The sequence below is a fragment of the Stenotrophomonas sp. 1337 genome (genome assembly GCF_031455455.1).
Lineage (GTDB): Bacteria > Pseudomonadota > Gammaproteobacteria > Xanthomonadales > Xanthomonadaceae > Stenotrophomonas > Stenotrophomonas indicatrix.
The window spans coordinates 223,253-680,057 of sequence record NZ_JAVDSR010000001.1; the positions used below are offsets into that span (position 1 = coordinate 223,253).

404 protein-coding genes, 4 pseudogenes and 1 riboswitch (2 of these 409 cut by a window edge) are annotated in these 456,805 nt (G+C 66.4%); of the genes and pseudogenes, 221 read left to right on the forward strand and 187 right to left on the reverse strand.

Annotation, left to right across the window (positions count from 1 at the left end; all coding sequences use genetic code 11):
* Together rtcR and J2X70_RS01055 are read left to right on the forward strand one after the other, a co-directional pair.
* Positions 1–701, forward strand: the 3' end of a protein-coding gene (gene rtcR / locus J2X70_RS01050; protein WP_309908448.1) for an RNA repair transcriptional activator RtcR. 892 nt of this gene lie to the left of the window's left edge; 701 of the gene's 1,593 nt are visible here — the last part of the coding sequence; its start codon lies beyond the left edge, outside the window; the stop codon is at positions 699–701.
* A 78-nt stretch (positions 702–779) separates the two neighbouring features.
* Positions 780–938, forward strand: a complete 159-nt coding sequence (locus tag J2X70_RS01055) for a hypothetical protein (RefSeq protein WP_165780913.1) — start codon at positions 780–782, stop codon at positions 936–938.
* A gap of 89 nt (positions 939–1,027) precedes the next feature.
* Here J2X70_RS01055 and J2X70_RS01060 read toward each other — a convergent pair whose 3' ends face one another.
* Positions 1,028–1,582 (reverse strand): hypothetical protein, encoded by a 555-nt coding sequence (locus tag J2X70_RS01060; protein WP_309908450.1) that lies wholly within the window; start codon positions 1,580–1,582, stop codon positions 1,028–1,030.
* Positions 1,583–1,723: 141 nt separating this feature from the next.
* Between J2X70_RS01060 and J2X70_RS01065 the strand changes: the two genes are divergently transcribed.
* The gene (locus J2X70_RS01065; RefSeq protein ID WP_080149560.1) at positions 1,724–2,350 is read left to right on the forward strand and encodes a hypothetical protein; all 627 of its coding nucleotides are present in this window, start codon (positions 1,724–1,726) and stop codon (positions 2,348–2,350) included.
* Positions 2,351–2,362: 12 nt separating this feature from the next.
* Here J2X70_RS01065 and J2X70_RS01070 read toward each other — a convergent pair whose 3' ends face one another.
* The 7 genes from J2X70_RS01070 to dnaQ all read right to left on the reverse strand — a co-directional run bounded on the left by J2X70_RS01070 (position 2,363) and on the right by dnaQ (position 9,225).
* On the reverse strand, positions 2,363–2,689 hold the full coding sequence (locus J2X70_RS01070; RefSeq protein ID WP_059065622.1) for a low molecular weight protein tyrosine phosphatase family protein: 327 nt from the start codon (positions 2,687–2,689) through the stop codon (positions 2,363–2,365).
* 97 nt (positions 2,690–2,786) lie between these two features.
* Positions 2,787–4,979 (reverse strand): DNA helicase II, encoded by a 2,193-nt coding sequence (uvrD, locus tag J2X70_RS01075; RefSeq protein WP_134833272.1) that lies wholly within the window; start codon positions 4,977–4,979, stop codon positions 2,787–2,789.
* Between the two features lie 9 nt (positions 4,980–4,988).
* On the reverse strand, positions 4,989–6,410 hold the full coding sequence (locus J2X70_RS01080) for an FAD/NAD(P)-binding protein (protein WP_309908454.1): 1,422 nt from the start codon (positions 6,408–6,410) through the stop codon (positions 4,989–4,991).
* 24 nt (positions 6,411–6,434) lie between these two features.
* Entirely contained in the window at positions 6,435–7,853 is a 1,419-nt protein-coding gene (cls, locus tag J2X70_RS01085; protein WP_309909048.1) for a cardiolipin synthase, read from the reverse strand.
* Between the two features lie 207 nt (positions 7,854–8,060).
* The gene (gene rpmG / locus J2X70_RS01090; protein ID WP_170272460.1) at positions 8,061–8,228 is read right to left on the reverse strand and encodes a 50S ribosomal protein L33; all 168 of its coding nucleotides are present in this window, start codon (positions 8,226–8,228) and stop codon (positions 8,061–8,063) included.
* A 10-nt stretch (positions 8,229–8,238) separates the two neighbouring features.
* On the reverse strand, positions 8,239–8,475 hold the full coding sequence (gene rpmB / locus J2X70_RS01095) for a 50S ribosomal protein L28 (protein ID WP_005411638.1): 237 nt from the start codon (positions 8,473–8,475) through the stop codon (positions 8,239–8,241).
* A 240-nt stretch (positions 8,476–8,715) separates the two neighbouring features.
* Positions 8,716–9,225 carry a DNA polymerase III subunit epsilon gene (gene dnaQ, locus J2X70_RS01100; RefSeq protein WP_025878062.1) on the reverse strand — a complete coding sequence of 170 codons (510 nt, stop codon included), beginning with the start codon at positions 9,223–9,225 and terminating at the stop codon, positions 8,716–8,718.
* A gap of 202 nt (positions 9,226–9,427) precedes the next feature.
* Between dnaQ and J2X70_RS01105 the strand changes: the two genes are divergently transcribed.
* Entirely contained in the window at positions 9,428–10,660 is a 1,233-nt protein-coding gene (locus J2X70_RS01105; protein WP_309908456.1) for a glycosyltransferase, read from the forward strand.
* Here the strand turns inward: J2X70_RS01105 and J2X70_RS01110 are convergent.
* Positions 10,629–11,522: a LysR family transcriptional regulator gene (locus J2X70_RS01110; RefSeq protein ID WP_059065632.1), complete on the reverse strand. Its 894-nt coding sequence runs from the start codon at positions 11,520–11,522 to the stop codon at positions 10,629–10,631. The two genes, J2X70_RS01105 and J2X70_RS01110, sit on opposite strands and share 32 nt — an antisense overlap.
* 110 nt (positions 11,523–11,632) lie before the next feature.
* Between J2X70_RS01110 and J2X70_RS01115 the strand changes: the two genes are divergently transcribed.
* The 5 genes from J2X70_RS01115 to J2X70_RS01135 all read left to right on the forward strand — a co-directional run bounded on the left by J2X70_RS01115 (position 11,633) and on the right by J2X70_RS01135 (position 18,343).
* Positions 11,633–12,031, forward strand: a complete 399-nt coding sequence (locus J2X70_RS01115; RefSeq protein WP_059065633.1) for a RidA family protein — start codon at positions 11,633–11,635, stop codon at positions 12,029–12,031.
* A 242-nt stretch (positions 12,032–12,273) separates the two neighbouring features.
* Positions 12,274–12,618 carry a hypothetical protein gene (locus tag J2X70_RS01120; protein ID WP_032976781.1) on the forward strand — a complete coding sequence of 115 codons (345 nt, stop codon included), beginning with the start codon at positions 12,274–12,276 and terminating at the stop codon, positions 12,616–12,618.
* Between the two features lie 56 nt (positions 12,619–12,674).
* Entirely contained in the window at positions 12,675–13,928 is a 1,254-nt protein-coding gene (locus J2X70_RS01125; RefSeq protein ID WP_309908460.1) for a TolC family protein, read from the forward strand.
* Positions 13,925–15,124 carry an efflux RND transporter periplasmic adaptor subunit gene (locus tag J2X70_RS01130; RefSeq protein ID WP_309908462.1) on the forward strand — a complete coding sequence of 400 codons (1,200 nt, stop codon included), beginning with the start codon at positions 13,925–13,927 and terminating at the stop codon, positions 15,122–15,124. The genes J2X70_RS01125 and J2X70_RS01130 overlap by 4 nt, the downstream gene beginning before the upstream one ends.
* A 9-nt stretch (positions 15,125–15,133) precedes the next feature.
* Positions 15,134–18,343 (forward strand): CusA/CzcA family heavy metal efflux RND transporter, encoded by a 3,210-nt coding sequence (locus J2X70_RS01135; RefSeq protein WP_309908465.1) that lies wholly within the window; start codon positions 15,134–15,136, stop codon positions 18,341–18,343.
* A 102-nt stretch (positions 18,344–18,445) separates the two neighbouring features.
* Here the strand turns inward: J2X70_RS01135 and J2X70_RS01140 are convergent, their stop codons facing one another.
* The 9 genes from J2X70_RS01140 to J2X70_RS01180 all read right to left on the reverse strand — a co-directional run bounded on the left by J2X70_RS01140 (position 18,446) and on the right by J2X70_RS01180 (position 27,049).
* Positions 18,446–20,218, reverse strand: coding sequence for a DUF885 family protein (locus J2X70_RS01140; protein WP_025878076.1), 1,773 nt, complete (start codon positions 20,216–20,218; stop codon positions 18,446–18,448).
* Positions 20,219–20,880: 662 nt separating this feature from the next.
* The gene (locus J2X70_RS01145; RefSeq protein WP_025878793.1) at positions 20,881–21,228 is read right to left on the reverse strand and encodes a lipid-A-disaccharide synthase N-terminal domain-containing protein; all 348 of its coding nucleotides are present in this window, start codon (positions 21,226–21,228) and stop codon (positions 20,881–20,883) included.
* Positions 21,228–21,950, reverse strand: coding sequence for a glycosyltransferase family 2 protein (locus tag J2X70_RS01150; RefSeq protein WP_025878792.1), 723 nt, complete (start codon positions 21,948–21,950; stop codon positions 21,228–21,230). Before J2X70_RS01150 ends, J2X70_RS01145 begins: the two co-directional genes overlap by 1 nt.
* A 90-nt stretch (positions 21,951–22,040) precedes the next feature.
* The gene (locus J2X70_RS01155; protein ID WP_025878791.1) at positions 22,041–23,006 is read right to left on the reverse strand and encodes an NAD-dependent epimerase/dehydratase family protein; all 966 of its coding nucleotides are present in this window, start codon (positions 23,004–23,006) and stop codon (positions 22,041–22,043) included.
* Between the two features lie 64 nt (positions 23,007–23,070).
* A complete protein-coding gene (locus J2X70_RS01160; protein WP_025878790.1) occupies positions 23,071–23,796 on the reverse strand; it encodes a suppressor of fused domain protein in 726 nt (241 codons plus the stop codon).
* 142 nt (positions 23,797–23,938) lie between these two features.
* Entirely contained in the window at positions 23,939–24,862 is a 924-nt protein-coding gene (locus J2X70_RS01165; RefSeq protein ID WP_223482964.1) for a ParB/RepB/Spo0J family partition protein, read from the reverse strand.
* Complete coding sequence (locus J2X70_RS01170; protein ID WP_025878788.1) at positions 24,862–25,659, reverse strand: ParA family protein; 798 nt, start codon at positions 25,657–25,659, stop codon at positions 24,862–24,864. The genes J2X70_RS01165 and J2X70_RS01170 overlap by 1 nt, the downstream gene beginning before the upstream one ends.
* Positions 25,660–25,771: 112 nt before the next feature.
* Positions 25,772–26,410, reverse strand: coding sequence for a 16S rRNA (guanine(527)-N(7))-methyltransferase RsmG (gene rsmG, locus J2X70_RS01175; RefSeq protein WP_033832551.1), 639 nt, complete (start codon positions 26,408–26,410; stop codon positions 25,772–25,774).
* A 39-nt stretch (positions 26,411–26,449) separates the two neighbouring features.
* Complete coding sequence (locus tag J2X70_RS01180) at positions 26,450–27,049, reverse strand: 4'-phosphopantetheinyl transferase superfamily protein (RefSeq protein ID WP_099785896.1); 600 nt, start codon at positions 27,047–27,049, stop codon at positions 26,450–26,452.
* An 84-nt stretch (positions 27,050–27,133) separates the two neighbouring features.
* On the opposite strand from J2X70_RS01180, the gene J2X70_RS01185 reads away from it, so the two are divergent.
* Entirely contained in the window at positions 27,134–27,385 is a 252-nt protein-coding gene (locus tag J2X70_RS01185; RefSeq protein WP_025878785.1) for a GlsB/YeaQ/YmgE family stress response membrane protein, read from the forward strand.
* A 72-nt stretch (positions 27,386–27,457) separates the two neighbouring features.
* Here J2X70_RS01185 and xth (J2X70_RS01190) read toward each other — a convergent pair whose 3' ends face one another.
* The 4 genes from xth (J2X70_RS01190) to J2X70_RS01205 all read right to left on the reverse strand — a co-directional run bounded on the left by xth (J2X70_RS01190) (position 27,458) and on the right by J2X70_RS01205 (position 33,289).
* Positions 27,458–28,225: an exodeoxyribonuclease III gene (xth, locus tag J2X70_RS01190; protein ID WP_279209383.1), complete on the reverse strand. Its 768-nt coding sequence runs from the start codon at positions 28,223–28,225 to the stop codon at positions 27,458–27,460.
* Between the two features lie 267 nt (positions 28,226–28,492).
* The gene (locus J2X70_RS01195; protein WP_309908472.1) at positions 28,493–29,902 is read right to left on the reverse strand and encodes a coniferyl aldehyde dehydrogenase; all 1,410 of its coding nucleotides are present in this window, start codon (positions 29,900–29,902) and stop codon (positions 28,493–28,495) included.
* Positions 29,903–30,100: 198 nt separating this feature from the next.
* Complete coding sequence (locus tag J2X70_RS01200; RefSeq protein WP_025878778.1) at positions 30,101–31,756, reverse strand: MFS transporter; 1,656 nt, start codon at positions 31,754–31,756, stop codon at positions 30,101–30,103.
* 111 nt (positions 31,757–31,867) lie between these two features.
* Complete coding sequence (locus J2X70_RS01205; RefSeq protein WP_025878777.1) at positions 31,868–33,289, reverse strand: DcaP family trimeric outer membrane transporter; 1,422 nt, start codon at positions 33,287–33,289, stop codon at positions 31,868–31,870.
* A 245-nt stretch (positions 33,290–33,534) separates the two neighbouring features.
* On the opposite strand from J2X70_RS01205, the gene acs reads away from it, so the two are divergent.
* The 3 genes from acs (at position 33,535) to J2X70_RS01220 (ending at position 37,268) form a co-directional block, all read left to right on the forward strand.
* Positions 33,535–35,478, forward strand: coding sequence for an acetate--CoA ligase (acs, locus tag J2X70_RS01210; protein ID WP_025878776.1), 1,944 nt, complete (start codon positions 33,535–33,537; stop codon positions 35,476–35,478).
* Positions 35,479–35,559: 81 nt separating this feature from the next.
* Positions 35,560–36,225 (forward strand): response regulator transcription factor, encoded by a 666-nt coding sequence (locus tag J2X70_RS01215; protein ID WP_006477308.1) that lies wholly within the window; start codon positions 35,560–35,562, stop codon positions 36,223–36,225.
* 288 nt (positions 36,226–36,513) lie between these two features.
* Positions 36,514–36,681: riboswitch (yybP-ykoY riboswitch) on the forward strand.
* Between the two features lie 11 nt (positions 36,682–36,692).
* A complete protein-coding gene (locus tag J2X70_RS01220; RefSeq protein WP_032976929.1) occupies positions 36,693–37,268 on the forward strand; it encodes a manganese efflux pump MntP family protein in 576 nt (191 codons plus the stop codon).
* Positions 37,269–37,307: 39 nt separating this feature from the next.
* Here the strand turns inward: J2X70_RS01220 and J2X70_RS01225 are convergent, their stop codons facing one another.
* Positions 37,308–40,751 carry a PAS domain-containing hybrid sensor histidine kinase/response regulator gene (locus J2X70_RS01225; RefSeq protein WP_309908475.1) on the reverse strand — a complete coding sequence of 1,148 codons (3,444 nt, stop codon included), beginning with the start codon at positions 40,749–40,751 and terminating at the stop codon, positions 37,308–37,310.
* A 242-nt stretch (positions 40,752–40,993) separates the two neighbouring features.
* Positions 40,994–43,156 carry a S46 family peptidase gene (locus J2X70_RS01230; RefSeq protein ID WP_309908477.1) on the reverse strand — a complete coding sequence of 721 codons (2,163 nt, stop codon included), beginning with the start codon at positions 43,154–43,156 and terminating at the stop codon, positions 40,994–40,996.
* Positions 43,157–43,419: 263 nt separating this feature from the next.
* Between J2X70_RS01230 and J2X70_RS01235 the strand changes: the two genes are divergently transcribed.
* Positions 43,420–44,175: a hypothetical protein gene (locus tag J2X70_RS01235; RefSeq protein WP_309908479.1), complete on the forward strand. Its 756-nt coding sequence runs from the start codon at positions 43,420–43,422 to the stop codon at positions 44,173–44,175.
* A 246-nt stretch (positions 44,176–44,421) separates the two neighbouring features.
* Here the strand turns inward: J2X70_RS01235 and J2X70_RS01240 are convergent, their stop codons facing one another.
* The 4 genes from J2X70_RS01240 to glyQ all read right to left on the reverse strand — a co-directional run bounded on the left by J2X70_RS01240 (position 44,422) and on the right by glyQ (position 53,410).
* Positions 44,422–48,288, reverse strand: coding sequence for a translocation/assembly module TamB domain-containing protein (locus J2X70_RS01240; RefSeq protein ID WP_059065648.1), 3,867 nt, complete (start codon positions 48,286–48,288; stop codon positions 44,422–44,424).
* Positions 48,285–50,081 carry an autotransporter assembly complex family protein gene (locus tag J2X70_RS01245; RefSeq protein WP_025878770.1) on the reverse strand — a complete coding sequence of 599 codons (1,797 nt, stop codon included), beginning with the start codon at positions 50,079–50,081 and terminating at the stop codon, positions 48,285–48,287. Before J2X70_RS01245 ends, J2X70_RS01240 begins: the two co-directional genes overlap by 4 nt.
* A gap of 253 nt (positions 50,082–50,334) precedes the next feature.
* Positions 50,335–52,410 carry a glycine--tRNA ligase subunit beta gene (glyS, locus tag J2X70_RS01250; RefSeq protein ID WP_223482958.1) on the reverse strand — a complete coding sequence of 692 codons (2,076 nt, stop codon included), beginning with the start codon at positions 52,408–52,410 and terminating at the stop codon, positions 50,335–50,337.
* Between the two features lie 88 nt (positions 52,411–52,498).
* Entirely contained in the window at positions 52,499–53,410 is a 912-nt protein-coding gene (glyQ, locus tag J2X70_RS01255) for a glycine--tRNA ligase subunit alpha (protein WP_025878768.1), read from the reverse strand.
* 83 nt (positions 53,411–53,493) lie between these two features.
* On the opposite strand from glyQ, the gene J2X70_RS01260 reads away from it, so the two are divergent.
* Genes J2X70_RS01260 through J2X70_RS01270 form a run of 3 tightly spaced genes read left to right on the forward strand, consistent with a single transcriptional unit; the run spans position 53,494 to position 57,010 of the window.
* Complete coding sequence (locus J2X70_RS01260; RefSeq protein ID WP_032976767.1) at positions 53,494–55,329, forward strand: GspE/PulE family protein; 1,836 nt, start codon at positions 53,494–53,496, stop codon at positions 55,327–55,329.
* A complete protein-coding gene (locus J2X70_RS01265; protein ID WP_080149542.1) occupies positions 55,301–56,047 on the forward strand; it encodes a glutamine amidotransferase in 747 nt (248 codons plus the stop codon). Before J2X70_RS01260 ends, J2X70_RS01265 begins: the two co-directional genes overlap by 29 nt.
* 51 nt (positions 56,048–56,098) lie before the next feature.
* Positions 56,099–57,010 (forward strand): BPSS1780 family membrane protein, encoded by a 912-nt coding sequence (locus J2X70_RS01270; protein WP_309908484.1) that lies wholly within the window; start codon positions 56,099–56,101, stop codon positions 57,008–57,010.
* Positions 57,011–57,100: 90 nt separating this feature from the next.
* On the opposite strand, the gene tatC is transcribed toward J2X70_RS01270, so the two are convergent.
* From tatC to J2X70_RS01290, 4 genes are all read right to left on the reverse strand, one after another.
* Positions 57,101–57,850 (reverse strand): twin-arginine translocase subunit TatC, encoded by a 750-nt coding sequence (gene tatC / locus J2X70_RS01275; RefSeq protein ID WP_025878764.1) that lies wholly within the window; start codon positions 57,848–57,850, stop codon positions 57,101–57,103.
* Positions 57,847–58,320: a Sec-independent protein translocase protein TatB gene (gene tatB / locus J2X70_RS01280; protein ID WP_309908486.1), complete on the reverse strand. Its 474-nt coding sequence runs from the start codon at positions 58,318–58,320 to the stop codon at positions 57,847–57,849. The genes tatC and tatB overlap by 4 nt, the downstream gene beginning before the upstream one ends.
* Positions 58,321–58,335: 15 nt before the next feature.
* Positions 58,336–58,563: a Sec-independent protein translocase subunit TatA gene (gene tatA, locus J2X70_RS01285; protein WP_025878762.1), complete on the reverse strand. Its 228-nt coding sequence runs from the start codon at positions 58,561–58,563 to the stop codon at positions 58,336–58,338.
* Positions 58,564–58,637: 74 nt separating this feature from the next.
* Complete coding sequence (locus J2X70_RS01290) at positions 58,638–59,528, reverse strand: YSC84-related protein (protein WP_025878761.1); 891 nt, start codon at positions 59,526–59,528, stop codon at positions 58,638–58,640.
* 166 nt (positions 59,529–59,694) lie between these two features.
* Here J2X70_RS01290 and hemH point away from each other — a divergent pair, with 166 nt between their 5' ends.
* The 4 genes from hemH (at position 59,695) to J2X70_RS01310 (ending at position 63,899) form a co-directional block, all read left to right on the forward strand.
* The gene (hemH, locus tag J2X70_RS01295; RefSeq protein WP_059065656.1) at positions 59,695–60,657 is read left to right on the forward strand and encodes a ferrochelatase; all 963 of its coding nucleotides are present in this window, start codon (positions 59,695–59,697) and stop codon (positions 60,655–60,657) included.
* Positions 60,654–61,511: an alpha/beta hydrolase gene (locus tag J2X70_RS01300; RefSeq protein WP_309908488.1), complete on the forward strand. Its 858-nt coding sequence runs from the start codon at positions 60,654–60,656 to the stop codon at positions 61,509–61,511. The genes hemH and J2X70_RS01300 overlap by 4 nt, the downstream gene beginning before the upstream one ends.
* Before the next feature lie 127 nt (positions 61,512–61,638).
* The gene (locus tag J2X70_RS01305; protein ID WP_180831801.1) at positions 61,639–61,788 is read left to right on the forward strand and encodes a hypothetical protein; all 150 of its coding nucleotides are present in this window, start codon (positions 61,639–61,641) and stop codon (positions 61,786–61,788) included.
* A 14-nt stretch (positions 61,789–61,802) separates the two neighbouring features.
* Positions 61,803–63,899 carry a methyl-accepting chemotaxis protein gene (locus J2X70_RS01310; protein ID WP_134833290.1) on the forward strand — a complete coding sequence of 699 codons (2,097 nt, stop codon included), beginning with the start codon at positions 61,803–61,805 and terminating at the stop codon, positions 63,897–63,899.
* 647 nt (positions 63,900–64,546) lie between these two features.
* Here J2X70_RS01310 and J2X70_RS01315 read toward each other — a convergent pair.
* Positions 64,547–66,070: a thioredoxin family protein gene (locus tag J2X70_RS01315; RefSeq protein WP_309908492.1), complete on the reverse strand. Its 1,524-nt coding sequence runs from the start codon at positions 66,068–66,070 to the stop codon at positions 64,547–64,549.
* 99 nt (positions 66,071–66,169) lie between these two features.
* A complete protein-coding gene (locus tag J2X70_RS01320; RefSeq protein WP_248152428.1) occupies positions 66,170–66,649 on the reverse strand; it encodes a GNAT family N-acetyltransferase in 480 nt (159 codons plus the stop codon).
* 54 nt (positions 66,650–66,703) lie between these two features.
* Here J2X70_RS01320 and J2X70_RS01325 point away from each other — a divergent pair, with 54 nt between their 5' ends.
* From J2X70_RS01325 to J2X70_RS01370, 10 genes are all read left to right on the forward strand, one after another.
* Positions 66,704–67,639: a TIGR03571 family LLM class oxidoreductase gene (locus tag J2X70_RS01325; protein WP_309908496.1), complete on the forward strand. Its 936-nt coding sequence runs from the start codon at positions 66,704–66,706 to the stop codon at positions 67,637–67,639.
* A 121-nt stretch (positions 67,640–67,760) separates the two neighbouring features.
* Positions 67,761–68,090 carry a DUF3817 domain-containing protein gene (locus J2X70_RS01330; protein ID WP_223485807.1) on the forward strand — a complete coding sequence of 110 codons (330 nt, stop codon included), beginning with the start codon at positions 67,761–67,763 and terminating at the stop codon, positions 68,088–68,090.
* A 152-nt stretch (positions 68,091–68,242) separates the two neighbouring features.
* Complete coding sequence (locus J2X70_RS01335; RefSeq protein ID WP_309908501.1) at positions 68,243–69,439, forward strand: MFS transporter; 1,197 nt, start codon at positions 68,243–68,245, stop codon at positions 69,437–69,439.
* Positions 69,436–70,629, forward strand: a complete 1,194-nt coding sequence (locus J2X70_RS01340) for an isochorismate synthase (protein WP_309908503.1) — start codon at positions 69,436–69,438, stop codon at positions 70,627–70,629. The genes J2X70_RS01335 and J2X70_RS01340 overlap by 4 nt, the downstream gene beginning before the upstream one ends.
* Positions 70,626–72,278 carry an AMP-binding protein gene (locus tag J2X70_RS01345; protein WP_025878586.1) on the forward strand — a complete coding sequence of 551 codons (1,653 nt, stop codon included), beginning with the start codon at positions 70,626–70,628 and terminating at the stop codon, positions 72,276–72,278. The genes J2X70_RS01340 and J2X70_RS01345 overlap by 4 nt, the downstream gene beginning before the upstream one ends.
* Positions 72,278–72,910 (forward strand): isochorismatase family protein, encoded by a 633-nt coding sequence (locus J2X70_RS01350; RefSeq protein WP_309908506.1) that lies wholly within the window; start codon positions 72,278–72,280, stop codon positions 72,908–72,910. The genes J2X70_RS01345 and J2X70_RS01350 overlap by 1 nt, the downstream gene beginning before the upstream one ends.
* Complete coding sequence (locus J2X70_RS01355) at positions 72,910–73,167, forward strand: phosphopantetheine-binding protein (protein ID WP_088100136.1); 258 nt, start codon at positions 72,910–72,912, stop codon at positions 73,165–73,167. The genes J2X70_RS01350 and J2X70_RS01355 overlap by 1 nt, the downstream gene beginning before the upstream one ends.
* Complete coding sequence (locus J2X70_RS01360) at positions 73,164–77,042, forward strand: amino acid adenylation domain-containing protein (protein ID WP_309908508.1); 3,879 nt, start codon at positions 73,164–73,166, stop codon at positions 77,040–77,042. The genes J2X70_RS01355 and J2X70_RS01360 overlap by 4 nt, the downstream gene beginning before the upstream one ends.
* On the forward strand, positions 77,033–77,797 hold the full coding sequence (locus J2X70_RS01365; protein WP_032975332.1) for a 2,3-dihydro-2,3-dihydroxybenzoate dehydrogenase: 765 nt from the start codon (positions 77,033–77,035) through the stop codon (positions 77,795–77,797). Before J2X70_RS01360 ends, J2X70_RS01365 begins: the two co-directional genes overlap by 10 nt.
* Before the next feature lie 386 nt (positions 77,798–78,183).
* Positions 78,184–78,627: a transposase gene (locus J2X70_RS01370; protein ID WP_025878591.1), complete on the forward strand. Its 444-nt coding sequence runs from the start codon at positions 78,184–78,186 to the stop codon at positions 78,625–78,627.
* Between the two features lie 114 nt (positions 78,628–78,741).
* Here J2X70_RS01370 and J2X70_RS01375 read toward each other — a convergent pair whose 3' ends face one another.
* The 6 genes from J2X70_RS01375 to J2X70_RS01400 all read right to left on the reverse strand — a co-directional run bounded on the left by J2X70_RS01375 (position 78,742) and on the right by J2X70_RS01400 (position 86,901).
* The gene (locus J2X70_RS01375) at positions 78,742–80,202 is read right to left on the reverse strand and encodes an esterase-like activity of phytase family protein (RefSeq protein WP_309908511.1); all 1,461 of its coding nucleotides are present in this window, start codon (positions 80,200–80,202) and stop codon (positions 78,742–78,744) included.
* Positions 80,203–80,224: 22 nt separating this feature from the next.
* Positions 80,225–82,525: a TonB-dependent receptor gene (locus J2X70_RS01380; RefSeq protein WP_309908513.1), complete on the reverse strand. Its 2,301-nt coding sequence runs from the start codon at positions 82,523–82,525 to the stop codon at positions 80,225–80,227.
* Between the two features lie 424 nt (positions 82,526–82,949).
* A complete protein-coding gene (locus tag J2X70_RS01385; protein WP_033831301.1) occupies positions 82,950–83,327 on the reverse strand; it encodes a DUF2894 domain-containing protein in 378 nt (125 codons plus the stop codon).
* Positions 83,317–83,976 (reverse strand): OmpA family protein, encoded by a 660-nt coding sequence (locus tag J2X70_RS01390; protein ID WP_025874313.1) that lies wholly within the window; start codon positions 83,974–83,976, stop codon positions 83,317–83,319. Before J2X70_RS01390 ends, J2X70_RS01385 begins: the two co-directional genes overlap by 11 nt.
* Complete coding sequence (locus J2X70_RS01395) at positions 83,973–86,237, reverse strand: DUF802 domain-containing protein (RefSeq protein WP_033831300.1); 2,265 nt, start codon at positions 86,235–86,237, stop codon at positions 83,973–83,975. Before J2X70_RS01395 ends, J2X70_RS01390 begins: the two co-directional genes overlap by 4 nt.
* A gap of 10 nt (positions 86,238–86,247) precedes the next feature.
* The gene (locus tag J2X70_RS01400) at positions 86,248–86,901 is read right to left on the reverse strand and encodes a DUF3348 family protein (RefSeq protein WP_032975341.1); all 654 of its coding nucleotides are present in this window, start codon (positions 86,899–86,901) and stop codon (positions 86,248–86,250) included.
* Between the two features lie 144 nt (positions 86,902–87,045).
* Between J2X70_RS01400 and J2X70_RS01405 the strand changes: the two genes are divergently transcribed.
* Positions 87,046–87,963 carry a M14 family metallocarboxypeptidase gene (locus tag J2X70_RS01405; RefSeq protein ID WP_309908516.1) on the forward strand — a complete coding sequence of 306 codons (918 nt, stop codon included), beginning with the start codon at positions 87,046–87,048 and terminating at the stop codon, positions 87,961–87,963.
* A 53-nt stretch (positions 87,964–88,016) separates the two neighbouring features.
* On the opposite strand, the gene J2X70_RS01410 is transcribed toward J2X70_RS01405, so the two are convergent.
* On the reverse strand, positions 88,017–88,367 hold the full coding sequence (locus J2X70_RS01410; protein WP_309908518.1) for a hypothetical protein: 351 nt from the start codon (positions 88,365–88,367) through the stop codon (positions 88,017–88,019).
* 109 nt (positions 88,368–88,476) lie between these two features.
* The gene (locus J2X70_RS01415) at positions 88,477–93,384 is read right to left on the reverse strand and encodes a putative Ig domain-containing protein (RefSeq protein WP_309908520.1); all 4,908 of its coding nucleotides are present in this window, start codon (positions 93,382–93,384) and stop codon (positions 88,477–88,479) included.
* A 457-nt stretch (positions 93,385–93,841) separates the two neighbouring features.
* On the opposite strand from J2X70_RS01415, the gene J2X70_RS01420 reads away from it, so the two are divergent.
* Genes J2X70_RS01420 through J2X70_RS01435 form a run of 4 tightly spaced genes read left to right on the forward strand, consistent with a single transcriptional unit; the run spans position 93,842 to position 96,051 of the window.
* Positions 93,842–94,366, forward strand: coding sequence for a tail fiber protein (locus tag J2X70_RS01420; protein WP_025874318.1), 525 nt, complete (start codon positions 93,842–93,844; stop codon positions 94,364–94,366).
* Positions 94,367–94,396: 30 nt separating this feature from the next.
* Positions 94,397–94,927 (forward strand): tail fiber protein, encoded by a 531-nt coding sequence (locus J2X70_RS01425; protein ID WP_309908522.1) that lies wholly within the window; start codon positions 94,397–94,399, stop codon positions 94,925–94,927.
* 37 nt (positions 94,928–94,964) lie between these two features.
* Positions 94,965–95,498 (forward strand): tail fiber protein, encoded by a 534-nt coding sequence (locus tag J2X70_RS01430; protein WP_218787632.1) that lies wholly within the window; start codon positions 94,965–94,967, stop codon positions 95,496–95,498.
* A gap of 4 nt (positions 95,499–95,502) precedes the next feature.
* A complete protein-coding gene (locus tag J2X70_RS01435) occupies positions 95,503–96,051 on the forward strand; it encodes a GNAT family N-acetyltransferase (protein ID WP_059064374.1) in 549 nt (182 codons plus the stop codon).
* 43 nt (positions 96,052–96,094) lie between these two features.
* Here J2X70_RS01435 and J2X70_RS01440 read toward each other — a convergent pair whose 3' ends face one another.
* Positions 96,095–96,391 (reverse strand): hypothetical protein, encoded by a 297-nt coding sequence (locus tag J2X70_RS01440; protein ID WP_088100127.1) that lies wholly within the window; start codon positions 96,389–96,391, stop codon positions 96,095–96,097.
* A gap of 369 nt (positions 96,392–96,760) precedes the next feature.
* On the opposite strand from J2X70_RS01440, the gene J2X70_RS01445 reads away from it, so the two are divergent.
* Entirely contained in the window at positions 96,761–97,324 is a 564-nt protein-coding gene (locus J2X70_RS01445; protein WP_025874323.1) for a fasciclin domain-containing protein, read from the forward strand.
* Between the two features lie 75 nt (positions 97,325–97,399).
* Here the strand turns inward: J2X70_RS01445 and J2X70_RS01450 are convergent, their stop codons facing one another.
* From J2X70_RS01450 to J2X70_RS01465, 4 genes are read right to left on the reverse strand one after another with little or no spacing between them, the layout of a single operon-like run.
* Positions 97,400–98,839 (reverse strand): efflux transporter outer membrane subunit, encoded by a 1,440-nt coding sequence (locus tag J2X70_RS01450; protein ID WP_309908527.1) that lies wholly within the window; start codon positions 98,837–98,839, stop codon positions 97,400–97,402.
* Positions 98,836–99,720, reverse strand: coding sequence for a biotin/lipoyl-binding protein (locus J2X70_RS01455; protein ID WP_309908528.1), 885 nt, complete (start codon positions 99,718–99,720; stop codon positions 98,836–98,838). Before J2X70_RS01455 ends, J2X70_RS01450 begins: the two co-directional genes overlap by 4 nt.
* Complete coding sequence (locus J2X70_RS01460; RefSeq protein WP_025874327.1) at positions 99,717–99,932, reverse strand: DUF1656 domain-containing protein; 216 nt, start codon at positions 99,930–99,932, stop codon at positions 99,717–99,719. Before J2X70_RS01460 ends, J2X70_RS01455 begins: the two co-directional genes overlap by 4 nt.
* A gap of 4 nt (positions 99,933–99,936) precedes the next feature.
* Complete coding sequence (locus J2X70_RS01465) at positions 99,937–101,895, reverse strand: FUSC family protein (RefSeq protein ID WP_309908530.1); 1,959 nt, start codon at positions 101,893–101,895, stop codon at positions 99,937–99,939.
* A 77-nt stretch (positions 101,896–101,972) separates the two neighbouring features.
* On the opposite strand from J2X70_RS01465, the gene J2X70_RS01470 reads away from it, so the two are divergent.
* A complete protein-coding gene (locus J2X70_RS01470; protein ID WP_223495272.1) occupies positions 101,973–102,788 on the forward strand; it encodes a helix-turn-helix transcriptional regulator in 816 nt (271 codons plus the stop codon).
* 37 nt (positions 102,789–102,825) lie between these two features.
* Here J2X70_RS01470 and J2X70_RS01475 read toward each other — a convergent pair.
* Positions 102,826–102,909, reverse strand: a pseudogene (locus J2X70_RS01475) (nuclear transport factor 2 family protein); the annotation flags it as partial.
* A 755-nt stretch (positions 102,910–103,664) separates the two neighbouring features.
* On the opposite strand from J2X70_RS01475, the gene J2X70_RS01480 reads away from it, so the two are divergent.
* From J2X70_RS01480 to J2X70_RS01490, 3 genes and pseudogenes are all read left to right on the forward strand, one after another.
* Positions 103,665–104,237: a hypothetical protein gene (locus J2X70_RS01480; RefSeq protein ID WP_059064368.1), complete on the forward strand. Its 573-nt coding sequence runs from the start codon at positions 103,665–103,667 to the stop codon at positions 104,235–104,237.
* A gap of 14 nt (positions 104,238–104,251) precedes the next feature.
* Positions 104,252–104,849: pseudogene (locus J2X70_RS01485) on the forward strand (RHS repeat-associated core domain-containing protein); the annotation flags it as partial.
* Positions 104,850–105,312: 463 nt separating this feature from the next.
* On the forward strand, positions 105,313–105,624 hold the full coding sequence (locus tag J2X70_RS01490; RefSeq protein ID WP_033831286.1) for a hypothetical protein: 312 nt from the start codon (positions 105,313–105,315) through the stop codon (positions 105,622–105,624).
* A gap of 127 nt (positions 105,625–105,751) precedes the next feature.
* Here J2X70_RS01490 and J2X70_RS01495 read toward each other — a convergent pair whose 3' ends face one another.
* A complete protein-coding gene (locus tag J2X70_RS01495; RefSeq protein ID WP_279206970.1) occupies positions 105,752–106,126 on the reverse strand; it encodes a hypothetical protein in 375 nt (124 codons plus the stop codon).
* A gap of 596 nt (positions 106,127–106,722) precedes the next feature.
* Between J2X70_RS01495 and J2X70_RS01500 the strand changes: the two genes are divergently transcribed.
* Entirely contained in the window at positions 106,723–107,052 is a 330-nt protein-coding gene (locus tag J2X70_RS01500; protein ID WP_025874336.1) for a hypothetical protein, read from the forward strand.
* On the opposite strand, the gene J2X70_RS01505 is transcribed toward J2X70_RS01500, so the two are convergent.
* On the reverse strand, positions 107,046–107,450 hold the full coding sequence (locus J2X70_RS01505; RefSeq protein WP_025874337.1) for a hypothetical protein: 405 nt from the start codon (positions 107,448–107,450) through the stop codon (positions 107,046–107,048). The genes J2X70_RS01500 and J2X70_RS01505 overlap by 7 nt on opposite strands.
* Before the next feature lie 194 nt (positions 107,451–107,644).
* Between J2X70_RS01505 and moaA the strand changes: the two genes are divergently transcribed.
* From moaA to J2X70_RS01600, 19 genes are all read left to right on the forward strand, one after another.
* Positions 107,645–108,625, forward strand: a complete 981-nt coding sequence (moaA, locus tag J2X70_RS01510) for a GTP 3',8-cyclase MoaA (protein WP_105164201.1) — start codon at positions 107,645–107,647, stop codon at positions 108,623–108,625.
* Positions 108,626–108,633: 8 nt separating this feature from the next.
* A complete protein-coding gene (gene moaCB / locus J2X70_RS01515; RefSeq protein ID WP_309908541.1) occupies positions 108,634–109,632 on the forward strand; it encodes a bifunctional molybdenum cofactor biosynthesis protein MoaC/MoaB in 999 nt (332 codons plus the stop codon).
* Positions 109,629–110,882, forward strand: coding sequence for a gephyrin-like molybdotransferase Glp (glp, locus tag J2X70_RS01520; RefSeq protein WP_309908543.1), 1,254 nt, complete (start codon positions 109,629–109,631; stop codon positions 110,880–110,882). The genes moaCB and glp overlap by 4 nt, the downstream gene beginning before the upstream one ends.
* Positions 110,882–111,142, forward strand: coding sequence for a MoaD/ThiS family protein (locus J2X70_RS01525; protein ID WP_049463966.1), 261 nt, complete (start codon positions 110,882–110,884; stop codon positions 111,140–111,142). The genes glp and J2X70_RS01525 overlap by 1 nt, the downstream gene beginning before the upstream one ends.
* A gap of 3 nt (positions 111,143–111,145) precedes the next feature.
* Positions 111,146–111,625 (forward strand): molybdenum cofactor biosynthesis protein MoaE, encoded by a 480-nt coding sequence (locus tag J2X70_RS01530; protein WP_032974540.1) that lies wholly within the window; start codon positions 111,146–111,148, stop codon positions 111,623–111,625.
* A 573-nt stretch (positions 111,626–112,198) separates the two neighbouring features.
* Complete coding sequence (locus tag J2X70_RS01535; RefSeq protein ID WP_051562355.1) at positions 112,199–112,696, forward strand: molybdenum cofactor guanylyltransferase; 498 nt, start codon at positions 112,199–112,201, stop codon at positions 112,694–112,696.
* Positions 112,693–113,058 carry a hypothetical protein gene (locus J2X70_RS01540; protein WP_025874344.1) on the forward strand — a complete coding sequence of 122 codons (366 nt, stop codon included), beginning with the start codon at positions 112,693–112,695 and terminating at the stop codon, positions 113,056–113,058. Before J2X70_RS01535 ends, J2X70_RS01540 begins: the two co-directional genes overlap by 4 nt.
* Before the next feature lie 144 nt (positions 113,059–113,202).
* Positions 113,203–114,621, forward strand: a complete 1,419-nt coding sequence (locus tag J2X70_RS01545) for a NarK family nitrate/nitrite MFS transporter (RefSeq protein ID WP_033831277.1) — start codon at positions 113,203–113,205, stop codon at positions 114,619–114,621.
* 69 nt (positions 114,622–114,690) lie between these two features.
* Positions 114,691–118,446, forward strand: a complete 3,756-nt coding sequence (locus J2X70_RS01550; protein ID WP_025874346.1) for a nitrate reductase subunit alpha — start codon at positions 114,691–114,693, stop codon at positions 118,444–118,446.
* On the forward strand, positions 118,446–119,990 hold the full coding sequence (gene narH, locus J2X70_RS01555) for a nitrate reductase subunit beta (protein WP_025874347.1): 1,545 nt from the start codon (positions 118,446–118,448) through the stop codon (positions 119,988–119,990). Before J2X70_RS01550 ends, narH begins: the two co-directional genes overlap by 1 nt.
* A complete protein-coding gene (gene narJ / locus J2X70_RS01560) occupies positions 119,990–120,670 on the forward strand; it encodes a nitrate reductase molybdenum cofactor assembly chaperone (protein ID WP_025874348.1) in 681 nt (226 codons plus the stop codon). The genes narH and narJ overlap by 1 nt, the downstream gene beginning before the upstream one ends.
* The gene (gene narI, locus J2X70_RS01565; protein ID WP_088100111.1) at positions 120,667–121,374 is read left to right on the forward strand and encodes a respiratory nitrate reductase subunit gamma; all 708 of its coding nucleotides are present in this window, start codon (positions 120,667–120,669) and stop codon (positions 121,372–121,374) included. The genes narJ and narI overlap by 4 nt, the downstream gene beginning before the upstream one ends.
* Positions 121,375–121,377: 3 nt before the next feature.
* The gene (locus J2X70_RS01570) at positions 121,378–122,277 is read left to right on the forward strand and encodes a peptidylprolyl isomerase (RefSeq protein ID WP_025874350.1); all 900 of its coding nucleotides are present in this window, start codon (positions 121,378–121,380) and stop codon (positions 122,275–122,277) included.
* A 24-nt stretch (positions 122,278–122,301) separates the two neighbouring features.
* A complete protein-coding gene (locus J2X70_RS01575) occupies positions 122,302–123,633 on the forward strand; it encodes a nitrate/nitrite transporter (protein ID WP_025874351.1) in 1,332 nt (443 codons plus the stop codon).
* Between the two features lie 96 nt (positions 123,634–123,729).
* Entirely contained in the window at positions 123,730–124,944 is a 1,215-nt protein-coding gene (locus J2X70_RS01580; RefSeq protein WP_099784377.1) for a coproporphyrinogen III oxidase, read from the forward strand.
* Positions 124,945–124,955: 11 nt separating this feature from the next.
* Positions 124,956–125,732 (forward strand): helix-turn-helix domain-containing protein, encoded by a 777-nt coding sequence (locus J2X70_RS01585; protein WP_033831271.1) that lies wholly within the window; start codon positions 124,956–124,958, stop codon positions 125,730–125,732.
* 20 nt (positions 125,733–125,752) lie between these two features.
* Entirely contained in the window at positions 125,753–126,496 is a 744-nt protein-coding gene (modA, locus tag J2X70_RS01590; RefSeq protein ID WP_309908554.1) for a molybdate ABC transporter substrate-binding protein, read from the forward strand.
* Positions 126,497–126,499: 3 nt separating this feature from the next.
* Positions 126,500–127,183, forward strand: a complete 684-nt coding sequence (gene modB, locus J2X70_RS01595; RefSeq protein WP_025874355.1) for a molybdate ABC transporter permease subunit — start codon at positions 126,500–126,502, stop codon at positions 127,181–127,183.
* Positions 127,173–127,841: an ATP-binding cassette domain-containing protein gene (locus tag J2X70_RS01600; RefSeq protein ID WP_025874356.1), complete on the forward strand. Its 669-nt coding sequence runs from the start codon at positions 127,173–127,175 to the stop codon at positions 127,839–127,841. The genes modB and J2X70_RS01600 overlap by 11 nt, the downstream gene beginning before the upstream one ends.
* A 90-nt stretch (positions 127,842–127,931) precedes the next feature.
* On the opposite strand, the gene J2X70_RS01605 is transcribed toward J2X70_RS01600, so the two are convergent.
* The 4 genes from J2X70_RS01605 to J2X70_RS01620 all read right to left on the reverse strand — a co-directional run bounded on the left by J2X70_RS01605 (position 127,932) and on the right by J2X70_RS01620 (position 131,089).
* On the reverse strand, positions 127,932–129,467 hold the full coding sequence (locus J2X70_RS01605; protein WP_309908557.1) for a sulfite reductase flavoprotein subunit alpha: 1,536 nt from the start codon (positions 129,465–129,467) through the stop codon (positions 127,932–127,934).
* On the reverse strand, positions 129,464–129,892 hold the full coding sequence (locus J2X70_RS01610) for a PAS sensor domain-containing protein (protein ID WP_005409905.1): 429 nt from the start codon (positions 129,890–129,892) through the stop codon (positions 129,464–129,466). The genes J2X70_RS01605 and J2X70_RS01610 overlap by 4 nt, the downstream gene beginning before the upstream one ends.
* A gap of 151 nt (positions 129,893–130,043) precedes the next feature.
* The gene (locus J2X70_RS01615; RefSeq protein WP_033831264.1) at positions 130,044–130,358 is read right to left on the reverse strand and encodes an AzlD family protein; all 315 of its coding nucleotides are present in this window, start codon (positions 130,356–130,358) and stop codon (positions 130,044–130,046) included.
* The gene (locus tag J2X70_RS01620; RefSeq protein ID WP_099842655.1) at positions 130,355–131,089 is read right to left on the reverse strand and encodes an AzlC family ABC transporter permease; all 735 of its coding nucleotides are present in this window, start codon (positions 131,087–131,089) and stop codon (positions 130,355–130,357) included. Before J2X70_RS01620 ends, J2X70_RS01615 begins: the two co-directional genes overlap by 4 nt.
* Before the next feature lie 124 nt (positions 131,090–131,213).
* On the opposite strand from J2X70_RS01620, the gene J2X70_RS01625 reads away from it, so the two are divergent.
* The 15 genes from J2X70_RS01625 (at position 131,214) to J2X70_RS01695 (ending at position 157,572) form a co-directional block, all read left to right on the forward strand.
* Positions 131,214–131,678 (forward strand): Lrp/AsnC family transcriptional regulator, encoded by a 465-nt coding sequence (locus J2X70_RS01625; protein WP_025874361.1) that lies wholly within the window; start codon positions 131,214–131,216, stop codon positions 131,676–131,678.
* Positions 131,679–131,826: 148 nt separating this feature from the next.
* Positions 131,827–132,507 carry an STN domain-containing protein gene (locus J2X70_RS01630; protein WP_309909052.1) on the forward strand — a complete coding sequence of 227 codons (681 nt, stop codon included), beginning with the start codon at positions 131,827–131,829 and terminating at the stop codon, positions 132,505–132,507.
* A 16-nt stretch (positions 132,508–132,523) separates the two neighbouring features.
* Positions 132,524–133,054 carry a sigma-70 family RNA polymerase sigma factor gene (locus J2X70_RS01635; protein ID WP_025874363.1) on the forward strand — a complete coding sequence of 177 codons (531 nt, stop codon included), beginning with the start codon at positions 132,524–132,526 and terminating at the stop codon, positions 133,052–133,054.
* 69 nt (positions 133,055–133,123) lie between these two features.
* Entirely contained in the window at positions 133,124–134,104 is a 981-nt protein-coding gene (locus J2X70_RS01640; protein WP_025874364.1) for a DUF4880 domain-containing protein, read from the forward strand.
* Positions 134,105–134,157: 53 nt separating this feature from the next.
* Complete coding sequence (locus J2X70_RS01645) at positions 134,158–134,709, forward strand: hypothetical protein (RefSeq protein WP_033831260.1); 552 nt, start codon at positions 134,158–134,160, stop codon at positions 134,707–134,709.
* Positions 134,710–134,828: 119 nt separating this feature from the next.
* Positions 134,829–135,413 (forward strand): hypothetical protein, encoded by a 585-nt coding sequence (locus tag J2X70_RS01650; RefSeq protein ID WP_223482589.1) that lies wholly within the window; start codon positions 134,829–134,831, stop codon positions 135,411–135,413.
* A gap of 57 nt (positions 135,414–135,470) precedes the next feature.
* On the forward strand, positions 135,471–135,908 hold the full coding sequence (gene gspG, locus J2X70_RS01655) for a type II secretion system major pseudopilin GspG (protein WP_033831258.1): 438 nt from the start codon (positions 135,471–135,473) through the stop codon (positions 135,906–135,908).
* Between the two features lie 54 nt (positions 135,909–135,962).
* Positions 135,963–136,823 carry a type II secretion system minor pseudopilin GspK gene (gspK, locus tag J2X70_RS01660; RefSeq protein ID WP_223482689.1) on the forward strand — a complete coding sequence of 287 codons (861 nt, stop codon included), beginning with the start codon at positions 135,963–135,965 and terminating at the stop codon, positions 136,821–136,823.
* On the forward strand, positions 136,820–137,986 hold the full coding sequence (gene gspL / locus J2X70_RS01665; RefSeq protein WP_309908565.1) for a type II secretion system protein GspL: 1,167 nt from the start codon (positions 136,820–136,822) through the stop codon (positions 137,984–137,986). The genes gspK and gspL overlap by 4 nt, the downstream gene beginning before the upstream one ends.
* On the forward strand, positions 137,983–138,507 hold the full coding sequence (gene gspM / locus J2X70_RS01670; RefSeq protein WP_309908567.1) for a type II secretion system protein GspM: 525 nt from the start codon (positions 137,983–137,985) through the stop codon (positions 138,505–138,507). Before gspL ends, gspM begins: the two co-directional genes overlap by 4 nt.
* Positions 138,504–140,879: a type II secretion system secretin GspD gene (gene gspD / locus J2X70_RS01675; RefSeq protein WP_309908569.1), complete on the forward strand. Its 2,376-nt coding sequence runs from the start codon at positions 138,504–138,506 to the stop codon at positions 140,877–140,879. Before gspM ends, gspD begins: the two co-directional genes overlap by 4 nt.
* Complete coding sequence (gene gspE / locus J2X70_RS01680; RefSeq protein ID WP_032974563.1) at positions 140,876–142,318, forward strand: type II secretion system ATPase GspE; 1,443 nt, start codon at positions 140,876–140,878, stop codon at positions 142,316–142,318. Before gspD ends, gspE begins: the two co-directional genes overlap by 4 nt.
* A 7-nt stretch (positions 142,319–142,325) precedes the next feature.
* Positions 142,326–143,525: a type II secretion system inner membrane protein GspF gene (gene gspF / locus J2X70_RS01685; RefSeq protein ID WP_309908571.1), complete on the forward strand. Its 1,200-nt coding sequence runs from the start codon at positions 142,326–142,328 to the stop codon at positions 143,523–143,525.
* A gap of 255 nt (positions 143,526–143,780) precedes the next feature.
* Positions 143,781–144,974 carry a substrate-binding domain-containing protein gene (locus tag J2X70_RS01690; protein WP_025874374.1) on the forward strand — a complete coding sequence of 398 codons (1,194 nt, stop codon included), beginning with the start codon at positions 143,781–143,783 and terminating at the stop codon, positions 144,972–144,974.
* Between the two features lie 196 nt (positions 144,975–145,170).
* The gene (locus J2X70_RS01695) at positions 145,171–157,572 is read left to right on the forward strand and encodes a filamentous haemagglutinin family protein (RefSeq protein ID WP_309908574.1); all 12,402 of its coding nucleotides are present in this window, start codon (positions 145,171–145,173) and stop codon (positions 157,570–157,572) included.
* A gap of 648 nt (positions 157,573–158,220) precedes the next feature.
* Here J2X70_RS01695 and J2X70_RS01700 read toward each other — a convergent pair.
* From J2X70_RS01700 to gspH, 3 genes are read right to left on the reverse strand one after another with little or no spacing between them, the layout of a single operon-like run.
* The gene (locus J2X70_RS01700) at positions 158,221–158,835 is read right to left on the reverse strand and encodes a prepilin-type N-terminal cleavage/methylation domain-containing protein (protein ID WP_218787608.1); all 615 of its coding nucleotides are present in this window, start codon (positions 158,833–158,835) and stop codon (positions 158,221–158,223) included.
* On the reverse strand, positions 158,832–159,194 hold the full coding sequence (gene gspI / locus J2X70_RS01705; protein ID WP_025874376.1) for a type II secretion system minor pseudopilin GspI: 363 nt from the start codon (positions 159,192–159,194) through the stop codon (positions 158,832–158,834). The genes J2X70_RS01700 and gspI overlap by 4 nt, the downstream gene beginning before the upstream one ends.
* On the reverse strand, positions 159,191–159,637 hold the full coding sequence (gspH, locus tag J2X70_RS01710) for a type II secretion system minor pseudopilin GspH (RefSeq protein ID WP_309908577.1): 447 nt from the start codon (positions 159,635–159,637) through the stop codon (positions 159,191–159,193). Before gspH ends, gspI begins: the two co-directional genes overlap by 4 nt.
* A gap of 116 nt (positions 159,638–159,753) precedes the next feature.
* Here gspH and J2X70_RS01715 point away from each other — a divergent pair, with 116 nt between their 5' ends.
* Positions 159,754–160,212 (forward strand): general secretion pathway protein, encoded by a 459-nt coding sequence (locus J2X70_RS01715; RefSeq protein ID WP_080148891.1) that lies wholly within the window; start codon positions 159,754–159,756, stop codon positions 160,210–160,212.
* Between the two features lie 7 nt (positions 160,213–160,219).
* Here J2X70_RS01715 and J2X70_RS01720 read toward each other — a convergent pair whose 3' ends face one another.
* Positions 160,220–160,561 carry a hypothetical protein gene (locus J2X70_RS01720; RefSeq protein WP_099842634.1) on the reverse strand — a complete coding sequence of 114 codons (342 nt, stop codon included), beginning with the start codon at positions 160,559–160,561 and terminating at the stop codon, positions 160,220–160,222.
* A gap of 201 nt (positions 160,562–160,762) precedes the next feature.
* On the opposite strand from J2X70_RS01720, the gene J2X70_RS01725 reads away from it, so the two are divergent.
* The 6 genes from J2X70_RS01725 to J2X70_RS01750 all read left to right on the forward strand — a co-directional run bounded on the left by J2X70_RS01725 (position 160,763) and on the right by J2X70_RS01750 (position 167,544).
* Positions 160,763–162,385 (forward strand): ShlB/FhaC/HecB family hemolysin secretion/activation protein, encoded by a 1,623-nt coding sequence (locus tag J2X70_RS01725; protein ID WP_218787606.1) that lies wholly within the window; start codon positions 160,763–160,765, stop codon positions 162,383–162,385.
* Between the two features lie 37 nt (positions 162,386–162,422).
* Entirely contained in the window at positions 162,423–164,207 is a 1,785-nt protein-coding gene (locus J2X70_RS01730) for a MotA/TolQ/ExbB proton channel family protein (RefSeq protein ID WP_279207069.1), read from the forward strand.
* A gap of 10 nt (positions 164,208–164,217) precedes the next feature.
* Positions 164,218–164,631 carry a biopolymer transporter ExbD gene (locus J2X70_RS01735; protein WP_025874382.1) on the forward strand — a complete coding sequence of 138 codons (414 nt, stop codon included), beginning with the start codon at positions 164,218–164,220 and terminating at the stop codon, positions 164,629–164,631.
* A 3-nt stretch (positions 164,632–164,634) separates the two neighbouring features.
* Positions 164,635–165,336 carry a TonB family protein gene (locus J2X70_RS01740; RefSeq protein ID WP_309908581.1) on the forward strand — a complete coding sequence of 234 codons (702 nt, stop codon included), beginning with the start codon at positions 164,635–164,637 and terminating at the stop codon, positions 165,334–165,336.
* Positions 165,337–165,378: 42 nt separating this feature from the next.
* A complete protein-coding gene (locus tag J2X70_RS01745) occupies positions 165,379–167,118 on the forward strand; it encodes a putative porin (RefSeq protein WP_309908583.1) in 1,740 nt (579 codons plus the stop codon).
* 96 nt (positions 167,119–167,214) lie between these two features.
* The gene (locus J2X70_RS01750) at positions 167,215–167,544 is read left to right on the forward strand and encodes a hypothetical protein (protein ID WP_309908585.1); all 330 of its coding nucleotides are present in this window, start codon (positions 167,215–167,217) and stop codon (positions 167,542–167,544) included.
* A 78-nt stretch (positions 167,545–167,622) separates the two neighbouring features.
* Here J2X70_RS01750 and J2X70_RS01755 read toward each other — a convergent pair whose 3' ends face one another.
* The 4 genes from J2X70_RS01755 to J2X70_RS01770 form a co-directional block, all read right to left on the reverse strand.
* Positions 167,623–168,021 (reverse strand): OsmC family protein, encoded by a 399-nt coding sequence (locus J2X70_RS01755; protein ID WP_025874386.1) that lies wholly within the window; start codon positions 168,019–168,021, stop codon positions 167,623–167,625.
* Between the two features lie 80 nt (positions 168,022–168,101).
* Positions 168,102–168,743, reverse strand: a complete 642-nt coding sequence (locus J2X70_RS01760; protein ID WP_301864567.1) for a hydrolase — start codon at positions 168,741–168,743, stop codon at positions 168,102–168,104.
* 79 nt (positions 168,744–168,822) lie between these two features.
* On the reverse strand, positions 168,823–169,503 hold the full coding sequence (locus tag J2X70_RS01765; RefSeq protein WP_218787603.1) for a hydrolase: 681 nt from the start codon (positions 169,501–169,503) through the stop codon (positions 168,823–168,825).
* 70 nt (positions 169,504–169,573) lie between these two features.
* The gene (locus tag J2X70_RS01770; RefSeq protein ID WP_134832649.1) at positions 169,574–170,440 is read right to left on the reverse strand and encodes a pirin family protein; all 867 of its coding nucleotides are present in this window, start codon (positions 170,438–170,440) and stop codon (positions 169,574–169,576) included.
* 150 nt (positions 170,441–170,590) lie between these two features.
* Between J2X70_RS01770 and J2X70_RS01775 the strand changes: the two genes are divergently transcribed.
* From J2X70_RS01775 to J2X70_RS01815, 9 genes are all read left to right on the forward strand, one after another.
* The gene (locus J2X70_RS01775) at positions 170,591–171,517 is read left to right on the forward strand and encodes a LysR family transcriptional regulator (protein WP_309908591.1); all 927 of its coding nucleotides are present in this window, start codon (positions 170,591–170,593) and stop codon (positions 171,515–171,517) included.
* A 122-nt stretch (positions 171,518–171,639) separates the two neighbouring features.
* Positions 171,640–172,143, forward strand: a complete 504-nt coding sequence (locus tag J2X70_RS01780; RefSeq protein WP_025874391.1) for an RNA polymerase sigma factor — start codon at positions 171,640–171,642, stop codon at positions 172,141–172,143.
* Positions 172,144–172,225: 82 nt separating this feature from the next.
* Positions 172,226–173,179, forward strand: coding sequence for a FecR domain-containing protein (locus tag J2X70_RS01785; RefSeq protein ID WP_309908592.1), 954 nt, complete (start codon positions 172,226–172,228; stop codon positions 173,177–173,179).
* A 275-nt stretch (positions 173,180–173,454) separates the two neighbouring features.
* Entirely contained in the window at positions 173,455–176,565 is a 3,111-nt protein-coding gene (locus J2X70_RS01790) for a TonB-dependent receptor (protein ID WP_309908594.1), read from the forward strand.
* A 56-nt stretch (positions 176,566–176,621) separates the two neighbouring features.
* Positions 176,622–177,386 (forward strand): Slam-dependent surface lipoprotein, encoded by a 765-nt coding sequence (locus J2X70_RS01795; protein ID WP_309908596.1) that lies wholly within the window; start codon positions 176,622–176,624, stop codon positions 177,384–177,386.
* Between the two features lie 90 nt (positions 177,387–177,476).
* Positions 177,477–178,937, forward strand: coding sequence for a porin family protein (locus tag J2X70_RS01800; RefSeq protein ID WP_309908598.1), 1,461 nt, complete (start codon positions 177,477–177,479; stop codon positions 178,935–178,937).
* 95 nt (positions 178,938–179,032) lie between these two features.
* Entirely contained in the window at positions 179,033–179,374 is a 342-nt protein-coding gene (locus tag J2X70_RS01805; protein WP_025874396.1) for a type II toxin-antitoxin system prevent-host-death family antitoxin, read from the forward strand.
* Positions 179,375–179,377: 3 nt separating this feature from the next.
* Positions 179,378–180,031 (forward strand): hypothetical protein, encoded by a 654-nt coding sequence (locus J2X70_RS01810; protein ID WP_309908601.1) that lies wholly within the window; start codon positions 179,378–179,380, stop codon positions 180,029–180,031.
* A 35-nt stretch (positions 180,032–180,066) separates the two neighbouring features.
* Positions 180,067–180,687: a hypothetical protein gene (locus tag J2X70_RS01815; RefSeq protein WP_309908603.1), complete on the forward strand. Its 621-nt coding sequence runs from the start codon at positions 180,067–180,069 to the stop codon at positions 180,685–180,687.
* 49 nt (positions 180,688–180,736) lie between these two features.
* Here J2X70_RS01815 and proP read toward each other — a convergent pair whose 3' ends face one another.
* Complete coding sequence (gene proP, locus J2X70_RS01820; protein WP_025874399.1) at positions 180,737–182,224, reverse strand: glycine betaine/L-proline transporter ProP; 1,488 nt, start codon at positions 182,222–182,224, stop codon at positions 180,737–180,739.
* Between the two features lie 587 nt (positions 182,225–182,811).
* Here proP and J2X70_RS01825 point away from each other — a divergent pair.
* Positions 182,812–183,228, forward strand: a complete 417-nt coding sequence (locus J2X70_RS01825) for a host attachment family protein (protein WP_309908606.1) — start codon at positions 182,812–182,814, stop codon at positions 183,226–183,228.
* Between the two features lie 5 nt (positions 183,229–183,233).
* A complete protein-coding gene (locus J2X70_RS01830; protein WP_309908608.1) occupies positions 183,234–183,557 on the forward strand; it encodes a thioredoxin family protein in 324 nt (107 codons plus the stop codon).
* A gap of 66 nt (positions 183,558–183,623) precedes the next feature.
* On the opposite strand, the gene J2X70_RS01835 is transcribed toward J2X70_RS01830, so the two are convergent.
* Positions 183,624–183,872, reverse strand: a complete 249-nt coding sequence (locus J2X70_RS01835; protein ID WP_025874402.1) for a hypothetical protein — start codon at positions 183,870–183,872, stop codon at positions 183,624–183,626.
* A 463-nt stretch (positions 183,873–184,335) separates the two neighbouring features.
* Between J2X70_RS01835 and J2X70_RS01840 the strand changes: the two genes are divergently transcribed.
* Positions 184,336–186,687, forward strand: a complete 2,352-nt coding sequence (locus J2X70_RS01840; RefSeq protein WP_309908610.1) for a GH92 family glycosyl hydrolase — start codon at positions 184,336–184,338, stop codon at positions 186,685–186,687.
* 477 nt (positions 186,688–187,164) lie between these two features.
* On the opposite strand, the gene J2X70_RS01845 is transcribed toward J2X70_RS01840, so the two are convergent.
* Positions 187,165–187,908 carry an SDR family oxidoreductase gene (locus J2X70_RS01845; RefSeq protein ID WP_309908612.1) on the reverse strand — a complete coding sequence of 248 codons (744 nt, stop codon included), beginning with the start codon at positions 187,906–187,908 and terminating at the stop codon, positions 187,165–187,167.
* Between the two features lie 106 nt (positions 187,909–188,014).
* Between J2X70_RS01845 and J2X70_RS01850 the strand changes: the two genes are divergently transcribed.
* Entirely contained in the window at positions 188,015–188,908 is an 894-nt protein-coding gene (locus tag J2X70_RS01850; RefSeq protein WP_134832640.1) for a LysR family transcriptional regulator, read from the forward strand.
* Between the two features lie 14 nt (positions 188,909–188,922).
* On the opposite strand, the gene J2X70_RS01855 is transcribed toward J2X70_RS01850, so the two are convergent.
* Genes J2X70_RS01855 through dkgB form a run of 5 tightly spaced genes read right to left on the reverse strand, consistent with a single transcriptional unit; the run spans position 188,923 to position 192,979 of the window.
* The gene (locus J2X70_RS01855; protein ID WP_309908614.1) at positions 188,923–189,924 is read right to left on the reverse strand and encodes an aldo/keto reductase; all 1,002 of its coding nucleotides are present in this window, start codon (positions 189,922–189,924) and stop codon (positions 188,923–188,925) included.
* A gap of 24 nt (positions 189,925–189,948) precedes the next feature.
* Entirely contained in the window at positions 189,949–190,278 is a 330-nt protein-coding gene (locus J2X70_RS01860; RefSeq protein ID WP_279207101.1) for an adenylate cyclase, read from the reverse strand.
* Positions 190,275–191,213: a cyclase family protein gene (locus J2X70_RS01865; RefSeq protein ID WP_309908617.1), complete on the reverse strand. Its 939-nt coding sequence runs from the start codon at positions 191,211–191,213 to the stop codon at positions 190,275–190,277. Before J2X70_RS01865 ends, J2X70_RS01860 begins: the two co-directional genes overlap by 4 nt.
* Before the next feature lie 19 nt (positions 191,214–191,232).
* The gene (locus J2X70_RS01870) at positions 191,233–192,162 is read right to left on the reverse strand and encodes a TIGR03571 family LLM class oxidoreductase (RefSeq protein WP_309908619.1); all 930 of its coding nucleotides are present in this window, start codon (positions 192,160–192,162) and stop codon (positions 191,233–191,235) included.
* 13 nt (positions 192,163–192,175) lie between these two features.
* Entirely contained in the window at positions 192,176–192,979 is an 804-nt protein-coding gene (gene dkgB, locus J2X70_RS01875) for a 2,5-didehydrogluconate reductase DkgB (protein ID WP_134832636.1), read from the reverse strand.
* 112 nt (positions 192,980–193,091) lie between these two features.
* Between dkgB and J2X70_RS01880 the strand changes: the two genes are divergently transcribed.
* Complete coding sequence (locus J2X70_RS01880) at positions 193,092–193,994, forward strand: LysR substrate-binding domain-containing protein (RefSeq protein WP_309908623.1); 903 nt, start codon at positions 193,092–193,094, stop codon at positions 193,992–193,994.
* Here J2X70_RS01880 and J2X70_RS01885 read toward each other — a convergent pair.
* Entirely contained in the window at positions 193,936–194,853 is a 918-nt protein-coding gene (locus J2X70_RS01885; protein ID WP_080277612.1) for an AraC family transcriptional regulator, read from the reverse strand. The two genes, J2X70_RS01880 and J2X70_RS01885, sit on opposite strands and share 59 nt — an antisense overlap.
* A 123-nt stretch (positions 194,854–194,976) precedes the next feature.
* Here J2X70_RS01885 and J2X70_RS01890 point away from each other — a divergent pair, with 123 nt between their 5' ends.
* Positions 194,977–197,166 (forward strand): TonB-dependent receptor, encoded by a 2,190-nt coding sequence (locus tag J2X70_RS01890; RefSeq protein ID WP_309908626.1) that lies wholly within the window; start codon positions 194,977–194,979, stop codon positions 197,164–197,166.
* 7 nt (positions 197,167–197,173) lie between these two features.
* Here J2X70_RS01890 and J2X70_RS01895 read toward each other — a convergent pair whose 3' ends face one another.
* Complete coding sequence (locus J2X70_RS01895; protein WP_025874414.1) at positions 197,174–197,650, reverse strand: MerC domain-containing protein; 477 nt, start codon at positions 197,648–197,650, stop codon at positions 197,174–197,176.
* Between the two features lie 32 nt (positions 197,651–197,682).
* On the opposite strand from J2X70_RS01895, the gene J2X70_RS01900 reads away from it, so the two are divergent.
* The 8 genes from J2X70_RS01900 (at position 197,683) to J2X70_RS01935 (ending at position 204,316) form a co-directional block, all read left to right on the forward strand.
* Entirely contained in the window at positions 197,683–198,216 is a 534-nt protein-coding gene (locus tag J2X70_RS01900; RefSeq protein WP_309908629.1) for a DUF2796 domain-containing protein, read from the forward strand.
* A complete protein-coding gene (locus J2X70_RS01905) occupies positions 198,213–198,908 on the forward strand; it encodes an ATP-binding cassette domain-containing protein (protein WP_033831215.1) in 696 nt (231 codons plus the stop codon). Before J2X70_RS01900 ends, J2X70_RS01905 begins: the two co-directional genes overlap by 4 nt.
* Entirely contained in the window at positions 198,901–200,154 is a 1,254-nt protein-coding gene (locus J2X70_RS01910) for an ABC transporter permease (protein WP_081323722.1), read from the forward strand. Before J2X70_RS01905 ends, J2X70_RS01910 begins: the two co-directional genes overlap by 8 nt.
* Before the next feature lie 8 nt (positions 200,155–200,162).
* Positions 200,163–200,705, forward strand: a complete 543-nt coding sequence (locus J2X70_RS01915) for a DUF3299 domain-containing protein (protein ID WP_301864615.1) — start codon at positions 200,163–200,165, stop codon at positions 200,703–200,705.
* Complete coding sequence (locus tag J2X70_RS01920; RefSeq protein WP_309908635.1) at positions 200,695–201,324, forward strand: DUF3299 domain-containing protein; 630 nt, start codon at positions 200,695–200,697, stop codon at positions 201,322–201,324. Before J2X70_RS01915 ends, J2X70_RS01920 begins: the two co-directional genes overlap by 11 nt.
* A gap of 46 nt (positions 201,325–201,370) precedes the next feature.
* The gene (locus J2X70_RS01925; RefSeq protein WP_309909055.1) at positions 201,371–202,093 is read left to right on the forward strand and encodes a hypothetical protein; all 723 of its coding nucleotides are present in this window, start codon (positions 201,371–201,373) and stop codon (positions 202,091–202,093) included.
* Positions 202,094–202,218: 125 nt separating this feature from the next.
* Complete coding sequence (locus J2X70_RS01930) at positions 202,219–203,751, forward strand: MFS transporter (RefSeq protein WP_309908637.1); 1,533 nt, start codon at positions 202,219–202,221, stop codon at positions 203,749–203,751.
* 4 nt (positions 203,752–203,755) lie between these two features.
* The gene (locus J2X70_RS01935; RefSeq protein WP_309908639.1) at positions 203,756–204,316 is read left to right on the forward strand and encodes a TetR/AcrR family transcriptional regulator; all 561 of its coding nucleotides are present in this window, start codon (positions 203,756–203,758) and stop codon (positions 204,314–204,316) included.
* Here J2X70_RS01935 and J2X70_RS01940 read toward each other — a convergent pair.
* A pseudogene (locus tag J2X70_RS01940) lies at positions 204,313–204,986 on the reverse strand (AraC family transcriptional regulator); the annotation flags it as partial. The gene J2X70_RS01935 and the pseudogene J2X70_RS01940 overlap by 4 nt on opposite strands.
* A gap of 30 nt (positions 204,987–205,016) precedes the next feature.
* Here J2X70_RS01940 and J2X70_RS01945 point away from each other — a divergent pair.
* Entirely contained in the window at positions 205,017–205,211 is a 195-nt protein-coding gene (locus J2X70_RS01945; protein WP_309909072.1) for a hypothetical protein, read from the forward strand.
* 54 nt (positions 205,212–205,265) lie between these two features.
* Here J2X70_RS01945 and J2X70_RS01950 read toward each other — a convergent pair whose 3' ends face one another.
* Together J2X70_RS01950 and fdhD are read right to left on the reverse strand one after the other, a co-directional pair.
* Entirely contained in the window at positions 205,266–206,720 is a 1,455-nt protein-coding gene (locus J2X70_RS01950; RefSeq protein WP_309908641.1) for a toll/interleukin-1 receptor domain-containing protein, read from the reverse strand.
* 72 nt (positions 206,721–206,792) lie between these two features.
* Entirely contained in the window at positions 206,793–207,638 is an 846-nt protein-coding gene (gene fdhD, locus J2X70_RS01955; protein ID WP_309908642.1) for a formate dehydrogenase accessory sulfurtransferase FdhD, read from the reverse strand.
* Positions 207,639–207,850: 212 nt separating this feature from the next.
* On the opposite strand from fdhD, the gene J2X70_RS01960 reads away from it, so the two are divergent.
* A complete protein-coding gene (locus tag J2X70_RS01960; protein ID WP_105164151.1) occupies positions 207,851–210,136 on the forward strand; it encodes an FdhF/YdeP family oxidoreductase in 2,286 nt (761 codons plus the stop codon).
* Between the two features lie 15 nt (positions 210,137–210,151).
* Here the strand turns inward: J2X70_RS01960 and J2X70_RS01965 are convergent, their stop codons facing one another.
* The gene (locus J2X70_RS01965) at positions 210,152–210,580 is read right to left on the reverse strand and encodes a hypothetical protein (RefSeq protein WP_309908646.1); all 429 of its coding nucleotides are present in this window, start codon (positions 210,578–210,580) and stop codon (positions 210,152–210,154) included.
* A gap of 110 nt (positions 210,581–210,690) precedes the next feature.
* On the opposite strand from J2X70_RS01965, the gene J2X70_RS01970 reads away from it, so the two are divergent.
* The gene (locus J2X70_RS01970; RefSeq protein WP_139784894.1) at positions 210,691–211,014 is read left to right on the forward strand and encodes a hypothetical protein; all 324 of its coding nucleotides are present in this window, start codon (positions 210,691–210,693) and stop codon (positions 211,012–211,014) included.
* Between the two features lie 117 nt (positions 211,015–211,131).
* On the forward strand, positions 211,132–211,680 hold the full coding sequence (locus tag J2X70_RS01975; RefSeq protein ID WP_309908648.1) for a DUF411 domain-containing protein: 549 nt from the start codon (positions 211,132–211,134) through the stop codon (positions 211,678–211,680).
* A gap of 42 nt (positions 211,681–211,722) precedes the next feature.
* Here the strand turns inward: J2X70_RS01975 and blaL1 are convergent, their stop codons facing one another.
* The 4 genes from blaL1 to J2X70_RS01995 form a co-directional block, all read right to left on the reverse strand.
* On the reverse strand, positions 211,723–212,592 hold the full coding sequence (gene blaL1 / locus J2X70_RS01980) for a L1 family subclass B3 metallo-beta-lactamase (protein WP_309908650.1): 870 nt from the start codon (positions 212,590–212,592) through the stop codon (positions 211,723–211,725).
* A 93-nt stretch (positions 212,593–212,685) separates the two neighbouring features.
* A complete protein-coding gene (locus J2X70_RS01985; protein ID WP_309908652.1) occupies positions 212,686–215,112 on the reverse strand; it encodes a TonB-dependent receptor in 2,427 nt (808 codons plus the stop codon).
* 70 nt (positions 215,113–215,182) lie between these two features.
* Positions 215,183–216,043, reverse strand: a complete 861-nt coding sequence (locus tag J2X70_RS01990; protein ID WP_309908654.1) for a FecR domain-containing protein — start codon at positions 216,041–216,043, stop codon at positions 215,183–215,185.
* Positions 216,040–216,573: an RNA polymerase sigma factor gene (locus J2X70_RS01995; protein ID WP_180831086.1), complete on the reverse strand. Its 534-nt coding sequence runs from the start codon at positions 216,571–216,573 to the stop codon at positions 216,040–216,042. Before J2X70_RS01995 ends, J2X70_RS01990 begins: the two co-directional genes overlap by 4 nt.
* A gap of 206 nt (positions 216,574–216,779) precedes the next feature.
* Here J2X70_RS01995 and J2X70_RS02000 point away from each other — a divergent pair, with 206 nt between their 5' ends.
* A complete protein-coding gene (locus J2X70_RS02000) occupies positions 216,780–217,046 on the forward strand; it encodes a hypothetical protein (RefSeq protein ID WP_025874431.1) in 267 nt (88 codons plus the stop codon).
* 14 nt (positions 217,047–217,060) lie between these two features.
* A complete protein-coding gene (locus J2X70_RS02005; RefSeq protein WP_309908657.1) occupies positions 217,061–218,239 on the forward strand; it encodes a low temperature requirement protein A in 1,179 nt (392 codons plus the stop codon).
* A gap of 154 nt (positions 218,240–218,393) precedes the next feature.
* Here the strand turns inward: J2X70_RS02005 and J2X70_RS02010 are convergent, their stop codons facing one another.
* The 6 genes from J2X70_RS02010 to pip all read right to left on the reverse strand — a co-directional run bounded on the left by J2X70_RS02010 (position 218,394) and on the right by pip (position 225,344).
* On the reverse strand, positions 218,394–219,035 hold the full coding sequence (locus J2X70_RS02010; protein ID WP_309908659.1) for a response regulator transcription factor: 642 nt from the start codon (positions 219,033–219,035) through the stop codon (positions 218,394–218,396).
* Positions 219,028–220,086, reverse strand: coding sequence for an ATP-binding protein (locus tag J2X70_RS02015; RefSeq protein ID WP_309908660.1), 1,059 nt, complete (start codon positions 220,084–220,086; stop codon positions 219,028–219,030). The genes J2X70_RS02010 and J2X70_RS02015 overlap by 8 nt, the downstream gene beginning before the upstream one ends.
* 162 nt (positions 220,087–220,248) lie before the next feature.
* Complete coding sequence (locus J2X70_RS02020; RefSeq protein ID WP_309908661.1) at positions 220,249–220,986, reverse strand: MgtC/SapB family protein; 738 nt, start codon at positions 220,984–220,986, stop codon at positions 220,249–220,251.
* A gap of 25 nt (positions 220,987–221,011) precedes the next feature.
* On the reverse strand, positions 221,012–223,771 hold the full coding sequence (gene mgtA, locus J2X70_RS02025; RefSeq protein WP_309908663.1) for a magnesium-translocating P-type ATPase: 2,760 nt from the start codon (positions 223,769–223,771) through the stop codon (positions 221,012–221,014).
* Between the two features lie 60 nt (positions 223,772–223,831).
* Positions 223,832–224,131, reverse strand: coding sequence for a hypothetical protein (locus tag J2X70_RS02030; RefSeq protein ID WP_025874438.1), 300 nt, complete (start codon positions 224,129–224,131; stop codon positions 223,832–223,834).
* Between the two features lie 265 nt (positions 224,132–224,396).
* Positions 224,397–225,344 carry a prolyl aminopeptidase gene (gene pip, locus J2X70_RS02035; protein WP_309908665.1) on the reverse strand — a complete coding sequence of 316 codons (948 nt, stop codon included), beginning with the start codon at positions 225,342–225,344 and terminating at the stop codon, positions 224,397–224,399.
* A gap of 148 nt (positions 225,345–225,492) precedes the next feature.
* Between pip and J2X70_RS02040 the strand changes: the two genes are divergently transcribed.
* Positions 225,493–226,164: a TraX family protein gene (locus tag J2X70_RS02040; RefSeq protein ID WP_309908667.1), complete on the forward strand. Its 672-nt coding sequence runs from the start codon at positions 225,493–225,495 to the stop codon at positions 226,162–226,164.
* Between the two features lie 10 nt (positions 226,165–226,174).
* Here J2X70_RS02040 and J2X70_RS02045 read toward each other — a convergent pair whose 3' ends face one another.
* The 5 genes from J2X70_RS02045 to J2X70_RS02065 form a co-directional block, all read right to left on the reverse strand.
* The gene (locus J2X70_RS02045; RefSeq protein ID WP_309908669.1) at positions 226,175–227,425 is read right to left on the reverse strand and encodes a hypothetical protein; all 1,251 of its coding nucleotides are present in this window, start codon (positions 227,423–227,425) and stop codon (positions 226,175–226,177) included.
* A complete protein-coding gene (locus tag J2X70_RS02050; protein ID WP_309908671.1) occupies positions 227,422–228,003 on the reverse strand; it encodes a hypothetical protein in 582 nt (193 codons plus the stop codon). The genes J2X70_RS02045 and J2X70_RS02050 overlap by 4 nt, the downstream gene beginning before the upstream one ends.
* A 77-nt stretch (positions 228,004–228,080) precedes the next feature.
* A complete protein-coding gene (locus J2X70_RS02055) occupies positions 228,081–229,880 on the reverse strand; it encodes a hypothetical protein (protein WP_309908672.1) in 1,800 nt (599 codons plus the stop codon).
* Positions 229,877–230,854, reverse strand: a complete 978-nt coding sequence (locus J2X70_RS02060; RefSeq protein ID WP_309908674.1) for a hypothetical protein — start codon at positions 230,852–230,854, stop codon at positions 229,877–229,879. Before J2X70_RS02060 ends, J2X70_RS02055 begins: the two co-directional genes overlap by 4 nt.
* A gap of 2 nt (positions 230,855–230,856) precedes the next feature.
* Positions 230,857–232,437 (reverse strand): AAA family ATPase, encoded by a 1,581-nt coding sequence (locus J2X70_RS02065; protein WP_080148681.1) that lies wholly within the window; start codon positions 232,435–232,437, stop codon positions 230,857–230,859.
* A gap of 268 nt (positions 232,438–232,705) precedes the next feature.
* Here J2X70_RS02065 and J2X70_RS02070 point away from each other — a divergent pair, with 268 nt between their 5' ends.
* The 4 genes from J2X70_RS02070 to xth (J2X70_RS02085) all read left to right on the forward strand — a co-directional run bounded on the left by J2X70_RS02070 (position 232,706) and on the right by xth (J2X70_RS02085) (position 235,732).
* Entirely contained in the window at positions 232,706–233,206 is a 501-nt protein-coding gene (locus J2X70_RS02070; RefSeq protein WP_309908676.1) for a hypothetical protein, read from the forward strand.
* A gap of 1 nt (position 233,207) precedes the next feature.
* The gene (locus J2X70_RS02075) at positions 233,208–233,684 is read left to right on the forward strand and encodes a hypothetical protein (RefSeq protein WP_025874447.1); all 477 of its coding nucleotides are present in this window, start codon (positions 233,208–233,210) and stop codon (positions 233,682–233,684) included.
* A gap of 65 nt (positions 233,685–233,749) precedes the next feature.
* Positions 233,750–234,862 carry a crosslink repair DNA glycosylase YcaQ family protein gene (locus J2X70_RS02080; RefSeq protein WP_309908678.1) on the forward strand — a complete coding sequence of 371 codons (1,113 nt, stop codon included), beginning with the start codon at positions 233,750–233,752 and terminating at the stop codon, positions 234,860–234,862.
* 78 nt (positions 234,863–234,940) lie between these two features.
* The gene (gene xth, locus J2X70_RS02085; protein WP_309908680.1) at positions 234,941–235,732 is read left to right on the forward strand and encodes an exodeoxyribonuclease III; all 792 of its coding nucleotides are present in this window, start codon (positions 234,941–234,943) and stop codon (positions 235,730–235,732) included.
* Here xth (J2X70_RS02085) and J2X70_RS02090 read toward each other — a convergent pair.
* The 10 genes from J2X70_RS02090 to J2X70_RS02135 form a co-directional block, all read right to left on the reverse strand.
* On the reverse strand, positions 235,729–237,447 hold the full coding sequence (locus tag J2X70_RS02090; RefSeq protein ID WP_309908682.1) for a PAS domain S-box protein: 1,719 nt from the start codon (positions 237,445–237,447) through the stop codon (positions 235,729–235,731). The genes xth (J2X70_RS02085) and J2X70_RS02090 overlap by 4 nt on opposite strands.
* Positions 237,448–237,517: 70 nt before the next feature.
* Positions 237,518–237,712, reverse strand: coding sequence for a hypothetical protein (locus tag J2X70_RS02095; RefSeq protein WP_025874451.1), 195 nt, complete (start codon positions 237,710–237,712; stop codon positions 237,518–237,520).
* On the reverse strand, positions 237,709–238,344 hold the full coding sequence (locus J2X70_RS02100; protein WP_033831185.1) for a DNA-3-methyladenine glycosylase: 636 nt from the start codon (positions 238,342–238,344) through the stop codon (positions 237,709–237,711). Before J2X70_RS02100 ends, J2X70_RS02095 begins: the two co-directional genes overlap by 4 nt.
* 70 nt (positions 238,345–238,414) lie before the next feature.
* Positions 238,415–239,365: a cation diffusion facilitator family transporter gene (locus tag J2X70_RS02105; protein ID WP_025874453.1), complete on the reverse strand. Its 951-nt coding sequence runs from the start codon at positions 239,363–239,365 to the stop codon at positions 238,415–238,417.
* 117 nt (positions 239,366–239,482) lie between these two features.
* Entirely contained in the window at positions 239,483–240,079 is a 597-nt protein-coding gene (locus J2X70_RS02110) for a nucleotidyltransferase family protein (protein WP_309908685.1), read from the reverse strand.
* A complete protein-coding gene (locus J2X70_RS02115; RefSeq protein ID WP_309908687.1) occupies positions 240,076–241,068 on the reverse strand; it encodes an XdhC family protein in 993 nt (330 codons plus the stop codon). The genes J2X70_RS02110 and J2X70_RS02115 overlap by 4 nt, the downstream gene beginning before the upstream one ends.
* A complete protein-coding gene (gene paoC, locus J2X70_RS02120) occupies positions 241,065–243,266 on the reverse strand; it encodes an aldehyde oxidoreductase molybdenum-binding subunit PaoC (protein ID WP_309908689.1) in 2,202 nt (733 codons plus the stop codon). Before paoC ends, J2X70_RS02115 begins: the two co-directional genes overlap by 4 nt.
* Entirely contained in the window at positions 243,263–244,219 is a 957-nt protein-coding gene (locus tag J2X70_RS02125; RefSeq protein WP_080148689.1) for a xanthine dehydrogenase family protein subunit M, read from the reverse strand. The genes paoC and J2X70_RS02125 overlap by 4 nt, the downstream gene beginning before the upstream one ends.
* Positions 244,216–244,860, reverse strand: a complete 645-nt coding sequence (gene paoA, locus J2X70_RS02130) for an aldehyde dehydrogenase iron-sulfur subunit PaoA (RefSeq protein WP_059064208.1) — start codon at positions 244,858–244,860, stop codon at positions 244,216–244,218. Before paoA ends, J2X70_RS02125 begins: the two co-directional genes overlap by 4 nt.
* Positions 244,861–245,004: 144 nt before the next feature.
* On the reverse strand, positions 245,005–247,800 hold the full coding sequence (locus J2X70_RS02135) for a PAS domain-containing protein (RefSeq protein ID WP_301863556.1): 2,796 nt from the start codon (positions 247,798–247,800) through the stop codon (positions 245,005–245,007).
* A 158-nt stretch (positions 247,801–247,958) separates the two neighbouring features.
* On the opposite strand from J2X70_RS02135, the gene J2X70_RS02140 reads away from it, so the two are divergent.
* Positions 247,959–248,741, forward strand: coding sequence for a CHAD domain-containing protein (locus tag J2X70_RS02140; protein ID WP_309908694.1), 783 nt, complete (start codon positions 247,959–247,961; stop codon positions 248,739–248,741).
* A gap of 91 nt (positions 248,742–248,832) precedes the next feature.
* On the opposite strand, the gene J2X70_RS02145 is transcribed toward J2X70_RS02140, so the two are convergent.
* The 13 genes from J2X70_RS02145 to J2X70_RS02205 form a co-directional block, all read right to left on the reverse strand.
* A complete protein-coding gene (locus J2X70_RS02145) occupies positions 248,833–249,093 on the reverse strand; it encodes a hypothetical protein (protein WP_025874461.1) in 261 nt (86 codons plus the stop codon).
* Positions 249,090–250,439 carry a TFIIB-type zinc ribbon-containing protein gene (locus tag J2X70_RS02150; RefSeq protein ID WP_309908696.1) on the reverse strand — a complete coding sequence of 450 codons (1,350 nt, stop codon included), beginning with the start codon at positions 250,437–250,439 and terminating at the stop codon, positions 249,090–249,092. The genes J2X70_RS02145 and J2X70_RS02150 overlap by 4 nt, the downstream gene beginning before the upstream one ends.
* A 24-nt stretch (positions 250,440–250,463) precedes the next feature.
* Entirely contained in the window at positions 250,464–251,612 is a 1,149-nt protein-coding gene (locus tag J2X70_RS02155) for an SPFH domain-containing protein (protein ID WP_025874463.1), read from the reverse strand.
* Between the two features lie 200 nt (positions 251,613–251,812).
* A complete protein-coding gene (locus tag J2X70_RS02160; protein ID WP_309908700.1) occupies positions 251,813–254,251 on the reverse strand; it encodes an aminotransferase class V-fold PLP-dependent enzyme in 2,439 nt (812 codons plus the stop codon).
* A 201-nt stretch (positions 254,252–254,452) separates the two neighbouring features.
* Positions 254,453–254,986: a lipocalin family protein gene (locus tag J2X70_RS02165; protein WP_032974662.1), complete on the reverse strand. Its 534-nt coding sequence runs from the start codon at positions 254,984–254,986 to the stop codon at positions 254,453–254,455.
* 14 nt (positions 254,987–255,000) lie between these two features.
* Positions 255,001–256,077, reverse strand: coding sequence for a class I SAM-dependent methyltransferase (locus tag J2X70_RS02170; protein WP_080148694.1), 1,077 nt, complete (start codon positions 256,075–256,077; stop codon positions 255,001–255,003).
* A gap of 5 nt (positions 256,078–256,082) precedes the next feature.
* Positions 256,083–256,859, reverse strand: a complete 777-nt coding sequence (locus J2X70_RS02175; protein ID WP_309908703.1) for a DUF1295 domain-containing protein — start codon at positions 256,857–256,859, stop codon at positions 256,083–256,085.
* Complete coding sequence (locus J2X70_RS02180) at positions 256,859–257,401, reverse strand: DUF2878 domain-containing protein (protein WP_309908705.1); 543 nt, start codon at positions 257,399–257,401, stop codon at positions 256,859–256,861. Before J2X70_RS02180 ends, J2X70_RS02175 begins: the two co-directional genes overlap by 1 nt.
* A 1-nt stretch (position 257,402) precedes the next feature.
* Entirely contained in the window at positions 257,403–258,668 is a 1,266-nt protein-coding gene (locus J2X70_RS02185; RefSeq protein ID WP_080148696.1) for a cyclopropane-fatty-acyl-phospholipid synthase family protein, read from the reverse strand.
* On the reverse strand, positions 258,665–259,432 hold the full coding sequence (locus J2X70_RS02190; RefSeq protein WP_033831169.1) for a DUF1365 domain-containing protein: 768 nt from the start codon (positions 259,430–259,432) through the stop codon (positions 258,665–258,667). The genes J2X70_RS02185 and J2X70_RS02190 overlap by 4 nt, the downstream gene beginning before the upstream one ends.
* Entirely contained in the window at positions 259,429–260,706 is a 1,278-nt protein-coding gene (locus J2X70_RS02195) for an FAD-dependent oxidoreductase (RefSeq protein ID WP_309908708.1), read from the reverse strand. The genes J2X70_RS02190 and J2X70_RS02195 overlap by 4 nt, the downstream gene beginning before the upstream one ends.
* Position 260,707: 1 nt before the next feature.
* On the reverse strand, positions 260,708–261,664 hold the full coding sequence (locus J2X70_RS02200) for an acyl-CoA desaturase (protein ID WP_134832605.1): 957 nt from the start codon (positions 261,662–261,664) through the stop codon (positions 260,708–260,710).
* An 84-nt stretch (positions 261,665–261,748) separates the two neighbouring features.
* The gene (locus J2X70_RS02205; RefSeq protein ID WP_309908712.1) at positions 261,749–262,516 is read right to left on the reverse strand and encodes a hypothetical protein; all 768 of its coding nucleotides are present in this window, start codon (positions 262,514–262,516) and stop codon (positions 261,749–261,751) included.
* A 144-nt stretch (positions 262,517–262,660) separates the two neighbouring features.
* Here J2X70_RS02205 and J2X70_RS02210 point away from each other — a divergent pair, with 144 nt between their 5' ends.
* The 4 genes from J2X70_RS02210 (at position 262,661) to J2X70_RS02225 (ending at position 265,041) form a co-directional block, all read left to right on the forward strand.
* Positions 262,661–263,284, forward strand: coding sequence for a sigma-70 family RNA polymerase sigma factor (locus tag J2X70_RS02210; protein WP_080148701.1), 624 nt, complete (start codon positions 262,661–262,663; stop codon positions 263,282–263,284).
* Positions 263,281–263,955: a ChrR family anti-sigma-E factor gene (locus tag J2X70_RS02215; RefSeq protein WP_080148702.1), complete on the forward strand. Its 675-nt coding sequence runs from the start codon at positions 263,281–263,283 to the stop codon at positions 263,953–263,955. The genes J2X70_RS02210 and J2X70_RS02215 overlap by 4 nt, the downstream gene beginning before the upstream one ends.
* 19 nt (positions 263,956–263,974) lie before the next feature.
* On the forward strand, positions 263,975–264,658 hold the full coding sequence (locus J2X70_RS02220; protein WP_309908715.1) for an NAD(P)H-binding protein: 684 nt from the start codon (positions 263,975–263,977) through the stop codon (positions 264,656–264,658).
* Positions 264,659–264,729: 71 nt separating this feature from the next.
* Positions 264,730–265,041, forward strand: a complete 312-nt coding sequence (locus tag J2X70_RS02225; protein WP_025874477.1) for a hypothetical protein — start codon at positions 264,730–264,732, stop codon at positions 265,039–265,041.
* On the opposite strand, the gene J2X70_RS02230 is transcribed toward J2X70_RS02225, so the two are convergent.
* Together J2X70_RS02230 and J2X70_RS02235 are read right to left on the reverse strand one after the other, a co-directional pair.
* Positions 265,038–265,523 (reverse strand): TspO/MBR family protein, encoded by a 486-nt coding sequence (locus tag J2X70_RS02230; protein WP_309908717.1) that lies wholly within the window; start codon positions 265,521–265,523, stop codon positions 265,038–265,040. The two genes, J2X70_RS02225 and J2X70_RS02230, sit on opposite strands and share 4 nt — an antisense overlap.
* Before the next feature lie 80 nt (positions 265,524–265,603).
* Positions 265,604–267,799, reverse strand: coding sequence for a hypothetical protein (locus J2X70_RS02235; RefSeq protein WP_309908719.1), 2,196 nt, complete (start codon positions 267,797–267,799; stop codon positions 265,604–265,606).
* Between the two features lie 120 nt (positions 267,800–267,919).
* Here J2X70_RS02235 and J2X70_RS02240 point away from each other — a divergent pair, with 120 nt between their 5' ends.
* On the forward strand, positions 267,920–269,767 hold the full coding sequence (locus J2X70_RS02240) for an XVIPCD domain-containing protein (protein WP_309908721.1): 1,848 nt from the start codon (positions 267,920–267,922) through the stop codon (positions 269,765–269,767).
* Between the two features lie 33 nt (positions 269,768–269,800).
* On the opposite strand, the gene J2X70_RS02245 is transcribed toward J2X70_RS02240, so the two are convergent.
* Positions 269,801–270,811, reverse strand: coding sequence for a DUF4034 domain-containing protein (locus J2X70_RS02245; RefSeq protein WP_059064223.1), 1,011 nt, complete (start codon positions 270,809–270,811; stop codon positions 269,801–269,803).
* Between the two features lie 121 nt (positions 270,812–270,932).
* Between J2X70_RS02245 and J2X70_RS02250 the strand changes: the two genes are divergently transcribed.
* From J2X70_RS02250 to J2X70_RS02260, 3 genes are read left to right on the forward strand one after another with little or no spacing between them, the layout of a single operon-like run.
* Positions 270,933–271,394 (forward strand): helix-turn-helix transcriptional regulator, encoded by a 462-nt coding sequence (locus tag J2X70_RS02250; RefSeq protein WP_309908724.1) that lies wholly within the window; start codon positions 270,933–270,935, stop codon positions 271,392–271,394.
* A gap of 11 nt (positions 271,395–271,405) precedes the next feature.
* Entirely contained in the window at positions 271,406–271,837 is a 432-nt protein-coding gene (locus tag J2X70_RS02255) for a VOC family protein (RefSeq protein WP_032974687.1), read from the forward strand.
* The gene (locus tag J2X70_RS02260; RefSeq protein ID WP_099842541.1) at positions 271,834–272,064 is read left to right on the forward strand and encodes a hypothetical protein; all 231 of its coding nucleotides are present in this window, start codon (positions 271,834–271,836) and stop codon (positions 272,062–272,064) included. The genes J2X70_RS02255 and J2X70_RS02260 overlap by 4 nt, the downstream gene beginning before the upstream one ends.
* Positions 272,065–272,145: 81 nt before the next feature.
* On the opposite strand, the gene J2X70_RS02265 is transcribed toward J2X70_RS02260, so the two are convergent.
* The gene (locus J2X70_RS02265) at positions 272,146–272,886 is read right to left on the reverse strand and encodes a DNA/RNA non-specific endonuclease (protein WP_033831157.1); all 741 of its coding nucleotides are present in this window, start codon (positions 272,884–272,886) and stop codon (positions 272,146–272,148) included.
* Positions 272,887–273,350: 464 nt separating this feature from the next.
* Here J2X70_RS02265 and J2X70_RS02270 point away from each other — a divergent pair, with 464 nt between their 5' ends.
* The 3 genes from J2X70_RS02270 (at position 273,351) to J2X70_RS02280 (ending at position 275,392) form a co-directional block, all read left to right on the forward strand.
* Positions 273,351–273,698, forward strand: a complete 348-nt coding sequence (locus tag J2X70_RS02270) for a hypothetical protein (RefSeq protein WP_025874492.1) — start codon at positions 273,351–273,353, stop codon at positions 273,696–273,698.
* Positions 273,699–273,822: 124 nt separating this feature from the next.
* On the forward strand, positions 273,823–274,587 hold the full coding sequence (locus J2X70_RS02275) for a DUF72 domain-containing protein (RefSeq protein ID WP_059064230.1): 765 nt from the start codon (positions 273,823–273,825) through the stop codon (positions 274,585–274,587).
* On the forward strand, positions 274,580–275,392 hold the full coding sequence (locus J2X70_RS02280) for a DNA-formamidopyrimidine glycosylase family protein (RefSeq protein ID WP_229289806.1): 813 nt from the start codon (positions 274,580–274,582) through the stop codon (positions 275,390–275,392). The genes J2X70_RS02275 and J2X70_RS02280 overlap by 8 nt, the downstream gene beginning before the upstream one ends.
* Here the strand turns inward: J2X70_RS02280 and J2X70_RS02285 are convergent.
* From J2X70_RS02285 to J2X70_RS02305, 5 genes are all read right to left on the reverse strand, one after another.
* On the reverse strand, positions 275,362–275,955 hold the full coding sequence (locus tag J2X70_RS02285) for an isochorismatase family cysteine hydrolase (RefSeq protein WP_309908731.1): 594 nt from the start codon (positions 275,953–275,955) through the stop codon (positions 275,362–275,364). The genes J2X70_RS02280 and J2X70_RS02285 overlap by 31 nt on opposite strands.
* 120 nt (positions 275,956–276,075) lie before the next feature.
* A complete protein-coding gene (locus J2X70_RS02290; RefSeq protein WP_309908733.1) occupies positions 276,076–276,330 on the reverse strand; it encodes a hypothetical protein in 255 nt (84 codons plus the stop codon).
* A 122-nt stretch (positions 276,331–276,452) separates the two neighbouring features.
* The gene (locus J2X70_RS02295) at positions 276,453–276,731 is read right to left on the reverse strand and encodes a hypothetical protein (RefSeq protein ID WP_025874497.1); all 279 of its coding nucleotides are present in this window, start codon (positions 276,729–276,731) and stop codon (positions 276,453–276,455) included.
* Positions 276,732–276,803: 72 nt separating this feature from the next.
* Positions 276,804–277,301: a DUF892 family protein gene (locus J2X70_RS02300; RefSeq protein WP_218787548.1), complete on the reverse strand. Its 498-nt coding sequence runs from the start codon at positions 277,299–277,301 to the stop codon at positions 276,804–276,806.
* Between the two features lie 147 nt (positions 277,302–277,448).
* Complete coding sequence (locus J2X70_RS02305) at positions 277,449–277,718, reverse strand: hypothetical protein (protein WP_032974703.1); 270 nt, start codon at positions 277,716–277,718, stop codon at positions 277,449–277,451.
* A 175-nt stretch (positions 277,719–277,893) separates the two neighbouring features.
* On the opposite strand from J2X70_RS02305, the gene J2X70_RS02310 reads away from it, so the two are divergent.
* Positions 277,894–278,364 (forward strand): BLUF domain-containing protein, encoded by a 471-nt coding sequence (locus J2X70_RS02310; protein ID WP_309908737.1) that lies wholly within the window; start codon positions 277,894–277,896, stop codon positions 278,362–278,364.
* Positions 278,361–278,807 carry a DUF1579 family protein gene (locus J2X70_RS02315; protein WP_051501596.1) on the forward strand — a complete coding sequence of 149 codons (447 nt, stop codon included), beginning with the start codon at positions 278,361–278,363 and terminating at the stop codon, positions 278,805–278,807. Before J2X70_RS02310 ends, J2X70_RS02315 begins: the two co-directional genes overlap by 4 nt.
* Before the next feature lie 53 nt (positions 278,808–278,860).
* Here the strand turns inward: J2X70_RS02315 and J2X70_RS02320 are convergent, their stop codons facing one another.
* Complete coding sequence (locus J2X70_RS02320) at positions 278,861–279,097, reverse strand: hypothetical protein (RefSeq protein WP_279207227.1); 237 nt, start codon at positions 279,095–279,097, stop codon at positions 278,861–278,863.
* 247 nt (positions 279,098–279,344) lie between these two features.
* On the opposite strand from J2X70_RS02320, the gene J2X70_RS02325 reads away from it, so the two are divergent.
* From J2X70_RS02325 to J2X70_RS02350, 6 genes are all read left to right on the forward strand, one after another.
* Positions 279,345–279,878 carry a sugar dehydrogenase complex small subunit gene (locus tag J2X70_RS02325; protein WP_309908742.1) on the forward strand — a complete coding sequence of 178 codons (534 nt, stop codon included), beginning with the start codon at positions 279,345–279,347 and terminating at the stop codon, positions 279,876–279,878.
* A 46-nt stretch (positions 279,879–279,924) separates the two neighbouring features.
* Positions 279,925–281,565: a GMC family oxidoreductase gene (locus tag J2X70_RS02330; RefSeq protein WP_032974706.1), complete on the forward strand. Its 1,641-nt coding sequence runs from the start codon at positions 279,925–279,927 to the stop codon at positions 281,563–281,565.
* A complete protein-coding gene (locus J2X70_RS02335) occupies positions 281,562–282,959 on the forward strand; it encodes a cytochrome c (protein WP_309908744.1) in 1,398 nt (465 codons plus the stop codon). The genes J2X70_RS02330 and J2X70_RS02335 overlap by 4 nt, the downstream gene beginning before the upstream one ends.
* A complete protein-coding gene (locus tag J2X70_RS02340) occupies positions 282,956–284,227 on the forward strand; it encodes a carbohydrate porin (protein WP_033831149.1) in 1,272 nt (423 codons plus the stop codon). The genes J2X70_RS02335 and J2X70_RS02340 overlap by 4 nt, the downstream gene beginning before the upstream one ends.
* Positions 284,228–284,351: 124 nt before the next feature.
* A complete protein-coding gene (locus tag J2X70_RS02345) occupies positions 284,352–285,926 on the forward strand; it encodes a CocE/NonD family hydrolase (protein ID WP_309908746.1) in 1,575 nt (524 codons plus the stop codon).
* An 80-nt stretch (positions 285,927–286,006) separates the two neighbouring features.
* Positions 286,007–286,366 carry a hypothetical protein gene (locus tag J2X70_RS02350; RefSeq protein ID WP_218787543.1) on the forward strand — a complete coding sequence of 120 codons (360 nt, stop codon included), beginning with the start codon at positions 286,007–286,009 and terminating at the stop codon, positions 286,364–286,366.
* A gap of 112 nt (positions 286,367–286,478) precedes the next feature.
* Here the strand turns inward: J2X70_RS02350 and J2X70_RS02355 are convergent, their stop codons facing one another.
* A complete protein-coding gene (locus tag J2X70_RS02355) occupies positions 286,479–286,841 on the reverse strand; it encodes a hypothetical protein (RefSeq protein WP_309908748.1) in 363 nt (120 codons plus the stop codon).
* A 280-nt stretch (positions 286,842–287,121) separates the two neighbouring features.
* On the opposite strand from J2X70_RS02355, the gene J2X70_RS02360 reads away from it, so the two are divergent.
* Complete coding sequence (locus tag J2X70_RS02360; protein ID WP_223495158.1) at positions 287,122–287,280, forward strand: hypothetical protein; 159 nt, start codon at positions 287,122–287,124, stop codon at positions 287,278–287,280.
* Positions 287,281–287,346: 66 nt separating this feature from the next.
* Here J2X70_RS02360 and J2X70_RS02365 read toward each other — a convergent pair whose 3' ends face one another.
* The 3 genes from J2X70_RS02365 to J2X70_RS02375 are packed head-to-tail and all read right to left on the reverse strand — an operon-like array spanning position 287,347 to position 290,354.
* Positions 287,347–288,369, reverse strand: coding sequence for an NADP-dependent oxidoreductase (locus J2X70_RS02365; RefSeq protein WP_309908753.1), 1,023 nt, complete (start codon positions 288,367–288,369; stop codon positions 287,347–287,349).
* A 52-nt stretch (positions 288,370–288,421) separates the two neighbouring features.
* Positions 288,422–289,210: an SDR family oxidoreductase gene (locus J2X70_RS02370; RefSeq protein ID WP_025874510.1), complete on the reverse strand. Its 789-nt coding sequence runs from the start codon at positions 289,208–289,210 to the stop codon at positions 288,422–288,424.
* Between the two features lie 46 nt (positions 289,211–289,256).
* On the reverse strand, positions 289,257–290,354 hold the full coding sequence (locus tag J2X70_RS02375) for an alkene reductase (RefSeq protein WP_223495153.1): 1,098 nt from the start codon (positions 290,352–290,354) through the stop codon (positions 289,257–289,259).
* 144 nt (positions 290,355–290,498) lie between these two features.
* On the opposite strand from J2X70_RS02375, the gene J2X70_RS02380 reads away from it, so the two are divergent.
* Complete coding sequence (locus tag J2X70_RS02380; protein WP_140226949.1) at positions 290,499–291,080, forward strand: TetR family transcriptional regulator; 582 nt, start codon at positions 290,499–290,501, stop codon at positions 291,078–291,080.
* A 16-nt stretch (positions 291,081–291,096) separates the two neighbouring features.
* On the opposite strand, the gene J2X70_RS02385 is transcribed toward J2X70_RS02380, so the two are convergent.
* Positions 291,097–291,792: a type 1 glutamine amidotransferase domain-containing protein gene (locus J2X70_RS02385; protein WP_140226950.1), complete on the reverse strand. Its 696-nt coding sequence runs from the start codon at positions 291,790–291,792 to the stop codon at positions 291,097–291,099.
* A gap of 16 nt (positions 291,793–291,808) precedes the next feature.
* Positions 291,809–292,744: an NAD-dependent epimerase/dehydratase family protein gene (locus J2X70_RS02390; protein WP_025874514.1), complete on the reverse strand. Its 936-nt coding sequence runs from the start codon at positions 292,742–292,744 to the stop codon at positions 291,809–291,811.
* A gap of 173 nt (positions 292,745–292,917) precedes the next feature.
* On the opposite strand from J2X70_RS02390, the gene J2X70_RS02395 reads away from it, so the two are divergent.
* Entirely contained in the window at positions 292,918–293,370 is a 453-nt protein-coding gene (locus J2X70_RS02395) for a MerR family transcriptional regulator (protein ID WP_059064246.1), read from the forward strand.
* 26 nt (positions 293,371–293,396) lie between these two features.
* Here the strand turns inward: J2X70_RS02395 and J2X70_RS02400 are convergent, their stop codons facing one another.
* Positions 293,397–295,058 (reverse strand): fatty acid--CoA ligase, encoded by a 1,662-nt coding sequence (locus J2X70_RS02400; RefSeq protein ID WP_263928869.1) that lies wholly within the window; start codon positions 295,056–295,058, stop codon positions 293,397–293,399.
* Positions 295,059–295,083: 25 nt separating this feature from the next.
* Complete coding sequence (locus tag J2X70_RS02405; RefSeq protein WP_309908759.1) at positions 295,084–296,928, reverse strand: 3-hydroxybutyrate oligomer hydrolase family protein; 1,845 nt, start codon at positions 296,926–296,928, stop codon at positions 295,084–295,086.
* Positions 296,929–297,016: 88 nt separating this feature from the next.
* On the opposite strand from J2X70_RS02405, the gene J2X70_RS02410 reads away from it, so the two are divergent.
* The gene (locus J2X70_RS02410) at positions 297,017–297,691 is read left to right on the forward strand and encodes a response regulator transcription factor (RefSeq protein WP_025874518.1); all 675 of its coding nucleotides are present in this window, start codon (positions 297,017–297,019) and stop codon (positions 297,689–297,691) included.
* 7 nt (positions 297,692–297,698) lie between these two features.
* On the opposite strand, the gene J2X70_RS02415 is transcribed toward J2X70_RS02410, so the two are convergent.
* The 4 genes from J2X70_RS02415 to J2X70_RS02430 all read right to left on the reverse strand — a co-directional run bounded on the left by J2X70_RS02415 (position 297,699) and on the right by J2X70_RS02430 (position 304,647).
* Positions 297,699–301,031: a PAS-domain containing protein gene (locus tag J2X70_RS02415; protein WP_309908761.1), complete on the reverse strand. Its 3,333-nt coding sequence runs from the start codon at positions 301,029–301,031 to the stop codon at positions 297,699–297,701.
* Between the two features lie 69 nt (positions 301,032–301,100).
* Entirely contained in the window at positions 301,101–301,586 is a 486-nt protein-coding gene (locus tag J2X70_RS02420) for a MaoC family dehydratase (protein WP_243747109.1), read from the reverse strand.
* On the reverse strand, positions 301,583–302,461 hold the full coding sequence (locus tag J2X70_RS02425) for an alpha/beta hydrolase (RefSeq protein WP_309908764.1): 879 nt from the start codon (positions 302,459–302,461) through the stop codon (positions 301,583–301,585). The genes J2X70_RS02420 and J2X70_RS02425 overlap by 4 nt, the downstream gene beginning before the upstream one ends.
* Before the next feature lie 11 nt (positions 302,462–302,472).
* Positions 302,473–304,647, reverse strand: a complete 2,175-nt coding sequence (locus tag J2X70_RS02430; RefSeq protein ID WP_309909058.1) for a TonB-dependent receptor — start codon at positions 304,645–304,647, stop codon at positions 302,473–302,475.
* Positions 304,648–304,828: 181 nt separating this feature from the next.
* On the opposite strand from J2X70_RS02430, the gene J2X70_RS02435 reads away from it, so the two are divergent.
* Both J2X70_RS02435 and J2X70_RS02440 read left to right on the forward strand, forming a co-directional pair.
* Positions 304,829–306,232 (forward strand): GntP family permease, encoded by a 1,404-nt coding sequence (locus J2X70_RS02435; RefSeq protein WP_309908766.1) that lies wholly within the window; start codon positions 304,829–304,831, stop codon positions 306,230–306,232.
* A gap of 87 nt (positions 306,233–306,319) precedes the next feature.
* On the forward strand, positions 306,320–307,324 hold the full coding sequence (locus J2X70_RS02440; protein WP_025874524.1) for a PHB depolymerase family esterase: 1,005 nt from the start codon (positions 306,320–306,322) through the stop codon (positions 307,322–307,324).
* Positions 307,325–307,441: 117 nt separating this feature from the next.
* Here J2X70_RS02440 and J2X70_RS02445 read toward each other — a convergent pair whose 3' ends face one another.
* Genes J2X70_RS02445 through msuE form a run of 3 tightly spaced genes read right to left on the reverse strand, consistent with a single transcriptional unit; the run spans position 307,442 to position 310,140 of the window.
* Positions 307,442–308,482 carry a methionine synthase gene (locus tag J2X70_RS02445; protein ID WP_263928863.1) on the reverse strand — a complete coding sequence of 347 codons (1,041 nt, stop codon included), beginning with the start codon at positions 308,480–308,482 and terminating at the stop codon, positions 307,442–307,444.
* A 40-nt stretch (positions 308,483–308,522) separates the two neighbouring features.
* Complete coding sequence (locus J2X70_RS02450; RefSeq protein ID WP_080148744.1) at positions 308,523–309,500, reverse strand: DUF1852 domain-containing protein; 978 nt, start codon at positions 309,498–309,500, stop codon at positions 308,523–308,525.
* Positions 309,501–309,558: 58 nt separating this feature from the next.
* A complete protein-coding gene (gene msuE, locus J2X70_RS02455; protein WP_025874527.1) occupies positions 309,559–310,140 on the reverse strand; it encodes an FMN reductase in 582 nt (193 codons plus the stop codon).
* A 175-nt stretch (positions 310,141–310,315) separates the two neighbouring features.
* Between msuE and J2X70_RS02460 the strand changes: the two genes are divergently transcribed.
* Positions 310,316–311,230: a LysR family transcriptional regulator gene (locus tag J2X70_RS02460; protein ID WP_309908769.1), complete on the forward strand. Its 915-nt coding sequence runs from the start codon at positions 310,316–310,318 to the stop codon at positions 311,228–311,230.
* Positions 311,230–312,138 (forward strand): methylenetetrahydrofolate reductase, encoded by a 909-nt coding sequence (locus tag J2X70_RS02465; protein WP_263928861.1) that lies wholly within the window; start codon positions 311,230–311,232, stop codon positions 312,136–312,138. Before J2X70_RS02460 ends, J2X70_RS02465 begins: the two co-directional genes overlap by 1 nt.
* A gap of 14 nt (positions 312,139–312,152) precedes the next feature.
* Here J2X70_RS02465 and gcvA read toward each other — a convergent pair whose 3' ends face one another.
* Positions 312,153–313,064: a transcriptional regulator GcvA gene (gene gcvA / locus J2X70_RS02470; RefSeq protein WP_309908772.1), complete on the reverse strand. Its 912-nt coding sequence runs from the start codon at positions 313,062–313,064 to the stop codon at positions 312,153–312,155.
* A 99-nt stretch (positions 313,065–313,163) separates the two neighbouring features.
* On the opposite strand from gcvA, the gene J2X70_RS02475 reads away from it, so the two are divergent.
* From J2X70_RS02475 to J2X70_RS02490, 4 genes are read left to right on the forward strand one after another with little or no spacing between them, the layout of a single operon-like run.
* Positions 313,164–314,018 (forward strand): MBL fold metallo-hydrolase, encoded by an 855-nt coding sequence (locus J2X70_RS02475; protein ID WP_025874531.1) that lies wholly within the window; start codon positions 313,164–313,166, stop codon positions 314,016–314,018.
* Positions 314,015–314,881, forward strand: coding sequence for an MBL fold metallo-hydrolase (locus J2X70_RS02480; RefSeq protein WP_223482504.1), 867 nt, complete (start codon positions 314,015–314,017; stop codon positions 314,879–314,881). The genes J2X70_RS02475 and J2X70_RS02480 overlap by 4 nt, the downstream gene beginning before the upstream one ends.
* A gap of 43 nt (positions 314,882–314,924) precedes the next feature.
* Entirely contained in the window at positions 314,925–315,611 is a 687-nt protein-coding gene (locus tag J2X70_RS02485; protein WP_309908776.1) for a hypothetical protein, read from the forward strand.
* A gap of 49 nt (positions 315,612–315,660) precedes the next feature.
* On the forward strand, positions 315,661–316,044 hold the full coding sequence (locus J2X70_RS02490) for a nuclear transport factor 2 family protein (protein WP_309908778.1): 384 nt from the start codon (positions 315,661–315,663) through the stop codon (positions 316,042–316,044).
* Positions 316,045–316,059: 15 nt separating this feature from the next.
* On the opposite strand, the gene J2X70_RS02495 is transcribed toward J2X70_RS02490, so the two are convergent.
* Positions 316,060–316,992, reverse strand: coding sequence for an ABC transporter six-transmembrane domain-containing protein (locus J2X70_RS02495; RefSeq protein WP_025874535.1), 933 nt, complete (start codon positions 316,990–316,992; stop codon positions 316,060–316,062).
* A gap of 273 nt (positions 316,993–317,265) precedes the next feature.
* On the opposite strand from J2X70_RS02495, the gene J2X70_RS02500 reads away from it, so the two are divergent.
* The 3 genes from J2X70_RS02500 (at position 317,266) to J2X70_RS02510 (ending at position 320,260) form a co-directional block, all read left to right on the forward strand.
* Positions 317,266–318,438, forward strand: coding sequence for a serine hydrolase domain-containing protein (locus J2X70_RS02500; protein ID WP_309908780.1), 1,173 nt, complete (start codon positions 317,266–317,268; stop codon positions 318,436–318,438).
* A gap of 69 nt (positions 318,439–318,507) precedes the next feature.
* The gene (locus tag J2X70_RS02505) at positions 318,508–319,089 is read left to right on the forward strand and encodes a hypothetical protein (RefSeq protein ID WP_139784898.1); all 582 of its coding nucleotides are present in this window, start codon (positions 318,508–318,510) and stop codon (positions 319,087–319,089) included.
* 301 nt (positions 319,090–319,390) lie between these two features.
* The gene (locus J2X70_RS02510; RefSeq protein ID WP_279207276.1) at positions 319,391–320,260 is read left to right on the forward strand and encodes a trypsin-like serine protease; all 870 of its coding nucleotides are present in this window, start codon (positions 319,391–319,393) and stop codon (positions 320,258–320,260) included.
* A 71-nt stretch (positions 320,261–320,331) separates the two neighbouring features.
* Here the strand turns inward: J2X70_RS02510 and J2X70_RS02515 are convergent, their stop codons facing one another.
* The 4 genes from J2X70_RS02515 to J2X70_RS02530 all read right to left on the reverse strand — a co-directional run bounded on the left by J2X70_RS02515 (position 320,332) and on the right by J2X70_RS02530 (position 331,026).
* Positions 320,332–320,817, reverse strand: a complete 486-nt coding sequence (locus tag J2X70_RS02515) for a hypothetical protein (protein WP_309908784.1) — start codon at positions 320,815–320,817, stop codon at positions 320,332–320,334.
* A 50-nt stretch (positions 320,818–320,867) separates the two neighbouring features.
* Complete coding sequence (locus J2X70_RS02520; protein WP_025874540.1) at positions 320,868–321,128, reverse strand: hypothetical protein; 261 nt, start codon at positions 321,126–321,128, stop codon at positions 320,868–320,870.
* The gene (locus J2X70_RS02525; protein WP_279207280.1) at positions 321,125–329,836 is read right to left on the reverse strand and encodes a glycoside hydrolase family 94 protein; all 8,712 of its coding nucleotides are present in this window, start codon (positions 329,834–329,836) and stop codon (positions 321,125–321,127) included. The genes J2X70_RS02520 and J2X70_RS02525 overlap by 4 nt, the downstream gene beginning before the upstream one ends.
* 224 nt (positions 329,837–330,060) lie before the next feature.
* Positions 330,061–331,026, reverse strand: a complete 966-nt coding sequence (locus J2X70_RS02530) for an AraC family transcriptional regulator (protein ID WP_309908786.1) — start codon at positions 331,024–331,026, stop codon at positions 330,061–330,063.
* Positions 331,027–331,129: 103 nt separating this feature from the next.
* Here J2X70_RS02530 and J2X70_RS02535 point away from each other — a divergent pair, with 103 nt between their 5' ends.
* Positions 331,130–332,374 (forward strand): MFS transporter, encoded by a 1,245-nt coding sequence (locus J2X70_RS02535; RefSeq protein ID WP_309908788.1) that lies wholly within the window; start codon positions 331,130–331,132, stop codon positions 332,372–332,374.
* A 143-nt stretch (positions 332,375–332,517) separates the two neighbouring features.
* Here J2X70_RS02535 and J2X70_RS02540 read toward each other — a convergent pair whose 3' ends face one another.
* Positions 332,518–333,411, reverse strand: coding sequence for a LysR family transcriptional regulator (locus J2X70_RS02540; RefSeq protein ID WP_033831116.1), 894 nt, complete (start codon positions 333,409–333,411; stop codon positions 332,518–332,520).
* 109 nt (positions 333,412–333,520) lie between these two features.
* On the opposite strand from J2X70_RS02540, the gene J2X70_RS02545 reads away from it, so the two are divergent.
* The 5 genes from J2X70_RS02545 to J2X70_RS02565 all read left to right on the forward strand — a co-directional run bounded on the left by J2X70_RS02545 (position 333,521) and on the right by J2X70_RS02565 (position 337,409).
* On the forward strand, positions 333,521–334,579 hold the full coding sequence (locus tag J2X70_RS02545) for an alpha/beta hydrolase (RefSeq protein WP_309908790.1): 1,059 nt from the start codon (positions 333,521–333,523) through the stop codon (positions 334,577–334,579).
* Positions 334,576–335,778 carry an MFS transporter gene (locus tag J2X70_RS02550; RefSeq protein WP_309908792.1) on the forward strand — a complete coding sequence of 401 codons (1,203 nt, stop codon included), beginning with the start codon at positions 334,576–334,578 and terminating at the stop codon, positions 335,776–335,778. The genes J2X70_RS02545 and J2X70_RS02550 overlap by 4 nt, the downstream gene beginning before the upstream one ends.
* A 5-nt stretch (positions 335,779–335,783) precedes the next feature.
* Entirely contained in the window at positions 335,784–336,269 is a 486-nt protein-coding gene (locus J2X70_RS02555; RefSeq protein WP_309908793.1) for a cyclophilin-like fold protein, read from the forward strand.
* A gap of 37 nt (positions 336,270–336,306) precedes the next feature.
* Positions 336,307–336,975 (forward strand): carboxymuconolactone decarboxylase family protein, encoded by a 669-nt coding sequence (locus J2X70_RS02560; protein WP_099842500.1) that lies wholly within the window; start codon positions 336,307–336,309, stop codon positions 336,973–336,975.
* A gap of 68 nt (positions 336,976–337,043) precedes the next feature.
* Complete coding sequence (locus J2X70_RS02565; RefSeq protein ID WP_309908796.1) at positions 337,044–337,409, forward strand: antibiotic biosynthesis monooxygenase family protein; 366 nt, start codon at positions 337,044–337,046, stop codon at positions 337,407–337,409.
* A gap of 103 nt (positions 337,410–337,512) precedes the next feature.
* On the opposite strand, the gene J2X70_RS02570 is transcribed toward J2X70_RS02565, so the two are convergent.
* Positions 337,513–338,685, reverse strand: a complete 1,173-nt coding sequence (locus J2X70_RS02570; protein ID WP_309908798.1) for an acyltransferase — start codon at positions 338,683–338,685, stop codon at positions 337,513–337,515.
* Positions 338,686–338,908: 223 nt separating this feature from the next.
* Here J2X70_RS02570 and J2X70_RS02575 point away from each other — a divergent pair, with 223 nt between their 5' ends.
* Both J2X70_RS02575 and J2X70_RS02580 read left to right on the forward strand, forming a co-directional pair.
* Positions 338,909–339,721: a LytTR family DNA-binding domain-containing protein gene (locus J2X70_RS02575; protein ID WP_309908801.1), complete on the forward strand. Its 813-nt coding sequence runs from the start codon at positions 338,909–338,911 to the stop codon at positions 339,719–339,721.
* A 79-nt stretch (positions 339,722–339,800) separates the two neighbouring features.
* Positions 339,801–340,988, forward strand: a complete 1,188-nt coding sequence (locus J2X70_RS02580) for a serine hydrolase domain-containing protein (protein WP_309908802.1) — start codon at positions 339,801–339,803, stop codon at positions 340,986–340,988.
* A 12-nt stretch (positions 340,989–341,000) separates the two neighbouring features.
* Here the strand turns inward: J2X70_RS02580 and J2X70_RS02585 are convergent, their stop codons facing one another.
* The 4 genes from J2X70_RS02585 to J2X70_RS02600 form a co-directional block, all read right to left on the reverse strand.
* Positions 341,001–342,602 (reverse strand): phosphoethanolamine--lipid A transferase, encoded by a 1,602-nt coding sequence (locus J2X70_RS02585; protein WP_309908804.1) that lies wholly within the window; start codon positions 342,600–342,602, stop codon positions 341,001–341,003.
* A gap of 112 nt (positions 342,603–342,714) precedes the next feature.
* A complete protein-coding gene (locus J2X70_RS02590) occupies positions 342,715–343,107 on the reverse strand; it encodes a diacylglycerol kinase (RefSeq protein ID WP_309908809.1) in 393 nt (130 codons plus the stop codon).
* Between the two features lie 60 nt (positions 343,108–343,167).
* Positions 343,168–344,424 (reverse strand): HAMP domain-containing sensor histidine kinase, encoded by a 1,257-nt coding sequence (locus J2X70_RS02595; protein ID WP_309908811.1) that lies wholly within the window; start codon positions 344,422–344,424, stop codon positions 343,168–343,170.
* Between the two features lie 9 nt (positions 344,425–344,433).
* Complete coding sequence (locus J2X70_RS02600) at positions 344,434–345,129, reverse strand: response regulator transcription factor (RefSeq protein WP_309908812.1); 696 nt, start codon at positions 345,127–345,129, stop codon at positions 344,434–344,436.
* A 124-nt stretch (positions 345,130–345,253) separates the two neighbouring features.
* On the opposite strand from J2X70_RS02600, the gene J2X70_RS02605 reads away from it, so the two are divergent.
* On the forward strand, positions 345,254–345,799 hold the full coding sequence (locus J2X70_RS02605) for an NADPH-dependent FMN reductase (RefSeq protein ID WP_059064348.1): 546 nt from the start codon (positions 345,254–345,256) through the stop codon (positions 345,797–345,799).
* A gap of 511 nt (positions 345,800–346,310) precedes the next feature.
* Positions 346,311–346,658, forward strand: coding sequence for an RcnB family protein (locus J2X70_RS02610; RefSeq protein ID WP_059064347.1), 348 nt, complete (start codon positions 346,311–346,313; stop codon positions 346,656–346,658).
* Between the two features lie 79 nt (positions 346,659–346,737).
* Here the strand turns inward: J2X70_RS02610 and J2X70_RS02615 are convergent, their stop codons facing one another.
* Positions 346,738–347,016, reverse strand: a complete 279-nt coding sequence (locus tag J2X70_RS02615; protein ID WP_033832140.1) for a hypothetical protein — start codon at positions 347,014–347,016, stop codon at positions 346,738–346,740.
* Between the two features lie 142 nt (positions 347,017–347,158).
* Between J2X70_RS02615 and J2X70_RS02620 the strand changes: the two genes are divergently transcribed.
* Positions 347,159–347,806, forward strand: coding sequence for a hypothetical protein (locus J2X70_RS02620; RefSeq protein WP_309908815.1), 648 nt, complete (start codon positions 347,159–347,161; stop codon positions 347,804–347,806).
* 79 nt (positions 347,807–347,885) lie between these two features.
* Positions 347,886–348,287, forward strand: coding sequence for an arsenic resistance N-acetyltransferase ArsN2 (gene arsN2 / locus J2X70_RS02625; RefSeq protein ID WP_309908817.1), 402 nt, complete (start codon positions 347,886–347,888; stop codon positions 348,285–348,287).
* 24 nt (positions 348,288–348,311) lie between these two features.
* Here the strand turns inward: arsN2 and J2X70_RS02630 are convergent, their stop codons facing one another.
* Positions 348,312–349,349 carry a LacI family DNA-binding transcriptional regulator gene (locus J2X70_RS02630; RefSeq protein WP_309908819.1) on the reverse strand — a complete coding sequence of 346 codons (1,038 nt, stop codon included), beginning with the start codon at positions 349,347–349,349 and terminating at the stop codon, positions 348,312–348,314.
* A gap of 15 nt (positions 349,350–349,364) precedes the next feature.
* On the opposite strand from J2X70_RS02630, the gene J2X70_RS02635 reads away from it, so the two are divergent.
* The 9 genes from J2X70_RS02635 (at position 349,365) to J2X70_RS02675 (ending at position 363,231) form a co-directional block, all read left to right on the forward strand.
* On the forward strand, positions 349,365–349,487 hold the full coding sequence (locus J2X70_RS02635) for a hypothetical protein (RefSeq protein WP_258954267.1): 123 nt from the start codon (positions 349,365–349,367) through the stop codon (positions 349,485–349,487).
* Between the two features lie 268 nt (positions 349,488–349,755).
* Complete coding sequence (locus J2X70_RS02640; protein ID WP_025877140.1) at positions 349,756–352,887, forward strand: TonB-dependent receptor; 3,132 nt, start codon at positions 349,756–349,758, stop codon at positions 352,885–352,887.
* 65 nt (positions 352,888–352,952) lie between these two features.
* A complete protein-coding gene (locus J2X70_RS02645) occupies positions 352,953–353,711 on the forward strand; it encodes a SapC family protein (protein WP_223495106.1) in 759 nt (252 codons plus the stop codon).
* A 3-nt stretch (positions 353,712–353,714) separates the two neighbouring features.
* Positions 353,715–354,734, forward strand: coding sequence for a cupin-like domain-containing protein (locus tag J2X70_RS02650; RefSeq protein ID WP_301863684.1), 1,020 nt, complete (start codon positions 353,715–353,717; stop codon positions 354,732–354,734).
* A gap of 13 nt (positions 354,735–354,747) precedes the next feature.
* A complete protein-coding gene (locus J2X70_RS02655; RefSeq protein WP_309908824.1) occupies positions 354,748–356,277 on the forward strand; it encodes a tryptophan 7-halogenase in 1,530 nt (509 codons plus the stop codon).
* Between the two features lie 64 nt (positions 356,278–356,341).
* A complete protein-coding gene (xylB, locus tag J2X70_RS02660; protein ID WP_025877148.1) occupies positions 356,342–357,835 on the forward strand; it encodes a xylulokinase in 1,494 nt (497 codons plus the stop codon).
* 43 nt (positions 357,836–357,878) lie between these two features.
* Positions 357,879–359,213, forward strand: coding sequence for a xylose isomerase (gene xylA, locus J2X70_RS02665; protein ID WP_025877150.1), 1,335 nt, complete (start codon positions 357,879–357,881; stop codon positions 359,211–359,213).
* 47 nt (positions 359,214–359,260) lie between these two features.
* On the forward strand, positions 359,261–360,670 hold the full coding sequence (locus tag J2X70_RS02670) for a sugar porter family MFS transporter (protein ID WP_309908825.1): 1,410 nt from the start codon (positions 359,261–359,263) through the stop codon (positions 360,668–360,670).
* The gene (locus J2X70_RS02675; RefSeq protein WP_309908826.1) at positions 360,667–363,231 is read left to right on the forward strand and encodes an exo 1,3/1,4-beta-D-glucan glucohydrolase; all 2,565 of its coding nucleotides are present in this window, start codon (positions 360,667–360,669) and stop codon (positions 363,229–363,231) included. The genes J2X70_RS02670 and J2X70_RS02675 overlap by 4 nt, the downstream gene beginning before the upstream one ends.
* Positions 363,232–363,251: 20 nt before the next feature.
* Here J2X70_RS02675 and J2X70_RS02680 read toward each other — a convergent pair whose 3' ends face one another.
* Positions 363,252–364,310 (reverse strand): LacI family DNA-binding transcriptional regulator, encoded by a 1,059-nt coding sequence (locus J2X70_RS02680; protein WP_279207321.1) that lies wholly within the window; start codon positions 364,308–364,310, stop codon positions 363,252–363,254.
* 111 nt (positions 364,311–364,421) lie between these two features.
* On the opposite strand from J2X70_RS02680, the gene J2X70_RS02685 reads away from it, so the two are divergent.
* From J2X70_RS02685 to J2X70_RS02715, 7 genes and pseudogenes are all read left to right on the forward strand, one after another.
* Positions 364,422–366,536: an alpha-glucuronidase family glycosyl hydrolase gene (locus J2X70_RS02685; protein WP_309908827.1), complete on the forward strand. Its 2,115-nt coding sequence runs from the start codon at positions 364,422–364,424 to the stop codon at positions 366,534–366,536.
* Positions 366,533–368,515 (forward strand): sialate O-acetylesterase, encoded by a 1,983-nt coding sequence (locus tag J2X70_RS02690; RefSeq protein WP_309908828.1) that lies wholly within the window; start codon positions 366,533–366,535, stop codon positions 368,513–368,515. The genes J2X70_RS02685 and J2X70_RS02690 overlap by 4 nt, the downstream gene beginning before the upstream one ends.
* Positions 368,515–370,206 (forward strand): glycoside hydrolase family 43 protein, encoded by a 1,692-nt coding sequence (locus J2X70_RS02695; protein ID WP_309908829.1) that lies wholly within the window; start codon positions 368,515–368,517, stop codon positions 370,204–370,206. Before J2X70_RS02690 ends, J2X70_RS02695 begins: the two co-directional genes overlap by 1 nt.
* Positions 370,203–372,875, forward strand: coding sequence for a glycoside hydrolase family 3 C-terminal domain-containing protein (locus tag J2X70_RS02700; protein ID WP_309908830.1), 2,673 nt, complete (start codon positions 370,203–370,205; stop codon positions 372,873–372,875). Before J2X70_RS02695 ends, J2X70_RS02700 begins: the two co-directional genes overlap by 4 nt.
* A 10-nt stretch (positions 372,876–372,885) precedes the next feature.
* Positions 372,886–374,358: pseudogene (locus tag J2X70_RS02705) on the forward strand (MFS transporter); the annotation flags it as partial.
* Positions 374,332–375,348, forward strand: a complete 1,017-nt coding sequence (locus J2X70_RS02710; protein ID WP_309909060.1) for a glycoside hydrolase family 43 protein — start codon at positions 374,332–374,334, stop codon at positions 375,346–375,348. The pseudogene J2X70_RS02705 and the gene J2X70_RS02710, both read left to right, overlap by 27 nt.
* A complete protein-coding gene (locus J2X70_RS02715; RefSeq protein WP_309908831.1) occupies positions 375,338–376,210 on the forward strand; it encodes an aldose epimerase in 873 nt (290 codons plus the stop codon). Before J2X70_RS02710 ends, J2X70_RS02715 begins: the two co-directional genes overlap by 11 nt.
* Before the next feature lie 301 nt (positions 376,211–376,511).
* Here J2X70_RS02715 and J2X70_RS02720 read toward each other — a convergent pair whose 3' ends face one another.
* Complete coding sequence (locus tag J2X70_RS02720; protein WP_032974881.1) at positions 376,512–376,694, reverse strand: hypothetical protein; 183 nt, start codon at positions 376,692–376,694, stop codon at positions 376,512–376,514.
* 252 nt (positions 376,695–376,946) lie between these two features.
* On the opposite strand from J2X70_RS02720, the gene J2X70_RS02725 reads away from it, so the two are divergent.
* Positions 376,947–377,999, forward strand: coding sequence for a sensor domain-containing diguanylate cyclase (locus tag J2X70_RS02725; RefSeq protein WP_309908832.1), 1,053 nt, complete (start codon positions 376,947–376,949; stop codon positions 377,997–377,999).
* Between the two features lie 105 nt (positions 378,000–378,104).
* Here the strand turns inward: J2X70_RS02725 and J2X70_RS02730 are convergent, their stop codons facing one another.
* Positions 378,105–379,352, reverse strand: coding sequence for an arsenic transporter (locus J2X70_RS02730; protein ID WP_059064178.1), 1,248 nt, complete (start codon positions 379,350–379,352; stop codon positions 378,105–378,107).
* 451 nt (positions 379,353–379,803) lie between these two features.
* Between J2X70_RS02730 and J2X70_RS02735 the strand changes: the two genes are divergently transcribed.
* From J2X70_RS02735 to J2X70_RS02750, 4 genes are all read left to right on the forward strand, one after another.
* On the forward strand, positions 379,804–380,538 hold the full coding sequence (locus tag J2X70_RS02735) for a BPL-N domain-containing protein (RefSeq protein ID WP_154880358.1): 735 nt from the start codon (positions 379,804–379,806) through the stop codon (positions 380,536–380,538).
* A 136-nt stretch (positions 380,539–380,674) separates the two neighbouring features.
* Positions 380,675–381,769: an alpha/beta fold hydrolase gene (locus tag J2X70_RS02740; RefSeq protein WP_309908833.1), complete on the forward strand. Its 1,095-nt coding sequence runs from the start codon at positions 380,675–380,677 to the stop codon at positions 381,767–381,769.
* 217 nt (positions 381,770–381,986) lie between these two features.
* Entirely contained in the window at positions 381,987–383,045 is a 1,059-nt protein-coding gene (locus J2X70_RS02745; protein WP_309908834.1) for an alpha/beta hydrolase, read from the forward strand.
* Entirely contained in the window at positions 383,042–384,196 is a 1,155-nt protein-coding gene (locus tag J2X70_RS02750) for a carboxymuconolactone decarboxylase family protein (RefSeq protein ID WP_051562422.1), read from the forward strand. Before J2X70_RS02745 ends, J2X70_RS02750 begins: the two co-directional genes overlap by 4 nt.
* Positions 384,197–384,208: 12 nt before the next feature.
* On the opposite strand, the gene J2X70_RS02755 is transcribed toward J2X70_RS02750, so the two are convergent.
* Entirely contained in the window at positions 384,209–385,102 is an 894-nt protein-coding gene (locus J2X70_RS02755) for a LysR family transcriptional regulator (RefSeq protein ID WP_025877180.1), read from the reverse strand.
* A 74-nt stretch (positions 385,103–385,176) separates the two neighbouring features.
* On the opposite strand from J2X70_RS02755, the gene J2X70_RS02760 reads away from it, so the two are divergent.
* The 4 genes from J2X70_RS02760 to J2X70_RS02775 all read left to right on the forward strand — a co-directional run bounded on the left by J2X70_RS02760 (position 385,177) and on the right by J2X70_RS02775 (position 390,227).
* A complete protein-coding gene (locus tag J2X70_RS02760; RefSeq protein ID WP_309908835.1) occupies positions 385,177–385,773 on the forward strand; it encodes a flavodoxin in 597 nt (198 codons plus the stop codon).
* Positions 385,774–385,783: 10 nt separating this feature from the next.
* On the forward strand, positions 385,784–386,776 hold the full coding sequence (locus J2X70_RS02765; RefSeq protein ID WP_309908836.1) for an aldo/keto reductase: 993 nt from the start codon (positions 385,784–385,786) through the stop codon (positions 386,774–386,776).
* 144 nt (positions 386,777–386,920) lie between these two features.
* Positions 386,921–387,445 (forward strand): DUF6622 family protein, encoded by a 525-nt coding sequence (locus J2X70_RS02770; RefSeq protein WP_309908837.1) that lies wholly within the window; start codon positions 386,921–386,923, stop codon positions 387,443–387,445.
* A 130-nt stretch (positions 387,446–387,575) separates the two neighbouring features.
* Positions 387,576–390,227 (forward strand): excinuclease ABC subunit UvrA, encoded by a 2,652-nt coding sequence (locus J2X70_RS02775; protein WP_309908839.1) that lies wholly within the window; start codon positions 387,576–387,578, stop codon positions 390,225–390,227.
* A gap of 27 nt (positions 390,228–390,254) precedes the next feature.
* Here J2X70_RS02775 and J2X70_RS02780 read toward each other — a convergent pair whose 3' ends face one another.
* Together J2X70_RS02780 and J2X70_RS02785 are read right to left on the reverse strand one after the other, a co-directional pair.
* Positions 390,255–390,731, reverse strand: a complete 477-nt coding sequence (locus J2X70_RS02780) for a hypothetical protein (RefSeq protein WP_309908841.1) — start codon at positions 390,729–390,731, stop codon at positions 390,255–390,257.
* Between the two features lie 24 nt (positions 390,732–390,755).
* Positions 390,756–391,112, reverse strand: coding sequence for a hypothetical protein (locus J2X70_RS02785; RefSeq protein WP_049468354.1), 357 nt, complete (start codon positions 391,110–391,112; stop codon positions 390,756–390,758).
* A gap of 532 nt (positions 391,113–391,644) precedes the next feature.
* On the opposite strand from J2X70_RS02785, the gene J2X70_RS02790 reads away from it, so the two are divergent.
* Positions 391,645–392,355, forward strand: a complete 711-nt coding sequence (locus tag J2X70_RS02790; protein WP_309908843.1) for a hypothetical protein — start codon at positions 391,645–391,647, stop codon at positions 392,353–392,355.
* Positions 392,356–392,530: 175 nt separating this feature from the next.
* Here J2X70_RS02790 and J2X70_RS02795 read toward each other — a convergent pair whose 3' ends face one another.
* A complete protein-coding gene (locus tag J2X70_RS02795) occupies positions 392,531–392,968 on the reverse strand; it encodes a GNAT family N-acetyltransferase (RefSeq protein WP_309908845.1) in 438 nt (145 codons plus the stop codon).
* Positions 392,969–393,104: 136 nt separating this feature from the next.
* Positions 393,105–393,671 (reverse strand): GNAT family N-acetyltransferase, encoded by a 567-nt coding sequence (locus J2X70_RS02800; protein ID WP_309908848.1) that lies wholly within the window; start codon positions 393,669–393,671, stop codon positions 393,105–393,107.
* Positions 393,672–393,828: 157 nt separating this feature from the next.
* Between J2X70_RS02800 and J2X70_RS02805 the strand changes: the two genes are divergently transcribed.
* Together J2X70_RS02805 and J2X70_RS02810 are read left to right on the forward strand one after the other, a co-directional pair.
* Positions 393,829–394,683, forward strand: coding sequence for a helix-turn-helix transcriptional regulator (locus J2X70_RS02805; protein WP_309908850.1), 855 nt, complete (start codon positions 393,829–393,831; stop codon positions 394,681–394,683).
* 780 nt (positions 394,684–395,463) lie between these two features.
* The gene (locus J2X70_RS02810; protein ID WP_309908852.1) at positions 395,464–396,111 is read left to right on the forward strand and encodes a hypothetical protein; all 648 of its coding nucleotides are present in this window, start codon (positions 395,464–395,466) and stop codon (positions 396,109–396,111) included.
* An 11-nt stretch (positions 396,112–396,122) separates the two neighbouring features.
* Here the strand turns inward: J2X70_RS02810 and J2X70_RS02815 are convergent, their stop codons facing one another.
* The 3 genes from J2X70_RS02815 to J2X70_RS02825 all read right to left on the reverse strand — a co-directional run bounded on the left by J2X70_RS02815 (position 396,123) and on the right by J2X70_RS02825 (position 400,033).
* The gene (locus tag J2X70_RS02815; RefSeq protein ID WP_309908854.1) at positions 396,123–396,266 is read right to left on the reverse strand and encodes a hypothetical protein; all 144 of its coding nucleotides are present in this window, start codon (positions 396,264–396,266) and stop codon (positions 396,123–396,125) included.
* A 174-nt stretch (positions 396,267–396,440) separates the two neighbouring features.
* Positions 396,441–399,152, reverse strand: coding sequence for a pitrilysin family protein (locus tag J2X70_RS02820; RefSeq protein WP_309908856.1), 2,712 nt, complete (start codon positions 399,150–399,152; stop codon positions 396,441–396,443).
* A gap of 281 nt (positions 399,153–399,433) precedes the next feature.
* Positions 399,434–400,033, reverse strand: a complete 600-nt coding sequence (locus tag J2X70_RS02825; protein ID WP_309908858.1) for a DUF6624 domain-containing protein — start codon at positions 400,031–400,033, stop codon at positions 399,434–399,436.
* Between the two features lie 899 nt (positions 400,034–400,932).
* Between J2X70_RS02825 and J2X70_RS02830 the strand changes: the two genes are divergently transcribed.
* Positions 400,933–401,559 carry a response regulator transcription factor gene (locus tag J2X70_RS02830; RefSeq protein ID WP_033831073.1) on the forward strand — a complete coding sequence of 209 codons (627 nt, stop codon included), beginning with the start codon at positions 400,933–400,935 and terminating at the stop codon, positions 401,557–401,559.
* Positions 401,556–403,883, forward strand: coding sequence for an ATP-binding protein (locus J2X70_RS02835; RefSeq protein WP_309908860.1), 2,328 nt, complete (start codon positions 401,556–401,558; stop codon positions 403,881–403,883). Before J2X70_RS02830 ends, J2X70_RS02835 begins: the two co-directional genes overlap by 4 nt.
* Position 403,884: 1 nt before the next feature.
* On the opposite strand, the gene J2X70_RS02840 is transcribed toward J2X70_RS02835, so the two are convergent.
* The 9 genes from J2X70_RS02840 to J2X70_RS02880 all read right to left on the reverse strand — a co-directional run bounded on the left by J2X70_RS02840 (position 403,885) and on the right by J2X70_RS02880 (position 413,939).
* Positions 403,885–404,640, reverse strand: a complete 756-nt coding sequence (locus J2X70_RS02840; RefSeq protein ID WP_025877209.1) for a SapC family protein — start codon at positions 404,638–404,640, stop codon at positions 403,885–403,887.
* A gap of 111 nt (positions 404,641–404,751) precedes the next feature.
* Positions 404,752–405,024 carry a hypothetical protein gene (locus J2X70_RS02845; RefSeq protein ID WP_025877210.1) on the reverse strand — a complete coding sequence of 91 codons (273 nt, stop codon included), beginning with the start codon at positions 405,022–405,024 and terminating at the stop codon, positions 404,752–404,754.
* Between the two features lie 247 nt (positions 405,025–405,271).
* On the reverse strand, positions 405,272–407,314 hold the full coding sequence (gene fusA, locus J2X70_RS02850; RefSeq protein ID WP_025877212.1) for an elongation factor G: 2,043 nt from the start codon (positions 407,312–407,314) through the stop codon (positions 405,272–405,274).
* 381 nt (positions 407,315–407,695) lie between these two features.
* Complete coding sequence (locus J2X70_RS02855; protein ID WP_032974801.1) at positions 407,696–408,445, reverse strand: hypothetical protein; 750 nt, start codon at positions 408,443–408,445, stop codon at positions 407,696–407,698.
* 69 nt (positions 408,446–408,514) lie between these two features.
* On the reverse strand, positions 408,515–409,276 hold the full coding sequence (locus tag J2X70_RS02860) for a heme ABC transporter ATP-binding protein (protein ID WP_309908863.1): 762 nt from the start codon (positions 409,274–409,276) through the stop codon (positions 408,515–408,517).
* Positions 409,273–410,316 (reverse strand): iron ABC transporter permease, encoded by a 1,044-nt coding sequence (locus J2X70_RS02865; RefSeq protein ID WP_025877218.1) that lies wholly within the window; start codon positions 410,314–410,316, stop codon positions 409,273–409,275. The genes J2X70_RS02860 and J2X70_RS02865 overlap by 4 nt, the downstream gene beginning before the upstream one ends.
* Positions 410,313–411,359 carry an ABC transporter substrate-binding protein gene (locus tag J2X70_RS02870; RefSeq protein WP_154880304.1) on the reverse strand — a complete coding sequence of 349 codons (1,047 nt, stop codon included), beginning with the start codon at positions 411,357–411,359 and terminating at the stop codon, positions 410,313–410,315. The genes J2X70_RS02865 and J2X70_RS02870 overlap by 4 nt, the downstream gene beginning before the upstream one ends.
* Before the next feature lie 50 nt (positions 411,360–411,409).
* Entirely contained in the window at positions 411,410–412,789 is a 1,380-nt protein-coding gene (locus J2X70_RS02875; protein ID WP_309908867.1) for an ATP-binding protein, read from the reverse strand.
* Between the two features lie 121 nt (positions 412,790–412,910).
* Positions 412,911–413,939, reverse strand: coding sequence for an alpha/beta hydrolase-fold protein (locus tag J2X70_RS02880; protein ID WP_309908868.1), 1,029 nt, complete (start codon positions 413,937–413,939; stop codon positions 412,911–412,913).
* A 270-nt stretch (positions 413,940–414,209) separates the two neighbouring features.
* Between J2X70_RS02880 and J2X70_RS02885 the strand changes: the two genes are divergently transcribed.
* Positions 414,210–414,584: a hypothetical protein gene (locus tag J2X70_RS02885; RefSeq protein ID WP_309908870.1), complete on the forward strand. Its 375-nt coding sequence runs from the start codon at positions 414,210–414,212 to the stop codon at positions 414,582–414,584.
* An 85-nt stretch (positions 414,585–414,669) separates the two neighbouring features.
* Here the strand turns inward: J2X70_RS02885 and J2X70_RS02890 are convergent, their stop codons facing one another.
* From J2X70_RS02890 to J2X70_RS02910, 5 genes are all read right to left on the reverse strand, one after another.
* Positions 414,670–415,071: a DUF805 domain-containing protein gene (locus J2X70_RS02890; protein ID WP_080148804.1), complete on the reverse strand. Its 402-nt coding sequence runs from the start codon at positions 415,069–415,071 to the stop codon at positions 414,670–414,672.
* A gap of 84 nt (positions 415,072–415,155) precedes the next feature.
* Positions 415,156–416,454, reverse strand: a complete 1,299-nt coding sequence (locus J2X70_RS02895; protein ID WP_223485498.1) for a replication-associated recombination protein A — start codon at positions 416,452–416,454, stop codon at positions 415,156–415,158.
* 417 nt (positions 416,455–416,871) lie between these two features.
* Positions 416,872–417,510, reverse strand: a complete 639-nt coding sequence (gene lolA / locus J2X70_RS02900; protein WP_279207411.1) for an outer membrane lipoprotein chaperone LolA — start codon at positions 417,508–417,510, stop codon at positions 416,872–416,874.
* A 110-nt stretch (positions 417,511–417,620) separates the two neighbouring features.
* Positions 417,621–419,561, reverse strand: a complete 1,941-nt coding sequence (locus J2X70_RS02905; protein WP_033831063.1) for a DUF3857 domain-containing protein — start codon at positions 419,559–419,561, stop codon at positions 417,621–417,623.
* Between the two features lie 41 nt (positions 419,562–419,602).
* Positions 419,603–421,966: a DNA translocase FtsK gene (locus J2X70_RS02910; RefSeq protein WP_059064156.1), complete on the reverse strand. Its 2,364-nt coding sequence runs from the start codon at positions 421,964–421,966 to the stop codon at positions 419,603–419,605.
* A 232-nt stretch (positions 421,967–422,198) separates the two neighbouring features.
* Here J2X70_RS02910 and trxB point away from each other — a divergent pair, with 232 nt between their 5' ends.
* The gene (gene trxB / locus J2X70_RS02915; RefSeq protein WP_025877237.1) at positions 422,199–423,170 is read left to right on the forward strand and encodes a thioredoxin-disulfide reductase; all 972 of its coding nucleotides are present in this window, start codon (positions 422,199–422,201) and stop codon (positions 423,168–423,170) included.
* Between the two features lie 126 nt (positions 423,171–423,296).
* Here the strand turns inward: trxB and J2X70_RS02920 are convergent, their stop codons facing one another.
* Positions 423,297–424,802, reverse strand: coding sequence for an N-acetylmuramoyl-L-alanine amidase (locus tag J2X70_RS02920; protein WP_223495063.1), 1,506 nt, complete (start codon positions 424,800–424,802; stop codon positions 423,297–423,299).
* Positions 424,803–424,993: 191 nt separating this feature from the next.
* Between J2X70_RS02920 and J2X70_RS02925 the strand changes: the two genes are divergently transcribed.
* Entirely contained in the window at positions 424,994–426,118 is a 1,125-nt protein-coding gene (locus J2X70_RS02925; protein WP_309908878.1) for a GNAT family N-acetyltransferase, read from the forward strand.
* 61 nt (positions 426,119–426,179) lie between these two features.
* On the opposite strand, the gene J2X70_RS02930 is transcribed toward J2X70_RS02925, so the two are convergent.
* A complete protein-coding gene (locus J2X70_RS02930) occupies positions 426,180–427,448 on the reverse strand; it encodes a hypothetical protein (RefSeq protein WP_309908879.1) in 1,269 nt (422 codons plus the stop codon).
* Positions 427,449–427,528: 80 nt separating this feature from the next.
* Here J2X70_RS02930 and aat point away from each other — a divergent pair, with 80 nt between their 5' ends.
* The 3 genes from aat to J2X70_RS02945 all read left to right on the forward strand — a co-directional run bounded on the left by aat (position 427,529) and on the right by J2X70_RS02945 (position 429,173).
* The gene (gene aat, locus J2X70_RS02935) at positions 427,529–428,269 is read left to right on the forward strand and encodes a leucyl/phenylalanyl-tRNA--protein transferase (RefSeq protein ID WP_309909063.1); all 741 of its coding nucleotides are present in this window, start codon (positions 427,529–427,531) and stop codon (positions 428,267–428,269) included.
* A gap of 86 nt (positions 428,270–428,355) precedes the next feature.
* The gene (gene infA / locus J2X70_RS02940) at positions 428,356–428,574 is read left to right on the forward strand and encodes a translation initiation factor IF-1 (RefSeq protein WP_005409596.1); all 219 of its coding nucleotides are present in this window, start codon (positions 428,356–428,358) and stop codon (positions 428,572–428,574) included.
* 203 nt (positions 428,575–428,777) lie between these two features.
* Positions 428,778–429,173, forward strand: coding sequence for a hypothetical protein (locus J2X70_RS02945; RefSeq protein ID WP_025879129.1), 396 nt, complete (start codon positions 428,778–428,780; stop codon positions 429,171–429,173).
* 73 nt (positions 429,174–429,246) lie between these two features.
* Here the strand turns inward: J2X70_RS02945 and clpA are convergent, their stop codons facing one another.
* On the reverse strand, positions 429,247–431,529 hold the full coding sequence (gene clpA / locus J2X70_RS02950) for an ATP-dependent Clp protease ATP-binding subunit ClpA (protein ID WP_032974818.1): 2,283 nt from the start codon (positions 431,527–431,529) through the stop codon (positions 429,247–429,249).
* Positions 431,530–431,666: 137 nt separating this feature from the next.
* Here clpA and J2X70_RS02955 point away from each other — a divergent pair, with 137 nt between their 5' ends.
* Positions 431,667–432,479, forward strand: a complete 813-nt coding sequence (locus J2X70_RS02955; protein ID WP_279207483.1) for an APH(6) family putative aminoglycoside O-phosphotransferase — start codon at positions 431,667–431,669, stop codon at positions 432,477–432,479.
* 46 nt (positions 432,480–432,525) lie between these two features.
* Here the strand turns inward: J2X70_RS02955 and clpS are convergent, their stop codons facing one another.
* Positions 432,526–432,852, reverse strand: coding sequence for an ATP-dependent Clp protease adapter ClpS (clpS, locus tag J2X70_RS02960; protein ID WP_025879127.1), 327 nt, complete (start codon positions 432,850–432,852; stop codon positions 432,526–432,528).
* A 113-nt stretch (positions 432,853–432,965) separates the two neighbouring features.
* Here clpS and J2X70_RS02965 point away from each other — a divergent pair, with 113 nt between their 5' ends.
* From J2X70_RS02965 to J2X70_RS03000, 8 genes are all read left to right on the forward strand, one after another.
* A complete protein-coding gene (locus tag J2X70_RS02965; protein ID WP_025879126.1) occupies positions 432,966–433,454 on the forward strand; it encodes a hypothetical protein in 489 nt (162 codons plus the stop codon).
* 1 nt (position 433,455) lies between these two features.
* Positions 433,456–433,917 carry an NUDIX hydrolase gene (locus J2X70_RS02970; protein WP_025879125.1) on the forward strand — a complete coding sequence of 154 codons (462 nt, stop codon included), beginning with the start codon at positions 433,456–433,458 and terminating at the stop codon, positions 433,915–433,917.
* Entirely contained in the window at positions 433,914–435,056 is a 1,143-nt protein-coding gene (gene mnmA / locus J2X70_RS02975) for a tRNA 2-thiouridine(34) synthase MnmA (RefSeq protein ID WP_025879124.1), read from the forward strand. Before J2X70_RS02970 ends, mnmA begins: the two co-directional genes overlap by 4 nt.
* Complete coding sequence (hflD, locus tag J2X70_RS02980; protein ID WP_025879123.1) at positions 435,053–435,667, forward strand: high frequency lysogenization protein HflD; 615 nt, start codon at positions 435,053–435,055, stop codon at positions 435,665–435,667. Before mnmA ends, hflD begins: the two co-directional genes overlap by 4 nt.
* Positions 435,668–435,841: 174 nt before the next feature.
* Positions 435,842–437,032, forward strand: a complete 1,191-nt coding sequence (locus tag J2X70_RS02985) for a methyl-accepting chemotaxis protein (RefSeq protein ID WP_025879122.1) — start codon at positions 435,842–435,844, stop codon at positions 437,030–437,032.
* 98 nt (positions 437,033–437,130) lie between these two features.
* The gene (locus J2X70_RS02990) at positions 437,131–437,346 is read left to right on the forward strand and encodes a hypothetical protein (RefSeq protein WP_025879121.1); all 216 of its coding nucleotides are present in this window, start codon (positions 437,131–437,133) and stop codon (positions 437,344–437,346) included.
* A 67-nt stretch (positions 437,347–437,413) separates the two neighbouring features.
* Complete coding sequence (locus J2X70_RS02995) at positions 437,414–437,941, forward strand: hypothetical protein (protein ID WP_025879120.1); 528 nt, start codon at positions 437,414–437,416, stop codon at positions 437,939–437,941.
* A 188-nt stretch (positions 437,942–438,129) separates the two neighbouring features.
* A complete protein-coding gene (locus J2X70_RS03000; protein ID WP_309908887.1) occupies positions 438,130–439,179 on the forward strand; it encodes a GAD-like domain-containing protein in 1,050 nt (349 codons plus the stop codon).
* A gap of 172 nt (positions 439,180–439,351) precedes the next feature.
* On the opposite strand, the gene J2X70_RS03005 is transcribed toward J2X70_RS03000, so the two are convergent.
* Entirely contained in the window at positions 439,352–442,111 is a 2,760-nt protein-coding gene (locus J2X70_RS03005; RefSeq protein WP_025879118.1) for an EAL domain-containing protein, read from the reverse strand.
* Between the two features lie 143 nt (positions 442,112–442,254).
* Here J2X70_RS03005 and J2X70_RS03010 point away from each other — a divergent pair, with 143 nt between their 5' ends.
* Together J2X70_RS03010 and J2X70_RS03015 are read left to right on the forward strand one after the other, a co-directional pair.
* A complete protein-coding gene (locus J2X70_RS03010) occupies positions 442,255–444,357 on the forward strand; it encodes a PAS domain-containing sensor histidine kinase (RefSeq protein ID WP_059064148.1) in 2,103 nt (700 codons plus the stop codon).
* A 4-nt stretch (positions 444,358–444,361) separates the two neighbouring features.
* The gene (locus J2X70_RS03015) at positions 444,362–446,137 is read left to right on the forward strand and encodes an EAL domain-containing protein (protein WP_088099874.1); all 1,776 of its coding nucleotides are present in this window, start codon (positions 444,362–444,364) and stop codon (positions 446,135–446,137) included.
* A 72-nt stretch (positions 446,138–446,209) separates the two neighbouring features.
* Here the strand turns inward: J2X70_RS03015 and J2X70_RS03020 are convergent, their stop codons facing one another.
* The 4 genes from J2X70_RS03020 to flgA form a co-directional block, all read right to left on the reverse strand.
* The gene (locus tag J2X70_RS03020; RefSeq protein WP_025879115.1) at positions 446,210–447,427 is read right to left on the reverse strand and encodes an ATP-binding protein; all 1,218 of its coding nucleotides are present in this window, start codon (positions 447,425–447,427) and stop codon (positions 446,210–446,212) included.
* A 92-nt stretch (positions 447,428–447,519) separates the two neighbouring features.
* On the reverse strand, positions 447,520–447,858 hold the full coding sequence (locus J2X70_RS03025; protein WP_025879114.1) for a flagella protein: 339 nt from the start codon (positions 447,856–447,858) through the stop codon (positions 447,520–447,522).
* Positions 447,855–448,160 (reverse strand): flagellar biosynthesis anti-sigma factor FlgM, encoded by a 306-nt coding sequence (gene flgM, locus J2X70_RS03030; protein ID WP_025879113.1) that lies wholly within the window; start codon positions 448,158–448,160, stop codon positions 447,855–447,857. Before flgM ends, J2X70_RS03025 begins: the two co-directional genes overlap by 4 nt.
* Positions 448,161–448,235: 75 nt before the next feature.
* Positions 448,236–448,892 (reverse strand): flagellar basal body P-ring formation chaperone FlgA, encoded by a 657-nt coding sequence (flgA, locus tag J2X70_RS03035; protein WP_025879112.1) that lies wholly within the window; start codon positions 448,890–448,892, stop codon positions 448,236–448,238.
* Positions 448,893–449,024: 132 nt separating this feature from the next.
* On the opposite strand from flgA, the gene J2X70_RS03040 reads away from it, so the two are divergent.
* The 10 genes from J2X70_RS03040 to flgJ all read left to right on the forward strand — a co-directional run.
* Positions 449,025–449,969: a chemotaxis protein gene (locus tag J2X70_RS03040; protein WP_025879111.1), complete on the forward strand. Its 945-nt coding sequence runs from the start codon at positions 449,025–449,027 to the stop codon at positions 449,967–449,969.
* Between the two features lie 160 nt (positions 449,970–450,129).
* The gene (flgB, locus tag J2X70_RS03045) at positions 450,130–450,525 is read left to right on the forward strand and encodes a flagellar basal body rod protein FlgB (RefSeq protein WP_025879110.1); all 396 of its coding nucleotides are present in this window, start codon (positions 450,130–450,132) and stop codon (positions 450,523–450,525) included.
* A 3-nt stretch (positions 450,526–450,528) separates the two neighbouring features.
* The gene (flgC, locus tag J2X70_RS03050) at positions 450,529–450,936 is read left to right on the forward strand and encodes a flagellar basal body rod protein FlgC (RefSeq protein ID WP_263928812.1); all 408 of its coding nucleotides are present in this window, start codon (positions 450,529–450,531) and stop codon (positions 450,934–450,936) included.
* A gap of 23 nt (positions 450,937–450,959) precedes the next feature.
* Positions 450,960–451,643 carry a flagellar hook capping FlgD N-terminal domain-containing protein gene (locus J2X70_RS03055; protein ID WP_025879108.1) on the forward strand — a complete coding sequence of 228 codons (684 nt, stop codon included), beginning with the start codon at positions 450,960–450,962 and terminating at the stop codon, positions 451,641–451,643.
* A gap of 32 nt (positions 451,644–451,675) precedes the next feature.
* A complete protein-coding gene (gene flgE, locus J2X70_RS03060; protein ID WP_093818264.1) occupies positions 451,676–452,899 on the forward strand; it encodes a flagellar hook protein FlgE in 1,224 nt (407 codons plus the stop codon).
* A gap of 32 nt (positions 452,900–452,931) precedes the next feature.
* Positions 452,932–453,681, forward strand: a complete 750-nt coding sequence (locus tag J2X70_RS03065; RefSeq protein WP_025879106.1) for a flagellar basal body rod protein FlgF — start codon at positions 452,932–452,934, stop codon at positions 453,679–453,681.
* Positions 453,682–453,784: 103 nt separating this feature from the next.
* On the forward strand, positions 453,785–454,570 hold the full coding sequence (flgG, locus tag J2X70_RS03070) for a flagellar basal-body rod protein FlgG (protein ID WP_025879105.1): 786 nt from the start codon (positions 453,785–453,787) through the stop codon (positions 454,568–454,570).
* 22 nt (positions 454,571–454,592) lie between these two features.
* Complete coding sequence (gene flgH / locus J2X70_RS03075; RefSeq protein WP_025879104.1) at positions 454,593–455,285, forward strand: flagellar basal body L-ring protein FlgH; 693 nt, start codon at positions 454,593–454,595, stop codon at positions 455,283–455,285.
* Positions 455,286–455,293: 8 nt separating this feature from the next.
* The gene (locus J2X70_RS03080; protein WP_032952134.1) at positions 455,294–456,430 is read left to right on the forward strand and encodes a flagellar basal body P-ring protein FlgI; all 1,137 of its coding nucleotides are present in this window, start codon (positions 455,294–455,296) and stop codon (positions 456,428–456,430) included.
* Position 456,431: 1 nt separating this feature from the next.
* On the forward strand, positions 456,432–456,805 hold the 5' end (the start) of the coding sequence (gene flgJ / locus J2X70_RS03085) for a flagellar assembly peptidoglycan hydrolase FlgJ (protein WP_025879102.1). 820 nt of this gene lie beyond the right edge of the window; the window shows 374 of its 1,194 coding nt (coding positions 1–374); it begins with the start codon at positions 456,432–456,434; the stop codon falls past the right edge of the window.

Consider the following 456,805-nt stretch of genomic DNA (forward strand, 5'->3'; position numbering starts at 1 on the left):
AGGCGATGCTGCTGCGGGCGCTGGAAGAGAAGCGCTTCCTGCCGGTCGGCAGTGACCGCGAAGTGGAGAGCGATTTCCAGCTGATCGCCGGCACCAACCGCGGTCTGCAGCAGTCGGTGCTGGAAGGCCGCTTCCGCGAAGACCTGCTGGCGCGCCTCAACCTGTGGACGTACCACCTGCCCGGGCTGGCGCAGCGCATGGAAGACATCGAGCCGAACATCGAGTTCGAGCTGGAGCGCTGGTCGCTGGACCAGCATGCGCGGGTGCGCTTCAACACCGAGGCGCGCACGAGCTATCTCGCATTCGCCACCAGCCCGGAAGCGGCGTGGCGTGGCAACTTCCGCGACCTGGGCGCGTCGATCATGCGCCTGGCCACGTTGGCCAGCGCCGGGCGCATCCAGATCGAGGGTGTGGAGGACGAGATCGCGCGCCTGCGGGCACAGTGGCGCGGCGGCGATGCGCCGTCTCCGCTGGATGCCCTGCTGGGCGAGGCCGTGGACGCGCTGGACCGTTTCGACCGCGTGCAGCTGGAAGAAGTGGTGCGGGTCTGTGCACGCTCGAAGTCGTTGTCCGCCGCCGGGCGCGAGCTGTTTGCGGTCTCGCGCACGCAGCGCGCCAGCACCAACGACGCCGACCGCCTGCGCAAGTACCTGGCGAAGTTCGGGCTGGACTGGGAGCAGGTGCGGGGGCCGGCCCGGTAGCGCGACGGCCCGGCTTGCGCGTGCACCGGTCACGGCGCATGCTCCGGCTGCGACCCCCTACCTGAACGGAGATTTCCCATGCAGGACCGCCCCCGCTCGACTTCCAAAACCGGCCTGATCATCGTGCTGGCCTGTGTCGCTGCCTTCGTCCTGCTCGTGGGTGGCTACCAGTTCGGCAAATCACTGGCCAAGGCCGACAACGCTCAGCAGGCTGCGGCCGCCCAGCCAGCACGCTGACCCTGCTCCGGTAGTGCCGGCCGCTGGCCGGCAGCCGCCGCTATCCCTGCACCTGGAGCAGCCGGCCCGCTCCACCCGAAACCGCAGCTTCAGGCGATCTGCACCACGCGTGCGTTCTGGCACAGCGGGTAGCTGCCGACGAATTCAGCGATCGCATCACGCATCGCCTCGAACGACTGGCCGTACATGTACAGCGCGGTCTCGCTCGGGCCCTGCCACCAGCTGCAGATCTCGCCCAGGCCATCGATGCGCTCGGACAGCTGTTCGAACACGTGGTTCGAATCGCACTGCTCGTACACCTCGTCCGGCAGGGTCAGGCCATCCAGATAGATGCCCAGGCCTTCGGTCACGCCGAAGCTGCGATCGGCCTCGCCTGCGCCCTGCACCTGCGAACCCTTCGGTGCCCCCAGCTGCTCCAGCAGGTCGACCAGCTTCGGCACGCCCGCGGCATCGGCCAGTGCCACTTCGATATCGCCGTACTCGACTTCGCCCTCGTCGGACATCGCAGTACCGCCTCCGGTGATCCCGCCCAGCTCGGCCGCCTGCAGCAGCGCGTCCAGCGGATCCTCGAACAGCTCATGGCGATGCTCGGGCTGCAGCCTGGCGTTCAACTTCACGGTGACATGCAGCGTGGGTTCGGTCATGAGGGCGTTCCTGGGAGATGTGGCCGCCATTGTAGAGCCGTGCCATGCCCGGCTGCTTTGCGGCGTCGGCGCATCGTCCTTTCAGGCGATGTGCAAGCGATAATGCGCGGCGCAAGGACACCATTCCAACAGGGGGACTACATGAAGTCGATCATTACGCTGGCACTGCTGCTGTTGCTCACCGGCTGTGGCATCCGCACCGAAGTGGTGCGCGTGAACGTGCCGGACATCCGGGTGAACCCGGAGCAGGGTCCGGTGGTGGTGGTGGCCCCGGTGCGTGACAACCGCCCCCAGTACTTCCCGCAGGTGCAATCGGCGGCGCGTGCGAAGAACATCGGTGGTGTCATCCGTGCCGGCAATGGCGTGCTGGTGGAGCTCGAAACGTCCACAGCCCCGGACAAGGCACGCGAGATCATGATCCAAGCGCTGCGCAACATGGGTTACAGGACTGCCGACAAGTGCGAGGCATCGTGTACGCATCTGGACGCCACGCTGAACGATTTTTCGGTAAGTGCTCCGGTGAATGTTTGGCGCGCCGCGACGTACACCCAGCAGATGCTTGCAGACATCGCGGTACAGGTGACGGCACGCAAGGATGGCCAGACGCGCACCTTCACGACTACCGGCCATGGCGCAAACATCTTCCAGGTAGCCTCGCGGGAGAACTGGGAGATCGCCTTGGAACGCGCGGTGAAGAGCTTCAGCAGCAGCCTGCAGCAGTCGATGTCCGAACAGGACACGGCCGCGCAACCGCAGGCGCAGGACTGATCGCCGCCCGGGTCAGCGCAGGAACGGGATCACTTTGCGCTTGAGCAGTTCCACCAGCACCGGGTCCATGTACTCGTAGTCATCGGGAATATCCAGGCAGATCACCCGCTTGCCGTTCAACCATGCCTTGTAGCGGCTGGAAAGCCGGTTGCGGTGCGCCCGCTCCATCACGAACACCAGATCGGCCCATTGCAGCAGCTCGGGGCTGAGCACTTCCTCGGCGTCGGCGAGCAGCCCGGCCGAGGCGGTTTCGACGCCCGGCCAATCGGCGAACACCTGCTCGGCCGTCGGGCTGCGCAGGCGGTTCTGGCTGCAGAGGAAGAGCACGTTGCGGGTCATGAGCACTCGCCTTTGTAGAGCCGAGCCCGTGCTCGGCTGCTTTCCATCGCGTCGGGGTCAGAGCCCTCCTACGGGAGGGATCCGACCCCGGCGGTGATCAGATCACCGTCAGGTTGGCATACGCCATCACCAGCCACTTGCTGCCGGCGTCGGCGAACTCGATCTGCACGCGTGCGTGGGCACCGTTGCCTTCGTAGTCGGTCACCATGCCTTCGCCGAACTTGGGATGGTTGACCAGCGCACCCAGCTTGATCGGCGGCGTTTCGATGGCGGCGTGTCCCATCACCCGGCTTGCGCCCATCGACGCCGGCCGCGAGACCTGCACCTTCGGCCGCACTTCGTGCAGCAGCTCGCGCGGGATCTCGCGCAGGAAACGCGAAGGCAGGCTGTAGTTGTCCTGGCCGTGGATGCGCCGCGATTCGGCGTAGCTGAGCACCAGCTTCTGCCGCGCGCGGGTGATGCCGACGTAGGCCAGCCGACGCTCTTCTTCCAGCCGCCCGCTTTCCTCCAGCGACCGTGCACTGGGGAACAGCCCCTCTTCCACGCCGGCCAGGAACACCAGCGGGAATTCCAGGCCCTTGGCCGAGTGCAGCGTCATCAGCTGCACGCCTTCCTCGCCGGCCTGCGCCTGGCCCTCACCGGCCTCCAGCGCCGCGTAGGCCAGGAACGCGACCAGCTCGTCCATGTCCTCGCCCACTTCCTCGATGTCGTCGGCACGGCGCACGAAGCGCGAGGCCACCGACACCAGTTCGTCGAGGTTGTCGGTGCGCGATTCCGAGTCCAGCGCGTTGCGGCTTTCCTTGCTCCAGTGCTCGCGCAGCTGCGAGCGCACCAGCACATGGTCCACGCGCTCGGCCAGGGTCATCTGCAGGGTCTGCGCCTGCAGTTCGTTGACCAGCACCAGGAAGCCGGCCAGCGCATTGCGGGCTCGTGCCGCCAGTGCGCTGCCCTGGGTCACCAGCATGGTGGCTTCCCACAGCGAGATGCCCTGGGCGCGCGCTTCGCGGCGCACTTCGTCCAGCGTGCGGTCACCGATGCCACGCGTGGGCGTATTCACCGCGCGTTCGAATGCAGCGTCGTCGTTGCGGTTGGACAGCAGGCGCAGGTAGGCCAGCGCATCCTTCACTTCGGCGCGCTCGAAGAAGCGCATGCCGCCATACACGCGGTACGGCACCTGTTCGCTCAGCAGCGCTTCTTCCAGCGCGCGCGACTGCGCGTTGCTGCGGTAGAGCACGGCCACTTCGGTGTAGCTGCCGCCGTCGCGCACCCACTGCCGTGCGCGCTCGACGATGTAGCGCGCCTCGTCCATCTCGTTGTACGCCGCGTACAGGTCGATCGGCTCGCCGTCACCACTGTCGGTCCACAGCTGCTTGCCGATGCGGTCCGGGTTGTGCGCGATCACCGCATTGGCGGCACTGAGGATGTTGGCGGTGGAACGGTAGTTCTGCTCCAGGCGGATGGTCTGCGCGCCCGGGAAATCGCGCAGGAAGCCCTGCACGTTCTCGACCTTGGCACCGCGCCAGCCGTAGATGGCCTGGTCGTCATCACCGACCACGAACACGTGGCCCTCGTGCCCGGCCAGCACGCGCACGAAGGCGTACTGGATGGCGTTGGTATCCTGGAATTCGTCCACCAGGATCTCGCGGAACCGCGCGCGGTAGTGCGACAGCAACGGCGGATTGTCGCGCAGCAGTTCGTGCGCGCGCAGCAGCAGCTCGGCGAAGTCGACCAGGCCGGCACGGTCACACCGCGCCTGGTACTCGGCGTAGGCCTGGCGCATGGTTTCCAGCCACGCATCGTTCGGCTCGGGCTGGATGTGCTGCGGGCGGCGGCCCTCATCCTTTTGCGCGTTGATCCACCAGGCAATCTGCTTGGGCGGGTACTTGCCGTCATCCAGCTCCAGCGCCTGTACCACGCGCTTGACCAGCCGCAGCTGGTCGTCCGAATCCATCACCTGGAAGCTTTCGGGCAGCTTGGCATCCTGCCAGTGCAGGCGCAGCAGGCGGTTGGCCAGGCCGTGGAAGGTGCCGATCCACATGCCGCGACTGCCATGCGGCAGCTGCGCGTCGATGCGATGGCGCATCTCGCCGGCTGCCTTGTTGGTGAAGGTCACCGCGAAAATGCCGTGGGTCGGCACGCCTTCGACTTCATGCAGCCAGGCAATGCGGTGGGTGAGTACGCGCGTCTTGCCCGACCCGGCACCGGCCAGCACCAGGTGGTGACCGAGGGGAGCGGAGACGGCTTCGCGCTGGGCCGGGTTCAGGCCATCAAGCAAGTGGGAGACATCCATGCCTCCATTTTACGGCATCGACGTCGCAGCTCCTGCGACCACCTGCGTAGCAAGTGCCTGCGCCTGCTGACGCAGTTCAGGCACCGCCAGGCTTTCCCACAGGCTACCGATGCGCAGGCTGCCAAGTACCCCCAGGCGCGCCTGTGGCTGGCCACCCGCTGCACACAACCGGTCGCCCGGCACACTGCTGTCCAGGCCCAGCCCATGCGGCCCGGAGCGGGCCAGGCCATCGGCCTGCAGTTGCTGCAGCAAGGGATTGCGCAGTGCCGAGGCGCGGGTTTCCACACCGGTGGCATTGACCACCGCAGCGATCGTCCACTGCACGTTGCCGCCGCCCGCCTCGCGGCCCGACAGCCGCAGGGCATCACCGTCGCGCCACACGCGCTGCAGGCGGGCGCGGTGAACGCGCAGCTGGCCGCTGGCCTGCAGCGCCTGCAACTGCTCGGCCACCGGTTCAGCAATGCGATGGCGGTGCACGTCCCAGTAGCGCACCACGTGGCGCAGGAAGCGGCGCTGGTCGGCGGCGTCCATGCTCTGCCACAGCGCTTGGCCGTGCGGGCGGATGCGATCCATCACGCCCTGCCAGGGCATGCCGTCGACCTGTGCCTTGCGCGCGTGCTGGCGCAGCGCGTGCAGGCGCTGGCGCAGGCTCATCGTCAGCAGCTCCTGCGGGTCGAACGCCGGCAGACCGCCGTGGGCGTGCGGCAATGGCAGCAGCCCGTGGCGCGAGATCACGTGCAGCGGTCCGCTATGGCCGCCGGCCACCAACGCCAGCACGGTGTCGGCCATGCTCAGCCCGGAGCCGACGATGGCCAGGGCATGGTCACTGGCCAGCGTGCGTACGCCGTCGTAATCCCAGGCCTCGACCACGTCATCGGCGGGCAACGCATCGGCGCCGTCCACCGGCAGCGGCCGCATGCTGTTGCCGGTGGCGATCACCACCTGCGCTGCATGCAGTGTTTGGCCATCGCCCAGCTGCAGCTGGTAACCGTGGTCATCCGGATGCAACGCCAACACCGGCTGGGCCACGATCTGCAATCGCGCCGCACTGGCCGCTTCGGCCTCGCGCAGGCGCTGCTGCAGGTAGGCAGCGAAGTAGTGGCGACACGCATAGCGTTCGCCCAGCACTTCGCGCGCCTCGCCCGGGTACGCGTTGGCGGCCTGCAGGAAATCGAGGAAGTCGCCGGGCTGGTCGGCAAAGGCGCTCATCTTCGCCGCCGGCACGTTCAGCAGGTGCTCCGGCCACGGCGTGGCATAGGCAATGCCCTGTGCCAGCTGCGAGGCCGGCTCGAAGATGGCCAGCGCCAGCGGCGCTCGGGCCTGGCGCAACACCTGGATCGCCACCAGCACCCCGGCCGCACCACCACCGATGATCGCCAGGTCCAGTTCGCCACTACGCGGTGAATCAGTCATGCGCCGATTGTAGGCCATCGGCCCTGCCCGGCTGGCGCTGGCCTACATCAAGGCATCGGCCAGGCGCGCGATGCCCTCGCGGCTGCGCAGCCACGCGGGACGCTTGCGCCACTGCTCCAGGTCCAGCAGGCGCGACTGGCGCAGGTAGTCGTCCTCGATGGCACACAACTGCGTGACCAGTTGTCGGTCGTAGCAGATCAGGCCGATTTCGGCATTCAGCGCGAACGAGCGGATATCCATGTTGATCGACCCGAGCACGGCGATGTCCTCATCCACGCTCATGTGCTTGGCATGCAGGAACTGCGGCTCGTACAGCGCGATCTGCACCCCGCAGCGCAGCAGCTCATCGTAGTAGGCCTCCTGCGCCCACGAGGTCAGCCGCTGGTTGTTGCTGGCCGACAGGATCAGCTGCACCTGCACGCCGGACAGCGCGGCGATGCGCAGTGCACTCAGCGTTGCTTCGTCGGGCACGAAGTAGGGCGTGACCATCACCAGCCGGCGCCGGGCAAGATGGATCAGCGCGGCCACCGCATCGCGCGCGTTGCTGTACGGGTAGGCCGGGCCACTGGGCAGCAGCTGGGTGGCGATGTCCTCCCTGCACACTGGCACGTCGGCGATGACCTCCAGGCGCTGCCCGGTTTCGATGTACCAGTCGCTGGCGAACACCGCTTCAAGGTGCGCCACCGCAGGCCCGCGCACGCGCGCCACCAGCTCGCGGTTGGGGTGGCCGGCAACGAATTCAGGGCGCGCCAGGTTCTGCGAACCGACATAGCCTACTTCGTTGTCGATCACTGCGATCTTGCGATGGTTGCGCAGGTCCATGCGTCCGCTGCGGCGCCAACGCAGGCCGCCGGGCAGCATCGCGCGCACTTCGATGTCACGTGACCGCAGCCGCTTGCTGTATGCGCGCAGGCCCCGCTTGGCGCCGACCGCATCCAGCAGCACGCGGCACTGCACCCCGCGCGCTGCGGCACGCTGCAGGGCTTCGACGATGGCCTCGCCCACCGTGTCATCGAACATCAGGTAGTACAGCAGGTGCACCCGGTCCTGGGCCTGGTCGATGTCGGCGATCAGGGTGTGCAGTGATTCGTCATAGTCGGTCAGCAGGTCGACCGCGTTGCCGTGCACCGGCATGAAGTCGCCCTGGCGCTGCACCAGCGGCACCACTTCGGCGCTGGCGGTATCGGCCTGCGGCGTCCAGCGCAGGCGGCGCTGCAGCGCCTGTTCTTCACGGATGACCTGCGAGGCCTCGGCCTGCCGGCGGATGCGCTCGCGCGACAGCCACGGATGCCCGAACAGCAGATAGAGCGGCAGGCCCAGCAGCGGTACGAAGCCGACCAGCAGCAGCCAGCTGCGCGCCGCGCCCGGCGTGGTGCGGGTGGGGATCCAGCACAGCGCCACCAGCCGGATCAGCCAGTCGATCAACAGCAGGTACGAGCCCAGCAGCCACTCGAACAGCATCGCGTCGCCCGTTGGGAGGTGTGGGGCCATTCTGCCCAGCGGGGTGTGCAGAGTCGAGCAACGCTGGGGACAGCGTGCCGACCAACGGGCGGCACCCACGGGGTCGGAACGTGTCGACCAAGGTCGACACCTACCGGGGGCGGGGGGGCACAAAAAAACCCGCCACGAGGGCGGGTTTTTTCGGAAGCGACCCGCAATCCTTGCGGATTACTTGATCTTGCCTTCCTTGTACGGGACGTGCTTGCGCACGACCGGATCGTACTTGGAGAATTCCATCTTCCCCGGGGTGTTCTTCTTGTTCTTGTCGGTCGTGTAGAAGTGACCGGTACCAGCGGTCGAAATCATACGGACCTTATCGCGCTTGCCTGCCATGATCGTCTACTCCTCAGACCTTTTCGCCGCGCGCACGCAGCTCAGCCAGAACGGAATCGATACCGTTCTTGTCGATGGTGCGCAGTGCATGCGCGGAAACACGAAGCTTCACCCAGCGGTTCTCGCTGGCAACCCAGAAGCGGCGCTCGTGCAGATTCGGCAGGAAACGACGACGGGTCTTGTTGTTGGCGTGCGAGACGTTGTTACCCGTCTGCACTCGCTTGCCGGAAACCTGGCATACGCGGGACATGGCGCACCTCGATAGTAAGTTGTGTCTCCCCGTAGCCCGGGGGACGGCGGCCTCGGTGGTTGCCCACCACACGTCAAGAGAATCAAAGGGTTACGCTGGCGTTGGGCGGCCGGGGACGTGCTCCCGGGGGCGCCGCCCGGCACGAAACCGGACACAGCGAGCCGCGCATTATGCACGCAATCAAGACCTTGCGCAACTTACCCACAGGCCACGCCTGAACGCGATGGCGGCGCCCTGCCCTCAGCGCAGGTGCGGCACCACCTGGGCCAGCAGGTGGGCATCCTTCAGTGCGCCATGCAGGCCGCGGGTGCCGGGAATACGCAGGCGCTGCAGCACATCGTCGAGCTTGTTGGGCATGCCAGGCCAACGGCTGCGGGCCAGCTTCAGGCTGCAGGTCACGCGGCAGTGCTGGGCCAGCCCACCGGCCAGCCCCGCCAGGCGCAGCTCGTTGTCGAGGAAACCGACGTCGAAGGTGGCGTTGTGCGCGACCATCTCGCTGCCACGCAGGAACTCCAGCAGTTCGGCGGCCTTGCTCGCAAACAGCGGCTTGCCCACCAGCATGGCATCGCTGATGCCGTGCACGCGCTGCGCGCCCCAGTCCACCTTCCGCTGCGGCTGCAGGTAGGTGTGGAACTGGCGGCCGCTGAGTTGTCCATCGACCAGTTCCACCGCCCCGATTTCAATCACCCGATGGCCCAGGCGATGCGAGATACCGGTGGTTTCGGTGTCCAGTGCGACGACGCGGCTCACGGCGCACGCCGGTATGCAGCGGCCGGCATGCGGCAGACAAGGGACGGTAGAGATGGCAGTGCGGTCATGCGGTGCTGGATCCTGTTGCGCGCGCCCCGTGCGGCGGGGCAGATGAGGCGGGATTGTCCCACGCGGTGCGTCGGCAGGAGCGCGGACGAACACAGCGATGTCGGCATACTGGTGATTCACTGCGGAGGCTCCAATGCGACTGCTGGCCCTCACCTACGGCACCGAAGGCGATACGCGCCCGCTGGTCATGCTCTGCCATGGGCTGATCGCGGCCGGTCACGAGGTCATGCTGCTGGCCGACGGCGGCACCCTCGACAGCGCGAAGGCCTTGGGCGTCCCGCACGCCGCGCTGGAAGGCGACATCCACGACGAAGTGGTGGCGCTGGTCTCACGCGGCAATGGCGTGGCCGCCGCCAGCACCGGGCTGGCACGGATGGCACTGCAACACGTCGCCGGCTGGATGCGCCAGGCCGATGCTGCAGCCGACGGCTGCGATGCGATCCTGACCGGTGGCCTTGCTGCGTTCGTCGGCATGAGCGTCGGCGAGCGTCGCGGCCTTCCGGTGATCGGCGCCGGCATGATCCCGCTGACGCCGACGCGCGCGTTCCGCTCGCCCTTCCTGCCGCCCGGACGCTCGCCGGGCTGGTTGAACCGGGCCAGCTATGGCCTGGTCAACGGCCTGATCTGGCGACAGTTCCGCGGCCCGATCAACACGGCCCGCCAGCACGCCGGGCAGCCGCCACGACGCTCGCTCTGGACCGGCTTGCCAATGCTGTACGGCATCTCGCCGCAGCTGCTGCCACCGCCTTCGGACTGGCCGGCCGACCACCTCGTGTGCGGCCAATGGTCGGCCCCTGCTGCGCCGTGGCATCCGTCGTGCGAACTGCAGGCTTTCCTCGATGCAGGACCGCCGCCGGTCTATCTGGGCTTCGGCAGCATGACCGGCTTCGAGCGCGAACGTGTGCTGCCGGCGCTGTTGTCGGCGCTGGCGCCACGCCGCGTGCTGCTGTTTCCCGGTTGGGTCGGCGTGCCCGACATGGCGCTGCCCGACACGGTGTTGGTGATCGGGCCGACCCCGCATGAAGCGTTGTTGCCGCGCTGCGCGCTGGCGATCCATCATGGTGGCAGCGGCACCACGCATTCGGCCTGCCGCGCCGGCATACCGTCGATGGTGATGCCGTTCGCCGCCGACCAGTTCTTCTGGGCCGATCGACTGCAGCACCTGGGCATGGCACCGGCGCCACTGTCACCCAAGCGGTTGCAGCCGAAGGTGTTGGCCGATGCAGTGGCGTTCGCCGAGCATGCGGATACACGCGCACGGGCGGCCGCGCTGGGCGCTGCAATGGCGAACGAGGATGGAGTGGCATGCGGCGTGGCCGCACTCGAGCGCTGGCTCAGCCCAACGTCTCCACCACCCAATCAATGAACACCCGCAGCCGCTGGCTCATGTGCCGGTTCGGCGGGAACATCACGTGCATCGGCATCGGCGGCAGCTGCCAATCGTGCAGCACGGGCAGCAGCTCGCCGCGCGCCACATGCGGTTCGGCCATGTAGCTGGGCAGCGCGACCACGCCGAGGCCGGCCAGGCCAGCGGCCAGATAGGCGTTGCCATCATCGAAGCCGATTGAATGACGCCCCTGCACCTCGACGCGCTCGGCGCCACGCTGCGCGGTGAACACGCGGGCGCGGCCACTGCGTGGGCTGAGAAAACCGACCGTGTGGTGGTCCGGCCCTTCCAGCGCGCGCGGATGCTCCGGCACACCGAACCGCTGCACATAGCCCGGGCTGGCATGGAAGCCGATCGGCAGGCGCGCCAGCGGTCGTGCCACCAGCGCGGGATCGGCAGGTGCGCCACCACGGATCACGCAATCGATGTTGTCGGCGATGACATCCACCTCGCGGTCGCTGACGCCGATGTCCAGCTGGATCTCCGGATAGCGCGCCTGGAAATCCGGCAATGCCGGCACCAGCCGCAGGCACGCATACGGCCCCGGCACGTCGACACGCAGGCGCCCGCGCGGTTGTGCGGCGGCCTCGCCCAGCCCCCCTTCAACCTCTTCCAGCTCGGCCAGCAGGCGAACGATGCGCGGGTAATACGCCGCGCCATCGGCAGTGACGCTGACCCGGCGCGTGGTGCGGTTGAGCAGCCGCAACCGCAGATGCGCTTCCAGCTGCTGCACCAGCTGGGTGACCGTGGTGCGGCTGAGCTGCAGGGTGTGCGCGGCACGGGTGAAGCTGCCGGTCTCCACCACCCGGGCGAACGCGCGCATCGCTTCGAAACGGTCCATGGCCGCGGCTGTGATTGTTTGGAATTTGCAATCAATCTAGACCGATCATCACGGTTTATCCAGACAGCGACAGCGGGGAGGATGGTCCGCTCCCGTCTGGAATCCGCCCCATGTCCCACCGTGATGTTGTCTTTCCCGCCGGCCGGCAGGCGCTGTACGAGCGAAACCGCTATTCGCCGGCGATCCGATCCAATGGCTTCCTGTTCGTTTCCGGCCAGGTCGGCAGCCGCGAGGATGGCTCGCCCGAACCGGACTTCGAGACCCAGGTCCGCCGCGCCTTCGACAATCTCAACGCGGTGCTGGCCGCGGCCGGCTGCACGTTCGATGACGTGATCGACGTCACCGTGTTCTTGGTCGACCCGGAAACCAACTTCGAAAAGGCCTGGGCGATCGTGCCCGAGTACTGGGGCCAAGCGCCGCACCCGACCCTGACCGGCATCGGCGTGACCTGGCTGTATGGGTTCCAGTTCGAGATCAAGGTGATCGCCAAGCTGCCTGCGGACAGGTAGTGCCGGCCGCTGGCCGGCAACGGCGGGCGATTGCCTGCGCTCATGAGGTTGCCGGCCAGCGGCCGGCACTACCTGGGATCGCAGGCTGGGCGTCGAAAGGCGTGCCGACCAAGCTCGGCACCTACCAGAGCGGAAGGCGGCATCCAGTGGCGTACCCCGCACCTGAACGGGAGGTTCCGACGAATTCCCGAGGTGGCCATTGATATTGTATCCACCGAAAACCGCTTGCTAGCCTCCCCTCCATGCGCCGGATCGCCCGCCACCTTCGTTCGACCCTGCTGATGCTGCTGATGGCGGCATTCGTGGTCGTGCCGGTGGCTGATGTGCTGGCGTGTGCGGTGGAACCGCACGACAGCACCGTGGTGCATGTGGAAGCCGGTGCCGAAGATGCCGACGGTGACACTGACAACGACGGCAAGCACGCCGCTGCCTGCAGCCACAACCACTGCCACCACTCCAACCTGAGCCTGCCGGCGAGCACCTTCGCCGCCTTTGGCACGCCGCAACCGGCGCGCTGGACGAATGCAGGCGATGCGGCGACCTATGCGGTCGCCCAGGACGAACTGGCACGTCCTCCCCGGGCGTGAGTTGAGCGCGTCCCGCAATCGCGGGCTCCCGTTTCACTCACAACCGGAATCCCCCTATGTCGATCCTGACACGTCGGTCGCCGCGCGCGGCCGGGCTGGTCGTCGCCGTGCTGCTGGGCCTGATCCCCGCCGCACAGGTCGCCGCACAAGCCGCACCTTCGTACGACACCCTGCTTGAACGCTTGGACCAGCTGCCCGGCGCCCGCGTCGGCGCGGCATTGGCCGAGGCGGCCGACGCCCGCGCCGACCAGGCCCGGGCGCTGCCCAATCCATCCCTTTCCTGGTCCGCCGAAAACGCTTGGGGCACAGGCTCCTACGGCGGCATGGGCAGGGCCGACACCGTGCTTACCCTGTCCCAGCCTCTGGAGGTCTGGGGCCAGCGCGGCGCGCGCGTCCGCGCCGCCCGCGCCGAGGCACAGGCCGCTGCCCTGCGGGGTTCGCAGAGCCGCAGCGATGTCGCCAGCCAGTTGGCGGCGATCTACGCACAGGCGGAAAGCGCCCTGCGTCGCTACACGCTGGCCGAAGAAGCGCTGAGCCTCACCCGCGACGATGCGGCGGCGGTCACCGCCATGGTCGAGCATGGCCGCGAGCCGCAGTTGCGTGCCGTGCAGGCACAGAGTGAAGTGGCCAATGCCAGCGCCGCGCTGGATGAGGCGCAGGCCTTCCGCGACGCCGCGCTGGCCCGCCTGGCCGGTGCGGCCCTGCTGGATGCACCGGTGCAGACCATCGACAACAGTCTGCTCGATCGCGCACCGCCAGCACCGCGTGGCGCCATCGATGTGGCTCTGGCCGTGCGTGTGGCCGAAGCCGAAGTTGATGCGGCCGGTCGTCTGGTCGACGTCGAGCGCAAGCGCGCCCTGCCCGACCTCAGCGTTACCGCCGCGCAGACGCGTTTCCGCGAGGACCGCGAACAGGCCTACACGCTCGGCGTCAGTCTCTCGATCCCGTTGTTCGACCGCAATCGTGGTGGCATCCGCGCCGCCAGTGCCGAACAGCGCGCGGCCGAAGCGCGCTTGGACCAGCAGCGGCGCGACAGCGAAGCCGAACGCTTGTCGGCGGTAGCGGGCCTGAAGGCCGCCGGCAGCCGCACCCGCGCCGCCGACGAAAGTGTGGTCGCCGCCGAGGAAGCCTATCGGCTGGCGCGCATCGGCTTCGACGCCGGGCGCATCTCGCAGCTGGAACTGCGCAGCACCCGCAGTGCCCTCATCGCCGCCCGCGGCACCGCCGTGGACGCGCGCCTGTCGCGCGTCGGCGCGGAAATCGATCTCGCCCGCCTCGAAGGGCGCGCACCCTTTGTGGAGGCCCGATGAACCTGTCCCGTTCTTTCCCGCTGGTTGGCGGCTTGTTGCTGACTGCATTGCTGGCCGGTTGTTCTGGTAACACACAGGCCCCGGCAGTCTCGGAGCCCGCCGGCAAGGCAACGGCCGACGATGGCCATGGCCACGCCGCCGACAGCACCGACGCCAAGGCCGAAACCGGCAACGCAGCAGATGCCGATGAAGGCGTGGTGCAGCTGACGCCAGAGCAGATCAAGGCATCCGGCATCGACGTGGTGGCCGTCGGCCGCGGCGGCGGTGGTTCGACGCGGCTGTCCGGCCGGGTGGAACCGTCGATCGGTGCACGTGCCTCGGTCGCTTCCACCGTGACCGGTCGCGTGGAGCGCGTGCTGGTCGCACCGGGCACGGCAGTGAAGCAGAACCAGACGCTGGCGATCGTGGTTAGTGGCGAGGCGGCAGTGTTCCGCGCCAATGCGGTTGCCGCCGCCGCGGAGGCAGAGGCGGCGCGCCTGGCCCACGGCCGCGACAAGGCGCTGGTCGAACAGGGCGTGGTCGCTCGCCAGGAACTGGAAACCTCACGCGCGCGCTCGCTGGCGGCGCAGGCGCAGGCCGCCGCCGCGCAGGCACAGGCCGCCGCCAACGGTTCGCCCGACAGCAGCGGCCGCGTGCGCGTCACCAGCCCGGTGGCCGGCATCGTCGGCAACGTGCAGGTCACGCCCGGCGGCGTGGTGGCGGCCGGCAGCCCGGTGGCCGACGTCGCCGATCCGTCGATGAACGAGCTGGTGTTCACCGCGCCACCGGCGCTGGCCGCGCAGGTCACGCCGGGCATGACGCTGGAAGTGACCGTGCCGGGCGGCAGCTTCAGTGCCACCGTCACCGGTTCGGCCGCCGATGTGCGCCAGCAGGGTGGCGTGGCGGTGATCCGTGCCATGCCGGTGGATGCCGCATTGCCACCGGCCGGTTCGCCGGTGTCGGCGGTGGTGGTCACCGACGGCAAGGACGGCGCGTTGAGCGTGCCGGCTGATGCGGTACAGAACGTCGGCGGCAGCAGCGCGGTATTCGTCGCCGTCCAGGGCGGCTTCAAGGTGCAGCCGGTACTGGCCGGCCGACGTGCCGGTGACCGCGTCGAGATTCTCGGTGGCTTGAACGGCGACGAACGCATCGTCGGCGCCAACGCGTTCCTGCTCAAGGCCGAACTGGCCAAGGGCGAAGCCGAGCACGGGCACTGAGGACCTTCCATGTTCAAGCTCATCATTGAAACCGCGGTACGCCACCGCTGGCTGGTCGTGGCCCTGGCTGCACTCGTTGCCGCCGTGGGCCTGTTCCAGCTCGGCAAGCTGCCGATCGATGCGGTACCGGACATCACCAACCGCCAGGTGCAGATCAATACGGTGGCACCGGCACTGACGCCCGAGCAGATCGAGCGGCAGGTGACCTATCCGCTGGAAACCGCGCTGGCCGGCATCCCCGGCCTGACCACCACCCGTTCGCTGTCGCGCAATGGCTTCTCGCAGGTCACCGCGATCTTCACCGATGCCACCGACATCTACTTCGCCCGCCAGCAGGTGGCCGAACGCATGCGCGAGGCCGCCGAAGCGCTGCCCGAGGGTGCCTCGCCGATGCTGTCGCCGGTCACCACCGGCCTCGGCGAGGTGTTGATGTGGACGGTGGACTTCACCGCGTTCGACCCTGCGAAGCTGGCCAAGCCCGGTGAAGCCGGCTGGCAGGCCGGCGAGGTCTACCGCACGCCGGAAGGCAACCTGCTGCGCACGCCGGAAGAACGTGCCACCTACCTGCGCACCGTGCAGGACTGGATCATCGCGCCGCAGATGCGCTCCAGCCCCGGGCTGGCGGGCGTGGACACCGTCGGTGGCTACGTGAAGGAATACGGCGTGCATCCGGACAGCGCGCGGTTGGCCGCGTATGGCCTGGGCCTGGCTGATCTGGTGACGGCCCTGCAGCGCTCCAACGTACAGGCCGGTGCCGGCTTCGTGCAGCGCGCCGGCGAAGGCCTGGTGGTGCGTGCCGACGGTCTGGCACTGACCACCGACGATCTGGCACAGGCGCCGGTAGCCACCCGCAACGGCGTGGTGGTGCGGGTGGCCGATGTGGCCGATGTCGGCCTCAGCCGCGCACCGCGCCTGGGTGCGGCCAGCCGCAACGGCCATGAAGCCGTGCTCGGTACCGCGCTGATGATCGCCGGCGGCAACAGCCGCACCGTGGCCCAGGCGGCCGCCACACGGCTGCAGCAGGTGAATGCCTCGCTGCCGGCGGACATCGTGGCCGCGCCGGTGCTGGACCGCAGCGTGCTGGTCAATTCCACCATCAAGACCGTGGCCAGGAACCTCACCGAGGGCGCGCTGCTGGTGGTGGTGGTGCTGTTCCTGCTGCTCGGCAACCTGCGCGCGGCGACGATCACCGCACTGGTGATCCCGCTGTCGTTCCTGTTCGCGGTGATCGGCATGAACCGCTTCGGCATCAGTGGCAACCTGATGAGCCTGGGTGCGCTGGACTTCGGCATCCTGGTGGACGGCGCGGTGATCGTGATCGAGTCGACGCTGCTGATGCTGGGCCAGCGTCGTGCCGAACTGGGCCGCGCGTTGACCGCGATGGAACGCCTGCGCGTAGCGGCCGATTCGGCGCGAAAGATGGCGCGCCCGGCAGCGTTCGGCCAGCTGATCATCCTGCTGGTGTTCGCACCGATCCTCACCCTGGAAGGGGTGGAGGGCAAGACGTTCCACCCGATGGCCGCCACGTTCATGCTGGCCCTGGTGGGTGCCTTCATCTTCTCCTTCACCTTCGTGCCGGCGATGGCCGCGCTGATGGTGCGCGAGCCCAAGCCGAAGGAAGGCGAGGCACACAGTGATGATGGCCAGCACGAAACGAAGCTGATCCGCGTGCTGCGTGGACGCATCGAGCCGATCATCCGCCAGGCCGTCGCGCGGCCGCGCGCAGTGATCGCCGGTGCAGCGTTGATGCTGCTGGTGGGCATTGGTTCGTTCGGCCTGCTCGGCCGCGAGTTCATGCCTACCCTGGATGAAGGCAACGTGGCGATGCAGGCACTGCGCGTCCCGTCTACTTCGCTGGAGCAGTCGCTGGCGATGCAGCTGGCACTGGAGAAGGCCATCGCCCAGCAACCGGAAGTGGAAACGGTGTTCTCGCGTACCGGCACCGCCGAAGCGGCAATCGACCCGATGCCGACCAACATTTCCGACAGCGTGATCGTGCTCAAGCCGCGTGCGGACTGGCCCGATCCGACGCTGGGCAAGGAGGCGCTGGTGGCCCGCTTCGAAGAACTGGCCGGCAAGCAGCTGGGCAACAGCTTCGAGTTCAGCCAGCCGATCGAGCTGCGTTTCAACGAGCTGATTTCCGGCGTGCGCACCGATCTGGCGGTGATGATCTTCGGCGATGACTTCAGCCAGCTGCAGAAGGTGGCCGACCAGGTGGCGCTGAAGCTGCGCGCGGTGGAGGGCGCGGCCGATGTGCGGGTGGAGCAGATTTCCGGCCTGCCCACGCTCAACGTCAAGATCGACCATGTAGCGGCAGCGCAGTACGGGCTGACCGCCGCCGACGTCAGCGATGCGCTGTCCACCGGCATCGGCGGCACGGCAGCCGGCAAGATCTTCGAGGGCGACCGTCGCTTCGATGTGGTGGTGCGTCTGGATGACAGCGCACGCAACGACCCGGATCAGCTGGCCTCGCTGCCGATCGCCACGCCGGCCGGCGTGGTGATTCCGCTGTCCTCGGTGGCACGCATCAGCGTCAGCGAAGGGCCGAACCAGATCAGCCGCAACAACGGCAGCCGCCGGGTGGTGGTGCAGGCCAACGTGCGCGGCCGCGACCTCGGCGGATTCGTTGGCCAAGCACAGGCCGCCGTGGCCGACGTGGCACTGCCGCCCGGTGCGTACCTGACCTGGGGTGGCCAGTTCGAGAACCTGCAGCGCGCGGAAAAGCGCCTGGCCACGGTGGTGCCAGTGGTATTCCTGCTGATCGGCAGCCTGCTGTTCATGGCCCTGCGCAGCGGCAAGGAAGCGGTGCTGGTGTTCAGCTGCGTGCCGCTGGCGCTGGTCGGCGGCATCCTCGCCCTGCTGCTGCGCGGCATGCCGTTCTCGGTGTCGGCCGCGGTGGGCTTCATCGCCGTGTCCGGCGTGGCCACGCTCAACGGCCTGGTGCTGATGCAGGCGATCCGCGAGCGCCTGGACGCCGGTGACGTGCCGATGATGGCCGCGATCAACGGTGCATCCAGCCGTATCCGCGCGGTGCTGACCACCGCACTGGTGGCCATCGTCGGCTTCATTCCGATGGCGATCGCTAGTGGTTCCGGTGCGGAAGTGCAGAAGCCGCTGGCGACGGTGGTGATCGGTGGCCTGATCACCGCCACGGTGCTGACCCTGCTGGTGCTGCCGACCTTCGCCGCGCGCGTGGCGAAGGTGCGCGTGGCAGGGTGAGATGAGAGGGGGTCGGAGCCCTTTCCAGCGGAAAGGGATCCGAGCCGCAGCAGGGTCGGATCCCCGCCGCTCTGGCGGGGCTCTGACCCGGTCACACCGCGATCAGGCCTTCTTGCGCTCGGCAATGTACGCCTGGATCTGCTGCTCCAGCACCGGCAACGGCACCGAACCCTGCTTCAGCAGCGTGTCGTGGAAGCCCTTGACGTCGAACTTGTCGCCCAGCTCCTTCTCGGCCTGCGCACGCAGGCGCACGATGGCGATCTCGCCGAGCTTGTAGCTCAACGCCTGCCCCGGCCAGGAAATGTAGCGATCCACTTCGGTGGTCACTTCGTGCTCACTCAGCGCCGTGTGGTCACGCAGGTAGGCCAGCGCCTGCTCGCGGCTCCAGCCCTTGCTGTGCACGCCAGTGTCGATCACCAGGCGCGTGGCGCGCCACATCTCGTAGGTCAGGCGGCCGAAATCCTCGTACGGGGTTTCGTAGATGCCCATTTCCACGCCCAGCTTCTCGCAGTACAGCGCCCAACCTTCGCCATAGGCGGAAATGTAGGCATTGCGGCGGAACTCCGGCAGGTTCTTCTGCTCGGCAGCGATGGCACCCTGCAGTGCATGGCCCGGGTCGGATTCGTGCAGGGTCAACGCCGGCAGGTTGTACAGCGGGCGCGACGGCAGGTTGTAGGTGTTGAGCCAATAGGTGCCCATGCCACCACGGCCGGCGGTCCAGAACGGCGCGATGTCCGGCGGCACCGGCACGATGGTGAAGCGCGCGCGCGGCAATGTCATGTACTTGCCGAGCTGGCCATCGGCGCGCTTGGAGATCCATGCCGCGCGCGACAGCAGTTCTTCCGGCGTCTTGGCGTAGAACTGCGGGTCGGTACGCAGGAAGGTCAGGAACTCGGCAAAGCTGCCCTTGAACTTCACCTGCTTGATGATGTCGTTCATTTCCTTCTGGATGCGTGCCACTTCATCCAGGCCGATGCGGTGGATCTCGTCCGGCGACAGGTCCAGCGTGGTGTATTCGTGGATCTGCTGCTTGTAGTACGCCTTGCCGTCAGGCATCGCTTCGGCGGCCAGGGTGGTACGCGCCTGTGGCACGTATTCGTTGACGAAGAAAGTGCGCAGTTGCTGGAACGCCGGCACCACCTTGCCGCTGATCGCCGCGCGGGCCTGTGCCTGCAGCTTGGCCTGCTCGGCAGCCGGGACGGTGTTGGGCAGCTTCTTGAACGGCGCGTACAACGGCGATTCGGTCGGGTCCTTCAGTTCGGCGACAGTGGCGATGGACACCTCGCGGCCATCAAGCACCGCACGCGGCACGCTGAAGCCGCGCTTCAGGCCGGCACGCATGTTCCCGGTCTGCTGGTCGAAGTAGCGCGGCACATCATTCAGGCGCGCGATGTAGTTCTGGTAGTCCTGCACGGTCTTCATTTCGCGCCGGGCCATGAAGGACAGGTTGGACCAGAACGAGGAATCGGCGTTGAACGGCATCTCGTAGCCGCGCAGGCGCACTTCTTCGGCCAGGTTGAACACCTGGTCGCGGTAGATCGCGTAGTTGACCTGGTTGTCGGGCGAAAGGGTCTTCGGGTCGATCTTCTTCAGCGCGGCCAGGGTCTGGTCCCATACCTCCAGGCGTGCCTGCTGCGCGGCCGGGCCGACGTCGGGCATGCGGGTGGCATTGGCCGGCGCGTCTTCGTCCTCGCTGGCCTCGCCGCCGCCTTGCTGGCGCCACTTCCATTCCTTCTCGTACAGCGCGCGGAAGGCGGCATCGGCGGGCGACTCGGTAGCCACGCTGGCCGGAGCGACGGCGGTGGGTGGTGCGGCCAGGGCCACGGCCGGGGCAGACAGGGCGATCAGCAGGGCTACGGCAAGACGGGTTTTCACAAGCACAGGTTCCCGGGAAGGCAGACCCCGATCATGGCACCCCGCACCGCGCATGGCATGGGACGAAGGTCCTGCCTGGGCCTAGCCCTGGTAGCTGCCAACCTTGGTTGGCAGGCGGGGAGACCCAGCGCCGAAGGCGCGTGGTAGCGCGGGGCCATGCCCCGCGAGCGCGCAACGCGGCCGATGTTGGCCGCCATCCCACAGCCGCCGGGCATGGCCCGGCGCTACCACAGCGGTGCCTGCGTGGCCGCTCTGGTAGCTGCCAACCTTGGTTGGCACCCGGAGAAAACCAGCGCCGACCAAGGTCGGCGTCTACCAGGGCGTCAGTGACTGGCCTTGTCCCGCTTCCAGCCGCGATGCTTGATGTCCAGCTGCAGGCTATACAACGCGGTGAACGCCGGGAACAGGTTCTGCCTGGGCCTAGCCCTGGTAGCTGCCAACCTTGGTTGGCAGGCGGGGAGACCCAGCGCCGAAGGCGCACGGTAGCGCGGGGCCATGCCCCGCGAGCGCGCAGCGCGGCCGATGTTGGCCGCCATCCCACAGCCGCCGGGCATGGCCCGGCGCTACCACGGCGGCGCCTGCGTGGCCGCTCTGGTAGCTGCCAACCTTGGTTGGCACCCGGAGAAAACCAGCGCCGACCAAGGTCGGCGTCTACCAGGGCGTCAGTGACTGGCCTTGTCCCGCTTCCAGCCGCGATGCTTGATGTCCAGCTGCAGGCTGTACAACGCGGTGAACGCCGGGAACAGGTTCTGCAGCACGCCCACCGAGTCCTGCTTGGCCGAGAACAGGAAGTAGCTCAGCGTCATCAGGCTGCCGACCACGCTCATGTACCAGAACAGGCGCGGGATCACCGGCTTGCCGGCGCGCTTGGAGGCGACGAACTGGACCAGCCAGCGGCCACCGAACATCAACGCGCCGGTGTAGCCGATCAGCTTCCAACCGGTCACATGCAGGCCGGTCCAGTACAACCAGGTCAGCGGCTGGTCCAGCCAGTGCAGCTCCAGATCCATCAACGCTCCTCCACCGCGGTGCGCTTGCTGCGGGTGATCAGCCAGGCCACGCCGCGCAGATCACGGATGCCGACCAGCGCGCGGCCCAGGTTGTTGTACTTGGACACGCCGGCCGTACGGTGGCGATGGTTGACCGGCACGCTGGTGGTCTTCCAGCCGGCACGCTGCATCAGCGCCGGCAGGTAGCGATGCATGTGGTCGAAGTACGGCAGATCGAGGAAGGCGTTGCGCTCGAACAGCTTGATGCCGCAGCCGGTATCGGGGGTGTCATCGCGCAGCATGCGCGCGCGGATGGCATTGGCCCACTTGCTGGCCCAGCGCTTGCTGCCGCTGTCCTGGCGGTTGACGCGCCAGCCGGCGAACAGCTTCACCTGGGCATCGGCCGCATCACGGGCGTCCAGCAGCTTGGGGATGTCGGCCGGATCGTTCTGGCCATCACCGTCGAGGGTGGCGATCCACGGCGCACGCGCGTGCTTGACGCCGGTACGTACCGCGGTGCTCTGCCCGCTCTGCGAGACGTGGTGCAGCACGCGCAGCTCCGGCGTGGTGGCCTTCAGGCCCTGCAGCACGGCCAGGGTGTCATCGCGCGAATGATCGTCGATGTAGACGATCTCGAACGGCAGCCGTCCGCGCAGTGCAGCGGTGATTTCGGCCACCAGGGGCGCGACGTTGTCGCGCTCGTTGAATACGGGGACAACGACGGACAGCTCGGGTTGGCTCATGGGGGGACTCGGCCAAGGAGGGACAAAGACCGCGCATTTTCCGAAGCCGAGGTTATCCGAAGATGAATCCGGCGGCGTGAGGATCGGTTTTCAGGCGCGATCAGCAAAATACTCGCGGCACCACTGCACCACCGGCGGCAGGCCCTGTTCGATCGGCATGACCGGTTCGTAGCCAAATGCGTCATGTGCGCGCCGGGTATCGGCCATCGTGCGCACCATGTCACCCGGCTGCATCGGCTTGTAGACCTTCTGCGCGGGGCGACCGGCGGCCTGCTCGATCACGCCGATGAAGCGCTCCAGCTCGACCGGCGTGTGGTTGCCGAGGTTGAACACCCGGTGCGGCACCGGACCATCAGCCGGATGCGCGAGGGCGCCGAGAATACCGGCCACGATGTCGGAGACATGTGTGAAATCGCGCTGCATGCGGCCTTCGTTGAACACATCGATCGAACGACCGGCCAGCACCGCGCGCGAGAACAGCAGCGGCGCCATGTCCGGCCGGCCCCACGGGCCATACACGGTGAAGAAGCGCAGGCCGGTGGCACGCAGGCCATACAGCTGTGCGTAGGTGTAGGCCATCAGTTCATTGGCGGCCTTGGTAGCGGCGTACAGCGAGCGCGGCTGGTCCACGCGCTGGTCTTCGGAAAACGGGGGCGTGGCCGAATCGCCGTACACCGAACTGCTGGACGCATACACCAGATGCTGCACGCCACGGTGGCGGCACAGCTCGAGCATGTTGACGAAGCCGACCAGGTTGCTGTCGACGTAGGCGTGCGGGTTTTCCAGCGAATAGCGCACGCCGGCCTGCGCAGCCAGGTGGATCACCGCGGTCGGCTGTACTTCCTCGAACAGCGCGGCCAGGCCGTCGCGGTCGGTCAGGTCCAGCGTGCGCAGGTCCAGCGTCGGGCACAGTGCGGCCACGCGGTCGCGCTTGATCTGTGGGTCGTAGTAATCGTTGAAGTTGTCCAGGCCGACCACCGACTGGCCCGCATCAAGCAGGGCACGGGCGGTGTAGGCACCGATGAAGCCGGCTGCGCCGGTGAGCAGGATGGTCATTGCGGTGAGCCTGGAATTCAACGGTCAATTCAGTAGTAATGGCGTCTGATGGTACGCGCAGGGCCTAGAACAGGCCGAAACGCTTCTTGGCCACATTGGTGCGCCCCGGCTGGATGACATCCTGGATGTTCTTCGCATCGAAGCGATCCAGCAGGGTTTCCGAATCCCTTTTCAGCTTCAGGTCCATCTCTTCCGGGTACAGCGGCACGATCGCCATGAACTCGATGGTGGTGCCGTCTTCCAGTGCCAGCGTGCCGAAGTCGTCCGGGGTCGTGACCGGCGGCAGCACGATGGCGCCATCGAACCCCACGCCCGGTGCATAGGGCTCGGACGGATGGCCGTTGGGAATGGTGTGGCCGAAGCCCAGCCAGGTGTCGTACTCGTGCGGCAGCCGCGCCAGGGTCTTCAGCAGGCGCACCGGCCAATAGTTGCGCTCATCCTCGAAGGCATCCTGGGTGATCGGCCAATCCGCCGGCAGGGTCACCATCAGTTCCATGTGCCGGGGGACGTCCACCTCCTCAGGCACGGACATCGGCAGGTCGCTCATGCCCGAGGTCACCAGCCGCAGGTACGGGCACTCGTCGGTGGCGGGCACCACATGCACGTCGATGTGCACGATATCGGAGATGATTTCATGGAAGACGCCGGAGATCGGGCCAAGATGGCGCTCGATGTGCGCGCTGATCTCCTCGATGTGCGACTCGCCCTGGGCCGGGGTGAAGTCCTTCTCGCGGCTGTGCACGAGGATCGGGCTGCCGCCCGGGCTGACGTCGTCTACTTCAATGGTCATGTCCTGCTCCCTGGATGAGCCACGGGGCGGAGCGGCCCACCTGCGGTGGACGACGCGGCCTCCGGCACGCGCGGCGGTGCGTTCCCTGCAATCGACGGCACACGGCAGGAACAGGCCGTGCGCCCATGAAGATGCGCCGGGGTCAGCCCTGGCGCGTGCGCAGCCGCTCCAGCACGCCATCGAGCGTGTCCAGGTTGGCGTAATGGATGATCAGCTTGCCCTTGCCGCCGCGGCCATGGTTGATCGCAACGGAAGTCCCCAGCACTTCGGACAGCTCGGTTTCCAGCGAGGCGATGTCGGCCTGCTGCACCTTGGCCACCGGCTGCGGACGGTTGCTCGGCACCTTGCCGGCGGCAAACGCCTGCGCACGGCGCTCGACCTCGCGCACCGACCAGCCTTCATCGGCCGCTTCCTGGGCCAGCTTGCTGGCCAGTTCCGGGGCCAGCGTCAGCAGCGCGCGGGCGTGCCCCATCTCCAGCCGGCGCGTTTCCAGCAGCAGGCGGATGGCGATCGGCAGCTCCAGCAGGCGCAGCAGGTTGGACACCGCCGCGCGCGAGCGGCCGACGGCCTCGGCGGCCTCGGCATGGGTCAGGGTGAATTCGCTGATGAGGCGCTGCAGCGCTTCGGCTTCTTCCAGCGGGTTGAGGTCTTCGCGCTGGATGTTCTCGATCAGCGCCATCGCGATGACGGTGCGGTCTTCCAGCTCGCGCACCACCACCGGCACTTCGTCCAGGCCGGCCAGCTGCGAGGCGCGCCAGCGACGTTCACCGGCGACGATCTCGAAGTTGCCTGCCGGCAGCTGGCGCACCAGGATCGGCTGGATCACGCCCTGCGACCTGATCGAGTCGGCCAGTTCGGACAGCTTGCCCTGGTCCATCTCGCGACGCGGCTGGTACTTGCCCGGCTGCAGCTGGCCTACCGGCAGCTTGCGCAGCACTTCACCGGGCAGCGGCTCGATCACCGCCGTACTGGCCTGCACCTGGCTGACCGCGCCCTTCGGACCGAGCAGTGCGTCCAGGCCGCGGCCGAGGCCTCGCTTCTTGGCTGCAGGCTTGCTGCTGGTCATCAGACGGTCTCCACGGCCTTGGTGGCCTTGTTGCGTTCGTTGTTGCGACGGATGATCTCGCCGGCCAGGCCGAGGTAGGCCACGCCGCCGCGCGAAGCACGATCGTAGCCGACGATGCTCTGGCCATGGCTGGGCGCCTCGGCCAGGCGCACGTTGCGCGGCACGATGGTGCGGAACACCCGGTCGCCGAAGTGCTCGGTGAGCTCGGCCGACACGGCATTGGCCAGGTTGTTGCGCACGTCGAACATGGTGCGCAGCACGCCTTCGATCTCCAGCGCCGGGTTGAGGTTGGCACGCAGCGCTTCGATGGTTTCCACCAGCGCGCTCAGGCCTTCCAGTGCGTAGTACTCGCACTGCATCGGCACGATCACCGAATCGGCGGCGGCCAGTGCGTTGAGGGTCAGCAGCGAGAGCGCCGGCGGGCAGTCGATCAGGATGTAGTCGTACTCATCGCGGATCGGTGCCAGCGCGCGCTTCAGGCGCTGCTCGCGCTCGCTCTGCGCCATCAGCTGGATCTCGGCCGCGGTCAGGTCGATGTTGCCCGGCAGCAGGTCGTAGCCTTCGGCGGTCTGCACGCGCACGTCGGCGGCGCTGGACTCGCCCAGCAGCAGGTCGTAGGTGGAGGAGACCAGCTCGCGCTTGTCCACGCCACTGCCCATGGTCGCGTTGCCCTGGGAATCCAGGTCGACCAACAGCACGCGCTTGGGTGCGTTGGCCAGGGAAGCGGCCAGGTTGACGGCGGTCGTGGTCTTGCCGACGCCACCCTTCTGGTTGGCGATGGCGATGATGCGGGCCATGCGGGTGTGCCTCGTCGACGTGTGCTGGGACCGGTCATTATGCGTACAACCGGGCCCGTGCGGAAATCGTGGATCGCCAACCGCTTGTTCCACAAGGGGCGGGCGGCGGGGTTCAGGGACCTGTGACGGTGACCAGATGGCGTTCACCGGCCAGGCCGGGCACGCTCAGCGGGACCACCTCGCGCACCTGCCAACCGGCCGGCAGCGCTGCGATCTCCTCATGCGGGTAAACGCCTTTCATGGCCAGCAACACGCCGCCGGGGCGCAGCAGGTGGCCACCGACGCGGACGATGCCGGCCAGGGTGTCCATCGCGCGCGCGGTCAGCTGGTCGTAGCTGCCCGGCTCGGCCAGCGCTTCGGCGCGCGATTCGGCCACGCGGGCATTGCCCAGGCCCAGCTGGCGCACGGCCTCGCGCATGAAGCGGGCCTTCTTGCCGTTGCTTTCCACCAGGGTGACCTGCAGGCCCGGGCAGGCGATCGCCAGCGGGATGCCCGGCAACCCGGGGCCGGTACCGAGGTCGGCCAGGCTGCCATCGGCCACGAACGGCTGCATCGCCAGTGAATCGAGCAGATGGCGGGTGACCATTTCCTGCGGATCGCGGATGGCGGTGAGGTTGTAGGTGCCGTTCCAGCGGTGCAGCAGCGCCAGGTAGCGCAGCAGCGGCGGGGCCAGCTCGGCGGCCAGGCCCATGCTGGCCAGGCCCTGCTGCAGCGTGGTCGCTACGCCGGCGGGAAGATCGTGTTCGCTCATGCCGGCATTATCGCCGGTTTTCGCCGTTGATTCGCCGATTCACTGCGGATACCAGGCCAATGCGGCGCGGAATTGTCCGCTGGCCTGCCATTCGTGCAGGTGCCAGCGCGCGGCCTCGCCCAGCTCCGGGTCGCACCAGCGCAGGTGCAGGGCGCCATCGTTGGCCGGGGCAAGCTGCAGGCGGTGGAGGCCGAAGGAAATGCCCTGCCCGTGTGCCTTCAGCATCGCTTCCTTGGCACACCAGACGCGGAAGAACCAATGTTCGCGGTCGGCCTCGTCCAGGCCTTGCAGCCACGCCACTTCGTCGGGATGGAAGAAGCGCTGGATGATTTCCAGCATGCGCGGGCGCGGCCGCAGCAGTTCCAGGTCCACGCCCAGCCGCACGCCCTCGCCCAGCGCTACCAGCAGCACCTCGCCGCTGTGGCTCCAGCCGGTGCCGTAGTGGGCGAGCGCGCCGCTCAGTTCCGGCCGGCCCTTGTCGTCGCGCACCAGCGGCAGCGCATCCGGCTCGCCGCCCAGGGCCTGTGCCAGCACCTGCCGGGCCTGCGGCTCACCGCGCTGGCCAGGGACGTGCGGGCAGCGCCAGACGGTAACCGGACCAAACCGCCAGGGGCCCTCAAGGGTGGCTGGCAGGCTCATCCGCACGCGCCCGTCACAGGATTGCACAGCGGGTTCACGGCATTGCGCGTCAACTGGACGCGGTTATCCACCGGAGAGTCGATCATGGGCATCATCATCTGGCTGATCGTCGGCGGCATCGTCGGCTGGCTGGCAAGCATCATCATGAAGCGCGATGGCCAGCAGGGCATCATCCTCAACATAGTGGTGGGCATCGTTGGCGCACTGATTTCCGGCTGGCTGTTCGGCGGCGGCATCAATGAAGCGATCACCCTGCGCACGTTCCTGTTCTCGCTGATCGGCGCGGTGATTCTTCTGGCCATCGTCAACCTGTTCACCCGCAAGAGCATACGCTGACGCGGCGGTAGTGCCGGCCGCTGGCCGGCAGATGCATCGCAACGGGCCCGGCAATCGCCGGGCCCCGTTCGTTCAACCCAATTCCACCCACGCCGGCGCATGATCGCTGGGACGTTCCCAGGTGCGCGGCTCGCGGTCGATGCCCGAGGCCACCGCACTGCCCCTCAGCGCATCGGAGACCAGGGTGAGGTCGATGCGCAGGCCGAGGTTGCGGCGGAAACCCGCTGCGCGGTAGTCCCACCAGCTGAAGGTGCCGGCCTCATCGTTGTGCAGGCGGAAGCCATCGTGCAGGCCCAGCTGCAGCAGCTTGTTCAGTGCGCCGCGCTCGGCAGTGGAGGTCAGGATGTGGTTGTCGTTCCACACCTCCGGGTCATGCACGTCGCGCGCATCGGGGGCGATGTTGAAGTCGCCCATCACGATCAGCTTCGGATGCCGCTGCAGTTCTTCGGCGATCCACGCGTGCACCGCCTCCAGCCAGCGCAGCTTGTACTCGTACTTGTCGGTGCCCACGTCCTGGCCGTTGACCACGTACAGGTTGATCACCCGCAGGTCGCCGAAGGTGCCGGCGATGACCCGCTTCTGCTCGTCCTCGAAGCCGGGAATGCCGATCTGCACGTCCTGCGCCGGCTCGCGCGACACCAGCGCCACGCCGTTGTAGGTCTTCTGCCCGGCGAACACGCTGCGGTAACCGGCGGCGACCAGCGCCGAGTCGGGGAACTTGTGGTCCTCCAGCTTGGTTTCCTGGATGCCGACGATGTCCGGGCCGAAGTCCTTGAGCCACTGCTCCAGGTGCGGCAGGCGGACATTGAGCGAATTGACGTTCCACGAGGCGATTTTCATGCGGGCATTCTACCCGGGTGGGCTTTGGTAGAGGCCGACCTTGGTCGGCGCTTTGCTTCCCGCTGTTGCCTTGATAGAGGCCGACCTTGGTCGGCGCTTGGGGTTCAAGCGCGCCAACCAACGTTGGCCCCTACCGGAAACGGCCGCGCGGGTTGGCCCCTACCGGTAGTGCCGGCCGCTGGCCGGCAGGTGCAGGTCCCCGCCGAAGAGTCATGAGGTTGCCGGCCAGCGGCCGGCACTACCACTGGATTCACGCCCTGCCTGAATTCACCGCAGCAGCAGTTTCAACAATCCCGCAATCTTCGAATACGGTGGCCGCAGCCGATCACTGGCCGCCCAGCGCGACTGCCACAGCACCGGCAACAGCTTGCTCATCGCATCAAACCCGGCCCGCCCGTGGTACGCCCCCATGCCACTGGCGCCCACCCCACCAAACGGCAAGCCATCGGCGGCGAAGTGCAGCAGGGTGTCGTTGACCGTGACCCCGCCGGCCAGCACCTGGCCGAGAATGCGCTCCACCGTGGCCGTGTCATGGCTGAAGGGATACAGCGCCAGTGGCCGGTCGCGGGCCACGATGTCGGCCAGCGCCGCATCCAGGTCCGGATAGGCGCGCACCGGCAGGATCGGGCCGAAGATCTCATCGCGCATCAGGTCCAGGTCATCCGGCGGATCCAGCACCACGGTTGGCACCAGCAGCCGCTCGCAATCGGCGCGCGCGTCATCCACCTGCGCCAGCGGAATCACCGGCACCCCGCGTTCGCGGGCCTGCGCCAGATAGCCCTGCAGGCGCCGGTACTGGCCGTCGTTGATGATCCGCGTGTAGTCGTCGGCATCGCTGAAATCACCGTAGCGCTCGCGTACCTGCTGCTGCAGCACCTGCACGAACTCACGCTGGCGCACGCTGTCGATCAGCACGTAATCCGGCGCGATGCAGGTCTGGCCGGCGTTGAACCACTTGCCGGTGGCCAACCGCGCGGCGGCTTTGTCCAACGGGAAATCGCGGCAGACGATCGCCGGCGACTTGCCGCCCAGTTCCAGCGTCAGCGGCACCAGATGCTCGGCCGCCGCCGCCATCACCTTGCGGCCGACCGCGGTGGAACCGGTAAACACGAGGTGGTCCAGCGGTAGCGAAGACACCGCCGCGGCCACGTCCGCGTCACCCTGCACCACCGACACACGATCGGGCGGGAACACGCTGGCCAGCAGATCGGCCAGGAACGCGCTGGTGCGCGGGGTGTGCTCCGAAGGCTTCAACAGCACATGGTTGCCAGCGGCAATCGCGGTGGCCAGCGGCACCAACGCCAGCGTGACCGGATAATTCCACGGCGAGATCACCCCGACCACACCCAGCGGCATCGGCCGCAGCTGCGCGCGCGCCGGCCATAGTCGCCAGCCGGCACCCACCCGTTGCGGTTTCGACCAGCGCCGCAGGTGGCGTCGCAGATGGTCGATGGCCGACAGCACGCTCATGCCGTCGGCCAGCTTTGATTCCACGTGGGCACGATGGCCGAAGTCCTCGGCGATGGCCGCAGCCATTTCGTCCAGGCGGTCCTTCAACGCCGCGCGCAGGCGACGCAGGTCGGCTTCGCGCTGGTCGAGCGTGGGGCGCTGGGCCTGCCAGGCAGTACGCAGGGTATGCAGAACGGCGGGGAGGTCGGCTGGGGCGGTGGTGGTCATGGGCCGACTATACGGCGTGCTGTGCAATGTAATGGTAGTGCCGGCCGCTGGCCGGCAGCCTCATGGATCTCCGGCAGACATCGTGCAGTTGCCGGCCAGCGGCCGGCACTACCAGGGTGCGGGCCGGATAAGCGCCCCCACAAACAGAAAGGCCGTGGTCTGCACCACGGCCTCTCCTTCATTCGATGAACATCATTCTTACTTGGTGATGTCCACGTTCTTCGTCTCGCGCAGGAACAGGCCACCAATCACCACCGACATCAGCGCGATGATGATCGGGTACCACAACCCGTAGTACAGGTTGCCGGTACCGGCCACCAGCGCGAACGAGATCGCCGGCAGGAAGCCACCGAACCAGCCGTTGCCGATGTGGTACGGCAGCGACATCGAGGTGTAGCGGATGCGGGTCGGGAACAGTTCGACCAGGTAGGCAGCGATCGGGCCGTAGACCATGGTCACGTACAGCACCAGCAGCCACAGCATCAGGATCGTGCCTGCGTAGTTGATGCGCGAACCATCGGCCTTGGCGGGATAGCCGGCACCGGTCAGCGCAGTCTTCAGCTCAGCACCGAATGCATCGGCCTTGGCCTTGCCTTCTTCCTTGGTCAGGCCAGCGGCCTCGTACGAGGTGACGCTGGCGCTGCCCACGTTGACCATCGCCAGCGAACCGGCAGCGGCCGGCTGCACGTCATACGGCACACCGGCCTTGGTCAGCGCGGCGGTGGCGACGTCGCAGGAGCTGGTGAACTTGCGCAGGCCCACCGGATCGAACTGGAAGGAGCAGGTGGTCGGGTCGGCCACGACCAGCGCCGGCGAACTGCTGCGGGCTTCTTCGATGGCCGGGTTGGCGAAGTGGGTAAGGCCCTTGAAGATCGGGATGTAGGTGATTGCGGCCAACAGGCAGCCGGCCAGGATGATCTTCTTGCGGCCGATACGGTCGGACAGCCAGCCGAAGAAGATGAAGAACGGCACGCCCAGCGCCAGCGCGGCGGCGATCAGCAGGTAGGAGGTGGTGGCGTCGACCTTCAGCATGCTGCTGAGGAAGAACAGCGCGTAGAACTGGCCGCCATACCAGACCACCGCCTGGCCCGCTGCGGCGCCGAGCAGCACCAGCAGCATCAGCTTCAGGTTGCCGCCCTTCAGGCTGTCACGGAACGGCGTCTTCGAACCCTTGCCCTCCGACTTCATCTGCTGGAACAGCGGCGACTCGCTCAGCTGCAGGCGGATCCACACCGACACGCCCAGCAGCACGATCGAGACCAGGAACGGAATGCGCCAGCCCCAGGCTTCGAACGCTTCGTTGCCGAGGAAGTAGCGGCAGGCCAGGATGATCAGCAGCGACATGAACAGGCCGAGGGTGGCCGTGCACTGGATGAAGCTGGTGTACAGGCCACGCTTGTCGTCCGGCGCGTGTTCGGCCACGTAGGTCGCCGCACCACCGTACTCGCCGCCCATGGCCAGGCCCTGGGCCAGGCGCAGGATGATCAGGATCACCGGCGCGGCGAAGCCGATAGAGGCGTAGTTGGGCAGCACACCGACCAGGAAGGTCGAGATGCCCATGATCAGGATGGTGACCAGGAAGGTGTACTTGCGGCCGATGCGATCGCCGAGGCTGCCGAAGAAGGCCGCACCGAACGGGCGCACGAAGAAGCCGGCCGCGAAGGCCAGCAGGGCGAAGATCATGCCCGTGGTTTCATTGACGCCACTGAAGAACTGCTTGGCGATGATCGCGGCAAGCGAGCCATACAGGAAGAAGTCGTACCACTCGAAAACGGTGCCCAGGCTGGACGCGAAGATGACCTTCTTGTGTCCCTGGGTTAGTTGGGCTTTCGCCGGTGCAGGTGTTGTGGACATGGGAAGCTTTCCCTCTGTAGGTGCCGACCTCGGTCGGCACGCAGTCTAGGTAGGTGCCGACCGTTGGTCGGCACTCGATCTCTGTAGGTGCCGACCTTGGTCGGCACTCCTTTAGAAGCTGTACTTCGTAGTGAACTGCAGACGGGTGATATCGCCCTTGTTGCCGTTCTCGATCTCGCGCTTGCCGTACATCAGCTCGGCACCGACATCGACCTTGGGCAGCGGCGAGTAGAAGATGTTGCCGCGGATGCTCTGCACGCTCTTGGTCACCAGCGGGCCGAGGATGCTGTCGTTGTCGTAGTCGCTGCGCGCGTAGATCAGGTTGGTGCGCAGCTTCGGCGAGAACGCATGGCGCCAACCGACATAGCCGGCGATCACACCGGTCGGGTTGAGCTCGTCACGGGCCACGTCATAGGCCGAATCCGCAGTAATGCCCAGGCCGATGTAACGGGCGATGCCCTCGCCACCGGTGAACTGGTAGTGCAGCGAATCGCTGTCACCCATCACCCACTTGCCGCCCAGGGTCAGGCCACCGGCCACCTTGTCGGCCTTTGCGCCGGTGGCCTGGTTGTCGACCTTCAGCTGACGGACGATGCCGCCGACACCGAACGTGCCCCAGTCACCCTTCCAGCCATAACGCAGGGTCAGGTCCGGCAGGCTGCCGCGATCGGAATTGGCGCTGGCATTGGTCCAGGCGCCGGTGACCGGATTGCGCGTACCGGTGAGGGTGGTCGTTTCCGGATTCTCCAGCGCGACGCTGAAGCCGCCCTGGGTGTAGCGCACCTGCGCTTGGCGCACGAAGATCACGCCATCGGTGGGACCGACGAAGTCGACCGCTTCCGGCAACGACGCCGCATCCATGAAGTTCGACCAGGTCTGGCCGGCCATCCAGTTGTTCCAGTACATGTACGCATGGCGCAGGGTCACGCCATAGGTGTTGGTGGCGGTCTGGTTGCCCAGCGAGTTGCCGAAGAAATCCATCTCGAAGAACGCGCCGGCCTTGTTGCCCGACTCGCTGACGTTGTCGATGCCCAGGTTGAAACGCGAGAACTTGGCGTGGGCGTTGTAGTCCACGTCCGAGCGCTTGCCGCTGCCGCCGGCGCCTTCCACCGGGGTCTGCCCGGGCAGGTAGAGCGAGCGGCCGGTGGCGTCGTCGGCCAGTTGGCCATCGCTGGTCTGGGTGGCCAGGAAATCGGCCTTGATGAAACCGCCGATCTTGACCGTGGTGCCCGGCGCCGCGCCGGGGGTGATGGTGGTGACCTGGATCGGCTGCTTGCCCGCAGGCACCGCCGGCTTCTGTTCGGCCTGCAGCGTGCGGACGTCGGTGACCGCCTGCTGGGTCTGCACGATCTGGGTCTGTTGCTGCTGCTGCGACGCCAGCAGCGCCTGCACCTGCCGCTCCAGTTCGGCGACGCGTGACTCCAGTGCTTTCTCTTTGGCGGTCTCGGCGAACGCCATGCCCGGTGCGACCAGGGCGACCAACAGGCAGGCCGCCAAAGGTGTGCGCACGGCTTTCAACGTACGGTGGCTCATGTTGCCCTCTCTCCCAAGTGGCAAGGTGATGCCGCGCGTGGGGCACGGTCGAGCCGAGACTGCGGGGCGTTTGCACGCACCGGCTATTGGCCATTGGTCGAACCCGGGCCTGCAGGGGCCCGACTTTCGACCAAGGTCTAACCGAAGTGGTGACGCGACCGGGGGTGGATGGGGCAAACTGAGGGGGAACGGCTGCTGCAATGCTGCGGCTGCACACACAAAGTCAACGTGCAAGTGAGGGTGCCATGGCTGATCTCTACCCTGTCGATCCGCAGTTCGCCGCCAAGGCGCGTATCGACAAGAACACCTATGAACAGCAGTACCAGGCCTCGGTGTCCGATCCGGATGCGTTCTGGGGCAAGGCTGCCGAGCGGCTGGACTGGTCGCGCAAGCCGACGAAGATCAAGAACGTCAGCTACGACCTGTCCGACTTCCACATCAAGTGGTTCGAAGATGGCGAGCTCAACGCCAGCGTGAACTGCCTGGACCGCCAGCTGGAAAAGCGCGGCGACAAGACGGCCCTGCTGTTCGAGCCGGACAGCCCGGACGCGCCGGCCCAGCACGTGACCTATCGCGAGCTGTACGAGCGCACCTGCCGTCTCGGCAACGCGCTGCGCAACCTGGGCGTCAAGAAGGGCGACCGGGTCACCATCTACCTGCCGATGATCGTCGACGCTGCCGTGGCCATGCTGGCCTGCGCGCGCATCGGTGCGATCCACTCGGTGGTGTTCGGTGGCTTCGCCCCGAATTCGATCGCCGACCGTGTCAGCGACTGCCAGAGCAAGCTGATCATCACCGCCGACGAAGGCCTGCGCGGTGGCCGGAAGATTCCGCTGAAGGCCAATGTCGATGCGGCGCTGAAGCTGCCCGGCACCAATACCGTGGAAACCGTGCTGGTGGTGCGCCACACCGGCGGTGCGGTGGACATGCAGGCCCCGCGCGACCGCTGGTTCCATGATGTGGTCGACAGCCAGCCGGCCAGCTGCGAGCCGGAACCCATGAACGCCGAGGATCCGCTGTTCATCCTCTACACCTCCGGTTCCACCGGCAAGCCGAAGGGCGTGCTGCACACCACCGCCGGCTACCTGCTGTACGCGGCGTACACCCATGAAGCGGTGTTCGACCTGCGCGAGGACGACATCTACTGGTGCACCGCCGACGTCGGCTGGGTCACCGGCCACAGCTACATCGTGTACGGCCCGCTGGCCAACGGCGCGACCTCGCTGATGTTCGAAGGCGTGCCGAACTACCCGGACACCTCGCGCTTCTGGAACGTGATCGACAAGCACAAGGTGTCGATCTTCTACACCGCCCCCACCGCCATCCGTGCGCTGATGCGCGAAGGCGAGGAGCCGGTGAAGAAGACCTCGCGCGCTTCGCTGCGCCTGCTTGGCAGCGTCGGCGAACCGATCAATCCGGAAGCCTGGCGCTGGTACTACGAAGTGGTCGGCGACAGCCGTTGCCCCATCGTCGATACCTGGTGGCAGACCGAGACCGGCGGCATCCTGATCTCGCCGCTGGCCGGTGCGATGGATCTGAAACCAGGTTCGGCCACCCTGCCCTTCTTCGGCGTGCAGCCGGCCCTGGTCAATGCCGATGGCGAGATCAAGGACGGCCCGACCGAAGGCAACCTGATCATCCGTGACTCCTGGCCGGGCCAGATGCGCACGGTGTACGGCGACCACCAGCGCTTCATCGACACCTACTTCCGCACCTACCCGGGCAGCTACTTCACCGGTGACGGCTGCCGCCGCGACGAAGACGGCTACTACTGGATCACTGGCCGCGTGGACGATGTGATCAACGTGTCCGGCCACCGCATCGGCACCGCCGAAGTGGAAAGCGCGCTGGTCTCACACCCGAAGGTGGCCGAAGCCGCCGTGGTCGGCTTCCCGCACGACGTGAAGGGCCAGGGTATCTATGCCTACGTCACCCTGGTGGCCGAAGAAGCGCCCAGCGACGAGCTGCAGAAGGAGCTGGTCGCCTGGGTGCGCAAGGAGATCGGGCCGATCGCCACGCCCGATCACCTGCAGTGGGCGCCGGGCCTGCCGAAGACCCGTTCGGGCAAGATCATGCGCCGCATCCTGCGCAAGATCGCCGAGAACGCACCGGACCAGCTCGGCGACACCTCGACCCTGGCCGATCCCTCGGTGGTGGCGTCGCTGGTGGACGAGCGCAAGGTGCGTTGATGTGCTACCCGGGGTCGGATCCCTTTCCACAAGGAAAGGGCTCTGACCCCATCTGCTTTCCCCCCACGGTTCCCCCCGACCATGACCACCCTCCTGATTGCCGATGACCATCCGTTGTTCCGCGAAGCCCTGCGGGGTGCCGTGCAGCGGGTCATTCCGGGCGTTCAACTGTTCGAGGCCGACAGCGTGGAGGCGCTGTATGCGCTGGCCGACCAGCACAACGACGCCGACCTGGTCCTGATGGATCTCAACATGCCCGGCGCACAGGGCTTCAACGCACTGGTACACATGCGCTCGCTGCATCCGCACCTGCCGGTGGTGGTGGTGTCCGCACGCGAAGAAGCCACGGTGATGCGGCGTGCACTCGACCATGGCGCGCTGGGCTTCATTCCGAAATCCGCCGACTCGGACACGATCGGCCATGCACTCGGCACCATCCTCGATGGCGAGACCTGGGCGCCGCCGGAAGCACACAACGTGCCGCCGACCGGCAGCGAAGAACGCGAAGTCGGCCAGCGTCTGCGCGAGCTGACCCCGCAGCAGTTCCGTGTGCTGCAGATGCTCGGCGCCGGCCGCTTGAACAAGCAGATCGCCTACGACCTCAATGTCTCCGAAGCGACGATCAAGGCGCACGTGACCGCGATCCTGCGCAAGCTGGGCGTGACCAACCGCACCCAAGCGGTGCTGATGGCCGGCAAGCTGGCGATCGACGACGACGCCATCGTGCTGCCGCCGGAAGAAGACTGAGGTTTCGTGCCGGCCGCTGGCCGGCAATCGCCTGTACCTGTATCACCGCTGCGCTCGCCGGGCATGGCCCGGCGCTACCGGAAACTGCTCTGGTGGATGCCACGCTTGCTTGGCACGCTCTCGCCGTTGCGTGTGCCGGCCAGCGGCCGGCACTACCCGCTACGCTCGCCGGGCATGGCCCGGCGCTACCGTATCGCCCGTAGTATAGCCATCGCTATACAAACCAGCCGTACCTGCGCGTTTCGCGGGAAATGCGCCACGCGCGGATCGCGGTGCTAAGCTTCGCGTCCCCTTGGGGAGTAGCCGGATTCCTACGCAGGAATCGTCCACGTCAACATACTCGGCCAGTGCGCCGTGGCGTGGACAACCATGATGGTTGGCGAGACCAGCGGCCCGCGCGCGCAACGTCAGGTTGGGCGCGAGCGCGAGCCGTGCGTCCGTCCTTGCCCGACCTTCTGCTGCCGCCCATGTCTCCTGTTTCGATCCTGCTGATCGGCTTTGCCATGTCCACCGATGCCTTCGCTGCCGCAATCGGCAAGGGTGCCGCCATGCGCAGGCCGGTGTTCCGTGATGCGCTGCGCGCCGGCATCATCTTCGGCGTCATCGAGGCGATCACGCCCATCATCGGCTGGCTGCTCGGTCGTGCCGCCCTGCAGTACGTCGAAGCCTTCGACCACTGGATCGCCTTCGGCCTGCTCGGCGCACTGGGCATCCACATGATCTACAACGGCCTGCGCCCTGACAGCGGCGAGGACGATGAGGATCCGTCGCAGCATCACGGCTTCTGGAAGCTGGCACTGACCGGCTTCGCCACCAGCATCGACGCGATGGCGGTGGGCATCGGCCTGGCCTTCATGGACGTGCATATCGGCGTGATGGCGGCGGTCATCGGCCTGTGCACGCTGACCATGGTCACCGCCGGCATCATGCTTGGCCGCGCACTCGGCAGCATGGTCGGCAAGCGCGCCGAAATCATCGGTGGCGTGATCCTGGTGATCATCGGTGCGACGATCCTGTACGAACATCTGCACGGCGTGGCGTAACCTGCCGGCGATTGCGAGGTTGCCGGCCAGCGGCCGGCACTACCGGGCGTCGCGCAACGCGCCCAGGAACGCGCGCAGCGAGGCTGGCTTGATCGGCTTGGTCAACAGGCGATAGCCGCGCTCGCGTGCCATCCGCTTCAGTTCATCGCGGCCATCGGCGGTAAGCAGCGCGCCGGGCAATGGATAGCCCGCCGCTTCGCGCAGTGCCACCAGTGCATCCAGGCCATCCATGCGATCGTGCAGGTGGTAGTCCACCAGCATCACCTGCGGACGCTCGGCGATCTTCTGCAACGCCTGGTCCACCGTCGATGCGGTGATCACCTGCACCTGCCAGCGCCCCAGCAGCGCGCGCATGCCATCAAGGATCTCCTCGTCGTTGTCCACGCACAGCACGCGCAGGCCGGCCAGCGAATCGCTGCGGATCGGCGGTGCGGCCTGCGCCACGGTGAGCGCTTCGGTATATCCCTGCAACGGCGCCACCCGCGGCAGGATGATCGAGAACATCGATCCACTGCCAACCCGGCTGCGGGCATTCAAGCGATGGTCAAGCAGGCGCGAGATGCGCTGGCAGATCGACAGGCCCAGCCCCAGGCCCTGCTCGCCCCAGTCGAACGGCTGCTGGTAGCGGTGGAACTCATCGAAGATCTGTCGCATGTGGTGTTCGGGAATGCCGGGGCCGGTATCCCACACCTGCAGCTCCACTTCGTCGCCGCGCTGGCGCACGGCCAGCACGATGCGCCCCTGCCGCGTGTAGCGCAGCGCATTGGCCAGGAAGTTCTGCAGCACGCGGCGCAGCAGGCGGCGATCACTGCGCACCCAGGTGGTACGCGCGAACAGATCCAGCCGCAGCCCACGCCCGGCCGCAACCGGCGTGTACTGCGCGGCCAGCTCGCGCATCAACGCACTGACATCGAATTCGCCGATCACCGGATGCAGGCCACCAGCATCCAGCCGCGACACGTCCAGCAGCCCATCCAGCAGCTCTTCGGCCGCACGCAGCGACGCATCCACGCGTTCGGCCAGGTGCCGCTGCTCATCACTGACATGGTCGCTGTCGCGCAGCGCCGAAGCGAACAGTCGCGCCGCATTCAACGGCTGCAGCACGTCATGGCTGATCGCCGCCAGGAAGCGGGTCTTCGATTGCTGTGCGACTTCCGCAACATGCGAGCGCTCGGCCACGCGCTGTTCCAGTGTTTCGTTGGCTTCCAGCAGCGCCCGTTCGGCGTGCTTGTAGTCGGTGATGTCGTTGTAGCTGGTGACGTAGCCGCCGCCGGGCAGTGCCTGGCCACGCATTTCGATCACCTTGCCATCGCTGCGGGTGCGCTCGAACACGTGCGGCGAACCGGCGCGCATATAGCCGATGCGGCGGTTGATCTGCACTTCGATGTCGCCCTCGCCCAGCTCGCCACGCTCGGCGTTGTAGCGGATCAGATCCGCCACCGGGCGGCCCACGTAGAGCATGCCGTCGGGGTAGCCGAACATGTCCTGGTAGCGCCGGTTCCACGCGGTCAGGCGCATGTCCGGGTCGACCACGCTGACGCCGGCGCTGATGTTTTCCAGGGTGGTCGACAGGATCTCGCGGTTGAAGCGCAGTTCCTGCCCGGCTTCGTCCAGCACCGCCACCACTTCGCCCAGGTCCATGCCGGAGCCACGCAGCAGGCTGGTCAGCAGCAGGCGCGCGGACGCCGCACCGATCGATGCGGCCAGCAGGCGCTCGGTGAACTGCACCCACGGCCGGTCCGCCGGTGCCGAGGACTGCAGCTCGCGCCCCAGCGACTGCGCCTGTTCGAAGAACGAGCGCCGCGCATGGCGCTCGCCGACCACGCGCGAGGCCAGTGCCAGCAGGTCGCCCACGTGCACGTGGCCCGGCCAACCACCGGCCACTGAAGGCCGCTCGGCATAGGGATCGAGGAAGGGCGCAGCGCGCAGGCGCTCATCCACGCCCGGACGCCAACGCGCCGATACCAGCATCATCGTTGCCGCGTTGACCAGCAGCGACCAGAACGTGCCATGGGTCAGCGGGTCCCAGCCGGTCATGCCGAACAGCTGTTGCGGCCGCAGCCAATCGATGCCGAACGGACCATGCTGCACCCAGCCTGCATCCATCCAGCCGGCCATGGTCATCGCCGGCAGCAGCAGGGTGTACAGCCAGGTGGCGAAGCCGAGCAGCATGCCGGTCTCGACGCCACGACGGCTGGCGCCGCGCCAGTACAGGCCACCGATCAGGCCCGGCGCGAACTGCGCCACCGCGGCGAACGCCATCAGTCCGTACGAGGCCAGCGTGCTGTCGTTGCTGCTGCTGCGGTAGTAGCTGTAGGCCATCAGTGCCAGCAGCAGGATCGCCAGCCGGCGGATCCACAGCACCCGCGAGGCGACATCGGCCGCTTCCTGGTGGTCGCCACTGCGACGCAGCAGCACCGGCATCACCAGATCGTTGCTGACCATCGTCGCCAACGCGATCGAGGACACGATGACCATGCCGGTGGCGGCAGAGAACCCGCCGATATAGGCGATCAGTGCCAGCGCGTTGCGGCCCTCGGCCAGCGGCAACGCCAGCACCATCGAGTCATCGGCCACGCCGCTTCCGGTACCGAACAGGCTGATGCCGGCCGTGGCGATCGGCAGCACCATCGCCGAGATCAGCACCAGGTAGCCGCCGAACATCCAGCGCGCGCGGCGCACGTCGCGCACATCGCCGCACTCCACCACCGCCACATGGAACTGGCGCGGCAGGCAGATGATGGCCAGGAAGCTGAGCAGCGTCTGTGAGATGAACCCCACCGGCGGAAGCCCGGTGAACAGCGTATGCACCGACTCCACCACCGCCTCGTTGCGGTCGCTGAGCCAGACATAGGCGAACACGCCCACCGCCACCATCGCCACCAGCTTGATCACCGACTCCAGCGCGATGGCCAGCATCATGCCGTGGTGGTGTTCGGTGGCGTCCACCTGGCGGGTACCGAACAGGGTGGCGAACAGCGCCATCAGCAACGCCACGTACAGGGCCGGATCGCTGAAGAACCCGGTCGGGCCGGTGTTGCCGGTCAGTACCTGCAGGCTCATCGCCACCGCTTTGTACTGCAGGGCGAGGTAGGGAATGATGCCGATCAGGGCGATGATCGCCACCAGCGCCGCCAGCCGCCGCGAGCGGCCGAAGCGCGAGGAAATGAAATCAGCGATGGAGACCACGTTCTGGCTGCGCGCGATCAGCGCCAGGCGCTCGATGATGCGCCAGCCGAACAGCAGCAGCAGCAACGGACCGATGTAGATCGGCAGGTAGCCCACGCCATTGCGCACGGCGGTACCGACTGCGCCGTAGAAGGTCCACGACGAGCAGTACACCGCCAGCGCCAGGCTGTAGACGACCGGCCGCAGCCACGGCCGGTCCGGGTACATCGGCCGACGGTCGCCCCACCACGCCACGCCGAACAGCAGCGCAGCGTAGGCAACCGAGACCAGCAGCAGGATCCAGCTGGAGACCAAGCGCGTGTTTCCGTCGGAGGAGGGGCCAGTAGATCACGACCGTTGATCGTGATGGTAGGTCACGACGGGGGGCGCAAAGGTGGGTCACGACCGTTGGTCGTGGCAGGGGCGTCCGTGCCCACCAACGGTGGGCACCCACCAGAGGGAAAGGTGGGCGCCTACCGGGAAACGGTGGGGACCTACCAGGAAACGGTGGGGACCTACCGGAAGACGATGGGCGCCTGCCGGGAGATCGTGGGCGCCTACCGGGAACCGGCGTTATCCGCCGGAACGCCCATTTCCTTCAGCAGTTCAGGTGCCGGGTAGACCTTGGCCAGCAGCCAGCGCAGGTAGCGCATGTCCACGTGCACGGCGCGCTTGTAGCGGGGGTCGAACCACCAGCTGGCACTGACCGACTCCCAGTTGCTGTCGAAGTTCAGGCCGATCAGTTCGCCCTTGGCGTTGAGCACCGGCGAGCCGGAGTTGCCGCCGGTGGTGTCCAGGTTGGTCAGGAAGTTGACCGTCTGGGTCTTCAGCGCGGGGTCGGCGGTGCTGCCGAAGTCACCCTTGGCAATCGCGGCCAGCAGCGGCTTGGGGGCATCGAACGGATAGGCGTTGGTGTTCTTTTCGACGATGCCGGCCACGGTGGTCACCGGCGAATAGGTCACGCCATCACGCGGGTGCAGCGCTTCCACCTTGCCGTAGCTGATGCGCAGGGTGCGGTTGGCATCCGGGTACACCGCACGGCCCTGCTTGGCACGCCAGGCGAACAAAGCCTGCATGTAGGCCGGGCGCAGGCGCAGCTGTTCGCCTTCGCGGGTCTTGCTCTCGTTTTCGATGCGCAGCTGCGCGGCCACCAGCGGGCCGGCCACGGCAATCAGCGGATCGACGGCCAGCGCCTTGCCTTCGCGGGCAGCGGCGAAGCGGGACAGGCGCTGCGCTTCGTCACCCAGCTGGGTGCCGGCATACAGCGTGTCCAGCGCCTGCGCCAGCTGTGCCGGGGTACGGCCGAAGGCCGTGTCGAACTCGGCCACGCGCTGCGCATCCGGCAACTGCTGGTAGCGGGTCAACAGGGTGGTCAGCAGCGCCTTCTCGACCTCGGGTGCATAGCGGCGCTGCACCTGCTTCAGCACGCCCTCGATCATCGCCTGGTCGCGCTGCTGGTAGCCGGTCTCGCGCTGCGCGTCCGGCTTGGCCGATTCAATGCGCAGGCGTTCCAGCAGCAGCGCCGAGCGCAGCAGCTGGCTCTGGCCGGCCATCTGCTCCAGCAGCAGGTCGCGCTCGCCCACCGCCGCGCCCTGCGACAGGTTGGCCAGCAGCGCCTTGATGTCGCCCTGGTACTTGCGGTCGGTGGCGGCCAGCATCGCCTGCTCGTCGGCCGCACGCTGGGCCTTGGCATCGCTGCGCAGCAGCCCTTCCAGCTCACCGGCAGCACGCTTGCGGTTGTTCTTCAGCGACTGCAGCTGCGAGGCATAACGGGTACGTGCCTGCGCATCCTTGGCACTGGCCGCTTCGATGGTGTCGATCATCTGCTGGAATACCGACACCCGGCGCGGCAGCACGGTATCGATCTGGCCAGCGAATTCGGCGGCGGTGCGATGGCGGTAGGTGATGCCCGGGTAACCGGCCAGCATCGCGTAGTCGCCCTCCTTCGGACCTTCCACCGACATCTGCAGGTGCGCCGGTGCCTGGTAGGGCACGTTGTCCTTGCTGTAGGCGGCCGGCTTGCCGTCCTTGCCCACGTAGGCACGCAGCAGGGTGAAGTCGCCGGTGTGGCGCGGCCACATGAAGTTGTCGATCTCATCGCCGTAGTTGCCGATCGCGCGCGGCGGCGCATAGACCAGGCGCACATCGCTCAGCTCAAGCTGGGCGATGCGGTAGAAGTCGGTGCCGTAATACATGTTGGCCACCGAGCAGCGCACGCTGCCGTCCTTCTCGCACTCGGCCACGATCTGCTTGCTGGCTGCATCCACCGCGTCGAAGTACGCGCGGCCGGTCTTGCCCTTGGCCTGTGCCAGCACCTGGTCGGTCACCTTGTCGAAGCCGACGGTCACCAGCACGCGGAAGTCCGGATTGGCCGGACGCTCGTCGGCGCGACCCTTGGCGATGAAGCCATCGTTGATGAAGTTGTGCTCGGGCGAGCTGTTGTACTGGATCACGCCCATCGCCACGTGGTGGTTGGTCAGCAGCAGGCCATCGGCCGACACGAACGAGCCGGTGCCACCGCCGGCACGCACGACCGCACTCAGCGGCGGCGCGGTCACGTTGGCCAGATCGGCCGGGTTGCCCTTGAAGCCGGCCGCCTGCAGCGGCTTGGCCAGTTCCGGCAGCTGGGTCGGCATCCACATGCCCTCGTCGGCATGGGCGCCAGCGGCGAGGGTCAGGCCCAGGGCCAGGGCGGTGGGGAGGGCTTTGCGTGGCGACATGAGGCAATCCGGTACGACAGAACAGCCCGGGACCATAGCCGCTGGGGCCGGATGGGGCAACGGCCGATGGTTGGGGGCACCGATGCTGGCTAGAATCAGGCACGGATACCAGGGAAGGACCGATGATCGCAGGAATCGATCTGGGCACCATGCATTCGCTGATCGGCGTGAAACGCGCCGATGGGGCAGTTCTGTGAACAGGCCCGCTACGCACAGCTCGGCAGCGGAATCCTGCGTGGCACGCCGCAAGGAAATCACGACGCATGAATGATGAAGCCGCAGTGACGGGGTCATCTGCCGCCGAAGCGCTTGCCGACCGCATCGTCCGCCACGGGCAGCAGCACGATCCGGCAGATTTCGCAGCCTGGCTGCAGCAGTCCCCGGAACTGCAGGCACCCGCGGATGCCAGCGCAGTGAAGCTGGCAACCTGGCAGCGGCTGATGAATGGCACCACGCCGTTTCCGCAGGCGAACTTCGAGCAGCTGGCCGACCGCTTCCAGTGGTATGACCGGGGCAATATCCGCGAGTGCTACGACATGGCCGCCCTTGGCCACAGCATGCACGTGCGCTGGTTGCTGTTGCGAGGCAACGAGGTTGCTCTTGCTCGCTACATGCATCGCGATGATGCACCGGTTTCCGTAGCACAGGCCCGCGTGCGCGTGGCTCGGTTGAGTGGGCGCTGGCGACCACTACGTGCACGGTGGCAGGCGCGGTCAGCGCACACGCGACGCGAGATGCGCGACACTCTGCACTACTTGGTCGGCGAGCCGATCATGTGGTTCGTGGTTCCGCCGCCGCCGTTGCAGCGCAAGCAAGTCCTGTTCTGGGCGGCAGCGGCCGGTAATCGGCTGCATTCAGCGCCGCGCCGCCGACGGCCCCTGTGGCAGCGTGTTGTCGTGGCGCTGCTGTTGGCGTGCACCCTGCTGGGCGCCTTGGCGATAGCCCACAGGGCTTCTATCGCCAGCCCCAGCGATACAAGGGGAGATCGCTTGGTATTGCAGGCACCCGCCAGTACGTGAGCGATTGATTCGACAGCGGCACTGTACTCGGCATCATCCACCAGTGCTTCTTGCAACGCTTCGCTCCGATGAGGCAGGACGCACCAAGACCGGGGCTGGTGGACGCAGTCGCTATGATCGCGCAGGCACTGGTGCAGGCCTGCTGGATGAAAAGCCTGCATGTCCAGTGCGGCCGTCCGCGCTGGCCCAACCGTGGATTACGGCAGCGCCGGGCCCGGCGCCACCGCAGCCACGCATGGCGTGGCTCTACTTCTCCCGCCGCCAGTTCAACGAGCCACGGTTTTCCACCGTGCTCGATTCCACTTCCACGTCGAAGCCGCGGCGCAGCAGGTACTTCAGCGTGATCACCGAACCGGCACCGACCAGCGATACGCCGTAGCCCACGTACAACTTGGGCGAAATGTACTTGCCCACACCGATCACCGAGCCGCCCAGCGCGCGCGACTGGCTGACGCCGGCATCGTCCAGGCCGAGCTTGGCACCCAGCTGCGAAGCCAGCAGCCCGCTGCCCGCCGACAGCGCGGCCGATGCGGCGTTCACCTGCTGGGTCTGGTCGCTGCTGGCACCGGTCAGGCTGCGCCCCAGCACCAGGTAACCCAGTGCTTCGGACTGCGACATCGCCGGATCGGACCAGACATCGGCGCGCGGTTGCTGCGCGCGCCCGGTCACGTCGATGCCGGCGGTGACATCACCGATCCGGCGTTCGGCGCGGATGTTGATGCGCGGGTCGGACACCGCGTTGTAGTTCCAGTTGAGGTTGCCGCGCGTGATGGTCAGGTCCTGGCCATAGGCCTTGTAGCGGCCACTGACTTCCAGGCCGCCGTTGGCGGTCATCTCGCGGCCGGGCTTGGCCCAGACCTGCATCTTGCCGGTCAGCGCGCCCTTCAGGCCGAAGCCGCTCATCTTGACCTTGTCACCCAGGCTGACGGCCAGCTCCATGTCCAGCGGCGAGGTGCGTGACTCTTCCGGATCGGCCGGGTCCAGCACCACCACGTCCTCGGACACCGAGGTGCCACGGTCCAGGCGCTCCAGATCGATGTCGGCCTCGGGCACGTGCACCGTTCCGCGCAGCTCCATCGCGGCCTTGGCCAGAGTGAAGTCCAGGTTGGGATTGGCGATGATGCGCAGCTCGCTGGTGTTGGACAGCAGCACATTCTCGCCGTGGATCTTCAGCTGCAGCGGCTGTGCATCGCCGAACCAGGACAGGCCGCCGTCGACATACAGCGTGCCCTTGCCCGAATTGGCCTGTGCGGTGATCTTGGCCGACCCATCGGGCTGGGCGACGAAACTGCCCTTGCCCTGGTCGAAGGTCAGGCCCAGCGCCGGGAACTCGCCCTTGAAGTTGCTCAGCTGTGCATCACCGCCCAGCGACGGTTGGCCGCGCGTGCCACGCAGGCTCACGTGGCCTTCGATCAGGCCGGTCGGGCGCACCACATCCGGCGAGAACAGTTCCAGCCAGTACAGGCGCGACATGTTGAGGTAGAGCTCGCCGTTGAGCGGTGCACTCGGCTCCCAACCGGTCTGCATCTTCGCATCGACGAAGCCGTTGCCCTGGAAGCCCATGCCCAGGTAGCCCTTGATGCTGGCCGGGGTCATGTCCAGCTTCAGCGAGAACTGGTCATAACGCACCAGCTCGCCACGGTTGGCATCGCCCACGCCGGTGTTGCGGTTCTCGCCCAGGCGTACGCCACCTTCGGCCGAGCGCACTTCCACATGCCCTTCCCATGCGTTGCCACGCGGACGGATCTGCGCGTCCAGGTTGAGTTCGCCACGCAGGTAGATGCGCCGGCCGGACTGTGGCGGCAACCACGGCTGCACCAGCGCCAACGGCAACGCATCGCCGCGCACCACCAAGCCTTCGCGCGGCCAGTTGGCATGCGCGCACAGGGCGCCACCGGTCGCAGCACCCAGACAGGTTTCGCCCAGTGTGTAGTTGCTGCCGTTGATGGCGAATGCCGCAGGCGCACGCAGTGCCCACGCATCGCCCTTCACCGGTGCGATGCGCAGCGTGGACAGTTCACCACGCCATTGTTCGCCTTGCTGGCGAACGCTGCCCTGCAGCTCGATCGCGCCCAGTTCGTTGCGTGTCTGTGCGGCCAGGCGCAGGTTGGAGACACTGCCCTGCGCATCGATGTTCAAGCGTTCCAGCAGCATGCCGGCATTGACCTGCTGGCCCTGTATCGCCAGCGTGCCACTGTCGCCACGCCACGGCAGGCGACCCTTGATGCTCAGGCTTTCAGCGCCATAGCCGTCCCAGTTGAGATTGTTGCCGACCAGATCTGCAGTGATGTCTGGTGCATCGCGCGGACCTTTCACCTGCACCTGGCCACGCAGGCCACCATCGGCGCCGGGCAGCAGATCGCTCAGCTGCAACGGCTCGAAGCGCGCATCGATGTCCAGGCGGTCGCCGACCTTGCCCGACGCTGTCACCCGGCTGCTGCCGACGGCCAGTTTCAATTCACCCTGGCCCTGTTCACCCTGCAGGGCGAACTTGCCTTGGGCATCCACATTGCGCTGGCGCAGGATGCCCTTCAGCGACGGCAGGTCCACCGTGGCCTCCAGCGTGCCCGCAGTGCCCGGCGGCGCATTGGCCGGCGGCGGCAGCTGGCGTCCCTTGGACGCGAGATTGCCGGACAGACGGCCATCCCAGCCCGGCGCGAAGTAGCCCGGGTCGAAATCCTTCAGCGTGGCCTTGGCATCCCAGTCCAGCTGCGGTGCCCAGGCCACCTTGCCTTCCACCTGCAGCTGGCCACCCGGGGTCTGCGCCTGCAGTTCGCGGATCTCCGCAGCCTGATCGTTGCCACGCACATCGAAGCGCAGCTGCGCCTTCTGCTTTTCGCGCTCGACATCGGCACGGCCGATCGCCGCCCACGCCTTCAAGGTACCGGCCAGTCCAAAGCGCGCTTCCTTCAGCGTCACCGGCACCGGCGAACTGCCGGCGGTGTTCGGGTCCGGTGCCGGCACCCAGGTCAGGTCCTGCGCGATCACCGAGAAGTTCAGCTTCTGCTGGTCTTCCTGGCTGAAATCGGCGGTACCTTCCAGGCGTGCTTCGCCGCCCAGGCCCTTGACCACCAGCGGCGAGACCTTCAGCACCTGGTCCTGCAGCGAAACCACCGAGGGCGCCAGCTCCAGTTCCTGCTCACCCTGCTTCACCCGGCCATGCAGGTTGGCGTTGCCGCCCTTGCCGGAGGCGGTGAAGTCCAATGCCAGCGGCGCGATGGCCGAGCTGGCCAATGCCGGCGACAACAGCGCCAGGTCCAGCTCGTCGCTGCGTACGGTCGCGTTCCAGGTCGGATCGGTGCGGCCATCGAACACCAGCATCGCGTGCAGCGGCTTCGGCGCGCGGCCGGCCAGCGCCACTTCCATATGCGCCAGGTCACCGCGCGCGACCAGGCCGACCGTGGCCGCGGTACGCCCGCGCGGTGCCGGCAGCACGGCAGTGACGGTGACGTCGGTGTCGTAGTCCTTGGCCGGGATGTAGCGGCCCTGGGCAGTGAAATTGCCCATGTCGCTGTCCACCACCAGCTTGCGCGCCTGGAACTCGCCATTGGCGATCTCGATGCCACCGCGCACGCGGCTGATGTCGATCACCGGCTCGTTGGCCTGGCTGATGCGGAAACTGTCGATGGCGATCACATCGGCCTGGATCGCCAGCGGCATTTCGATCTGCGGCAGCGAATCGGGCCACGACGGCAGCTTGAACGGCTCATCGCTCTTGGCCAGATTGAGCGTAGCGTTGGTCAGCTCCAGCTTGTCCAGCAGCAGCTTGCGGCCCAGCAGCGGGCGCAGGTCCGGCTCCAGGTGCGCGCGCTCGGCGTGGAAATGGATGTCGTCGTAGCGGAAGTCGACGTTGTACAGGGTCAGCGGTCCGGCCACCGGGCCATCGACCTTGTCCCAGGTAAAGCTGGCACCCACCGGCAGGCGCGCCACCACCTGCGCCAGCAGCACATCGCGGCCGGCCACCGTCTGCAGCAGCCAGTACACGGCCAACAGGGCGACCAGCACCAGGCCGACCACGCCCGCGCCGGACCATGCCCAGAAGCGGCGACGACGGTAGAAGCGCACGCGCCGCGGCGGCGTGTTCGGCGACGGAGTCGGTGCGGGCGTGCTCACAGGTCCGCTCCGATGTTGAGGTACAGCTGGAACTGCGAATCAGGGTTGTTCAGACCGTGAGCGATATCGACCCGCACCGGGCCCACCGGCGATTTCCAGCGCACGCCGAAGCCGACGCCGGTGTGCAGGTCGATGTCGGTATCGAAGGCGCTGCCGGTGTCGACGAACACCGCTGCACCCCACGGACCGCCATTGAAGTAATGCTCGTACTCGGCCGAGCCGACCACCAGGTGCTTGGCACCAAGCGCGTACTTGTCCGGCTTCGGCGTGCGCGGGCCGACCTCACGGTAGGCATAGCCGCGGATGCTGCGGTCGCCACCGGCGAAGTAGCGCAGGCTGGGCGGCATCGCCACCAGGTCGCTGGTCCAGGTGGTGCCGCCTTCGCCGCGCAGGATCAGGCGATTGGTCGGCCCCACCGGGATGTACCAGCGCAGCACGGCATTGGCCTGCACGAAGCTGGTGTCCGATCCGACGCCTTCGACGCCGGCACGCACCGTCGCGGTGCCACTGATGCCGCTGCGCGGGAACAGCTCGTCATCCACCTTCACGTAGTCGGCCACGATCTGCGGGTAGACCAGCGTGGACGTGTTGTAGACCGCATCGGTGAATTCGGTGCCCGAGGCATAGCGCCAGCGCTCGCGCAGCGCGTTGATCGAGGCGATGGCGGTCCAGTTCTCGTTGATCTCGCCGCTGCGGCTGGCGATCAGCTTGAAGTTGCGCAGATCGATGTAGTCGGTCTGTTCGTCATAGGCACTGGCGGCGAAGGTATACCAGCCATCCAGCCAGTTGAATGCGGGAATGCGGTAGCTGGTGATCAGGCTCTTGCGCTTCTGCGCATAGTCCAGCTGGGTGTTCATCTTGTGGCCGCGGCTGTTCAGGTAGCGCCGTTCAAGGCCACCGCGCACACCGGCGCCACTTTCGCTGCCGTAGCTCAGGCCGTAGGAATAGATGCTGCGCTTGGCCCGCGTCAGCTTCACATCGACCGGCACCTCGCCGTTCTCATCGGCCTGGTCCGGGCGCGGCTGGATGTCGATCACGCTGAAGTAATCGAGCTTGGTCAGCGACTCGCGCAGGCGGTCCAGCTTGCCTTCGTGGAAGTAGCTGCCCTGGTCCCAGTACACCAGCGGGTCGAACAGCTTGTCGTCGAAATAGTTCTGCTCGAAGGTCACCGGGCCCATGTTGTAGCGGCGGCCGCTGTCCCAGGTCAGGTCGATGTCGGCAGCGTTGTCCGCGCGGGTGATCTGCACCTGGCGCTGGGTGTAGTCGGCGTCGAAGTAGCCGCGCTCGGCCAGGCGCCGGGTCACGGTGATCTTGCTGGCTTCGTACTGGGTATGTTCGAAGCGCTGGCCCTTGCGCGGCTTGAACGCGGCCAGGTCGTCCTGCAGGTACTGGTCGTACATCGCAGGACCGGTGATGTCGATATGCTCGCGGCGCACCAGCACCGGCTGGCCCTTGTCGACATGGATCAGCACGGTGACGTGCTCGTCCTGGCGTGGCGCCTCGACCTTGATCACCGGGTTGTAGTACCCGAACGGTTCCAGCGCTTGGCGGGTCTGCCGCTCGGCCTGTGACAGCAGGTATTCCAGGCGCGACTCGCCCTGCTCCTTGCCGATCGTGTCGAACAACGACAGCGATTCCTGGATGTTCTCGATGATCGCGGCGTCGTCGCCCTTGTCCAATCCCTTGATGTCCACCTTGTCGATGGTGCCGCGCGCATGGGCCACGGAGGTGGCGCAAAGCGAGAGGACCATCAGCGGCAGGGCGTATTTCGTTGGCTGCATGCGGCACAGCATACCGACCGGAGGTGACGATGCGAAATGCATCACGCCAATCCGGATCGGTTGTTAAGTGGCGGTCAAAATACGCGCCTTTGTGGCGATCATCGCGGCCGCATGCGGAAATATCGGCATCGCGTCGCTGCCGGCCAGCGGCCGGCTACCCAGTAGATCCACGCCATGCGTGGATACGGTCTGATTCATGGCGAGCGCGCAGCGCGTCCTGCAGAAAAACCGCCGGGCGTGGCCCGGCGCTACCCATCGTGGGCGATCAGCTGGACAGGTGCTCGATCGCCGCGACCTTGCCCAGGCGCTCGCCCAGCATCGTCAGCAGCGCCAGGCGGTTGCCGCGCAGTGCCGGATCCTCGGCATTGACCATCACCCCGTCGAAGAACGCATCGACCTGCGGACGCAGGCGGGCCAGGCGCGCCAACACGGCCACATAGTCCTTCTGGTGCAGGCTGGCGCCGGTATCGTCGATGGCGGCAGTCACAGCTTCGGCCAGCGCGCGCTCGGCATCTTCCTGCAGCAGGGCCGCATCGATCTGGCCCGGAATATCGCCTTCGGCCTTGCGCAGGATGTTGCGGATGCGCTTGTTGGCCGCTGCCAGCGCCTCGGCTTCCGGCAGCGCCGCGAAGATCCCGATCGCGTCCAGGCGGCGGTCGAAGTCGTACAGCGAGGCCGGCTTCAGCTCGGCCACCGCGTTGAAGTGGCTGGCCGGCACGCCCTTGTCGCTGTAATAGCCCTTCAGGCGGTCGAGGATGAAGTCGTACAACTCGGCCACGTCGGCCTGCACGTTGCGCGCGGCCAGCCCGGCGTTGGCGCTGGCCAGCAGCGCGCGCAGGTCCAGCTCGAAGCCGCTTTCGATGATCGTGCGGGCCAGGCCCAGCGCGTTGCGGCGCAGGGCGAACGGGTCCTTGTTGCCAGTCGGCTTCAGGCCTGCGGCGAAACCGGCGGCCAGGGTATCCACGCGCTCGGCGATCGCCAGCACCTTGCCCAGCGGCGACAGCGCGATGTCATCACCACCGAAGCGCGGCTGGTAGGCCTCGTCGATGGCCAGCGCCACCTCCGGCGATTCGCCACCGGCCACCGCGTAGTGGCGGCCGGCGATGCCCTGCAGTTCCGGGAACTCGTTGACCATGCGCGACTGCAGGTCATTCTTGGCCAGCTGCGCGGCACGCTTGGCCAGCAGCGGATCGGCGCCGACCTGCGGCGCAATCACTTCGGCCAGCGCCACCACGCGCGCGACCTTGTCGGCCACGCTGCCCAGCTTGGCCTGGTAGGTCACCGTCTTCAGGCCCTCGCCCATCGCCTGCAGGCCCTGCTTCAGGTCTTCGTCGAAGAAGAACTTGGCATCGGCGAAGCGCGGGCGGATCACCCGCTCGTAGCCCTTGGCCACTTCGGCCACGTCCTTGGACTCGATGTTGGCGATGCCGATGAACTTCTCGGTCAGCTTGCCGCCGTCATCCAGCACCGGGAAGAACTTCTGGTTGATCTCCATCGTCTCGATCAGCGCTTCCTGCGGCACCGCCAGGAACGCGCGCTCGAAGCTGCACAGCACCGCCGACGGCCACTCGACCAGGTTCACCACCTGCTCCAGGTTGTCCTCGGTGATGCGTGCGCTGCCACCGGCGGTGGCTGCAGCGGCTTCCACCTCGGCGACGATGCGCTGGCGGCGCTCTGCCGGGTCAACCAGCACGAAGGCGGCGCGCAGCGATTCCACATAGTCCTGCGGCTGGGTCAGCCACACGGTCTTGTCGTGCAGGAAGCGGTGGCCGCGGCTCATGCGGTCGGCCTTCAGGCCGAACAGTTCGGCCTCGACCACGTCACCGCCGTGCAGCAGCACCAGCCAGTGCACCGGGCGCGCGAAGCCCCAGCTGTGGTCGCCCCAGCGCATCGGCTTGGGAATGGGCATGCCGGCGATGGCCTCGCGCAGGATCTCCGGCAGCAGCGCAGCAGTGCGCGCGCCCGGGGTCACCGCACGGTGCACGAAGCGCTCACCCTTGTTGTCGGTGGTCTTTTCCAGCGCGGTCCAGTCGATCCCGGCCTTGGCCGCGAACCCCTGCAGCGCCTTGGTCGGCTGGCCTTCGGCGTCCAGCGCGATGTTCAGGTACGGGCCCAGCACTTCGCTGTGCTGTTCCGGCTGCTCCAGGCCAACGCCCGGCAGCAGCACGGCCAGGCGGCGCGGGGTCGACAGCGGGCGTGCATCGCCCAGCTCCAGTTCCACGCCGCGCTTGCGCAGGCCGTCGACAACACCGTCGAAGAAGGCCTGGGCCAGGCCCGGCAGTGCCTTGACCGGCAGCTCTTCGGTGCCCAGTTCAATCAGCAGGGGAGACAAGTGGCTCATCGGTTCGATCCTGTGGGGGGGGCGCAGCGCGCGACGCGGCCGGCGCCCCTGGGGTAGTAGGTGAAACGCGTGATGGGAGAACGGGCCGTCAGGCCTTCTTCGCGCCCGGGAAGCCCAGCTTCTCGCGCTGCTCGTAGTAGGCCTTGGCCACCGCCTGGGCCAGCGCGCGCACGCGCAGGATGTAGCGCTGGCGTTCGGTCACGCTGATCGCACGGCGCGCATCGAGCAGGTTGAAGGTGTGGCTTGCCTTCATCACCTGTTCGTAGGCCGGCAGCGGCAGGTTCACTTCCACCAGCTTCTGCGCTTCGCGCTCGCAGGCATCGAAGCGGTGGAACATTTCTTCCACGTCGGCGTATTCGAAGTTGTAGGTGCTCTGCTCCACCTCGTTCTGGTGGTAGACGTCGCCGTAGGTCACCGGCTGCCCATCGGGGCCGTAGGTCCAGACCAGGTCGTAGACGTTGTCGCAGTTCTGCAGGTACATGCACAGGCGCTCGAGACCGTAGGTGATCTCGCCCAGCACCGGCCGGCACTCCAGGCCACCGGCCTGCTGGAAGTAGGTGAACTGGGTCACCTCCATGCCGTTGAGCCAGACTTCCCAGCCCAGGCCCCAGGCGCCCAGGGTCGGCGATTCCCAGTTGTCCTCGACAAAACGCAGGTCGTGCACCAGCGGATCGATGCCCACCGCCTTCAGCGAATCCAGGTACAGCTGCTGGATGTTGTCCGGTGCCGGCTTCATCGCCACCTGGTACTGGTAGTAGCGCTGCAGGCGGTTCGGGTTCTCGCCGTAGCGGCCATCGGTCGGGCGCCGCGACGGCTGCACGTAGGCCGCGTTCCAGGTTTCCGGACCGATCGCACGCAGGAAGGTGGCCGGGTGGAACGTACCGGCGCCCACCTCCAGGTCGAGCGGCTGGATGAGCACGCAGCCCTGCTGGGCCCAGAACTGGTTCAGGGTCTGGATCAGGCCCTGGAAGGTGATCGGAACGGTCGGGGTCGCGGACATGCGGACGAGTCTTGGCCGGCAAAGGGGTGCGCTAGTATAACGGCCGACCTGCGGGGCATTCCGTACCCGGAAGGAGCAGGTGGATGGAACATCGGCTGCCCACGGGCACGCCCGGCGAGCCTGGCGCGGCACCATTGCCGCCCGGTCGCCTGCAGTTCGAACAGGTTGCGGCGGCCCTGCTGGCCGACGGCGTGGTGGCTGCGCACGAGCGCGAGCGCATCCGTTTTTCCGCACAGGGCGCCCGCAATGCCAGTGAAGTGCATCCACTGGTGCTGCTGTCCAACCTCAAGCTGGCCGCCAGCGACGGCGGCGACCTCAATCTGGAACGCCTCACCGAGTGGCTGGCCCAGCGCACCGGCAGCCGCTACCTGCGCATCGATCCGACCCGGGTCGACGTCGCCTCGGTCACGGCCGTGGCATCGCACGCCTACGCGCGCCGCCATCGCTTCCTGCCGCTGGCGGTGGATGGCGAGCGCGTGCTGGTGGCCACCAGCGAGCCGCTGGCACAGGAATGGCTGCGCGACCTGCAGCACCTGACCCGCCTGCGCATCGAGCTGGCGGTGGTCAATCCGCTGGACCTGCACCGCTACACCATGGAGTTCTTCGGCGTCACCCGCTCGGTGCGCGGTGCCCGTGGCGACGTACGGGGTGAGGCCAACACCACCCTGCCCAGCTTCGAGCAGCTGGTGGAACTGGGCCGCACCGGCGACGTCAATGCCGACGACCAGCACATCGTGCACATCGTCGACTGGCTGCTGCAGTACGCCTACGAGCAGCGCGCCTCGGACATCCACCTGGAGCCCCGCCGCGAAATGGGCCGCATGCGCTTCCGCATCGACGGCGTGCTGCACAAGGTGTTCGAAGTGCCGCCGGCGGTGATGACCGCCGTGGTCAGCCGTATCAAGGTGCTCGGACGCATGGACCTGGCCGAGCGCCGGCGCCCGCAGGATGGTCGCATCAAGACCCGCTCGCCCGGCGGCCGTGAAGTGGAAATGCGCCTGTCGACCATGCCGACCGCCTTCGGCGAGAAATGCGTGATGCGCATCTTTGACCCGGAAGCGGCCTTCAAGAGCATCGACCAGCTCGGCTTCAGCCCGCAGGAAGCGGCCGGCTGGACCGCCCTGGTCGAGCGCCCGCACGGCATCGTGCTGGTCACCGGCCCGACCGGTTCGGGCAAGACCACCACCCTGTATTCCACCCTGAAGCGGCTGGCCACGCCGGACGTCAACGTATGCACGGTGGAAGACCCGATCGAGATGATCGCGCCGGAATTCAACCAGATGCAGGTGCAGACCAACATCGACCTGGATTTCGCCAGCGGTGTGCGCACCCTGCTGCGGCAGGACCCGGACATCATCATGATCGGCGAAATCCGCGACCTGGAAACCGCGCAGATGGCGGTGCAGGCCTCGCTGACCGGCCACCTGGTGCTGTCCACCCTGCACACCAACGACGCGCCCTCGGCCATCACCCGCCTGCTCGACCTGGGCGTACCGCATTACCTGCTGTCATCCACCGTCAACGGCATCCTCGCCCAGCGCCTGGTGCGCACCCTGTGCCCGCACTGCAAGCAGCCGCACACCCTCGGCCGGGCCGATTGGGCAGTGCTGGCTGATAGCGAAGCTGCATATCCAGATGCCGCCACGCCCTGTCGGCCGGTCGGTTGCCTGGAGTGCCGGCGCACCGGATTCCTCGGCCGCATCGGGCTGTATGAGCTGCTGCCATTGGGCTCGCGCCTGCGCGGGCTGATCCGTGCGGACATGGATCTGGCCGGTTTCAACCGTGCCGCGCGTGCTGAAGGAGTGCGAACCCTGCGCCAGGCCGGGCTTGAAAAGGTGGCACAGGGGCTGACTACAATCGAGGAAGTCCTGTCCGTACTACCTCCCCCGGATGAATCCAGCGCCCTTCCTGATCCTTGAAACCGGCCGCCCCGTGCCGTCGTTGCGCCGCTACGGGCGCTTTCCGCACTGGATCCGGGTCGCCGCCGGCCTGGAAGAACACGAGACCGTCGTGGTCGACGTCGAGCATGGTGCCGACCTGCCCGACCCCCGCCAGTTCGCCGGCGTGCTGGTAACCGGCTCGGCCGCCTTCGTCACCGACCACGCCGAATGGAGCGAACGCAGTGCCACCTGGCTGCGGCAGACCGCGCACGACGACGTGCCGGTGTTCGGCATCTGCTACGGCCACCAGCTGCTGGCCCACGCGCTGGGCGGCGAAGTGGCCTACAACCCCGCCGGGCGCGAATCGGGAACGATTGAGCTGGCACTGGACCCGCAGGCCGCGCAGGACCCGTTGTTCCAGGGCCTGCCGAGCCACTTCGCGGCCCACGCCACCCATCTGCAGACCGTGCTGCGCGTACCCGAAGGTGCCGCCGTGCTGGCGCGCTCGCCGCTGGATGGCTGCCATGCCTTCCGCTGGGGCCGCCAAGCCTGGGGCGTGCAGTTCCATCCGGAATTCGCCACCCACCACATGCGTGGCTACGTGCGCGCACGCGCCGACTGCATCGGCCGTCATGGCGGTTGCGCGCGCAGTATCGAGCGCGCGGTCAGCGCCGCGCCGCTGGCGCGCCAGCTGTTGCGGCGCTTTGTCCGCCAGGCCCGGCTGTCTTCAGCCCAGCCGGTGGCAAAACAGGGATAATCGGCGGCACGGGCATACCGCCCGGCCCCTCCTGTCCCTCCCCGGATGTCCATGAAAGAGATTCGCAAGCTGCCAGCCTCGGCGGGCGCCCAGTGGTTGCTGGATACGTTCTCGCTGTATCGGCGTGCGCCGCTGCAGCTGGCCCGGATCGGCCTGACCTGGCTGCTGGTGAACTGGGTGGTCACCCTGCTGGGAACGATGCTGCCCGGTACCGCCGGCCTGGCCCTGCAGATGATGACGCTGGTGATTTCACCGGTGATGTTCGGCGGCATGCTGTACGCCATGGGTGAGATCGACCAGGGCCGTCCCGGCCTGGCCACCCATCTGCTGCAGCCGATCCGCGACCGCCGTGTCAGTCACCTGCTGGTGCCGCTGGCGATCCAGGTGCTGGCCGTGCTGCTGCTGGGCGCGCTGCTGTACCTGATGATCGGCCGCGAGGGCTTCACCGCCTTCAGCGACACCATGACCAGGATGCAGGAACTCGGCCGCAGCGGGCAGCAGATCAGTCCGGAAACCGCCGCCGAACTGGTCGCCAACCTGCCCGCGCAGCGCATCGCGCTGTGGATGCTGCTGGTGTTCTGCACCGCCGTGGCGCTGACCCTAGCGATGTTCACCCAGCCGGCACTGGTGGTGTTCGACCGCCAGAGCGGCATGCACGCGCTGCGCCTGAGCCTGCAGGGCTGCATCGAGAACATCGGCGCCACCGCCGTGTTCACCGTGCTCGGCCTGATCGCCGCGTTCTGCGTCTATGTGCTGTTCGTGATCGTGGTCCAGCTCGGCATGCTGCTGGGCGGCCCGCTGGCGGCGGCCTTCATCGCGCAGCTGGTGTTCACCACGGTGCTGATGCCGCTGTATGTCGGCGCCGTCTATGCGGCCTGGAAGCAGATGTTCGTGCATCGCGGCAGCCGCGGCGCACCGTCGGTGCCGCAGTCGCCGCCGGCCAACGACGTCTTCCACGCTTGAGCGGGGCTCAACGGTAACGCCGGGCCATGCCCGGCGGATGGATGTCACCTCGCCCCACGAACGCCGGGCATGGCCCGGCGCTACCGGGGATCAGGCCGCAGGCTTCTTGACCACCGAAGACGGCACCAGCCAGCGCGCGGCGTGGATGCCCAGTTCGTACAGCAGGCACATCGGGATCGCCAGCATCAGCTGCGACACCACGTCCGGCGGAGTCAGGATCGCAGCGAGCACGAAGATGCCGACGATCGCGTAACCGCGTCCTTCCTTGAACTGCTGCGGCGTGATCCAGCCCAGCAGCACCAGGATCACCATCGCCACCGGCAGCTCGAAGCTGCCGCCGAAGGCGAAGAAGATCGCCAGCACGAAATCCAGGTAGGCATTCGCATCCGGCGTGATCGCGATCACTTCCGGGCTGAAGGTGGTGAGGAAGTGGAAGACCGCCGGCAGCACCAGGAAATAGGCAAAGGCGCAGCCGGTGTAGAACAGCAGCACCGAGGAGACCAGCAATGGCATCGCCAGGCGCTTCTCGCGTGCATACAGGCCCGGCGCGACGAAGGCCCACAGCTGGTACAGCAGCCATGGCACGGCCACGAACAAGGCCACGAAGAACGTCAGCTTCAACGGCGCGAAGAAGGCGCCGGCCGGGTTGGTGGCGATCATCGTCTGCCCATTGGGCAACTGCGAGATCAGCGGCTCGGCCAGTGCGTTGTAGAGCTTCTGGGTAAACGGCAGCAGGCCCAGCAGCACAACGCCCAGCCCCAGCAGCGCACGCACCAGGCGCGAGCGCAGTTCAACAAGGTGTTCCACCAGCGAACTTTCGCCGAAGTCGTGTTCGCTCATGACGGGCGCTCCGTGCGCGCGGGCGTTTCGGTCGCGGTATCAGCAACGGCATCGGCCGCAGCTTCAGCGGTGGCAGGCGTAATGGCTGCACCTTCAGTCGACGCCACCCCTGGCTCGGGCGCATCCGCCAGATGTGGGGGCTGTTCGGCCGGGGCCGGTGTACGCACCTGCTGCGCCAGCGTGTCGCTGTGCTGTTGCATCTGCTCGGCTTCGCGGCGCATGGCTTCGCCGCTGGCACGCAGCTGGTTCTCGGTGTCCTGCATGCCCTGGCGCACGTCCTGCATCTGCCGCTTGATGTCTTCGGCCTGCAGTTCGCGTTCCAGTTCCTGCTTGACCGAATCCCATTGATTGCGCGCGCGGCGTACCCACAGCCCGGCGAAGCGGGCCGCCTTGGGCAGGCGCTCAGGTCCGAGCACCACCAAGGCGACAACCGCAATCACCAGCAGTTCGCTGAAGCCGATATCAAACACCGCAACCGCTCCGGATCAACGCGGCTTGCGGTCGTGCTCGTCCTGCGCGGTGCGCGAGGCGTCCTGGCTGCGCGACTCGTCGCCCAACTGCGCGTTCGGCTTGTCGTCGTCGTGCATGCCCTTCTTGAATTCCTTGACCGCCGAGCCGAGGTCCTTGGCACCACTGGTCAGGCGCTTGGTGCCGAACACCAGCAGGACGATGGCGAGCACGACCAACCAATGCCAGATGCTGAAACTGCCCATAAGTCGCTCGTTACGTTAGTGATCAGATTGCCGAGCATAGCGCACCGGCTGTTAGCCGGCGCGCGTGACGAAAGTCAGTTGTTGCCCAGTGTTTCAGTGCGGATTTCACCGTCGTTGACCGGCTGGAAACCCTGCTGGGCCGGCGGCGGGGTCTGCGGCACGGCCTGCAGCGGCGCCGTGGTGGCTTCAGCAGGTGCCGCCGGCGCTGCCTGAACAGGCTGCGGGGCAGGCGCTGCAGCGGCCGCCGGACGCGGTGCGTCATTGCCACCATTGCGGTTGTTGCGCGCCGCGTAGGTGGCCTCTTCCAGGCGATCACGGAAAGCGACCACATCCATTGAAGGCGAGCCAGCCGCGCGGCCCTCGAAGATCATCCGCGGGGTGGTGTTGCTGCCGTAGGCGTCAAGGTTGGCAGCATCGTCGATCTGCAGGATCGCACCATCCAGGGCCACGCCAGCGAACAGGCCGCGGGCGCGCGACCACGACCAGATCTCGGCCTTCAGCTGGCCATCGGTGGCGGCCGCGGCATTGCGGCCGACCGGACCGGCGGCCACACCGGCATCGGCGCCGAGGGTGAACTTGCCGTTGACGAGGTTGTCCAGGCTGCGGTCGTTGCGGAACACCAGCACAACGTCGGAGGACTGCACACCGGCCTGGAAGCCGATGCTGCCGCCGGTGAGCTTGATGAATACCGGGTTGGACCACGCACCATTGGGCATGCGCACCGACATCAGGCCGTGGCCACGACGGCCGCCGATCACCAGACCGGCCTTGATCGTGTCGGGAATGACGATGACCGCGCGGCCTTCGTCGAGCAATTTGTCCGGAATGCCCTGTTCAGGGATTCCCTGGATTTCAGCCAGTACACGCACCGCGTTGCGGGCGCGCTGGTCTTCCTGCGGTCCGGCCATGGCCTGGCTGGACAGCAGGCTGGCGGCGATCAGCAGGGCTTGGATCGGGCGACGCATGGCAGGCTCCAGAAGTCAGTCCATAGGAAGATATAGCAAGTGACTGAAATTAGTAGTGTTGTGATGAATCCCCAATGAGCGTTGCCTGCTCATATTGGCCTTATCGATGACATCCATCCGAACCCTGCATGCCGACGTGACGATGGAATCGGCGACAATACCGCCCATGCTCGACGCACCCGATACCGCCGTACTGGCGGTCAACCTAGGCACGCCCGAGACGCCGACGGCTCCCGCCGTTCGCCGTTATCTGGCCGAATTCCTGTCCGACCGGCGCGTGGTCTCGCTGCCGGCACTGCTGTGGCAGCCCTTGCTGCGCGGTCTGATACTGCCGCTGCGCAGCAGCCGTTCAGCCGCCAAGTACGCCCAGGTGTGGCTGCCGGAAGGCTCGCCGCTGATGGTCCACACCCGCCAGTTGGCGCAGGCGATGCAAGCATTGCTGCCGACGCTGCGCGTACGCCACGCGATGCGCTACGGCGAACCCGCGCTCACCACCGAACTGGATCGGCTGGCCACCGAGGGCGTGCGCCGCATCGTGGTATTGCCGCTGTATCCGCAGTATTCGACCACCACCACGGCCTCGGTCGAGGATCGTGTGGATGCCTGGCAGCGCAGGAACCCGCAGGTCACCGTCAGCCTGGTGCAGGACTATTCGATCGATCCGGACTGGGTCGCCGCCGTTGCCGGCTCGATCCAGCGCTATTGGCAGCAGCAGGGTCGCGGCCAGAAGCTGATGTTCTCCTTCCATGGCATTCCGCAGCGCCTTGCCGATGCCGGCGATCCCTATCCGCAGCGCTGCGAGGCCAGTGCGCGCGCGATCGCCGCAGCACTGGGCCTGGGCGCGGACGACTGGCAGATGGGTTACCAGTCGCGCTTCGGCCGCGAACGCTGGCTGCAGCCCTACGCCGAGCCCAGCCTGTGGGAACTGGCCGATGCGGGGGTGAAACAGATCGACGTCGTCTGCCCCGGGTTTGCCACCGACTGCCTGGAAACACTGGAAGAAGTCGCCATGGGCTTCACCGAAACACTGGCCGAGCGCGGCGCACAGATGCGCTACATCCCCTGCCTCAACGCCGCACCGGAACACGCCCGTGCACTGGCTCGGCTGGCCGTGGCCTCGCTGGCATGAGCCTGCAGCCGTTTGAGCTGCAGGTCGCGGGCGTCCGTGTCGCCGGCCTGCGCCGGCCGGGTGAGGGTCCGCGGGTGCTGGCCCTGCACGGCTGGCTCGACAATGCGGCCAGCTTCGTTCCGCTGGCGCCGCATCTGCCGCACCTGGACCTGGTGGCGATCGATCTGCCCGGGCACGGCCACAGCGCGCATCTGCCGATCGGGGCGGTGTACACCACGCCAGCAGCAATCACCCATGTCCTCGATGTCGCCGATGCACTGGGCTGGGACCGGTTCACCCTGATCGGCCATTCGATGGGTGCCGGCATCGCCAGCCTCACCGCAGCGGTCAGCAATCGCATCGAACGGCTGGTCGCCATCGAGGCACTCGGCGGCCTGCGCGGGCCGGAAGAGGAAACTGCCAGCCGCCTGCGCGAGCACGTCGACGCCACCCGAGCACTGGCACGCAAGCAGCTGCGCGTGTTCCCGGATCTGGCTGCACCGATCCGGGCGCGGATGATGACCAATCAGCTCAGCGAAGGCTGCGCACGCCTGCTGGTCGAACGCGGTGTCGAGCCGGTCGAAGGCGGCTATCGCTGGTGCAGCGATCCGCGCCTGATGCTGCCCACCGCGATCCGCCTCAGCGAAGGCCAGATCGACAACCTGCTGCAGGCCATCACCTGTCCTACCCAGGTGATCTATGCCACGCCTGCACAGTCGTATTATCCCGAGCCGATGCGCAGCGAGCGCCTGCAGCATCTGCGTGATGGCCGCCTGGCGGTATTCCCCGGCAACCATCACCTGCACATGGAACACCCGGCGCGTATTGCCGCCGTCATCGATGCGTTCCTGAGCGAAAACGCCAACGCACGCTGACCATCGTCGGCCGCGCGCACTTCACTCTGCGCCAGTGCGGCCGATAGAACGGTAGTGGGCCCCTGCGTCCACAGCACGCAGGCCCTTTGTGCCTGCGGCTCGTTCCTGGTTCTGCAAGGAAGACCGCATGTCCCGTCTGCTGCACCGTCATCCACAGGATGTGGTCACGGTGTCCGTCCTCCGCGTCGCTGCCTGCGCCGCATTCCCCGAATTCCCCGACCGTGCCGTCGTTGCGCTCATCCGCGCAGCGCGTTGCAGGGTCGCTGCCGTCCGTTGATCCAGGAGTTGCCGATGTCCATTGCGTCCTCCCGCCCGCCCGACCAGGGCCGTGTCCCTTATCTGCAACAGCTGGCACAGCGGGGCGATCGTCGCCTGCTGCTGGGCAGCGTGGTATTCGCAGCGATCGGCCTTGTGCTTGCCGTGCGCGGCACGTCGCTGCCCGCTGCGAGCGCCGTTGCCGCCGCGGTACTGCCAGCCGCCTGGCTGGGCTGGCGCCAGGCCGGCCATGCGCTCGCGCGCAACGGCCTGGCCGTAGTGCTTTCACTGCAGTTGAGCCTGCTCTGTCATATCAGCGGATTGAATGCCGCATTGCCCATCGCGCTGCTGCTGGGCGTGCTGCTCATCCAGCGTGACCGCATGCCGTTGTGGCTGGCCGGCGCCGTGGGTGTCAGTGCGTTGCTGGCGCCGTTGCTTGATGGGGCGGCCGTCCTGCCGCCGCTGTTGAATGCCATGGCCCTGGCGGTGCTGACGCTGGTGCTGGGCCAGACCGCCGCGCGCCTGCGCCAACAGAGCGAAGCGCTGGGTCACGGACCGCACCGCCTGGCGGCATTGGCACGCGACATTGCCACGGGCGCCGACCTCGGCGCACACAGCGATGCACGCAACTACGCACCCGGTTCACTGGCCCACGCGCTGGCCGATACCGCACGCCATGTGCAGGCGCAGCGCGGCCGCGAGGCCGAAGCACATGCCGAGAACGCGCAGATCCGCCAGGCACTGGATGCCTCGCGCACGGCGATGATGATCGCCGACAACGATCACGTCATCCGCTACGTCAACCGCTCGGTGGTGGCGCTGCTGCGCAACCAGCAGGCCACGCTGCGCCAGGCCTTCCCCGATTTCGACGCCGAGCGGCTGGTCGGCAGCAGCATCCATCGCTTCCATGCCAACCCTGACCGCATCCGCGGCATCCTCAATGGGCTGCAGGCGACACACAACGGCAAGGTGCGGATCGGGCCGGTGCACTTCGCCCAGGTCGTCACCCCGGTGTTCGACGCACAGGGCGCGCGCCTGGGTTTTGCGGTGGAATGGCATGACCGTACCCATGAACTGACGCTGGAGAATGCCGTCGCCGGGATTGTCGATGCCGCCGCGCAGGGTGATCTGGAACAGCGCCTGCAGGCCAGCGAAGGCGCCAGCTTCCTCGACGGCCTGACCGGGGGCATCAACCAGCTGCTGGACACACTGGGCAGCACGGTCGACGAAGTGCGGCAGATGCTTTCGGCGATGGCCAACGGCGATCTCGACCGTCGCATGCAGGGCGAGTACCACGGCGCGTTCGCCGCCATCCAGCGCGATGCCAACGCCACCGCCGGCCAGCTGGCGCGCATGGTCGGCCACATCCAGCACTGCGCCACCACCATCAGCACGGCCGCCAGCGAAATCGCTGCCGGCAACGGCGCGCTGTCCGAGCGCAGCGAGCGACAGGCCGCTCATCTACAGGAAACGGCCGCCTCGATGGAGGAGCTGACCGCCACCGTGCGCCAGAACGCAGCGCATGCGCGCCAGGCCAGCGAGCTGGCCGCCTCCACCCAGGGCGCAGCAAGTGATGGCAACCACGCCATGCAGCGGGTGGTCGACACCATGCAGGCCATCGAGGGCGCGTCGAAGCGGATCGGCGACATTACCGGTGTAATCGACGGCATTGCCTTCCAGACCAACATCCTCGCGCTCAACGCAGCGGTTGAAGCGGCACGCGCCGGCGAACAGGGACGCGGGTTCGCGGTCGTCGCCAGCGAGGTCCGTGTGCTCGCACAGCGATCGGCGGCGGCGGCCCAGGAGATCAAGGTCCTCATCGACGAGGCAGGACGTCAGGTCGGCGAGGGCGCCCAGTTGGTGGCCGATGCTGGACAACGCATGCAGGGCATCGTCGGCGGCGTTGAGAACGTAAGCCACCTGATGCGCGAGATCTCAGCGGCGTCACAGGAGCAGTCCTCCGGTATCGAGCAGATCAACCAGACGGTGGTGCAGATGGACCAGGCCACGCAGCAGAACGCGGCGCTGGTGGAAGAAGCCACTGCGGCGGCACGTGAACTGCAGTCGCAGGCCGGTGCACTGAACCAGGCGGTATCGGTGTTCCGCCGGCGCGAGGCCGCGTTGATCGACTGATCCGGGCCTGCGCCTGCTGCATGGAAGGCGGCGCCCGCAGGGCGCCGCCTTTTTGTTGGGCGTGGTTCGCGGCGGGGTTGTTTGACTCAACGGGTACGAAGGCGGTCCGTTTGAGGCTGCATGCGACACGATGATAAGTAAGAAGGCCAGAGCACCTGCCGCTGCGGCGGAGTATGTCCGCCAGCTGCTGTGCTCCAAAGAATGCGGCACCGCCTGGGCGCCGCATCTACGCGTGGGTATTGAGTTCCGGTAGTGGCGGGGGGGGGGGGGGGCCCCCCCCCCCCCCCCCCCCCCCCGGGGGGGGGGGGGGGGGGGCCCCCCCCCCCCCCCCCCCCCCCCCCCCCCCCCCCCGCCCGGCCCCTGACAGTTTCCTGCGGGGTCCGCCATGGAATGGAAGAAGAAAATCAAAGGCAACAGCGGGTCGCGCGCTGCGCTTGCTTCGCCCTGCCTTCGCCATAAAAAGAGGGACGCGGCGAAGCCGCGTCCCTCTTTCAAAATTCCGTCCCGACAACCCAACGCTCTTCGATCCGTCACCGGGAATCTGTCAGAGGTGGGGCGGGGGGGGGGGGGGGGGGGGGGGGGGGGGGGGGGGGGGGCCCCCCCCCCCCCCCGCCACTACCTGTATCCGTCGAATCCTGCGTCTGGCGTCAGCTCAACCATTCCTTGCAGCCGCTATCAACCTGCTCACCACAGGCCGCCTGCATCCGCTGCTGCAGCCGCGCCAGCGTGTCCGCACCCTTGTGCTTGGCGCTCCACGCCTGCAGCTGCCCGGCCAGCCGTTCGAAGCGCTGGCGCGTGCGCTGGTGGTAGCCGGACGGCTGCTTGTCCAGCTCGGCGATCAAGGCCTCGGAGGCCTGCTCGATACGCGGTGCATCATCGGGTGCCAGCCGCAGCAGGCCTTCCACGTACAGCACGCCCCACTGCACGCGCGTGGCAGGGCCCTGCGCGCCTTCGTAGGCACGCTTCAGCCATTCCAGGGCGCCGGCGGTATCACCACGCTGCTCGGCCAGTTCGGCCAGCTCCGGCATGTAGTAATAAGGCTGCTCGCTGCGCTTCAGCTCTGCCAGCAGCAAGGCCTCGGCGCCTGCATCATCATCGACCTGACGCAGCGCGTAGACGGCACTGCTGATGGTGGCCTGGCGCGCGTGTGCATCGGTGGCCGCGGCATCGGCGGCGGCCACGCGCTGCTTTACGCGCTGCACCAGTGCTGCCGGCAGCGCGCCTTCAGGCTGCCGCTGGCGTGCCAGCGCCAACTCGGTCAACGCACGTGACAAGGCATCGTCTGCGCGATCACCACGCGCGGCGTCGGCACGTTCCAGTGCGACCAGCAACTGCTGGCCGAGGGCATTGCTGCTGGCCGGACCAGCGCTGGCCTGCTTGACCAGCCCGGCGCCGGCATACCCCAGCAACTCGCGGTTGCGACGTACCTCCGCCGGTTGTGCCAGCACCGCCTGCAACAGTTCGCGTACCTGGGTGGGCACTGCCGTCGGTTTCTCGGCGGTAGCCAAGGCGAGCAGCGCGAAGCGACGCTGCAGCGCAGGCTCGGGTGCGGCCTTGGCCAGCTGCTGCAGCACGTCCTGGGCGCTGCGCTTGCCAGCCAGGCGGTTGGCATCCACCTCCCAGCCGTAATCGCCCAGTACCTGCCAGTCTTCGGCGCCAAGCGTGGCCGGCGTCGCCAGCGCGGTCGCAAGTGTTTCGGCGACAGCGCTGCGGCGGCTGGCGGCGACGGTCAGGGCCCGGGTCAGTTCGGCCGCGTCGTTGCCGCCGGCCACGCGGGTGATTTCGTTGCGCTGCGGGTCGAGCACGATCAGGGTCGGATAGCCGCGCACGCCGAAGCGTTCGCCCCATGCCTGCGCGCCTTCTTCGTCGCCGTCCAGGTAGACCGGCACGAATTTGCCGGTCAGTGCGATGAAGGCCGGATCCTTGAACAGCCCCGCCTTGAGCTGGTTGCACGGCGGGCACCACACCGCGCCCCAGTACAGCAGCACCGGCTTGCCACTCTCGGCGGCTTCGTTGAACGCATCATCCACATCGCCCTGGCGCCAGGCGATGGCGGAGGCCGGGGCGGTCGATGCCGCCTTCGCCGTCGGTACCGGCGCGGACGCGGGGGAGCAGGCGCTCAGGGCCGAGGCCAACAGCAACAGGGAAAGCGCGACGCGCATCGGCAGCATCTCGAAGGACAGGGTGGTGGGCCATTGTAGGAACGGTCGGGGTGCTGGCTGATGCAGTTTGCTTATGTCGCACGCGCAGCACGGCATGTGGGCTGGGTATCAGTGCGGACCAGGGGGCGCAGCCACCGCAGCGGGCACCGCCAACACCAACGGCTGGTAGATCAGGCCGTGGTACTCGCCGACGTCGCCATCCAGCACGAACCCATAGTGTTCGTACGCCGGCACCGCGTTGAGCGAGGCGCGCACGGTCATCTGCGGGCCGCGTACCTGCGGCAGCACCGCCTGCAGCAGGGCACGACCGATGCCTTGCCCCTGCAGCTCCGGCGCGACGAACAGCATCGCCAGGTGCTGGCCCGCCTTCAGTTCCACCACGCCGACCACACGGCCCTCCTGTTCGGCCACCAGGATGTGGTTGTCACCCTGCAGGCGCTCGGCGAAGGCGCTGGCTGCGGCCACGTTGCCGAAGGTGGCGATGCCCTCGGCGGTAAGCATGGGCGCAACGGCTGCAGTGAAGGCCGCCATGCACACCGCGCTGATTGCGGGCAGGTCATCGACGTGGGCGGGACGGATCCTGGGCATGCGCTGTACTTCCTGTTGTGGGACGCCATCAATGCCCCACGCTAAGCTGGCGGCATGACTGATTTCAATCCTGCCCATGCACGTCTGTTTCCAAAGCAGGGCTTGAGCCTTGGCCTGATGACGCCGGTGGCCGCACGCGGCCTGGCCGATCCACTGGAGGCGTGCCGCATCGCGCGGCTGGCCGACGATCTGGGCTTTGCTGCGCTGTGGACCCGCGATGTGCCGCTGATGGTGCCGCAGGGGCCGGATGCGACCGCCAGTGCGCTGGATGATCCGTTCCTGTGGTTGGGCATGCTGGCCGCGGCGACCGAGCGCATCGTGATCGGCACTGCGGCCATCGTGCTGCCGTTGCGGCAACCGCTGCAGGTAGCGAAATCGGCGCTGACGCTGGACCGGATCAGCAGTGGACGCTTCGTGCTGGGGCTTGGCTCGGGTGATCGACCAGAAGAGTTCGCGGCCTTCGGCGAGGACCTACAGGGCAGGGCGGGCACCTTCCGCGAGCGCTGGTCGCTGCTGCGTGCGGCGCTGTCCCCCGAACCCTCCGAGCGCGCGCCGGTGTTGCAGGCAACCGATGGATACGACGTACTTCCCGCGCCGGCAAGGCGCATTCCGATGCTGGTGGTCGGTACTGCGCGGCAGAGCCTGCAGTGGATCGCACGCGAGGCCGAAGGCTGGGCAACCTATCACCGCGAAGAGACCGCGCAGGAAGGGCGCATCGGTCTGTGGCAGCAGGCGCTGGCCCAGAGCGGCGGCGCGCCCAAGCCATTCGTGCAGTCGATGCTGCTGGACCTGCAGGCCGATCCAACTGCGCCGGCGGAGCCGCTGCCGCTGGGCCTGAAGGTGGGCCGCGATGGCCTGCGCGCGTACCTGCAACGCGTACACGCGCAGGGTGTGGCGCATGTGATGTTCAACCTGATGGACAACGGCCGGCCGGTGGACGACGTACTGGGCGAGATCGGCGAGCACGTCCTGCCCGATACGCGTCGGTAGGTGTCCACCTTGGTGGACAGAGCTCTACCGTTCGCCGGGCATGGCCCGGCGCTACCCTCGGTGTTCGGATCGTTCGCATCTGCGTATCATTCGCATTTGATATCCAGCGCTGGAGCCCTGCGTGACCCACCGTAACCCGCTGCACCCGACCGGGCGCCTTTTCGCCGTCGTCGCCTTCATCGAGGCCATCACCTGGGCCGGTCTGCTGGCCGGCATGTGGCTCAAGTACGGCCCGCAGGCCAACGTCGCGCTGGTGAAGCTGTTCGGGCCGCTGCATGGCGTGGCGTTCCTGGTCTACGTGGCGGTGACGCTGTTTGCGGCGCTGCGCCTGCGCTGGCCATGGTGGGCAACGGGGCTGGCGTTGCTGGCTGCGATTCCGCCGCTGGTGACCCTGCCGCTGGAGTGGTGGTTCAAGCGTCGCGGCCTGCTGTCGGTACGCGCAGGGCAGTGATGCACCCGCAGGTGCGTGCCCGTTAAGCGAATGGGTATCAAATGCAAATGCGAGCCGTTATCATTTAAGGATGGCGTCGCCGCCTGACAGGGCGACGTCGCGCGGGGTGCGGATGCGCCCGGCGTTCCCTCCCTGGTTACGGTTGGTGTTCCATGCATGCACGTCCCGTGGTTCCCGGCTTGCCGGCGCTGGTGTTGGCTGCCCTGATCGGCACCATGGCGATGATGTCCTTCGTCGCCGTCATCGGCCCGGTGGTCCGCCTGCTGGGCCTGTCCGAATGGCATGCCGGTCTATCGGTCACGGCCGCGGGTGTGTTGTGGATGCTGGCCGCGCGCCCCTGGGGCCAGCTCAGCGACCGCATCGGCCGCAAGCGCGTGCTGATGCTGGCGATGAGTGCCTACACCGTGGTCTACATCGCGCTGGCGGTGTTCATCGATGTCGCGCTGCTGACAATACCGCCGGTGCTGGTCTCGGTGCTGGTGCTGGTCGGTGCGCGTGGCCTGATCGGCCTGTTCTACGCGGCTGTGCCGCCGACCGCTGCTGCGCTGATCGCCGACAAGGCACCCACCGGCCAACGTGCGAAATTCCTCGCCCGCCTTGGCAGCGCCAACGCGCTGGGAATGGTGCTGGGTCCGGCTGCTGCCGGATGGCTTGCCTACAAGAACCTGCCGCTGGCGCTGTACGTGGCTGCGCTGTTGCCGCTGCTCGCGCTGGGCCTGCTGGCCTGGCGCCTGCCGGCCACGCCGCCGGTGGCAGCCGCACACAGCCGCAACCGCGTACCGCTGTCGCGCCTCGACCCGCGGCTGCGCCTGCCGCAGATGGCCGCGTTCGTGGCGATGGTGTCGGTGACCATCGCCCAGGTCACGGTCGGCTTCTTCGCCATTGATCGTTTCGACCTGGATGCAGCCGAAGGTGCACGCATGGCCGGCATCGCACTGACTGCAGTCGGCGTGGGCCTGATCCTCGCGCAGGGGCTGGTGATGAAACTGGACGTGCATCCCCGGCGCTGGATCATCCTCGGCGCACTGATCGCAGGCATCGGCTTTGCGTCGGTGGCGGCGGTGCAGCAGACCTGGCAGTTGCCGGCGGCCTACGCGCTTGCAGCGTTCGGCATGGGCTTCGTGTTCCCCTCGTTCCAGGCGTTGGCCGCCGACGCGGTGCAGGCGCACGAACAGGGGGCGGCGGCCGGCACCGTCGCGGGGGCGCAGGGGCTGGGCATGGTGGCCGGGCCGATGCTCGGCACCCTGTTGTATCGCGGCGGCGCCAGCCTGCCTTACCTGCTGGTCGGCGTGCTGCTGCTGGTGCTGTGCGTGCTGGCAGCAGCGTATCGGATGAAGGAGACCCCATGAACGATTCCCTGATGCAGGGCGCGTGGCCGGAGGCTGCGTCGATGCTGCCCGAGCCCACCGCCGAAGCGTCGCTGTTCCTGCTGCGGCAGGCCGATCAGCAGATGCACGCGCGCGGCTGCCGCGCACCCTTGCCGACCGGTGCGCTGGCGACGCTGGCCGAGCGCGTGGCGACGTTCTTCGCGCAGCAGCGCGGTGGGCCGGGCCTGCTGGTCGGCGCGGTGCCGTTCGAGCCGCGCGCCGATGATGCGTTGTACCAGCCCGAGCGCCTGCTGCCGGCATTGCCCGTGCAGTCGCAGGCGGCGCCGGCGCTGTCCGGAGCGCTGACTGCCGAGCCCTCGGCGCAGGCGTATGCAGCGGCCGTGGCCGACGCGGTCAGCGCGATGCGCGCGCCGGACCCGGAGCTGCACAAGGTGGTACTGGCGCGCAGCCTGTTGGCGCACACGCAGCAGGCGCTGTCACCGGAAATGCTGCTGGCCCGCCTCGGCACCGATCCTTCGGTAGCGACCTACGCCGTACCGCTGCCGGTGGACGTTGGCCAGGCGCCGGCATGGCTGGTGGGGGCGACACCGGAACTGCTGCTGCGCAAACGCGGTGCGCAGGTGCTGTCGCATCCGCTGGCCGGTTCGGCCAAGCGCAGTGCCGATCCGGTTGCGGACGAGCGCGCCGCGCAGGCGTTGCTGGCATCGGCGAAGGATCATGACGAACACCGGCATGTGGTCGACGCCATTGTCGATGGCCTCTCGCCCTGGTGCAGCCATATCGAAGCGCAGCCACGCCCGGTGCTGCACGCCACCGCCAGCATGTGGCATCTGGGTACGCGCATCCACGCCACGCTGAAGGACGCTGCTACGTCGGCGGCGACCCTGCTGGCCGAGCTGCATCCCACCCCGGCCGTCTGCGGTACCCCGCGGCTGCAGGCACTGCAGCGCATCCGTGCGCTGGAACCGGTGCCGCGCGGCTTCTATGCCGGTGCGGTGGGCTGGCTGGATGCGCAGGGGGACGGCGACTGGTATGTGGCGATCCGCTGCGCGCGCCTGCAGGGCACCCAGCTGCGCCTGTATGCCGGCGCCGGCATCGTCGCCGACTCGCAGCCCGAGGCCGAAGTGGCCGAAACCGCCGCCAAGTTTGCTGCCCTGCTGAACGCATTGGGCGTGCAGGACCCGCTGTCCCTGATCGAGGTATCCGCATGACGCCGTCCACCGTTGATTCGCGCCTGCCGCTGCAACAGCAATGGCCTGAAGCGCTGGTGGCGCGCTATCGGGCCGCAGGTCATTGGCGTGGCGAAACCTTCCCGGGTTTCCTGCGCGAACGCGCCGAGCGCCATGCCGATGACATCGCGGTGGTGGCTGGCGATGTGCGCCTGAGCTATGCGCAGCTCTGGCATGAGGCCGGGCGCATCGGCGCCGGGCTGCTGGCGCTGGGCCTGCAACCCGGCGAGCGCGTGCTGGTGCAGCTGGGCAATACGGCCGGTTTCATCGCAACGGTCTGTGGCCTGTTCCGCGCCGGGCTGGTGCCGGTGTACGCGCTGCCGGCACATCGCATCACCGAGCTGGCCCACTTTGCGCGCAAGGCCGAGGCCAGTGCCTATATCAGTACCGATGTCCATGAAGGCTTCGATCATCGTGGCCTGGCGCGCGCGCTGCAGGCGGAAGTGCCGGCGGTACGCCACGTGCTGATCGACGGCGATGCGGCCGAGTTCGTCGCGCTGGAATCGCTGCAGGGCGATCGCAGCCAGCTGCCGGCCGATCCAGATCCGCAGTCGGTGGCGTTCCTGCAGATCTCCGGCGGCAGCACCGGGCTGTCAAAGCTCATTCCGCGCACGCACGACGATTACATCTACTCGTTCCGCGCCAGCAACGAAATCTGTGGGATCGACCGCGACAGCGTGTACCTGGTTGCGCTGCCGGCAGCACACAATTTCCCGATGAGTTCGCCGGGTTTCTTCGGTGCGCTGTACGCCGGCGCCCGCGTGGTACTCAGCCCGGGCCCCGGCCCGGATGCGGCATTTCCGTTGATCGCGCGCGAGAAGGTGACCTGCTGTGGTCTGGTGCCGCCCCTGGCGCTGCTGTGGGCGCAGGCGGCGGCGACCAGCAGGCACGATCTGTCCAGCCTGCGGGTGCTGCAGGTCGGGGGAGCGAAGCTGGTGCCGGAAGCCGCGCGGCGGGTCATCGATGGCCTCGGTTGCACGTTGCAGCAGGTGTTCGGCATGGCCGAAGGCCTGGTCAACTACACCCGGCTGGATGACCCGCAGGACCTGGTCGTCGCCTGCCAGGGCCGGCCGATCAGCGAGGATGATGAAGTGCGCGTGGTCGACGACCACGACCAGCCCGTTGCCGAAGGCGAGGTCGGTCATCTGCTCACGCGCGGTCCGTACACCATCCGCAGTTACCACAATGACGCGGCGGCCAACGCGCGCTCGTTCACCGACGACGGCTTCTACCGCACCGGCGACCGCGTGCAGCAGCTGCCCGGCGGCTATCTGGTGGTGCAGGGCCGTGCCGGCGACCACATCAACCGGGCGGGCGAGAAGATCTCCGCCGAGGAGATCGAAGACCATCTGCTGGCCCATCCTGGCGTATTCGATGCCGCCGTGGTCTCCATTCCTGACGACTACCTGGGCGAGCGCAGCTGTGCCTTCGTGATCCAGCAGGGCGAGGCCATCAAGGCGCCGGCGCTGAAGGCGTGGATGCGCGGGCGTGGCCTGGCCGCCTTCAAGGTGCCCGATCAGATTGTTTTCGTGGACAGTTTCGACACCACGGCGGTTGGCAAGATCAGCCGCCGCGAACTGCGCGCGCAGCTGCGCGCGCGTCATCTGCAACAGACAGGAGGAACGCGCTGATGGCGCTGCCCCGCATTACCCCGTATTCCCTGCCGACCGCTGCGGAACTGCCGCAGGCGCGAGGCGCCTGGCGCCCCCAGCGTGATCGTGTTGCCTTGCTGGTACACGACATGCAGCGCTATTTCCTCGCCGCATTCGACGCCGGCAACGCGCCGCTGCAGCCGGCGGTGGACAACATCGCGCGCCTGCTGGGACATTGCCGTACGCACGGCATTCCGGTGTTCTACACCGCCCAGCACGGCGACCAGGACCGCCGCGACCGCGGCCTGCAGGCAGACCTGTGGGGCCCGGGCATGGGCCGGCGTGCCGACCACGAGCCGATCATCGACGCACTCGCGCCGCAGCCGGGCGAGCATGTGCTGGTAAAGCACCGCTACAGCGCGTTCCAGCGCAGCAATCTGGAAACGCTGATGCGCGTGCGCGGCCGCGACCAGCTGCTGATCACCGGCGTCTACGCGCATATCGGATGCACCGCGACAGCGGTGGAGGCGTTCCAGCGTGACATCGAGACGTTCATCGCTGCCGATGCCGTGGCCGATTTCTCGCGTGCCGACCATGACCAGGCGCTGCACTGGATCGCCCGCACCTGCGGCGTACCGATGATCACCGACCAGCTGCTGGAGGCAATGTGATGAACGCGACGACCGAAACCTTGACCCTGGAGCGCATGCGCGCCGACGTCGCCCGCGTGCTGGACTGCCACGCGGCTGACATCGGCGATGATGACAACCTGATCGATCTGGATCTGGATTCGATGCGCATGCTGGGGCTGGTGCTGGCCTGGGGCAACACCGGGCTGCCACTGGAGTTCGCGCAGCTGGCTGAACACACCACGCTGCGCCAGTGGTGGGCGGTGGTGCAGCAGCTGCAGGCCGCGCAGACGGCATGAACGGATCGCCGCTGCCGCTGACCGAGGCGCAGGCAGGGCTGTGGTTTGCCCAGCGGCTGGCACCGCAGAATCCTGCATTCAATACCGCGCACGCGGTGTGGATCGAGGGTTTGCTGGATGTGCCGGCGTTCACCGCTGCCGCCAACCAGGCCGCCGTCGAGGCCGAGGCGCTGGCGTTGCGTTTCGCCGAGGCCGAGGACGGCCAGCCCGTGCAGTGGCACGAGCCCGCGCGGGTGCCATTGCTGCAGCTGCGCGATGTCGCCGCGGCCGATGATCCGCAGCAGACGGCGCGTGCGGCGATGCTGGCTGACCGCTGCAGCGCGGTCGACCCGACCCGCGACCGGCTGAGCCAGCAGGTGCTGTTCGACCTGGGTGGCCAGCGCTGGGCCTGGTACCTGCGCGTGCATCACCTGGCCACCGATGGCTATGGCATGGCGCTGTTCACTGACCGCGTCTGCGCCCTGTATGCGAGCCGCACCGGTAGTGCGCTGCCCGGGTTGGCGGGCGTGCTGGCCGATGATGCCAGCTACCGCAGTGATGCGCGCCGCGACGTCGACCGGCAGTGGTGGTTGCAGGCGCTGCAGGGCGCCCCGGCCTCCACCGGCCTGGCCGGCACCGCCGCGGCCAGTGACGATGCACTGCGCTGGGTGCAGCCGGTGGACCCCGCATTGCGCGAGCGCCTGCTGCAGGTCTCGGCATCGTGGCTGCAGCCGTGGCCGGATGTGCTTGCCGCGTTGGCCGCCGAGTATGTGCGTCGCATGAGCGCGTCCGAGGAAGTCGTGCTCGGGGTGCCGTACATGGCGCGGCTTGGCAACGCGGCGGCGCGGGTGCCGGCGATGGTGATGAACGTGCTGCCGCTGCGGGTAGCGGGCGGCGAGGGCGGCGTCGAGGAATTCTGCCGGCGCATCGGGCGCCAGCTCAGCCAGAGCCGCAAGCATGGGCGCTACCGTGGCGAACAGCTGCGTCGTGACCTCGGCCTGGTCGGTGCACAGCACCGTCTGCATGGGCCGTTGATCAACGTACAGCCGTTCTACAAGCCGCTGGCGCTGCCGGGTGTGCAGGCCTCACTGGAAGTGCTGAGCACCGGCCCGGTTGACGACCTGACACTGGGCTTCCGTGGCGATGGACAGACCCTGCTGGATCTGGAGATTGAAGCAAACCCGGCCCTGTATGGGCTGGATGACATGAAGGCGCATGCCCGGCGGCTGCTGCATTTCGTGTCGGCCGCGCTGCTGGCCGAAGACATCGCGACGGTGCCACTGGCCACGCCGGAAGAATCGAAGCAGGTCGTGCATGGTTTCAATGCCACCACGCATGCGCTGCCTGGCACCACCCTGGTCGAACTGCTGCAGCAGGGCATGGACCGCGATCCGTCGGCAGCGGCGCTGGTCTTCGGCGATACGACGCTGGACCATGCTGCGCTGGAGGCGCGCAGCTTCGCCCTGGCGGCGCAGCTGCGCTCGCTGGGCGTGGGCCCGGGCACGGTCGTTGCCGTAGCGCTGCCGCGTTCGCTGGAACTGGTGATTGCGTTGCTGGCGGTGCTGCGTGCAGGCGGCGCGTACCTGCCACTGGACCTTGCCCATCCCGCGGAGCGCCTGGCGCGGATTCTGGCGTCGGCGCAGCCGGTCTGCGTATTGGCAGAGGCCAGCGTGCAATCCCGTCTTTCAGATGTGCCGGTGCTGCCGCCGGAGCAGTGGACCGACCTGAGCTTTGCCGCACCCTGGCCGGGCCCGACGGGTGGCGATGCGGCCTATGTGATCTATACCTCCGGTTCGACCGGCGAGCCCAAGGGCGTGGTGATCGAACACCGCGCCATCGTCAATCGCCTGCTGTGGATGCGCGAGCACTATGGCATGGGCGCCGACGACCGGATTCTGCAGAAGACCCCGGCAACGTTCGACGTATCGGTCTGGGAATTCTTCCTGCCACTGCTGTGCGGCGCGACGCTGGTGTTGGCGGGGCCGGACGCACACCGCGACCCGACCGAGCTGGCGCGATTGATCCGCGTCCATGGTGTCACCACCGCACATTTCGTACCGTCGATGCTGGATGCGTTCCTGGCTGCACCGGCCTCACAGGACCTGCGGCTGCGGCGCGTGTTCACCAGTGGCGAGGCGCTGGATGCCGCGCTGCGCGACCGCTTCCATGCGCGGGTGCATGCCGAACTGCACAATCTGTATGGGCCGACCGAAGCGGCAGTGGATGTGAGCTGGTGGCCAGCCTCGGCCGATGACCGCTCGCAACCGGTGCCGATCGGTTTCCCGGTCTGGAACACCCGCCTGTATGTGCTGGACGCACGGATGCAGCCCGTGCCGGTGGGCGTGGCCGGTGACCTGTACCTCGGCGGTGTGCAGTTGGCGCGCGGCTATCTCGGCCGCCACGACCTGACGGCCGAGCGCTTCCTGGCGGATCCGTTCCTGCCGGGTGAGCGCATCTACCGCACCGGCGACGTGGCACGCTGGCGGGGCGACGGTGCGGTCGAGTACCTGGGACGCAGCGACCATCAGGTAAAGCTGCGCGGCCTGCGCATCGAACTTGGCGAGATTGAAGCAGCGTTGCGCGAGCTGTCTGGCATGGACCGGGTGGAAGTGCTGTTTCGCGATGATCTTCCCGGTGAGGCGCGGCTGGTCGCCTATGTGCCGACGGCGCTGTTCGATGCAGCGGCGCTGCGCAGCCATCTGCTGACGCGGGTGCCGGACTACATGGTGCCGTCTGCGTTCGTGGGCGTGGATCAGTGGCCGGTGACCGCCAATGGCAAACTGGACCGGTCTGCGCTGCCGAAACCGCCGCAGCAGGACGTTGCGGGGCAGGCGCCGCGTACGCCGCTGGAGCAGGAACTGGCCGGGCTGTTCGCACAGGCGCTGGGGCGTGAACTGCCGGTGGCGGTTGATGTGGATTTCTTCAGCATCGGAGGCGACTCCCTGTCGGCCGTGCACCTGCTGCTGGCCATCGAGCAGCGCTGGCGTTGTGAGCTGGGGCTGGGCGCGCTGTTCGCGCAACCGACCGTAGCCGCGCTGGCGGCACGCATTGCCGAGCCGCCCGCACGCGCCGATCACGCGCTGGGGCCGGTGATTGCGCTGTCTGCATCCGACGAGGCAACCGCAGCCCCCCTGTTCGTGCTGCACCCGGCAGGCGGCATTGCCTGGAACTATCGCGCGCTGGCCCGGGCGCTGCAGCCAACGCGCGCGGTGTACGGGCTTCAGTCACCCGCGCTCGACCCCACGCAACCGCTGCCAGGCAGCATCGAGGCCATGGCCAATGACTATGTGCAGCGGGTGATCACGCTGCAGCCACAGGGGCCGATCCATCTGCTCGGCTGGTCGGTGGGGGGCATCCTCGCGCAGGCGATGGCCGTGCGCCTGCACGACATCGGCCGCGAGGTCGGCGAACTGGTGCTGCTCGATGCCTATCCCAGCGAATGCTGGCGTGCCGAACCGGAGCCCGACCCGATCGCGGCGCTGCGGGCGCTGTTGGCCATCGCCGGGCATGACCCGGACGCGCATCCGGAACTGGACGATCGCGAGCGCATCCTCGCCTTCCTGCGGCGCGGCGGCAGCGCGCTGGGCAGCCTGCCCGAGGTGGTGCTCGACGGCGTGGTACGGGCGGTGACCGGAACCAATCGACTGATCCGCGAACACCAGCACCGACCCTTCGTCGGAACGCTGGCGCATGTGCGGGCCGGACGCGATCATCAGGCACGGCCGCAGTTGCAGTCCGCGCTTTGGAGGGCACATGCGCTGCAGGTGGATGCCATCGAGCTGCCGTTCCTGCACGCCGAACTGACCGGGCGTGATGCGGTGGCGCAGCTGGCACCGTGGTTGTCGGCGCGGCTGCAGCAGTGGGACAGGCAACAGGAGAGCGCAACATGCAGCTGACGGGTTTTGAAGGAAATGTGGCGCTGGTGACCGGCGCAGCGGGCGGTATCGGTGCGGCGCTGGTCGGGCAACTGCTGGACGCAGGGTGCCGGGTCGTGGCAACCGATCGCGAGCGACCTGCGCTGGCAGCCGACGATGGTCGCGTGCAGGCTTTCGCACTGGACGTCACCGACGGCGCGGCCGTGGACGCGCTGGTAAACCAGGTGGAAGCCACGGTGGGACCGATCATGTTGGCGGCCAGCGTGGCGGGCGTGCTGCATGTCGGCGAGGTCGTGGACACCCGTGACGCGGATTGGCGCAGGGTGTTCGCGGTCAATGCCGATGGTGTGTTCCATGTGGGCCGCGCACTGGCACGGGTGATGTCGCCGCGCCGGCAAGGTGCCATCGTGACCGTCAGTTCCAACGCGGCGGGCGTGCCACGGCATGGCATGGCCGCCTATGCCGCCTCGAAGGCGGCGGCGACGATGTTCACCCGCTGCCTGGGCCTGGAGCTGGCACCGTTGGGCATCCGTTGCAACATCGTTGCGCCGGGCTCCACGCTGACCCCGATGCAGACCGGCATGTGGGAAGACGAGCAGGGCGCGGCACGGGTGATCGCCGGCAATCCGGCCACCTACAAGGCGGGCATCCCCTTGCGCAAGCTGGCCACGCCGGAGGACATCGCGCAGGCGGTGATGTTCCTGCTGTCCGAGCAGGCCGGGCACGTGGCGATGAGTGACCTGTACGTAGATGGTGGCGCCACGCTGCGCGGGTGACGGGGCCGGCCACACCGCCGGGCGGGGTTCATGGGTTGCCGGCCAGCGGCCGGCACTACCATGGGGCAGGCGCGATGGGCTTGTGCGTTGGCGTGGGTTGCCGGCCAGCGGCCGGCACTACCACGGGGCAGGCGCGATGGGCTTGTGCGTTGGCGTGGGTTGCCGGCCAGCGGCCGGCACTACCATGGGGCAGGCGCGATGGGCTTGTGCGTTGGCGTGGGTTGCCGGCCAGCAGCCGGCACTACCACGGGGCGGACGTGACGGGCTTTTGCGTTGGGTAGTGCCGGCCGCTGGCCGGCAACCCCAGCAGACTGTCAGCAACATCCTCATGGAATCTCGCGCTGTTCCCCGACAGCCAGCGAGGTCTGCCTGATCCACGATGGGCCATGAGCAGCGATCTCCTGCGCCACGGGCGGCGCTCCATCATCGGTCAGGTATATGTGCTGACCACGACAACATGCCAGCGCCGCCGACGCTTTGAATGCGGCGCTACCGCAGGCTGCGTCTCCAGCCAGTTTGAGGAACTGGAGCGACAAGGCCTGGTCCAGTCACTGGCATGGGTGGTGATGCCGGATCATGTGCATTGGATGTTGCAACTACGTGCGTCGGAGCTGTCGGGTATCGCCCGTCGGTTCAAATCATCCAGCGCGTTGGCCTTGAATCGGCTGGTCGGTCGCCGCGGCGTGGTCTGGCAGTCCGGGTACTTCGATCATGCGGTCAGGGCAGAGGAATCGTTGCATCGCCAGGCTCTGTATATCCTGGGAAATCCCATTCGGGCGGGCCTGGCCAGGGAGATTGGCCAGTATCCCTATGCGTGGTCGATCTGGTAGTGCCGGCCGCTGGCCGGCAACCAGGCGGTGTTTCCGGAGATTCATGAGGCTGCCGGCCAGCGGCCGGCACTACCACCGGTCGGGGTTTGTGAGGTTGCCGGCCAGCGGCCGGCACTACGGCAGGGTGAGCCGATACACCAGCACCCGGTTGTCGTTGTCGTACCCACTGTCGCAGTGCTCGCCCTGCATGCGGCAGTTGCGGGCGGTGAAGTCGTTGTCGTTGCCGATCAGCAGCAGTACGTCGTTCGGGTGCTCTGGATCAAGCGCCGGCAACACGTCCATTGCTTCCCACTTCTCCGACAGCAATCCCGGGTGAGGGCCACGCCCTGTGTCCAGGTCCAGCCCGGCCCGGGCCAGCTGCGGCCGGTCGAGCAGGTTCAGCACCTCATTGAGCTTGGCGGGCACGATGCCGGTCTTCAACATGGCGTCAGCCGGATCGGCCAGCACCGATGCCGTGCCGGTCTCATATTCCGTATCCACCAGATTGGAGGCCTGCGCCACGTTCACCAGCAGCACCGACTTATAGACGATCGGGTCGTCGCCATCCTTGCCCAGGCCATTGCCATCGCGCGCCAGCATCAGGAAACGCTCGTTGTCCAGCGCACGCAGCTCGCTCTGTGCAGCGGTACGGTCGAGCTTGCCTTTGCCGTCGTGGGCGTAGGCGGGCAGGATCATCACATGGTGGCCCACCGGTTGCGCCGGCGTCGGGCTGCTGGACACGTCGTAGACCAGCACGCGGGTGTTGATGCGGCCGGCGGCATTGCCCGCCGCGCTGTCCTGCATCAGCGCGCTCTGCAGGGCAACGAACAGCCGTGTGCCGTCGGGCGACAGGCCCATGCCTTCCACGCCCTGGTTGTTGCGGCGCCCGGTCTGCGGCGGAGCCAATGATCCAAAGGCAGGTTTGCCATCACGTTGTGGCTGGATCGCCTGCGGCGGCACGATCACGCCCTGCAGCTGGCCCTGTGCGTTGAAGTAATAGACGTTGGCGGTGTACTCGTCGCCGATGTAGAAGTGGCCGTCCGCAGTGAACTGCAGCGATTCGGCATCAAGTGCGACCTTGCCGGCCCCCGCGCCCACGGCGGGGGAGGGCAGCACCACGCCACGCTGGATGATGGTGTGATCACCGGGGTCGGCACCGGTGAATGGCTGGCCGTTGTAGTCCTTCAGCACCAACCCCTTTTCCGGCTTCATCGTCAGCGTGCCGAAGCTCTCTGGCTTGTCCGCCGGCCAGTCGATGCGCAGCTGCATGCGCTCCAGGCGACCGGCGTAGTCGTAGAACAGGCCGGCTTCCGGATCGTTGCGACCGCGGTCGGGCAGGGTCCACAGCACCCCTTCATAGCCACGCGCGGTACGCCGCCACGTGCCCGGCTGTACCGCCAACGACGAGAACGAGCCCAGCGTATCGCCTAGGAAGTCCACGGTGCCGGCCGGCAATCGTCCGGCGGCGACCAATCCCTTGTCCACGTAAGTGAAGCTGGCCACGTCCACCGCGCGTGGCGGCATGCCGCGGGCTTCATGCGGTGCGTTGTAGCCGCTGACCGAGAGCGCGGCCAACAGCAGGGCAGTAACGGACATCAAGGGACTCCTCGGCCGGCGATCAGAAACGGATGTCGATGGTACCGAACACCTGGCGAGGTGCCGACGCATGGAACACATACAGCTTGCCGGCCGGGTCGCTGGGGGCGAACACGCTCGAGTCCAGGTTGCTGGCGTAGCGCTTGTCACCCACGTTGGTCACGTTCAGCGATAGGCGCATGCCCTTGGCGAAGCCAACCTGACCGAAATCGTAGCCACCGGCCAGGTCGAACACGGTGAAGCCACCAAAGCCCTGGTCGTTGGTATAGGTGTAGAAGCGTTCGCCGGTGTACTTGCCGCGTAGGCTGGCGAACCAGCCGTTGTCGCGCCAGGTGATTTCGGTGGCCAGCAGCTGCTTGGGCGTGTCGGTCTGGATCTTGCCCTTGATCTGCTGCTCGACGCCGGCCTGGGTGTAGTTGGAGGCATACGTCGAGCGGTTCAGCGACGCCGAGGTGTACCAGCTGAAGTGCTCGTTCGGTGTCCACAGCACGGTCAGTTCAGCACCGCGGCTGTCGACGCCGCCGACATTGTAGAAACGGTTGCCGCAGGTGGGGCCGACCGGCTGCCGCGAATCGCAGGGGTTGTACTGCAGCAGGCGATTGTCAAAGCGCACGCTGTAGGCAGCGACCGATGCCTGCAACGTATCGGAGACGAAGCGATAGCCCGCCTCCAGCGAGCGTGATTCTTCCGGCTTCAGGTTGCCCTGCGCGTTCCAGGTGGCCTGGCTGACCGCCTGTGGGCCAAGTTTGAAGCCGCCCTGGAACATGGCGATGTTCTCGGCGTAGCTGGCGAACACTTCGTGATGCTCGCCGAGGCGGAAGTTGGCACCCACGCTGGGCAGGAAATTCCTGCTGGCCTTCAGCGAACCGGTGGCGAACTGGTTGTTCGAGCTCGGCAGGATCGGTGTCTTCGCATCGCCCGGCAGCGCCTGCGCATCGGAGGTGGCGTGCGGGCTCTTGGCGCCGAACTCCAGGGTCAGGCGGTCATCGAGCAGGCGCCAGGTGTCCTTCAGGAAGAACTGGTGGGTCTTCCAGCGCGTACGCTGGGCGAACACGCCCACATCCGAGGGCAGGGTGTTCATGCCGCTGAGGTCGCGTGGACCGTCCACCGCCGTCTGGTAGCGTTCGGCGCTGCTGGTGTTGCGTTCGTACCAGACGCCACCTTCGAGGCGGTGTGCGCCCAGCTCCCAATCGAAGGACAGCGTGCCGCCATCGCGGTCGATGGTGTAGATGGTGTTGCGGAAGATGATCGGGATTTCCTGCGCGGTGCCTTTGTTGGACCACGCACCGCTGTTCCAGTTGTGGCCTTCGCCGCGGTCATCGTGGTGGTAGGCCAGTGCCCGCAGGCTGAAGCCATCGGCCAGGAAGAAATCACCGGCCAGGTAGTACAGGTTGTCATCGCGCAGGATCTGCCCGGCGGTGAATGCGCCGTCGGCGTCCTTGTCCGGACCGCTGTTGTCGCACTTCTTCGCGTTGAGGCTGGCGGTGTTGCAGTAGGCCTTGGCCACGGCCTTGTTCCAGTCCGGTGCGTAGCCGCCCCAGTCCCAGCCCAGGCCGCGGGACATCTCGTCCTTGGACAGGTAGAAGTAGTCCGCCTGGCTGGTCCGCGAGGTGTCGACGAAACCTGTGATCTGGCCGCTGCCGAAGTTCCACACGCCCTTCGCGTTGAACTGCTGGGTAGTGGATTTGTTGTACGCGGTCTGGTCGTTCCACAGGTCCGAGACCGCGTTCATGCCCGATACGTAGCCGGAGAATCCGTTGTACTCGCCGCTGTCCACGCGCACGAAGGTGCGACGGTTGGCATCGCTGCCGAAGGTCTGCACCACGCGGCCGCCCAGTTCCTGCGCCGGGCGGTCGGAGGTATAGGAGATGGTGCCGCCGAGGTTGCTGGTGGACGGCGTGCCGAGGCTGCCGATGCCCACCGCCAGTTCGGCGCCCGCCATGTTCTCGCTGATCAGCGCACGGTTGATGGTCAGGCCGTTGTAGTTGTTGTACGCACCATCGCCCAGCGGCACGCCGTCCAGCGTGTAGCCTAGGCGGGTGGAGTTGAAACCGCGCAGGCTCAGGGTCATCGACTGTTCGTTGGTGCCCAGCGCGTCGGCCGACTGCGCGTTGACGCCGGGCAGCAGGTTGAGCGTCTTCTGCAGGCTGGTACCCGGCGGCAGGATGTCCAGGTTCTCGCGGGTGATGCGCTGCACCTGGCGCGCCTCGCCACTGCCGATGACTGAAACCGCATCGAGTTCGGTGGCGGACGGCGCCTGCTGCGCCCACGCGGTCGGTGCAAGGGCCAGGGACAACGCAGCAGCCAACAGGGTCTTGGTCATGGAACAGGCACTCAGGCAAGCGCGAGCCGCCGCATGGAAGCGGAGCTCAGGCAGATGAAAGGGGAAACACGCGATGCGATCACGGGCGCCTTGGGCGCCGCGCGATCAACGTGAAAATGGTGCGCTAGACAGATGACTGTCTGGTGACATGGTCAACTGCGGACATACGGGTGGGTAGTGCCGGCCGCTGGCCGGCAGCTGCAGGATGCTGCGGAGGGTTCATGAGGCTGCCGGCCAGCGGCCGGCACTACCGGTATCGGTCAACCCGCGTTGCTGCGTGTGCGCTTTAGCGTCGCATCCTGCAATGCCCGCAGCTTCATCTGCGGACATACGGGTGGGTAGTGCCGGCCGCTGGCCGGCAACTGCGGGATGCTGCGGAGGGTTCATGAGGCTGCCGGCCAGCGGCCGGCACTACCGCTATCCGTCAACCCGCGTTGCGCGGCTTGCGTGTGCGTTTGGGTTTTGCTGCATCACCGCCGCTGGCGGCACCATCCTGCAACGCCTGCAGCCACGACAGCGTATCGACATAGTCGATGAAGTGGCGCAGATACCCGGGGCTGGTCGCCTGCATCGTGTCCAGCATGCGCTGCACCAGCACCGCCGAGTTCAGCGGGCCACCATCCGCCGGGGCTTCGGTGCGCAGCGAGCGGCGCACCTGCAGTTCGCTGCGCAGCTCGGACCACTCGCGGCGCACGTCGTCCAGCATCGGCACCTGCGGGTAGTGCAGCAGCGATCGCGACCCGGTGTCGAGGTCGCGCACCAGGGCACGCAATCCCTCCAAAGGCGAGGACTCAGCTGCCATTGCCGTTCTTCTCGCCCGGCGCAGCAGCCTTGGGCTTGGGAATCGGCGCGATCTCCACACGGCGGTTGCGCGCCCGGCCATCTTCGTTGGCATTGGAGCTGACCGGCTGCTCGCTGCCGAACGCCGCGGCGAACACCGCATCGGCCGGTACGCCGTCGGCGATCAGGGTGCGGGTCACCGTCAGCGAGCGCTGTGCGGACAGCTCCCAGTTGTCGGCGAAACGGCGGTTGCCTTCCCGCACCGGTGCGTCATCGGTGAAACCGCTGACCATCAGGATCTCTTCGCGCGTGCCCAGATAGGCCGCCAGCGGCGCGGCCAGGCTGCGCAGCAGTTCCTGGCCTTCCGGCTGCAGCTGGTCGGAGTTCAGCGCGAACAGCACGCTGCCGCTGATGCCGATGCGGCCATTCACCAGCGTCACCCGGCCGGCGGCGAGCGGGCCAGCCAGCGCCTGCTCCAGCGTCTGCAAGCGCTTGGCTTCGGCCTGGCGCTGCTTGACCTCCTGGTCCAGGCGCTGCGACAACTCCAGCTGCACGGCGACCACGCCGACCAGGATCAACACGAACGCGCCCAGCAGCACCGACATCAGATCGCCGAATGCCGCCCAGATCGGGGCGTGGGAGCCGCCGTCGACCTCCAGCTCGTCGCTCATGCGCTGCCGGCCTTGCCGCGGCGCGCGGCCAGCTGCTGCAGTTCTTCCATCACCTGTTTCTGCGACAGCAGGCTGAGGTCGACCACCTCGCGCGCCTGTGCCACGTAGTACGCCAGCTGCTCATCGCTGCGCGCCAGCGACGCATCCAGCGCACCGCCAATCTGCTCCAGGCGTCCGGTGAGCTCCGCCGAAGCGGTGCCGAACTGCTCAACGGCAGCGCCGAAGGTGCCGGCGAGCTGGCCCACTTCACCGGCACTGCCATTGAGCAACGTGGCGATGCCATCGAGCTTGCCGGTCTCGGCCGCGATATGGTCGCTGAAACGGCTACCGACGCGTTCCAGCAGTTCGGCCGAGCCTCCGACCAGTGCGTCGACAGCGGTGCGCTGCTCGTGCGAGGCGTGGTTGATCGCGTCCAGCAGGGTTTGCACGGTGGCCAGCAGGTGGCCGCGTTCTTCCAGCATCTTGTTGTCGCGCACCAGGCTTTCGGACAGGGTGCTGCGCAGTTCGTTGATGACCTCGGCGGCGGCCTTCGGTGCTGCGGCCGCAGTCTGCAGCAGGGTGGACACTTCGGCCAGCGTGGCGCTGGCCTGGGCACGGCCGTTCTCGCCGATCTGCTGCGCGGTCTGCGCCAACGTGTCGCAGACCTGCTGCTGCTGTTCGGCAAGGCGCTGGCCATTGGCCTGCAGGCGCTCGGCCAGATCGGTGGAAACGCTCTGCAAAGCGTCGCTCCAGCGCTGCAGGCGCTGCTCGTCGCCTGCCAGCAGCTGGGCCTGCAACGCCGCGTGCGCCTGCTGCAGCTCGGTACTTACCGCGTCCCAACGCAGCTGGCGCTGCTGTTCGCGTGCATCCAGGCCCGCCTGCAGTTCGGCATGCGCCGTGGCGGTGGCGGCCTGTGCGGCCTGCCAATCCTGCAGGCGCTGTTGTTCGTGTTCCTGCAGCAGCGACTGGCCGGCGGCGTGGCGCTCATCCAGTGCCTGCAGCAGCGCCTGCGCACGGTCATCCAGGTGGCTGCTGGCATGCTGCAGCGCCTGCTGCTGGCGCTCGACCAGTTCACTGTTCAATGCATGCTGCTGTTCGGCAGCAGCGCGCCAGGCCTCGGCGTTGCTGCTGGCATCGGCCTGCAGGCGCTCGCCGATGCGTGCCACCAGGGCTTCACCCTGCGTGCTCTGGCCTTCGCTGAAGGACTGCAGATGCTGGCGCAGTTCGGCAACCAGCGCCTGCTGCGCGCCGGTCTGCTCGGCCACTACCTTGGCCCAGCTCGCTTCGGTCGCCACGCGGCTGCGCTCGAAGCCCTCGGCCAGACCATTCAACTGCTGCTGCACGGCCTGTTCGACACGCGAATGCAGCGCCTGGCCGTGGCTGGCCAGACCGGCCAAGGTGGTTTCGGCCATCGGTTGCAGCGCGCCACCAATGGCCGCAGCACTGGCTTCGGCCCCCTCGCGCAGCGACTGCTGCAGCGAGGTTGCCAGGCGTTCCTGCAACGCCTGGCTCTGCGTCAGGAACTCGGCCTGACCGGCCAGCAGGCGCTCATTGGCGGCCGCGCTGTGCTGTTCGAAGGTGCTGGTCATCGCCTGCAGGCGATCGATCAGCGTAGGCAGCGCCGCAGACTGCGACTGCAGCAGGCGCAGCGACTCGGCACGCTGCCAGGCTTGTGAATACGGATGCAGGTCAGTGGCGATGGCGCGGTCCAGCTGCTGCACCACCTGCAGGCGGTCACGGCGCAGCAGTGCCGACAGCAGGCCCAGCATGGCCGAGCTGGCCACGCCGGCGATGGACGTGCCGAAGGCCACCGCCAGGCCCTGCACCGGCGAGGCCAGCGAGCCGCGGATGGCCGCCATGTCGGTGGCGCTCTGCAGCGCCAGGCCGGTGCCGCGCAGGGTGTCCATCATGCCCAGCAGCGTGCCGAGCATGCCCAGCAGCACCAGCAGGCCTACCAGATAGGGCGTCAGCACCGGCGAGGGCAGGGCGGTGCGTTCGCCTTCCACGCGCAGGCGCACGGCATTGCGCAGGCCCAGCGGCACACGCTCCAGCCACGGTGCCAGGCTTTCCTTGGCCAGCGAAAGGTCAGCCAGTGCGGCGCGCAGGCCATTGCTGGCCTGCCGGTAGCGGTACAGCTCCACGCCACCGGCGATGTAGCAGGCTGCGATGATCGCTGCCACGGCTGCACCCAGCGGGTGCACCGAGACATAGCCGACGCCGATCCAGCACACGGCCAGCAGGCCAGCAAGGAAGACAAGGACGTGGAAAACAGTTCTGGACATGGTGTTCCGGTCAGTGTGAGCGCAGGGCGGCAAGCAGCCCCTGGATCGGGTGGAAGCGCAGTTGCAGCTCGGCGAGCAGCAGCGTACGCATGTCGTGGCGGAAGGACGCGCGCCAGCCGGGCTGGCCGTGCACGCGTTCGAATCGGGCACCCAGCACCGCCGGGGCGGTGGCAAGCAGGCTGTGCTCGCGCGGGCTCAAGGTCTGCTCCATCACCGCATCGACCTCGGCCAGCCGCGCCAGCTCCGGTGACGCCTGCACCAGCTGGTCGCGCAGGCGGCCGCGCAGGCGGCCGGTAGCGGTCTGGATGGCCTGCTGCAGCACCCGGTAGCGCTGCCGCAACGAAGCGAAGTTCGGCGCGGCGGCGGCCTCGGCCAGGTCCAGCAGGCGCTCGGCCTCGGCATCCTCGCTCAGCGAGGCCAACAGGCTCGCTTCGGCCTGGGCGCAATCGGCCAGCAGGTCATCCAGCGCTTCGGCGGCCTCGGCCGGTTCAGCCAGGCGGCCATCCAGCGCCCCGGCAAGGGCCACGGCACGGCTCCAGTCCACCCACTGGCCGAGGCGATCGGTCAGGGCGGGACTGGAGGCCGGCATCGCGCCGTCGCTGAGACGGGCGAGCAGACGGAGGAAGTCCGGTCCATCCACGACCGGCTGCGCTGCGTTCGCCATCAAGGGGGTGGGGGCCAAAAACCGTTGATTTTACAACCAGATGAGGCCGGCCGTATGAAGGCGGGGGCGAGGGGCAGCACCGATCGGGCCACAAGGCTTAAAATGGTCGGCTGTACCACCGCACCCCGACTTCTGGAGCTTGAGATGACCGTTGCGCAGTTCTACCCGATCGGCACCCCCGGACAGCCTTGGGGCGACGCCGAACGCGCGCAGTGGCGGGCCCGTCAGCAGCGGCAGCGCAGCTACCACGAAGACGTGGTGACCGCGCTGGAGCGGCTGGACGAGCGCTTCGACGTGGTGCAGTACGGCCAGCTGGACTACGCCCCGGACCACTACCCGCTGTTTGCGGTGGTGAACCACGACTGGAACCCGGCCCTGCCGACCGCGCTGGTCACCGGCGGCGTGCATGGCTACGAAACCAGCGGCGTGCATGGCGCCCTGCAGTTCCTGGAGCAGCACGCCGAGCGTTACCTGGGCCGCTTCAACCTGATCGTGGCCCCGTGCATCAGCCCGTGGGGCTACGAGCGCATCCAGCGCTGGAACCCCAATGCCATCGATCCCAACCGTAGTTTCCGTGACGGCGGCCTGATCGAGGAAGCCGCCTCGCTGATGCGCTGGGTGGTCGAACGCAAGGCCAACATCCGGGTCCACCTGGACCTGCACGAGACCACCGACAGCGATCTGCACGAGTTCGACCCGGCCCGCTGCGCCCGCGATGGCAAGCCCTTCGAGCGCGACACCATTCCCGATGGCTTCTATGTGATCGGCAACAGCGAAGACCCGCAGCACGAATTCCAGAAGGCGCTGATCGCCGCCGTGGCCCCGATCACCCACATTGCCCCGGCCGATGCCGAAGGCAATCTGGTGGGCATGCCGCTGCAGTCGCCGGGCGTGGTGTGGGGTGAGTCGCGCTCGATTGGTGCATGTGCCGGCTTCACCGATGCGCTGTATGCCACCACCACCGAGGTGTACCCGGACAGCCCGCGCACCAACCCGCAGGAATGCAACGACGCCCAGGTGGCGGCGGTGTGCGCGGGGTTGGATTTCGCCCTGGCCAATTGACGGCTGCGTCGTAGCGCCGGACCCATGACCGGCGACTTCCAACGGCTGCAGGATCAGCCGATGCCTTTGGCCTGCAGGCGCAGGCTGTCGGCTTCGTCGACCCGTCCAAGCGACTGCAGGTAATCGGCAAGAATGGCGAGGTACAGTTTCTCGGCTACTAGAAACTCGTACCCGCCGTGCGCCGGTCCCCAGAAGCCGTAGAGCTCGACGTGACCGTCGGGGATGAACATCCCTTCCACCTCACGCTGGTACTCGTCCAGGCTATGGGGATACACGACGCCGAAGCCTCCGTTCGAATCGCCAAATCCTCGTCGCTTCAGCGCGAAGGCGGCGACCTCGGCGGGGTTGCTCCATGCGTCGATGACTTCCTTGACGCGTGCGATGGTTTCGGGTGTGGGCTGCATGCTGCAAGGATGCACCAATGGGCAACCTGCTGCAGGCCATTGCCCGTATCTGCGACGTGCAGGCCTGGCGCTGCCGGGAGGGTGGGGCGCGTCGCCGCGCCCCACGCCATCAGTACTTCTTTTCCAGGTTCAGCTGCAGACCATGGTCGGTGTCTTCGCTGCTGCCGAACAGGCCGCGGTACTCGATCCGCAGGCTGAGGTCGCGTTCAGTCTGCAGCACCGCCCCCAGACCGAAAACGAACCGGTTGCGCTTGAGTCCATCGATTTCGCTGCGGTAGAACGGGCCGCCCGGCAGATCGGCGTAGCCCATCGTCACCGGGCTGGCGTCCTGGAAATCGTGCTGGTATTCGAGCCGCAGCTGTGGCGAGAGCGTGCCGAAGCGGACCGGGTAGCGATAGTCCATGTGCACACCCAGGCTGGCGGTGGTGGCGTCCACATCCTGGTCCTCGTAGCGCAGGGCGTGGATCGCGTCGCCGCGTTCGGTATAGCCGTTCAATGTTGCACGGGCCAGGTCCAGCCGCGCATACGGACTCACCGACAAGCGGTCGCGCTGGTAGTCGCCGCCGACCGACAGCGAGGCGAACCACTGCTTGCCATCGCGGTCGCCTTGCACCATCGCGCCATTGGCGGTCACGTAGCGACGTGAGTCGAATGACAGCAACTGGTAACCCAGCAGGCCATCAACGAAGAAGTACTGCCCCGGGTGGTAGCTGCCGTACGCGGCCAGGGTGTAGCTTTCGCCGTGGCTGCGGGTGTCGTTGTGACCGACGTCGGTCGTGTCGCGGCCGTAGCCGATACCACCGCCGAAGGCGAATGCCTGGTTCACCCGGGTATCGGCACCGGCGCTGATGCCGCTGGTCTGGAAGTCGAAGCCCGCGCTGCCCGAGCGACCATCGCGATCACCGCTGTTGATCGAGCCGCCGGTCCACAGGGTAAGGGCACCGTTATCTCCATCACCCCTACGTGTGCCGCGATCCCCAGCGGCGGGCGCGACAGCAACGTCGTCCCTCAGAACAGATTCGTCCAGCGCGGTCACCTGGCGGCAATCGCCACCGGGCATGCGTCGTACCTCATCCTGGCAGCGACGATCGCGGTCGACGCCGAAGCTCAGGCCATTCTCGAAGCGTGTGCCTCTGCCGGCACCATGCAGGCCTTCCATGCGGCGCTGGAAATTGCCGATCTGCGCGGTGGCGAAGCGCCGGGTGGAGGCGGTCTGCGCGCCCAGCAGGCCCATCACCTCCGCGTCCAAGGTCGGGTCCGGTCGGCCGATCACATCAAAGTCGATCGTCGCCGGCGCCGAGGTCGCGAACGCGTTGCTCAGGGTGAAGGTGGCCGTGGTGGTACCGGCGAAGGTGGCCGCCGGGGTGAACGTGAGGCGATAGCCCGCGCTGGCACCACTGCCGGACGGTGCGATGGTGGCAGTGCCGGCAGTGGACGGCGACAGCGACACCAGGGTGGCTGCAGTGAACGGGCCGCCCGTTGCATCCGTCGTCAGCTCGACCACCGCCGCAACACCCGCATTTGCACTGACCCGGCGCGAGATCGCCACCGGCACCTGGTTGATGGTGATCGTGGCGGTGATCGGAGCCGAAGCACCGTAGGCGTTGTTCAAGGTGTAGACGATGCTTGCCGTGCCCGATGCGGTGGCCAGCGGGGTGTAAGTGATGGTGGTACCGGTCACGGTCGTGGTGCCGGTGGCCGGCTGCGTCACCAGGGTCACACCGGTGAACGGACCGCCGGTGGCACCCACCGTGGTGTCGATGGTCAGCGGTTGGCCCGCCACGGCAGGGATGGCCGCGCGCGGCTGTCCGGCAGGCACGGGCAGCGCGTTGACGGTGATCGACACCGTGGCCGTGGCCGAGGTGCCGCCCGGGCCGGTAGCGGTGTAGGTGAAGCTGTCCGCGCCGAAGTAGGTGCCCGTCGGCGTGTAGACAACGGTCACGCCGTTCACTGTGGCGGTGCCATGTGCCGGCGCGCTGGCCACGGCGATCGAGGTGATCACACCGCCGTCGTTGGCCGTCACCGGAATCGTCACCGGTTGCTGCGACGGCGTGGTGGCGCTGTCGTCCACCGTCACCGGCACCGCGTTGGCAATGACGAGGGTGTAGCTCTGGATGCTGGTGTAGCCGGCGTCGTCGGTGGAGCGCACCACTGCGGAATAGCTGCCGGCCGTGGTCGGCGTACCACTGAACACGCCTGCCGAACTGAAGGCAATGCCGGGGGGCAGGGCGCCGGAGTCGATCGCATAGGTGTACGGGGCGATGCCGCCGCTGCTGCTCAGGTTCTGCGAATAGGCCGTGCCGACCGCGCCGCCGGGCAGGGTGGCCGGTGCGATCACTACGGTTGCCGGGGCGATAGTGAAGGTGTACACGCGGCTGGCGGTCTGGCCGTTGGAATCGGTGGCACCCAACGTGATGCTGAAGTTGCCATCCGAGCGGGGGATGCCGGACAGGGTGCCTGCAGAGGTGAAGGACACGCCGACCGGCAGCGCACCACTGAGCAGAGAGTAGCTGTACGGCGCAAGGCCGCCGCTGGAGCTCAACTGTGCGTTGTAGGCCACGCCTGCGCTGCCGTTGGGCAGGCTGGGTGGATCGATGGCGATTGCAGGCGTGGCAACGACGATGGTGTAGTTCTGCTGCAGCGCGAACGGCGCGCCCGCGCCGGTGCTGGAATCGGTGGTACGCACGGAGATGTTGTAGTTGCCCGGTACGGTCGGCGTACCGCTGAGCAGACCGGTGGAGTTGAAGCTCACGCCCACCGGCAACGAGCCGGAGACCAGTGCGTAGCTGTACGGCGCGGTGCCGCCGCTGCTGGCAAAGTTGATGGTGGTGGCCGTGCCGTAGTTCATCGGCAGGTTGCCCGGCGCCGGGGTCATGCTCAGGGTCGGCGCGCCAACGGTCAGCGTGAAGCCCTGGCCGGTGGTGAACGGACCGGTGCCGGTGCTGCTGTCGGTGGCAGTGGCGACGAGGCTGAAGCTGCCCGCCGCGCTCACCGTGCCGCTTACGGTCACGCTGTTGGCGGTGGTGCCGCTGACGCTGAGGCCCGCTGGCAGGCCGGTGACAGCGAAGTTGCTGTAGGGTGCGGTGCCACCATTCCAGGTGAACGTCTGGCTGTAACCTGCGCCAACCTGGGCGCTCATCGGGCCGCTCGCCGTCACGGTGATGGTCGGGTTGCCGACAGTGACACTGACCGTGGCGGGCGACGAGGTGCCGGCGGTGTTTGTTGCGGTGTAGGTAAAGCTGTCCGGGCCCGCGTAACCCGCGGTGGGCTGGTAGGTAATGGAGGTGCCGCTGGCGTTCGCACTGCCATGGAGCGGCGCGGTACCGACGGCCACCGAGGACGGCACGCCGCCAGAGATGTTCAGCGTGATCGGATTGGCGCTGCTGTTGTAGGCCACGCTCGCCGACAGCGGATTGGCGACAGGCGGGGTGTTGATGATCTGCAGCGTATAGCCGCGCGGCGCGGAACTGTAGGGCCCGGTGCCGGTGCTGCTGTCGGTCGCGGTCACGGCGAAGTTGGAGGTGCCCACTGACGTGGGCGTGCCTGTCAGCGCGCCCGAGGAAGCGTTCAGCACGATGCCCGGTGGCAGCGCTCCGGCGGTCACTGCATAGCTGTACGCTCCCGTGCCGCCGCTTGCCGGATTCAGCATGGCGCTATAGGCCACACCCTGGGTGCCGTTGGCCAGCGTGCTTGCCGGCAGAGTGATGGTCGGCGGAGCGATCACCAGCGCATAGGCCCGGGAGCCGGTGTGCGGTGCGCCGGTGCCAGTACTGTTGCTGGTGGCGGTCACGGTGAAGTTGAAGGTGCCGCCGGCCGTCGGTGTGCCGGTGATGCCGCCGGTGCCGCCGAGGGTCAGGCCGGTGGGCAGCGCGCCTGCCGTGATCGCATAGGTGTACGGCGCAATGCCGCCGCTGGCACTGACAGACTGGCTGTATGCCGCCGCGACCGTGCCGTCGGGAAGTGTCGTCGGCGCGATCACGATCACCGGCAGTGCCACCACCAGGGAATAGGCGCGTGAACCGGTGAACGTATTGGCGTCCGTCGCAGTCACGGTGAAGTTGAAGGTGCCGGCTGCGGTCGGCGTGCCGGCCAGTGCGCCAGTACTGGTGTTGAGGCTCAACCCGGCGGGCAGCGAGCCTGCGGTGATGGCGAAGGTGTAGGGCGCGGTACCACCGCTGCCGCTGAGGGTCTGGCTGTAGCCCGCGCCAACGGTTGCACCCGGGACGGTGGACGGGTTGACCAGGATGGTCGGCGGCGGAATCACCTGCAGGGTCACCGTCTCGACCTCGGCGTAGCTGCCGGTGCCGCTGCTGCTGTCGGTGACGCGGATGCCGAAGGTGTAGCTGCCCTGGGTGGTGGGCGTGCCGCTCAGGGTCGCGCCGCTCAGGGTCAAGCCAGGCGGCAGCGTGCCGTTTTCATACGCGAACGTGTAGCCGGGCACGCCGCCGCTGGCAGTGAAGGTCACCGAGTAGGCAAGGCCCTGCGCCGCAGAGGGCGACGACGGCGCGATGGCAAGGGTCGGGTTGGCTGCTGAACCGCTGAAGGAGCGCACGCCGCTGGCCGAGGTGCTGTCGGTGGCGCGGATGGTGAAGGCGTAGGCGCCGCGCTGGGTGGGTGTACCGCTGATGGTGTTTCCGCTCAGGCTCAGGCCCGGCGGAATGGAACCGGTGTCCAGGCTGTAGGTGTACGGTCCGGTGCCGCCGCTGGCACTGAGGCTGGTGCTGAAAGGCACGCCAACCGTCAGGTTGACCGCAGGCGAGGCGGCGAGGGTGATGGCTGATGCCGGAGCGATGGTGACGGTGACGGTGATGTCACCGTTCGAGTCGTCCTGGATGACGAAGGTATCGCTGGTCGCGCTGTCGCCGTTGTGGGTGTACGTCAGCGGCAGGTTGGCACCCGACTGCACGCCGACGGTGCGGCTGCCGTGCGGGGTCGCCGCGGTGCCCGCAGAGATGCCGAAGCCGCCGTGGCAACCGTTGATGTTGATGGTCTGCGAGCCACTGTTGGCGACCGACATGCTCAGCGTCGGGCAGAAGGACGATGGTGCTGCCGTCGCCAGCTGCGGCCACAGGCTGCCTGCGCACAACAGCACGAGGGCGAGCCAGGAGCAGAACGAAGAAAAGAAGACGTGTGAACGCGCACGCGGCGTCTGCACGCGTTGCGCTGATGACTGATGCATGTTCTGCCCCTGTTGGCACCGCACGGGCTCGATCGTCCCAAGGACATCGAGCCAAAACGGCGAGACCTTACCCCTGTCCGCGGACACCGGGCTGGACCCGGTACCGCACCCCTTGCGAACTGCTGGCGATTATTCAAGCAGGATTCAGGGTATAAAAGGAAGTGCCTATATATTCATGAAGGATTAATGTTGCATTCGCACAAAAATTTCGCTTGTACGGCGAGCGGAGTGTGAGCGAGAGTAGCGCCGGCAGCGGACATGACGTCCGTGCCACCAACCTTTCGGGGGAAAAGGTATGACCGAAGTCTTCCTCGGGCAGATAATGCTCACGGGGTTCGCGTTCGCGCCCAGGGGATTCGCCCTTTGCAACGGACAGCTGCTTTCCATCGCGCAGAACCAGGCGCTGTTTTCTCTGCTGGGAACCATGTACGGCGGTGACGGCAGAACCACGTTCGCCTTGCCCAACCTGCAATCGCGTACCCCGGTGGGCGCCGGCAATTCGGTGGATGGCAACTGGAATCCTGCGCCTTACAGCCAGGGCGAAGTGGGCGGTGTGGAGAACGTTACCCTGCTGGCCACTCAGGTTCCGGCCCACATTCCGGTGGTCAACGGAACCACCACTGCAGGTACGGCCCGCAACCCTACCGGGGGTCTGTACGGCACCAGCGGCAGCGCCATCTTCGGACCGGCCAACGGCACCCTGGTTCCGCTGCAGGGCGTGGGGCCGGGCGGCGGCAGCCAGTCGCATCCGAACCTGCAGCCCTACACCGTGATCAATTTCGTGATCGCGTTGAACGGCATTTTCCCGTCGCGCAACTGATTCTTCCGACGCCCATTACAGGAGTTCCCCATGAGCACCCCTTACGTCGGAGAAATCCGCATGTTCGGCTTTTCGCGCGTGCCCAACGGCTGGTTCGCATGCGACGGTTCGCTTCAATCGATTGCCGAGTACCAGGTGCTGTACGCTGTGATCGGCACCACCTATGGCGGTGACGGCGCCAGCACCTTCGGTGTGCCTGACCTGCGCGGCCGCGTGCCGATCCACCAAGGCCGTGGAACGGGATTGAGTTCCTACGGGATGGGGCAGATGTCCGGCAGCGAAAGCGTCACCCTGCTGCAGACGCAGTTGCCGCAACATACCCCCTCGCTGATGGCCAGCACCGTCCTGGCAACCACCGGTGCGGTTGGCGCTACCGTAGTGCCGGCAGCGTTGTCAGGCGAGACCATGTACGTCACCGATATCACCGGCGCCAACGGCGCGACCCTGGCCGCCAACGCAGTTGTCAGCATGGGTGGCAACCAGCCGCACGACAACGAGATGCCCACGCTCACGGTGCAGTTCTGCATCGCCTGGGCTGGCGTCTTCCCTTCGCAAGGCTGAGCGGCCACCTGCGCATACTCGATTCCAGGATACGACCATGACCGAACCTTTCATCGGCGAAATCCAGTTGTTCGGCTTCAACTTCGCGCCCTATGGTTGGGCCAGCTGCAACGGCGCCATCTTGGCCATCCGGCAGAACACGGCCCTGTTTTCGCTGCTGGGCACCCAGTACGGTGGCGACGGACAAACGACGTTCCAGCTGCCCAACTTCGTCAACCGCGTGGCCACCGAACAAGGCCAGGGCGCGGGGTTGTCCCCGCGCAGAATCGGTGAAACCTATGGCAGCAATTCGGTGGCGTTGACCCAGACGGAAATGCCGTCGCACAACCACTCCCTGACGATCTACAACCAACCCGACCAGTCCAAGCGCACCAGCACCCCGGTAGCGGGCAACTACCTGGGACTGCCGACCTCAGGGGCGCCGTTCGTGCCAAACGCCACCGCCAACGCACAGTTCAGTCCCAACATGATCGGTCCGTCCGGTAGCGGCCAGCCCCACGAGAACCGCCAGCCCTACCTCGCGACGAATTTCTGCATTGCGTTGCAGGGTGTGTTTCCCAGCTTCAGCTGAAGACATGCAGGCGTCGTCGCAGCTCACTTCATTTCCGGCGGGCCGCGACGACCGCCTGCGTACCCCCGCGTGGCTGTGCGAGCGCGGGTATGCGCTGCGCCCGCTACACGATGATGACGTGCCGTGGCTGCGCGAACTGTATGCCAGCACCCGCGCGGAGGAACTGGCGCCAGTGCCTTGGCCCGAAGCGAGCAAGCGCGCGTTTCTGGATAGCCAGTTCGCACTGCAGCACCAGCACTACCAGGCGCACTACGGCGATTCGGATTTTCTTGCCATAGAGCGTGGCGGTGTGCCGGTTGGCCGCTATTACCTGCAGCGCGGAACATCAGATCACCTGATTGTCGATGTCTGCCTGTTTCCCGGTGAGCGCGGACGAGGCCTGGCTGCGGCGCTGATCAGCCACAGCCAAGGCGAGGCCGCCGCGCTGGGCTGCGGCATGACCCTGCATGTGCAGGCCGACAACATTGCTGCGCAGCGCCTGTACCGGCGCGCAGGCTTTACCGTAATCCACGACCAGGGCTCGCATCTGCTGCTGCGTTGGGCACCGGGCTGAGCCGGCGACACGCCGCCGCAAGCCTGGCCGCGGGCTCACATTCTCAGTTGAAGATCGCCTGATACAGGAATCCGGCCTGCTCACGCGCTACCGGCACCAGGAAAATCCCCACTTCACCGATGTCGGCATGGCGCATCAGATAGATCTGCTGCGGAAACAGGAAGGCCGAGCTGTTGCGGAACAGCAGCGAAAACGGCGCCCGCGCCGGACCTGGCGGCAGCTGCGATGGATTCAGCGCCCGTGCCTCCACAAGCACGAATGGAATCTCGCCGTCGTTGATGACTGCCGAGAAGGTCTGATCAACGTGGCGGGCGAAATGATCGAGTGTCAGCAATTCCATGCAGGGTTCCCCTAAACCGAACCGCATCGTCGCCGCGCTGCACGCCCGATGCAAGTGTGCGGGCGGCCATGTTCCTGTTCGCCAGGGTTGAATGCGGACCATCAACACACGCCCGCAGCCGGTGACTGGTAGCCTGCGGCCGGGAAATGGCGCTCGCGACGCGCTGTGCACGTTGTTGAACCGTTCACTGCCCCAGCGCCAGGCGATGCATCCGGTCATCGGCTTGCGGCGTATGCCCTCATGCACGCAACGCTGTTGCCCTGCTGCTACGGATGCCCTGCATTCCCGCATGGCTGCTAGGCGGTGCAGTGATGGCAGCGAACGCTGCGCATTTCCCAGCCCGGTTGGGCTATCAACGAGGACACGAACATGCGTACCCAGATCCAGCGCCTGACCCTTGCCGCCACCGTCGCGGTTGCCTGCGCAACTGCCCCGGCCGCCTTTGCCGCCGACAACCCGATGGTGGGTGGCGTGCCGATGTACGCGAACAAGACCATTGTCGAAAACGCCTCCACCGCCCAGAACCTGAGCACCCTGGTGACTGCGGTGAAGGCGGCCGGGCTCGTTGACACGCTCAGCGGCAAGGGTCCATTCACCGTATTTGCTCCCGACAACCAGGCGTTCGCCAAGCTGCCCGCAGGCACCGTGGAAACGCTGCTGAAGCCGGAAAACAAGGCCAAGCTGACCCAGGTCCTGACCTATCACGTGGTACCGGGCACCTACACCTCCACCCAGCTGACCGCAGCAGCGCGCAGCCACGGTGGCAGCAGCACGCTGAAAACGGTGCAGGGTGAAGCGCTGACGGTGAAGCTGCAGGATGGCAAGGTCTGGGTGGTCGACGCCAAAGGCGGCAAGTCTGCAGTAACCACCGCCGACGTGAGGCAGTCCAACGGCGTGGTGCATGTGGTCGATTCGGTGCTGATGCCGAAGTAAGCCCAGGGCCGCAACATCGATGGCAGTGCGGGAGCGACTGGTTTCACAGGCCAGCCGCTCACGATTGAGCGCGGTTCAGCGATCAAGCGCGTCGGGCGTTGTGCCTGCCGTCGCCCAGCCCCCACCCAGCGCCAGGAACAGATCCACCTGACGATCCCCCAGCTGCGCGCGCGATGCTGCCAGCGCGGACTCTGCATCGGCCAGCGCGGCCTCGGCAGACAGCACGTCGATGAAGTCGATCCTGCCGAACCGGTACAACTGCCCGGCCTGATCGCTGGCATGTGCCGCGTCGTCGCGGGCGAGGGCAAGGCTGTGCTCGCGATCGATCTCCTGCGCGTAGGCCGACAGCGCGGTTTCGGTCTGCTGCAGCGCGTCCAGCACCACGCCATCGAACGATGCCAGCGTGGCATCGACGTTGGCGCCGGCCGCATCGATCCGCGCACGGGTTGCGCGGCGGTTCGGCCAGCGCCACGACAGCAGCGGTCCGAAGGACGCGCCGACGCTGTCGCTGCTCAGCAGCTGCTTGAATGAACCTGCCGTGCCGGCGGACGCGCCGATGCTCACCTGTGGGTACAGGGCTGCCGTTTCCACGCCGATCATCGCGGTGGCGGCCGCCAGGCTGCGCTCGGCCGCGCGGATATCCGGGCGGCGCTGGATCAGCTGGCCACCATCGCCGACCGGAACCGGTTGCTGCAGGCGCGGCGGTTGTTGGCAGTTGGCGACGTCCTGCGGATAGTCGGCTGGTGCGCGTCCCATCAGCGCCGCCAGCGCGAACAGGGCCGCCTGCCGTTCGGCAACCAGATGCGGCACCGCCGCCGCACTGCGGTTGGCCGCCGCGCGCGCCCGGCTGACGTCGAATTCGGTTCCGCGCCCGCCGGCCACCAAGCGCGTGGTGGCGTCCAGCGTGGCGCGCTGCGTATCGAGCACACGCTGCGTCGCCGCCAGGGTGAGGTTGGTCGAACAGATGCCGACATAAGCGCGGGTGACAGCGGCGGCGACCACCACCCGCACCTGGTCACGTGCTGCAGCGACAGCCTCTGCTTCGGCGCTGGCAGCTTCGATACCGCGGCGGATGCCACCTGCCAGATCCAGTGGGTAGGCCAGGTGGATGCCGAGCGCATACACCTGCGGTGGTGAGGTGGGCGAGGTATATCCCCCGGCATGGGCCAGCGTGGCCGATGCATCTGCGTCGGTGCTTACCGAGCCCTCGGCCCGGTACTGCAGCACCATCGCCGTGGCGCGGCGCAGGTTGGCATCAGCCGCGCGCAGATCGGTGTTGGCTCGCAGTGCTTCGCTGACGTAAGCATCGAGTCGTGGATCGTCGTACAGCTGCCACCAGCGGTCCGGCAGCTCGGCCTGTGCGTAGGCCGCCTGGTGGCTCGATATGAATGCGCGGCGGGCTGCCGGGGCGGCGGCAACCGCATTGGCCGGCAGCGTGTAGTCCGGGCCGGACACGCAGCCGGCCAGCGACAGCGCACAGGCGAGCACGCCCACGCGTGATGCGGTGCCGATCACTTGCAGGCTCCCTGCGCGCGCGGAGTGATGGTCACGCTGGCGGTCCTGCCGACGATCAGGCGCGTATCCGGTGCTACGTCGTCCAAGTGGATGCGCACCGGTATCCGCTGCGCCAGCCGCACCCAGGTATACGTTGACGCAACCGATGGCAGCAGGTTGTGGGTGCTCGCGCGCTGATCGTCGGCAATGCCGGCGGCGATGCTCTCCACGTGCCCATGCACGTCGCGGCCATCGCCCATCAGGCGGGCGACAGCGGCATCGCCTTCGTTGATGCAGTTGAGCTTGGTTTCTTCGAAATAGCCTTCGACCCGGAGGCTGGCGCCGTCGATCAGCGCCAGCGCCTGGGCACCCGGCTGCAGGAAGTCGCCCGGGTGCAGGTCGAGGTTGGTGACGATGCCATCGACGCTGGCGCGCACTTCGGTGCGCTGCACGTTCAGCAGCGCCACCCGCCGCTCCGCTCGGGCCTGTGCAAGGCCGGCCACTTCGGTATCGACCTTGGCGGCATTGCGCTCCCGCGTTTCTGAAGCCACCAGGTTGCCCAGCGCGATGTCCCGCTTCGATTCACGGCGGGCAAGGGCAAGCGTGGCCTGCGCGCTGTTCACCGCGGCATCGGCCTTGTCCAGCGCGGCGGCGTAGCGCGGCTGGTCCAGCACCAGCAGCAGCTGCCCGGCTTTCACCCGCTGGTTGTCCTGCACCAGCACCTGGGTGACCAGCCCGCCCATGTCCGACGCCACGCGGATCACGTCCGCGCGCACGCGGCCGTCGCGCGTCCACGGCTGCGCTTCGTAGCGGTTCCACAGGGACAGCGCCGCGATGACGGCGACGGCGAACAGGCAGAGCGTTGCGCTCCAGCGGCCAATGACACTCAACAGGTGCTTCATTTCAGTTTCTCAAGCAGGGGCGCGAGCTGGATCAGCAGCTCCGCCAGGATCACGAACAGCGAAAGGCCCACCAGCGGGCGATAGGCGAACAGCCGGTACAGGCCGAGGCTTGCCAATAGCCGCGAGGCCATCATCGACAGCGCCAGCGCGATGAGTGCCACCGCCAGCAGGCCGGGAACGAAGACGCCGTCAATGGAGATATCGGAGAACATCGACTCAGTCCCCATGTACGATCAACGGAGCGATCAGGTCGCGGCGCAGGCCGCAGAGCAGCGGAAGAACACGTTCGGATGCGCCGTTGTTGCCAGCGATGATCACCTCGCGTGTGCGCTCGAGTGATTCCAGCAGCGGCGTATCCACTGTGCGGCATGTGGAGGTACGGATACGGAAGTGGGCGGACGCGCTGTGCAGCAACTGGGCCAGGCAGTCGTGGCTGCGGCGATCATTTAACGCCCCGCCAATTACGCGCAGTTCGGCCACGGCACTGGCCGCGCGCATGTCCGCAAACAGCGTCCGCAACGCGGGGGCTGCATCCGGATGGCCGCGCAGGCGAGGGGCAAGCAGCGCAAGCCGATCCACCATGCGGCTTGTCCAGTCGCTGGCATTTCCTACCTGCCCGGCGGCGCGGCGTGCGATGTCCCGCCGGATGACATCCTGCAGGCGCGCGCGGCTGCGATTGCTGTCCAGCGTCTGCAGCAGCGACATGCTGCACAGCGCCGCCGCCGTGCCCACGAACAGCGCGACGCTGCTGTTGAGCGCGCCCGCGACGTGGGTGGCATTGGTGGCACCCAACCCGGCGATGAGGGGGAAGGTGAGCACTACCCCCAATGCGGCCATGATGAACGGCGGGCGGGCGAGGAACGAGCCACACACCAGCAGTGCCGGCGCCAGTGCCATGGCCAGGCCGACGAAATCGGACAGGCCCGGAAAGATCACCAGCGCGTAGAACAGCCCGATGACCACGCCGATGGTCGACCCGATCAGATAGCGCATGACATGCCCGGCAGGTGCCTCTGTGGTCCCGAACAACACGCAGGCGGTGCCGATGATGGAGACGGCGGTTGCACCGTCGGACCACGCAGTAGCGATCCACAGCGCGCAGGCCAGTACGATGCCGACGAAGGCGCCCAAGGCGCTGCGCAGGGCGATCCGGTGGTCACGATGCAGCACATGACCGTTCGCCTTCCTGGCAAGGTGCACGGGTACATGCCGGCGCCAGTCCGGGCGGGCGGCGTGCAGCTGCGCTTCCAGCAGCCGGCAGTCGTGATGCGCAGCATCGAGTTCGGCCTGACGTGCGCAGAGATCTGCACGCATCAATTCCTTCCATGTGGTGCGCGCCGTGCCAGCGGGCTGCGCGCGCAACTGGGCCAGTGATTCGTCCACGGCGCTGGACAGCATCAGCACATCGAGCATCCGGTCATGCAGTGCGCGCAGGATCTGCACCTGGGCGACGCCGTGCACACTGTCGAACGGCAGGTGGATGGACAGCGTGTGCAGGTCGAGGAGATCTGCGGCTACCTTGGAGCGATCCGCAGCCAGTACCGTTTCGTTTGCGCCAACGCGCATGTCCCGCGTCCAGTGCTCCGCATCGGCGAGGATCGATGCCACGCGCGCGTGCACACGCGGCGAGACCCGGCGTGGCAACAGCAGGCCATGGACCAGCGTCGCCGCAAGAATGCCGATGGAGATTTCCTGCACGCGGGTGACGGCGATGGTGAAGACGTCATCGGGCACCATCACCGCCGGGAAACCAATCAGGCTGGTGGTGTACCCGGCCAGCAGGAAGGCGTACGCACGCGGTGTGCGGTCGAGCATGGCCAAATACAGGCACAGGCCCATCCAGGCGGCCAGTACCACGCTCAACACCAGCGGCGCGTTCGCGAACCGCGGCACCAGCAGCACCGTAGCAACCGCACCGCCGACCGTTCCCAGCAGCCGGAACAGGCCCCGGCTGAGTGTCGCGCCGGACATCGGCTGCGACACCAGGTAGACGGTGCCGATCACCCAGAACGGGCGGGTCAGGCCGATGCGCAGCGAGACATACAGCCCGAGGATCGCGGCGAGCAGGCATTTGAGCGAGAACAGCAACGCTTCGCCGTCGCCCTTCAATGCGGGCGACATCAACAGCGCGATGGGGCGCGAAAGCCAAGGGCGGGTAGGGACGGGGATGTGCATGCCGCCATCGTATTCAGCGAGCCCCGCCGCCGAATTTCGCTAGAATGTCAGTCTATCGCTGAATCCGGTCATCGAGAATGACTCGCATTTCACTGCCTGGCTTTGATCTGGACCCGGACGCGACGGATCGGCCGGCAGTGGCCAGCCGCCTGCAGGTGGCCGACCACGATGCCGAGATTCCGGTGCATGACCACCGCAAGGGACAGCTGATCCTGGCACTTCATGGCGCGGTGACCTGCGAGGTGGCCAATGCGCTGTGGATCGTGCCGCCACAGTGCGGCGTGTGGATTCCGGGCAGCATGCCGCACAGCAACCGGGCCACCGCCAACGCCCGCCTGTGCTATCTGTTCGTCGAGCCGGGCGTTGTCGACCTGCCACTGCACTGCGTGACGCTGTCGATCTCGCCGATGGTGCGCGAGATGATCCTGCACCTGGCCGATGCGCCGCAGGACTACCCGCGCGGCGGGCACACCGATCGACTGGCGCGAGTGCTGCTGGACGAACTGGTGCAGATGCCGGCCGAGCGGTTGTACCTGCCGGTGAGCGACCACCCCAAAATCCGTGCGCTGGCTGCGGCGCTGTCGGTCAATCCGGCCGACCGCAGCACCATCAGCGAGTGGGCCAAACGCCTGGCGTTGGGTGAGCGCACGTTGACGCGGCTGATTGTTCGGGAAACCGGACTGTCGTTCGGGCGCTGGCGGCAGCAGCTGCATCTGCTGGTTGCGATTCGCGAGCTGGCCGGCGGCGCGGCGGTGCAGCGGGTTTCTGAAACCCTGGGCTATGAATCGGTGACGGCGTTCATCACGATGTTCAAGAAAGCGCTGGGGCAATCGCCTACGCGGTATTTTGCGGCGCGGTTGCGGAATCAGGATTCTGCTGCGCGTGGTGGTTGATGGTGACTGGCTGACGTTGATTTGCTGAAAGGGCGCATCAGCTCTCTGCGGAACTGCGTTTGTCACGTATCGAATAGATCACTGAAAAGATCTTCCAGCCCCGCTCGGTGTGGATCAGCTGGACCCAAGGGCGGCCACCGTTATCGATAATCGTGACCTGAATCTCAGGGTTTGACTTGATTATGTAATCGGCTTCCGCGATAACTGCCCCGTGCGGCATTGCCGCATTCCGGAACAGGGGCGATCCGAAGCAGGGCGCGACAGGGCGGTGAACCGCCTGTGCGCCTTCGTCCCTCCCGGCGCGGTATTCGCCCAGGAAGGAGAACACGGATGTTCGGACGGAAAATGAAGCTGGCGTGTGTGGCGCTGACGATGGCCGCGCTTGGCTGCGCAGCCCCCCTTGCCGCGCAGGCGCAGGAGAGCAAGACAACCTGGCGCATCTCCCGAGGAGGGAGAAGATTGTGAGGCCCTGCTACGGACTGACACGGATACCTGCAATGGAATCACCGGGGGGCGTGGCGCAAGAGCTGGTGCGGTCTGTCATGCGTCGGCGACGCAGAGATATGCTGCGTGTCTTAGCGGAAGCCCTATTCCGCCATTGAATACATGGAACAATTGACAATGAATACGTATGACCATCTCGTCTGTGTCGATGAAGATGCACAGGAATTGGTTGTTTTTCGGGTGGGGCAGATGGGAAGAGGACCTTGTTCACCAGGGTGGCGCTTCCGCAGGTTGAGGGATGGTCTGCCGAGTTGCAGGATCTTGCGAAAGCGCTCGGCGAGAACCTGCTGATCGACTCTCCGGTGATCCGGCGGATTCTTAATGTGCGAGACATGAAACAGGGAGCTCCTCAGCCCTCCAGGAAGGCATAGCATGAGAGCGTTTGATCTGCGGAGATTGAAAAAGGACGCGAAGAAAAGCGGCATGCGGGTCGTTGGAAATTTCTTGATTGCCTCGTATACGCGAGATGTGATCTCTGGGTTTGCGATAGACCCTGCACCGTCTGCTATCTACTTATGGACCTTCGTACTTCCGACCTATGATGATTTGCCGTTCCTGCACATGTCTCTAGGCCAGAGGGTTGCAGTTGCGAAAGGAGATGAACGTTTCTTCTGTGGCATGCATACCGAGTACGTCGAAAATCTTGAGAGGGTGAGAACGGCGGCAGACCTTTTGATCTATGTTGACGGCCTTGACTTCAGGAACGACTACTCCGAATGGATAAAGTACATATCCGCCATTCGGCTTGGCGATTTCTTGGCGGCGGATGCCACGCTGGAGAATCTCCTGGCTTTGCCAATGTCCAGTGCGGTCCAACGTAGATTGGATGCGATTATCTCCGTCCTGAAGAATGGTGGTGAATCGGGCGCGCAGCATCTTCTGGAGACGTGGTCTGTTCAGACGGCTCGATTGGTCGGCGGCAGCTCCTGGGGCAGCGGACGGTAGCGAATCGCCTCGCTGCGCGCAGCCCTAACGCAGCAGGGAATACCACGCTCTGGCAGCAGATCGTTTACCTGCAGTGATACCAGCCGCATGAATGCGGTGAAGCAGGGCAACGCCACATTGGAGAGCTACGCCTACAACCATCGCGGCGAACGCGTGCTGCGCAAGCCGGCCGGTGGTGCGGCTCAGATCACGTTGTACGACGAAGCAGGACAATGGCTGGGCAACTACTCGGCCACGGGCCAGGTGCAGCAGCAGGCCATCTGGCTGGACAACCATCCGGTGGCGTTGATCAACGCGCCGAGCACCGGCGTACCGGAACTGGCCTACGTCCAACCGGACCATTTAGGCACGCCGCGCGTGGTGATCGACCCCGTGCACGATGTTGCGATCTGGGAGTGGAGCAACAAGAGCGAAGTGTTCGGTGATCAGGTTCCTAGTGCTGATCCGGATGGCGATGGCGTGGCGTTCGACTTGGCGCTGCGCTTCCCCGGCCAGCAGTCGACGGATGCGAGTGGGCTGTTCTATAACTACCAGCGCGAGTATGACCCCGCAGTGGGGCGGTATTCGCAGAGTGATCCGATTGGTCTGAGTGGCGGGATCAACAGCTATCTCTAATCATCTGCTATGCCTGCAGGCCGGACGGATCCGCTTGGACTGAAAGACTATTCAGCATGTGAGACAAACGAGGAACTGACGTACGCAAGGCGCAGCGCCCTCAATCCACTTGGAGTCACGATGGTTTTTTTGAATAGCACCACCATTCTTGACTATAGGGCAAAGAATGATGGTCGAATCGGAAAGGATCGAGATACCTTTTTGGTGGACGGAAATAGGTTGAGTGCAGAGAGCTTCGGAAACTACGTTGCGGGATATGGTGCCGCCTACTTTTGGGGCCCAGTTGGCTGGGGGGTGACGAGTCTCGCTGGTATGGTGTATGACATCGAAGACGTGTTCCAGGGGCGACCATACAACTGGGATATGGATAGCAGAGCCGATATCGACGCCGGTGCAATCAGAGCGATGCATGAGATGTTGGGGAACCGGCCTACGGGCTGCGGCTGCGGGGGATAGGACAATGATCTGGACGCTGGTTACTTTCTACGCAGTTCTCTCGGTACTTACGTATTTCGCAATGGTCGGCAGAACTCCTACCAGACGGCTGTTCTCCTCGATCGGAATCGTTGTTGTTCAGATAGCTGCACTTGTGTGGATTCAGATCATTGCCAGAGCGCTGGGTTCGCAGGCAAATCATGGGTCTTTTTCTCTGGGAGTCGGTGAGCTCTACCTCGCCATACGGCCCATCCTCTTGTTCAACGTGGCAGTGTGCATCGCGCTTGTTCTGATCTTTCTGGTTGCTCTATCCGGAAAGAGGGCGGCAGGCGAGTGAGCGAGGGGCAATGCTGTTGTTGAGACGGAGTAACACGCGAGACAAAGGGGGGGCTGCAGTACCGGTGGGCTTTTTCCCGTTCGCTGGTGAGCCTGGAGGCGCAAGGTGCATTCCAAGCGAGTCCCGTTCACCCCTCCACCTGCAACCGCCCCACAGCCTGCGCACTCAACGCCAGGCACGCCAGCATCAGCCCTTCCATCACCCGGTCCCCCACATAATCCTCGAGCTCGCCGTTCTGCCGGGTGCGCTCCGCTGCCAGCAGCACCTCCTGAACCACCCGCAAGCCAGCCAATGCGCAATCGGCGTCGGCCAGCGCCATGCAGCGCCCCGGCAACTGGTGCCGCTCCGGCCAGGGCTGCCCGTCGGCCGCAGCGCCTTTGCCGATGCGTCTCAGGTTGGCACTCAGGGTGTTCGCATCCGCACGGGGCACAGCCCCTGCCAGGTCATCGGCGTTGGCCGGGTCACTGTAGGCGTGCAGAGGGGGCAGGTCAGATCCGTTCATGGCGAGGCTCCGTGCAAGGCAATCGGTAGCCGCCACACAGAGGTGGCGGGCGGTACGTGGTTCGAATCCGGGTTGACGTCAAGCCGGTGGGCGCGAACGCCCCCACGCACCGCCCGCCATAGCCGGCAGACGGATTGCCAGCCGGCGCCACGGAATGTGGACGCCGACTGGCAAGCGCAATCACTCAACGCCAACACGGGATTCGAAACCCGGCCACCCGTTTTCGGTGGCACGCCATCTGAGCCCGCGTCGCTGTGCAATGCCAATCAGAAGAGTTGTAAACAACTCGCGATTGGAGACGCTTTCGGCATTGAACCACGCTGTTAAGTACTGGCAGCGCTGGCTGCCGCGTTGGTCCACCGCGACCAGGCAATCTGCGACAGGGGTCGTGGTTGTAGGGGGTGCGCGGGATGTGTGAGCGGGTTGATGGCGACAAGCCATGGGTAGCGCTGGACCATGCCCGGCGAGCAACGTGGTGTGGCGCTCGGATGCACTCCGCCGGGCATGGCCCGGCGCTACCGTTTCCGTCGCGCCTTGACGTTCCCAGCCACCAAGCGCAGGCTTGCCCAGCACGTTTCCTAACCAGAAGGAGACTTATGACAGCTACCGCGTCTCTGCATCCCACGCCCGACACCCAAGGCCGTTCACGCCTCTGGAACGTCTTCTGGCTGCAAGGGGTCATCCCCAGCAACATGCTCTGGGCCGTTGCCCTCTGGGCCCTAGCCAACCAGCGCACCACCCTGGTGCTGGCGATGTTCGCCGTGCTGCTGCTCTATACCGGATGGATCATCCCCGCGGTCTGGCGCGCGGCACCCACCGCGCGGACCCCGAACCTGGGTGTTGCCGCGCGCGGGCTGACCGTAGCCTGGGGCCTGAATACGGTGCTGGTGATCTTCTTCCTGACCCTGCAGCTGGTGACTCAATAGAACTGGATCGGCTCACCGCTGCGGTCGAAGGCGGCGAAGCGGCCGATCTGGCCGTCGTTGATGGCGTTGACCATCAGCCGCAGCGGGCGGGTGGCCTCGTCGGTGCTGGGGGCGAAGCCTGCACGCCCATCCATTGCCGCCACGAACACCATGTCCCACTCCACGCCGGTGGTGGTGGACTCGCTGGCCAGTGCCTGGAAGCTCGGCACCTCGGCCGGCAGCTTGTCCACGCACAGCACAGGCGACAGGGTGCCGCCCTCACGCCGGTCATGCCGGTCGCGCTGGTCGTCGGTGGGCGATTCGGGCAGGTCGGCGCGGGCGAATACGAACAGCAGGCGTTGCGGTTCGGCCTGTTCGCTGGCGGCCTGCAGCAATTGCTGGAAATCATTCATCATCATGATGGCTGTCACACGCACGCTGCACGGAAAGCCGCATGCTGCCATAACGTCCGGGCGGCGTGGCCGGCGGCGATTGATTTAAGTCATCCCGCTGCCAATGCCTGCCGCGTAGGCTGGCGTCAGTCTCAGCAGGCGAGGGTATCCGGGCCGTTCCGGGCACAGGCAAGACGGTGGAACAACAAGGTGGACCAGCCATGAGCCAACTCACCGACGGATTCGGGCGCAGCTTTCCTTACCTGCGCCTGTCGTTGACCGAGGCCTGCAACTTCCGTTGCAGCTACTGCCTGCCCGATGGCTACCAGGCCGACGGCCGCCCGCGCTTCCTGGCGGTGGACGAGATCGCGCGCCTGGTGCGCGCCTTTGCCATGCTGGGGATGACCAAGATCCGCCTGACCGGTGGCGAGCCCAGCCTGCGCAAGGACCTGGACGAGATCATCGCCACGGTGGCGGCCGTGCCGGGCATCCGCAAGGTGGCCATCACTACCAACGGCACGCTGCTGCCGCGTCGCCTGCCGGGCTGGCACCGCGCCGGCCTGACCGCGCTGAACGTAAGCATGGACAGCCTGCAGCGCGAGCGCTTCAGGACCATCACCGGCCATGACCGCCTGCCGGAAATCCAGCAGGGGCTGGAGATGGCACAGGCATTGGGTCTGCCAGCCATCAAGCTCAATGCAGTGCTGCTGCGCGGCCTGAACGACGACGAGCTGCCGCAGTGGATGGACTTCCTGCGCGACCGTCCTTTCAGCGTGCGCTTCATCGAACTGATGCGTACCGGCGACAACGAAGCTTATTTCCAGCGCCACCATCTGCGCGCCGACGTGGTGATCGAGCAGCTGCTGGCCGCTGGCTGGCACGAGCGCCCGCGCGCGGCCGATGCCGGCCCGGCACGCGAGTTCAGCCACCCGCAGCATCGCGGCACGGTGGGCATCATCGCCCCGTACTCGCGTGACTTCTGCAAGGGATGCAACCGCCTGCGGGTGACCGCCAAGGGTGACCTGCGGCTGTGCCTGTTCGGCGAATTCGGCGTGCCGCTGCGCCCGCTGTTGCAGAGCGACGACGACCAGGACGCGCTGCTGGCACGCATCACCACACAGCTTGGCCTGAAAGCGGCCGGGCACGGATTGCACCAGGGCCAGACCGGGTTGACCCCGCATCTGGCTTCGATTGGAGGATGAGGAACACGATGAGTGGTGAATTGACTGCGGCCTTCCACATGGCCGATGTGCGTGACAAGCGCGTTACCCGCCGCCGCGCGGTAGCGGTGGGCGAGCTGCATGCCGGGCCAGTGGCCTACCCGCTGATTGTCGAGCGCCGGTTGCCCAAGGGCGATGCGCTGGTGATGGCCGAGATCGCCGGGCTGCAGGGCGCCAAGATGGCCTCGATGCTGATGCCGCTGTGCCACCCGTTGCCGCTGGAACTGGTGCAGGTGTACTGCGCGCCGGTGCCGGAGCGGCAGGCGATACGCGTGTGGTGCGAGTGCGCCAGCGAGGCCCGCACCGGTGTGGAGATGGAGGCGCTTGCCGGCGTCAACGCGGCACTGCTGACCCTGTACGACCTGAGCAAGCCGGTGGAGCCGGCGCTGCGCATCGAGGGCGTCCGCCTGTTGTTCAAGGAGGGCGGCAAGCGGGGCCTGTGGCTGCATCCCGACGGCATGGACGAGGGGGAGCGCGCGCGCTTCAGGCCGCGCCCGCCGAAGGGCCTGAACGGTGCGGCCTGCGCGGTGATCACCCTGAGCGATCGCGCCAGCGAGGGTAGCTATGCCGACGAGTCCGGCCCGAAGCTGGTGAGCGGGCTGCAGACGCTCGGTGGCGAGGTGGTGGCTGCCGAGGTATTGCCCGATGGCATCGAGCCGCTGGCGGGCCGGCTGCGTGCGCTGGCGCGCGACGGCGTACGCCTGTGCCTGTGTACCGGCGGCACCGGGCTTGGCCCGCGTGACCTGACCCCGGAGGCGCTGCGTTCGTTGAATGCGCGACCGGTGCACGGCTTGGCGCAGATGGTGCGCGCGTTGAGTGCGCAGCACACGCCGATGGCCTGGCTGAGCCGGGCCGAGGTGGTGCAGCTGGATGACATGCTGGTGTTTGCGCTGCCGGGCAGCCCGCGTGCGGCCGCGCAGTGTCTGGACATTCTGGCGCCGGTGCTGGGCCACGCGGTGGCGATGGTCGATGGCGGTGGCCACGCATGATTGCCTACAGCGAAGCGCTGCAGCACCTGATGGAGGCCGCCACGCCGCTGCCGGCCGAACACTTGCCGCTGCATGAGGCGGGTGGACGCATCCTGGCCACGGACATCATCAGCGGGCAGCCGTTGCCGCCGTTCGACAACTCGGCGATGGACGGCTTCGCGTTGCGCGCCAATGGCACGCCGTTCGAAAGCGATACCGAATTTGTGGTGCAGGGCTGGCAGGCGGCGGGCGACGCCGGTACCGAGGGCGGCGACGGTGCCTGGGAAATCATGACTGGCGCGCGCATGCCGGTTGGGCTGGATACGGTGGTGCCGATCGAGAACGTGGAGATCCTTGCCAGTGAGCAGGGTCGCCCGACCCGCATTGCGTTGAAGAGCGGGGTGAAACCTGGCCAGAACGTGCGCCTGCGCGGACAGGACGTGGAAGAAGGCGAGCGCGTGCTGCAGGCCGGGCAGGCGCTGGACATCAATGCACGCACCCTGCTGCACGCCATCGGCGCGGCCGAGGTGGCGGTGGTGGCACGGCCGAAGGTCGCTGTCATTGCCACTGGCAAGGAGCTGGTGACCGAAGCGGCGCAGGCGCTGGACTCCGGACAGATCCGTGACAGCAACCGGCCCTACCTGATCGGCCGCCTGCAGGCCGCCGGTGCCGAGGTGGTGTGGCAGGGCACGGTAGGCGATGACGTGGCTGCCTTCGATGCGGTGCTTGACGACACGCTGGCTGCGGGCGCGAAGGTGCTGATCAGCACCGGCGCGGTGTCGGCCGGCCGCTACGACTTCATTCCCGATGCGCTGCGCGCCCGCGGCGCCCGCATCGTGTTCCACAAGGTGGCGATCCGCCCAGGCAAGCCGCTGCTGTTTGCAGTGCTGCCCGATGGCGCGCTGTATTTCGGCCTGCCGGGCAATCCGGTGTCGGCGGCGGTGGGGCAGCGTTTCTTCGTTGAACCGGTGCTGCGTCGCCTGCTGGGCCTGGCCGCAGAGCCGCTGCTGCAGCTGCCGTTGCAGGCCGATGTGCGCAAGCCGCCGGGCCTGCGCTTCCACGCGCGTGCGCGGGTGGACGTGGACGCGCAGGGGCGCTTGAGCGTGCGCGTGCTGTCTGGGCAGGAATCGTTCCGTTTGAAATCCATGCTGCAGGCCAACGCCTGGGTGGTGCTGGAGGGCGAGGGGGACCTCGTCGCGGCCGGCACGCTGGTGCGCGTGCAGGGCTGGGGCCACCAGGACCCGCTGCAGCTGGCAACCCAGGAGTCATGATGAAGCAGGTGAATCTGCAGTTGTTCGGTGCGTTTTCCGATCTGGATGCCAGCCGCGAGATCGCGCTGGAGGTGGCCGGTGGCACGGTGGCCGATCTGCGCCAGGCGCTGCGTGAGCTGTTGCCGGTGCGCTTTCCCGGTTTCCGCGCCGGGTTGCTGGACTATTCTGCCTTTGCCGACCAGCAGCGCGTGCTGCGTGACCACGAGGCGCTGCCTGCCGATGGCAAGGTGGCGATCCTGCCGCCGGTGAGCGGGGGCTGAGCCATGAGCAGCAACGTGACGGCAAAGGTGGTGGACCGTGCGCAGCACGCCATCGACCCGGCCGAAGGCATCGCGGCGGTGTCCGACCCGGCATTCGGCGGCATCGATGTGTTCATCGGCAAGGTGCGCGACTTCAATGTGGGGCGGCCGGTGACCGGCATCACCTATGACCTGTTCGAACCGCTGGTGCTGAATGAGATCCAGCGCTTTGCGGCGGAGATCGAAGCGACGTTCGGGCCGAAGCTGAAGCTGTATGTGGCGCATGCCAAGGGCCGCTTGGGCATTGGCGATGTTGCGGTGGTGGTGGCTGCGGGCAGCCCGCACCGCGATGAAGCGTTCCGCGCGTGCCGGCAGTTGATCGAGGCGGTGAAACACCAGTGCCCGATCTGGAAGCAGGAACATTACGAGGACGGCGACAGCGAGTGGAGCGAAGGCTGCACGCTGTGCCACGCCGACGGTGAACCGGCGCATGATCACCACTGACGGCAGTAGATCCACGCCATGCGTGGATGGCGCCTTCCCCTCGCGCTTGGCAGAAGCAGCCACGCATGGCGTGGCTCTACTGAGGCGTACCTGCACGGTTGCTCCATGCGTGGATGGAGCCTTCCCCTCGCGCCCGGCAGGAGCAGCTACGCATGGCGTGGCTCTACTGAGGCGTACCTGCACGGTTGCTCCATGCGTGGATGGCGCCTTCCCCTCGCGCTTGGCAGAAGCAACCACGCATGGCGTGGCTCTACTGAGGCGTACCTGCACGGTTGCTCCATGCGTGGATGGCGCCTTCCCCTCGCGCCCGACAGGAGCAGCCACGCACGGCGTGGCTCTACTGAGGCGTACCTGCACGGTTGCTCCATGCGTGGATGGAGCCTTCCCCTCGCGCTTGGCAGAAGCAGCTACGCATGGCGTGGCTCTACTGAGGCGTACCTGCACGGTTGCTCCATGCGTGGATGGCGCCTTCCCCTCGCGCCCGACAGGAGCGGCCACGTATGGCGTGGTCGGGTTTCCCGCGTGACAACGCCCATTGCCGGCATCCTTCTGGCCGGCGGCCTGTCCAGCCGGATGGGCCGCGACAAGGCATTGCTGCCCTGGCAGGGGCGCACCCTGCTGGAGCACATGCGCGGCACCTTGCGGCTGGCCGGGGCAGACCGGGTCTGGGTGAGCGGGCGCTACCCTGCCTTCGGCGGCATACCCGACCAGATCACGCGTTGCGGGCCGCTCGGAGGCCTGTTCAGCGTGGCGATGCAGATGACCGATGGCCCGGCTTGGGTAGTACCGGTGGATACGCCCCGCTTGACCCCGGATCTGCTGCAGCAATTGCGTGACGGGCATCGCAGCGCTTGCACGATCTTTGACGGGCATCCGCTTCCGATGCTGTTTAATGTGGACAATGAAAGTCGCACGATCCTCGAAAACATGATCCACGATCCCCTCGGCCCGCGTTCCCTGCAGGCCTTGCAACACCGGCTGGACGCGCAGACGCTGCGCCTGGCCCACGCTGATGAAAGCGCCCTGATCAACTGCAATACCCCCACCCAATGGGAGGACGTTGCCTCATGAAGGTGCAGTTGCAACAACAGACAATGCGTCTGCGCCTGGACGAGGCCGAATTGGCCCGGCTGCTGGCCGGTGAAACGGTGGAGAACCTGACCCGGTTCGGCGGCAGTGGTGGTTGGGGTACCGCCGTTTCGCTGCATGGTGGCGAATCGGCCGTGCTGCTCGACAGCGGCACCGATTGCCGCCTGGTATTGCCCCGGTCTTCCGTGGAGGACCTGGCTGGGCGCCTGCCATGCCGCGATGGCCTGGCCTTTGCGCTGTATCTGGACGACGGCACCACGCTGCAACTGCAGTTCGATGTGGATGTGCGCGACAGCGTGCGCCAGCGTGGCGTAACCCGTCGCGGTTCCGCGTCACCGGTTTGACATTTGTCAGGGGCAGGGTGAAAACCCGCCCTTGATTGATCCAGATCAACCCCGTCGTTGCTGCTGCACGGCCTAATGGCTGCATGACGACGGGTTACAACTTGAAAGCAGTACCCACGTCATTCCACAGCCTTGGAGCCATGTATGACCGTCGGTAGCGATCCTGTTGTCCGCAGCACTGCCAGTCCCGGTCGCGTCATCAGCGACTGGACGCCGGAAGATCCCGGCTATTGGGAGCGCACCGGCAAGCGGGTCGCCACCCGCAACCTGGTCATCTCCATTCCCTCGCTGCTGCTGGCGTTCTCGGTCTGGGTACTGTTCTCGGCGGTGACCATCAGCCTGCCGAAGATCGGCTTCGGCTTCAGCACCGATCAGTTGTTCTGGCTGGTGGCACTGCCCAGCCTGTCCGGCGCGACGCTGCGCATCTTCTATTCGTTCGTGATTCCGATCTTTGGCGGACGCCGCTGGACGGCGCTGTCCACTGCGTCGCTGCTGGCACCGACGATCTGGCTGGGCTTTGCGGTGCAGAACCCGGCCACGCCGTACTGGGTGTTCGTGGTGATCGCGATCCTGTGCGGCTTTGGCGGGGCGAACTTCTCCTCGTCGATGTCCAACATCTCCTTCTTCTATCCCAAGCAGAAGCAGGGCCTGGCGCTGGGCCTGAATGCCGGCCTGGGCAATGTCGGGGTGTCGGTGGCCCAGGCGGTGATTCCGCTGGTGATCACGGTGGGCGTATTCGGTGCCCTCGGTGGTGCGCCGCAGCCGGTGGTGGAGGGCGGTGCACCGCTGTACCTGCAGAATGCCGGCTTCATCTGGGTGCCGGCCATTGCGATCTGCGCCGTGGCGGCCTGGTTCGGCATGAATGACCTGACCAGCGCGCGTTCCTCGTTCGCCGAGCAGGCGGTGATCTTCCGCCGCAAGCACAACTGGCTGATGTGCTGGTTGTACATCGGCACCTTCGGTTCCTACATCGGCTTCTCTGCTGGCTTCCCGATGCTGGTGAAGAGCCAGTTCCCCGCCGTGAACCCCCTGGCCTACGCCTTCATCGGCCCGTTGCTGGGTGCGCTGATGCGCTCGGTGGGCGGCAGCATGGCCGACCGCTGGGGTGGTGCGCGGCTGACGTTCTGGGTGTTCGCGCTGATGATCGCAGCGGTGTTCGGCGTGCTGCATTTCCTGCCCAGCGATGGCCAGGGCGGCAACTTCTACGGCTTCCTCTTCAGCTTCATGGCGCTGTTCGTGCTCAGTGGCATCGGCAACGGCACCACCTTCCGCATGATCCCGGTGATCTTCCGCACGCTGCATGAGCGCCTGTCGGCAGGGGCCAACGCTGAAGGCAAGGCCGCGTCGGCGCACCAGGCCAGCATCGAGTCGGCTGCGGTGGTGGGCTTCTCTGGTGCGATCGGTGCCTACGGCGGCTTCTTCATTCCCAAGAGCTATGGCTCTTCGATCACGTTGACCGGCAGCCCCGATATGGCGCTGTACGGGTTCGTCGTTTTCTATGTCACCTGCCTGGCCGTGACCTGGTGGTGGTACTACCGGCGCGGCGCTGAGACGCCCTGCTGACATGAAAACGCACCGCAGCCAGATGACACACACAGCCACGATGCAGATGTCCGCAAAGGGAGACCCCCGATGAGTTATTTTCTTGATCGCTTGCAGTTCTTCAAGCGTGACCCCCAGCCCTTTGCCGATGGCCATGGGTTTGCCAAGAGCGAAGGCCGTGACTGGGAGAACAGCTACCGGCAGCGCTGGCAGTACGACAAGATCGTGCGCTCCACCCACGGGGTGAACTGCACCGGTTCGTGCAGCTGGAAGATCTACGTCAAGAACGGACTGGTCACCTGGGAAACCCAGCAGACCGACTACCCGCGCACGCGCCCGGACCTGCCCAACCACGAGCCGCGTGGCTGCCCGCGTGGCGCCAGCTATTCCTGGTACCTGTACAGCGCCAACCGCCTGAAGTATCCGCTGATCCGCGGCACGCTGCTGCGCCTGTGGCGCGAAGCACGCAGGACCCAGGGGCCGGTGGATGCCTGGGCCAGCATCGTGGAGGACAAGGAAAAGGCGCGCTCGTACAAGACCCGGCGCGGCATGGGCGGTTTCGTGCGGCTGAACTGGGAAGAAGCCAACGAGATCATCGCGGCTTCCAATCTGTACACCGTGAAGCAGTATGGGCCGGACCGCGTGGTCGGTTTCTCGCCGATTCCGGCGATGTCGATGGTGTCCTACGCCGCCGGCGCGCGTTATCTGTCGCTGCTGGGCGGCGCCTGCCTGTCCTTCTACGACTGGTACTGCGATCTGCCGCCGGCCTCGCCGCAGATCTGGGGCGAGCAGACCGACGTTCCCGAATCGGCCGACTGGTACAACAGCCGCTACATCATCGCCTGGGGCTCGAACGTACCGCAGACGCGCACGCCGGATGCGCACTTCTTCACCGAGGCCCGCTACAACGGCACCAAGACGGTTTCGATCTGCCCGGACTATTCCGAGCTGGCCAAGCTGACCGATCATTGGCTGCACCCCAAGCAGGGCACCGACGCCGCGTTGGCGTTCGCCTTCGGCCACGTGATCCTGCGCGAGTTCCATGTGGATTCGCCGTCGCAGTACTTCCAGGACTACTGCCGCCAGTACTCGGACATGCCGATGCTGGTGCGCCTGGAGCGCCGCGCCGATGGCCGCCTGGTGGCCGGCCGTTTCCTGCGTGCCAGTGAGCTGGGAGGGTTGGGCGAAGCCAACAACCCGGACTGGAAGACCCTCGCTTACGACGAGACCAGTGGCCAGATCGTGGTGCCGAACGGTTCGATCGGTTTCCGCTGGGGCGAGAAGGGGCGCTGGAACATCGAGGAGAAGGCCAGCAACGGTGCGGAGACGCGCCTGCGCCTGAGCCTGTCCGAGGCCAACGATGGCATCGAGGCGGTCAGCTTCCCGTATTTCGGTGGCATCGAGAGTGACGGCTGGACCGCCGCCCCGGCCGAGGAAGTACTGGACCGCAACATTCCGGTACGTCGCCTGGCGCTGGATGATGGCAGCCAGACGCTGGTGGCGACGGTGTATGACCTGCTGCTTGCGCAGTACGGCGTGGACCGCGGTTTCGGCGGCGCCAATGTCGCCAGGAGCTTCGATGAGAACGTGCCGGGCACGCCCGCCTGGCAGGAACGCATCACCGGCGTGTCGCGCGGGGAAGTGATCGAGATCGCCCGCGAGTTCGCGCGTACCGCCGACAAGACCCATGGCCGCTCGATGATCATCGTCGGTGCCGGCATGAACCACTGGTTCCACAACGACATGAACTACCGCGGCCTGATCAACATGCTGATCATGTGCGGTTGCGTGGGCCAGACCGGCGGCGGCTGGGCGCACTACGTGGGCCAGGAAAAGCTGCGCCCGCAGACCGGCTGGCAGCCGCTGGCGTTCGGCCTGGACTGGAGCAAGCCGCCGCGCCATATGAACGGTACGTCGTTCTTCTACTTCAACACCGGGCAGTGGCGTTACGAGAAGCTGCAGGTGGACGAACTGCTGTCACCGCTGGCCGACGCCAGCAAGTACAGCGGGAGCCTGGCCGACCTGAACCTGCGCGCGGTGCGCATGGGCTGGCTGCCAAGTGCGCCGCAGCTGGACCGCAACCCACTTCAGCTGGTGCGCGAAGCCGAAGCGGCGGGCGTGGCACCTGCCGACTACGCACTGGGCAAGTTCAAGGACGGTTCGCTGGACTTCGCCTTCGCCGACCCGGATGCCAGCCAGAACCACCCGCGGATGATGTTCATCTGGCGCTCGAACCTGCTGGGCTCTTCGGGCAAGGGCCATGAGTACATGCTGCGGCACCTGCTGGGGACCCGCCACGGCCTGCAGGGCAAGGACCTGGGCGAGATGGGCGCAGTGAAGCCGGAGGAGGTGAAGTGGCGCGACGAGGCGCCGGAAGGCAAGCTGGATCTGCTGGTGACGCTGGACTTCCGCATGTGCACCACCGCGCTGTACTCGGACATCGTGCTGCCCACCGCCACCTGGTACGAGAAGGACGATCTCAATACCTCGGACATGCACCCGTTCATCCACCCGCTGTCGAAGGCGGTGGACCCGGCGTGGGAATCGCGCAGTGACTGGGACATCTTCAAGGAGGTGGCGCGCACCGTGAGCGAGATGGCGCCCGGCGTGCTGGGCGTGGAGAAGGACCTGGTGCTGGTGCCGACCCTGCACGACACCCCCAATGAGCTGGGCATGCCGTTCGGCGTGGCCGACTGGAAGAAGGGCGAGTGCGAGGCCATCCCCGGCCAGACCATGCCGTCGATGACGGTGGTGGAGCGCGATTACCCGAACCTGTATCGCAAGTTCACCTCGCTGGGCCCGTTGCTGGACAAGCACGGCAATGGCGGCAAGGGCATGAACTGGGATACGAAGCATGAGGTGGAATTCCTCGGCAAGTTGAACCATACCGTGCGCGAGGAGGGGGTCAGCCAGGGCCGGCCGGCCATCTCGACGGCGATCGACGCGGCCGAAGTGATCCTGCACCTGGCCCCGGAAACCAACGGCCATGTGGCAGTGAAGGCGTGGGAGTCGCTGGGCGGCTTCACCGGCCGCGAGCACACCCATCTGGCGGAGGGCAAGGAGCACGAGGCGATCCGCTTCCGTGACATCCAGGCGCAGCCGCGCAAGATCATCTCTTCGCCGATCTGGTCCGGGCTGGAAGACGACAACGTCAGCTACAACGCGGGCTACACCAATGTGCACGAGTTGATTCCGTGGCGCACGGTGACCGGCCGCCAGCAGTTCTACCAGGACCACGAGTGGATGATCGACTTCGGCGAGGCCTTCATGAGCTACCGGCCACCGGTCAATACCCGCACCATCGAGCCGCTGCTCAACCAGCGTTCGAACGGCAACAAGGAGATCGTGCTGAACTGGATCACCCCGCACCAGAAGTGGGGCATCCACAGCACCTACAGCGACAACCTGATCATGCAGACGCTGTCGCGCGGTGGCCCGATCGTGTGGCTCAGCGAGGACGACGCGCGCAGTGCCGGCATCGTCGACAACGACTGGATCGAGCTGTTCAACGTCAACGGTGCGATCGCCGCGCGAGCGGTGGTCAGCCAGCGGGTGATGCCGGGCATGGCGATGATGTACCACGCCCAGGAACGCATCATCAACGTGCCGGGTTCGGAGATCTCCGGCACCCGCGGCGGCATCCACAACTCGGTGACCCGCATCGTGCTCAAGCCGACCCACATGATCGGTGGCTACGCGCAGCTTGCCTACGGTTTCAACTACTACGGCACCTGCGGTACCAATCGCGACGAGTTCGTGATCGTGCGCAAGATGGACAAGGTGGATTGGCTGGACGATGAACAGCCCGCTGGTGCCTCGGCATCGGCCAGCAAGGAGGTAGTGTGATGAAGGTCCGTGCACAGATCGCGATGGTATTGAACCTGGACAAGTGCATCGGCTGCCACACCTGCTCGATCACCTGCAAGAACGTGTGGACCTCGCGCGAGGGCGTCGAGTACGCCTGGTTCAACAACGTGGAAACCAAGCCGGGCATCGGCTACCCGAAGGAATGGGAAAACCAGGAGAAGTGGAATGGTGGCTGGGTGCGCACCGGCAGCGGCAAGCTGGTGCCGCGCGCCGGTGGTCGCTGGCGGATGCTGGCCAAGATCTTCGCCAACCCGGACCTGCCGCAGATCGACGACTACTACGAGCCGTTCGATTTCGACTACCAGAACCTGCACACCGCCAAGGACAGCCAGCACCAGCCGACCGCGAGGCCGCGCTCGCTGATCAGTGGCGAGCGCATGCAGAAGATCGAATGGGGCCCGAACTGGGAGGAGATCCTGGGCTCGGAATTCAGCAAGCGCTCGCGCGACTACAACTTCAATGAAGTGCAGAAGGAGATCTACGGCGCCTTCGAAAAGACCTTCATGATGTACCTGCCGCGCCTGTGCGAGCACTGCCTGAACCCGGCGTGCGTGTCGGCGTGCCCGTCGGGCGCGATCTACAAGCGCGAGGAAGATGGCATCGTGCTGATCGACCAGGACAAGTGCCGCGGCTGGCGCATGTGCGTGTCGGCGTGCCCATACAAGAAGATCTATTACAACTGGAAGAGCGGCAAGTCGGAGAAGTGCATCTTCTGCTACCCGCGCATCGAGATGGGCGAGCCGACGGTATGTTCGGAAACCTGTGTCGGCCGCATCCGCTACCTGGGCGTGATGCTGTACGACGCCGACCGCATTGCCGAGGCCGCGTCGGTAGCTGCCGAAAAGGATCTGTACCAGGCCCACCTGGATATTTTCCTGGACCCGCATGATCCGGCGGTGATTGCTGCTGCGCGCGCCGAAGGCATTCCGGACAGCTGGCTGGAATCGGCCAAGCAGTCGCCGGTGTACAAGCTGGCGATCGACTGGAAGCTGGCGCTGCCGCTGCACCCGGAGTACCGCACGCTGCCGATGGTCTGGTACGTACCGCCGCTGTCACCGATCCAGTCGGCGGCCGAGCGGGGCCGCATCGGCATGAGTGGCGAGCTGCCGGACGTGGCCTCGCTGCGCATTCCGGTGCGCTACCTGGCCAACATGCTGACTGCCGGTGACGAGGCGCCGGTGGTGCGTGCGCTGGAACGCCTGATGGCGATGCGCGCCTGGCGCCGGGCCAAGAACGTGGACGGCGTGGAAGACACGGCGGTGCTGGACCAGACCGGGCTGACCGTGGCACAGGTTGAAGAGATGTACCGCTACCTGGCCATTGCCAACTACGAGGACCGTTTCGTGATTCCGACCGCACACCGCGAGTACGCCAACGATGCCTTCGGCGAGCGCGGCGGCTGCGGTTTCACATTCGGCAACGGCTGCAACGGCGACAGCCCGGCCGACCTGTTCGGGCAGCGCAAGAGCACCAGCTTCGTGGTGAACAACGGCCCGAACCACCGCCGCAAGGAGGTGGTGTGATGAGCGTACTGAAGCTGGTGGGGGTGCTGCTGGACTACCCCCGCGACGAACTGTGGCAGCACGGCGAGGAACTGCTGGCGGCGTGCGATGAGGCGGCACTGACACCGGCGCGGCGCAGGCAGCTGCGTGGTTTCGTACAGCAGTTGCTGGACAGCGATCCGTTGGATGCGCAGGCCGCCTGGCTGGCGACCTTCGACCGCGGCCGCTCGATGAGCCTGCTGCTGTTTGAACACATTCACGGCGAATCGCGTGACCGTGGCCAGGCCATGGTGGACCTGGTGGAGACCTACCGCCGCAACGGCTTCGAACTGGATGCCCGTGAGCTGCCGGACTACCTGCCGCTGCTGCTGGAGTTCCTGGCCCACCAGCCGGAGACCGAAGCGCGCGAGTGGCTGCACCATATCGGCCACATCGCCGGGATGCTGGCCGCGCGCGCCACCGAGCGTGAGCTGCCGCACGTGCCGCTGCTGGAGATCCTGGTGGAAGCTGGTGACGGCAAGGTCAACCTGGAGGCGCTGCGGCAACGCGCCAGTGAGGAACCCCGCGACGATACGGCCGAGGCGATGGACCGGTTGTGGGAAGAGGAAGCGGTGCGTTTCGGTGCCGAAGCGCCCGCTGAAGACTGCAAGCCACCGACGCGCTCGCCGGCCCGTCCTGTGCATCGTGAGGTCCAGCCATGAACTACTACCTGCATCAATTCGCCTTCCAGTACTACCCGTACATTGCCGTGGCGGTGCTGCTGATCGGCAGCTGGGCGCGCTATGACAAGGCCATGTACACCTGGCGCACCGGTTCCAGCCAGATGCTGTCGGACAAGGGCATGCGGATCGGCAGCAACTGCTTCCACATCGGTATCCTGGCCATCCTTGGCGGCCATCTGGTCGGCCTGCTGACCCCGCACGCGGTGTATGAGCACTTCATCACCTCCTCGCAGAAGCAGATGCTGGCGATGGTGGTGGGCGGCGTGTTCGGTGCGCTGTGCTTCATCGGCATCAGCATCCTGCTGGTGCGTCGCCTGACCAATGCCCGCGTGCGCGCCACCGGCAGCTTCGGTGACACCCTGGTGCTGGTGCTGCTGTTCGCCCAGCTCTGTCTTGGCCTGTACAGCATCCGCGTATCGTCCGGGCATCTGGACGGTGGGGTGATGGTGCAGCTGGCCGAATGGGCGCAGCACATCGTGACCTTCCGTGCCGGTGCTGCTGACTACATCGAGGGCGTCAGCTGGGTCTACAAGATGCATATCTTCCTGGGCCTGACCCTGTTCCTGATCGCGCCCTTCACGCGGCTGGTGCATGTGTGGAGCATTCCGGTCAGCTATCTGTGGCGGCCGTACCAGGTGGTGCGCCGTCGCCAGGCGGCGCTGCGCTACGGGCCGCGGGAGTAAGCCATGGGCAACCTGCCGAAGTTCCTGCCGATCACCGTGATCGATTCCGCCCAAGCGGTTCCGGCCGAGGCCCACCAGCACCAGCATGACGGGGCAGGGGAGGGGCCGCGCTCGCTCGGGCAACCGGCACCGTGCCGGTTGTTCGTGGAGGACACGGCGATAAGCGAGGCCGACATCGCCCGCGAGATGCAGCACCATCGGGCACTGCGCCCGGAACAGTCGCGTGCCGAGGCGGCGCGCGCACTGGTGGTGCGTGAACTGCTGCGGTTGGAAGCGCAGCGCCTGGGCCTGCTGGCGCCGGCAGGCGGCCGGGTCAGCGATGAGGAAGTGCTGATCCAGCAACTGCTGGAAGACGCGATCGAAGACCGCGTGCCGACCGACGAGGACTGCCAACGCTACTTCGAGCAGAACCCGGAGCGATTCCGCTCACCGGATCGGGTACGGCTGCGCCATATCCTGCTGGCCGCGCCGGCCGATGATGTGGCCGGGCGGCTGGCCGCACGCACCGAGGGCGAGCGTCTGGCCAATGAACTGAAAGCAGCGCCGCACCTGTTCGCCGACTTCGCCCTGCGCCATTCGCGCTGCCCGTCCAGCAGTGACGGCGGTGACCTGGGCTGGCTGCAGCGTGGGCAGACCACGCCGGAGTTCGATCGCCAGGTGTTCCGCCTGCGCGAGGGCCTGGCTGGCTTCCCGGTGGAATCACGCTGGGGCTACCACGTGGTCAGCATCGATGGGCGCGAGGAGGGGCAGCCGCTGCCGTTCGACGCAGTGCTGCCACAGATCCGGGACTACCTGGAGCTGCAGGTGCGCCAACGCGAGGTGCAGGCGTACCTGCTGCAGCTGCAGGAGCGCTACCCGGTGCGCGGACTGGATGAGATCGAAGCCGAAGCCGAGGTCGGCTGACCCACTCTTGAGGAAGGAGATTGCATGAACCAGGCCCTTGCCCCCGCCAGTGCCGGGCAGCAGCAGCGTGCGCTGTGGCTGAGCACATTCGCCTTCACCGTGTGCTTTGCGGTGTGGATGATCTTTTCCATCATCGGTATCCAGATCAGCGAGCAGCTGGGATTGACCGACACCCAGTTCGGCCTGCTGATCGCCACCCCGGTGCTGACCGGCTCGGTCAGCCGCGTGTTCCTCGGCATATGGTCCGACCAGTTCGGCGGCCGCAAGGTGATGGTGCTGGTGATGCTGTGCGGCGCAGTGGCTACCTGGATGCTGACCTATGCCCACACCTACCCCCAGTTCCTGTTCGCCGCGCTGTGCGTGGGTATTGCCGGTGGCAACTTTTCGGTGGGCGTGGCCTATGTGTCCAGGTTCTTCCCGGCCAGCAGGCAGGGCACCGCCCTGGGCATCTTCGGCGCCGGCAACATCGGCTCGGCGGTGACCAAGCTGCTGGCGCCTTTGGTGATGGTGGCCGCGGGCTGGACCATGGTGGCCAAGGTGTGGGCGGTCGCGCTGGCGGTCACCGCCGTGCTGTTCTTCCTGTTCAGCAAGGAAGACCCGTCGCTGGAACAGCGCCGCCGTGACGGGGTGAAGCCGGTGCCGTTCTCCGAGCAGATGGCTCCGCTGAGGAACCTGCAGGTGTGGCGGTTCTCGTTGTACTACTTCTTCGTGTTTGGTGGTTTTGTGGCACTGGCGTTGTGGCTGCCGCATTACCTGGTGGGGGCGTACGGCATGGACGTCGGCACCGCCGGCATGCTGGCAGCCTGCTATTCGATTCCGGCCAGCCTGTTCCGCGTGGTGGGCGGTTGGATGTCCGACAGGATGGGGGCGCGCCGGGTGATGTACTGGACATTCAGTGTGTCGGCCATCTGCACCTTCCTGCTGGCCTACCCCGATACCGAGTACGTGGTGAAGGGCATCCATGGCCCGATCCACTTCCACCTGGCCATCGGCGTGGTGATGTTCACCGTGCTGGTGTTCGTATTGGGCTTCTTCATGTCGCTGGGCAAGGCTGCGGTCTACAAGCACATCCCGGTGTATTACCCCAGGCACGTGGGTGCGGTGGGCGGTGTGGTGGGCATGATTGGCGGCCTGGGTGGCTTCATCCTGCCGATCGTGTTCGGTGCGCTGAACGATGTCCTGGGCATCTGGAGCAGCTGCTTCATGTTGCTGTTCGTGGTGGTGTCCGCTGCCCTGGCGTGGATGCACTTCGCGATCCGCCGGATGGAGCGTCGACACTTCCCGCAGATCGATCGGGAGACCGATCTGCCGGAGGCCATCGATGCGGCTGCCGCGGAACGGGCGCGCGGCACGTGAATGGCAGTGCCGGCCGCTGGCCGGCACCTCAGCGCAATACGTCACGCTTGATTTCAATCAGGGCTACGCGAAGAGGATCGCGCGAGGATGACAGCCATGAGCTTCCACGTTGATGCGAGCGAGGACACAGCGCTGCAGGCCGCATTGCTGCGGCAGCCGCGCCATGTGCTGTTTCCACCGGCCGGCCATTTCAGTGCCGGCTTCGGTGAAAGCGGCTGGCGTACTGCCGTGCAGGCCAGCAACGAGCACCTGATTCCACGTGGCCTGACGCTGGGCTTCCAGACCGGGCGCATGGGGACCGATGTGCCGGCCGAACGCTATCTCGACACATTGCTGGCCGCGTTGCGCCTGCAGGCAGATGCCTTGGCCGAAGACCGCGAGGTAGTGGCGATGGTGCTGCAGCTGGGCCTGGCCGAGGCACTGCCGCCGGTTCTGCTGGGGCAGCTGCTGGATGCGGTGCCGCAGTACCTGCGCACCGTGGCCCGGCCGCAGGTGGAGGCACGGCTGGATGCCGGCAGCGGCTTGTCGCCTGCACAACTACGTGCAGTGGGTTGCACGCGACTGAACGTGATCGACCGCGCCGATGCGCCTGGCCCGGCAGTGCTGGCGCAGGCGCGCGACGCCGGCTTCACTGCCCGCTACTACCAGCTGCGTGTGCCCGCTGCGGAGGATGCCGGATTCATCGGGCGCCTGCAGACCGTGCTGGCAGATGCGCCCGAACGCGTGCTGTTGCCGGCGCCGTGTGCGCTGCCAGAGCATCCCTCATCGGAACGCTGGCTGCAGGCATGGCGATTGCTGCGCGAGGCAGGCTATGTGGGTATCGGCGGCGACCATTACCAACGCGGGGACCTGCCGGACCCGAACGGCCCGGGTGACGGCCAGCGTCATTGCGATCTGGCAGGCGTGCCCCGCCGCGATCGCAGCGATTTCATCGGCATCGGCCTGGCGGCGTGCAGCCAGATTGGCGAGGTGTTCTGCCGGACGGAGGATGACCTGGAGCGCTGGCAGGCACGCCTGCGGGCAGGGCATGTGGGCGTGGCCGCTGGCCTGATCCTGTCGGAGGAGGAGCGGCTGGCTGCGGAGGTCGCGCAGAGCATCGCCTGCGATCATGCGCTGGATGCTGCTGCCTTCGAATGGCGCAATGATGTTCCGTTCGATGAATGCTTTGCCGAGACCCTGCCTGCACTCGCACCGCTGCTCGCGCGGGGCTGGGCGCGCTGGGACGGCCGCGTGCTTCGCCTGGCCGAGGAAGGGCGGTTGCTGTGGCGTATGATGGCCGCATGTTTCCGGCCGGCGGCCGCCATCGCTTGAGTGCTGTCCCGATGTCTTCAACTCCGCCCTCACAGGCCCGGCCCGGCCGGACCACGCCGAATCCTGCCGCCGCCGATGATGGCGACGCGCTGCATTTCTGCAGCACCTGTGCCTTCTCCGATGCATGCATGTCGCAGGGCTATGACAAGACGGCGCTGGGCGAACTGCATGTCCTGGTCGACCACGTGGGGCCGTTCCATGCGGGTGATTACATCTTCCGTGCGGGTGAGGCCTTCGATTCCATCGCCGCTGTGCGCGCAGGCATGGTCAAGACCTTCGTCGACGACAGCCAGGGCAACGAGCAGGTGCTGGGCTTTGCTTTGCCGGGCGAGGTGATCGGGCTCAATGCGATTCACGGTTCGCGCTTCCCCTGCAATGCGGTGGCACTGGATACGGTGCACCTGTGCCGCATTTCGTTCCCCAAGCTGAGCCTGCTGGCCACCCGCATGCCAGGGCTGCAGGCCAAGCTGTTCAGCCTGCTCAGCGCGGAGATCGGCAAGGTCGCCACGCTGGCGGCCAACCACCGCACCGAGGAGCGGATGGCAGCGTTCCTGCTGGATATGTCGGCGCGTTACGCGCGGCGTGGTTTTTCCGCGACCCGCTTCAACCTGACCATGGCCCGCACCGAGATCGCCAATTATCTGCGGATGGCGCCGGAGACGGCCAGTCGCGTGCTGCGGCGGTTGAGCGATGATGGTGTGATTGCGGTGAAGCAGCGCGAAATCCTGCTGCTGCAACCCGACCGGCTGGCGGCACTGGCTGTGGCCGATGAAAACGAACCCGATTGAACCTGGCCAGGGAGCCGACGATGAAGCGATGGGCAATGGTGTTTCTGGGTCTGCTGGCCACGCTGCCTGCGTGGGCTGGTAACCTCACCGTGTCGGCGGCATCCAGCCTTACCGAAAGCTTCCGCGAGTTGGGCGCAGCCTATGAGAAGGCGAGCCCGGGCAGCAGGGTCGATTTCAACTTTGCCGCTTCCGGAGTACTGCTGCAGCAGATCGCGCGCGGCGCGCCGGTGGATGTGTTCGCTTCGGCCGATGAAGCAACGATGGACCAGGCTGCGCAGCAGAAGCTGCTGGCGGCCGGTACGCGCGAGGTCTTCGCGGTGAACGCGTTGTGGGTGGTCGTGCCGCCGCAGGCGAAGGCGCCGCCGCGCGCACTGGCCGATCTGGCGGGTGCAGGCGTGCAGCGCATCGCAGTGGGCAACCCGGACAGCGTGCCGGTGGGCCGCTACGCGCGGGGAGCGCTGCAGGCCGCCAAGCTGTGGCCGGCCGTGCAGGGCAAGGTGATCAGTACGCAGAACGTGCGGCAGTCGCTGGATTACGTTGCGCGGGGTGAGGTGGATGCGGGCTTTGTCTACGCCACCGACGCGCAGGCAATGCCTGATCGCGTGCGGCGCGCGTTCCAGGTTCCGGTTGCCGGACGCATCGCCTATCCGCTGGCGGTGGTGCAGGCCAGCACGCAGCCGGTGGAAGCCAGGCGCTTCGCGGCGTTCGTGCGCTCGGCGCAGGGCCAGGCGATCCTGCACAAGCACGGGTTCGGCAAGCCCTGACGGATGGACCTGGACTGGAGCGCACTGGGATTGTCGTTGAAGGTGGCCGGCTGGGCCACGGCGATCAATCTTGTTGCCGGCGTGGCACTTGGCGCGCTGCTGGCGCGACGGCGCTTTCCCGGTCGGGAACTGCTGGATTCGATACTGACCCTGCCGATGGTGCTGCCGCCGACGGTGCTGGGCTATTACCTGCTGGTGCTGATCGGGCGCAATGGCCCGATCGGCGCCTGGTTGCAGTCGTGGTTCGGCATCAACCTGGTGTTTACCTGGCAGGCGGCGGTGATCGCTGCTGCGGTGGCGTCGTTTCCGCTGGTGTTCAAACCGGCACGCGCTGCATTCGAGGAAGTGGACGGTCAGTTGGAGCAGGCCGCGCGCACGCTGGGCGTGTCCGAAGCGGCGGTGTTCTTCCGCATCACCCTGCCGCTGGCATGGCGCGGGATTCTGGCGGGCCTGCTGCTGGCGTTCGCACGGGCGATGGGTGAGTTCGGCGCCACGCTGATGGTGGCCGGCAGCATTCCGGGCCGCACGCAGACTTTGTCGATCGCCATCTATGAAGCGGTGCAGGCGGGGCAGGATGGCAAGGCCAATGCGCTGGTGATCCTGACGTCGGTCGTGTGCATCGTGATCCTGCTGCTGGCCGCGCGGCTGGTGGGCGGGCGCCGTCGGGAGCTGCGCGATGTGGCTTGACCTGCAGGTGCAGCGGCGATTGCAGGCGTCCGGCCAGACGTTCGAGCTGGACGTTGCGCTGCAGTGCACGCAGCGGCAGGTGGTGCTGTTCGGGCCTTCCGGTGCCGGCAAGAGCCTGACGCTGAAAGCGGTGGCCGGCCTGCTGCGCCCGGAGCATGGGCATGTGCGCCTGCACGGGCAGACACTGTTCGATGCGGGAGCGGGGGTCGATCTGCCACCGCAGCGTCGTCGACTGGGTTACGTGTTCCAGGACTACGCGCTGTTTCCGCACCTGAGCGTGCGCCAGAACGTTGCGTTCGGGCTGCAGCGGGGCTGGTTGAATCCACCGCGCGGCACCCGTATCGAGGCAGTGGAGCAGTGGCTGCAGGCATTCCGGATCGAGCACGTGGCGGATCTGCTGCCGTCGCAGGTATCTGGCGGACAGCGCCAGCGCACGGCGTTGGCGCGTGCACTGGTGACCCGGCCGCAGGCGTTGCTGCTGGACGAACCGTTCGCAGCGCTCGACCACGACCTGCGCCAGCACCTTCGCCAGGAGCTGGAAGCCGTGCTGGATGAAACCGGTATTCCACTGCTGCTGATCAGCCACGACCCGCAGGATGTGGCGGTGTTCGGCCAGCAGGTGGCGCGTGTGGTGGACGGGCGCATCGTCGGTGGATGACGCGCGGCGGTCGTACCGGGCCATATCCTGGCGCGCCGTGTATCCACGCGGGTAGTGCCGGCCGCTGGCCGGCAGCGTCGTAGGGACGGTTCAATACAGCTCGCAGTGGGTGCGGCCCTCACCGCGCAGGGCATCCCAATGGCCTTCGCCGCCGATCGCGTCGATGGCTTCGCGCATCGCACTTTCCAGGTGGCTCTTGTTGCCACACAGGTAGATGTGGCCGCCACGGGCCAGCACTTCCCGCATCTGCGTGGCCTGCTGCTGCAACACATGCTGCACATAGACCTTCTGCGCAGCATCGCGCGAGAACGCGGTGTGCAGGCTGGCCAGTACGCCACGCGCCTGCCAGTCCTGCAGCTGCTCGCGGTACAGGAAGTCATGCTCGCGGTGCTTCTCGCCGAACACCAGATGGACCTCCCGCGCATCGCCGGTTGCCTGCAGTTCCTGCATCAGGCCCATCAGCGGCGCGATGCCGGTACCGGTGCCCACCAGCAGCAGAGGTGCGTTGCCGCCTTCGGGCAGGTGGAAGCCCGGATTGGAGCGGCAGTACACGCGCGCCGTGTCGCCGCCGTGCAGCAGGCTGCCGGTGGCGGTGCCGAAGCGTTCGCGGCCACGCAGGGTGTAGCGCACTTCGCGCACGCACAGGCTCAGCTGGTCATCGCGCGGATGCGAGGCAATCGAGTAGGCGCGCGGCAGGCAGGGTGAGAGCAGCTCGCGCAATCGCGCCAGCGGAACCGACTGCGGGGTGGCGTGGTCCTGCAGCACGTCCAGCAGGTCCAGGCCATGCAGGTAGGCGTCCAGTTCGCGTTTCTGGCTGATCTTCAGCAGGCTTTTCAGTACGTCGCTACCCCCCAGCCTGGCCAGTTCGCGCAGTACGCCCTTGCTGAGCAGGCGCAGTTCGCGGTCGCGCAACGCGTCGACGGCGCTGGAATCGCCATACCAGCTGGCCAGGGCCTGCAGCAGCGCAGGATCATTTTCTGCAACCAGATGCAGGGTGTCGCCGGCCCGGTAGGCCATGCCGCTGCCCGCGATGTCCAGCTGCAGGTGCCAGGCGGCGGGGGTGCTGTGATTCAGTCGGCGCCGTTCGACAATGCCGGCGGCGAACGCGTTGTCTTCGCCGTAAGCCGTCACCTGCAGGCGCAGATCCTGGCCGGCGGTCGCATCACCGTCCAGTACCTGGCCCAGCACCGGCCGCCACTGCTGGAAGAACTGTTCGTAGCCGAGGTCGGCGTCGACACGGTGCAGTAGTGGCTGCGCCTGACGATCACTCAACGCTGCATCCAACGCCTTGGTGAAACCGCAGAAGCTGGGGTAGCCGGTATCCCCCAGACCGAACACCGCGTAGCGCAGTCCGGGCAGGGCGGGCGCCTGTCGCAGCGACTCGAAGAAGCGCTCGCCATTGGCCGGTGGCTCGCCGTCGCCGAACGAGCTGGAGATGGCCAGCAGCACATCGCCGTGGCCGAGGCCGGCCACATCGATGTCATTGAACGGCAGGACCTGCGGTCCATGCGGCTGCAGTTCCGGGTCCGCACCCAGGCGTTGGGCCAGGGCGCGGGCGTTGCCCGACTCGGAGGCGAAACCGACCAGCAGCCGGCTGATGGGCCGGCGTGTGGGGATGGCGTTCACGCAGCCTCGTAGAAGTCGTCGAACTTTTCCTTGCTGAACTCGACCAGGTCGTAGTTCTGCATCAGGTCGTTCACCACGCGGCGGATGCTGATGTACGAGGTGATGTTGCCATCTGCGTCGAACAGCGGCTGCACGGTGGTGTCGACCACGTAGAGCACGCCGCCCTTGCCAAGGTTGGGGACGATGCCGGTCCAGGTCTTGCCGGCCTTGATGGTGTCCCACATGTCCTTGTAGACGGCCTTGGGTACGTCAGGATGGCGGACGATGCTGTGCGGCTGGCCGATCAGTTCCTCGCGCGCGAACCCGGTGAGCGTGCAGAACAGGTCGTTGGCATAGGTGATGTTGCCCTGCAGGTCGGTGGTGGAGATCACCATCACGTTCTGCATGGCGTTGAGCAGCTGGGCGTTGTCGGGGGTGTAGCTCATCGCAGGTCCTTTGGATGCCGGTGACGCCGGCGTATTGGGTTCCTGCATAGAGATACGCGCCCGTGGCGTGGGGCGGATTGATATAGGTCAAGCGTGTGCCCGGAGGGGGCTGCGACCGGCTGTCGCAGGGAGGGGCGGCGCTAGTGGGCGCTCACCCCATCACATACCGCAGCACACCCGCCGATACCACGCCGATCAGCACGGTCGGCAGCATCGACAGCCGCGTGGCCGCAAGCAACGTGATCGCCAGTGCGGCCAGATCGGCCGGCTTGTCGGCCACGAAATCCGGGGCGATCACCGAGATCAGCACGCAGCCCGGGGCGGCTTCCATCACCGTCACCGCGCGCTTGCTCAGGGTGCGGTTGCGCAGCGCGAGGAAACCGATGATGCGGGTGAGATAGGTGGCGGCGGCCATCAGGATGATGGTCAGCACCGAGGTCCAGTGGATCAGTCCGTTGAAGATCATGCGGCGTCCTCGGCCAGCAGCCACGCAGCGGCCAGACCGGCCAGCGCGCCGCTGGCGACGTACCAGGCGCCGGGCACCAGCAGGTAGGTGCCCGCTGCCACCACCAGGCTGACCAGCCATGGCCGGGCGGCGCGCATGCCTTGCCACATGCCGCGCAGCAACACCAGGAACACGGCGGGGAAGGCCATGTCGAAGCCATAGGCGTGGATGTCACCGAGCAGTGGGCCGACGATCGCCCCCAGCGCGGTGCACAGTACCCACACGGTGTACAGGCCGGCCGACACGCCGAGGTAGTAGGACAGGCTGAAGCCCAGTGCCCGACGGCGCGCATCGGCCACGCCCAGTGCCCAGCTTTCATCGCACATGAAGAACAGCGCCGGCAGCACGCGACGGCGCGGCAGGTGCTGTAGCAACGGCGCCAGGCTGGCACCCATCAGCAGATGGCGGCTGTTGACCAGTGCGGTGATCGCTACGATCAGCGCGATGTGTGGCGGCGAAGTCCACAGTTCGACCGCGGCGAATTCAGACCCACCGGCAAAGTTGAGGCCGGTCATCAGCGGCACTTCCAGCGCCGACAGGCCCTTCTGGGCGGCCTGGGCACCGAGCACCAGGGCGAAAGGAATGAAGCCGATCATCACCGGCACGGCGGCGCGCAGGCCGCGCAGGAATTCGGCGCGCGGTGCGGTGTCGCACACGGGATCAGGCAGGGGCAGGGTGGTTCGGGCGTCCATGGATCAACAACGGGTGGGGGTGGCCCATGCTAACGGTCCGATCACGCAATCGGGTTGCGTTGATGCCATTGAGTCGACGGAATGTAGAATATCATGCGGCCATCAGCCTGATGGGTGAAATGTCATGCAGTACCAGCTCGATAACCTGGATCGCCGCATCCTCGACGCCCTGCAGCGCGATGGTCGCCTGCAGAACCTGGAGCTTTCGCGACAGGTGGGGCTGTCGCCGTCCGCCTGCCTGCGCCGGGTCCGCCTGCTGGAAGAGGGCGGCTACATCGATCGCTACGTGGCCCTGCTCAACGCGGCGAGGATCGGGCGTGGGTTCACGGTGTTCGTCCGCGTGTGGCTGCGTGGCCAGGACGAAGACACCACCAACCACTTCATCAACAGCATCAAGTCCTTCCCGGAAGTGCTTGAATGCCATCTGATGGCGGGCGACTGCGACTTCCTGCTGCGGGTGGCCGTGGCCGACCTTGATGCGTACCGGCAGTTCCAGATACAGCACCTCAACCGGATCGCCGGGGTGCAGAACACCAAGACCGAAATCCCCATGCAGCGGATCAAGCAGACCACTGAACTGCCGGTCTGAACGGCCCGGCGCGTCCCCTGCGCGCCGCCGTCATCGCAATGACACGTGACGCCGCTACGGTTTGACCCGCTTGCCGGCCGTGCGCAGGTCGACCCGCCTGGTCGCACCGCGCTTCGCCGCTGCAGCTGATGTCGCTGCCGAGGGTCATGTGTTCTACGTCAGGGGGCTGAATGGACAGCATGCGATCAGACGTTGGAGGGTGGCGGCCGCCGCCGGGTTGCTGTTCGCCTTCGCTGCCGCCGCACAGGACGACATCCGCGCCTATGACATTCCCGCGCAGCCGCTGGAACAGGCGGTCGAGCGCTTCAGCGTCGTCAGCGGCTGGTCGGTGATGTATCCCGGCGACCTCGGCACGGGCCGCAGCAGCCATCCGCTGCAGGCCAGCCTGCCGCCACTGCAGGCGCTGCAGGTGGTGCTGCAGGATACGGGTGTCGAGGCCGAGCTGATCGGCGCGCAGCGCGTGGTCCTGCGCCGCGCCGCACGCGCCGCTGCCGAGGCCTCTGCGACCGGTGTGGCCAGCGAGCTCGGGCTGCGTCGCCGTTTCGGCGACCTGCAGCAGCGGCTGCGCACTGCGTTCTGTGGCGACCCTGACCTTGCACCGGGCGCCTATGCGGCGACGCTGCGCTTCCGCATTGCCAACGACGGCCAGGTGCAGGAACCCGAACTGCTTGCCGGCAGCGGCAGCACCCGCCGCGATGCGCGTCTTCTGCAGGCGATGCAGTCGCTGCGGGTGGGCGCCGATGCTGCCGCGCTGCCGCAGCCGGTGACCCTGCAGATCCGCCCTTCCAGCGCGGGCCACGACTGTGGCCGGCGCCCGCCCCAACCATGACGTCAAGGAATCGAACATGAGCAACAGCACGGCTGGGGCGGTGGACCTGATGGACCATCTGCTGGGCGCGTACGACGAACTGAAGCGCCGCCTGGTGCGCAAGCTGGGCTCGGAAGAGCTGGCCGGCGACGCGCTGCAGGACACCTGGATGCGCCTGAGCACGCGTCGCGATCGCCTGGACCCGGTACAGAACCCAGCGGCGTACCTGCTGCGCATGGCGATGAACACCGTGATCGACCGCCAGCGCGCCGACCATCGCCTGCTGAGCCTGGAAGAAGTGGATACGTTGATGGACATGGCCGATCCCGGCCCGGGGCCGGCACAGGCGGCCGAGCAGGAGATGGCGCTGGAAGACATGGTCGGCCTGCTGCAGCGGATGCCCGAGCGCCGCCGCCGGATACTGCTGGCGATCCGCGTGGACGGCCTGCAGCAGCGCGATGTGGCCGAGCACCTGGGCGTGTCGTTGCGGCTGGTGCAGCGTGAGCTGAAAGCCGCACAGGATTACCTGGCCGAACGCAGCGGGCAGGGACGGCAGGTGCGGTTCTGAGGCACGGCATCCGTCTACACTTTGACGCCGATCAGAACCCCGCAGCGTGCGGGGACGGCAAGAGCCCTCATGGACGCTGACGACCAACCGCACCGCCCGCTCGACGCCGTGGAGCGCCAGGCCCACGCGTGGGTGGTACGGTTGACCTCGGGCGAAGCCACTGCGGCCGATGCCAGGAAATTCCGCCAATGGTGCGAGGCCGATCCCGGCCATCGGCACGCCTTTGCGCGCGCGAAACGGCAATGGGAACAGGTACGCCTGGCCGGTGAGCAGCTGCCTGCCGCTGCGCGCCAGCCGCAGCCTGCAACCCCGGCACAACGCTGGAGCCGGCGCGCATTCCTGGGTGCGGCCGTGGCGGCACCTGCGAGCCTGGCCGTGGTGGCTGCGCTGCACCCGCCACTGGGCCTGTGGCCTTCGGTGACGGCGATGACCGCCGATTTCCATACCGGTACCGGCGAGCGGCTGCAGATTGCGCCGACGCCGCACCTGAAGATCGAGCTGGATACGCAGAGCAGCCTGCGCCGGCGCAGTGATGCCCAGGGTGAAGGCTTCGAGCTGGTGCAGGGACAGGCGGCGATCGAGGCCGCTGCGGGAGCGCGCCTGGCGCTGTTCGCCGGGCCGGGTTGCCTGGTGGCCGACGAGGGCGCAGCACGCCTGGATGTGCGCAATACCGATGGACAGGTGCGCGTGACCTGCCTGCGCGGCAGCGTGCGCATCGAGCATCCGCAAGGTCGCCTGCAGCTGCAGGCCGGCCAGCAGACGGTGTATGACGAGCGCCTCAGTGGCGTGGTGGCCGAAGCCGTGGCGGCCGAAGTCAGCGCGTGGACCGAAGGCATGCTGGTGTTCCGCCGCGCGCCACTGCGTGAGGTGGTGGCCGAGATCAACCGCTACCGGCGCGGCAAGGTGCTGCTGGGCGAATCCGCATTGGCGCGGGCGCCGGTCAGTGGTCGCTTCCGCATTGATGATCCGGATGCCGCACTGGAGCAGCTCGGGCAGACGCTGTCACTCGGCCTGCGTCGCTTTCCCGGTGGAATTGCCGTCTTGGGGTAAGACCCTGGCTGCGCGCGACGCGCACGCCCGCTGCATGCATGGAGAGGCCAAGGATGCGCAACGAGACCATCGGTGTGTTGGATCTGCGCCGCAATCTGTCGGCGCTGCTGGAAACCACCCAGCGGCGGCCGCTGATGGTGCACCGCTATGGCGCGCCGTGGGTATGCGTGGTGTCCGACCCGCAGTGGCGGCAGCAGGCGGTGCTGCTGGAGTTCGAGCCACAGGACCATCCGTTGGCGATGCTGCTGCGGTTGCAGCGGCAGGCGCTGCCACTTTCGGAATCGGGAATGCTGCCTGCTGCTGCACTGGCACGTGCCTTGTTGCTGATGGCCATGCACGGCATCGAGGGTCTGGCGGCACTTCACGATCACGTGCGCTACCACCGGTTGTGGCACTGGTTCGTGGCCGCCAGCGATGCACAGATGGAGGGATGGCAGCTGCCACTGCTGCAGGCGGCGACGGCGGCGCTGCTGGATGACGCGGACGCGATGCACGCGCTGGCGGCATTCGCGCAGCGCAGCGACGTTGCCGTGCTGGCCCGGCGGTGTGGCGGAGAGGCGCCGCGCCTGGACCTGCAAGCCTGCAGGCGGATGACGTTGCGGTGACATTCCCGCGATGCTGCCACGCACTGCTCAACATCGCATTCGTGCTGTCGCTTCGGTTGCCTTGCTGACGTCTTCTGCAGAGTACGACGCTCCCGCGTCGCGGAGCGCAGGCGACGCCGATGAACGACAGTCGCAGGATCAGCATGCTGGAGCTGGACCGCCACCTGAGCCAGTCGCTGGAGCAGGCGCGGCACGCCCCAGTGAATGTGCAGCGCTATGGGCAGCCGTGGGTGTGGATGCTGTCCAGCGATGCCTGGGCCGATGCGGCAAGGTGGTCAGCGCTGGATGTCAGCGGCCATCCGTTGATGCTGCTGCGGCAGGCGCTGGACGCATGCCTGCAGCCGTGGCCTGAAGGGGCCTTGGCCACGCTTGCGCAGGAGAGCGCGGAGGTGCGCATGGTGCAGCGTGCGGTGCTGCTGATCGCGCTGTGCGCCCCTGGCAGCGTGCAGCGCCTGCACGACGATCTTCGCTATCACCAGGTGTACCGGCAATTCATCGGCTTCGATCATGGCATGGCCTGGTCGCCCCTGCAGTGCATGCGCCTGCTGCAGGCGTGTGCCGCGCCACTGCTGCAGCGCTGCGTGGAGGAAACGCTTGCGCGCGTTCCGTCGTCGCTGCTGGACGCTGCCTGCGTGGGGAACGCGCGCGGTGTGGGTGATCGGCTGCAGGAACGGCCGATTTCCGCAGGATGTTTATCGTACTGACACATGCGCCGCTGACCATGGGGCGGCGGTCTCTTCCAGGATGATGAGGGCGGAACAATGGCAATGCAGATGGGTGGTCGCAGGGCTCGGCAGCAGGGCTTCAGCCTGATCGAGATCATGGTGGTGGTGGTCATCATCGGCATTCTGGCTGCACTGATCGTGCCCCGGTTGATGGATCGCCCCGACCAGGCCCGCGTGGTGGCGGCACGCCAGGACATCGCCGCACTGATGCAGGCCATGAAGCTGTACCGGCTGGACAATGGGCGTTACCCCAGTGCCGGGCAGGGGCTGCAGGCGCTGCTGAAACCGCCGCAGGGCAGCGGCGCGATGCCGGTCACGCCGTACCTCGACCGCCTGCCGGATGACCCGTGGGGGCACCCCTACCAGTACCAGAACCCCGGCACGCACGGCGATATCGACGTGTTCTCGCTGGGGGCCGACAGCAAGCCCGGCGGTGAGGCCGGCAACGCGGACATCGGTTCCTGGCAGTTGTGAGGCCGGACAATGGCACGCCGGAACATTCCAGGTGCGTTTGCCGGCCAGCAGGGCATGGCGGTGATCGTGGCGATGCTGGTGGTGGCACTGGTGGCGGTGATCGCCACTGCGCTGCTGACCCGGCAGGCCGCACAGCTGCGTGCGGTACGCAGCGACCAGCTGCGCATGCAGGTACGCATGGCGGTGGACGTCACGCTGGAACGCGCGGCGCAGCAGTTGCGTGAGGACGCGCGCGAGCAGTTGACTACCGTTGGCAACGGGCGCTGGGCGCGGCCGGTGCAGCTGCAGGCGCCGCTGCCGGTGCACCTGCAGCTGGTGGACGCGCAGTCGAGGTTCAACCTGCGCACGCTGCTGGCTGACGGCCAGCCTGCCGCAGAGGCACTGCGTGCGTTCACTTCGCTGTGTGTGGGGCAGGGGCTGCCCCGCGCGGCCTGTGCCAGCGCCGCAACGCAGGTCCAGTCGCGCCTGCGCGATGGTGATCGGCAGGCGCGGGCACCGTTGCCGCGTGAGTCGCTGATTGAACAGGTTCTGGCAGGCGCCGATCCGGTGGCGATACAGGCACTGGCGCGGCGTACGGTGGTGCTGCCAGCGCAGACCCTGGTCAACGCCAATACAGGTGATATCGCCGTACTGCAGGCGGTTGCACCCGGGGTGGAAGCCGGGCGCCTGCAGGCGCTGCTGGGCGAGCGTGATCGTGGCCACTGGCTGCTCAACCGCGGTGACATCGCCAACCGGCTGCAGCTGAGCAACGAACAGATGGCGCTGATGCCGCTGGGTATCCACAGCGAGTGGTTCCTGGCGGTAGGCCAGGTACAGGCAGACGGCGCATCGGTGGATTTCCGCGCGTTGATCTGGCGCGAGTTCCGCGACGACAGCGTGCGTGTGCAACGGGTATGGACAAGGATCGGTGCATGAGCCTGCAGCTGAGAGTGCGCCTGCCGGCGCTGGAACGATTGGATGGGGACAGCGCGGTGGAGTGGTCGCAGCTGCACAAGGACCGCGTGCTGGCCACGGGAAGCGACCCTCTGTCGACGCTGGGCCAGCGCTTTCCGCAGGCGAGGGTGCATGCGAGCCTTGATCCGCAGGACCTGATCCTGCTTGAGCTGCAGCTGCCGCCGCTGCCCGGGCGACGCCTGCAGGCGGCCCTGCAGGGTGAAGTGGAAGCGATGCTGCTGGATGATCTGCAGGAGGTGGCGCTGGGCCATGGCACCCAGGCGGCCGATGGCACGGTGGCGGTGGCGTGGCTTGGCCTGCAGGCGATTGCGCGCGTACAGCAGCAGCTGCAGGAGTGCGGGCTGCAGTTGCAGGCGCTGCACCCAACGCCCTTGCTGCTGCCGTGGGCGGTCGGGCAGGCCACCCTGCAGCTGTGTGGTGATCAGGTACTGGTCCGCTGTGGCCGTGATCGTGGCTTCGTGCAGTGGTGCGGTGGGCGTGACCTGGCCTCGGTGATGCAGGTGCTGGCCGTGCGCCTGCAGCAGGCCGGGGTGCAGGCAGTGCAGTGGATCGATGCCGTGCCGCCCGCTTGGGCCGAGCGTCTGCCGGCCAGCGTGCTGACGCAGGCGGTGCAGTGCAGCGGTCCGCTGCCTGGCTGGTCACTGCCGTTGCCGGCCTCGGGTGCAGGTGCGCCACGCCTGGCTATCGGTCTTGCGCTGGCGGCGGCGGTGCTGGCTGCACTGGGCCTGCAACTGCAGGTGTCGCGCTGGCACAGCGAGGGTGAAGCCCTGCAGCATGACTTGGCGCGGCAGTTCAGCACGCACTTCCCCGAGATCCACGATGTGGTCGATCCGGTGGTGCAGGCGCGGCGGGCGCTGGCGGTGCCGGCAGCGCCACGGGCACTTCCTGCCGTGCAGCAGCAGGTTGCCAGCGTGCTGCAGGCCATCCCCGAGTTGGCTGGCCAGGTTCGCAGCCTGCGCTATCAGCCGGGCCAGCTGGAGATGGAGCTGGATGCCGACGCGCAGGTGTTGGCCGAGGACGCGCAACGGCTGGAGCGCTGGCAGCAGGCGATGCAGGCACAAGGGCTGCAGCTTGCGCACGAAGCCGGTGGCCGCTTGCGGATCAGCCGCGGGACTGCTCCGTGACCGCATCGGAACTACGGCCGGCGGGCTTCGTGCGCGGACTGTCGCAGCGTTGGCAGCGGCTGGCGGCGCGCGAGCGCGCGATGCTGCTGTTGATGGCTGCGGCGATAGCGGCGGCCGCACTATGGCTGGGCTGGCTGCAGCCGCTGCTTAAGCAGCGCAGCCATTGGCAGGCTGAGCTTCCACGGCTGCAGGCGCAGGCGGCAGCACTTGCACCGCTGCTGCGCGCCCGTGAACAGCAGCAGGCGCAAGGCCGGCGGCCGACACTTGCAGGCCTGCGCCAACAGATCACCGCTGCCGGCCTGGCGGGCAGCCTGCATATCGAAACGCGCGACGGGCGCTGGCACCTGCAGGTGCGCAGTGTGCCCGCCGATGCGCTCTGGAACTGGCTGCTGCCCTTGCTGGCCGACCCGGCCATCGAACTGCAGCAACTGCAACTGCAACGAACAGGGGACGCGAACATGCCGGCGGCACGGATTTCCGGAAACATCGTGATGGTCGCCCATGGCGGTGGCCATCCATGAAGGCGATGCGCAGCCTGGGCTGCAGCGCGGCATTGGCACTGGTGGTGGGCCTGGCCCATCTTCCGGCGCCGGTGCAGGCGCAGGACGCCAATGGCGAACCGGTGCAGCTGAACCTGGTGGACACCGATATCGGTGGGGTGCTGCGCATGGCGGCACGCTTCACCGGCCGCCAGTTCCTGGTCGACCCCCGGGTGAGCGGCAAGATGACCGTGGTCTCCGATGGGCCGGTCAGCCGCGTGCAGGCTTATCAGCTGCTGCTGGGTGCATTGCGCATGCGCGGCTTCGCCGTGGTCGAAAGCGGGGGCGTCAGCCGGGTGGTGCCGCAGGCCGATGCCAAGCTGCTGGGCGGCCGCGTTGGTGCCGGTGGCGCGGGCGGCGAAATAGCCACGCGCACGTTTTCCCTGCGCTACGAGAGTGCCGCGGCGCTGGTGGCGGTGCTGCGGCCGATGATCACCGCGGATAATCCGATCACCGCGAACCCCGGCAACAACACGCTGGTCATCACCGACTACGCCGACAACCTGGAGCGCATCGCGCGGGTCATCGCCAGCGTGGATACACCGGCCGGCATGGACACCGACGTGGTGAAGCTGCAGCAGGGCATTGCCGTGGATGTGGCGGCGATGGTCGCACCGCTGCTGGATGCGCAGGGCGCGGAGCCGGCGCAGAAGGTGGTGGTGATGGCCGACCCGCGCAGCAACAGCGTGCTGCTGCGTTCCAGCAGCCCGGGCCGCACGCGCCTGGCGCGGCAGCTGGTGGAGAAGCTGGACAAGGCCCAGGACGAGTCCGGCAACCTGCACGTGGTGTACCTGCGCAACGCCCAGGCCACCCAGCTGGCCGGGGTGCTGCGGGGCGTGGTGGCAGGGCAGAGCGATGCGCCGGCAATGGGCAGCAGCGACGGCATCACTGCATTGCCGGGCGAGACCAGCCGCAATGCCAGCCCGCCGGCGCAGCCTGCACAGGGCAAGAACAAAGGCAATGCGCTGGAATCGCCGCGGCTTGATCCCGGCCGTCGCGAACCGACCGATGCCGGCAGCACCGGCTTCAGCCAGAACGGCATTTCGGTGCAGGCCGACATCGCCACCAACACCTTGCTGATCTCTGCCCCGGAGCCGGTGTACCGCAACCTGCGGCGGGTGATCGACCAGCTGGACCAGCGTCGGGCGCAGGTGCTGGTGGAGAGCCTGATCGTGGAGGTCAACCAGACCGACGCCGCCGAGCTGGGCGTGCAATGGATGCTGGGCAACGGCCGCACCTTCGGTGGCACCCACTTCGGCGGCACCACCGGCGGCAGTGGGCTGAACACCACCGCGCGCACCACGCTCGACGTGCTGCCGAAAGACGGACTGAACATCGGCGTGATCGACGGCACGATCAACCTGCCGGGCGTGGGCCAGATCCTCAACATGAAGGCGCTGGCCAATGCCCTGCAGAGCAAAGGCGGCGCCAACATCCTCTCCACGCCGAACCTGATGACGCTGGACAACGAGGCGGCCAGCATCATGGTCGGGCAGACCGTGCCCTTCGTCAGTGGCCGCTATGTGACCGATGGCGGTGGTGGCAGCAACAACCCGTTCCAGACCATCGAACGCGAGGACGTGGGCCTGAAGCTGCGGGTGCGCCCGCAGATTTCCGAGGGCGGCACGGTGAAGCTGGACATCTACCAGGAAGTCAGCAGCATCGATGCGCAGAGCTCGGGCAGCGCCGGCATCATCACCAACAAGCGCGCGCTGGACACCAGCGTGCTGCTCGATGACGGCCAGATCATGGTGCTGGGCGGCCTGCTGGAAGACAGCGTCAGCCATGGCCGCGATGCCGTGCCGGGCCTGGGCAAGATTCCAGTGCTGGGCGCACTGTTCCGCAGCGATACGCGCAAGCGCGCCAAGACCAACCTGATGGTGTTCCTGCGCCCGCACGTGGTGCGTGACCCGGCTGCCGGCCAGCGCCTGACCCGCGACCGCTACGACTACATGCGCAATGCACAGGCCGGCGCGCAGCCGGTGCAGAGCTGGGCATTGCCGGCGCTGTCGGCGCCGCAGCTGCCACCGCAGGACCTGTCGGTGCTGGGCCAGGGCAATGCACGCGATGGCCAGGGCCAGCCGCCGCAGAACGGCAGCCTTGCGGCGTTGTATCCGGCCAGCGAGGGCAATGTGCAGGTGGTGCAGTTCGCGCAGGGGCTGGATGCAGCGCGTGCCACGCAGGCCGTGGCACAGGTGCGCGCGCTTGGCCTGCAGGCCTATGCCGAAACCACGCCGGGCGAAACCGGACAGCGACTGCGGGTGCGGGTAGCACGCGACCCGGCCACGCTCGACCCGGCGCTGCAGCAGCTGCGCGGGCTGGGCTACACCCCGGAACTGGTCATCGGCCCATGAGCATGGCCACGCCGCCGCCAGCGCTGCCGTATGCCTGGGTGCGCAGCCACGGCGTGATGCTGGCCGAAGCAGGCGGCGCGCCGGTCCTGCTGGGAACTGCCGAGACCGCCGCCTGGGCGGTGGCCGAACTGCGCCGCCGGCACGGGCCGCTGCCGTTCCAGGTGCTGGATGCGGCGGCCTGGCAGCAGCGGTTGGGCGAGCAGTATCGTGACGGTGGCGATGCCGCTGCACTGGTCGGCGCGGCCGAAAGTGAAGTCGATCTCGACCGGCTGATGCAGGACATGCCCGAAGTGACCGATCTGCTGGATGCACAGGACGACGCGCCGGTGATCCGCATGATCAACGCCCTGCTGGCACAGGCCGCGCGTGACGGTGCAAGCGATCTGCACATCGAACCTTTCGAAACCCATTCGGTGGTGCGCTACCGCGTCGATGGCACCCTGCGTGACATGGTGCAGCCACGACGTGCGTTGCACGCGGCGCTGGTCTCGCGCATCAAGATCATGGCCCACCTGGATATCGCCGAGAAGCGCCTGCCGCAGGATGGGCGCATTGCGATCCGCGTGGGTGGCCGGCCGCTGGATATCCGCGTCTCCACCGTGCCCACCGGGCACGGCGAACGGGCGGTGCTGCGCCTGCTGGAAAAGGATGCCGGCCGGTTGCAGCTGCAACGCCTCGGCATGGCCGACGATACGCTGGCCACCTTCACCGGGTTGATCCGCCAGCCGCATGGCATCGTGCTGGTGACTGGGCCCACCGGCAGTGGCAAGACCACATCGCTGTATGCGGCACTGGGGCAGCTCGACAGCAGCACAAGCAACATCCTCACGGTGGAAGACCCGGTGGAGTACGACTTTGCCGGTATCGGCCAGATCCAGGTCAACGCGCGCATCGGCATGAGTTTCGGCACCGCATTGCGCGCGATCCTGCGCCAGGATCCGGACACCATCATGATCGGCGAGATCCGTGACCTGGAAACGGCGCAGATCGCGGTGCAGTCGTCGCTGACCGGTCACGGCGTGCTGGCATCGCTGCATACCAACGATGCGATTTCGGCGGTGACCCGACTGGCGGACATGGGCGTGGAACCTTTCCTGCTGGCCTCATCGTTGCGTGGCGTGCTGGCGCAGCGGCTGGTGCGCAGGCTGTGCCTGCAGTGCCGGCGTGCCGAAGTGGATGCCGAGGGCCGCACCGTGTGGCGGGCCGTAGGCTGCCCCGCCTGTGCGAACAGCGGCTACCGCGGGCGCACCGGTATCCACGAACTGTTCGTGGTGGATGAGCGTGTGCGGGCACTGATCCATGAAGGGCAGGGCGAGCCCGCGCTGCGTGAGGCCGCGCGGCGCGCCGGCATGCGCACCCTGCGCCAGGACGGGCAGCGCTGGGTCGACAGCGGGGTGACTACGCTGGAGGAGATCCTGCGCGTGACCGGCGACGACTGAGGCGCGCATGGCACTGTTCGACTATCAGGCCGCCAACGCGCAGGGGCGCATCGAGAAGGGACAGCTGGACGCCGACAACGCGCGCGGCGTGCGCCAGCAACTGCGCGGGCGTGGGCTGACACCGGTACAGGTATCAGCCGCACGAAATTCCGGCAGTGGCTGGGGCACGCGCAGACTATCGGCCAGCGAACTGGCCTGGGCCACGCGGCAACTTGCCAGCCTGCTGGCCGCCAGCCTGCCGCTGGAAAGCGCGTTGAGCGCGGTGATCGAACAGGCCGAACGCTCGCACGTTGCACAGGCACTCACTGCGGTGCGTGCCGATGTGCGCGCCGGCCAACGGTTGACCGTGGCGCTGGCGGCGCGGCCGCGCGACTTTCCTGCGATCTATCGTGCCCTGGTGGGTGCGGGCGAAGATTCCGGCGATCTGGCGCGGGTGATGGAGCGCCTGGCCGACTACATCGAAGAACGCAATGCACTGCAGGCCAAGGTGCTGACGGCATTCATCTACCCGGCGGCGATCAGCCTGGTGTCGGTAGCGATCGTGATCTTCCTGCTCAGCTACGTGGTTCCCCAGGTAGTGACTGCGTTCGTGCAGGCGCGGCAGACGTTGCCGATGCTGACCCAGGTGATGCTGGCGGCCAGTGCGTTCGTACGCGCATGGGGCATATGGACGGGATTGGGCATCGGCGCGCTGGTGGTGGGCTGGCGGCTGGCACTGCGGCGGCCGGATCTTCGCCTGCGCTGGGACACCCTGCTGCTGCGCGTACCGATGGTGGGGCGCTTCGTGCTGGGCGTGAACAGCGCACGCTTCGCATCGACACTGGCGATCCTGCTTGATGCCGGTGTGCCCTTGCTGCGCGCACTGGACGCCGCACGACAGACACTGGGCAATGCGCTGCTGGCGCGCTGTGCCGATGATGTGGCCGCACGCGTGCGCGAAGGTACTTCGCTTGGCGCTGCGCTGAAGGTGCAGAAAGTGTATCCGCCGATCCTGGTGCATCTGGTGGCCAGTGGCGAGAAGACCGGTTCATTGGCGCCGTTGCTCGACCGCGCTGCACAGACCATCTCGCGCGAGATCGAACGCCGCGCGATGGCACTCACTGCATTGCTGGAGCCCACGATGATCCTGGTGATGGGGGGCGTGGTGCTGACCATCGTGCTGGCCGTGCTGATGCCGATCATGGAAATGAACCAGCTGGTGCAGTGATGCGCGAAGCGCATCGCGGGTAGCGACGGGCCATGCCCGGCGAGCGCGCAGCGCGGCAGGCTTTCGATTCTCCACACAATCCTCCACACCTTTTCTCGATCTTCCACAGGTTTCTTAAGCGGCCTGTCATCGGCGGCGACCAGCATGTCCCTGTCGCCGCAGAGTGGGCTGGGAGGCCCTCGGCGGCAGCAGGCGTGTAGTGACCGTTCCTCCCTTGGTGTTTCACCTTCGCAGTAAACCCTTCAGGAGAAGATCATGACCAAGTACAAGACCCTGGCCGCGCTGGTTGCTACCGCGCTGCTCGCCACTGCTGGTGCCGCGTCGGCCCAGACCGCTGTCACCGGCGGCGGCGCTTCGCTGCCGGCCGACCTCTACAAGGGCCAGGCCGACAGCATCCTGCCGGCCAACTTCAGCTACGCCGTGACCGGTTCGGGCACCGGCAAGAAGGCCTTCCTGGAAAACAACTCGGCGCTGTTCTCGACCACCGGTACCGTGCATTTCGCCGGCAGCGACTCGGTGCTGAGCAGCACCGAGCTGAGCACCTACAACAGCACCTACAACGTGGCTGGCGATGCCAACCGCTTCGGCGCGCTGGTGCAGATCCCGTCGGTCGCCACCTCGGTGACCATCCCGTTCAACAAGGCCGGTTCGGCGGTTGATCTGTCGGTCACCCAGATCTGCGGCATCTTCTCCGGCAAGATCAATGACTGGAGCCAGCTGGCTGGTTCGGGCCGTACCGGTGCCCTGCAGGTTGTCTACCGTGGCGAGAGCAGCGGTACCAGCGAGCTGCTGGCCCGCTTCCTGACCAGCGCCTGCCAGCCGGCGGACGTCTCCGGCACCACCCTGAAGCTGACCAACGGCGTGCCGGCGTTCTCGGTGCAGTCGACCTTCGCCAACCTGTTCACCACCGTGCCGTCGAACTTCATCGCCGCGCCGGCCACCGGTGGCACCTCGCTGTACAACGCGGTGTACGCCGTTGACGGCCGCATCGGCTACGTTGGCCCGGACGTCATCCCGAGCCTGACCGATGCCACCAAGGTGGCCAAGGTCAAGTCCTTCTCGCCGGATGAAGTGAGCGTGCAGGCGACCCTGGAAACCGCTGCGCCGCCGACCGGCGCCGCTGCTGAAAATCCCGCCAACTGGGTGCCGGTGTTTGGCAACCCGAGCGCGGGCTACCCGATCGCTGGCTACACCAACTTCGTGTTCGGCCAGTGCTACAAGAACGCCACTGTCGGCGCCAACGTCCGTGGCTTCCTGACCCGCCATTACGGCAGTGTCGTGGTCGCCGGTGTCGAGCAGGGCCCGAACGATGCGGCCATCCGCGCGCACAAGTTCATCCCGCTGACCAAGGCCTGGCGTGATGCGGTCCGTGCCCGCTTCGCGACTGCCAGCAATGCTGGCGCCGTGAACAACCCGAGCACCTGCGCCAGCATCGGCCGTCCGCTGTAACCGTCTGCAAGGCAACACCTGCTGATCGAAGCGCCGGCCGAAATGCCGGCGCTTTCCTTCGTGGTGGCACCGCATCCGCGCTGAACTGTCGTCTTCACGCCGCGGCCACCGTCTATCAGGTGCAGGGCATGCGCTACGCAGGCCCCCTTCGTACTCGCCGCGGCCGACGCGGCCCATCAGGTTGACGAGGTCCCCGATGTCGCACCCGCATTCGCCCGCCGCCCGTTTTTCCGCCTCCCTCTGGCGCAGCCACCCGATGGCCTGGGCCGTGGCCGTGGCGCTGGGCAGCGTGGTCGCTCCTGCCAGCCAGGCGCAGCAGGCCTTCAGCCCCGGCTGGTTCGCCGACCGCGGCGCCGCCCAAGGTGCGGCAGCGCAGAGTGGCCGTATGCCCAATGGCGCGCCGATCCAGTTCCAGCTGCCTGCACAACAGCAGGATGCGGCGCGACAGAAGCTGCAGCAGTCGATCGACAACCTCGGCACGGCCGCGCAGGCCATCGCATTGCAGCAGCGCATGCAGGAGCAGGCCAGGCAGGCGCGACGGGAGGCGGGCTTCGTGGTGGCCGATGGGCTGGGCAAGGATGGCCTGAAGGTGGACGAGAATCCGCTGACCCGTGGCTGGATCAATGCCCGCGAAGCGACCCAGTCGCAGGGCGCCGACGGCCGGGTGCAGGTCAGCATCGAGCAGACCGCCGACCAGGCGATCCTGAACTGGGAAACCTTCAACATAGGTGGCAACACCACGCTGAATTTCCTGCAGAACGCTGACTGGGCCGTGTTGAACCGGGTCAATGATCCGGCCGCTAGGCCCAGTCAGATTCTCGGCCAGCTGAAGGCCAATGGCACGGTGTTCGTTGCCAACCGCAACGGCGTGGTGTTCGGCAACAACAGCCAGGTCAACGTCCGCAACCTGGTGGCTGCTGCAGCACGTATCAGCGACGCGCAGTTCCGTGACAACGGTCTGTACAGCGTTGATGCGAACACGTCCGCCCTGACCGATGCGGTGGGCAAGATCATGGTTGAACGTGGTGCGCGCATCACCACGCATGAGCCCACCAGCGCAACGCGCGGCGGTGGCTATGTGCTGCTGGCCGGCCACAGCGTGGAGAATGCGGGCCAGATCGAAACCCGGAGGGGCCAGACCCAGTTGGCAGCCGGCGACAGTTTCGTGATCCGCCGTGGCGCGGGTACGGCGCAGAACACCGCGTCGACCACGCGGGGCAATGAGATCGCGCCGCGCTTCGTCACCGACAGCACGGCCGGCAGCGTTCGCAACAGCGGTCTGATCCAGGCGCGCGAGGGCGACGTCACTCTTGCCGGCCGCACGGTCGAACAGGCCGGCGTGGCGGTGGCCACAACGACGTTGAACCAGCGCGGCACCGTGCATCTGCTGAGTTCGTCCTCCGACAGCAAGGGCAGCGTGACCCTGGCCACGGGTTCGACGACGGCAGTGCTGATCGAAGATGATGGCAAGAGCACCGCGCTTGACAGCCAGCGCGACGCCCTCATCAGGGAATCGGCCGAGCAGGACAAGCTTCGTGGCGCCAGCAACAGTGGCACCTTCGACAATCTCTCGCGGCTGCAGGACCGCCGGGAGCAATCACGCATCGAAGTCGTCTCCGGCGGCGATGTGAACTTCCAGGCCGGCTCGCTGGCGGTGGCCACCGGCGGCCAGGTGATCGCCGACGCCAGCCGGCGCAGCTACCTGGATGATGGCGCGCGCGTGGACGTCTCTGGTGCGGTGGGCGTGCAGGTGGCGATGGAGAGCAACAACGTCAAGGTGAAGGTGCAGGGCAACGAGCTGCGCGATTCGCCGGACAACCGTGACAGCGGCAAGCTGATCAGCAGCGAGGTGTGGATCGACCGCCGCCAGTTGACCGAAGTTGCCGCCGGTACCGGTGGCTATGAAGGTACGCGCTGGTATGCCGGCGGCGGCCTGCTGGAAGTGGGTGGCTACCTGGACAATCAGGGGCATTCGATCAGCGAATGGGCGGCGCAGGGCGGCACCGTCCAGCTGGCAGGCAAGGAAGTGGTCAGCCACGCCGGTTCGCGCATCAATCTGGCCGGTGGCAGCCTGGATGTGCAGTCCGGCGTGGTCCAGCAGAGCTGGCTGCGTGGGCGCGATGGCCAGTTGTACCGGCTTGACGATGCGCCGGCGGAGATGCCGTACGACGGTCTGTATCAGGGCTACGAACTGAAGCAGGAGCGTTGGGGGGTCACCGAATCCTTCCGCAATCCACTGGTTGCCCCTGGCCAGCGCTTCGACAATGGCTACACCGTGGGACGCGACGCCGGCCGCCTGTTGATCTCGGCGCCCACGGCCGTCCTGCAGGGCCAGGTGGATACGGTGGCCTTCCAGGGCGTGCAGCAGACGCGCCGCCCAGACCAGGGACAGGACGGGTACACGCAGGCGCAGACGGCGGCGGCCCGCAACGCCCAGCTTTGGCTTGGGCGTTTCGACAACACCGGGCGCAGTGCAGTGTTCGATTCGCAGGTCCGCATCGGAGAGCTCCAGGCCGACACCCGGCCGTGGACGCTGCAGGCGCCGGTCGGGGAAGCACAGCGCAATACCGTGTGGTTGGACAGTGAGGTCCTGAGCGCCCAGCGTTGGGGGCAGGTGGACCTCGCTTCGGCCGGCCGCATCGATCTGGATGGCACGCTCAGGTTGCAGGAGGGCGGCCGGCTTGGCCTTGCCGCAAGCCGCGTCAGCCTCGGCGGAACGGTGCAGATTGCCGGCGGCCAGGTGGAGGCCGGCAACCTGCTTCTGGTGCTCGGCAGGCCGACGGCCCTGCTGTCCTCCGGGCGCGGCGCGCTCGATGTTGCGGCGGGCGCGCGGATCGATCTTGGCGGCGGCTGGAGCAACGCGCTTGCCGCGCCGGAAGGCGGTGCCGCACAGGCGTGGATCGACGGTGGACAGCTGCGCTTCAACGGCAGCCACGACATCAACGTGGGCGAGGGTGCACGGATTTCGGTGGATGCCGGTGGTGTCATCGATGCCAATGGCAAGGGGCGCGTGGGCAAGGGGGGCAGCGTCAGCCTGCTCGCGGCCAGCACCGAGGTCGCCACCGACGGCAGTGGCCGGCTGCGTATCGGCAAGGACGCGCGCTTCAGTGCGCTCGGCAACGGCAGCGGCAACTTCACTTTGGCAACAGGCGGTGCCGTGGCCATCGGCGCGCCTGGCACGGAAGCATCGGCGGCGTCGCTGCACTTGCAGGAAGCGCTGTTCAAGAGTGGCTTTGCCGGCTATGACATCGCCGGTCACAACGGCTTGACGGTTGAAGAGGGTACCCAGCTGCAGGTGGAACGACCGGCGCTGCGGCTGGCCGAGGGTGCACAGCAGGCACTGGCCCGCGAGCAGGGTGTGCAGGCCTGGACGCCATCGTTGTATGAGGCCGATCCAGCCAGCGGACGCGTGTCGCAGCGTGGCGGCGCCAGCCTGACACTGCGCGCCGGGCATCTGTTGTCCACGGCCGACCTGCGCGTTGGCAAGGGGGCCAGGATCGAGGTCGACCCGGGCCAGTCGATCGAACTGTTCAGCGCCGGCAACCTGATTGTGGCCGGTAGTCTGAAGGCGGCCGGCGGGCGCATCCGCCTGGACGAGGCATTCGATCCGTCGGGCGTACGCGGCGATGCACGCCGCGAGCGCCAGTGGACGATCACCGATGGCGCACTGCTTGACGTGAGCGGCGACACCGTTTCCCTGCCCGACGCGCGCAGGACGTTGCGCGGGCAGGTGCGCAAGGGCGGAACCATCGAGATCGGGGGGGCGCTGGACTGGGAGGACCAGGACAACGTGCGCCACCTGCCGCCCGATACCTTCGTGGTGGTGGAGCGCGGTGCACGGCTGGATGCGTCCGGTGCTTCGGCGCTGCTCGATATCGATGGCAGCGGGCGTACCCGGGTCGACAGCGATGGCGGCAGCATCGTGCTGCGTGCGGGCAATGCCCTGTACCTGCACGGCGAACTGGATGCAGCGGCGGGCGGCGACGGTGCGCGCGGTGGCACCCTTGGTGTTGCCTTCGGTGGCGGCACCTACGGCAGAACGGCAGACGGTAAGGAGGTGCTGGCGCCGCGGGTGATCTCGCTGACCCAGCACGCCGCGCAGACGGCGAGCCTGCCTGCACGCCTTGAATACGGCCATGCGGCACTGTCGGTGGAGCAGGTCGAGGCCGGTGGTTTCGATCATCTGGCCCTGTTCGGCGATATCCGCGCCCAGGGAGATGTCAATCTGCGCATGGACCAGAGCCTGCGCCTGCAAGGCGTGAACGAGCGATACCTCGGCTTCGTCCCGGGCAACAGCGCGGGCAGCCGCCTGCAACTGGCCGCGCCGTATGTCCGCCTTGCGCAGGGACGCTGGTGGCAGCCGGCCGGGGAAGGCACGCTGCGCCCGCTGGAGGCACCGTTCGATACCGGCCGGCAGCATCGCCTGGAGGTGGACGCCGATCTGATCGACCTGCGCGACGTCACCTGGCTGGCCGGCTTTGATCAGGTCGGGCTGCGCAGCAGCGGCGACATCCGCATGCTGGCGCCAGTCGCCAGCACTTCACAAATCTCCACGCTGGCAAGCCCGGGTTCGATCGATATCAGCGCCGCACGCCTGTACCCTGCGGCCAGGGCCCAAGGACGCATCGTGGCCGGCGTTCCCGACATCGGTCCCTCGGGCGTGCCGTCCTGGCAGAACCCCGACGCCGTGCTGCGCATCCATGGCATTGCGGGCGGCGCGCAGCCGGCACCGGATTCTGCGTTCGGCAGTTTGGAGCTGGTGGCGGCAACGGTGGTGCAGGGCGGCACGGTGCAGGCGCCGTGGGGCCGCGTGCAGCTGGGCGGCAACGAGTTCAACTCGAATCGTGCCAGCCGTGTCGATCTGCTTGCCGGCAGCGTGACCTCCATCAGTGGCGCCGGGCTGGCGCTGCCCTTTGGCGGCACCGTGGACGGTGTGAGCTGGCGCCGCAACGGCGCCGACTTCGATGTACTGGGCCCCGGCTCGATCAGCATCCCGATCGGTATCGATATCGTGGCCAATGCCTTCAGTGGCGCGGCGGGCAGCGTGCTGGATGTGTCCGGCGGAGGCGAGCTGTCCGGCGCCGCGTTCGTGGCAGGGCGCGGTGGCTCGGTGGACATCCTGCGGCATGCGCTGGCGGATGCGAACCCGCGCTACCGCTTCAGCGGCAGTGACAATGCGGTCTACGCGATCATGCCGGGACGCTCGGTCACGCAGGCGCCGCTGGGCACCGCTGACGGCAGTGCCGATCCGCGCGTTGGCCAACAGATCGTCATAACCTCCGGCGTTCCCGGCCTTCCGGCGGGAACCTACACGTTGCTGCCGGCCAGCTACGCCCTGCAGAAGGGCGCATTCCGCGTCGAAGTTGGCGCCGAAAGCGCCGTCGGCAGCCGCCAGCCAGTGGCGACCGGCACTGGCTCCTGGCGCGTCAGTGGACACCAGGCGCAGAGCCTGGGCGGTGGTGTCTCACCGCTGCTCACCGATCTGGTGCTGACGCCGGCGGAGGTGGTGCGCCGCCATGCCAGCTACAACGAGACCTCCTACAGCGCGTTCGTGCAGGGCGTGGCCGAGCGGCGTGGCGAAGCGCTGCGCTGGCGGCCGACCGACGCCGGCAACCTCAACCTGGTGTTGGGCGACGGCGCAGGACGTTCGGCCGTGCCGGCCGCGATCTTCCAGGGCCTGTCCCATTTCAACGCCGGCAGCAATGACGGGCGCGGCGGCACGCTTTCGGTCAACCTGCGCACCTCCAATGGCGCGCTGCTGGAGATTGCCACCGAAGGCGACAGCGCCGGCAGCGGCAGCGGTGCAACCATCTTCGACTCCGCGCTCAATGCGTTCCGCCCGGAAACGATGCTGATTGGCGGCGTGCTGCGACGTGACGCGACGACCTATTCGCTGGAAGGCAGCGCGCAGCACATCGTGGTGCGCAACGGCGTCACCCTGACGGCGCAGGAAGTGCTGCTGTCGGCCGCCTTCGGAGGCAAGGGGATCCTGATCGAGCAGGGCGCTGTGATCGACACCTTGACCGGGGCCGATCCGTCGCGAGTTGCGCAGCCCACGGCGCCCTACCTGGTGTCGGGCGGCCTGCTTGCCGTGTCCAACCAGCGCCTGACGGCGCTCAGTGCACAGGGCGGAGGCGCCGCAGGTCCGGTGGCGATCGACATCGGCGGATGCGCGTTGGACTGCAGCGGCCAGACCCGGTTGCTGTCGGCAGGCAGCATCAACGTGGTCACCGACGGCGCCCTGAACATTGGCGACGCGGTGAGCTACGGCACGCGCCAGCTCGGCCTGGGCATGTCGGCACTCAACCTCGGCAGCGCCGAAGCCATTGCGGCGGCATCGGCGGCCGGCGGCCTGCCGGTCGGCATGACCATGAACCAGGAGGTGTTGCAGCGATTGCTGCGGGGAAACACCGCCACCGGCGCGCCGGCGCTGGAAGCCCTCAACCTGACCGCGCGCGATGCCATCAATGTCTTCGGCAGCGTGGACCTCGACACCCGTGAGGGCGCAACCGGACGCAGCAGCCTGCGCAGCCTGGTGCTGGGCGCACCGGCCATTCACGGTTACGGCACCGCTACCGATCGCGCACGCATCTTCGCCGATACGCTGGTCTGGGACGGTACGCTGGCCGGCACCACGTTGCCCGGCGGTGAGCAGACCCAGCCGGCCGGCGAGGCGATGGTGGGCCGACTTGGCCAAGGGCAGCTGGAAATCAATGCAAGGGCGCTGGAGCTGGGGCGTGCGCCCTTTACCCGGCCCAGTTCGTCGGTGGCCGCGGATCGCCAGGTGCTCGGCTTCGCCGGCGTTACCCTGGCAGCATCGGATCGCATGTTGTTCTCCGGCAAGGGCAGTCTGGATGTCTTCCAGCGGCAGGGCGATTACGTGGCAGGCAGCGGCTGGCAGTTCAGCGGCGGCGCGCTGGATATCGTTACCCCGCTGCTGACCGGCAGTGCGGGCGCGCAGCTGGCAATCCGCAATGGCGGTACGGTGCAGTTGCGCGGTGCTGCGGCAACCGCGGGCAGCGATGCGTTGGGTGCGGAGTTGTCCATCACGGCCGAACGCGTTGTGATCGACAGCCGGGTGGCGCTGGCGTCCGGCCGGTTCGAAGCCAATGCCCGCCAGGGCGTGGCGCTTGGCAGCAATGCAGTGCTGGACATGGCGGGGCGGAAGGTCGGCCTGTTCGACGTGGACAAGTACAGTTGGGGCGGCGACGTAGCGCTGTCGAGCCGTGACGGTGACATCGTTGCCGACGCGGCGTCGCGCATCGATCTTTCCGCCCGCAACAACCGCGGCGGCCGCTTGACGGTCGCTGCGCTGGGCGCGCAGGGCGGCCGTGTGGATCTGGCAGGCACGTTGCTTGGCGGAGCCAGCGGCCGCTACGACGCCGGTGGCACCGAAGTGCCCTACGACGGCGGCGAACTGGTGCTGCGTGCGCGTCAGCTGCAGGATTTTTCCGGACTGAATACAAGGCTTACCGCCGGTGGCATTACCGGTGGCCGGACGTTCCAGTTGAGCGCAGGCGACCTGGTGATCGGCGATGAAGTGAAGGCACGCAACGTTGATATCAGCGTCGATGGTGGCAGCCTGCTCGTCAATGGCCGCATTGATGCCAGTGGCGAACAGGTCGGCAGCATCCGCCTGTCCGCCCGCGATGTGCTGCGTATCGACGGAACATTGGACGCGCATGGCAGCGCCTTGCGCGTCGATAGTTACGGCAAGATCATCGACAGCCCGAACCGGGCGATGATCGAACTGACCTCGGCCAATGGCGGCCTGCAGCTGGGTGCGGCCTCCTCGATGGACCTGCGCAGCGGCACCTCGGTGGCCACGGGTGGCGGCCCGGGCCAGAACGACGGCCGCGCGCGCGGCAGCGTCAAGCTCAACGTGCCACGCGTGGGCACCAACGATGCAGCGATCGAGGTGGCCAGCGGCATCCGCATTGCCGGTGCCGGCGATCTCCAGGTCAACGCCTTCCGCAGCTATGATTCGGCGCCGCTGGCCAGCGCTCCGGACGTGCACGGCCATCGTCCGCAGGTGATCAACCAGCAATGGCTGGACACGGTGGTGGACCCGGACAACAGCCAGTGGATGAACGCCGCGCTGGTCAATACGGGATTGCAGCAGCGCACTGCCGCCTTGGGCAGCTACCGCCTGCGCCCCGGCGTGCAGATCGTGGCGCGGACCAGCAGTGACAACCCGCGTGGCGATCTGGTCGTGGCCGGCGATATCGATCTGTCCGGCTATCGCTACGGACCGCAGTCGAACCGGCTCGATCCTGCGCGCCGCGGCTTCGGTGAATCGGCCGCGCTGGTGCTGCGTGCCGAGGGCGATATCAATGTCTATGGCAGCATCAACGACGGCTTCGCGCCGCCGCCCGCCAATCCCGATGAGGACGGCTGGGTGTTGCTGGAAGGGCGCAGTAGCGGTACGCCCAACACCGCGTTCGGCGGCGACCTGATCGTGCCCGGCGAAGGTGTCCAGCTGCAGCGCGGCACCGAGTTCCGTGCTGGCGCCACGCTGAACTATGCACTGCCATTCGAGGCCGTAACCTTGCCGGCGGGAACCGTGCTGCCGGCGGAGATGGTGTTGTCCGGGCCGCTGCTGCTGCCCGCCGGTACCGTTCTGGGCGCGGCCGTGACGACAGGCAGCGGACAGGTGATGGCGGCCGGTACCGTGCTGGCACAGGCGCTGGCTTTGCAGTCCGGTGCCCGCCTGGGCGCTGGCTTCCGCCTGCGCACGCCGGCGCCGGTGGCCGCACAGGTGTGGCCGGCCGGTGTCGCCCTGCCCATGGCAATGAAGCTTTCCGGCGCACTGGACCTGCATGCCGGTGCGATCATCCCGTCGATGACCAAGGTGGAGCTGGCCGGCGATGCGCCGGTGAAGCTGCGAACGGCCGATGCCAGCGGGCGCCAGGGGCGCAACTGGGCGCTGGCGGCGATGCTGCCCGACGGCACCACGTCGTGGGATCTGACCGCAGTGGCCGGTGCCGATACGACCGCCGCCGATCCGCGTACTCGCCGCTGGGGAAGTGACGGCAGCATCGTGCTGGCCGACAGCCACTACAGCACCATCGGGACAGTAACCACGACGACAGAATGGAAGGGTGATCGCATCGTCAATCTGGAGGGTTCTCTGTACTGGTGGGGCGATGAGAGTCTGGCCGGAAAGTCACCTGCCGAGGTGGCCGAGATCATCGGGACCACCGAGGCGGAGATCTGTGGTGCGGGCTCCTTCTGCGGCCCCGCGCCGCGCCTGGTGGACAAGGAAGGCTCGCTGGCATGGTGGGGCGATGAATCCTGGGTCGGCCGCCCGGCTTCGGAACTGGGTGCCGAGATGGGCATGTCGGAGGAAGAGATCTGCGCGGCAATGGGCTACTGCTACGGCGGCGGTACGCTTACCGAAGTCACCACCTACGGCAAGCGCCTGGGCTCGCCGGCTTGGAGCGTGCTGCGTACCGGCAAGGGTGATCTGGCACTGCTGGCCGCGCAGGACGTGCGCATGAAGTCCGGCTTCGGCGTGTACACCGCAGGTGCGCCGACGTTGTTGGGCGATGGCAACGACGCGCGCTTCAACGCGGCACGTGCGCCGAAACCGATGAACACCGCGCTGCTCGGCGCGACGCAGGCCTCCGGATCCTATGACGCGGCCATCGCCGGCTACCAGGCGTGGTACCCGGACCAGGGCGGCAATCTGCGTGTTGAAGCGGGGCGCGACATCATCGGCGATGTCTGGACCGGCCGCTCCGAATCGGGCACGGCGCAACGTGACCAGGCCGGGCATTCCAGTGCCGCGGTGGGAAGCTGGCTGTGGCGGCAGGGTTCGGGCACGACGGAAGGTGTGCAGACCACAGCAACCAGCTGGTGGATCAACTTCGGCACCTACAGCACCGTCGGCGCCGAACTGGACGCGACGCCCCGCATGGTCGGCTTCACCGGCTTCGGCACGTTGGGTGGGGGCAATCTGTCCCTGGAAGCAGGCCGCCACTCGGGCGTGATCTCGCCGATGGGCAATGCCCTGGGCTTGTTGACGGCGCCCCATTCCAGCGCGATCGTCGCTGCGGTCGGGTCGACCGGACGCGTCAGCGACGGTGAGCTGCATCTGACGGGGGGCGGCGACCTGACGCTGCGAAGCGGCGGAGCGCTCAACCCCGGCCTGCGCGCGAGCGCGCAGCAGCCCGAAGGTTTCCTGCAGGATCTGGATCTCAATGGCGCCGTGACCAATCTACGCGGCAGCACACTGCTGCAGGCGGCGCGCATTGGTGGTGTCAGTGCGATACAGAGCAGCTACGGAACGTTGGGGCTGAAGAATCCGTTCGTGGCCGACGCCCCGGTGGCGATGGCGGGGCCGGTGCTCATCCTGGGTGATTCCACCGCACTGGTGCAGGCGCGCGGCGATGTGGTGCTGGGAAGTGCGGCCGACCCCGGGCGGGTGCCGGTGGCCAATTTCAACGATATCCTGCTGGACGATGGCAGCCACGCGTCGGGCTCGAGCTGGTTCTCGCTGTGGACACAACGCACCGCACTGGACCTGTTCTCGGCAGGCGGGAACCTTTCGCCGGGCCTGGTCGGCACGCAGCATGCCAGCGGAAGCAACCAGGGCAGGGAGGTGATAGACATCAGCCCCAGCGATGGTGACGTCATCCTCAACTACTGGTTGTATCCGTCCCGGTTCAGCGCCGTGGCGGCCTCCGGCAACATCAATCTCGCCAGTCTGCGGGCGAGCGGCGCCACCCTCGGTGCCCAGGATGTCATCCTGCTGGCGCCCTCGGCGTCGGGTCGACTGGAGGTGCTGGCAGGAGGATCCATCCTGGCTGCCGAACAGGCCACCCAGATTGTGCGCTCCAGCAGTGATGCCCGCGTTCCGGGCCCGTTCGATCCGGGCTTCATCGCGCGGGGGCCGGGAAATGCCGGAACCGTGCGCAGCAACGTATCCGTGGACGGGGGCAGGGCAGACCCTGAGGCCGTGCTACCGTATTTCGCGTTCGGTCCCAATACAGCGCTCGGCGCGCTGCTACCAACTACCCCAACTGTAGCCAGCAGATTCTATGCCGTGGCCGGCGACATCATCGGGCTGGGCAGCGGCAGCAGGCGGCAGTTGTCGCGCGATACGGGGAACAACGGGCGCACCGTGTTCGACTGGTACGAAGCGGGCTCGGCAGTACAGCTGCGCGCCGGTCGCGATGTCATCAATGCAAACGTTACCGCGCTCAACACCAGCAGTACCGATATCAGTGGGATCGACGCGGGCCGCGACATCATCCGCAGCAATCTGACGGTGGCCGGCCCCGGCAATGTCGAGGTCAGCGCCGGCCGCCAGCTGCGCCAGGAAGAGGCGGGAAGCATCGTCAGCCTCGGCGGTATCGTGCAGGGTGACACCCGGCCGGGTGCGAGCATTGCGGTGACCGCAGGCAACCAGCATCTTGATTTCGATGCACTGCGCGCACGCTATCTGGATCCGGCCGCGCTCGCCGACCCGGCGCAATCGCTGGCTTCGCAGCCCGGCAAGGCGGTGAAGATCTATGACAAGGAACTGAAGCAGTGGCTGCAGCAGCGCTTCGCTCTGGCTGCCGATGGCGCCGGGGCGCTGGCCGTGTTCGACGCATTGCCGAAGGAGCAGCAGCGCATCTTCCTGCGCCAGGTCTACTACGCTGAACTGCGCGAAGGTGGTCGTGAGTACACCAATGCAGAAGGGCCGCGCTTCGGTTCCTACCTGCGCGGGCGCGAAGCGATCGCCACGCTGATGCCGGACAAGGATGCCAATGGCGCAACGATCAACCGTACTGGCGATATCGTGATGTATGGCGGCTCCGGTGTGCGCACCGAAGCGGGTGGCAACATCGAGCTGATGGCGCCAGGCGGGCAGATCGTGGTGGGCGTGCAGGGCGTGGTGCCTCCGGCCAGCGCGGGCCTGGTCACCCAGGGCCAGGGCGACATCCGTCTGTTCAGCCAGGACAGCGTGCTGCTGGGCCTGTCGCGGGTGATGACCACCTTTGGTGGTGACATCCTGGCGTGGTCCGAGCAGGGCGACATCAACGCCGGCCGTGGCTCGCAGACCACGCTGCTGTACACCCCGCCGCGTCGGGTCTACGACACCTGGGGCAACGTCATCCTGTCGCCGCAGGCACCGGCCAGCGGCGCCGGCATCGCAACGTTGAACCCGATCGCCGAAGTGGCGCCGGGCGATGTCGACCTGATCGCGCCGCTGGGCACCATCGATGCCGGCGAGGCGGGTATCCGCGTGTCGGGCAACATCAACCTGGCCGCATTGCAGGTGCTCAACGCCGCCAACATCCAGGTGCAGGGCGACAGCAAGGGCCTGCCGGTGCTGGCCTCGGTGAACGTCAACGCGCTGGCGTCGGCAAGCGCTGCGGCCAACAGCGCCAGCCAGGCCGCACAGGACGTGATGCGCAAGAGCCAGGACGATGCGCGGCGCAACCAGCCGTCGGTGATCAGCGTGCAGATCCTGGGCTTCGGCAGTGCCAGCAGCAGCATCGACCCGCCAACGCGCGGAAACACGGCCGCCGCCACGGGCTACGACGTCAACAGCGCCTTCCAGTTCCCGCAGGCCCGGGCAGACGCGGGCAAGCAGCAGGTGCAGTAGATCCACGCCATGCGTGGATGGAGGAACGGTGCGGGCCAAGGACCGCACCCACCACGCGCAGAACACAGGATCGGGCCAGCTGCCAGGGAACGGTGGCGGCCCCAGCCAGGACGGCACCGAGGGCAGGGAGCAGCCATCAGCGGTGAGGACCACCGACACGGCGCCGCCGGGCGCGGGACAGCGCCCGGCGGCAGGAGGGCGGTAGATCCACGTCATGCGTGGACGCCTCTCAGTAGATCCACGCCATGCGTGGATGGCTGGGTCAGCTTTCAGTGCCGACCAACGGTCGGCACCCACCAGAGCAGGCTTGGCAGCAAAGCAGGCCTGGCAGTAGATCCACGCCACGCGTGGATGCCGTCCAGTAGATCCACGCCACGCGTGGATGCCTCTCAGTAGATCCACGCCATGCGCGGATGGCTGGGTCAGCTTTCAGTGCCGACCAACGGTCGGCACCCACCAGAGCAGGCTTGGCAGCAGAAGCAGGCCCGGCAGTAGATCCACGCCATGCGTGGATGCCTCTCAGTAGATCCACGCCATGCGTGGATGGCTGGGTCAGTTTCAGTGCCGACCAACGGTCGGCACCCACCAGAACAGGCGTGGCAGCAGATGCCGGCCTGGCAGTAGATCCACGCCATGCGTGGATGCGCGTCAGAGCGCCACCACCCGCCGGTAATTCAACGGCCCGCGCCCATCACGCAACCCCAACCGCAACTCCAGACCGGTAGCCGGCAAAACCTCCCCCTGGCTCGGCAGCATCGCCCAACCCACCCCTGGCTGCCACGCCCGCACCTCGAAACGCTGCACATCACGGGCCACCAGCAACCCGCGCGTTGGCTCGGGCGCAGGCAGCGGATAATGATCGGAAGGCGCACCGCTGGCACGCCACAACGTGCTGCCTTGCCGCCACCAGCGAACGCGCTGCCACTGCAGCCCATCACTACCGACGCTGCGGGTGATCTCCAGCGTGAAGCCACCATCGGGGTGGCGCTCACTGGTCAACGACGGCGGCAGCAGCCGCGCGGGTTGATCGGCCGGGCGCACCGCGCCGTTCATCAGCGCATCGTCAGCGCGCATCTCGATATCGCGCTGGAACTGCTGCAGCACCCGCATCGCCGTGCTGGTCTCGGCATCGGCCTGGCGCAGGCGCTGGTCCGTATTGGCCACGCTGTCCAGGGCGCGCCAGCAGATCACCGCCAGCACGCCCATGATGGTGATGGCGATCATCACCTCGATCAGGGTGAAACCGCCCGCCGCGCGTTTCATGGCGCCGCCGTCCACGGCAACTGCAGGCGCGTCAGCGATTGTTTCGGTGCATCTTCGGCCACCACGCTCAACTCCAGCTGCGGTTGTCCGTCGGCGCCATTGCCCAGGTGCTGCTGCACCAGGAAGCGGGTGCGCCCCTGCAGGCACAGCAGACGTGCATCGCCGGGAGGCTGTGCGGACAGACGCAGCTCCTGCCAGCGGTCCTGCGCGCACAACAGGGCCAGCCGACGGTCACGCAGACGCGACTGGTCATCGGTCGCCACCGCCACCGAGCGCATCACCGCCGCCAATGCGATGGCCACGATGGCCAACGCGATCAGCACCTCAATCAGGGTGAATCCGTGTTGCTGCCGTTTCACTGCAGGACCTGCAATTGTCCGCTGCCATCATCACGAAGACGCAGTCGACGACCGTCCAGCGACAACGCCAGCTCCCACGGCACACCAATCCATTCGGGGCTCAGCTCGATGGCGGCCATGGGTTGAACGGTGATGCCACGGGTCTGCCACTGCTGGGGGCGCAGCAGGTCATCGCGCCGCAGCTCGACCCAGCCCTGGCTGTCGCGGCGGCTGAAGCGGTAGCCCTCTGAAGTGGCCTGCCAGCGGATCGGCCGACCATCGATGCGCGCTTCATCGCGAGCGACCTGCAGGCGCTGCGCCAGCCGCTCCGAGTCCTGGCGCAGCTGCCGCGCGGGGTCGAGCAGGCTGCCCAGGCCGAGGCCGATACCCGCCGTGCAGATGCCGATGATGACCAGCACCACCATCAGTTCGATCAGCGTGAAACCGCGTGGCCTGCGTTGCATCGCACATCGCTTCCCGTCCTTGCCGATACCTGCCAGCGTAGGCGCGGATGATGAAACAAAAGCGTCAGCGTCAGCTGCTAGCGTGGCCGCACAGGAACCTGGCGAAGGTGCGGAACATGGACGGCAGGCGTTGGGATCGCAATCGCACGTTGACCCTGCTGGCGGCCATGCTGCTGCTGACCGTGGCGGGATACTGGGGCATGGCCCTGTTCATGGCGCCGGCTCGCGCTGCCGCCGCCACGGTGCAGGTCGCCGTACCCGCTGCCCCGGCCTTCGACGACGCTGCGAGCGCACCGCTGGTGCGGCTGCTTTCGCCAGGTGCAGTACAGACCGAGGTGACCGTGCTGGGGGTGATGGCAGGGCGGCAGGCGCCACTGGCATTGCTGTCGGTGGATGGGGCGCCTGCCCAGGCCTATGCACCGGGCCAGCGTCTCGGCCCATCCACGGTACTGGCAGCAATCAGCGCGAACGCGGTTGAACTGCAACAGGCAGGCCAGCCGCGCTCGCTGCCCGTGCCCGAACTGCCGCCCATGCCTACCGATGGCATCGTTCCCGCCGCCGTGGGACGGCACTGAACACGGCTCAGCGCGCTGGGCGCTGTGGCACCACCGAACGCCCGAACGCATCGCCCATGCGTTGCCGCGTGCCCTCCAGGTTGTACTGCAGCAACTGGTTGCCGGGCTTGCGCATCAAGCGTTCGGCCTCGGGAAGATTGGGATGGAGGGCGTTGTTCTCTGCCGGCGCCAGCTTGCGTTGCAGGCAGTCCCAGGCGGGGATGCGCTCGCCATTGACCTGTACTTCGATGCATGGCGCTGCATCTGGCTGTTTGGCAGCCTGCTCGGCCCGCGCCCAGGGCGAAGCCAGAGCCAGAACCAACGTCAGGCAGAGGGCAGGGCGGTTTGGCGTAAGCAGAGTGGTGTGCATCCTGAATCACCCGAGGCAGCAAGCGCTTTGCAATGAAGACGTGTGCCAGGCGAAGTGTCCGCCTGCGCCTGTTTCAGCATCGTCAACAGATGACAGTGCTGTCACAAAACTGTTGGCGGTTTTGACGCGGCCTGCACGTCCTGTTGGTAGACCCACGCGCCGCTCCCTGGCCATTCCCTTCGATACGACGCGATGCCTTCGATGACTCCCGTTCCGTGCCGTGCCGTTCGCCTTCCGCTGCGCCTGCATCCCTTGCTGCTGGCCCTGGCGTCGCTGCCGTCTCCAGCGTTCGCGCAGGACGCCGCGCCAGCGCCCACGGTGAACATCAACGAGTACATCGTGCGCGGCAACACCGTGCTCGATGCGCGCCAGATCGAACGCGCGGTCGAACCGTTCCTCGGCCCCGGCAAAACGCTCGCCGATGTCGAGAAGGCGCGCGATGCAGTCAACGCGCTGTACCAGCAGGCCGGCTACCAATCGGTCTATGTGGAGCTGCCCGAGCAGCAGGTCAACGCGGGCGTGGTGCTGCTGAAGGTGCAGCAGACGCCCATTGGCCAGCTGCGCGTGGTCGGTGCCCGCCATGACTCACCCGAGCGCATCCGTGAGCGGGTGCCGTCGTTGGCTGAAGGGCGCGTGCCCGATTTCGACCAGGCACAGAAGGAACTGACGGCGCTGAACGAAGGGGGCCGCCGTCAGGTGATGCCATTGGTGCGCGAAGGCCAGGTGCCGGGCACCATGGATGTGGACCTGCAGGTGGAAGAAAAGTCACCCTGGCGTGCCAGTGCGGCGCTCAACAACGACCACAGCGCCGATACCGAGAAGCTGCGCCTGAGTGCATCGCTGGCCCACGACAACCTGTGGCGGCGCGGCCACAGTGCGAGCATCGGCGTGTTCATCGCGCCGGAAGACACCCACCAGGCAAAGGTGTTCTCCGCCTCCTACACCGTTCCCTTCGAGGGCACGCCGTGGAGTCTTGAGGCATCGGGCTACACGTCCGACAGCCGCGTACTCAATGCCGGCGGACAAGGCGGCGCAGGCACGGGCACCGGCACCAACGTGATCGGCAACGGTCATTCGATCGGTCTCAAGCTCAACTACCGCCTGCCGGGCAGCAGCGCTTGGTGGCGCCAGCTCAGCCTCGGCGTGGACTTCAAGGACACCGAAGAAGACACGCAGATGGGCAAGGACAGCCTGAAGACGCCCTTGAAGTACGCACCGGTCACGCTGGCCTTCGTCGGCGTGCGCCAGGGCGAGCACGATCAGCTGAGCATCAACACGCAGCTGGTGGCGGGAACCCGGCGTCTGTTCGGTTACGGCAGCAACGCCACCGATTTCGGTCAGAAGCGCTACTGGGCCGATCCGAGTTTCGTGGCCTTCAAGGCCGATGTCTCCAACACGCACACCTTCGGCAACGACTGGCAGTGGTATGCGCGTGGCTCGCTGCAAGCGACCGATGCACCGCTGGTCTCGGCCGAACAGTTCGCCGCCGGCGGCATGTACACCGTGCGCGGCTACCTGTCGGCCGAAGCGATCGGCGACTACGGTGGCCTGGCCAACCTGGAATGGCGCACCCCGGCGTGGTCGCTGTGGAGCGGTACCGACCTGCGGCTGTACAGCTTCGCCGACGCGGCCTACCTGCGCCTGCGTCAGCCGCTGCCGGAACAGCGCGACAAGTACAACCTGGCGTCGGTCGGGCTGGGCGCGCAGCTGCGCCTGGGCGAACACCTGCAGCTGCGCCTGGACTACGCCTGGCCCTACGCCGATGGCCCGGTCACGCGCAAGGACGACCCGCGCCTGCATTTCAACATCAGCACCAGCTACTGACCCTTCCCTTGAGATGCGTTCTCCGGAGACCTTTTGCATGGACCGTCTGCTTTCCCGAATGTTGCTGCTGTTGGCTGCGCTGATCGCGCTGCCCGCCGCCGCGGCCGATGCCAACTGGTGGCAGGCCGAATGGAAGTACCGCAAGCCGATCACCGTCGACGCAGGCCCACAGGGCGCGGGGTTGACCGGCAACCCCGGGCGTACGCCGCTGCTGCTGCGCCTGCATACCGGCAACTTCGGTTTTGATGGCACCCAGGAGGGTGGCAACGACCTGCGTTTCGTTTCTGCCGACGGGCGTACGGTGCTGGCCCATCAGATCGAGCAGTTCGACCCGAACCTGGGCCTGGCCCTGGTCTGGGTGGACGTTCCGGCACTGACCGCCAGCGCGCCGCAGACGATCTGGATGTACTACGGCAATGCGAAGGCACCGGCCAGCGGCAATGGCCAGCAGGTGTTCGATCCGGACTACACGCTGGTCTACCACTTTGCCGAAGCCAATGCGCCGGCGCGTGATACCACGGCCTACGGCAACACGGCCGGTGCGGTAGTGCCTGCGGCGGAAAGCACGGTGATCGGGCGTGGCGTGCAGCTGGGCGCTGGTCCACTGCCGCTGCCGGCCAGTGCTTCGCTGGCACAGGAAGCGGGTGCGCCGCTTACCGTTTCTGCCTGGATCAAACCGGGCGCGCTGACCACCGCGCAGGCGATCTATGCCCGCCGCGACGGCAGCGCCGAGCTGGTGGTGGGGATCGACAACCGGGTGCCGTTCGTGCAGCTCAACGGTCAACGCAGCACGCCGGCGCAGCCGATTCCGGAAGGGCAGTGGGCGCATGTTGCGGTTACCGCCGAGAAAGGGTCGCTGCAGCTGTATCTGAACGGTCGCGTGGTGGCCCAGCTCAGTGGTGAGTTGCCGGCACTGACCACCGCAGCGGTGGTGGGTGCCGATGCGCCGGGCGCGGCGCAACCGCTGGCCAACTTCGATGGCGCGCTGGATGAACTGCGCATCTCACGCGTAGCACGCCCGGCGGCGCTGCTGCTGGCAGATGCCACCGCGCAGGGCGCCGATTCGCGCCTGATCAGCTACGGCGCCGACGAGCAGTCGGCCGGGCAGAGCCACTTCGCCTTCATCCTCAAGGCGATGCCGTTCGATGCCTGGGTGGTGGTCGCCATCCTCGGCCTGATGATGCTGTTGTCCTGGGCGATCATGATCGCCAAGAGCCGTCATTTCGGCCGCACCAGCAAGGCCAATGCGGTGTTCACCGAGAGCTTCAGCAAGCTCTCCGGCGTGCCGCTGCGCACGTTGTCCGAGATGGACCGGCAGGGCAAGGTGCCGACGGCGATGCACGATGGCTCGCTGTGGCGCATCTACCAGGTGGCCATCGATGAAATGCAGCAGCGTCATCAGCGCGATGGCAACTCCGGCTACCTGAGCGCGGCCACCATCGCCGCCATCCGCGCGTCGATGGATGCGGTGATGGTGCGCGAACAGGAAGCGATGGCGAGGCGCATGAACTGGCTGTCGACCACCATCGAGGGCGCACCGTATGTCGGTCTGTTCGGCACCGTGATCGGCATCATGCTGGTGTTCGTGGTGGCGGCGATGGCCGGTGCGGTGGACATCAACTCGGTGGCCCCGGGCATGGCGGCAGCGCTGCTGTGTACCGCCGCCGGCCTGGGCGTCGCGATTCCTGCGCTGTTCGGCTACAACTGGCTGGGGGCACGCGCCGAAGCGATCGGCGCCGACATGGCGGTGTTCATCGACGAGTTCGCCGCCCGCCTGGCCGAAGAGCAGGACGGGCGCGGCCCGGCCGTGGTCCAGGGCTGAGGGGCCGGCCATGGGCTACAAGGCGAAGTTCGGCATCAAGAAGCGCGAGAAGGGCATCAACGTGACGCCCTTCGTCGACGTGCTGCTGGTGGTGTTGGTGATCTTCATCCTGACCAGCAACGCCTCCATTCCCGGCATCGAGGTCAACCTGCCGAAGGCCAGCAACAGCACCGCACTGGAGAAGCCCAAGACCAAGGCGATCACCATCGACCCCAGCGGCCAGGTGTTCCTGGATGCCTACCCGGTGACGATGACCGAGCTGGAGGACCGCCTGCGTACCGAACGGGCAACCTCGCCGGATTTCCCGGTGATCGTGCGCGGTGATGCGCAGGTTCAGTACGCACGCGTGGTCGAGGTGCTGGATCTGCTGCGCCGGCTGGAGCTGGCCCAGGTCGGCCTGGTCACCGGCAAGGCGCAGGGCTGAGGCATGGCCGGTCATCGACCACCCCTGCAGGAGCCCGGTACGCGCGGACGCCAGTTGCTGGTGACGATCGCGCTGGTGCTGGCGGCGCTGCTGGTACTGGGTGTTGCCGTGTGGTGGCTGCTGTTCAAGGACACCGCCAGCACCCGCCGGCCGGTGCTGCAGCCGCCTATGCTGGCGTTGCCACCACCGCCGCCGCCGCCACCACCACCACCGGAAAAGCCGCCTGAGCCGGAGACGCCGCCGGAAGAGACCGTGCCCGAGCCGGAGCCGCTGGAGCAGCCAACGCCGGCCGAAGAACCGACGCCGACGCCGGACAACGCCGACCCGGTGACCATGGACGCCGATGCACAGGCCGGTGGTGACAACTTCGGCATCCAGTCGGGCAGCGGCGGTGGCTCGTCCGGCGTTGGCCGCGGCGGTGCCGGCAACGCCAGCTATGGCCGCTACCTGGGCTATCTGATGCAGCAGGCGATTTCGCGCGACGCGCGGGTCAAGCGCCTGGCGTTCCAGCTGCAGGTGAATGTCTGGCTGGCGCCCGATGGCCGGCTGGAGAAGGTCGAGCTGGTGCGTGGCAGCGGCAACGAGGAGGCCGACGTGGCCGTGCTTGAAGCACTGCGACAGATCGGCAGGGTCGACCAGATGCCACCAGCGTCGCTGGATTTCCCCGCGCGCGTGCTGATCCAGGGGCGCCGTCCCGGCGCGTGACCGATGACTTCCGTGATTTCCCTTCTTCCGATGAGAACCGTGATGAACGACCACGACCGCGCTCGAACCGCATCCCGCCGCCCACGGCCGGCCCGACGGGCGTTGCTGTGCTGCGCCGTACTGCTCAGCCTGGCCGTTCCGGCCGGTGCGATGGCGGCCGAAACCACCATGGTCAAGTTGATCAAGGGGCTGATCGCCAGCGGCGCGCTCAAGCCCGAAGACGGCCAGGCCCTGTTGGTGCAGGCCGAAGCAGAAGCGGCGGCTGCGCAACGCGGCACCGCGGTCAGCGCAGCCAGCAGCGGCGGCGTGGCGCTGGAAGCCGGCGACGTACGTGTGCCGTACGTGCCGCAGAGCGTGCGCGATGGCATCCGTGATGAGGTACGCCAGGACGTGATGGCGCAGGCCAAAGCCGAGGGCTGGGCCGCGCCGAACGAGGTGGCCGAGTGGACCAAGCGCATCAAGGTCAGCGGTGACATACGTGTGCGCAGCGAATCGCGCTTCTACTCCGAGCGCAACAGCGACATCGAGACCAACTGGGCCTCGGTGAACGCCGGCAACGGCTTCGATACCAACAACAACACCAACCTGCAGCTGCCGCCGCTGCTCAACACCCGCCAGGACCGCCGCAATCTGTGGCGCATCCGCGCACGGCTGGGCATCGAAGCGACGATCGGCCAGCACACCACCGCAGGCGTGCGCCTGGCCAGCGGCAGCAGCAACGGGCCGGTGTCCACCACCGAACAGCTTGGCGGTGGCCTGGGCAAGAAGGACGTGTGGCTGGACCAGGCATGGCTGGCCTACAGCCCGGCCGACTGGGTGACGGTGCGCGGCGGACGCTTCGGCAATCCGTTCTGGACCAGCGACACGCTGTTCTCCAACGATCTGAACTTCGACGGCCTGGCGGCCAATCTCAGCTACGACCTCGCCGAGGACGTCGGCCTGTTCGGCAACCTGGCGGTGGTGCCGTTGGAGTACACCTCCGACAGCGCGCCCAGCCAGAGCCGGGTGAAGACGCCCAACGAGAACAAGTGGCTGTCCGGTGCGCAGGTGGGGGTGAACTGGCGCTTCAACGATGACAACAGCCTGCGTGCGGCGCTGGGCTACTACGATTTCAAGAACATCAGTGGTCGCCTGTCGTCTCCCTGCGCGCTGTACGCCGGCGCGGTCGGTTGCGATACCGACTGGTCGCGGCCGGCGTTCATGCAGAAGGGCAACACCCTGATGCTGATCCGCGACATCGCCCGCAACCCGTTGGATCCGGCCAACACGCCCACGCCGCAGTACGTGGGCCTGGCTTCCGCCTTCCGCCTGGCGACCTTCAACCTGCGCTGGGATACACAGCTTGCGCAGGACATCGGCATGCGCCTGGATGCGGACTACATCCGCAACCTGGCCTATGACAAGCAGGCCATGTTCGCGCGGGCCAACAACGGCATCGTCAACAACTACGGTGCCGGTGGCAGTGCCAGCATCGACACCTTCCGCAGTGGCGACACCGCCTGGATGCTGCAGGCCACCTTCGGCGCCACCGAACTGAAGGAGAAGGGGCAGTGGCAGGCCCTGCTGGGCTACAAGCGGATCGAGGCCGATGCACTGCCCGATGCCTACAACGATCCGAACTTCCACCTGGGCGGCACCAATGCGCGCGGCTACTACGTGGGCGGCGCCTATGCGCTGGACGCCCGCAGCTGGATCAGCGGCAAGTGGATGGCGGCCAAGGAAGTGTCGGGCCCGCCGTTGTCGATCGACGTGTTCCAGCTGGAGTTCAATACCGGTTTCTGATCGGACAGCGTGACCACAGTCACGACACGTGTGGCGGGGGCGCGGCAATGCGCCCGTCTAGGAAAGGAGACCACGCGTTGCACAAAGGAGGAGTGGATGAGCCGTCACAAACTGTTCGAGAGTTCCGAGCCCGCCGCGCAGGCACTGGGCATCGGGCCGGCCTATGTCTCGGTGGAGGGATTGCGCCAGCATCTGGCCGAATTCCTGCTGTATGCAGGACGGCCGGTCGTCATCATGCGCGGGCGCAGCGAGGTCGGCTATTTCCTGCCGGCACGCTGCTGGCGCCAGCGCGAGGATGATCCGCTGGCTGCCGCCGCGGCCGATCAGCTGCTCGGTGCCGCCGGCTTCCAGGTCGAAGACATCCAGCAGGTCGAACAGGAGTTCAACGCCATGCGCCAGCGCACCGTGCTGCATTCGCGGCGTTGAAACCAGGGCCGCCGGGCATGGCCCGGCGTTACCTGATGGCGCCAGGCTCCTCCGGTAGCGCCGGGCCATGCCCGGCGATCAGGCAGCAGCCCCGCGCTCGCTGGTGATCCGTGCACCTTCGCGCATCACCAGCGTCACCGGGGTCTTTTCCACCACCTCCAGCAAGCGCTGCCACTGCGCATCGCTCAGCTCGGCGGTGGCATGCAGCACGCGGTGCACATGGAAGCGTCCATCCGCATCACGTTCGGAACGTAGCTCGGCGTGGAACTCGCCCAGCTCCCAGCCCTTGCGCTGCGCGTACATGCGCAGGGTGATGGCGGTACACGCGGCCAGCGAGGCCAGGTACAGGTCGAACGGGGCGAAGCCCTTGCCCTGGCCGCCGAGCGAAGCGGGTTCATCGGCCGCGACATCGAAATGGCCGTTGCTGATGTGGTGCAGGTAGTTGTCGGCGGTCGAAACAATGCGTGCGTAGGCCATGGGAATCCCCGGTGGTAGGGCCGAGCCATGCTCGGTTGCGGGAAAAGGCGGCGCCAGCCGGAGCCGGAGCCGCCAAGGAATCACTCGGTACGATCGTACGAGAACTGGATGCCGGCCGTGCCACCGGTTTCGATGAAGAGATTCATGAAGGCCGGCACGGTCTCCGCCCGTACCCAGTCGCGCTGCAGTTCGCAGAACAGCTGCGTCACGCTGATCAACTGGCCGCCGGCCTGTTCAATGCGGCGCAGCGCGGCATCATGCGCGGCCAGCGACGTGCCGCCCACCGCGTCGACCACCACGTAGACCTCATAGCCTTCCTTCAGCGCATCCAGCGCGGGGAAGGTCAGGCAGGCTTCGGTCCACAGCGCGGTCATGATCAGTTTCCTGCGGCCGGTGGCCTCCACCGCCTTGCGGAACTCGACATCTTCCCAGGAGTTGATGGTGGTGCGGTCGTAGGTCGGGTAGTCGCCCAGCACCTTGCGCAGCTGCGCGATCGGCGGCTTGTTCAGGCCGGTCTGCACGTTCACGGTCGAATGCACGATCGGCAGGCCATAGGCGACCGCCGCCTTGGCAGTGCCGACGATGTTGTTGACCAGCAGCTGGCGGTCCATCGAGGCGATGGAGTTCACCTGTACCGGCTGGTAGTCGATGATGATGAAGGCGGAATTCTGCGGGGTCAGCAGGTGGTCGCTGGCGGGGTCGCGGATCGGTTCACTGGCCATGGGGGTGTCCTGGTCGGGGTTGGCTTGCGGTGGTGCCGGCGGCGTGCCGGCAGGCGGAAATCGCCGCGGATGCAGCGGCTCAGCTCCGCTGCGAATCCAGCTGCTCGTGGTTCTTCTGCACGTCCTGCGCTTTCTGGTAGCTCTCGATCAGCAGCTGGTAGTTGGGGAAGATCTGCGTGTAGATCGCGGCCCACTGCTGGGCGTCCTCGCGGTTCCAGGTGTGCTGGATTTCCGAGGCGACCGCAGCGGTATCCATCGGCACCACACCGGCCTGCACCACGCGCGCCAGGGTGATTTCCTCGGCCATCTTCGAATAGGTACCGGAGGCATCGACCACCGCGAACACCTGGTAGCCGTCGGCGACGGCGGCAATGGAGGGGAAGGCCATGCAGACGCTGGTGATGGTGCCGGCAATGATCAGCTGGCTGCGGCCGGTGGCCTTCACCGCGGCGACGAATTCGGGGTTGTCCCAGGCGTTGATCTCGCCCCGTCGCGCTACGTATTGCGCATGCGGTGCGGCGTCATGGATCTCCGGGATCAGCGGGCCGTTCGGCCCCTGCGGTACCGACGCGGTGGTGATCACCGGCATCTTCGCCAGCGTGGCCATTTTCGCCAGGGCGGTGGCGTGCGCGCGCACCGAAGTGAACGGCATGTCACCGATGGTCTGGAACAGGCCACTCTGGTGGTCGATCAACAGCATCGCGGCGTTGTCCGGGTCGATCACCGGGCGGGCGCCGTTGAAGTTGGCGGGGGTACTCATGGTCAGTCTCCTGGGGAGGGGGGCGAAGGCCCGGAATGCGGCGGGCGGTTGCCCGCCGCAATGCAGTGGATCAGTGCGCGATCTGGCCGAAGCGGCCGCCGTTGAAATCGTTGACGGCCTGGCTGATCTCGGCCTGGGTGTTCATCACGAACGGGCCATAGCCCACCACCGGCTCGTCGATGGGTTCGCCGCTGAGCAGCAGCACGGTGGCGTCGCTGTCGGCGTCGATGAACACGTCTTCGCCGCTGCGGTCGAAGGTCACCAGCTGTGCTTCGCCGACTGCCTGGCCGCCGTTGATCCGCACCGTGCCCTTCAGCACCACCAGCGCCAGGGTGCGGCCATCGGCCACCGGCAGCTCGGCGTGCTGGCCCTGCAGCAGGCGGATGTCCCACACGTCCATGGGGGTATGGGTACGTGCCGGTCCAGCATGGCCATCGAATGTCCCGGCGATGACGCGTACGCGGCCGGCACCGTCGGGCAAGGCCACTGAAGGAATCTGCGCATCGAGCAGGGTCTGGTAGCCCGGTGCGCCCATCTTGTCCTTGGCGGGCAGGTTCACCCACAGCTGCACCATGTCCAGGGTGCCGCCGCGCTTGCTGAATTCCGGCGTGTGGAATTCCTCATGGAGGATGCCGGAGGCAGCGGTCATCCACTGCACGTCACCCGGGCCGATGGTGCCGCCGGCACCCGTCGAGTCGCGATGGGCCACCTCGCCTTCGTACACGATGGTGACCGTCTCGAAGCCGCGATGCGGATGCTGGCCGACCCCGCGCGGGGTCTCGCTGGGCGGAAAACTGTACGGCCCGGCGTAGTCCAGCAGCAGGAACGGGCTCAGGTGCTGGCCGTGAGTGTTGTAGGAGAACATCGAACGGGCGGGGAAGCCGTCGCCCACCCAGTGCGGGCGGGGGGCGCTGTAGGTACCGGTGACACGCTTCATGGCGATCTCCTGACCGGGGCAACCGGTCGCTGTTTTTCGTTGCGGAGACGATATCGGCGTGACAATGGGCCCGGTAGTCGGCAGAATTTGCCGTCATAGTCCTATTTTGTGAACGATGAAGGCCCAGCAAGGGCCGCAGGAGATCGTCCCGTGTTCATCGCCGACATCCGCCGCTGCGATCTGAACGACCTGTTCTACTTCGCCATGGTGGTCGAGCATGGCGGCTTCTCGCAGGCCGGGCGCGCGCTGGCGATGCCCAAGTCCAAGCTCAGCCGCCGCATTGCCCTGCTGGAGGAGCGGCTGGGTGTCCGCCTGATCCAACGTTCGACCCGCCGCTTCTCGGTCACCGAGATCGGCCAGGACTACTACCGGCACTGCAAGGCGATGCTGGTGGAGGCCGAAGCGGCCGAGGAGGCCATCGCGCTCTCGCGTGCCGAGCCACGGGGCACCCTGCGGCTGGCCTGTCCGATCGCACTGCTGCACGCGCGCGTTGGCGCCATGCTGGCTGACTTCCTGGCCCTGCATCCGCAGGTGACCCTGCAGCTGGATGCCACCAACCGGCGCGTGGACGTGGTGGGCGAGGGCGTGGATGTGGCCATCCGCGTGCGCCCGCCACCGCTGGAGGACAGCGATCTGGTGGTGCGCGTGCTGGCCCGCCGCATCTGGTGCACCGCTGCCAGCCCGGCCTTGCTCAAGCGCATGGGTACGCCGAAAGTGCCGGCTGATCTGGCGATGATGCCGACCGTGGACCTGGCATCGCCCGCCCAGGTGCATGCCTGGGAATACGCCGGGCCTGAGCAGGTGCAGGCCAGCGTGCACCACCGCCCGCGGCTGGTCAGCGATGACATCATCGCCCTGCGCAGTGCGGCGGTGGCGGGTGTCGGCGTGCTGATGCTGCCGCGGATGATGATCACCGACGAACTGGCCAGCGGCGCGCTGGTGCCGATCCTGCCGCAGTGGCAGCCCAGGCACGGCATCGTGCATGCGGTGTTCCCGTCGCGGCGCGGCCTGCTGCCGGCGGTACGCGCGTTGATCGATTACCTGGCCGAGCGTTTCGAGGCGCTGGAAGAGCCGTAGATCCAGGCCGTGCGCGCAGCGTGGCGGATGACCGGGGGTGCAGGATCGACGGTTGCCGCCTACACTCCCGGTCCGGACCGTCGCCATCACGCCCATCATTCCCCGGTCCGGCCTTGGCACTTATGTCTCCCAATGCCCTGGCGCTGATCGAGCTGTTGATCCGCGAGCGCCGTGCGTTGTCCCGCTTCATTGCCCGCTACCTCGACCCGGCCAGTACCGAGGACACCCTGCAGAACCTTTATCTGAAGGCCAGCAGCGTGCCCGGCGATCCGCCGATCCTGGAACCGCGCGGGTACCTGTACCGCATGGCCTACCACCACGCGCTCAACCGCAGCCAGGCCGACGCACGCGAACGGCGGGCGATGGCGGAGTACGCCAGCGACCTGGCCGATGCCAGCACTGATGGCCAGGCGCAGGCGCTGGACCAGGCCCAGCTGCGCGAGATCAGCCAGACCATCCTGGCGCTGCCGCCGCAGGTGCGCGAGTGCTTCGTGCTCAACCGCTACCTGGGGCTGAGCGAACGCGAGATCGCCGAGCGCCTGGGTATTTCCAAGAGCGTGGTGGGCAAGTACGTGATGCGCGCGGCCCTGCTCATCCAGCAGCACCAGCGGGGAAGCCGCGCATGACCGGCATGTGCCGTGGGCAGATGCTGCTCGCCGTTGTCTCAACTGTAAGGCGCACCCGTTGGTGGTGCCGCAGGCCACAATCATGACTACGTCCATACCCTCGCCGCGTCAGGCCAGGCAGGCGTTGCGCTGGGTGATACGGTGCAATGCGGGCCGGTTGCCGGAGCGCCAGCAACGCGCCCTGCAACGCTGGCTGCAGGCCGATCCCCGGCATGCCGATGCCTGGCGCCAGCAACAGGCCTTCTGGCAAGGCCTGGATGCCGCCGGCCCGGATGTCCTGGCTGCGCTTCCGGAGCTGACCGCCGAACCCGCGCTGCGGCCCCTGCAGCCGCGTCGTCGAGTGCCTTGGCTGCTGGCCAGTGCGGCGGTGCTGCTGCTTTCGGTAACAGCGGCGCCGCACGCGTGGCTGCTGGTCCGCAGCGACGTGCGCAGCGACAACGCGCCGCGCACGGTGCAGCTGCAGGATGGCAGCACTGCCATATTGGATGCAGGCAGCGCGCTGGCGCTTGATTTCAGCGCCGGCCAGCGCCGCCTGCAGTTGCTGCGTGGCAGGGCCTGGTTCCAGGTGGCGCACGAAGCACGACCGTTCCGGGTGGAGGCCGGCGGTGGCGAGATCCGTGACATCGGCACGGCGTTCAGCGTTGCACTGCAGGATGCCGTGGTGACCACCGAGGTCAGCCAGGGCGAAGTGGAGATCAGGCCGGGTCATGTCGCCGCGCAGCGGCTGCAGGCGGGGCAGGCACGCGCGTTCCGTGATGGCCGCTGGCTGCAGCCGTTGCAGATGGCCGATGTGGAGGCCATCGCACCGTGGCGACGCGGCGAGATCGTCATTGATGATCTGCCTGCGCAACAGGCGATCGAGCGCCTTGCCCGCTATCGGCGTGCGCCGGTCTGGGTTCTGCACGGTCAGGGCGCGCAGGTGGCGGTGAGTGGGTTGTTCCACCTGCAGCAGCCGGATGCGGCGATTGCCGCAGTGGCCCAGCAGGCCGGTCTGCGCAGCCAGCGCCTGCCGGGCGGCGCGTTGTTGGTGTGGTGATGCCACGGGACTAGTGGGTGGGTTCATCCACGCATGGCGTGGATCTACTGGCGTGATTCGTGTTCATCCACGCATGGCGTGGATCTATTCGGGCGCATGGTAGATCCACGCCATGCGTGGATGATCTGTCGATCAACGAAAAAAACCGTGGGCAGATCCGACCCCACCTTGTCTCTAGTGGTATAGCCAGAGCGAAACCGCGTTTCTTCTCAAGCCAACCGAGCCGCGTGCACCCGACGTGCGCACGGTCCCGCCACCTTGAGGAGTCACCGTTCATGCCGTTCCCGGCATCCGCCCGTCATCGCCGCGCCACCATCCTCGCCCTGGCCATCGCCACGGCACTGGTTCCCTTCGCTTGGGCGCCGACCGCCCGCGCCCAGGCCGCTACCGCCTCCGTGCGCGCGTATGCCATCCCCGAACAAGCCCTGGCCGACGCAGTGCGCAGCTTCGGTCGCCAGTCGCAGGTGCAGGTGGTGTTCCGCAGCGATCTGGTGGAAGGGCGGCGCTCGCGCGCAGTGCAGGGCCAGTACAGCCCCGCCGAGGCACTGGACCAGTTGCTGCAGGGCAGTGGCCTGCGCGCGCAGCAGGAGCCGGGCGGTACCTGGACCCTGCAGGCCGCCGCCGATGACGGCGGGGTGGTGGTCACCGACACGCTGAAGGTGGGCGGGCGCCTGCAGGCCGACGGCGGCGAAACACGTGATCGTTGGGGATACGACGACGTGTTCGCGCTCGACCTGAGCACGGCCTATTCCGGTCGCGACCGGGTGGAGCGCTATCGCGGCGCCAACCCGGCCGACGTGGTCAAGGACCTGGTCGGTGTGTTCAGCGGCGACGCCCGCAACAGCGGCGCACTGGACCTCAACATCCGCGGCATCCAGGGGCCGGGACGGGTGCCGGTCAGCATCGACGGCGGCGAGCAGGCACTGACCGTATGGCGGGGCTACAACGGCGTCAGCAACCGCAACTACATCGATCCCAACCTGATTGGTGGCATCCAGGTCATCAAGGGGCCAGCGTTGGTACGCGATGTACACAGCGGTATCGGCGGAGCGATGGTCATCAAGACCCTCGACGTCGACGACATCGTGCCGGCCGGCGAGCGCTTCGGCGGGGAGCTGAAGATCGAAGGCAGCAGCAATGCGGTCTCGCCGCGCCTGCCACGGCTGCACACCGGCGAGGACTACCGCACGGTGGAGGGGTTCCCGCAGTCGTCGCCGGCCTCGCCCTATGCTGACCGCACCCTGGTGGTGCCAGTGAAATCGCGCAGTGGTGACAACCCGTTCGATGGCGATGACCAGGCCTGGCGCCTGGCGCTGGGCTGGCGCGGTGAGCGGGTGGACGTGATGGCCGCCTACGCGTGGCGCAAGCGCGGCAACTATTTCTCCGGCAGCAAGGGCAGTGCGTACTACGACCAGGACCCGCGCGAGCAGTACGAATACCAGGGCATCGACTACATCACCACGCTGGCGCGCTACTTCAAGCCGGGTGATGAAGTGCCCAACACGTCCAACGAACAGGAGTCGTGGCTGCTGAAGGCCACCTGGCAGATCACCGACGACCAGCAGCTCAAGGCCACCTGGCGGCACACGCTTTCGCACTATGGCGAGATCATGCCCTCGCGCATCCTGTCCGCACCGGATTACGGGCGCATCCAGTGGCCGCTCAGCCGGGTCGATTCCGATGCCTGGAACCTGGAATACCGCTGGCAGCCGGCCGGCAGTCGTTGGCTCGACCTGCGCGCCAACCTGTGGCGAACCGAAACCAACAGCGATACCTACACCGCTGGTGGCTTCCCCAACTTCGCCTCGGGCAACCCCGATTGGGATTCCAGCCGCAGTCCGATCCTGCGCAACACCGCCCTGGCCAATGCCCGCAACGACCGTACCGGGCTGACCCTGAGCAACCGCTTCGGCCTGCATTCCACACTTGACCTGACCGTAGGTGGCAACTGGCAGTACGAAACGCTGCGTTCGGGCGATCCGTACTTCGGCGTTACCGACGGCTGGCGCATGTACCCGCGCGCCGGCCGGCGCCAGGAAGGCGAGGGCTACCTGAGCCTGGAATGGCGGCCCGTCGAGTTCCTTACCCTCAACGCCGGTGTGCGCTACAGCCGCTACTGGGCGTTCGACGATTTCCTGCAGGCGCATCCAGAGCTGCTGACCCGCAGTGTCGGCAGCAAGGAGGCGCGCTACCGGGTCAACGAGCTGCCACCACGCCCCGCCAGCCTGCAGGGAGAGATCGATGCGATCGAAACGGAGCGTGAGTTCTGGGAAAGCATCGGCATGGGCTCGCTGGTCGACGACCTGCTGAAGAACCTGCTGAGCAAGTACGAAACACCGGTGCCGGTGGAGCACAGCATCGCCTGGGCAGCGGATGCCGATGGCAACTACACGCGAGCCAGCAACCCGTGCCTCAACGGCCAGGTGGCCGCCATCCCCGGGCTGCTGCCGATGGTGCTCGGTACCGACCAGACCTGCCGGGTGCAGAACGCCGTGCAGGGGCAGGCGGTGCAGGCGCACAACAGCCGCCGCCGCGACCATGCCTGGCTGCCCACGTTCTCGGCCACCGTGCATTTCTCGCCTGCTGCGCGCCTGTATGTCCGCTACACCGAGGCGAAGCGCTTCCCCAGCATGTTCGAAAGCACCATCGCGTTTTCCAGCAGCCTCAATCCGCTGTATCCGCTCAAGCCCGAACACGCTTACAACTACGAGCTGGGTTATGTGCACAACCTCTCTGCGCTGTTCGACGGCACCGCCGATGCGGACGTAAAGCTCAGCTACTACGTACAGAAAACCCGCGATGTGATCGAGCGCGATGCGTACTTCCTGTTCGACAACATCGACAAGCAGACCCTGCGCGGCATTGAGCTGCAGGCGCGCTTCGACAACCGCCGCTTCTTCAGCGACCTGGGCATCGCTCGCACCCTTGAAAACGAAGTGTGCGACGAAAGCACCGCAGTACAGCTGGATGCCAACCGCGGCCTGGTGCCCAACTGCGTGCAGGACGGTTTCGTCGGAGGCTATCTGCTGACCCAGGCCGTGCCGAAGCTGTCGGTGAACCTGTCGCTGGGCACCCGCCTGTTCGACGAGCGGCTGGAACTGGGCAGCCGCATCGTGCACTACCGGCGTCACCACAACCCGGACCTGCAGGCCTACCGCGACCGCTTGCTGGCCGGCGGCAGCAGCCTGCTGTGGCAGAACGTGCCGTTCACCTGGGGAAACATCACCACGGTGGATGCCTATGCGCGCTGGCGCTTCAACGACCACGCCAGCGTCGAACTGGTCGGCAGCAATCTCGGCAACCGCTACTACGTCGACCCGGCCACGCGCTCCACGCTGCCGGCGCCCGGTCGCACCCTCAAGCTCGCAGTCACCGCGCGCTTCTGACGCCTCACCGATTCAAGCGTTGTACCTGTAGTTCCCTCAATCCAAGGAGTTTTTCCATGAAAATGTTCTCCCGCTCCCTGCTCACCGTGGCCGCCAGCCTGGCCCTGGCCGGTGCCGCCCACGCAGCCGATATCGTCGGCGCCGCCAGCGCCGTCTCCGATCCGCAGTTGAACGTCAACGTCGGCGAATCGCAGGTCAATGGTGGCCCGCACGTCGCTGGCAAGGCCGGCATCGGCGTCGGCACCGTGTCCGGTGGCACCCGCGTGGACTTCCACGGCCTGAGCGCCTATTCGGCACCCACCACCGTCAACGGCACCACCGTGCGCACCCTGGCCATGCCGATCACCGGCACCCCGGGCAACCACGCCGGCATGGGCCACTTCAACTTCGTCAAGGTGGGCAGCGGCGATGTCTGGTTTGGTGAATGGTCCAAGGATGGCGCCGCCGGTGGCTTCAACAACCGCCAGGTCTATTTCGCTGGTGACCGTGCAGGCACCACGTTGCCGGCAGGCGTGGCCACCTACAGCGTGGCGGGCCTGAACAAGTTCAACGGCAGCAACCTGCTGACCGGTGCGTTCCGCGCCGACTTCGGTGCCGGTACCCTGCGTGGCCAGATCGCCGGTGGCGGCCTGACCGTGGGCGTCAACGCTGCCATCAACAGCGCCAATGCGTCCTTCGCAGGCACGGCCGTGGCCAACGGCTCGGTGTCGGGCAGCACCCAGGGCCAGTTCTTCGGTGCCAACGCCGCCACCCTGGCCGGCATCGCCACCTTCGCCGGCAACAGCCAGTACGACACCGCCTTCGGCGGCAGCAAGAACTGATCGCCACGCCCCTGACGGGGCAGGGCAGGGACAAGCCGCGATCCGCCAGTCCCTGCTTCGGCCCGCGATAGTGCTTCAACCGGATCGAACATGCGCCACCTTCTCTTTCTTGTCGCCCTGCTGCTGGCCTGGCCGCTCAACGTTGCCCACGCGCAGCAGGATGACCTGCGCCGTGTGCTCGAACAGGGCAGCGAGCTGCGTCATCAGCAGCAGGACCAGCAGCGCCTGCGCCAGGCCGAGCACGAGCGACCGACCATCACCCTCGACGGCCAGCAGTACCGCGTGGAGCGCACTGTCGACGACCTCGGCCAGGCGCTCTATCTCGCGCTGCAGCACCAGCAATGGCAGGCCGCGGCCGCCTTCCTTGCCGAGTACATCGAACTGCCTGGCCACGATCCGCTGCTGCGCCACTACGCGCAGGGTGCGCTGGCGCGCGTGGGTGGCCAGCACGGCAAGGCCGCGGCCGAATACGAGGCCGTGCTCGCCGCGCAGCCGGACTTCCTGCCGGCGCGGCTGGAACTGGCGCGTGTGTATGCCGAAGACCAGCGCGACCGCGATGCCATCGCCCTGTTCGAGGCAATCGCAGCCGGCATCGATGGCGGCGACCCTGCAACGGCGGGCGTGCGTACGCGGGTGGACGGCTACCTGCAGGCCCTGCATGCACGCCAGCGCTGGAAGGGTGGCATCGCCGCCGGTCCCGCCTGGAGCGACAACGTCAACCGCAGTTCGGCCAGCCGCACCTGCCTGTTTGGTGACGGCACCACCTGCTTCATCGAACGCCGGTTGCCCGATGCACAGGCAGCGTTCGGCCTGGACTACGACGTCAGCCTGGAACGGCGCCTGCCGTTGGCCGGCCACCATGGGCTGTACCTGCGCGGCCTGGCGTTCGGCCAGGTGTGGCGTGGGCACAGCGACTACAACGAGCTCAATGCCAGCGTGCAGGCCGGCTACAGCTGGCGCAGCGCACGGCATACCTTGCTGCTGGCGCCCAGCTACGATTACCAGGGACTCGGCAACCACGCGCTGCAGGGCGGTGCCGGCATGCATGGCGAATGGCAGTTCGCCGCAGATCCGCGCAGCCTGCTGAAGCTGGAAGCCGACTGGAAACGCCAGCGCTATCGACAGCAGGGCGTGGCCAGCAACTACGACGGTGAACTGGCGGCGATCTATGCCACCTGGTTCCGCGCGCTCAACCCGCGCTGGACGGTGTTTGCCGGGGTCGACCTGAGTGACAGCAGCGCCGCCGATCCCGCCAATGGCTACCGGCAACGCGGCCTGCGCCTGGGCGCAGCGCGCCAGTGGAGCGGCACCACGGCCACGGTGTTCGTGTCGCTGCGTGAGCGTGACTACGATGCCTGGAGCCCGTTGCTGGAGGCGCGTCGGCAGGACAGCGAGCAGAACCTGATCGCCATCGTGCGCAGCGAGCGCCTGGCCGTGGCTGGGCTGGTCCCCAGCCTGAGCCTGCGTTACGCTCGCATCGACAGCAACGTGGACTGGCTGTACAGCCACGACCGCAGTCTGCTGAGCCTGAAATGGGAACGGGCGTTCTGAGCCGTCGGGCGGGGCGCAGGGGGGGGGAGTCCATTAATCCCCAATTTGGCCAAATTGGGTATAGTGGCCACATATCCTTCCGCTGGAGCCGTGCCATGACCCTCCCGCTCGACCTGCCCGGCCTCGACAAGGCCCCGGCATCCTCGGTCAAGACCCGTGGCTGGCCCAGCCTGATGCGTACCGTGCGCGAGAAGCAGGCGCTGGTCATCACCAACCACAATCACCCCGAGGCGGTGATCGTGGACATCAAGACCTACCAGGAGCTGTTGGCCAGGGCCAGCGGCAGCGACAGCGAGGAGCGCAGCGACGTGCTCTCGCGCCTGCGCAGCGAGTTCGACCAGGCGCTGGCCGGGCTGCAGCAGGGTGAGGGGCTGGGCAAGGTGATGGGCAAGCCGATCCGCCGCGGCCACAAGGTCGCGCTCGGCCGTCCGCTCTGAATCATGGGGCGGGTCCTGGCGTTGGCCGGCGTCAATGGCGCCGGCAAGAGTTCGCTGCTCGGCACCTGGCTGGAGGCCGACGGCCTGGGCTGGTACAACCCGGACAGCTTTACCCGGCGCCTGGTGGAGGCGGGCTGGCCGTTGGCCGACGCCAACGCCGAAGCGTGGCAGGAGGGCGCACGACGACTGCGCCAGGCGATCGCCGACGGCAGTGACTTCGCCTTTGAAACCACCCTGGGCGGCAACACCATTCCGCGCCTGTTGCGCGAGGCCTGCAGCCAGCATGACGTGGCGATCTGGTTCTGCGGGTTGGCCACCGTCGAACTGCATGTTGCCCGCGTGGCAGCCCGCGTTGCTGGCGGTGGCCACGACATCCCACAGGACAAGATCCGCGCACGCTTCGATTCCGCGCGCGAGAACCTGTTGGCATTGATGCCGCACCTGGCCGAACTGCATGTGTATGACAACAGCGCGCCGGCCGATCGCTATGGGCGTGTTGCCCCCTTGCCGGTGCTGGCGCTGGATCGCCAGGGCCTGCAGTATCCGGTGTCGGTGGTGGAGCTGCTGCACACCCCGGACTGGGCCAAGCCCATCGTCATGCGCGCGATGGAACTGCATGCCGACAGTACGCCGCTTGCCGGCCCGCCTGTGCGATGATCCGAGCCCGCAGATTCATTGATCGAGGAACACGGATGTACGAGCGGAAGCACTGGCAGGCCACTGGCCTGCGCGCGCTGGTGGCGGCCATGGCATTGACGGTGGCGGCACCGCTGCTGGCCCAGGATGCAACGCCGGCCGATGCCAAGGTCGAGGCGCCGAACGAGCCGATGAGCTACGACAAGGCACGCCGCACCGCCGAGGCATCGCTGCGCCTGCACCCGGGCACCGACAGCCAGTACGACTACCGCCCGCTGTGGGCCGGCAATGCCGACCTCGATGGCGACGGCCGCCCGGAGATCATCTATCTCTACACCGCGACCCAGACCGGCAGCGCGATGCAGCTCAACGAGCTGGTGGTGATGACCCCGCTGGCCGAAGGTGATGCGCGGGGCCAGGCCATGTCACCCGGCAAATCCGCCTATGACGACGAAACCTACGCGTTGATCCGCGCCTCGGGCTACGCCGATGACGCCAGCGTGCATATCCCCGGCGAAATGGAAACGATCACCATGGACGGTGACCGTATCCGCGTGACCTTCAACAGCACCCGCAGTTCGAAGCTGTGCGTGCGAGGCAAGGTGGCCTGCCCACCGGAAGGTCAGCATGCCTGGGTGTACCGCTGGAGCCCGGGCAAGCTGACCCGCGCCGACTAGCCCTGTGCTGACGGCAGCGCCAGGCAATGCCTGGCGCCACCGCAGCCACTCAGGCCGGGGTCACCTGTTCCGGTTCGGCCACGTCCGGCAACGGCGGCAGGGCGCGGTCCACCGTGACCGGTGCATCGCTCTTCAACAGCGCGGCCGCCTCCTTGTCGCAGCCCACGGCCGGCGGCGAACCGCGCAGCGGCAGGCCGGCGGTCTCCTTCACGAAGATCATCGTGATCAGGCCGATCACCGCCGCGCCCATCAGGTAGTAGGCCGGTACCAGCGGATCGCCCGTGCGTTCCACCAGCCAGGCGGTCACCAGCGGCGTGGTGCCACCAAACAGCGACACCGACACGTTGAACGCAATGGACAGCGCGCTGTAGCGCACCGGCGTATAGAACAGCGCCGGCAGCGTGGACGGCATCGAACTGGTGAAGCACACCAGCGCCAGGCCCAGCAGCATCAGGCCAAGGAAGATCAGCCCGTCGTTGCCGCTGCCCACCAGCAGCAGGCTCGGTACCGCCAGCACCAGCAGCGCGATGCAGGCGCCGATGATCATCGGCCGCCGGCCCAGCTTGTCGCTGAAAAGGCCACCCACGATGTTCAACGGCATCATCACCAGCATCACGATGATGATCAGCAGCAGGCCCTTGCTCTCCGCATATCCCATGGTCACGCTCAGGTAGCTGGGCATGTAGGTCAGCAGCATGTAGTCGGTCACGTTGAACACCAGCACCAGGCCCATGCAGACGATCAGCTGGCGGCCGTGCACGCGGAACAGGTCGACCAGGCCGGGGCGCTCATGGTCGCGCTTCTCGGCCTCTTCGGCGAAGGCGCGGAACGCTGGCGTTTCCTCCAGCCGCATGCGCATGTACAGGCCCAGCAGGCCGAGTGGGCCGGCCACCAGGAACGGAATGCGCCAGCCCCAGTCCAGCATCTGCTCGCTGCTCAACAGCATGTGCAGTGCAGTCACCGTACCGGCACCGGCGATATAGCCGCCCAGCGTGCCGAACTCCAGCCAGCTGCCCATCAGGCCGCGGTTGCGGTCGGTGGAGTACTCGGCGATGAAGGTCGCCGCGCCGCCGTACTCGCCGCCGGTGGAAAAGCCCTGCACCACGCGGGCGAGCAGCAACAGCACCGGCGCCCAGATGCCGATGCGCTCATAGGAGGGAATCAGGCCGATGGCGAACGTACCCAATGCCATCATGATCATGGTGAAGGCCAGTACCTTCTGGCGCCCGTAGCGGTCGCCCAGGGGCCCGAAGACCATGCCGCCCAGCGGGCGTACCAGGAAGGCCACCGTGAACGTGGCGAACGCGGCGATCACCTGTGCGGTGGGGTTGCTGGAGGGGAAGAACACCTGGCCGATGGTGACGGCAAGATAGCCATAGACACCGAAGTCGAACCATTCCATCGCATTGCCCAGTGCAGCGGCGCCGACGGCGCGCTTGAGCATGGGTTTGTCGACAACGGTGATCTCGTCGACCTTCAGATGGCGGCGGCGTTTGAACCAGCCGAAATGGGCATGAGCATCGGAGTTGTCCTGCATGGGGACTCCCTTGGAAGAATGGAAATGGCGTTGGAATGGGCGGTACGAATGTCCCGGAATTCGGAAACGGCGATGCTGGCGCAGCAGGCGCAGGGGCATCGGATGGAAGACCCGGAAGGAGGCGAAAGGTGTGTGCGATGAAACGCCGCGCACGCAACACGCATTGCCCGCTGCCAGAACGCAGAGCGACATGCGGGACGAACGGATGGGTCCGATTACGTGTCAGTGCACGCGCGGGTGGGGCAGGCGCAGGGAACAGGCGGGGCAGGGCCCGCAGGCGTCATCCGCCGGGATCCAGCGCGAGGCGATGGAAAGGCGAGGGAGAGGCAATGATGGAAAGCGAAGCGCCGGTCGGCAGTGCTTCCCGCAGGCCAGCAACAGGTGCTGACGTGCAGTGGGTCGTGTCGATCATGCGTTCATGATAACGGTTACAGTGTGAGCGTGCCGAGAATCGCGCCAGTACGAACGCAGCGTTCCATGATGCCTGTTCATGCACATGACCCACGCACATCGAATGAACATGTTGTGCTCGCTTCGCTCACGCCACGGCTTTTACGGTGGTCACGAACCAACGCAAGGAGTAACGCATGACCCGTCGCATTCCCGAAGGCGCCCTGGTTATCGTCGCCGATGGTGGCTCGGCCCGCGTGTTCACCAACGTCGGCAACGAGCACAAGCTCACCCTTAAACAGGAAGGCGAGCTGCGCCTGCAGGACATCAGCGAACAGGGTGTGTCCGGTCAGGGGCCATCCGGTGCGGTGCCCAAGGACATGTCGATCTCGCAGCTCAATGAGGCGACCTTCGCCAAGCAGGTGGCCGAGCAGCTCAATGAAGACGCGCTCAACAACCGTTATGCGCATCTGGTGCTGATTGCCGATCCCACCACGCTGGGCCGCATCCGTCCGTTGCTGCATAAGGAGACGCAGTCTCGCTTGCTGGCCGACATCGCCAAGGATCTCACCAACGCGCCGCTGGAAGACATCCAGCGCACGCTGCAGGCGTAACCGGCATGCCCTTCATCCGTGACCATGTGGCAGCCCAGCCGGCCCGCGCGGAGGTGGATGCGCAGGCCGGTTGGCTGTTGCTGGAATTCGGTGCACCGTGGTGCGGCCATTGCCAGGCTGCACAACCGGCACTGCAGGCTTTCGTCGAGGCACATGATCTGCCGCACTGGAAGATCGAAGACGGCAAGGGCAAGCCGCTGGGCCGCTCGTTCCAGGTGAAGCTGTGGCCCACCGTGATCCTGTTGCGTGATGGCACGGAAGTGGCGCGCGTGGTGCGGCCTGTGGATGCGGCAGATCTTGCAACGCTGCAGAGCGCGCTGCCGGATTGAGTGGCCTCTTCAGTGGCCTTCATGGAGCCGAGCCACGCTCGGCTCATTTCCCTGGCGGTGTCCGCTTCAATGCAGCGTCACCCGCACATGCTGCTCGCGCAGTTCATGCAGCAATCGCCGGCCATGCTGGCTCAACGCCATCATCGCAACAGTGATCTTCTGCAGGCTGTAGCCCGGGCGCAGATGCGCCTGCGGGTCGGCCGGTTCGTTCTCGCCGATCATCATCGCCATGCCCTCGGCGGTGTTCAGAGCGTGCTCGATGCGGAAGAACAGGGATTCCATTTCCGGGGTAAGGATGGGCGGTTCATGCGACATGCGATGGCTCCTTGAGGGGACGTGGCCACCGCAAGGGTGGCGGGCGGTGCGGGGTTGGAACTTCGGCTGAGCTACGAGAAAAGCCGGAGGGCCATGCGGCCGCCGCGCACCGCCCGCCGCAGTCACGGCAAGCAGCTCTCGTAGCTCATTCCGGGGTTCCAAGCCCGGCAGCGGTGTTCGCGCTGCGCGGATATCCTGCACACGCATTGGCGGTCTGTTCCACCCGGCATTGCATCTGAAAGTCTCCAATTACGGGCTGATTTTTTCTCGGTAGTGCCCATTCCGACAACCGCTTGCGCGTTCGCATCGAAATGGGCCCGCCAGGCTTGGCAGCATCCCTTCAATTCCAGTGTCGATCCATCCAATCGGTTGCAGATGCATGCGTTGAAGGCGGCATCCGCACTGCAGCATGCGACACCGTCACCCCGGTGCTAGGATCTGACCACCATCTGAATCGATCCAAATGCCGATGCCCACGCTGGACCGTCGTCTCCTGATCGCTGTCGCCGCCACGGCGATGTTCGCCTCCGGCCTGGCTGCGGCCGCTCCGGCCAAGACCGCCGCCGACAAGGCCTATGCCTCGGTCGATCCCTTCATTGGCACCGGCGGTGAGGGGCATACCTACCCCGGCGCGACGGTGCCGTTCGGCATGGTCCAGCTCAGCCCGGACACGCGCATCCAGCCGCGCGAGAAGGCCTACGGCTGGGCGGCAGGCTACCGTTACGACGACAGCAGCATCGTCGGTTTCTCGCACACGCACTTTTCCGGCACCGGTCATTCCGATTTGGGCGACATCCTGCTGATGCCGTTCACCGGCAACCCTGGACTGGAGCGCGGCGACCCCGAAAAGCCACGCAGCGGTTACGCCTCGCGTTTCCGCCACGATGACGAGAAGGCCGAACCGGGCTATTACGCTGTCACCCTGGACGACTACAAGGTGCGCGCCGAGCTGACCACCAGCGCCCGCGTGGGCGTGCATCGCTATGCGTTCCCGAAGGGCAGCGAAGCCAAGGTGCTGCTAGACATGCGTACCAGCATGTATGACTACCCGGGCAAGATCCTGTGGTCGCGGGTACGCGTGCGTGGCGATGGCACCATCACCGGCTTCCGCGAGACGCGTGGCTGGGCCGCCGGCCGCCAGCTGTATTTCGCGATGCGCTTCTCGCGGCCGCTGGCCAGCCACGCGCTGCACAACACCGAACAGGACATCGTCTACAAGGGCTTCGTGCCCCCGGGCGAGAAGGACCCGGCGCAGCGCGCGCAGATCGAGGGGCGGCAGCTGGTGGGCACCTTCGACTTCGGCAAGCTGGATGCACCGCTGGTGGTGAAGGTGGCCATTTCGCCGGTCAGCGAGGCGGGCGCCATCGCCAACCTCGATGCGGAAGTGGCCGACTTCGATTTCGACCGTGTGCGCGCGCAGGCGAAGCAGGAGTGGACGCAGGCGTTGTCGGTGCTGGATATCGACGCACCGGAACACGCGCGTCGCAGCGCGTACACCGCGCTGTACCACACGCTGCTGGGGCCGACGCTGTTCATGGATGCCGACGGCCAGTACCGCGGCGCGGACAACGCCGTGCACCAGGCCAAAGGCTACACGAACTATTCGACGTTCTCGCTGTGGGATACCTACCGGGCGCTGCATCCGCTGCTGACCCTGGTGCAGCCGGAGAAGCGCAACAGCGATTTCGTCAATTCCATGCTGGCCCATCACGAGCACAGCCCTTACGGCATGCTGCCGGTGTGGTCGTTCCATGGCCTGGAAGACTGGTGCATGATCGGCTACCACGCGGTGCCGGTGATCGCCGATGCCTACGTGAAGGGTATTCGCGGCTTCGACGCGGACAAGGCCCTGAAGGCGATGGTGCAGACTGCCAACTACGGCCCTTACGATGGCATCGCCCAGTACCGTGAGCTGGGCTACGTGCCGATCGACGAGGAGGGCGAAGCAGCCAGCAAGACGCTGGAATACGCGTTCGATGACTGGACCATCGCGCGCATGGCGCAGGCGATGGGCAAGACCGATGTGGCCGCAACCTTCGACAAGCGCGCGGGCAACTGGCGCAACGCCTTCGACAAGGACACCGGCTTCATGCGTGCGCGCAAGCGCGATGGCAGCTTCCGTACGCCGTTCGACCCCAGCGCCAGTGGCTACGGCACCGACTACACCGAAGGCAATGCCTGGCAGTACTCATGGTACGTGCCGCAGGATGTGGCCGGCCTTGCCGCAGCGCATGGTGGCAGCGACAAACTGCTGGCGCGCCTGGATGAAGTGTTCAACGCGAAGGTCGATCCGGCCATCTTCGAGCACATGGAAGACATCACCGGCCTGATCGGCTGGTATGCGCATGGCAACGAGCCCAGCCACCACGTGGCCTACCTGTACTCGCATGCCGGCCAGCCGTGGCGCACGCAGGCACGCCTGAAGCAGATCATGGACACGCAGTATGCCGATCGTCCCGATGGCCTGGCCGGCAACGATGACGTGGGCCAGATGTCGGCGTGGTACGTGTTCACCGCGCTGGGTTTCTACCCGGTAGCGCCTGGCTCGGGCGAGTACATCCTCGGCCGCCCGTTCCTGCCGAAGACCGCAATGCGGCTGCCCAACGGCAAGACCTTCACCATCGTGGCCGAAGGGCTGGACGACAAGCACACCTATGTCGGCAGCGTGACCCTCAACGGCACGCCGTTGCAGCGCACCTTCCTGCGCCACGATGAGATCCTGGCCGGTGGCGAGTTGCACTTCACCATGCAGGCCGAACCGAACAAGGACTGGCCGGGGCAGGGCGCGCAGGCACCGTATTCGATGAGCCGGTAACACCCACGGTAGCGCCGGGCCATGCCCGGCGGTTGAGGGGCGGCGCCAACCAAGGTTGGCGTCTACCGGAACCGCGCACACCGCATTGAGGCGCCCTTGGTAGATGCCAACCTTGGTTGGCCTGCCGCGCGCCCACCAAGGTGGGCGACTACCGATGTGGCGTGATCTGGTAGGTGCCAACCTTGGTTGGCACGCCGCGCGCCCACCAAGGTGGGCGACTACCGATGTGGCGTGATCTGGTAGATGCCAACCTTGGTTGGCATGCCGCGCGCCCACCAAGGTGGGCGACTACCGATGTGGCGTGATCTGGTAGATGCCAACCTTGGTTGGCACGCCGCGCGCGCCCCAAGGTGGGCGACTACCGATGTGGCGTGATCTGGTAGGTGCCAACCTTGGTTGGCATGCCGCGCGCCCACCAAGGTAGGCGACTACCGATGTGGCGTGATCTGGTAGGTGCCAACCTTGGTTGGCACGCTGCTACACCATCCCACCATTGGCCCGCAGCACCTGGCCATTGATCCAGCCGCCATCGGCACCGGCCAGGAACGCCACCGCGCCGGCGATGTCTTCCGGCGTACCCAGCCGCTCCAACGGATTCATCTTCGCCAGCCGATCGATCAGTTCCGGCGACTTCCCGTCCAGGAACAGATCGGTGGCGGTCGGCCCGGGCGCCACCGCGTTCACGGTGATGCCGCGCCCACGCAGTTCCTTGCTGAGAATCGCGCCCATGGTCTCCACCGCGGCCTTGCTGGCGGCATACACGCCGTAGTTTTCCAGCTTGATGCCAACCACGCTGGTGGACAGGGTGACGATGCGACCACCGTCGCGCACGCGCCGCGCGGCCTCGCGCAGCACATTGAATGCACCCTTGAGGTTGATGCCGATCACACGGTCGAACAGGGCATCATCGCTGTCGGCCAGTGCGGCCAACTGCAGCACGCCGGCACTGTTGACCACCACATCGATGCCACCGAAGCGTGCATCGATGGCGTCGAACAGCGCGTGCACGGCCTGCGGGTCGGCGACATCGGCCTGCAGGGCGATGGCGTGCCCTCCGCTGGCGGTCAATTCGGCAGCCAGTGTTTCGGCCTCATCACGGCGCCCGGCATAGTTGATCACCACGGCATGGCCGTCGGCGGCCAGACGGCGCGAGATGGCCGCGCCGATGCCACGGGAGCCCCCGGTGACCAGGGCGACAGAGCGGGAAGCAGAGGGGGTCATGGCAGATTCCAGAAGTGCGCGCCGGCATGGCGCACGGCCATCTTCGTCTCTCCGCCGTCGCGGATAATCATGGATAATCCGGAAACATCATCCGGCCGCCCGAACAATGGACAGATTCACCGCCCTGCGTGCGTTCGTGCGGATCGTCGAGCGCCGCAGCTTCAGCCGTGCCGCCGAAGACCTGGGGCTGCCGCGGGCCACGGTGACCGACGCGATCAAAGCACTGGAGCAGCGTCTGGGTGTGCGCCTGCTGCACCGGACCACGCGCGTGGTGGTGCCGACGCTGGAAGGCGAGGCCTTCTACGGCCGCTGTCTGCGCCTGATCGCGGACATGGACGATGCCGAAGCCGCGTTCCGTGACGTGCCGCCACGCGGGCCGCTGCGCATCGAGGTGCACGGTACGCTGGGGCGCCACCTGTTGTTTCCGCATCTGCCGGATTTCCTGCAGCGGTACCCGGACATCGAACTGGAGGTCAGCGAGGGCGACCGCTATGTCGACCTGCTGCGCGAGGGGGTGGACGGGGCCATCCGCGTGGGCACCCTGGCCGACAGCGATCTGGCCGCGCGGCGCCTGGCGTTGCTGCGCGAGGTCACGGTGGCGTCGCCCGCTTACGTACAGGCACACGGGCGGCCGGAAAGCATCGCGTCGCTGGCGGCGGGACACCAGATGGTCGGCTACCGTTCCAGCGCCACCGGCCAGCTCATTCCGCTGGAGTTCCAGCAGGGTGGGCAGGTTCGCCACGTGCCGCTGCCGGCACGCGTGCGGGTGTCCGGTGCGGACGCCTTCCTCGGTGCCGCGTTGGCCGGGTTGGGCATCATCCAGGCACCGCGCTACCGGATGGACCCTTACATCGCGCGCGGGCAGTTGCTGGAACTGTTGCCCGGGATGCCACCCACACCGAGCCCGGTCAGCCTGGTCTATCCGCGCAACCGTACGCCATCGCCGCGGCTGCGGGTGTTCATCGACTGGGTGGCGGCTGTGTTCGAGCACGCAGGCTGACGCCGACCTGCCGCTCAACCAAGGCCGGGCAGCGGCGCGTGCGATGACACCAGCTGGCGGTCGCGCAATGCCTGCCAGAACGCGGTGGGAATCGTCGCCCCGGCCAACGCCAGGTTCTCGGCGATGCGCTCGGGACGGCTTGCACCGGGAATCGCCGCTGCCACTGCCGGGTGCGACAGCGAGAACTGCAGCGCGGCGGCGCGCAGGTCCACCTGGTGTTCTGCCGCAACGTCGCGCAATGCCTGCACGCGGGCCAGCACCTCTGGCGTGGCGGTCTGGTATTCGTAATGCGCGCCGCCGGCAAGGATGCCGGAGTTGTACGGCCCGCCGACCACGATGCCGACGCCACGTGCAACGCTGTCCGGCATCAACCGCTGCAGGGCCTCTTCGTGGTCGAGCAGGGTGTAGCGCCCGGCAATCAGGAAGCCATCCGGGTCGGCCTGCTGCAGCGCCATCTCGCAGGGCTGCACGCGGTTGACGCCCAGGCCCCAGGCCCTGATGACACCTTCCTCGCGCAGGCGGGTGAGCGCCACGGCGGCCCCGTCCATCGCCTGCTGGAAGACCTCCTTCCAGGCATCGCCATGGAAGTCACGCGCCGGATCGTGGATCCAGACGATGTCCAGGCGATCGGTACGAAGGCGCTGCAGGCTCTCCTCGATCGCGCGCAGGGTGCCGTCAGCGCTGTAGTCGTAGACGATGCGGTTGGGCAGGCCATGCTCGAACAGGCCACCTTTCTCACCAAGGTCACGCTGGGTGGTGTCTTCCACCTCGTCCAGCACACGGCGGCCGACCTTGCTGCTCAGTACATAGGCATCACGGTCGTGATGCCGCAGGGCCTCGCCCAGGCGCAGTTCGGCCAGGCCAGCGCCGTACAGCGGTGCGGCGTCGAAGTAGCGGATGCCCTGCTGCCAGGCTGCCTCGACGGTATCCAGCGCCTCCTGCTGGGGAATGTTGCGGTACATGTTGCCCAACGGTGCGGTGCCGAAGCCGATGGGCGAGGGAATGGAAAGTCGCATGGGAATCTCGTGGGGAAGGGACATTCAGTCGTGCGGGGGCAGCGCCTGCAGCGTGCCTTGCATGCGGTGGAAGCGGCCGTCGGTGGCGGTGAACCACGCCAGCGAATGGCCGTGCAGGAAGTCATCGACGTGCACCACGGTGGCACCGTCGGTTTCCTGCCAGGAAATGGCATAGATGCCCTCGGCAACCTGCCGCCACTCGCAGCCGGCTTCGCCGTAGGCACCGGCATAGGCACCGGAGACGATGGCGTAGTGCACGCGATGGCCATCAGCGCTGTAGCGGTTGTCGGCGGCCAGGCCGTCATAGCTGACCCGGAACCGGCGACCGGCAAACATCGGCGGGGCGTCGCTCATCGGATCGCCACCGGGTTGATGTTGACCTGGGTGGAGCCGACGTACAGCGGCTGGCCGAGCACGAACAGGAATTCCCACGCCTTGTCGCGCACCAGCGCGCGGCTGTCGATCAGTTCCAGGTTGTAGATGCCGCGCTTGGCCAGCATGTACTGGTTCACCGGGAACTCGTCGGCGCCGTGCGGATTGGGGTAGACCTCCGAGGCCCAGGTGTCACCGCCGAAGGCGACGATGCCCTGGTCGGCCAGCCACTTCGCCGCGTCCATGCCGATGCCCGGCTCGACCTCCAGGAACTGCGCGTTGTCCTTGCCGATCAGCTCCAGCCAGCCGGTGTTGAACAGCACCACATCGCCCTTGCGCAGGGTCAGGTGCTGCTGCTTCAGCACGGCCTGGATGTCGGCGACGCTGAACTCGGTGCCGCCGGGCACGATGGCCTTGCCGTAGTACGCGGTCATGTCCAGCACCACGCCGCGTGTGACCAGCGGCGGCACCTTCTCCACGCCCAGCCTGCGCACGCCATCGACGCTGACGAAGTCGGCGGCCTTGTTGCCGTTGTAGTAGACGTTGTCGATGCCGATGTGGCCAATGCCGTTGAGCTGGGTGCCGACACCGGTCCAGGCGTTCACCAGTTCATCGTTGAAGGTGAATCTGTTCGGGCCCAATGACTTGCCGGCCTGTTGCCCGACCTGCACGTTGTACAGGCGGAAGCTGCGATGGCGGAAGGCGGGCAGGTTCTTGTCCACCGGTACCGCCAGCGGATAGGTCTTTCCTGTCTTCACCAGCGACACCGCCTGCTTGACCACATCGGCGGTGAGCAGGTTGGCCGCGCCGATCTCATCGTTGGCGCCGTATATGGAGGGATACCAGTCCGCAGCGAGAGCGGTGGAGGGCAGCGGGAGCGAGGCCAGTGCAAGCAGGGCCAGGGAGGTGATGTTCATTGCGGGGCTCCAGTGCCGGTCACGCATGCGCCGCGAACTGCGGCAGCACGTACTCGGCGATTTCGTGGAAGGTGTCGGCCAAAGGCCGTTCGTTGCGGCGGAACTGCAGGCCGATGTGATCGACGCCGGCGGCCTGCATCGCCTGCAGTTCGGCCAGCAGCGCATTGCGGCCGCCGCGCAGGCCGAAGCGCCAACGCTGCAGCGGTGCGCCGGCCCGTTCCAGCAGATCCAGGTGGATGAAGCTGGCATAGGGTTTGTTGCCGGCCACCGCGCGCCACGCCGCCACGCGGTGGGCGTGTTCCTGGGGCGTGCCGGGGTAAGCCAGACAGCCGTCCATATGCGCGCCGATCCAGGCCGGCTGCTGCTGCGCCAGGCCGGCCACCAGCAGCGGCAGCGCCCGACCATCGGCAGGCAGTACTTCCAACCCCTGCGGCAGCCGTGCAGCGGTGCCTTCGCGCAGCAGCCCGATCTGCTCGCGGAAGCGCGTGCCACGGGTGTCGAAGTCGCGGCCGAACAGCGGGTACTCCACCGGCCGGTCGCCGCTGGCAACGCCCAGCAGCAGGCGATCGCCACTGAGCTGCTGTACGCTGCGTGCCGACTTCAACGTCAGCAGAGGTTCGCGGATCGGCAGCACCACCGCGCCGGTCCCCAGCAGGATCTCTTCGGTGATGCCGGCCAGGTAGCCGAGATAGGTGAACACTTCGAACACCTGCGCGGCATCGCCGAATGCCGGGTCGTACACCGGCACGTCGCGCACCCACAGCGCACGGAAGCCGAGGCGGTCGGCCAGCCTGGCAAGGTCGGCGTGCTGCTGCAGGTCCGGTTCGCCCGGCAGGCGGCGCGCAATGCGTCGTGCCTGTTCGCCCAGCGGCGTCCAGTCGTTGTCCAGCGGCGCTTCAATGCCAATGCTGAAGCCGCCCGCCTGCAGTCGTGTCAACGCAGTAGCCATCAGCGCGTGCTCCTCAGTCCCAGGCAGGCGCCAGGCCCGGCGGGTCGACTTCACGGCCGTTGCGTTCAAGTGCGGCGATCGCAGCCATGTCTTCGGCATCCAGCTGCAGCTCGCGGGCAAGCAGATTGCTGGCCAGGTTTTCGCGCTTGGTCGAGGAAGGAATGACGGCGTAACCCAGCTGCAGCGCCCAGGCCAGTGCGACCTGGGCCACCGTGGCCTGGTGCTTGTCAGCGATGGCGGCCAGCACCGGGTCCTTCAGTACCTTGCCGTAGGCCAGGGTCATGTAGGAGGTCACCGCGATGCCCTGTTCCTGCAGGAAAGCGGTCAATGCCGGGTTCTGCAGATAGGGGCTGAGCTCGATCTGGTTGGTGGCGATCTGGCCCTGGCCAACTACGGCGATGGCCTGGCGGGTCAGTTCGATGTTGAAGTTGGATACGCCGATCTGCCGGGTCAGGCCCAGCGTCTTTGCTTCGGCCAGTGCGGTCATGTACTCGCGCAGCGCGACCGTGCTGCCCGGTGCCGGCCAGTGGATCAGCAGCAGGTCGACATGGTCGGTGCGCAGCTTGGCCAGGCTCTCGCGCAGGCTCGGCAGCAGTCTGTCGGCGGCATGGTTGTCGACCCAGATCTTGGTGGTGATGAACAGTTCGTCGCGCGGTACACCGGATTCGGCGATTGCCTGGCCGACCTCGGCTTCATTGCCGTAGATCTGCGCGGTGTCGATGGCGCGATAGCCGAGCTCGAGGGCGTTGCGCACTGAATCGATGACGGTCTGGCCGGTCAGGCGGAACGTGCCGACGCCAAAGGAAGGAAGGCTCATGGGAACTCCAGCTGGGTAGGGAGCGGTGTGCTCCGATGGGGGCCAGTCTGGTCGCTTTACATTTGCAGATTAAGCCGTGTATACGGGAAATGCTTTTGCGCCGAGGTAAAGAATGAAAACCACCCTGGATGAGCTGAAGGCGTTTGTCGCCGTGGTCGACAGCGGCTCGATCACCGCCGCCGCCGAGGTGCTGGGACTGACCATCTCGGCCACCAGCCGCACCCTGGCGCGCTTGGAGGACAAGCTGCAGACCACGCTGCTGCGGCGGACCACGCGACGGCTGGAGCTGACCGAAGAGGGCGCGGCGTTCCTGGAATACGCGCGCACGATCCTGGCCACGGTGGACGAAGCCGAGGAACAGATGGCGGCGCGCCGGCAACAACCTGTAGGGCGGCTGCGGGTGGATGCAGCCACGCCGTTCATGCTGCACGTGATCGTGCCGCTGCTGGCCGGCTTCCGCGAGCGCTATCCGCAGGTGCAGTTGGAGCTGAACTCCAACGAGGGCATCACCGACCTGATCGAGAAACGCACCGACGTGGCGTTCCGCATCGGCGTGCTGCGCGACTCCACCCTGCATGCGCGGCCGATCGGCCACAGCCGCATCCGCGTGGTCGCCAGCCCGGAGTACCTGCGGCAGTACGGTACGCCCACCCGCATCGCGCAACTGCGCGCGCACACGCCGCTGGGTTTCACCCACCCGGGTTCACTCAACGAGTGGCCGCTGACCGACGCCGATGGCGGTCCATTGGTGATCCAGCCGGCCATTGCATCTTCCAGCGGAGAAACGCTGCGGCAGATGGCGGTGAACGGGCTGGGCATCGCCTGCCTGTCCGATTTCCTGACCCGCCAGGACCGGCGCGAAGGGCACCTGGTACAGCTGTTCTCCAAGCAGACCCAGGAGGTCCGCCAGCCGATCAACGCGGTGTACTACCGCAACACCGCGCTGGCCGCGCGCATCACCTGTTTCGTCGACCACGTGACGCAGACGCTGGGTCAACGTCCGTTCGACGAATAGCGTCCTGGCGGCCGGTGCCTTGCGCGGCCCAGATGCTGGGCGTGCAACCGGCCACGCGCTGGAAGGCCGCCGCGAACTTGCTGGGATTGGCGTAGCCGCAGGCCAGCGCGACCTCAGTGACGCGCTGCCCCTTGGACAGTGCGTACTGCGCCCAGTGCATCCGGCGCTGGGTCAGGTAGGCATACGGTGGCATGCCGGTAGCGGCGCGCAGGGCGCGGCTGAACGTGGTCGGTTCCATGCCGAGTACGTCTGCCAGCGCTGCGACATCCAGCGACTGGGAACGGTGTTCATCGATGAAGTCCTGCAGCTGGCGCAGTTGCCGCGATGACAGCGGTGCAGCCATCCGCGGCCGGGCGGGCGGTTGGCCGGCAAGCTGCGCCAACCGCCGCACCACGACTTCTGCGCCGTACTGCAGGAAGCCGGGCACGCTGGCGTCAGCCTGCGCGCTGGACCACAGCGCGTGCAGTACGGCAGCGATGACCGGGTCGCGATGCAGCCGCAGGGAAAGGGCGTGGATGTCCGGGAAGCCGCCAGGCGCATCACGCCACTGCGCGGTATCGATGGCCATTCCCAGCAGCTCCACGGCTGGGCTGGCGTAGTGTCCACGATCGCCGGGCAGTACCACGTTGAACTGGCCCGGATGCCAAGGCGCCTGCAGTACCCCGGCAGTGGTGCGTTGATACAGGTTGCCGCCACCGGCCAGCGCCAGGCCCAGCCGCAGCTGGTGCGGGTTGCCCATGGGGCCTTCGCTGGCCTGGAAGCCATGGCGCAGCAGAACGATCGCGCCGTCCTCGCTGGTCACGGTGCCATCACTGGGCAGGGTGGCTTCCCGGTGCAACTGGTCGGCGAGGGCGGGCATGGCAGGTCCAGGAATGGAGCAGCGCTGACTGCAATGGAGTGGCGGCGAGTGCGGAATGTTACAGGATAACAGTTTGCGCCAGCTGGCCCGCCAAGCGCGTTTCCGTTCCTCATGAGGTCTACCTTGAAATCCCCCGTTTCCTCCGTTGCCCTTGTCGCAGCGTCGTTGCTGGTTCCTGTTGTTCCTGCCCACGCGCAGTCCGCCGATGCCACCACCCTTGATGGGGTGGTGGTCACCGGCTCCAAGCGCGACACGCCCTACCTGAAGAGTGACCTGTCGGTGACCGTGCTTGATCGGCAGGCACTGAAGGAAGCCGGTGTCACCGAGTTCCGCGACCTGGACAAGCTGGCGCCCAACGTGAAGTTCAACGTGATGGGCCAGCTGAGCAACATGTTCATTTCCATCCGTGGCATCGAATCCAATCCCTTCCTGGTCAACCGCGCGTCGGTGTACATCGATGGCATTCCGTTCCGTGAGCTGAGCAACGCAGTACTCAACCAGGTTGAATCGGTTGAGGTGCTGCGGGGGCCGCAGGGAACCCTGTACGGCGCCAACAGCGAATCCGGGCTGGTGCTGGTGCGCACGCGCGGCCCGGCCGATACCCGCGAGGGTGAGGTGAACGTGCGCAGCACCTGGTTCGGCAACGGCAACGGTACGGCCGTGGATGGTTTCCTGGCTGGCCCGCTGGGCAAGGACGGCACGCTGTCGGGCTCGGTGGCGTTCATGGGCTCCGAAGAGGATGCCTACTTGAAGAATCTGACCCCGTACGGCGCGCGCGGCGAAGTGAAAGAGGGCTACCTGCAGGGCAAGCTGCGCTGGCGTCCCAGCGATTACGTGACCGTCAACGCCTTGGCCTATCACCTGCGCACGCGCGCACCGGGCATGTTCGAGTACGAGTACCTGCCGCTGGATACCGGCCTGTACAACCGCACCTATGGCGACCGCCTCAATGGTGGCCGCCATGCAGGTGACTTCACCTACATCAACGATGCGCCAAAGCGCACCGAAAAGGACGAGACCGTCGCAGGCCTGAGCGCGCAGTGGCAACTGCAGGCCGGCACCCTGGATGTGGCCGCCTCGTACCGCAGCGAGGAAGCCAGCTCGGCCGGCTACGACTTCGACATGACCGCCAGCTCCGCACTGGCCGGGTACATACATGACAAGAAGAATGCCTGGAATGCCGAGGCGCGCTTCAGCTCGCCCAGCGACCAGGCGTTGACCTGGATGGCCGGTGTATCGACGTACCGCATCGACAAGAATTCGATCCAGGGCACCTTCGTCGGCCCGGCGCTGCGGGGCTTGGACAGTTACAACCTGGCGCCGCGGCAGACCTCCAAGGGTGAGGACTACAGTGTTTTCGCGACCGCCAGCTACACGCTGCCGGCATTGCCGAAATTGACCGCCAGCCTCGGCATTCGCCACGAACAGGCCCGGCGTTCCACCGAGCAGCGTGCCGGATTCCTCGACCTGGGCGCGGGAGGCCTGGTGCGCTACCGCGACGCGGCCCTGGCGCATACGTTCTCGGCCACGTTGCCCCGCGTCTCGCTGCGCTATGACGCCAGCGATGATCTGTCGTTCTATGCGGCCTCGGCCAAGGGCTACATCCCCGGCGGCTTCAACCTGGCCGCCGCGCAGAGCGATGTGATCAACGACAAGGTGCTGCGCTACGAATCCGAGCGCATGTGGAGCCATGAAATCGGCTTCAAGATGAACCTGGCTGGCGGCCGTGGCCATATCGGCGGTGCCCTTTTCCACATCAGCTCGGACAACTGGCAGGAAATCCAGGTGGCCACCGATGCCAACGGCCGGCCGATCTCGTCCGACTACGTGGGCTCGGATGCCTCGATGCGGTCGCGCGGTGCAGAACTGGAAGGTGTGTTTGAAGTCGCGCCGGGGTTTACGGTGATGGCCAACGTCGGCTATGTCGATGCGACGTACACCAAGCTCTGGGTAAGCCCGCAGGAGAACCTCCACGGCAAGCGGGTCAAGCTGACGCCGCACTACACAGGCTACCTGGCAGCGCGGTATCAGTTCGACTCCGGCATCTATGCCCGGGTGGAATCGCAGTTCACCGGCTCCAGCGCGCTGGACGAGCGCAACCGCGCGTTCCAGCCGGCCGTGGCTGTGCTCGGCGTGCAACTGGGCTATGAGCGCGGGCCGTGGAGCACGCGCGTGTTCGTGCAGAACCTGACCGACAAGCGCCGCATCAATGGCCTGATCTTCGACAACCTGGCCTTCGGCCGCGACGGCAACTACTACGGGCCGGTGGACAGCCCGCGCATTGTCGGCGCCGAGGTCGGCTACCGGTTCTGAGCGGGCATCAGCCGGCGGGCCGCAGGGCCCGCCGGTTGCGCAGATGTGCGGTGGCCAGCATCAGCCCACCACAGGCGGTGGCAGCGCCGTGCCAGAGCAGCGATTCCTTCAACGGCAGGTACAGCGAGGCGGACAGCAACAGGATCGCGCCTGCCAGGGCCACGCACAGCGGCAGGGCGCGTCGATGGCGCCGCTGGCCGGCGGCGGTGCTGAGCAGGGCGATCGACGAGGCCAGCAGCGCGAACAGCCATTCCCAGCGCGACATCACCAGCAGTGCGGTCATCGCGCCATGGCCAGGGTGCTGGAACGAGCGCAGCGCCATCATCGCCGCCGGCGTGAAGGCCAGCAGCAGGGGCAGGGCCACGCAATGCGCGGCACAGGCCAGCGACAGCCATGCGCCTGCCAGATCGAAACGGGGATGCCAGCGTGCCGAAGCTGGCGGTTGGGTCCGGGCCCTTGCGGGCGAGATCGGGATGTGGTCCATAATGTTACATAGTAACAATACGGAGCCGCCCGATGAAACGTTCTGCCGCCCTTCTGCTGCTGCTTGCTGCCCATTCTGCGAACGCCCACGACGTGCGCCATCACGGTGCTCATGTCCATGGCCAGGCCGATGTCGATCTGGCCGTGGACCAGGGAACGCTGGAACTGGCACTGCGTGCGCCCGGCATCGGCATCCTCGATTTCGAGCGACCGCCGGCCGACAGCCGCGAACAGGCCGCATTGGCGCGGGCGCGATCGATCCTGCAGAGCGGCAGCTGGGTCACGTTGCCGACCGCTGCGCAGTGCCGGTTGGACCATGCCGAGGCGACGGCGGAGGGCTTTGCGCCAGTAGCTGTGGCAGCACAGCCAGGCCAGCACACGCACGCTGGATTCACCGCCGCACTGCGCTACCACTGCGCCAACCCGGCAGCACTGCGCGGGCTGGCATTGTCACTGCCTACGCTGTTTCCGGGGCTGCACGAGGTGATCGTCAACACCGCAACATCGACCGGGCAAGGCCGCAGCGTGGTTACTGCTGACAGCCTGCGGGTGCCGCTGGCGCCATGAACGACGATGCCATCATCGACCTGCAGGGCGTGCAGTTCGGCTACGCGGGCCGCGCGGTGCTGGACATCGCACAGCTGCAGGTGCGCGCAGGCAGCAGCGTGCTGCTGCGCGGGACCAGCGGCTCGGGCAAGAGCACGCTGCTGGGCCTGCTGGCGGGCATTCTGCTGCCGGCCAGCGGCAGCATCCGGGTTGCCGGCCATCGGGTGAACACGCTCGGTGCCGCCGCGCGCGATCGTTTCCGTGCCGACCAGCTGGGCGTGATCTTCCAGCAGTTCAACCTGCTGCCATTCCTGAGCGTGCGCAACAACATCGCCCTGGGCGTGCGCTTTTCGCCATTGCGCAACGCGCGCATCGAAGGTGGACTGGACGCGGAAATCGCGCGTCTGCTGCGTGCGCTGCAGCTCGATCCGGCACTGATGCCGCGCGCGGCAGGCACGCTCAGCGTCGGCCAGCAGCAGCGCGTTGCCGCTGCCCGTGCCCTGATCGGTCGCCCGGCGGTACTGCTGGCCGACGAACCGACCTCGGCGCTGGACCCCGAAGCGGCCACGGCGTTCGTGCAGCTGATGTCCGCGCAGTGCCGCGCAGCTGGCACCACCGCGCTGGTGGTCAGCCACGATGACCGCCTGCAGCCGTTGTTCGACCAGGTGTTGTCGCTGGGTGATCTGAACCGGGCAGGGGGTGCACATGTTTGAGTTGGCCTGGGCCAGCCTGCGCAGCCGCGCCTTGAGCGTGAGCCTGACCGTGCTGGTCATCACCCTGAGCGTGGTCCTGCTGCTGGGCGTGGAGCGCATCCGCACGCAGGCCCACGAAGGCTTTGCCAGCACCGTCTCGGGTACGGACCTGATCGTGGGCGCACGCTCGGGGCCGGTGAACCTGCTGCTGTACTCGGTCTTCCACATCGGCGACCCGACCAACAACGTGTCCTGGCAGTCCTACCAGGAACTGTCCGCGCTGCCGCAGGTGAAATGGGCGGTGCCGCTGTCGCTGGGCGATTCCTGGCGTGGCTATCGGGTGATCGGCACCACCGCCGGTTATTTCGAACATTACCGGCATGGCGCAGGGCATGCGCTGGCATTCGCGCAGGGCCAGCCGTTCGACGACCTGTATGACGCGGTGGTCGGCGCCGAAGTCGCGCAGGCCGCGCACATCGGCCTGGGCACTGAGATCGTGCTGGCCCATGGCACCGGTGCGGTAACGCTGGCCACGCATGCCGACAAGCCGTTCCGCGTGGTCGGCATCCTGCAGCGTACCGGCACGCCGGTGGATTCGTCCGTGCTGGTGTCATTGCCGGCGATCGAAGCGATCCATGTCGATTGGCGCTCCGGCGTGCAGTTGCGCAGCCAGCATGTCAGTGCAGAACAGGCACGGCAGCTTGACCTGACCCCGACCAGCATCACCGCCTTCATGCTCGGGCTGAACTCGCGGATCGCCACCTTCGGCGTGCAGCGCAGCATCAACGAGTATCCAGACGAAGCGCTGCAGGCGATCCTGCCCGGCGTGACGTTGCAGCAGCTGTGGCAGTCGCTGGGCACTGCCGAGCGCGCGCTGCAGCTGATCAGTGCGATGGTGGTGCTGCTGGGCATGGTGTCACTGATGGCGCTGCTGGTATCGACGCTGCAGGAACGCCGCCGTGAGATGGCGGTGCTGCGCGCCACCGGTGCGCGCCCGGCCTATGTGGCCTGCCTGCTGGTCGTTGAGGCCGTGGCCACTGCAGCAATGGCCTGCGCGTTGGCGCTGGCGGTGCTGACCTGTGCCAGCGCGGCCGGGCGCAGCTGGGCGCTGGCCAATTTCGGTCTGTCGATCACCCACGTCTGGCCGGACGCGCGCGAACTGGCCTGGGTGGGCGGCGTGCTGCTGATCAGCGCGGTTGCCGGCCTGCTGCCTGCGCTGCTGGCCTACCGGCGCACCCTGGCCGATGGCCTGGCGCCTGCGTCGTGAGCGCGGGCGTGCGCTGGTTGCTGCTGGCTGCGGCAATGCTGCTGGCCGCCTGCACGCGGCCGACCGATACCGGTGTGCAGGCACTGCCGCCGTCGCCGGTACAGAGCAATGCTGGCACGCAAAGCGAGCAGGAACTGGACTGGCTGCAGATGCTGCCCAGCGACGAACTGGCAGCACTCGAGCGCGGTGAGGGGCCGGAGGTGCAGCACAACGGCAACCGGCGCATGGCCCAGTTCGGTACGTTCCGTACGGTGGACGCGGTACTGGATCGCGCAGTGCGGTTGCCGGGCTACGTGGTGCCTTTGGCCAACGCGGCAGATGGCCGACTGGTCGAATTCCTGTTCGTGCCGTACTACGGCGCGTGCATCCACGTGCCACCGCCGCCACCGAACCAGATCGTGCATGTGCTGCTGCCGCGGCCGATCGCCATGCCCGACATGTACTCGCCGTTCTTCCTGGCAGGCGTGCTGCGCGCCGAGCGGGTGAACGATGATCTTGCCGGCTCCGCCTACAGCATGGCCGACGCCGAACTGAGGCCTTATGAACCGTAGCGCGAAGCTGCTTGCCGGTGCTCTTGCCGCTGTACTGCTGGCCAGTTGTGGCCGGCCCGCCGTGGACGCCCCACCGCCACAGGCCAACAATGCTGCTGCGTCGCCGGTGGCGGCGTCTGCAGTGATCGACCGCTGGGACGCGCTGATGCCCGAAGAGGACAGCTTCCAGCGTCCACCGCCGCAGATCGGGTTGTCGCGTGGCAATGGCATGGACGGGGTGGGGGGCTTGATCGACGATACGGGTTCGGGCTCGCTGCCTGGGCAGGCCATCGATCACTCCAGCCCGCTACGCGCGCAGCAGTTCGGCTCGTCGGCGGTGGTCGATGGCGTGGATGGACGGGCGCTGGACCTGGATGGCTATGTGGTGCCGCTGGCGATGAACGACGCCGGGCAGGTGGACGAACTGCTGTTCGTGCCGTTCTATGGCGCGTGCATCCACGTGCCGCCGCCACCGCCGAACCAGATCATCCATGTGACCCTGGCCAGCCCCATCACGATGGGCGCGCTGTGGGATCCCTACCGGCTGTCAGGGCGCCTGCAGGTGAAGCACTTCGAGGCGGATATCGCCAGCGCGTCCTATGACGCTGCCGCAGCGACGCTTTCGGCGATCAACCGATGACGAGCACCCGATGACGAGGCTCCGCGCACGCACCGTCGCGCTGCTGATGGTGGTGTTGCTGCTGGCAGGAACCGGGGTGGCGCTGCTGTGGAACGCTACGCACGCGCCCTCGCCACCGGCCGTTGCATTTCCCGCACCAGTGGCGGAAGCGCAGGCACGCATCGAACATCACCTGGCGGCCGACAAGGCCTTTCGTGATGACCTGCTGTTCCTGCTGGTGGCGACGCTGCGCGACCGCTGCGAACCCGTGCAGGCGGGAGTGCTGGCGCGCATGGCCAACCGTGCGTCGCTGCCGGTGCTGGCGGCGGTCAGCGCCGTGACCGCGCAGGATGCGAGCCTGGACCGACCCATCTACCAGTACATCCAACACCGCGCCGACGCCACCGGCTGCGGTCAGCCACTGCGCGTGCCGGCAGGCGAAGGCGGCACTATCGAGGTGGACATCGAACAGTACGCGCGCACCTTCCCGGACAGCTACTTCGATCCGCAGCGCAGCAGTGTGCCGCGTGACTTCGGCGCGCGTCCGCTGGCGGAACGCGCCGGCAACGCCTGCAACAGCGTGGTCTATTCGGTGCTGCCGCTGGGAGGGGTCGATTGGCGCTGCAGCACGCTGCGCAGCAACGCCCGCGCGCGGGTGCGTGCGCTGTGCGAAGAGGAGATGCAGCGCCAGCACGGCCATCTGCAGGGGGAGCTGGATGCCGCGGTGGGACGCGCCATGCAGGACCCGATCGTGCAGGCGGTCGCTGCCTTGCCTGCGGAGTGCAGGTAGGCCCCGGGTCATGAGGCAGGGAGCATTGCGCCTCCCGTCAGCTGAATGGGTCTCACTGGCAGCCTCATAACTATACAGGATGTCCTGTATAGTTATGGATGTACTCCTTCCCCATCCAGGTTCCCATGGCTCTCTCCAAGCCCTTGGACGGTGCTCCGTCCCTGTCGCGCGCCCGACGCTGGTCGCTGCTGTTCACCGTTGCCGCCGGCCTGCTGCTGGTCACGCTGGACAACTCGGTGCTGTATACCGCGCTGCCGACCCTGACCGAGGAGCTGTCGGCCAGTGCCGGGCAGGCGCTGTGGATCATCAATGCCTACCCGCTGGTGATGGCCGGCCTGCTGCTGGGGGCGGGCACCCTGGGCGACCGCATCGGCCATCGCCGGATGTTCCTGGTCGGGCTGGTGGTGTTCGGCATCGCCTCGTTGGCAGCGGCGTTCTCTGCAACCGCAGGGCAGCTGATCGCAGCGCGCGCCTTCCTCGCCGTGGGTGCGGCGGCGATGATGCCGGCCACGCTGGCCTTGATCGGGCTCAGCTTCCATGAAGAACGCGAGCGCAACATCGCCATCGCGATCTGGGGTTCGGTGGCCATCGTCGGTGCGGCGCTGGGGCCGATCATCGGTGGCTTGCTGCTGCAGCACTTCTGGTGGGGCTCGGTGTTCCTCATCAATGTGCCGGTGGTAGTGGTCGCTTTCATCGCGACCCTGCTGCTGGCGCCGGAAGGGCAGCGCGACAGCACCCGCCCATGGGACCTGCTGTCCTCGCTGCTGGCATTGGCCGCGCTGTCGGGCCTGGTACTGGCGATCAAGTCGCTGATCGCCACGCCGCCCTCGTACAGCGTGGGCGCGGTCTCGCTGGTGCTGGCGGTCATCTCCGGCATCGCCTTCAGCCGCCGCCAGCAGCAGCTGCCGTATCCGCTGCTGGATTTCGCCATCTTCCGCAATCCGGCCTTCCTTGCCGGCACCCTGTCGGCGGTGTTCACCTTGTTTGCGATGGCAGGGCTGCAGCTGCTCACCACCCAGCGCTTCCAGTTGGTGGCGGGCCTCAGCCCGTTGCAGGCGGGCCTGCTGGTATCGGTGGCGGCGCTGGGCAGCCTGCCCAGCGCGTTGCTGGGCGGCAGCGTGCTGCATCGCGTCGGCCTGCGTCCGCTGATCTGCGGCGGCCTTGCGGCCGGTGCGGTAGGTGTGGGCGTGGTGGCGCTGGGCTTCCCACATGGGCTGGGCTGGGTGGTGGCCGGCATGGCGATCACCGGCTTCGGCATGGGTGCTGCCATCTCGGTGGCGTCCACCGCCATCCTCAACAACGTGCCGCCGCATCGTGCGGGCATGGCCTCGTCGGTGGAGGAAGTGTCCTACGAGTTCGGCGGTCTGCTGGCCGTCGCGCTGCTGGGCAGCCTGAGCGCTGCGATGTACGGCGCTTTCCTGCCGGAGTCGGCGGGTATTCCCGCCGCCGCGCGCGAGGGCTTCACCCAGGCGCTGCACGTGGCGCGTGAGGTGGGGCAGGGCGAGTGGTTCGCGCTGGCCACCGCGGCCTACGATCGCGGTTACCAGATCGTGCTGCTGGTGATCAGTGCGGCGCTGGCGGCCGGCGCGGTGATCATCGCGCGCCTGCTGCGTGGACGCGCCGGTGGCCGCGACGGCGCCGCCGATCGCGTAAAATAACGGCATGAGAACCAGCAAGCGCGAGCGCATCCTCGACGCCGCCGTCAGCGTGATCAACCGCGACGGCGTGCGTGCGGTCACCTTTGAATCGGTGGCGGCCGAGGCGCAGTTGACCCGTGGCGGCCTGCTGTACCACTTTCCTTCGCGCGAAGCGTTGCTGCGCGGCATCGACGAGCATCTGGTGCAGAGCTGGGAAGCATCGATGGAGGCGCTGCTGGGCAAGTCGGCCGGCGAGGCCACTGCGCTGGAGCGCTACCAGACCTTCGTGCGTGTGTCGGCGCAGAGTGCCACCCGTGCCGAGCTGATGTTCATGCTGGACTCGGTGGACCCCGAATTCCCCAGCGAGCGGCCGTGGGCACCGGTGGTTCAGCGCTGGGCGCCTTCGCCACCGGCCGCCGGCAGCGGCGATCCGGCGGCGCTGGATAATTTCGTGGCGCGGCTGGCCGCCGATGGCCTGTGGATCTACGAGGCCATGTACGAAGGCCAGCTGGACGAGAACGTGCGCGCGCAGGTGACCGAACGGATCGGCGGGCTGCTCTCTCCCGAGCGGTCAGCGAAGGACTAGCCGCGCGCTACAACGTCGCCAGCCAAGCACGGGGCGAGCCAAGCGCGGGGCGAGAGCCCCAGGCGCTTGCGGAACGCCTTGGACAGCGAAGCGGTGTCGGCAAAGCCGACGTCGGTCGCCACCTGCTTGGCCGCTGCCCCTGCGCGCAGTTGGGTGCAGGCCAGGCTCAAGCGCCAATCCAGCAGATAGCTGGCTGGCGTGTTCTGCATCACGTCCTTGAACACAGCCGCGAACGTGCTGCGCGAAAGCCCTGCGATGCAGGGCATCTTCGGCAGGGTCCAGGCTTGCTGCGGCGACTGGTGCAGGGCCACCAGCGTGCATGCCAGGTGCGCATCGGACAGCCCACGCATCAACCCGTGGCTTCCCCCGCAGCATCCGGACGATCGATCACCCAGCGCAGTACCTGGATCAGGGCAACCTCGAACAGCCGGTTGATCGGCAGGCGCCAGCCGCAGCGGTTGCGGTCGGCTTCTGCGAACTGGAGGTGCAGGGTGCCGTCCAGTTCACCGATGGCAGACATCGGCACCACCATCACCGGCGGCAGCAATTGAACGACCGGATTGCGTGCACTGCCGTCGGAGTCGAGTGTGGCGCAGGTGAAATCAGGACCTTCCAGCGGCGCATTAGAGAACACGTGCCGTAGTGGCGGCGGGTATAGCAGCAGGCTGGGGGGGGGGGCGACCCGGCTACCGCCGCCGCCTTGGGCTTCGCGCTGAAGGTGGTCGAGCAGTGTGCGCAGATTGCCGACGGCGATGTGCAGGCGCTGCGCGCGGTCGGTTTCGATGACGAGCAGGTCGTCGAGATCCTGGACCACGTAGCGCTCAATCTGTTCACCAACTACCTCAACGTGGCCTTTGACGTGCCGGTCGACTTCCCGAAGGTGGCGCCGCGCTGAGTCAAATTAGCGTTGGCCTAGTTTAAAACCGGCCCTGCCCTCGTTCGGATAATTCTACTTGGAATCAAGTAAAAGCGACGAAATCTCAGCTGCGATTTCGTCTGCGGTATAGTTCGCGCTGCTCCTTGCTACTTTGTCGGCAAGCGAAGGGCTGTAATCTAGAACTTCTTGCTTGCTTATTCCATGCCATATGGGAAGAAGACGCTGTTGTCCAACAAGTGTTCTTGCCAAGATGCCGTCGAGCTCATGATTGGTCCAGTCTTTTTTTACAAAAGACGGGGATAGCACAATCAATCCAATCCTGCTGCTTGCAATGCCTCGGTCAATCATTCTGCGAAGGCTGTCGCCGATCTGGAGCGTGAACTCATCGTACCAGACTTTCAATCCGCGATCTGTAAGGGCAATTGCGAGCGACTTGACGAAAGACTCCTTGTCCTCTGAGGCGTGGGATATAAACACATCATATATTTCATCGGATTTGAAATCCGACAGCTCCTTTTTCTCACGAACTAGATTGGGCTCGCTTTCTAGTGGGCGACCTAGTCCAAGTTCTGATTCATTCAATTTAAATTCGTCCTTTATTCCAAGGCGATTGAGGATTGCTGGGAGAACTTGATGGATGATCCGCATGCCCACGAGTAGCTCATTCATATATACATTGGGGTGAAGTCTTGAATCATTGAAGCCAAAGCTCTCTGCTTCTGCCTGATGTCCAAGGCTGTCGTGCGAGTCATAAACTAAATTAAGGACTTCTACCTTTACTGGATAGCCTGTCTGGAATGTGCGCTGCCTTACAATTGCAAGCCAATCCTCATACTGTCCATTGATCTTTCTCTGGAATTTACTGAATTCAGTGGCGAGTGTGGGCTCAATGTCTATTTTGGTTAAGGCTAGCGACATCAGGCATGGCTCTATATTCTCTGCAGGGGTTTCCATTAGTCCCATTTGCTCATCATCAATAAGCTCGGAAATGTAGGCGGCATAGAAACCGTACACATCATTCAGGGACGAGTAGAGAGCTCTTATCAGGGATGAATGTTTGTTATTTTCGTATGCTTCTGATCGAGCTTCCCAGTTGCCTTCATCGAGATCGGAGTGACCCCTGGGGAAGTCAATTTCTTCAGGGAAGGGTTCTGGAAGTGTAATGCCTGCTTGCAGTAGAGTGGCGGCAGTCATGTAATGGAGTAGCGGACGCTCATATTCTTGACTGTTGAAGTAATAGGTGTCGTATCCAGCCTCAGACTCCTCCCATGCTATATCGGCATGGTGATCCATGAGGATCGCCCACTTCTCCGCATTGCAGACGCCCCCTGCCAGTTTCACAAACTCAGGATCCATGTCGCCGATGCCTGCAAGAGATCTGAGGGCCAATTCAATCTCATCGGGCAGGTGCGATTGAGTTGTCATTTTGCGGAGCTGCTGGCTCGATATTCCTAGTTCGCTGGAAATCTCTTTGCGTCCCAGTCCGCTACCTCTTATTGCGAGTTCAATAAGTGAATTGACGTGCATGTGCTATTCAGAAGTGGCAATGAGGTGGGGGTGGCGTGGTGCATCAATTTACGGCGATCTGCCAAGACATGGTCAATCACCGGTGTCGTCTCGCTGCAGCCGCTCCGGGTGGGTATACACGTTGAAGCCTTCTTCGCGGGCGAAGCCCACCAGGCACAGGCCGGCACTGCGGGCCAGATCGATGGCGAGCGCAGTGGGGGCCGAGACGGCGGCCAGTACGCTGGCACCGGCGCGCGCTGCCTTGCTGACCATTTCGTAGCTGGCACGGCTGGATACCACCAGCAGGCCGCCATCGATGCTGTGTTCGTTGTGGTGCAGTGCACCGATCAGCTTGTCCAGCGCATTGTGGCGGCCGACGTCTTCGCGCAACCAGCCGATGCGGCCACTGGCATCGGCCCAGGCCGCTGCATGGGTCGAACCACTGGCAGCATTCATCGGCTGGCGTAGGGCCAGCCCAGCCAATGCCCGCTGCAGTGCAGCCGTCTGATACGTGCGGCGGTCCTTTACCTGAGGCAGCGGACGCAGCACGTCCTCCAGCTGGCGTGCACCGCACAACCCACAGCCGCCGCGACCCGGCAGCAGGCGCCCGTTGTCAGGATCCAGTGCGGCGCCGGGGGCGTCGGCGGACACGCTCATATTCAGCTCGATGCCCTCCAGTTGTGGTTGCAGCTGGATGGACAGCAACTGGTCAAGACGCTCGATCAACCCTTCGCTGAGCGAGAAGCCCAGCGCGAAATCCTCCAGGTCGCATGGCGTGGCCATCATCACCGCGAAGGCCGCGCCGTTGTAACGCATCGCCACCGGTACTTCTTCGGCGATCGTATCCACCCGTTGCTCCTGCCCCGTGCTGCGCCAGCGTTGCAGCGTGCGCAGGGCCGTGCCGGCGGGCGGGGGCGAAGGCAACGTCGATCCGGGCATGCGGCACATCCTGGGCAAAGCAGAAGGGCAGGCTACGCCCGGAGGATAGCGCAGCCATCCAGTGAAGACGCGGCGGTAACCGTTGCCATGGCAGCCTGCTGTACCCGGGCCGGGCCATGGCGCTGGGGTTGCCGGTGTGCTTGACTGGCCACGGCAGCCGGGCGCGAGCCTGGCTCTGCTGGCAGGCACTCCACCAACGCAGGTTCCCGACCATGTCCGAACAGAAGCCGCCGCGTTACAAGCCTTACAACCAACCGGCAGGCGGCTGGGGGGCCGCCGGTGCGACCGCCAAGGTGCTGCTGCAGCAGAGCGTGATCGGCAAAGGATCCAAGGCGCTGCTGGCGATGAACCAGCCGGGCGGATTCAAATGCCCCAGCTGCGCCTTCCCCGATGCTGACCACCGCAAGAAGCTGGAATTCTGCGAGAACGGTGCCAAGGCCCTGGCCTGGGAAGCGACCCAGCACCGGGTGACCCGTGAGCTGTTCGCCCAGCACACCGTCACCGAGCTGATGGCGCAGACCGATTACTGGTTGGAGCAGCAGGGCCGGCTGACCGAGCCGATGCGCTACGACGCCGCCACCGATCACTACGTGCCCTGCGAATGGGACGAGGCGTTTGCACTCATCGGTCGTCATCTGCAGGCGCTGGACAACCCCGACCAGGCCGAGTTCTACACCTCCGGCCGCACGCCCAACGAGGCGGCGTTCCTGTATTCGATCTTCGTGCGCGAGTTCGGTACCAACAACTTCCCGGACTGCTCGAACATGTGCCACGAGCCGACCAGCCGCGGCTTGCCGCCTGCGATCGGCGTGGGCAAGGGCACCATCGTGCTGGACGACTTCGAACACGCCGAGGCGATCTTCGTGATGGGCCAGAACACCGGCACCAACTCGCCGCGGATGATGAGCAACCTGGTGGAAGCGCGCAAGCGCGGTGTGCCGATCGTGGCGGTCAACCCGATGCCGGAGCGTGCCCTGATCCGCTTCACCGAACCACAGGACGTGGTGCAGATGGCCACGTTCGGTTCCACCGAGATCACCAGCGAGTTCGTGCACGTCCGCATCGGCGGCGACCTTGCGCTGATCAAGGGCATGATGAAGGTGATGTTCGAGCGCGAAGCCCAGGGTGAGTCAGTGCTGGATCATGCCTTCCTGGCCGAACACACCGTTGGCCTGGAGGCGCTGCGCGAGGACGTGCTGGCGCAGGACTGGGATGAGATCGTGCGGGTGTCGGGCATCGCGCAGGAACAGATCCGGCGCTGCGCGGAGATCTACATCCGTTCGCAGGCGACGGTCATCTGCTATGGCATGGGCCTGACCCAGCACCAGCAGGGGTCGCGGCTGCTGCAGCAGGTGGCCAACCTGTTGTTGCTGCGCGGTAATTTCGGCAAGCCGGGCGCGGGTATCGGTCCGATCCGTGGCCATTCCAACGTGCAGGGCGACCGCACCGTCGGCATCGATGAGAAGCCGACGGCGCGCTACCTGGATCGCGTGCAGCAGGTGTTTGGTTTCGATCCGCCGCGCGAGCACGGCCACCATGTGGTCGAGTCGATTGCGGCGATGCTCGATGGCAGCGCCAAGGTGTTCATCGGCATGGGCGGCAACTTCATCCATGCCGTGCCCGATACCGAGCGCGCCTACCAGGCCATGCGCAGACTGGAACTGACCGTGGGTATTGCCACCAAGCTCAACCGGGGGCATCTCGTGCACGGTCGCGACGCGCTGATCCTGCCGGTGGTGGCGCGCTCGGAGTGGATCCGCACGCCGAAGGGCGAGCAGTTCGTCACCATCGAAGATGCGATGTCCAACGTGACGGCGTCGCGCGGCGTGCTGGAGCCGGCCAGCGACCACGTGCTGCCGGAGGTGGAGATCGTCTGCCGGATGGCGATGGCAACGTTGCCGGACAGCAAGGTGGACTGGGCCGCGTACATGCATGATTACGGCCCGATCCGCGACCTGATCGCCGCCGTCTATCCGGACATCTATGCCGGCTTCAACGAGCGCATCCAGGCACTGCACGGCTTCCACCTGGATATTCCGCCGCGCAGGCGCGTGTGGCCGACGCCGAACGGCAAGGCCAACATCCTCGTCATGCCGGGCCTGGAAGTGAACACGGTAGTCGATGACCCGGAGATGCTGCGGCTGGCCACTGTGCGTTCGCACGACCAGTACAACACCACCATCTACAGCTACAACGACCGCTACCGGGGCGTGTACAACGACCGCATGGTGGTGTTCATGAACATCGAGGACCGTCTGGCGCGCGGGCTCGGCAAGGAAGCCCTGGTAAGCCTGGAAACGATCAGCGACGACGGCGTGACGCGGCGTATCGAAGGCCTGACCGTGCTTGATTACCCGATGCCGCGCGGGGCGCTGGCGGGCTACTACCCGGAGCTCAACCCCCTGCTGCCGCTGGACTACTACGATCGGATCAGCGGTACGCCAGCAGCGAAATCCATTCCGGTACGGATGCGCGCGCAGGTCGACGTGCCCGCGTAGGCGCCGATCCTACAATTACTCGTTGTCGCTCAGCACGATGCTGCCATCCAGCAGCACCGGCACCATCTGGGTCCAGCCCTTGGCGTTGTAGTCGAGGCTGACCAGGTACACCCAGCCGCGCGCTGCGTCCGCGCTCTGCGGCGCAGCGCCGGCGGTGAACCGCTGCAGGCTTACCTCGGAGACCACGAAGTCATCGCCGGGATAACGCAGGCGCGCGTGGGCCAGTGCTGCCGCCGCAGCTTGATGCACCGACAGCGGCGGCTCGGCGCGTGCCGGGTCGAACGCGGGAAGCGTTCGCAATCGCGTCCCGCTTACCTGCCAGCGCTCATGGGTGTCGTCACCATCGCCGCTGGACAGCACGGTCCATTGGCGTTCGCCTGCCATGACCGGAAGGCTCAGCAACGCGGACAGCAGGAGGGCAGCAGAGGCGAAGCGGGCAGGCATGGAAAGGCTCCAATGAACGCCATGCATGATGACAGCAGGCAGCGGCGACGGGCGCGTCGTGCGTCGGCTATCATCAGCCCGTGGATATATCCGGCCTGCTGCTGCGACTGATGCTGCTCCTGACCCTGGTGCTCAATGCACCGGCGCTGGCGCTTGCCTCGGGCGGCATCAACGGTCAGTCCGGCGGTGGTCATTGCGATGGCCCCCACGAGATCGCCGGCGCTGCGATCTCTGTCACGCCCACCTGCTGCGATGAATGGGAGGCAGCCGCGTGCAGCAGCGAGGGCTGCGAGTGCGTGCCGACGAGTGTGGCCATGCTGCCGACATCGGCAAGCCTCGCTGCATGGCCGCTGCGTGCAGTGCCCGGCGACGCGCTGCCGCCGGCTCATCCCGCGCCTGCGCTGCCTCACCTGATTCGTCCGCCGATCGCCTGATCGCGCGCAGGTTGCGTACCTGCCGTCCTGCAGTACCCCTCATCTACTTGACCCACGCGCATCCGTCGCGTGGATGGCAGGCGCCCGCGCCTGCGATTGCAAAGGAAAACCTGATCCATGAACCGCATTCTTTCCCTGAGCCTGTTGCTCACCCCCATTCTGCTGGCCACCGCCTGCGCGCGTGCCTCCGAAGAGGCCGTGTCCTCGCCCGCAACCGCAACCGCAACCGCAACCGCCTCGGCGGTCGAGGCGACGGCCGGAGCGACGATCGACCGGGAGCTTCCGTTGGCCATCGTGCACAAGACGGCCAGTTGCGGTTGCTGTGGCGTGTGGGCCGACCACCTGAAGGCTGCCGGCTTCGCGGTTGAGATACGCGATACCGATGACATGCATCCGGTCAAGCAACGGCTCGGCGTACCGGCCGGCAAGGCGTCCTGCCATACCGCCGAGATCGGTGGCTATGTGGTGGAAGGCCATATTCCGGCCAGCGACATCAAGCGCCTGCTGAAGGAAAGGCCGACGGCACGTGGCCTGGTGCTGCCGGGAATGCCGGCTGGATCTCCGGGCATGGAAATGCCTGATGGCCATGTGCAGCCGTATACCGTGGAGCTGGTGCTGGCCGATGGCAGCACCCAGCCCTTCGCACAGCACGGGCAGGGTGGCTGACAAGGTGTAGCGGGCGCGGCGGCGGATCGCCGCCGCGCCTGGTCAACGCTGCTGTTCGCGTTGCTTCTTCAACTGCGCGTCGAAATTGCGTTCGGCCGTGTCGGCGTAGTCCTGGCAGGTCATTGCCTTGGCACCCGCTGATACACCGGCGGCGTAGTTCCAGCCGCTGGCGCCGGGATGCGGGGTCAGCAGGACATCGCAGGGCAGGGCGCGCACCGTCGCGAAGCTGCGGCGATAGTCCTCGATCAGGTGCGGGTAGCGCGGGTTGGCCTGCAGCTGATAGCCCGGCGCACTCAAACTGTCGGCGTAGACCATGCGCACCGGCTTGCCGCCCCGGGTGTCGGTCCAGGTCCAGGCGGTGCTGCCCGGGGTATGGCCGGGCACGAAGTGCGCGGTGAAGTCGACGCCACCGAGCGAGACCACCTCGCCATCCATGATGATCCTGTCCGCCGTTGCCGGCGGATAGGTGATGTCGTCGCCGAAGTGCAGGTCGTTGCTGCCGCCACGTGCCAGCAGTACCGCAGATTCGGCATTTGCGACGATCTGCGCAGCGGTACTGCGCTTGAGCGCAGCAACCGGGCCGGCGTGATCGGCGTGGGCATGACTGAGCAGGATCAGGCGCAGATCCTGCGGCGCGACGCCGCGCGCTTTCATGTTGCGCAGCAGGTGGTCGGCCATCTGCGGCATGCCACTATCGAGCAGCACCGCGCCCTGCGGCGTCTGCACCAGCAGTGCGGTCAGGTCTTCGGTGCCGATCTGCCAGGTGTGATCGGCAATCTGCAGCGGCGCCATCGGCTGCAGCCAGGAGGCATCAACGGTGTAGGCACGCAGTTGCGGCAGCGTCGGTTCGGCGGCAGAGGCCGCAGCGGGAAGCAGGGCAGCGAGCGTGATGGCGAGGGTCTGCAAGCGCATGGGAGGGCACCGATGAAGGAGGCCCAGAAACTAGCATGGGCCTCCTTCGTCGCGTCACGCATAGAATTCATGGCACCCATAAGGCGCCATGTCTCAGTAGCGGTACTGCCATCCCAGCGTAAGCACTCGCCCACGCCCGGCGAAATAGCTCGGGTTGGATGGCGTGGTCTGCGAGTAGTAGGTGATGTACTGCTTGTTGGCGAGGTTCTGCACGCCCAGGGTGAAACTGCTCTTGCCCAGCGCATAGCGGGCGACCAGGTCGAACGTGGTGTAGCCCTTGAAGCTGGCCACCGGCACGCCGCGCAGGTCGAAGTCGCGATCGAAGGCATGGCTGGCCTGCAGACGGGTGCTGAGCTGCGAGGTCCAACCCTGTTCCCAGAACGCGGTCAGACGGTTCGGGGCGATGTTGACGCCTGCCAGATCGCTTTCCAGACGACCATCCAGGTCGGCGTCATAGCGGCCATTGGCGCGGGCATAGCCCATGCCGAGGTGGCTGTCACCCAGGCGCAGGCGCAGGTTGGTCTCGAAGCCTTCCACCCGCGTGGCCTGGCGCTGCACATTGTAGGCATCAATGCCGGCGTCATAGACCAGTACCGAACCCAGCTTGGATTCGGAGGTGTAGTACGCGATATCGCCGCTGAAGCGGCCGTCGTCATACTCCAGCCCGATCTCGCGGTTGTCCGACACCACCGGCGACAGGTCCACCAGGTTGTCCACGCGCTGGCCATCGCGATTGATCGCGCGCAGCACGCGGCCAACATCGGCAACGGTGTAGCCTTCCGAATACGACGCGTAGGCATTGAGACGGTCATTGATGTACCAGACCGCGCCGAAGTTCGGCAGCGTCTCGCTCATCGTCGGTTTGCCGCCGGCCACCTTGCGTGCGCCGTAGCGGGGCAGGGTGGTGTAGTCGCCCACCTCCAGCTCGCCCTTTTCGTAACGCAGGCCTGCGGACAGCATGACGTGGTCGGTGGGCCACCACTGCAGCTGCAACAGCGGCGACAGGCTCTGATAGGTGGTCAGCGGCACCCAGTTCAGGCCGCTGGCCAGCAGCACCTGATGGGTGCGGTCGCGCAGGCCATCCAGGCCCAGGGTCACGTCCAGCGAGGTGTCGCCGATGCGACGCCAGCTCTGGGTCAGCTTGAAGCCGCGTTTGTCTGATTCATTCTGGGTCTGGTCCCAGGCGGCGTTGGCACCCGTGTTGCCCCATGGGTCCCACTGGCTGGCGCCGTAACGCCCTTCGAAATCGACCGCGAAGGCCTGCGCCAGGAACTGGCCGCCGAACAGATCGGCATTGCCGTAGTCCAGGGTCAGCGAGCGTGAGCGGTTCATCGGCGGATCGAGCGGCGTATCGCCGGGCACCGACGTGGCCGGGCGACCGGTGCGGAAGTTGCCATCCACAGGCAGGTAATTGTCCAGGCCACGCAGTTCGTAGCGATTGGCCATCAACTGCACGCGCTGGCCTTCGGCGATGTTCCAGCCAAGCTTGGCGAAGATGTTGGTCGAGGTCGAATCCATCAGTTCGCCCTGCGCGTTGGTGCCGATCGCACGGCCGTCGCCGTCGTAGTACAGGCCCTGCCGTTCATGGGCCAGGCCGGCCACGAGGTCCAACTGTTCGCCGCGGATGCCCACCAGTGCCGAAGCGCGCTGGCCGTCATCATCGCGCCGGCGCGGCGAGGCGGCGGTGAGCGAAAGGCTGCTGTCCAGCAGGAAAGCACCCGGTTCGCTCGGCGCACTGCGGGTGATGATGTTGACGATGCCGCCGGTGCCGCCGATGCCCTGCAGCGCGTTGGCACCGTGGATCACTTCGATGCGTTCGATCATCGCCGGATCGATGGTATGCGAATCACGCGAGCCGTCACGCAACGGGGTTGACTGCGGCACGCCGTCGACCATGTACAGGATGCCGCGCCCGCGCATGCTTTCGCCATAGTTGGACATCTTCTCGCGTGCCGGAGCGAAGGCCGGGATCTGCGAGGACAGCACGCGTGACACATCCGAGCCCAATGCCAGCTGCTGCTGGACGTCCTCACGGGTGAGCACGGTGATGGTGTTTGGCATGGCGGTCTCGCCCTGCGGCATGCGCGCGGTGGACGCCGACACAGTCACTCTGCCAAGCGAGGTTGCGGCTGCCGGCGCTGGCGCAGTGCGCGGGCGGTCCGTGTTTGCCGCCGCAGCTGCCGTAGCGAGCGCGCTGCGGATCACGAACACGCCCGGCGAGCGTTCCTCGACGCTCAGTCCCTGGCCGGCAATCAGCCGTTGCAGTGCTTCGCGCGGGACATAGCGGCCGTCCAGCGCTGGCGCCTGGCGGCCGGCAACGCTGTCTGCAGCGAACAGCAGCTGGATGCCGCTCTGCCTGGCCACCGCATTGAGTGACTGTTGCAGCGGGGCGGCCGGAAGATGGACGTCCACCGCCGTGGGGGTGGACTGCGCCGCCGCCGGAAGGGCGGCGCACAGGCTGACGGCCAGCAGGGCAGGCGTCAGGCGGCGCAGGGCGGCGGGCAGGGCAATGCGGGTCATGCGGGGTCCTTCAGAGGGGTTCATGCAGCAGCCGTATGAGCAGGGCCATAACCCACCCTCGGTGCCGAATTCAGTGGCGTGCGGAGATGTGCACGCTGCCGTCGCCGCGGACGTGGACGGCGACGGGCAGGATCTCCGGCAGCAGCGCCAGCGCGGTGGCGGCATGGTCGCCATCGAACACGCCCGATACCTGCAGCGTGGCCAGTCCGGGTTCGTCCAGTACGATTGCGCCGTGGTGATAGCGCTGCAGGCTGCGTACCACCTCGCCCAGCGGGGCCTGCGCGAACTGCAGTCGGCCCTGCGTCCATTCCCCGCTGCCAGTGGCGATCGGCTGCGGCGGCTGCACCGGCCCTGTCCCTGCCAGCAGCTGCTGGCCAGGCTGCAGGTGCTGCTCGCCGTCACGGCCAGCAACGCGCACGCCGACCTTGCCTCGCCACAGGCGGACTTCACTGCGGTCACCGCGTCGCTCCACGTCGAACACCGTGCCGTAGTTGCGCACCTGCACGGGCCCGGCATCGACCTGGAACCGGCGCCAGCGCGAGGGCGCCACGTCGAAGCGGGCGCGTCCGGAGACCAGCACCGCGCGGCGCGAACGCAGATGGCTGCGCACCTGCAGATGGCTGCCCGCATCCAGCTGGATACGGCCGCCATCGGCCAGCAGCACGTTGCGACGTTGGCCGGTGACCGTCCGGTAATCGTGCTGTTGCCAGCCGGGATCGACAGCGTAAAGCCCGCCCAGTCCAGCCACCAGCAGCAGGCAGAGCGCAGCCCCGCCGATCTGCCGGCTGCGGTGGGGGCGATACAGTTGCGCCGGATCGGGTACCGGGAACAGTGCCTTGAGGGTGTCCCGATATTGCTCCAGCAGACGATCAGGCGAAGGCGTGCCGGCCTTGTCCGGGAGTGGAGGGCGCGGGCGAGGGGGCGCTGTCACGTCAGCGCCCTCACCGGCAGCGCCTGCCGGCAATCGACCATCGCCAACCGCAGATGCCGCTCGACCGCCTTCAGGCCGATGCCCATGCGGCGGGCAACCGCAGCCTGCGGAACGTCATGGATCTTGTGCAGGATGAACACCTGGCGGCGTCGACAGGGCATCGCACGGATGACGTCGACAAGCCGTGCCAGTTCCTGCGCGGCAACGGCCTGTCTGGCCGGGCCGGCACCTTCGCAGGCCGCATCGGGCAGTTCGGCACGGGGTTCCACCCACTGGCGGCGCAGGTCTTCAGCACGGCAACGATCAACCGCAGCGTCATGCGCCATCCGTCGCAGCAGCGCCATCGGCTGGCGCACGCCGGCCGGTTCGGGGCGCTCCAGCAGGCGTACGCAGACGTCGTGCACCACCTCGCGGGCCAGCCCGGGTGAGGCGAAGCGACGGCGCAGGTAATCCACCAGATCCTCGTAGTGGCGCACCAGCGAGGACACCAACGGCAGCACAGGAGGCGGGGGGTGCGGTGGCGTGGACATCCGGGAAAGCGGCGCAGGCAGGAAGGGGTGCCACGCAGGGCCAGCCCTGCATGGTGTCACGATAGTAATGGGAACTGTTCGCATTTGCTATCGGATGAGCGACGACGGGATTGTTCGCGGTGCCCGGAAAGTGAATCCACGATCACCCTCTGCAGCGCACACTCGGCCGCAGATAGGCTGCATGGCAGCCATCGGGGAGAGTGACCATGCACGTGCTTCTGGTGATCGTCGGCGGGTTCCTGCTGCTGGCCGTCTTCGCGCTGTTCGGCAGGCTCTGGAGCACAAGCAGCCCCCAGCTGCCAACGGCGCTGCTGGCCTTCATCGGCACCTGGCTGCTGGTATCGGTGGCCAACATGTGGGTGGGGGTCAGCCGGGCGGGCTATACGGTGCGCGAGGAGTTGCCGATCCTGCTGCTGGTGTTTGCCGTGCCGGCGCTGGTGGCCGGTGTCATCTTCTGGCGGCTGGGCCGCTGAACCGAGGATCCGTGATGCCGGCAACGCCCCGTCTTCCTGCCCTGCGTCGTCGCGACGGCCATCATGCACGGGTGACCTACGAAGAACTGTTCTTCGATCTGGTCTATGTGTTCGCGGTCACCCAGCTCAGCCACCACCTGCTGCACCACCTGGGCCTGCTGGGCGTGCTGCAGACGCTGGTGTTGTGGTTTGCGGTCTGGCTTGGCTGGCAGTACGCGTGCTGGGTCAGCAACTGGTTCGACCCGGAGGCGCCGCGTATCCGTGGCCTGTTGTTCGTCACGATGCTGCTGGCGTTGCTGATGTCTTCGTCCATCCCGGAAGCCTTTGCCGGTCGCGCCTGGATGTTCGCCGGTGCCTACGCCACGATGCAGGTAGGGCGGACGCTGTTTGTGCTGCTGGAAGTAGGGCGCTCGCACCCGCTGGCCGCCAACTTCAGGCGCATGCTGGCCTGGGTCAGCGTTTCGGCCTGCTTCTGGCTGGCGGGTGCATCGGTTGAGGGCAATGCGCGGCTGGCATTGTGGGCGGTGGCTGTCGCCTGCGAGTACATCTCGCCGATGTTCGGCTTCGCGTTTCCGGGCCTTGGCCGTTCGCGTACCCGCGAGTGGACCATCGAAGGTGGGCACCTGGCCGAGCGCTGCCAGTTGTTCGTGATCGTCGCATTGGGTGAGACGTTGCTGGCAACCGGCGGCGTGCTGAGCGAGGTGGGGCACTGGAGTGGCGCGGTGGTGTCGGCAGTGCTGGCGACCTTTGCCGGTACGATCGCGATGTGGTGGCTGTACTTCGGCATCTCCAGCCGCGACGCCACCGACACCATCACCCGTTCCGACGACCCGGGCCGCATCGGCGCCTACTTCCACTACGTGCACGCGCTGCTGATCGCCGGCATCATCGCCACCGCCGTCGGCAACGACCTGGTGATGGACGAACCGGAGGCGAGGGTGACCCTGCCGTATGCCGCGATGCTGGCAGCGGGGCCGTTGATCTACCTGCTGGGCAGCGCACTGTACAAGCGGGCGGTCTACGGCCGCGTGCCGCGCTCGCACCTGGTGGGGGCAGGGGTTCTGGTCGTGCTCGGCTTCGTGCTGCCATGGATGCACCTGCTGGCGGCAGGGTGGCTGACCAGCATCGTGCTGCTGGTGGTGGGGCTGGCCGATACACGGTTGAAACGGAACATCGCAGCGGCGCGCACGTAACGGCCCCAGCTCAGCGAAGGGCAGTGGCCATCATCGCCAGCTTGCCCACGGTGTGCGCGCAGGCGTGAATCGGCCATGCCATCGCCGCAATGGATGGAACAGCTCGCGCCGGTGTCGCCGACATTGACCGCGTGCAGCAGGGCCACGCAGGCGGTCATGGCGCAGCGGCCTGCAGCCGGTCGTACATGCGTACCAGATCGACCAGCGTGCGTGCTTCCATCTTGCGCATGACCTGCGCGCGACGCACCTTCACGGTGATCTCGCTGACCCCCAGGTCGGCGGCGATCTGCTTGTTCAGGCGGCCGCGCACCACGCCGGCAACCACCTCGCGCTCGCCGGCGTTCAAGGTGCCCCAGCGCAGCTGCAATGCCCCCAGCGCATCACCGTCGCGGCGCCGCTGGCGATCGATCTCGATGCCCCTGTGGATCGCGTCCAGCAGTTCCTGGTCGCGGAACGGCTTGGTCAGGAATTCGATGGCGCCGTCCTTGATCGCATTGACGCCCATGGCGATGTCGCCGTGGCCCGTGATGAACACCACCGGCAGGTGCAGATCGTGGCTGGCCATGCTGCGATGGAAATCCAGTCCGCTCTGCCCGGGCATGCGCACGTCCAGCACCAGGCATGACGGAGCGTCGTCCCGCGGGTGGGCAAGGAATTCCCCGGTGGAGGCGAAGGCCCGCACCTGCAGGCCCATCGAGGCCAGCAGGTCCTCCAGCGCGGCGCGTACCGAGGCGTCGTCGTCGATCACGTAGACGATCGGTGACGGTTCCATAGGTGCTGCGGTGGGTTTACGCATGCGCAGCCTCCGTGGCCGTGGGCAGCTCGAAGATGAAGCAGGCGCCGCCAACGGGCGGTCGTTCGGCGCGGATATGGCCGCCGTTGGCTTCGATCATCGAGCGGCTCAGGCTGAGGCCCAGGCCGAGGCCGTTCGCCTTGGTGGTCCAGAATGCATCGAATACGCGGTCAATCTGCTCCGAGGGCAGGCCGACACCACGATCGCGCACGCTCAGGCTGACGTGGCCGCGGCCATCGTACGCTGTCACCAGGGACAGCCTGCGCTCGCTTACGGGCGTGTCCGACATCGCATCGACGGCGTTGAGGATGAGGTTGCCGATCACCTGCTGCACCTGCACGCGATCGGCGTGGGCGGGTGGCAGGTCGCTGCCCAGCACCAGCGCCACCGTCACACCATGCTGTTCCAGTTCGCTGCGCGAGAGTGCCAGCATTTCCTCCACGGCCAGGTTGAGGTCGAAGGCCTGGCGCTCTGGCGCGGCGCCTTGGGTCAGGCCACGGATGCGGGCAATCACGTCACTGGCACGGTGGGCGTCGGCGACGATGCGGGCGATGGTCTGGCGTGCCTTGTCCAGGTTCGGCGGCTCCTGGGCCAACCAGCGCTGGCTGGCTTCGGCGCTGCTGGCGATGGCCGCCAACGGCTGGTTCACTTCATGTGCGATGGAGGTGGTCAGCTCGCCGACGGTGGAGGCGCGGGCCACCCGCAGCAGTCGCGCCTGTGCATCCTGCACCGCGGCCTTGGCCGCTTCCATCTTCAATGCCAGGTAGGTGGTGATGCCGATCACCAGCATGCCGATCGCTGAATTGACCAGGCCGATACGGTAGGTGCCGAAGCGGGTCAGGAAGAAGCTGAGGCCGGTCAATGCGATGCAGACTGCCGCAAGGGAGATGAGGCCGCGGGCGGGAAGCCGCCGCGACGCTGCCAGGATCACCGCCGCGTAGAAGCAGGCGGCAGCAACGGCGTAGTCGGTAACCGTATCGACCAGGAAGATGGCCGCCATCACGATGATCAGGGCCAGCACGACCAGTGGGCGGCGGGGCGACAGCGATGGCATCGGGATAGCTCCCTGGCGTGGGTGGAAAGGATAGCAAAGCCGCCTTCGGTGGATGCCGGCCCTGGTCGGCATGCGCCAGAGAGATGCAGGGTAGTGCCGGCCGCTGGCCGGCATCTGCAGGGTGTTCCCGCAGTTCATGAGGTTGCCGGCCAGCGGCCGGCACTACTCCTCCAGGCTGGCGTTCCAGAATCCCTGCAGCACGCCCGGCGTGGCGGCCAGCGTTGCCAGCACCGCATCCAGTTCAGCGCCATCGACCGTGGTGGCGTACAGCACCGCTTCGATCTCGACATCGCGCTCGCCGAACGGCCGCTGGTCGACCGCGCGTACCGGGTACTGCGCCTGCTCCAGCAACAGCAGCAGCCGGTCCAGCACCTCGGCCTGCTGCTCACGCTGACAGACCACGTTGATGGCATAGGTAGCCTCGCTGAACGCTTCCGGCAGCGGCTGCCGCTGGATGCGGTTCACCACCGGCCGCAGCAGGGTATTGGCAGCCAGCACGAACACCGCAGCCAGTACCGCTTCAGGCAGCAGCTTGATGCCGGCACACGCGCCGACCGCCGCCGAACCCCACAGCGTGGCGGCGGTGTTCAGGCCCGACACCTGGGCGCCATCCTTCATGATCGCGCCGGCACCGAGGAAGCCGACGCCGGAGATCACGTAGGCCACCACATGCAGTGGTGACGGTGGCCCGCCGTACAGGTCGTGGAAGCGCATGGCCAGGTCGACGAACACCGCTGCGCCCACCGCTACCAGCGTATTGGTGCGCAGGCCGGCGGTGCGCTGGCGGAACTGTCGCTCCAGGCCGATCAGCGCACCCAACACGAAGGCGACGGACAGGCTGATCAGCGAGCTGAGGGTGGCGCCCGCGTTGAACGCGGGCAGGTGGGGGTTGAAGTCCATGAGGGTTCTCCCTGCGCCGGCGCGTTTACTGCCAGCCGTAGCGGCGGATGTAGAGCTTCTTCAGCGCGGTGGTCAGCACCGCATAGCCGAACAGGATCGCCACCAGGAACGGCCAGTAACCGGCCGGCAGTGCCTGCAGCTTGAAGTAGCCGGCCAACGGGCTCATCGGCAGGATCACGCCGATGGCCATGATCGCCCCGGTCATCAGCAGCAGCGGCGGCGCGGCGATGCTCTGCAGGAACGGTACCTTGGGCGTGCGGATCATGTGCACGATCAACGTCTGGGTCAGCAGCCCGACCACGAACCAGCCCGACTGGAACAGGCCCTGGTCGGCCGGCGTGCGTGCGTCGAACACGTACCACATCAGGGCGAAGCAGCTGAGGTCGAAGATCGAGCTGATCGGACCGAAGAACACCATGAAGCGGCCGATGTCCGCCGGGTTCCACTTCAGCGGCCTGCGCACCAGCTCCTCATCCACGTTGTCGAAGGGAATGGCGATCTGCGAGATGTCATACAGCAGGTTCTGCACCAGCAGCTGCAGCGGCAACATCGGCAGGAAGGGCAGGAACGCCGAGGCCACCAGCACCGAGAACACGTTGCCGAAATTGGAGCTGGCGGTCATGCGGATGTACTTGAGCATGTTGCTGAAGGTGCGCCGCCCCTGGATGACACCTTCCTCCAGCACCATCAGGTTCTTTTCCAGCAGGATGATGTCGGCGGCCTCCTTGGCGATGTCGACCGCACTGTCCACGCTGATGCCGATATCGGCGGCGCGCAGTGCGGGAGCATCGTTGATGCCATCGCCGAGAAAGCCGACCACCTTGCCCTGCGCGCGCAGCTCGCGCACCAGCCGTTCCTTGTGCAGGGGCGTGAGGCGGGCGAACACGCGGTGCTCCTGCAGTGCACGCGCTACGGCAGCGTCGTCCATGCGCTCGATCTGCGGGCCGGTCACGATCGTGTCGGCGTCCAGGCCGACCTGGGCGCAGATCCGCGCGGTGACCAGTTCGTTGTCGCCGGTGAACACCTTCACTTCCACACCATGCGCGGCCAGCGCCTGCAGTGCGTGAGCAGCGGATTCCTTGGGCGGATCGAGGAAGGCCACATAGCCGACCAGGGTCAGATCCCGCTCGTCGGCCTGCGAGTAGACCACCTGGCTGGCGGAGGTTTCTTTCATCGCCACCGCCACCACGCGCAGGCCCTGTTCGTTCAGTTCCTCGGTGGTCTGCCGCACCCGGGCCAGGCGCTGCGCGTCCAGCGGCATGTCCCGGCCGTTCTCGCGCACGGTGCTGCACACCGCCAGCATCTCCTCCACCGCGCCCTTGCAGATCAATTCGTGATGGTCCTCGCGCTCGGAGACCACCACCGACATCCGACGGCGCTCGAAGTCGAACGGAATCTCATCGACCTTGCGGTAGTCCTGCGACAGGCGCAGCGAGCTCTGCAGCTCCACATGCTCCAGCACCGCACGATCCAGCAGGTTGATCAGGCCGGTCTGGAAGTGACTGTTGAGGTAGGCGAAGGTCAGCACATCCTCCGAATCCTGCCCGAACACATCGGTGTGCCGCTCCAGCGCGATCTTGTCCTGGGTGAGGGTGCCGGTCTTGTCGGTACACAGCACTTCCATCGCACCGAAGTTCTGGATCGCGTCCAGGCGCTTGACGATCACCTTGCGCCGCGACAGCAGCACCGCGCCCTTGGCCAGGGTGGAGGTGACGATCATCGGCAGCATTTCCGGGGTCAGGCCGACCGCCACCGACAGTGCGAACAGGAACGCTTCTGTCCAGTCGCCCTTGGTCCAGCCATTGACCAGCAGCACGAACGGCACCATCACCAGGGCAAAGCGGATCAGCAGCCAGCTGACACTGTTGACCCCGGCCTGGAATGCCGTCGGCGCGCGATCGCTGGCACTGCTGCGCTGGGCGAGGGTGCCGAAGTAGCTGGTGTTGCCGGTGGCCAGCACCAGTGCTGTTGCCGTGCCGGACACCACATTGGTCCCCATGAACAACAGGTTGGCCTGTTCCATCAGTCCGGCGTCGGCGTTGCCCGGCTGCACGAACTTCTCCACCGGCAGCGATTCGCCGGTCATCGCCGCCTGTGCGACAAACAGATCCTTGGCGGCGAGCACGCGGCAGTCGGCCGGGATCATGTCGCCTGCCGACAGCACGATATGGTCACCCGGTACCAGAGCGCGGATCGGCAGGTCCAGCAGCCGTGCCGGCCGACGGCTGTGCAGCTGCGCGCCGAAATACTGGTCGGCCACCTCCGCCGCCTCGGTGCCCGCAGCGCGGCGCAGCACGCGGGCGGTGTTGCCTACCAGCGCCTTCAGCCGTTCGGCAGCGCGGTTGGAACGCCCCTCCTGCACGAAGCGGATCAGGGTGGACAGCACCACCATCGCACCGATCACCACCGTCGCCTTGGCGTCTTCGGTCAGCCAGGACACGGCCGCCAGCACCGTCAGCAGCAGGTTGAACGGGTTGCGATAGCACTGCCACAGATGGCGCCACCACGGCAGCGGCTTCTCGTGATCGACCTCGTTGGGGCCGAAGCGCAGCAGGCGCTCTTCGGCCTCGTGCGGGCTGAGACCATCGACATGTGACTGCAGGGTGGCCAGCGCATCGGCTTCGCTGCCCTGTGCAAGCGCGAGCAGTCCAGCAGTGAGCGCGGTGGGCGCGGCCTGCGTGCTGCCACGGCCATACCCGGCTTCGGGCATCGCGCGACGACCGAACAGGTTGCCCGCGCGACGGCTGCGCAGGAAGGCGTTGAACCAGGCGTTGAGCAGGCTCATGGGAAGGTCCTCTTGGAGCGGCGCCGGGCGCAGCCGGCGCGTGGAGCGGAAGGGGTGGTATCAGGCGTGGCGCATGGCCAGCACCGACGGCGACCAGGGCTGCATGCGCAAGCGTTGGCTGCCGCCGATGCACAGCGGCTTCATCGCATCGCGCAGCGGGTAGGGCAGGTGGCGCAGCACGTTGATGCGCTCGCTGATCGGCAGCAGCGACAGTGCGTCGGCCACCACCCGTGGCGAGCCGAGGGCCAGCGAACGGGCGAACAGGACAGGGCCGTGCTGCAGCAGCAGGCTGCGCAGGGCGGAAACATCGCGCTCACCGATCAGGCGGCGCACGGTGATGTAGAGAATCTTGTAGGACATGGGATTCCTCCGGGCAGGCGCTGCCCGGGGCTCCCATCGCTTACACGGACAGGAACCGGCCGTCAGTCGCCAGCAGTGAACAAGTAGGCAGGCAGGGGCGCGCGTTGCGCCCGGCAGGGTCGGGATCCATCTGCGTCTCCGCGTGGGGCGGCCAGTCGCTGGCCAGTGGCGCTATTGTCCGCGCTCGTATTCAGCAGGCCTAGAGGCCCGTGGGTTAGCCCGGCTATACCTTGGTATAGAAAAAGGGGCCGTTGGCCCCTTTTGTTCAGATGCGGTCCGCGAAAGCGTCGGTGGCCCGCACCAGGGCATCGGTCGTGGCCGCTTCGTTGGCACTGTGGCCGGCGATGACCATCTCCAGCCGGGCTTCCGGCCACGCCTGTGCCAGGTCCCAGGCACTGCGCGGCGGACAGATGATGTCGTAGCGCCCCTGCACGATGACCCCCGGCAGATGGCGGATGCGATCGATGTCGCGCAGCAGCTGGTCTTGATCGAGGAAGCTGTTGTGACGGAAGTAGTGGGCTTCGATGCGTGCCTTGGCCAGTGTATCGAGCGGATCGGTAGCGGACACCGCGTCGACGTCGTGCACCAGCGTGGCGGCATTGTCTTCCCAGCCCAGCCACGCTTGTGCCGCGGCGATGCGGATGGCTTCGTCGGCGTGGTCCAGGCGTTTCCAGTACGCGTCGAGCATGTTGCCGCGCTCGTCCTGCGGGATGTGGGCCTGGTAGCGATCCCAGCGCTCCGGGAAGATCCAGCGCGCACCGCCGTTGAGCTCGGCGAACCAGCGGTTCTCTTCCTCGCGCCCCAGGAACACGCCGCGCACGATCAGCCCGGTGGCGCGGTCGGGATGCGCCTGTGCATAGGCCAGCGACAGGGTCGAACCCCAGGAGCCGCCGTAGACCAGCCAGCGCTCGATGCCCAGGTGTTGGCGGACCTTCTCGATGTCGGCCACCAGATGCTGCGTGGTGTTGTCGCGCAGCTCGCCGAAGGGCGTGGAGCGGCCGCTGCCGCGCTGATCGATCAGCACGATGCGGTAGCGCCTGGGGTCGAAGAAGCGGCGATGGGTGGGCGAGATGCCAGCGCCCGGACCGCCATGCAGGTACACCACCGGAATGCCATCGGGCGTGCCGCACTCCTCGACATGCAGGGTGTGCAGTGCATCCACGGGCAGCGTGTGTTCGCGGTACGGGGTAATCGGCGGGTACAGCGTGCGCATGGCGGTGCCTCACAAGCAGGGAATACAAGGATAGCGGGGCACATCGACCAGCGTCATCCGCCCCAGGTTCAAGTATTCTTTGCGTTCAAGGGGTAATTCCGTCGATGCCCGGCGATATCGACCCTGCAGGACGCAGAGGATGAATGGCATGAACGCGCAGGACGTCGCTGCACGATACCCCCCGGCGCGCAGCGCCCTCGGCAGCGGCGCCCGCGAGCTGCTGAAGTGGCTCGCGCTGCTGTCGATGACCGGCGATCACGTCGCCAAAGTGGTTTTCGGCGGCTATGTACCGGTGGTCAGCGAGCTGGGGCGCATCGCCTTCCCGCTGTTCGCACTGGTGATGGCCTGCAACCTCGCGCAACCGGATACGGACCTGCGCAAGTCGATCCGCCGGCTCGGGATGTGGGGGCTGGTCGCGCAACCCTTCCATGTGCTGGCCTTCGGCTACTGGCTGCCCTTGAACATCCTGTTGACGTTCTGCCTGGCCGCTGTGGCCGTGCATGCGCTGGCCAACAACCGGCAGCTGTTGCTGTTGGTGGCGGGTGGGCTGCTGCCGTTCTTCGTCGACTATCAATGGGCCGGGGTGGCATTGGTGATGCTGGGCTGGATCGCGTTCCGCCACCGGGCCTACTGGCTGCTGGCGTTCGGATTCGGTGGGCTTTGCTGGGTCAATGGCAATGGATGGGCATTGCTGGCCATCCCGCTGGCGCTGGCGGCCGCGCGTGTGCAGTGGCGGCTGCCACGATGGCGCTGGGCGTTCTACGTTTATTACGTGGCGCACTTGGCGGTGCTGGCCGCCTATGCGCACTGGCTTCGCTGACGCAGGGCACTCATCGCGGCGGCGAACTGCTCCCGGCTACGTCGCTGGAGTACTGCAGAACCTTGTCTTCGCGCTGCAGCGCAATGACATCCACCGCCTGTCCTCGCAACACCGCGCGCAGGCAGCGGATCGCCTCGGCGGAGTAGCCCAGCTCTGCAGGTGGCAACGACAATGCAACGCGGCCATCGCTGTGCTGATGCACCACGTATCGTGACAACGGCAGCGCAGCCAGCGCATGGGTCAGGTCGATGTTGTTGATCCACTGCTGGTCGGCGGTCAGATAACGTACCGGACGTCGCCCCTGCAGGCCGACGATCATCGGCGTATCGCCGGCCATGGCCAGCGCGCCGCGGTCGCCGGTGCGGTAGCGCAGCAGCGGCAGGCAGAAGTTGAATCCGCCGCTGAGCGTGATCTCACCGGTCTCCCCGGGCGGCAACGGTGCCCCGTCGGGCACCGCGCAGCCAAAGCGCGCGGCCAGGGCCTGGCGCAGGCCCGGAGACAGCGCCATCGATACCGACAGCAGCGCCTGCGGCCGGTGTCGCACGGGCAATTCCAGCAGCGCTGCGAAGGAAATCGGATCGCCGGCGATCACTTCCGGCTGCATCTGGTCGATGTAGCGTGCGCGGTCCTCAGGATGGCGCCAGTCATCGGGATGCAGGTTGATCTTGGCCAGGCCGGATTCGTCCATCGTCGGTGTCACCGAAACATAGGTGAAGCACCGCTGCTGCATGCCCAGCAACATCACCCCCATCTGGCCGCGGCCGTGCGCCAGGGTGATGCCGAAGCGCTGCAAGGCGCGCTTGTGATGGGCCAGATAGCGTGCCGCCACCACCGGATGCGATGGCAGTACCAGTGGATGGCCGGTGGTGCCGGTGGTGCGGAAATTGATCATCCGCTCCAGCGGTACCGGGTCCGGCACGAAACGGGCGATGTCCGCTGCGAGGTCGCCACGGTGGACCGGTGCAATGTCGGTGAAGGCGGCTGGCATCGCCTGCGCGCGGTAATACGGCACCTGCGCAAATACTTCGGTCACATGCGCCTGCAGCCACGGTGGCGGTTGACCTGGCGTCCACTCGAAGCGCGCGCAGGCGATCTCCCGTTCGTAGCCACGCAATGCCGTCACCTCATCGGCAAGCAGGCGGTTGCCGCTGGCATTGCGGAAGATCGGCGCCGCCGGGTGCTCGCGCATCTGCTGCAGCATCGCCAGGCCCGCCGCGCTCAGCGTGGGATAGCGATCGGCATCGGTCGGCTCGCGGCTCACTCGCGGGTCCACTTGTCCGCAGACTCTTCGGCCGCCTTGCGCGCCAAGGCCTCGCGGATGGCACGCGCGCGCGCTTCAGCGGCGCGGCTGGCATCGAGCAGGCCCTGCCGTTCCACGCCGCTGACCCGGGCCAGGCGATCGGTCGCCTGGGCCGCTGTTTCACCCTGCGGCAGCAGGCCCAGCCGGGCCACCACGGTGCGCACCAGTTCTTCGCGGCGCTCCGGATCGAACACGAACCGGTCTGCGCTGGTACTGGCCGCCAGCGCCGGCACTGCTTCGGCGAACAGGGGCATCCACGCCTCCGGGGCGATAGCCAGTGCATTCCAGTACGCATCTGCCATCAGCCATGCGGTCACCGCTGAAAGCGAGAGCTGGTTTGCATCCACGCCGGCCAGATCACCCGACAGCGTTGCCCGCAGTGCAGGGGGCAGGTGCAGCGAGCGTGCGGCAAACACATCGCCCACCACCGCCGCGACATGGAGCCGACCGCTGCCGGCGCGGCGCGGTGGCTCGAGGAAATCGGGCGGCATGTCCAGCAGGCGCCGCAGCAGAACGTCAAGGGAGGGGCCGGAGAGCATGGTCAGGTTCCAGACTTGGCAAATACCTGGGTGGAAGGGCAATCGTCAGAGGTGCGCGGGCGCAAGGCAGAGCACGATCATCGCTGCACCCGCATGCCGCCAGGGCCGTAGTGCTGCTGGCTGAAGGCGCGCGCGAACTGCAGCAGGTCGGCCATGTCGCGCACCACATGGATGTTCCATCCCGCGTCGCGTGCGCGCAGCAGATCGCCGGTCCATCCCGCGTTGCCGGCATCGGCGATGCGGGACGGCAGCGGACTGAACAGGTTCAGTGCCATGGTGCCGCCACCGCCGGCCACACGCAGCGCTCTGGCGGCCACGTCCCAGCCGCTGTTGCCGCGCTCATCCTTGTCGAACATCGTGGTGATGCCGTCGTCGGAGATGTGCAGGATATGCACCGCCCGTGCATGCGGTGGACGCTCGGCATAGGTGTCACGCAACCGGTGGATCGGAAACGCGGTGGCGCCACCGAAATAGCCGGTAAGCACCTTGAGGATGTCGTCTTCCGAACGCACGAAGCCGTCGGTGTGCAGGTACTGCCCGGTACCACTCCACAGCGTGGCCTGCACGCGTGCACCCACGCGCAGCGCCGACAGCGCGATGATGGCGCCGGCCAGCGTCAGGAACGAGGTCCATGCCTGCGGGTTGGGCATCGAACCGGAACTGTCAACGTACAGATCCAGGTCCACCGGTTCGGCAGCGGGTTCACGGCCGGGTGCCAGCCCGTGCACACGCTGTACCGTCGTCAGCCCGGGAATCACATGGGGTGACTGCAGCACCGATTGCAGCCAGTCCACTGCGTCCAGTGCATCGCCGGCTTCCCAGGGCTGCAGCCCCTCCGGCAGCGGCTCCAGGGCCTGCGGCTGCGGCCGCGACGGGTAGCGGATCAGGTGTGGCAGCGCGCGCTCGCGGTAGTAACGCACGGCGATCTGATGGTCATCCAGGTCCAGGCCGGCCGCGCGCAGGATCTGCCCGTACTCGAACGGCTCGCGCATCTGCCCTGGAGAGTGCGCAGGGTCCCCAGCGAGCGCATCCGCAGGCAGATCGCTCTTCTGCTGTGCGTCGCCGCCGCGCTCATCGCCGGTGATGCGTGGGTCGGATGTGGGGTGCGGCGCCGGCGCCAGCTCGTCGTCCTCCAGCTGCCCTAGGCCGACCGGTTGGCTTCCCTGGCCGGCGTGCCGGGTATCCATCAGGGCATCCACCCGCGCATCCTGCTGTGATTCCAGCAGCCAGGGCAGCAGCAGCGTGGCGAAGCGGCCAGCGCCGATCATCCAGTCGCTGGCGTAGACGCGCACGACGCGTGCACCGAGCCAGGCATCGCCCTGCAATGCGCTGTCGTCGGTCGAGCCCCCCAGCGTGCCGCGCGACTGCTGCCACAGTTCCTCGTAGATGCCCATGTACAGCTGCCAGACCGGCGAGCTGGCCTGCGCCGGTTGTCCGGCCAGGCGTCGATAGATCGCATCCATGCGCAGCCCGCTCTGGCGCTGCAGGCGATCGTTGATGAGCAGGTCGGTGTAGAGGTTGGCGACCATCGGTGCATGCGCTTCCAGCGTCGGCAGCGCACGGCGGATGCGCGCCAGCAGCCGTGCATGGTCGCTGGCGGTGGCAGGCGCAAGCACGTGGTGGCCGATCTCGTGGGCGAGGATCTCCAGCGCGTAGGGTTGCAGCTGCAGGCGCTGTACTTCTTCCAGATCGATGACGATGCGCTGGTCGGCGAGGCGGATGGCCGCGAAGCTGCCGGTCAGGCCCTCGGCAGCCGCCTGCATGCGCGAATGGCACAGCTTCGGGTCCTGCAGCCGGGTGAAACGGCTCCATGTGGCCAGTGCCTGTGGCCAGGCTTCGCGCCAGGGCTGCAGCGGATCAGCGACCGTGGCACTCATTGAGGTGGCAACACATGCACATGGTGCGACCACGGCGAGAACAGGGCGATGCCCGACGCGCCGGAGACCGCACACAGATCGTCCTTGGACAATGCCGGCGCCATCCACTGCACGCCCAAGCGGGCGGTCACATCCGGCGCCGGTCCGCTGCTGCTGCCCGCTGCGTATTCGGCGGCGCTGGCAGGCAGCAGGACGGCACCGAAGGCATCGGCGAGCAGCAGGAAGTACCCGCCTGCACTTTCGACCACGAAGCCCTCGGTCGCTGCACGAACCTGTGGCGGTGCCGGAAACGCGCCGTCCAGGCCGCTGAAGCTGCCGACACGATGCCCGCGCAGGTCGACGCTGCCCTGCCGCGGATTCCACCAGCGGTCCTGCTCAAGCTGGACCCGGACCGAGGCCAGATCACCCGCATCGATGCCCAGCACGGCGGCCACCGTATTCGCGGGCAGGGCATCGATACGGGCAAGGGCAGGGCGGCGCAGCTGCACCATCCCCGCCTGCCAGGCACAGAGCGCCCCGATGTCGCGCAGTTCCGGCAAGGTTGTGCACCCGTCTGCATGCGCGGCCATCGCATCGATCCACTGCGCGACGCGAATGTCCGGACTGGCGCCCAGCCGCACTACCGCATTGCTGATGGTGCCGAGGGTCTCGCGCGGAGCGTGGGCCAGCAACGGGGCGAGGGCCGGGGCCAGCGAGCGCCAGGCCTGCTCGACCCACGGGAGACGCGCCTTCGGGCCGGCATGGCCCTGCGCCACCAGCTCCAGACCGATCTCGAAGGCGGCCTCGCACGTGCTCTGCGTTGCCGACGGGTGGTGGCGCTGGATGGCCTGGCAGAGGGGGTCGATGGTCTGGGTGACGAACGCGCTGAAAGCGGCCATGTCCAGGCCGGGCCAGCGGTGGCGGGCATCGGCCACGGCCTGGTTCAGCACGGAACGGCGCGCGGCCAGCAGTTCGGCGAGAACGGCGGAAACCACGATCAGCGTGCCCGCAGCCAATGCAGGTAGTTGGTGTAGCGCTGGTGCAGGTACTTCAGCTTCAGCAGGTCGTCGTACAGATGGCCGTACAGCTTGCGTCCCTTCACCCGTTCGTCCACCAGACGCTCGATGCGGGTCAGGCGCTTGCGCGTTTCCGTCTCGGTCATCCCATCCAGGCCCTGCTGGAACTGTGCCGACAGCTCGCCCACCGGATCGTCGCGATCCAGATCCAGCCGGTCATATTCGGCATTGGAGGCATCGAGCAGCCAGCGCAGCCAGCTGAGCCGATCGCTGCGATAGGGCGCATTCTCCGGCAGGGCGAAGAAGGGAGCATCAAGATCCGGTTGCAGCTTGTCGTTCAGCACGAAGGGCAGTACCTGGCGCACATCCTCCAGGGCAACGGCAGGGCTGCCGCGGAAGTACGCCATGGCCTTGGCGAACATCAGCAGGGTCATCAGGTTGCGCACCGACAGGCCGTTGCGGGTCTGGCAACCCAGGTCCTTCATGCGATCGCGGCCGCTGTCGGCAGCGGTTGCCTGCGCCCATTCGGTGCCGGCCAGGCGCACGGTATCCTTGGTCAGGTACTCGAACTGGGCGCCGGCGGTTTCCATCAGCTCGAACTGGCTGCTGAAGAATTCGATGCGGCGGCGCACGTCCTGCGGTACGTCGACCGCGCGGATCTCCTGCAGCAGCTGGTCGCCCTCGGCCTCGCTGAAGATGATGTCACGCGGCACGACCTCTTCCGGGCGGATGTCCTGCTCGATGCGCAGCAGCATCTCTTCCAGGAACCGCGGGTTGAATGCCAGTGCCTGCACCACCACGTCGATGCGGTCGCGCAGGGCTTCGATCACCTGGTAGGTACCGCCGCCGCGATCATCGTTGGCGGTCAGGTACCAGGCCGATTCCGGGCATTCGTAGACGTGGTTGAGGATCTCGGCGTAGTTGTCGCCCATCACCGTCAGCAGCGCGCTCTGCGTGCGGGTGGGAATGCGGTTGTATTCGTCGATGATCTTCACCCGCATCCCCAGCCATGACCGCCAGGCAATGCGGATGTCCGCCATGTCCTGCGCGGCCACCAGGTCGGCGGGCAGGGGGTTGCCGAGCAGATCGGCGATGGTCATCTGCGGGTGCCCGTGCTGCATCGCCCGGCGCACCTCGCGGACCGGATAGCCGGCCAGGACGCCCATCAGGATCGCGCTGGCGGTCTTGCCGCGCCCTGGCCCACCCACGAACAGGCACTTGCGGCGGGTGGCGAAGGTCAGCAGCGGCAGCAGCACGTAACTGGAATAGCTCTGCGCCGATGGCAGGGTCAGCGGCCGCCGTGTGTCACCCACCGCGAACGAGGCGGAGGGGCCTTCGTGGTACTCGATGTCGTAGTGCGGGCTGATGATCGCGTTGTTGACGATCCAGAAGTAGGCCTGGCGCAGTTTCTCGTCCAGCCGCAGCGGCGCGGCGGCTGCATCGTCCTGCAGGCGCACCGGCCCTTCGTACAGCTCGGCCACATCGAATGTGCGCGGTGCAGTGTCGGTGCGCGGGTTGGTCGGCGCCTGCGACAGGCGCTGGAACAGGTTGAACGGTGGCACGCGATTCCCTTGGCTGTGGCCTGCTGGGGAGATTGTAAGCGGCGGGCCAGCGGATCCGGTGCGCAGCGAGCGCTGGCGGTGCGGCCAGTCGCAGATCCCGAGACGCCGCTTCTAGGAATTTCCCTACGCAGTTTCGTGGACGTTTCCGATGGTTGCCTGGGTGTTCGAGGCCTAGACTGAGGCGATAGCGACACTATTGGATGGCGTGTTCTGCTGGGGAAGGCAGGCGCGCGCGATACATCCCCAGCCGGGAGCTGTTCGAGTGCACATGAAAGGATTCCTGCCGGGCGCTCTCGCCTGCGCCCTGCTGGCTGCGGCCGGTGCTGCAGGCGCGCAGACGCTGGGCGCCGCCGCCAGAGCGAGCGCCGATGGATGGATCGGGCGCGAGGCATCGCAGCTGTTGATGCAGCTGCGCGTGGATGGCGGCCGGGTGCAGATCGAGGAAGACGATGCAACGCTGGAAACACGCTACACCTGGCGCACGGTCGTACCGGCCTACACCGAGCAGGTGAAGGTGGGCGGTGGCGAGTTCCTGTACATGGAACCGACCGGTACCAGCGGCGAGCGTCCGGTGTTCGCACCGATCATCGTCGAGGACGTGCACCATGCCGAGCAACACCGCTGCGACATCACCTACATCGCCGACCGTGATGGCGTGGTACGGCGCTGGCAGCACCGCGGGCCCCATTGCGATACCGATATCGTCGCCCCGGACGCGCGTCGCCCAGGCAGGTCAACCCCGACCGCTTCCCGCAACCAAGGACACTGACATGAGACAGCACACCCCCTTCCGTGTTGCCGGACTGCTGGGCCTGGCGATCGGCGCATCACTGTTGATGCCGACGGCCTGGGCCAAGCCTCGGCATGGTGTGGTCGAAGACATGCAGCCGATCGAGAATCGAGGCGAGGATACCTCCGAACGCACCAAGCGCGGCCGCAGCATCGGCGAGCGGCTGGGCAAGATCGGCGGTGTTCTGGCGGGTGTCGGCCTCAGCAGTGCCGGGCAGACCGAAGCAGGCTATGTGGTCACCAATGTCGCCGCCAACAGTGGCGACAAAATCGGTGGCTCCATCGGCGAGAAGATCGCCGGCGAAGGCCCCACCACCCGCTACATGGTGAAGGTGCGCCTGGACGAGGGTCGTGTGCTGTCAACCACGCAGTTGCGTGAACAGGTCGCAGGCCTGCAGGTCGGCAGCCGGGTCATCGTGGACGGTACCGGTGACGATGCCCGCATCGTGGCCGAGTAAGGCCAGGTGCGCCTTGCGCGGATGACGTCCTGCAGCGGGGCGGCCGGCAGTCCTACAATCGGCCCATGCCGACCTCGCCGACCCTCGATGATCTGCGCCGCTACGCCGTAGCCCGCACGCTGTTCACGCCTACCACGTTGCTGACAGCGATCCGTCGGCTGGGCTTCGTGCAGGCCGACCCCATCCGTGCGCCCGCACGCGCCCAGGACCTGACCCTGCGGCACCGGGTGAAGGGCTACCGGGCCGGTGATCTGGAGCGCCGCTACAGCCGACTGCCGATCGAGGAAGACTTCCTGGTCAACTACGGCTTCCTGCCGCGTGAACACCTGTCCCTGATGCATCCCCGGGTGTCCCGCAGGCCATGGGACGCGAGCACGCGGCGCAAGGCAGCCGACGTGCTGGCGTTCGTGCAGGAGCGGGGGGCGGTGCATCCGCGCGAAGTCGACCAGGCGTTCGCGCATGGCCGGGTGACCAACTACTGGGGCGGCACCAGCAACGCAAGCACCCACCTGCTGGACGGCATGCACTATCGCGGCATGCTGCGCATCCATCGTCGTGACAGCGGTACCCGCATCTATGCCGTTGCGGCACATGCCCCGGCCGATGGCGGCAAGGCCGCACGCCTGCAGCGTGCCACGGCACTGATCGATCTGGTGGTGCGCAAGTACGCGCCGTTGCCTTCGGCGAGCCTCACCTATCTGGCGCGGTTGCTGGGCTACGGCGCACCCCATCTGGCGGAGGAGATCCAGCAGGCATTGCGGTTGGCGCGCGAGCAGCTGGCGGGCTGCAGCATCGATGGAACCACCTGGTACTGGCCGGCCGACGAGAACCCCCGTTCGCGGCGCTACCAGGCCGATGAACAGGTGCGGCTGCTCGCACCGTTCGATCCGGTGGCCTGGGATCGGCGACGGTTCGAACTGCTCTGGGGCTGGGTGTACCGGTTCGAGGCCTACACCCCGGCGGCCAAGCGTCGCTTCGGCTACTACGCGCTGCCGCTGTTGTGGCGCGACCAGGTGATCGGCTGGGCCAATGTCGCGGCCAAGGATGGGCAGCTGCAGCCCAGCTTCGGTTATGTCGATGGCAGCGCACCAAGGGACGTGGCATTCAGCAATGCGCTGGAGGACGAGCTGGAGCGGATGGCGAACTTCCTGCCAGCGACGGGCGCGGCGACGCCGTGAACCTGCGTGTGGCGTCCTCCACGCTGCCTGCATGCCGCCTCGCCAATACTACAGGCCCGCCGCCCGGGTACTTCCGCAATGGCTCGCCGCAAGACACTGCGCATTGCCACGTTCAACGTCAATGGCATCGGCACGCGCTTGCCGCATCTGCTGTCCTGGTTGCAGCGTGAAGCGCCCGACGTGGTGGCACTGCAGGAGCTGAAGGCGGTCGATGCCGCCTTTCCGGTCGACGCGCTGGAGCGGGCAGGGTATGGCGCACTGTGGCTGGGTGAGGCGCGCTGGAACGGGGTGGCGATACTGGCCCGCGATGCCTTGCCGATCGAAAGCCGGCGCCACCTGCCCGGCGAACCGGCCGATACGCAGAGCCGGTATCTGGAAGCTGCCGTGCATGGCGTTGTGGTTGCGGCACTGTACCTGCCCAACGGTAATCCGCAGCCGGGGCCGAAGTTCGACTACAAGCTGCGATGGATGCAGCGGTTGATCCGCCATGCGCGCACCCTGGTCGATCTTCCGCACCCGGCACTGCTGCTGGGTGATTTCAATGTCATTCCAGACGATGAGGATGTGTACGACCCGGCCTCGTGGCGGCGCGATGCGCTCATGCAGCCGGAGGTCCGCGATGCCTTCCAGCGGCTGCTGGCGCAGGGGTGGACCGACGCCCTGCGCACGGTGCATGGCGACCAGCGCATCTACACCTTCTGGGACTATTTCCGCCAGCACGCCGAACGCGATCGCGGCCTGCGCATCGATCATCTGCTGCTGAACCCGGTACTGGCCAAAGGGCTTCAGGATGCGGGTGTCGATCGTTGGGTGAGGCTGCAGGAGAAGGCCAGCGATCATGCGCCTGCGTGGGTCACCGTTACCTGCTAGTCGGCGCTGCCCTGCGGACGCATCTCGCGACGTACCCTGGCCCGCGTGCGATACAGCCGGCTGTCGGCCTTGTGGATGGTTTCCGCCACGGGTTCGCCGGGGACGTTGACGGCGGCGCCCATCGAGAACGCGGTGGGAGCACGCGCGGCGTTGCCCGCATACCAGGCTTCCAGCGCAGCCAGCCGCCCGGCCGCCGGTTCGATCAGCGCCACCAGGAACTCGTCGCCGCCCAACCGCACTGCCGCCTCATTGGCCTGCAGCGGCGCGCGCAGGAAGTCGGCGAACTCGACCAGCACCGTGTCGCCACGACGGTGCCCCAGGGTGTCGTTGACCTGTTTGAAGTGATCCAGGTCGAACACCAGGCAGGCCCACGACCGTGAGGCGACGTCGTCGAGCCGATGCAGGTACCGGCGGTTGTGGCACTGGGTCAGCGGATCCTTCAGCGACAGTTCGCGCAAGCGCTCTTCCTGCAGGCGCAGCGCGGTCACGTCCTGGGCGTGGCCGAGCACGAACGGGGGATTGGTCTCGGTGTCCAGTACGTTGTTGTACGCCCAGTAGCGGCGGGTGCCATCGGCGGCGAGCAGCTCGATCACGCCCGCGTCGGTATGGTTGGCTTCGATGCGCCGCAGGTAGGCCCTGAACGCCTCGCGCTTTTCCGGCGGCATCAGGTCGCACAGGCTGCGGCCAACCATCTCGCTTTCCGGGTAGCCCAGCGACTGCACGGCTGCCGGATTCACCGATGTCACGGTGCCGTCCAGCGTGTGCGTGCAGATCAGGCCCAGGCTGTAGTGGAAGAGACGGCGATAACGCACCTCGCTGGCTTCCAGCGCGTCCACCACCGCGCGTTCTTCGGTGATGTCCTGGATGGCACCGACCAGCCGTGGCAGGCCCTCCACCTGTTGCCGCGTGCCCACCACGCGGGTCCAGATGCTGCGGCCATCGGCGGTGGTCATCGGCAGCTGCACTTCCCAGGGCGAGCCCTGTTCGGTGCAGCGCTGCACTGCCGCCTGGATGATGCTGCGGCTGTCCGGACGATAGAACGACAGGGCCGATTCGAATGTTGGCTGGTAGCTGGAACGCACGCCGTGGATCTGCTTGGTCTCGCGTGTCCAGCGCACTTCGCGGGTGGCCAGCTCCAGCTCCCAGCCGCCGACCTTGGCGGCGGTGTTGGTACGTTCCAGGAAGTCCTCGCTGCGCTTGAGATCGCGATGCAGCGCCTGTGCCTGGTCGATCTGCCGCAACAGCGCACTGCGCTGCTCCAGCACCTGGGTGGTAACCCGGCCAAGATGGACCATCAGCTCACGCTGCGACGGCGACAGCACGCCAGGCAGGGTGTCGAGCAGGCACAGCGTGCCGATGCGCGCGCCATGGGCAGTGGCCAGAGGGATGCCGGCATAGTGGCGCACCCTGGGCCCGGCGGTGACCAACGGGTTGTGGGCGAAGCGCGGATCCTGCCGCGCATCCGGAATCTCCAGCAGCGCGTCCTGCTCGATGGCGTACGTACAGAACGAGATGGAGCGCGGCGTTTCGCTGACATCGCCCAGGCCGATGCTGGATTTGAACCATTGCCGTTGTTCGGCAACGATGGAGACCAGGCCGATGGGCATGCCGGTGGCGGCGCGCGCGGCGGCGACGATGGCATCGAACACCGGCTCGGGCGGCGTATCGAGCACGCCCAGCCGTTCGATTTCGCGAAGTCGGGTGGCCTCATCCATGGCTGTCCACGCTAGTACCCGGTCTGTTAGCGCCCTGCGTACGGCAGTGACGCCGTCGTGATGCGCCCGCTCATGGCTGTTGCAGGGACGCCTGCAGGGCGCTGGCCAACGCGGCGTCCCCGGAGACGAGGTCTTCCCAGCGCAGTTCCAGGCCCTTCCGCCGTCCCTTCTCGACCAGCTTCAGTCCGCTCGGGTCCAGGGTCAGCGTATAGGCCTGGCCGGCGATGGTCAGTTCACGGCGCAGCGGTTTGTCGAGAGGTGTCATCGGGGGCTCCTTCGCGTTGAGGCACGGGCAGGGCGCACTGAAACGTGACGATGATCGCGAACATGCCAGCGCCAAGGAAAATCCACTGCCCGGGTGATGCCGATGCGTGGGCCCACCACCGGATCGTCGGGGGGCCGCGTGCCGTCATCCACGAGGGTGATGCCATGGCTGGCGGTGACCAGATCGGCGCCATCAACGCGCCGGTCCAGGCCGAACGCCTGCGACAGTTTGCCGGGACCGCTGGCGAGGTCGTGATCGTGGCGGGCAGCTGGCCGCAGCGGGTACATCCGTTCCTGTCCGGCAACCGGCTCTGCCGCGCGCAGCAGTACCGCAACACCCTCGCCGACCTCGCCGCAGACCACATTGCTGCCCCAGTGCATGCCGTAGGTGAAGTACACATACAGGTGCCCGGCCTCGCCAAACATGCTGGCGTTGCGTGCGGTCCTGCCGCGATACGAATGCGCAGCCGGATCCTCACTGCCGGCGTAGGCTTCGACTTCGACGATACGCGCTGCACGGCCGTCGCTGCGCACCAGCAGCTTGTTGAGCAGGTCCGGTGCAACCACCGTCGACGGGCGCCGGTAGAAGGTGCGGGGTATCGGTATCCAGGTATCCGGCAGCCAATCCATCATGTTGCGGTAGTGCTCGCTTCCCAAGCCTGCTTCAGTGTGGCGTGCAGCGGGTGAAGCCGCCGCCATCGATTCACTCCGGGTCAGCCAGCGCCGCGCGCCGTCTGGCGAAGACTTCCGGCGTCTGCGGTTTCACGAACAGCGCCACCAGTTCCGGGAACTCCTGCTTCACCGCACCCTCGATGCGGGTGATGCAGGCTTCGATCTGCGGGGTGGTGCGGTCGTCCTCGAATTCGGCGCTGAGCATGGCCACCACCTGTTCCGGGCCCATCTGCATGGTGGTCACGCCATTGGCACGGCGCAGGTCCGGATCGGTCACGGCCACCGCCATGATGCGTTGGGCAACGGCCGGGTGCGCAGGCTCGCCCACCAGCAGGCCCTTGGTTTCCCGCGCCAGCAGGAATGCGGTCAGCGCCAGCACGCCGGCAATGCACAACGAGGCGACCCCATCCAGTACCGGCATTTCCAGCAGCTGCGCGGCCAGCAGCCCGACCAGGGCAAAGCCGAGGCCGAGCAGGGCGGCACTGTCCTCCAGCAACACGGTGAAGGTGGACGGGTCCTTGCTGCGGCGGAACGCCTCGAAATAGCCCAGCGTGCCCTTGCTGCGCCGGAACTCGCGCAGTGCAACCCACCAGGAGGCGCCTTCGAACAGGATGGAAATACCCAGCACGCTGTAGCTGATGGCGTGGTTGGTGGCCGGTTCCGGCTGGCGGATGTGCTGGATGCCCTCATAGGCCGACACACCGGCGCCGGCGGCAAAGACCAGCAGGGCGACGATGAAGCTCCAGAAGTACAGCTCGCGACCGTAGCCGAACGGGTGCAGGGTGTCGGGGGCCTTTTCGGCACGGCGCAGACCGTACAGCAGCAGCACCTCGTTGAGGGTGTCGACCAGCGAATGCACGCCTTCGCTGAGCATCGCGGAGCTGCCGGACAGGCCGGCGGCGATGAACTTGGCAACGGCGATGGCGAGGTTGCCGGCCAGCGCGGCGTAGATGACAAGGCGGGAGCCTGAGGGTGCGGCCATGTGCGGGAATGCTGGCAGGTAGCGGGCGCACCATCCTGCGCGGCGGAGCGTCCGCGCAGCGTGTATGCCGAGCGCCCGCGCAGCGCGGTCGGGCCAGTTCAACTGTCGCCGCCGCCCTCAGGCGGACGCAGGATCCAGCCAGCCGAGCGCGCGCGCGCGGCGCAGGTCCTCGGGCGTATCGATATCGCATTCCAGCCCGGCGCCGGAGCAGCGCGCAATGCCCTCGGTCTGCCGCAGCCGCCGGCCAAATCCCCCGTCTGCAGGTTGCAGTCCTGTGCCGGCAAACCAAGTGCCCGGCACCACCGCCGGCACGCCGATGGTGTCGCCCAGTACCGTGGCGGCGCAGCCGGACGGTGCAGCGGTTGCCGCGCCCAGCAGCGCGCGCAGGTGCTCCACGCGCAGCGTCGGTTGATCGCAGATCATCACCAGCACCCTGGCGGCGCTGTGCACGTGGGTGGCGGCCAGCGACAGACTGCCGCCGATGCCGAGCCCAGGGGTGGGATTGCGCAGCCGCTGTGCCGGCAGGCCGTGCAGTTCTTCTTCGAAGCGGGGGTGCTGGGGCAGTACCACCACCAGCGTGTCCGGAGATGTTTCCAGCGCCAGCCGCACGCTGCGTCGCAACAGCGTCTCTCCGCCCGCACGCAGCAGCTGCTTGGGCTGCCCCAGGCGCTGGCTGCACCCGGCTGCGAGCACCACGGCCGCATGCCCGGTCATGGCGTGGCCAGGGGCGTTCCGTGCCGCCATGCCTGCAGCTGTGCGGCGATGCTCAAGGCAATCGCTTCGGGACCACGGCCGCCCAGTGGCAGGCCGATCGGTGAGCGCAGGCGCGGTTCCAGCGCACGGCGCGTATGGGTATCCAGTACGCTGAAAAGGTCGTCCTTGCGACGGCGTGGCCCCAACAGCCCGATGAAGGGCACGCGCGAGCCTGCCAGCCGTTCGAGCGCGTCACGGTCGAGCTCGAAATTGTGATGCATCACGAGTGCGGCATCGGCCACGCCGGCGGCAGCGGAAGAACAATACGAACCAGCGGCAAGGGGCAGGTGCTCGCGCCAGCGGAGTCTCGGTTCTTCGACATGCGCGCACCAGCCCAGATGGTCCAGCAGGGGCAGCAGAAGCGCCGCCTCCGGGCCTGCTCCGTGCACGTGCACGACAGGCGACCGGTGCCACTGCAGCCGCCAGCGGTGGCTGCCGTCCAGCGGCTGCGGGGCGGCAGGGGGCACCGTGCGGGTGAGGGTGAAGCCGGCGCAGCGGGCGTCCAGCCGTCCATCAGCCTGCAGTGCCAGGTGCAACGTGTGCGGCCCTTGCAGCCACGCGTCGAGAAGCTGTTCGATGCCGCCGAGCTGCGGCAACGGAAGCAGTGCCAGCCACTGGCGACCCCGGCATCCGGTGGCATTGCCGGAGAACAGCGCAGCGTCGTCTCGGCTGTCGATCTCCATCCATGCAATGCGCCCGGCATCCACCGCGTTGGCGGCCTGTCGCGCCAGCTCCGGTTCCAGGCAGCCGCCACTCAGCCAGCCCACCTGTCGACCCGGTTCGAACAGCGCACAGGTGCCCGCGCGGCTGTAGCTGGACCCTTCCGTCTGCAGCACCACTGCCAACGCAGCCGGACGACGGGCTCGCGCCGCGTCGGCGGCAGCCTGCAGCACCGGGCGCGGGTTGCCACCGTCCAGATCCAACGGGGCAGGGTGGAGCGCACTGGTCATGCGATGTCCGGCAGGCCAGCGAGCAGCTTGTCCAGGGTCAGTGGATAGTCGCGCACGCGGATTCCGGTCGCGTTGTACACCGCGTTGGCCACTGCCGCGCTTACGCCGCACAGGCCCAGCTCGCCAACGCCCTTGGCCTTCATCGGCGACGACACCGCATCGCTTTCATCGAGGAACACCACCTCCTGGTGCGGCACGTCGGCATGTACGGGTACTTCGTAGCCGGCCAGGTCATGATTGACGAAGAACCCCAGCCGCCGATCCACCACCAGTTCCTCCGACAGCGCTGCGCCGATGCCCATCGTCATCGCGCCGATCACCTGGCTGCGCGCGGTCTTCGGGTTGAGGATGCGGCCGGCTGCGCACACGGCCAGCATGCGGCGGATCCGGCTTTCGCCCGAGGCCACATCCACGCCCACCTCGACGAAATGCGCGGCGAAGGTGGACTGCTGGTACTTCTCCTGCAGCGTGTCGAACTCGATGCTGTCTTCGGCCACCAGCTCGCCGGCCTGAGCGGCATCGGCAAGGGCGCGGCTGCGGCCCCCTGCGGTCACCCTGCCGGCTTCGAACTGCGCTGCCGCCGGGTCCATTCCCAGCGCCTGCGCGACCTTCGTACGCAGTGCCATGCATGCGGCGTAGACGCCTGCGGTGGAGCTGTTGGCGCCCCACTGGCCACCGGAGCCGGCAGCCACGGGATAACGGGAATCGCCCAGCTTGACCGTGACCTGCTGCAACGGAACGCCGAGCATTTCCGCGGCCGTCTGGCCGATGATGGTGTAGCTGCCGGTGCCGATGTCGGTCATGTCGGTTTCCACGGTGACCTGGCCATCAGCGGCCAGGCGGACGCGTGCGCCGGATTTCATCACCAGGTTGTTGCGGAAGCCTGCCGCCACGCCCATGCCGACCAGCCAGCGTCCATCGCGCACGGCGCCCGGGGTGGCGCTGCGCCGCTGCCAGCCGAACCGTTCGGCGCCCATGCGCAGGCACTGCACCAGCTGCCGCTGTGAAAAGGGGCGCTCGGGATTGGACGGGTCGACCTGGGTGTCGTTGCGGATACGGAATTCGATCGGATCCAGGCCGAGCTTGATCGCCATTTCGTCCATGGCGATTTCCAGCGCCATCAGTCCCGGCGTTTCGCCCGGCGCGCGCATGGCATTGCCTTCGGGCAGGTCGAGGGTGGCCAGGCGCAATGCGGCCAAGCGGTTGGGCCCCGCATACAGCAAGCGCGTCTGCTGCACCGCTTCCTCCGGCGAGCCGCCTGGCAGGTTGCCCGACCATGATTCGTGACCGATGGCGGTCAGGCTTCCTTCCGGCGTTGCGCCCAGCCGGATGCGCTGCAGCGTGGCCGGGCGGTGCGTGGTGTTGTTGGCGATCAGCGGCCGCTGCAGGGCCACTTTCACCGGCCGCTTGGCAGCGCGTGCGGCGAGCGCGGCCAGCAGCGCATCGGAGCGCAGGAACAGCTTTCCGCCAAAGCCGCCGCCGATGTAGGGCGACACCAGCCGCACCTTGTCCTTGGCGATGCCCAGGGTGCGGGCCAGATCGGTGCGGCCCCAGTCGATCATCTGGTTGGAGGTCCACACCGTCAGCTGGTCGCCTTCCCAGGCGGCCATCGTCGCGTGCGGCTCCATCATTGCGTGCGACTGGTCCGGGGTGTGGTAGGTCGCATCGAGCGTAACCGCCGCCTGGCTGAAGGCCTTCTCGAAATCGCCGACGCGCGCATCGGGCTCCGGTGTCTGCAGGGAAGCGCCTGCCTGCTTGGCGTCGGCCAGATCGAAGTGGCCACGCTGCGGGGCATAGCGGATGCGGATCTGTCCGGCCGCAGCCCGGGCCTGTTCGAACGTTTCGGCCACCACCACCGCCAGCGCCTGGTGATAGTGGTGCACCTTCGGACCACCCAGCAGCGGCGCGGCGTTGCGCTTGACCGGATGCAGCGGCCCGGCGGTGTCGGCGGTGACGATGGCCAGAACGCCGGGCGAGCGCCGCGCTGCGTCCAGCTCCATGCGGGTCACGGTGCCGGTGGCGATGCCCGCCCCGACCACCACGCCATAGGCGGGGGCGGACGGGGTGGCGTCATGCCATTCGTGTGCGTAGGTGGCCTTGCCGGTGACCTTCAACGGGCCGTCGATGCGATCGTGCGGCTTGCCGATGACGGTCTGCGCATCGATCGGATTGCGACCTGCGGGGGTGTCGAATTTCATGCCTCGGCCCTCACGTCCTGCAGGATGGAAGCCAATGTGCGTTCGGCCAGCGCCAGTTTGAAGGCGTTCTGTGCGGTGGGCGCAGCACCCTGCAGCAGCACCGACATCACGGCGCCGGCGCCCTGCGGCAGGGCCGCATCGGCCGCAGCGCTGTGCCACGGCTTGTGCGCGACACCGCCAAGGGCGATCCGGCCGCTGCCATCGGGCCGCAGGATCGCCGCCACCGACACCAGGGCGAACGCATACGATGCGCGGTCGCGCACCTTCCGGTATACGTGCACGCCACCCAGGGGCGGCGGCAGGACCACGGCGGCGATCAGCTCGCCCTTGTCCAGCACGGTGTCGATATGCGGCGTACGGCCAGGAGCGCGATACAGGGCGTCCAGCGCGATGTTCCGGCGCGATCCGTCGGCGCGGACGGTCTCCACCGATGCATCCAGCGCCATCATCGCCACCGCCATGTCGCTGGGATGGGTGGCGATGCAGTGCTCGCTGGCACCGATCACGGCCAATTGCCGGCTGAAACCTTCGCGCGCGCCGCAGCCACTGCCGGGCAGCCGCTTGTTGCAGGGCTGTGCGGTGTCGTAGAAATAGGGGCAGCGGGTGCGTTGCAGCAGGTTGCCGGCGGTGGTGGCCTTGTTGCGCAGTTGACCCGATGCGCCGGACACCAGTGCGCGGGTCAGCACCGCATAGTCGCGCCGGATGCGCCGGTCGGCCGCCAGATCGGTATTGCGTACCAGCGCGCCGACGCGCAGGCCTCCCTCGCTGGTGGGCTCGATGGTGTCCAGATCCAGCCCGTTGACGTCGATCAGGTGGGCGGGCGTCTCGATCTCCAGCTTCATCAGGTCCAGCAGGTTGGTGCCGCCGGCAATGAACCGAGCGCCCTGGGTACGCGCCGCTGCCGCTGCCGCCTCGGCGGGAGACCGGGCGCGCTCGTAGCTGAAAGCTCTCATGCGCTGGCCTCCCCGACGTCCTGGATGGCCTCGATGATGTTGGAATAGGCACCGCACCGGCAGATGTTGCCGCTCATGCGCTCGCGCAGTTCTTCGGCGGTGAAGGCGCTGGGCGCGTCCAACGCGGCGCTGACGTGGCTCGGTATGCCGGCCTTGATTTCCTGCAGCACGGCGACGGCCGAGCAGATCTGCCCCGGGGTGCAATAGCCGCACTGGAAACCGTCATGCTTGACGAAGGCCGCCTGCATCGCGTGCAGCCGGTCTGGCGTGCCGAGGCCTTCGATGGTGGTGATCTTCGCGCCCTGGTGCATCACCGCCAGCGTCAGGCAGGCATTGATGCGCCGGCCGTCCACCAGCACGGTGCAGGCACCGCACTGGCCGTGGTCGCAGCCCTTCTTGCTGCCGGTCAGGTGCAGGTGCTCACGCAGGGCGTCGAGCAGGCTGACGCGGGTGTCCAGGCGCAGCGATCGCGCTGTTCCGTTGACCTCGAAGTCCACCTGCATCAGTTCCGGTGCCCGTGCACCGGTCCGGTCCGGCTCCGCCGCAGCGACCACCGCAGGCAGGGCCATGGTGGTGGCCGATCCCGCGCTCAATTTCAGCAGTTCCCGGCGCGAAAGGGGAAGGTGTGACGGTGGGCTCATCGTGGCTCCTCGCTGGCTGCGGCAGGCTGGCTGGCGGATTCAATGCCGGGACAGCATGGCGGTGCCGCGGTAGGCATGCGGTGAAGCATGACCCGGTCGCGCATTCATCCGCTGCCGGCTGCGGCGCAACCTGCGTCGCGGCCTTCAGCCATCGCCGGCCAGCGCGATCCTTACCCGCGAGGCCAGTTCGCCGATGGTGAACGGTTTGCCGATCAAGTGAACCTGCGCATCCAGCACGTTGTTGTCGACCAGCGCGTTGCGGCTGTTGCCGGTGGCGAACAGCACCTTCAGCTGCGGATGGCGCGCGCGTGCCTGCTCGGCCAGCTGCCGTCCATTGACCTCGGGCATCACCACGTCGGTAAACAACAGCGCGACCTCTGGATGGGCCTGCAGCAGCGCCAAGGCGCTGGCGGCGCCATCTGCGGCCAGTACCCGATAGCCGAGTTCAGTGAGGGCATCGACCGAGAACGCGCGGACGGCCGCATCATCGTCCACGACGAGAATGTGCTCGCGCCCACCGTGCAGGGCCGGCGCATCGTCATCCGATGCGGCAGCGGGCATGTCGACGTCGGCCAGCAGCCGCGGCAGGTAGACCTGTACCCGCGTCCCTTTGCCGGGCGCGGAATCGAGTTTCACATGCCCGGCCGATTGCTGGACGAAGCCATACACCTGCGACAGCCCGAGCCCGGTGCCCTGGCCGACCTGCTTGGTGGTGAAGAACGGATCGAACGCGCGCGCCATCACCTCCGGCGTCATCCCGTTGCCGTCGTCGGTCACCGCGATCACGACGTAGTCCCCTGCAGGCACGCCCGCATGCGCCGATGCGGTGTCGAGGTCGACGCGCTGGTTGCGGGTCTCGATCTTCAATCGGCCGCCGGAGGGCATCGCATCGCGCGCGTTGACCGCCAGGTTCAGGACCACGTTCTCCAGCTGGTTGGCGTCGGCATGGGTCCACCACAGGCCCGCGCCGAGTGCGGTTTCAAGGATGATGCTGCTGCCAAGGGAATGCACCAGCAGGTCGGTCATGCCGGCCACCAGGCGGTTGGCATCCATCGCCACCGGCTGCAGCGGTTGCTGGCGCGAGAACGCAAGCAGGCGCTGGGTCAGCTGGGCGGCGCGCTGCGCGCCATCAAGGGCCATTTCAATGTACCGGCTGGCGCGCGCGTCGCTGTCGCCGAGGCGCAGCGCCAGCAGGTCGAGCGGCCCGATCACCGTCGCCAGCATGTTGTTGAAGTCATGGGCGATACCACCGGTCAGCTGGCCGACCGCCTCCATCTTGCGGCTCTGCCGAAGCGCCTCTTCCACCCGCAGGCGCTCGGCGACTTCGGCCCGAACACGTGCCTCCAGCTGCCCGTTCAGCTCCTGCAGGCGCGCGTCGGCGGCCTTCCGCGCGGTGATGTCGATGGCCACGCCCAGCACGCGCACGCACCTGCCGAACTCGAAGATGCCGCGGCCCTTGGCGGCGACCCAGCGGACGATGCCATCCTCCTTGCCGACGGTGCGGTACTCCACGTCATAGGTCTCGCGCCGCTCGGGATCGCAGGCGGCGGCGAACGCGGCCAGGGTTGCCGCGCGGTCGTCCGGGTGCAGCCCGGCACGGAAGTCGTCCATGGTCACCGAAGCACCGGCGGAGATGCCGAACATGGCCTTGGTGCGCGCCGGCCAGATCAGCACGTCCTGCACCATGTCCACGTCCCAGAACCCTTGCTCGCCTGCTTCGGTGGCCAGCCGCAGGCGCTCTTCGCTGTCGGCCAGCGCCGCTTCGGCGGCCTTCCGGCCGGAGAGATCCAGCATGGCCCCGATCATCCGCAGCGGGGTGCCATCGGCGTCGCGCAGGACCGTTCCGCGATCCAGCACCGACGCATAACTGCCATCCGCGCGCTGGAAACGGTATTCGTCCGTCCAGCCGCTGCCGTTCCCGTCTATCACGGCGTGGATGCCGTGATCGATGCGCGCGCGGTCATCGGGGTGGATGTGCTGCAGCCACCATTGCGCGGTCGTGTTCTTCTCCGTGTGGCCGAACAGGCTGGCCAGCGCTTCGTTCCAGATCACCTGGCCATCGGCGATGCGCCAATCCCAGATGGCATCGTTGGTGGCCTGTGCGGCCAGCCGGTAGCGTTCTTCGATATCACGACGCTCGGCTTCGGCGGCCTTGCGGTCGGTGATGTCCAGCGACGTACCGACCAGGCCGATCACGGCGCCATCGGCGTCGCGCAGCGGCGATTTGGTCGACAGCCACCAGGCCCGGCGACCATCGGGGAAGCTCACTTCCTCCTCCAGCTGCTCGCTGTTGCCGCTGGACATGATGCGCTCGTCGGTCGCCATCACCGACGCCGCCTGCGCGGGGTCGCCCAACAGCTCGGCATCGGTGCGCCCGATATATTCTCCCGGCGGCAGGCCGATCAGCTCGGTGGTGCCGTGGTTGCCGATCAGCAGCCGGCCTTGCCGGTCCTTGGCATACATCACGCCCGGTGCCGCCTCCACGAACGAGCGCAGCAGCGCCTGCGCCTGGTCGCGCTCGGCCTCGACGCGCAGGCGCTCATCGATGTCGATCAGCACGCCCGGGAAACCCAGCGCGCGGCCCTGGGCATCCAGATCGACCCTGCCGATGCTTTCCAGCCAGTGATAGCTGCCATCGGTGGCGCGCGCGCGGTACTGGTGGGCAAAGCGCCCGCCCGTCTGCACGGTCTGCTCAATCGCCGCCGACAGTGCGGGCAGGTCATCGGGATGCACGGCGCCCAGTACGTCCTGCAGGTGCAGTTTCCGCTGCGCCATTGCCGGGTCCAGGCCGAAGGCGCGGGCCAGGGCTTCATCGACCGTGAGCTGGTCGGCCTGGACGTCCCAGAACCAGGTGCCGACGATGGCCCCGGCGGCCAGTGCCATGTTGACGCTGTCGGTGGCCCGGCTGTCGCGGGTGGCAAATGAGGGCAGGGACGTCACGTTGATCTCGAGCGGGAGGAGGGGTGCTGCGCCAGCGTGGCGGGATCAGCACGGGCGAAGGGGCGCAAGTCTAGGCAGCGCCGCGTCACGGCTGCGTGGTGCCGGTGCCCGACGGTGAGCAGGCTACACTGCGCCTCCCATCCCGGCAGGGAACATCGATGTCCGCAGCAGAAGCCGACGAGGCCTTTCGCCAGAGAGCGCTGCATGAGTGTGCCGCGATCGCTGCGGCGTTGTCGTCGGCATCCGACCCGCACCCGGCCATCCATTCCGCGCGAAAGGCCATCCGCCGATTGCGGTCCCTGTTGGCGCTGCTGGAGCACGCAGCGCTGGACGTCGAGGCTGCCGACCTGGGATTGAAGCGCCTGGGTGATGGCCTGTCCCGCCTCCGTGATGCGCATGTGGTGGTCGAGGTCGCCCGGCAACTGCAGGAGCGGGTTGCCGATCCGCGATGGAAAGGCGTCATCCGGATGCTGGTCCTGCGTCGTGAGGGCCTGCTGCAGGCGACCCTGCAGCGTGACCCGGGGTTTGCACGCCGCCTGCGTGTCCTGGCAGCGGTGCAGCAGCAGTTGGCGGTCCAACCCTGGCATCAGCTGCGGCGTGGCCCGCTGCGCCAGAATCTTGAGCGTAGCCGGCGCCGCGTGGACAAGGCTGCCGCACGGGCGAAACGCGACGGCGGTGCCGCGGCGGTCCACCGCTGGCGCCGACGCGTGCGCAGGCTGCGCATGCAACTGGATATCGCCTGCGACCTGCAGCTGCACGTGCCCCACAGCAGGCCGCTGCACGCCTCGGGGCATCGTTACAAGGCGCTGCATCGGCTCAGCGACGAGCTTGGCCGGCAGCAGGACCTGCGGCTGCTGCGCAACCTGGTGCGGGCGATGCCTGCCAGTGACGGCAAGCGCTCAGTGATGCAGCAGATCAACGAAGAGGTGGCGCCGGACTGAATCCAGGGGCATCGGGACGTACGGCCACCTGACGTCCCGGTTTGCTTCGAAGGCTGGGATGGCCCCAGCCCCCGAAGCGCTGGCGGAGCGTTCAATCGTCTCCGCTGCTCACCCGCGCCACCCGCTTTCGATACTCATACACGTTGTCGCCGCGGATCCGCTTTTCCTGCGTGCCCGAGATCGAATCGACCCGGCGATCCGAGCCGGTCACCGGCTTGGCATCGATCTCGGTCTCGTGCTCGAACGAATGCGATTTGTCGGTATTGCGGTAGAAGCGGTACAGCGCCCAGTACAGCGCAGTTGCGCCGGCCGGGCCTGCGGCCAACAACCAAAGACCACTGTCATCACTCATGTGCTGGCCACCAGGAAGGCAATTGCGAGGGCTTCGATGATCGTACCTGCGGTCAGCGCCGCCAGCAGCATCTTCCACTGCTGCACCGGCACGCTGCCCATGGTTTCACCGGTCCGGCCGTTCACCGCGATGTAGTGCAGCATGCCGCCGTTCCTGCCGGGCTGGTGGTACGAATACAGCCACACCGGCAGGTACATGGCCACCCAGCGGGTGCCGTGCACTTCCAGTTGCTCCTGTTCCCAGCGCACGCCACGGTCGTAACGGCGCACCGTGCCTTCCACCTGCGCGCGGGCGATCGACAGCAGCTGGTCTTCCAGGCGCGGCCGCAGCTTTTCGACGTCCAGGTTGCGCTTTTCCGAAGAGAACCCGGCCAGGTACGAGGCGTTCCACTTCACCGCGTTCTTGGTGTCGAACGGCAGAATCGTGTTGATGATGTTGTTGGTGTTGGCGCGCGTGTCCAGGTTGCCGCGCTCGGCAGAGGATTCCAGCGGCAGGTCGTCCACGGTGAAATCGACCTGGCGTTCCACCTGGTAGATATCCGCGTCGTAGTAGGTCTGCTTGTTCTTCTCGGTGCCACGGGTGTACTCGCGGGTCTTGATCTCACCCTTGCCAGCCACCGCTGCGCTGACATTGCCGTCGACGATCATGTAGGGCAGGTACACGCCCACCACGTTCTCCGGGGTGAACTGTTCCTTGAACGCCTTGAGCGCGAACATCCGGCGCTTGTCGACGAACTGGCGGATGCGCGCGACCGCATCCTCCTTCTTGATATGGAACGGCAGCACGGCGTCGGGCACCGCGCCGTTGGCGATCTGTTCGTTCACGCCGAACACATGCCGGCACCAGTGGCAGCGCGCCGTCATCGTGCTTTCGGTGTTGACCGTGACTTCGGCGCCGCAACCGGTGCACTTGAAGGTCATCAGTGCGGAGGTGTCGGCATCGATATCGCGTGCGCCCGATGCAATGACGGTGCCACGCAGCTGGTCGATGGCTTCGCCCAGCCCGAATTCCTCCTCCACCCGCGCGCCATGCCATTGGTGACGGCAGTACAGGCAGACCAGGATGTCGGTGCCCAGCTTGGGCCGTATGTCGGTTGCGCCGCACTTGGGGCAGCGGTTGAGGCCGTCTTTCAGTTCGGCCGCAGCGGTGTCGATGGCGACCGGGTCGGGCGCCTCGACTTCGTTGCGGATGGCCTCAGGCAGCTTGGAAGTATCCAGCGGGAAGCTGCCGGGCAGGGGAGGGACATCCTGCGGCGAACCGGGGCCGTCCAGCACCGCCGCCGGCAGGGGCGGGGGTGCTGAAGCGGAACCGGGCAGCGGCGGAGGCGTGTTTCTGGGATCGGACATGGTGGTTGCGCGTCCTGCGTCTTCTTACAGTCCCAGCGCCTTGGCCTTCAGCGCGTCGTAGTCGGTCTGGGTGATCAGGCCCAGGTCGAGCATTTCCTTGGCCTTCTTCAGCTTGGCCACCGGGTCGTCGGCGGCAGGGGCGGCCGGGGTTGCCGGCTGCTGCAGGTTGCCCGCGCCGAACATGCCCGATGCCATGCCCACGCCGACAAGCCCGGCGGCACCGCCGTTCTCACCGGCGGACTGGATGCCCTGGGCGACGCTGGCCTGCAGGTTGGAATTGCCACGCGAGCCGGACAGCGCATCGGCGCGCTGCACGGTCTTCAGCAGCTCGCGGGTGTTGGCGTCGTACTCGATCGAGACAATGGCGGTCTTGACGATGGCCAGGCCACGATCGGACTTCCACTGGTAGCCCTGTTCGACGGCGGCCGACAGGCTCTGCGCAAAGCCCAGCGAATCCTGCTGCAGCTTGGTGATGCGGTTGCCCTTGCCCGGATCGTTGGTGTACAGGCTGAACGCCGGCGCCAGCGAACCCACCACTTCATTGAACAGCTGGCTGGCAGCGGCGTTGTCCAGGTCGGTGAAGTCGAACACCTGGCCCGGCCGCAGGTAGCTGGCCGGAACGAAGTTCTTCACGAACAGGATCGGGTCGACGATCTTCAGTGTGTACGAACCGCGGGTGACCGCGCCGACCTGGGTGTTGAGGAAACCGTCGTCCCAGTAGATCTCCGACTGGGTGCCGAAGCGGTTGTCCGGCAGTTCCTTCAGCGAAACAAAGAAGGCGGCCTGCTGCGAGCCCGGCTGGCCGCCGAACTTGAAGCGCTCCCAGCTCTGCTTGATGAAGGTGCTGACCAGGCCGTCGCCGGCGAAGATCGACTGCGAGTTCAGATCGTCCGAACGCCACTCGTAGCCACCCGGCTCGGCCACGAAGGCAGTGATCGCGCCATCCTGGAACAGCAGCAGGCCGTAGCCCTCGGGTACGACGATCTTCGAACCGTTGCTGATGATGTTGGAGGAGCCGCTGGTGTTCGAACCGCGCCCGGCATTCGTGCCCTGCGGCACCGCCGCGAACAGGGCTGCCGTGGACGGCAGGCCGGTCGGCACGGTGTAGAAGTCCTTCCACTGGTCGGCCAGCACACCGCCGACTGCACCCTTCACCGCTTGTACCAGACCCATGACCCACTCCCTGTAGTTGCCGGACAGGCACCACGCCTGTCGTGCTCGGCTGACTATAGAGGAGGCAGGCTGCATGCGGCTAGCGGCCGGGTGGACCCCCATTCATCTCGCGTCACAGGCCAGGCTGCGGTTGATCCGGCCTGGCCGATCAGCGGCACCGCGCCGGCGGCAGTCCGGCCTGGGCACGGCCCCGCAGCGGATCAAGCCTGCACAGTACTGGCAACCCGGGGTTCCGGAGCCGGTGCCGATGATTGCTCCATTACACATTCCAGGCCTGAAGCATCTGTGTCCAGCAGGCAGGTGGCGAACAGCAGGAAGCGATAGGCATCGGTGAAATTCGATCCCAGCCCGAACGAAATCCTGACCGCACCGCAATCACCCTTCTCCAGGATCTTCTCGTCGAATGTGGTGCAGTCGAGAATCTTCCCGGTCTTGTCCAGCTCACAGTGCTCGGCGCCTGCGGTAGCGTAGGTCGCCTGCTGGACGGCGCCCAGGTTGCAGAAGCAGCCATTGCGCAGGGTGATGCCGAACCGGTCTGCGGCGCGCTTGATGCGGGCGTGCGGCAGGATGGAGCCATAGCAGTCGAAGAAGTTCAGCATCAGCGTCGCGCCCCGCTGCGCAGCGGGCGGGCCATAGATCTGGCACAGCGGCAACGCGCCGCCGATGTGGTGGCGAAGCGATGACAGCTGCGCCTGCAGCCACTCGGCCAACGCACGCGAGCGCAACGCGACTGCTTCCACTCCGCCCAGTGCGGCCACGAATGCAAAGCCTCTGGCGATGGCCGGGAAGGCAGCGTAGTTGGGCGTGCCGACTTCGAATCGCTGGCCCGCATCGCGGTACAGCAGGCGATCGGTGGGCGACCATGGCCCGGAGTAGTAGCACACGCCACCACCGGCAAACGACGGCGGTTTCAGCAGGTCGAGTGCGGCCCGCCGGGCGAGCAGGCAACCTGCGCCGGTGGGGTAACCGAAGATCTTGTAGAACGACGCCACCACGAAATCGGGGTGATGACGGCCGCAGTCAAGCCGGTATTGCGGCACCAGGGCCGCCGCGTCACACAGCACCGTCGCGCCATGCGCCTGGGCCCGCTCGATCCAGGCCAGATCGTGCCGGGCGCCGGTCGCATTGGATTGCGCGGGAAAGGCGAGCAGATGCGGCGCGCCGGGCTGCAGCCGCTGCAACGCGCGCCACATCAGCCCTTCATGCAACAACAGCTCGTCATCCAGCGGAATGTACTTCACCTGTGCGCCCTTCGCCGTGGCGTACTCGCGCAAGCCGTGTACCGAGGTGTGATTGTCCTTGGTCAGCAGTGCCTGCGACCCGGCCTGGAACGGGAATGACTCGGCCACCAACCGGATTGCGCTGCTGGCATTGGCGGTGAACAGTATCTCGTACTCCTCCGGCGTGGTTCCGAAGAAGGCGTGGATCTGCTCACACGCCCCATGAAGTGCGTCCTGGGATGCTTTCGATCCGCTGTGCGGATTGCCGAGAATCGTCCGCTTGAGTGCCTGGTAATCCTGCTCAAGCAGGCTGTCGGGTGGCAATGTTCCGCCCACGTGATCCAGATAGGTCACCTGTTGCTCATCCAGCCGCGCATATTCCTGCTGGCGCATGGCCTCGACCTGATCATGGGGATAATCGGGGTGGTCGGCGAGGAACCGTGCGCGAGCGCTTTCGAAGCCGCGCATCGCGCGCGCATCCTGCTGCAGTGGCAGGTGGAGCGCCAGCAGGGGTGAGAAATCCGGCGCCCGGAGGGCGGCCTGCGCTGGAGTGTGTGCAGCATCGACACAGCCGCGCAGCAACCAGGCTTCCACCTGGTAACGCCGGTCTGGCACTGCTGCATGGACGGCGTCCAGCATCGCGTCCAGATAGCGCTCCCTGCTGGGGGCATCGCACTGGTTGAACTCCTCCAGAAGGATGCAGGCGTTGAACAGGAACTCGCGCACATCGGCGTCGCCCATGGCAAACGCGAGGGGCCGCAGTTCAGCCATCTCGCCCTCTCGCGGGGAAAGTCCTTCGATCGTGAACGCGCGTGTGATGGGCGACGGGTCGGTCAGGCTCAGGGCTGCATCCATCAGCCGGGAGGGCATGCCGAAGTGCTGCCGTGACTGCTCGCGGGCCAGCTCGAACAGCTGGTTGTAGTGGAATGCCGTGGCGTAGACCCGTCCGCCAGGGCGGAGCACGCGCCTGAACTCGCGGGCGACGCGCGCCTTGTCCGGCGGGAACATCAGGCCGAACCCGCAGACGATGACGTCGAAGCTGGCGTCGGCGAAGGGCAGCTCCGCCATGTCCACATCGGCAAGGAGGGGCACGTTGCGCTGCACCTCATCGCTCAGCACGCTGCGTGCCACGTTCACGGCGATCGCTGAAAGATCGGTGGCGACCAACCGTAGGCCCAGCGGCCTGCTCAGGTGCTGGTAAAGGTTAGCGGTGATGACCCCGGTGCCGCAGGCGACCTCCAGGACGTCGGACGCGTTGAAACCGGCCCGGATGTCGCCAGCGATCTCCTCGGCCAGCAGCTTTCCGTAGGGACCGAAAATGCGCTGGCTCAGTACGCGCTCATAGAACTCCATGAACGTGCTGAGAGACCATTTCCGTTCGGATACAACCTTGCACTGATGCGGCGAGACATCCTGCATGGCACGCTCCCTGTGGCCGGAGGCCGGTGAATCTTCGCCGCCTTTATTGCATGGGAGTAAATGTCTTTAAGTGATATTAATCACATAAAGCGGGATTGATAATCCGTGAAAGGCCGGGCAGCCCTATATTCCCCCATTCATGGGGCAACGGCCGATTCGGCGCTAGCGTCATTCTGTTCTGCAACATCACTTCGCGCGGGCTCAGCGCACCGACTGCGGCACACGGCGCAGCTTGCCGGTGTCGTAGCCCATTGCCTGGATGCGGGCGACCGCCTGCTGGTAGTCCGCCTCGCTCACCTGCGGCGTGCGCGCCATGTACCACACGTAGTCACGCTTGCTGCGGGCCACGATGGTCTGGGTGTAGCCCTCATCCAGCCAGGCAATCAGGTATTCGGCCTGGATGGGCCAGATGAACTGCATTCCCCAGACCGCACCATTGCCGTGTTTTTCCACACGGCCCACCGGGTGCATCGACTTCTGTGGCGACTGGAAGCTGCCCTTGCGATAGGTGAAAGTGGTCTGGATGCGGCCATCGGCCTGCAGCGCGTAGCTTTCCACCGCGTCGAAGGCCTCGCGCTCGGGCCGGGACGGAATATGGGCGATGACATACCAGTCGCCCATGAAGCGCGGCACGTCCACCTTCGGAGGCAGCGGGATGGGGCGGGTGTCGTGGCTGCTGCAGCCTGCGCCGAACAGGGCAACGGCCAGCAGCGGGAACAGCGATGCGATACGCATGAGGGCGGTCTCCTTCAGCGCGGGCGGAACAGGTAGTGGGCGACCAGCCATTGCTGGCCGTCGTCGTAGCCGAACAATTCGGCGCAGGCCATCCAGAACATGCGCCAGCGCTGCCACCAGATGCGTGCGGCCGCTTCGTCGCCATAGGTCTGTGCCAGCACCGGCAGCAGCTGTTCACGGGCGGCATCCTGGTTGGCCAGCCAATGGTTGGCCGTGCGCTGATAGTGCGTGCCGTCCAGCAGCCAGCGCTGGTCCAGCACCAGGTCGCGCTGGAAGTGCAGCAGCGTGTCCGCTGCCGGCATCAGGCCGCCGGTGAAGAAGTGCCGGCCCATCCAGTTGTCGTCGCCCTCGGTCTCGAACGGATACATCAGCGTGCGATGGGCGAAAATGTGCACGAACAGCGCACCGTCCGGCTTCAGCCAGCGGGCAATGCGGCCCAGCAGGCGGTCGTAGTTGCGGACATGCTCGAACATCTCCACCGACACGCAGCGATCAAATGCAGCGGCAGGCAGGTCCAGCTGGTTGACGTCCCGGGTGAGTACCTCGACGTTGCCGAACCCGCGCGCCTCGCACTGCGCCAGGATATGGCTGCGCTGGCTGTGCGAGTTGGACACGGCGGTGATGCGCGCGTTCGGGTAGCGCTCGGCCATCCACAGCGTCAGCGAGCCCCAGCCGCAGCCCAGCTCAAGAATGGCCTGGCCGTCGGCCAATCCGGCGCGCTGCCCGTACAGCTCCAGCATCGCATCCTCGGCCTGGTCCAGCGTCTCGCGGCCGGTGCGGTAGTAGCAGCTGCTGTACTTCAGGCGATGCCCCAGGCAGCCCTGGAAGAAGGCGGCAGGCACCTCGTAATGCTGGCGGTTGGCCGCATCCACGTGCAGTGCCAGTGGGCTGCCAGCGAGCTCGGCGATACGGCGGCTGAAGCGCTGGGCCTGCTCCTCCATGCTGCCGCTCGACTCCTCGGCCAGGCGTTGCGCACACAGGCGGCGTATGCCCGCGCGCAGCGCCGCATCGGGCAGCCAGCCACGCTCGGCCCAGCCGGTAAGGCCGGCTTCCGTATCGGCAACCGGAGCAAGGGACGGGGTGCTGTTCATCGGGATCACTCCTTGGGGCTGCGCGGAAACCAGGGGAAGAACATCGGGGTACTGCGCTGGTAGTCGCGATAGTCATCGCCTCGACTGCGCAGCGCCTGTTTCTCGGTGAAGGGAACGCCACTGAGGTAGCGCAGGAACACGTACATCAGCACCGGCCCGGACCAGGCCAGCCACCACAAGGGTGAGCCGGCTGCCAGCAGTACATAGGTGAACCAGTGCAGCCACTCGAAGAAGTAATTGGGATGGCGCGTGTACCGCCACAGTCCTTGGCGGCAGGTCCGGCCCCTGTTCGCCGGGTCGGCACGAAAGCGTGCCAGCTGACGGTCGGCCAGTGCTTCGCCGCCCACGCTGAGCAGCCACACGACGACCGCCGCTGCGATCCAGCCAGGCATGTCGCTGTGGGGATTGCCGGCCACGGCCGTGAACGGCAGCGCAAACAGCACCACCAACAGCGCCTGCGCCATGAAGAAGCCGAAGATCCTGCCCTGGTGGCCGTGCCAGTGTTCGCGCAGATAGCGGTAGCGACCGTCTTCTTCCTCGCTGCGTACGCGGCGCCACAGATGCAGGGCGAGACGACTTCCCCACAGGCCACCGAGGACGGCCAGTGCGATGCGTGGTTGCAGCGCGCCTTCGCCCAGCCATGCAAGCAGCAGCGCGCCTGCCGCCACGCCCTTTGCCCACAGGACATCGACGATGCCGATGTTGCGGTGCCTGCGCTGCCAGGTCCAACCCCAGGCCATGATCAGCACGGCGTACAGCAGTACCCACCACAGAATGCTCATCAGGCTGCTCCGATCAATGGGGTGTCACGATTGCTGGGCGTTCCGCGACGGGCGACGGCGCACAGCAGCGACAGTGCCACGCACCAGCCCAGCGCCAGAGTTGCCACGCCCAGCCAGGCCGGGGCGGTGAAATGTACGGCCTGGAAACCCCGCGCCGCGGACAGGTACGCCAGCGGCGCCAGCAGGCCCAGGGCCACCGGCAGCATCCAGTGCCGCTGCAGGAACGCCATCGACGCCGTCAGCGTCATCGCAAAGGCCGCCCACAGCGCGAAAATCCACGGTGGCGGCACCCATCCAAGCGGTGCGGCGACGTACTGCACAGCACCGCTGGCTGCAGCGCTGCCATCCACCAGCCAGGCACACCCCAGCGCGAGCAACAGCAGGCGCAGCTCCAGGCGTGGCCGCGGTGAGGCAAGCAACTGGCTGCCGACATAGAGCGTGGCCGACAGCAGGGCCGGCCATTGCCAGCCGCGGCCGGCACCGGCAACGGCGCACAGCCATACCAGCTGGTTGCCGATCACGTTGACCCAGGTGCGGCGCATGTCAGCCGGCCCGTTGGCCATGGACGTCCGTCTCGGGACGGTAGCCCGGGCGTGCCAGCAGCAGATGGGACACGCCGATCGAGCGCTCCAGGAAGCCGCCCTCGCAGTAGGCCAGATAGAACTCCCACAGCCTGCAGAAGCGGTCATCGAAACCCTGCGCACGTACCGCCGGCAACTGCGCGAGGAAGCGCTGCCGCCAGGCGCGCAGGGTGAGGGCATAGGAGTGGCCGAAATCCTGCTGGGCGATCAGCTGCAGGTCGCAGGCCCGGGTCTTGGCGGCCAGGATGGCGTTGATCGAGGGGATGAAACTGCCGGGAAACACGAAGCGCTTGATGTAGTCCACGCTGCGACGCGCCTGCTCATAGCGCTGGTCCTCGATGGTGATGGCCTGCAGCAGGGCCACGCCATCGGGCTTCAGCAGCCGCTGCAGGGTCGCCATGTAGGTGTCCAGATACTCGGCACCGATGGCCTCGATCATCTCGATCGACACCAGCTTGTCGAACTGGCCCTGCAGATCACGGTAGTCCTGCATCAGCAGGGTCACGCGCTCCTGCAGGCCCGCCTCGGCCACACGCTGGGCGGCAAGCGCGTGCTGTTCGGCGGAGATGGTGGTGGTGGTCACATGGCAGCCGTAGTGCTGGGCGGCATGCAGGGCGAACCCGCCCCAGCCGGTACCGATCTCGACGACGCGATCACCGGGTTGCAGCTGCAGCTGCTGGCAGATGCGGTCCAGCTTGCGGCGCGAGGCGGTTTCCAGCGAGTCGCCGGCATCGCTGAACACCGCCGAGGAGTACATCAGGTCCGGCGACAGGAACAGCGCGAAGAAGTCATTGCCCAGATCGTAGTGGGCGGCGATGTTGCGGCGACTGCCTTCGCGGCTGTTGCGCCGCAGGCGGTTCCAGCCGCGCAGCAGCCAGCCACCGATGCGCGCCGGCCCGCGTTCCATGCCATCCAGCAGGTCGCGGTTGCGCACCAGCAGCCGCACCAGGGCCACCAGGTCATCGCAGTGCCAATCGCCGTGGATGTAGCTTTCACCCGCGCCGACGCTGCCCTGCGCGGCCACCTTGCGGTAGAACGCCATATCGCTGATGGTCACCGTGGCCTGCAGTGCGCCCGCACGATCACCGAGGATGACCTCGCCCAAGGGGTCGCGTACCCGCAGCCCGCCTTCGCGCAGCGGCGCCAGTACCGCCAGCAGCCTCCGGCGCAGGAATACGTCCACCGCGCCGGGGCGGGGCAGGGCAACGGAAGGATTCAGCTCGTTCATCGCGGTTTCTCGGCAAGAGCGGGGTGGTCATGCACGGGATTGCGCTTCAGCCACAGGCGCAGTGCCTGCCAGTGGATGGCGGCGACCACCTGCACGGTCATCAACGGGTAGAACGCCAGTACCCGGGCCAGGCCGCGGCCATCAAGCGGGCGTCGCTGCATGGCCTGGGTGGCATCGAACTGCCGGACACCGTCGCGCCAGACCTGCATATGCACGCGCAGGTCATCGCCGGGCGCGGTGAAGCGCCAGTCGTAGCGGCAATCCATCGGCATGAAGGGGGAAACGTGGAAGGCTTTGTCGAACTGCCAGCGCAGGGCACGCCCCTGCGGCTGTGCGCTTTCAACAGGCAGAACATAGGCGTGCCGTTCCTTCCACGGCGTGTTGGTGATGTCGGCGACGATGCAGTCCAGGGTGCTGCCGTCGGCCCGGTAGCAGTAATAGAAGCTGACCGGATTGAACACGTGGCCACCGAAGCGCAGGTGCGCCAACAGCCGCACCGGGCCGTCCGGGCGCCGCCCCAGCACGGTCGCGGCATGGTCACGCACGGCGTCTGCAAGCGATGTCCTGGGATCGCCGAGATAGTCGCTGCGGCGGAACTCTGCCAGGTTGCGGCGCCCGACCGACCACAGCCAGCGCCCGGCAAATACCTGGTCCAACTCGTCCAGGTCCAGCAGCAGCTGCGCGATGGGGTAGCGGAAGGCATGCGGATGCGGATGGTGCCGGCGGTGCACCACCTGCCCGAAGTAGAGGGCGCTGGCGCTCATGCAGCCACCTCCACCTGCAGGGGAGGCGGCGCGCCGGCGTCGCGCATCTGCAGTGCATTCACAACGCGGCGGGCACTGCGGATTCCATCTTCATGGAAGCCCCAGCCCCAGTACGCACCCGCAAACCAGGTATGCCGCCGGCCCTGCAGTTCGGCCCAGCGCCGCTGCGCGTCCACCGCAGCCGGATCATGCACCGGATGCGCGTAGTGCAGTCGGCGCAGCACCTTGGCCGGGTCGATGGCCTCGCTGCGGTTGAGGGTCACCACCAGCGGCGTATCACCGGGCAGCCCCTGCAACAGGTTCATGCAGTAGCTGACCGTGCAGGGTGCGGTAGGGTCGCGCGGTACATGCGCGTTCCAGGCCGCCCACGCCTTGCGGTTGGCGGGCAACAGGGAGGCGTCGGTGTGCAGTACGGCCTCGTTGGGTTGGTAGCGGATCGCGCCGAGCACCGCATGCTCTATCGGATCGGCGTCGGCCAGCAGGGCAAGGGCCTGGTCGCTATGGCAGGCCAGGATCACTTCATCGAAGCCTTCAATGCCGGTTGCGGTGTGTACGCGTGCCCCCCAGGGCATGCGCTCGACCGCATGCACCGGGCATTCCAGCCGCTCATGCACCCGCCAGCGCGCACGCAGGGCGTCCACGTAGCGCGCCGAGCCGCCCTTGACCACGCGCCATGGCGCGCGCCCGGTCATCTGCAGCATCTGGTGATTGGCCATGAACTGCACCAGGTAACGGGCCGGGAAGTCCAGCACCTGCGCGGTCGGCGAGGACCACAGCGCCGAGGCCATCGGCAGCAGATGCTCCTGCACGAACGCGTCGCCATAGCGCTGGCTGTGCAGGTACTGGCCCAGCGTGGGGCCCTGCTCCTCGCCCAGCAGCAGGGGCGCGTCGCGATAGAAGCGCCGCAGGTCGGCCAGCATTCCCCAGAAACGCGGTGAGAGCAGGTTGCGGCGCTGGCAGAACAGGCCATCGAGCGATGTGGCGTTGTACTCCACGCCGCTGCGCTCGCTGTGCATCGAGAAACTCATCGTGGTGGGCTGCGAGTCCACGCCCAGTTCGTCGAACAACGCCGACAGCAGCGGGTAATGGTGCGGATTGAAGACGATGAACCCGGTGTCGACCGCCATCCTGCGGCCGTCCACCGTCACCTCGTGGGTGTGGGTGTGGCCACCCAGGTAGTCGTTGGCCTCGAACAGGGTGACGTCGTGCTCGCCGTCCAGCCACCACGCGCTGGCCAGACCCGCGATGCCGGAACCGATGACCGCGATACGCATGTCAGTGCCTCGCCTTGGCCAGTACCCAGGCCGGGATCGGCTTGAGGCCCTTCACCAGCCCCAGCGCAGCCATTGCGCGCAGGCCATACCAGCTGATGTCGATCTCCCACCAGCGGAAGCCCTGGCGGGCGGTGCCGGGAAAGAAGTGATGGTTGTTGTGCCAGCCTTCGCCGAAGGTCAGCAGCGCCAGCCAGAGGTTGTTGCGGCTGTCATCACGGGTCTCGAAGCGGCGCCGGCCGAATCGGTGCGCCAGCGAATTGATGGTGACCGTGGCGTGGAACAACACCACGGTGGAGATGAAGAAGCCCCAGACCAGCAGCTGCGGGCCGGAGGTATGCAGGCCCGGTGCCACACGCTCGAGCACCGCACCCACACCATACAGCGCAGTGGCCAGCAACACCGGAACCACGGTGTCGAACCGGTCCAGCCAGCGCAGCTCGGGGTAGCGGGCCAGATCGGGAATGCGCTGCAGATCGGTGGCAAAGGCGCTACGGGTGAGGAACCACCCCATATGGCTGCGCCAGAACCCGCCCTGGCGCGGGGAATGCGGGTCCTGCGGTTGATCGGCGTGGCGGTGGTGGTGGCGGTGGTGCGCTGCCCACCAGAGCGGGCCACGCTGCACGCTGGCGGCGCCGATGACCGCGAACACGAACTGCACGGTGCGCGATGCCTCGAACGTCCGGTGCGAGAAGTAGCGGTGATAGAACGCGGTGATGGCGAACATCCTGATCGCGTACAGGAACACTGCGACGGCAACCGCTGTCCAGGACACGCCCACCCAGATCACCCCGAGGCAGGCCACGTGCAGCAGCGCGAAGGGCAGGGCGCGCAGCCAGTCGATGCGGTCACCCTGGCTGCCGTCGATCGCCGCTTCGCTTCCGGCATCGGTGTCGAACCAGCGCTGGAAGGTGCGCAACAGGCGCGAACGTCTGCGGAGTGGAGGCGCTGCGGATGCCATGGACGGAAGCCCGAGGGAGTCGATTGCCTACCTCTACGCGTTGCAGTGCAGGTTGGATGCAGTGGATTGCAGCTGACTGCATGTTCACCTGGTCGTAACATCGCAGCTGGCTACCAGCGGTCGCTGCAGCTCAGTGCGCCAGCGCTGCTCCGGCTGCTCGGTTGCGGGCGCGGCAAAGCGCACGGTCACCTGCGGATAATCGCCACGTGCATCGCGCAGGTTGCTGGTACCACGGAACTCGAGCAGGCGGCGATCAGCATCGGCGTAGACCAGCGACAGACGTGGGGCCACCGCGCCGAACCAGGTATCAAGGCGGACATTCACCGCATGGGCGGAAAGCCCCTGCCAGCGCACCGGGCCCTGGTACTGCATCTGCACGGGGTAGAAGCGTTGCCGGCCGGGCACCAGAAAAGGCAGGCTGACCGGTGCTCCACCCTGCAGCGTGCGCCAGTGGGCCCGCACGGCGGCATCGAAGCCGGCGTCGATCACGGCATCCGGGGGCAGCGGCAGCTGCCTGGTGCGGGAAGGCGTGGACGTGTCCTCCTTCCAGTCGACCCGGACCACGCCGGGGCCGACCCTCACATCGGCCGCTTGGCCGCTGCGGGCGTCCTGCAGCACATAGCCCCGCACCTGCGGCCGGGTGGCGGCGGGCATCTGCTTGCGGGCGAAAGGTTGGCCCGCAGGGCAAAGGTATTCCACCCAGCGTTCGCTGCCATCGCCGGCGCCGCGCTGCCAATGCACTTCGCGGTAGGCAATGACTCCGTTGGCCAGGGTGGCCACGCCCTCTGAACGCAGAAGAGGGGCGGCCGAAGCGGCGCAGGGCATGCAGAGCAGCAACCAGGCAAGACGCATCGGGGCGATCCATGGGAGGCTTGCGGGCCTGTACGCGCGACGGCGCCGGCTGGATGCACGTTGGCACCCATCCCGGGTGCATCCAACAGGCGCCACCGTGCGTAGAGGGAAGGACTCCTCTTCACCCAACGGCAGCCCCCGCCGATGTACCGTCCTCCCGCCAGTCCCTCCCATCCCTTCGACACCGCGCGGATCGTGTCCAGTTCACAGCAGCCCAGCAACGAGCCAACGAACTGGAACGGCGAGATGGATGGCGTCGCCCGGCTGCGCGATCGTGACTGCTTCATGCGCATCTACGACCATTTCATGCCGCGCCTGTGCATTTATCTGCGTGGCCTTGGCGCACCCGCAGCGGTGGCCGAAGAGCTGGCCCAGGAATGCCTGCTGCGCCTGTGGCTGCGCGCGGCCGAGTTCGATCCTGCCCAAGGTGCGCTGAGCACCTGGTTGTATCGCATCGGCCGCAACCTGCACATCGACCGCGTGCGTCGCGAGCGCAGCTGGATGCAGGTGCAGGAAGCCGTGGAAGACGCCGCTGCCGCTGACGTCAGCGAGCGCAGCAGCGCCGAGCAGTTTGCCGACCATGCCCGCCTGCGCCAGCGCATCAATGAACTGCCGGCCACGCAGGCGCGTCTGGTTCGCATGTCCTACTTCGAGGCCAAGAGCCACAGCGAGATCGCGCAGGCGCTGGGCATGCCGCTGGGCACGGTCAAATCACACCTGCGACGAGCGTTCCTGCAGTTGCAGTCCAAGGTCGGGGGTGCACAATGAATCCGCACCACCACCTGCATGAGTCGACGCTGATGAGCTACGCCGCCGGTGCTCTGCCGGCACCGTTGAGTATCGTCGCCGGCACCCATCTGGAGCAGTGCCCGCACTGCCGCCAGCGGCTGCGCGAAGCGGAGGCCATCGGTGCCGCACTGCTGGAGCAGACCCAGCCCGTGGCGGACGAGGCGCGGCGGGCGGGCCTGCGCGAAGCGATGCTTGCGCAGCTCGTCGAGGTCCAGGCCGACGCGGTGCCAGGCCCGATGCGGTCGATGCCGCGCGAACGCCCCGAGGCGGATCCGGACCATCTGCCGACGTCGCTGCATCCGTACTTCGGCGATTCGCTGGGCCGGCTGCACTGGCGCTGGATGGCGCCGGGAGTGCATTGCATCCGTGCCGAGCAGATGCCGTCGCTGATCATGCTGAAGATCGCGCCGGGCAAATGCCTGCCGATGCACAGCCATGGACGCAGCGAACTGACACAGATCCTGCGGGGTTCCTACAATGATGCGCTGGGTCTGTTCGCGCCCGGCGATGTGGCCGACCTGGACGAGGAGGTCGAGCACCAGCCGGTAACGGCGCCGGGCGTACCGTGCATCTGCGTTTCCGCGCTGGATGCGCCGCTGGTATTCAGTGGTTGGCTGGCCCGCCGGATCCAGCGCTTCGTGAATCTCTAGGCTTCTTCAAGGTCAACGCATGTACGAAACACGCCCGCTGCGGATTCTGCTGACCGGCGCGACCGGACTGGTCGGGCAGGGCGTTGCCCGTGCCTGTCTCGCTTCGCCGCAGGTGGCGCGCACCGCTGCCCTGGTCCGCGGCAAGGCCCGGCTCGACGCGCGTATCGAGCAGATCGTGCTGGCCGATTTCCAGCATGCCCGTGGTGTGGGCCCGCAGTTGGCCGGATTCGATGCGTGTTTCTATTGTGCCGGAGCACCGCCGGTCGGCACCGCCGAGGACGAGTATCGGAAGGTGACGCTCGATGCCACCCTCGTCGTGGCTGCAGCATGGGCCGAGGCGAATCCGGACGGCCGGTTCCTGTATGTCTCCGGCGCCCATGCCAATCCCCACAGCCGGATCATGCCCCTGCGCATCAAGGGCGAGACCGAGGCCGCATTGACGCAGCTCGCGGTGCGCACCGTCATGCTGCGTCCTGCCGGGGTGCGCCCGGTGGCGGGCACCGGCACCCGTCATGCGGCGTTGAAGCCGCTGTATCGCTTTGGCGGCCCCCTGATGGCGGCGGCGGGCCGCGTCCTGCCCTCACTGGTGACCAGCAACGAAGCCATCGGCCGCGCGATGATCGTGCTGGCGACGATGCCGGAGCCGCCGCCGGTGCTGGAATGTGCGCAGATCAACCGGCTGGGTGGCGCTGCTGCAACCTGATGGGGGCGGTGCACATCTGCTGCACATCGCGCCTACTACAGTCGTCGCTCATCCTTCTGTGACGCATCGACGTGAACCTGCAGCCATCGTCTTCCCTGCTTCGCCCATCGCGCCCAGCGCGTGAAAACGGCCGTTTCGACCTGCTGGATGTCAATGCACTGCAGGATCCCGGCAGCGGCCGCATCGTCCATCTGTATTCGCTGGTGGCGCGCTGCCTGTGCTGCGAGGTCGTATTCAAGGCGCAGGAGGGCGATGGGCTTGTCAGCACGTCTGCCGCGCGTGTACTGCGCTGCCCGACCGGCTGCGGTGAGCAGGCCTTCAGGGGCAGCGCGCTGCGCCAGTGGCGGCCCGCAGCGCAAGGCCCTCAGGCATTGCCCGGCTAAAGCACGGCCGGATTGGCCTGCCACACTGCGTAGTTGAGCGCGCAGGCGAACGTCACCCATGCCAGGTAAGGCAGCAGCAGCCATGCCGCCGCCGGACGCACGCGATGGAAGGCGACGATCGTGGCCACGATCAGCGCCAGCAACAGTGCGATGTCAGCGAACGCCAACGCCCCCTGTTTCCAGCCGAAGAACAGCCAGCTCCACAGCACGTTGAGGGCCAGCTGCAGCAGATAGAGTGCCAGCGCAGGCGCGGTCGCGCGCCATCCGCCCTGGCGCCACACCAGCCACGCCGCCAGCGCCATCAATGCGTACAGCACCGTCCACACCGGACCGAACACGGCGGCCGGCGGTGCCCATGCCGGCAACGCCAGGCTTGCGTAGAAATCCGCTGCCGAGATCGAGGCACGCGCGCCCAGTGCGGCCGCCAGAAAAGTGACAATGGCCCAGCCCAGAAGGCCAACTGCTTGCCTGCGGACATTCACGGTGTCTTTCCTCCTGCACTATCGCGAACTGCGGTAGTGCGTTGTACGTAAAGGCGTCGCGACTGGATGCAGCCTTCAGGTCAGTCCGCCGTGCCACCGTCGCTGGCCGCTGCAGCACCGGGCAGCAACGCAGGCCGACCGTCGAACCATTCCCGCGCACCGGCCAGATGCCATTGGCGGCGCTGCCCATCCAGCTCGATGCCGGCACCCAGCAGGCCCCAGCGAAGGTAGAGGTCGCCACGCTTGCGCTGGTCCAGCAGATCCAGCCGCGCACGCAGCGAAAGGCGCTCGTTCTCTGCCTGCAGTCCATCCAGTACCAGATGCCCGGCGCGCCAGCGCAGGCGGGTATGTGCATCCACCTGGCCGGAGTCGAGCAGCGACAATGCCCAGCGCGGGTAATCGCTGCGCTCGGCAAACAGCGCCAGCAGCGGGCCCGCGTCGCGCATGGCAAGATCCGCGCGTGCGTCCACCTGGAACGGTGACTGCGCATCGATGTCACCGCGGGCGATGGTGACCCGGCCCCACCACGGCTGTGAACGCTGCTGCTCACCCACCTGCACGTTGCGCAGCTCGATCACGCTACCGCCCAGATCGAAGCGGCGCTGGCTGAAATCGCCACGCCGCAGCCTGCCATCAACGCGGGCGTCGCCCTGCAGGCCAAGCCCGGCCACCTGCAGGCGTGCGCGTTGGCTGCGCAGGCGGACACTGCCATTGCCAACCCGGCCCTGGGTATCGAGTTCAACGTCGCCGCTCACTTGGCCAGCGCCTCCCAGCAGCCGCACCTGGCCGTTGCCCAGGTAGCGGTTGTAGGCGGTGAGGTCTGGAATGCTTGCGTCATTGAAGCGCAGCTGAGCGCGCACGCCCTTGCGCAGCTCGCGCAGGCGACCGTCACCGGTGAGTGTCAGTGCCAGGTCGCGCCCATCGAACAGCGTGGCACCCTTCGCACCGCCTGCACGCGCATTGAACGTGGGAAGCTTCACTGCCAGTACGGCGTGCGTCGGCGTCCCGGCCTGCAGTTGGCCATGGGCGCTGGCTGTTCCCTGCATGTGCACGCCGGCCACTTCGGCCACCGCCCGCGCCGCAGGTATATCGACGCTGCTGCCAGCGGCCAGCTCGCCGTTCTGCAGGCGCAGGTCGGCGCGCAGCACGCCACCGCCCTGCAGCTGGAACCAGGGTTTCTGCACGAACAGTGCGGGAATCCAGTTGAGCGAGGTGAAGGTCCATTCGCCCTTGACCGTTCCGGAGGTGCGGCCCAGCATCTCGCTGGGTTCGGCGAATGGAATGTGCCGCCCGGTGATGGTCAGATCCGCGTCCAGCGCAGCGCCTGTGCCCTCGCGTTGCGGCAACCGCGCCTGCAGGCGGATATCGCGGGCGGCGTCCAGCTGCACTGCCAGCGTTCCGCGGTCGGGGGCGCCAGCTCCCATCTGCAGGGGAACCCGCCAGACCGCATGGCTGCCGGGCTGAAGCGCGCCCTGGTCCAGGGTGATCGCGGCCTGCAGCTGCCCCGGCACGGCGGCGCTGGCAATGGAAGGACGTTGCGTGTCCGTATCCAGGCGCAGGCCCTGGCTGCGCGCCTGCACCTCCAGCACGGCATGCAGCAGCCCCAGCTTTGCCAGCCCGGGTGCCTGGTCGCGGTAATGCCGTGGGTAGGAGAACTGCGTCTTCAGCTGCATGTCGCCGAGCAGCTGGGTGCCGTCAAGGCTGACGTCGGCATCAGCGAACGCCACCTCCGAGTCCAGCAGTTCCGAGGGACCACCACGCAGCTGCTTCAGGAAACCGACCGTGCCGCTGCCCTGGCCAACGATCAATAGCTTGCCCACGCGGACGCTGCGGATGGTTTCGCTATGAATGGCATCGAACCGCAACGTCCAGCCGCGATCGCCGCGCGGTGGTGAGGGAATGGCCTCCTCCACGCGCGCGATCTCGGCGGCCACCCCGGTCGCGTGCAGCGACGGCACGCGCACCTCGCGCTGGAACAGCGGCAGCAATGCCAAGCGTGCACTGGCGCGGTCCGCGCGCAGCACATACACGGTGTGATTGACGTGGCCGCGCATCTGCACATTCCAGGCGATGACATGCCCCGGCAGCAGCGTGATCGCCGGGCCAGTGGTCATCACGAACTTGTGCGGCTTGCGATTGGTGACCTGATCGAACAGCGGCGTATTGAGGAAAACATTGCCTGCCAACAGGTACAGCAGATACAGGCCCAGCAGGTAGGGCAGCAGCTTGCGGCCGTGACGGCGCCATCGCTGCTGGCGGGCGAGGGAGTGGGGCATGGACCCTCGGCGTGGAATGGGATGGCCATCACTATCGTAGATGCGGCTGCGGCGCGATGTGAACGTGCTGCGCATACCGCGTCCTATAATCAGCGCGTCACTGTTCAAGGAGGTCACGGCATGAATGCCCAGACCAGCAAGGAAGGCGCAACCCAGGATGCGCCGCGCGATGCCGCCTCGGCGTCGTTCGATCCGACCTACACCTCGGCCAACAGCGAGGTGCGGGCCGCCGCCGGTGGTTACTCGGTCACGTTGAACGAGGGCGACGGCGCGTTGAAAGTGGGTACCGAGCACAAGCGCGCAGCGTCCAGTCTCGCATCGCAGTTCCAGGGGGCGTCGCTGAACATGGCCGGCAGCCCGACGCCCGATGGCGGCAGGGATTACCTGCTCACGATGGAGTCGGTGGTCGGGGCAAGCGCGAAAGGTGCCGGCTTCCAGGACACCAGCAGTACCGGCGTACGCGGGCGCTACAGGGTCAGCCTGCCCAGCGAGGCGGTGGACGTCGATCCCACCCGCATCAACCCGTTCGATCCGCAGACCATTCCCAAGGGGGGCAGCGTCACCCTGGATGGCCAGCAGTTCACCGGCACCGCACTGGAAGGCAGCTTCCGCAACATCGCCATGCAGAGCCAGACGACCGAGGCGAGCGGTGCCAGCTACCGCGTGGATCGCCTGGATGATGGCCGGGTGCGCGTCACCACCGGGCCGAACGAGGCGGTGGAAGCCTTCAACGGCATGGGATTCAGTGCCGGCAGGTTCAGCGCGATTGCCGGTCGGCAGGACGCGCTCGGCCACGCTGCCGTCCGCACTGCTACGTTCGACCTGGATCAAGCCGAAGGCCGCCAGGCCTATGAACAGTTCATCGACAACGGCACCCTGAGCGGCCAGACCCCGGGCGTGCAGGATCTGGCGACGGTCGAGCGGCTGGGCATGAGTTCGCAGACGCGGCTGAAGGTCGGCTATGGCGACACGTTCGGCCTGGACCTGGCGGGTGCACGCAACAGCGGCGACGTGGTGCAGGTCAGTCGCGAGGACGGCAGCCGCACCGAACTGCGCAGCGTGCAGTACAACGGCAACCTGCCGGCAACCCGGGTCAGCGCCTACGGCGCCGACGGCCAGGAAGACAGAGCGCAGCGCCGCTATGAATTCACCTTCGACCTGCGCGGCCATGCGCAGGGTGAGCAGATTGCCGGAATGGTCAACGCGGCGCTGTCCGGCGACCCCAGCGGTGATCGCGGACCGGTGAAGGCCGGTGAGCTCACTACCCTGAGCTTCAGCGAGGCCCAGATGCGCACGCTGATGGAGCGTACCCAGTCGATGGTCGGGGACAACCCGATGCTGGGGCCGTCGTGGCAGGTGCTTGCAGAGGACGGCAACGGCAGGCCGCAGCAGGATGTGGACGCGTTCGCCCTGGGGCTGGCGCGCAACCAGGGGCAATCCACCTATGGCATGGCCGAACGCCTGTTCCATATCGCCGCGGCGGGCGGCAAGGATCTGCAGAAGATCGATGCTGCCGTGCAGGGCGAGCACCTGCAGTCGCTCGCACCGCCCTCACCGCTGCTGCCCCGGCAGGACCCACGGCACACCGTCAGCCCGGACCACGGCATGTGGCTGCAGAGCCAAGGCGCGGTGAGCAGCCTCGACCAGGCGATGGGGCGCCAGCCTGATGAGATGAGCGAACGGCTGGGCATGGCCCTGCTGGTCGCGGCCAAGGCCAAGGGCATGCAGCGGATCGACGAGGCCGTGCTCAGTGACGACGGCAGGTACGCGTTCGCGGTGCAGGGCCAGCCGCACGCCGCCGATCGTCAGATCGCCCGCACCGATACTGCGCAGGCAGTGGCTACGCCGGTCGAGGACCAAGTGCGTCAGCTGCAGGACGCACCCGAGTGCACCGGCGCTGCACAGCATGATGCCCGGCAACAGGAGCAGGCCGTACAGGAGCAGGCCGCGCGGGCCATGGCGCGCTGACGCGCGCACGGGCGTGTTGCCTGCCGGGCGCTATCATCGCGCGAAGGAGCCCTCCGGCAGGCACTGGCGCTCGGCCGAATCGACCACCATGCCCAGATAAGGTTCGCCGATGCCCTGTCCGGCCAGCAACCGGCGCTGCCAAGCCTTCGCAGCGGGTATGTCACTGCTGAGGCAGGCATGGCGGGCTGCGGCCTCCAGGTTCCATGCAGTCGGGTACTCGGCGAGGATGTCTTCCCATCCCTGCCGCATCAGCGGCCAGTCGACCGCCGAGTTCTGGAACAGCTGCTGTCCCGGAACGCCTTCGCTGACCGATGCGTACAGGCGGGCATACAGGCTGGCGCGGCGGCGCTTGGCGGTTCGTGCCAGGGCATGCCGCGCGAAGGCTTCCATCTGCTGCGCATCGCCCTGCCAATGCGGGGTGAAGCGCTGCATCGCGATCAGATACAGCGGGTCATGGTCGGGAAAGAGCCTGCTGCCTTCGTCGACCAGCGCCATGAAGGCTGCTTCATCCACCCCCTGCCGCAACGCGATCAGGATGGACATTTCATACCAGTAGGGGTCGCGCTTGGCGATCGCCTTGTGCTCCTGCATATAGGCGGCCGCTACCGCGTTGTACTCGCTGAACTGCTGCCAGCCCTTCGCCGCCACCTCGTGGGCATAGCCATCGCCTCGGAAGCTCCAGGCCAGATTGAGTGGCACGCGCGCGGCGACCAAATGGGCCGACAGGGAGCCCGGTGACTGCCGGATCCAGCGTGCGGCCCAGGCGGTCCAGTCATTCCACTGCTGCACATCCTGAGGCGCGGTGCCGATGCGCCGCGATATGCAGATGTAGAAACGGCTGAGGTTGGAATAGCCGCTGGCATTGCGCTGGCCCTTGCGGAAGCGGTCGGCCATGGCATCGAGCGCCTTAAAGTCGTCGGCGTCCATCAGCGGCGTTACTTGATCGCACAGGGCCAGTGAATCGGGATCTTCCGCGGCCCAGGCGGACGAAATGGAAAGGCATGCCAGGCTCAACAGCGTGCCGGCGAAGTGCATCCTGCGCATCGGGGTCATCCTTGAAGTTTGGGGGCCGGGAGCGGCTTCAGGCCCGCTGCGGCATTGCGCAGTATCCCATTGCCCGCTACCTATCGGAAGCGAGGCCGTCTTCTGCGCTACGCTGGGCGCCATGACCCAGAGCCCGGAACTGCTGCGCCGCCTGCTGCGTGCAAAAGACCACATGGACCGGGCCAGCCATGAAGACTGGCCGGTGGCGCGGCTGGCCGGGATCAGTGCGGTTTCCGCGGCCCATTTCGCGCGCTCCTTCAAGGACGCCTTCGGGGTGCCGCCGCACCGCTATCTGCTCAGCCGCCGCATCGAGCGCGCTGTCGCCCTGCTGCGCGATACCGACCTGCCGATCACCAAGATCGCACTGCAGACCGGGTGGACCAGCCTGGGCACCTTTGGCCGCATCTTTCGTGACATCACCGGCGACAGCCCCGGCGCCCTCCGCGACCGAGAGCGGACCGATGCCCCGGCGCAGGGTCCGGTGCCGGAGTGCCATGCGCGTGCCGCACGGCGTCCGGACCTGAAGATCGCAGTTTTGGAGAAGCGCCGCCGCACCGGCCTTGTTAGCGTAGATCCCACCTGAGGGAGGATCCTATGACTGGCATGGTGAATGTGGTCGGCCTGTATGTGCACGACCAGGATGCGGCACTCGATTTCTACGTCAACGCACTCGGCTTCCAGGTGCATACCGATGTCGGCAACGGCGACTATCGCTGGCTCACGGTACATTCGGGCGGCGAGGGCGGTTTCCAGCTTGGCCTTTTCAAACCGGGGCCGCCGGTACACGATGCGGCCACTGCGCTGACCCTGCAGCAGATGGTGGCCAAGGGTGCGATGCCGCCGCTGGTTCTGGCGGTGGACGATTGCCGCGCCAGCTACGAACGGCTGCTGGCACGTGGGGTGGAATTCACCCAGGAGCCGGTGGAGCGCTATGGTGCAGTGGATGCCGGATTCCGTGATCCGTCCGGCAATGGCTGGAAGATGATCGAGCGCCCTGCGAAGACTGCCGCGAGGACGCCGCAGTGAGGGCCGGCAGCTGGGCGCGTCCCGTGCACCGCTGGACGTCTATCGTCTTCACCCTGACAGTGATCGCCAACTTCGTGGCGCGCTGGATGGGGCAGGGCGAACCACCGGACTGGCTGACCTACTCGCCGCTGCCGCCGTTGTTCCTGCAGCTGTTCACCGGGTTGTATCTGTTTGCGTTGCATTACCGCCGTAGGCCGGATGCCGCGCGCGCCGGCGTCGCACCCTGACGCGGGGCGCAGAGGCAGATCAGGCAGGGTCCTCACGCAGCGCAGGCCCGGCGGAGAAGGCTCTGCCGGGCCATCCGGCGCTCAGCTCAGATCGCATCCGCTCGGCAGCGGCCAGCTGGCGCTGGGCAGCATGTTCTTCAGCGACGCCGGCGCGTTGATCGCCACGTAGCTGGCACCCAGCAGCTCTTCCAGATCCGCGATGGTGACCAGATAACTGTCCAGGCTGCCCAGACCCGTTTCATTGGGAATGATCCAGCTGATGGCCTTGGCGGTGCCGGTGTTTGGATCCTTGGTGATGATCGTCTTCCAGAAGAATTCCGGGGTCGGAATGCCATGGCTGGCCAGGAAATGGTCATTGGACGCATCGCCATAGACAACGCCGCCATAGACGTCGACCGGGGCGATGTCCCGGTAGCATTCGGCCACGTTCTCGGCCTTCACCCAGATGCCCTGGTTGAAGCTGGACACCTGCGGCACGATGTTGGTCATGTAGTTGGCGCGGCGGATGTAAGTGGCGTCGTAGTCCATGTGATTGGACGTCACCAGATGTCCCCGGTCATAGCCGGACCGCACGCTGGCATAGGAGGCGGTGCTGGTCTGGCCGAGGCAGCCTGCCGGCAGGTCCGGGTCCTTGTAGAAGCTGGACGGGCGCGCCGCCGAGCCGGTGTCAGCCACCAACGTGTATTCGTACCGGGTCGCGCTGTGGATGCTGCAGTCATAGGTCAATACGAACCCGCCCTTGTTGAGGGTCACGACCTGGGCATGTGCGGCCCCGGCAAAAGTACTGAAAACAAGGGCAAGGAAGAACGTGGCAAGGCGCATTGCGGATCTCCATGGATATGGGCAAGGCGCAGCCGTCCACCACGGCAGGCCAGGCCATTCCGTGTGAAGGACGATGCGGTGACAGGTATTGGGGATGCGACCCGGCCGTAGCCGGTATTGCCTGGGATCTCGACCGCGCACTGGCGTCAGGAAAGCTGTCGCGGTGTCGTTAGCGTCATTTTTTGGCGCCAACAGGTCAACGACCAAAGTGCGAAGGTGTGACTGCGCGCAAGCACTGGGCTCCTGTCAGATCAGGGTGCCCATGCATGAAAAGAAGACCTGTTAGTGGCGTGGCCGCTCTCCACAGACCGCTTTGTCGCTGGGCAGAGCAGGGCGAAGGAGCTCGCCTCCAGCAGCACGTCGCGAAGGCGGTCGAGGCCTGCACGCAACGGCCATCCATTCTTGACGGCGCCTTGGCGCCGGACGTGGATACTTCCGCCGTCATTGGCCGAGGAGGACTGGAAATGGGTAGCACCGAGACCAACCGGGCGCCGCGCATTCTGCGCGTGGAAGTGATGCCGCTGGACTGCGGGGAAACCGCGGTGGTGGTGGAACTGGCATCGCCCCCCGGCAGGGCCTGGGAGAAGGCACTGAAGCGCGTGATTTCTGAAACCGAGGGGCTTGAATCGGCGCAGTCGCGCTGTGACGGCCGCTTCGTCTACATCATCGGTATCGAGCCCGGTGGCCGTGGCACGCTCCATCGGGTGAACCAGGTCCTGGCCGCCACCCACGAACGCATTGCACCGCGCAACGGGCATTCCATGCCGATGCCACAGCAACCGGCAGGCGCCATGGTCAACGCCAGCCTCTGAGCAGCGATGGCCGATACACGGCAACCTGACGGCTGCAGGCCCGCCACGTCCGGCGGCACAGGCTTCACGCCGCAGCCAACGTGTGTTCACCATGTTGCTACGAGCCTGTCGCCACCGTAGCGCCATGGCACGTGAACTCCGTCATCCGCGACCGGGCCACCCGGTCGCCGTGGGCTGCGCAGGGTGGTCGCTGCCCACGGACATCGCCCACGCGTTTGCTGCGGGAGACAGTGCACTGCAGCGCTATGCATCGCGCTTTCCGATCGTGGAGATCAATTCGTCGTTCTACAGACCACATCAGCCCGCCACGTATGCGCGCTGGGCGGCCAGCGTGCCGCACGGTTTCCGTTTCTCGGTGAAGATGCCGCAGGCCATTTCCCATGACGCGCGCCTGCGCGGTGCTGCGCCGTTGCTCGACACGTTCCTGCACGCGGCGGCGCATCTGGGTGATCGGCTGGGCGCCCTGTTGCTGCAGCTGCCGCCGAGCCTGGCCTACGATGGCCGCACGGCCTCGGCCTTCTTCCGGGCGCTGCGCCGGCGCAGCGCCGTGCGGGTCGCCTGCGAACCACGCCATCCGAGCTGGTTCGACGACAAGGCTGACGCGCTGCTGGATGACCACGGCATTGCCCGGGTCGCGGCCGATCCCGCCCGGGTTGCAGGGGCTGATCAGCCGGGCGGAGCCAGGCACTGGAGCTACTGGCGGTGGCACGGGCAGCCGCGCATGTACTACAGCGCCTACCAGCAACCGCAGCTCTGCAGTCTGGTGGCCGCCGCAGTAGAGGCCGCCCAGGCGGGGGAGGCGTGGATCATCCTTGACAACACGGCGCACGGCCACGCCGTGCCCAATGCACTGCAACTGCAGTCGATGCTGGAGCACGCCAATGCCTGAAGGTCCTTCCATCGTGCTGCTGCGCGAGGCCGCCGCCAGGTTCAAGGGAAAGACCGTCCGTGGCGTCAGTGGCAACAGCACGCTCGACCTGGCCTGCCTGGAGGGACGCCGGGTGCGGGCCGTGCGTAGCTGGGGCAAGCATTTCCTGCTGGAGTTCAGCCACGTCAGTCTGCGCATCCACCTGATGATGTTCGGCAGCTGGCGCATCGACGAACGCAAGGAGACGCCAGCGCGGGTATCGCTGCGCTTTGACAACGGCGAACTGAACTTCTACACCTGCTCGGTGAAGCTGATCGATCAGCCGTTGGACGAGGTCTACGACTGGCGCACCGACGTGATGAGCGACCTGTGGGACCCCCGGCTTGCCCGCCGTCGCCTGAAGTCGATGCCCGATGTCCTGGTCTGCGATGCCCTGCTGGACCAGACGCTGTTCTCCGGTGTGGGCAACATCATCAAGAACGAGGTGCTGTTCCGCATCCGGGTCCACCCGGCCAACCCTGTTGGTGATCTTCCGCCGCGCAAGCTTGCCGAACTGGTCAAGCAGGCTCGCGAATACAGTTTCGACTTCCTGCGCTGGAAGCGCGGCTTCGAGCTGAAGAAGCACTGGCAGGTGCACACCCGGCGGACTTGTCCCTGTTGTGGTGGTCCGGTCAGCAAGGTCTACATGGGCACCACGCATCGGCGCACCTTCTTCTGCCCGGTATGCCAGGTCGATTATCGCGCTGGGACGCCGCGGCCGCCGGCGAAGAAGCGCACGCTGGCGAGAGGCCCGGTTCAGCGCGGTGGTGCCAGGCCCGTGCGTTGATATGAGGACGTGGATGACAGCGAAGCGATGATCTGACGGTTGCTGAGTACTTCGACGGCGCCCGATCGCTGCAGTGTCTGCAGGGCCGGCTGGCGGCGGTCGGGCAGGGCGGCGACCGCTTCCCGGGCGACCACCGTCGCGTACTCGCGCGAGTTGGCATCGATGGCAGTGGCCAGCACGCACGCGTCCAGTGCCATGCCGGCCAGCACCAACCGCCGGGTGCCGAGCTTGGCCAGCAGCACCGGCAGTGGCGTGGCGAGGAAGGCGGAGTGCTTCGGCTTGAGGATGAAGTAGTGTTCCTCGCTGGGGGCAAGGTACTCGACGATCCGCGCCGAGGCTCCGCCCTTCTGCCGGCAGGCCTCGACCAGCTGCGGGAAGTCGCGCTGCCAGTTGCCGAAATTGTCATTGGCGTAGATCACCGGCGAGCGGTGCGCGTCGAATGCAGCACGCAGGCGGGCGGTGCGCTGGGCTGCATGTACGGCGTACGCAGCCAGTTGCCGCCCCTGTGGAAAGTCGAACAGGCTGAAAAGATCGATGATGAGCAGGGCGGTGGGCTGTTCCATGGCGGGCTCCGAGGTGTCAGGCCTCCACTGCCTGTTCGTCTTCGGCACCACGCACCAGCGCGCCGGAGCCGCCTGACGGGCGCGGGCTGCCCGGCCCCCTCGGCGGGAGCGCAGGCCCGATCACTGGGCAGCTCCGTCGTCCCCCTCACCCTTGTCGTGCCGAGCGGGCGCCACGCGCTTGCCAAGCCGTTGCGCCTGCTCATCCGGCGTGGCGGCGGCGACGAAGGGAGAGATCGGATCACTGGCCGGGAACGTCTCCGTCAACGCCTGATCATGATTGGCACTGTTGTGGGCCTTGGCCTGTCCAGTGCTGGCAGCAGGCACCGCAGCTGTGTCGTCATCCGGATGGGGCAGGTCTTTCTGATCGCGCTGCATGACATTTCCTCATTCTCATTGATTGGACCGCATGGTCCCGGGGGCATTGCAACGGTAAACGTGAACGCGTGAGTACCCGCATCAAGCCGGCGTGGACGCAACGTCAACAATCAGGGAGTGCTTCAACCAGATGAGCTCGAAGCCGTTGCACGGTTGCGGCGCCACGCCAGCAGCTGTCCGATCAGCGCGGTTGCCAGCAACAGCAGGTTGGTGACCACGAACACGGTGGCACCCAGCAGCGCGCTGTAGATCGTGAACAGCGTAGACGCGGTCATCTGCCCGATGAAAAGCCACTTCGAGACGGTTTCCGGGTGCGGCGAGTGCCATTGCTTGACCATCTGCCGGACCAGCGTGGCCATCAGTACGGCTGTGGCGGTCCATCCAAGTAGATCAGGATGCATACGTCATCCTCGTGCAGAAGCGCGCCGCCCCCTGGCGGGCGACGCGTAGGCTGATCTGCGGTGCACCTGCGATCACGCGGCCTGGGTGGCCTTGGCGTTGCCGCCGCTCTTGGCCAGCAGGGTCAGCTTCTCGTCCGTGGCCTTTTCTTCTTCCAGCGTTTCCAGCAGCAACGGCACAGCGTCCTTGTATCCGAGCTGCTTGGCCAGCGCGGCGATGGTGCCGTAGGAAGCGATTTCGTAATGCTCGACTTTCTGCGCGCCGCCAATCAGTGCTGCATCGCGCACCGGGCCCTTTTCAATGCTCTCGATGACTTCCTTGCCTTCTTCCACCAGGCCTTCCATCGCCGCGCACTTGATCCGCTTCAGGCGGATGCCCAGCACCTCCACCACCTGGTCGATGCGCTCGATCTGGCCCTGGGTCTCCTCGAGGTGTGTCTCGAACGCAGCGGCAAGTGCGGGGTTCTCTGCGGCCCGGGCGAGGCGCGGCAGGGCCTTGGTCAGCTGCTTCTCGGCACTGTAGATGTCGGACAGTTCGTGGATGAAAAGGTCTTCAGCGGTCTTGATGGCCATGGTGCGCTCCAGCAGGGAAGGAGCGACGAGGCTATCCCGGCCGGTGTTGGGGTGCGGGGTAGATGCAGTGAACGGCGGATGCGCATCGAGCGCGCAGATGCATGCATTCCCCTCACGCCGGGCACTGGGCGCGCGTCGGAACCAAGCTCAGCGTGGGTCGGCCGCTGCTGCAGATTGGCCGGTTGCCGCCAGGTGTTCGCCGTCCACCAGGCGCGCATTGCTGACGGCCTGGTGCGACCCGCACCTTCCGCAGGTCAGCAGCGTGCCCCCCGTCATCCGCTTGAGCTCCGCGTCGGCGCGGGACACGTGGTGGCACTGGTTGCAGCGGAAGGCGATAGCGGTGACCTGATCGATGCAGCCTCGTGCATCGGTCGCGTAGTCCACTGAAAAGACGTAGAAGAGTCCGGTGTCAGGCATGAAGTCGATCTCGCGGGCGGACCTGTTTCATGCCATGGGGCAGCAGTGCATGGCGTGAATCCTTTTCGGGTTCGTTTTCACATTTCACTGAATTGTTCTGTTTCAGGCTGCGCCTGCTGCGCTGCCTCAACCGGCCTTCTGCTACGGTTGGGAGCCCACTGCAGGGAGGTCGAACGTGCCCATCAGAGCCGTTGTATATACCAGCGAGGCGGCAGCGGATATTGCTGCCAGCCGGCTGGGCCAGACCGGGGGCAGGCTGTGCGGAATCGTGGATGACGCAGCACGTTTCAACCGTGATGCCGGCGTCACTGGCGTACTGCTGTTCGATGGCGCGCGCTTTGTGCAATACATGGAAGGCCCGGACGATGGCCTGCAGGTGGCATATTCCCGGGTGCTGGGTGCCAGCAGCCACAGCGGCCTGATCGAACTGCAGCGAGGCAGGGTGGGGCAGAGACGCCTGCCTTTCTGGCCCATGCGTTGGCTGCCGGTGGAACCGACGGAGCTGTGGCGGGTGGCCGGCGCGGACTGGACCGGTTTCGTCCAGCGCGAAGGCACCGCTGCGCCCACCACTACTGCCACGGGCATGGAGCTGCTCCACGCCCTGGTTGAACCCTATACCGCCTCACCCAGTACGGAGTCGCCATGACACAAGCAACTTTCCACAGCGGACACCACCGCCGGCTGGACGTTCTTGCCGGAGCGTGGGAGACCACCCTCATCGCGCTGCAACCCGACGGCAGCACGGGCGGGGTGTCGTTCGCATCGGACGTTTACACGTGGATGCCCAATGGTCACTTCCTGGTGCATGAGGTCGACGCGATGATGGACGGGCAGCGTGTGCGCTCCACGGAAATCATCGGCGTCGATGTTGAATCCGGTGGTTTCTTCAGCCGCAGCTACGACGCTGATGGTGGCACCAGCGATTTCACTTCACGACTTGATGGCGGCAGGTACACCATCCAGGGCCAGTCCCAGCGGTTCGACGGCGTGATCAGCAGCGACCGGCAGTTGCTGACCGGGGAATGGGAGCATCGGGTCGGCGATGACTGGATACCGTTCGTCCGCATCGTGCTTGAACGGGCCGAGTAGATTCGCTTGTTCGGCGGGCGCCCCCGCATCGGGGGCTTCGCGGCTGGCTGCGCCTAGTGCTTGGGCGGCGGCGGCGCGGCTTCTTTCCCGCGTTCGGCCTCTGGCCCCGAGGCCTGGTGTTCGGAGGCGGCGGTGCCGCTGCCGCCGCCGGGCACGTTGCGCGCCGGCGCGCTGGCCGCTGGCGGGGTTTGCCGAACCGCATCGGCATGTTGTGCCTTATCGGTCGGTTCGCCTTGGTTGCAGGCCGACAATGCCATCGTCGCCACGGCACACAGCAGCAGTACCCGCATGGCCACTCTCCAGAGTAGGAAACCCCTTGTTTCTAGCGTTGAGGGCGTTGTGCGGGCGTGACGGGGGCGGCAGCGCACCGGCTGAAATCTGCCTCTGCTGGTGCCGGGAAGAAGGGCGCTTCGCCGCGCAGCGGCTCTTCCTGCTCACTCCGCGACAACGTTCAGGTGCGTTAAAGTTGCCCGCGTAGGTGCCCCCCGCGTCGCGGTCAGGGGCAGCCGAAGAAGTGACGCATCAGGAGTCCACATCATGAGTGTTCCCGAGGGATTGGAAGGGAGTGGGCAAGGCCTGACGCGCAGAACCTTCCTGCTGGCCGTTGGCTCCGCTTCGCTGCTGGTTGCCTGCAACGGCAAGGCGCCAGCAACCCATGCCGGTGCCACGCCAGCGAAACGGGCGGACGGGCGCTTTCTGCAGCTCTCCCAGGCACTGACCGGGAAGTCCGACCTTGATCCGGCAACCGCCGCGCGCATCGAAGCCGCCTTCGCCAACCTGCATCCCGACATGCACGCCCAGTTCCCCGCACTCGCGGCCAAGGCGCAACAGGTGCACGGCGCTGAAGCACTGCTGGCGGCTGTTGGCGATGCACGGCCGACAGCGCTGGCCATCATCACTGCCTGGTACACCGGCAGCGTAGGCAAGGGGCCGCAGGCCATCACCGTTTCCTATCGCGATGCGCTGATGCAGCGCCCGGTGGACGATGGCCTGTTCCCGCCCACCTACGCACAAGGCGGTCCCGCATGGTGGACGGCCGAACCGCCGGCGGCGGTACGCGCGCACGGCTGAGCCTGCGCTTTCAGCTCTTTTCCCGTAATTGTTATGGATTCCCCTCATGAAAGCTCCGGTTTTCCGTGATGGCGACGCCGATGCCGATGTTGTGATCGTCGGTTCGGGCGTCGTCGGCGCATTGATCGCCCACCAGTTGGTTCGTGCCGGAAAATCGGTTCTTGTGCTGGAGGCGGGCCCCCGCCTGCATCGTTCCGACGTGGTCGAGAACTGGCGCAACGTCAGCTTCGAACGACGCATCGGCAGTGATTTCCAGGGACCGTATCCGCAGTCACCGCTTGCCACCGCGCCGCTGTACTTCCCGGCCAATGACTACGTGGGCCTGACCGGCCCCGACGCCAGCAGCTTCCATCAGGGCTTCATCAAGGCCGTGGGTGGCACCACCTGGCACTGGGCCGCCTCCTGCTGGCGCCACCTGCCGGTGGACTTCAGGATGCAGAGTACCTACGGGGTGGGGCGCGACTGGCCGATCAGCTACGACGACATCGAGCCTTATTACTGCCGCGCCGAGGAGGCGATGGGCGTCTCCGGGCCGAATGATCCGGACAAGCAGAGCCCCTCCGAGCGATCCAGGCCCTACCTCGCCGACATGATTCCCTGGGGCAACGGTGACAAGGTGTTCGCCGAGGTGGTCAATCCGCACGGCTACAACCTGGTGCCCATTCCGCAGGGCCGCATGGTCACGCCCTGGAATGACCGGCCCGCCTGCTGCGGCAACAACAACTGCCAACCGATCTGCCCGATCGGCGCGATGTACAACGGCATCCATACCATCGAAGCGGCCGAGAAACTGGGCGCGCAGGTGCTGGCCGAAGCAGTGGCCTACAAGATCGATACCGACGCGCAGAACCGGGTCACGGCCATCCACTGGTATGACAACAACAAGGTCAGCCACAAGGCCACCGGCCGCAGTTTCGTGATTGCGTGCAATGCACTGGAGACGCCGCGTCTGCTGCTGCTCGCCGCCAATGAGCAGAACCCGAACGGCATCGCCAACAGTTCCGACCAGGTGGGGCGCAACATGCTCGACCATTCCGGTTTCCACTGCTCGTTCATTGCCGACAGGCCGATCTGGCTGGGCCGTGGACCGGCGCAGTCCAGCTGCATGGTCGGCCCGCGCGACGGCGCCTTCCGCTCGCAGTACTCGGCCACCAAGATCATCCTCAACAACATCAGCCGGGTGGCGATCGCCACCGACCAGGCGCTGAAGAAAGGCCTGGTCGGCGACGCGCTGGATGCGGAGATCCGCCGCCGTGCGGTCTTCGGCGTGGATCTTTCGATCAGCCTGGAACCCTTGCCGGATCCCAGCAATCGCCTGACGCTGTCGAAAACGCGGGTCGATGGCCACGGCCTGGCCTGCCCGGATATCCATTACTCACTGGGCGACTACGCCCGCAAGGGCTACGACGAATCCTGCAAGCAGTTGCGTCACATCGGCTCGCTGTTCAACGCCGAGGAATTCGTCATCACCACGGCGCTCAACGCCAACAACCACATCATGGGCTCGACCATCATGGGCGCGGATCCGCGCGATTCGGTGGTCGATGGCGATTGCCGCGCACACGATCATCCCAACCTGTGGCTCCCGGGCGGCGGCCCGATGGTGTCGGCCAGCGTGGTCAACAGCACCTTGACCATGGCCGCGCTTGCGCTGAAGGCAGCAGATGCCATCGAGCGTGCCGCATGAAGACCTTCTGCTCGCTTCTGCTGATGATGCTGGCTGCAGCCAGCCAATCCGCGCGCGCAGACGAGGTTGCCGAACGTGGGCGCTACCTCTCGGTCGCTGCGGACTGCGTGGCATGCCACACCAGCCCCAAGCAGGGCAAACCCTACGCAGGCGGCTACGCGATTGCGTCGCCGCTGGGTGAGATATGGGCAAGCAACATCACGCCCTCCAGAAGCCATGGCATCGGCCTCTACAGCGAAGATGATTTCGCCAAGGCGGTACGCGAAGGCGTGCGCAAGGACGGCGCCCATCTGTATCCGGCGATGCCCTATACCTCCTATGCCAAGCTGACCGACGAAGACATCCACGCGCTGTATACCTACTTCATGAAGGAGGTGGCGCCGGTCGATGAGGAAGCTCACGCGACCGAGCTGCCGTTCCCCTTCAGCATCCGCCAGTCCATGGCGGTGTGGAACCTGATGTTCCTGGACAAGGAAACGTTCACCTCCGATGCGGGCAGGAGCGCGCAGTGGAATCGCGGCGCCTATCTGGTGGAGGGTCTGGCGCACTGCTCCAGCTGCCACAGTCCGCGCGGGCTGATGATGCAGGAGGTGGACGGCAAGGCCTTCGCCGGCGGATCGCTGGGTGACTGGTACGCCCCCAACATCACCTCCCACCCCACCAGCGGTATCGGGGGTTGGAGCGATGCCGAGCTGGCCCAGTACCTGAAGACCGGCCGCGTCGCCGGTAAGGCGCAGGCCGGCGGCGGCATGGCCGAAGCGGTGAGCAACAGCCTGTCCAAGCTGCAGGACGAGGACATCGCCGCCATCGTCGCCTACCTGCGCACGGTGCCGGCCGTGGCCGACCCTGATGCCACGCGGGCCGCCTTCGCGTGGGGAGACGCCGCCACGGCGCCGGGTGAGCAGCCGGTACGCGGAACGAGTGCTGCATTGGCCTCGGGCGGTGTGCTGTATTCGGGCCTGTGTGCAAGCTGCCACGGTTCGCACGGCGAGGGCAGCAGGGACGGGTACTACCCCTCCCTGGTGCACAACACTACCGTCGGTATGACCCGCCCGCAGAACCTGATCGCCACCATCATCGGCGGCATTGACCGCGATGTGCACGGCGAACACGCGTTGATGCCGCACTTCTCGAAAGGCTCGTTCGTACAGGACCTGAGTGACGCCGATATCGCAGCGGTTGCGACCTACGTGCGCACGCAGTTCGGGCCGGGTGACCAGGTCACCGAGGCGCAGGTTGCGCTGACCCGTGCCGGCGGCGAGAAGCCACTTCTGGCGAAGATTGCACGCTTGTGGCTGCCGATGCTCATCCTTGCCGTGCTGGCGTTGGTAGGCATCGTGCTGCTGGTGCGACGCGCCTGGAAGACCCGGAAGGCGCGGAGGGCGGCCGCATGAATTTCGTATCCTTGACCGGCATCGGGCTGCTTGCCTTCATCGTCAACGGGTCGGTGTCGGCTGCCGAATCAGGTGCCACCGCCAAGCACAAATCGGTCGACAGCGTCGCGCAGACGCCGCTGAGCGCGGATTGGGCAGCGCGCCTCTGGCTGCAGGACCACGGCGTTACCCCCAGCGCACGCATCGTGATCGGCAGCGGCGTCAACAGCGATGGTTACAAGGGCAGTGGCTGGTCCACCGCCGAGCACATCGACCTGGGCGCGACGATCGACACCGGCAAGGCATTCGGCTTCGACGGCACCTTGCGCGTGGTGTTCTCCGATCGCTTCGGCAACGCCATCAACGAGCGGTCCACCGGTTCCTACATCCAGAACCAGGCCTTCTATGGCCAGGGCCAGAACCTGCGTTTCAACGAGCTCTCCTACGAGCGTTTGCTGCTGGGCAAGCGGTTGAGCCTGAAGGGTGGCTTCTACTCGATGGGCAACGATTTCGGTGGCTTGCCTTACACCTGCAACTTCAACAACAACGGCCAGTGCGGGCATCCGCTGGGCCCGATCTACAGTTCTGGCTGGCTGGACAATCCGACAGGCCAATGGGGTCTGCGGGTAAAGTGGAATGATCCTTCAGGCTGGTACGCACAGACCGGCATCTACGACGTCAACCCGACGCGCAAGCAGGCCAACAGTGGTTTCCGTGTTTCGACGAAGGGAAAGACCGGCCTGTTCCTGCCGGTCGAGCTGGGCTACAGCCATGGCAAGTCCGGAGAGGACTATGGCGGTACCTACAAGGTCGGCTACTACCTGGATACCTCCAACGCCGATGACATCGGTGACCCGACGGCACCTCGCGCTTCGCATCGCAGCGGTTCGTACGTGCAGGCCGCACAGCGGGTGTGGAAGCCCGAGGGTGACACGGTGCGCGGCATTTCGGTGTTCGGCGTGGCTACCCGTGCCGACGCAAAAACAGGGCTCATGCGCTACTCGTGGGAAGCGGGCGTGAGCTGGCGTGGCGTGATCGCATCGCGCGAAGATGATGTGCTCAGCCTGGCCTGGAACCGGCTGGACATCTCCGACCGGCTCGCCCGCCATCAGCAGCTGACCGGAAAGGATGTGCAGAGCAACGAGCAGTTCGTCGAGCTGAACTACGGCGTGCAGGTCGCCCCGTGGCTGGTGCTGCGGCCGGCGGTGCAGTACGTGGCACGGCCCGGCGCCTATGCCAGCCGACCCGACAGCTGGGTGTTCACCCTGCAGGCGCAGGCGACGCTGTAGGCGCATCAGGGCCCGCAGCATGGGGTGCCGAACGTGCGCCCCATGCTGCAACGCAAGGTGTAAGCCACCATTCGCACTGGTACGGTCCTGCCCGTTGCACCACCAACGACGGGGAGAGACGACGATGCGCAAGGTATTGCTGCTGTTGATCCTGCTGACCGGACTGGCGCCCACCGCCTGGGCTGCCACGGTCAAGACCACCCACCGCACCCTTCCCGGCTGGGACGGCACGCCCCTCGGGGTCTTTGTCATCGAACCCCAGGACGCAGGTGGCGGCAAGTACCCGCTGCTGGTGATGCCCAGCAGCTGGGCCGTTCCCAGCGTGGAGTACGTAGGGGTGGCACAGTCGCTGGCCAAGCGCGGCTATGTGGTCCTCAGCTACAGCTCGCGCGGCTTCTGGGAGTCCGGCGGGGCCATCGATATCGCCGGGCCGGCCACGGTCGAGGATGTCAGCGCATTGATCGACTGGGCGCTGGACAACACCCAGGCCGACCCGGCGCGGATCGGCGTCTCGGGCATCTCCTACGGCGCCGGCACCAGCCTGCTGGCGGCGGCACGCGATCCCCGCATCAAGGCGGTGGCCGCCCTCAGCGGATGGGCCGACCTGCAGGCGTCGCTGTACGCCAACGACACCCCCAGCGCACAGGGAATCGCGCTGCTGGTGGCCGCCGGCCTGGTCACCGGCCGACCCGGGGCAGAGCTGGCCACGATCAACCGCAACGTGGTGGTCGGCAACTACCAGGGTGCAGTGGAATCGCTGCTGCCCGTGGCCGCCATCCGCAGCCCCGCTGCGAGCATCAGCGAGATCAACGCCAACCAGCCGGCCGTGTTCCTGGCCAACGCCTTCAACGACAGCCTGTTCCCGCCGGGTCAGCTGGTGGACTTCTTCAACCAGCTGAAAGGCCCCAAGCAGCTGCAACTGCGCCACGGCGACCATGCCCTCAACGAGGCCTTGGGCGCACTGGGTATTCCAAACGAGGTCTACGACTCGGCGGGTGACTGGTTCGACCATTACCTCAAGGGCGTGGCCAACGGCATCGACCGCGAGCCGGGGGTGCAGCTGAAGTCGCAGAAGGGCAGCTGGAGCAGCTACCCGAACTGGCAGGCGACCAACAGTGGTGCGGTCAGCTACGCGTTGACCGCACTCGGCGGCATGCTTCTGCCCACTGGCGGCCTGGCTGAGAACGGGCGCAGCAATGGCTGGAACTACCGCATCGGCAGTGGCCTGGGGACCGCCGCCAATTCCGGCGTGGCGATGGTGTCCGGCTCGCTGCAGATGATCAACATTCCGCCGGGTGCGTACGTGCCTTTCATCGGGCGCAACGCCGCCGGTGTCTGGCAGGGGCCGGTGTACTGGAACGCGCGCCGCCTGGACGGCGCGCCGGAAGTGCGCGTGACCGTCACTCCCAGCCGCGCCAACACCACGCTGTATGCCTATCTGTACGCGGAAGATGTGCTGGGCAATGGTCAGCTGATCAGCCACAAGCCCTACACCCTGCGAGGCGTTGCGCCGGGGCAGGCGACGACTTTGGACCTGCGGCTGGAAGCGAGCAGCTGGAACATTCCGGCGGGCAGTCGCCTGACGCTGGTGGTCGATACGGTGGACCTGCGCTATGCAGGCATCAGCCAGTTGGGCGGGGCGGTGACCTTCAGTTCGCCCGCGTCCGCACCATCGGTGCTGAAGGTGCCGTTGCATTGAGTTGCAAGCGGGCGCCCGTCGTTGCGGGCGCCTGCTTGCGTTGGTTACGCTGTTCGCATTCATGACGCATGGAGTATTCGATGGGGCCGGAAACGCTGATCGGCACAGCGGCAGCCGCCATCGCGCTGGTGGTAGTGCTGGCCCTGTTCAACAAGAAGCGACAGCCACCTTCGCGGATCTTCAAGTGCGGTCGCTGCGGCAGCGCCGCTCACCACAATGATCGCACCAGCAACGCCTGGCGCAATGGCAAGACCCGGTTCTTCTGCCAGGCCTGCCATCGCCAGTGGCTGCAGTCACAGCCGCCGTCCGAGCGGAGAAGCGGCGACGCTCGGAGCGATTTCACATCCACCACCAGCAACAGCAACGGCGGCTGCCTTGGCGTGCTCGCGCTGCTGGCCTTGTTGCCACTGGGCGGATGGCTGGCCTGGGCCTGTATCTGACACTACGTGTTGTGCCGTCCTGCAGCGTGCGGGGCCTCCTGCCATCCACGTAGTACGGGCTGGCAGGTCGAGCTGCGGACACCAGAGGGCAACCGCGGACCGCGTGCTGCACTCAAAGCTTGCCGGCCGTCCTGTAGCGGGACGCACCCTGGTCGATGAGCATCTGCAGCTCGTGCAGCAACGCCGGATCCCAGGCATCGAAGTTGAAGCAGGACTTTCCTTGCATATGCTTCTTCAGGGCCGGGCTGATGCCCACCAGATGCTCGGGAAAGGTGTAGACGGGCATGAAGTGGAATGAATGCCTGCGGCCCGATGCCTTCACCGCGCCGAAGAACTGCGCCTTGCCCTTGGCGTCTGCGTTCCTGCAATTGGCGTAGAAGCGACCAGCATCATCGTGTACCACCAGAAGATCGGCCTTGTAGGTGAGCAGCAGATCCCGCAGGGCGACGAACAGGTCGGGCGACGGACCGTCCAATGCACTGTTCGGCTGGGAGGCAGGCAGGCGAGGGTTCTTCATCGAAGTCGGCCCGGAGGGGAGTGCAGCGGGGATATCGTGCGCAGGTTCTGCCGGGCCAGCCTAGCACGTGCCCAGAGGCGGGTAAGGGCGCGATCGGTGCTGCCCGGATACAGGCGTCGGGCAGAGGAGGATATGGGTCCTGATGGTACGGGCCAGTGTTGGCAGATGGAGATGGACTTGCAGCCTCGAGCACCTGAACATGGCACTGCAAACACACCCCCCGCAACCTGGCACCTCGATGAAGACTCTGGCTTTGATCGCACTTTCTCTTTCCATCTGCATCAGCCTTGCCGGATGCATCGCCCCGTTCCGCGTCAAGGCGCGTGAATATGCGGCCGCCGGCACGACCGCGCCCAAAACGCCGGCTCCGTCGATTCCTGCAGCGCGACCGCGGTGACGGCGCGGTGCAGCAATGGGCGAGGGCTTCGGTGCTGTTGAAAGCAGCGGGCCCGATGCTGCCTCCTCAGGGCTGCACGCGCTGTGTGTGCACCATCTGCACCACCACCTTGCCCTTGGCGCGGCCGCCGTCCATGTAGGCCAATGCTCTGCCGGTTTCCTCGAAGGGAAAGACCGTGTCCACCACCGGGCGCAGGGCGCCTGATTCGACCAGCGCCGTGACCTGTTCCAGCTGTTGCCCATCAGCACGCATGAACACGAAGCTGTACCGGATGTTCCTGCGCGCGGCCTTGCGGCGGATGCGAAGGCTCAACAGGCGCAGCACCTGCCGAAGCGGCCAGGCCAATCCTCTTGCCGCACCGAATGCCGGCGTGGGTGGCCCGGAAATGGAAATCAGATGACCGCCGGGCTTGAGGATGCCGAGGGATCGATCGAGTTCGTCGCTGCCGAGGCTGTTGAGGACCACGTCGTAGTCACGCAGCACGGCAGCAAAGTCCTGCTGCCGGTAATCGATGACGACGTCCGCACCCAGTGCCTTCACCCAGGCAACGTTGGCCGTGCTGGTGGTGGTGGCGACGAAGGCGCCCAGGTGCTTGGCAAGCTGGATCGCAATCGTGCCGACGCCACCGGAGCCGGCCTGGATGAAGACCCGTTGTCCCTTCTTCAATGCTGCGGTTTCGACCAGCACCTGCCAGGCGGTCAGTGCCACCAGTGGCAGGGCGGCCGCCTCGACCATGCCAAGGTTCTTCGGTATTGGTGCTACCGACGAGGCCTTGACCGCGATGTACTCGGCAAATCCGCCGATGCGATCATCGTCCGGGCGGGCATACACCTGGTCGCCCGGTTTGAACCGGCCTGCGCGATCGCCGACCCGCACCACCGTCCCGGCCACATCGTTGCCCAGGATCAACGGAAAGCGATAGGGCAGGATCTGTTTGAACTCGCCGTGCCTGATCTTGCTGTCCAGTGCATTCACGCCTGCGGCATGAACCCGGATCAGGACATCGTCGTCGCCCACATGCGGCTCGGGCACGTCGGCGATGCGGCCGACGTCCTTGCTGCTGTAGCGGTCAATGATGAAGGCTTTCATGGCGGACGGTTCCTGCAGTGATGGGGCCGGGTGGATGCAACGGAGGCCGGCCTCAGGCGCCGGTGCGGTAGCGCTCTGCGGCGTGCGCCTGGCGGATGTCGCCGAGCAGGGCCTGACGTGCGCCATCCAGCGTGTCCCAGCGTTCGGCCACGTGCAGCGGCGGAATGGTCACCGTTTCGCGACGATCGAAGCCGACCAGCGCTGCATCGACCAGTTCGCCAACGTCCATCACTTCAGCAAGCGTGGTGATGTCGATACCGGCGCGTTCCCAGATCTCGGTGCGCGTGGCAGCGGGCAGCACCGCCTGCACATGGACGCCCTTCGGGGCCAGTTCCTGGCTCAGGCCCTGCGACAGGAACAGCACATACGCCTTGCTCGCGCCGTACACGGACATGCCGAACTCCGGTGCAAGGCCAACCACCGATCCGATGTTGACGATCGCGCCGTTGCCGGCACCGACCAGCCGCGGCGCAATAGCGGCGGCCAGGCGCGTGAGCGCGGTGGTGTTCAGGGTGACCAGGCGTTCGATGGCGTCGGCCGACTGTGCGAGGAAGTCGCCGGACTGGGCGATACCGGCATTGTTGATGAGGATGCCGATGCGCGCATCGTCGCGCAGCCGTGCCTCGACCGTGGCCAACGCGTCAGCCTGGGTGAGATCGGCCGGCAGTATGTCCACCGCCACGCCGGTCTCTTGGCGCAGTCGCGCGGCGAGTGCTTCCAGTCGGGCGCTGTCACGCGCGACCAGGACGAGGTCATGCCCGCGCCGCGCGAAGCGGTCGGCATAGGTGGCACCGATGCCGCTGGAAGCGCCGGTGATGAGGACGGAAGGGAGGACGGACATGATGGGCTTCTCTGGACGGGGGACGTGTCGGATGCGGGCGGCCGCGTTACTGCGCGTGCGCTTCAGCCAGGGTGGGGTAGTCGGTGTAGCCTTCGGCGCCACCGCCATACAGCGTGGCCGGGTTCAGTGCCGCCAGCGCTGCGCCGCGCTTGAGGCGCTCGACCAGATCGGGGTTGCTGATGAACGGGCGACCGAAGGCGACCAGATCGGCCTTGCCTTCGGATACACGGGCGCTGGCCAGCTGCAGGTCGTAGCCGTTGTTGGCCAGGTAGGTGCCGTTGAAGCGACGGCGCAGCCCATCGAAGTCGAACGGTGCCACATCGCGCGGGCCACCCGTGGCGCCCTCGACCACATGCAGGTAGACAATGCCCAGCGCGCTGAGTTGATCGACGATGTAGTCGTACTGGGGCTGCGGATCGCTGACGGTGGAAATGGCATTGGCCGGCGACACCGGCGAAATGCGCACGCCGGTGCGGTCAGCGCCGATTTCGCGCGCCACCGCAGCGGTCACCTCAAGCAGGAGGCGGGCACGGTTCTCGACCGAGCCGCCATACGCGTCGGTGCGCTGGTTGGCCCCGTCCTTGATGAACTGTTCGAGCAGGTAGCCGTTGGCGCCGTGGATCTCCACGCCGTCAAAACCCGCTGCGATGGCGTTGGCAGCGGCTTGGCGGAAATCGTCGACGATGGCGGGCAGCTCGTCGATGTCCAGGGCGCGCGGCTCGGACACATCGACAAAACCATTGTTGACGAAGGTCTTGGTCTGCGCGCGGAGGGCCGAGGCGGAAACCGGCGCGGCGTTGCCGGGCTGCAGGTCGACGTGCGAGATGCGGCCGACGTGCCACAGCTGCACGAAGATGTGCCCGCCGCGTGCGTGCACCGCATCGGTGACGGTGCGCCAGCCGTCGATCTGGTCCTGCGTGTACAGCCCCGGGGTGTCCTGGTAGCCCTGCGCCTGCGCCGAGACCTGGGTGGCTTCGGTGATGATCAGGCCGGCTGATGCGCGCTGGGCGTAGTAGGTGCTCGCCAGCGGACTGGGCACCAGGCCCTCGCCGGCGCGGTTGCGCGTCAGCGGTGCCATCACGATGCGGTTGGCCAGCGTCAGCGGGCCGAGGGGATAGGGCTGGAAAAGCGTGGCGTCGGACATGGGAGGGTGGGCTCGTCTACGGAGGAGGGGTCTGGATCAATGATGATGACCATCATCATTGATGTCAATGGTTTGATGATGAATATAATCTATGTGTGTTAAAGTGCCCTCCACACGCGACAGGACTCCCAAGGGCGAAGGCTCATGAAGGTCACCAAGGCACAGGCGCAGGCCAACCGGGCACACATCGTCGAAACCGCCTCCACGCTGTTCCGCGAGCGCGGCTACGACGGCGTTGGCGTGGCCGACCTGATGGCCGCCGCTGGCTTCACCCATGGCGGCTTCTACAAGCATTTCGGCTCGAAGGCCGACCTGATGGCCGAAGCAGCCGCCTGCGGCCTGACCAGCTCGGCTGCAGCGGTGGCTGATCTGGATGTGCAGGCATTCGTGAGCGAGTACCTGTCCCGCGCGCACCGCGACGGGCCCGGCCAGGGTTGCACGCTGGCGGCGCTGTGCACCGACGCGGCGCGGCAGACGGACGCGGTCAAGGCTGCCTTTGCGGCCGGCATCGAGGCCAGGCTGGCAACACGTGCCACGCAGGAGGGGCAGGCGCAGCGCGATCCGGGCGATGCGGCGCGTGCGCGCAGGATTGCGCTGATGGCTCAAGCGGTCGGCGCGCTGGTGCTGTCGAGGTCCTGCCCGGACGAATCGCCGCTGGCGGACGAAATCCTGGATGCATGCCGGGCGGATCTGCTGGCCCGGTTGCCAGCTGCGTCCAGCCGCTGAGCTGCGTCCTGCAGCGCTAGCCGGACGTGCGCAGCAGCGCCGCAACCGCTTTTGCCGTCGCCTTGGCCGACTGCGGATTCTGGCCGGTGACCAGCCTGCCATCGACAACCACCTTCGGCACGAACGGCAGTAGTCCCTTCTCGTACAGGGCTCCTCGCCGGGACATTTCCGCCTGCGCGTTGTATGGCATCTGCCTGGAAACACCCGCCAGGATTTCCTCGGTCCAGGAGAATCCTGTTACCCGCCGGCCCTGCACCAGCAGTTTCCCATCGCTCAGCCGCGTATTGAGCAGGCCGCAATAGCCGTGGCAGACCGCCGAGACGATTCCGCCCTGCTCATGGATGCCCCGCGTGATTTTCTGGATGCCCTCGCTGTCCGGGAAATCCCACATCACCGCATGCCCACCGGTGAAGTAGATCGCGTCGTACGCGGCAGCGTCGACGTTGTCGGGGGCGAGCGTGTTGTCCAGCAGTGCCATGCGCTCCGGATCCTGCAGCCATGCCTTCGCCGAATGGTCCAGCGCCGGCCATTTCAGCGAGCGCGGCTCAAGCGGTGAGTGCCCGCCGCGCGGGCTGACCAGGTGCTGTTCATGGCCTTGCCCGGCGAACAGGTCGTAGGCATGCGTCAGTTCCGACAACCAGAGCCCGGTCCTGTGGCTGGGGTCATCGTAATGCGCGACGTTGGTGACAACATGAAGGATGCGACGGTTCATCAGATACGCCTCTGGCTCATTTTCCGGTTTCCCATTCGTGCTTGATCTGCCGCAGTCCTGCGTCGTAGCTGGTTACGGGAAAGTCGGGAAAGCGCTGCTTGAACTTTCCGGATTCGAAGCGATTGTCATGCTCATAGCGCGGCAGCAGCTCCCGAATCTCGCGCGCACCTTTCGAGAACAGGCCGGCGATGTACAGCGCAGTCCTGCCGAGGGTGGCGTGGGTGTCCGGCCTGCCGAACACAGTGCAGGCCAGGGTGGCGAACTGGGCATAGGTCAATCTCGGCTCACTGCAGGGCAGATGCCACGTCTGGTTCTGCGCGTCGGGCGTATTGCCCAGCAGTGCGAGCGCGCGACTGGCGTCGGGCGTCCAGATCAGCGTTCTGAGGGTATCGTCGCGCAGTGGCACGCGCGGCGACTTGCCAGCCTTCAGCCTGTCGATGACGAGGGCATTGGTGAAGCTCTGCGTGCTGCCCGGTCCATAGAATTCCGGTGCTCGGGCGATGGTCACGGCGATGCGCCCGGCTGCCATCTCATCCAGGACCATGCGCGCCATCTCTGCGCGCACGCGTGCCTTCCTGCCGGCCGGTGCGAACGCGGTGTCCTCGGTCTGCGCAGCCGCCGTCTGCGGATACATGTAGGTATTGTCGAAGTACGCAAATGCAGCGCCGGTGGCGACGGCGGCATCCAGTGCGTTCTTCAGCATGGAAGGAAACTGCCGCTCCCAGAGCCCTGAATCCGGCGGCAGCCCTGCGGTGAAATAGACGATGTCGCTGCCTTCAACGGCTTTCAGCGTCTGCTCTGCGTCCAGCAGGTCCGCCGGCACAAGCTGGTCGCCCGTGTTGACCGGCCGCGGCGTGCGGCTCACCAGGCGAAGGTCGTCGGTGTACGTGCGCCTCAACGCGCGCGCCAGTTCCTGGGCGATCTGGCCGTTTGCTCCCAGAATGGTCTGCATCTCTTTTCCTTGGGCGTCTGGGCCTCTGATCGCCCGGGTGGAAGTTCAGCCCAGGGCGCCCGCATTTCAGTGCCGCGCGGGTGCTCGCCAGACCGCCGTCGGCAACCTCTCACGCTGACGGTCGCGGCAGTGTATGTTTAAAGTCAACTTGAAGGTCAAGGGGCAGTGGCAGGATGAAAATCGGGGATCTGGCCAAGGCCACGGGCCTGGCCCCATCGCGCATCCGGTTCTATGAGGCCGAAGGCCTGATCAGCGCGCCGCCCAGGGGGAGCAACGGCTACCGGATCTATTCCCCGGACGTATTGGGCGTGCTGCAGATCATCGACAACGCGCAACGCGTCGGCTTCTCACTTGATGAGATCCGGCATTTCCTGCCTGGGGGCACGCAGGCGTGCGATCACCAAGGCCTGGTCGAGTCGCTGGGCAGGCGCCTGGCCGAGATCCGACGCTTGATCCTGCAACTGCAGGAGAACGAAGCGCGCCTGCTGGGCATCATCGAGGGTGTCACCCAGCGTCCTGAGGGCATTTCCTGCACCGACAACCAGCTCAGGCTGATGGATCTGCTGGATCCTCCACGGCGCCAGCGGGGCGGGCGCGCCGGGCGATCAAGCAGAAGAACGAAGTGACCCTCCGTTGGCCGTAGGCCGCAGCGTCAACCTGCGTCGGTGGCTGCGCCCACATCATGCAGGCTGCGCAGCTTCTTCTTGTTGATCTTGCCCACGCTGGTGCGTTCCAGCGAATCGACGAAGCTGACGCGGTCGGGGATCGCGTAGCGGGAGATATCACCGGAGCGGCTGCGTGCTGCGACCAGTTCGATGATCTCCGCCTCGGTCACATCGCTGCCGTGCTGCCGGACCACCAACGGCAGCGGTCGTTCGCCCCATTTCGTATCGCTGATGCCGATCACCGCAACCTCGTTGACTGCCGGATGCAGGGCGATGATGTCCTCCAGGGCGAGCGAGGAGATCCACTCGCCACCGGTCTTGATCACATCCTTGATGCGGTCGGTCACGCGCAGGTAGCCGCTGCCATCGATGTTGCCGATGTCCCCGGTGTGCAGGTAGCCGCCGGCCCATAACGCCGTCGAAGCGTCAGGATTGTGCAGATAGCCGTGGGTGAGCCAGGGCGTGCGCACCACCACTTCCCCGGTGGCGATGCCATCGTGGGCAACATCATTCATGCGTTCGTCGACGATGCGCAGGTCAACCAGCGGCACCGGAATGCCGGCCTTGGTGCGCAGGGACAGCTCCTCGTCCGGGCCGTCCACGGCGTCGGCATCGATCTGCGCGAGGGTGAGCAGCGGGCAGGTTTCGGACATGCCGTAGCCGCCGAAGATGTCGATGCCACGGGCCAGTGCCTGCTGCGCCAGTGCCCGCGGTAGTGCCGCACCGCCGATGATCACCTTCCAGCGGCGCAGGTCGGTATCGGCAGCGGCGGGATGGCCCAGCAGCATATGCAGGATGGTCGGCACGCAGTGCGAGAACGTCACCTTCTCGCGGGCGATCAACGCCAGCAACGCGCCCGGCAGGTAGCGACCGGGGTAGACCTGCTTGATGCCCAGCAGCGTGGCCACGTACGGCATGCCCCAGGCATGGACATGGAACATCGGCGTGATCGGCATGTAGACATCGTCGCGGTGCAGGCGGCCCTGGCTGGACGCGCTGCCGAGGGCTGCCATCGCCGCAAGCGAGTGCAGTACCAGTTGCCGATGGCTGAAGTACACGCCTTTGGGCAGGCCTGTGGTGCCGGTCGTATAGAACGTGGTGGCGCGGGTGTTCTCGTCGAAGTCCGGGAAGCGGGTGATGGGCGTGGCCTCGCGCAGCCCGGCCTCATACTCGGTCACGAAGCCCGCTGGCAGCGGGCCCTCATCATCATCCAGCAGGATGCGCGTGCGCACGTCCGGCAACTGTTCTTCGATGGCGTCCAGCACCGGCAGGAACTCGCGGTTGGCCAGGATCACCCGCGCACCGCTGTGATTGAGCGTATAGGCAATCTGCTCGGGCGCCAGGCGGATGTTCACCATCATCAGCACCGCTCCGATCATCGGCACGGCGAAATAGCTCTCCAGGTAGCGGTTGCTGTCCCAGTCCATCACCGCCACGGTATCGCCGCGCTTTACCCCCAGTGAGGTCAGCAGCCCGGCCAACTGGCCGATGCGCGCCTGCAGGGTGCGGTAGTCGAAGCGGACCTTGTCGCCGTAGACGATCTCCTGCCGTGGACGCACTGCCAGAGGTGTCAGCAGCAGCTGCTTGATCAGCAGGGGGTAGGCATGAGGCTCGGCGGCGGGCGCGTCTGCGGCGGTGGCGAATGACATGTGATCTTCCTGATGGGGCGGCGCGTCAGCGGCCGGGGGGCGCGGGAATGGACAGCTGCTCGCGCAGCAGCGGCGCTTCCGCGCGTGGGCTCGGCTGGATGAGTGCATCCTGCGGCAGCGCTCGCGCTGGATCTTCAAGGTGTTCCCACACCTGGTCCATCGCCGCGAACAGGTAGGGCAGCAGCGGGACGTAGCGCTTCCGGTAGTCCGGGAAGGCCAGCAGCGAGTCGAAGTGCTGTGCCTTGTTCACCCGCCAATAGGCGATCTGCGCCCCGGCCTTGCGGGCAAGTGGCACGTAGCGATCACTGGTCATGCTGATCGGTACCAGCCCGTCGTCCAGGCCATGGATGACCACGATCGGCAGGCCGCGACGCGGCGCCTTGGCAGTCGCTGCGGCGATGCCGGCGCGTACCCGTCGGGCATCGGCGCTGTCGCCCTCGCCGAGTGCACGCAGGCAGTTCAGGCCACGCAGCGGATCAGCTGCTGCCCCGGTGGCATTGCCGTCCACCAGAACCACGCCGCTGCCCGGCGGGATGCCACTGCCCTCGCTCCACCAGGTTGCACGAACCTCGGCCGTGGCCGCGTGGGGTCTGCCGTCGGTGCCGGCGGCCGAGAAGCTGTACGCGCAGGGATGTTCGCCCGTGGCGTAGCGTCCATAGGCTGACGAGTAGGTCGCTGCGATGGCGCGCCACAGATCGAAACCGGTGGAGAATGCACCGGCGCGAAGTGCATCGGCGCTCAAACCCGCGTCGAGCAGCTGCTGCCGTGCCGACCGTGCCTGTGCTGCAGTGTCATCGCCTTGCACCAACCCAGCGGATTTCAACGTGGCACATCGCTGGGTCCACCCCGGCACGGCCTGCGCCCGCATCGGCGGTTGTGGCAGATCGTCCTCCGTCAGCAGGGCACAGGGCATCAGCAACGCGGCCTGGGTGACGAAGTCATACAACGCTGGTGCGCCGGCCACCGAGACATTGGGTTCGCCGGCCACCATTGCATCGAACCAGTCGCCTTCGATCTCCGCCGCGCGCAGCACGGCGCCACCGCCGTTGGATACGCCCACGCCCAGCGTGCGTGTATTGGCCGCAGTGAACGGGGCCGATTGCGGATAGGCGCGGTCCAGCGCCTGCAGGCCGAACTGCAGCGCCTGCAACAGATGGCGGCCCCAGTCCGCTTCCGGGTTGTCACCGGAATGGGCATGTTTGAAGGCGATTCCCTGCGTGGCTGTCGCACCCGCAGGAATGAAGGCCAACGCGCCTTGGCTGGCTGGCGTGCCGTCTGCCTGGAAGCCGGCCTTGGCGTCCAGATCGTAGTAATCACTGCCGGCGCCCTTGTCGGTATAGGCGACCGCGCAGCCATGTGCCAGGCCCCAGCTGCCGGCAACCGCGATCGCGCCATGGATGCCACGCGAGCCGGAAGATGCCGCGACGACCAGGCAGCGCCGCGCGGCGTCGAAGCTGTCGGGCACCTGCACCAGCACGCGGTGGGGATGGCGCGCGCCGGGAACGCGCGCATAGGCGGAGAATTCGCGGCCGGGTACCGCCTGCAGGCTGCCGTAGACATCGCCAAAGCCGCCGCCGGGTGTCAGGTCGGCGATGCCGCGCCAGCTGCTCCAGATCGCACGACGCCGTGCTTCCTCGGCCGTGGGCTGGGCCGGGTTGGCAAACGCCGGCGCGGTGGCCGAGCGCAGGGCGTCGATGCCCAGGCCTGCGGTCAGCAGTTCGTCGCTGCCGCGATGCGCGGTTTCCCGCCACTGCTCGAACACCGGAACAGCGGTAGTGGGGCGGGGCGGGGCGGCGTGGGTGCTGGAGATGCTGCCCAGAAGCAATGGCAGCGCGGCGCACAGCAGCATGACGGGGCGGTGGATGTTCATTGCTCCACCCTAACCATCCGGGCGGCGCACGCCAGCGTACCTTGGTACCCGTGCCCAGGCGCAGGCGATTTGCTAACCTCGGCTGGACATGCCGACCCTGCTCATCGCCGATGACCACCCCTTGTTCCGCGCGGCGCTGCATCGCGCCGCCGAAGAGGCGGTGGCTGACCTGCAGATCAGCGAGGCCGATTCGCTGCACGGCGTGCTCGAAGCGATCGAGAGCCAGCAGATCGATCTGATGCTGCTGGACCTGCACATGCCGGGCAACCACGGCCTGGCCGGACTGGCGACCATACGCGCGTTGCAACCGGGGCTGGCGATCATCATCGTTTCGGCCAATGAAGAGCCGCACGTGATCCGCCGCGCCATCGACCTGGGCGCAGCCGGGTACCTGCCCAAGAGCTCTGGCCTGACCGACCTGCAGTCCGCACTGCAGACCGTGCTGGAAGGTGAGCGCTGGATACCGGCGCTGCTGCGCGAGCCGGTGGCGCGGGTGGCGCCCTTCAGCAAGGACGCCGATCTTGCCGCGCGCTTGTCCAGCCTGTCCGCGCATCAGTACAAGGTGCTGAGCCTGGTGGCCGAAGGGCTGCTCAACAAGCAGATCGCCGACCGGCTGGGCGTGCAGTTGCGCACGGTCAAGGCACACATGACCCGCATCATGGGACGACTGGGCGTACGCAATCGCGCGCAGGCCATCCGCGTGCTGCACGAGATGGGGTTGACCGACCCATCCCGGCAGATCGAAGACGCGCAGGACGCCTGAACCTTCGTCAGGTCCTTTCCGTGCTGGCCGTTGCCAGCAGATGGTTGATCGCCCAGCGCAGCGCCAGCGGCTTGAACGGTTTGTTCAGCAGTGACAGGCCCACACTGCGCACCGCCTCGCGCGTGTCATTGCCGGTATCGGCGCTGAGGATCACCGTCGGCCGCGCGCCATGTACGGTGACGAGGCGCTTCCACAGTGCGACGCCGGTATCGCCCTCATCAAGGTGGTAGTCGAACAGCCACAGTGCCGCCTCATGTGCGGACGCGCCCAGCGCAGCGACATCGCGCGCCGCGATGACATCGCAGCCCCAGGCAAGCAGCATCAGCCGCATTGCCTCCAGCGCCTCCGCATCGTTGTCGACCAGCAGCACGCGGATGCCCTTGATGCTGCTGTTGCCAGCGGCGGGTTCGGTGCGTGGGGCCTCAGGCGGCGCTGCACGCGCCACGGTGATGGAAAAGGCCGAGCCGCGATCCAGTTCGCTTTGCAGTTCCAACGGTGCATGCAGCAGGTCGGCAATGCGGTGCGCGATGGTCAGGCCAAGACCGAGGCCCTGGCCATTGCTGCGGTCGCCACGGTGGAATTCCTCGAACACCACGGCTTGTTGCTCCGGCGCGATGCCGGGGCCGCTGTCATGCACGCCGATCGACAGTGCCTGGCCGTGCCGGCGAACGCCCAGCAGTACGCCGCCACGGCGGGTGTAGCGGATGGCGTTGGCCAGGAAGTTCTGCAGTACGCGGCGCAGCAGCAACGGGTCGCTGTGCACCCACGCGCGGGTGCGCACATGGCGGAACTGCAGGCCGCGCGCCGCGGCCAGCACCGCGAACTCCTGCGCAAGCGGCTCCAGCACGGTCGACAATGCGAACGGGCGCGGATCGGCCACCAGGCCACCGGCTTCCAGTCGCGAAATATCCAGCAGGCCCGACAGCAGATCGTCGGTGGAATCCAGCGCGCCGCGAATCTGGCGCAGGAAACTGTCCAGGAATTCCGATTCGATGTGCTGCGACATGGCGTCGGTCAACAGCTGCGCCGCATGCAGGGGCTGGATCAGGTCATGGCCGACTGCGGTCAGGAAGCGGGTCTTGGCTACGTTGGCCCGCTCGGCTTCATGCACGGCCTGTTCAAGCCGGGCGGTGCGGTCCTGCACGCGGCGCTCCAGGGTTTCGTTACTGCGCTTGAGCGCGTCCTCTGCCCGCCGGAACGCGGTGACATCGGTGAAGGTGGCCACATAGCCGCCACCGGGCATTGGGTTGCCTCGGATCTCAACGATGGTGTTGTCCGGGAAAATCCGCTCGGAAAGGTGCGGCGTGCCGCGCCGCATGTGCACCACCCGCCGCTGCAACGCCTTGTCGCGCGAGTCACCAGGGGTGTCGCCGATCTTCAGCTGTCCCAGTGCCCACGCCGTCAGGTTCGACACCGGCTGCCCCACCTGCAGCAGCTCCGGCGGGAACTTGAACAGCGCGGCGTAGCGGCTGTTCCAGGCCACCAGCTGCAACTGCGCATCGACCACGCTGATGCCCTGGCTCATGTTCTCCAGGGCGGCCTCCAGCAGGCGTTGGTTGAAGCGCAGCACCTGGGTGGCTTCACCGACCGCGCGGGTAACAGCGTCCAGCGGCGCAGCGCCACCATCGCGTGCCGCCTCCACCAGCAGCCGCGCCATGCCTGCACCGACCACGGCGGTCAGTTCGCGCTCGATGGCAGTCACCCGGTCGTCGTCCAGCATCTGCCCGGCGTGCCCGTCCATCAGCTGGCGTGCCCGTTCCTGGCCAAGGAAGCGCCCAGCCGTCTTGCGCAACGACGCAGCAGCCACCGCGTCGCGCTGCCGAGGCACAGAAGGACGCACCGCGCGCGACACCAGCACCACGGTTACCAGGTTGACCGCCAGGCTGGCGCCCATGCTGATGGCGATATGGCCCGGCTGCATGCGCAGCGAGAACATCGCCAGCCAGTGCAGTCCGTCGGGACCGGCCGACGCCAGCGGCGCAGGGAGCACCATGGGCAGCAGCACCAGCCACAACCAGACCAGCGAGCCCAGTACGATGCCGGCGATGATGGCCGGGGAGGGCGTGCGCGGACGGTACACCGCCAGCAACACCGCCGGTGCCAGCTGCGAGAGCGCGGTGAACGACATCAGGCCGAAATCGCTGAGCGCCTCGGTGCCGCTCATCGCACGGCTGTACAGCCACGACATCAGGAACACGGCGAGAATGCCGGCGCGCCGGAAGGCCAGCACCCGCGGTCGTAGATCCGCGCCGGTGTTGAAGCCGTTGACGCCGCTCAGCAGGCGCGAGCCCACACCGTGGTTGCCGAGCATGATCGACAGGGTCAGCCCGGACAGGATCATCATGCCGGTGGCGGCACTCAGACTGCCCAGGTATGCCAGCAGTGCCAGCAGGTGATGGCCGCGCTCCTGCGGCAGGGCCAGCACGTACAGATCCGGCGTCATCGAGGGCGGCAGCTGCGCGGCACCGGCCAGTGCCATCGGCACCGACGGCAGGCCGATCAACAGCAGGTAGACCGGGAACAGCCAGCGCGCCGTCTTCAGGTCCGATGACTGGCGCAGCTCGACCACGCCCACATGGAACTGATGGGGCAGGGTGAACGCGGCCATGGCACCGAGCGCCACCATGGTCAGGTAATCCGGCACCACCGCCGGCGGCGGCAGGTGCGCCATCTTCTCAAGCAGCGGCGTGCCGGCCTTGTGCACCGATAGCGCGGCATACAGGCCAATGGCCAGCAGTGCCGTCAGCTTCAACAGTGATTCCAGGCCCAGCGCGACCACGATGCCGCGGTTGTGCTCGGTCGCCGACGCCTTGCGTGCACCGAACAGGGTGGTGAACGCCGCCATCGTCAGCGCGAACCAGAACGACACGTCCAGCTGCCAGCCAACGGGTGCGAACTGATCACCGAGCAGGGCGGCAAGACCCTGGCTGACCGCTTTGAGCTGCAGCGCGATGTAGGGAATGATGCCGAACAGCGCGACCAGGGTGATGGTGATGCCCAGCCCTTGGTCGGCGCGCAGGCGCGCGACCACCAGGTCGGCGATGGTGGCACTGTTGTGCTGTTTGGCCAATCGGCCCAGCCGCACCAGGAACGGCAGGCCGAAGGCAAAAATGAGGGCCATGCCGATCAGTGTCGGCGGAATCGGGAAGCCCCATTGCACGCCCTGCGAGGCAGCCCCGTAGTAGGTCCACGCCGTGCAGTGCACGCCCAGTGACAGCGCGTAGATGGCTGGCCATACCTTCGACAGCCGATGCCCCTGGCGTTCCCCCCACAGGGCGACGCCGAACAGCAGCACGGTCCACGCGATGCAGGCGAACAGGACGATGGAGGGCGTCAACATCGCTCCAGTGTAGAGAGAACCGCGGCCGGCGGGCAGCCGGCCCGCCCCGCGCGGGAGGACGGTGCGGCGCTAGTCGGCGAGCACGATCAGCGACAACTGTTCGGCGACCACGGCTGTCTCGCCGGCGGGAGCCACTTCCACGGTCTTGTGCTGGGTTAGCAGCCACTGCCCGGGCCTGCGCGCTTCCAAGGACATCAGCTGCGAGCGCACCCGTACCTCGGAACCGCTCGGCACCGGCGCCAGGAAGCGGACCTTGTTCAAGCCGTAGTTCAGTACGTGGGCGATGCCGGGAAAACCGGCCAGGGCCCCCACGTCGTCCTCTACGGTAAGCGAGAGCAGAAGGAACCCATGGGCGATGGTCTGCCCGCCCGGCAGGCCGGTCCGTGCGCGGGCAGGATCGGTGTGGATCCAATTGTGGTCACCGGTGGCCTCGGCGAAAGCATCGATGCGCGACTGCGCGATGCGCGTGCTGCCGCTCAGCCGCTCGCTTGCCGCCCATTGGTGCAGGGCCTGCAGGGCGGCAGGCAGCGCATCCCTCGACACGCCGGAACTCATCGCACGCGCTCCAGCAATGCCAGGATCGCGTCACGCGCCTCGGGCTCGGACAGCATCGGTGCATGACCCACCTCCGGTACTTCGACGAGGCGGGCGTTGGGCGACGTGGCGGCCATCTGCTGCGCGACATCGGCAGGCAGGATGTCCGACAACGCCCCACGAACCACCAGCACCGGCACGCGTGCGGTCAGCCCACGCACCGCGCGCCACAGCACCGGGCGCAGCAGCCACAGCAGCCACGGCCGGGTGGTGCGGATCACCGCGGGGTCGTAGTCCAGTTCCAGCAGGCCATCGCTGCGCTGGCGGAACGTGCGTACGGCCATCGCCCGCCAGTCGTCGACGGTGAAGCGCGGAAACGCGGCCTTGCCGATGGATTCCACATAGGTCGTGGCCTGTGCCAGGTCCATCGGTGGCACGGGCTTGCCGGCGTACTTGCCGATCCGCGCCAGCGCTTCGCGCGGCACCTTGGGGCCGGCATCGTTCAGAACTGCCGCGGCGATCAGCCCGGGCGCACGCGAGGCCAGGGTGATGGTGACCAGCACCCCCAGCGAGGTGCCGACGAATACCGCCTTGTCGATGTTCTGCGACCGCAGCAGCGCCACCATGTCGTCGGCATAGGTGCGCGGGTTGTAGCTGGACGGGTCCGATGCGCGTTCCGAACCTGCGCGTCCTCGCAGGTCAACCGCGATCACCCGCCAACCCGCAGCAGTCAGCGATGCGGCCAGCGCATCGAAGTCGGCGCCATTGCGGGTCAGGCCGGGGATGCAGACCACGGTGCCGCGCGCCGGCTGCGCGCCTGCAGGAGCATGGTCACGCGCATGCAGGCGCAGGCCATCGTCACTTTTCCAGTACAGATCATCGTAAGACGGTGTCATGCAGAAGCTTCCTAGAAATCGTAACGGACGCTGAGGCTATATTGGCGCGGCGGCCCATAGAAACCAATCAGCGTGCCGACCGCCGGAATGTTGTAACCGGTGGTGCGGTATTCCTTGTCGGCCAGGTTGGTACCCTGCAGCGAGAAGGTCCAGGCGTCGTCAAGCTTCCAGGTCACGCCGGCATTGACCAGCCCGTAGCCGTCCTGGCGGATCACCGGGCTCAGATCGGTGGTCGGCCACACTTCACTCTGGTAGCTGTAGCTCACCCGTGCGGACAGGTTGCTGCCATTGGCCAGGTCGGTGCGGTACTCCACGTTCAACGCGCCCGAGAAGTCCGGTGCGTTGGTGAACTTCATCTGCTTGGCCACGTTGACGCCGCGGTCCAAGTACTCGTCATACTTGGCATCCAGCCAGGCCAGGTTGCCGGAGATCAGCCAGTGCTGGCTGGGCAGGTACTGGTACTCGATTTCCAGGCCGTTGATGGTGCCGGCGCCGGCATTGGTGAAATCGCCGAAGAAGGCATCGTCGACACCGTCGCCGTTGGTATCGATGCCGGTGAACACCGACAGCTGGATGTCCTTGTACTTGTTGTGGAACGCCGACAGGTTCAGGAACAGGCGCTGGTCGAGGAAGGCCATCTTGCTGCCGATCTCGAAGCTGTCGACCGTCTCGTCATCGAACGGCTCGGCCGAGCGTGGCACGGCAACGGCATTGGCGCGGATGTTGTAGCCGCCGGACTTGAAGCCACGCGTAGCCAGGCCGTAGACCATGATGTCCGGGGTGATCTGGTAGTCCAGCGACACCTTGGGCGAGACGTTCTTGAAATTGGTCTTCTTGTCGAAATCGGCGGCGACCGCAATCGGACGGGTGAACGTCGCATCGGAGTAGAAGCGGTTGAGCACGATCGCGCGCTTGTCCTCGTCGGTGTAGCGGGCGCCGACGTCCAGCTTCAGCTTGCTGGTCAGGTCGAACGTCCAATCGGCATACAGCGCGATGCTGTCGGTGAGCACCTTGCCACGAGTGTCGCCGAACTGCAGGTTGAAGAAGTTGTTGCGGATCTGTCCACCGGCCTCGCCACTGAACTGGTACAGGCCCACCACGCCGCGCACGCGGCCGCCGGCATCGTAGTTCAGCTGCACCTCGTTGCTGACCTGGTCGTCATGGTAAGTGCCACCTACATCGGCCAGCTTGACCGGCGTGCTGTCGAAGTCGATGTTCGCGTCGCTGTCCGACTCGCGCTTGGCCACCACGTACTTCAATGCAACGTCTTCGCTGGGCCGCCAGTTCACCGTGGCCGAGGCGCCCTTGGTCTCCACGCTGTTGAGGTTGCGCATGCCCGAGCGGATGTCGTAGCGGTCATCCATCGGCGGGTAGGCGCGCACGAACGGGTTGGGTGCCAGCATCTTCGAGCCACGCATGCCGGACTGGTCATCGATCCAGTCCAGGGCGAACTGCACGTCGAAGTCGTCGCCCGCATACGCACCCAGGTTGAAGCGTGCGGCATTGATCTGCTTGTCACTGACCGGCTGGTTGGTGAAGGTGTTCTCGCCGAAGCCGTCACGATTCATGCTGGCCACCGCCACGCGCGCGCGCAGGCCGCTGTCGGCCCCGCCGATCGGGCCGCCGATCGCCGCCTTGGCGTCCAGCTGGCTGTAGTTGCCCACGGTGATCTGGGCGAAGCCTTCGGTCTGGGTGGGCAGGCCGCGCGAGATGTACTTGATGGCACCGCCAATGGTGTTCTTGCCGTACAGCGTGCCCTGCGGACCGCGCAGCACCTCGATGCGCGAGACATCGAACACGTCCAGCAACGCGCCCTGCGGACGGGCGATGTAGACGTCGTCCAGGTAGATGCCCACGCCCGGGTCAGCACCCCAGGTAGGGTCGGACTGGCCGATGCCGCGGATGTAGGCGGTGACCGTGCTGCTGGCGCCGCGCGCCGCGTAGATGGTCAGGTTGGGGACCTGTCCATCAAGGTCGCTGATGTCCTGGACGTTCATCTTGTCCAGGGCTTCGGACGTAAATGCGGTGACGGCAACCGGCACCTCCTGCAGGGTCTCCTCGCGCTTGCGTGCGGTCACCGTGATGCTGTCCAGGTTGGTGGCCGAAGCGGTGCGGGCGGCTGCCGGCGTGCTCTGCGGTGCGTCCTGCGCCAGAACCGGCCCGGTGGCCAGCAGTGTGCCGATCATCAGGCTCAAGCAATTCCGTTTCATTCGGTCCTCCCCCAAGGCATGTACGCGGCGAATGGCCCATTGCCACCCATGGACGCTAGGCTAGCGGCGCGGTTGCGCACCGGCGAGTGGACCTAGGTCCAGTCGGCAGCGGTCGCCAGATCCGGATACTGGGCGCGTCCCCACCCGGAAGCGCCGTATGTCGTTACTGATCGTACTTGCAGCGCTGGCCTTCCTCATCCTGGTGGCCTACCGCGGTTACAGCGTGATCCTGTTCGCGCCCATCGCCGCGCTTGGCGCAGTGCTGCTCACCGATCCCTCGCTGGTGGCACCGATGTTCACCGGCTTGTTCATGGACAAGATGGTTGGCTTCCTCAAGCTCTACTTTCCGGTGTTCCTGCTGGGCGCGGTGTTCGGCAAGCTGATCGAACTGTCCGGCTTCTCCCGCTCGATCGTGGGTGCGGCGATCCGCTTGTTCGGACCGCAGCGGGCGATGCTGTCGATCGTGCTGGTGTCGGGCCTGCTCACCTACGGCGGCGTGTCATTGTTCGTGGTGGTGTTCGCGGTCTATCCGTTCGCGGCCGAGATGTTCCGCCAGAGCGACATCCCCAAGCGCCTGATTCCGGCCACGCTGGGAGTGGGCGGCTTCAGCTTCACCATGGACGCATTGCCGGGCACGCCGCAGATCCAGAACATCATCCCGACCACGTTCTTCGGCACCGATACCTGGGCGGCTCCGGTGCTGGGTACGCTGGGCAGTGTGTTCGTGCTTGCGGTGGGCATGGCCTACCTGGAGTGGCGCCGCCGCGCGGCGGTGCGCAGTGGCGAGGGCTACGGAGACCCGGCCACCTTGGTGAACGAGCCGGCACCGTTTGCAGGCACCCGTCTGGCCCACGCGGGCATTGCCGTGCTGCCGTTGCTGCTGGTGTTTGTGTCCAACAAGCTGTTCACCCTGGGCATACCGCACTGGTACGGTGCGGAGCACAGCTTCGTGCCGTCGATCATGGGCAGCGCCGCGCCGGTGGTGCAGGGCGTGGCGAAGATCACCGCAATCTGGGCCGTGCTGGGGGCGCTGCTGGTTGGCATCCTGTCGGTGCTGGCGCTGGCCTGGCGCCCGGTGGTGACCCAGTTTGCCGAAGGCACCAAGGCGGCGATCGGTGGTGCCGTGCTGGCAGCCATGAACACCGCCTCGGAATATGGCTTCGGCGCGGTCATCGCCGCGTTGCCTGGCTTCATGGTGGTGGCCAACGCGCTGGGGGCGATCAAGGACCCCCTGCTGCATGAAGCGGTCACCGTAACCGGTCTTGCCGGCGTCACCGGCTCTGCATCGGGCGGCATGAGCATCGCCCTGGCGGCAATGTCGGAGACCTTCATCGCCAACGCGCAGGCTGCCGGCATCCCGATGGAGGTGCTGCATCGTGTTGCCGCGATGGCATCGGGCGGCATGGACAGCCTGCCGCACAACGGTGCAGTCATCACCCTGCTGATGGTCACCGGGCTGACCCATCGGCAGGCCTACAAGGACATTTTCGCAGTGACCATCATCAAGACCCTCGCGGTGTTCGTGGTGATCGGCATCTACTACGCCACCGGCTGGGTTTGACAGCGGCGTCGCAGCACCCTCTGGAAGGTCGGTCCACGAGGATTTCCGGTACCACTTCATCCACGACTCACGCATGAGGATCTGGTCATGAAATCTGGAATCGATTCAATCAAGGCGCTGATGCTGCTGCTGTGCACCTGGCTGGCCACCACGGGCGCCGCCTCTGCGGCAGACCCACCCGGGCATTGGGACGTTGGCCTGTACGGCAATCTGTTCGGTGCCCGCGAGTACCAGGTGTGGGTGCCGGCCGGCTACGACGAAACGCGGCCATTGCCCCTGTTGCTGGTGCTGCACGGCTGCGTGACCGGTCCGAACCTGATGGGCGAGGCCTCCGGCTTCAACGAGGTGGCCGACACCGAAGGCTTCATCGTGGTCTACCCGCGGCAGAACGTAACCTCCAACCCCGCACGCTGCTGGAACTGGCAGCTGCCGATCAACCAGGCACGCGACAGTGGCGAAGCCTCCATCTTGGCCGGCATCGTGGACAAGGTGAAGGCGGGCTACAGCATCGATCCGCACCGGGTGTACGTCACCGGCATTTCCGCCGGCGGGGCGATGACTTCGATCATGCTGGCCTGTTATTCGGATGTGTTCGCGGCGGGCGCGATCCACTCCGGCGGCATGTACAAGGGCGCGACCACGATTTCCGGCAGCGCCTATGCGCTGTTGGCCGGCAGCATCTACTCACCGGACAGCAACGGGCGGCTGGCCTGGCAGTGCTCGGGCTCGCCGTCGCCGCGGCCGATCCCGGTGCTGGTCTTCCATGGCACCGCCGACGCCACGGTGAACCCGATCAACGGGCAGCAGGCCGTGCGCCAGTTCCTGCAGACCAACGACCTGGCTGACGATGGCGTGGACAACGACTCGGTGAAGTACGTGCCGACCAGCACCTTCCACGGCCAGGTGCCGGGTGGGCGTGCCTACACGGTTGACTCTTACACCTATGGCGGCAGGACGCTGGTGCAGCATTACGTGGTGCAGGGGATGGGGCATGCCTGGAGCGGCAGCCAGTCCGGTTTGCCGTTCACCGATCCCAAGGGCCCGGATGCCACGTTGATTACCTGGCTGTTCCTGAAGGATCAGCAGCGCTGAGTGTGGGGGCACAGGAGCAGGGGAGGCGGCGCCAGTGTGGGAGCGGTGGGCTCCCGCACTGGCGCGCGGCCTTTGCCTCATCCATCCAAGCGTGTCCGCCCGCATGCGCACTCGTGCTCAACCCCGGGCCAGAAGCTCGTCGCGGATGATCTGTGCACCTGCGCTGAGCGCGCGCAGCTTGCCTCGTGCTACGTCACGCGACAGCGGCGCCATGCCGCAGTTGGTGCTGGGGTAGAGCTTGTCAGCATCCACGAACTGCAGGGCCTTGCGCAGCGTGTTGGCCACTTCTTCCGGCGTCTCGACCGTGCTGGAAGCCACATCGATGGCACCGACCATCACCTTCTTGCCGCGCACCAGCTCGATCAGGTCAATCGGCACGTGCGAGTTGTGGCATTCCAGCGAGATGATGTCGATGCTGGACGTCTGCAGCTTCGGGAACGACTCTTCATACTGGCGCCATTCCGAACCCAGCGTCTGCTTCCAGTCGGTGTTGGCCTTGATGCCGTAGCCGTAGCAGATATGGACCGCGGTTTCGCACTTGAGCCCTTCGACAGCGCGCTCCAGTGCAGCGACACCCCAATCGTTCACTTCGTCGAAGAACACGTTGAAGGCAGGCTCGTCGAACTGGATGATGTCGACGCCGGCCGCCTCCAGTTCCCTGGCTTCCTGGTTGAGGATCCCGGCGAACTCCCAGGCCAGCTTTTCGCGGCTCTTGTAGTGCGCATCGTAGAGCGTGTCGATCATGGTCATCGGGCCCGGCAGCGCCCATTTGATCGGCTGCGTAGTCTGCCTGCGCAGGAACTTCGCATCTTCCACAAACACCGGCTTCGGACGACTCACCGCACCCACCACGGTGGGCACGCTGGCGTCGTAGCGGTCGCGGATGCGGACGGTTTCACGCTTCTGGAAATCGACGCCACTGAGGTGTTCGATGAAGGTGGTGACGAAATGCTGCCGTGTCTGTTCGCCGTCACTGACGATGTCGATGCCGGCGTGCTGCTGTTCCTGCAGGGACAGGCGCAGGGCATCCTGCTTGCCTTCAATCAGGCCGTCATCCTGCAGCTTCCAGGGCGACCAGAGCTTTTCGGGCTCGGCCAGCCAGGAGGGCTTGGGCAGGCTGCCTGCGGTGGAGGTGGGGAGCAGTTTCTTCGTCGACATTGTGTCTTGTGTCCTGAGGGGCGAATGGAAAAGCGGTGGATCAGCGGGCGGCCCACTGCTCAAGCACGGCGCGGTACGGCTTGATGAAGTGTTCTTCGGTGAACCGGCCTTGCTTGACCGCCAGCTGGCTGCGTTCTTCGCGGTCGTAGACGATGCGGGTGGACGAATAGTCCTGGTGCTTCAGGCTGGGCTGGTAGACCTTGCCCGCTACGGAATTGGCGTTGTAGATCTCGGGGCGGTAGATCTTCTGGAAGGCCTCCATCGTGCTGATGGTGCCGATCAGTTCCAGGTTCGAGTAGTCGCCCAGCAGGTCACCCTGGAAGTAGAACGCCAGTGGCGCGACGCTGCCTGGCGGCATGAAGTAGCGCACCTGCAGCCCCATCTTGTCGAAGTACTGGTCGGTGGGGGAGAACTCGCCTTGCCGATACTCGACGCCCAGGATGGGATGGTGGTTCTCGGTGCGATGGTAGGTCTTGCTGCTGGACACGCTGATGCAAATCACCGGCGGCTTGCTGAAGTGCGCACGGTAGGCGTCGGACGCCAGGAAGTGCTTGAACAGCTTGCCATGAAGATCGCCGAAGTCCTCGGGAATGCCGAAGGTGGCCTTGCCTTCGTTGCTGGCGGGCAGCACGACGCTGAAATCGTAGTCGCGGACGTAGGAGGAGAAATTGTTGCCGACGATGCCTTCCGTGCGCACGCCGGTACGCGTGTCGACGATGGTCGGCCGCAGTACCTCGATCAACGGGAACGTATCGCTGCCGTCGCTGCCATCGATGTGCATCTCCACCGAGATGATGTCCAGCTCGACCGCGTAGCGATCCGCGCTGGGGTTGTCCCAGTGCGCCAGATCGTTGAAGCGGTTGTTGATCATGCCGAGCGTGTTGCGCAGGTTTTCCTGGCGGGATTCGCCGCGGGCCAGGTTGGCGAAGTTGGTGGTGATGCGCGTGCCGTCAGCGGGCTGGTAGTCCTCGTTGAAAGGAATACGGGTGATGCTGAAGGTGAAGTTCTCGGTCGTCATGGGCGGCGTTCCGGGTTGCGGGGGTGACATCCGAATGCAGGTCGCTGGCATTCGGCATTCAGAGGACTGCAGCGGCCTCGGTAACGGCAGGTGCTGCACGATGGGAGAGGGCAAGCAGGGGCATCGCTCGCTGCACTGCCAGCCGCGCCCGCTGCATCAGGGCCTCGTTCTGCACGCAGCCGTCTGCGAAATCCTTGTCGGTTGCGTAGACACCCAAGGGCAGGGTTCGCGCCTGGAAGAAGCTGAAAAGCGGTCGCAGCTGGTGGTCGATCACCAGCGCGTGGCGTTCGCTGCCGCCAGTGGCGGCCAGCAGGATCGGGGTATCGACCAGCGCGTCCTGGTCGATGAAATCGAAGAAGTGCTTGAACAGGCCGGTGTACGAACCGCGGTAGACCGGCGTAACCACCACCAGCACATCGGCCCGCTCGACAGCGGCCAACTGCCGCTCCACGGTTTCGGGCAACTGCGAGCGCCGGAGCGCACCGGCCAGTTGTGGCGCCAGTTCACCCAGTTCAATCAGGTGCTGATCGCAGGGGACGCCTTCGCCGATCAGGTCCAGCAGGTGCTCGGCCAGGGTCGCGGCCCTTGAGGGGCGCTGCAGCCCGCCGGAAACGGCGACGATACGGAGGGGGCGGGTCATCTCTTCGCTTCAGCAGGGGAGGGGCTGCTTCGGGGTGACCTGCAGGGGCGCAGTCCTGCGTGCCGGCTGGGTAGCCGCGCTGGCAGGGATCCGAAGGCATGAGCCGATGCTAGCCAGCCCTTCCCATGACGTAAAATGGTATTACTTCACCAATCCATGAGTGAGATTCATCGTCATGTTGGAGCGGATCCATCTCAGCATCGTGCAGCAGGTCGAGCAGCAGGGGTCGCTCACGGCCGCCGCCGGCGTGCTGAACCTGACCCAGTCAGCCCTGAGCCACAGCATGAAGAAGCTGGAGCAGCAGTTGGGCACCAACGTCTGGTTGCGCGAAGGCCGCAGCCTGCGCCTGACCCAGGCGGGCCAGTACCTGCTGGCGGTGGCCAACCGGGTGCTGCCGCAGCTGGACCTGGCCGAGGAACGGCTGGGCCAGTTCGCGCAGGGCGAGCGTGGCGCGCTGCGCATCGGCATGGAATGCCACCCCTGCTACCAGTGGCTGTTGAAGATCGTCTCGCCCTATCTGGCCAGCTGGCCCGACGTCGATGTGGACGTCAAGCAGAAGTTCCAGTTCGGCGGCATCGGCGCCCTGTTCGGCTATGAAATCGACCTGCTGGTCACGCCCGACCCGCTGTTGAAGCCGGGTCTGAAGTTCGTCCCCGTCTTCGATTACGAGCAGGTGCTGGTGGTGGCCAAGGGCCACGCGCTGGCGTCGGTCGAGCACGTCAAGCCCCGCCAGCTCAGCCAGGAAGTACTCATCAGCTATCCGGTGCCGTTCGAGCGGCTGGATATCTACAACCAGTTCCTGCTGCCTGCCGGGGTCACGCCCCGGCGCCACAAGGCCATCGAAACCACCGACATCATGATGCAGATGGTGGCCAGCGGTCGCGGCGTGGCCGCCATGCCACGTTGGCTGGTGGAGGAATATGCAGCCCGCATGGACGTGGTACCGGTGCGTCTGGGTGCGAAAGGCATTCCCAAGCAGATCTACCTGGGCGCGCGTGAGGCCGATACCGGTATCGATTACCTGCAGGCGTTTGTCGAACTGGCACGGAACAGCTCCGCAAGCGCCGGCAACCTGCGTGGTGCCGGCTGATGTCAGCAGGCGTTGGCCGCATGGAGCCACTGGCGCAGACCTTCGTCAACGCCTTTTCATTGGAAGTCAGTGCCAAGGCCATGCCTGCGCTGCGCGCCGAAGCCGCCCGCATTGCACGGGGGACGACGATTTCCATTCCCTACCTGCCGAGCGAGGACGATGCTGCGCGTCTGGCGGCGGCACGCAGGGTGCGCGAACTGGGGTTCGAGCCGATGCCGCACCTTTCCGCACGCCGCATCGGCTCGCGGGCGGCGCTGGAGCACTTCATCGAGCGTGCCGTCATCGACGCTGGCATTGACCGCTGTTTCGTGATCGCAGGCGATCTTGCCACGCCTGCCGGGCCGTTCGCCGACAGCACATCGATCATCGAGAGCGGCATTCTCGAGCGCGCCGGCATCAAGGTCGTGGGGGTGGGCGGGCATCCGCAAGGCCATCCGGTGATGACCAGCGCCGAGAGGTGGCGCGTGCTTGAAAACAAGTGCCAGCGTATCGAAGAGCGAGGCATGGCACCGCTGGTCATCACCCAGTTCGCATTCGACGCCGATATCGTTCTGGCCTGGTTGAATGAACTGCGCGCCCGTGGCATCACCCATCCGGTGCTGGTGGGCGTTCCCGGGCCGGCCAGCATCGCGCGGCTTGTACGCTATGCGGCCATGTGCGGCGTCGCTGCAAGCACCTCGATGCTGTCCCGCTACGGCATCTCCATCGGCCGCCTGCTGGGAAGAGCCGGGCCGGACGTGTTCGTGGACCGCCTGGCAGAGGGCTTGACCGAAGCCCATGGGCAGGTCAGCCCGCATCTGTTTCCCTTCGGCGGTATCGCACCGACCATGGAGTGGGTGGAGCACTACCGGATGCGTGCAGGCGATGCGCACACGACCCGCTCACCTGTTGCCGATGAACCGTCATGACACGCATGGGCCTGTCATGGCCGATCACTGCACTCCTCACCCAGCCATTGGCAGAACGCCTGCACATCGGGGCGGTCCTGAGCCCTCTCGCGACGGATCAACCAGAATGCGTAACGGTTCTCCAGCTCCAGGCTGAAGGGTTTCACCAGCCTGCCTTGGCGGAGATCGTCTTCCACCAGCGGCGCCACGCCGAGCGCCACGCCATGGCCGGCCACCGCCGCTTCCTGCGCAAGATAGATGCTGGGGAAGACCGGCCCAGCGCTTGCGTTGACGTTGATGGCGCCGGCGGCCTCCAGCCAGTGTGACCACGCCGGCACGCCGGGGCGGTCCGTGGCACTTTCATCGTGCAACAACGTGCAGTGGCGCAGATCATCAGACCGCTGCAGCCGGCCAGCAGTGCCGGCCAGCAGCGCGGGCGAGCACACAGGGAATACCGGCGCCTTCAACAGCAGCTCAGCACGCACGCCGGTGTAGTTGCCTGCACCGTAGCGGATGCCGACATCGAATCCTCCGCGCAGAAAGTCGGCGTGTTCATTGCCGGTGTCGATGCGCACCCGGACATTGGGGTGCGCATGGTGAAAGCGATGCAGCCTTAGGGCCAGCCATTTCGCGGCGAACGACTCCATGGTTGTCACCCGCAGCTCGTGTGGTGCGCGCGTCCTGGCGCGCTCCAACGCCAGGTCCAGCTGCCCAAGTAGATCGCCGACCGTTGTTGCCAGCGCCGCGCCGTCTGATGTGAGCGCCACGGCGCGGTGATTGCGCTGGAACAGGCTTACGCCCAGATAGGCCTCGAGGTGTTTGACCTGATGGCTGACCGCAGCCGGGGTGACGAACAGTTCGCGCGCCGCCTGATTGAAGCTGAGGTGGCGGGCAGCCGCTTCGAACGTGCGCAGCGCATTCAGTGGGGCAGTGGGGCGGGGTTTCACGGGCACCATCCAAAGCAGGGGCTCTGTCATCGTAGCGCATGAATTTTTCTAACGCGAAGCGTAGAACTACTCGTTTGCCGGGTGCCGCATGAGCTGGTGATGATGCCGATCCTCCCACCCGGAAAGCCCGCCGTGCGAATTCAGGAGCTTGCCCCAGATGTGCTGATGTTCGTCGGTGACCAGGTTGAATCGGTCGCTACCGCCTTCGTCAACGGAGACCAGGTGCTGCTGGTGGACGCGTTGGGCAGCGAGGAGGATGCCGCCTGGTTGCGGGACGTACTGCACGGGCAGATGGGCAAGAGGGTACGACTGGTTGCCGCCACCCATTTCATGAGCGACCACATCTGTGGCATGACGCTGTTTCCGGAGGCGCTGACCCTGGCGCACCGCCATCACCGGCATGCCTTTCTTTCGCAGAACCAACCGGTGGCATCACGCTACCGCGATCCCGATATCGTGTTCGACAATCTCGCCATGCGCTGGGGGCGCCACCAGCTGCGCTTCCTGTACAACCCCGGCAAGACGATGGACCACATGAGCGTGGATGTGCCGAGCGCCGATCTGGTCTGCGTGGGCGACAACATCGTCGGCAACATCGTCTATCTCTCCCGGTCGGACCCGGCGCTGCAGCGCGCCGCCATCGGCCGTATCCAGCAGTTCGGGCGCAGCAGGGTGGTCGGCGGGCATATCGGGGTCTTCGATGCGGCGGTGCTGGGCAATGCACTCCACTACCTGCAGCGGATGCAGGAGATCGTCGTGGATATCCGGCTGCGAACTGCGCCGACGGAGACCACGGCGCTGATGGCAGCCATCAGACTGGAGGATTGCATCGCGTCGGGGGTAACGCCGACGGCATTCGAACGAGAATGGCATGGACACAATCTCACGGCGATCGTCGCGCAGTCGATCTTCTCCCTGGACGCTGCGCTGGCAGCAAGGGAGCAGGCCGCATGAAACACGATGCCGTCAACGCACCGGCGCTGGGCAGTCGCAGACGCTTCCTTGCCCGTTGCGCCGGTGTGGCCGCTGCTGCGCTGGTCCCTGCTGGTTCCGCTGCGCCACCGGCGGAGATGCGCAGCCTGCGGGCCCAGCGATTGGCGTGGGCCGGGGTGCGGCTGCAGTTGCCGGAGAGCACGCTGCTGATTGATCCGCTGGTGAATCCCGCAACGTGGGGCAAGGCATTGCCGGACCGGCTGGTGCCGGTGAACGATGTGCTGGGCGAAAGCCACGTGCTGGTCACCCACACCCACTCCGATCACTTCGATGCAGATGCGGTTGCGGCGGCGCTCAGCAAAGGGGGAACACTCGCATATCCAGCCGGCCTGCAGCCCATGCCGCTACCCGCAGCCGCACGTGCACGGCCGAGCGCGCTGTGGGAGCCCCAATTGCTGGGCGACTTCACTGCAACGCCGGTACCGGCATCGGACGGCTACGGCGATACGCAGGTTTCCTGGGTGGTAGCAGCGGGCGGCCGACGCATCTTCCATGGCGGCGACACCCAATGGCACGGCCATTGGTGGCGTATCGGGCGCCAGTTCGGACCGTTCGATGCGGCCTTCCTCCCCATCAATGGCGCCACGTTCGGCTGGCGCGAGCCCGTAAGTGGCCAGCCTGGCGTACTGACGCCGGAGCAAGCGGTGGCAGCGGCGGCAATCCTCGGCGCACGCACGCTGGTGCCCATTCACTATGGCATCAGCGGAATGGACAACTATGCGGAAGTGGACGACCCGCTCGGGCGGCTTCGCAAGGCAGCCGGTGACCGTGCCGTGGCCGTGCAGGTCGTCGAGCCGGGCGCGTGGCTGACATGGCCGGCGTAGTCCCGTATCCGCGCGTGAATCATTCCTGGCCCTGGGAGAACCCATGAATCGAGCACACTGCATTGCAACCGCCATCGCGTTTTCTTCTTTTTCCATGGCCGCCCTGGCGGCGGAAACCACCAGCCCCAAACGCCCCTCGGTCGAGCAGCTGCAGAAGGTTATCGTCAGCACCTCGCCGGAGACCCGCGTGGATGCTCCCGACAAAGAACGCATCACGGCGCGGCGGATCGATATCGTCGACGAGAACGGAGTGATCCGGATGACGCTCTCGGGCCAGACGCCACCGCCCATCATCGATGGCATCCAGTACAAGCGAGCCTTCAATGTGGCGGGCATGGTGCTGTACGACCACAAGGGCAGCGAGCGCGGTGGCTTCGGAACCGCAGACGTCGAGGGCGGCATGGCCGTACTGGCGCTTGACCACCCGGCCATGGATGCAATTGGCTGGCGCGTGTCGCCCGACGGCGACGTGCGGTTCTCGATCAACCAGGCGCCGCCGCTGATTCGCGAGCCGCGGCTGGACAATCGCCTGATTCCGGGGGTGCAGACGCCAACACGCATCGAGATGGCGGTGGCAGCCGATGGCACCCCCGCCATCGCGCTGAACGATCAACAGGACCGCGCCAGGCTGCGCCTGACCGTAACGCCGGAAGGCTACGGGGCCATCGAGTTCCTGGACGTGCAGGGCAGGGTGATCCATACCCTGGCGCCCGAAGCCCATCGGCAGTGATGGCAGGTTGTCACTGACGCAGCAATCGCCCAACTACCATGGAGCCGGCATGGAAACTGAAATACGGCAGCTCGAAGAAGCGCTGCGCATCGCGATGCTCACCAGCGACGTGGCCGCGCTGGATGGCCTGATTGCAGACGCCCTGATCTTTGTGGGGCCTTCGGGCGAAGTGTTTGGCAAGCAGGATGATCTGGCCCTGCATCGTTCAGGGCGCCAGAAGCTGAGCATGGCCGAATGGCAATCGGTGGAGATTGCCCTGCATGATCAAACCGCTGTTGCACTCACTACTGCGGACCTGGCCGGAACCTTCGATGGCGCAGCCTTCTCTGGCCGCTTCAGGTACTGCCGCTTCTGGGGGAAGACGGCCGGTGTCTGGCAGGTGCTGGGCGGCTCGGTTGTCGCTCTGCCCGCAGCAATGGAGACAATCGCCTAGACAGCCGGCGGTGACTCATGGCCCGGGGTGGACGTTGTTCTCCGCATCCTCCATTCCCGGGCTCACCCGGCGGCCGATGTCCTTCAGCCTTGCCAGCTGGTCGACCATCGACGGTGCATCGTCCAGGCTGCCGACAAAGGTCCACAGGTAGGTCATCACCGCATAGACGTGGCCAGGGGTCACGCCATCGGTCGTGGCGAGGCGGCCGATGGTCAAGGCAAACAGCACCGCAGCAGCCGCACCGACCACCACGAAGGCACCAGCCTCGCGATCGGAGAGCAGGATGCGCAGTCGCGACAGGGTGCGGTAGTGGCGGCGCAGTACCGACGGGCCGACCCGGTCGACCAGCCGGATTTCATGCTCCAGCCGGTTGTTCAGGCGGCCGTGCAACTGCTCGTTGCGGCGAGCGAACGAGGGCAGCAACACCAGCGCACCGAGCAGGGCGATGAGGCTGGCGGCCCCAACCAGGGGTTCGATTGCCAGCAGCATCGCCGCCGCGCCGAACATGGAAACGAGCGCAGTGGCGATGATCGGCACGTGCTTCTCGAAGAAGTCGACGAACTCGCGGGCCAGTACCACCCGCGCCGCCGAGGTGGAGGTAGCCTGGCCCAGGCGCCGCTGCGCCTGCACCACGTTTACCGCCAGATCGGCGTAGATACGGGTGAAGGTGCGTGTATCGACCGCACGGCGGGCGGCGCCTACCAGCCAGAACAGCAGCACCACGCCGGCGTAGGAAATGGCATGGCCGACGTTGCCACGGATGATCGCGTCCACCGCGAAGCCGGCGAACAGCGGATAGGCCAGCAGCAGCGCATTCTCCAGCGCCACCAGCGAAAAGGTGCCAGTGAGCTGCCAGGGGTAGGTGCGCAGGATGGCTTTCAGGGTGGCGGCCGCATTCTGCTGGCCGATGCTGCCGGCTGCGACGGCCGGATCGTGTGGGGGTTTCATGGGGACCTGGGCAGATCGAGGATGGGGCAGGGGATCGATGGAGGCATTTCCCCTGATCGCTGCCAGTATCTGCAGTCCTTTGGAGGGAGCATGGAGGAGCGATGGAGATTGCGTGGAGATGCTGGCAGCGTTCAGCGACGGGCGTGTACCGGCCAGGGGAGCTCGACCCGGGGCGAGGCTCGGCATCCATCGGCAATCGAGCCCCTGCCATCGGGTATCTTAAGAGCCCTTTTCCCACCTCCCTTCAAGCGCCTACGCATGCATGCGAATCCGATGACTGTTCGAAACAGGCGATGGCTCGGCAGCGTGGTCGTATCCGCGGCGTTGTTGGCGGCAGGCTGCGCCAGCGAGAAGGCCGCAACGAAGGATCTCGGGGCGGAGATCGACGAAGTTGCCGCGACGCTGATCCAGCAGCCGCTGCTTCATTCGACCTCGATCGGCGTCGTGTACCGGGGCGAGGAATTCGTCCGTCATCGCGGCAACATGGAAACCGGCAAGCCTGGCCCTCCAACCGATGCGACCCTCTACGAGATCGGCTCGTTGAGCAAGACCCTGGCCGGCACCCTGATGGCCAATGCCGTTCTGGAACACAAGGTCAGTCTGGACGACGACGTCCGGCAGTACCTGCAGGGGGACTATCCGAACCTGCAGTACAAGGGCGAGCCCATCCGCATCCGCCATCTGCTGTCGCACACCAGCGGCCTGCCGAACATGCTGCCGGAACGCGCGAACACGGTGTTGGAGGACTTCACCGATCATCGTACGCCCAGCGAACTCAACACCCTCTATGCACACTACGGCAAGGCTGATTTCTTCAAGGATCTGCACGCCGTCGAGATTGACCGGGCACCCGGCAAGGACTACGCCTACTCCAGTGCCGGAACGGAACTGACAGCGCATATCCTGGAAACCGTCTACAACAGCGACTACGAGTCGCTGTTACGCGGATTCCTTGGCGATTCCGCGGCGATGACGGGTCTCAGAATCAGACTCAGCGACAGCGAAGCGTCCCGGCTTGCGGTCGGCTATCACAGCGACAACCCGATGCCGACCACGCCGATGCCACAGCTGCCGTGGGGCGCCTCCGGGAACGTGAAGGCAACTGTCCCGGAAATGGTGAAGTACCTAAGGTTCCAGCTGGCCAACGGGCCGGTGGTAAAGGAGTCGCATCGCCCTCTGGTCACGTTCGATTCGGAGTTCAGCATCGGCTACTTCTGGAACATCGTTTCCGGTGACCGGCTGAAGGGCGTCTACCATGCGCATCATGGTGGTGTACCGCGGTCGCAGTGCTACATCTACATCGTGCCCAAGTACGATCTTGGCATCTTCATCATCACCAACCAGAGCGGCGACCAGACGGCGCGCGCCATGGAGGCTGCGATCGATGCGCTGGTCGAAAAAATCGCCGCGCTGGAAGCTCTCGCTGGTAATGATGTTTCCCGATAGAGAGGGTGTTTCCCAGCTGTCCGGTGTGGTGCCGAACAGTGTTGGCACCCCAGGCAGGAGCATTGCGCATTGATCACCCGTACGTTGAACAGGATTCTACTGCTCGCAGGCTTGGGGCTTGTCATTGCGCCGAACGCCCCAGCAGCAGAATCGATCCGCAGCACCGTTCCCAGGCAGGATGAAATCGATCAGGCGCTGGCGCTTGTGTCCTGCAAGGCGGATCGCACCGCATTCCGGGCGTTGGCCCATCAATTGCGTGACATCGCAACCCGCGGGAAGCCATCGGGTGGCTGGCAGCCGATCGCCGGCAAGGGTGGGGGTTACAGCAATGCACTGGGCGACATGCCCGGCGTTGTCGCGGAAATGAAGCTTCCAGCACCGGCTCTGGTCTTCGGTCATCCGTCCACGCGGCTGATACTGTCGCGCAGTTCCGTGGTGGCTGTCTTCGATGCAGCCCTTGCTGCAGACCTCACCAAATCGCTTTCCCTCGATGGGCCGGGGACGCAGGGCGAACCCGGAGGAATGCGGGTGGTCCAGTCAGCACCGGAAGCCCAGGGCGATGGCATTGAAGTGATGGCACTGGTGGCCCAGCGCATCGAGGCCGACCCGATGCCGATCGCCGTGGCCGGGTGCCTGTACTTCACCCGGTGAAGTGCGCGACGTTCTCATGGACGGGCCCCTTCCCGGTTTCCGATCTTCGCTCCGGGGCTGTGAACAGAGGGATTCAAGGGCGCGGACCAACCTCGAAATCCTGCGCACGTACGGGCTGTTCGATCCGCAGGAATGCCAGGCTCGCCTTGCGCGGTGAACACTAAACGTCTCGGCGCTCCCCGGTTTCAGACGTGCTTTCCACCCCTTCGTCGGCCACCACGGGAATTGGTCGCGCGTCCATCAGCAGTGTCGATGCGTTTGGCTAGGCTGGATCGATCGACCCCAAGGATGAATGCTTTCGATGAATCGCTGGCTCTTTCTGCTGCTTGCCGCGCTCCCGTTCGCTGCCGGGGCCATCGTCATCCGTGATGATGTCGACGATGGCAGGTACCGCATCGAACGATCTGACTTCCCGGCGCTGGCGGACATGCCAGGAGAGGGGCACGGCGTTCTCATCGCCCCGCGTTGGGTGCTGACCGCAGCGCATGCAGCGCCGATGGAAGGGATGGGAGCAACGATCGCGATCAATGGCAACGCGTATGGCGTTGAACGCGTATTCCTGCATCCCGGCTACCGGAGGATGCCCGAGGCTCTGGGCAAGGAGGCGATGGCAACAGGAAGTCCTTCCCGGATCCATGCCTTCCTGGCGGCCTCGGATGACATCGCGCTGATCAAGCTTGCCGCGCCAGTGACCGATGCCACGCCCGTGGCGCTGTATCGGGGTTCAGCAGAGGTCACGCAGGTCGCCGTCCTGATAGGGAAGGGCGCCACCGGCAACGGTGCGGTTGGCCAGTTGCCGGATGCGCCGCACCGTACATCCCTGCGGCGGGCCCACAACACGATTACCGGCGGCAATCAGCGGTATCTCTGGTACCGGTTCGATCCGCCGCCGCAGGGCCTGCCGCTTGAGGGCGTACTGGGAAGTGGAGACAGCGGTGGTCCGCTTGTGGTCAACGACCACGGCACCTGGCAATTGGTGGGACTGGGGTCCTGGATCACGGCCGTACCCGAGCATGCCCTTGAAGCGGGCTTCTATGGCCAGATGGTCCACAACGTTCGCGTGTCACGCTACGTCGACTGGATCGAGGCCGTCATGCGGCAGGGGGACGATAGCCTGCCGCCCAGTAAAACCGGACGCGCCAATGGCTCACTTGGAAATGGACGCCCGTAACAGGTTCGATCGTGAAATCCCCCACAAACTGGTCTGAAGCGGAGCGCGCGCAGATGTGCCGCGCTCAGCGCTCAGCGCCCCGCGCATGTCGCTGAGGTGGCCCGCGGGGCGGGCACCCGCCACACCTGTTCACCTTCCTCGTCATTGCCCACGTAGAACGCGATGCGCCCATCCTCCTCGCGGCGAAGCGTGGGACTGAACGTGATGGTGTCCATTTCGCCGCCCTTGCCGACGAAGCGCATTTCACCGCCGCAGACAAAGTTCGAGCCGGCCTGCTCTCCCAGCGCACCACAGTTCAGTGGTGAGGATTCGACGCGGAACAACGGCTTTACCCGAGGCTGGATGCGCCCTTGGTCAGCCAGCTCGCAGAAGTGGTCGGCGATGGTGTTGCGCATCTCGGCCTGTGAGGGCATCCATGCGGGGCAGCGGGACGCGTCGTCCTGGCAGCTGCTGGCCGGGGCGGTGGAGGCGGGCTGGGTGGACGGTGCTGCGATCGTCCCGGAAAGCGGCAGCAGGGAAGCTGCGATGGCAAGCAACAGGCGAGTGGAGACGGACACGCGTATCTCTGGTCAGTTGAGCCCGGCATCGTAACGCAGCGCGCTGGCCATCACTCTCCTGGCGTCCCCGGCGGCAGGCTGTCATCACGCTCGTACCAGGATGGAAGCTCCAGCGCGTGGCTTTTGAGCATGGCCTGGATGCACGCGTGCGCCTGGCCCCTTTCTGCGTGCTCGCATTGGTCCAGAATCTCCGCAGCCAGCGTTTCAAACTGCGGCCAGAACTGCGCTGGATGGCGCGACCGCGCCAACCAGTGCATCAGCATCTCGGCCAGCGCATCAAGCTGCACCTGTATTTCAGGGCGCACGTTCATCCCGGGGCCGCACCCAGATCAAGCGCGACGCGGTAGTGATGGCCGTCGTCGCGCAGCAGGACGGTGAGGTCCGGCTGCAGCACGTCATCCACGTGCAGCGTGGGCTGGTCCTGCGCAGTGCGGGTCACCACGAACTCGTAGAAGCTGCGGCCGAAGCGGTAGCTCAGTTCGAATGACGGCCAGTGATCGGGCAGGCACGGTGCCAACGAAAGACGATCGCCCTGCCGACGTATGCCCAGCAGCGATTCGACCAGCAGGCGATACATCCAACCGGCCGAGCCGGTGTACCACGTCCAGCCGCCTCGCCCGACATGCGGAGGTACGGCGTAGACGTCGGCTGCCAGCACATAGGGCTCGACGCGGTAGGTCTGGATCGCCTCCGGGTCCAGCGTGTGACTGAGCGGGTTGATCATGCCGGCCAGCTCCCAGGCACGCACCGCATCGCCCTGCTGTGCGAATGCCATGGCCGCCCACACGGCCGCATGGGTGTACTGGCCGCCATTCTCGCGCACGCCCGGTACGTAGCCACGAATGTAGCCGGGGTCTTCCGGGGTCTGGTCGAAGGGCGGATCGAGCAGCTGGATCAGCTTGGCGTCCTTTCGCACCAGGTGCGTGTACAGCGAATCCAGCGCCTGCGAGGCACGTTCAGGCGCGGCGACGCCTGACAGCACCGACCAGCTCTGCGAAATCGAATCGATGCGGCATTCTTCGTTCTGTGACGAGCCCAATGGCGCGCCGTTGTCGAACCAGGCGCGGCGATACCATGCCCCGTCCCAGGCATGCTGTTCCAGGTTCTGGCGCAGGCTTTCGGCCTGCTGTTGGCACCACTCCGCACGCGGTGCATCGCCATGCGCGTTGGCCAGCCCGATGAAGCGGCGGAGCGTGTCATGCAGGAAGAAGCCAAGCCACACGCTTTCACCGCGCTGCTGGTCGCCGACGCGGTTCATGCCGTCGTTCCAATCCCCGCTGCCCATCAGTGGCAGGCCGCGCTCGCCGAGCAAGCGGCAACCGCGCTCGAGCGCGAGCACGCAGTGCGCATACAGTGTGCCGCGCTGCGTCGAAGGCGTGGGCATGTCGTAATACCCTTCCTCTTCGGGTGTCACCGCGCGCCCCTCGATGTAGCCGACCACTTCGTCCAGCACGCTGGCGTCGCCGGTAACCTCCAGGTAGCGGCATGCGCCCTGCGGCAGCCAGAGGTAATCGTCCGAACAGCGGGTGCGCACGCCGCGACCTTGCGGAGGGTGCCACCAGTGCATCACATCGCCTTCGGTGAACTGGTGTGCAGCGCATAGCAGCAGGTGCTCGCGGGTCAGGTCCGGGCGAGCGTGCACGAGGGCGAGTGCATCCTGCAGCTGGTCGCGGAAGCCGAACGCACCGCCTGATTGATAGTAGCCACTGCGCGCCAGGTAGCGGCAGCCCAGCGTCTGGTAGACCAGCCAACCATTGGCCAGTGCGTCCAGCGCCGGGTCTGGCGTGCGCACCTGCACCGTGGCCAGCACGTTGCGCCAGTGGATGCGCACCGCGTCCAGCGCGTCGATGGCCTCATGGGCGCCCTGGCGGCTTCGTGCCAACGCCAGCGTTTCCTTGCGGTTGCGCCCGGCGCCAAGGCGGAACGTCGTTTCGCTGCGGTCGCCTGCAGCCAGCAGCAACGGCACCTGGATCGCCGCGCAGGGATCCAGGCCCGCACCCAGCCGTGAATCCAGGCGCTCGCGACGCAGCGCCGCCGGTGCGTGCAGGCTGCCGTTGCGGCCGATGAACTCCAGTCGGTCACAGGTCCAGCCGCAGCCATCGGCATCGGTGTCGAAGAAGGCCATCCGGCCGCCGAAGTCGGTGCTGTAGGTGTTGCGCGCCAGCAGCGCGCCACTCTGCGGGTCACGTTCGGTGAGTACGTGCATGCGCGACTTCGCGCGCAGGTCACCCATCACCCATTCAACGTAGCCGATGGCCGACAACCGCCGTGGCCGGCCCGACAGGTTGTGCAGCCGCAGGACCGAGAACTTCAGCGGCGCGGCGACGTCGACGAAGACCCACAATTCGCTGGCGATGCCGTCTTCAACATGCTCGTAGACCGTGTAGCCGAAGCCATGGCGCGTACGATACGCGCCGGTGCCACGGCGCGGCAGCGGCATCGGCGACCAGACACGACCGGTGTCCTCGTCGCGCACGTAGAAGGCTTCGCCGCCCGTGTCCGACACCGGATCATTGAGCCAGGGCGTCAGGCGGAATTCGTGTGCATTCTCGAACCATGTGTAGCCCGGTGCACTCTCGCTGACGACGGTGCCCAGGCGGGCGTTGGCGATCACGTTGGCCCATGGCGCCGGCGTCGGCGCGCCTTCGCGTACCACCACGACGTACTCGCGGCCGTCCTCGCTGAAACTGCCGGTGCCGTTGTCGAATCGGCCGGTGCCGCGGTAGGGAAGGAAAGGCCACGGGTCGTCCACTTCTTCGTCGTGCTCGGCGCTCGGCGGCAGTCCGGGCTCCGGGCCCAGGTCGGCAACGATGGGCAGCCCGGGCGTCGCCTCCATCGACAGGGCCAGCTCCTGCTGCAGCGCTTGCGGCACCAGGGCCGGGATCCGTCGCGGAGGCAACGGCTGACGCCCCACCTGCGCGACCAACGTACCGTCTTCGTCGCTGATGACCGCCCGTGCCACCGCCTGCAACAGAATGCGGTCCTCGTGGGTCATGTTCTGCACCGGCCGCACGAAAATGCCGCCGGGGCGGTCGAGCAGGCCGGTCTCCGAACTGGCGGCCACCATCCCCAGAATCTGGTCCTGCAGCTCCTGCCGATAGCCGGCCTTGCTGTCGTTCCAGATGACCAGGTCGGTGTTGAGGCCCTTCTGGCGCCAGTAGGCATGCGCCTGCACCAGTTGCCGGACCAGTTCCACGTTGTCCGCGTCGGTGACCTTCAGCAGCACGATGGGCAGGTCACCGGAGATGGCATGGCCCCACAGCCCGGATTGTCCTCGCTGGTTCTGCTGCAGGACACCTGCACCGGCGCGCAGCAGCGGACCGGCATACAGCACGTGGCTGGCCAGGCGCTCGTACAGCGAGGCCTCGGCCTGGCTTGCGTTGATCTGCCGGCGCACCACCTGGCTGTGCGTCCAGGCCAGGTCGAAGACGCGGTCGGCCAGGCGGCGATCACGGTATTTGTCCACCAGTGCTTCGCAACCGCCGCGACTGGCGCCGATGCCATACACCATGTCCAGCTGTACGGTCTGCTCGGGCTCAAGCACCACGCGGACGCGGATGGCCACGATCGGGTCCAGCACCGAGCCATCGGTGCCGGACAGGTCGGCATCGGTGGTCAATGCCTGCGGCGTCCGCGGCGTGTTGCCACGGCCCAGGAAGCGCGCACGGTCGGTTTCATAGGAGATCGCCACCACCTCCGCATCGTGCACCGCCACCAGATGGAACATCCACGGCGGCACCTCGTCGTGCGAACGTGGCCGGCGCGTGCACAGCACCGCCTGCTTTGCGGCCAGGATCTCGCTCTGCACGAAGAGGTTGCTGAAGGCCGGGTGCGCATCGTCGGCCGCGGCGGGTGCCAGCACCACTTCGGCATAGGTGGTGATCTCCACCGTGCGCGGGCGACGGCTGCGGTTGGTCAGGCGCAGGCGCCTGAGCTCGATGTCGTCCTCGGCGGAGATGGCGACCTGCAGGTGGCTCTCGCAGCCGCGGCGCACACCGCGGAATTCCGCCTTGGCGTCAGAGAAGATCGCCTCGTAATTGTCCACTGCCACGCAGGTGGGCTGGTAGGCGGCAGACCAGAACTCGCCGCTGTCCACGTCGCGCAGATAGCAGAACGTGCCCCATGCATCGGTGGTACCGTCCTCGCGCCAGCGGGTAAGCGACAGGTCGCCGTGGCGGCTGTAGCCGCCGCCGGCATGGGTCAGCATGCCGTGGTAGCGACCGTTGGACAGCAGCTGCACTTCCGGGCGCGGGCCACCCGGGTCGCGCAGGACGCGCAGGGACGTCTCGTGCTCGGCCAGTGCCGAGTGCTCGCCAAGCGCTTCGACCTCATGGGGATGGAACACGCCCACGCGCGGGATACGTTCCTGCAGCAGCAGCAAGGTCGCCTGGAACTCGACATCGGCAAGGAAGCGGCGCTGCATCGGCTGGTCGCGCAACAGGTAATCCAGCGACAGCAGGCCCATGCCCTGATGGTGGGCCATGAACGAACGCAACAGGACGTGATCCTGTCCCGGCGGCACCCGGGTGGGCGTGTAGTCGATCGCCTCGTACATGCCGAAACGCCCGCAGAAGCCCAGTTCTTGCAGCGCCTGGAGGTTCTGGCAGGCCGCTTCCGGCGCCACCATCAGTGCCATCATGCTGGCATAGGGCGCGATGACCCGATCCTGCCCAAGGCCGCGTTTGAGCCCCAATCCGGGCACGCCGAACGCCCGGTACTGGTAGTTCAGGCGGGCATCGACGGCGTTGTAGCCGGACTCGGATACGCCCCATGGCAGGTTCAGCGTACGGCCGTAGACGATCTGTGCCTCGACCGCGTGCCGTGCGGTCTGGTCCAGCAACGTGTCCGGATAGCTGGGCATCACCAGCTGCGGCATGAGGTACTCGAACATCGAGCCACTCCATGACAGCAGTGTCGGCGTGCCGTTGACCTCGGTGAGCATGCGGCCGAGCGCAAACCAGCTTTCCTGTGCCAGCTGGCCCTGCGCAATGGCAACGAACGCGCCCAGCCGCGCTTCGGAAGCCAGCAGGTCGTAGAAGCTGTTGTCGAGGCGGTGGTCGTCTACGTTGTAGCCGATCGAAAGCAGGTTGCGGGTACGGTAGAACAGGAACCCGTATTCCATCAGCGAGAACTGCCCGGCGCGGTGCGCCAGGTCCTGCAGCTGCTCGATGCGCGCGCGCGCGTCCGCGCCGGCCGTACCGGGCAGGGCGGCCAACTGACGCAGGCTTGGCACCGGTGCATCGACGGCCGCGCTGGCATCGGCAGGGATATCGGCAAGCGAGGCGTGGGCGGCATGGCATTCGGCGGCGAACAGCGCCGGCCAATGCAGCTCACCGTCTTCGGGCGAGGGCGGTGCCGGCCATTGCAGCAGCACGGCGTCGGCCAGACCGGCCAGTTCCTGCAGACGGGCCAGCGACTGCGCCGTCCCGACGGGACGGTCGACACGCGTAGACGCCAAGCGCTGGCGAAGATGATTGAGCGCCTCGACCAGCGGCGCATCGTCGGCGCGATGACGCTGCCGCTCCTCTTCCAGCACGCCCAGCGTATCGGCCAGGCCATCGAACGTGTGCGGCGCCAGCACCGGCGCATCCACCAGCGCGAGCAGGCCTTGGCGCAGGGTAAGCAGGTGGCCGGCAAGGTTGCCGCTGTCGACGGTGGAGACGTAGCGCGGCGGCAGCGGCGCCAGGGTTTCGGTGTCGTACCAGTTCAGGAAGTGGCCGCGGTGGCGCGGCAGCTGGTCCAGCGTATCGAACGTGCGGGCGGTACGTTCAGCCACCGCGCCCTGCTGCAGATAGCCGAAATCCCACGCAGACAGATTGGCCAGCAGGGACAGGCCGATGTTGGTCGGCGAGGTGCGTCGCGCGACCACCAGCGCCGGATGCTCCTGGATGTTGTCCGGCGGCAGCCAATGATCCTGCTCGCGCACCCAGGCCTGGAAGAAGGACCAGGTGCGCCGCGCAAGCCGGCCCAGGAACGCCCGTTGCGTGACGGACAACTCGGCCACGCTTGCCGCCGGCGGGCGGCCCAGCCACGCCATCAATGCCGGCGCAAAGGTCCATGCCAACAGCAGCGGCAGGGCGATCGGCAATGCCTGCGGACGCACGCCGGCCACCACAGCCACCAGCGCGAGCGCCAGCAGCGAGGCCGGCGCCATCACCCGCCATTCCGCGCCGCGATCGCTGCCAAGGCGGCGCTCGACTTCGCTGGAGGGATTCCATTGCAGCAGGTGACGGCGTGTGACGGCCATGCGCCAGAGCGTGCGCAGCACGGCGTCACTGGCCAGCAGTGCTTCGTAGGGCAGGCACGCAATCTGGGTGGATGCGCGCAGCAACGACTGCAACGTACCGCGCCCGACCTTGATGTAATGCGCTTCCAGCGGAGTGTCTTCCGGAACGCTCAGGCCATCACGCAGCATGCCTATCAGCGGCGGCGCGAACCACAGCGCCAGCACCCACGCGGTCCACGCAGCAGGGTTCCGCGCATACAGCCAACCGGCTACCAACAACGCCAGGGCAGCGATCGGCACCACGCTCCGGCGCAGGTTGTCCAGCAACTTGCCGCGCGAGAGCAGGCTGAGCCGGTTGCGTTCCCAACCCGGGCCCGGGCGCGGTGTCCACGGCAACAACCACGGCAGCAGCTGCCAGTCGCCACGGATCCAGCGCGCACGGCGCTTGGCGTCGGCGGCGTAGCGCTCGGGATAGTCCTCGTACAGGCGCACATCACTGACCAGGCCTGCGCGTGCATAGCAGCCTTCCAGCAGATCGTGGCTGAGGATGCGGTTCTCGGGCAGGCGGCCCTCCAGCGCATGCTCGAAGGCGTCGACGTCATAGATGCCCTTGCCCACGAACGAGCCTTCGTCGAACAGGTCCTGGTAGACGTCGGAAACCATGCGCGTGTACGGATCGATGCCGGGCTCGCTGCCGAACATCCTGGCAAAACGCGAGGTGCGGCGCCTGCCGAGGCTGGTGCCGACGCTGGGCTGCAGGATGCCGTAGCCCTCCACCACGCGTTGCAGCTGCGGATCGAAGCGCGGGCGGTTGAGCGGGTGCGCCAAGGTGGCGACGAACGCGCGTGCCGCATCCCGCGGAAGCTGCGTGTCCGAGTCCAGCGTGATGACGTAACGGACGCCGATCAGGGCCGCCGCGTCTCCGACGATGCGCATGAACGCCGCCGCATCGCCTTGGCGGAGCAGGGCATTGAGCGCGGCCAGCTTGCCGCGCTTGCGCTCGTGGCCCATCCACACACCTTCGCCCGGGTTCCATTGCCTGGGCCGGTGCAGCAGGTAGAAGCGGTCGCCGCGCTCGGGCGCGTAACGATGGTTCAATTCCTCGATCCGTGCCACGGCGTGCGCAAGCAGAGCGTCGTCCATCGGCGCCTGTGCTGCTGGCGCGTCGAGAAAATCCGTCAACAACACGAAGCGCAGCTGGGGATCGCGGTTGGCCAGGAAACGCACCTCCAGCGCTTCGACCAGAACGTCGATGCCGTCGACGCTGGACAGCATCGAGGGGACCGCGACCACGGTGGCGCACGCGGCAGGAATGCCTTCGCTGAAATCAAGCTTGGGAAGCGGCCTGGGGGCGACCAGTACCGTCGCGGTCCAGTTCACCAGCACGATGCCGAGTTCACTGAACACCAGCAGCCCGAGCAGCGCGGCCAGCCAGACAGGTACCGAGCCGCTGCCGGTTGCCAGCAGGCCGCTGGTGGCCAGCACCGCCAGCAGGCCGATCGGCAGCAGGTACAGCGCAAGCGGCACGCGATGCGCCAGTCGCCGTGCCTTGCGGTGGCGCGGTGCTGCCTCGGCCACCGCCGCAACAGTGGTCTGCAGGCCTTCGCCGACCAGCCAGTAGCCCACGTGCGTGCGTGGGCCGTCCGCCGGCGTAGCCGCCCGTGCCAGGTCCAGGGCGATGGTCGCAACGCGCTCTTCGGCGATGCGGCTGCCGCGGGCAATCTTCTCCACCACGTGGCGGTAGGCATCGCGGGTGCCGAAATCCATCTGCGCATAGACGCCCATGGGGTCTTCCCGCAGCCGCTGCTCGACCACACTCATGTCTTCGACAAAGGTGCGCCAATCCATGGTGGAGAGGAAACGCAGGCTGCCGATGCTGTTGCCGATGGAGACCTGGTCGGCCGCCTGCTGCTGCCCCTCGGCGGCAACCAGTTCGTCGATGCGCTGCCCAGCCGCTGCCGCCCACTGTTCCAGCCACGCGATGGGCATGGCCCACGCGCCGCCGCGCCCCTGCAGCGAGCGCGTCAGCTCGGCGATGAACGCGCCGGTCAGCGGCGGCGCGGATCGCGCCATGTCGGCAACCACCAGGACCACATCAGTAGGGGTGTCGGACGCCGCGCGATTGAGCTGGTCGGCCCACTGCGCGGCCAGGCGGCGGTCGGTCCCATCGCGCATCACCCGCGCGGCCATGCGCCGCAGGTTCTCCAGCAGCGCCAGGCGCAGCATGATCGGAACGGCCCACAGTTCGCCCAGGCTCAGCGGCGCGAGCGACTGGTACGAGGCGATGAAGCGGCCCAGCGTATCGGCGTCAATGCGGCCGTCACCGTGCGCGATCGCCTGCATCGACAGCTCATACACCCGTGGCAACCCGGCCGATGGGCCGGAGGCAAGTGAAGGAAGCTGGCGGCTGTAGCCGCGCGGCAGGTGGCGTCGCGCGGTCTGGATCTGTTCTTCGACCAGGTAGTAGTTGTCGAGCAGCCATTCCCCCGCCGGGGTGACCGGCCGCTGTTCGCGCACCACGCTGCTCAGCAGCGTGTTGGCGTCTTCCAGCACGCGCTCGTTGGCCTGCAGTCGTTCGAGCAGGCGCTCCGGGCTGGGTCGCAACCGCACGCGATGCTGTCGCGCAAGTGCGCGGCCGTACTCCTCCATCTGTTCAACGTTGTACAGCGCGGCACGCAGTGGGCCCTCGGTGGCCTCGATGGCCGGGGCCGATGCCTGGTGCTCACGCCAGCGCCAACGCACACGACGACGCAGGCGCAGCCAGCGGCCAAAAAGACGACGAAGGTGGGGCATAGGTTACCGATGGGTGCAGGGCGCGTCCTGCATGGTTGCATTGCAGGGGCCGTGGTAACTGTGAAGGCCGGGCCCGGTTGGCGTGGTCGCCGCTCAATGCGGTCTGATCCTGAGGCGACCCGGAGTCAGCAAGGCAAGGGTAGTGCCGGCCGCTGGCCGGCAACGCGCCATCCATCGCGCTCCTCGGCTACGACGGATGCCGAGCCTGCTCGGCGCACTTCTTTCTATGTCGTGGCCAAGGCGCGCCCGCGCCGGGTCGCCCCAGGCGAGTGCCCGATGACGCGCTTGTAGGCGCGACTGAAAGCCGCCTGCGACGCGTAGCCGAGGCGCTCTGCCACTACCTCGATCGGTAGGCTCTGGTGGGTCAGCCATTGACTTGCCAATTGCATCCGCAGCTCAGTCACGTACCGCAGGGGTGCGGTTCCAATAACGGTCTGGAACCGATCTGCAAAGACAGAGCGTGAGATGTTGGATTCTGCGGCCAGCGCTTCGACGGTCCAGTCACGCCCGGGGTCTCTGTGCAGGGCAAGCAACGACAGCGATAGACGCGGGTCGCGCATGGCCATGACCAGGCCGGATGCGCCGTCGCAACCGCGCTCGACCCAGTCACGAACGATCATGGCGGCCACTGCATCCGCCAGCCGGGAGAGTATTCCTGCATATCCGATACGTCCGGAGCAGACCTCGCGCTTCATCGCGTCGACCATGGGCAACAGCCCAGGGAACTGCGTGCCGTTGCCATCGGCCAACATCACCGCCGGCATCACCTTGCTCAGCCCTTGCATGCCGCCCAGATCGAACACCATGCAGCCGTGGAAGAGCACTGCGCTCGGCACGGCGTGCGTGCTCGGGCACGTGTCTATGCCGCTCACCGCGTCACCCAGCGGGGCTGCGTCTATCGTTTCCAGGCACTGGACGGGGTGGTCGTCGCCCGACAGCAACGCGTGTCCTTCTCCGCGGGGAAGAAGCACGACATCCCCGGCAGACAGGCGGTGTTGGCTACCGTCCGCGCCACGAAGAATGGCAGTGCCCACTGCCAGGTAATGGAAGTAGGCATGGCCTGGCTTCGGAGAAAATCCAAGCCCAAAGGTCGGCCCGGTCTGAATGCGTCGGTATTGAGCGCCGTGCAGCCGCATGCCGGTCAGCAGCTCGCTGATCAGGTCGGTGGGCTGGGATGGAGCGTGGCTCATGAGACGGCCCGGGGTTTCGATCAAAAATACAGGTCATGCCATCATAGATCATCCGGGTGTGGCTCCCTAGACTCTCGGCTGCACGATTGCACTGGGATCTTTGATGAGTAATGACGTAGCTGATGCCGCAGACGCACCTGATTCTGTGGCCTGGAGTAGCGGGGAATCTTCTTCCTCGGCATGGGTAGCGGTGTTTTCGCTGGCCATGGGTGTCTTCGGGCTGCTCACGGCCGAATATCTGCCTGCCAGCCTGTTGACGCCGATGGCGGCGGACCTGGGGGTGTCGGAGGCGCTGGCTGGTCAAGCAGTGACGGTCACCGCTGTAGTGGCCCTGTTCGCTGGCCTGCTGGTGCCGCGGCTGACCCGTTCGATAGACCGGCGCCTGGTGCTGTTGAGTTTCACAGGTCTGATGATCCTCTCCAACGCCCTGGTGGCATTGTCGTCCAGCATGGGCGTCCTGCTGGTGATGCGCGTCCTTCTGGGCATCGCGCTGGGCGGTTTCTGGAGCATGGCAGCGGCCGTGACCATGCGGTTGGTGCCGCCGCAGCGCGTGCCTCGCGCGCTTTCCATCATTTTCAGCGGCATTGCGGTCGGCACCGTGGTTTCCGTTCCTTTGGGGAGCTACCTGGGAGGTCTGCTGGGCTGGCGCAGCGCCTTCTGGGCTGCGACGGCGGTAGGTGGACTCACGTTTGCGTTCCAGTGGTTCACGCTGCCCCGAATGGCCCCGCGCAAGGCGGCAGTCCCAGAGTCGGTGGTGGGGCTCCTGCGCCGGCCAGGCGTTGCGGTCGGCATGCTGGGCTGCGTTCTGGCGCACACCGGTCAGTACTCGCTCTTTACGTACATCCGCCCCACGCTGGAGAGCCTGGGGCAGATGAGCGCGGATGGCCTGGCGCTGATTCTGCTCGGATTCGGTGTGGCGAATTTCGTTGGCACCCTGCTGGCCGGCTGGCTCATGGAGCGCAGCTTGAAAGTCACGTTGGTGATCATGCCCGCCTTGGTTGGCGCAGCCGCGCTGGGCATGCTCCTGTTGCCGGTGGGCGTTGGCGGGCTATCGGTTCTGGTCGTGCTCTGGGGCCTGGCCTTCGGTGGCGTGCCCGTTGCCTGGTCGAGCTGGGTTGCACGTGCGGTGCCCGATCAGGCCGAGAGTGCCGGCGGGATGGTGGTCGCTGCTGTGCAGTCTTCGATCGCCGCGGGTGCCGCTTTGGGCGGCCTGGTGTTCGGGTTCGGGGGCATTGTTGCCGTGCTCACCGTTGCTGCGGCGGTGATGCTCATCGCGAGCCTGCTCATTGCGTTCCGTGTCAGGGTGAGTTCGGCGACGTTGTCGGCGGGTCCGGTGTTTCACATCTAGCCGTCATCTGTCCTGAGCGTCCTACTGGGTATCAAGCCGGTGATCGACCGGGTATTTTCGTGCGCTGAACTACCTGAGGCGTTCAGCCGGCGCGGGCAATGCTGGCCGCGCTGATCTTGTCGGCCCTGGTGTCGCCCCGGACCTCAGGCATCTCGCCTCAGCCAGGCCACCAGCGCCGAAAATGCCGGCGAGGGCTGCCGACGGTTCGGGTAATACAGGTGATAACCGGGGAAAGGCAAGCACCACTTGTCCAGCACGGCAACCAGCCGCCCCTCGGCAATGTGGTCGGCCACCATCGGCTCGGGCGCATACGCCAGGCCCAGTCCATCCAGTGCGGCATTGATGACGTGGATCATGCTGTTGAACACCAGTGGCCCATCACCGCGCACGGTGAATTCCTTGCCCTTCTCTTCGAACTCCCAGGCATAGATGGCGCCGTTCGGGCGATGCCGGATGTGCACGCAGCGATGTTGCGTGATATCGGCAGGCTTCCTTGGCTTGGCGTGCCTCTCGAAGTAGTCGGGGGATCCAACCACCACCAGGCGCCAATCCGGTCCGACCCTGACCGCGATCATGTCCTTGCTGAGCGCCTCACCCAGCCGGATGCCGGCGTCGAAGCGCTGTTCAACCACATTGGTGAAGCCGTAATCGACGTAGAACTCAAGTGTGATGTCCGGATACTCGGCGAGGAACCCGGCAAGGCGAGGGCGGACGATGGTCTCCATGGAATCGTCCGTACAGGAGATTCGAAGAGTTCCGGCCGGGCGGTCGCGCAGATCCCCCAGTGCCTCTACGCTGGCGACGATGGCCTCGAAGTGCGGTGCGATGGAGCGCATCAGGCGCTCGCCCGCCTCGGTCAGGGAGACGTTGCGCGTGGTACGGGCCAGCAGGCGGATGCCCAGGCGCTCTTCCAGCAGCCGCATGGAATGGCTGAGCGCTGAGGGCGTAACACCGAGGCGGACAGCTGCCCTGGTGAAGCTCTGCTCCTGTGCCACCACCAGGAAGGCTTGCAGATCATTGGTCTTCACGCCGTTCATGGGCCAATTGTGAGCGCAACTCAATAATGCATCAACTTTCAGCTGGCTTATCGCGGTAGCGGGCGGCGCCTATCGTGGCGACCTGACTCCCCACTGAGGCCGTCCGCACATGAAACCCACCACGCTGCTGTTGGCACTGATCGCCAGCCATTTCGTTCCGCAGTCGGCCTTGTCCGCTGAGGCGCCGGCGGCCCCAAGAACCGCCGGCGCCGACAATTTCTACAGAAGCGCCAGCGTAAAAGGCGAGCGCGTCAGCTTCCTCAACCAGTACCAGATGGAAGTGGTCGGGACGCTGTACCGGCCTCAGGGCCTGACGCATGGCGGCCGCGCACCCGCCGTGGTGGTCGGACACCCGATGGGCGCGGTGAAGGAGCAGAGCTCACAGCTGTATGCGCAGAAGCTGGCGGAGCAGGGTTTCGTTACGTTGGCGATCGATCTTTCCTTCTGGGGAGAGAGCGCCGGTACCCCGCGGCACCTGGTGTCGCCTGAAATCTATTCGGACGACGTCAGCGCGGCGGTGGACTTCCTGAGCACGCAGCCGTTCGTGGATCCGCAGCGGATTGGTGGCCTGGGCATCTGTGGCAGTGGCAGTTTCGTGATCAGCGCAGCCAAGATCGACCCGCGCATCAAGGCAATCGCTACGGTCAGCATGTATGACATGGGAGCCGCCGCGCGCCAAGGGCTGAGCCACGCGCAATCGCTGGAGCAGCGCAGGCAGATGATCAAGGCTGCAACGGACCAGCGTCTGGTCGAGTTCAACGGTGGGCCGGCAGTCCATGTACCTGGCACCGTGAACAAGCTCGAGGCCGATGCGTCCGAAGTGCAGCGCGAGTTCTTTGATTTCTACCGCACGTCGCGTGGCGCTTACACTGCCGAAGGCGAGCGCAGCGACTTGACCACCCAGCCGCTGTTCAGCAGCTTGGTCAAGTTCGTCAATTTCTACCCCTTCAACGATATCGAGACCATCTCGCCCAGGCCGATGCTGTTCATCTCTGGCGACCACGCCCACTCGCGTGAGTTCAGCGAGGACGCGTACCGCAGGGCAGGGCAGCCGAAGGAGCTCTACTGGGTGAAGGATGCCGGTCATGTAGACCTGTATGACCGCACCGACCTGATTCCCTTCGCAAGGTTGGCGACGTTCTTCCAGCAAGGTCTCGCTGGGAAATGAGCAGCAACGACGCGACGGCCGACCGGGCCAACTGGGGCGGGGTGCTGGCAATGACGCTGTGCGTGTTCGCACTGATCGCCTCTGAATTCATGCCGGTGAGCCTGCTTACGCCCTTGGCGGCTGACCTTGGCGTGAGCGAAGGGCTGGCCGGGTATGGGATTGCCATCTCTGGTGCCTTCGCCGTGCTGACCAGCCTGTCGATCTCCCGGTTGGCCGGGAGCATCAACCGGAAGACAGTGCTGCTGACGCTCACCGCATTGATGGCGGTATCCGGCGTGGTGGTGGCATTGGCTCCCAGCTACCCGATCTACATGATGGGCCGGGCATTGATCGGCGTGGTGATCGGCGGCTTCTGGTCGTTGTCTGCGGCTACGGCCATGCGGCTGGTGCCAGCAGCGCGGGTGCCGCGAGCACTGGCAATCTTCAATGGCGGCAACGCGCTGGCAACGGTAGTGGCTGCCCCCTTGGGCAGCTACCTTGGCGGCGTGATCGGATGGCGTGGGGCATTCCTGTGCCTCCTGCCTGTGGCCGCCATCGCGCTGGCATGGCAGTGGCTGTGTCTTCCTTCCATGGCCGCGGAACGACGGCAATCCCGGGGCGGGGTGCTGGCCCTGTTGCGGCGGCGGGTGGTGATGTTGGGAATGGCGGCGTGCGGCATCTTCTTCATGGGGCAGTTTGCCTTGTTCACCTATGTGCGCCCGTTCCTGGAAAAGGTCACGGGTGCAGGGGAATCCGCCGTTCCGCTGGTGCTGCTGGCCATTGGTGCAAGCGGCGTTGTGGGCACGCTCGCGATCGGGGCATTCATCAGGCGTGGTCTTTATCGCACACTGGTGGCCGTCCCGATCCTGATGGCGGTGATTGCCGCGGCGCTCGTGGCGCTGGGGCCTCAACTCTGGCCGACGGCCGCACTGTTTTCGGTATGGGGTCTGCTGGCCACGGCTGCGCCGGTGGGTTGGTGGAGCTGGCTGGCACGCACGTTCACCAACAACGCTGAAGCGGGCGGCGGGCTGATGGTAGCGGTGGTGCAGTGCTCGATCGCGCTGGGCTCCAGCCTTGGCGGCGTGCTGTTGGACAGTGTTGGTTTCGCCTGCACATTCCTGGCCAGTGCGGGCTTGCTGCTGTTCGCGGCATTGCTCGCCTATGTCACGGCCGCCGATGCTGCGTCCGCATCCGGCTCGGCGGTCGCCGTAGAGGCATGAGGCTGATGAGGCGCGCGACGAGGATCATTGGGCAGCTGCTTTCGCTTTGCCTTGCCTTCGCGGCGGTGTCCGCATGCTCTGCCGAGCAGAAGCATCACACCGTCGCGCCCATGAAAAACGCATCCAACCCGGAGGTGCCCTCAGTGAAGGTTCGACTGATCATCAACAGCCAGACGTTGTCGGCCACGCTGGAGGACAGCGTCCCTGCACGCAAATTCGCCGCACAGTTGCCGATTACGCTGCAGCTTGAGGACCATGCAGCTACGGAGAAGATCGCGCAGCTCCCGTACGGTCTCAGCATCGCCGGCGAACCGGATGGGTTCACGCCAGTGGCCGGCGATATCGCCTTCTACGCGCCGTGGGGAAATCTGGCGCTCTTCCACAGGCCGTTCCGTTACTCGAAGGGTTTGGTGCGGTTGGGCCGCATCCAGGGGGACTTACAGGCGCTTCGCGCGGAGGGACCAGTGGAAGCGCGGATCGAGTTCGAGTAGACGTCTGGCTACGCCCCCTGCACACGAAGGAGCAGCTATGAACAGCAAGTACAGCCGGTTCTCTGTCACCGGGCTGGATGCCCACCAGCAAGCCATCATTCCAATCAGCGCCTGCGCAGCGGCGGGCAACATGAGTGCCCTTGATCAGGCGTTGAATCAAGGTCTGGACGCGGGGCTGAGCGTGGCAGTGGTGCGCGAGATCCTCGTGCAGGTCTATGCCTATGCAGGTTTCCCACGGAGCCTGAACGCGTTGAGCGAACTGATGAGGGTGGCGCAGGCACGCAGGCAGCGGGGCATCCAGGATGAAGCTGGCCGCGAGCCGGGCAGGCCGATCCCCAAAGGAGACGCACTGCTCGCCGCAGGCACGGCCAATCAGACCAGGCTGGCTGGCGGCCCGGTCTCAGGGCCGTTGTTCGATTTCGCACCCCAGGCAAATGAGTACCTGCGTACGCATCTGTTTGGCGACATCTTCGAGCGCGACAACCTTGATTGGCAAATCCGCGAGTTGGCCACGGTCAGCATGCTGGCTGCCATGTCCGGGGTGGAGCCGCAGTTGCAGTCTCACATTGGCATCAGCATGAACATAGGGCTGCGCCCAGAGCAGCTGTACGCGCTGGCTGCTGTTCTCGAAGCGCGCTTCGGCCTGGAGGCCGCGGAGCGTGTTCGTGTCGGTATTCAATGCCAGCTGGACGTTCGGCACGAATGATGTTCAGACGGGAGATTCCGTCGCATGGCTCGCGCATTGGAGGATTGAATGAAAAATTGGAGGATTGAATGAAAAAGATGATCATCGGCACGTTGATCAGCATGCTGGCAGGACCCTTCAGTGTTGGAGCGCAGGAGGTACAGATGACAAGGCTCTCGAAGATCACCGTCAATGCAGACCATCTGCCCGCCTATCGAGACGCCTTGGCTGAGGAGGTTCGCGCTTCAATGAAGCTGGAGCCCGGCGTGCTGTCGTTGTATGCGGTCTTTGACAAGGAAGATCCGACCCGGCTGACAATCCTTGAAATCTATGCGAGCCGACAGGCTTACGAACAGCATGTGAAGAGCTCGCATTTCCTCAAGTACAAAAGCGGGACGCTGCACATGGTCAAGTCACTGGAACTGGTTATGTTGATCCTCTTCTGCCGGAGTTGAAGATCAAATAGCCGCCGGGTGGCTGGTGGACCGAAAGACTCCCCGGGAACATTGAGTCGATGCCTCAAGGCCATCCGGCTTTCGCCATGGCCCGACCAGGCATTCAGCGCACGCTCGATTTCAGTCCAAACAGGGGCCGCAACCAGCGGGAACGTCGGATCAGCAGTTCGTGCAGCAGCAGGCAACCGCCTACCGTGCCGAGCAGCACCAGCGCCGGCTCCATCCAGGGCCCAAGCTGCATCGGCTTCAGCCAGAACAACACGGCGATCATCAGGCTCTGATGCAGGACATACCAAGGATAGATGGCCTCCGTGCAGTACGGCAGCCAAGGGAAGGGGCGATCCAGACAGTGCTTGCCCCAGCCGAGCAGGGTCAGCAGCATTCCCCACGAGTACACCACCTCGCAGTACTGCGACTGCAGGCGCCAGAAAGGTTCCGGCCACTGGCGCAGTGGCGATGCCGGAGGCAACCAGCGCCCCAGCGCTTCCAGGAACAGGTACCACGCAACAGCACCCAGTACCGTGGCCAGTGTTGCCCAGCGAAGCGCCTCGACCCGTTCCCAGAAGCGCGGCTCACGGCCGAGCAGGTAACCGGCAAGGAACACCGTCCCGTACTTGGCGTGTTGATGGACATCGTCCACCAGGGTGTTGGTGGCAGGGTAGGACGGGGCGAGCCACACCAGCCACAGCAGCAACAGCAGCGCCGGAAGCCCGGTCAGCATCCAGCCCGGGGCGTTGGCAAACCGCCGGCTGGCCGATCGCAATGGCGCCGAATCCAGCACCGGCAGGGCGATGGCCAGAATCGTCGTATACACCCAGAGATAGGCCAGGTACCACAGATGGTTCCAGGTGATGCCGAAGCGATCACCGGCGAAACTGCCTTCCGGCCATGGGCGCACCTGCCAGTAGCGCAGCAGGAATTCCCAGAATCCGGGCGCGACCATGCCTCTGCTCACACCCTCGCAGTACGGCTGGATGGGCACGACCACGAACATGCCGAAGGCGAGCGGCAGCAACAGCCTCCCTGTCCGCTTCAGAATGAAGCGACCGCGTTGCAGTCGGTTTCGTGTCAGCGCAATGGCCACCCCGGAAATCAGAAACAACAGTGACATGCGCCAGCCGTTGAGCAGGCGCATGGGCCATTGAAGTGCGTCGGTCGTGAAGCTGCCCTTGAGATGAAAGCCCCATTCGCCCACGTACGCCATGGCGGTGTGGTAGAGGATCAGCAGGGCGAAGGCGATGATGCGAAGAGCATCGATATCGTGGCGGCGCGTCATGATGGTTCTGCTGGAGGCAAGATCGGGCCAATGTGCGGCACGTGGCCGACAGGGCCAGCGGCGAAGGGATGGCCCGTTGACGGAAAGTGACCAATGGCGGGGTTCGTGGGACGGATGGCGCGGCTAGAAGTGCCACCTTGTCGCGTTATGCGCCGTTCTGTGTGGCCACCACCCCATGCCTGTCCCTTCCTCCCCACGCTTGCCCCTGGCCTCCCGTCTGCTGATGTGGGCAGGGATCCTGCTGGTGGTGGCCGTGGCCAATGCCGTGGTGGAAGTCATGGACGCACAGCGCCGTGGCGATGTACTTGCGCTGTGGGAGCCGCTGGTCTGGGAGCTGAGCAGCGTCGGTGTGATCCTGGCCTGCCTGCCGATGCTGTGGTGGGGCTGCAGGCGCTGGCCCCTGCACATCGACACCTGGAAGCGGCGCCTGCCGCTGTACCTGCTGGCCAGCGTGGGATGGTCGTTGCTGCATGTGCTGGGCATGATGGCGGTGCGCGAGGTCACCTACCTTGGGCTTGGTACAACGTATGTGGATGGCTCCAGCTGGGCGTCACGGCTGCTGTATGAGTACCTGAAGGACGTGCGGGTCTTCTTCAGCTTCGTGGCGCTGGAGCATTTCCTGAGCTGGTTCGGCCGCCGCCGTCAAGGCGAAGCCCATCTGTTGGCAGCGCCGGAAGATGGCCCGCCAGTCGAGCCTGTTCAACGGCCCCAGAATTTCCTTGTGCGCAAGTTGGGCAAGGAATTCCTGGTGGCCACCGAGGAGGTGGAGTACGCCCAGGCCTCCGGCAACTATGTGAACCTGCGGGTGCGCGGATGTGACTATCCGCTGCGGATGACGATGGCCGCACTTGAGGAGCGCCTTGATCCTTCCGTTTTCCTGCGCTGCCACCGCAGTTGGCTCATCAACCGCCGTCATCTGCGCTCGATCGAACCTGCCGATGGCGGTGAAGCCCTGCTGCACATGGCCGATGGTGCACGGGTGCCGTGCAGTCGCCGCCAGTTGCCAACGCTGCGGCAGGCACTGGGAGGAAGGTGATGGATGAGGCATGACTTCATGCACTGCAGATTGACTACAAATGTAGTCATTGTCTCTGTGTCCATTGAAGGAGCCCGCCATGAGAGCACCTCTGCTTGCCTGCCTGTTCTTCCTGGCGCTGCGCCCGTTTGTGGCCGCAGCCAACACGCCTGATGCCTTGGCAGCGATAGACCGGAATGCCCGCAACGCGCATTCCGACGCGGTCTACATTGAAAGCGGGCGCGGGGTGCTGCTGCAGATCGCGCCGGCAGCCGGTGAAGACCGCATCCACCTGATGTCGGCGACCAAGTCCGTCGTCGCCCTGGCCATCGGGCTGCTGCTCGATGACGGCAAGCTCGCATCCATCGACGAACCGGTCAGCACGGTGTACCCGGAATGGCGCCAGGGCAGGAAGCGGGACATCACGATCCGGATGTTGATGGACCACACCTCCGGCCTGCAGAACGTGGCCAACGCGGGGGTGGAACTGGAGGGCGCGCCCGATCTGGTGAAGCTGGCGCTGGCGGCCGAGGTGTCCAGCGATCCAGGCACCACCTTCGCCTACAACAACAAGGCGACCAATCTTCTGCCAGACATCGTGCAGCGGCTTGCCGGCAAGCCACTGGATGTCTACCTGGACGAACGGTTGTTCAAGCCGCTTGGCATCACCGGCCATGCATGGATGAAGGACCAGACCGGGACGCCCATGGGCATGGCCGGGCTGTCGCTGTCGGCGGTTGATCTTGCAGCGATCGGACGATTGATGCTGGACGGCGGTGTCACCCCGGGCGGCAAGCGGTTGCTGAGCGAACGCTCGGTGGCGTTGATGACCGCCGAAAGCGTGCGTTCCCCCGACGTCGGCCTGTTGTGGTGGCGCATCCCCGCATGGGAGCACTACCGATTGAAGGCCGGTGCGGCCACGCTTCTGAGCGCTCGCAGCATGGATGCCATGATGCTGGACGCGCTGCTGGCCGCCGACGGCCAGGTATTTGACAGCAAGTCAGCGCTGATCAGCTTCCTGGCCGAACGGCTGGGACCGAGCTGGCCCCAGCGCTACACTGCGGAAATCACCGGGCGTGGACTGAAGCTCGGCGACATCTTCGACATCGACCGAGGGCCGGTAGCGGCCTACGCCGCCAACGGCTATCTCGGCCAGCACCTGGTCATTGTTCCCGACAAGGGCGTGGTGGCGGTAAGGCAGATACAACGGCGGGAGAGCCACAGCGCCCCGCTCGACGATTACGCCGCGTTTCCCATGGATGTACTGCGGTTGGCAGAGACGCTGTGACTGGCCAGCACGCTAGGGAATGCGGCAGCCCGCGAACACATCCAGTCGCGGCTGGTAGATACCGCTGCTGATATCGAACAGTCCCAGCAGGGAGTGGAAGAGATTGTCGTGGCTGTAGGATCCGGTGCCCGCGGCATGGCGCAGGCAGGCCAGATCAAGGCGGGCATGGGTTGCAAAGCCCGGGGAGAACCACATCACCATCGGCACCTGGGTCTGCTCGCGTGGCGCAATGAAGTAGGGCGTTCCGTGCAGATACAGGCCGCGCTCGCCAAGCGACTCGCCGTGATCGGAGACATAGATCAGTGCAACGTCACGCTGCTCCGAATAGGTCTGCAGCAGGTCGATGGCCTTGCCCAGCAGCCGGTCGGTATAGACCAGCGTATTGTCGTAGGTGTTGGTCAGCGCTTCGTTGCTGCACTTCTGTATCTGGTTGCTGTCGCAGGTAGGGCTGAATGCCCTGGAGTCGGCGGGATAGCGTTCAAAGTAGGTGGGGCCATGGCTGCCCAGCTGGTGCAGCACGATCAGACCATCACCCTGCATGGCCGCGATGCGCGTGTCCAGCTGGTGCAGCAGGATCTCGTCATGGCAGGTGCCATCCTTGTTCACGCACAACCCAGGCACCTTCAGCGGCGGCATGTCGTCGGTGGGAACGCGGTTGCACACGCCCTTGCAGCCACCGTTGTTGTTGTCGCGCCAGAGCACGCTGGCGCCGGTGCGCTGCAGGATGTCCAGTACGTTCTCTTCCGATGCCGCAGCGACGCCTTCGTACTGCGACCGCGGCATCTGCGAGAACATGCACGGCAGCGACACCGCCGTTGATGTGCCGCAGGATGCAACGTCCCGGAAGCTGATGACGCCGTCCTTGCGTGACAGCTGCGGGTTGGTTGGGCGCGGATAGCCGTTGAGCTGGAAGTTCTTTGCACGTGCCGTCTCGCCGGCCACCAGGATGACCAGGCGCGGGCGCTCGCCGGGCGCCCGCGCGGCGTCTTCGCCGATCGTGCGCAGCGGCTGTGCCTTGGCGCTGTAGCTGCTCCGGAGGTAGCCATAGGTGTGACGAAGGACGTTCATCGGCAGCACCTGCTCGCGGATGTAGCGGTTGTTGCGGAGCAGCGACGAATACTCCTTGTAGAACGCCAGGCTTACCGCTGCCAGCACCATCAGCGTCGCCAGCACGTTCCCCAACCACACCAGCGCCGCCCGCAAAGGGCGCCCGCTGTTTCCACTGCGCATGATCAGCAGAACGCATGTGGGCAGCGCGCCCAGCAGCAGCACCGTCAACAGCAACGGCAGCGACAGGTAGGAGGTCATTTCGGCCTGGTTGGTCTCCAGTGCGTTCTGCACCATGTCGCGGTCGATCAGTACGTTGTAATGCAGCATGAAGTAGGTGCACGCAGCGCTGACGACAACCAGCAACGCCAGCACCGGTTTGCGCACATAGGGAAGCATGCCGATGGGCGTGAACAGTAGATTGAACAGGCACAGCAGCAGCACCGGAAGGCTGCAGAAGAACAAAGCGCTGCGCAGATCATGGATATCGATGAGAGACCAGAGCGTCTTCCAGAGAGCGATGTTTCCCAGCGTGGTGAAGAACAATGCCGTGCACCAGACAAGCATGATCGGATGTTGCGGGACAGACCTGAAGCATGAACGCACGTGCAGAATCCGCTGAGCCAGAAGTGCGCGCAGTATCTGGACGCGTTCATCAGGAAGTTGTCAGGTTCCTTGCTCATCCCATCAGGACCACGGCCCACACCGTAGCCACCATCAGCAGGGCCGTGCTCTGTGCGGCACTGCCCATGTCCTTGGCGTTCTTGGACAGTGGATGGTGTTCCAGAGAGATGCGGTCGACCACCGCTTCGATGGCCGAGTTGAGCAGCTCCACCAGCAGGCTGATGAAGCAGACCATCAGCATCAGGGCGCGCTCGCTGCGGTTGACGTCCAGCAGGAGCGCGACGGTTGCCACCGCGCCATGCAGCAACAGCAGCTGCCGGAACGCGGCCTCACCCTTGAATGTCGCGACGAAGCCGTCGCGGGAATGGATCACGGTATGCAGGATGCGGCGCAGCCCGGTCTTGCCGTGCGCGTACTTGCCGTTGCCCTTGGGTTGCCCTGGCTGCATTTCGTACCTGCCTTCATGAAGAGATCCGGCAAGGGTGGAAGGAGCAATGTCAGGAAGCTGTCAGGTATCGGCTGCGGCTGGGCGCATCTGCAGGGTGAAGCAGCAGCCTCGCACCGAGGTCTCGACCGTCATCTGCCAGCCAAGATGCTCGACCACGCGCTGCACGATGGACAGGCCCAGACCTTCGCCACTCTGCCGGGCGCTGGTCACGAAGCGCTGGAACTGCTGCGCGTCGATGCTGGACGGCAGCCCCGGGCCGGTATCGGCAACCCGCAGCGTGGTGCCACGCAGCTCCACCCGTACCTCGCCTTCCTCCGTGTACTGGCACGCATTGCGCAGCAGGTTCCAGATCACGCTCTGTGCCAGCACGTCATTGGTCAGCAGCTGCTCGTCCTGCGCCGCATCAAGGGTCAGCCGCACCGGCTTTCCTGCCAGCCACGGCACGCATCGCGCCATGCATTCCTCGATCACCGGTCGCAGCAGCAGGTTGCTGCGTGGCACCGTCCTGGGGTCGCGGGAAAGCAGCAGCAGGCAGGTCAGCTGGCGCTGCATTTCCTGCGTGGTCCGCACAATGCGCTCGGCACTGGCCAGCAGCCGGCTGTCGGCCGGCAGCTGGTGCAGCAGCGTTTCGGCGGCGCCACCGATGATCGCCAGTGGTGTGCGCAGTTCATGGCTGGCGTCGCCGGCGAAGCACTGTTCACGCTGCAGGAACTGCTCAAGTTCGTCGCTGTGCTGGGCAAAGGCGCGCGCCAGAACGCCGATCTCGTCGCGCGCGTCCTGGAAGGGAAAGGGCTTGTGCTTGTTCTGCACGGCATCAGCCAGGCGCGTAATGGGCGCGATGACGTGGGCCGACGTCCGGCGACCAATCCAGAACGCACAGAGCACGCAGGTCAGGATCACCAGCGCAGCAAAGGCGTTGATCAGGTGCTCGAGGTAGGCGTAGTGATCACCGTGCTGCAGCAGGTAGTAGCGCTGCCCGCTGCTTTCGAAGACCCGAAGGTGCCATTCGTTCGGTGCGGCTTCACCGTGGTAACCCAGCCCGTACCGGCGCAGCACCTGCGGAACCGTATGCGGATCAAACAGCTGGCTGCCTTCCGGCAGGTCCGGTTGCACGCCTTGGGCCAAGGCCACCTGCAGCCTGCGGACCTCCCGGTCCTGGCTCATCGAAACCACGGAGGCCCTTACGTCGTCATAGTCCACCAGTTCGACCAGTACGATGAAGCCCATGGCACCGGCCATCAGCAACACGAACGCAACGGTGATGCGCGTTCTCAGGGTCAAGCTTCGATAGAGGGACTTCAGCGAGCGGGCATTCATGGGTGGCGACTATTCCGCATGTGCTGGCGCCGGCGTGCCCAGGCGCCAGCCGACACTGTGCACGGTAGCAATGAGTGCAGGGTCGAACGGCCTGTCCACCTGAAGGCGCAGCTCATGGATATGCGTACGTAGTGCACCGCTCTCCGGCGGCTCGTCGCCCCATATCAGGTACTCCATCTCCTGCTTGCGCACCACCGCCGGCGCGGCCCGCATCAGGCACATCAGCAGCTTGTGCGTGGTCGGTGTCAGGTTGAGGGCCTGGCCCTGGCGCCATGCCTCTGGCGAACGGGTGTCGACCCGCAGGTCCGCCCAGGCCAGCACGCTCTGCACCTGCCGGCCCTGGGCGCGGCGGACCAGCGCCTTGATGCGCGCGTCCAGCTCCTTCAGGGAAAAGGGTTTGACCAGGTAATCATCCGCACCCAGCGCGAGCCCCTGCACGCGGTCTTCCACCGGATCACGGGCGGTCAGCATCAGGATCGGCACCGGGTTCTGGAACTTCTCGCGGAGTGTCCGGCACAGCGCCATGCCATCAAGGCGGGGCAGCATCAGGTCCAGCAGGATGGCATCGTAATCATTCTGCGTTGCCCTGCGCAGGCCGCTGGCACCATCCCGTGCATCGTCAAGTACGTAGCCCAGTGGCTCGAAGAACGCGTAAAGGTTGGCAACCAGCTCGGGGTTGTCTTCAATGATGAGCAGTCGTGTCATGGGCTACGTGCATCCGTGCATGAGCAGCGGACTTTGGACGATCACCTGTGGTTTGCCAAGTGCGGGGAGGTGCTGCAGGCCATCGCCGGGGCACGGCGACAGGCGCCTGTGATAGCGTGCCAGGATGAAGATCCTTGCCATATCCGGTAGTGCACGCCGGCTGTCCACCAACACCGCATTGCTGAGGGCGCTGGAAGAAATCGCGCCGCCGGATATCGCGCTGACGACCTGCGCCGATCTCGGCGGACTTCCCGTTTTCTCTCCCGACCTTGAAGATCTGCCCTTGCATGACAGCGTCGTGCGCTTCAAGCAATGCATTGAAGCCAGCGATGGCATCCTGATTTCAAGCCCTGAGTACGCAAGAGGCATTCCCGGCGGCCTGAAGAACGCCATGGATTGGCTGGTATCGGGCGACCTTGTGGTTGCAAAGCCCATCGCCCTGGTGCACGCCTCCCATCGCGGCGACGACATGCTCGCGTCTCTCCGGCTTGTGCTGTCGACCATCAGTTCCCGCTTCAACGAGGAACTGTTCCTGCGCTTTCCTTTCATGAAGATGGAGCCGGAGGCCATTGCCAGTGCTGTAAGACAACCGGTCAATCGCGCGCCGGCAGAGGCCTTTCTTCAGGAATTCGCCCGCTACTGCGGCCGACCGCAGGGTGATCGCGCATGATCGATAGCGCGGCCTGCTGACAAGGGCGGTCCGGACACGCACCGTGCGTCCGCAAGTTCCGGCCATGCGCTTGCGGCGTCAGCGGGTCACAGGGATGCAGATGGGAATAGCCTGCAGCGTCCACGAACTGCGGCAGCGTCCACAGCTGGCCATTGGGCCCCCAGCGCGTGCAGACGCTGCACATGTCGCCGGCAATGAGGGAGCCCGCCGCAGCAGCTCATCCAGTCGGTGCGCTTGAACCGGGCGCGGCTGATGCTGGAAAGCGGCAGGCTTCCGGTGGAAGAGGTGGCCGCGCAGGTAGGCTTGGGCGATTCTGCGACACTCAGGCGATTGCTGCGCCGCCGATTGGGCCTGACTCCCACCCGGATTCGAGGGTGAGGGTGCCGCATTGCTGAATGCGGGTTTGCGGGCGCACATCGGGTCCGATCGGGGTGCACGGATTCATTCACAGGCGCTGCCCTATATTCCGGGTCACAACGCCGCATACCGCGGCTGGACCGGGAGCATTCCCATGAAAACCGGACATTTGCTTGGCATTGCCCTGGGCGCTGCAATCACCTTGATGGCCGCCCCCGCCTGGGCCGATCCGCCGCACCATGCACGTGGCAACGGACCGCCGCCCCACGCAGGCGGCCCCCACAACCGCGACGCACCGCCGCCGGGCTGGCAGAAAAAGGCATGGCGCCGCGGTGACCGCTTGCCCTGGGCCGAGGTTGACCGCCGCTACTGGGTGGACGACTACGCGCATTACCGTCTGCGCGATCCCGGTCGCGGTCAGCGGTGGGTGCGGCAGTCGGATACGGAATACCTGCTGGTGGAGATCGCCACCGGCGTGATCATCGACGCCTTGCGTCGCTAGGGATTCCGGCACGGGCCCCCGGGCGGCACGCAGCCGCCGCGGGGGTAATGGCGGCACGACCGCCGGTGACATCGCGCTCTCACCCCGGCAACTCGCACTTCATCTTGCCGTCCACGTAATACGGCTTGGGTACGTTCGGGTTGTCGCTGGTCTTCTCAAAGACTACTTCGAACGACGCTGCGTCGGGCGAGCCCTTGCGATCGGTACACGCGTCGTGGAGTTTTTTCTTGACCGCGGCAATGCCGGCCTCGCGGTTGGCACCGTCGGCGCTGTTGGTCAGGTTCACGGTTTCAGCTAGGGCCAAGGGGCTGAAGGCAGACAGGCAGCCGGCGATCATCAGGGTATGCAGCTTGGTCAAGGGGGGCACCTCGCGGAAGTCCAATGAGGCGGTCAGCATAATGCGGGAGCGTTAACAGCACGTACCCGCTAGCGGCAGTTGGCTTGGCTGACGTTGTTTGGTACAAGCCAAGCTGTCGAAGATCAGAGAATGGGCGCGAGCCATGTCCGAACCCTATTCGGCCCTGCTCAGGCTGCAGCTGCCGCGCGAGCGTCTTGCACGCTGGTTGGCGGCCCCGGTGCCTGCAGCATCGAGGTGGAATGACTGGCGATCCATCGCCGGCCGGTGGCGCCTGCCCGGCGGCGTCGATCTGGCTGCGTCCAGTGATGCGGAGCTGGGTGAATTCCTCTCCGATTGCACTGCAATGCTGGCCAGGCATGCGGACAATCGCGCCGCGTTGGCCGCCCTGCTGGAATCGGCGCAGGCGGAGAACATCAAGGTTGCGGCCTACGATCGGGCCGGGGCGTACTTCGTTGCAGGGTCACTGACGTATTCCGAGAACCTCTATGATCTGGTCGTGTTTCTGGCGATGGCGCGGGGCGCCGCCGATTTCCTTGAGCCTGGCGAGCACGGCGTGGCACTGGTGCACGACTACCTATGGGCCGAGGACGGTGAGCGGGAGACGGTTGCTGCGGTCCACCTCGCCGGCAAGGGCGATTCGGGCTTCATGACGCCGGCGCAGGCCGGCGAAACCGCTGCGACCTTCGATGCAATGGTCGAGCTCATGCTGGACGGAGCGGACGACCCGCAGTTCACTCCACGCAATCAGTTCGACCGTATCCAGGAGCGCGGCCATGCGGCGCAGATATGACGATAAGCCCGCGCCTCCGCTGCATGTCGCCGGACCGGAATGAAGAGGCTGCTGCCGCATGCGAGTGATGGAGACAGCGTTGTCTGCCGACGTGCTGGCCCTGCTGGAGACCAGCGGCCTGCCTACGGAGGATCTGCGTGCAGGCAGGCCGACCTTTCTGGCAGCGTCGTTGAATGGAGAGCTGCTCGGTTGCGTGGGCTATGAATCGAGCCGCGACGTCGTGCTCCTGCGCTCGTTGGCGATCCAGCCGATGTCGCAGGGCAGGGGCCTGGGGCGGCAACTGGTGGTGGAACTGGAGCAGCATGCCAAGGCGGCGGGTGGCAGGACCGTATTCCTTCTCACGACCACGGCAGCACCGTTCTTCGAGCAGCTTGGCTATGAGCGCGTCGCGCGCGATGCAGCACCGGGATTCATCGCTGCGTCGACGCAGTTCAGTGGACTGTGCCCAGGCTCGGCCCAGCTGATGATGCGTCGGCTGTAGGCCGGCCGGGCCCCGGCGGGTGCTTCAGCCCCCTTGTCCATCGATGTCCGGGGCTTGCCGCGTTGCGATCCGGGATGCCTGGAGTCCAGAGAACAGCTGCGGTGCCGATACCGAGGCGCGCGTGATCAACTGGTGCGCAAGCACGTGGTTGACAGTGGCGCGCCTTGAAGACGCGGGGCGGCGCATTTCCCGCAGCAGGATGTCTATCGCGTTGTCCGCCATCTCTGCGACCGGCTGATGGATGGTTGTCAGTTCCGGCCACACCATGGTCGCGGCGGAGGTGTCGTCGAAGCCCACCACCGAAAGATCCCCCGGCACCTGCAGGCCGCGGCGGTGGGCCACTGAAACAACCGCCGATGCCATGTCATCGTTGCTGGCGAAGATCGCACTGGGTGGCGGGCCCTGGGCCAGCAGCCGCTCGGCTGCCTCCAGGCCGGAACGGTAGGTGAAGCAGCCGGGTTGCACGAGCGCGTCGTCGTAGCCGATGCCGGCGTTGGCCAGCGCATCCCGGTAGCCCTGCCAGCGGTGTGCGCTGGCAGTCTGGTTCGGGTCGCCCTTGATATAGCCGATGCGGGTATGCCCGTGGGCGATGAGGTGCGACACCATGTCATGGCTGGCCTGGCGGTCGTCGATGCGCACGCAGGAGATCCTGTCGCTGAAGCGGCTGGAGGCGATGGAGACGACGGGAACGCCCGCGTTGACGAATACCTCGACGATGTCCTTCGATTCACACAGCGGCGGCGGAAGAATCACGCCTGCCACGGTGGTGGCGAGTTGCCGTGCCGCCTCGCGACGTGCCGGGGTGCCCAGCTCATCCCAGGCAGCGATGACCAGCTGCGCCGCCGACCGGGTGGAACCGCGCAGCGCGCCGACCAGCAGTTCGCGCAGGTAGCTGGAGCTGGGGTTGGTGTAGATCAGGGCGATGCAGGTGTGCTGCGCCGCAGCCAGGGCGGAGGCAGCAGGGTTGGGCCGGTAGTCCAGCGCCAGTACGCTGCGCAGGACGCGTTCGCGGTTGCCTTCGCGTACCCCGGCATGGCCGTTGATGACGCGTGACACCGTCATGGCGGAAACACCGGCATGGGCAGCGACGTCATCGATGGTGACGGCGCTTGCTTTTCGACGGACCGCTTTATGGCCGTTTTTCAAGGCTGGATTCCTTTGCTGCGCTGCATGATGACAAGCGCGATTGCGGATGAGTAGTCTGCGCCGTGACGCGATGGTAGCGCTACCACTGAGCCGGTGTAAGGCCAGCGGATGCCCCCCCCTTTACCGCGCGGCTGTTCCGGCAAGTCTGAAAGCGAGTTTGAGTCGCAGTGGGTGCAAAGCGCACTGCGATGTTCGGTGTGGAAGACGGGCGTCGCCCGTACGTGCCCCCAGGAGGGGCGGTACATCCATTCGATCGTATGTCAGAGGGGAGAGTCATGAGCGCTGCTACTTTCCGTCGTACCCCAGGCCGGAGGGCTCGTCGATGAGCCGGACGCTGGCGAAGTTCACTTCCAGGGCCATGTTCACCTTTGTCGGTGGCGTCCTGGTCATCAATCCCGCATTCGCACAAGAGGCGTCAACGCCGGCACCCGTCGCCGGGCAGCAGAATCCGCCCAGCCCGACACAGCTGGACACCGTCCAGGTCACCGGCATCCGCAACAGCCTCAGCCAGGCCATGGACATCAAGCGTGATTCGGCCGGCGTGGTGGATGCGATCAGTGCGGAGGACATCGGCAAGTTCCCCGATACCAACCTGGCCGAATCCCTGCAGCGCATCACCGGCATCTCGATCGAGCGCCGTGACGGTGAGGGCGCACAGGTAACGGCACGTGGTTTCGGCCCTCAGTTCAACATGGTGACGCTCAACGGGCGGCAAATGCCCGGCGCCGATGCGTTCGGTGCGTCGGGGCAGGTCGCCATCGGTGGTGTCGACGGCGGCACCCGTGCCTTCAACTTCGCCCAGTTGGCCGCTGAAGCCATCAATGGCATCGAGGTCTACAAGACCAGCCAGGCCAATGTCCCCAGCGGTGGCATCGGTGCCACCATCAACATCCTGACCTCCCGGCCGTTTGACCACGAGGGCATCGTCGCCAGTGCCGGGGCGAAAGCCGTCTCCGACCGCAGCCAGCCGTTCGGCGACGACCTGACGCCGGAACTGTCCGGCATCTTCAGTTACACCAATCCCGACAAGACCTTCGGCGTGGGCGTGAGCGCCAGCTACCAGAAACGCAAGGGCGGTTCGGTGCAGGCCACCGACAACTACTGGAACGTGCAGCCGTGGACCGGCACGATGCCGGGCAACCCGAGGGTGGTCAATGCACCGGCGATCGGTGCGCTGTATGCGCGGCCGAACGACCTGCGCTATGCCTTCTCCGAATTCGAGCGTGAGCGCATCAACGGCCAGGCCGTGCTGCAGTTCGCGCCGACCGATGCGGTGACCTTGACCCTGGATTACACCTATTCGACCAACGAGATCACTGAAAATCGTGGCGAGCAGGGCATGTGGCTGCAGAACAGCAACTACACCGACATCGAATTCGATACCAGCGGTGCGGTTGCCACGCCGATCTACATCCGTGAAATCGCCGGCACCAAGGACTTCGGCCTTGAGCAGCAGCGCAGCATGCAGAAGTACAAGCTGGGTTCGCTCGGCCTGAACGCGGTCTGGAATGTGACCGACCGCTTCAAGCTCAGCTTCGATGCGCACAACTCGAAGAACGAAAGCCGCCCGAACGATCCCCTCACCGGTGGCGGCTCCATCTTCAGCAGCATCGCCGGCACCAACAACTGCACCGCCGGACCGCATTGCGGTGGGTCATGGGTGCAGGAAATGGTCTTCAACAGCGGCCTGCCGGTGGGCACCCAGGTCTGGTACCCGAGCACGGCCGATGCCATCGCCAACACCAACGGCGTGGTCAATCCGGGCTTCGCGCCGGGCGAGATCGGTTCGCAGGTGCTGCGCATCAACTCGCAGACCCAGATCAGCGAGATCAAGCAGGGGCGTGTCGATGGTGAGTGGAGCTTCGACAAGGGGCGCTTCCAGTTTGGCGTGGACTCGAGCAAGCAGACCACCCACCGCATCCAGGCAGCGGAGAATTACAACACCCTGGGCGATTGGGGCGTGGCCAACGTTGACGGGGATGTTGCCAACGGGCTGATGGACCTGCTGCAGCCGGTCAACATCGTCGGGCTGTTCAACGACTTCAATGCCAACAGCTTCACGGCCTGGCGCGGCGATGCCGGTCGCCTTGCGCAGTGGGCGGCGGACAACTATGGCGCCAATCTCGGCGTGAGCCCGCAGCGCGCCGCCGATAACCTGGTGGAAGAGAAGACGAAGTCGGCCTACTTCCAGGTGGAGCTGGATGGCGAGCTGGGCGGCATGCGTACCAATACCCGCCTGGGTGTGCGCTATGAAACCACCGATGTTGTCTCCACCTCGAACATCGCCATCCCGGAAGCCATCGAGTGGCAATCCAACAATGACTTCCGCGTGGTGTTGTCCGACGAACAACAGCCGTTCACCGAGAAGAACAGCTACAGCTACATCCTGCCCAATCTGGATTTCAGCATCGATCTTCGTGAGGACCTGAAGGGGCGTGTCTCATTCGGCAAGAGCATCGCACGCGCGCCGATCGGGAACCTGTATGCCGGCCCGACCGCCCAGCAGCCGTTCGGCTCGGTCCTCATCGACCCGTCCTCGCGGGCCAGCGGTACCGCACAGAACCCGCAGCTGAAACCGCTGGAATCGGACAACCTGGATCTGGCGCTGGAGTGGTACTTCGCCGATGCGAGCTACGTCTCGCTGACCTACTGGAACAAATCGGTCGACAATTTCGTCGGCAACACCATTGTCCAGGAGAATCTGTACGGCCTGCGCGATCCTACCGCCGGTCCGGATGCGCAGGCGGCGCTGGCGTTCCTCACCAGCGGTGCCTGCGTCACACAGGTCGGCGCTGCCAATGCGGCGGCGTGCTCGGCCAATGACACCTCGCTGTTCACCGCCCTGGCCCTGCTGCGCAACAATCCCGCCGGGTTGGGCGCCTACAACGGTACCGACGCCCAGGTGCTGGCCACTGAAGCAGCCTACGACCTGTACGGTACGGCCGGCGATCCGCTGTACCAGTTCAACGTCAATCGTCCCATCAACCAGAACAAGGCCAAGCTCCACGGCTGGGAACTGGGTGGGCAATACTTCTTCGGCGATACCGGCTTCGGCATCCTGGCCAACTACACCCTGGTCAATGGCGATGTGGGCTTCAACAACGCAGGCGACCCGGGCATCGACCAGTTCTCGCTCACCGGCCTGAGCGACACGGCCAATGCGATGCTGATGTACGAGAAGTACGGTTGGTCGGTACGACTGGCGTGGAACTGGCGTGACCAGTACCTGATCCTGGCCAACCAGGGAGCCAGCCGCAATCCGTACTATGTGGAGGCGTACGAACAGTGGGATCTCAGCGTGAACTACACCCTGGATGACCACTGGTCGTTTGGCCTGGAGGCGATCAACCTGACCGGTGAGGATGTGCGCTGGCGTTCGCGTACCTCGCAGATGATCGTGAAGCTGGCCGACCAGAGCCCGCGTTACATGCTGGGCGTGCGTTACAGGTTCTGAACCGTGGGGTGCCGCTGCCACGACAGCGGCACCCGTTCCAGGCTGCTGACGGATTGGACAACACCATGTCGCGTTACGAAATGCTCAACAACATTGCCCATCGGGACCTGCGTGTGGCCACCGGCTTCGGCGCCGAGTTCGGCGACGCGGTGGGCATGGTGCCGGCCTATCCGAGTGAGTTCGCCGAACTGCAGCGGGAATATCCCATCTTCCTGCGCAGGGACCCCGCCACGGGCGGCTGGCAGGCGGTGGCCCTGCTGGGGTTCGAACAGCACGAGAACCTGTTCCTGCAGGACGGTCGCTGGAACGCCTCCTACCTGCCCGGCGCCGCAGCGAAAGGGCCATTCCTGATCGGTTTCCAGGAAGGGCACATCGATGGTGCGCTTACCCGGGAAGCGGTGTTGCACGTGGATCTGGATCATCCGCGCGTGACCGCAATGCACGGCGAGCCGGTGTTCCTGCCACAGGGCGGTAACTCGCCCTATCTGGACCATATCGCCGGGGTGCTGCGCGGCATCCACGACGGCCATGCCTTTGCCGCGGACATGTTTGCCACGCTCGACGCGAAAGGGTTGATCCAACCGATCACGCTGGACGTGCGGATCGACGCGGAGCATCGGGTCGGCGTCAACGGCCTGCATGCGGTCGACCGTGACCGCCTCGCGCTGCTGGAGGGTGCGGCGCTGGCCGAACTCAACCGCGCCGGCTACCTGGAGGGCGCCTATCTGATGCTGGCATCGCTGCACAACATGCGCCGCCTGATCGCCGAGAAGCAGCGACGCCTGCGCGCAGCGGATACCGCTGTCGCGGGCGGCAGGAACTGACCGGTGCTGGACGGCGTCGCCATGCGCACAATGGAAGACCTGGATCCCGCGGCGCTGCCGCTGCAGGCGCTGGTGGCAGCCGGCGAGCCAGTGGTGCTGCGCGGCATCGCGCGCGACTGGGCATTGGTGCAGGCCGGGTCGCGTTCCCTGCAGGAGGCCATGGCCTACCTGCGCGGGTTCGAAGCAGGCGTGCCTGTTCCCTATTCCTTCGGCGGCCCCGAGATCGAAGGGCGTCCGTTCTACAACGCGGATTTCACCCGCTTGAACTTCGAGGTCCGGCGTGGCCTGCTGACAGAGGTGCTGGACGCAATCGCCGACCACCTCGATTCGCCGAGCCCGCCCACCTATTACGTCGCTTCGCTGCTGATCGCGCGTGCGCTGCCCGGGTTCGCCCAGCACAACGACGCCGGACTGGCGGGGCAGGGCATCGATGCTTCGGCCAGCATCTGGGTCGGCAACCGGGTGACGGCCTCCTGCCATTACGACATTCCGGACAACCTGGCGTGCTGCGCGGTGGGCCGGCGCCGCTTCACCCTGTTTCCGCCGGAGCAGATCGACAACCTCTACCCGGGGCCGATGGAGCCCACCCCGGGTGGGCAGGTGGTCAGCGTGGTGGATGTCGACCAGCCGGATTTCGACCGCCATCCGCGCTTCCGTGATGCCTTGGCAAGCGCGCAGACCGCCACGCTTGAACCCGGGGATGCCATCTTCATCCCGGGCCTGTGGTGGCACCACGTGCGCAGCCTGGAACCGTTCAACGTGCTGGTGAACTACTGGTGGCGCAGTGCGCCTGGCTATCTCGGCTCACCCCTGCCGGCGCTGCAGCATGCGATGTGGGCCCTGCGCGATCTACCGGCGCGCGAGAAGCAGGCGTGGGCAAAGATCTTCCAGTACTACGTGTTTGGTCCCGGCGAGCAGGCAGGGCAACACCTGCCCGAAGCGGCCCGGGGTGAGCTGGCACCGTTCGACGAGACGCAGGCGCGGCGCATGCGCGCCCAGCTGCTGGGTCGACTCAACCGCTGATGGGAGCATCGCATTGAACGCTGCGGACACTACACAAGGGCCGATCCGGAGAGTGGTGATCGCCGGTGGCGGCACTGCCGGCTGGCTGGCCGGCTGCGCACTGGCGCACCAGTTCCGGCAACAGCTGGACATCACCCTGGTGGAGTCCGAGCAGATCGGTACCGTGGGTGTGGGCGAATCCACCGTGCCGCCCATCCGCACGTTCCACCGTTTCCTGCAGATCGATGAGCAGGAGTTCCTGCGTGCGGTCGCCGGCACGTTCAAGCTGTCGATCTCGTTCGAGAACTGGCGTCGCCCCGGTGAACGCTTCATCCATCCTTTCGGCACGATCGGGCAGGGCACCTGGGCCACGCCGTTCCATCACTTCTGGCTGGACAGCCTGCGCCGCGGCATGCCCTCCGGGCTGGGCGACTTCTGCCTGGAAAGTGCCGCTTCCCTGGCCGACAGGTTCTCGCTGCAGACCCAACCCCAGGTCAACTACGCCTACCATTTCGACGCCGGGCTCTATGCCAGGTTCCTGCGCGGCAAGGCCGAAGCAAACGGCCTGCGGCGGGTGGAAGGCAAGATCCGCGAAGTCCGCCAGCATCCCCATGACGGCTCGGTTGCGTCGCTGGTGCTGGACGACGGGCAGGTCATCGAAGGCGATCTGTTCATCGACTGCACCGGCTTCCGCGGCCTGTTGACCGAGCAGACCCTGCATACCGGCTATGAAGACTGGAACGAATGGTTGCCCAGTGATCGCGCCGTTGCCGTGCAGACCGACTCGCCCGCGCCGCCGGTGCCCTACACCCGTGCCATCGCGCACGAGGCCGGGTGGCGCTGGCACATCGCGCTGCAGCACCGGGTCGGCTGCGGGCTGGTCTTCTCCAGCCGCCACATGTCCGATGACGAGGCGCAGGCCAAGCTGCTGCGTGATGTCGACGGACAGCCCCTGCGCGATCCGTGGCTGGTGCCGTTCCGCAGCGGGCGCCGGTTGCAGGCTTGGAACAGGAACGTGGTGGCGCTCGGGCTGGCCAGTGGCTTCATCGAGCCGCTGGAATCGACCAGCATCCACCTGACCATCAGCGCCGTGGTGCGCCTGATCCAGCTGTTCCCGTCCGACGGCATCACCCCTTCGCTGGTGGCGCTGTACAACGACGTGAGCCGCCAGGAGATGGAGCACGTGCGCGATTTCATCATCCTGCATTACCACGCCAACCAGCGCGACGAGCCGATGTGGAAGGCCTGCCGCGAGATGGCGCTGCCTGAATCGCTGCAGGTCCGCCTGCGCGCGTGGCGCGAGCGTGCCCATGCCTGGCAGGACCCTGGCGAGCTGTTCCGGGTCGACTCCTGGACCAGCGTCCTGATGGGTCAGGGCATCCAGCCCGGAGCGCCGCACCCGCTTGCGCGGGCCATCGGCGATGCGGACCTGCGCACCCTGTTGCATCGCATCCGGCAGCCAGTGCAGGAAACGGTGGCGAAGATGCCGACGCAGGCAGAGTTCATCGAGCGCTACTGCAGGGCGGCGCCGGACGCATGGCAAAGGGGCAGGGCCGTGGCGTAGCCGCAGTGCGCGCTGTTGCATCGAATTGGTAGCGCTACCTTCAAACCACTACGGGGTGCAGTGAATGGAATTGGTTGCGGGAATCGACGCTGGTACGCAAAGCCTGAAGGTGGTCGTCTACGACCCTGAAGGGCGCAGTCTCGTGGCCAGCGCCAGCGCGCCATTGCAGCTGACCAGCGCTGCAGACGGCAGCCGGGAACAGCGGCCGGCCGATTGGGTGACGGCACTGCACGCCTGCTTTGCTGCGATCGATCCGGCGGTGCGCTCCCGGATTGCCGCGCTGGCAGTCTCAGGACAGCAGCATGGGTTCGTGCCGGTCGATGCGGCCGGGGAGGTGCTGGCTCCGGCCAAGCTGTGGTGCGACACCAGCACCTCGGCCGAATGCGTGCAGATCATGGACGCCGCAGGCGGCACGGCGCGCACCATCGCGTTGGCCGGCAACCCGGTGCTTGCCGGTTACACCGCCTCCAAGCTGCCGTGGACGAAAACGCACCGGCCCGACGCCTACGCGCGGCTTGCCACCATCCTGCTGCCGCACGATTACCTCAATTTCGTGTTGACCGGCGAGCGCTTCTGCGAATACGGCGATGCGTCGGGCACCGGCTGGCTGGATGTGCGCACCCGAACCTGGTCGGCCGAGCTGCTGCACGCGACCGATCCGCAGCGCGATCTCGCCGACTGCCTGCCACGCATCGCCGCAACCGAAGAGATGTTCGGCATCACCCCCGCCGCGGCGGCGGCGTTGGGCCTTCCCGCATCGGTGAAGGTGGCCGTCGGCGGTGGCGACAACATGATGGCGGCCGTGGGTACCGGCTGCGTCGTACCCGGTCGCCTGGTGATGAGCCTGGGTACGTCCGGCACCCTGTTTGCCTTCTCGGACACGCCCGTGGTCGACCCGGGCGGGGCATGGGCCGCGTTCTGCTCGTCGACCGGCGGCTGGCTGCCGCTGATCTGCACGATGAACTGCACCGTGGTGACCGGACAGGTCGCCGACGCCTTCGGCTTCAGCAGCCGCGAGGGCGACCGGCACCTGCAGGCCACGCCGCCCGGTGCCGACGGCCTGGTGATGCTGCCGTTCCTCAACGGCGAACGCACGCCGGACCTGCCGCAGGGCAAGGGGGTGCTGGCGGGCCTGGACACGACCAACATGACGCCGGCGCACATCTACCGCGCGGCCATGGAAGGGGCCACCTACGCCCTGAAGTATGGCTACGACGCATTCGTCGGCGCGGGCATGCAGTTCGAACGCATCGTGCTGACCGGCGGCGGCAGCAACAGCGCGCAGTGGCGGCAACTGGTGGCCGATGTGTTCGGCCTGCCGGTGGACGTGCCGGCCCAGTCCGAAGGCGCGGCATTCGGTGCGGCATTGCAGGCCCTGTGGGCGTTGGGCCACGGCCGAGGCGATGCCGCCTCCATCGCCGACGTCGCCGACCGCCACGTTGCGCTTGACCCGCTGCGTTCGGCACGTCCGGACCCCGCACGCGCCGAAGCCTACGCCACGGCCTACGCCCGTTTCCTTCGACATCTCGACGCCATCACGCCGCTGTACCGCGGCTGATCTCTTTTCCGCGACACCTCGCACAACGACAGGAAGACGCACCATGAGCACGCAACCTTTCATCGGCGCCAAGGAATACTTCCCCGGCATCGGCCGCATTCCCTTCGAAGGCCGGGGCTCGGACAACCCGCTCGCGTTCAAGGTCTACGACGCTGACAAGGTCATCGGCGGCAGGACCATGCAGGAACATTTGCGCTTTGCAGTCTGTTACTGGCACACCTTCTGCAATGCCGGGCATGATCCGTTCGGTCCGGGTACCCGTCATTTCCCCTGGGAGGCCGGCTCGCCGATGGCCACCGCCGAGGCGAAGGTGGACGCGGCATTCGAGTTCTTCACCAAGCTGGGCGTGCCGTACTGGTGTTTCCACGATATCGACCTGGCACCGGACGCCGAGGATGTCGGGCAGTACGAAAAGAACCTGAAGCACATGGTGGGCCTGGCCAAGGCGCGCCAGGATGCAACCGGCATGAAGCTGCTGTGGGGCACGGCCAACCTGTTCTCGCACCCGCGCTACATGAACGGTGCGTCCACCAACCCGGATTTCGCTGTGGTAGCGCGTGCCGCCGTGCAGGTAAAGGCGGCGCTGGAGGCCACCGTTGAACTGGGCGGCGAGCATTACGTGTTCTGGGGCGGCCGCGAAGGCTATGCCGCGCTGGCCAATACCCAGATGAAGCGCGAAGTCGACCACCTCGCGCGGTTCCTGACCATGGCGCGCGACCATGGCCGCAGCATCGGCCTGAAGGGCAACTTCCTGATCGAGCCCAAGCCGATGGAACCGATGAAGCACCAGTACGACTTCGACAGCGCCACCGTGGTGGGGTTCCTGAAGGAACATGGCCTGGACAAGGATTTCAAGCTCAACATCGAGGCCAACCACGCGACGCTGTCCGGCCACACCTTCGAACACGATCTGCAGGTCGCCTCGGACCACGGCCTGCTCGGCAGCATCGACGCCAACCGCGGCAACGCCCAGAACGGCTGGGATACCGACCAGTTCCCCACCGACCTGTACGACACCGTGGGCGCGATGCTGGTGGTGCTGCGCCAGGGCGGGCTGGAAGGCGGCTTGAACTTCGACGCCAAGGTGCGCCGTGAATCGACCGACCTGGAAGATCTGTTCATTGCCCACGTCGGCGGCATGGATGCCTTCGCCCGCGGGCTGGAAGTGGCCCATGCGCTGCTGAACGATTCGCCGCTGGAACAGTGGCGCAAGGAGCGTTACGCCAGCTTCGACAGTGGTGCCGGCAAGGACTTCGCGGGCGGCGCGCTCAGTCTCGCAGAGTTGGCTGCGCTGGGTGCCAAGGGCGGCGAGCCCAGGCAGATCAGCGGCAAGCAGGAGCGCTACGAGAACCTGATCAACCAGTACCTGCTGCGCTGAGCACAGCGGCTCGCATCGATGACACCGAACCGGGGAGGGACACGGCAATGCAGCAGGCAATGAGCGGTGGAGAGAACACCCGGCTGATCGTACTGATCAGCGTGGTGGCGACGATTGGCGGATTCCTGTTCGGGTTCGACAGCGGCGTGATCAACGGCACCCAGGACGGCCTGCACCAGGCGTTCAGATCCGGCGAGTGGATGCAGGGGTTCGAGATCGCCTCGATGTTGCTGGGCTGCGCCGTGGGTGCCTTCAGCGCCGGCCGGCTGGCCGACCGTCTCGGCCGCCGCAACGTGCTGATCGTCTCGGCAGTGTTGTTCCTGCTGTCGGCGATCGGCGCCGGCGCCGCATCCTCCTCGGCGATGTTCATCGTCGCGCGGGTGTTGGGGGGCTTTGCGGTGGGGGCCGCCAGTGTCATCTCCCCGGCCTACATCGCCGAAGTCGCGCCGGCGCGCTACCGTGGCCGGCTCGCCACGGTCCAGCAGATCGCCATCATCAGCGGGCTGACCGTCGCGTTCCTGTCCAACTATCTGCTGGCGGCCACCGCCGGTGCTTCCACCGAGGCACTGTGGGGCGGGCACGCAGCATGGCGCTGGATGTTCTGGATGCAGGCCGTGCCCTCGCTGCTGTTCCTGGCGCTGCTGCTGACCATTCCGGAAAGCCCGCGCTACCTGATGGTGAAGCGCCGCAAGGACGAGGCGCTGCAGGTGCTTGCGCGGCTGTACGGCGGTGTCGAGGCGCAGGCGAAGGCTGCCGAGATCGACGCTTCGCTGTCGACCGACCACCATCGGCCGCGGCTGTCGGACCTGCGCAACAAGGCCACCGGCAGGATCCGCCCGATTGTCTGGGTCGGCATCGGCCTGGCCACCTTCCAGCAGCTGGTCGGCATCAACGTGGTGTTCTACTACGGTGCCGTGCTCTGGCAGGCCGTCGGCTTCTCCGAGAACGACGCGCTGCTGATCAACGTGCTGTCCGGTGCGCTCAGCATCGGCGCCTGCATCGTCACTGTGCTGCTGATCGATCGCATCGGGCGCAAGCCATTGCTGTGGGTGGGCTCGGCCGGCATGGCGGTGTCACTGGCACTGCTGGTGGCCGCATTCGCCAGTGGCTCGCTGGTCGATACGCACCTGCAGCTGCCTGCGGGCATGGGCACGCTGGCGCTGGTGGCGGCCAATGCCTATGTCGTGTTCTTCAACATCTCGTGGGGCCCGGTGATGTGGGTGATGCTGGGCGAGATGTTTCCCAACCAGATCCGCGGTTCGGGCCTGGCGGTGGCCGGTGCGGCGCAGTGGACCGCCAACTTCGCCGTCACCGTGACCTTCCCGATTCTGCTGGCCGCCACCGGGCTGGCAGCCACGTACAGCATCTATCTGGTGGCGGCGGTCATTTCGGTGTTCTTCGTGCTCAGGTACGTGCACGAAACCAAGGGCAAGGAACTGGAGCAGATGGAAGGATGAACGCGATGACCCATCGACACGTTGGCCGCGCCCACGCTGGCGTGCTGCTGACCACGCTGCTGCTGGCACTGGCGGCCTGCGGCAAGGATGAGAAAGCAGCTGCAACTGCAGCCGCGACGCCGGACCCGTGGCCGCAGGTCGCCTGGCCACTGGCCGAGGACCCCGCGCTGGAAAAGCGCATCACCGACCTGATGGCCACCATGACGGTGGAGGAAAAGGTCGGCCAGCTGGTGCAGGGCGATATCGCCAGCATCACCCCCGACGACGTGCGCCGCTATCGGTTGGGCTCGGTCCTGGCCGGCGGCAATTCCGATCCCGGTGGCCGTTACGATGCCGCGCCGGCCGAATGGCTCGCGCTGGCCGATGCGTTCTACGCAGCGTCGATGGACACCTCCACCGGCGGCAAAGCCATCCCGGTGCTGTTCGGCATCGATGCCGTGCACGGGCAGAGCAACATCATCGGCGCGACACTGTTCCCGCACAACATCGGCCTGGGCGCGGCCCGCAACCCGGATCTGCTGCGCCGGATCGGCGAGGTGACCGCGCTGGAGACCCGTGCGACCGGGATGGAGTGGGCGTTCGCACCAACCGTGGCGGTACCGCAGGACGACCGCTGGGGGCGCACCTATGAGGGCTATTCCGAATCGCCCGAGGTGGTGGCCAGCTATGCCGGTGCAATGGTCGAAGGGCTGCAGGGCAAAGTGGGTACGCCCGCGTTCCTCGATGGTCGTCATGTGATCGCCTCGGTGAAGCACTTCCTCGGCGACGGTGGCACTACCGATGGCAAGGACCAGGGTGATACCCGGATCAGCGAAGCGGACCTGGTGCGCATCCACGCGGCCGGCTATCCGCCGGCGATCGCTGCAGGCGCACAGACCGTCATGGCCTCCTTCAACAGCGTCAACGGCGAAAAAATGCATGGTCACAGGCAGTACCTGACCGATGCGTTGAAGGGCCGCATGCACTTCGGTGGGTTCGTGGTGGGCGACTGGAACGGCCACGGGCAGGTCAAGGGCTGCACGACCACCGATTGCCCGGCCACCATCAATGCGGGCCTGGACATGGCCATGGCCTCGGACAGCTGGAAGGGCTTCTACGAGACCACGCTGGCCGCCGTGAAGAACGGCACCATCAGCCAGCAACGGCTGGACGAGGCGGTGCGCCGGATCCTGCGCGTCAAGATGCGGCTGGGTCTGTTCGAGGCCGGCAAGCCGTCCACACGTGCGGTCGGCGGCCAGTTCGCCCTCATCGGCGCACCGGAACATCGTGCGCTGGCACGGCAGGCGGTGCGCGAATCGCTGGTACTGCTGAAGAACCAGGGGGGCGTGTTGCCACTGTCGCCCAGGCAACGGATCCTGGTGGCCGGTGACGGTGCCAACGACGTGGGCAAGCAGGCCGGCGGCTGGACGCTGAACTGGCAGGGCACCGGCACGACCCGCAAGGACTTCCCCAATGCGGACACGATCTACGAGGGCATCGCCCAGCAGGCGTCGGCCGCGGGTGGCGAGGCAGTGCTGGCGGTCGATGGGAAATATGTAACGAAGCCGGATGTGGCCGTGGTGGTATTCGGCGAGAGCCCGTATGCCGAGTTCCAGGGCGATCTGCCGACGCTGGCCTACAAGCCGGGGGACGATGCCGACCTTGACCTGATCAAGCGGCTGAAGGCCGACGGCATTCCGGTGGTGGCCGTGTTCCTGAGCGGGCGCCCGCTGTGGGTCAACCGCGAGATCAACGCCGCTGATGCGTTCGTGGCGGCGTGGCTGCCCGGCTCGGAAGGTGCTGGCGTTGCCGACGTGCTGCTGCGCAGGCCTGATGGCAGCGTGCAGCACGATTTCAAGGGCAGGTTGAGCTTCAGCTGGCCGCGCACGGCGACGCAGTACGCCAACAATGTGGGGCAGAAGGATTACAACCCGCAGTTCGCCTTCGGCTTCGGCCTGTCCTACGCCGACAACGGCGATCTGGCGGCGCTGCCGGAAGTCTCCGGGGTAACCGGCAATGAAGGTGCCACCGGCGTGTTCTTCGCGCGCGGCGAAGCCGGTTCAGGCATGGCCCTGCGCCTGCAGAACGGCACGGGGCAGGGCGTCACGGTCACCAAGGTGCCGGAGGCCCTGGAGGGCGATCTGCTCAAGGTCACCGGCGTGGACCACCTGGCACAGGAAGACGGCCGCCGCCTGGCCTGGTCGGGCAAGGCTGAGGCAGTTGCCGCGCTGCAGTCACATACGGCACTGGACCTGCAGCGCGAAAGCAACGGCGACCTGATGCTGCTGACCACGCTGCGGGTGGAGTCTGCACCCCGTGGCGAGGCCTGGTTGGCGGTGGGCTGCGGCACGGGCTGCTCGGCCCGCATTGCACTCACGCCGACGCTGGCAAAACTGCCGGTGGGCCAATGGACGCGCGTGGGCGTGCCGCTGAAGTGCCTTGCAGCCGCAGGTGCGGACGTCGGCAAGCTGGATCGCCCGTGGTCGATCGGAACGGCGGGGGCGATGACACTGTCGGTGTCACGTGTCGCGCTGGGCGCCCTGAACGAGGCGGAGACCAGCATCGGGTGCGCAGGCGCGTGACCGTGACGCTTCGTCCTGCGCTATCGGGAACCGGGTGGGCGCGTGACCGAATCGCGCACCACCAGCCGGTGCGGCACCACGAGGTCGGTCAACACGCGCACGCCCTCGCTGCGGCGGCGGATGGTGCGCAGCAGGATCTCGATGGCGGCATCGGCCATCGAGGCGATGGGCTGATGGATGGTGGTGAGCTCGGGCCAGACCGTCGTGGCGGCGGAGCTGTCATCGAAGCCCACCACCGACAGGTCGCGGGGCACCTCCAGGCCACGCCGGTGCGCGACGGAGATCGCCGCCGCGCCCATATCGTCGTTGCTGGCCAGGATTGCGGTGGGCGGCCTGGGCTGGCACAGCAGTTTCTCGGCAGCGGCCAGCCCGGAGCGGTAGGTGTAGTCGCCCTGTTCGACCAGGGCGGGGTCGACCTCCAGCCCGGCGTCGTGCAGCGCGCTGACAAAGCCGTCATAGCGCCGCGCGCTGGCACTGAGGTCGGTGCGCCCGCAGATGAAGCCGATGCGGCGGTGGCCCTGCTGGATCAGGTATTCAGCCAATTCCCTTCCGGCGTGGAAGTCATCGATGCGCACGCAGGAAATGTCATTGCCGAGGTGACCCGGCGCGATCGCCACCACCGGGATGCCGGCCTTGACCAGCTCGGTCACCACGGGCTTCGATTCGCACAGCGGCGGCGGCAGGATGACGCCGTCCACCCGCCCGGCCAGGGCACGCGCGGCCTTGCGCTGGGCCGCCGGGGCCGGCTCGTCCCAGTAGTCGATGACCAGCTGGATGGCAGCGTTGGACGCTACGCGCAGCAGGCCGACCAGCAGTTCGCGCAGGTAGGCACCGCTGGGGTCGGTGTAGATCAGTGCAATACGCGTGTGCTGCGCGGCGGCCAGCGAACTGGCGGCGAGGTTGGGCGTATAGCCCAGTTCACGCACGGCGCGCATCACGCGCTCGCGGGTGACGTCGCGCACCTTGCCCTGGTTGATCGCCCGCGACACCGTCATCGGCGACACTCCGGCCAGGGCCGCCACCTCGTCGATCGTCACACCACTGGTTTTGCGGCGGACCGATTTCTTCGGCTTGTCCAATACGCGCTCCCGTTCTTCTCTGTGACGCTGCCGAAGCCCGCGCACGTTTGGAGCTTACAAGGTTTGCCGGCCAACCAGCGGCCCGTTCCGGATGGCGAGCGGTGTCATTGGATGTTCGCTGCCGTGCTGGTGCTGCTGGCCTGCATCGGCGACGCGCGCGCAGAGGATGGCCATGCCCTGTGGATGCGCTACGTTCCGCTCGAACCGGCCCTCGCTGCCGACTACCGCACCCGCCTGGGGCAGGTGGTGGCCCCTGATCACACAGCCACGCAGCGCGCCGCGCGCGATGAACTGCAGCGTGGACTGGCCGGGCTGCTCGGCAGCGCTCCGCAGTTGGCAGGTACGGCAGCCACCGGCCCCATGCTGGTGCTGGGTACGCCGCAGTCGTCGGCGTTGATCGCGCCGTTGCGTGCGCAGATGCAGCCGCTGGGCGAGGAAGGCTACCTGCTCAAGCGCACACGGGTGGGCGGGCGCGATGTGCTGCTGGTCGCCGCACCGCGGGATATCGGCGTGCTGTACGGGGTGTTCCATCTGCTGCGGCTGCTGCAGACCGGCGCGGCACTGGACGCCCTCGATGTGCGTCAATCGCCACGGCTCCGGCTGCGCGTGCTCAATCACTGGGACAACCTGGATGGCCATGTCGAACGTGGCTACGCAGGCCGTTCGCTGTGGGACTGGCAGACGTTGCCAGAGTGGCGCGACCCGCGCTACACCGACTATGCACGCGCCAACGCATCCGTAGGCATCAACGGCACCGTGCTCAACAACGTGAATGCAAACGCACAGAGTCTTGCGCCGGACTATCTCGACAAAGCGGCAACACTGGCCGATCTGTTCCGGCCGTACGGCATCCGTGTCTACCTGAGTGCACGCTTCAGCGCACCCATCGAGCTGGGCGGGCTCGGCACCGCCGATCCGCTCGACCCGGCCGTGCAACGCTGGTGGCGCGACAAAGCGGAGCAGATCTACGCGCGCATTCCCGATTTCGGTGGCTTCCTGGTGAAGGCCAATTCGGAAGGGCAGCCCGGCCCGCAGGACTACGGCCGCTCGCACGCCGACGGTGCCAACCTGCTGGCCGATGCGCTGGCCGCGCACGGCGGCGTGGTGATGTGGCGCGCCTTTGTCTATGCGCACGACGTTCCTGCGGACCGGGCCACGCAGGCCTACAGCGAATTCGCCGGCCTGGATGGTGCGTTCCGCCCGAACGTGGTGCTGCAGGTGAAGAACGGGCCCATCGACTTCCAGCCGCGTGAGCCGTTCCATCCGCTGTTCGGGGCCATGCCGCGCACGCCGCTGGTGATGGAAGTGCAGATCACCAAGGAGTACCTGGGCTTTGCCACGCATCTGGTTTACCTGGGGCCGTTGTACGAGGAAGTGCTGCGGGCCGACACCCGCACACGCGGCAAGGAGGCCGCCGTGGTGCAGTCCCTGGCCGGCATGGCCGGGGTCGCCAACATCGGCACCGACCGCACCTGGAGTGGATCGCACTTCGACCAGGCCAACTGGTACGCCTTCGGGCGCCTTGCGTGGGATCCGCGGCAATCGGCCCAGGACATCGCGGCGGACTGGGCGGCGCTGACGTTCTCGGCCGATCCCGGCGTGGTGCAGCCCATCGTCGGGATGATGATGGGCTCGCGCGAGGCTGCGGTGAACTACATGACGCCACTGGGCCTGCACCATCTGATGGCGCGGGGGCACCACTATGGTCCCGGTCCATGGGTCGATGGCGGCCCGCGCGCGGACTGGACGTCGGTGTACTACCACCGTGCGGATCACAACGGCATCGGCTTCGACCGCACCGCACGCGGCAGCAACGCCGTGGCCCAGTATTCCCCCGGCGTGGCCGAGCAGTATGGCGACCTGGCGCGGGTTCCGGAGCCGCTGCTGCTGTGGTTCCACCACGTGCCGTGGGATCACCGCATGGCCTCTGGGCGGACGCTGTGGGACGAACTGGTCGGGCGCTACTCGCAGGGGGTACGGCAGGTGCAGGGCATGCAGGCCACCTGGGCGGGGCTGCAGGGCAAGGTGGATGCGCAACGGCATGCGCAGGTCACGGCCTTCCTGCGTATCCAGCAGCGCGAAGCACAGTGGTGGCGCGATGCCAGCGTGGCGTACTTCCAGTCGGTGAGCGGCAGACCGTTGCCCGCAGGCGAAGCCGCGCCGCCGCATCCGCTGGCCTGGTACCAGGCCCTGCAGTTTCCCTCCGCGCCAGGAGATGGCCGATGAAGCCGACGTCGTGGGTGGGATGGCTGCTGCTGGTTGCCATGGGCGGCAGCGCCACGCGTGCAGCGGCACAGGAACCAACGATGGCGCTGCTGCATCCGCTGTTCCAGGATCACGCCGTGCTGCAGCGTGACCGGCCGATTCCGGTATGGGGCCAGGCCACGCCGGGCGCCTCGGTTTCCGTTGCGTTTGCAGGGCGCGCTGTCAGCACGCACGCGGCTGGCGATGGCCGCTGGCACGCAACGCTGCCGTCTGCCGCAGCCGGCGGACCTTACGAAATGTCGGTCCGGTCCGGGCATGCCAGCCAGATCGTGCGCGACGTGCAGATCGGCGATGTCTGGTTGTGTTCCGGGCAGTCGAACATGGAGCTTCCGGTGTGGCGCGCGCTTGATGCAGGCAGCGAGATCGCCTCCGCCACGGAACCGGGAATCCGCCTGTTCACCGTGCCGAAGGCGGCGGCGGTTTCACCGCAGAGTGATTTTTCCGCGTCTGTGGCATGGCGCCCCGCGTCACCGGACACCGTGCGTGACTTTTCCGCCGCGTGTTTCTACTTTGCGCGTGAACTGCGCAGGACCGTCGACGTTCCGATGGGGCTGATCCAGGCAGCGTGGGGCGGCTCGCGTATCGAGGCCTGGACCAGCAGCAATGCCCTGCGCATGCAGGGTGGCCTGGGCCCAGCGCTTGACGTGTTCGCGCTGTACGCGCGTGATCCGGCTGCGGCAAACGAACGTTGGGGCCAGCAGTGGCAACACTGGTGGACAACACGCGCCGATGCCGTCGCCGCCGATGCACCCTGGCAGCCAGGCAACGACAGCCGTGGATGGCAACGCGCACCTGCCACGCTCGGGGCGTGGGAGCGCTGGGGTGTGCCAGCGCTGGCCGGCTACAACGGCATGGTCTGGTACCGCACCCAGGTGACGCTGAGCGCCGACCAGGCAGCCAAGCGCGCACAGCTTGAGCTCGGCCCCATCGACGAGACGGACATGACCTGGGTGAACGGCGTGGCCGTGGGCAGCCAGTACGGTGCGGGCGAGCGGCGAACCTATGCGCTGCCAGCCGGCTTGCTGAAAGCCGGCGCCAACACCGTGGTGATCAACGTTCTGGACACCTACGGTGAGGGTGGCCTTGCAGGGCCCGCGAGCGCGCAGGCCATCGGCCTGGATGACGGTACGCGCATCGAGCTGGATGCCCGCTGGCAGTACCGGGTGGCGCCAGGCGCACAGGCGCCGCCGCTGGCACCGTGGCACGCCGCCACGGGGCTGTCGACGCTGTACAACGGCATGATCGCGCCGCTGGGGGCCTATGGCCTGCGCGGCATGCTGTGGTACCAGGGTGAATCCAACACCGGCGACGCAACGGCATACCTCGCACGCCTGCGCAGCCTGCGTGACGACTGGCGGGGGCGGTTCGGCGCGCACACGCCGCTGCTGCTGGTGCAGCTGGCCGGCTATGGCCAGCCACCCGTGGCGCCGGTTGAAAGTGGCTGGGCGCAGGTGCGCGAGGCGCAGCGGCTCGCTGCGGCGGAAGACCCGCGCACCGGGCTGGCCGTGGCCATCGACATCGGCGATGCCTACGACATCCACCCGCCGAACAAGCAGGAACTGGGCCGGCGGCTGGCGCGGGCAGCGCGCCATGTGGTCTATGGCGAGCGCAGCCTGGCGCCCGCCGGCCCAACTGCACACACGGCATCGGCCACGCGCGCCGGCGTGCGTATCCGCTTCAACGGGGTCACCGGCACCCTGGTCACGACCGGCGCCAACGGCCCCATCGGCTTCGAGCTGTGCGACGCCGATGCGCACCACTGCCACTACGCCGACGCGGTGCTGGACGGGCACGACGTCGTGCTGCGCAGCCCGCTGGCAGACGCGGGCGGGCGCGTGCGCTACTGCTGGGCCGATGGCCCGGTGTGCACCCTGCGCGACAGCAGTGGGGCGCCCGCCGGCCCGTTCGAGCTTTCCATCACCCCTGCGGAGGTTCCCTGATGCGTCTGCTGCTGGCTCCAGTACTCGTGTTGATGTCGTTGCTGCCGCAGGCGTGGGCAGCGCCGCCCGCGCCGCCGGTCTACTTCGACTGGTTCGAGTACAGCGGTCGCGACGCGGCCTTCGATGCGCCGTTGCCGGCCGGGCACTATCGCAACCCGATTCTTGCCGGGTTCCATGCCGACCCCAGCATCGTCGCCGCAAACGGGCGCTTCTATCTGGTCAATTCCAGCTTCACCTACTTCCCGGGCATCCCGGTATTCGAAAGCGTGGACCTGGTGCACTGGAAGCAGATCGGCAATGTGATCGACCGACCGTCGCAGCTGGACTTCGACGGACTGGGCGTGTCGCGCGGTATCTTCGCGCCGGCCATCAGTTACCACGACGGCATGTTCTACGTGGTCACCACGGCCGTCGACAGCGGCGGCAACTTCATCGCTACCGCCCGTGATCCTGCCGGTCCCTGGTCCGACCCGCACTGGCTGCCTGGCATCGATGGAATCGATCCGTCATTGTTCTTCGACAACGACGGCACCGTGTATCTGCTCAACAACGATGTACCGCCCGGCCCGCCACGTTACGAGGGCCACCGTGCCATCTGGATGCAGCAGATTGATCTGGCGACCTTCACCCCGGTAGGTCCCCGCAAGGTGTTGATCGACGGCGGGGTGGAGCCGGCCAGGAAGCCGATCTGGATCGAGGGACCGCACATCTACCAACGCGATGGCTGGTACTACCTCTCCGACGCGGAAGGCGGCACCGGGCCGCAACATTCGCAGGTGGTGCTGCGCAGCCGTGATGTGTGGGGACCCTACGTGCCGTATGCGGGCAATCCGATTCTCACCCAGCGTGACCTGCCCGCCGACAGGCCGTTGCCGATCACCAATGCCGGGCATGCGGATCTGGTGGAGGGGCCGGACGGCTCATGGTGGGCGGTGTTCCTTGCCAGCCGCAACTACGACACGCGCCACTACAACACCGGGCGCGAGACCTATCTGCTGCCGGTGCAATGGCGTGACGGCTGGCCGGTGATCCTGCCGGCCAACCAGGCCATTCCGTATGCGGCCAGAGCGCCCTCCTGGATGCAGGGCGAAGCGTCGCAGGCGCCGTCCACCGGCAATTTCACCGAACGTGACGAATTCGATGCGCCGGCACTCGGCAGCGGCTGGCTGCGCGTGCGCATCCCCAGGCAGCCGTGGGCCGACCTGCGCGAGCGACCGGGGGCCTTGGCCGTGCATCCGCTGGCGGAGAACCTGGACACGCTGCGCAACCCCGCGTTCCTCGGCAGGCGCCAGCAGCACCTGCGCTTCGAATCCAGCACGGCCATGACCCGGCCGGCGGCGGGCGTGGCCGCAGGCCTGGCAGCTTTCCAGAGCGAGACCCACTGGTATTTCCTTGGCGTGCGCAGCCTCGGCGGTGACCGCGTGGCGGTCTTCCTGGAAGCGCGCGACGGCAGCGGTGTCACCCGCACCCTGGCAACGCACCAGGCAACGGCAGCGACGTCGCTGCGCCTGAAGATCGCAGGTGACGAAGGCCGCTATGCGTTCGCCTTCGACAGCGGCGACGGGCGTGGCTGGCAGACACTGGCCGATGACGTGGACGGAACGGTGTTGAGTACGGATCGTGCAGGCGGCTTCGTCGGCGCCCTGCTGGGACCATTCGCGCGCGACGAGCGTGCATTGAGGAGCAAATGATGACGCGCACTCCCATCTTCCGCACGCTGGCCCTGTGCGCTGCCATCGCGCTGGCGGGCACGGGTTACGCAGCCGAGCCCGCGCCCTGGCTCGACACCTCGGCCAGCTTCGAAAACCGCGCCGCTGCCCTGGTTGCACGGATGACCCTGGAGGAGAAGGCAGCGCAGATGCAGAACGCCGCGCCCGCGATCGAGCGCTTGGGCGTTCCCGCCTACGACTGGTGGAACGAAGGCCTGCATGGCGTGGCGCGGGCAGGGCAGGCCACCGTGTTTCCGCAGGCCATCGGCCTGGCGGCCACCTTCGATGTGCCGTTGATGGGGCAGGTGGCCAGCACCATCAGCGACGAAGCCCGCGCCAAGCATCACCAGTTCCTCCGTGAAGGCTCGCATGGCCGCTACCAGGGGCTGACCTACTGGTCGCCGAACATCAACATCTTCCGCGACCCGCGATGGGGCCGTGGCCAGGAAACCTACGGCGAGGACCCGTACCTCACCGCCCGCATGGGCGTGGCCTTCGTGCACGGTCTGCAGGGCGATGACCCGGTGTACCGCAAGCTCGACGCCACCGCCAAACACCTGGCCGTGCACAGTGGCCCCGAGGCCGATCGTCACCACTTCGATGCGCGCCCGAGCAAGCGCGACCTGTACGACACCTACCTGCCCGCGTTCGAGGCGCTGGTGAAAGAGGGGCAGGTGGACGCGGTGATGGGCGCCTACAACCGGGTGTACGGCGAGTCCGCCAGCGCCAGCCGGTTCCTGCTGCGCGACGTGCTGCGCCGCGACTGGGGCTTCAAGGGCTACGTGGTGTCCGACTGCTGGGCCATCGTCGACATCTGGAAACATCACCGGATCGTTCCCAGCCGCGAGGCGGCCGCCGCGTTGGCGGTCCGCAACGGCACCGAACTGGAGTGCGGCCAGGAGTACGCCACGCTGCCGGCGGCAGTACGGCAGGGCCTGATCAGCGAGGCGGAGATCGACGATGCGGTGACCCGCCTGTTTGCCGCGCGGATGCGGCTGGGCATGTTCGACCCACCCGAGCGCGTGCGCTGGGCGCAGATTCCCGCGTCGGTCAACCAGGCTCCGGCGCATGATGCGCTGGCCCTGAAGGCCGCCCAGGAATCGCTGGTGCTGCTGAAGAACGATGGCGTGCTGCCGCTGTCCCGCAACCTCAAGCGCATCGCCGTGATCGGCCCCACGGCCGATGACACCATGGCACTGCTCGGCAACTACTTCGGCACCCCGGCCGCGCCGGTCACCCTCCTGCAGGGCATCCGCGATGCCGCCAAGGGAATCGAGGTGAGCTACGCACGCGGCGTGGACCTGGTTGAAGGGCGCGACGATCCTAGCGCCACACCCTTGATCGAAGCGACCTACCTGCGCCCGTCGGCTGACTCGCCGGAGCGTGGGCTGCGCGGCGAGTACTTCCGTACCGCCGATCTTTCCGGCACTCCGGCCCTGGTCCGCACCGATGCCCAGATCGGATTCCGCTGGGATCGGGGTTCCCCGACCGACAACCTGCTGGCCCGTGGTGAAGCCGCACCGGGGCAGGGCATCCCCAGCGATGGTTTCAGCATCCGCTGGACTGGCCAGTTGCTGCCGCCCGTCTCGGGGCGCTACCGGATCGAGGCGGCCGCCGACGATGGTTTCCGCCTCTACGTGGACGGCAAGCGGGTGCTCGACCACTGGGCCAACAGTGATCGCCTGCACGGCGATGGCGTGGACCTGGACCTGCAGGCCGGCCGCGCCTATGACCTGAGGCTTGAGTACTTCGACGCCGAGCGCGATGCCGGCGTCCGCCTGGGGTGGCGCATGCCCGGAGCCAAGCCGCCGTTCGAAGCGGCACTGGAGGCCGCGCGCAACGCCGATGTGGTGGTGTTCGTGGGCGGCCTCACCGGCGACGTCGAAGGCGAAGAGATGAAGGTCAACTACCCGGGCTTCGCCGGCGGTGACCGTACCGACCTGCGCCTGCCTGCGCCCCAGCGCTCGCTGCTGGAAGCGCTGCATGCCACCGGCAAACCGGTGGTGATGGTCCTCACCGGCGGCTCTGCCATGGCGGTGGACTGGGCGCAGCAGAATCTGTCCGCCATCCTGATGAGCTGGTATCCCGGACAACGCGGCGGCACTGCCGTCGGCCAGGCGCTGTTCGGCGACGTCAATCCGGGCGGGCGCCTGCCGGTGACCTTCTACAAGGCGGACGAGGCGATGCCGGCCTTTGACGACTACACGATGGAAGGACGCACCTACCGCTACTTCCGCGGTACCCCGCTGTATCCGTTCGGGCACGGGCTGTCGTACACCCGCTTCGACTACGGCAGGCTGCAGCTCGATTCAACGCGCATCGCCAACGACGGGACACTCAAGGTGCAGGTCGAGATCGCCAACACGGGCACGCGCGCCGGCGACGAAGTGGTCCAGCTGTATGTGCGACGGCTGCAGGCCGGGCCCGGCGACGCACGCCAGACACTGCGCGGCTTCCAGCGTGTGCACCTGGCCGCAGGCGAGCGACGCACCGTGGTGTTCGACCTGGAAGCGCAGCAGGCCCTGCGCCACTATGACGAGGCGCGCGGCGGCTATGCCGTGCCGGCCGGCGCATACGAGGCATGGGTGGGCAGCTCCAGCGCCGACATCCGCGCGAAGGCCGGGTTCACCGTGGAGACCAACCGTGACTGATGCGCGCCGCATGGAAAGCACCGGGCACACGCTGTCCATCCGGGAGAAGCTCGGCTACAGCCTGGGCGACCTGGCCGCCAACCTGATCTTCCAGACGCTGATCACCTACCTCGCGTTCTTCTACACCGATGTGTATCGGCTGCCGCCCGCCACGGCCGCCACGATCATCTTCGTGATCGGCGTGCTCGGTGCCTTCGTGTTCACCCCGTTTATCGGCATCGCCGCCGATCGCACGGTCAGCCGCTGGGGCAAGTTCCGGCCGTGGATCCTGTGGACGGCGATTCCCTTCGGGGTGCTGTCACTGCTGGCCTTCAGCACCCCCGACCTGGCGCCGCGCGCCAAGGTCGTCTACGCCCTGGCCACGTACGGCCTGTTGATGCTCGTGTATGCGGCCAACAATCTGCCGTACTCGGCACTCAGTGGCGTGCTCACCGGCAGCATGGCCCAGCGCAACAGCCTGTCGGCCTACCGCTTCGTGGCGGTGATGATCGCGCAGTTCATCATCCAGGTCCTGCTGCTGCCGCTGGTGCTGATCCTCGGCGACGGCGACCGGGTGCTGGGCTTCGAGCGGGTCATGACGGTATTTGCGGTAGTGGGAACGGTGTTCTTCCTGATCACCTTCGCCACCACGCGCGAGCGCATCGTACCGGCGAAGGAACAGACTGCCGGGGTGCTGCAGGACCTGTCCGACCTGCTGCGCAACCGCCCGTGGAAGGTGATGCTGGCGCTGACCATCCTGGTCTTCATCAACCTGTCGCTGAAGGGCGGTACCTACGTCTACTACTTCCAGTACTACATGAGCGAGGCCGCCCTGGCGGGCTTCCTCGACAGCTCCGGCTTCAACCACTGCATCGGCGCCATCAATGCGGCACTCAGCGGTCTGGGCCTGGCCGGCTTCGCCTGGCCGAAGGATCCGGCAACCTCGGCCTTCAGCCTGTTCAACGCCTGCGGCATCGTCTGCATGATCCTGGGCATCGGCGTATCGCGCCGCCTGGCCGACCGTTTTGGCAAGCGTGATGTCTTTGGCGGTGCCTTGCTGGTGTCCACCGTGTTCCTGCTGGCGTTCTATTTCTTCCCGCCCACGGCGGTCGCCGTGGCCTTCGTTGCCTTCATGCTGCACGGGTTCTGCTACGGCATCACCATCCCGCTGCTGTGGGCGATGATCGCCGACGTCGCCGACTACTCCGAATGGAAGAACCATCGCCGTGCCACCGCCATCGTCTTCTCGGCGATGCTGTGTGGCCTGAAGATCGGGCTCAGCATCGGTGGCGCGCTGGTCGCTGGCATCCTCGCCCATCACGGCTACCAGGCAGGCGCACCGCAACAGCCGGAAGCCGTGGTGGATGGTATCCGTCTGACGGTGAGCGTGTACTGCTCCCTGCCGTTCCTGGCTGCAGTAGCGCTGCTTTTCCTCTACGAGATCAACAAGCGCATGGAGACCCGCATCGAGCAGGACCTGCAGTCGCGGCGCCAAGGCAGCGATCTGCAGCAACTGGCAGCACACGCCATCTCCCAGCCTCTGGTAAGCCACATCTACACGGCCGACCCTTCGGCCCATGTGTTCGAGGGGCGGCTGTACATCTATCCATCGCACGACATCGACAGCGGCGCACCCTTCGACGATGAGGGCGGCCACTTCGGCATGCAGGACTACCACGTGCTGCGGATGGACACGCCGGAGGGCGAGGCGACCGACTGCGGCGTGGCGCTGCATGTGCGCGACGTGCCCTGGGCCAGCCAGCAGATGTGGGCACCGGATGCCGCCTCCCGCAATGGCCGCTATTACCTGTACTTCCCGGCCAAGGACGCCCATGGCATGTTCCGCATCGGCGTTGCGGCGGCGGATCGGCCGGAGGGCCCGTTCACTCCAGAGCCCGAACCCATCGAGGGCGCGTACTCGATCGACCCGGCCGTGTTCGAGGACGACGACGGCACGCACTACCTCTGTTTCGGTGGCATCTGGGGTGGCCAGCTGCAGAAGTACCGCGACAACCGCTACGACCCGGCGCATGAAGAACCTGCCGGCGAGGCGCCGGCACTGGGCCCGCGTATCGGGCGACTGGATGCCGGCATGACCCGGCTTGCCGAACCCACCCGGGAGATCGTCATCCTGGACGAGCACGGGCAGCCGCTGCGCGCCGACGACCATGCCCGTCGCTTCTTCGAAGGACCGTGGCTGCACAAACACCAGGGCCGGTATTACCTGTCGTACTCCACTGGTGATACGCACCTGCTGTGCTATGCCACCAGCGACAGCCCGTACGGGCCGTTCACCTATCGCGGCGTGATCCTCACCCCCGTGGTGGGCTGGACCACCCATCACTCCATCTGTGCGTTCCAGGGGCGGTGGTACTTGTTCTATCACGACGCGTTGCTGTCCGGCGGGGTCACCCACCTGCGTTCGGTCAAGTGCACACCGCTGCACATGGAAGCAGACGGCAGCATCCGGACGATCCATCCCTATGGCACCTGAGCCGACTTCGCCCACGGATGATGCGCAGGCGGCACTGCCTGCCGGCCCACTGCACTGGTTGCGCGCAGGCAGGCTGGAGGTCGCGCTTGCACCGGAAGCCGGTGGGCGCATCGCCCAACTACGCTGTGACGGTGTGGACTGGCTCGTCAGCGAACATGAAGTAGGGCAGGCGGGCATTGCGTGGGGGTGCTATCCCATGCTGCCCTGGGCCGGGCGCATCCGGCACGGACGCTTCGCCTTCGAAGGCAGGCCCTATCAGCTGCCGGTGAACTTCGGAATGCACGCCATCCATGGCGTCGGCTTCTCACGGCCCTGGCGCATCGACCGCGTTGAACCGGACGGCGCCTCGTTGTCGCTGGACCTGCCTGAGGACGCCTATTGGCCCTTCGGGGGCAGGGCATCGCAGCATCTCCTCGTGCAACCCGACCGCCTGACGCTGCGCCTCGCGGTGCAGGCCGGTGCCATGGCAATGCCAGCCGTGCTTGGCTGGCATCCCTGGTTCCGCAAGCCGGATCGACTGCTGTTCGCACCCAGCGCGATGTACCCGCGCGACGGGGAGGGCATCGCCACCTTGCCCTGCGTGCAGCCAACGCAGGGGCCGTGGGATGACTGCTTCATCAACCAGACAGAAGTGACGCTGGTTGCCGCCGGCCAGCGGCTGCGGCTGAGCGCCGACACCGATCACTGGGTGGTCTACGACGGGGCGGCGCACGCCACCTGCGTGGAGCCGCAGACCGGCCCACCCGACGGATTCACGCTGGCGCCGACCCGGTTGCAGCCGGGACAACAGCTGGAACTGAACTTCGAGCTGCGTTGGGAGATCGACAGCGATGGCGATCTGGCTGGCGTCGACGCCAGCTGATCATCGCTTCCTCGCAGCGCCATGGAATCGTCCGCGGCAGCTCTGCCGTATCGAATGCCTGCCGGCCCTTCTGTTCTTCGCATCCGCCGGGCATGGCCCGGCGCTACCCATCTTTGCATCCGCCGGGAATGACCCGGCGTCACCCATGCGTCGCGTCCGCGTGCGTCGCGTCCGGTAGTGCCGGCCGCTGGCCGGCAACACGCGATCCGGCGCGCGCTTACAGCGCGCTCTGCGGGCGCACCTTCCGCAAGGAGGCCCGCCATGTCGCGTGGCACGCACCGTTGGCTTCAATTGGCCGTGCCTACCCGGTCGGATCGGGATCAGGCCGTTCGTAGTCGTCGGGCGCAGCTTTGGGGTCATCACCATCATCGGGCATGTCGTGCTCCTTCCATGTCGCTTTGTCATTCCTGAGCCTGTCCGGGGTATGGCTCTTTGACGCATCGTCCACGTCGGCGCCAGGGTTGAAAGGCAGGTCATCCCGCAGCTTCTTCTCGTTCACTGGAGTGTGCTCCTCGGGCGTGTTGATCAGCCTCTGCCACGGGGCGTTAACGCTGCAACACAGGCGGATGAAGGGCTGCCGCACGGCCCATCAACCCATGTGCGTAGCCTTGGCATGCGGCTGCGATGACAGCACTCCCTTGCCTCATTGACCTGTCGTTGACGCACAGATGTCAGACTCGCGCACAAAGGGGTGTCCGGGTGAATTGCAGGGGAGTGATCATCAGGAGAGCTGGCAATGCCGTTCTTCACTGATTCAACAGAAGTCGCCGTCGAGGGCGTCGGTGCGGCCCGGCGCATCGGCTGGATGCGCTTCGTGGGAAACGGCTTGGGCGCGCTTCCGATTGCCTCGATCATTCTGGAGCGTCAGGCGGATGCTGCCCTCTGGGTGCTGCTGTTGCTCAACGCCCTCGCATGGCCGGCGCTGGCGATGCTCCTGACACGTCGCGCCCGTGAGCCTGCAGCAGCGCAGTTCCGCTGCATGATCGTCGACTCTCTCTTTGGAGGCGCATGGATCGCCTTCATGGCCCTCAGCACGGTGCCCAGTGCGTTGTTTGCCGCGTTGCTGGTGGCCGACAAGATCGCCGCCGGCGGCATCCGCCTGGCAACGAGGGCAACCCTGGCCCTGGTGGTGGGGTTCGTCGCCACCTGGCTTGCCCTGGGCCTGCCTTATCACCCCATCACCTCGCAGCGCACGGTTGTCCTCAGCCTGCCTTTCCTGTTCGTCTACGGCATCGGGTTGAGCGTGCTGAGCTGGCGGCTGGCGCGCCGGGTGAAATCACAGAATCGCCAACTGCAGCGCCTGAGCCGGATGGATCCGTTGGTGGAGCTGGCCAACCGCGGCTTCCTGATCCAGCGCGCCCAGCAGGTGCTGCAGACGGGGCAGCACCACGGCGGCGACGCGTGCCTGCTGATGCTCGATGTTGATGATTTCAAGCGGATCAATGACTCGCATGGCCATCGTGCCGGCGATGAGGTGCTTCGCCGCATCGCGGTAGTGCTGCGTCAGCTGGCCCAGCCGGGTGACATGCCAGCGCGTCTGGGCGGTGATGAGTTCGCCGTCCTGCTGCGCCAGCGGATACCGGCAGAGGCCATGGATGTGGCCGAGCAGATAAGGCACTACCTGCAGGAGCCGGGTGCCCCTGAAACAGCCGATATCCAGTTCAGCGTCAGTATCGGTATCGCCGCAGCGGCTGGCACGGGCAGCGCAGAAGATTGGTTGGCGAAGGCGGACAAGGCGCTCTATCACGCAAAACGGCACGGCAAGAACACCGCAAGCTACGCCGAGTAATCTGCACCGGGGCGGTGTACTGACCAGGTGTCTGTGAGGTAGTTGCCGATCCTGGGCGCTGCGCTGGTCGCGATAGACGCGCCTGGCGTTCCAGCCCGCGCCTGATCAGAGCAGCAGCAGCGCCCCGATCAGCGCGGGCGGCATCACCAGCGCGCCCACACGCAGGAAGTCGAGCGCGCTGACATGCTCGCCTTCGCGGCGCAGCGCCACCAACCACAGCATGGTGGCCAGCGAGCCGGTCACCGACAGGTTCGGGCCCAGGTCCACGCCGATCAGCAACGCCGCGCGCGTCTGCGCCGGCAGCTCGGCCATCTGGCCCAGCGAGCCCGCAGCCAGGCCCACCGGCAGATTGTTGGCCACGTTGCTGAGCAGTGCGGCAGCGCCTCCGGCCAGCCAGCCCGCCTGATGCGGCGAGGTCTGCGCCAGCGCCTGCAGGTTGCTGGCCGCTGTCTGGATGACACCGGTCTGCGAAACCGCTTCAACCAGCACGAACAGGCCGGCCACCAGCGGCAGCACGCCCCAGGAGACGTGGCGCAACAGCGGCAGCGGGCTGCGGCGCTGGCGGATCGCCACCACCGCTACGCTCAGCGCGCCCGCACAGAACGTAGTCAGGCCCAATGGGCCGTTCAGTGCGGAGGTCACCAGCAGCACGGTGCCGGTGAACAACACACCCAGCGCACTCAGCCGGCCACCCTCGGTAAGCGGGCGATGCTCGGGCGACGCTGCCAACGGCTGCGCGATCTCGCGGCGATGCACCCAGCGCAGCACCAGATACGTGGCACCGATCGCGGCCAGCGAAGGCAGCGCGAACTGCGCCAGCCACTGCAGCAGCGGCGGCATGTGGTTGCCGTACACCACCAGGTTGGCCGGGTTGGAAATAGGCAGCACGAAGCTCGCCGCATTGGCGATGAACGCGCAGACAAACAGATAGGGCAGGGGGTTGGTGCGGGCCGCCTTGCACGCCGCATAGACCGCGGGCGTCAGCACCACCGCCGTGGCATCGTTGGACAGGAACACCGTCACCACCGTGCCGACCAGGAACACCAGGTCGAACAACCGCCGCCCCGAGCCGCCCGCATGCCGTACCGCATACAGCGCCAGCCAGTCGAACAGGCCCTCGCGCCGCGCCAGCTCGGCCAGCACCATCATGCCGACCAGGAACAGGTAGACATCCCGGCCTTCGGCAACCGCATGCCAGGTCGTGCCGAGCGACACCGCCCCAAGCAGCGGAAGCAGCGCGGCCGCGCCCAGCGCCCACACGTACTCCGGAATGCGGAACGGCCGGAACAGCAGGCCGACGGTGGCAACGGCCACGGCCGCCCAGATGATGAAGGGGGAACAGGAAGCGAGCATGGAGTGGGTGGGGTCTCAGCTGCACCGGCGCGAGCCAACAGCAACGCGCGCTACAGCGATGGCAAGTGCGAGAAAGTCGGCATCATACCGTGCCGGCTGCAGCGCCGGTCCCGCCAGCAAAGGGCTGTATCAAAACCCGACGTGCGCCCGATTGAAGGCGCATGCCATTGACCGTGACGCGTCACGGTAATATCGATTCCGGACATCCGCATCGCAAGGGTAGTGCCGGCCGCCGGCCGGCAAGACGCCAAGTGGCGCCGCCTCAACTACGGCTCGGTGGCCGCTACAAATGTCGGTGGGACAGGGACGCAGTGGACATGCTCCCGCATCATTCTGTGTCCATTTGATTCAGAGCAAATTCACCCGCAATGCAGCGTAATCCGGCCACCCGCCACCGCTCTTGGCCACCGTCGTATGCAGATGACTTCAGTGATTCACAGGAGATCTTCCGGTGGCTAAATACCTGTGGGCAGGAATACTCCTGACATCACTGCTCCCGGTTTCGGGCGCGGCGTTATCCTCGACTCTTCCTCGTATCGCAGTCTATCGTGGCGATGCGGGATGCGATGACTGCTCTGAGACCGTTCGACGCTCGATCGAAAAATCGGGAAAGTACCAGGTGGAATACGTCGGGTCGGATGAGCCGCTGGATGTTACATCTGAAAATCTGAAGCGCTTCGATCTCTACATTCAACCTGGTGGAGGCCAGAATATTCCAGCTGCTCTTCGTGCTCTAGGCAAGCAGCGTTCGAACGCCATCAGGGAGTACGTCGATCAGGGCGGCCACTACCTTGGCTTATGCATGGGCGCGTATCTGGCGGACGCGAACAATCTAGCGCTGATTGACGAGGAGTTGGATAGTGCCGTCAACCGTCCTGGCTTCCCAGTGCATTCGATTGTCGACGATTCCGTTGCCGTGGAGTGGCTTGGGCATCAAGATCAAATATTCTTCCAGGACGGCCCCTATTTCCCTGAATCTCCCTCTCCTGGGTTCAAGGCGCTTGGGCACTACAAGAATGGCGATATAAGCGCCGCCGCGTACCGCTATGGTTCGGGAAAAGTTGTTCTGACGGGTCCGCACCCTGAGGCCAGCCGAGCGTGGTTTGAACAAGCCGAAATTCCAGTCAACCAAATGCCAAGATCTGACGTGATGGGCAACATTCTGGCCGAGGCCCTGGCGCGATAGCGCTCATCACTCACACCCACTGCAACACGATGGACGTGCATATATATCCTGCATGCATTGGTCATATTCACTCCCGCGCTTCTTCCAGGATGGCCCGCAGGGTAGATTCCCCTGACAATCTGTCACGGAGTGACCCATGCAGACTCGCACGCGCCTTCGCACTCTGGTGCCCAGCTTCCCCTCCACACTGCTCTGGATAGCGGTCTCCCTCTGCGCCACGACCGCCATGGCCAACGAGCCACTGCAGATCGATTCGCAAGGCAGCTTCCTCGCTGGGGGCACGACCAAGAAGGAGTCTGGCACGTTCGATCCGTTGAAGCCCTCCAATCCGGATGGCCAGAGCTATCACGGCGATCACGTCTATGCCTTCTACCAGAAGCCGGTGAATGCGCGCACGTTGCCCATCGTGATGTGGCACGGTGCGGGCCAGTCTTCCAAGAGCTGGGAGACGACGGCCGATGGGCGTGAGGGCTTCCAGAACCTGTTCCTGCGTCGTCGTTTCGCTACCTACCTGATCGATCAACCACGGCGCGGCAAGGCCGGCCGAAGCATGGTCGAGGCGACGCTGAAGCCCGTGGCAGACGATCAGATGTGGTTCAACCAGTTCCGGATCGGCCTCTGGCCAAACTACTTCGGTGGCAGCCAGTTCCCGAAAGGGGAGGCCGCGCTTGACCAGTTCTTCCGTTCGGTCACGCCCAACACCGGCCCCTTCGACCTCGGTGTAGTGTCGGACGGGGTGGCCGCCGTGCTGCAGAAGACAGGGCCTGCGATCCTGTTTACCCATTCGCAGGCGGGCGGTCCTGGCTGGATGACGGCCATAAAAAGCCCCAACGTCCGCGCGATCGTCGCGTTCGAGCCTGGCAGCAGCTTCGTGTTCGCAAAGGACGATGCGCCGGCACCGATTCCCAGCGCGTTCGATACCGTCGCTCCCGCGCTGGTTTCGCCCGCGGAATTCAAGGCGCTGACCCGGATCCCGATTCTGGTGCTGTATGGCGACAACATCCCTGACAAGCCCGTTGACCTGCCGGCGCAGGACAGTTGGCGGGCCCGGTTGGAAATGGCCCGCGCCTGGCGTGATGCCGTCAATCGGCAGGGCGGTGATGTCACCCTGATCCATCTGCCGGAGATGGGAATCCGTGGCAACAGCCACTTCCTGTTCTCAGACCTCAACAACGTCCAGATCGCCGATCTGGTGAGTGAGTTCCTGCAGAAGAAGCATCTGGATCGTTGAGCCGGACCGCGCCCGTGCATGGATCGCGCCATGGAGTGTGGCGTCCTGGATGCTGCGCCGCTCGCCAATTCGTCATTCATATCATGCATGCATGAGTGATATCCGGCTGATGCTCTGTTTCCATGAGTGCACGGGCGTTAGGTTTATTCCTGAACCCCGCCAACGTCGGCCCGCAACACGCGCCGTCAGGGGTAACGTACAAACCCGGAGCACTTGAATGAAGCACATCGTGCACGTCACGCTGTTGGCGATGTCTCTCGGCTCGGCAGCAGGCAACGCCTCCGCTGCCGACTACACGCTCAACCCCTTCCAACTGGCCTACGAAGGTGCGATCACGCGCAATGTGCCCAGTGAGGTCAACATCCACTCGGTGTCCTATCCGCTGAATGGAATCGAGATCGCGGCAAACTTATACACGCCCGCCAATTTTGATGCCTCGCGGAAGTACCCGACCATCGTGGTTGCGCACCCCAATGGCGGGGTCAAAGAACAGGTGGCCGGCCTGTACGCGCAACGCCTGGCCCAACAGGGCTACATCGCCATTACCGCCGATGCGGCCTATCAGGGGGCAAGCGGTGGCCAGCCGCGCAGCGTGGACATGCCTTCCCACCGCATCGAGGACATCCACGGCATGGCGGACTTCATCAGTCGATTCCCCTGGGTGGACACCTCGCGCCTGGGCTTGCTCGGCATCTGTGGTGGCGGCGGCTACTCGCTGGCGGCCGCGCAGACCGACAAGCGCTTCAAGGCCGTCGCCACGATCAGCATGTTCAACTCTGGCCGAGTTCGCCGCAACGGTTATGCCGACTCGCAGCTGGACACCGTCCAGCAGCGCCTGCAGCAGGCTTCGCAGGCGCGCGCACAGCAGGCCGCCGGCGGCGAAGTGCTGTACTCCGGCGATGCCAACCTCAGCGACGAGCAGATCGCCAAGCTCCCCTTCGATCTGTATCGGCAGGGCTATGAGTACTACTGGAAGACGCATGCCCATCCCAATTCCACCTTCCGGTACACGACCAGCAGCCTGCTGGACCTGATGCGCTGGGACGCCACCAACCAGATCGAGCTGATCAACCAACCGCTGCTGATGATTGCCGGCAGCAAGGCGGACAGCCTTTACATGACCCAGGATGCCTTCGCCAAAGCAACCGGTACCATCGACAAGCAGCTGGTGCTGCTGGAGGGGGCCACGCACATCGAGACCTACTGGGTGCCGAAGTACGTGGATGCTGCCGTCGCCTCGCTCACCACGTTCTACACCCGGACGCTTGCACCATGACCACGCCTCGTAAATCACCCGCGCAGACGGCGCTGCTGGGCGCTGCATTGAGCGTGGCGGCACCGTTCGCCGGCGCCGGCGAAATGCCCATGCAGCAGATCACCCGGTCGGGAACACAATCGTCCGTTGCCGGTCCAGCAGAGACCTTCGTTGGCAAAGTACGCGTGGATCCGCTGTTCCCAGCGGACAAGGACGTGCAGGTCTCATCCGCATACGTCAGCTTCGAGCCGGGCGCGCGTTCGGCCTGGCACACCCATCCCGCCGGGCAGCGATTGGTGGTTACCTCCGGCGTTGGGCTGACCCAGGAATGGGGCAAGCCGGTGCAGCAGATACACGCCGGGGATGTGGTGGTGTGTCCGGCCGGGGTCAAGCATTGGCACGGCGCCGCGCCGCACAGCGCGATGACCCATCTCGCGGTAACCGGTGTGACCGATGGAAAATCGGTGGCCTGGCTGGAGCAGGTGAGTGATGACCAGTACCGCCAAGCGTCAGCAGGCATCGAGGCGCCCGTTGCCGGGCCGCTTTCGCCCAGGCAGCAGGCGATCCCGCTGATTGCGGCCGCTGCGGCCAGCAGTGACATGCCCCAGCTCAACGCCGCGTTGGTCCGGGGGCTGGACGCCGGCCTCACCGTGAGCGAGGCAAAGGAAGTGCTCGTGCAGCTGTATGCCTATGCGGGGTTCCCAAAGAGCCTCAACGCCCTGGGCGAACTGATGAACGTGGTGCGCAAACGCGAGGAGCAGGGTATCGCCACCGCACCCGGGAAGCCGCCCGCCGGGAAGGCCCCGGTAGGCGATGCACTGCGCGCCGTGGGTACCGCAAACCAGACGCGGATCTCCGGTGCCCCGGTGGCTGGCCCGGTCATGGACTTCGCGCCCATCATCAACCAGTTCCTGCAGACACATCTGTTCGGCGACATCTTCGAGCGCGACAACCTGGACTGGCAGAGCCGTGAACTTGCAACGGTTGGCGCGCTGGCGGCCATGCCTGGCGTGGAGGCGCAGTTGCGCTCGCACATGGCGGCCAGCCAGCGCGTGGGCCTCAGCCGCGCACAGTTGCAGCACCTGGCCCAGTTGCTCGCACATAGCGGATATGCGGCCGCATCTGACCGCGCAGTGCAGGCACTGGAACAGACCCCGGCACCGTCGCCATGACCGTGCCGCCGTTCAATCCCGATAGCGCAACGCATCACGCAGCACGGTGAACGCAGGCGATGACTGCCTGCGGCTGGGGTAATACAGGTGGTAGCCGGGGAAGGAGGGGCACCAGTCCTGCAGCACGTGGACCAGGGTGCCTGCCTGCACATGGGGGCGCACCAGATCCTCGGGCATGTACGCCAGCCCCAGGCCTTCCAGCGCAGCGCCCAGCCGCAGGGCGATGTTGTTGAACACCAACTGGCCTTCCACGCGTACTTTCAGCTCCTGGCCTTTCTTCTCGAACTCCCACGCGAAAATGCCACCGTGGGTCGGCAGGCGGATGGTGATGCAGTTGTGCCGAGTCAGGTCGTGCGGTGATTTCGGCTTCGGATGGCGCTGGAAATAGGCGGGCGATCCGACCACGGCCATGCGCAGGTCGGGCCCAACACGCACGGCAATCATGTCCTTGGCCACCTGCTCACCCATGCGGATACCGGCGTCGAAGCCCTCGGCCACGATGTCGGTCAGCCCGTAGTCGACAATCACCTCGATGTTCAGGTCGGGATTGGCCGGCAGCAGCTTGCCCAGTACCGGCTGCATCACGGTGAGCGCAGCGTGCTCACCTGCAGTGATGCGGAGGCGACCGGCGGGTTTGTCGCGGTACGCGTTGAGCTGGGCAAGCTCGCTATCGATCTCCTCGAAGCGCGGTGCAATCACCCGCAGCAACTGCTCTCCGGCCTCGGTCGGCGAAACGCTGCGGGTGGTCCGCGCAAGCAGGCGCACGCCCAGGCGTTCTTCCAGCTGGCGCATCGATCGGCTAAGGGCGGGTTGGGACATGCCCAGCTGGGCAGCAGCCCGGGTAAAACTGCGTTCCCGCGCCACCAGCGCGAACATGGCCAGCTGATCGTAATTCTCGACGCTCATTGATGCGTACCGGATATAAGCGATATCCGATTATGCCTCTGCAAGAATGTGTTTTGGGGGCGTAGATTGGCGCCATGACGATTCCAACCCCCAACCCTGGTCGCCGGGCAGTGGTCGCTGCCTTGGCTTCACTGCCGCTGGGATGTTCGGCCGCAGCGCCGCAGGAAGGCACGGCCGCTGGTCGATCAGGCGCACGGACAGTGGTTGCCTGCTTCTCACGTTCGGGCAACACCCGGGTGGTTGCCGGGCTCATTCATCGCAGCATGCCCAGCGACCTGTTCCAGGTAGAGCCTGCCATCGACTACCCGGCGGACTATCTTGAAACGGTAGCCAAGGCGCGACAGGAGCGCGACGACGGGGTAGAGCCTGCACTGCGCACCCGCATTGTCGACATTGATCGCTATGACACCGTGTACCTGGGCTTTCCAATCTGGGGCGAGACCGCGCCGCCGATCATTCGATCGCTGTTGTCGCAGCACGACATGAGTGGCAAGACCATCGTGCCGTTCATCACCCATGGCGGCTACGGCGTGGGCAGCAGCCTGCGCGTGCTCGCCCGCCATGCACCCAACGCACGCATCCTGGAGTCATTCGTGATGCAGGCCGACCAGGAGCGCAAAACCATGGAGAGCGTCAACGCCTGGTTGGCCACTCCGCACACTGCCCGATGAGGATTCAACCATGAAGTTCCGTACCCTTGGACAAGGCCTTGAAGTTTCCGCCCTCGGCCTGGGCTGCATGGGCATGAGTTCGGCATATGGCCCGGCCGCCGACAAGCAGGAGATGATCGCGCTGATCCGCACGGCGGTGGAGCGCGGCATCACCCACTTCGACACGGCCGAAGCCTACGGCCCCTTTGCCAACGAAGAACTGGTGGGCGAGGCACTGGCACCCGTTCGCGACCAGGTGGTGATCGCCACCAAGTTCGGCTTCGACATCGACCCGGTCACCGGTGCCCGCGGCGCAGGCACCAACAGCCAGCCTGCACACATCCGGGCAGCTGTCGAAGCCAGCCTGAAGCGGCTGCGCACCGAGCGCATCGACCTGCTGTACCAGCACCGTGTTGACCCGGCGGTGCCCATCGAAGAGGTTGCCGATACCGTGAAGGCGCTCATTGCAGAGGGCAAGGTCGCGCATTTCTGCCTGTCCGAAGCGGGTGCGCAGACAATCCGCAGGGCGCATGCAGTGCAGCCGCTGACGGCTGTGCAGAGCGAGTACTCACTGTTCTGGCGTGAGCCCGAAGCAGAGCTGCTTCCCCTGCTTGAGGAACTGGGCATTGGCTTCGTACCCTTCAGCCCGCTGGGTGCGGGCTTCCTGACGGGAAAGATCGACGAGCACACGCAGTTCGATGCAACGGATTTCCGCAATGCGGTGCCGCGCTTCTCCGCCGAATCACGCCGGGCCAACATGGCGTTGGTGGACGTGGTGAAGGCGATGGCTGCAGGGAAGGGCGCCACGCCGGCCCAGGTCGCGTTGGCTTGGCTGCTGGCACAGCGACCGTGGATTTCGCCGATCCCGGGCACGACCAAGCGCCATCGGCTGGATGAGAATCTGGGCGCAGTGGATCTGGTGCTGGATAAGGACGACCTGGCGAAAATCGATAACGAAATGGCGCAGATCAGCATCAGTGGCGCACGTCTGCCGGAGGCCGCATTGAAGATGACCGGCAAGTAGGCATTCCTGCATCGCCTTGCAGCCGCGCAGGGGGAAGGGTGCAGGCCGTATCGCTGACACCTGTCACTTGTCCGTGCAATGCGTACCGCCAATAGTGAGCGCCACCGCCGCCTGCCTGGCCGGCACTCACCGAAAGGACCTCCCGTGAACCTGCTGCAGCAACTTCTCTGGCAGACCCCCATCTGGGTCTGGGTGCTTCTGGCGTTCCTGGTCTCGCGCGGCATCGCGGCCATGCGGTCGGGGCAGACCTCGCTGCGGAAGCTGGCCATCGTGCCGGCGCTGTTCAGCGTCTGGGGCATCTGGTCGATCAGCCACCGCTATGGCGGCTCGCCGGTGGCGTGGGGCGAATGGCTGGCCGGCATCTGCGCGGGCGCAGCAGTGGGCTGGCTGCTGCTGCGCCGGGCAACGCTGACCGTGGACGCCTCCACGGGCACGCTGTGGCGCAGTGCCGACTACAGCCTGCTGCCACTGCTGCTGGTCACGTTCGTCATCAAGTACGGTTTTGAAACGGCGCTCGCCGTGGCGCCCGGCCTGAGCAGCAACGCAGGTTTCAGTGCCGCCTATCTCCTGCTGTCTGGCGGATTCACCGGCATCTTCATCGGCAAGTACTGCCGGTATCTGGCGGCGTCGCGCCGGGCAACGCCCAGCGGGATGCAGCCTGCGGGCTGAGTCCAGCCCAGGATGAGGGGGCGGTGCACGCGCTTCGGTCGTGCCCTCACCACATTCACCTCGCAGCAGCGAAAATGCGTCCTTGGGCGCGCTCCAGGGCGCACCGCTCACTGCCTGCAGGAACGCAACGATGTCCAACAACCCTTTCGGTGAATCCTCATGCGCTGCCGCAGCCAGCGGTTGCGTGGAGGTGCGCGGCGCGCGCGAGCACAACCTCAAGAATGTCGATGTCTCCATTCCGCGCAATGCACTGGTGGTGTTCTCCGGGGTGTCGGGGTCGGGCAAGTCGTCGTTGGCCTTCGGTACGGTCTTTGCCGAGGCGCAGCGGCGTTACTTCGAGTCCGTAGCGCCATACGCGCGGCGCCTGATCGACCAGGCGGGCGTGCCCGACGTGGACGCCATCGACGGGCTGCCGCCGGCGGTGGCGTTGCAGCAGCAGCGCGGCGCCAGCAATGCACGTTCCTCGGTGGGCAGCGTGACCACGCTGTCCAGCCTGGTGCGCATGATGTACTCGCGCGCAGGGGCCTACCCGGCCAACCAGCCCATGCTGTACGCCGAGGACTTCTCGCCCAATACGCCGCAGGGCGCCTGCAGCACCTGCCACGGCCTGGGGCATGTGTACGAGGTGACCGAAGCGCTGATGGTTCCGGACCCGTCGCTGAGCATCCGTGAACGTGCCATCGCCTCGTGGCCGCCGGCATGGCATGGCCAGAACCTGCGCGACATCCTGGTCACGCTGGGCTACGACATCGATGTGCCGTGGAAGAAGCTGCCGAAGAAGGATCGGGACTGGATCCTGTTCACCGAGGAAACGCCAACCGTGCCGGTCTATGCCGGCTTCACGCCCGCAGAGACCCGTGCCGCACTGAAGCGCAAGCTGGAACCCAGCTACATGGGTACCTATACCGGTGCGCGCCGCTACGTGCTGCACACCTTTGCCAACACCCAGAGCGCACTGATGCGCAAGCGCGTTTCGCGCTACATGGAAGGCAGGTTGTGCCCGGCCTGCCACGGAAAGCGCCTGAAGCCGGAAGCGCTTTCGGTCACCTTTGCCGGCGTAGATATCGGCGAGTTCATGCGGCTGCCGCTGGACCAGTTGGCGGACCTGCTGGAGCCCATCGCGCAGGGCGATTTCAGCGCGCACAGCCGCGGCGCGCGTACCAGCGGTAGCGCCACGAAACGCGATCGCACGCAGCGGGCTGCAAGCGGCCGCCCTGTCCACGCTGGGGCCCCCGACGTGCGGTTGACCTCGGCCCTGTCGGAAGAGAAGCGCCTGGCCGCGCAGCGGCTGGCAGGCGGCGTCATGGCGCGTGTACACCAGCTGCGAGGCCTGGGCCTGGGGTACCTCTCGCTGGATCGCGCCACACCGACCCTGTCGGCCGGCGAACTGCAGCGCCTGCGGCTGGCCACGCAGCTCAGCTCGTTGCTGTTTGGCGTGCTGTACGTGCTCGACGAACCCTCGGCCGGCCTGCACCCCGCCGACAGCCAGGCGCTGTACGACGCGCTGGACCGGTTGCGCGACGGCGGAAACTCGGTGTTCGTTGTCGAACACGACCTGGAGCTGATGCGCCGCGCGCAGTGGCTGGTGGATGTTGGTCCGGAAGCGGGTGAGCACGGCGGGCGCGTTCTCTACAGTGGCGAGCCCGACGGCCTGCGCAAGATCCAGGAATCGCGCACGGCGCGGTATTTGTTCGACCAGGTGCCTGCGGCCGCCAGCCGGCAGCGCACCGCCAGCAGCTGGCTGGAGCTGAAGGGCATCCACCGCCACAACCTGCAGGGTGTGGATGCGCAGGTGCCGCTGGGGTTGCTGACCGCAGTGACTGGCATTTCGGGGTCGGGCAAATCCAGCCTGATGGCGCAGGCACTGCCCGAGCTGGTGCTGCTGCACTTGGGGCATGAGCCCGAGGACAACAGCGCCGAGAATGCGCCCACCGACGCGCCGACCGTGATCGAAGCGACCCGAGGCCGGCTGGCTGGCGATGTGGACGCCATCCAGCGGGTAGTGCAGGTGGACCAGAAACCCATCGGCCGCACCCCACGATCCAACCTGGCCACCTATACCGGTCTGTTCGACCACGTGCGCAAGCTGTTCGCCGCTACGCCCGCCGCGCGCCGTCGGCGTTTCGATGCCGGCCGTTTCTCGTTCAACGTGGCCAAGGGCCGATGCGAGACCTGCGAAGGCGAAGGTTTCGTCAGCGTCGAACTGCTGTTCATGCCCAGCGTCTATGCGCCGTGCCCCACCTGCCATGGCGCCCGCTACAACGAGGCGACGCTGAAGGTGCTGTGGAATGAGCGCAACATCGCCGAGGTCCTGCAGATGACGGTGGACCAGGCGCACGCATTCTTCATCGCGGAAGAGGCCATTGCCCGTCCGCTGCAGCTGCTGCAGGAGATCGGACTGGGGTACCTGCGGCTGGGCCAGCCGGCCACAGAGCTTTCAGGCGGCGAAGCCCAGCGCATCAAGCTGGCGACCGAGTTGCAGCGCAGCCAGCGCGGGCGCACGCTCTACGTACTGGACGAACCCACCACCGGCCTGCATGCATCGGACGCGGACAGGCTGCTGGTGCAGCTGCAGCGACTGGTGGACGCGGGCAATACGGTGGTGATGATTGAACATGACATGCGCGCGGTCGTGCAGGCGGACTGGGTGATTGACGTCGGGCCTGGCGCAGGCGCTGCGGGCGGCACCATCGTGGCGAAGGGAACGCCGCAGCAGGTGGCGCGCGCCAAGGGCAGCAGGACGGCGCCGTTCCTTGCGCGCGAGCTGGGGCAGGGTGGGTGAGGCGGTGGCGTCGCCGGGGTTGTACTACTACCTCCGCACGCCACACCGCTCATCCTCAGGCACATCGCCAGCAAGCGTCAGCAGCAGCCGGTCCTGCAGCGTAGGCTCCTGCACGCCAGACAGCACCTGCTCCAGATAGGTCAACGGCACCAATGACCATTGCAGCGTGGCCTGCAAGGGGTAGATCGCCGGCGCCCGATGCTCGGCACCCAGCGCAACCCGGATCAGCAGAAGCGGCGGCTGCCTCTCCACGTGCAGCACCGGTACCCCCTTGCACTGGATCTGGAAGGACGCCGAAGCGGGCGGCCCCTCCAGGAACGCGAAGCCCTCCCGCGCCCGCGCCTCTGCGAATCGATATGCATGGCGACGCAGCGTCCAGAATGTGTCATCGGGTACATCACGGTACGCGAGTACTTCGGGCTCAACGGGCTCTGGCAAATGCATCTGTACTGCAATGACCAGCGCCAGAAAGAGCACCCACATCACCCCGTGGCGCACCTTCATGTCAGGCCCCACCGAAGTGATCCTTCACTCTGCCGGCTGCAGCCGTTCGCTTGCGTGGGCTGCCAGCCCAAGGCCGGCCATGATCAGCCCTTCCATCACCCGGTCGCCAACGTACTGCTCCGGCTCGCCGTTCTGGCGGGTGCGTTCTGCCGCCAGCAGCACCTCCAGCACCACGCGCAGGCCTGTCAGCGAGCAGTCGGCATCGGCCAGCGCCATCTGCCGGCCACGCAGCTGATGCCGCTCTGGCCAAGGCTGGCCGTTGGCGGCCACGCCCGAGCCGATGCTGTGCAGCAGCGCGATGAGGGTGTTGGGATCCACGGCAGGCCCGGCCGAGGGGGCCTCGTGGATGGGCTGTGGGGCAGGGGAGTAGGGCGTGGTCATGGCGGGGCTCCTTGCGTGCAGGCAGAAGCCGCCACCGATAAAGGTGGCGGACGATGCGTGGCTCGAAAACCGGGTCTTTGTGCAAAACCGGCGGGCACAAGGCCCCCACGCACCGCCCGCCATAGCCGGCAGACGGATTGCCAGCCGGCACCACGCAACGGTGGTGCCGGCTGGCAAGCGTAATCAAGCACAAAGACACGGGTTTTCGACACCCGGCCACCCGCTTTCGGTGGCATGGCAAGAAATACGCCCGGTTGTGCGCGATGCCAATACAGTAAGGGCAATGCCGTCACCGTTTCCGACGTTTTCAGAATCGTTGCATGCCGGGGAAGGGTGTTAGACGCTTGCCCTGCAAGGGCTGCCGACGGTGGCGGTTGGCCCGCATACTTCGTGCCGGTACCGACATGCTGTGGCCGGGAGTAGGGCAGACGCGACAAATGGATGGATGGGTCGAATCCTGGTCCGCGCTGACGCCGCGCTCCACGCCATGGCACTATCCGGGATGCGTCAGGGCGCTTGAAAGGGGGAGTACATGGAACGTACGCAGAAAGCACTAACGATGGCCGATGTGGCTGGCTGGGGTTCGGCTGTCGTCACGTTTGGCTTGATTCAAGGCGCGCTCTATCTGAAGGCGTACTGGGGCCACTTTGGCCTTGATCCCTTTCAGTTTGTTGCCGTGAGCGAACTGGCGCTGGCCGGCCTGGCAGGCATCGGCATGGTGTTGTTTCTCATGCTGGTGGCCTCGCTGTTTGGCGGCTGGGTGGAGATAAAGGTGACGAGCGGCAGCGCCAAAAGCAAGCTGTTCGCATGGTTGTTTCCGCTGCTTTTCTTCATTGGCTTGGGGCTGCTGCTTTGGTGGTCGAACACGTGGCCTCTTCTGATAGGGCTTCTTCTGACAATCATCTGTGCGCTGATCGTGCAACTTTCGCCGGTGGTGCCCGCGACGGTGAAGGATTCTCCTTGGCTGATTTATGCCTTGGTGATGCTGGTCTACGTTTCGATAGTGTCGAGCATGCTTGGTTCTGAGCGTGCCGCGACGATTTCCTCTGGGGGCGGCAAGCACGTGACGGCTGTGACTGTTGATGGAAAGGTGCAGGGCGGCCTTAGCCTGATTGGTCGGCTTGGTGATAGCTATGCGCTGTGGGACCCGGCGCGGAAGGCTGCTGTGCTCGTGCCTGTTGGCGATGTTGGAAGGTTGGAGATTGCGCGAAAGGGTGTGATGCCTGTCCCTGCTGCGAAATAGGGCTGGGTTTCCGTAGGCGTCAAGCTGGGAGTTGCAGTGCACCTCAGTTCGGGGAACAGCGATAAACGCTCGTTATCGGGGGTATGCACGGCGGTGTCAGTGGCCCCGCGGCGATCTTTAACTCCAGCGGGCATCGTGTGCTACGCAGGCTGCATTAATCGAGGCTTGGCCAAGTTCAGACCCTAATTATCGCCAGCATGTCTTCGCCATCCGCATCCATGCCAACTTCGGCGAACCCGAAACTGGAGTAAAACCCCTGGGCTACGACATTGTTGGGATTGTAGCAAATTTCAATTTCTTTCAAATATTCGATCTGCCTTATTTCCTGCAGGGCGAGCCCCAGCGCCACTCTACCAATGGACTTCTTCTGGTATTCCTTGTCCACCATAAAGCGCCAGATGGAGACCTTTACTTCTGACTCCTGCACCCACATAAAAAATCCTACGGGCTTTCCATCCGCAACTATGGCGCGCGTAAAGTAACCTGAGTTGTACGCAGCCTCAACGAGCGACCAAGTGTTACTTGCCACATAGCTTTCCTGCTCCTCAGTGACCTCCAGCTCACAAATCGCCTCATAGTTTTGTTTCGTTATTTGGGCAAGAGTGATTTTCATGGGGCGGCCTGAACTGGGGGGCTTGGGGTTCGCGTCATGTTTGCGGCGGCGAGGCGTTCCGGCCAGCCCTCCATGCAAACCCAAGCAAGGCTTGCATCCCTCTCGGGCGTTGACCGGTTGCTGCCTCCCAATCTCATTATCTTAGCTCTTGCCCTTGTAATTTCGTATGTTCCAGCCACTCTTGGCGGCTGATACGGCTAATGTGCTCTGTCCGATAGTCCTGGAGGAACTGGTTGTACTTGTTTTCCTCTGTGTGATGAAAGCGAAAGCCGCACTTCGATTGGGCGGCATAGGATTGGACATTGTCAGCGAAGTAACCACACCAAAGTGCTTTGAGTTTCAGGTTTTCAAACGCATGTCGCATCACTTCACGCACCGCTTCCGGAATCAGGCCTTTGCCCCAGTACGGCACGCCGATCCAGTAGGCGATTTCACCCTCCTGCTCGCTGATCTCAAAATTGCTATCGCTGCCTATTAGAATGCCCACGCATCCAACAGTGCGGCGATTTTCCTCCAATTCGACCGCGTACACCTCTGGGTGATTGAAGACTGTGCGGATGATGTCGGCACTGTTCTCCTCGCTAGTGTGCGGCGGCCAGCCAGCGATGGGGCCGACTCGGACGTCTTTGGCGTATTCGTATAGATCGGCGGCGTCCGTGTCCCGCCAGGGGCGGAGCAAGAGTCGCTCTGTTTTAAGCGTCATGTTCTTTACTCGTAATAGATTGGTGCGTTCGAGATAGAGTATTGGGAGGCGCCTTATCAGTACACGCCAGTACCTCGGCGCTTTCGGTACTTTTCGAAACAGTCGCACCAAACGATGATACGATTGCGGCCCTTGCCTGTTGCAGCGCTGGGTCACCATGGACCACATTCCGACACTTTCCGCTCCTGGCGATTCGATTCGGGTGGGAGAAACCACGCTGGCGGAAGGGCCAGGGTTACCGCTCTCCTTTGGTCATGCCTACTTGGCGTTGCTGGTATGCCTCTCCGGCTGCGCCCACTTCACTCTTAATTTCAAAGAGCATGCGATTAGGCGCGGCGGCGTGATGCTGCTGGCTGAGGACACTATTGCCTTGCTCAAGCGTCGCTCGCGCCGCTTCAGGGTTTTTTTCTGCCTTATGCCGAAGAGTTTTGCAGCGGAAGTTGCCTACCCACTGCCAAGTACATTGTTCGTATTTCTGCATGACCATCCTCATTGCGCTCCATCCAAGGAAGACATGCCACTGATAGAAGGATGGGTGGCGCAGACGAGGAGCATTACGGGGACCTGTCCCACCTACCAAAACGTCATGTTGCGCAATCAGCTGCAGAACCTATTTTTGAAAATAACCGAGCAACTTCCAGCCAACCAACTAGAACACACTGGATTCAGCCGCAAGGAAATGCTGAGTTGGCGCTTTTGGGAGTTGATAGGCAAGAACTGCATCCGCCACCGAGATGTGAAGTTCTACGCCGACGCACTGAATATCACGCCGTTCTACCTATCGCAGTTGACCAGGGCGTTTTTCAATGACACTCCCAAGGGCCTGATCGATCGGCAGGTAACCTTGGAAATCAAGGCCCTTCTTTCATACAGTGACCTGGCTATTGGTCGTGTGGCCGACGAACTAAACTTCGCCGACGCATCCTATTTGTGTCGCTACTTCAAGCGCCAAACGGGGATTTCACTCTCCCATTATCGTAAGCACAAGAGGGAGGAAGGGGGCCAGGATTGACCTGCCGTTTGAGCATTGCGGGAACAGACCCCGCCGGCGGCGCCAGCATTCAAGCAAACCTTAAAGCTTTCTCAGTCGCAGGGAGTGAGGCCCGCGCCGGCGTCCGCGTCAGTGGCGGGCAGGGCACGTCTACCGCGAACGGAAGCACGCTGGTGCGCGTCGGTGATCGCCCGATGGGGACATTCCCAGAGTCGAAGCCGTACCCGGCCAGCTCTGATGCGGCAGGAGGGCGTGACGCGTCACGCATATCACTGAAATCGAGTAGGATTCCTCCGAATCTGGAGGGAATATGGATATTCGACTTGGGGTCATATGCCTGATGTTCGCGGCCACTGGTGCTGCGTCGGCGCAGCAGATTCACTCTGCAAGGGGGCCAGCTCCAAAGCCGCTTCCAGCCGCACCGAGGCCCGCGCACAATTCAATGGCAGCAGGCACGACGCCATTCAACTGTGAGCAGTATCGTTGGCCGAACCATCCGCATCCGGGTATGAAGCCGCTCTGCGACGGGCTTGAGGCCAACGTTCTACAAGGTGAGTCCAGGCAGGCGGGACGCCCGAAGCCATCGACTGAGGTCGTCGCACTGCCCGCAATGGGCACGGATGCAGCGAAGCGCTCAGGAATGGCCTGCATAGGCGGCCAGGCGATGAGGAGGCTGTCGAATGGCTGGGAACAGATATTGGCACCCTCGGGCGGCTGGCAGCGGTGCAGGGTTCAATAGTCCTGCATGCACGCATAGTGCCCGAGATAGAATCCGCGCAATCCAATGCTACAGGGGCAGGGATGGACAGCGAAGGCATATCGGTTCTCTTTAACTTTTTGGCGGCCATCATCGGTGCCGCGGCCAGCGGGATTCTTGGCATCGTTGGCGCTCTTATCGGTGCATTTGTTGGCGGCCTCGCCACATACCTCGTCGGGCAATCCGCCGTAAAGGCGCAGCGCGAGCGTGATTCAAAAGCAGAAGCCGATGAAGTGCGGGCTACGCTTCAGGCCATTGCGGAAGAATTGCGCTCAATCGTTGAGCTTCACACCAGCCAGACCGGCGGCGCTAGGATCATTGAAGAAACCCCTCCCGATGAGCCTGTCGGATTCTTCTATCCGATCTTCGACCGCTATTTCACTGTCTACGAAGCGTCTGCGTCGAGTATTGGGCGTATTCCAGACGCCAGGCTTCGGCGCAGAATTGTAGGAACATATGTGTCTTTCAAGGGCTTTGTAGACACAGTCAGGCTTAACAATGAATTCTGCAGGCAGCTTGAGTTGGCTGAGCTTGACCTCATCGGAAACGAAGGGCATCCCGTTTTCGAAAGGAAGGTTGCGCTCCATCGGCAGCAGATGGCTCTCTACACGCCGTCACTCAAGGAGTCCCAGCGCAGGTGCATGACGAATTACCAGCAACTCATGCTCACACTGGAGGCTTACGGGGTGTAGGGGCGGCGCCCCTACGGACGCGTTTCACACGCGCTCTCCATCATCCAGCGGCATTCCTGTGCTTGGCAGGCGGTGAGCGACAGCCAGGCCAAATCTTCCGGGAGTAGCTCGCGACCTTTCAGGTCAATACGGTGGTGCGGGTCGAACTGAATCATGCCGCGATCTCATCCTTGTCCGGGGACTTGGTAGGGAGGCAAGAGCCGAGCCAGAGGCCCAGCCATTGCCATACGGAGCCAACAAAGGCCCAGATTCGACGGATACGACATTTCGCATAATGTATATTATGTTCAAAGCAGACTGAGCATCGACCCAGACCGGGCTTTCCTGTATTACGGCGCGCCTTGCGAATCGATCACGATCACCTCGCCCAACCCCAGCGCGCGCACGGGCGCCTCGACCCGGGACAAGTCCCCCACCACGACCCACGTCAACTTGCTGGCGTCCAGCGCGGCGGCAGCGGCCCGAACCTCGTTGAGATCGAGTTGACGGAGGGAGCTGCTGCGCTGGGTGGTCCAATCGTCTGCCCGGTCGAACCGCACGATGTCTGCGATCTCCGAGGCGACGGCCTCCCGCGTCTCGAAACTGCCCGCCAGACGCCGCACCTGGCTGTCCCGAAAGCGTGCAACCTCGTCCTGCCTGGCGGGCGCGGGTCCGGACGCATACTCCTCGATCTCGCGCTGAATCTCCGCCATGGCCTCCGCCACGCGGTCGGACTGCACCGGTGCCACCACGCGCCAGGGTCGCGCTATCGGGGCATTGGCAGCACTGGAGATCACGCCGTAGGACCAGCCCTTGGCCTCTCGTAGATTCATGTTGAGGCGCGCACTTGGCGATCCTCCCAGGACGGAATTGGCAACGTCGAAGGCCAACGTCTGGGGGTCTGAACTCGGCGCGACAAGTTGCCCGGCCACCAGGGTGGCCTGCAGGGCGCCAGGGCTGTCGACCAAATACACTCGCGGCCCCGCCTGAGCGGGCAGGCGGCCGTCAATGCGAACCTCAGGCACCCCACCCGACCCGCGCCAGTCGCCCAAATGCCTCTCAAGGACTGGGATCAGCTCCTGGAGCGTCGCGTCCCCGACCACGACAAGCGTGCCGCGCTCCGGCCGGATCCAGGCGTGGTGGAACTCCAAGAGGTCATCGCGACGCAAAGCCTCAACGGAGGCAAGGGTTCCCGGTGCATTGAAGGCTTGGGCATACGGATGATCCAGCCCGTACAGCAACGCAGGCAATAGGCTCGTGGCCAAGCGCTGTGGGTTGGCCGCTTCCTCCCGAACCGCACCCATCTTGGCGGCACGCATGCGATCCATCGCTGCCGGCTCAAAGCGCGGTCGGCGCAGCATGTCCGCGTATAGCGCAACCGAATCGTCAAGCGTGTCTCTGAGACCTACCAGGGTCACCGCGCCGCTGCCCACGTCGACACTGGAACCCAGCTCCGCCCCCAGCGATTCAGCGCGCGCCGCGAACGCCAGGGCATCGTAATCCCCGGCCCCTTCCGCCAGCATGCTGAACGCCATGTCTGCCAGACCCGCAGTTGCCGCGGGATCCACCGGGAACTGGTAGGACATGCGAACAAGCGGAACGTCCTCCCGTCGAGCCAGGATCACGTGGGTGCCGTTCGACAGCGCCGCCCGCTCGATCGCAGGGAATCTCAACTCCGGATAGCTATCAGGAAACGGTGGCCCTGCGCCGCGATCCACGCCCGGTGCTGCAGCGCGACGGGTCTTGCTTGGGCTTTGCGCGTGGGGGACCGCGTCAGCCGGCTCGGCCTCCTCAGCGGACGCAGCGCGGGCGCCCGGAATGACCGTCAGGATGTGATCCCCCTGCCCCAGCCAGCGGCGAGCGACGCGAACCAGCGGGGCGGGCGTGGACGATGCCACCACGTCGCCGGACCGCCGGTAACAGCCTGCATCGCCTTCAAATACCTCACAGGCGGCGAGCACTTCTGCCTTTCCGTCCATGCCACCGTTACGCTCGATGCTCTTCAAGAACTCGGCCCGCATCGCGGTCCGCGCACGTTGCAGCTCATCCAGGGTGGGACCGTCCGCCAGCAGACGCTGAAGCTCCGCCTCGATGGCGGCTTCCACGGTCGACGGATCGATGCCGTCGCGTACGTTGGCGACGATCATGAGCCGCGATCCGAGCTGCCCCCCTGCCTCGGCCGTGACGTCGGTGGCGAGTTGATCGGAATGCACCAAGCGCTTACCCAGCCGGGAGGCATTGCTTCCTCCCAGAATGTGAGCGAACACCCGCAGCTGATCAAAGTCCGACGTCCCACGAGCTGCGATGTTCCATGTCCGGTGAACGCGCGCTTGAGGAACCTGATCGGACAACGTTTCCCGGGTGGTGGAAGCCCGCTTGGCAACGTCCACGGAAGCCCTTTTTACCTCAGGTGCCGGCGGGATATGCCCGAAATAGGATTCAACCTTCTTCTTGGCCTCTTCAACGCCGACATCTCCCGACAGCACCAGCACCGCGTTGTTGGGACCGTACCAAGACCGGAACCAGTCCTGGACGTCGGCAAGAGTGGCCGCTTGAAGATCGCGTGCGGATCCGAAGGTCGAATGATGGTACGGGTGTCCCGGCGGGTAGCTTGACCGGGAGAGCTGCTCCCATACGAGTCCGTAAGGCACGCCGCGCCGCTGCAGCTTCTCGTTCTCGACAATGCCCCGTTCGGTATCCAGCGCCTTCTGGTCGATGGCACCCAGCAGATGACCCATGCGATCGGACTCCATCCAGAGCGCCAGGTCCAGCGCCGTGGATGGAACCACCTGCATGTAGTTGGTGCGCTCAGGCGTGACCGTGGCATTGACGTCGGTGGCGCCCACGCGCTGCAACGGCCCGTAGTAGGCGTCGCGGTAGTGCTCGGTGCCTCGGAACATCAAATGCTCGAAGAGGTGCGCAAAACCGGTCCGACCGGCAGGCTCATCTCCGGAGCCCACCTGATACCACAGATGGACAGCCACGATCGGCGCCTTCCGGTCGGTGTGCACGATGACACGCAGGCCATTGGGCAGTGTGAAACGTTCGAAGGGGATGTCCACCGCGTGCGGAGCTGCAGCTGGGGCGTGCGACGCCGCTTCCGGGGTGCGCGCCGCCACTGACACGGTGAAAGCGCCCACTGCTAGCGCCGCCCAAAGCAGCCTCTTCGCACCACCTACGAAAGCGCCCATGCGTCGATCCCCCGCAAAGTAGTTGCCCACCAGCAAGCCCTGCGACCCCACATTGGCCCACCGGAGTTGTTTGGGGCTCTCAAGGTCTAGTTCAGAAAAGCAGGCCTCGCCCCTGCCTCTCCGCGCGCAGCGCCCCCACTGCTGGTTCGATCTTAACGCCCAAACTGCTCGCAGTGTTTGGAGACCATCGCTTGATAGTCCGCCATGGGCGTCAGGCCCATTTGAGCGCGACGCTGCTCAAGCTTCTCAGGCGCTTCGACCGCGCGGGCCTCCCAACGCCCCTTGTCCACACAACGCCCCTGCGTTCCGTAGCGCTGAGGTTCGTGGGTGCGGTCCCAAAGATAGGCGTAATTGGACGCTTTGACCTGCCCTGGGGCTACCAAGGGCTCCATGGCTTCTGCGACAGAGCGCTGGAACGCCGGATCCTTGTCCGCATGCTGGGCCAGTAGCCAAGCCGCGTCTACCCCGTCGTGGCCCACCTGCGCCACGGTCGGCCAGCCATGGACCGCAACGATCGCCTTCAACCGAGTGGTGTGCACCGCATCGACGGCACTAAGCACCCTCTCCTCGCCCTCGGTGGTCAGGGGAAGCTCTCGGACCGCCTGATCGGCATCCTTCATCCGCAGAAGCTCAGCGCGTAGGTCTTGCGCCGCCGGCGAAGCGGCTCCGGCGGTGGAGGCCCAAATGAGGGCCGCAGCCCATGCCCAGCATGCCCGTTTGCAACTCCTGGCCACCAATTTAAACCTGATCATGCGATTCGCTCCCAACTGCCTCTCTGGCTGTGCTCAGCGAGCTGGAGACGCCAGTAGGCACCGCATTCGAAGCAGCAAAAGAACTGCCCCCCCCCCAACACCGGAGGGCCCTCTTCATACCAGCAAGGCAGCTCGGTCCTGTAGAACACCCCCACCAGTTCGGCGGCCTCAACGGCTTGGCTAACTTCGGTGAAGTCCAGATAAGTGGTTTGCTCGTCTTTCACTGTGATACCCGCCCCTAGCTCCAGGCAATACTTGACAGTAAAGGCCGCTCGTAAGCCCTTGATTGCGCAGGTCCACATTTGGGGACAAGATCTAGGAACACCGACAACCCGGGCCCCAACCCCAGCCATAGCTTCTCGGCACTCATGGTCGCTGGCGACCCAGAGGCATCCCGCCACGTCCAGGCGACACACGTTCGCTCAAACAGTCGCACGCTCCAGTCTCCACCAGTCAGGCGTACCTCGCAGGACCAACGTTCACTTCTGAGGGAAACCCAAGCCCTCAGCCCTGCAGAATTCAACGCCGACAGACCCGCGACCACCGTGACGCGTCACGTTAATGGCGCCCGCCAACCCGTCAATCGCGCCGCCCTGGAACGTCTCGTGATTGGAACTGTCCTTGACCAGAGCGTGGACGCTGGCATTTCGCCAGCGGAGCGCGCACTAGACTTGCGCAGCGCACGCAGTCCGCGCGCATATTGCAGACGCGATTCAAAAATCATCAGACGCAACAGGCTACTTCGCTGCACCCGCGCTGTGCAGATCCCGACACAAACCTCCAACTTTTCCTACTTACACTCTAGGAAAAGTCTCAAAAATCGAACGTTTTCGATGCTCGACGCGACAGCGGCGCCAGAATGAGCGCCACGCCACTGGGCGCTGACAACACTCCTGCGCATGAACGGATTCCCTGCACCGCGCCGGCTTCGCCTGGCCCTGCTTGATGACCATGACGTCGTCCGCCGCGGCACGGCCTTCCACCTGGGCAACGACAGCCGCTTCGAGATCGTCGCCAGCCACAGTGACAGCCAGGCGTTCGTGCAGGCGCTGCAGCAACGTCATGCCGATGTGGCCATCATCGACATCACCCTGGCGCCCGGGGATATCAGCGGCACCGAGCTCGTCGAGCACCTGCGGCAGGCATTGCCGCGGGTAACGCTACTGGGTTTTGCCGGGCAGACCTCGGTGGCAATCATCAATCACCTGTTGGATGCCGGAATCAGCGGCTTTGTCGGCAAATCCGAGCCGTTGATTGAACTGTCCGACGCGGTCGTACGCGTGTCCCAAGGGCTCTGCCGCATTCCGCCGTCGTGCAAGCTGCTGACGCCCTGCGATGCGCTGAGCCGCAACGAGCGCGAGGTCATCCGGCTGGTCCTGGATGGGCTGACCGTCTCGGAGATTGCCCTGCATCGGCACCGCAGCATCAAGACCGTCAGCACGCAGAAGATTGCCGCGCTGCGCAAGCTGGGGTTGCGCAATGACGCGGAGATCTTCGCGATACGGCAGCAGTTGGAGGCGCTGTGACCGCGCTGTTCAAGCGTGGCCGCAGGTTCATGCTGCTGGCACTGTTTACCCTGCTTCCCTGTACGTCCGCAGGCGATATCCAGCACGGAAAATGGACAGCGGGGCGCGTGGTCCGGGTGGCCGCGGCCCCCACGCTGCACCCTGTGCCCGAAGATGCTGCCGACCCCGAGGTACTGCAGACGCTGGCGCATGGCTATGCCGCGCTCGTGGCCCGCCATTCCGGCCTGACCTTCGTCGAAGTCCCTTTTCCCAGCACCATCGCCGCGATGGCCGCCGTCTGTGAGGGGCGGGCCGATCTTGTGCTGGCGATGGGGGCTGACGATGGGGCACGCCTGCCCTGCCCCAGCCTGGCGCCCTCGCGCAGTTTTCCTGGCGGTGCGAGCGTGCTTGCCGGCCGCATTGGCGAGCGCTTGCCACGGCGGGTTGCCGATCTGGGCACGCTGCGCATCGCTGCGGTTGAAGGAGGCCCCTACCCGGTGTGGCTGGCACAGCACCACCCTGCAGTACCTGTGCTGCCGCACCCCAGCATGCGGGCGGCATTGGCTGCCGTGGATGCTGGCATTGCCGACGCTGCGATCGGCCTGGAATCCACTGCAGGTGCGATAGCACGACGTCACTTCTCCCACAGCCTGCGGTTGCAGACAGTGGATGCCGATCTTTCGACCCAGCTGCATCTGCTTGCCCGGCGCGAGGACCAGGCGCTGCTCGATCGTATCGAGGCGGCACTGGATGACATCACCATCGAAGAGCATGCCCAGTTGCTGCAGCGCTGGGCACGGCAGACGCTGCCGGCCGCGCTCGGCCAGAAGGTGCGCGAAGGCCTTGATGGCACCGTGCTCTGGCTGTTGCCAGCCGCAGCCCTGCTGCTGGCATTTCCGTTGCTGGCTGCACGCAGGCTGCGCCAGCAACAGGGCCTTGATCAGAAGCAGGCGCAGATGACGGGCATGATCAGCCATGAGGTGCGCAATTCCGCACAGGCCGTCATGGCGTCGATCGACCTGCTGGGCCAGGCGCCACTGCCAGCCGGGCAACGCGAACTGGTAGCCGCTGCGGCCACCGCCAGCCAGACATTGCGCGGATTGCTCAACCGCACGCTGGACTTCTCCCGCTTGGCCAGCGGCACTTTCCGGCCAAAGCTGTTGCCCTGCAACGTCCCTGCGATCTGCACGCAGGCGCTGCAGGCCATTACGCCCCTCGCGCAGAAGAAGGCGCTCAGCCTGCAGCTCTGCGCACCGCAGGCGCCGTTCCCGATGCTGGCAACGGACCCGGACTGCCTGCGCCAGCTGCTCGACAACCTGCTCGGCAATGCGGTCAAGTTCACCGACGTAGGCGGCGTTGAACTGCGCCTGCAGCTGGATGCGCCCACGAAGAACGCATCACTGTTGATAGAGGTCATCGACAGTGGCATCGGCATCGCGCCAGCGCAGATGAGCGCCCTGTTCGAGCCCTTCCGGCAGGCCGATGCAGGCAGGCAGCGCGGTGGCAGCGGCCTGGGTCTTTCCATCTGTCGCACGTTGGCCGAGGCCATGGGCGGCACCCTGGATGTCCATAGCGTGCACGGCCGTGGCAGCCGCTTCATTCTTCGCCTGCCCGTGCAGCAGGTGCAGGAAGATACGCCGGCTACTGCCGCTGCGTCCGCCCCGCCCCGGCTGGCCGGCACGCGCATCCTGCTGGTGGAGGATCACGCGCTGACCCGGCAGGTCATTGCCGCCCAGCTGCGGCGCTGGGGCGCGACGGTGCAGGAGGCTGCCAATGCCGAAGATGCCTTGGCGGCCCAGATGCAGGCGCCCTGCCCGCTGGTGATGCTGGACATCGGTCTGCCGGGAATGGATGGCTACGCGCTGGCCCGGCAATTGCGGCTGCATGAGGCAGAGGGCGCGCCGCGCGCCCGGCTGATCGCGCTTTCCGCCTTCACTGGCGACGATCACACGCGGCGCTGCCAGGTTGCCGGCATCGACGCGGTATTGCTCAAGCCGTTGCAGGCCGATGCGCTGCTGCAGGCGCTGGACCAGACTGTGCCCGACCGTGCCTTCGAAAGCACTGCCCGAGAACTGGTGGCCGCCTACGAAGAAGATATCGATCGCGAGCTGCAATGCCTGCACGAAGCGATCGCTCGTTGCGATGCCGCGCAGCTGCGCCATCATGCGCATCGCCTGCAGGGCGTGCTGCAGATGCTCAACGCGGGCGGCATGGATGCACGCGCCGGCGAACTATGGGAGCTGGGCGATCGCGTTCCGCCCGGCTGGGACGATGCGCGCCAGCTGCTGGCCGAGCTGCAGTCGTGGCGCGGCTCCCGGGGTGCGGGAGCCGCGCCGTCGCCCTGAATCAGGCGGCGTTGCGGCCTGCCTGGCGGCGGGTCAGGTCGTTGAAGCGACCCAGCGACATCAGGTGCTGGTGGATCAGCGCCAACCAGCCGTTGCGGTGCCATTCGATGACGGTCGCATCCGGCAGCGCAATGAACTTCTCGACGTCGACCACGAAGAAGCCATTGAGGTTGAACTCGCGACCATCGGGCAGGCGCACGGTTGCATTGCGCTCGACCAGCAGGCCGTTGTCGACCAGTGCCTTGGAGAAGGCCTGGGTCTGCTCGTGCTCGCGGGTGAACTGGCCGCAGAACTCAAGCGCCTGCTGCACCATCTCGGTGGCCTTGCCATCGACGAACAGCGGCTGGCCTTCTTCGCCGCCACGGACGATGCGCGGGCTGTCTTCGTCGATGCCGAGCAGGAAGTCATTGTCCGCGCCGGTGTCGATGAAGATGAAGGGATGGCGGCGCAGGTAGGCCGGGATGTAGGTCTCGTCGTCCCACAGGCCATCGGTGATGAACAGGTTGTCGGTGGTCACGCCCACGGCGGCCATCGGCACCGCGCTCGGGCCTGCGAACAGGATCGGGAAGTGATGCAGCGCCAGCGAGAATTCGCCCAGCACCAGCGGGATGGAGTTGCTGCTGGCAGCGAACTCGAGCTTGCCCGGCAGGATGCGCAGATCGGCGTGCAGGTCTGCCTGCAGCGGCACCGGGCGGGTGTAGAACAGGGGCGCGCTGCTCGGCGCAGCTTCGGTGGTGGTGTCGCTGGTGGTGGTCATCGTGGAAACCATGTCGATCATGCGCGCCTGCCATCCCGGGCGCGCCAGCGGGAACAACCTGAATCCCGCATTATCAACAAGGCAGGTGACAACGGCCACCCCGCCGCCGACTTATTTCAACTGCAACGGGTAGCGCTGCCACAGTACGTGGACAAGAAAGCCAGCCAGTTCGGTGTCGCGCGCACTGACCGCCGCGCGGATCTTGTCCAGCAGGACCATGTCGCTGCAATGCCGCACATCGGCGTGGTTGGCCTGGCCAGCGCGCCGTGCCCGATAGCGTGCAGCCCGCTGTGCGTCGCTCATTGCGTACCCGAACTTGGGCGGCCGACCGCGTTTGCGCGGCAGGGTCAGCTCCAGGGTTCCGGGATCATTGTCATCACGCATGGGCAGGGTGCGGGCGGCGGCAAGCAACGGGGGGTGCGCAATTTATCGTGAGGCATCACTTTAATCCAGCTTTTTCTGCAGTTTTGTTGCAATGCAATGCAAGCACGTGGCGCACGGATGGCACCCATCCACGCCATGCGTGGATGACCCCCTCCAATGCAAAGGTCGGTAGATCCACGCCATGCGTGGATGCCCCACCTCGCCAACACAAAAAAGGGAGCCCGAGAACGGGCTCCCTGCATCCACCTTACGCTGCACGCACCGGCTCGTAGCCATGCAGGTGCGATTCGCTGCTGGCCCGTCCCTGGCTCAGCGAACGCAGCGAGGTCGTATACCCGACCAGCTGCGCCAGCGGCGCGAATCCGCTGACTTCGGCGCGACCGTCCTGGTCGTCGATGCGGGCAACGCGTCCATGGCGGCGATTCAGATCACCCACCACGTCCCCCACCGAGGCGGACGGCGAATGCACCGTCACCGCCATCACCGGCTCCAGCAGCTGCGTACCGCTGGCCGCCAGCGCGGCCTTGATGCCCTCGCTGCCGGCCCGATGGAACGCCATCTCCGACGAATCCTTCGCGTGGGTCTGGCCATCCACCAGGCTGACTTCGATGCCGACCACCGGATGGCCCTGCGGGCCTTCCGACAGCGCGGCACGAACGCCCTTCTCCACCGCAGCGATGAAGTTGCGCGGCACCACGCCACCGACGATGCGGTCATTGAACACAACCTCACCGTCGTCGCGCGGCACCACATCCAGCACCACGTGCGCGAACTGGCCCTGGCCGCCGGTCTGCTTGACCAGGCGGCCCACAACGCCTTCCACGGCACGCTGCGGCGTTTCCTGGTAAGCCACGCGCGGCGCGCCAATGCCGATGTCCAGCTTCCATTCGCTGCGCAGGCGCTCGACCATCACCTCCAGGTGCAGCTCGCCCATGCCCCAGGCCAGGGTTTCACCGGTCTCGCGATCGGTTTCCACCCGGAACGAGGGATCTTCCTGGGCCAGGCTTGCCAGGCCCTGCGCCAGCCGGATCAGGTCGGCCGCACGTGCCGGCTCCAACCGCCAGGCCAGTACCGGGGCCTGTGCCTGGATGCTCTCCAGGCGCAGCGGCTGCCCTCGCCCGCTCAGCGTTTCACCGCTGACCGCATCCTTCCAACCCAGCACCGCCACGATGTCGCCGGCCACGGCCTGCCCGATGTCCTGGGTCTGGTCGGCCTGCACGCGCACCAGCCGGCTGATGCGACGCCCTTGCGGGTGCTGCGAGCTGGCCACGTTGTCGCCTACCTTCAAGGTGCCCGAGTACAGCCGCACGAAGCTCAACGCACCGTGCTGCTGGTGGGTGATCTTGAACAGCAGGCCAGCCAGTGGACCGTCCGGGTCCGGCGGCAGCAGGACGTCGCCGCCCTCGCCTTCGGCAGTGACCGCAGGACGATCCAGCGGCGACGGCAGGTAATCGACCACCGCATCCAGCAGTGTTTCGATGCCCTTGTCCTTGAAGGCAGCACCCGCCAGCACCGGTACGCCGGCGCCCGCCAGCGTCGCGCGACGGATCGCTGCGCGCAGCGTCGCCGCGTCGATGTCACGACCTTCCAGCCATGCCGTTGCCAGCACATCATCATGGTCGGCCACGGCTTCGACCAGCGCATTGCGCTGCGGTTGCCACTGCGCGCGCTCGGCCTCGCTCCATGCCGTCACCGTCGCCGCGCCCGCGTCCTGCCACTGCAGTACGCGGCCATCGACCAGGTCGACCCAGCCGTGGAAGTCGCCCTCACTGCCCAACGGCACGCCCAGCGCCCACGGTCGCGCGCGCAGCTTGTCCTGCAGCTGCTCCAGCACGCGCTCGAAAGAAGCGCCGATGCGATCCATCTTGTTGACGAACGCAATCAACGGCACGCCATGCCGGCGCGCCTGGCGCCACACGGTTTCCGATTGCGGCTGCACGCCGTCCACGGCCGAAAACACGGCCACGGCACCGTCGAGCACGCGCAGCGAGCGCTCGACCTCGATGGCGAAGTCGATGTGGCCGGGCGTGTCGATCAGGGTCAGCTGGTGCAGCGGCAGATCGCGTGGCGCCCACTGTGCGTGCACGGCGGCCGCGCCGATGGTGATGCCACGTTCGCGCTCGATCGCCGAGAAGTCGGTGGTCGCGTTGCCGTCATGCACTTCGCCGACGCGGTGGATCTCGCCGGTCTTCCACAGAAGGCGTTCGGTAAGGGTGGTTTTGCCAGCGTCGATGTGGGCAATGATGCCGAGGTTGCGAAGACGCGACAGAGTCTGGGTGTTGGTGTTCATGAGAAAGGTTCCTGCTGGGCCAACTTCGGGGGCCGCACACGCCGGTTGGCAACGGCGTGTGCGGCTAGCGTTCGGTCTCGGCGATCTGGTGCATGGCACGTTCTCCTTGCGGTGGAGCGGGTTGAGGGATGGGGGCGGAAACGAAAAGAGCGCCCCGGAGGGCGCTCTGTGGATGGTCCAGCGAAGGCCGCGATCAGCGGCCTCGTAGGGCTCCAGGCAGACACGCCCGTTCCGCGCTTGCGCGGGTCAGGGTGAAAAACTTCAGGAGCGGCATCCGGTTCATGCGGCGCATTCTAGACCTGTCAATCTGGCGCGCAAGTGAATATTGCGCGCATGGATGGAACGATGAGGCGCAACGGGGCAGCAATCACCCAGGAACGATCATTCGCACCCATTGATCCGCCGCGCCTCACCCACCGTCGCGGCGTGATCCCCCGTCACCGACACCCAGTCCTTCAGCGGGAAGGCGGCATTGATCTCGCCTCGACGAGGCGTGTCGTGGATGGTCACTTCAGTCCAGGCGCCCACCGCACCGAGCTCGCTCAGGCGGGCAGCCTGGTCGTCATCGGTGCTGAAGGTGTCGCCCGGCTTGGACGGCTTTGCGTTGTTCACCGTGGCGGTCTTCAGTGCGCGCACGCGCAGCGCACCATTGGGCATGCGCTGGCTGATCACGTCGTAACGCTCAACGCCGTAGGCCCACGACCGCTCGGCCTGGCGGCGCACTTCACTGCCGTCATCGGCCACCTCGATCTTGCCATCCACCAGTCCACTGATCGAAGCGAGGCTGCCGTAGCCGGCCATCATCGCTTCGTAGCCGATCATCTGCCGCTTCTCCAGCGGCAGTTCGCTGGCCGCAGGCTTCATGCCCGGCAGCTTCAGATACGCCGACTTCTTGCAGAGCAGCAGCACGCTTTGATTGCCCCAGGCCATCAGCATCGCGCCACCGGTGTAGTAGTGCGTGGTGAAAAGATCGGAGGCGGCGCCGGCGCCCTTCGCATGGCGGATTTCGATCGAGGTCGCCTGGTCAGCCACCTTGTCCAGCACAACCGTGCGGACGGGAGCGGCGTGCGCCGTGCACGATGCAGCAATGATCGAAGCCAGCAGTGTCGCGCGCGGGAGGATGTAGTTCATGGGGGTCATTCCGTTGAGAAAAACGAACCGACAATGATACGTCGCGCTGCGCAAGGAAGCTTTACTGCATCAGGTCACCACAACCAATGGCACGCCGCGTCGCGGATGCTGCAGCACCACCACGTCCTGCTGGTAGACACGCTGCAGGTTGCCCTCGGTCAGCACGTGCGAAGGCGTGCCGTCAGCGGCCACCCTGCCCTGCTCCAGCAATACGATGCGATCGGAGTATCCGGCCGCCAGGTTGAGGTCATGCAGCACCACGATCACGCACGCACCGGCTTCGGCGCAGGCCCGTACGCTGCGCAGGGTGCGCTCCTGGTGGCGCAGATCCAAGGCAGCCGTAGGCTCATCCAGCAGCAGCAACGGCGTGTCCTGTGCCAGCACGCGCGCGAACGTGGTGCGCGCCGATTCGCCGCCGGACAACTGCTGCACTTCGCGCAGGCGCAGCGCCTGCAGCTCGGCAGCATCGATCGCCCGCTCCACCTGCACCTCATCCACCTGCGGATCCGGCGGGTGCGGCAGGCGCCCCATCGCCACCACTTCCTCCACGCTGAAGGCGAAGCGCACGCCGTGCTCCTGCGGCATCACCGCACGTTCGCGCGCAAGCGGTCCGGCCCTGTAGTCGCGCAGCGGACGTCCATGCAGCTGCACCTCGCCACCGTCGGCACGCAGATCGCCAGCCGCCACCCCCAGCAGGGTCGACTTGCCGGCACCGTTGGGCCCCACCAGCGCCGTCACCGTGCCCGGCTCGAATGCGAGGGTGATGCCATGCAGGATCTCGCGCTGCTGGCGACGCACCACCACGTCGCGCAGTTGCAGGAAGGCGCTCATGCCGCCGCCTTGCGGCGCTGCTGCAGCACCAGCCAGAGGAAGAACGGCGCGCCCAGCGCGGCGGAGAACAGGCCCAGCGGAATCTCGGCAGGCGGGTCCAGGGTGCGCGCCGCAGTGTCGGCCACCACGATCAGCAGTGCACCCAGCAGACCCGACAACGGCAGCAGCCAGCGGTGGCCAGGGCCAACCAGCAGGCGCGCCACGTGCGGCACCACCAGGCCGACGAAACTGATCGAGCCGGCGAACGCTACCGCCGCGCCGACCAGCAGCGCACTGAAGGCCACCAGCAGGCGCCGTGTACGCGCCACGTCCAGCCCCAGATGCTGTGCCTGGCGCTCGCCGAGCGCCAGCATGTCCAGCGGCGTGGCCAAGCGATGGAGTGCGAACGCGCCGATGGCGAACAGCGGCAGCACCGCCACCACGTCGGCCCAGTTCGCGCGCGCCAGCGAGCCCATCTGCCAGAACACCAGTGATTGCAGCTCGCTTTCGTTGGCGATGTAGGTCAGGAAGCCGATCAGTGCCGAACAGAACGCGGCCATCGCAATGCCCACCAGCAACAGCGTGGCATTGCCACTGCCCTTGCCCGGCCGCGCCAGCGCGTAGGTCAGCCCGATCGCGGCGGCACCGCCGCCGAAGGCCGCCACCGGCACCAGCCAGCCGGCTGCGCCCGCAGCACCCAGCACGATCGCCGCCACGGCACCCAGCGCGGCGCCCTGGCTGACACCGACGATGCCCGGATCGGCCAGCGGATTGCCGAACAGTCCCTGCAGGCTGGCACCGGCCATCGCCAGCGCCGCGCCGACCATCGCCCCCAGCAACGCACGCGGAATGCGCAGCTGCCAGACCACGGCCAGGTCACGGCTGCTGACCGATTGCGGATCCAGCAGGCCCAGCTTCACCGCCAGCGCCTGCATCACTTCCAGCGGTGGCAAGCGCAGCGGCCCCACGGCGAACGACGCCAGCACCGCGCCCAGCAGCGCGAGCAGCGCAATCAACAACATCGTCCGCCCGCGACGGCGGCGTCGATCCGCAGGGCTCATGCCTTCGGCAGCGCCGCCAGCGCCTGCGCCAGGGCCAATGCCCCCGCACCGGAACCGATGCTGGCGTACTTCAACTGCGCATCCGGCATCACCCAGACCCGGTTGGCCTGTCCGGCCGGGGTCTGCTTCAGCGTCGGGTAGGCCTTCCACAGGCCTTCGGCACCACCGAACAGCTGCAGGTCGTGCTCGGTCACCAGGATCACGTCCGGTGCCGCCGCGACCACGCCTTCGTTGCTCAGCTGCGAATAGTTGGCCACGCCGGCCTCGGTGCCGATGTTCAGGCCGCCGGCCAGGGCGATCAGCTTGGCCGATGCGCTGTCGGCACCGGCCACGGTGGGCGAACCGCCCGCTCCCGTCGCCGACACATGGATCACCCGCGGCGCATGCGCCAGGCCCTTGCCGATCGCGGCGGCCTCATCCAGCTGGCGCTGCACCTGCGTGGCCAGGGTCTGCCCTGCGTCGGCCACGCCGAGCACGGCGGCGATCTTCCGCACCTTGTCCGGCGCCGGCTGCAGGTCATCGATCACCACTGCAGGCTCGCCCACTTCGCGCAGCTTCTTTGCCAGTTCGGTGTGGCGACGCAGGCTGTTGCCGATGAACAGCGACCCCTGCAGGCTGAGAACCCCCTCCACGCCGGTCGTGCGGTTGAACAGGAACTGGTGCGGTGCGGCCAGGCCTGCCTCGGTGGTGGTGTTGGTCGGCGCGGCGAACACCTGCTTGCCCAGGCCCAGCGCCTCGATCACCGCGATGATGTCGTCACCGCCGGCAATGATCCGGCTGCTGTCATCCACCTCCACATCGGCGCCATCGTCGGAGTGCACCTTGCTCGGCAGCACCGCCTGCTGACCCGGCAGTGTCGGCACGTCGCTGCCTGCCACCCGCTGCCAACCTGCGGGTAGTGCTCCCGCCTTGGCGGTGGCGGCCGCCGGTGCTGCTGCGTCTGGGCTGCCGGCAGACGGCGGCGCTTTATCGCCACAGGCGGCCAGCACCAATGAAACGGCAATCGGGAGCGCGCACTGGCGCAGGCGGGAAGCGATGTTCATGCAGATTCTCCTTGCTGGCAGGGCGGCGGGGTGCCGCCCTGCCCTGTGGCTTACGGCTGGCGCAGGCTGATGCGGGTGATGCGGTCACCCTTCGGATCTTCAGCGCCACGCGACTTGTTCACGGCGAAGACATTGCCCTTGCCATCGGCGCGGACGTGATTGGGGAAGGTGCCGCCATCGAGGTTGCCGACCACCTTGCCATCACGGTCAACGGCAGTGACGGTGCCGGCACCGCGATTGGTGACGTAGGCCAGGCCACTCTTCGCATCGAAGGCCACGTTCAGTGCGCCGGCGCCGACCGGCACGTCGTGCACGACCTTGCCGCTGGCCACGTCGACGATCAGCAGGTTGTCGGTGCCCTGCGAGGCCACGTAGAGGCGGTTGCGCTCGGCATCGAAGGCAACGCCCGAAGCGCTGATCGAATTGCCCAGATCGATGACCTTGTCGACCTTGCCGCTGGCCACATCGATCACCGCCGCTTCCGGCGTACCGATGCTGACCGTGAACAGCTTGCCGCTGGGCTCATCCAGCACCAGGCTCATCGGCACGAACTTCTCGTCGTCCACGCCGGAGGCCAGGGTGATCGGCTCCAGTGCCTTCAGCGTCTTCGCATCGAACACCGACAGATGGTCCTCACCGGCGGCCGAGGCGAACACCTTGCCGTGCGTGCTGTCGACCACCACGTCGCGGGCGTGCGGCACGGCGCCGACCGGGAACTGGTGGACCAGCGACAAGTCTGCCTGGCGATAGACAGCCACGGTGTCCTGGCGGGTGTTGCTGACCCAGACATTGCCATTGGCATCATCGACGCCCACGCCATATACCGCGAACACCGCACCGTTGGTGCTGCCCGGCACCTGCGCCGGGGTGATGGCCTTGGTCACCTTCAGCGACTTCGGGTCCAGTTTCAGCAGCTGCGACTGGGTGACCGGCGGGCGGCCGACGGCCGAGGTCACGAACACGGCATTGCTGGCAGCACTGTAGGCCGACTGGTACAGGCCCGGTACCAGCTTGTTGGACTGGGTGGCGAATTTCGCCTGGCCCGACAGCGGCAGCTGCGGCGACACACGCAGCTTCAGCACGGCTGCGGCGGCCGGCTGGCTGGCGCGCACCACCACCGGGTGGGTACCCGGCACGGCGTCGGCCGGAATGGCCAGCTGGGTCTTGAAGTTGCCATCGGCATCGACCACCACCGGCTGGCTGTTGAGCGCGGTATCGCCACGCAGCAGGCTGACCTGCTGGCCCGGCACGAAGCCGCGGCCGGTGACATCGGCGGTGCTGCCGGGAACCACGTTCTCACCGCGTGAGACAACCTGGCCCTTGAAGGTAGCGCTGGCCGGCTGGTCGAACACCGGCTGTGCGCTGGCGGTCACTGCCAGCAGCAGGCCGGCGGCCAGGGAAGTGAGGCGGAAAGACGGACGGAATGACATGGAAGGCTCCTTGCACACGTAGGCCGCGCCTGGTGGCGCGGGATTCATCGGTTGCCTTGGCCGCTGCACATCGACAGTCCGCCTGGGTAGTGGGGTCGCACGGCACTGCCGTGCGAGGGGGTCATTCGGCGGCGTTGTCTCCACCGGCCGGCTGGCCGTCGGCGGCGCTGCGGTCGGTCACGCCATAAAGCTCGTGCAGCGCCGCGTGGAAGGACGCCGGCAGCATCGGGCCATGGCCCAGGCCTGGGAACTCGCGGTACTGCACGCTCAGCCCCGGCACCTTGCCCAAGCGCTCGGACAGCTGCATCGCCGCATCCGGAGTGGCGCCACCAATGCGGCGCAGATGCGCGACCACGCGCGGATTGCTCATGTCGCGCTTGCCACGGTCGCCGACGCGCTCGGCACCGCCCAGCATCAGCCACACCTTTGCTGGCTGGCCATGCACGTTCTGCACGAACTGCTGCTCGATGTCACCCAGCGGCGCACCCTGGCTCCACCACAATGACGGACTGGCACTGAGGTAGTACTGGAAGGCGGCCGGACGGGTGTACAGGCTGCTGAGCACGAACAGGCCGCCCAGCGAATGGCCCCACAGGGCCTGCTGCTGGCGATCGATGTTGGCGCGGCGTTCCACTTCGGGCTTGATGCGGCGCTCGATCATGTCCAGGAAGGCCGCTGCGCCGCCGCCGACAGCCTGCGTCCTGCCGCTTTCATCATCGGCGCGATCGATCCATGCGGTGTAGTCGCGGGTGCGCGACGCCGAATCGATGCGCAGGTCGTTGTCGTAGCCGATCAGCACCAGCACCGGCGGCGCCTTGCGTGCGGCCAGCTCGGCCATCAGCGGCTGGTCCAGCACCATCGCCACGGCGTTGCCGTCCAGTGCGTAAAGCACCGGCGATGGCGCCTTGGGGGCCTTGGCCGGAATCGCCACATTCACCCGCCAGCGGCGCTGCTGATCGGGGCTGTCGATCACGAAACGCTCGAAGCGATAGCTGACCGCCGGTGCATCAAGCACGGTCTGGCCCATCTTCTGCAGCGGATTGCGTTGCTGCGCGTATGCGTACGGGGTAGCCAGGAGCAGGCCCATCATCAAGGCGGCCAAGCCGGACAGCAGCGGGCCGCGGCGCGGAGGCAGGACGGAAGACTTCATCAGTGACGGCGAAAGCGGCACACGGCCACCGGTTCACAAGGGACCGCAGTCTACCTTAAACGCGAATGATTATCACATCGATCAAACGTCACGCTATGTATCACGCGCGCGACAGTGCGTACGCCAGCGCTTGCACCGGAAGTCTGGGTTCCTCTACTTTGCCTGCCATCGGGGCGCAGGAATCGCCCCGCCCTTGCGGGTGCCTGCCTGGCCCCTGCCCATCAGCTCCACAACCGCCATGGGATCGGATCCCATGATTGTGAGAACCCCTTGAAGCACAAAGCACTGATCGCACTCGTCGCCGGCCTTCTCGCCCCGCTGGCCGGCCATGCCGCGCCGAGCCTGGCCGGGCTGTATTCGGCCTATGAAGAGGCCGGCTATTCCTCCCTCGGGCTGGAACAGCTCAACCAGACCGTGCAGTTCACGGCAGTGAGCCTGGGCGCCTCCAGCAACCTGCAGGGCGAGCCGGTCCTTGAGGCGGGTGATGAGGATGGCCAGGTGCTGGCCCGCCTGACCGCCTCCGACGACGAGCAGAACGCCAAGCTTGCAGCGATGGAGGACGGCGCCACCTTCACCGCCAGCTGCACGCTGCAGTTCAGTTCGGGATCGGATTACCTGGCGTTGGGCGACTGCGTTCTGCAGTAATCAGCTTGGCACTGCTGACAGCAGCGCAGAAACGACGAAGCCGGCCCTGGGCCGGCTTCGTTGCATCGGGCCGAAACCCGTTGACTCAGGGGCCGGCGGGCACGGGACCGTACGGGTTGTCCTGCGGCGTACCCGGCAGCAGCGCAAAGATCAGGATCACCACGCCACCGCCCGGCACCAGCGCCAGCAGGTACAGCCACCCTGACTGGTTGCAGTCATGCAGGCGGCGGACGGTCACCGCGATCAGCGGCACGATCGTGGCCAGCCAGAGCGCACCCACCAGTGCCACCGCGCCGATCGTGATCCCGGCCATCCAGCTGGAATCGGCGTCCAGCACGAGGCCGGCAACGAGCGCCACTGTCAGCGCAATCACGCATACCGCGGCTCCCGCAAGCAGCAGGAACAGCTGGAACATCCAGTACTCGCGGCGGTTGGCGCGGCCCTCGAACTGGGCATAGCGCTTCAACGGCAGAATCATTTCCTGCACGGCATCGTTCCTTGAAAAATAAGCCGCGCAGTCTGCCAAATGCATGCGAGCGGAGCAATGCGCCGCCTTGCCACACGCAGACGACTACGCGCCCTTGGCCGCCCTCGCCGCCTCACGCTCGGCACGCAGCCGGTCGAGCTTTTCCTTCAACTTGATCTCCAGCCCGCGCGGCACCGGGTTGTAATACACCCGCTCGCCCATCGCATCGGGGAAACCGGTCTGGTCCAGCGCGATGCCGCCCTCGGCATCGTGGTCGTACTGGTACTCGGCACCGTAGCCCAGCTCCTTCATCAGCTTGGTCGGTGCATTGCGCAGGTGCAGCGGCACTTCTTCGGTGCCACTGTCGCGCACATCGGCCTTGGCCTGGTTGAAGGCGGCATAGCCGGCATTCGACTTGGCGGTGCTGGCCAGGTACAGCACCAGCTGCGCGAAGGCGAGCTCACCTTCCGGGCTGCCCAGTCGCTCGTAGATGTCCCACGCTTCCAGCGCCATGCTCTGCGCGCGAGGATCGGCCAGGCCGATGTCCTCGATGGCCATGCGGGTCAGCCGGCGCGCCAGATACGAGGGATCACAGCCGCCGTCGAGCATGCGCGTGAGCCAGTACAAGGCGGCATCGGGATTGGAGCTGCGCACGGACTTGTGCAGCGCCGAGATCTGGTCGTAGAACTGCTCGCCGCCCTTGTCGAAGCGGCGGGTGCGGTCGGCCAGCACCTGGGTCAGCGTCTGCGGGGTGATGCGACCACCCTCCCCGCCTGCCAGCTCGGCGGCGATTTCCAGCAGGGTCAGCGCACGGCGGACGTCGCCATCAGCGGCGGTGGCGATTTCCAGCAGCAGCTCGGGCGCGACTTCGATGCGTTCCTCGCCCAGCCCGCGCTCGCGATCACCGAGCGCACGTTCCAGCGCTTCGACGATGTCAGTCGGCGAGACACCTTCCAGCACATGCACGCGGCAACGCGACAACAGCGCCGAGTTCAACTCGAACGACGGGTTCTCGGTGGTTGCACCGACGAACAGGATGGTGCCGCGCTCGATGTGCGGCAGGAACGCATCCTGCTGCGCTTTGTTGAAGCGGTGCACTTCATCGACGAACAGCACCGTGCGACGACCTTCGGCGAAGCGCTGCGCGGCCTCTGCCAGCACTTGGCGCACCTCCGGCAGGCCGGACAGCACGGCGGAAATGGCACGGAATTCGGCGTCGGAGTATTCAGCCAGCAACAGCGCCAGCGTGGTCTTGCCGCAGCCGGGCGGTCCCCACAGGATCATCGAATGCACGCGTCCGGATTCGACGGCACGGCGCAACGCGCTCTCTGGCGCGAGCAGACGCTTCTGCCCGACCATCTCATCCAGGGTGCGGGGGCGCATGCGCTCGGCCAGCGGGCGCATGTGTTCCCGATCGACACTCAGCAGATCGGGGCCGGGGAATGAAGTGGAGCGATGTCTTGGCACGCGGTCATTGTACCGCGAGAGCGTGCCAACCAAGGTTGGCACCCACCAAGGCGGTGCCGGTTGACACCCACCAGCGCAGGTAGCGCCGGGCCATGCCCGGCGGACCGGAGATCTGCGGCAATCGGTAGTGCCGGCCGCTGGCCGGCAGATCAAAAGCATGTCAACCAAGGTTGACACCTACCAAGGGCGGTAGCGCCGGGCCATGCCCGGCGGACCGGAGATCTGCGGCAATCGGCAGTGCCGGCCGCTGGCCGGCAGATCAAAAGCATGTCAACCAAGGTTGACACCTACCAAGGCGGTGCCAGTTGACACCCCCCAGCGCAGGTAGCGCCGGGCCATGCCCGGCGACTGCGATCAGTTGCCGATGACGTCGGTACCGGCCGGCGGGGTGAAGCGGAAGGTGTTGGCGGCGAAGTTGGGGTTGCGCTTCCAGCCGCTGAAACTGATCACAGTGCGCTGGCCCACGGCGTCGGTGATCTCCATCTTCGCCAGACCCTGCGCGTTGAAGCCCAGCGCGGCGTACTGGAAGCTGGCTTCGGTCTCGCGCTTCGGCGACAGCGACAGCCACTGCAGGCCATCGCGGGTGGCGGCCTCTTCGCTCACGTCGTACTGCTGCTCCAGCAGCGCCGGGTTGATCAGCGCGGTCAGCGGGCTGTTCTGCTCTTCCTTGCCCTGCTCGCGCACGGTCGCCTGTTCCAGGTCCGGCTCGAACATCCACACCTTCTTGCCGTCGGCCACGATCAGCTGCTCGTGCGGGCGCACGTACTCCCAACGGAACAGGCGCGGTGCCGACAAAGCGACGCGACCACTGGTGGATTCCTTGACCTTGCCGCGGCTGTCGAACACCTGCTGGCTGAACTGCCCATCCAGGCCCTTCAGGCCGGTGGTGAAAGTCTTCAGGTCATCACGGGCGCCGGCCCAGGCGCTGCCGGCAGCGGCGCAGGCCACGGCCAGGGTGGTGGTGGCGAGGAAACGGCGGAGGCGAAGGTTCATGCAGGGATCCTGTGGGCGCGCGGCCAGGAAAGTTGGGTGCCAGTGTGCCCGGCGAAAGATGAATGGGCGATCAGGACGCCATTATGACGCCCTGATCGCTGATCGGCGATTCAGCCGCCAGCGGCCGGCAGCTTGCCGTACAGCACCTGGCCACGGAAGCCGCGGCGTACCTCGCGGAACAGTGCGCGGAACGCGGCATAGTCCTGCGGCTGGCACAGCGCCTCGGCGCCACGCACCGCGTTCTGCTGCAGGCGGTGATGCACGGTCACTTCCTGGCCCTGCCGGCTCCAGTCGACCCGGTACTCGCCGGCCGCATTGGCAAACCGCTGGCTGCGCGGAATGGCGATGATCGGGGCATTGGCCGGGAACTGCAGGCGATAGGTTTCCTCGCGCAGGCTGGCATTGCAGTAGAACGGCGTCTCATTGTCCGGCGCCGAGGCGCTGGCATACAGCCCGCGTACCGATTCACCACCGGGCGGATCGGGCACGGCCATGCCGCCGGCCACATCGAAGTCCACGTAGTCCTCGGCCTGGAAGGCCATGCGATAGCCAAACGGCCGGGTCAGGTCGACCGGCACACCCTGCAGCTGCAGCTGGCCGCGGCCATCGAAACCGGACGCGGCCATGATCGATTCTTCAGCGCGCGCCCGGTTCTGTGCATTGAGCTGGGCGAACTGCGCGCGCATGCCGATCTCGGCGTTGTCGCTCAGCTGCGGCACCGTCTCGCCACGCAGGTTGCCCTGCGCGTCGAAGGTGAAGCGCACCTCCATCACCGTGGCGTTGCGCTGCGGATCATTGGCCGGCGTGCGTGCCAGGGTGGCATCGCGGGTGTGCAGCACCGGCGCACCGAGGTCGCCATCGGGCAGCTGGCCGAAGCGCGCCCAGGCACTGGTCGAATCCAGGTACAGGTCGAACTCGGGCACGTAGGTGATGGCGTGGTTGAAGCGGCCCAGCAGCGGAATCTTCGGCAGCGTCGGGCCGCCACCGGCACCGATCAGCACCGGCGAACTGGTGATGCCCTTGGCCGCCAGCAGCGCCTCGAGGATCGTTACGTGGTCCTTGCAGTCGCCATAGTGGTTGTCGAGGATGCTCTGCGCACTGTTCGGCTCCAGGCCGCCATTGCCCAGGTACACCGCCACGTAGCGGATGTTCTGCGCCACCCAGCGGTACAGCGCATCGGCCTGCGCGCGACGGTCGCTGATGCCGCCGGTGACTTCATCGGCCAGCGCCTGGATCTCCGGGGTGACCTGTGCGGCCGGCCCTGCCTTCAGCTGATAGGCGCGGCCCATCTGCGCCCAGTCGCGATAGGTGCTGGCCATGATGTTCGGCCCGAACTCCCACACCGCCGCCGACCAGTTCTGCGCCTGCATCGGCTCGCGGCGCTGGTAGCGCCAGCGCCATTGCGCCTGGCCGTTCTTCACCACCGGTCGGTCACTGCCCTGCACGCCACGGCTGTCCACGAACATGGGCAGATTGGCCGGCGCGCTGAGGGTCACTTCGGCATCGTCGTACTGGGTGAACACATTGAAGGTTTCCCACAGGCCGAAGTAGCCCGGGAAATAGGGCGTCAACTGGGTCCGGCGCACCTGGTAGAACAGCCGCGTGCCCGGCGCCAGGTTCGGGAACACGATCACCCGCACCTTGCGGTCGGCGTACATCGCCGCCGAGGCACTGGAATAGCTTTCCTGGGTGTAGATGCGATCGGCCGGCACTTCGCGACGCTGGCCGTCGGCGGTCAGCGTATAGGCGTTGACCACATCCAGCGTTTCCATCTTCTCGCTGTAGCTCAACCGCACCTGGCTGAACTGCTCCACCGCTGCCTTGGTCTTGAGCAGGATCTCGTAGGTTTCGGTCTGCACGTTGCCGGCATCGGCGCGCACCTGGTAGTCGGCGCGATAACGTACAAAGCTGAAGTTGTTGCTGGCCTCGGCATCGCTGCCGGTGGACGGCGGCGCGACTGCGGGTACAGCCGTCGCGGCGGCGTCGGCCAGCGCCGGGCCGGCTGCCAGCAGGCAGGCCAGCGCCAGCGCGCAGGAAACGGGTTGAAGCATGCGTCGGTTCCTTGGACGTCGGGAGTGCGGCAGGGCTTGGCTTACTTCGGCGGCGGCGGTGCCAGCACCGTGCGGTCGCCGTTGTGCTCTGGCGGACTGACCACACCAGCCGCTTCCATGGCCTCGATCAGTCGCGCCGCGCGGTTGTAGCCAATCTTCAGGCGACGCTGCACACCGGAAATCGACGCGCGGCGGGTCTCGGTGACCACGCGCAGCGCTTCGTCGTACAGCGGGTCGGACTCATCGCCGCCGCCGGAACTGGTCTCCGGCAGGCCGGTCGCACCGACCACCACGCCATCGCCCATCGTCTGTACTTCGTCCAGCACGCCGTCGACATAGTCGGCCGGCCCCATTGCCTTGAGGTGCTCGACCACGCGATGCACTTCCTCATCGGACACGAAGGCGCCGTGCACACGCTCGGGCATCGCCGTGCCCGGCGGCAGGTACAGCATGTCGCCGTGACCGAGCAGCGTCTCGGCGCCGGACTGGTCGAGGATGGTGCGCGAATCGATCTTCGAGCTGACCTGGAAGGCGATGCGGGTGGGAATGTTGGCCTTGATCAGGCCGGTGATGACGTCAACCGACGGGCGCTGGGTGGCCAGGATCAGGTGGATGCCGGCCGCACGTGCCTTCTGCGCCAGTCGCGCGATCAGCTCTTCGACCTTCTTGCCGACGATCATCATCATGTCGGCGAATTCGTCGATGAAGATGACGATGAACGGCAGCGTCTCCAGCGGGCGCGGCGCCTCGCCCAGCTCCGGGTTCGGCTTGAACAGCGGGTCCATCATCGGCTGGCCGGCGTCCTGGGCGTCCTTCACCTTCTTGTTGAAGCCGGCCAGGTTGCGCACGCCCACCGCGCTCATCAGCTTGTAGCGGCGCTCCATCTCGGCCACGCACCAGCGCAGGCCGTTGGCGGCCTCCTTCATGTCGGTGACCACCGGCGCCAGCAGATGCGGAATGCCCTGGTAGACGCTCAATTCGAGCATCTTCGGGTCGATCATCAGCATCCGCAGGTCTTTCGGCGACGCCTTGAACAACAAGCTCAGCACCATCGCGTTGACCGCCACCGACTTGCCCGAACCGGTGGTACCGGCCACCAGCAGGTGCGGCATGCGCGCCAGGTCGGCCACGGTCGAGCGACCAGCGATGTCCTTGCCCAGCGCAAGAGTTAGCGAACTGGGCGACTTGTCGTATTCCTTCGAGCGCAGCAGCTCGGACAGGTAGATCATCTCGCGGGTGACGTTGGGGATTTCCAGGCCGATCACCGACTTGCCCGGAATCACATCGACCACACGCACCGACTTGACCGACAGGCCACGGGCGATGTCCTTGTCCAGCGAGCTGATCTGGCTGACCTTGATGCCCGGCGCCGGCTCGATCTCGAAGCGGGTGATGACCGGGCCGGGGTTGGCGCCGACCACCTGTGCATCGATGCGGAAGTCCTTGAGCTTGAACTCGATCTGCCGCGACAGCGCGTCCAGGGTGTCCTTGTCATAGCCCACGGGCTGCGGCTTGGGATCATCCAGCAGGGCCAGCGGCGGCAGGTCCGAGCCGTCGCCATTGACGCCACGGAACATCGGGATCTGGTTGTCGCGCTTGGCCCGGTCGCTCTTTTCGATCACCGGCTCCGGGCGCGGCTCGATCTTCACCGGTTCGCGCTTGGCACGCACTTCGGCATCGGCCTTGCGCACTTCCTGGCGCTCCTCGCGCAGCGCACGGGTCTGCTGCCATTCGGTGGCCTGCTCCTTCTTGCGCTCCAGCAACGGTGCCAGCGACATCACGCCGCGGCCGATCTTCTCCATCACCACGAACCAGGACAGGCCCGTGGCCAGGGTGATCGAGGCCAGCAGCAACACCAGCACGAACAGGTTCGCGCCCAGCGCACCAAAGCCCACGCTGAGCGAATTGCCGACCAGCTTGCCGAGGATGCCGCCTGCATGGGAGACGTCGCCACTGAACAGGCGCACGTGCAGGAAACCGGTGCCGGCGATCAGGAAGCCGACCAGGCCAACCAGCCGCAACGCGGGGTCCAGATCGTTCTCGCCCTTGCTCTCACGCTTGAGGCCGAACATCGCGATCCAGGCCAGCGCGCCCAGCACCACCGGCAGCAGGAAGGCGATGTAGCCGAACAGCTGCAGCAGCACGTCGGCGATCCACGCGCCCGCGCGGCCGCCCATGTTGTGTACCGGCGCAACCACGCTGCCGGTGTGTGACCAGCCCGGGTCCGTCGCTGAATAGGTGAAAAGGCTGGCAGCCAGATACAGCAGCGCCGGCGCGATGGCGATCAGACCCAGGTCGCGCCACAGGCGCTGACGGCGTGGGTTGTCGGTCGTGGCCGCTGCCGCCGAGCGACGCGATGCCTTTTTGTCGTCGGACTTGGAGCGTTCGGGGACCTGCTTCGCCACCTTAGACCATACCTTTGGAATGCGCTGTTAGTGTTTGATAATAAACGAGACGGCGTCAGTTTTCAGTTATCCGTTGCCGCACAAGCGAGGACGGGGCCTGAAACCGCCCGTGGATGGCGCTGTTCTGTTCATCCGCTTGAATCGCCCTGCCCCAGCCGCCACTCTATGACCAGCCAAGGATGCTGTGCAAACATCGCCGCGCCTTGTCCCATCTACCTTTTCGCGAGTCTACATGAGCACCAGCCTGCCCTCCCGCCACCAGCGTCTTGTCATCCTCGGTTCCGGCCCGGCCGGTTGGACCGCTGCCGTCTACGCTGCCCGCGCCAACCTGAAGCCGGTCGTCATCACCGGCCTGCAGCAGGGTGGCCAGCTGATGACCACCACCGAAGTGGACAACTGGCCGGGTGACGCCCATGGCCTGATGGGCCCGGACCTGATGGCGCGCATGCAGGCCCACGCCGAGCGCTTCGAGACCGAGGTCATCTTCGACCACATCCATACCGCGGACCTGTCGCAGCGCCCGTTCAAGCTGATCGGCGACAGTCACGAATACACCTGTGACGCCCTGATCATCTCCACCGGCGCGACCGCCAAGTACCTGGGTATTCCGACCGAAGACGAGTTCAAGGGCCGCGGCGTCTCCGCCTGCGCCACCTGCGACGGCTTCTTCTACCGTGACCAGGACGTGGTCGTGGTCGGCGGCGGCAACACCGCCGTGGAAGAAGCGCTGTACCTGTCCAACATCGCCCGCAAGGTCTACCTGGTCCACCGCCGCGACACCCTGAAGGCGGAAAAGATCATGCAGGACAAGCTGTTCGCCAAGGTTGAAGCCGGCAAGATCGAAACCGTCTGGCACCACCAGGTGGAGGAAGTGCTGGGCAACGAGGCCGGCGTGACCGGCGTGCGCGTGAAGTCGACCCTGGACGGTAGCACCCGCGACATCGATGCCCACGGCTTCTTCGTGGCCATCGGCCACCACCCGAATACCCAGCTGTTCGACGGCCAGCTGACCATGAACAACGGCTACCTGGAAATCCGTTCGGGTCTGGGCGGCAACGCCACCCAGACCTCGGTGGAAGGCGTGTTCGCCGCCGGCGACGTGGCCGACCAGCACTATCGCCAGGCGATCACCTCGGCCGGCTTCGGCTGCATGGCCGCACTGGACGCAGAGCGTTACCTGGATGCACAGGGCAAGGCCAGCTGAGAAGCGAACCTGCTTCTGTAGAGTCGAGCCATGCTCGACTGCGACAAAAGGCCGACGCGAGAGCGCCGGCCTTTTGTTTTCAGTAGCGCCAGGCCATGCCTGGCAAGTACAACACTGTGAAACCGCTTAGGTCAGGACGCAGGATTGATTGAACTCCTGATACTCCGTCACTACGCCATCCGCATCGCGTAGGCGTGTCCGCCAGCGAACGGTTCCGACCCCGTCGCCATTGCAGAGCAATTCAAGCTGCACTGGCTGGCCGGGGTCCATGAATTCCTCGTCCGACGGCGTACAGTTTCCCCCCACGCAAGAGGCAACGCTCAACTCCAGCACCAGGGGATACTGGGGATTGCCCTTGAATGCGACCGGGACAAACCGAGAGGAGCGCACCGGGATCTGTACATCTGCCAGAGGATCGAGGGCCAAGGTCTCGCATGCCTTTCCGGTCGCCCACAAGCGATAGCCTTTCTCAACGCCCTTCATGGCAGCAGACCGGAAGACGGGGTCAAGAAGCGCCTTGGCATCATCCGGGTTCGTGTGAAACGCGGTCTCTACGATGATCGACGGCATGTGCGCCTCTCGATTCTCCCCTTTGTCCAGCGCGTGTGGAGCAGGAGCCACGGTGAATGCCCCATGTTCAGGTAACGAGTGAATCAGCTCCTTCATCGAACATAGAACACTCTGTGCAAGGGCAGCATCCATCGGCCTTCCAGGCTGCACGATCACACGAGTGCCTCGCGCGGACCCCGAGGGTTCTCCATTGCTGTGTAGATGAATCGCCACCTCAGCCCGGTGGTGGTTTGCGAGAAGCGGTCGACTGTTGATGTCTTCACGCTCCTCCCGATCCCAAAGCGCACTACCTGCGTACGTATTCCATATCTTTGTCTCGCCCGGATACTGCTCCGCAATTGCGTAGCGCGCAGCTATGGTCCACCACTCCTCACCACTTGGCGGATGAGTCGTCCCCATGGTCTGAACGCGCGGACGGACGACAGGCATCTGGCTCCTTTGCTCGATCACCGCCTTTAGTTCCTCGGCGTACGACGGAGTCAACAGCCCCTCGGAGACGCCATTCCATTCATCCCTCGAGGTCACCCACCGGTTGTCCTTGTAGCTGTAGAAATACCCATGCCCGGCTGCTACGAATGCCATCCCGGAACCAGGTGTTCCACGTATCCGCCGCAGCGCCTCCCCCGCCTCCCGCGCCGCATCGTCCGCAGCCTTTATCTCAGGAAAGTAGTGTTCGATCTCTTTCCCGTCATACAGAAAAATGACACGACTGAACGGCGCCGCCTGCTCGGCCCAATGCAGCAGTCCAAAACTGATCTCGCTTCGCTGATCCTCGAACGACGGTCCGTAATCGGCCGGAAGGAAGGCCCGATCCAAGGCCACGGTCACAACACCCTTGGCGATATCCGCTGACACCTCGACCCGGCGGGTCCGCGCCTGCCCATCCACGAGACGAACCCGCTCCAGGATGTCACGCGCCTTCTGGGTCAACAGAATGTCGAGTCCTGCGTCACGCTCTGCTGCGGCGGGAGGCGCGGCAGCCAGGACGAGGCCAGGTGATAGTGCGCCCCCCAGAAGGGCCAGCAGCACAAAAAGGGTTCTTCGGGGATTTTTCCGGTTCATCGTGACTACTCCTTGTTCGGAATGAATGCACCGCTCCTGCGGCACGCACCAGCCTGTCCGATGCCGCAGCGGCGTTCTTCCAACGCGCGCACACCCCCAAAGGATTCAAACTTTCCTCACTCAAGGCCCGGAACAAACCAACCCGATCCCGCCAGCACCGTTCGCATCCCACCTGCCCTATCCTTTCTCACATGCCCACCGCCCGCTTCCTCGACTCCCTGCAGTCCGTTCCCGCCACCGCCTGGGATGCCCTGCACGATGGCCGCAATCCATTCGTCAGCCACGCCTTCCTGTCCGGCCTGGAAACCTACGGCTGCCTGCGCGAGGACTGGGGCTGGCAGCCGCGGCACTTCACCCTGTGGGACGGTGACGCCCTGGTCGGCGCCGTTCCCGGCTACCTGAAGACCAATTCCCACGGTGAGTTCGTGTTCGACCACGCCTGGGCCAATGCCTATGCGCGGCACGGACGCGACTACTACCCGAAGTGGCTCGGCGCGGTGCCGTACTCGCCGGTGACCGGCCCACGCCTGCTGGCCCGCGACGATGCGCAGCGCACCGCCCTGCTGACGGCACTGCGCGACCGGTTGCCCGCGCTGGATGTGTCATCAGCCCACATCAACTTCCACACAGCGGCTGACGAAACAATCTTCGACGACGACTGGCTGCTGCGCGAGGACATCCAGTTCCAGTGGCAGAACCCGGGTGACTGGGTGACGTTCGAAGAGTTCCTGGGCGCGATGGACCACAAACACCGCAAGAACATCCGCCAGGAGCGCGCCAAGGTCGGCCGCCAGGGCATCAGCTTCCGGGTGGTGCATGGCGATGAGGCCACCCGCGCCGATCTGCAGGCGATGTACCGCTTCTACCTCCAGACGTTCCTGGAATACGGCAACGCGCCAGCGCTGACCGAAGCGTTCCTGCGCCATCTGGCGGTTTCACTGGGACGCGGGCTGGTGCTGTTCCTGGCCGAACAGGACGGCGAACCGATTGCCGGCGCGTTGTGCCTGCGCGGTGGCGACACGCTGTACGGCCGCTACTGGGGCGGTGCCACCCTGCCCGGCCTGCACTTCGAGGCCTGCTACTACCAGGGCATCGAGTACTGCCTGCGCGAGGGCGTGGCCCGCTTCGAGCCGGGTGCGCAGGGCGAGCACAAGCTGGCACGCGGCTTCCTGCCCACCATCGTGCGCAGCCGGCACTGGGTGGCCGATGCGGAGTTTGCCGAGGCACTGCGCGACTGGTGCCGGCAGGAGCGACGCGATGTGCGGCGCTACCAGCAGGAGCTGCAGGGGCATGGCCCGTTTCGTGCGGAACCGTAGCGCCGGAGAAGCGTGCCAACCAAGGTTGGCATCTACCACAGCAATGGCGGGGATGCGGCGCTCAGGTGCACTGCCAGAAGTGCCCGCTCACCCGGCACTTCGCGCACCAGAAGCTGTACAGCATGCCGCCACTACCCCACAGCAACATGCCTTCATTGGTGGTCGGCAACGTTGAGTCCAGCTGCATCACGAAAGGCATCTGCTCGCCACAATCGATGCACGCCGGGTAGTGCGCGCTCTGCACCCAGCTCGGTGCACCACCCACCCGCGACAGGTTCTGCCGGTGATTGGACTGGCCCCAGTCCTGCTGCTGCCAGCGATGGCTGTCCATCGCGGCAAGACCCACTTCGGCCTGCAGCAGGTCGCCGCTGTCGGTGGGATTGATCGGCACCTGGCAGTGCTGGCTGGGGTGGCAGCGCGGCATGCCTTGTGCATCGTGCCGATAGAAACGCACGGGCGGGTCTTCCCAGCCACAGCAGTCCAGGCACAGCCCTAGCGTGACCTCACCCTCCGCGTCCGGCTGCAGCGCCGCAGCATCGGTCTGCAGCAGACGCTGCAGCGGCGCATGACAGCTGCCGCACAAGGCATCGAGCAGCCCGCCCATGCGCCCGGCGTGACGCACCTGCCCGCCATTCCAGGTGGGATGCAGCCGCCAGATCCGCTTGCGCCAGGCAGGCTCTTCGGCCACCTGTGCACGATGCTGTTCGCGCCCGAAGCGCAGGTGCAGCGGTTGCCGGCCATGCAGATGGCGCAGACGCGGGCCATCGGCCAAGCCCGCCCAGTGCGCCCAGACCTCGGCATCCAGGTCGCTCCAGTCGGCCAGGTAGCCACGGGCGGCGGCATAGGTCTCCGGCTGGGTGGCCAGCAGCACTGCCTTGGCCCGCTCCAGTTCGCGATCGTCGTCTGCCTCGGTCAACCGATGCGCCCAGTCAGTCGCAACCGACGGCGGCAATGCCTGCCAGACCTGCGAGGCCAGCTGGATGTCATCCTCGATGGCGACCTCCAGCAGCGCCTCCCAATCGTCCTGCAGCGTGTGCGGCGCCTGGTAGCTGGCAAACTCCAGCACGCTGGTCAGCAGCTCGCCACGCTCGCCGTCACGATAGCGCCGCCAAGCGTCAATACAGACCGGGGCGACAGCCTCGTCCGGCAGCAGATCCAAGGCCGTGTCGAGGAAGGTGGAGCTGGGCGAGCGGCGATCCAGCGCCTGCAGCAGCAGCGCGCCAAGCTGTGGGCGGTCTTCGCTGGCCAGGATCAACAGCATGGCCAGGCTGTCATTGCGTGTGCGCGGCGCATCGTGCGCATCGAGGATGGCGGTGATCGGATCGCTCATGCGGGGCTCCTTGCCGGTAGTGCGTGATGGTGCCAGACATCGCGCATCACCACGACGAATACGACGAATACAATGCCGGCATGACCCGTCAGCTGCCCTGGCGCCTGGCCGATGCGCCGGATGCCCCCTTCCCGCCGGCCGAGACAGCGCTGCGCCAACCCGATGGCCTGCTTGCGGTGGGCGGCGACCTGCATCCGCTGCGCCTGCTCAATGCCTATGCCGGCGGCATCTTTCCGTGGTTCAGTGAAGGCGAGCCGATCCTGTGGTGGTCGCCGGACCCGCGCATGGTGTTCCGTACCGACGGCGTGCACCTGAGCAGCAGGTTCCGCCGGCAGCTGCGCGGCAACCGCTGGGAAGTGACCGCCGATACCGCCTTCAGCCAGGTGATGCGTGCCTGCGCCAGCGCGCCCCGCCCCGGCCAGGACGGCACCTGGATCAGCCCGGCGATGGTGGATGCCTACAGCCAGCTGCACGACCTGGGTTTCGCACATTCCTTCGAGGTGTGGGATCGGCAGACGCTGGTCGGCGGCATCTATGGTGTGGCCATCGGCACGATGTTCTTTGGTGAAAGCATGTTCAGTGGCGAAAGTGGCGGCTCCAAGGTGGCGCTGGCCGCACTGGCACGCACGCTGCACGGCTGGGGTTGGCCACTGATCGACGCGCAGGTGGAAAATCCGCATCTGCTGCGCATGGGCGCCGAGCATCTGCCGCGCGCGCCGTTTCTGCAGCAGGTCCGCAGCGCGGTACAGGCGCCGGGCCGGGAAGGCGCCTGGACCCGGCTCGTCGGGCGCGTGCAGGCAGCCGATTTTGCCGGGGAATAACACAATCTTTGCAAGCTGGGCGTTTGACGCGTAAAATGCTGCGCCTTAGGCCCAGCGTGGCCGTTTTCTGAACCGCACAGGACTACATGTCGAAAGACGATTCCATCGAGTTCGAGGGCACCGTCAGCGAGACGCTGCCGAACACCACTTTCCGCGTTCGTCTGGAAAATGGGCACGAAATCATCGCCCACATCTCCGGCCGCATGCGCAAGAACTACATCCGCATCCTCACCGGTGACCGGGTCAAGGTTGAAATGACCCCGTACGACCTGACCAAGGGTCGTATCACCTACCGAATGAAGTAAGCGGCTGGCGCGTTGCGCCACCTCGACAAGGCCAGCCCTGGACGCTGGCCTTTTGTCATGCCTGCAATCCGGCCCTGCCGGACGGCACCCTGACCGAATGCACCGTGACATCGGTCAGCCATGCTTGCGGCAGATTCGCATTCGCAGCGGCGGCGTCATCGTGGCATCCGATCCAGTCCGGATCGCCATCCCCTGCCCCTGCCATGAACGTGACTTCCCTGCCCGCTGGCTTCGCCGCCCTGGTATTCAGCACTGCCGCCCTGATCGCGCCCGCCGCCCAGGCCGCCGACACGCCGTCGGCAAGCGCCGGTGACAGCTGCATTGCCTTGAGCGAAGACCAACAGATCGTCCGCGCCGGCGCCGATCGCGATGTGCTGCTGCGCAATGGTGACCAGCACTACCGCGTGGTGTTCAAAGCCTCCTGCAACGGCGCCGTGACCTCGCGCCGGCTGGCCTTTGAAACCCAGGGCGAAAGCAACCAGCTCTGCGCCGGCTCACGCAGCGTACTGAAGACCGACCGCGCCAGCTGCACGGTCGAGCGGATCGAACCCCTCGAAGCTGCCACCTTCCAGCGCATGGCCCGCCAGCGCAGCCGCTGAGGAGCTGACACGACAAGGGCGGCCTGCGCCGCCTTGTCGTTGCTTCCGTTGCCGGGCGCTGCCCGGCACATCCTTACTCCACCGTGGCCGGCAACAGCCGTTCCGGCTCGGCCTGCGCCTCGACCACCAGCTCGTCGTTGCGCACGTCGATGCTGACCTTGCCACCGTTGACCAGCTTGCCGAACAGCAGTTCGTCGGCCAGCGGGCGCTTCACCTTGTCCTGCAGCACCCGCGCCATCGGGCGGGCACCCATCAGCGGGTCGAAACCGTGGTGGGCCAGCCAGTCGCGCGCAGTCGGTGTGGCCGACAGGCTGACGTGCTTCTCCTGCAGCAGCATCTCCAGCTCGATCAGGAACTTGTCCACCACGCGCAGGATGTGTTCGAAGCCCAGCGGCTGGAACTGCACCACCGCATCGAGGCGGTTGCGGAATTCCGGGGTGAACGCACGACGGATGGTCTCCATCGCATCGGTGGCGTGGTCCTGCTTGGTGAAACCGATCGAGCGCCGCGAGGCCTGCGCCGCGCCGGCGTTGGTCGTCATCACCAGCACCACGTTCTTGAAGTTGGCTTCGCGGCCGTTGGTGTCGGTCAGCACGCCACGGTCCATTACCTGCAACAGGATGTTGAAGATGTCCGGGTGCGCCTTCTCGATTTCATCCAGCAGCAGCACGCAGTGCGGCGTCTTGACGATCTTCTCGGTCAACAGGCCACCCTGGTCGAAGCCGACGTAGCCCGGGGGCGCACCGATCAGGCGGCTGATCGAATGCGGTTCCATGTACTCGGACATGTCGAATCGGACCAGCTCGATGCCCAGCTGCAGCGCCAGCTGCTTGGTCACCTCGGTCTTGCCGACACCGGTGGGGCCGGCGAACAGGAAGTTGCCGATCGGCTTTTCCGGATTGCCCAGGCCCGAGCGCGCCAGCTTGATGGCCGACGCCAGGGTGCCGATGGCAGGATCCTGGCCGAAGATCACCATCTTCAGGTTGCGCTCCAGGTGCTGCAGCACATCCTTGTCGGTGGCGCTGACCTGCTTGGCCGGGATGCGCGCCATCTTGGCGACGATGGCCTCGACTTCCTCGACGTCGATCAGCTCCTTGCGCTGGCCTTCCGGCATCAGGCGCTGGCGGGCACCGGCCTCATCGATCACGTCGATGGCCTTGTCCGGCAGCAGGCGATCGGCGATGTGCTTGACCGACAGGTCGACGGCGGCCTGCAGCGCTTCATCGGCGTAGGTGACGCCGTGGTGGGCTTCGTACTTGGACTTCAGGCCCTGCAGGATCTCGTAGGTTTCGCCCACGGTCGGCTCGACGATGTCGATCTTCTGGAAGCGACGGGCCAGCGCCCGGTCCTTCTCGAAGATGCCGCGGTATTCCTGGAAGGTGGTCGAGCCGATGCAGCGCAGCTCGCCCGACGCCAGTGCCGGCTTGATCAGGTTGGAGGCGTCCATGGTGCCGCCCGACGCCGAACCGGCGCCGATGATGGTATGGATCTCGTCGATGAACAGCACCGCATTGGGCACCTTCTTCAACGCGGTCAGCACGCCCTTCAGGCGCTTTTCGAAGTCGCCACGGTATTTGGTACCGGCCACCAGCGCGCCGAGATCGAGCGAATAGATGACCGCATCGGCCAGCACATCCGGCACCGAACCCTCAACGATGCGTCGGGCCAGGCCCTCGGCAATCGCAGTCTTGCCGACGCCGGCCTCGCCCACGTACAGCGGGTTGTTCTTGCGGCGGCGGCACAGGACCTGGATGGTGCGCTCGATCTCGTCGGCACGGCCGACCAGCGGGTCGATGCGACCGGCACGGGCCTGCTCGTTGAGGTTGCTGGCGAACTCGGTCAGGGCATCGCCCTTGGGCTCGCCTTCGCCCCCCTCCATGCGGCCCTCGCCCTCGGAGGAGGACGGCTGCTCGCCTTCCTCGCCCAGCTTGGCGATGCCGTGGGACAGGTAATTGACCACATCCAGCCGGGTGACATCCTGCTGGTTGAGGTAATAGACCGCGTGGGAGTCCTTCTCGCCGAAGATGGCGACCAGCACGTTGGCGCCGGTGACCTCCTTCTTGCCGGAGGACTGCACGTGGTACACGGCCCGCTGCAGCACGCGCTGGAAGCCCAGCGTGGGCTGGGTATCGCGGCCGTCATCTTCGGCCAGGCGGGACACGGAGGCCTCGATGGCCTGCTCCAGCTCCTGGCGCAGGCGGTCGGCGTCGGCGCCACAAGCCTTCAGTACGGCCTGGGCGGACGGGTTGTCGAGCAGTGCCAACAGCAGGTGTTCGACCGTCATGAACTCATGTCGGGCCTCACGGGCGCGCTTGTAGCACTGGCCGATGGTGTGTTCGAGGTCTTTGCTGAACATGGATTACTCCGGCGGCAGTTGGAGACAATATGCGGCCTGACTACACGATTTCCATCACCCTAGCGGATTGCGACGTTCAGATGGCGTTAGCACTACCAAACGCTTGATCATCGTTCACTCCAGGACAGCCCACCCACATGAGCGAACCCTACCTGAGCCGCTGGCGATTGCGACGTGATGGTCCTTCGATCCGTACCCCCCATGCCCGGCTCTGGCCGGTGCTGACCGCCTCTGGCGAGGCGGCCATGTTGAAGGTGAGCACGGAGACAGAGGAACAGAACGGCCATCGCCTGCTGCGCTGGTGGAACGGCGACGGTGCCGCACGCCTGCTGGCCCACGAGGGGCCGGCGATCCTGATCGAACGGGCGCACGGCGATTCGCTGCGGCAACGCTCGATCAAGGGCGAGGACGACGCCTGCACCATGATCCTGTGCCAGGTCCTGCAGCAGCTGCACCGGCCACGGAGCGCGCCACCAGAAGATCTGGTCTGCCTGCGTAGATGGTTCGCCGATCTGTTGCAACCAAGGGCACCGCTGCCGCCATTGCTGGAACAGTGCAGATCGCTGGCGATGGCACTGCTGGAGGACGAGCAGGAGATCCGGCCCCTGCACGGCGACCTGCACCACGACAACGTGCTGGATTTCGGCGCGCGGGGCTGGCTGGCGATCGACCCGAAGCGGTTGCTGGGTGACCGTGCGTTCGACTACACCACGATGTTCAGCAACCCGGACCTGTGCGGGCCGGGCATCCATGTGGCAACACGGCCCGAGCGCTTCCATGCCCGGGTGGAACAAGTCTGCCGGCTGGCCGATCTCGAGCGCACGCGGCTGCTGCGCTGGATCGCGACCAGTGCCGGCCTGTCAGCGGTGTGGTTCAGGGATGATGGCGACCCGGCCGACATCGATGAGGCGGTGGCCGTGATGGCCCTGCAGGCGCTGGCGGAGGCGTGACTCGAACCTGGCAGGTGCCCACCCTGGTGGGCACGCCGTGCCAGGATCAGGCCTTCTCCATCGTGCACAGCAGCGGGTGCTGGTTCATCCGCGCGTACTCGTTGACCTGGGCCACCTTGGTTTCGGCCACTTCGCGGGTGAACACACCGCAGACGCCACGGCCACGGGTGTGGACGTGCAGCATCACCTGGGTGGCCTTGTCCAGGTCCATGTTGAAGAACTGCTGCAGGACATCCACGACGAAATCCATCGGGGAGTAGTCGTCATTGAGCAGCATGACCTGATAGAAGGGCGGCGGCGCCACTTCCGGGCGCGCGGGCTCCACGGCAACGCCGTGCTCGTGGTGGGAATCGGGGGCGGACTCGCGAGGCATCTGCCGATTATAAGGGGTGCGACGGCCTTGCGCAGGCCCCGCGTGGAATGGACGGCACGGGCGCCCGCCGTCACAATTGCACCTTCCCACACACTTGGTTTCACAGGATCTTCATGAAAAGGACCCTTCTCTCCGCCCTGCTGATCGCCCTGGCTGCCGCGGGCACCGCTGGCGCTGCGACCACCACTGACAGCACGAAGGCCGACAAGGCCGTTGCCCGTCACCTGGAAAAGCTGGGTTACACCTACGAGGTCGATGAAGACGGCGATTACCAGATGGTGTTCGATGTCGAAGGCGATCGCACCCAGATCGTCTATGTGCGCTCGTCGGTGGAAGACTTCGGTACCCACAACATCCGCGAGATCTGGTCGCCGGGCTACACCTCGCAGACCAAGCAGTTCCCGGTGGCCGTGGCCAACCGCCTGCTGGAAGATTCGCAGGACGCCAAGATGGGCGGCTGGGTGAAGCAGGAGTCGACCGCGATGTTCGTGGTGAAGATCGATGCCGACGCCACCTCCGACCAGCTCAGCGACGCCATCGATGCGGCCATCCGCACCGCCGACGCGATGGAGCTGGAGCTGACCAAGAAGGACGATCTCTGAGTTGAACACCTCGCCGGACCCGCGCTGGGCACCGCATGCAACCGTCGCCACCGTGGTGGTCGACGGCGGCAGGGTGCTGCTGGTGGAAGAAACCATCGAGGGCCGGCAGGTGCTGAACCAGCCGGCCGGGCATCTGGAGCCGGGTGAAAGCCTGGCCGAGGCCGCCCTGCGCGAGACCGTCGAGGAAACCGGCTGGACGGTGGAACTGACCGCCTTCATCGGCTGCTACCAGTGGACCGCCGGTGACGGCACCCCGTTCCTGCGCTTCTGTTATGCCGCGCGCCCGGTCTCGCACGACCCCGCGCGGCCGCTGGATGCCGGCATCGATCGGGCGCTGTGGATGACCCCGGCCGAACTGCAGGCCGCCGCCGGACGCCAGCGCAGCCCACTGGTCTGGCAGGTGCTGGCCGACTACCTGGCCGGCCAGCGCTACCCGCTTGCACTGGTCCGGGAGGTCGCATGAGCAGCCCTCGGGTGATGGTTGGCGTGTCTGGCGGCGTGGATTCTTCGGTGGCTGCCTGGCGCCTGGTGCAGCAGGGCGAGGCCGTGGCCGGTCTGTTCATGCAGAACTGGGCCGACGACGGCAGCGGTGACTGCCGCGCCGAGGACGACCGCCGCGACGCGGTAGCGGTCTGCGGACTGCTGGGCATTCCGTTCCATTTCCGCGATTTCTCCAACGAATACTGGCAGGGCGTGTTCGAGCACTTCCTGGCCGAATACGCCGCCGGCCGCACGCCCAACCCGGACGTGCTGTGTAACCGCGAAGTGAAGTTCAAGCACTTCCTTGATGCGGCCCGCGAACTGGGTGCCGAGCGGATCGCCACCGGCCATTACGCACGCATTGCCCAGCGCGGCCATCAGTGGCTGCTGCTGCGCGGCGCCGACCGTTCCAAGGACCAGAGTTACTTCCTGCACCAGCTGGGGCAGGAGCAGCTGGCGGCCACCCTGTTCCCGATTGGTGACCTGGAAAAGAGCGACCTGCGCCGGATTGCCCGCGACGTCAGCCTGCCGACCCATGCCAAGAAGGACTCCACCGGCATCTGCTTCATCGGCGAGCGCGATTTCCGTGAGTTCCTTGGGCGCTACCTGCCGGCCAAGGCCGGGCAGATCCTCGATCCCAGCGATGGCAGCGTGATCGCCGAACATCCTGGCGTCTTCTATTTCACCCTGGGCCAGCGCGAAGGCCTGAACATCGGCGGTGTGCGCGGCCGCCCTGCCGCGCCCTGGTATGTGGTCGGCAAGGACGTGGCCAGCAACGTGCTGTATGTGGACCAGGACCGTGACAGCCCGTGGATGCTGTCCAACAGGCTGCGCTCGGAGACCGCGCACTGGATTGCCGGCGCACCACCGGCACGGCGTTTTGAATGCACCGCGCAGACCCGCTACCGCCAGCCCGATGAGCCGTGCACGGTGGATGTGCTGGACGATGGCAGCGTACAGGTCACCTTCGCCCGGCCGCAGCGTGCAGTCACCCCCGGGCAATCCCTGGTGCTGTATGACGGTGAGGTCTGCCTGGGTGGCGCGGTGATCGCCGCCACCGACGCGCCGCTGGAACAGCGCCTGCGCACCACCCCTTCTCCTTTTGAGGTAATCGCTGCATGAGTTTCACTGTCGACGACCGCGTTCTGGCTTTGGCCGGCATTGCCCAGGCCCTGCAGCAGGTACGCCGTATCGCCGATACCGGCCACTCCGACGCCGCTGCCGTGCGCACTGCCGTGGACAGCGTGTTCCGCATCGATGCGTCCTCGCCGCAGGCGGTTTTTGGCGATCGGCACGCCCTGAAATCCGGCCTGCGCCTGCTGCACAATTATTTCCGCAGCCAGGGCCAGGACCCGATCCTGCCCAAGCTGGCCCTGTCGGTACTGCAGCTGGAGCGCCGGTTCGTGCAGGACGGCGCCACCGTGAACAAGGTCGCCTCGGGTATCGAGCGCGCCCAGCGCCAGGCCACCGAGCTGGGTGACAGCGGCCACCCGGATGTTCTGGCCGCGCTGGGCGGCCTGTATGCAGACACCATCAGCCACCTCAAGCCGCGGGTCATGGTGCAGGGCAACCCGCATTACCTGGGCCAGGCCGGCGTGGTGGCCGAGATCCGTGCGCTGCTGCTGGCCGCCGTGCGCGCCGCCGTACTGTGGCGGCAGCTGGGTGGCAGTTACTGGGACTTCCTGCTCAGCCGCAAGGCGATGGTCGAGGCCGTGGACCGGCAGCTGGCCTGAGGGTGGGAAGCCCGCCGGGCATGGCCCGGCGCTGGCGACCGAGCGCCCCGAGGGTAGCGCCGGGCCATGCCCGGCGGACGGCGCCAGAAATCCGGCGCATTCAGTGAGCACATCGACGTTAAAGAGAAAGGGGGTACGGCCGATACATCCTCCGTGCACCTCCCGAGAACGTCCATGTACTCACGCATTTTCATCCGTCTGGCCGCCCCCCTGGCTCTGACCCTGCTGCTCCCCTTCGCCATCGGTTTCGAATGGCCGGTTGCCCTGCGTTGGGCGATCCTGACCACGATGACGCTGAGCTGGCTCGGCTTTGCGTGGTGGACCGCCCGCGCCCAGGCGCACCGTTCCCCGGAACATGCCCGTGTCCTGCGTGAGCAGGACCAGCTGCTGACCGAACTGCGCAACTTCGTCGGCAACGAGATCGACGGTTCGCGTGGCGAAGTGGAACGCGCCCGCGACCTGATCCGCCAGGCCGTCTCCAGCCTCGGCGGCAGCTTCGATGCCATGAACCGCAAGTCGCGCCAGCAGAGCCAGGCCCTGTCACGCATCGTCGACCGCGCTGGTGACGAAGGCGGCGCCGGCCTCGACGTTGCCCGTTTCGCCCAGCACGCCAGCCACCGCATGGAACAGCTGGTGGAAGCGCTGGAGCAGGTCAGCGGCCAGAGCAGCACCACCGTGCAGCACATCGACCAGATGGCGCAGCACCTGGATGGCATCTTCGCGCTGCTGGAAGACGTCAAGTCGATTGCCGACCAGACCAACCTGCTGGCCCTGAACGCTGCCATCGAAGCTGCGCGTGCCGGTGAAGCCGGTCGTGGTTTCGCCGTGGTTGCCGACGAGGTCCGCAACCTGTCCGAGCGTTCGACCACCTTCAACGAGCAGATCCGCAAGCTGGCGCACAGCTCCAAGGATGCCATCGCCAAGGTCCGCGAGACGGTTTCGCACATGGCCTCGCGCGATATGGACCGCTCCCGTGAAGCGCGCCAGGAAGCGGCGGCGATGCTGGACAACGTGGCGCAGATCAACGCTTCGCTGGGTGACGGCATGCGCGAAGTGTCCGACTGCGCGCGCTCGATCGACGGCAGCGTGGCCGAAGCCGTGCGTGCCCTGCAGTTCGAGGACATCGCCACCCAGGCCCTGGGCGGCGTGCATACCCACCTGGACCGCCTGACCGCGATCAATCGCGAAGCGGTGGCCCTGCAGGAACTGCTGCATCGCAATGGCGGCGTGTTCGACGAAGAAATCGCCTCTGCCCTGCAGCGCACCGGCAACCGCCTGCGCGAACTGCGCAGCGAATGGGAGCGCCCGCCGCACAAGCCGGTTGCCCAGCAGAGCATGGGCGCCGGTACGGTCGAGCTGTTCTGATCCTGATGTCCGCTGCCCCGTCCGGCAGCGTGCGAGGCCCCGGTTCTGCCGGGGCCTTTGCGTGTGACCCGCCTTTGGATGCATCCTGCAAGCGCACCATGACCCTGATCCGCGCCCTGCCCCCGATCAACGAGAACGAGCGCCCGCGCAATGCGGGTGTACGTGAGCAGCTGCGCCAGCTGGAAGAGGTGGCCCGCGAAGAAATCCAGGAGCTGCAGAAGCTGGCCGACGCCCGCCCTGCCCCACCGGCAGCCGGCGATGACGTGCTGGGCTTGGCGTGGGACCTGGGGCTGGATGGCAGTGCCTTGAAGTAGATCCACGCCATGCGTGGATGCAACTGCCCACGTGGCATGATGCGCCGGTCCCGTTCATGGAAGACCGATGGCCATCGCCCTGATCGCATTGCTGCTGATCGAACTCCTGCTGCTGGCCCTCTGGGCGCCGTTCTTCTTCCGCACCGGCATCGCGCTGTTCAACCAGCGCATCGCCGCTACGCCGGCAGAGCTGGCGCAGCTTTCACTGGCCGGTCTGGAGCATGACCTGCCGCCCGATACCTGGCTTTGCCTGGTGTTCCGCGCGCTGCCGGACGGCAGCATCGCCTTTCGCGAGAGCTTCGTGCCGAGCGTTGGCCGTCGCTACTTTCCGCTGATGCGCGGGCGGGTGATGATCGATGCACGGCGCAGGGAGGTGCGGGTGATCGGGCTGTGCAGCTGGTTCGCGCTGGGCCTGACACTGATGCTGGTGCCGGTCATCCTCGTCCGACCCGCTGCGTGGCCGATGCTGGTGGCCCTGGTGCTGTTCTACATAGGCTATTTCATCCAGCGCCGACGCTATGTAGAGGTGGTCGAAGCGGTACGCGCACGACTTCGCTCCGAATTTCCCAAGCGCTTGGTTGCCGCGCCGCAGTAGATCCACGCCATGCGTGGATGGATCCACCAGAGCCATACAGTTTCGGATTGTTTGCATGGACCTCGGCCAATCCGCCGTTCATCGTGACAGGCCGATTCCGGCTCTGATCAGACTGCCGCCCGATGTCCAGCACAGCCCTCTGCCTTTCAGTTGCCTTGCAGCTTCCGGCACCCCCTCACCCATTGACCATGGATCCCGATTCACTCGAGGCGCTTCAGCAGGCCCTGCAGACATTTGGAGAGTTCCAACAGCCCTACTCCGCTCCGATCGATCCGTACGATCCTGACGCAGGCGTGATCGACGCAGCGGTCGAGGTGGCCGCGGGGTGCCTGCACGACGGTCCGCCAGTCATCATCCTTGACGATGATGCCGATGAGGCACTGCAGCGCCATCTGGTGCTGGAGGAGTCGTGGCACGGCCTTCCAGCGGGCGCCTTGTTGCTTGTCTCAGGAAGCAAAGCAACCGCCATTCCATCCCACGAATCGACCCCGCAGCTTGCACACGCCGAGGCGATGCTGACGTTCCTGGGCTATCTGTCAATCGGCTTCGACGGAAATGCGCTGGCCGCCCCAGGCATGGGAGCGCAACCAGCGGGCATTGAATCCGACGCGTTCATGCAGAGCTTCACTGTGAGCTCCAAAGGCGAGGCGGTTCCCGAGGCAACACTTGCGGCATGGGAAGGCGTCTTGCCTGACCTGCTGCTGGCGCTGTGGCGACGCGACGGGTTCGCACGCTATCGCGACGACAGGCTCGTCATGGTCGATCCCCACCTGTATGCGGGGGTTGTCGAAACTTACCTGCAGGGCAATCCGCTGCAGCACCCCGATACATTTCACGCCTACGCAGTGACTGCTTTCGGCCAGATTCTGTTGTGTGGGGAGAATACCGCCGTGCAGATCAGCATCGACCCGCACGGCGCACAGGTTTCGGCGGACTCGGATGTACCGGGCCCCGCCGATGCGGCGGAACGCTACTGGAAACTGGCGTTCCTGCTGGACGTCTTGGATGGGCCTTATCTTGACGTCACCGACGAAGAGGAGCGGCCCTTGCATGCACATGCACTCGATTCCCTGGGGCCTCTGGCTCCGAACGAGATTTACAGTTTCTCGCCCGCGGTTGTCGAAGGCGGCTGGGAGGCAGCGCACCTGGTCAAGCGGGATCGTCTCGCTGAACTGAAATCACTTGCCGAGCAGGCAGCAGCGAGGCGGTCCTCCCGGCCCGATGCTGAATACAGGTAAATCCGCGCTGTGCACAGCTGATCGCGATCTCAGGCATCCATGCCGACCAACGGTCGGCACCTACCATTCCAGGCTCAGGTAGATCCACGCCATGCGGCATCAGTGCCGACCAAGGTCGGCACCCACCAAGGCTAGCTCGGAAGTAGATCCACGCCATGCGTGGATGAGTATGTCAGCGCGCCAGCATCACTTCGCTGGCGGCATCGGTGCGGCCTGGGGCGAGGTGCTGCTGGCGCAGCCACTGCGCCAGGTCGCGCGGTGTGAGCGGGCGCGAGTACAGGTAGCCCTGGATCTCGTCGCAGCCCTGGCGGCGCAGCATGTCCTCTTCCTGGTGTGTTTCCACGCCCTCGGCCACCACCTTCATGCCCAGTGCGTGACCAAGATGGACGATGGCCTGGGTCACCTCGGCGGTGCCCGAGTCGTGCAGCATGCCCTGCACGAAGCTGCGGTCGATCTTCAGGCGGCCGACCGGGAAACGGTTGAGGTAATTGAGGTTGGAGAAGCCGGTACCGAAGTCGTCCACTGCCAGCGGCACGCCGTGCCGTTCCAGCACATCGAAGCAGTGGCGCAGGATGTCGGTGTCACGGATCAACGCCGATTCGGTCAGCTCCAGCTCCAGCCGCTGCGGTGGCCAGCCATGCGCGTGGCAGATCTCGATCACGCGCTCGGCAAAGCCACGATCGCGCAACTGCACTGCCGACACGTTTACGGCGATGCGCTCGAAATGCAGGCCGGCACGATCCCACGCGGCTGCCTGGCGACAGGCTTCGGACAATACCCAGTCGCCGATGCGGACGATTTCGCCGCACTTTTCGGCGATCGGAATGAATTCTGCCGGGCTGCAGTAACCAATGCCCGGACGATGCCAGCGCAGCAACGCCTCGATTGCCGGGGGCTCGCCGTGATGGGCGTGCAGCAGTGGCTGATAGGCCAGGCTGAACTCGTCGCGCTCGATGGCGCCGTGCAGGCCGTGCTCGATCTCCAGCCGGCGCTGGATCCGCGCCAGCGCGTCCTGGCTGTAATACTGATAGGTATTGCGACCAGCTTCCTTGGCCGCGTACATCGCTGCGTCGGCCGCGCGCAGCAGCGAATCGAAGTCGGTCTGGCTCTCGCCGAGCATGGCGATGCCCACGCTGGCGCCCACTTTCAAGGTGGTGTCACCACGGCGCAGCGGCTCGGCCAGCGAATTGATCAGCTTGCGCGCCACGTGCCCGGCATCTTCCGGTTCGGCCAGGTCGCGCAGCACCACGATGAACTCGTCGCCGCTGAAGCGGCCGAACAGGTCGTTGTTGCGCAGGTTCTGGTGCAGCCGGGTTGCGGCGGCCTTCAGCAGCGCATCGCCAGTGGCGTGGCCGAAGCTGTCGTTGATGTTCTTGAAGCCGTCCAGGTCGATGAACAGCATCGCCAGCGAGGTGCCGCGATCGCGCGCCTCCTCGATGGCTTCGGAGGTCTGCTCGCCCAGCAGCACCCGGTTGGGCAGTCCGGTCAGCAGATCGTAGTGGGCAAGCAGTTCAATCCGCTCGTTTGCTTCGCGCTCGCGGGTGATGTCACGGAACAGGACCACAAAGCGCGGCGGCAGGCCATCACGACGGTCCAGTTCGATCAGCACCTGCACCCATACGCGCAACCCGGACTGGCGGTAGAAGCACAGATCCAGCTGCTCCGGCAGGCCGCCACCGGCGATGCGCCCCAGCGCGGCTTCAAACGCCGCACGCGAATCCTCGGCATACAACGCGAGCGCCTGGTCGAGGGTGATCGGTTCCTTGCGCAGGCCGTGGATGCGATAACACTCCTCGGTCCATTGCATGTTGCGCGTCGCCACTTCGATCTCGCAACCACCGATGCGACCCAGCGCGGACACGCGGTTGAGCAGTTCGGTACGCCAACGGATGAGGGCATCGGTCTGATGCTGTTCGGTGATGTTCTGCACCTGCCCCAGCAGGCGCTTGGGCTGCCCGTCCATGTCCAGCAACGGTTGCATCCACAACCGCAGATGCTGCGAGGGTTCGTTGCCGCGGGTCAGTTCCAGTTCGAGGTTGGCAGCCCGGCCATCGCGCCACAGGCGGCGCCAGGCCGCACGCAGTGCGCCACGTGAGCGCGGGTGCAGCTGCTTGAGCCAGCGTCGCTGCCCAGGGATGCTGTCCTGCCGCAGCGCCAGCAGCGAGCGCAGTTCCGGCGACCACCAGAATTGCCGGCTGTGCGGATCGAACGACCAGCTGCCCATGCTGGCGATGCGCTGGGCTTCGCGCAGATGAAGTTGTTGCTCCTGCAGCAGGGCTTCCAGCTGCTTCTGCTGCTCGATGTCGGTATGGGTGCCGACCATGCGCAGCGGCTGGCCGTCGGCGGTACGGGCCACCACCCGGCCGCGGTCCAGCACCCATCGCCACTGGCCATCGGCCTGGCGGAAGCGGAACTGGGCGCTGTACTGCTCACTGTCACCGTGCAGGTGTTCATCCAGCGCGGCGCGCACCTGGGTGATGTCGTCGGCGTGCACGCGCGCCAGTATCTGCGTGGCCGTTTCCTCACCCAGTGCGGGCGTGCGCGCCACCCGGTCGCTGGGGATGTCCCAGTCCCACAGGCTGTGGCCGGCGCTGTCCAGTGCAAGTTCCCAGCGACCGCCACCATCAACCGGTACCGGCTCGGGCACGCTGAGGGTGAAGGCGAGCAGGTTGCCGCTGCCGTCATGCACGGCGCGCAGGTGGCCATCGTAGTGGCCGCGCGGGCCGCCCGGCAGCGTGCACGCGACGATGCCACCGTCGGCAGCCAGCAGGCGCAGGTCTTCCAGCATCGGCGCGTAGGCGGCCACCGTGGCCGGCAGGCCATGCTCGCGCGCAGCCGGATTGGCCGCGAGCGGGCGCCCGCTGCGGTCGACGATGACCAGCGCCGAGGCGAGCGGATGCTGCAGCAGGCTGGCGATGATCCCTTGGTCCACGCGATCTTGCTCCGGATGAAACGCCCGACAGCGGGGCACGCAGTGGTTAACGGCGCCTGCGGCGGATAATTGAGTGGCCAGGGCACAGCTGCGCGGTAAGATGGCCCGCACCCCTTCTCCCTGCCCGCCTCCCTGCCCTGTCCATGCCCGTAGAACCGACCGGCACCGCCCCTGTTCCCGACCCGCGGATGGCGCAGGCGCTGGGGCGCGACCGTCGGCGCATCGTGCTGAGCTACCTGGCGATGGCGCTGGCCTGGATGATCGCCACCGACGGCGCGGTGACCGCGCTGGTGCCCGACCCGCAGCAGGCGGCGCTCTGGCAGAGCATGAAGGGCGCGTTCTTCGCTTTGGCCAGCGCCGGCCTGCTGTACCTGCTGCTGCGGCCGCTGGCCGAGCACGTGCTGCACACCCATGCCCGCCTGCAGGCCTCCGAACTGCGCCTGCGGCAGATGTTCGAGGGCAACCCGGGCCCGATCCTGGTGTATGACCTGGACAGCCTGGCCATCCTCGATGCCAATCCGGCCGCCTGCAGCACCTTCGGCTGGGACCGCGAGGCGCTTCTGGCGCAGACCATCGACGTGCTCTGGCCACCCGGCCAGGACCAGGCGTTGCAGACCAAGCTGGAGGAGATCCGCGGCGCGCCCGACCAGCTGTGCATCCTGCGCGCGCAGTTGCAGCTGCGTGATGGCAGCCTGCGGCAGATGGAACTGCGTTCGAACGCGATCGACTACGACGGCCACACTGCGCGCCTGCTGATCGCCATCGACCGCACCGCTGAAGACCTGGCCCAACTGCGGCGCGACCAGGCATTGGCCCGCGTGGAAGAAGCCCACGAGCTGGCCCGGATCGGCGCGTGGGAGCTGGACCCGTCCACCGGCCAGGGCCGTTACTCCAACCAGGTCTATCGCCTGCTGGGCCGTCGCCCGCCCGAGGCGCGACGCTGGCACCGTTTCGACGAGCTGCTGGTGGCAGCCGACCCGGCCACGGCCGCACAGACCGACCAGGTGCTGGCCGAGCTGTGCTCGGGTGAGCAGGTGCAGGTGGACGTGCTGCTGCCGGTACTGGCAATGGATGGCCGTGCGCTGATGGTGCACCTGCGCGCCGCCAGCGGCGTGGATGAAGCCGGACGTGACCGGATACTGGGCACGTTGCAGGACGTGACCGAGCGTGAGCAGTCGCGGCGCCTGTTGCGCGAACGCGAAGAGCAGTTCCGCGAGCTGGTGCGGGTGCTGCCCGATGGCGTGGTGATCCTGTCCGACGAGCATGTGCTGTATGCCAATGCGTGGGCGGCCGGCCTGTTCGGCTACGGCAGCCACACGCTGCTGGGCGAGCCGCTGTCGGCCCTGGTGGCAGGCGGCGATCTGGCCCGGATGCGCGCGCAGATGCGCGCCGGGCAGCCGCAGCACAGCCCGGGCCACAGCAGCGTGGTGGCCATGCAGCGCGCCGATGGCCGCAGCTTCCAGGCTGGCATTGCGGTGGGCGACGTGCGCTACGGCGGCCGCGACTGCAAGCTGCTGATCGTGCGCGACCTGAGTGAATCCGAACAGACCCGAAGCGCGCTGGAGACCAGCAACCGCGAGCTGCAGGCGATGGCCGGCCGCCTGTTCTCGCTGCAGGAAGACGAGCGCCGGGCAATCTCGCGCGACCTGCACGATGACATCGGCCAGGCGATCACCGCGATCAAGCTGTCGGCCTATGCGGCGCAGGACGAGGACGATGCGCAGCGGCGCGGCGAGGACCTGGCGCAGATCGTCAGCCTGGCTGATACCACCGTCGCCAAGCTGCGCGACATCTCCACCCTGCTGCGGCCGCCGCAGCTGGATGCGCTGGGCCTGGAAGCGGCATTGAGCTGGCAGGCACGCGTGCTGTTCCGCTCGTCCACCGTCGAGCTGCAGGCCGAGATCGAATCGCTGCCCACGCGCCCGGACAACAGCATCGAGCAGGCCTGTTTCCGCATCGCCCAGGAAAGCCTGACCAATGCACTGCGCCACGCGCGCGCCAGCCAGGTGGTGCTGCAGCTGCGCGACGTCGAGCAGCGCGGGCTGCACCTGATGATCCGTGACGATGGCGAAGGGTTCGATCCGGATGGCCCGCGCGGACTGGGCCTGATCGTGATGCGCGAGCGTGCGCAGAGCGTGGGCGGCCATGTGCGGATCGAGTCGGCGCACGGCGCCGGTACCCTCGTCGATGTCCACCTTCCTTACCAGGCCGCTGTTACGGCGGCCGTCGAGTCAGCGGAATACTGAGCCCATGTGGAACCCCAACCTGCCCCCGGTCAGCATCGATGATGCACCTGATCGCCTCGGCGCCGGCAACCCCGAGCTGCAGGCGATGGTCGCCGAAGCCGCCTCCGGAGGTACCCCGCTGATGCTGATGCATGTGGACATCGACCACTTCGCCTCGGTCAACGAGAACATGAGCGCGGAGGTTGGTGACCAAGCCCTGGTGCTGGTGGCCCAGCGCCTGCAGTCCTACCTGCGCGGACGCGGCATGCTGTGGCGGCATGGCAGCGATGAGTTCCTGATTGCCGTGCCGCGCACCGCCGATCTGCCCCTGGCCGAGGATTTTGCCGAAGAGATCCGCCAGCAGATGGAACTGCCCCTCTCGGTACTGCCCTATACGCTGTTCATGACCGGCAAGCTGGGCGTGAGCCTGTGCCCGGAGCACGCCAGCAGTGCCTCACGCCTGCTCGACCATGCCGAGGATGCGCTGTACCAGGCCGCCCGCGAAGGCGGCAATGCGGTGCGCATCCATGCGGTGGACACGCCGCCGAGCGCGCACAGCGAGAGCATCATCGCGCGGCAGATCGTCGATGCCATTCCCAACGGCGAACTGAAGCTGCGTTACCAGCCCCTGGTCAGTGCCCGCGATGGCCATGTGGTAGGCATGGAGGCGCTGCTGCGCTGGCAGTCGCCAACCCTGGGCATGCTGGTGCCGGAGCGGTTCATGCGCACCGCCGAGCGCCTGGGCATCATCGTGCAGATTGGTACGTGGGTGCTGGAAGGTGCATTGAAGCAGGCCCGGCTGTGGCGCGACCAGGGCTTTGATGACTTCACCATCGCGGTGAATGTGTCCACCCTGCAGCTGCTGCGCCCGAATTTCTTTGCCGAAGTGATGGGCGTGATCCAGGCGTCCGGCGTGCCGGCGCAGATGCTGACGCTGGAAATCAACGAAAGCGCGCTGACCAACAACGTCAACTTCGTCCACGAAACCCTGGCCAACCTGCGCAACGAAGGCATCAGCCTGAGCCTGGACAACTTCGGCACCGGCGATTCGAGCCTGAGCGCGCTGGTGCGCTACCCGGTGGACAAGCTGAAGATCGACCGCAGCTTCATCAAGAGCGCCCCGGCCGGCAACCGTGAAGCGGCGATCGCTCGCGCGATCATTGCGATGGGCCACCAGCTGGGCATGACGGTGATCGCCAACGGCGTGGAATCGCAGGCACAGCTGGGTTTCCTGCGCCGCAACGACTGCGACGTGTTCCAGGGCTACCTGTTCGGCGAACCGATGTCCGCCGATGCCGCCGGCATGACCCTGCGCCGCCGCTACCTGCGCCCCGAAGCGTTCGCCGAAACCCGGCCGGACCGCACCCTGCTGCTGCTGGATGACGAGGAGAACGTGCTGCGCTCGCTGGTGCGCCTGTTCCGCCGCGATGGGTACCGCATCCTGGCGGCAGGCAACGTGCGCGATGCATTCGATCTGCTGGCCATCAACGATGTGCAGGTGATCCTGTCCGACCAGCGCATGAGCGACATGAGCGGCACCGAGTTCCTGGGCCGGGTGAAGATGCTGTACCCGGACACGATCCGGCTGGTGCTGTCCGGCTACACCGACCTCAACACGGTGACCGATGCGATCAACCGCGGTGCGATCTACCGGTTCCTGACCAAGCCGTGGAACGACGACGAGCTGCGCAAGCACATCCACCAGGCCTTCCGCACGTACGAGGAACAGCGGCGAAGCAACGGTGGCCTGGCGGCTGTCGAGCCGGCCGACGGCGGTGAGGATCGTTCGCCGCTGCGGTAACCGCATCCGCCGGGCATGGCCCGGCGCTACCGCGGACCAGGGATAGCGCCGGGCCATGCCCGGCGACCACGATCAGCGCGGCTGCTTGATCGGCAGCACCAGGCGGAAGCGCGAGCCGACGCCTGGGGTGCTGTCCAGATCGATGCGGCCGTGGTGCTTGTTGATGATGCTGTAGGAGATCGACAGGCCCAGGCCGGTACCGCTGCCCACCGGTTTGGTGGTGAAGAACGGATCGAAGATGCGCTGGCGCAGTTCCGGCGAAATGCCACCGCCGGTGTCTTCGAACTCGACCCACACCGTGTCGCCGTCCACGCCGGTACGCACGGTGATCGTGCCGCGCTCGGCGATGGCGTGGCCGGCGTTGAGCAGCAGGTTCATGTAGACCTGGTTCAACTCCGAGGGCAGGCATTCCACCAGCGGGAGCTGGCCGAACTCGCGCACCAGGTGCACCTTGTACTTGAGCTCGTTCCAGATGATGTTGATGGTCGATTCAAGGCCGGAATGCAGGTCGACCAGCTTCCACGACTCGTCGCGGCCGGAATAGGAGAAGTCCTTCAGGTCGCGCACGATGCGGGTGACGCGCTCGATGCCTTCGCGTGACTCGGCCATCAGCTGAGGCAGGTCGCGGCTGATGAAATCGATGTCCAGGCGGTCACGGATATCGTCGATTTCCGGAATCAACGCCTTCGGGTCGGGCGCACGCAGGGCGCGTTCGTAGGCTTCGATCACCGTGAACAGGCTGCGCAGGTATTCCTGCAGGCTGCCCAGGTTGGAATGCACGTAGCCGATCGGGTTGTTGATCTCGTGCGCCACGCCGGCGGCAAGCTGGCCGATGGACGCCATCTTCTCCGACTGCAGCAGCTTTTCCTGGGTGCCGTTCAAGCGCAGGTAGGCCTGGCGCAGTTCGGCATGGCGCTGCTGCAGTTCGCGTTCGTAGTCTTCCTGGCCTTCGATATGGCGGAACAAGGCCAGGTAGTGCCCCGAACCGGGTTCGCCATGGAAGTACAGATGGGCAATGACCACGCCCTCGCCCAACGGCAGGCTGCCGTTCCAGTGACCGTGCTGGCGCGCATGTTCCAGCGCATCCGGCGGCAGCAGCTGGCGCAGGCGCTGTGGCGGCGGCAAGGTGCCTTCATCGCTGCCCAGCAGGCTCTGCGCGGCCGGGTTGGCCAGGGCGACCTGCCCATCTTCGGTGAACAGCAGCAGGCCCTCGCGCAGGCGCTCAAGCAGGGCCTGCAGCACCGGTTGCGGCGGAAGGGGGGCGGTAACCAGAACGTTGGCGGCAGACACGGCGGCTCGGGGCGATCAAACAGGCGCCCAATATACGCGTTCACGCGGCGGCCTACAGCCGCCATCGGGCGGTCAGCCGACCGCCGGTCCTGTCAGGCGACGGCGAGTGGCCGCCGCGCGGTGACGGTATGCGACTGGCCCTTGGCATCGTATGCCGAGGACTCTTCGGTGCGGCCCATCTGGCGCAGTGCCCAGTTGACCTCGCGCCGGCGCCGCGACAGCAGCACCCCGTTGGCGCGGTTGCGCTCGGCCAGTTCCTGCAGCTGCTCGCCCTCGCCCACCGGTGGCGCGCCTTCCAGCGCACGCAGCGCTTCCAGCTTCGCGCCGGTGGCACGGATCAGGGCGTGCACGTCGTGCTCGACCAGGGCCTGGCGTTCAACGTCCAGGGCCTGGGCAAGGCGCTGCAGCGGCTCGCTCATCGCCGCGGTCATCCTTGCAGCTGCTGGTCCAGTTCAAGCATGCGCGAAGCGATCGCGTCCGGATTGATCTTGTAAGTGCCGTTCTGCAGCGATTCGCGCACCGCTGCAACACGCTGGGCGTCGATCGCCGGAGCGGTGCTCAGCTCACGCTCGATGGCCTGCAGGTTGGTGGCTTCGCCGGTCAGGCGCAGGCTGTCGGCCGCCTCGACTGGACGTGCCGCCGAATCGGTGCTGACGCCGGGCTTGGCGGCCGGGGTGGTCACGCTGCGCAGTGCCTGGGGGACCTGCAGGTTGCCGTCGATTTTCTGGCTCATGGGGTGTCCTGGAGTTGCCGTACACAAGGGATAACGGCCGCAGGGCCGTGATCTTTAGGGGAATTCTGCATTATTTCAACGCGCCACGATTACGTCACCGGTCGCGTCCACCGTGCCCTGCACGATACGGCGCGAGGACAGGTTTTCCACAGAGACGCGCTCATTCTGCCCGGCATCGCCCAGTGCGCGGCCGGCGATGCGGACCTCGACCGAACCACGCCGCGATACCAGTGCCACACTGTCTCCTCGCTTGATGAGACGCTGTGCAACCAGGTCGTTGCTCGACAACAGCGTTCCCGCCGGCAACGGCCGACGGGCGATGCGGCCGATCGCTGCGGCAGGATCGGCCAGCACTGCACCGGCAATCCGTGCCGCGTCACGCTGGGCAGTACTGATATCGGCAGCGGCGATGGATTCTCCAGTGCCGATGCCTCGGGTCAGCACCAGCACGGTCTGGTTGCGGCGCACCTTCACCGGCACGAACAGGCGCCAGCCACCGGCGTCGGGACAACTCACTTCCACGGTGGTGTTTGCCGTGGGCTGCACCTGCAACGCGCCGCCGCATTTTGGAAGGCGCAGCGCATCGGCAACCACGGCCTCACCTTCAGTGCCGGCGGCCAGGGTCGACAACGCGGCAGCACGGATGCTGGCCACCGGCTGCCAGTCGGCTGCGGTTGCCCACGGCGCGGCCACGGCCATGGCAATGGCAAGGAAAGAAGCAATGCGGCGCATGGCGCCTCCTGTCGGTAAGACCTGGCCCAGACGCGTGCAAGCTGCGTGCCACAGACGGGCCACGGAAATCTCACTGGGCCCGGCGCTGCACTCGCCCTCAAGTTCCCCCCTGCCCGCGCCGATACAGCAGCCATGTCCCATGACCTGCTCAACCGGATCGACCAGCGAACCCGACTGGCCGGCCACAATCGCCTGGCGCTGCTGCTGTTCCGCCTCGGCGGACGTCAGCTTTTTGGCGTCAATGTCTTCAAGGTGCAGGAAGTGCTGCGCCGCCCGGAACTGTTCCAGGTACCCGGCCTGCCCGGCCAGTTCGCCGGCGTGGCCGACGTGCGCGGCCGTTCGGTGCCGGTGCTGGACCTGGGCCTGGCCATCGGCCACCCCGAACGCGAGCCCGATGCGGACACCGCACCCGGTTACCTGGTGGTGACCGAGTTCAACCGCTCGATCCAGGGCTTCCTGGTCAGCGGCGTGGAGCGCATCGTCAACATCGCGGTGGAAGACATCCACCCGCCGCCGGAACTGGGCGCTGAATCGAGCTACCTGACCGCAGTGACCCGCTTCCAGGGCGAGCTGATCCAGGTGATCGACGTGGAAAGCGTGCTGGCCGACATCGCCCAGGTGCGCGGTGAGGCCGTGCTCGACCCGGCCATGGCGATGCCCGCCGACGCCCCGCAGCTGCAGGTGCTGGTGGTGGATGATTCGCGGGTGGCGCGCCAGCAGATCCGCAGCGTGCTGGACCAGCTGGGGGTGGGCGCGACCCTGCTCTCGGACGGCAAACAGGCGCTGGACCACCTGCTGCAGATCCATGCCTCGGGTGAAAACCCGGCCGAACGCTACGCCATGGTGATCTCGGACATCGAGATGCCGGCGATGGACGGCTACACGCTGACGACGGAAATCCGGCGCCATGCCGGCCTGTCCGGGCTGTACGTGCTGCTGCATACCTCGCTGTCGGGCGTATTCAACAATGCGATGGTCGAGCGCGTGGGTGCCAACGCCTTCGTCGCCAAGTATTCGCCGCACGAGCTGGCCGACTTCGTGCTGGACCGCCTGCGCAAGGTGGCGATGGCGGCGTAAGGCCGCCGCACGCGTCTGCGCCGGGCATGGCCCGGCGCTACCAGACACCTGCTCCGACCCACGGTAGCGCCGGGCCATGCCCGGCGAGCGCGATGTTGCGCACCACGGTTCTGGCACACCGCTTGCAGCTTCCCGGGCAACGTTCCCGTGGGAGTGCACCGTGCGCAACCTGATTACCGACTACCTGGGCGTCCATGCCCAGGCAATGCCGTTGCGCGAACAGCGCATGAAGCTGATCGCCAGCAACCTCGGCAATGCCGACACCCCCGGCTACAAGGCCCAGGACCTGGACTTCGATTCGGCCCTTCGCCATGCGCAGGGGCTGGATGCCAACGGCCTGATGACCACCACCAACGAGCAGCACTACGAAATCGGTAGTGGCCTCAACCCGTTCCAGGTGGCCCGCGAGGGCGTACAGCCCAGCATCGACGGCAACACCGTCGACCCCGATGCCGAACGCGCCGCCTATGGCCGCGCTGCACTGGAATACCGCGCTTCGCTGAGCTTCGTCGAAAGCAAGGTGCGTTCCATGCTCACCGCGATCACGGGGCAATAAGCCATGAGCAACCTGCCGATCTTCGATATCGCCGGCTCCGCGCTGCAGGCGCAGTCGGTGCGCATGAGCACCATCGCCTCCAACCTGTCCAACGCTGACAGCATCGCCGGCTCGCCCGAGGCGGTGTACAAGCCGCTGGAACCGATCTTCCAGGCGGTGACCAGCAAGACCGATCCGAACATCACCTCGGTGCAGGTCAAGGAGATCACCCAGAGCAACGCGGCGCCGATCAAGCGCTACGAGCCGGGCCATCCGCTGGCCGACGGCGATGGCTACATCTACCAGCCCGACGTCGATCCGGTGGCGCAGATGGTCAACCTGATCTCGACCTCGCGCAATTACCAGGCCGGCGTGGAGATGTTGACCACCGCCAAGGAACTGGCCCTGGCCACCCTGACCATGGGCCGCTGAGGCCCGCTGCACCGGACACCGCCATGACCACTGCCGTCAACAACCAGAGCAACCAGGACGTCTACGCCGCACTCGGCCTGAACGCCCCCAACAGCAACGCCACCAAGAAGAAGAACACGCTGGACCAGGCCGACTTCCTGCGCCTGATGACCGAGCAGCTGCAGCACCAGGATCCGCTGAAGCCGATGGACAACACGCAGATGGTCTCGCAGATGGCGCAGATGTCGACCGTGCAGGGCATCACCGATCTGAACAAGTCGGTGAAGGGCTTCCAGGAGTCGATGGCCAGCGACCAGGTGCTGCGTGGTGCCGCCTTGGTCGGCCACCAGGTGCTGGTGCCGTCGGAAAAGCTGGTGCTGGAGAAGGAAGGTTCGGTGGAGGGCACGGTTGCCGCGCCGGCCGCCGGCATCGTCACCGTGGACGTCACCGACGCCAACGGCGCCAAGGTCACCTCGATCAGCGTTGAAGCCAAGGCCGCCGGCGAGACCGCGTTCACCTGGGATGGCAAGGATGCCAACGGCAAGCGCATGGAGCCGGGCAAGTACAACATCGTCGCCAACCACGTCGACACCACCGGCAAGAGCACCAAGCTGTCCACCTTCGTGCAGGCACCGGTGGAAAGCGTGACCGTCGGTTCCGACGGCCTCTACCTGAACCTCAAGGGCCTGGGCACGGCCCCTCTCGACTACGTGCTCCGCGTCAGCTGAGCCGCACCTACCGCATCCAACAGGAGCATCCCATGGGCTTCAACATTTCCCTGTCCGGCATCAACGCTGCCAACTCGGACCTGAGCGTCACCGCCAACAACGTGGCCAACGTCAACACCACCGGCTTCAAGCAGTCGCGTGCGGAATTCGCCGACCTGTTCGCCGCCACCAGCTACGGCCTGTCCAAGAACGCGATCGGCTCGGGCGTGCGTGTTTCCAACGTGGCCCAGCAGTTCATCCAGGGCAACAACGAGCAGACCGGCCGCAGCCTGGACATGGCCATTTCCGGTGAGGGCTTCTTCACCATGAACATGAACGGTGCACGCGTGTACTCGCGCGCCGGCAACTTCCAGACCGACGCGGCTGGCTACGTGGTCAACCCGCAGGGCGCACGCCTGCAGGTGTTCGCTCCCAACGCCGACGGCACCAACTTCGATGCCGGCCGCCTGGTCGACCTGCAGCTGCTGACCACCGACAGCCCGCCCAAGCAGACCAGCGAGGTCAAGGTCGGCTTCACCCTGCCGGGCAATGCCAAGCAGCCGACGGTGAACCCCTTCGACCCCACCAATTCCAACAGCTACAGCCATTCCAGCGGCGGCATCACCGTGTATGACTCGCTGGGCGTCAGCCACACCCAGGTGTCCTACTTCGTCAAGGAAGCGGCCACCAACGCCTGGACGGTGCACAACTACGTCGATGGCCAGCCGGCCGGTACGCCCACCCCGCTGACCTTCGACAACGCCGGCAAGCTGACCGCACCGGCCAGCGGCAAGATCAGCCTGGGCACCTTCACCCCGACCACCGGCGCCGGCGTGCTGAACATGACGCTGGATGTGAGCGGCTCGACCCAGTACGGCGAGAAGTTCGCCCTGCGCAACACCCAGCAGGATGGCTACGCGGCCGGCAAGCTCAACGAGATCACCGTTTCGGAAACCGGCGTGGTGTTCGCCCGCTATTCCAACGGCGACGACAAGCCGCTGGGCCAGGTTGCACTCACCAGCTTCAACAATCCGCAGGGCCTGGAACAGAAGGGCAACAACCTGTGGGTGGAGACCTTCGATTCGGGCACGCCGCGCACCGGCGCCGCCGACACCTCCAACCTCGGCAAGATCCAGGCCGGTTCGCTGGAATCCTCCACCGTCGACCTGACCGAACAGCTGGTCAACATGATCACCGCGCAGCGCAACTTCCAGGCCAACGCGCAGATGATCACGACCCAGGACCAGATCACCCAGACCGTCATCAACATCCGTTGATGACCTGCTGACCCTGTCACGGAACTCCCCGCATGGATAAAGCCCTTTACGTGGCGATGACCGGTGCCCGCGCCTCCCTGCAGGCGCAGGGAACGCTCAGCCACAACCTCGCCAACTCGGACACCCCCGGCTTCAAGGAAGCGCTGGCCAACACCGAAGCCTTCCCGATCCGTGGCCCGGGCTTTGCCTCGCGGGTGGATGCACTGCATGTCGATGCGGGCTTCAACCGCACGGCCGGCGCGCAGCACATCACCGGCAAGCCGCTGGACCTGTCGTTGCAGACCGGCACCTGGCTTGCCGTGCAGTCCACCGATGGCAGCGAGGCCTACACCCGTGGCGCCGCGCTGTCGGTGACCCCGAACGGCCAGCTGGTGACCTCCAGCGGCCGTCCGGTGCTGGACGACAACAACAACCCGATCGCGATTCCGCCCTACCAGGCGATGGAGATCGGCAACGACGGCACGATCTCGATCATCCCGCAGGGCGAAGGCCCGCAGACGATGGCGATGATCGGCCGGATCAAGGTGGTGCAGGCGCCGGATGATCGCCTCGAACGCGGCCTGGATGGCCTGTTCCGCAATACCGATCCGCTGCAGCCGTTCGCCCAGGCGCAGGGCACGGCGGTGCACAGCGGCCAGCTGGAAGGCAGCAACGTCGATGCCGCCGGCGCGCTGGTGCAGATGATCCAGCTGCAGCGCCAGTACGAAATGCAGGTGCAGGTGATCAAGCACGGCGATGACAACGCGCGCAGCGCCAACAGCCTGTTGCGCCTGGGCAGCTGACGGAATTCCGGCACCGGCCCGCGCCGGTGCTGGCACGCCGCTTGCACTCCCTACCCCATGGGCCGCACCGCGCGGCCGGCTTCACCCAGACAGGACTCCGAAGATGAACCAGGCATTGTGGATCGCGAAAACCGGACTGGATGCGCAACAGATGCGCATGTCGGTGGTTTCCAACAACCTCGCCAACACCAACACCACCGGCTTCAAGCAGGACCGCGCCAGCTTCGAGGACCTGTTGTACCAGCAGGTGCGCCAGCCCGGCGGTTCCTCTTCGGCACAGACCCAGCTGCCCACCGGCCTGCAGATCGGCACCGGCGTGCGCGTGGTGGCCACCGCCAAGAACTTCGAGCAGGGCAGCCAGCAGCAGACCGGCCGCGCGCTTGACGTGATGGTCAACGGCCGCGGCTTCTTCGAAGTGCAGATGCCCGACGGCAGCTCGGCCTACACCCGCGACGGCTCGTTCAAGATCAACCAGGACAGCGAGCTGGTCACCAACAGCGGCTACCCGGTGCAGCCGGGCATCCAGATTCCCGAAGGCGCGCAGTCGGTGACCATCGGTACCGACGGCACCATCAGCGTGAAGATGGCCGACGGTGCGGCATCGGTGGAAGTCGGTGCATTGACCCTTACCGACTTCGTCAATCCGGCGGGCCTGCAGGCACGTGGTGAAAACCTGTTCCTGGAAACCACCGCCTCCGGACCGGCGCAGAACGGCAATCCCGGCCTGAACGGCCTGGGCACCGTGGTGCAGGGTGCGCTGGAAGGCAGCAACGTCAACGTGGTGGAAGAGCTGGTGTCGATGATCGAAACCCAGCGCGCCTACGAAATGAACGCCAAGGCGATCTCGACCACCGACTCGATGCTCGGCTACCTCAGCAACAAGCTCTGACCGCCCTCACCGGGAAACTGCCATGTCGCCCCTTTCTTCCTTCGCCCGTACTGCCCTCGCCTGCGCCGTGGCTGCCCTGCTCGGCGGCTGCGTGATCGCTGGCGACGTGCGCCCCTATCCGACGATGGCGCCGTTGCAGCCGATCATGCCGCCGCAGGCCGAACCGACCGCCGGCGCGATCTACGCCGCCGGCCCGACCCTGCAGCTGTATTCGGACCGCCGTGCGCGCGATGTCGGCGACCTGCTGACCATCACCCTGCTGGAAAACACCACCGCGCAGACCAGCGCCAACACCGCCACCAACAAGGAATCAAACCTGAGCCTCGGCACGCCGTCGATTCTCGGCGCACCGGTCACCCTCGGCGGCAAGGACATCCTGAGTGCAACGGCCAAGGGCGCACGCGACTTCACCGGCAAGGGCAACAGCGCGCAGAGCAACCGCCTGCAGGGCAACGTGACCGTGACGGTGGTGCAGCGCCTGCCCAACGGCAACCTGGTGGTGCAGGGGCAGAAGAACCTGCGCCTGAACCAGGGTGATGAGCTGGTGCAGGTACAGGGCATCGTGCGCCCCGGCGACATCAGCGCGGACAACACCGTGCCTTCCAGCCGCGTGGCTGAAGCGCGCATCGTCTATGGCGGCCGCGGCCCTGTCGCGCAGTCCAACGCGATGGGTTGGCTGAGCCGCTTCTTCAACTCCGGCCTGACGCCGTTCTGAGTATGGCCATGAAACTCTCCTTCTCTTCTTCCTGGCAGCGACGCGCAGCGTCGCTCTACTGTGCCGTGTTCATGGTCTTTGCGGTGGCTGCACCCGCCAGCGCCGAGCGCATCAAGGACCTGGCCCAGGTGGGTGGCGTGCGCGGCAATGCACTGGTGGGTTACGGCCTGGTGGTCGGCCTGGATGGCAGCGGCGACCGCACCAGCCAGGCGCCCTTCACGGTGCAGAGCCTGAAGAACCTGCTGGGCGAGCTGGGCGTCAACGTACCGGCCAACGTCAACCCGCAGCTGAAGAACGTGGCGGCAGTGGCAATCCACGCCGAGCTGCCGCCGTTCGCCAAGCCCGGCCAGCCGATCGACATCACCGTGTCCTCGATCGGCAACGCCGTGTCGCTGCGCGGTGGCTCGCTGCTGATGGCGCCGCTGCGCGGCGCCGACGGCCAGGTCTACGCGATTGCCCAGGGCAACCTGATCGTGGGCGGCTTCGGTGCACAGGGCAAGGACGGTTCGCGCGTCTCGGTGAACGTGCCCAGCGTCGGCCGCATCCCCAACGGTGCGACCGTTGAACGCGCCCTCCCCGATGTGTTCGGCGCCAGCGGCGAGATCACCCTGAACCTGCACAACAGCGACTTCACCACCATCTCGCGGATGGTGGGTGCGCTCAACAATGCCTTCGGCGAGGGTTCGGCGCGTGCCGTGGACGGCGGCACGGTTGCCGTGCGTGCGCCCACCGATGCCGGTGCGCGCATCGGCCTGCTGGCCCGTATCGAAAACCTGGAACTGACCCCGGGCGCTGCACCGGCCAAGGTAGTGGTCAACTCGCGTACCGGCACCGTGGTCATCGGCCAGCAGGTGCGTGTCGGCCCGGCCGCGATCTCGCATGGCTCGTTGACGGTGACCATCCAGGAAAACACCAACGTCAGCCAGCCCAACGCCTTTGCCGGTGGCCAGACCGTGGCCACGCCGCAGTCGACCATCACCGCCACCAACGATGGCAGCCGGATGTTCAAGTTCAACGGCGGCACCACTCTGGACGAGATCGTGCATGCGGTGAACGCCGTTGGCGCGGCACCGGGTGACCTGATCGCGATCCTGGAAGCACTGAAGCAGGCCGGCGCCCTGAGCGCCGAGCTCGAGGTGATCTGACATGCGCATCACTCCCGCATTCGAACTCAGCCCGGCCCAGCAGAACGACCCGGCCAAGATCGACAAGGTAGCGCGCCAGCTTGAAGGCCAGTTCGCGCAGATGCTGGTCAAGAGCATGCGTGACGCCAGCTTCGGCGATTCGCTGTTCCCGGGTGAAAACAAGATGTTCCGGGAGATGTACGACCAGAAGATCGCCGAGGCGATGACCCGCGGCAAGGGCCTGGGCCTGTCGAGCATGATCACCCGGCAGTTGTCCGGCGCGCAGGCCGATGGCCCGGCGCTGGATACCCGGGTGGACCCGGCCAAGGCCAGCCGCGCCTACCAGCTCAATGCGCCGGCGGCGCCGTCGCTGCCGCTGCAGGACGCCGGCCAGGC

Excerpts from the sequence above, each read along its gene's own strand:
- J2X70_RS01055 (WP_165780913.1), top strand. The coding sequence starts at position 780 with ATGCAGGACCGCCCCCGCTCGACTTCCAAAACCGGCCTGATCATCGTG.
- J2X70_RS01060 (WP_309908450.1), bottom strand. The coding sequence starts at position 1,582 with ATGACCGAACCCACGCTGCATGTCACCGTGAAGTTGAACGCCAGGCTG.
- J2X70_RS01065 (WP_080149560.1), top strand. The coding sequence starts at position 1,724 with ATGAAGTCGATCATTACGCTGGCACTGCTGCTGTTGCTCACCGGCTGT.
- J2X70_RS01070 (WP_059065622.1), bottom strand. The coding sequence starts at position 2,689 with ATGACCCGCAACGTGCTCTTCCTCTGCAGCCAGAACCGCCTGCGCAGC.
- uvrD (WP_134833272.1), bottom strand. The coding sequence starts at position 4,979 with ATGGATGTCTCCCACTTGCTTGATGGCCTGAACCCGGCCCAGCGCGAA.
- J2X70_RS01080 (WP_309908454.1), bottom strand. The coding sequence starts at position 6,410 with ATGGCCTACAATCGGCGCATGACTGATTCACCGCGTAGTGGCGAACTG.
- cls (WP_309909048.1), bottom strand. The coding sequence starts at position 7,853 with ATGCTGTTCGAGTGGCTGCTGGGCTCGTACCTGCTGTTGATCGACTGG.
- rpmB (WP_005411638.1), bottom strand. The coding sequence starts at position 8,475 with ATGTCCCGCGTATGCCAGGTTTCCGGCAAGCGAGTGCAGACGGGTAAC.
- J2X70_RS01105 (WP_309908456.1), top strand. The coding sequence starts at position 9,428 with ATGCGACTGCTGGCCCTCACCTACGGCACCGAAGGCGATACGCGCCCG.
- J2X70_RS01110 (WP_059065632.1), bottom strand. The coding sequence starts at position 11,522 with ATGGACCGTTTCGAAGCGATGCGCGCGTTCGCCCGGGTGGTGGAGACC.
- J2X70_RS01115 (WP_059065633.1), top strand. The coding sequence starts at position 11,633 with ATGTCCCACCGTGATGTTGTCTTTCCCGCCGGCCGGCAGGCGCTGTAC.
- J2X70_RS01120 (WP_032976781.1), top strand. The coding sequence starts at position 12,274 with ATGCGCCGGATCGCCCGCCACCTTCGTTCGACCCTGCTGATGCTGCTG.
- J2X70_RS01125 (WP_309908460.1), top strand. The coding sequence starts at position 12,675 with ATGTCGATCCTGACACGTCGGTCGCCGCGCGCGGCCGGGCTGGTCGTC.
- J2X70_RS01130 (WP_309908462.1), top strand. The coding sequence starts at position 13,925 with ATGAACCTGTCCCGTTCTTTCCCGCTGGTTGGCGGCTTGTTGCTGACT.
- J2X70_RS01135 (WP_309908465.1), top strand. The coding sequence starts at position 15,134 with ATGTTCAAGCTCATCATTGAAACCGCGGTACGCCACCGCTGGCTGGTC.
- J2X70_RS01145 (WP_025878793.1), bottom strand. The coding sequence starts at position 21,228 with ATGGATCTGGAGCTGCACTGGCTGGACCAGCCGCTGACCTGGTTGTAC.
- J2X70_RS01150 (WP_025878792.1), bottom strand. The coding sequence starts at position 21,950 with ATGAGCCAACCCGAGCTGTCCGTCGTTGTCCCCGTATTCAACGAGCGC.
- J2X70_RS01155 (WP_025878791.1), bottom strand. The coding sequence starts at position 23,006 with ATGACCATCCTGCTCACCGGCGCAGCCGGCTTCATCGGTGCCTACACC.
- J2X70_RS01160 (WP_025878790.1), bottom strand. The coding sequence starts at position 23,796 with ATGACCATTGAAGTAGACGACGTCAGCCCGGGCGGCAGCCCGATCCTC.
- J2X70_RS01165 (WP_223482964.1), bottom strand. The coding sequence starts at position 24,862 with ATGACCAGCAGCAAGCCTGCAGCCAAGAAGCGAGGCCTCGGCCGCGGC.
- J2X70_RS01170 (WP_025878788.1), bottom strand. The coding sequence starts at position 25,659 with ATGGCCCGCATCATCGCCATCGCCAACCAGAAGGGTGGCGTCGGCAAG.
- rsmG (WP_033832551.1), bottom strand. The coding sequence starts at position 26,410 with ATGAGCGAACACGATCTTCCCGCCGGCGTAGCGACCACGCTGCAGCAG.
- J2X70_RS01180 (WP_099785896.1), bottom strand. The coding sequence starts at position 27,049 with ATGAGCCTGCCAGCCACCCTTGAGGGCCCCTGGCGGTTTGGTCCGGTT.
- J2X70_RS01185 (WP_025878785.1), top strand. The coding sequence starts at position 27,134 with ATGGGCATCATCATCTGGCTGATCGTCGGCGGCATCGTCGGCTGGCTG.
- xth (WP_279209383.1), bottom strand. The coding sequence starts at position 28,225 with ATGAAAATCGCCTCGTGGAACGTCAATTCGCTCAATGTCCGCCTGCCG.
- J2X70_RS01195 (WP_309908472.1), bottom strand. The coding sequence starts at position 29,902 with ATGACCACCACCGCCCCAGCCGACCTCCCCGCCGTTCTGCATACCCTG.
- J2X70_RS01200 (WP_025878778.1), bottom strand. The coding sequence starts at position 31,756 with ATGTCCACAACACCTGCACCGGCGAAAGCCCAACTAACCCAGGGACAC.
- J2X70_RS01205 (WP_025878777.1), bottom strand. The coding sequence starts at position 33,289 with ATGAGCCACCGTACGTTGAAAGCCGTGCGCACACCTTTGGCGGCCTGC.
- acs (WP_025878776.1), top strand. The coding sequence starts at position 33,535 with ATGGCTGATCTCTACCCTGTCGATCCGCAGTTCGCCGCCAAGGCGCGT.
- J2X70_RS01215 (WP_006477308.1), top strand. The coding sequence starts at position 35,560 with ATGACCACCCTCCTGATTGCCGATGACCATCCGTTGTTCCGCGAAGCC.
- J2X70_RS01220 (WP_032976929.1), top strand. The coding sequence starts at position 36,693 with ATGTCTCCTGTTTCGATCCTGCTGATCGGCTTTGCCATGTCCACCGAT.
- J2X70_RS01230 (WP_309908477.1), bottom strand. The coding sequence starts at position 43,156 with ATGTCGCCACGCAAAGCCCTCCCCACCGCCCTGGCCCTGGGCCTGACC.
- J2X70_RS01235 (WP_309908479.1), top strand. The coding sequence starts at position 43,420 with ATGAATGATGAAGCCGCAGTGACGGGGTCATCTGCCGCCGAAGCGCTT.
- J2X70_RS01245 (WP_025878770.1), bottom strand. The coding sequence starts at position 50,081 with ATGCTGTGCCGCATGCAGCCAACGAAATACGCCCTGCCGCTGATGGTC.
- glyS (WP_223482958.1), bottom strand. The coding sequence starts at position 52,410 with ATGAGCCACTTGTCTCCCCTGCTGATTGAACTGGGCACCGAAGAGCTG.
- glyQ (WP_025878768.1), bottom strand. The coding sequence starts at position 53,410 with ATGTCCGCGACCCCGACCGTTCCGATCACCTTCCAGGGCCTGATCCAG.
- J2X70_RS01260 (WP_032976767.1), top strand. The coding sequence starts at position 53,494 with ATGGAACATCGGCTGCCCACGGGCACGCCCGGCGAGCCTGGCGCGGCA.
- J2X70_RS01265 (WP_080149542.1), top strand. The coding sequence starts at position 55,301 with ATGAATCCAGCGCCCTTCCTGATCCTTGAAACCGGCCGCCCCGTGCCG.
- J2X70_RS01270 (WP_309908484.1), top strand. The coding sequence starts at position 56,099 with ATGAAAGAGATTCGCAAGCTGCCAGCCTCGGCGGGCGCCCAGTGGTTG.
- tatC (WP_025878764.1), bottom strand. The coding sequence starts at position 57,850 with ATGAGCGAACACGACTTCGGCGAAAGTTCGCTGGTGGAACACCTTGTT.
- tatA (WP_025878762.1), bottom strand. The coding sequence starts at position 58,563 with ATGGGCAGTTTCAGCATCTGGCATTGGTTGGTCGTGCTCGCCATCGTC.
- J2X70_RS01290 (WP_025878761.1), bottom strand. The coding sequence starts at position 59,528 with ATGCGTCGCCCGATCCAAGCCCTGCTGATCGCCGCCAGCCTGCTGTCC.
- hemH (WP_059065656.1), top strand. The coding sequence starts at position 59,695 with ATGCTCGACGCACCCGATACCGCCGTACTGGCGGTCAACCTAGGCACG.
- J2X70_RS01300 (WP_309908488.1), top strand. The coding sequence starts at position 60,654 with ATGAGCCTGCAGCCGTTTGAGCTGCAGGTCGCGGGCGTCCGTGTCGCC.
- J2X70_RS01305 (WP_180831801.1), top strand. The coding sequence starts at position 61,639 with ATGTCCCGTCTGCTGCACCGTCATCCACAGGATGTGGTCACGGTGTCC.
- J2X70_RS01310 (WP_134833290.1), top strand. The coding sequence starts at position 61,803 with ATGTCCATTGCGTCCTCCCGCCCGCCCGACCAGGGCCGTGTCCCTTAT.
- J2X70_RS01315 (WP_309908492.1), bottom strand. The coding sequence starts at position 66,070 with ATGCTGCCGATGCGCGTCGCGCTTTCCCTGTTGCTGTTGGCCTCGGCC.
- J2X70_RS01320 (WP_248152428.1), bottom strand. The coding sequence starts at position 66,649 with ATGCCCAGGATCCGTCCCGCCCACGTCGATGACCTGCCCGCAATCAGC.
- J2X70_RS01325 (WP_309908496.1), top strand. The coding sequence starts at position 66,704 with ATGACTGATTTCAATCCTGCCCATGCACGTCTGTTTCCAAAGCAGGGC.
- J2X70_RS01335 (WP_309908501.1), top strand. The coding sequence starts at position 68,243 with ATGCATGCACGTCCCGTGGTTCCCGGCTTGCCGGCGCTGGTGTTGGCT.
- J2X70_RS01340 (WP_309908503.1), top strand. The coding sequence starts at position 69,436 with ATGAACGATTCCCTGATGCAGGGCGCGTGGCCGGAGGCTGCGTCGATG.
- J2X70_RS01345 (WP_025878586.1), top strand. The coding sequence starts at position 70,626 with ATGACGCCGTCCACCGTTGATTCGCGCCTGCCGCTGCAACAGCAATGG.
- J2X70_RS01350 (WP_309908506.1), top strand. The coding sequence starts at position 72,278 with ATGGCGCTGCCCCGCATTACCCCGTATTCCCTGCCGACCGCTGCGGAA.
- J2X70_RS01355 (WP_088100136.1), top strand. The coding sequence starts at position 72,910 with ATGAACGCGACGACCGAAACCTTGACCCTGGAGCGCATGCGCGCCGAC.
- J2X70_RS01360 (WP_309908508.1), top strand. The coding sequence starts at position 73,164 with ATGAACGGATCGCCGCTGCCGCTGACCGAGGCGCAGGCAGGGCTGTGG.
- J2X70_RS01365 (WP_032975332.1), top strand. The coding sequence starts at position 77,033 with ATGCAGCTGACGGGTTTTGAAGGAAATGTGGCGCTGGTGACCGGCGCA.
- J2X70_RS01370 (WP_025878591.1), top strand. The coding sequence starts at position 78,184 with ATGAGCAGCGATCTCCTGCGCCACGGGCGGCGCTCCATCATCGGTCAG.
- J2X70_RS01375 (WP_309908511.1), bottom strand. The coding sequence starts at position 80,202 with ATGTCCGTTACTGCCCTGCTGTTGGCCGCGCTCTCGGTCAGCGGCTAC.
- J2X70_RS01380 (WP_309908513.1), bottom strand. The coding sequence starts at position 82,525 with ATGACCAAGACCCTGTTGGCTGCTGCGTTGTCCCTGGCCCTTGCACCG.
- J2X70_RS01385 (WP_033831301.1), bottom strand. The coding sequence starts at position 83,327 with ATGGCAGCTGAGTCCTCGCCTTTGGAGGGATTGCGTGCCCTGGTGCGC.
- J2X70_RS01390 (WP_025874313.1), bottom strand. The coding sequence starts at position 83,976 with ATGAGCGACGAGCTGGAGGTCGACGGCGGCTCCCACGCCCCGATCTGG.
- J2X70_RS01395 (WP_033831300.1), bottom strand. The coding sequence starts at position 86,237 with ATGTCCAGAACTGTTTTCCACGTCCTTGTCTTCCTTGCTGGCCTGCTG.
- J2X70_RS01400 (WP_032975341.1), bottom strand. The coding sequence starts at position 86,901 with ATGGCGAACGCAGCGCAGCCGGTCGTGGATGGACCGGACTTCCTCCGT.
- J2X70_RS01405 (WP_309908516.1), top strand. The coding sequence starts at position 87,046 with ATGACCGTTGCGCAGTTCTACCCGATCGGCACCCCCGGACAGCCTTGG.
- J2X70_RS01410 (WP_309908518.1), bottom strand. The coding sequence starts at position 88,367 with ATGCAGCCCACACCCGAAACCATCGCACGCGTCAAGGAAGTCATCGAC.
- J2X70_RS01415 (WP_309908520.1), bottom strand. The coding sequence starts at position 93,384 with ATGTCGGTCGCCAACAGTGGCTCGCAGACCATCAACATCAACGGTTGC.
- J2X70_RS01420 (WP_025874318.1), top strand. The coding sequence starts at position 93,842 with ATGACCGAAGTCTTCCTCGGGCAGATAATGCTCACGGGGTTCGCGTTC.
- J2X70_RS01425 (WP_309908522.1), top strand. The coding sequence starts at position 94,397 with ATGAGCACCCCTTACGTCGGAGAAATCCGCATGTTCGGCTTTTCGCGC.
- J2X70_RS01430 (WP_218787632.1), top strand. The coding sequence starts at position 94,965 with ATGACCGAACCTTTCATCGGCGAAATCCAGTTGTTCGGCTTCAACTTC.
- J2X70_RS01435 (WP_059064374.1), top strand. The coding sequence starts at position 95,503 with ATGCAGGCGTCGTCGCAGCTCACTTCATTTCCGGCGGGCCGCGACGAC.
- J2X70_RS01440 (WP_088100127.1), bottom strand. The coding sequence starts at position 96,391 with ATGGAATTGCTGACACTCGATCATTTCGCCCGCCACGTTGATCAGACC.
- J2X70_RS01445 (WP_025874323.1), top strand. The coding sequence starts at position 96,761 with ATGCGTACCCAGATCCAGCGCCTGACCCTTGCCGCCACCGTCGCGGTT.
- J2X70_RS01455 (WP_309908528.1), bottom strand. The coding sequence starts at position 99,720 with ATGAAGCACCTGTTGAGTGTCATTGGCCGCTGGAGCGCAACGCTCTGC.
- J2X70_RS01460 (WP_025874327.1), bottom strand. The coding sequence starts at position 99,932 with ATGTTCTCCGATATCTCCATTGACGGCGTCTTCGTTCCCGGCCTGCTG.
- J2X70_RS01465 (WP_309908530.1), bottom strand. The coding sequence starts at position 101,895 with ATGCACATCCCCGTCCCTACCCGCCCTTGGCTTTCGCGCCCCATCGCG.
- J2X70_RS01470 (WP_223495272.1), top strand. The coding sequence starts at position 101,973 with ATGACTCGCATTTCACTGCCTGGCTTTGATCTGGACCCGGACGCGACG.
- J2X70_RS01480 (WP_059064368.1), top strand. The coding sequence starts at position 103,665 with ATGAGAGCGTTTGATCTGCGGAGATTGAAAAAGGACGCGAAGAAAAGC.
- J2X70_RS01490 (WP_033831286.1), top strand. The coding sequence starts at position 105,313 with ATGATCTGGACGCTGGTTACTTTCTACGCAGTTCTCTCGGTACTTACG.
- J2X70_RS01495 (WP_279206970.1), bottom strand. The coding sequence starts at position 106,126 with ATGAACGGATCTGACCTGCCCCCTCTGCACGCCTACAGTGACCCGGCC.
- J2X70_RS01500 (WP_025874336.1), top strand. The coding sequence starts at position 106,723 with ATGACAGCTACCGCGTCTCTGCATCCCACGCCCGACACCCAAGGCCGT.
- J2X70_RS01505 (WP_025874337.1), bottom strand. The coding sequence starts at position 107,450 with ATGATGATGAATGATTTCCAGCAATTGCTGCAGGCCGCCAGCGAACAG.
- moaA (WP_105164201.1), top strand. The coding sequence starts at position 107,645 with ATGAGCCAACTCACCGACGGATTCGGGCGCAGCTTTCCTTACCTGCGC.
- moaCB (WP_309908541.1), top strand. The coding sequence starts at position 108,634 with ATGAGTGGTGAATTGACTGCGGCCTTCCACATGGCCGATGTGCGTGAC.
- glp (WP_309908543.1), top strand. The coding sequence starts at position 109,629 with ATGATTGCCTACAGCGAAGCGCTGCAGCACCTGATGGAGGCCGCCACG.
- J2X70_RS01525 (WP_049463966.1), top strand. The coding sequence starts at position 110,882 with ATGAAGCAGGTGAATCTGCAGTTGTTCGGTGCGTTTTCCGATCTGGAT.
- J2X70_RS01530 (WP_032974540.1), top strand. The coding sequence starts at position 111,146 with ATGAGCAGCAACGTGACGGCAAAGGTGGTGGACCGTGCGCAGCACGCC.
- J2X70_RS01535 (WP_051562355.1), top strand. The coding sequence starts at position 112,199 with ATGGGCCGCGACAAGGCATTGCTGCCCTGGCAGGGGCGCACCCTGCTG.
- J2X70_RS01540 (WP_025874344.1), top strand. The coding sequence starts at position 112,693 with ATGAAGGTGCAGTTGCAACAACAGACAATGCGTCTGCGCCTGGACGAG.
- J2X70_RS01545 (WP_033831277.1), top strand. The coding sequence starts at position 113,203 with ATGACCGTCGGTAGCGATCCTGTTGTCCGCAGCACTGCCAGTCCCGGT.
- J2X70_RS01550 (WP_025874346.1), top strand. The coding sequence starts at position 114,691 with ATGAGTTATTTTCTTGATCGCTTGCAGTTCTTCAAGCGTGACCCCCAG.
- narH (WP_025874347.1), top strand. The coding sequence starts at position 118,446 with ATGAAGGTCCGTGCACAGATCGCGATGGTATTGAACCTGGACAAGTGC.
- narJ (WP_025874348.1), top strand. The coding sequence starts at position 119,990 with ATGAGCGTACTGAAGCTGGTGGGGGTGCTGCTGGACTACCCCCGCGAC.
- narI (WP_088100111.1), top strand. The coding sequence starts at position 120,667 with ATGAACTACTACCTGCATCAATTCGCCTTCCAGTACTACCCGTACATT.
- J2X70_RS01570 (WP_025874350.1), top strand. The coding sequence starts at position 121,378 with ATGGGCAACCTGCCGAAGTTCCTGCCGATCACCGTGATCGATTCCGCC.
- J2X70_RS01575 (WP_025874351.1), top strand. The coding sequence starts at position 122,302 with ATGAACCAGGCCCTTGCCCCCGCCAGTGCCGGGCAGCAGCAGCGTGCG.
- J2X70_RS01580 (WP_099784377.1), top strand. The coding sequence starts at position 123,730 with ATGAGCTTCCACGTTGATGCGAGCGAGGACACAGCGCTGCAGGCCGCA.
- J2X70_RS01585 (WP_033831271.1), top strand. The coding sequence starts at position 124,956 with ATGTCTTCAACTCCGCCCTCACAGGCCCGGCCCGGCCGGACCACGCCG.
- modA (WP_309908554.1), top strand. The coding sequence starts at position 125,753 with ATGAAGCGATGGGCAATGGTGTTTCTGGGTCTGCTGGCCACGCTGCCT.
- modB (WP_025874355.1), top strand. The coding sequence starts at position 126,500 with ATGGACCTGGACTGGAGCGCACTGGGATTGTCGTTGAAGGTGGCCGGC.
- J2X70_RS01600 (WP_025874356.1), top strand. The coding sequence starts at position 127,173 with ATGTGGCTTGACCTGCAGGTGCAGCGGCGATTGCAGGCGTCCGGCCAG.
- J2X70_RS01610 (WP_005409905.1), bottom strand. The coding sequence starts at position 129,892 with ATGAGCTACACCCCCGACAACGCCCAGCTGCTCAACGCCATGCAGAAC.
- J2X70_RS01615 (WP_033831264.1), bottom strand. The coding sequence starts at position 130,358 with ATGATCTTCAACGGACTGATCCACTGGACCTCGGTGCTGACCATCATC.
- J2X70_RS01620 (WP_099842655.1), bottom strand. The coding sequence starts at position 131,089 with ATGGACGCCCGAACCACCCTGCCCCTGCCTGATCCCGTGTGCGACACC.
- J2X70_RS01625 (WP_025874361.1), top strand. The coding sequence starts at position 131,214 with ATGCAGTACCAGCTCGATAACCTGGATCGCCGCATCCTCGACGCCCTG.
- J2X70_RS01635 (WP_025874363.1), top strand. The coding sequence starts at position 132,524 with ATGAGCAACAGCACGGCTGGGGCGGTGGACCTGATGGACCATCTGCTG.
- J2X70_RS01640 (WP_025874364.1), top strand. The coding sequence starts at position 133,124 with ATGGACGCTGACGACCAACCGCACCGCCCGCTCGACGCCGTGGAGCGC.
- J2X70_RS01645 (WP_033831260.1), top strand. The coding sequence starts at position 134,158 with ATGCGCAACGAGACCATCGGTGTGTTGGATCTGCGCCGCAATCTGTCG.
- J2X70_RS01650 (WP_223482589.1), top strand. The coding sequence starts at position 134,829 with ATGAACGACAGTCGCAGGATCAGCATGCTGGAGCTGGACCGCCACCTG.
- gspG (WP_033831258.1), top strand. The coding sequence starts at position 135,471 with ATGGCAATGCAGATGGGTGGTCGCAGGGCTCGGCAGCAGGGCTTCAGC.
- gspK (WP_223482689.1), top strand. The coding sequence starts at position 135,963 with ATGGCGGTGATCGTGGCGATGCTGGTGGTGGCACTGGTGGCGGTGATC.
- gspL (WP_309908565.1), top strand. The coding sequence starts at position 136,820 with ATGAGCCTGCAGCTGAGAGTGCGCCTGCCGGCGCTGGAACGATTGGAT.
- gspD (WP_309908569.1), top strand. The coding sequence starts at position 138,504 with ATGAAGGCGATGCGCAGCCTGGGCTGCAGCGCGGCATTGGCACTGGTG.
- gspE (WP_032974563.1), top strand. The coding sequence starts at position 140,876 with ATGAGCATGGCCACGCCGCCGCCAGCGCTGCCGTATGCCTGGGTGCGC.
- gspF (WP_309908571.1), top strand. The coding sequence starts at position 142,326 with ATGGCACTGTTCGACTATCAGGCCGCCAACGCGCAGGGGCGCATCGAG.
- J2X70_RS01690 (WP_025874374.1), top strand. The coding sequence starts at position 143,781 with ATGACCAAGTACAAGACCCTGGCCGCGCTGGTTGCTACCGCGCTGCTC.
- J2X70_RS01695 (WP_309908574.1), top strand. The coding sequence starts at position 145,171 with ATGTCGCACCCGCATTCGCCCGCCGCCCGTTTTTCCGCCTCCCTCTGG.
- J2X70_RS01700 (WP_218787608.1), bottom strand. The coding sequence starts at position 158,835 with ATGAAACGCGCGGCGGGCGGTTTCACCCTGATCGAGGTGATGATCGCC.
- gspH (WP_309908577.1), bottom strand. The coding sequence starts at position 159,637 with ATGCAACGCAGGCCACGCGGTTTCACGCTGATCGAACTGATGGTGGTG.
- J2X70_RS01715 (WP_080148891.1), top strand. The coding sequence starts at position 159,754 with ATGGACGGCAGGCGTTGGGATCGCAATCGCACGTTGACCCTGCTGGCG.
- J2X70_RS01720 (WP_099842634.1), bottom strand. The coding sequence starts at position 160,561 with ATGCACACCACTCTGCTTACGCCAAACCGCCCTGCCCTCTGCCTGACG.
- J2X70_RS01725 (WP_218787606.1), top strand. The coding sequence starts at position 160,763 with ATGACTCCCGTTCCGTGCCGTGCCGTTCGCCTTCCGCTGCGCCTGCAT.
- J2X70_RS01730 (WP_279207069.1), top strand. The coding sequence starts at position 162,423 with ATGGACCGTCTGCTTTCCCGAATGTTGCTGCTGTTGGCTGCGCTGATC.
- J2X70_RS01735 (WP_025874382.1), top strand. The coding sequence starts at position 164,218 with ATGGGCTACAAGGCGAAGTTCGGCATCAAGAAGCGCGAGAAGGGCATC.
- J2X70_RS01740 (WP_309908581.1), top strand. The coding sequence starts at position 164,635 with ATGGCCGGTCATCGACCACCCCTGCAGGAGCCCGGTACGCGCGGACGC.
- J2X70_RS01745 (WP_309908583.1), top strand. The coding sequence starts at position 165,379 with ATGAACGACCACGACCGCGCTCGAACCGCATCCCGCCGCCCACGGCCG.
- J2X70_RS01750 (WP_309908585.1), top strand. The coding sequence starts at position 167,215 with ATGAGCCGTCACAAACTGTTCGAGAGTTCCGAGCCCGCCGCGCAGGCA.
- J2X70_RS01755 (WP_025874386.1), bottom strand. The coding sequence starts at position 168,021 with ATGGCCTACGCACGCATTGTTTCGACCGCCGACAACTACCTGCACCAC.
- J2X70_RS01760 (WP_301864567.1), bottom strand. The coding sequence starts at position 168,743 with ATGGCCAGTGAACCGATCCGCGACCCCGCCAGCGACCACCTGCTGACC.
- J2X70_RS01765 (WP_218787603.1), bottom strand. The coding sequence starts at position 169,503 with ATGAGTACCCCCGCCAACTTCAACGGCGCCCGCCCGGTGATCGACCCG.
- J2X70_RS01770 (WP_134832649.1), bottom strand. The coding sequence starts at position 170,440 with ATGAAGCGTGTCACCGGTACCTACAGCGCCCCCCGCCCGCACTGGGTG.
- J2X70_RS01780 (WP_025874391.1), top strand. The coding sequence starts at position 171,640 with ATGTCTCCCAATGCCCTGGCGCTGATCGAGCTGTTGATCCGCGAGCGC.
- J2X70_RS01785 (WP_309908592.1), top strand. The coding sequence starts at position 172,226 with ATGACTACGTCCATACCCTCGCCGCGTCAGGCCAGGCAGGCGTTGCGC.
- J2X70_RS01790 (WP_309908594.1), top strand. The coding sequence starts at position 173,455 with ATGCCGTTCCCGGCATCCGCCCGTCATCGCCGCGCCACCATCCTCGCC.
- J2X70_RS01795 (WP_309908596.1), top strand. The coding sequence starts at position 176,622 with ATGAAAATGTTCTCCCGCTCCCTGCTCACCGTGGCCGCCAGCCTGGCC.
- J2X70_RS01800 (WP_309908598.1), top strand. The coding sequence starts at position 177,477 with ATGCGCCACCTTCTCTTTCTTGTCGCCCTGCTGCTGGCCTGGCCGCTC.
- J2X70_RS01805 (WP_025874396.1), top strand. The coding sequence starts at position 179,033 with ATGACCCTCCCGCTCGACCTGCCCGGCCTCGACAAGGCCCCGGCATCC.
- J2X70_RS01810 (WP_309908601.1), top strand. The coding sequence starts at position 179,378 with ATGGGGCGGGTCCTGGCGTTGGCCGGCGTCAATGGCGCCGGCAAGAGT.
- J2X70_RS01815 (WP_309908603.1), top strand. The coding sequence starts at position 180,067 with ATGTACGAGCGGAAGCACTGGCAGGCCACTGGCCTGCGCGCGCTGGTG.
- proP (WP_025874399.1), bottom strand. The coding sequence starts at position 182,224 with ATGCAGGACAACTCCGATGCTCATGCCCATTTCGGCTGGTTCAAACGC.
- J2X70_RS01825 (WP_309908606.1), top strand. The coding sequence starts at position 182,812 with ATGACCCGTCGCATTCCCGAAGGCGCCCTGGTTATCGTCGCCGATGGT.
- J2X70_RS01830 (WP_309908608.1), top strand. The coding sequence starts at position 183,234 with ATGCCCTTCATCCGTGACCATGTGGCAGCCCAGCCGGCCCGCGCGGAG.
- J2X70_RS01835 (WP_025874402.1), bottom strand. The coding sequence starts at position 183,872 with ATGTCGCATGAACCGCCCATCCTTACCCCGGAAATGGAATCCCTGTTC.
- J2X70_RS01840 (WP_309908610.1), top strand. The coding sequence starts at position 184,336 with ATGCCGATGCCCACGCTGGACCGTCGTCTCCTGATCGCTGTCGCCGCC.
- J2X70_RS01845 (WP_309908612.1), bottom strand. The coding sequence starts at position 187,908 with ATGACCCCCTCTGCTTCCCGCTCTGTCGCCCTGGTCACCGGGGGCTCC.
- J2X70_RS01850 (WP_134832640.1), top strand. The coding sequence starts at position 188,015 with ATGGACAGATTCACCGCCCTGCGTGCGTTCGTGCGGATCGTCGAGCGC.
- J2X70_RS01855 (WP_309908614.1), bottom strand. The coding sequence starts at position 189,924 with ATGCGACTTTCCATTCCCTCGCCCATCGGCTTCGGCACCGCACCGTTG.
- J2X70_RS01860 (WP_279207101.1), bottom strand. The coding sequence starts at position 190,278 with ATGAGCGACGCCCCGCCGATGTTTGCCGGTCGCCGGTTCCGGGTCAGC.
- J2X70_RS01865 (WP_309908617.1), bottom strand. The coding sequence starts at position 191,213 with ATGAACATCACCTCCCTGGCCCTGCTTGCACTGGCCTCGCTCCCGCTG.
- J2X70_RS01870 (WP_309908619.1), bottom strand. The coding sequence starts at position 192,162 with ATGGCTACTGCGTTGACACGACTGCAGGCGGGCGGCTTCAGCATTGGC.
- dkgB (WP_134832636.1), bottom strand. The coding sequence starts at position 192,979 with ATGAGCCTTCCTTCCTTTGGCGTCGGCACGTTCCGCCTGACCGGCCAG.
- J2X70_RS01880 (WP_309908623.1), top strand. The coding sequence starts at position 193,092 with ATGAAAACCACCCTGGATGAGCTGAAGGCGTTTGTCGCCGTGGTCGAC.
- J2X70_RS01885 (WP_080277612.1), bottom strand. The coding sequence starts at position 194,853 with ATGCCCGCCCTCGCCGACCAGTTGCACCGGGAAGCCACCCTGCCCAGT.
- J2X70_RS01895 (WP_025874414.1), bottom strand. The coding sequence starts at position 197,650 with ATGGACCACATCCCGATCTCGCCCGCAAGGGCCCGGACCCAACCGCCA.
- J2X70_RS01900 (WP_309908629.1), top strand. The coding sequence starts at position 197,683 with ATGAAACGTTCTGCCGCCCTTCTGCTGCTGCTTGCTGCCCATTCTGCG.
- J2X70_RS01905 (WP_033831215.1), top strand. The coding sequence starts at position 198,213 with ATGAACGACGATGCCATCATCGACCTGCAGGGCGTGCAGTTCGGCTAC.
- J2X70_RS01910 (WP_081323722.1), top strand. The coding sequence starts at position 198,901 with ATGTTTGAGTTGGCCTGGGCCAGCCTGCGCAGCCGCGCCTTGAGCGTG.
- J2X70_RS01920 (WP_309908635.1), top strand. The coding sequence starts at position 200,695 with ATGAACCGTAGCGCGAAGCTGCTTGCCGGTGCTCTTGCCGCTGTACTG.
- J2X70_RS01925 (WP_309909055.1), top strand. The coding sequence starts at position 201,371 with ATGGTGGTGTTGCTGCTGGCAGGAACCGGGGTGGCGCTGCTGTGGAAC.
- J2X70_RS01930 (WP_309908637.1), top strand. The coding sequence starts at position 202,219 with ATGGCTCTCTCCAAGCCCTTGGACGGTGCTCCGTCCCTGTCGCGCGCC.
- J2X70_RS01935 (WP_309908639.1), top strand. The coding sequence starts at position 203,756 with ATGAGAACCAGCAAGCGCGAGCGCATCCTCGACGCCGCCGTCAGCGTG.
- J2X70_RS01950 (WP_309908641.1), bottom strand. The coding sequence starts at position 206,720 with ATGCACGTCAATTCACTTATTGAACTCGCAATAAGAGGTAGCGGACTG.
- fdhD (WP_309908642.1), bottom strand. The coding sequence starts at position 207,638 with ATGCCCGGATCGACGTTGCCTTCGCCCCCGCCCGCCGGCACGGCCCTG.
- J2X70_RS01960 (WP_105164151.1), top strand. The coding sequence starts at position 207,851 with ATGTCCGAACAGAAGCCGCCGCGTTACAAGCCTTACAACCAACCGGCA.
- J2X70_RS01965 (WP_309908646.1), bottom strand. The coding sequence starts at position 210,580 with ATGCCTGCCCGCTTCGCCTCTGCTGCCCTCCTGCTGTCCGCGTTGCTG.
- J2X70_RS01970 (WP_139784894.1), top strand. The coding sequence starts at position 210,691 with ATGCTGCTCCTGACCCTGGTGCTCAATGCACCGGCGCTGGCGCTTGCC.
- J2X70_RS01975 (WP_309908648.1), top strand. The coding sequence starts at position 211,132 with ATGAACCGCATTCTTTCCCTGAGCCTGTTGCTCACCCCCATTCTGCTG.
- blaL1 (WP_309908650.1), bottom strand. The coding sequence starts at position 212,592 with ATGCGCTTGCAGACCCTCGCCATCACGCTCGCTGCCCTGCTTCCCGCT.
- J2X70_RS01985 (WP_309908652.1), bottom strand. The coding sequence starts at position 215,112 with ATGACCCGCATTGCCCTGCCCGCCGCCCTGCGCCGCCTGACGCCTGCC.
- J2X70_RS01995 (WP_180831086.1), bottom strand. The coding sequence starts at position 216,573 with ATGTCCACGCCACCGCACCCCCCGCCTCCTGTGCTGCCGTTGGTGTCC.
- J2X70_RS02000 (WP_025874431.1), top strand. The coding sequence starts at position 216,780 with ATGCACGTGCTTCTGGTGATCGTCGGCGGGTTCCTGCTGCTGGCCGTC.
- J2X70_RS02005 (WP_309908657.1), top strand. The coding sequence starts at position 217,061 with ATGCCGGCAACGCCCCGTCTTCCTGCCCTGCGTCGTCGCGACGGCCAT.
- J2X70_RS02010 (WP_309908659.1), bottom strand. The coding sequence starts at position 219,035 with ATGCGTAAACCCACCGCAGCACCTATGGAACCGTCACCGATCGTCTAC.
- J2X70_RS02015 (WP_309908660.1), bottom strand. The coding sequence starts at position 220,086 with ATGCCATCGCTGTCGCCCCGCCGCCCACTGGTCGTGCTGGCCCTGATC.
- J2X70_RS02020 (WP_309908661.1), bottom strand. The coding sequence starts at position 220,986 with ATGGACTTCAACCCCCACCTGCCCGCGTTCAACGCGGGCGCCACCCTC.
- mgtA (WP_309908663.1), bottom strand. The coding sequence starts at position 223,771 with ATGAGCCTGCTCAACGCCTGGTTCAACGCCTTCCTGCGCAGCCGTCGC.
- J2X70_RS02030 (WP_025874438.1), bottom strand. The coding sequence starts at position 224,131 with ATGTCCTACAAGATTCTCTACATCACCGTGCGCCGCCTGATCGGTGAG.
- pip (WP_309908665.1), bottom strand. The coding sequence starts at position 225,344 with ATGCGCACGCTGTACCCGCCGATTACCCCGTACCGCGAACACACGCTG.
- J2X70_RS02040 (WP_309908667.1), top strand. The coding sequence starts at position 225,493 with ATGAACGCGCAGGACGTCGCTGCACGATACCCCCCGGCGCGCAGCGCC.
- J2X70_RS02050 (WP_309908671.1), bottom strand. The coding sequence starts at position 228,003 with ATGCTCTCCGGCCCCTCCCTTGACGTTCTGCTGCGGCGCCTGCTGGAC.
- J2X70_RS02055 (WP_309908672.1), bottom strand. The coding sequence starts at position 229,880 with ATGAGTGCCACGGTCGCTGATCCGCTGCAGCCCTGGCGCGAAGCCTGG.
- J2X70_RS02070 (WP_309908676.1), top strand. The coding sequence starts at position 232,706 with ATGAAAGGATTCCTGCCGGGCGCTCTCGCCTGCGCCCTGCTGGCTGCG.
- J2X70_RS02075 (WP_025874447.1), top strand. The coding sequence starts at position 233,208 with ATGAGACAGCACACCCCCTTCCGTGTTGCCGGACTGCTGGGCCTGGCG.
- J2X70_RS02080 (WP_309908678.1), top strand. The coding sequence starts at position 233,750 with ATGCCGACCTCGCCGACCCTCGATGATCTGCGCCGCTACGCCGTAGCC.
- xth (WP_309908680.1), top strand. The coding sequence starts at position 234,941 with ATGGCTCGCCGCAAGACACTGCGCATTGCCACGTTCAACGTCAATGGC.
- J2X70_RS02090 (WP_309908682.1), bottom strand. The coding sequence starts at position 237,447 with ATGGATGAGGCCACCCGACTTCGCGAAATCGAACGGCTGGGCGTGCTC.
- J2X70_RS02095 (WP_025874451.1), bottom strand. The coding sequence starts at position 237,712 with ATGACACCTCTCGACAAACCGCTGCGCCGTGAACTGACCATCGCCGGC.
- J2X70_RS02100 (WP_033831185.1), bottom strand. The coding sequence starts at position 238,344 with ATGATGGATTGGCTGCCGGATACCTGGATACCGATACCCCGCACCTTC.
- J2X70_RS02105 (WP_025874453.1), bottom strand. The coding sequence starts at position 239,365 with ATGGCCGCACCCTCAGGCTCCCGCCTTGTCATCTACGCCGCGCTGGCC.
- J2X70_RS02110 (WP_309908685.1), bottom strand. The coding sequence starts at position 240,079 with ATGACCGGGCATGCGGCCGTGGTGCTCGCAGCCGGGTGCAGCCAGCGC.
- J2X70_RS02115 (WP_309908687.1), bottom strand. The coding sequence starts at position 241,068 with ATGACCAGTGCGCTCCACCCTGCCCCGTTGGATCTGGACGGTGGCAAC.
- paoC (WP_309908689.1), bottom strand. The coding sequence starts at position 243,266 with ATGAAATTCGACACCCCCGCAGGTCGCAATCCGATCGATGCGCAGACC.
- J2X70_RS02125 (WP_080148689.1), bottom strand. The coding sequence starts at position 244,219 with ATGAGAGCTTTCAGCTACGAGCGCGCCCGGTCTCCCGCCGAGGCGGCA.
- paoA (WP_059064208.1), bottom strand. The coding sequence starts at position 244,860 with ATGAGCCCACCGTCACACCTTCCCCTTTCGCGCCGGGAACTGCTGAAA.
- J2X70_RS02140 (WP_309908694.1), top strand. The coding sequence starts at position 247,959 with ATGTCCGCAGCAGAAGCCGACGAGGCCTTTCGCCAGAGAGCGCTGCAT.
- J2X70_RS02145 (WP_025874461.1), bottom strand. The coding sequence starts at position 249,093 with ATGAGTGATGACAGTGGTCTTTGGTTGTTGGCCGCAGGCCCGGCCGGC.
- J2X70_RS02150 (WP_309908696.1), bottom strand. The coding sequence starts at position 250,439 with ATGTCCGATCCCAGAAACACGCCTCCGCCGCTGCCCGGTTCCGCTTCA.
- J2X70_RS02155 (WP_025874463.1), bottom strand. The coding sequence starts at position 251,612 with ATGGGTCTGGTACAAGCGGTGAAGGGTGCAGTCGGCGGTGTGCTGGCC.
- J2X70_RS02160 (WP_309908700.1), bottom strand. The coding sequence starts at position 254,251 with ATGCAGGATGTCTCGCCGCATCAGTGCAAGGTTGTATCCGAACGGAAA.
- J2X70_RS02165 (WP_032974662.1), bottom strand. The coding sequence starts at position 254,986 with ATGCGTATCGCATCGCTGTTCCCGCTGCTGGCCGTTGCCCTGTTCGGC.
- J2X70_RS02170 (WP_080148694.1), bottom strand. The coding sequence starts at position 256,077 with ATGAACAGCACCCCGTCCCTTGCTCCGGTTGCCGATACGGAAGCCGGC.
- J2X70_RS02175 (WP_309908703.1), bottom strand. The coding sequence starts at position 256,859 with ATGAGCATTCTGTGGTGGGTACTGCTGTACGCCGTGCTGATCATGGCC.
- J2X70_RS02180 (WP_309908705.1), bottom strand. The coding sequence starts at position 257,401 with ATGCGCCGCACCTGGGTCAACGTGATCGGCAACCAGCTGGTATGGCTG.
- J2X70_RS02185 (WP_080148696.1), bottom strand. The coding sequence starts at position 258,668 with ATGAACGAGCTGAATCCTTCCGTTGCCCTGCCCCGCCCCGGCGCGGTG.
- J2X70_RS02190 (WP_033831169.1), bottom strand. The coding sequence starts at position 259,432 with ATGAGCGCCAGCGCCCTCTACTTCGGGCAGGTGGTGCACCGCCGGCAC.
- J2X70_RS02195 (WP_309908708.1), bottom strand. The coding sequence starts at position 260,706 with ATGCGTATCGCGGTCATCGGTTCCGGCATCGCGGGTCTGGCCAGCGCG.
- J2X70_RS02200 (WP_134832605.1), bottom strand. The coding sequence starts at position 261,664 with ATGGCATCCGCAGCGCCTCCACTCCGCAGACGTTCGCGCCTGTTGCGC.
- J2X70_RS02205 (WP_309908712.1), bottom strand. The coding sequence starts at position 262,516 with ATGCGTCTTGCCTGGTTGCTGCTCTGCATGCCCTGCGCCGCTTCGGCC.
- J2X70_RS02210 (WP_080148701.1), top strand. The coding sequence starts at position 262,661 with ATGTACCGTCCTCCCGCCAGTCCCTCCCATCCCTTCGACACCGCGCGG.
- J2X70_RS02215 (WP_080148702.1), top strand. The coding sequence starts at position 263,281 with ATGAATCCGCACCACCACCTGCATGAGTCGACGCTGATGAGCTACGCC.
- J2X70_RS02220 (WP_309908715.1), top strand. The coding sequence starts at position 263,975 with ATGTACGAAACACGCCCGCTGCGGATTCTGCTGACCGGCGCGACCGGA.
- J2X70_RS02235 (WP_309908719.1), bottom strand. The coding sequence starts at position 267,799 with ATGCCCCACTCCCTCGCCCGCCAGCAGCGATGGCGCCGTCACGGCCGC.
- J2X70_RS02240 (WP_309908721.1), top strand. The coding sequence starts at position 267,920 with ATGAATGCCCAGACCAGCAAGGAAGGCGCAACCCAGGATGCGCCGCGC.
- J2X70_RS02245 (WP_059064223.1), bottom strand. The coding sequence starts at position 270,811 with ATGCGCAGGATGCACTTCGCCGGCACGCTGTTGAGCCTGGCATGCCTT.
- J2X70_RS02250 (WP_309908724.1), top strand. The coding sequence starts at position 270,933 with ATGACCCAGAGCCCGGAACTGCTGCGCCGCCTGCTGCGTGCAAAAGAC.
- J2X70_RS02255 (WP_032974687.1), top strand. The coding sequence starts at position 271,406 with ATGACTGGCATGGTGAATGTGGTCGGCCTGTATGTGCACGACCAGGAT.
- J2X70_RS02265 (WP_033831157.1), bottom strand. The coding sequence starts at position 272,886 with ATGCGCCTTGCCACGTTCTTCCTTGCCCTTGTTTTCAGTACTTTTGCC.
- J2X70_RS02270 (WP_025874492.1), top strand. The coding sequence starts at position 273,351 with ATGGGTAGCACCGAGACCAACCGGGCGCCGCGCATTCTGCGCGTGGAA.
- J2X70_RS02275 (WP_059064230.1), top strand. The coding sequence starts at position 273,823 with ATGGCACGTGAACTCCGTCATCCGCGACCGGGCCACCCGGTCGCCGTG.
- J2X70_RS02280 (WP_229289806.1), top strand. The coding sequence starts at position 274,580 with ATGCCTGAAGGTCCTTCCATCGTGCTGCTGCGCGAGGCCGCCGCCAGG.
- J2X70_RS02285 (WP_309908731.1), bottom strand. The coding sequence starts at position 275,955 with ATGGAACAGCCCACCGCCCTGCTCATCATCGATCTTTTCAGCCTGTTC.
- J2X70_RS02290 (WP_309908733.1), bottom strand. The coding sequence starts at position 276,330 with ATGCAGCGCGATCAGAAAGACCTGCCCCATCCGGATGACGACACAGCT.
- J2X70_RS02295 (WP_025874497.1), bottom strand. The coding sequence starts at position 276,731 with ATGCATCCTGATCTACTTGGATGGACCGCCACAGCCGTACTGATGGCC.
- J2X70_RS02300 (WP_218787548.1), bottom strand. The coding sequence starts at position 277,301 with ATGGCCATCAAGACCGCTGAAGACCTTTTCATCCACGAACTGTCCGAC.
- J2X70_RS02305 (WP_032974703.1), bottom strand. The coding sequence starts at position 277,718 with ATGCCTGACACCGGACTCTTCTACGTCTTTTCAGTGGACTACGCGACC.
- J2X70_RS02315 (WP_051501596.1), top strand. The coding sequence starts at position 278,361 with ATGACACAAGCAACTTTCCACAGCGGACACCACCGCCGGCTGGACGTT.
- J2X70_RS02320 (WP_279207227.1), bottom strand. The coding sequence starts at position 279,097 with ATGCGGGTACTGCTGCTGTGTGCCGTGGCGACGATGGCATTGTCGGCC.
- J2X70_RS02325 (WP_309908742.1), top strand. The coding sequence starts at position 279,345 with ATGAGTGTTCCCGAGGGATTGGAAGGGAGTGGGCAAGGCCTGACGCGC.
- J2X70_RS02330 (WP_032974706.1), top strand. The coding sequence starts at position 279,925 with ATGAAAGCTCCGGTTTTCCGTGATGGCGACGCCGATGCCGATGTTGTG.
- J2X70_RS02335 (WP_309908744.1), top strand. The coding sequence starts at position 281,562 with ATGAAGACCTTCTGCTCGCTTCTGCTGATGATGCTGGCTGCAGCCAGC.
- J2X70_RS02340 (WP_033831149.1), top strand. The coding sequence starts at position 282,956 with ATGAATTTCGTATCCTTGACCGGCATCGGGCTGCTTGCCTTCATCGTC.
- J2X70_RS02345 (WP_309908746.1), top strand. The coding sequence starts at position 284,352 with ATGCGCAAGGTATTGCTGCTGTTGATCCTGCTGACCGGACTGGCGCCC.
- J2X70_RS02350 (WP_218787543.1), top strand. The coding sequence starts at position 286,007 with ATGGGGCCGGAAACGCTGATCGGCACAGCGGCAGCCGCCATCGCGCTG.
- J2X70_RS02360 (WP_223495158.1), top strand. The coding sequence starts at position 287,122 with ATGAAGACTCTGGCTTTGATCGCACTTTCTCTTTCCATCTGCATCAGC.
- J2X70_RS02365 (WP_309908753.1), bottom strand. The coding sequence starts at position 288,369 with ATGAAAGCCTTCATCATTGACCGCTACAGCAGCAAGGACGTCGGCCGC.
- J2X70_RS02370 (WP_025874510.1), bottom strand. The coding sequence starts at position 289,210 with ATGTCCGTCCTCCCTTCCGTCCTCATCACCGGCGCTTCCAGCGGCATC.
- J2X70_RS02375 (WP_223495153.1), bottom strand. The coding sequence starts at position 290,354 with ATGTCCGACGCCACGCTTTTCCAGCCCTATCCCCTCGGCCCGCTGACG.
- J2X70_RS02380 (WP_140226949.1), top strand. The coding sequence starts at position 290,499 with ATGAAGGTCACCAAGGCACAGGCGCAGGCCAACCGGGCACACATCGTC.
- J2X70_RS02385 (WP_140226950.1), bottom strand. The coding sequence starts at position 291,792 with ATGAACCGTCGCATCCTTCATGTTGTCACCAACGTCGCGCATTACGAT.
- J2X70_RS02390 (WP_025874514.1), bottom strand. The coding sequence starts at position 292,744 with ATGCAGACCATTCTGGGAGCAAACGGCCAGATCGCCCAGGAACTGGCG.
- J2X70_RS02395 (WP_059064246.1), top strand. The coding sequence starts at position 292,918 with ATGAAAATCGGGGATCTGGCCAAGGCCACGGGCCTGGCCCCATCGCGC.
- J2X70_RS02400 (WP_263928869.1), bottom strand. The coding sequence starts at position 295,058 with ATGTCATTCGCCACCGCCGCAGACGCGCCCGCCGCCGAGCCTCATGCC.
- J2X70_RS02405 (WP_309908759.1), bottom strand. The coding sequence starts at position 296,928 with ATGAACATCCACCGCCCCGTCATGCTGCTGTGCGCCGCGCTGCCATTG.
- J2X70_RS02410 (WP_025874518.1), top strand. The coding sequence starts at position 297,017 with ATGCCGACCCTGCTCATCGCCGATGACCACCCCTTGTTCCGCGCGGCG.
- J2X70_RS02415 (WP_309908761.1), bottom strand. The coding sequence starts at position 301,031 with ATGTTGACGCCCTCCATCGTCCTGTTCGCCTGCATCGCGTGGACCGTG.
- J2X70_RS02420 (WP_243747109.1), bottom strand. The coding sequence starts at position 301,586 with ATGAGTTCCGGCGTGTCGAGGGATGCGCTGCCTGCCGCCCTGCAGGCC.
- J2X70_RS02425 (WP_309908764.1), bottom strand. The coding sequence starts at position 302,461 with ATGACACCGTCTTACGATGATCTGTACTGGAAAAGTGACGATGGCCTG.
- J2X70_RS02430 (WP_309909058.1), bottom strand. The coding sequence starts at position 304,647 with ATGATCGGCACACTGCTGGCCACCGGGCCGGTTCTGGCGCAGGACGCA.
- J2X70_RS02435 (WP_309908766.1), top strand. The coding sequence starts at position 304,829 with ATGTCGTTACTGATCGTACTTGCAGCGCTGGCCTTCCTCATCCTGGTG.
- J2X70_RS02440 (WP_025874524.1), top strand. The coding sequence starts at position 306,320 with ATGAAATCTGGAATCGATTCAATCAAGGCGCTGATGCTGCTGCTGTGC.
- J2X70_RS02445 (WP_263928863.1), bottom strand. The coding sequence starts at position 308,482 with ATGTCGACGAAGAAACTGCTCCCCACCTCCACCGCAGGCAGCCTGCCC.
- J2X70_RS02450 (WP_080148744.1), bottom strand. The coding sequence starts at position 309,500 with ATGACGACCGAGAACTTCACCTTCAGCATCACCCGTATTCCTTTCAAC.
- msuE (WP_025874527.1), bottom strand. The coding sequence starts at position 310,140 with ATGACCCGCCCCCTCCGTATCGTCGCCGTTTCCGGCGGGCTGCAGCGC.
- J2X70_RS02460 (WP_309908769.1), top strand. The coding sequence starts at position 310,316 with ATGTTGGAGCGGATCCATCTCAGCATCGTGCAGCAGGTCGAGCAGCAG.
- J2X70_RS02465 (WP_263928861.1), top strand. The coding sequence starts at position 311,230 with ATGTCAGCAGGCGTTGGCCGCATGGAGCCACTGGCGCAGACCTTCGTC.
- J2X70_RS02475 (WP_025874531.1), top strand. The coding sequence starts at position 313,164 with ATGATGCCGATCCTCCCACCCGGAAAGCCCGCCGTGCGAATTCAGGAG.
- J2X70_RS02480 (WP_223482504.1), top strand. The coding sequence starts at position 314,015 with ATGAAACACGATGCCGTCAACGCACCGGCGCTGGGCAGTCGCAGACGC.
- J2X70_RS02485 (WP_309908776.1), top strand. The coding sequence starts at position 314,925 with ATGAATCGAGCACACTGCATTGCAACCGCCATCGCGTTTTCTTCTTTT.
- J2X70_RS02490 (WP_309908778.1), top strand. The coding sequence starts at position 315,661 with ATGGAAACTGAAATACGGCAGCTCGAAGAAGCGCTGCGCATCGCGATG.
- J2X70_RS02495 (WP_025874535.1), bottom strand. The coding sequence starts at position 316,992 with ATGAAACCCCCACACGATCCGGCCGTCGCAGCCGGCAGCATCGGCCAG.
- J2X70_RS02500 (WP_309908780.1), top strand. The coding sequence starts at position 317,266 with ATGACTGTTCGAAACAGGCGATGGCTCGGCAGCGTGGTCGTATCCGCG.
- J2X70_RS02510 (WP_279207276.1), top strand. The coding sequence starts at position 319,391 with ATGAATCGCTGGCTCTTTCTGCTGCTTGCCGCGCTCCCGTTCGCTGCC.
- J2X70_RS02520 (WP_025874540.1), bottom strand. The coding sequence starts at position 321,128 with ATGAACGTGCGCCCTGAAATACAGGTGCAGCTTGATGCGCTGGCCGAG.
- J2X70_RS02525 (WP_279207280.1), bottom strand. The coding sequence starts at position 329,836 with ATGCCCCACCTTCGTCGTCTTTTTGGCCGCTGGCTGCGCCTGCGTCGT.
- J2X70_RS02530 (WP_309908786.1), bottom strand. The coding sequence starts at position 331,026 with ATGAGCCACGCTCCATCCCAGCCCACCGACCTGATCAGCGAGCTGCTG.
- J2X70_RS02535 (WP_309908788.1), top strand. The coding sequence starts at position 331,130 with ATGAGTAATGACGTAGCTGATGCCGCAGACGCACCTGATTCTGTGGCC.
- J2X70_RS02540 (WP_033831116.1), bottom strand. The coding sequence starts at position 333,411 with ATGAACGGCGTGAAGACCAATGATCTGCAAGCCTTCCTGGTGGTGGCA.
- J2X70_RS02545 (WP_309908790.1), top strand. The coding sequence starts at position 333,521 with ATGAAACCCACCACGCTGCTGTTGGCACTGATCGCCAGCCATTTCGTT.
- J2X70_RS02550 (WP_309908792.1), top strand. The coding sequence starts at position 334,576 with ATGAGCAGCAACGACGCGACGGCCGACCGGGCCAACTGGGGCGGGGTG.
- J2X70_RS02555 (WP_309908793.1), top strand. The coding sequence starts at position 335,784 with ATGAGGCGCGCGACGAGGATCATTGGGCAGCTGCTTTCGCTTTGCCTT.
- J2X70_RS02560 (WP_099842500.1), top strand. The coding sequence starts at position 336,307 with ATGAACAGCAAGTACAGCCGGTTCTCTGTCACCGGGCTGGATGCCCAC.
- J2X70_RS02565 (WP_309908796.1), top strand. The coding sequence starts at position 337,044 with ATGAAAAAGATGATCATCGGCACGTTGATCAGCATGCTGGCAGGACCC.
- J2X70_RS02570 (WP_309908798.1), bottom strand. The coding sequence starts at position 338,685 with ATGACGCGCCGCCACGATATCGATGCTCTTCGCATCATCGCCTTCGCC.
- J2X70_RS02575 (WP_309908801.1), top strand. The coding sequence starts at position 338,909 with ATGTGGGCAGGGATCCTGCTGGTGGTGGCCGTGGCCAATGCCGTGGTG.
- J2X70_RS02580 (WP_309908802.1), top strand. The coding sequence starts at position 339,801 with ATGAGAGCACCTCTGCTTGCCTGCCTGTTCTTCCTGGCGCTGCGCCCG.
- J2X70_RS02585 (WP_309908804.1), bottom strand. The coding sequence starts at position 342,602 with ATGCTTGTCTGGTGCACGGCATTGTTCTTCACCACGCTGGGAAACATC.
- J2X70_RS02590 (WP_309908809.1), bottom strand. The coding sequence starts at position 343,107 with ATGCAGCCAGGGCAACCCAAGGGCAACGGCAAGTACGCGCACGGCAAG.
- J2X70_RS02595 (WP_309908811.1), bottom strand. The coding sequence starts at position 344,424 with ATGAATGCCCGCTCGCTGAAGTCCCTCTATCGAAGCTTGACCCTGAGA.
- J2X70_RS02600 (WP_309908812.1), bottom strand. The coding sequence starts at position 345,129 with ATGACACGACTGCTCATCATTGAAGACAACCCCGAGCTGGTTGCCAAC.
- J2X70_RS02605 (WP_059064348.1), top strand. The coding sequence starts at position 345,254 with ATGAAGATCCTTGCCATATCCGGTAGTGCACGCCGGCTGTCCACCAAC.
- J2X70_RS02610 (WP_059064347.1), top strand. The coding sequence starts at position 346,311 with ATGAAAACCGGACATTTGCTTGGCATTGCCCTGGGCGCTGCAATCACC.
- J2X70_RS02620 (WP_309908815.1), top strand. The coding sequence starts at position 347,159 with ATGTCCGAACCCTATTCGGCCCTGCTCAGGCTGCAGCTGCCGCGCGAG.
- J2X70_RS02630 (WP_309908819.1), bottom strand. The coding sequence starts at position 349,349 with ATGACGGTGTCACGCGTCATCAACGGCCATGCCGGGGTACGCGAAGGC.
- J2X70_RS02635 (WP_258954267.1), top strand. The coding sequence starts at position 349,365 with ATGGGCAGCGACGTCATCGATGGTGACGGCGCTTGCTTTTCGACGGAC.
- J2X70_RS02640 (WP_025877140.1), top strand. The coding sequence starts at position 349,756 with ATGAGCCGGACGCTGGCGAAGTTCACTTCCAGGGCCATGTTCACCTTT.
- J2X70_RS02645 (WP_223495106.1), top strand. The coding sequence starts at position 352,953 with ATGTCGCGTTACGAAATGCTCAACAACATTGCCCATCGGGACCTGCGT.
- xylB (WP_025877148.1), top strand. The coding sequence starts at position 356,342 with ATGGAATTGGTTGCGGGAATCGACGCTGGTACGCAAAGCCTGAAGGTG.
- xylA (WP_025877150.1), top strand. The coding sequence starts at position 357,879 with ATGAGCACGCAACCTTTCATCGGCGCCAAGGAATACTTCCCCGGCATC.
- J2X70_RS02670 (WP_309908825.1), top strand. The coding sequence starts at position 359,261 with ATGCAGCAGGCAATGAGCGGTGGAGAGAACACCCGGCTGATCGTACTG.
- J2X70_RS02675 (WP_309908826.1), top strand. The coding sequence starts at position 360,667 with ATGAACGCGATGACCCATCGACACGTTGGCCGCGCCCACGCTGGCGTG.
- J2X70_RS02685 (WP_309908827.1), top strand. The coding sequence starts at position 364,422 with ATGTTCGCTGCCGTGCTGGTGCTGCTGGCCTGCATCGGCGACGCGCGC.
- J2X70_RS02690 (WP_309908828.1), top strand. The coding sequence starts at position 366,533 with ATGAAGCCGACGTCGTGGGTGGGATGGCTGCTGCTGGTTGCCATGGGC.
- J2X70_RS02695 (WP_309908829.1), top strand. The coding sequence starts at position 368,515 with ATGCGTCTGCTGCTGGCTCCAGTACTCGTGTTGATGTCGTTGCTGCCG.
- J2X70_RS02700 (WP_309908830.1), top strand. The coding sequence starts at position 370,203 with ATGATGACGCGCACTCCCATCTTCCGCACGCTGGCCCTGTGCGCTGCC.
- J2X70_RS02715 (WP_309908831.1), top strand. The coding sequence starts at position 375,338 with ATGGCACCTGAGCCGACTTCGCCCACGGATGATGCGCAGGCGGCACTG.
- J2X70_RS02725 (WP_309908832.1), top strand. The coding sequence starts at position 376,947 with ATGCCGTTCTTCACTGATTCAACAGAAGTCGCCGTCGAGGGCGTCGGT.
- J2X70_RS02730 (WP_059064178.1), bottom strand. The coding sequence starts at position 379,352 with ATGCTCGCTTCCTGTTCCCCCTTCATCATCTGGGCGGCCGTGGCCGTT.
- J2X70_RS02740 (WP_309908833.1), top strand. The coding sequence starts at position 380,675 with ATGCAGACTCGCACGCGCCTTCGCACTCTGGTGCCCAGCTTCCCCTCC.
- J2X70_RS02745 (WP_309908834.1), top strand. The coding sequence starts at position 381,987 with ATGAAGCACATCGTGCACGTCACGCTGTTGGCGATGTCTCTCGGCTCG.
- J2X70_RS02750 (WP_051562422.1), top strand. The coding sequence starts at position 383,042 with ATGACCACGCCTCGTAAATCACCCGCGCAGACGGCGCTGCTGGGCGCT.
- J2X70_RS02755 (WP_025877180.1), bottom strand. The coding sequence starts at position 385,102 with ATGAGCGTCGAGAATTACGATCAGCTGGCCATGTTCGCGCTGGTGGCG.
- J2X70_RS02760 (WP_309908835.1), top strand. The coding sequence starts at position 385,177 with ATGACGATTCCAACCCCCAACCCTGGTCGCCGGGCAGTGGTCGCTGCC.
- J2X70_RS02765 (WP_309908836.1), top strand. The coding sequence starts at position 385,784 with ATGAAGTTCCGTACCCTTGGACAAGGCCTTGAAGTTTCCGCCCTCGGC.
- J2X70_RS02775 (WP_309908839.1), top strand. The coding sequence starts at position 387,576 with ATGTCCAACAACCCTTTCGGTGAATCCTCATGCGCTGCCGCAGCCAGC.
- J2X70_RS02780 (WP_309908841.1), bottom strand. The coding sequence starts at position 390,731 with ATGAAGGTGCGCCACGGGGTGATGTGGGTGCTCTTTCTGGCGCTGGTC.
- J2X70_RS02785 (WP_049468354.1), bottom strand. The coding sequence starts at position 391,112 with ATGACCACGCCCTACTCCCCTGCCCCACAGCCCATCCACGAGGCCCCC.
- J2X70_RS02790 (WP_309908843.1), top strand. The coding sequence starts at position 391,645 with ATGGAACGTACGCAGAAAGCACTAACGATGGCCGATGTGGCTGGCTGG.
- J2X70_RS02795 (WP_309908845.1), bottom strand. The coding sequence starts at position 392,968 with ATGAAAATCACTCTTGCCCAAATAACGAAACAAAACTATGAGGCGATT.
- J2X70_RS02800 (WP_309908848.1), bottom strand. The coding sequence starts at position 393,671 with ATGACGCTTAAAACAGAGCGACTCTTGCTCCGCCCCTGGCGGGACACG.
- J2X70_RS02805 (WP_309908850.1), top strand. The coding sequence starts at position 393,829 with ATGGACCACATTCCGACACTTTCCGCTCCTGGCGATTCGATTCGGGTG.
- J2X70_RS02810 (WP_309908852.1), top strand. The coding sequence starts at position 395,464 with ATGGACAGCGAAGGCATATCGGTTCTCTTTAACTTTTTGGCGGCCATC.
- J2X70_RS02815 (WP_309908854.1), bottom strand. The coding sequence starts at position 396,266 with ATGATTCAGTTCGACCCGCACCACCGTATTGACCTGAAAGGTCGCGAG.
- J2X70_RS02825 (WP_309908858.1), bottom strand. The coding sequence starts at position 400,033 with ATGATCAGGTTTAAATTGGTGGCCAGGAGTTGCAAACGGGCATGCTGG.
- J2X70_RS02830 (WP_033831073.1), top strand. The coding sequence starts at position 400,933 with ATGAACGGATTCCCTGCACCGCGCCGGCTTCGCCTGGCCCTGCTTGAT.
- J2X70_RS02840 (WP_025877209.1), bottom strand. The coding sequence starts at position 404,640 with ATGACCACCACCAGCGACACCACCACCGAAGCTGCGCCGAGCAGCGCG.
- J2X70_RS02845 (WP_025877210.1), bottom strand. The coding sequence starts at position 405,024 with ATGCGTGATGACAATGATCCCGGAACCCTGGAGCTGACCCTGCCGCGC.
- fusA (WP_025877212.1), bottom strand. The coding sequence starts at position 407,314 with ATGAACACCAACACCCAGACTCTGTCGCGTCTTCGCAACCTCGGCATC.
- J2X70_RS02855 (WP_032974801.1), bottom strand. The coding sequence starts at position 408,445 with ATGAACTACATCCTCCCGCGCGCGACACTGCTGGCTTCGATCATTGCT.
- J2X70_RS02860 (WP_309908863.1), bottom strand. The coding sequence starts at position 409,276 with ATGAGCGCCTTCCTGCAACTGCGCGACGTGGTGGTGCGTCGCCAGCAG.
- J2X70_RS02865 (WP_025877218.1), bottom strand. The coding sequence starts at position 410,316 with ATGAGCCCTGCGGATCGACGCCGCCGTCGCGGGCGGACGATGTTGTTG.
- J2X70_RS02870 (WP_154880304.1), bottom strand. The coding sequence starts at position 411,359 with ATGAACATCGCTTCCCGCCTGCGCCAGTGCGCGCTCCCGATTGCCGTT.
- J2X70_RS02875 (WP_309908867.1), bottom strand. The coding sequence starts at position 412,789 with ATGTCATTCCGTCCGTCTTTCCGCCTCACTTCCCTGGCCGCCGGCCTG.
- J2X70_RS02880 (WP_309908868.1), bottom strand. The coding sequence starts at position 413,939 with ATGAAGTCTTCCGTCCTGCCTCCGCGCCGCGGCCCGCTGCTGTCCGGC.
- J2X70_RS02895 (WP_223485498.1), bottom strand. The coding sequence starts at position 416,454 with ATGCGCCCGCTGGCCGAGCGCATGCGCCCCCGCACCCTGGATGAGATG.
- lolA (WP_279207411.1), bottom strand. The coding sequence starts at position 417,510 with ATGAACCTTCGCCTCCGCCGTTTCCTCGCCACCACCACCCTGGCCGTG.
- J2X70_RS02905 (WP_033831063.1), bottom strand. The coding sequence starts at position 419,561 with ATGCTTCAACCCGTTTCCTGCGCGCTGGCGCTGGCCTGCCTGCTGGCA.
- trxB (WP_025877237.1), top strand. The coding sequence starts at position 422,199 with ATGAGCACCAGCCTGCCCTCCCGCCACCAGCGTCTTGTCATCCTCGGT.
- J2X70_RS02920 (WP_223495063.1), bottom strand. The coding sequence starts at position 424,802 with ATGAACCGGAAAAATCCCCGAAGAACCCTTTTTGTGCTGCTGGCCCTT.
- J2X70_RS02925 (WP_309908878.1), top strand. The coding sequence starts at position 424,994 with ATGCCCACCGCCCGCTTCCTCGACTCCCTGCAGTCCGTTCCCGCCACC.
- J2X70_RS02930 (WP_309908879.1), bottom strand. The coding sequence starts at position 427,448 with ATGAGCGATCCGATCACCGCCATCCTCGATGCGCACGATGCGCCGCGC.
- aat (WP_309909063.1), top strand. The coding sequence starts at position 427,529 with ATGACCCGTCAGCTGCCCTGGCGCCTGGCCGATGCGCCGGATGCCCCC.
- infA (WP_005409596.1), top strand. The coding sequence starts at position 428,356 with ATGTCGAAAGACGATTCCATCGAGTTCGAGGGCACCGTCAGCGAGACG.
- J2X70_RS02945 (WP_025879129.1), top strand. The coding sequence starts at position 428,778 with ATGAACGTGACTTCCCTGCCCGCTGGCTTCGCCGCCCTGGTATTCAGC.
- clpA (WP_032974818.1), bottom strand. The coding sequence starts at position 431,529 with ATGTTCAGCAAAGACCTCGAACACACCATCGGCCAGTGCTACAAGCGC.
- J2X70_RS02955 (WP_279207483.1), top strand. The coding sequence starts at position 431,667 with ATGAGCGAACCCTACCTGAGCCGCTGGCGATTGCGACGTGATGGTCCT.
- clpS (WP_025879127.1), bottom strand. The coding sequence starts at position 432,852 with ATGCCTCGCGAGTCCGCCCCCGATTCCCACCACGAGCACGGCGTTGCC.
- J2X70_RS02965 (WP_025879126.1), top strand. The coding sequence starts at position 432,966 with ATGAAAAGGACCCTTCTCTCCGCCCTGCTGATCGCCCTGGCTGCCGCG.
- mnmA (WP_025879124.1), top strand. The coding sequence starts at position 433,914 with ATGAGCAGCCCTCGGGTGATGGTTGGCGTGTCTGGCGGCGTGGATTCT.
- hflD (WP_025879123.1), top strand. The coding sequence starts at position 435,053 with ATGAGTTTCACTGTCGACGACCGCGTTCTGGCTTTGGCCGGCATTGCC.
- J2X70_RS02985 (WP_025879122.1), top strand. The coding sequence starts at position 435,842 with ATGTACTCACGCATTTTCATCCGTCTGGCCGCCCCCCTGGCTCTGACC.
- J2X70_RS02990 (WP_025879121.1), top strand. The coding sequence starts at position 437,131 with ATGACCCTGATCCGCGCCCTGCCCCCGATCAACGAGAACGAGCGCCCG.
- J2X70_RS02995 (WP_025879120.1), top strand. The coding sequence starts at position 437,414 with ATGGCCATCGCCCTGATCGCATTGCTGCTGATCGAACTCCTGCTGCTG.
- J2X70_RS03000 (WP_309908887.1), top strand. The coding sequence starts at position 438,130 with ATGGATCCCGATTCACTCGAGGCGCTTCAGCAGGCCCTGCAGACATTT.
- J2X70_RS03010 (WP_059064148.1), top strand. The coding sequence starts at position 442,255 with ATGCCCGTAGAACCGACCGGCACCGCCCCTGTTCCCGACCCGCGGATG.
- J2X70_RS03015 (WP_088099874.1), top strand. The coding sequence starts at position 444,362 with ATGTGGAACCCCAACCTGCCCCCGGTCAGCATCGATGATGCACCTGAT.
- J2X70_RS03025 (WP_025879114.1), bottom strand. The coding sequence starts at position 447,858 with ATGACCGCGGCGATGAGCGAGCCGCTGCAGCGCCTTGCCCAGGCCCTG.
- flgM (WP_025879113.1), bottom strand. The coding sequence starts at position 448,160 with ATGAGCCAGAAAATCGACGGCAACCTGCAGGTCCCCCAGGCACTGCGC.
- flgA (WP_025879112.1), bottom strand. The coding sequence starts at position 448,892 with ATGCGCCGCATTGCTTCTTTCCTTGCCATTGCCATGGCCGTGGCCGCG.
- J2X70_RS03040 (WP_025879111.1), top strand. The coding sequence starts at position 449,025 with ATGTCCCATGACCTGCTCAACCGGATCGACCAGCGAACCCGACTGGCC.
- flgC (WP_263928812.1), top strand. The coding sequence starts at position 450,529 with ATGAGCAACCTGCCGATCTTCGATATCGCCGGCTCCGCGCTGCAGGCG.
- J2X70_RS03055 (WP_025879108.1), top strand. The coding sequence starts at position 450,960 with ATGACCACTGCCGTCAACAACCAGAGCAACCAGGACGTCTACGCCGCA.
- flgE (WP_093818264.1), top strand. The coding sequence starts at position 451,676 with ATGGGCTTCAACATTTCCCTGTCCGGCATCAACGCTGCCAACTCGGAC.
- J2X70_RS03065 (WP_025879106.1), top strand. The coding sequence starts at position 452,932 with ATGGATAAAGCCCTTTACGTGGCGATGACCGGTGCCCGCGCCTCCCTG.
- flgG (WP_025879105.1), top strand. The coding sequence starts at position 453,785 with ATGAACCAGGCATTGTGGATCGCGAAAACCGGACTGGATGCGCAACAG.
- flgH (WP_025879104.1), top strand. The coding sequence starts at position 454,593 with ATGTCGCCCCTTTCTTCCTTCGCCCGTACTGCCCTCGCCTGCGCCGTG.
- J2X70_RS03080 (WP_032952134.1), top strand. The coding sequence starts at position 455,294 with ATGAAACTCTCCTTCTCTTCTTCCTGGCAGCGACGCGCAGCGTCGCTC.